This window comes from Indioceanicola profundi, from assembly GCF_003568845.1.
Lineage (GTDB): Bacteria > Pseudomonadota > Alphaproteobacteria > Azospirillales > Azospirillaceae > Indioceanicola > Indioceanicola profundi.
Genome location: NZ_CP030126.1, coordinates 2,074,392 through 2,521,977, shown reverse-complemented (window position 1 = coordinate 2,521,977; position 447,586 = coordinate 2,074,392). Strand labels below are relative to the sequence as shown.

At 67.6% G+C, this 447,586-nt stretch carries 428 protein-coding genes, 5 tRNA genes and 1 other RNA gene (2 of these 434 only partly in view); 237 read left to right on the top strand and 197 right to left on the bottom strand.

Going from position 1 to position 447,586, the window contains the following annotated elements:
• On the bottom strand, positions 1–569 hold the 5' portion of the coding sequence (locus tag DOL89_RS12045) for a BadF/BadG/BcrA/BcrD ATPase family protein (RefSeq protein ID WP_119679377.1). Its footprint begins 313 nt before the window's first position; 569 of the gene's 882 nt are visible here — the first part of the coding sequence; it begins with the start codon at positions 567–569; the stop codon falls past the left edge of the window.
• 149 nt (positions 570–718) lie between these two features.
• On the bottom strand, positions 719–2,743 hold the full coding sequence (locus tag DOL89_RS12040; RefSeq protein WP_162937477.1) for a PAS domain S-box protein: 2,025 nt from the start codon (positions 2,741–2,743) through the stop codon (positions 719–721).
• 491 nt (positions 2,744–3,234) lie between these two features.
• Between DOL89_RS12040 and DOL89_RS12035 the strand changes: the two genes are divergently transcribed.
• The 7 genes from DOL89_RS12035 (at position 3,235) to DOL89_RS12005 (ending at position 10,807) form a co-directional block, all read left to right on the top strand.
• The gene (locus DOL89_RS12035; protein WP_225889778.1) at positions 3,235–3,726 is read left to right on the top strand and encodes a RidA family protein; all 492 of its coding nucleotides are present in this window, start codon (positions 3,235–3,237) and stop codon (positions 3,724–3,726) included.
• A 254-nt stretch (positions 3,727–3,980) separates the two neighbouring features.
• Positions 3,981–6,431: a TonB-dependent receptor plug domain-containing protein gene (locus tag DOL89_RS12030; RefSeq protein WP_225889777.1), complete on the top strand. Its 2,451-nt coding sequence runs from the start codon at positions 3,981–3,983 to the stop codon at positions 6,429–6,431.
• A 182-nt stretch (positions 6,432–6,613) separates the two neighbouring features.
• Complete coding sequence (locus DOL89_RS12025) at positions 6,614–8,206, top strand: NAD(P)/FAD-dependent oxidoreductase (RefSeq protein ID WP_119680394.1); 1,593 nt, start codon at positions 6,614–6,616, stop codon at positions 8,204–8,206.
• A 14-nt stretch (positions 8,207–8,220) separates the two neighbouring features.
• A complete protein-coding gene (locus DOL89_RS12020) occupies positions 8,221–8,634 on the top strand; it encodes a c-type cytochrome (protein WP_119679375.1) in 414 nt (137 codons plus the stop codon).
• A gap of 79 nt (positions 8,635–8,713) precedes the next feature.
• Positions 8,714–8,989: a hypothetical protein gene (locus DOL89_RS12015; protein ID WP_119679374.1), complete on the top strand. Its 276-nt coding sequence runs from the start codon at positions 8,714–8,716 to the stop codon at positions 8,987–8,989.
• Positions 8,990–9,118: 129 nt separating this feature from the next.
• Positions 9,119–9,958: a transglutaminase-like cysteine peptidase gene (locus DOL89_RS12010; protein WP_119679373.1), complete on the top strand. Its 840-nt coding sequence runs from the start codon at positions 9,119–9,121 to the stop codon at positions 9,956–9,958.
• 153 nt (positions 9,959–10,111) lie between these two features.
• Positions 10,112–10,807, top strand: a complete 696-nt coding sequence (locus DOL89_RS12005) for an alpha/beta hydrolase (protein WP_119679372.1) — start codon at positions 10,112–10,114, stop codon at positions 10,805–10,807.
• Positions 10,808–10,853: 46 nt separating this feature from the next.
• Here DOL89_RS12005 and DOL89_RS12000 read toward each other — a convergent pair whose 3' ends face one another.
• From DOL89_RS12000 to DOL89_RS11985, 4 genes are all read right to left on the bottom strand, one after another.
• Positions 10,854–11,618 carry a hypothetical protein gene (locus tag DOL89_RS12000; protein ID WP_119679371.1) on the bottom strand — a complete coding sequence of 255 codons (765 nt, stop codon included), beginning with the start codon at positions 11,616–11,618 and terminating at the stop codon, positions 10,854–10,856.
• A 170-nt stretch (positions 11,619–11,788) separates the two neighbouring features.
• A complete protein-coding gene (gene hflX, locus DOL89_RS11995; RefSeq protein ID WP_119679370.1) occupies positions 11,789–13,153 on the bottom strand; it encodes a GTPase HflX in 1,365 nt (454 codons plus the stop codon).
• A gap of 123 nt (positions 13,154–13,276) precedes the next feature.
• Positions 13,277–14,332, bottom strand: a complete 1,056-nt coding sequence (locus DOL89_RS11990) for an SDR family oxidoreductase (protein ID WP_119679369.1) — start codon at positions 14,330–14,332, stop codon at positions 13,277–13,279.
• A gap of 12 nt (positions 14,333–14,344) precedes the next feature.
• A complete protein-coding gene (locus DOL89_RS11985) occupies positions 14,345–15,340 on the bottom strand; it encodes an aldo/keto reductase (protein WP_119679368.1) in 996 nt (331 codons plus the stop codon).
• Positions 15,341–15,547: 207 nt separating this feature from the next.
• Here DOL89_RS11985 and DOL89_RS11980 point away from each other — a divergent pair, with 207 nt between their 5' ends.
• The 5 genes from DOL89_RS11980 to DOL89_RS11960 all read left to right on the top strand — a co-directional run bounded on the left by DOL89_RS11980 (position 15,548) and on the right by DOL89_RS11960 (position 18,713).
• Positions 15,548–16,261 carry a YoaK family protein gene (locus DOL89_RS11980; protein WP_119679367.1) on the top strand — a complete coding sequence of 238 codons (714 nt, stop codon included), beginning with the start codon at positions 15,548–15,550 and terminating at the stop codon, positions 16,259–16,261.
• Positions 16,262–16,359: 98 nt separating this feature from the next.
• Positions 16,360–16,911 (top strand): DUF4142 domain-containing protein, encoded by a 552-nt coding sequence (locus tag DOL89_RS11975; RefSeq protein WP_119679366.1) that lies wholly within the window; start codon positions 16,360–16,362, stop codon positions 16,909–16,911.
• A gap of 235 nt (positions 16,912–17,146) precedes the next feature.
• The gene (locus tag DOL89_RS11970) at positions 17,147–17,650 is read left to right on the top strand and encodes an Hsp20 family protein (RefSeq protein ID WP_119680393.1); all 504 of its coding nucleotides are present in this window, start codon (positions 17,147–17,149) and stop codon (positions 17,648–17,650) included.
• Between the two features lie 77 nt (positions 17,651–17,727).
• Entirely contained in the window at positions 17,728–18,369 is a 642-nt protein-coding gene (locus DOL89_RS11965) for an NADH dehydrogenase ubiquinone Fe-S protein 4 (protein ID WP_119679365.1), read from the top strand.
• Between the two features lie 11 nt (positions 18,370–18,380).
• Positions 18,381–18,713, top strand: a complete 333-nt coding sequence (locus DOL89_RS11960; protein ID WP_119679364.1) for a hypothetical protein — start codon at positions 18,381–18,383, stop codon at positions 18,711–18,713.
• An 18-nt stretch (positions 18,714–18,731) separates the two neighbouring features.
• On the opposite strand, the gene DOL89_RS11955 is transcribed toward DOL89_RS11960, so the two are convergent.
• Together DOL89_RS11955 and DOL89_RS11950 are read right to left on the bottom strand one after the other, a co-directional pair.
• A complete protein-coding gene (locus DOL89_RS11955; protein WP_119679363.1) occupies positions 18,732–20,696 on the bottom strand; it encodes a hybrid sensor histidine kinase/response regulator in 1,965 nt (654 codons plus the stop codon).
• A gap of 124 nt (positions 20,697–20,820) precedes the next feature.
• Positions 20,821–22,062: an MFS transporter gene (locus DOL89_RS11950; RefSeq protein ID WP_119679362.1), complete on the bottom strand. Its 1,242-nt coding sequence runs from the start codon at positions 22,060–22,062 to the stop codon at positions 20,821–20,823.
• A gap of 390 nt (positions 22,063–22,452) precedes the next feature.
• Between DOL89_RS11950 and DOL89_RS11945 the strand changes: the two genes are divergently transcribed.
• From DOL89_RS11945 to DOL89_RS11920, 6 genes are all read left to right on the top strand, one after another.
• The gene (locus DOL89_RS11945; RefSeq protein ID WP_162937476.1) at positions 22,453–23,913 is read left to right on the top strand and encodes an ATPase domain-containing protein; all 1,461 of its coding nucleotides are present in this window, start codon (positions 22,453–22,455) and stop codon (positions 23,911–23,913) included.
• A gap of 3 nt (positions 23,914–23,916) precedes the next feature.
• On the top strand, positions 23,917–24,288 hold the full coding sequence (locus tag DOL89_RS11940) for a response regulator (protein ID WP_119679360.1): 372 nt from the start codon (positions 23,917–23,919) through the stop codon (positions 24,286–24,288).
• Positions 24,289–24,470: 182 nt separating this feature from the next.
• Positions 24,471–26,510, top strand: a complete 2,040-nt coding sequence (locus DOL89_RS11935) for an ATP-binding protein (RefSeq protein ID WP_162937475.1) — start codon at positions 24,471–24,473, stop codon at positions 26,508–26,510.
• Positions 26,511–26,622: 112 nt separating this feature from the next.
• Positions 26,623–27,333, top strand: a complete 711-nt coding sequence (locus tag DOL89_RS11930) for an AzlC family ABC transporter permease (RefSeq protein ID WP_162937474.1) — start codon at positions 26,623–26,625, stop codon at positions 27,331–27,333.
• Positions 27,320–27,646, top strand: a complete 327-nt coding sequence (locus DOL89_RS11925) for a branched-chain amino acid transporter permease (protein WP_119679357.1) — start codon at positions 27,320–27,322, stop codon at positions 27,644–27,646. Before DOL89_RS11930 ends, DOL89_RS11925 begins: the two co-directional genes overlap by 14 nt.
• Positions 27,647–27,701: 55 nt before the next feature.
• Complete coding sequence (locus DOL89_RS11920; RefSeq protein WP_119679356.1) at positions 27,702–28,007, top strand: SelT/SelW/SelH family protein; 306 nt, start codon at positions 27,702–27,704, stop codon at positions 28,005–28,007.
• 25 nt (positions 28,008–28,032) lie between these two features.
• Here the strand turns inward: DOL89_RS11920 and DOL89_RS11915 are convergent, their stop codons facing one another.
• Positions 28,033–29,346 (bottom strand): short-chain fatty acid transporter, encoded by a 1,314-nt coding sequence (locus DOL89_RS11915; RefSeq protein WP_119679355.1) that lies wholly within the window; start codon positions 29,344–29,346, stop codon positions 28,033–28,035.
• Positions 29,347–29,475: 129 nt separating this feature from the next.
• Positions 29,476–30,489, bottom strand: a complete 1,014-nt coding sequence (locus DOL89_RS11910; protein ID WP_119679354.1) for a methyltransferase — start codon at positions 30,487–30,489, stop codon at positions 29,476–29,478.
• Between the two features lie 347 nt (positions 30,490–30,836).
• Here DOL89_RS11910 and DOL89_RS11905 point away from each other — a divergent pair, with 347 nt between their 5' ends.
• Complete coding sequence (locus DOL89_RS11905) at positions 30,837–32,603, top strand: L-lactate permease (protein WP_119679353.1); 1,767 nt, start codon at positions 30,837–30,839, stop codon at positions 32,601–32,603.
• Between the two features lie 43 nt (positions 32,604–32,646).
• Here DOL89_RS11905 and DOL89_RS11900 read toward each other — a convergent pair whose 3' ends face one another.
• Positions 32,647–33,387 (bottom strand): sulfite exporter TauE/SafE family protein, encoded by a 741-nt coding sequence (locus tag DOL89_RS11900; RefSeq protein ID WP_119679352.1) that lies wholly within the window; start codon positions 33,385–33,387, stop codon positions 32,647–32,649.
• Between DOL89_RS11900 and DOL89_RS11895 the strand changes: the two genes are divergently transcribed.
• Positions 33,386–34,372: a LysR family transcriptional regulator gene (locus tag DOL89_RS11895; RefSeq protein WP_225889776.1), complete on the top strand. Its 987-nt coding sequence runs from the start codon at positions 33,386–33,388 to the stop codon at positions 34,370–34,372. The two genes, DOL89_RS11900 and DOL89_RS11895, sit on opposite strands and share 2 nt — an antisense overlap.
• A 2-nt stretch (positions 34,373–34,374) precedes the next feature.
• Here the strand turns inward: DOL89_RS11895 and DOL89_RS11890 are convergent, their stop codons facing one another.
• From DOL89_RS11890 to DOL89_RS24895, 3 genes are all read right to left on the bottom strand, one after another.
• Complete coding sequence (locus DOL89_RS11890) at positions 34,375–35,580, bottom strand: MFS transporter (protein WP_119679351.1); 1,206 nt, start codon at positions 35,578–35,580, stop codon at positions 34,375–34,377.
• 169 nt (positions 35,581–35,749) lie between these two features.
• Positions 35,750–36,727: a YeeE/YedE thiosulfate transporter family protein gene (locus DOL89_RS11885; RefSeq protein WP_119679350.1), complete on the bottom strand. Its 978-nt coding sequence runs from the start codon at positions 36,725–36,727 to the stop codon at positions 35,750–35,752.
• A gap of 90 nt (positions 36,728–36,817) precedes the next feature.
• A complete protein-coding gene (locus DOL89_RS24895) occupies positions 36,818–37,189 on the bottom strand; it encodes a response regulator (RefSeq protein ID WP_162937473.1) in 372 nt (123 codons plus the stop codon).
• 108 nt (positions 37,190–37,297) lie between these two features.
• Between DOL89_RS24895 and DOL89_RS11880 the strand changes: the two genes are divergently transcribed.
• The 16 genes from DOL89_RS11880 to DOL89_RS11805 all read left to right on the top strand — a co-directional run bounded on the left by DOL89_RS11880 (position 37,298) and on the right by DOL89_RS11805 (position 54,652).
• Positions 37,298–38,641, top strand: coding sequence for a sensor histidine kinase (locus DOL89_RS11880; protein ID WP_162937472.1), 1,344 nt, complete (start codon positions 37,298–37,300; stop codon positions 38,639–38,641).
• A complete protein-coding gene (locus DOL89_RS11875) occupies positions 38,638–41,388 on the top strand; it encodes a PAS domain S-box protein (protein ID WP_119679348.1) in 2,751 nt (916 codons plus the stop codon). The genes DOL89_RS11880 and DOL89_RS11875 overlap by 4 nt, the downstream gene beginning before the upstream one ends.
• Positions 41,372–41,806 (top strand): response regulator, encoded by a 435-nt coding sequence (locus DOL89_RS11870; RefSeq protein WP_225889775.1) that lies wholly within the window; start codon positions 41,372–41,374, stop codon positions 41,804–41,806. Before DOL89_RS11875 ends, DOL89_RS11870 begins: the two co-directional genes overlap by 17 nt.
• 173 nt (positions 41,807–41,979) lie before the next feature.
• Complete coding sequence (locus DOL89_RS11865; protein WP_119679346.1) at positions 41,980–43,923, top strand: methyl-accepting chemotaxis protein; 1,944 nt, start codon at positions 41,980–41,982, stop codon at positions 43,921–43,923.
• Between the two features lie 4 nt (positions 43,924–43,927).
• Positions 43,928–45,460 (top strand): chemotaxis protein CheW, encoded by a 1,533-nt coding sequence (locus tag DOL89_RS11860; protein WP_119679345.1) that lies wholly within the window; start codon positions 43,928–43,930, stop codon positions 45,458–45,460.
• Positions 45,457–46,596, top strand: a complete 1,140-nt coding sequence (gene cheB, locus DOL89_RS11855) for a chemotaxis-specific protein-glutamate methyltransferase CheB (RefSeq protein WP_119679344.1) — start codon at positions 45,457–45,459, stop codon at positions 46,594–46,596. Before DOL89_RS11860 ends, cheB begins: the two co-directional genes overlap by 4 nt.
• Complete coding sequence (locus DOL89_RS11850) at positions 46,583–47,197, top strand: HEAT repeat domain-containing protein (protein WP_119679343.1); 615 nt, start codon at positions 46,583–46,585, stop codon at positions 47,195–47,197. The genes cheB and DOL89_RS11850 overlap by 14 nt, the downstream gene beginning before the upstream one ends.
• An 8-nt stretch (positions 47,198–47,205) precedes the next feature.
• A complete protein-coding gene (locus DOL89_RS11845) occupies positions 47,206–48,084 on the top strand; it encodes a CheR family methyltransferase (protein ID WP_205574573.1) in 879 nt (292 codons plus the stop codon).
• Positions 48,074–48,508 carry a response regulator gene (locus DOL89_RS11840; protein ID WP_119679342.1) on the top strand — a complete coding sequence of 145 codons (435 nt, stop codon included), beginning with the start codon at positions 48,074–48,076 and terminating at the stop codon, positions 48,506–48,508. Before DOL89_RS11845 ends, DOL89_RS11840 begins: the two co-directional genes overlap by 11 nt.
• On the top strand, positions 48,505–51,036 hold the full coding sequence (locus DOL89_RS11835) for a chemotaxis protein CheA (RefSeq protein ID WP_162937471.1): 2,532 nt from the start codon (positions 48,505–48,507) through the stop codon (positions 51,034–51,036). The genes DOL89_RS11840 and DOL89_RS11835 overlap by 4 nt, the downstream gene beginning before the upstream one ends.
• A complete protein-coding gene (locus DOL89_RS11830) occupies positions 51,033–51,284 on the top strand; it encodes a hypothetical protein (RefSeq protein ID WP_119679340.1) in 252 nt (83 codons plus the stop codon). Before DOL89_RS11835 ends, DOL89_RS11830 begins: the two co-directional genes overlap by 4 nt.
• Entirely contained in the window at positions 51,281–51,646 is a 366-nt protein-coding gene (locus DOL89_RS11825) for a response regulator (RefSeq protein WP_119679339.1), read from the top strand. Before DOL89_RS11830 ends, DOL89_RS11825 begins: the two co-directional genes overlap by 4 nt.
• Positions 51,647–51,758: 112 nt before the next feature.
• Complete coding sequence (locus DOL89_RS11820) at positions 51,759–52,145, top strand: response regulator transcription factor (RefSeq protein WP_119679338.1); 387 nt, start codon at positions 51,759–51,761, stop codon at positions 52,143–52,145.
• A 10-nt stretch (positions 52,146–52,155) separates the two neighbouring features.
• Positions 52,156–52,800, top strand: coding sequence for a chemotaxis protein CheX (locus tag DOL89_RS11815; protein ID WP_119679337.1), 645 nt, complete (start codon positions 52,156–52,158; stop codon positions 52,798–52,800).
• Entirely contained in the window at positions 52,797–54,248 is a 1,452-nt protein-coding gene (locus DOL89_RS11810) for a sensor histidine kinase (RefSeq protein WP_119679336.1), read from the top strand. The genes DOL89_RS11815 and DOL89_RS11810 overlap by 4 nt, the downstream gene beginning before the upstream one ends.
• The gene (locus tag DOL89_RS11805; protein WP_119679335.1) at positions 54,245–54,652 is read left to right on the top strand and encodes a response regulator; all 408 of its coding nucleotides are present in this window, start codon (positions 54,245–54,247) and stop codon (positions 54,650–54,652) included. The genes DOL89_RS11810 and DOL89_RS11805 overlap by 4 nt, the downstream gene beginning before the upstream one ends.
• Before the next feature lies 1 nt (position 54,653).
• On the opposite strand, the gene DOL89_RS11800 is transcribed toward DOL89_RS11805, so the two are convergent.
• The 3 genes from DOL89_RS11800 to DOL89_RS11790 form a co-directional block, all read right to left on the bottom strand.
• Positions 54,654–55,082 (bottom strand): response regulator, encoded by a 429-nt coding sequence (locus tag DOL89_RS11800; protein WP_119679334.1) that lies wholly within the window; start codon positions 55,080–55,082, stop codon positions 54,654–54,656.
• Positions 55,083–55,256: 174 nt separating this feature from the next.
• Positions 55,257–55,634, bottom strand: a complete 378-nt coding sequence (locus tag DOL89_RS11795) for a hypothetical protein (protein ID WP_119680390.1) — start codon at positions 55,632–55,634, stop codon at positions 55,257–55,259.
• A gap of 140 nt (positions 55,635–55,774) precedes the next feature.
• Positions 55,775–56,683 carry a LysR family transcriptional regulator gene (locus tag DOL89_RS11790; protein WP_119679333.1) on the bottom strand — a complete coding sequence of 303 codons (909 nt, stop codon included), beginning with the start codon at positions 56,681–56,683 and terminating at the stop codon, positions 55,775–55,777.
• A gap of 103 nt (positions 56,684–56,786) precedes the next feature.
• Here DOL89_RS11790 and DOL89_RS11785 point away from each other — a divergent pair, with 103 nt between their 5' ends.
• Positions 56,787–57,905 (top strand): alkene reductase, encoded by a 1,119-nt coding sequence (locus DOL89_RS11785; RefSeq protein ID WP_119679332.1) that lies wholly within the window; start codon positions 56,787–56,789, stop codon positions 57,903–57,905.
• Between the two features lie 22 nt (positions 57,906–57,927).
• Here the strand turns inward: DOL89_RS11785 and DOL89_RS11780 are convergent, their stop codons facing one another.
• Complete coding sequence (locus DOL89_RS11780; RefSeq protein ID WP_205574572.1) at positions 57,928–59,655, bottom strand: bifunctional protein-serine/threonine kinase/phosphatase; 1,728 nt, start codon at positions 59,653–59,655, stop codon at positions 57,928–57,930.
• Between the two features lie 416 nt (positions 59,656–60,071).
• Between DOL89_RS11780 and DOL89_RS11775 the strand changes: the two genes are divergently transcribed.
• The 5 genes from DOL89_RS11775 to DOL89_RS11755 all read left to right on the top strand — a co-directional run bounded on the left by DOL89_RS11775 (position 60,072) and on the right by DOL89_RS11755 (position 64,691).
• Positions 60,072–61,283 carry a nitrate/nitrite transporter gene (locus tag DOL89_RS11775; protein WP_119679330.1) on the top strand — a complete coding sequence of 404 codons (1,212 nt, stop codon included), beginning with the start codon at positions 60,072–60,074 and terminating at the stop codon, positions 61,281–61,283.
• Positions 61,284–61,425: 142 nt separating this feature from the next.
• Entirely contained in the window at positions 61,426–61,953 is a 528-nt protein-coding gene (locus DOL89_RS11770) for an ankyrin repeat domain-containing protein (protein ID WP_119679329.1), read from the top strand.
• A 52-nt stretch (positions 61,954–62,005) separates the two neighbouring features.
• Positions 62,006–62,998, top strand: a complete 993-nt coding sequence (locus DOL89_RS11765; RefSeq protein ID WP_119679328.1) for an SDR family oxidoreductase — start codon at positions 62,006–62,008, stop codon at positions 62,996–62,998.
• A 35-nt stretch (positions 62,999–63,033) separates the two neighbouring features.
• Positions 63,034–63,675, top strand: a complete 642-nt coding sequence (locus tag DOL89_RS11760) for a DUF2231 domain-containing protein (RefSeq protein WP_205574571.1) — start codon at positions 63,034–63,036, stop codon at positions 63,673–63,675.
• A 137-nt stretch (positions 63,676–63,812) separates the two neighbouring features.
• Entirely contained in the window at positions 63,813–64,691 is an 879-nt protein-coding gene (locus DOL89_RS11755; RefSeq protein ID WP_119679327.1) for a LysR substrate-binding domain-containing protein, read from the top strand.
• A gap of 14 nt (positions 64,692–64,705) precedes the next feature.
• Here the strand turns inward: DOL89_RS11755 and DOL89_RS11750 are convergent, their stop codons facing one another.
• Entirely contained in the window at positions 64,706–65,791 is a 1,086-nt protein-coding gene (locus DOL89_RS11750; protein WP_119679326.1) for an SDR family oxidoreductase, read from the bottom strand.
• A gap of 281 nt (positions 65,792–66,072) precedes the next feature.
• Between DOL89_RS11750 and DOL89_RS11745 the strand changes: the two genes are divergently transcribed.
• The 3 genes from DOL89_RS11745 to DOL89_RS24890 all read left to right on the top strand — a co-directional run bounded on the left by DOL89_RS11745 (position 66,073) and on the right by DOL89_RS24890 (position 68,083).
• Positions 66,073–67,107, top strand: coding sequence for an SDR family oxidoreductase (locus tag DOL89_RS11745; protein WP_404813464.1), 1,035 nt, complete (start codon positions 66,073–66,075; stop codon positions 67,105–67,107).
• A 282-nt stretch (positions 67,108–67,389) separates the two neighbouring features.
• Positions 67,390–67,737 (top strand): RNA chaperone Hfq, encoded by a 348-nt coding sequence (gene hfq / locus DOL89_RS11740; protein WP_119679325.1) that lies wholly within the window; start codon positions 67,390–67,392, stop codon positions 67,735–67,737.
• A gap of 175 nt (positions 67,738–67,912) precedes the next feature.
• On the top strand, positions 67,913–68,083 hold the full coding sequence (locus DOL89_RS24890; protein WP_162937470.1) for a hypothetical protein: 171 nt from the start codon (positions 67,913–67,915) through the stop codon (positions 68,081–68,083).
• Positions 68,084–68,214: 131 nt separating this feature from the next.
• Here the strand turns inward: DOL89_RS24890 and DOL89_RS11735 are convergent.
• A tRNA-Thr gene (locus tag DOL89_RS11735) sits at positions 68,215–68,289 on the bottom strand.
• A gap of 120 nt (positions 68,290–68,409) precedes the next feature.
• Between DOL89_RS11735 and DOL89_RS11730 the strand changes: the two genes are divergently transcribed.
• The gene (locus DOL89_RS11730) at positions 68,410–69,084 is read left to right on the top strand and encodes a TIGR02466 family protein (RefSeq protein WP_225889774.1); all 675 of its coding nucleotides are present in this window, start codon (positions 68,410–68,412) and stop codon (positions 69,082–69,084) included.
• A 34-nt stretch (positions 69,085–69,118) separates the two neighbouring features.
• On the opposite strand, the gene recQ is transcribed toward DOL89_RS11730, so the two are convergent.
• Positions 69,119–70,984: a DNA helicase RecQ gene (gene recQ / locus DOL89_RS11725; RefSeq protein ID WP_119679324.1), complete on the bottom strand. Its 1,866-nt coding sequence runs from the start codon at positions 70,982–70,984 to the stop codon at positions 69,119–69,121.
• Positions 70,985–71,206: 222 nt separating this feature from the next.
• Here recQ and DOL89_RS11720 point away from each other — a divergent pair, with 222 nt between their 5' ends.
• From DOL89_RS11720 to ftsE, 5 genes are all read left to right on the top strand, one after another.
• A complete protein-coding gene (locus DOL89_RS11720; RefSeq protein WP_119679323.1) occupies positions 71,207–72,076 on the top strand; it encodes a 4-(cytidine 5'-diphospho)-2-C-methyl-D-erythritol kinase in 870 nt (289 codons plus the stop codon).
• Between the two features lie 98 nt (positions 72,077–72,174).
• The gene (locus DOL89_RS11715; protein WP_225889773.1) at positions 72,175–73,095 is read left to right on the top strand and encodes a DMT family transporter; all 921 of its coding nucleotides are present in this window, start codon (positions 72,175–72,177) and stop codon (positions 73,093–73,095) included.
• Positions 73,096–73,398: 303 nt separating this feature from the next.
• Positions 73,399–73,935, top strand: coding sequence for a molybdenum cofactor biosynthesis protein B (gene moaB / locus DOL89_RS11710; RefSeq protein WP_119679321.1), 537 nt, complete (start codon positions 73,399–73,401; stop codon positions 73,933–73,935).
• A 106-nt stretch (positions 73,936–74,041) separates the two neighbouring features.
• Positions 74,042–75,070, top strand: a complete 1,029-nt coding sequence (locus DOL89_RS11705) for a hypothetical protein (RefSeq protein WP_225889772.1) — start codon at positions 74,042–74,044, stop codon at positions 75,068–75,070.
• A gap of 138 nt (positions 75,071–75,208) precedes the next feature.
• Complete coding sequence (gene ftsE, locus DOL89_RS11700) at positions 75,209–75,931, top strand: cell division ATP-binding protein FtsE (RefSeq protein WP_119679320.1); 723 nt, start codon at positions 75,209–75,211, stop codon at positions 75,929–75,931.
• A 35-nt stretch (positions 75,932–75,966) separates the two neighbouring features.
• Here ftsE and DOL89_RS11695 read toward each other — a convergent pair whose 3' ends face one another.
• From DOL89_RS11695 to cobS, 3 genes are all read right to left on the bottom strand, one after another.
• Positions 75,967–76,677, bottom strand: a complete 711-nt coding sequence (locus DOL89_RS11695) for a lipid-binding SYLF domain-containing protein (protein WP_119679319.1) — start codon at positions 76,675–76,677, stop codon at positions 75,967–75,969.
• Positions 76,678–76,807: 130 nt separating this feature from the next.
• Positions 76,808–77,425, bottom strand: coding sequence for a histidine phosphatase family protein (locus tag DOL89_RS11690; protein WP_119679318.1), 618 nt, complete (start codon positions 77,423–77,425; stop codon positions 76,808–76,810).
• 3 nt (positions 77,426–77,428) lie between these two features.
• Complete coding sequence (gene cobS / locus DOL89_RS11685; RefSeq protein ID WP_119679317.1) at positions 77,429–78,238, bottom strand: adenosylcobinamide-GDP ribazoletransferase; 810 nt, start codon at positions 78,236–78,238, stop codon at positions 77,429–77,431.
• A gap of 124 nt (positions 78,239–78,362) precedes the next feature.
• On the opposite strand from cobS, the gene cobT reads away from it, so the two are divergent.
• Positions 78,363–79,400: a nicotinate-nucleotide--dimethylbenzimidazole phosphoribosyltransferase gene (cobT, locus tag DOL89_RS11680; RefSeq protein WP_119679316.1), complete on the top strand. Its 1,038-nt coding sequence runs from the start codon at positions 78,363–78,365 to the stop codon at positions 79,398–79,400.
• A 73-nt stretch (positions 79,401–79,473) separates the two neighbouring features.
• On the opposite strand, the gene DOL89_RS11675 is transcribed toward cobT, so the two are convergent.
• The 8 genes from DOL89_RS11675 to hemC form a co-directional block, all read right to left on the bottom strand.
• Entirely contained in the window at positions 79,474–79,905 is a 432-nt protein-coding gene (locus tag DOL89_RS11675) for a hypothetical protein (protein ID WP_119679315.1), read from the bottom strand.
• 35 nt (positions 79,906–79,940) lie between these two features.
• Positions 79,941–80,843, bottom strand: coding sequence for an ABC transporter permease (locus tag DOL89_RS11670; protein ID WP_119679314.1), 903 nt, complete (start codon positions 80,841–80,843; stop codon positions 79,941–79,943).
• Between the two features lie 65 nt (positions 80,844–80,908).
• Complete coding sequence (locus DOL89_RS25845) at positions 80,909–81,436, bottom strand: cobalamin biosynthesis protein (protein WP_263973570.1); 528 nt, start codon at positions 81,434–81,436, stop codon at positions 80,909–80,911.
• Positions 81,409–81,900, bottom strand: coding sequence for a cobalamin biosynthesis protein (locus DOL89_RS25840; RefSeq protein ID WP_119679312.1), 492 nt, complete (start codon positions 81,898–81,900; stop codon positions 81,409–81,411). The genes DOL89_RS25845 and DOL89_RS25840 overlap by 28 nt, the downstream gene beginning before the upstream one ends.
• Positions 81,901–82,478: 578 nt before the next feature.
• Positions 82,479–83,858, bottom strand: a complete 1,380-nt coding sequence (locus DOL89_RS11655) for a heme biosynthesis protein HemY (RefSeq protein ID WP_119679311.1) — start codon at positions 83,856–83,858, stop codon at positions 82,479–82,481.
• On the bottom strand, positions 83,855–85,558 hold the full coding sequence (locus DOL89_RS11650; RefSeq protein ID WP_119679310.1) for a mitofilin family membrane protein: 1,704 nt from the start codon (positions 85,556–85,558) through the stop codon (positions 83,855–83,857). The genes DOL89_RS11655 and DOL89_RS11650 overlap by 4 nt, the downstream gene beginning before the upstream one ends.
• Before the next feature lie 80 nt (positions 85,559–85,638).
• Positions 85,639–86,370 (bottom strand): uroporphyrinogen-III synthase, encoded by a 732-nt coding sequence (locus DOL89_RS11645; protein WP_119679309.1) that lies wholly within the window; start codon positions 86,368–86,370, stop codon positions 85,639–85,641.
• Positions 86,361–87,326 carry a hydroxymethylbilane synthase gene (gene hemC / locus DOL89_RS11640; protein ID WP_119680385.1) on the bottom strand — a complete coding sequence of 322 codons (966 nt, stop codon included), beginning with the start codon at positions 87,324–87,326 and terminating at the stop codon, positions 86,361–86,363. Before hemC ends, DOL89_RS11645 begins: the two co-directional genes overlap by 10 nt.
• Positions 87,327–87,409: 83 nt before the next feature.
• Here hemC and tsaD point away from each other — a divergent pair, with 83 nt between their 5' ends.
• On the top strand, positions 87,410–88,483 hold the full coding sequence (gene tsaD, locus DOL89_RS11635) for a tRNA (adenosine(37)-N6)-threonylcarbamoyltransferase complex transferase subunit TsaD (protein WP_119680384.1): 1,074 nt from the start codon (positions 87,410–87,412) through the stop codon (positions 88,481–88,483).
• Between the two features lie 6 nt (positions 88,484–88,489).
• Here the strand turns inward: tsaD and DOL89_RS11630 are convergent, their stop codons facing one another.
• Positions 88,490–88,765: a type II toxin-antitoxin system RelE/ParE family toxin gene (locus tag DOL89_RS11630; protein WP_119679308.1), complete on the bottom strand. Its 276-nt coding sequence runs from the start codon at positions 88,763–88,765 to the stop codon at positions 88,490–88,492.
• The gene (relB, locus tag DOL89_RS11625; RefSeq protein WP_119679307.1) at positions 88,765–88,953 is read right to left on the bottom strand and encodes a type II toxin-antitoxin system RelB family antitoxin; all 189 of its coding nucleotides are present in this window, start codon (positions 88,951–88,953) and stop codon (positions 88,765–88,767) included. The genes DOL89_RS11630 and relB overlap by 1 nt, the downstream gene beginning before the upstream one ends.
• Positions 88,954–89,079: 126 nt before the next feature.
• Here relB and DOL89_RS11620 point away from each other — a divergent pair, with 126 nt between their 5' ends.
• From DOL89_RS11620 to DOL89_RS11600, 5 genes are all read left to right on the top strand, one after another.
• Positions 89,080–90,072 (top strand): NAD(P)H-dependent glycerol-3-phosphate dehydrogenase, encoded by a 993-nt coding sequence (locus DOL89_RS11620; protein ID WP_119679306.1) that lies wholly within the window; start codon positions 89,080–89,082, stop codon positions 90,070–90,072.
• Positions 90,073–90,179: 107 nt separating this feature from the next.
• Positions 90,180–90,464: a YciI family protein gene (locus DOL89_RS11615; RefSeq protein WP_119679305.1), complete on the top strand. Its 285-nt coding sequence runs from the start codon at positions 90,180–90,182 to the stop codon at positions 90,462–90,464.
• Positions 90,465–90,517: 53 nt separating this feature from the next.
• Positions 90,518–90,931: an EVE domain-containing protein gene (locus tag DOL89_RS11610; protein ID WP_119679304.1), complete on the top strand. Its 414-nt coding sequence runs from the start codon at positions 90,518–90,520 to the stop codon at positions 90,929–90,931.
• An 11-nt stretch (positions 90,932–90,942) separates the two neighbouring features.
• The gene (locus DOL89_RS11605; protein ID WP_119679303.1) at positions 90,943–91,758 is read left to right on the top strand and encodes a class I SAM-dependent methyltransferase; all 816 of its coding nucleotides are present in this window, start codon (positions 90,943–90,945) and stop codon (positions 91,756–91,758) included.
• A 2-nt stretch (positions 91,759–91,760) separates the two neighbouring features.
• A complete protein-coding gene (locus tag DOL89_RS11600; protein WP_119679302.1) occupies positions 91,761–92,099 on the top strand; it encodes a Rieske (2Fe-2S) protein in 339 nt (112 codons plus the stop codon).
• On the opposite strand, the gene DOL89_RS11595 is transcribed toward DOL89_RS11600, so the two are convergent.
• Positions 92,090–92,314 (bottom strand): hypothetical protein, encoded by a 225-nt coding sequence (locus DOL89_RS11595; RefSeq protein WP_119679301.1) that lies wholly within the window; start codon positions 92,312–92,314, stop codon positions 92,090–92,092. The two genes, DOL89_RS11600 and DOL89_RS11595, sit on opposite strands and share 10 nt — an antisense overlap.
• A 464-nt stretch (positions 92,315–92,778) precedes the next feature.
• Between DOL89_RS11595 and acs the strand changes: the two genes are divergently transcribed.
• Positions 92,779–94,719: an acetate--CoA ligase gene (gene acs / locus DOL89_RS11590; RefSeq protein ID WP_119679300.1), complete on the top strand. Its 1,941-nt coding sequence runs from the start codon at positions 92,779–92,781 to the stop codon at positions 94,717–94,719.
• Positions 94,720–94,884: 165 nt separating this feature from the next.
• The gene (locus DOL89_RS11585) at positions 94,885–95,490 is read left to right on the top strand and encodes a hypothetical protein (protein ID WP_119679299.1); all 606 of its coding nucleotides are present in this window, start codon (positions 94,885–94,887) and stop codon (positions 95,488–95,490) included.
• An 82-nt stretch (positions 95,491–95,572) separates the two neighbouring features.
• Here the strand turns inward: DOL89_RS11585 and DOL89_RS11580 are convergent, their stop codons facing one another.
• The 3 genes from DOL89_RS11580 to DOL89_RS11570 form a co-directional block, all read right to left on the bottom strand.
• Positions 95,573–96,154 carry a hypothetical protein gene (locus DOL89_RS11580; RefSeq protein ID WP_162937469.1) on the bottom strand — a complete coding sequence of 194 codons (582 nt, stop codon included), beginning with the start codon at positions 96,152–96,154 and terminating at the stop codon, positions 95,573–95,575.
• A gap of 98 nt (positions 96,155–96,252) precedes the next feature.
• Positions 96,253–96,777 (bottom strand): thermonuclease family protein, encoded by a 525-nt coding sequence (locus DOL89_RS11575; protein ID WP_225889771.1) that lies wholly within the window; start codon positions 96,775–96,777, stop codon positions 96,253–96,255.
• 224 nt (positions 96,778–97,001) lie between these two features.
• Positions 97,002–97,217 carry a DUF1674 domain-containing protein gene (locus DOL89_RS11570; protein WP_119679296.1) on the bottom strand — a complete coding sequence of 72 codons (216 nt, stop codon included), beginning with the start codon at positions 97,215–97,217 and terminating at the stop codon, positions 97,002–97,004.
• 117 nt (positions 97,218–97,334) lie between these two features.
• Between DOL89_RS11570 and htpX the strand changes: the two genes are divergently transcribed.
• Both htpX and DOL89_RS11560 read left to right on the top strand, forming a co-directional pair.
• Positions 97,335–98,318, top strand: a complete 984-nt coding sequence (gene htpX / locus DOL89_RS11565; RefSeq protein WP_119679295.1) for a zinc metalloprotease HtpX — start codon at positions 97,335–97,337, stop codon at positions 98,316–98,318.
• 80 nt (positions 98,319–98,398) lie between these two features.
• Positions 98,399–99,442, top strand: a complete 1,044-nt coding sequence (locus tag DOL89_RS11560) for a DUF2332 domain-containing protein (protein WP_119679294.1) — start codon at positions 98,399–98,401, stop codon at positions 99,440–99,442.
• A 355-nt stretch (positions 99,443–99,797) separates the two neighbouring features.
• On the opposite strand, the gene msrA is transcribed toward DOL89_RS11560, so the two are convergent.
• On the bottom strand, positions 99,798–100,319 hold the full coding sequence (gene msrA, locus DOL89_RS11555; RefSeq protein WP_119679293.1) for a peptide-methionine (S)-S-oxide reductase MsrA: 522 nt from the start codon (positions 100,317–100,319) through the stop codon (positions 99,798–99,800).
• 155 nt (positions 100,320–100,474) lie between these two features.
• Between msrA and DOL89_RS11550 the strand changes: the two genes are divergently transcribed.
• Positions 100,475–101,773 (top strand): RsmB/NOP family class I SAM-dependent RNA methyltransferase, encoded by a 1,299-nt coding sequence (locus tag DOL89_RS11550; RefSeq protein ID WP_119679292.1) that lies wholly within the window; start codon positions 100,475–100,477, stop codon positions 101,771–101,773.
• 156 nt (positions 101,774–101,929) lie between these two features.
• Positions 101,930–102,895 (top strand): ribonucleotide-diphosphate reductase subunit beta, encoded by a 966-nt coding sequence (locus DOL89_RS11545; protein ID WP_119679291.1) that lies wholly within the window; start codon positions 101,930–101,932, stop codon positions 102,893–102,895.
• 75 nt (positions 102,896–102,970) lie between these two features.
• Here DOL89_RS11545 and DOL89_RS11540 read toward each other — a convergent pair whose 3' ends face one another.
• Together DOL89_RS11540 and DOL89_RS11535 are read right to left on the bottom strand one after the other, a co-directional pair.
• A complete protein-coding gene (locus DOL89_RS11540) occupies positions 102,971–103,369 on the bottom strand; it encodes a PIN domain-containing protein (protein WP_119679290.1) in 399 nt (132 codons plus the stop codon).
• Positions 103,366–103,617 carry an AbrB/MazE/SpoVT family DNA-binding domain-containing protein gene (locus tag DOL89_RS11535; RefSeq protein ID WP_205574570.1) on the bottom strand — a complete coding sequence of 84 codons (252 nt, stop codon included), beginning with the start codon at positions 103,615–103,617 and terminating at the stop codon, positions 103,366–103,368. The genes DOL89_RS11540 and DOL89_RS11535 overlap by 4 nt, the downstream gene beginning before the upstream one ends.
• Positions 103,618–103,822: 205 nt before the next feature.
• On the opposite strand from DOL89_RS11535, the gene DOL89_RS11530 reads away from it, so the two are divergent.
• The gene (locus tag DOL89_RS11530) at positions 103,823–105,982 is read left to right on the top strand and encodes a prolyl oligopeptidase family serine peptidase (RefSeq protein WP_119679289.1); all 2,160 of its coding nucleotides are present in this window, start codon (positions 103,823–103,825) and stop codon (positions 105,980–105,982) included.
• 70 nt (positions 105,983–106,052) lie between these two features.
• Here the strand turns inward: DOL89_RS11530 and DOL89_RS11525 are convergent, their stop codons facing one another.
• The 3 genes from DOL89_RS11525 to DOL89_RS11515 form a co-directional block, all read right to left on the bottom strand.
• Positions 106,053–106,505, bottom strand: coding sequence for a hypothetical protein (locus tag DOL89_RS11525; protein ID WP_119679288.1), 453 nt, complete (start codon positions 106,503–106,505; stop codon positions 106,053–106,055).
• A 22-nt stretch (positions 106,506–106,527) separates the two neighbouring features.
• The gene (locus DOL89_RS11520) at positions 106,528–106,806 is read right to left on the bottom strand and encodes a hypothetical protein (protein WP_119679287.1); all 279 of its coding nucleotides are present in this window, start codon (positions 106,804–106,806) and stop codon (positions 106,528–106,530) included.
• Positions 106,807–106,909: 103 nt separating this feature from the next.
• A complete protein-coding gene (locus DOL89_RS11515; protein WP_119679286.1) occupies positions 106,910–107,476 on the bottom strand; it encodes an HPF/RaiA family ribosome-associated protein in 567 nt (188 codons plus the stop codon).
• 207 nt (positions 107,477–107,683) lie between these two features.
• Between DOL89_RS11515 and DOL89_RS11510 the strand changes: the two genes are divergently transcribed.
• From DOL89_RS11510 to DOL89_RS11495, 4 genes are all read left to right on the top strand, one after another.
• The gene (locus DOL89_RS11510) at positions 107,684–108,322 is read left to right on the top strand and encodes a dienelactone hydrolase family protein (RefSeq protein WP_119679285.1); all 639 of its coding nucleotides are present in this window, start codon (positions 107,684–107,686) and stop codon (positions 108,320–108,322) included.
• A 46-nt stretch (positions 108,323–108,368) separates the two neighbouring features.
• Positions 108,369–109,394 (top strand): amidoligase family protein, encoded by a 1,026-nt coding sequence (locus DOL89_RS11505; protein WP_119679284.1) that lies wholly within the window; start codon positions 108,369–108,371, stop codon positions 109,392–109,394.
• A gap of 10 nt (positions 109,395–109,404) precedes the next feature.
• Positions 109,405–110,106: a gamma-glutamyl-gamma-aminobutyrate hydrolase family protein gene (locus DOL89_RS11500; RefSeq protein ID WP_225889770.1), complete on the top strand. Its 702-nt coding sequence runs from the start codon at positions 109,405–109,407 to the stop codon at positions 110,104–110,106.
• A gap of 63 nt (positions 110,107–110,169) precedes the next feature.
• Positions 110,170–110,715: a PH domain-containing protein gene (locus tag DOL89_RS11495; protein WP_119679283.1), complete on the top strand. Its 546-nt coding sequence runs from the start codon at positions 110,170–110,172 to the stop codon at positions 110,713–110,715.
• A gap of 40 nt (positions 110,716–110,755) precedes the next feature.
• Here the strand turns inward: DOL89_RS11495 and DOL89_RS11490 are convergent, their stop codons facing one another.
• Positions 110,756–111,712 carry a hypothetical protein gene (locus DOL89_RS11490; protein WP_119679282.1) on the bottom strand — a complete coding sequence of 319 codons (957 nt, stop codon included), beginning with the start codon at positions 111,710–111,712 and terminating at the stop codon, positions 110,756–110,758.
• Positions 111,713–111,912: 200 nt separating this feature from the next.
• On the opposite strand from DOL89_RS11490, the gene DOL89_RS11485 reads away from it, so the two are divergent.
• Positions 111,913–112,821 (top strand): ribose-phosphate diphosphokinase, encoded by a 909-nt coding sequence (locus DOL89_RS11485; protein WP_119679281.1) that lies wholly within the window; start codon positions 111,913–111,915, stop codon positions 112,819–112,821.
• A 17-nt stretch (positions 112,822–112,838) separates the two neighbouring features.
• Here DOL89_RS11485 and ggt read toward each other — a convergent pair whose 3' ends face one another.
• Both ggt and DOL89_RS25945 read right to left on the bottom strand, forming a co-directional pair.
• A complete protein-coding gene (gene ggt / locus DOL89_RS11480; RefSeq protein WP_119679280.1) occupies positions 112,839–114,611 on the bottom strand; it encodes a gamma-glutamyltransferase in 1,773 nt (590 codons plus the stop codon).
• 230 nt (positions 114,612–114,841) lie between these two features.
• A complete protein-coding gene (locus DOL89_RS25945) occupies positions 114,842–115,522 on the bottom strand; it encodes a cold-shock protein (RefSeq protein WP_119679279.1) in 681 nt (226 codons plus the stop codon).
• Positions 115,523–115,992: 470 nt separating this feature from the next.
• Here DOL89_RS25945 and DOL89_RS11470 point away from each other — a divergent pair, with 470 nt between their 5' ends.
• A complete protein-coding gene (locus tag DOL89_RS11470; RefSeq protein ID WP_119679278.1) occupies positions 115,993–116,970 on the top strand; it encodes an SAM-dependent methyltransferase in 978 nt (325 codons plus the stop codon).
• 64 nt (positions 116,971–117,034) lie between these two features.
• On the opposite strand, the gene DOL89_RS11465 is transcribed toward DOL89_RS11470, so the two are convergent.
• Entirely contained in the window at positions 117,035–118,561 is a 1,527-nt protein-coding gene (locus DOL89_RS11465) for a Do family serine endopeptidase (protein ID WP_119679277.1), read from the bottom strand.
• A 243-nt stretch (positions 118,562–118,804) separates the two neighbouring features.
• On the opposite strand from DOL89_RS11465, the gene ykgO reads away from it, so the two are divergent.
• From ykgO to glcF, 5 genes are all read left to right on the top strand, one after another.
• Positions 118,805–118,930: a type B 50S ribosomal protein L36 gene (gene ykgO / locus DOL89_RS11460; protein WP_012973122.1), complete on the top strand. Its 126-nt coding sequence runs from the start codon at positions 118,805–118,807 to the stop codon at positions 118,928–118,930.
• A 213-nt stretch (positions 118,931–119,143) separates the two neighbouring features.
• Positions 119,144–120,628 (top strand): FAD-linked oxidase C-terminal domain-containing protein, encoded by a 1,485-nt coding sequence (locus tag DOL89_RS11455; protein WP_119679276.1) that lies wholly within the window; start codon positions 119,144–119,146, stop codon positions 120,626–120,628.
• 154 nt (positions 120,629–120,782) lie between these two features.
• Positions 120,783–121,760 (top strand): FAD-binding protein, encoded by a 978-nt coding sequence (locus DOL89_RS11450; protein WP_318658495.1) that lies wholly within the window; start codon positions 120,783–120,785, stop codon positions 121,758–121,760.
• Entirely contained in the window at positions 121,694–122,002 is a 309-nt protein-coding gene (locus tag DOL89_RS25940) for a hypothetical protein (RefSeq protein WP_318658494.1), read from the top strand. Before DOL89_RS11450 ends, DOL89_RS25940 begins: the two co-directional genes overlap by 67 nt.
• 82 nt (positions 122,003–122,084) lie before the next feature.
• On the top strand, positions 122,085–123,398 hold the full coding sequence (gene glcF / locus DOL89_RS11445; protein WP_119679275.1) for a glycolate oxidase subunit GlcF: 1,314 nt from the start codon (positions 122,085–122,087) through the stop codon (positions 123,396–123,398).
• Positions 123,399–123,498: 100 nt separating this feature from the next.
• Here glcF and argB read toward each other — a convergent pair whose 3' ends face one another.
• Entirely contained in the window at positions 123,499–124,413 is a 915-nt protein-coding gene (gene argB / locus DOL89_RS11440) for an acetylglutamate kinase (protein ID WP_119679274.1), read from the bottom strand.
• Positions 124,414–124,639: 226 nt separating this feature from the next.
• Here argB and DOL89_RS11435 point away from each other — a divergent pair, with 226 nt between their 5' ends.
• A complete protein-coding gene (locus tag DOL89_RS11435; RefSeq protein WP_119679273.1) occupies positions 124,640–127,432 on the top strand; it encodes a M16 family metallopeptidase in 2,793 nt (930 codons plus the stop codon).
• Positions 127,433–127,511: 79 nt separating this feature from the next.
• Here the strand turns inward: DOL89_RS11435 and yihA are convergent, their stop codons facing one another.
• The 5 genes from yihA to rpmH all read right to left on the bottom strand — a co-directional run bounded on the left by yihA (position 127,512) and on the right by rpmH (position 131,157).
• Positions 127,512–128,186 (bottom strand): ribosome biogenesis GTP-binding protein YihA/YsxC, encoded by a 675-nt coding sequence (gene yihA / locus DOL89_RS11430; protein WP_119679272.1) that lies wholly within the window; start codon positions 128,184–128,186, stop codon positions 127,512–127,514.
• Positions 128,187–128,407: 221 nt separating this feature from the next.
• Positions 128,408–130,126, bottom strand: coding sequence for a membrane protein insertase YidC (gene yidC / locus DOL89_RS11425; protein WP_119679271.1), 1,719 nt, complete (start codon positions 130,124–130,126; stop codon positions 128,408–128,410).
• Between the two features lie 84 nt (positions 130,127–130,210).
• Entirely contained in the window at positions 130,211–130,474 is a 264-nt protein-coding gene (gene yidD, locus DOL89_RS11420) for a membrane protein insertion efficiency factor YidD (protein WP_318658538.1), read from the bottom strand.
• Positions 130,475–130,533: 59 nt separating this feature from the next.
• Positions 130,534–131,010, bottom strand: coding sequence for a ribonuclease P protein component (gene rnpA, locus DOL89_RS11415; protein ID WP_119679269.1), 477 nt, complete (start codon positions 131,008–131,010; stop codon positions 130,534–130,536).
• A gap of 12 nt (positions 131,011–131,022) precedes the next feature.
• A complete protein-coding gene (gene rpmH, locus DOL89_RS11410; protein WP_119679268.1) occupies positions 131,023–131,157 on the bottom strand; it encodes a 50S ribosomal protein L34 in 135 nt (44 codons plus the stop codon).
• A 248-nt stretch (positions 131,158–131,405) separates the two neighbouring features.
• Between rpmH and DOL89_RS11405 the strand changes: the two genes are divergently transcribed.
• The 14 genes from DOL89_RS11405 (at position 131,406) to treY (ending at position 149,763) form a co-directional block, all read left to right on the top strand.
• Positions 131,406–132,155, top strand: coding sequence for a TVP38/TMEM64 family protein (locus tag DOL89_RS11405; RefSeq protein WP_119679267.1), 750 nt, complete (start codon positions 131,406–131,408; stop codon positions 132,153–132,155).
• Between the two features lie 18 nt (positions 132,156–132,173).
• On the top strand, positions 132,174–133,607 hold the full coding sequence (locus tag DOL89_RS11400) for a dihydrolipoyl dehydrogenase family protein (RefSeq protein WP_119679266.1): 1,434 nt from the start codon (positions 132,174–132,176) through the stop codon (positions 133,605–133,607).
• A 98-nt stretch (positions 133,608–133,705) separates the two neighbouring features.
• A complete protein-coding gene (locus tag DOL89_RS11395; RefSeq protein WP_119679265.1) occupies positions 133,706–134,470 on the top strand; it encodes a methyltransferase domain-containing protein in 765 nt (254 codons plus the stop codon).
• A 133-nt stretch (positions 134,471–134,603) separates the two neighbouring features.
• Entirely contained in the window at positions 134,604–134,864 is a 261-nt protein-coding gene (locus DOL89_RS11390; RefSeq protein WP_119679264.1) for a hypothetical protein, read from the top strand.
• 45 nt (positions 134,865–134,909) lie between these two features.
• Positions 134,910–135,272 carry a hypothetical protein gene (locus DOL89_RS11385; RefSeq protein ID WP_119679263.1) on the top strand — a complete coding sequence of 121 codons (363 nt, stop codon included), beginning with the start codon at positions 134,910–134,912 and terminating at the stop codon, positions 135,270–135,272.
• 154 nt (positions 135,273–135,426) lie between these two features.
• Entirely contained in the window at positions 135,427–136,596 is a 1,170-nt protein-coding gene (locus DOL89_RS11380) for a TAXI family TRAP transporter solute-binding subunit (RefSeq protein WP_119679262.1), read from the top strand.
• Positions 136,597–137,654: 1,058 nt separating this feature from the next.
• On the top strand, positions 137,655–138,983 hold the full coding sequence (deoA, locus tag DOL89_RS11375; protein ID WP_119679261.1) for a thymidine phosphorylase: 1,329 nt from the start codon (positions 137,655–137,657) through the stop codon (positions 138,981–138,983).
• A 62-nt stretch (positions 138,984–139,045) separates the two neighbouring features.
• On the top strand, positions 139,046–139,501 hold the full coding sequence (locus tag DOL89_RS11370; protein ID WP_119679260.1) for an aspartate 1-decarboxylase: 456 nt from the start codon (positions 139,046–139,048) through the stop codon (positions 139,499–139,501).
• Positions 139,502–139,659: 158 nt separating this feature from the next.
• The gene (locus DOL89_RS11365) at positions 139,660–140,613 is read left to right on the top strand and encodes a DMT family transporter (RefSeq protein ID WP_119679259.1); all 954 of its coding nucleotides are present in this window, start codon (positions 139,660–139,662) and stop codon (positions 140,611–140,613) included.
• Positions 140,610–141,497, top strand: coding sequence for a DMT family transporter (locus DOL89_RS11360; protein ID WP_119679258.1), 888 nt, complete (start codon positions 140,610–140,612; stop codon positions 141,495–141,497). Before DOL89_RS11365 ends, DOL89_RS11360 begins: the two co-directional genes overlap by 4 nt.
• 91 nt (positions 141,498–141,588) lie before the next feature.
• The gene (glgX, locus tag DOL89_RS11355) at positions 141,589–143,763 is read left to right on the top strand and encodes a glycogen debranching protein GlgX (RefSeq protein ID WP_119679257.1); all 2,175 of its coding nucleotides are present in this window, start codon (positions 141,589–141,591) and stop codon (positions 143,761–143,763) included.
• Positions 143,756–144,793: a response regulator gene (locus DOL89_RS11350; protein ID WP_162937468.1), complete on the top strand. Its 1,038-nt coding sequence runs from the start codon at positions 143,756–143,758 to the stop codon at positions 144,791–144,793. Before glgX ends, DOL89_RS11350 begins: the two co-directional genes overlap by 8 nt.
• Before the next feature lie 75 nt (positions 144,794–144,868).
• Positions 144,869–146,755: a malto-oligosyltrehalose trehalohydrolase gene (gene treZ, locus DOL89_RS11345; protein ID WP_205574569.1), complete on the top strand. Its 1,887-nt coding sequence runs from the start codon at positions 144,869–144,871 to the stop codon at positions 146,753–146,755.
• Positions 146,756–146,883: 128 nt separating this feature from the next.
• The gene (gene treY, locus DOL89_RS11340; RefSeq protein WP_119679255.1) at positions 146,884–149,763 is read left to right on the top strand and encodes a malto-oligosyltrehalose synthase; all 2,880 of its coding nucleotides are present in this window, start codon (positions 146,884–146,886) and stop codon (positions 149,761–149,763) included.
• Positions 149,764–149,769: 6 nt separating this feature from the next.
• Here treY and DOL89_RS11335 read toward each other — a convergent pair whose 3' ends face one another.
• Both DOL89_RS11335 and zapE read right to left on the bottom strand, forming a co-directional pair.
• Positions 149,770–150,948: a DUF2336 domain-containing protein gene (locus DOL89_RS11335; protein WP_119679254.1), complete on the bottom strand. Its 1,179-nt coding sequence runs from the start codon at positions 150,946–150,948 to the stop codon at positions 149,770–149,772.
• A gap of 134 nt (positions 150,949–151,082) precedes the next feature.
• Positions 151,083–152,210 (bottom strand): cell division protein ZapE, encoded by a 1,128-nt coding sequence (zapE, locus tag DOL89_RS11330; protein WP_119679253.1) that lies wholly within the window; start codon positions 152,208–152,210, stop codon positions 151,083–151,085.
• 200 nt (positions 152,211–152,410) lie between these two features.
• On the opposite strand from zapE, the gene DOL89_RS11325 reads away from it, so the two are divergent.
• The 5 genes from DOL89_RS11325 (at position 152,411) to DOL89_RS11305 (ending at position 156,014) form a co-directional block, all read left to right on the top strand.
• Entirely contained in the window at positions 152,411–153,253 is an 843-nt protein-coding gene (locus DOL89_RS11325) for a substrate-binding periplasmic protein (protein WP_119679252.1), read from the top strand.
• Between the two features lie 113 nt (positions 153,254–153,366).
• The gene (gene leuD / locus DOL89_RS11320; protein ID WP_119679251.1) at positions 153,367–153,981 is read left to right on the top strand and encodes a 3-isopropylmalate dehydratase small subunit; all 615 of its coding nucleotides are present in this window, start codon (positions 153,367–153,369) and stop codon (positions 153,979–153,981) included.
• Between the two features lie 71 nt (positions 153,982–154,052).
• Complete coding sequence (leuB, locus tag DOL89_RS11315; RefSeq protein ID WP_119679250.1) at positions 154,053–155,159, top strand: 3-isopropylmalate dehydrogenase; 1,107 nt, start codon at positions 154,053–154,055, stop codon at positions 155,157–155,159.
• Between the two features lie 4 nt (positions 155,160–155,163).
• Positions 155,164–155,667 (top strand): GNAT family N-acetyltransferase, encoded by a 504-nt coding sequence (locus tag DOL89_RS11310; protein ID WP_119679249.1) that lies wholly within the window; start codon positions 155,164–155,166, stop codon positions 155,665–155,667.
• Positions 155,668–155,747: 80 nt separating this feature from the next.
• Complete coding sequence (locus tag DOL89_RS11305; protein ID WP_119679248.1) at positions 155,748–156,014, top strand: PepSY domain-containing protein; 267 nt, start codon at positions 155,748–155,750, stop codon at positions 156,012–156,014.
• A 76-nt stretch (positions 156,015–156,090) separates the two neighbouring features.
• On the opposite strand, the gene DOL89_RS11300 is transcribed toward DOL89_RS11305, so the two are convergent.
• Positions 156,091–156,417, bottom strand: a complete 327-nt coding sequence (locus DOL89_RS11300; RefSeq protein ID WP_119679247.1) for a hypothetical protein — start codon at positions 156,415–156,417, stop codon at positions 156,091–156,093.
• 341 nt (positions 156,418–156,758) lie between these two features.
• Between DOL89_RS11300 and mdh the strand changes: the two genes are divergently transcribed.
• Positions 156,759–157,724: a malate dehydrogenase gene (gene mdh / locus DOL89_RS11295; RefSeq protein ID WP_119679246.1), complete on the top strand. Its 966-nt coding sequence runs from the start codon at positions 156,759–156,761 to the stop codon at positions 157,722–157,724.
• A 68-nt stretch (positions 157,725–157,792) separates the two neighbouring features.
• Here mdh and DOL89_RS11290 read toward each other — a convergent pair whose 3' ends face one another.
• Positions 157,793–159,979 carry a patatin-like phospholipase family protein gene (locus tag DOL89_RS11290; RefSeq protein ID WP_119679245.1) on the bottom strand — a complete coding sequence of 729 codons (2,187 nt, stop codon included), beginning with the start codon at positions 159,977–159,979 and terminating at the stop codon, positions 157,793–157,795.
• Between the two features lie 340 nt (positions 159,980–160,319).
• On the opposite strand from DOL89_RS11290, the gene sucC reads away from it, so the two are divergent.
• The 4 genes from sucC to DOL89_RS11270 all read left to right on the top strand — a co-directional run bounded on the left by sucC (position 160,320) and on the right by DOL89_RS11270 (position 163,149).
• Entirely contained in the window at positions 160,320–161,516 is a 1,197-nt protein-coding gene (gene sucC / locus DOL89_RS11285; protein WP_119679244.1) for an ADP-forming succinate--CoA ligase subunit beta, read from the top strand.
• A gap of 1 nt (position 161,517) precedes the next feature.
• Positions 161,518–162,393 (top strand): succinate--CoA ligase subunit alpha, encoded by an 876-nt coding sequence (gene sucD, locus DOL89_RS11280; RefSeq protein ID WP_119679243.1) that lies wholly within the window; start codon positions 161,518–161,520, stop codon positions 162,391–162,393.
• Between the two features lie 209 nt (positions 162,394–162,602).
• Complete coding sequence (locus DOL89_RS11275; RefSeq protein WP_119680380.1) at positions 162,603–162,896, top strand: BrnT family toxin; 294 nt, start codon at positions 162,603–162,605, stop codon at positions 162,894–162,896.
• Entirely contained in the window at positions 162,835–163,149 is a 315-nt protein-coding gene (locus tag DOL89_RS11270; RefSeq protein WP_205574568.1) for a BrnA antitoxin family protein, read from the top strand. The genes DOL89_RS11275 and DOL89_RS11270 overlap by 62 nt, the downstream gene beginning before the upstream one ends.
• Before the next feature lie 6 nt (positions 163,150–163,155).
• On the opposite strand, the gene DOL89_RS11265 is transcribed toward DOL89_RS11270, so the two are convergent.
• Positions 163,156–163,503, bottom strand: coding sequence for a hypothetical protein (locus tag DOL89_RS11265; protein ID WP_119679241.1), 348 nt, complete (start codon positions 163,501–163,503; stop codon positions 163,156–163,158).
• Between the two features lie 138 nt (positions 163,504–163,641).
• Positions 163,642–164,646: a BON domain-containing protein gene (locus DOL89_RS11260; RefSeq protein ID WP_205574567.1), complete on the bottom strand. Its 1,005-nt coding sequence runs from the start codon at positions 164,644–164,646 to the stop codon at positions 163,642–163,644.
• A 171-nt stretch (positions 164,647–164,817) separates the two neighbouring features.
• Here DOL89_RS11260 and DOL89_RS11255 point away from each other — a divergent pair, with 171 nt between their 5' ends.
• A complete protein-coding gene (locus tag DOL89_RS11255; protein ID WP_119679240.1) occupies positions 164,818–165,453 on the top strand; it encodes a PRC-barrel domain-containing protein in 636 nt (211 codons plus the stop codon).
• A gap of 34 nt (positions 165,454–165,487) precedes the next feature.
• On the top strand, positions 165,488–166,267 hold the full coding sequence (locus DOL89_RS11250; RefSeq protein WP_119679239.1) for a fasciclin domain-containing protein: 780 nt from the start codon (positions 165,488–165,490) through the stop codon (positions 166,265–166,267).
• 66 nt (positions 166,268–166,333) lie between these two features.
• On the opposite strand, the gene DOL89_RS11245 is transcribed toward DOL89_RS11250, so the two are convergent.
• The 6 genes from DOL89_RS11245 to DOL89_RS11220 all read right to left on the bottom strand — a co-directional run bounded on the left by DOL89_RS11245 (position 166,334) and on the right by DOL89_RS11220 (position 170,839).
• A complete protein-coding gene (locus tag DOL89_RS11245) occupies positions 166,334–167,128 on the bottom strand; it encodes an OmpA family protein (protein ID WP_119679238.1) in 795 nt (264 codons plus the stop codon).
• Between the two features lie 37 nt (positions 167,129–167,165).
• On the bottom strand, positions 167,166–167,672 hold the full coding sequence (locus DOL89_RS11240) for a DUF4398 domain-containing protein (protein WP_119679237.1): 507 nt from the start codon (positions 167,670–167,672) through the stop codon (positions 167,166–167,168).
• Positions 167,673–167,763: 91 nt separating this feature from the next.
• On the bottom strand, positions 167,764–168,390 hold the full coding sequence (locus tag DOL89_RS11235; RefSeq protein WP_119679236.1) for a glutathione S-transferase family protein: 627 nt from the start codon (positions 168,388–168,390) through the stop codon (positions 167,764–167,766).
• Positions 168,391–168,452: 62 nt separating this feature from the next.
• Positions 168,453–168,968: a DinB family protein gene (locus DOL89_RS11230; RefSeq protein ID WP_119679235.1), complete on the bottom strand. Its 516-nt coding sequence runs from the start codon at positions 168,966–168,968 to the stop codon at positions 168,453–168,455.
• Between the two features lie 54 nt (positions 168,969–169,022).
• Positions 169,023–170,057 (bottom strand): glycosyltransferase family 4 protein, encoded by a 1,035-nt coding sequence (locus tag DOL89_RS11225; RefSeq protein WP_119679234.1) that lies wholly within the window; start codon positions 170,055–170,057, stop codon positions 169,023–169,025.
• Positions 170,054–170,839 carry a UDP-2,3-diacylglucosamine diphosphatase gene (locus DOL89_RS11220; RefSeq protein ID WP_119679233.1) on the bottom strand — a complete coding sequence of 262 codons (786 nt, stop codon included), beginning with the start codon at positions 170,837–170,839 and terminating at the stop codon, positions 170,054–170,056. Before DOL89_RS11220 ends, DOL89_RS11225 begins: the two co-directional genes overlap by 4 nt.
• A gap of 199 nt (positions 170,840–171,038) precedes the next feature.
• Between DOL89_RS11220 and DOL89_RS11215 the strand changes: the two genes are divergently transcribed.
• Both DOL89_RS11215 and DOL89_RS11210 read left to right on the top strand, forming a co-directional pair.
• Complete coding sequence (locus tag DOL89_RS11215; RefSeq protein ID WP_119679232.1) at positions 171,039–172,022, top strand: diacylglycerol/lipid kinase family protein; 984 nt, start codon at positions 171,039–171,041, stop codon at positions 172,020–172,022.
• 136 nt (positions 172,023–172,158) lie between these two features.
• Positions 172,159–172,578 carry an OsmC family protein gene (locus DOL89_RS11210; RefSeq protein WP_119679231.1) on the top strand — a complete coding sequence of 140 codons (420 nt, stop codon included), beginning with the start codon at positions 172,159–172,161 and terminating at the stop codon, positions 172,576–172,578.
• Positions 172,579–172,662: 84 nt separating this feature from the next.
• On the opposite strand, the gene DOL89_RS11205 is transcribed toward DOL89_RS11210, so the two are convergent.
• The 3 genes from DOL89_RS11205 to DOL89_RS11195 form a co-directional block, all read right to left on the bottom strand.
• Positions 172,663–173,211 (bottom strand): outer membrane beta-barrel protein, encoded by a 549-nt coding sequence (locus DOL89_RS11205; protein WP_119679230.1) that lies wholly within the window; start codon positions 173,209–173,211, stop codon positions 172,663–172,665.
• A 127-nt stretch (positions 173,212–173,338) separates the two neighbouring features.
• Positions 173,339–174,172 carry a type I methionyl aminopeptidase gene (gene map, locus DOL89_RS11200; protein WP_225889769.1) on the bottom strand — a complete coding sequence of 278 codons (834 nt, stop codon included), beginning with the start codon at positions 174,170–174,172 and terminating at the stop codon, positions 173,339–173,341.
• Positions 174,173–174,331: 159 nt separating this feature from the next.
• Positions 174,332–174,688, bottom strand: coding sequence for a hypothetical protein (locus DOL89_RS11195; protein ID WP_119679229.1), 357 nt, complete (start codon positions 174,686–174,688; stop codon positions 174,332–174,334).
• Positions 174,689–174,923: 235 nt separating this feature from the next.
• Between DOL89_RS11195 and DOL89_RS11190 the strand changes: the two genes are divergently transcribed.
• The 6 genes from DOL89_RS11190 to DOL89_RS11165 all read left to right on the top strand — a co-directional run bounded on the left by DOL89_RS11190 (position 174,924) and on the right by DOL89_RS11165 (position 180,992).
• Entirely contained in the window at positions 174,924–175,484 is a 561-nt protein-coding gene (locus DOL89_RS11190; protein WP_119679228.1) for a F0F1 ATP synthase subunit delta, read from the top strand.
• Positions 175,484–177,013 carry a F0F1 ATP synthase subunit alpha gene (atpA, locus tag DOL89_RS11185; RefSeq protein ID WP_119679227.1) on the top strand — a complete coding sequence of 510 codons (1,530 nt, stop codon included), beginning with the start codon at positions 175,484–175,486 and terminating at the stop codon, positions 177,011–177,013. Before DOL89_RS11190 ends, atpA begins: the two co-directional genes overlap by 1 nt.
• Positions 177,014–177,057: 44 nt before the next feature.
• On the top strand, positions 177,058–177,945 hold the full coding sequence (locus DOL89_RS11180; protein WP_119679226.1) for a F0F1 ATP synthase subunit gamma: 888 nt from the start codon (positions 177,058–177,060) through the stop codon (positions 177,943–177,945).
• 69 nt (positions 177,946–178,014) lie between these two features.
• On the top strand, positions 178,015–179,445 hold the full coding sequence (gene atpD / locus DOL89_RS11175; protein ID WP_119680377.1) for a F0F1 ATP synthase subunit beta: 1,431 nt from the start codon (positions 178,015–178,017) through the stop codon (positions 179,443–179,445).
• 148 nt (positions 179,446–179,593) lie between these two features.
• Positions 179,594–180,028, top strand: coding sequence for an ATP synthase F1 subunit epsilon (gene atpC, locus DOL89_RS11170; protein WP_119679225.1), 435 nt, complete (start codon positions 179,594–179,596; stop codon positions 180,026–180,028).
• Between the two features lie 145 nt (positions 180,029–180,173).
• Positions 180,174–180,992 (top strand): ferritin-like domain-containing protein, encoded by an 819-nt coding sequence (locus DOL89_RS11165; protein ID WP_119679224.1) that lies wholly within the window; start codon positions 180,174–180,176, stop codon positions 180,990–180,992.
• Between the two features lie 2 nt (positions 180,993–180,994).
• Here DOL89_RS11165 and DOL89_RS11160 read toward each other — a convergent pair whose 3' ends face one another.
• Together DOL89_RS11160 and DOL89_RS11155 are read right to left on the bottom strand one after the other, a co-directional pair.
• The gene (locus DOL89_RS11160; RefSeq protein WP_119679223.1) at positions 180,995–181,375 is read right to left on the bottom strand and encodes a VOC family protein; all 381 of its coding nucleotides are present in this window, start codon (positions 181,373–181,375) and stop codon (positions 180,995–180,997) included.
• Between the two features lie 100 nt (positions 181,376–181,475).
• Complete coding sequence (locus DOL89_RS11155) at positions 181,476–181,949, bottom strand: RNA pyrophosphohydrolase (protein ID WP_119679222.1); 474 nt, start codon at positions 181,947–181,949, stop codon at positions 181,476–181,478.
• 269 nt (positions 181,950–182,218) lie between these two features.
• Here DOL89_RS11155 and DOL89_RS11150 point away from each other — a divergent pair, with 269 nt between their 5' ends.
• On the top strand, positions 182,219–185,722 hold the full coding sequence (locus DOL89_RS11150; RefSeq protein ID WP_119679221.1) for an indolepyruvate ferredoxin oxidoreductase family protein: 3,504 nt from the start codon (positions 182,219–182,221) through the stop codon (positions 185,720–185,722).
• 152 nt (positions 185,723–185,874) lie between these two features.
• On the opposite strand, the gene DOL89_RS11145 is transcribed toward DOL89_RS11150, so the two are convergent.
• Positions 185,875–186,240 carry an REP-associated tyrosine transposase gene (locus DOL89_RS11145; RefSeq protein WP_205574566.1) on the bottom strand — a complete coding sequence of 122 codons (366 nt, stop codon included), beginning with the start codon at positions 186,238–186,240 and terminating at the stop codon, positions 185,875–185,877.
• Positions 186,241–186,943: 703 nt separating this feature from the next.
• On the opposite strand from DOL89_RS11145, the gene DOL89_RS11140 reads away from it, so the two are divergent.
• Positions 186,944–188,188, top strand: coding sequence for a threonine ammonia-lyase (locus tag DOL89_RS11140; RefSeq protein WP_119679220.1), 1,245 nt, complete (start codon positions 186,944–186,946; stop codon positions 188,186–188,188).
• A 23-nt stretch (positions 188,189–188,211) separates the two neighbouring features.
• Here DOL89_RS11140 and folB read toward each other — a convergent pair whose 3' ends face one another.
• The 3 genes from folB to pyk all read right to left on the bottom strand — a co-directional run bounded on the left by folB (position 188,212) and on the right by pyk (position 191,303).
• Positions 188,212–188,673 carry a dihydroneopterin aldolase gene (gene folB / locus DOL89_RS11135; RefSeq protein ID WP_119679219.1) on the bottom strand — a complete coding sequence of 154 codons (462 nt, stop codon included), beginning with the start codon at positions 188,671–188,673 and terminating at the stop codon, positions 188,212–188,214.
• Positions 188,674–188,746: 73 nt separating this feature from the next.
• Entirely contained in the window at positions 188,747–189,781 is a 1,035-nt protein-coding gene (locus DOL89_RS11130) for an aromatic ring-hydroxylating oxygenase subunit alpha (RefSeq protein ID WP_119679218.1), read from the bottom strand.
• Between the two features lie 82 nt (positions 189,782–189,863).
• Positions 189,864–191,303: a pyruvate kinase gene (gene pyk, locus DOL89_RS11125; protein WP_119679217.1), complete on the bottom strand. Its 1,440-nt coding sequence runs from the start codon at positions 191,301–191,303 to the stop codon at positions 189,864–189,866.
• A 250-nt stretch (positions 191,304–191,553) separates the two neighbouring features.
• Here pyk and DOL89_RS11120 point away from each other — a divergent pair, with 250 nt between their 5' ends.
• From DOL89_RS11120 to DOL89_RS11105, 4 genes are all read left to right on the top strand, one after another.
• On the top strand, positions 191,554–192,384 hold the full coding sequence (locus tag DOL89_RS11120; protein WP_119679216.1) for an N-formylglutamate amidohydrolase: 831 nt from the start codon (positions 191,554–191,556) through the stop codon (positions 192,382–192,384).
• Positions 192,385–192,455: 71 nt separating this feature from the next.
• On the top strand, positions 192,456–192,755 hold the full coding sequence (locus DOL89_RS11115) for a DUF1244 domain-containing protein (protein ID WP_119679215.1): 300 nt from the start codon (positions 192,456–192,458) through the stop codon (positions 192,753–192,755).
• Between the two features lie 105 nt (positions 192,756–192,860).
• Complete coding sequence (locus DOL89_RS11110; protein ID WP_119679214.1) at positions 192,861–193,124, top strand: DUF2312 domain-containing protein; 264 nt, start codon at positions 192,861–192,863, stop codon at positions 193,122–193,124.
• A gap of 340 nt (positions 193,125–193,464) precedes the next feature.
• On the top strand, positions 193,465–194,919 hold the full coding sequence (locus DOL89_RS11105) for a TrkH family potassium uptake protein (RefSeq protein ID WP_205574565.1): 1,455 nt from the start codon (positions 193,465–193,467) through the stop codon (positions 194,917–194,919).
• A gap of 72 nt (positions 194,920–194,991) precedes the next feature.
• On the opposite strand, the gene DOL89_RS11100 is transcribed toward DOL89_RS11105, so the two are convergent.
• The 5 genes from DOL89_RS11100 to DOL89_RS11080 form a co-directional block, all read right to left on the bottom strand.
• Entirely contained in the window at positions 194,992–195,702 is a 711-nt protein-coding gene (locus DOL89_RS11100) for an ABC transporter ATP-binding protein (RefSeq protein ID WP_119680375.1), read from the bottom strand.
• Positions 195,703–195,704: 2 nt separating this feature from the next.
• The gene (livG, locus tag DOL89_RS11095) at positions 195,705–196,556 is read right to left on the bottom strand and encodes a high-affinity branched-chain amino acid ABC transporter ATP-binding protein LivG (protein ID WP_119679213.1); all 852 of its coding nucleotides are present in this window, start codon (positions 196,554–196,556) and stop codon (positions 195,705–195,707) included.
• Complete coding sequence (gene livM / locus DOL89_RS11090) at positions 196,553–197,881, bottom strand: high-affinity branched-chain amino acid ABC transporter permease LivM (protein WP_119679212.1); 1,329 nt, start codon at positions 197,879–197,881, stop codon at positions 196,553–196,555. Before livM ends, livG begins: the two co-directional genes overlap by 4 nt.
• A gap of 4 nt (positions 197,882–197,885) precedes the next feature.
• Positions 197,886–198,818, bottom strand: coding sequence for an ABC transporter permease subunit (locus DOL89_RS11085; protein WP_119679211.1), 933 nt, complete (start codon positions 198,816–198,818; stop codon positions 197,886–197,888).
• Positions 198,819–199,043: 225 nt separating this feature from the next.
• Entirely contained in the window at positions 199,044–200,213 is a 1,170-nt protein-coding gene (locus DOL89_RS11080) for a GGDEF domain-containing protein (RefSeq protein WP_119679210.1), read from the bottom strand.
• Between the two features lie 474 nt (positions 200,214–200,687).
• Between DOL89_RS11080 and DOL89_RS11070 the strand changes: the two genes are divergently transcribed.
• Entirely contained in the window at positions 200,688–201,749 is a 1,062-nt protein-coding gene (locus tag DOL89_RS11070; protein ID WP_162937467.1) for a type I restriction enzyme HsdR N-terminal domain-containing protein, read from the top strand.
• 49 nt (positions 201,750–201,798) lie between these two features.
• Positions 201,799–202,740: an IS1595 family transposase gene (locus DOL89_RS11065; RefSeq protein WP_119679207.1), complete on the top strand. Its 942-nt coding sequence runs from the start codon at positions 201,799–201,801 to the stop codon at positions 202,738–202,740.
• A gap of 1 nt (position 202,741) precedes the next feature.
• Here the strand turns inward: DOL89_RS11065 and DOL89_RS11060 are convergent, their stop codons facing one another.
• The 3 genes from DOL89_RS11060 to DOL89_RS11055 form a co-directional block, all read right to left on the bottom strand.
• Positions 202,742–203,152: a hypothetical protein gene (locus DOL89_RS11060; RefSeq protein WP_119679206.1), complete on the bottom strand. Its 411-nt coding sequence runs from the start codon at positions 203,150–203,152 to the stop codon at positions 202,742–202,744.
• Between the two features lie 95 nt (positions 203,153–203,247).
• The gene (locus tag DOL89_RS24885; RefSeq protein ID WP_162937465.1) at positions 203,248–203,517 is read right to left on the bottom strand and encodes a hypothetical protein; all 270 of its coding nucleotides are present in this window, start codon (positions 203,515–203,517) and stop codon (positions 203,248–203,250) included.
• Between the two features lie 251 nt (positions 203,518–203,768).
• Entirely contained in the window at positions 203,769–204,374 is a 606-nt protein-coding gene (locus DOL89_RS11055; protein WP_119679205.1) for an HAD family hydrolase, read from the bottom strand.
• A 311-nt stretch (positions 204,375–204,685) separates the two neighbouring features.
• Between DOL89_RS11055 and DOL89_RS11050 the strand changes: the two genes are divergently transcribed.
• Positions 204,686–207,799: an efflux RND transporter permease subunit gene (locus DOL89_RS11050; RefSeq protein WP_119679204.1), complete on the top strand. Its 3,114-nt coding sequence runs from the start codon at positions 204,686–204,688 to the stop codon at positions 207,797–207,799.
• A gap of 13 nt (positions 207,800–207,812) precedes the next feature.
• Here the strand turns inward: DOL89_RS11050 and DOL89_RS11045 are convergent, their stop codons facing one another.
• Positions 207,813–209,111 (bottom strand): DUF445 domain-containing protein, encoded by a 1,299-nt coding sequence (locus DOL89_RS11045; protein ID WP_119679203.1) that lies wholly within the window; start codon positions 209,109–209,111, stop codon positions 207,813–207,815.
• Positions 209,112–209,292: 181 nt separating this feature from the next.
• Here DOL89_RS11045 and DOL89_RS11040 point away from each other — a divergent pair, with 181 nt between their 5' ends.
• A complete protein-coding gene (locus tag DOL89_RS11040) occupies positions 209,293–210,366 on the top strand; it encodes an efflux RND transporter periplasmic adaptor subunit (RefSeq protein WP_119679202.1) in 1,074 nt (357 codons plus the stop codon).
• A 10-nt stretch (positions 210,367–210,376) separates the two neighbouring features.
• Here the strand turns inward: DOL89_RS11040 and DOL89_RS11035 are convergent, their stop codons facing one another.
• From DOL89_RS11035 to DOL89_RS11015, 5 genes are all read right to left on the bottom strand, one after another.
• Positions 210,377–211,516, bottom strand: coding sequence for a HAMP domain-containing protein (locus DOL89_RS11035; protein ID WP_119679201.1), 1,140 nt, complete (start codon positions 211,514–211,516; stop codon positions 210,377–210,379).
• 149 nt (positions 211,517–211,665) lie between these two features.
• Positions 211,666–213,150 (bottom strand): D-glycero-beta-D-manno-heptose-7-phosphate kinase, encoded by a 1,485-nt coding sequence (gene rfaE1, locus DOL89_RS11030; RefSeq protein ID WP_225889768.1) that lies wholly within the window; start codon positions 213,148–213,150, stop codon positions 211,666–211,668.
• Positions 213,151–213,521: 371 nt separating this feature from the next.
• Positions 213,522–214,547 (bottom strand): glycosyltransferase, encoded by a 1,026-nt coding sequence (locus DOL89_RS11025; RefSeq protein WP_119679199.1) that lies wholly within the window; start codon positions 214,545–214,547, stop codon positions 213,522–213,524.
• Positions 214,548–214,725: 178 nt separating this feature from the next.
• Positions 214,726–215,307, bottom strand: a complete 582-nt coding sequence (locus DOL89_RS11020) for an ActR/PrrA/RegA family redox response regulator transcription factor (RefSeq protein ID WP_205574564.1) — start codon at positions 215,305–215,307, stop codon at positions 214,726–214,728.
• A gap of 179 nt (positions 215,308–215,486) precedes the next feature.
• The gene (locus DOL89_RS11015) at positions 215,487–216,809 is read right to left on the bottom strand and encodes an ActS/PrrB/RegB family redox-sensitive histidine kinase (RefSeq protein WP_225889767.1); all 1,323 of its coding nucleotides are present in this window, start codon (positions 216,807–216,809) and stop codon (positions 215,487–215,489) included.
• An 89-nt stretch (positions 216,810–216,898) separates the two neighbouring features.
• On the opposite strand from DOL89_RS11015, the gene DOL89_RS11010 reads away from it, so the two are divergent.
• Complete coding sequence (locus tag DOL89_RS11010; RefSeq protein WP_119679196.1) at positions 216,899–217,663, top strand: ABC transporter ATP-binding protein; 765 nt, start codon at positions 216,899–216,901, stop codon at positions 217,661–217,663.
• A gap of 37 nt (positions 217,664–217,700) precedes the next feature.
• On the opposite strand, the gene DOL89_RS11005 is transcribed toward DOL89_RS11010, so the two are convergent.
• Complete coding sequence (locus DOL89_RS11005) at positions 217,701–218,063, bottom strand: DUF1476 domain-containing protein (protein ID WP_225889766.1); 363 nt, start codon at positions 218,061–218,063, stop codon at positions 217,701–217,703.
• Between the two features lie 130 nt (positions 218,064–218,193).
• On the opposite strand from DOL89_RS11005, the gene DOL89_RS11000 reads away from it, so the two are divergent.
• The 5 genes from DOL89_RS11000 to DOL89_RS10980 all read left to right on the top strand — a co-directional run bounded on the left by DOL89_RS11000 (position 218,194) and on the right by DOL89_RS10980 (position 221,033).
• Positions 218,194–218,952, top strand: a complete 759-nt coding sequence (locus DOL89_RS11000) for an NRDE family protein (protein WP_119679195.1) — start codon at positions 218,194–218,196, stop codon at positions 218,950–218,952.
• A gap of 202 nt (positions 218,953–219,154) precedes the next feature.
• On the top strand, positions 219,155–219,919 hold the full coding sequence (purC, locus tag DOL89_RS10995; RefSeq protein WP_119679194.1) for a phosphoribosylaminoimidazolesuccinocarboxamide synthase: 765 nt from the start codon (positions 219,155–219,157) through the stop codon (positions 219,917–219,919).
• A 16-nt stretch (positions 219,920–219,935) separates the two neighbouring features.
• A complete protein-coding gene (purS, locus tag DOL89_RS10990; protein WP_119679193.1) occupies positions 219,936–220,178 on the top strand; it encodes a phosphoribosylformylglycinamidine synthase subunit PurS in 243 nt (80 codons plus the stop codon).
• An 11-nt stretch (positions 220,179–220,189) separates the two neighbouring features.
• Positions 220,190–220,783, top strand: coding sequence for a hypothetical protein (locus tag DOL89_RS10985; protein ID WP_119679192.1), 594 nt, complete (start codon positions 220,190–220,192; stop codon positions 220,781–220,783).
• Between the two features lie 40 nt (positions 220,784–220,823).
• A complete protein-coding gene (locus DOL89_RS10980; protein ID WP_119679191.1) occupies positions 220,824–221,033 on the top strand; it encodes a SlyX family protein in 210 nt (69 codons plus the stop codon).
• A gap of 121 nt (positions 221,034–221,154) precedes the next feature.
• On the opposite strand, the gene DOL89_RS10975 is transcribed toward DOL89_RS10980, so the two are convergent.
• The 5 genes from DOL89_RS10975 to oppB all read right to left on the bottom strand — a co-directional run bounded on the left by DOL89_RS10975 (position 221,155) and on the right by oppB (position 225,740).
• Positions 221,155–221,613, bottom strand: a complete 459-nt coding sequence (locus DOL89_RS10975) for a DUF305 domain-containing protein (protein ID WP_119679190.1) — start codon at positions 221,611–221,613, stop codon at positions 221,155–221,157.
• Positions 221,614–221,802: 189 nt separating this feature from the next.
• Complete coding sequence (locus DOL89_RS10970) at positions 221,803–222,804, bottom strand: ABC transporter ATP-binding protein (RefSeq protein ID WP_119679189.1); 1,002 nt, start codon at positions 222,802–222,804, stop codon at positions 221,803–221,805.
• Positions 222,805–222,812: 8 nt separating this feature from the next.
• Positions 222,813–223,865 carry an ABC transporter ATP-binding protein gene (locus DOL89_RS10965; RefSeq protein WP_119679188.1) on the bottom strand — a complete coding sequence of 351 codons (1,053 nt, stop codon included), beginning with the start codon at positions 223,863–223,865 and terminating at the stop codon, positions 222,813–222,815.
• Between the two features lie 20 nt (positions 223,866–223,885).
• Complete coding sequence (locus DOL89_RS10960) at positions 223,886–224,800, bottom strand: ABC transporter permease subunit (protein ID WP_119679187.1); 915 nt, start codon at positions 224,798–224,800, stop codon at positions 223,886–223,888.
• A 16-nt stretch (positions 224,801–224,816) separates the two neighbouring features.
• Positions 224,817–225,740, bottom strand: coding sequence for an oligopeptide ABC transporter permease OppB (oppB, locus tag DOL89_RS10955; RefSeq protein WP_119679186.1), 924 nt, complete (start codon positions 225,738–225,740; stop codon positions 224,817–224,819).
• Positions 225,741–226,276: 536 nt separating this feature from the next.
• Here oppB and acnA point away from each other — a divergent pair.
• Positions 226,277–228,982: an aconitate hydratase AcnA gene (gene acnA, locus DOL89_RS10950; protein ID WP_119679185.1), complete on the top strand. Its 2,706-nt coding sequence runs from the start codon at positions 226,277–226,279 to the stop codon at positions 228,980–228,982.
• 83 nt (positions 228,983–229,065) lie between these two features.
• On the opposite strand, the gene DOL89_RS10945 is transcribed toward acnA, so the two are convergent.
• Positions 229,066–229,557, bottom strand: coding sequence for a GNAT family N-acetyltransferase (locus DOL89_RS10945; RefSeq protein WP_162937463.1), 492 nt, complete (start codon positions 229,555–229,557; stop codon positions 229,066–229,068).
• 177 nt (positions 229,558–229,734) lie between these two features.
• Here DOL89_RS10945 and DOL89_RS10940 point away from each other — a divergent pair, with 177 nt between their 5' ends.
• Both DOL89_RS10940 and DOL89_RS10935 read left to right on the top strand, forming a co-directional pair.
• Positions 229,735–230,907 (top strand): isovaleryl-CoA dehydrogenase, encoded by a 1,173-nt coding sequence (locus DOL89_RS10940; RefSeq protein ID WP_119679183.1) that lies wholly within the window; start codon positions 229,735–229,737, stop codon positions 230,905–230,907.
• Between the two features lie 85 nt (positions 230,908–230,992).
• The gene (locus DOL89_RS10935) at positions 230,993–231,688 is read left to right on the top strand and encodes a sulfotransferase family 2 domain-containing protein (protein ID WP_162937462.1); all 696 of its coding nucleotides are present in this window, start codon (positions 230,993–230,995) and stop codon (positions 231,686–231,688) included.
• A gap of 161 nt (positions 231,689–231,849) precedes the next feature.
• On the opposite strand, the gene DOL89_RS10930 is transcribed toward DOL89_RS10935, so the two are convergent.
• Positions 231,850–233,097 (bottom strand): AI-2E family transporter, encoded by a 1,248-nt coding sequence (locus DOL89_RS10930; RefSeq protein ID WP_119679181.1) that lies wholly within the window; start codon positions 233,095–233,097, stop codon positions 231,850–231,852.
• Between the two features lie 76 nt (positions 233,098–233,173).
• The gene (locus DOL89_RS10925) at positions 233,174–233,572 is read right to left on the bottom strand and encodes a Crp/Fnr family transcriptional regulator (protein WP_119679180.1); all 399 of its coding nucleotides are present in this window, start codon (positions 233,570–233,572) and stop codon (positions 233,174–233,176) included.
• 222 nt (positions 233,573–233,794) lie between these two features.
• Between DOL89_RS10925 and DOL89_RS10920 the strand changes: the two genes are divergently transcribed.
• Both DOL89_RS10920 and DOL89_RS10915 read left to right on the top strand, forming a co-directional pair.
• A complete protein-coding gene (locus DOL89_RS10920; RefSeq protein WP_119679179.1) occupies positions 233,795–234,289 on the top strand; it encodes a hypothetical protein in 495 nt (164 codons plus the stop codon).
• Positions 234,290–234,378: 89 nt separating this feature from the next.
• Positions 234,379–235,317 (top strand): helix-turn-helix transcriptional regulator, encoded by a 939-nt coding sequence (locus DOL89_RS10915; RefSeq protein WP_225889764.1) that lies wholly within the window; start codon positions 234,379–234,381, stop codon positions 235,315–235,317.
• Between the two features lie 20 nt (positions 235,318–235,337).
• Here DOL89_RS10915 and DOL89_RS10910 read toward each other — a convergent pair whose 3' ends face one another.
• The 5 genes from DOL89_RS10910 to DOL89_RS10890 all read right to left on the bottom strand — a co-directional run bounded on the left by DOL89_RS10910 (position 235,338) and on the right by DOL89_RS10890 (position 238,217).
• Positions 235,338–235,817: a hypothetical protein gene (locus tag DOL89_RS10910; RefSeq protein ID WP_119679178.1), complete on the bottom strand. Its 480-nt coding sequence runs from the start codon at positions 235,815–235,817 to the stop codon at positions 235,338–235,340.
• Positions 235,818–235,911: 94 nt separating this feature from the next.
• Entirely contained in the window at positions 235,912–236,547 is a 636-nt protein-coding gene (locus tag DOL89_RS10905) for an SGNH/GDSL hydrolase family protein (protein WP_119680372.1), read from the bottom strand.
• A 73-nt stretch (positions 236,548–236,620) separates the two neighbouring features.
• Positions 236,621–236,824: a hypothetical protein gene (locus DOL89_RS10900; RefSeq protein WP_119679177.1), complete on the bottom strand. Its 204-nt coding sequence runs from the start codon at positions 236,822–236,824 to the stop codon at positions 236,621–236,623.
• A 116-nt stretch (positions 236,825–236,940) separates the two neighbouring features.
• On the bottom strand, positions 236,941–237,150 hold the full coding sequence (locus tag DOL89_RS10895) for a cold-shock protein (RefSeq protein ID WP_119679176.1): 210 nt from the start codon (positions 237,148–237,150) through the stop codon (positions 236,941–236,943).
• Between the two features lie 203 nt (positions 237,151–237,353).
• The gene (locus DOL89_RS10890; protein WP_119680371.1) at positions 237,354–238,217 is read right to left on the bottom strand and encodes a transglutaminase family protein; all 864 of its coding nucleotides are present in this window, start codon (positions 238,215–238,217) and stop codon (positions 237,354–237,356) included.
• A gap of 184 nt (positions 238,218–238,401) precedes the next feature.
• On the opposite strand from DOL89_RS10890, the gene DOL89_RS10885 reads away from it, so the two are divergent.
• The 4 genes from DOL89_RS10885 (at position 238,402) to DOL89_RS10870 (ending at position 241,611) form a co-directional block, all read left to right on the top strand.
• Positions 238,402–239,016, top strand: a complete 615-nt coding sequence (locus DOL89_RS10885) for a TetR/AcrR family transcriptional regulator (protein ID WP_205574563.1) — start codon at positions 238,402–238,404, stop codon at positions 239,014–239,016.
• Complete coding sequence (locus tag DOL89_RS10880) at positions 239,010–239,885, top strand: alpha/beta hydrolase (RefSeq protein WP_119679174.1); 876 nt, start codon at positions 239,010–239,012, stop codon at positions 239,883–239,885. The genes DOL89_RS10885 and DOL89_RS10880 overlap by 7 nt, the downstream gene beginning before the upstream one ends.
• Before the next feature lie 83 nt (positions 239,886–239,968).
• On the top strand, positions 239,969–240,388 hold the full coding sequence (locus DOL89_RS10875) for an MAPEG family protein (RefSeq protein ID WP_205574562.1): 420 nt from the start codon (positions 239,969–239,971) through the stop codon (positions 240,386–240,388).
• A gap of 35 nt (positions 240,389–240,423) precedes the next feature.
• Positions 240,424–241,611, top strand: a complete 1,188-nt coding sequence (locus DOL89_RS10870) for an acetyl-CoA C-acyltransferase (protein WP_119679172.1) — start codon at positions 240,424–240,426, stop codon at positions 241,609–241,611.
• Positions 241,612–241,745: 134 nt separating this feature from the next.
• On the opposite strand, the gene DOL89_RS10865 is transcribed toward DOL89_RS10870, so the two are convergent.
• The gene (locus DOL89_RS10865) at positions 241,746–243,935 is read right to left on the bottom strand and encodes a protein-disulfide reductase DsbD family protein (RefSeq protein ID WP_119679171.1); all 2,190 of its coding nucleotides are present in this window, start codon (positions 243,933–243,935) and stop codon (positions 241,746–241,748) included.
• A gap of 239 nt (positions 243,936–244,174) precedes the next feature.
• Here DOL89_RS10865 and trxB point away from each other — a divergent pair, with 239 nt between their 5' ends.
• From trxB to DOL89_RS10845, 3 genes are all read left to right on the top strand, one after another.
• Positions 244,175–245,188 carry a thioredoxin-disulfide reductase gene (gene trxB, locus DOL89_RS10860; protein WP_119679170.1) on the top strand — a complete coding sequence of 338 codons (1,014 nt, stop codon included), beginning with the start codon at positions 244,175–244,177 and terminating at the stop codon, positions 245,186–245,188.
• A 293-nt stretch (positions 245,189–245,481) separates the two neighbouring features.
• A complete protein-coding gene (locus DOL89_RS10855; RefSeq protein WP_119679169.1) occupies positions 245,482–246,387 on the top strand; it encodes a LysR family transcriptional regulator in 906 nt (301 codons plus the stop codon).
• Between the two features lie 1,004 nt (positions 246,388–247,391).
• The gene (locus DOL89_RS10845) at positions 247,392–248,543 is read left to right on the top strand and encodes an acyltransferase family protein (RefSeq protein ID WP_162937461.1); all 1,152 of its coding nucleotides are present in this window, start codon (positions 247,392–247,394) and stop codon (positions 248,541–248,543) included.
• Between the two features lie 32 nt (positions 248,544–248,575).
• Here the strand turns inward: DOL89_RS10845 and DOL89_RS10840 are convergent, their stop codons facing one another.
• The 6 genes from DOL89_RS10840 to msrP form a co-directional block, all read right to left on the bottom strand.
• Complete coding sequence (locus DOL89_RS10840) at positions 248,576–248,986, bottom strand: TIGR02588 family protein (protein ID WP_119679166.1); 411 nt, start codon at positions 248,984–248,986, stop codon at positions 248,576–248,578.
• Between the two features lie 16 nt (positions 248,987–249,002).
• Positions 249,003–249,872 carry a TIGR02587 family membrane protein gene (locus DOL89_RS10835; protein ID WP_119679165.1) on the bottom strand — a complete coding sequence of 290 codons (870 nt, stop codon included), beginning with the start codon at positions 249,870–249,872 and terminating at the stop codon, positions 249,003–249,005.
• A 124-nt stretch (positions 249,873–249,996) separates the two neighbouring features.
• On the bottom strand, positions 249,997–251,205 hold the full coding sequence (locus tag DOL89_RS10830) for a sensor histidine kinase (protein ID WP_162937460.1): 1,209 nt from the start codon (positions 251,203–251,205) through the stop codon (positions 249,997–249,999).
• Between the two features lie 60 nt (positions 251,206–251,265).
• Positions 251,266–251,826, bottom strand: a complete 561-nt coding sequence (locus DOL89_RS10825) for a hypothetical protein (RefSeq protein ID WP_119679163.1) — start codon at positions 251,824–251,826, stop codon at positions 251,266–251,268.
• Positions 251,823–252,491 carry a hypothetical protein gene (locus DOL89_RS10820; protein ID WP_119679162.1) on the bottom strand — a complete coding sequence of 223 codons (669 nt, stop codon included), beginning with the start codon at positions 252,489–252,491 and terminating at the stop codon, positions 251,823–251,825. The genes DOL89_RS10825 and DOL89_RS10820 overlap by 4 nt, the downstream gene beginning before the upstream one ends.
• A gap of 113 nt (positions 252,492–252,604) precedes the next feature.
• Positions 252,605–253,585, bottom strand: a complete 981-nt coding sequence (msrP, locus tag DOL89_RS10815; protein ID WP_119679161.1) for a protein-methionine-sulfoxide reductase catalytic subunit MsrP — start codon at positions 253,583–253,585, stop codon at positions 252,605–252,607.
• Positions 253,586–253,837: 252 nt separating this feature from the next.
• Between msrP and DOL89_RS10810 the strand changes: the two genes are divergently transcribed.
• The 11 genes from DOL89_RS10810 (at position 253,838) to pgi (ending at position 267,178) form a co-directional block, all read left to right on the top strand.
• A complete protein-coding gene (locus DOL89_RS10810) occupies positions 253,838–255,898 on the top strand; it encodes an elongation factor G (protein WP_119679160.1) in 2,061 nt (686 codons plus the stop codon).
• A 127-nt stretch (positions 255,899–256,025) separates the two neighbouring features.
• Entirely contained in the window at positions 256,026–256,961 is a 936-nt protein-coding gene (locus DOL89_RS10805) for a bifunctional riboflavin kinase/FAD synthetase (protein ID WP_119679159.1), read from the top strand.
• Between the two features lie 149 nt (positions 256,962–257,110).
• The gene (locus DOL89_RS10800; RefSeq protein ID WP_404813461.1) at positions 257,111–257,308 is read left to right on the top strand and encodes a hypothetical protein; all 198 of its coding nucleotides are present in this window, start codon (positions 257,111–257,113) and stop codon (positions 257,306–257,308) included.
• Complete coding sequence (locus tag DOL89_RS10795; protein WP_119679157.1) at positions 257,305–257,742, top strand: type II toxin-antitoxin system VapC family toxin; 438 nt, start codon at positions 257,305–257,307, stop codon at positions 257,740–257,742. The genes DOL89_RS10800 and DOL89_RS10795 overlap by 4 nt, the downstream gene beginning before the upstream one ends.
• 203 nt (positions 257,743–257,945) lie before the next feature.
• The gene (ileS, locus tag DOL89_RS10790) at positions 257,946–260,792 is read left to right on the top strand and encodes an isoleucine--tRNA ligase (protein WP_119679156.1); all 2,847 of its coding nucleotides are present in this window, start codon (positions 257,946–257,948) and stop codon (positions 260,790–260,792) included.
• Complete coding sequence (lspA, locus tag DOL89_RS10785) at positions 260,792–261,337, top strand: signal peptidase II (protein WP_119679155.1); 546 nt, start codon at positions 260,792–260,794, stop codon at positions 261,335–261,337. The genes ileS and lspA overlap by 1 nt, the downstream gene beginning before the upstream one ends.
• Before the next feature lie 68 nt (positions 261,338–261,405).
• Entirely contained in the window at positions 261,406–261,900 is a 495-nt protein-coding gene (locus DOL89_RS10780; protein WP_119679154.1) for a DUF3035 domain-containing protein, read from the top strand.
• A 216-nt stretch (positions 261,901–262,116) separates the two neighbouring features.
• On the top strand, positions 262,117–263,523 hold the full coding sequence (locus DOL89_RS10775; protein WP_119679153.1) for a M16 family metallopeptidase: 1,407 nt from the start codon (positions 262,117–262,119) through the stop codon (positions 263,521–263,523).
• Positions 263,520–264,872 carry a M16 family metallopeptidase gene (locus DOL89_RS10770; protein ID WP_119679152.1) on the top strand — a complete coding sequence of 451 codons (1,353 nt, stop codon included), beginning with the start codon at positions 263,520–263,522 and terminating at the stop codon, positions 264,870–264,872. The genes DOL89_RS10775 and DOL89_RS10770 overlap by 4 nt, the downstream gene beginning before the upstream one ends.
• 143 nt (positions 264,873–265,015) lie before the next feature.
• The gene (locus tag DOL89_RS10765; protein ID WP_119679151.1) at positions 265,016–265,396 is read left to right on the top strand and encodes a hypothetical protein; all 381 of its coding nucleotides are present in this window, start codon (positions 265,016–265,018) and stop codon (positions 265,394–265,396) included.
• Positions 265,397–265,483: 87 nt separating this feature from the next.
• Entirely contained in the window at positions 265,484–267,178 is a 1,695-nt protein-coding gene (pgi, locus tag DOL89_RS10760; RefSeq protein WP_119679150.1) for a glucose-6-phosphate isomerase, read from the top strand.
• A gap of 58 nt (positions 267,179–267,236) precedes the next feature.
• Here the strand turns inward: pgi and DOL89_RS10755 are convergent, their stop codons facing one another.
• On the bottom strand, positions 267,237–267,701 hold the full coding sequence (locus DOL89_RS10755) for a peroxiredoxin (protein ID WP_119679149.1): 465 nt from the start codon (positions 267,699–267,701) through the stop codon (positions 267,237–267,239).
• Positions 267,702–267,789: 88 nt separating this feature from the next.
• Positions 267,790–270,759: a bifunctional [glutamine synthetase] adenylyltransferase/[glutamine synthetase]-adenylyl-L-tyrosine phosphorylase gene (locus DOL89_RS10750; protein ID WP_119679148.1), complete on the bottom strand. Its 2,970-nt coding sequence runs from the start codon at positions 270,757–270,759 to the stop codon at positions 267,790–267,792.
• A 136-nt stretch (positions 270,760–270,895) separates the two neighbouring features.
• On the opposite strand from DOL89_RS10750, the gene DOL89_RS10745 reads away from it, so the two are divergent.
• Complete coding sequence (locus tag DOL89_RS10745) at positions 270,896–274,207, top strand: DUF3971 domain-containing protein (RefSeq protein WP_162937459.1); 3,312 nt, start codon at positions 270,896–270,898, stop codon at positions 274,205–274,207.
• Here DOL89_RS10745 and DOL89_RS24880 read toward each other — a convergent pair.
• The 14 genes from DOL89_RS24880 to DOL89_RS25530 all read right to left on the bottom strand — a co-directional run bounded on the left by DOL89_RS24880 (position 274,204) and on the right by DOL89_RS25530 (position 288,050).
• Complete coding sequence (locus DOL89_RS24880) at positions 274,204–274,737, bottom strand: hypothetical protein (protein WP_162937458.1); 534 nt, start codon at positions 274,735–274,737, stop codon at positions 274,204–274,206. The genes DOL89_RS10745 and DOL89_RS24880 overlap by 4 nt on opposite strands.
• Positions 274,738–274,739: 2 nt before the next feature.
• Positions 274,740–276,779, bottom strand: coding sequence for a serine/threonine-protein kinase (locus tag DOL89_RS10740; RefSeq protein ID WP_225889763.1), 2,040 nt, complete (start codon positions 276,777–276,779; stop codon positions 274,740–274,742).
• A gap of 115 nt (positions 276,780–276,894) precedes the next feature.
• The gene (locus tag DOL89_RS10735) at positions 276,895–278,187 is read right to left on the bottom strand and encodes an adenylosuccinate synthase (RefSeq protein ID WP_119679146.1); all 1,293 of its coding nucleotides are present in this window, start codon (positions 278,185–278,187) and stop codon (positions 276,895–276,897) included.
• A gap of 104 nt (positions 278,188–278,291) precedes the next feature.
• Positions 278,292–279,446 (bottom strand): ATP phosphoribosyltransferase regulatory subunit, encoded by a 1,155-nt coding sequence (locus tag DOL89_RS10730; RefSeq protein ID WP_119679145.1) that lies wholly within the window; start codon positions 279,444–279,446, stop codon positions 278,292–278,294.
• 131 nt (positions 279,447–279,577) lie between these two features.
• Positions 279,578–279,976, bottom strand: coding sequence for a type II toxin-antitoxin system VapC family toxin (locus DOL89_RS10725; protein WP_205574561.1), 399 nt, complete (start codon positions 279,974–279,976; stop codon positions 279,578–279,580).
• Positions 279,973–280,251 carry a type II toxin-antitoxin system VapB family antitoxin gene (locus tag DOL89_RS10720; RefSeq protein WP_119679144.1) on the bottom strand — a complete coding sequence of 93 codons (279 nt, stop codon included), beginning with the start codon at positions 280,249–280,251 and terminating at the stop codon, positions 279,973–279,975. The genes DOL89_RS10725 and DOL89_RS10720 overlap by 4 nt, the downstream gene beginning before the upstream one ends.
• A gap of 107 nt (positions 280,252–280,358) precedes the next feature.
• Positions 280,359–281,780, bottom strand: coding sequence for a homospermidine synthase (locus tag DOL89_RS10715; RefSeq protein ID WP_119679143.1), 1,422 nt, complete (start codon positions 281,778–281,780; stop codon positions 280,359–280,361).
• 188 nt (positions 281,781–281,968) lie between these two features.
• Positions 281,969–283,243 carry a type III PLP-dependent enzyme gene (locus DOL89_RS10710; protein ID WP_119679142.1) on the bottom strand — a complete coding sequence of 425 codons (1,275 nt, stop codon included), beginning with the start codon at positions 283,241–283,243 and terminating at the stop codon, positions 281,969–281,971.
• A gap of 641 nt (positions 283,244–283,884) precedes the next feature.
• Positions 283,885–284,517: a hypothetical protein gene (locus DOL89_RS10705; protein ID WP_119679141.1), complete on the bottom strand. Its 633-nt coding sequence runs from the start codon at positions 284,515–284,517 to the stop codon at positions 283,885–283,887.
• 114 nt (positions 284,518–284,631) lie between these two features.
• Positions 284,632–285,018, bottom strand: a complete 387-nt coding sequence (locus DOL89_RS10700) for a DUF4112 domain-containing protein (protein ID WP_119680368.1) — start codon at positions 285,016–285,018, stop codon at positions 284,632–284,634.
• Positions 285,019–285,026: 8 nt separating this feature from the next.
• Complete coding sequence (locus DOL89_RS10695) at positions 285,027–285,188, bottom strand: YqaE/Pmp3 family membrane protein (protein WP_119679140.1); 162 nt, start codon at positions 285,186–285,188, stop codon at positions 285,027–285,029.
• Between the two features lie 340 nt (positions 285,189–285,528).
• The gene (locus DOL89_RS10690; protein ID WP_162937457.1) at positions 285,529–286,143 is read right to left on the bottom strand and encodes a hypothetical protein; all 615 of its coding nucleotides are present in this window, start codon (positions 286,141–286,143) and stop codon (positions 285,529–285,531) included.
• Between the two features lie 71 nt (positions 286,144–286,214).
• On the bottom strand, positions 286,215–287,057 hold the full coding sequence (locus DOL89_RS10685) for a fumarylacetoacetate hydrolase family protein (RefSeq protein ID WP_119679138.1): 843 nt from the start codon (positions 287,055–287,057) through the stop codon (positions 286,215–286,217).
• A 75-nt stretch (positions 287,058–287,132) separates the two neighbouring features.
• Positions 287,133–288,050 carry a transglycosylase SLT domain-containing protein gene (locus DOL89_RS25530; protein WP_205574560.1) on the bottom strand — a complete coding sequence of 306 codons (918 nt, stop codon included), beginning with the start codon at positions 288,048–288,050 and terminating at the stop codon, positions 287,133–287,135.
• A gap of 419 nt (positions 288,051–288,469) precedes the next feature.
• On the opposite strand from DOL89_RS25530, the gene DOL89_RS10675 reads away from it, so the two are divergent.
• Positions 288,470–289,135: a sigma-70 family RNA polymerase sigma factor gene (locus DOL89_RS10675; RefSeq protein WP_225889762.1), complete on the top strand. Its 666-nt coding sequence runs from the start codon at positions 288,470–288,472 to the stop codon at positions 289,133–289,135.
• Positions 289,116–289,607, top strand: coding sequence for an anti-sigma factor family protein (locus tag DOL89_RS10670; protein ID WP_119679135.1), 492 nt, complete (start codon positions 289,116–289,118; stop codon positions 289,605–289,607). The genes DOL89_RS10675 and DOL89_RS10670 overlap by 20 nt, the downstream gene beginning before the upstream one ends.
• Here the strand turns inward: DOL89_RS10670 and DOL89_RS10665 are convergent.
• The 4 genes from DOL89_RS10665 to DOL89_RS10650 all read right to left on the bottom strand — a co-directional run bounded on the left by DOL89_RS10665 (position 289,582) and on the right by DOL89_RS10650 (position 293,861).
• Entirely contained in the window at positions 289,582–289,746 is a 165-nt protein-coding gene (locus DOL89_RS10665; protein ID WP_119679134.1) for a DUF1328 domain-containing protein, read from the bottom strand. The two genes, DOL89_RS10670 and DOL89_RS10665, sit on opposite strands and share 26 nt — an antisense overlap.
• Positions 289,747–289,852: 106 nt before the next feature.
• On the bottom strand, positions 289,853–290,059 hold the full coding sequence (locus tag DOL89_RS10660; RefSeq protein WP_119679133.1) for a hypothetical protein: 207 nt from the start codon (positions 290,057–290,059) through the stop codon (positions 289,853–289,855).
• A gap of 101 nt (positions 290,060–290,160) precedes the next feature.
• Positions 290,161–291,927 (bottom strand): YjbH domain-containing protein, encoded by a 1,767-nt coding sequence (locus DOL89_RS10655; protein ID WP_162937455.1) that lies wholly within the window; start codon positions 291,925–291,927, stop codon positions 290,161–290,163.
• Between the two features lie 137 nt (positions 291,928–292,064).
• Complete coding sequence (locus DOL89_RS10650) at positions 292,065–293,861, bottom strand: acyl-CoA dehydrogenase (RefSeq protein WP_119679131.1); 1,797 nt, start codon at positions 293,859–293,861, stop codon at positions 292,065–292,067.
• Between the two features lie 179 nt (positions 293,862–294,040).
• Here DOL89_RS10650 and DOL89_RS10645 point away from each other — a divergent pair, with 179 nt between their 5' ends.
• Complete coding sequence (locus tag DOL89_RS10645; RefSeq protein ID WP_162937454.1) at positions 294,041–294,928, top strand: lytic transglycosylase domain-containing protein; 888 nt, start codon at positions 294,041–294,043, stop codon at positions 294,926–294,928.
• A gap of 135 nt (positions 294,929–295,063) precedes the next feature.
• On the opposite strand, the gene DOL89_RS10640 is transcribed toward DOL89_RS10645, so the two are convergent.
• From DOL89_RS10640 to DOL89_RS10605, 7 genes are all read right to left on the bottom strand, one after another.
• Complete coding sequence (locus DOL89_RS10640) at positions 295,064–295,879, bottom strand: PRC-barrel domain-containing protein (RefSeq protein ID WP_162937453.1); 816 nt, start codon at positions 295,877–295,879, stop codon at positions 295,064–295,066.
• A 26-nt stretch (positions 295,880–295,905) separates the two neighbouring features.
• Positions 295,906–297,831, bottom strand: a complete 1,926-nt coding sequence (locus tag DOL89_RS10635; protein ID WP_119679128.1) for a PRC-barrel domain-containing protein — start codon at positions 297,829–297,831, stop codon at positions 295,906–295,908.
• Positions 297,832–297,977: 146 nt separating this feature from the next.
• A complete protein-coding gene (locus DOL89_RS10630; RefSeq protein WP_162937452.1) occupies positions 297,978–299,072 on the bottom strand; it encodes a potassium channel family protein in 1,095 nt (364 codons plus the stop codon).
• Positions 299,073–299,310: 238 nt separating this feature from the next.
• Positions 299,311–299,832 (bottom strand): c-type cytochrome, encoded by a 522-nt coding sequence (locus tag DOL89_RS10620; RefSeq protein ID WP_119679125.1) that lies wholly within the window; start codon positions 299,830–299,832, stop codon positions 299,311–299,313.
• Positions 299,829–302,672, bottom strand: coding sequence for a 4Fe-4S dicluster domain-containing protein (locus DOL89_RS10615; RefSeq protein ID WP_119679124.1), 2,844 nt, complete (start codon positions 302,670–302,672; stop codon positions 299,829–299,831). The genes DOL89_RS10620 and DOL89_RS10615 overlap by 4 nt, the downstream gene beginning before the upstream one ends.
• Before the next feature lie 7 nt (positions 302,673–302,679).
• A complete protein-coding gene (locus DOL89_RS10610; protein WP_119679123.1) occupies positions 302,680–303,300 on the bottom strand; it encodes a cytochrome c3 family protein in 621 nt (206 codons plus the stop codon).
• A 108-nt stretch (positions 303,301–303,408) separates the two neighbouring features.
• Positions 303,409–304,485 carry an SDR family oxidoreductase gene (locus tag DOL89_RS10605; RefSeq protein ID WP_119679122.1) on the bottom strand — a complete coding sequence of 359 codons (1,077 nt, stop codon included), beginning with the start codon at positions 304,483–304,485 and terminating at the stop codon, positions 303,409–303,411.
• Positions 304,486–304,779: 294 nt separating this feature from the next.
• Between DOL89_RS10605 and DOL89_RS10600 the strand changes: the two genes are divergently transcribed.
• Positions 304,780–305,037 carry an alanine-zipper protein gene (locus DOL89_RS10600; protein ID WP_119679121.1) on the top strand — a complete coding sequence of 86 codons (258 nt, stop codon included), beginning with the start codon at positions 304,780–304,782 and terminating at the stop codon, positions 305,035–305,037.
• 82 nt (positions 305,038–305,119) lie between these two features.
• Here DOL89_RS10600 and DOL89_RS10595 read toward each other — a convergent pair whose 3' ends face one another.
• The 6 genes from DOL89_RS10595 to DOL89_RS10575 form a co-directional block, all read right to left on the bottom strand.
• A complete protein-coding gene (locus tag DOL89_RS10595) occupies positions 305,120–306,100 on the bottom strand; it encodes a L,D-transpeptidase family protein (RefSeq protein WP_162937451.1) in 981 nt (326 codons plus the stop codon).
• 99 nt (positions 306,101–306,199) lie between these two features.
• Positions 306,200–308,152 carry a cytochrome C oxidase Cbb3 gene (locus DOL89_RS24875; RefSeq protein ID WP_162937450.1) on the bottom strand — a complete coding sequence of 651 codons (1,953 nt, stop codon included), beginning with the start codon at positions 308,150–308,152 and terminating at the stop codon, positions 306,200–306,202.
• A 111-nt stretch (positions 308,153–308,263) separates the two neighbouring features.
• Positions 308,264–309,295: a potassium channel family protein gene (locus tag DOL89_RS10585; RefSeq protein ID WP_119679119.1), complete on the bottom strand. Its 1,032-nt coding sequence runs from the start codon at positions 309,293–309,295 to the stop codon at positions 308,264–308,266.
• A gap of 9 nt (positions 309,296–309,304) precedes the next feature.
• Complete coding sequence (locus DOL89_RS24870; RefSeq protein WP_162937449.1) at positions 309,305–309,490, bottom strand: hypothetical protein; 186 nt, start codon at positions 309,488–309,490, stop codon at positions 309,305–309,307.
• A gap of 62 nt (positions 309,491–309,552) precedes the next feature.
• Entirely contained in the window at positions 309,553–310,152 is a 600-nt protein-coding gene (locus DOL89_RS10580) for a 3-keto-disaccharide hydrolase (RefSeq protein WP_119679118.1), read from the bottom strand.
• A 56-nt stretch (positions 310,153–310,208) separates the two neighbouring features.
• Positions 310,209–310,967 (bottom strand): MlaA family lipoprotein, encoded by a 759-nt coding sequence (locus DOL89_RS10575; RefSeq protein ID WP_225889761.1) that lies wholly within the window; start codon positions 310,965–310,967, stop codon positions 310,209–310,211.
• Between the two features lie 253 nt (positions 310,968–311,220).
• On the opposite strand from DOL89_RS10575, the gene DOL89_RS10570 reads away from it, so the two are divergent.
• A complete protein-coding gene (locus DOL89_RS10570) occupies positions 311,221–312,597 on the top strand; it encodes a lipopolysaccharide biosynthesis protein (RefSeq protein ID WP_162937448.1) in 1,377 nt (458 codons plus the stop codon).
• Here the strand turns inward: DOL89_RS10570 and DOL89_RS10565 are convergent.
• Positions 312,578–313,711, bottom strand: coding sequence for a glycosyltransferase (locus tag DOL89_RS10565; RefSeq protein ID WP_205574559.1), 1,134 nt, complete (start codon positions 313,709–313,711; stop codon positions 312,578–312,580). The genes DOL89_RS10570 and DOL89_RS10565 overlap by 20 nt on opposite strands.
• Positions 313,712–313,896: 185 nt before the next feature.
• Between DOL89_RS10565 and DOL89_RS10560 the strand changes: the two genes are divergently transcribed.
• From DOL89_RS10560 to spt, 4 genes are all read left to right on the top strand, one after another.
• Positions 313,897–315,633 carry a fatty acyl-AMP ligase gene (locus DOL89_RS10560; RefSeq protein ID WP_119679114.1) on the top strand — a complete coding sequence of 579 codons (1,737 nt, stop codon included), beginning with the start codon at positions 313,897–313,899 and terminating at the stop codon, positions 315,631–315,633.
• 15 nt (positions 315,634–315,648) lie between these two features.
• Positions 315,649–316,629, top strand: a complete 981-nt coding sequence (locus tag DOL89_RS10555) for an NAD-dependent epimerase/dehydratase family protein (RefSeq protein ID WP_119679113.1) — start codon at positions 315,649–315,651, stop codon at positions 316,627–316,629.
• A 184-nt stretch (positions 316,630–316,813) separates the two neighbouring features.
• Entirely contained in the window at positions 316,814–317,065 is a 252-nt protein-coding gene (locus tag DOL89_RS10550; RefSeq protein ID WP_119679112.1) for an acyl carrier protein, read from the top strand.
• Between the two features lie 3 nt (positions 317,066–317,068).
• On the top strand, positions 317,069–318,298 hold the full coding sequence (gene spt, locus DOL89_RS10545) for a serine palmitoyltransferase (protein WP_119679111.1): 1,230 nt from the start codon (positions 317,069–317,071) through the stop codon (positions 318,296–318,298).
• An 8-nt stretch (positions 318,299–318,306) separates the two neighbouring features.
• Here spt and DOL89_RS10540 read toward each other — a convergent pair whose 3' ends face one another.
• The 4 genes from DOL89_RS10540 to DOL89_RS10525 all read right to left on the bottom strand — a co-directional run bounded on the left by DOL89_RS10540 (position 318,307) and on the right by DOL89_RS10525 (position 322,123).
• A complete protein-coding gene (locus DOL89_RS10540) occupies positions 318,307–318,900 on the bottom strand; it encodes a class I SAM-dependent methyltransferase (protein ID WP_119679110.1) in 594 nt (197 codons plus the stop codon).
• Positions 318,901–319,015: 115 nt separating this feature from the next.
• Positions 319,016–319,960 (bottom strand): hypothetical protein, encoded by a 945-nt coding sequence (locus DOL89_RS10535; RefSeq protein ID WP_119679109.1) that lies wholly within the window; start codon positions 319,958–319,960, stop codon positions 319,016–319,018.
• Complete coding sequence (locus DOL89_RS10530; protein WP_119679108.1) at positions 319,957–320,922, bottom strand: diacylglycerol kinase family protein; 966 nt, start codon at positions 320,920–320,922, stop codon at positions 319,957–319,959. The genes DOL89_RS10535 and DOL89_RS10530 overlap by 4 nt, the downstream gene beginning before the upstream one ends.
• A 10-nt stretch (positions 320,923–320,932) precedes the next feature.
• Positions 320,933–322,123 (bottom strand): CDP-alcohol phosphatidyltransferase family protein, encoded by a 1,191-nt coding sequence (locus DOL89_RS10525; RefSeq protein ID WP_119679107.1) that lies wholly within the window; start codon positions 322,121–322,123, stop codon positions 320,933–320,935.
• Between the two features lie 131 nt (positions 322,124–322,254).
• On the opposite strand from DOL89_RS10525, the gene DOL89_RS10520 reads away from it, so the two are divergent.
• The 7 genes from DOL89_RS10520 (at position 322,255) to DOL89_RS10490 (ending at position 329,021) form a co-directional block, all read left to right on the top strand.
• The gene (locus DOL89_RS10520) at positions 322,255–323,208 is read left to right on the top strand and encodes a metallophosphoesterase family protein (protein WP_162937447.1); all 954 of its coding nucleotides are present in this window, start codon (positions 322,255–322,257) and stop codon (positions 323,206–323,208) included.
• Between the two features lie 162 nt (positions 323,209–323,370).
• Positions 323,371–323,811: an HIT family protein gene (locus tag DOL89_RS10515; RefSeq protein ID WP_119679105.1), complete on the top strand. Its 441-nt coding sequence runs from the start codon at positions 323,371–323,373 to the stop codon at positions 323,809–323,811.
• Between the two features lie 23 nt (positions 323,812–323,834).
• The gene (locus tag DOL89_RS10510) at positions 323,835–325,070 is read left to right on the top strand and encodes an LptF/LptG family permease (RefSeq protein WP_162937446.1); all 1,236 of its coding nucleotides are present in this window, start codon (positions 323,835–323,837) and stop codon (positions 325,068–325,070) included.
• Positions 325,067–326,137 carry an LPS export ABC transporter permease LptG gene (lptG, locus tag DOL89_RS10505; protein ID WP_162937445.1) on the top strand — a complete coding sequence of 357 codons (1,071 nt, stop codon included), beginning with the start codon at positions 325,067–325,069 and terminating at the stop codon, positions 326,135–326,137. Before DOL89_RS10510 ends, lptG begins: the two co-directional genes overlap by 4 nt.
• Positions 326,138–326,284: 147 nt before the next feature.
• Positions 326,285–327,079: a sterol desaturase family protein gene (locus DOL89_RS10500; protein ID WP_225889760.1), complete on the top strand. Its 795-nt coding sequence runs from the start codon at positions 326,285–326,287 to the stop codon at positions 327,077–327,079.
• Positions 327,076–328,242 carry a dATP pyrophosphohydrolase gene (locus DOL89_RS10495; RefSeq protein ID WP_205574558.1) on the top strand — a complete coding sequence of 389 codons (1,167 nt, stop codon included), beginning with the start codon at positions 327,076–327,078 and terminating at the stop codon, positions 328,240–328,242. The genes DOL89_RS10500 and DOL89_RS10495 overlap by 4 nt, the downstream gene beginning before the upstream one ends.
• On the top strand, positions 328,239–329,021 hold the full coding sequence (locus DOL89_RS10490; RefSeq protein WP_318658493.1) for a nucleotidyltransferase family protein: 783 nt from the start codon (positions 328,239–328,241) through the stop codon (positions 329,019–329,021). Before DOL89_RS10495 ends, DOL89_RS10490 begins: the two co-directional genes overlap by 4 nt.
• A gap of 96 nt (positions 329,022–329,117) precedes the next feature.
• Here DOL89_RS10490 and DOL89_RS10485 read toward each other — a convergent pair whose 3' ends face one another.
• Positions 329,118–330,446 carry an erythromycin esterase family protein gene (locus DOL89_RS10485; RefSeq protein WP_119679102.1) on the bottom strand — a complete coding sequence of 443 codons (1,329 nt, stop codon included), beginning with the start codon at positions 330,444–330,446 and terminating at the stop codon, positions 329,118–329,120.
• 145 nt (positions 330,447–330,591) lie between these two features.
• Complete coding sequence (gene ald, locus DOL89_RS10480) at positions 330,592–331,701, bottom strand: alanine dehydrogenase (protein WP_119679101.1); 1,110 nt, start codon at positions 331,699–331,701, stop codon at positions 330,592–330,594.
• Positions 331,702–331,837: 136 nt separating this feature from the next.
• Between ald and DOL89_RS10475 the strand changes: the two genes are divergently transcribed.
• The 4 genes from DOL89_RS10475 to ppdK all read left to right on the top strand — a co-directional run bounded on the left by DOL89_RS10475 (position 331,838) and on the right by ppdK (position 338,773).
• Positions 331,838–332,296, top strand: a complete 459-nt coding sequence (locus tag DOL89_RS10475) for an Lrp/AsnC family transcriptional regulator (protein ID WP_162937444.1) — start codon at positions 331,838–331,840, stop codon at positions 332,294–332,296.
• Positions 332,297–332,385: 89 nt separating this feature from the next.
• Entirely contained in the window at positions 332,386–333,294 is a 909-nt protein-coding gene (locus tag DOL89_RS10470) for a glycine--tRNA ligase subunit alpha (RefSeq protein WP_119679099.1), read from the top strand.
• Between the two features lie 2 nt (positions 333,295–333,296).
• Positions 333,297–335,540, top strand: coding sequence for a glycine--tRNA ligase subunit beta (gene glyS, locus DOL89_RS10465; protein ID WP_119679098.1), 2,244 nt, complete (start codon positions 333,297–333,299; stop codon positions 335,538–335,540).
• Positions 335,541–336,091: 551 nt separating this feature from the next.
• Entirely contained in the window at positions 336,092–338,773 is a 2,682-nt protein-coding gene (ppdK, locus tag DOL89_RS10460; protein WP_119679097.1) for a pyruvate, phosphate dikinase, read from the top strand.
• Positions 338,774–338,920: 147 nt separating this feature from the next.
• Here the strand turns inward: ppdK and DOL89_RS10455 are convergent, their stop codons facing one another.
• The 4 genes from DOL89_RS10455 to DOL89_RS10440 all read right to left on the bottom strand — a co-directional run bounded on the left by DOL89_RS10455 (position 338,921) and on the right by DOL89_RS10440 (position 344,551).
• Positions 338,921–339,472 (bottom strand): PRC-barrel domain-containing protein, encoded by a 552-nt coding sequence (locus DOL89_RS10455; protein WP_119679096.1) that lies wholly within the window; start codon positions 339,470–339,472, stop codon positions 338,921–338,923.
• 142 nt (positions 339,473–339,614) lie between these two features.
• Positions 339,615–342,293, bottom strand: coding sequence for a hypothetical protein (locus DOL89_RS10450; RefSeq protein ID WP_119679095.1), 2,679 nt, complete (start codon positions 342,291–342,293; stop codon positions 339,615–339,617).
• A 126-nt stretch (positions 342,294–342,419) separates the two neighbouring features.
• Entirely contained in the window at positions 342,420–343,355 is a 936-nt protein-coding gene (gene ygfZ / locus DOL89_RS10445; protein ID WP_225889759.1) for a CAF17-like 4Fe-4S cluster assembly/insertion protein YgfZ, read from the bottom strand.
• 77 nt (positions 343,356–343,432) lie between these two features.
• A complete protein-coding gene (locus DOL89_RS10440) occupies positions 343,433–344,551 on the bottom strand; it encodes an SPOR domain-containing protein (RefSeq protein WP_119679094.1) in 1,119 nt (372 codons plus the stop codon).
• Positions 344,552–344,727: 176 nt separating this feature from the next.
• On the opposite strand from DOL89_RS10440, the gene DOL89_RS10435 reads away from it, so the two are divergent.
• Entirely contained in the window at positions 344,728–345,075 is a 348-nt protein-coding gene (locus tag DOL89_RS10435) for a hypothetical protein (RefSeq protein WP_119679093.1), read from the top strand.
• 60 nt (positions 345,076–345,135) lie between these two features.
• Here DOL89_RS10435 and DOL89_RS10430 read toward each other — a convergent pair.
• Positions 345,136–345,210: transfer RNA gene (locus DOL89_RS10430), tRNA-Thr, on the bottom strand.
• 183 nt (positions 345,211–345,393) lie between these two features.
• Between DOL89_RS10430 and DOL89_RS24865 the strand changes: the two genes are divergently transcribed.
• From DOL89_RS24865 to DOL89_RS24860, 14 genes are all read left to right on the top strand, one after another.
• Complete coding sequence (locus DOL89_RS24865) at positions 345,394–345,540, top strand: hypothetical protein (RefSeq protein WP_162937443.1); 147 nt, start codon at positions 345,394–345,396, stop codon at positions 345,538–345,540.
• A gap of 110 nt (positions 345,541–345,650) precedes the next feature.
• Complete coding sequence (gene dcd, locus DOL89_RS10425) at positions 345,651–346,205, top strand: dCTP deaminase (RefSeq protein WP_119679092.1); 555 nt, start codon at positions 345,651–345,653, stop codon at positions 346,203–346,205.
• Positions 346,206–346,316: 111 nt separating this feature from the next.
• The gene (gene murA / locus DOL89_RS10420) at positions 346,317–347,609 is read left to right on the top strand and encodes a UDP-N-acetylglucosamine 1-carboxyvinyltransferase (protein ID WP_119679091.1); all 1,293 of its coding nucleotides are present in this window, start codon (positions 346,317–346,319) and stop codon (positions 347,607–347,609) included.
• Positions 347,610–347,654: 45 nt separating this feature from the next.
• Positions 347,655–348,113, top strand: a complete 459-nt coding sequence (locus DOL89_RS10415; RefSeq protein ID WP_119679090.1) for a DUF2948 family protein — start codon at positions 347,655–347,657, stop codon at positions 348,111–348,113.
• Positions 348,114–348,519: 406 nt separating this feature from the next.
• Entirely contained in the window at positions 348,520–349,188 is a 669-nt protein-coding gene (gene hisG / locus DOL89_RS10410; RefSeq protein WP_119680363.1) for an ATP phosphoribosyltransferase, read from the top strand.
• Entirely contained in the window at positions 349,178–350,482 is a 1,305-nt protein-coding gene (gene hisD, locus DOL89_RS10405; RefSeq protein WP_119679089.1) for a histidinol dehydrogenase, read from the top strand. Before hisG ends, hisD begins: the two co-directional genes overlap by 11 nt.
• A gap of 30 nt (positions 350,483–350,512) precedes the next feature.
• Positions 350,513–350,995, top strand: a complete 483-nt coding sequence (locus DOL89_RS10400) for a UPF0262 family protein (RefSeq protein WP_119679088.1) — start codon at positions 350,513–350,515, stop codon at positions 350,993–350,995.
• An 8-nt stretch (positions 350,996–351,003) separates the two neighbouring features.
• Positions 351,004–351,453: an arsenate reductase ArsC gene (locus DOL89_RS10395; RefSeq protein ID WP_119679087.1), complete on the top strand. Its 450-nt coding sequence runs from the start codon at positions 351,004–351,006 to the stop codon at positions 351,451–351,453.
• Positions 351,454–351,596: 143 nt separating this feature from the next.
• Entirely contained in the window at positions 351,597–351,815 is a 219-nt protein-coding gene (gene infA, locus DOL89_RS10390) for a translation initiation factor IF-1 (protein WP_119679086.1), read from the top strand.
• 11 nt (positions 351,816–351,826) lie between these two features.
• Positions 351,827–352,465 (top strand): Maf family protein, encoded by a 639-nt coding sequence (locus DOL89_RS10385; RefSeq protein WP_119679085.1) that lies wholly within the window; start codon positions 351,827–351,829, stop codon positions 352,463–352,465.
• On the top strand, positions 352,462–353,643 hold the full coding sequence (locus DOL89_RS10380; protein WP_119679084.1) for a ribonuclease E/G: 1,182 nt from the start codon (positions 352,462–352,464) through the stop codon (positions 353,641–353,643). Before DOL89_RS10385 ends, DOL89_RS10380 begins: the two co-directional genes overlap by 4 nt.
• 28 nt (positions 353,644–353,671) lie before the next feature.
• A complete protein-coding gene (locus tag DOL89_RS10375) occupies positions 353,672–353,887 on the top strand; it encodes a DNA gyrase inhibitor YacG (protein WP_119679083.1) in 216 nt (71 codons plus the stop codon).
• Positions 353,888–354,018: 131 nt separating this feature from the next.
• Positions 354,019–354,094 (top strand) — tRNA-Phe (locus DOL89_RS10370).
• 434 nt (positions 354,095–354,528) lie between these two features.
• On the top strand, positions 354,529–354,675 hold the full coding sequence (locus DOL89_RS24860; RefSeq protein WP_162937442.1) for a hypothetical protein: 147 nt from the start codon (positions 354,529–354,531) through the stop codon (positions 354,673–354,675).
• Between the two features lie 15 nt (positions 354,676–354,690).
• Here the strand turns inward: DOL89_RS24860 and DOL89_RS10365 are convergent, their stop codons facing one another.
• Positions 354,691–355,305 carry an SGNH/GDSL hydrolase family protein gene (locus DOL89_RS10365; RefSeq protein WP_162937441.1) on the bottom strand — a complete coding sequence of 205 codons (615 nt, stop codon included), beginning with the start codon at positions 355,303–355,305 and terminating at the stop codon, positions 354,691–354,693.
• Between the two features lie 429 nt (positions 355,306–355,734).
• On the opposite strand from DOL89_RS10365, the gene DOL89_RS10360 reads away from it, so the two are divergent.
• From DOL89_RS10360 to panB, 10 genes are all read left to right on the top strand, one after another.
• Positions 355,735–356,934, top strand: coding sequence for an OpgC family protein (locus DOL89_RS10360; RefSeq protein ID WP_119679081.1), 1,200 nt, complete (start codon positions 355,735–355,737; stop codon positions 356,932–356,934).
• 402 nt (positions 356,935–357,336) lie between these two features.
• A complete protein-coding gene (locus DOL89_RS25525; protein WP_225889758.1) occupies positions 357,337–357,654 on the top strand; it encodes a HigA family addiction module antitoxin in 318 nt (105 codons plus the stop codon).
• Between the two features lie 3 nt (positions 357,655–357,657).
• The gene (gene arfB, locus DOL89_RS10350; RefSeq protein WP_119679079.1) at positions 357,658–358,077 is read left to right on the top strand and encodes an alternative ribosome rescue aminoacyl-tRNA hydrolase ArfB; all 420 of its coding nucleotides are present in this window, start codon (positions 357,658–357,660) and stop codon (positions 358,075–358,077) included.
• A 274-nt stretch (positions 358,078–358,351) separates the two neighbouring features.
• A complete protein-coding gene (locus DOL89_RS10345; RefSeq protein ID WP_225889757.1) occupies positions 358,352–358,873 on the top strand; it encodes a PAS domain-containing protein in 522 nt (173 codons plus the stop codon).
• Positions 358,848–360,152, top strand: a complete 1,305-nt coding sequence (locus DOL89_RS10340) for a methyl-accepting chemotaxis protein (RefSeq protein ID WP_119679077.1) — start codon at positions 358,848–358,850, stop codon at positions 360,150–360,152. The genes DOL89_RS10345 and DOL89_RS10340 overlap by 26 nt, the downstream gene beginning before the upstream one ends.
• A gap of 173 nt (positions 360,153–360,325) precedes the next feature.
• The gene (locus tag DOL89_RS10335) at positions 360,326–360,745 is read left to right on the top strand and encodes a DUF3775 domain-containing protein (RefSeq protein WP_119679076.1); all 420 of its coding nucleotides are present in this window, start codon (positions 360,326–360,328) and stop codon (positions 360,743–360,745) included.
• A 200-nt stretch (positions 360,746–360,945) separates the two neighbouring features.
• On the top strand, positions 360,946–361,860 hold the full coding sequence (locus DOL89_RS10330) for an RNA polymerase factor sigma-32 (RefSeq protein WP_119679075.1): 915 nt from the start codon (positions 360,946–360,948) through the stop codon (positions 361,858–361,860).
• 97 nt (positions 361,861–361,957) lie between these two features.
• A complete protein-coding gene (locus DOL89_RS10325; RefSeq protein WP_119679074.1) occupies positions 361,958–362,155 on the top strand; it encodes a hypothetical protein in 198 nt (65 codons plus the stop codon).
• A 104-nt stretch (positions 362,156–362,259) separates the two neighbouring features.
• Positions 362,260–362,691 (top strand): DUF4383 domain-containing protein, encoded by a 432-nt coding sequence (locus DOL89_RS10320; protein WP_119679073.1) that lies wholly within the window; start codon positions 362,260–362,262, stop codon positions 362,689–362,691.
• A 155-nt stretch (positions 362,692–362,846) separates the two neighbouring features.
• Positions 362,847–363,668: a 3-methyl-2-oxobutanoate hydroxymethyltransferase gene (gene panB / locus DOL89_RS10315; RefSeq protein ID WP_119679072.1), complete on the top strand. Its 822-nt coding sequence runs from the start codon at positions 362,847–362,849 to the stop codon at positions 363,666–363,668.
• A 104-nt stretch (positions 363,669–363,772) separates the two neighbouring features.
• Here the strand turns inward: panB and minE are convergent, their stop codons facing one another.
• From minE to DOL89_RS10295, 4 genes are all read right to left on the bottom strand, one after another.
• Positions 363,773–364,084, bottom strand: coding sequence for a cell division topological specificity factor MinE (minE, locus tag DOL89_RS10310; RefSeq protein ID WP_119679071.1), 312 nt, complete (start codon positions 364,082–364,084; stop codon positions 363,773–363,775).
• Positions 364,081–364,896 (bottom strand): septum site-determining protein MinD, encoded by an 816-nt coding sequence (minD, locus tag DOL89_RS10305; RefSeq protein ID WP_119679070.1) that lies wholly within the window; start codon positions 364,894–364,896, stop codon positions 364,081–364,083. The genes minE and minD overlap by 4 nt, the downstream gene beginning before the upstream one ends.
• A 63-nt stretch (positions 364,897–364,959) precedes the next feature.
• Positions 364,960–365,778 carry a septum site-determining protein MinC gene (gene minC / locus DOL89_RS10300; RefSeq protein WP_119679069.1) on the bottom strand — a complete coding sequence of 273 codons (819 nt, stop codon included), beginning with the start codon at positions 365,776–365,778 and terminating at the stop codon, positions 364,960–364,962.
• A 227-nt stretch (positions 365,779–366,005) separates the two neighbouring features.
• A complete protein-coding gene (locus tag DOL89_RS10295) occupies positions 366,006–366,212 on the bottom strand; it encodes a hypothetical protein (RefSeq protein ID WP_119679068.1) in 207 nt (68 codons plus the stop codon).
• A 400-nt stretch (positions 366,213–366,612) separates the two neighbouring features.
• On the opposite strand from DOL89_RS10295, the gene DOL89_RS10290 reads away from it, so the two are divergent.
• Complete coding sequence (locus tag DOL89_RS10290) at positions 366,613–367,356, top strand: PhoH family protein (protein ID WP_119679067.1); 744 nt, start codon at positions 366,613–366,615, stop codon at positions 367,354–367,356.
• Between the two features lie 46 nt (positions 367,357–367,402).
• On the opposite strand, the gene DOL89_RS10285 is transcribed toward DOL89_RS10290, so the two are convergent.
• The gene (locus DOL89_RS10285) at positions 367,403–368,377 is read right to left on the bottom strand and encodes an alpha/beta fold hydrolase (RefSeq protein ID WP_162937440.1); all 975 of its coding nucleotides are present in this window, start codon (positions 368,375–368,377) and stop codon (positions 367,403–367,405) included.
• Between the two features lie 153 nt (positions 368,378–368,530).
• Between DOL89_RS10285 and DOL89_RS10280 the strand changes: the two genes are divergently transcribed.
• Positions 368,531–369,013 (top strand): MaoC family dehydratase, encoded by a 483-nt coding sequence (locus tag DOL89_RS10280; RefSeq protein WP_119679065.1) that lies wholly within the window; start codon positions 368,531–368,533, stop codon positions 369,011–369,013.
• Between the two features lie 143 nt (positions 369,014–369,156).
• A complete protein-coding gene (locus tag DOL89_RS10275; protein WP_119679064.1) occupies positions 369,157–369,672 on the top strand; it encodes a Dps family protein in 516 nt (171 codons plus the stop codon).
• Positions 369,673–369,760: 88 nt separating this feature from the next.
• Here DOL89_RS10275 and DOL89_RS10270 read toward each other — a convergent pair whose 3' ends face one another.
• From DOL89_RS10270 to DOL89_RS10205, 14 genes are all read right to left on the bottom strand, one after another.
• A complete protein-coding gene (locus DOL89_RS10270; RefSeq protein ID WP_119679063.1) occupies positions 369,761–370,567 on the bottom strand; it encodes a hypothetical protein in 807 nt (268 codons plus the stop codon).
• Between the two features lie 74 nt (positions 370,568–370,641).
• Positions 370,642–371,622 (bottom strand): GNAT family N-acetyltransferase, encoded by a 981-nt coding sequence (locus DOL89_RS10265; RefSeq protein ID WP_119679062.1) that lies wholly within the window; start codon positions 371,620–371,622, stop codon positions 370,642–370,644.
• Positions 371,619–372,695 carry a glycosyltransferase family 4 protein gene (locus DOL89_RS10260; protein ID WP_119679061.1) on the bottom strand — a complete coding sequence of 359 codons (1,077 nt, stop codon included), beginning with the start codon at positions 372,693–372,695 and terminating at the stop codon, positions 371,619–371,621. Before DOL89_RS10260 ends, DOL89_RS10265 begins: the two co-directional genes overlap by 4 nt.
• Before the next feature lie 235 nt (positions 372,696–372,930).
• On the bottom strand, positions 372,931–373,803 hold the full coding sequence (locus DOL89_RS10255) for a PIG-L deacetylase family protein (RefSeq protein ID WP_162937439.1): 873 nt from the start codon (positions 373,801–373,803) through the stop codon (positions 372,931–372,933).
• Entirely contained in the window at positions 373,800–374,750 is a 951-nt protein-coding gene (locus DOL89_RS10250) for a glycosyl hydrolase (protein ID WP_119679059.1), read from the bottom strand. The genes DOL89_RS10255 and DOL89_RS10250 overlap by 4 nt, the downstream gene beginning before the upstream one ends.
• 39 nt (positions 374,751–374,789) lie before the next feature.
• Complete coding sequence (locus tag DOL89_RS10245) at positions 374,790–375,566, bottom strand: TIGR04290 family methyltransferase (RefSeq protein ID WP_119680362.1); 777 nt, start codon at positions 375,564–375,566, stop codon at positions 374,790–374,792.
• 5 nt (positions 375,567–375,571) lie between these two features.
• Complete coding sequence (locus DOL89_RS10240; protein ID WP_119679058.1) at positions 375,572–376,369, bottom strand: nucleotidyltransferase family protein; 798 nt, start codon at positions 376,367–376,369, stop codon at positions 375,572–375,574.
• A gap of 3 nt (positions 376,370–376,372) precedes the next feature.
• Positions 376,373–377,503, bottom strand: a complete 1,131-nt coding sequence (locus DOL89_RS10235; protein ID WP_119679057.1) for a CgeB family protein — start codon at positions 377,501–377,503, stop codon at positions 376,373–376,375.
• Positions 377,503–378,648 (bottom strand): inositol-3-phosphate synthase, encoded by a 1,146-nt coding sequence (locus DOL89_RS10230; protein WP_225889756.1) that lies wholly within the window; start codon positions 378,646–378,648, stop codon positions 377,503–377,505. Before DOL89_RS10230 ends, DOL89_RS10235 begins: the two co-directional genes overlap by 1 nt.
• 189 nt (positions 378,649–378,837) lie before the next feature.
• Entirely contained in the window at positions 378,838–379,653 is an 816-nt protein-coding gene (locus DOL89_RS10225) for an ABC transporter ATP-binding protein (RefSeq protein ID WP_119679056.1), read from the bottom strand.
• Positions 379,650–380,420 (bottom strand): MlaE family ABC transporter permease, encoded by a 771-nt coding sequence (locus DOL89_RS10220; protein ID WP_119679055.1) that lies wholly within the window; start codon positions 380,418–380,420, stop codon positions 379,650–379,652. Before DOL89_RS10220 ends, DOL89_RS10225 begins: the two co-directional genes overlap by 4 nt.
• A 267-nt stretch (positions 380,421–380,687) precedes the next feature.
• Positions 380,688–381,161 carry a transcription elongation factor GreA gene (greA, locus tag DOL89_RS10215; RefSeq protein ID WP_119679054.1) on the bottom strand — a complete coding sequence of 158 codons (474 nt, stop codon included), beginning with the start codon at positions 381,159–381,161 and terminating at the stop codon, positions 380,688–380,690.
• Positions 381,162–381,246: 85 nt separating this feature from the next.
• A complete protein-coding gene (gene carB, locus DOL89_RS10210; protein ID WP_119679053.1) occupies positions 381,247–384,531 on the bottom strand; it encodes a carbamoyl-phosphate synthase large subunit in 3,285 nt (1,094 codons plus the stop codon).
• Positions 384,532–384,715: 184 nt separating this feature from the next.
• Complete coding sequence (locus tag DOL89_RS10205; RefSeq protein WP_119679052.1) at positions 384,716–385,213, bottom strand: hypothetical protein; 498 nt, start codon at positions 385,211–385,213, stop codon at positions 384,716–384,718.
• Positions 385,214–385,362: 149 nt separating this feature from the next.
• Between DOL89_RS10205 and DOL89_RS10200 the strand changes: the two genes are divergently transcribed.
• The 3 genes from DOL89_RS10200 (at position 385,363) to DOL89_RS10190 (ending at position 389,460) form a co-directional block, all read left to right on the top strand.
• Positions 385,363–386,685 (top strand): DUF3618 domain-containing protein, encoded by a 1,323-nt coding sequence (locus tag DOL89_RS10200; protein ID WP_119679051.1) that lies wholly within the window; start codon positions 385,363–385,365, stop codon positions 386,683–386,685.
• 146 nt (positions 386,686–386,831) lie between these two features.
• On the top strand, positions 386,832–388,055 hold the full coding sequence (locus tag DOL89_RS10195) for a putative DNA modification/repair radical SAM protein (RefSeq protein ID WP_119679050.1): 1,224 nt from the start codon (positions 386,832–386,834) through the stop codon (positions 388,053–388,055).
• Positions 388,056–388,065: 10 nt separating this feature from the next.
• Positions 388,066–389,460 carry a UdgX family uracil-DNA binding protein gene (locus DOL89_RS10190; protein ID WP_119679049.1) on the top strand — a complete coding sequence of 465 codons (1,395 nt, stop codon included), beginning with the start codon at positions 388,066–388,068 and terminating at the stop codon, positions 389,458–389,460.
• 129 nt (positions 389,461–389,589) lie between these two features.
• Here DOL89_RS10190 and carA read toward each other — a convergent pair whose 3' ends face one another.
• Positions 389,590–390,756: a glutamine-hydrolyzing carbamoyl-phosphate synthase small subunit gene (carA, locus tag DOL89_RS10185; protein WP_119679048.1), complete on the bottom strand. Its 1,167-nt coding sequence runs from the start codon at positions 390,754–390,756 to the stop codon at positions 389,590–389,592.
• A 279-nt stretch (positions 390,757–391,035) separates the two neighbouring features.
• Here carA and DOL89_RS10180 point away from each other — a divergent pair, with 279 nt between their 5' ends.
• From DOL89_RS10180 to rpoD, 3 genes are all read left to right on the top strand, one after another.
• Positions 391,036–391,494, top strand: coding sequence for a GatB/YqeY domain-containing protein (locus tag DOL89_RS10180; protein ID WP_119679047.1), 459 nt, complete (start codon positions 391,036–391,038; stop codon positions 391,492–391,494).
• Between the two features lie 208 nt (positions 391,495–391,702).
• Positions 391,703–393,601, top strand: coding sequence for a DNA primase (dnaG, locus tag DOL89_RS10175; RefSeq protein WP_119679046.1), 1,899 nt, complete (start codon positions 391,703–391,705; stop codon positions 393,599–393,601).
• Between the two features lie 240 nt (positions 393,602–393,841).
• Positions 393,842–395,800 (top strand): RNA polymerase sigma factor RpoD, encoded by a 1,959-nt coding sequence (rpoD, locus tag DOL89_RS10170; RefSeq protein ID WP_119679045.1) that lies wholly within the window; start codon positions 393,842–393,844, stop codon positions 395,798–395,800.
• 96 nt (positions 395,801–395,896) lie between these two features.
• Here the strand turns inward: rpoD and DOL89_RS10165 are convergent, their stop codons facing one another.
• The 3 genes from DOL89_RS10165 to ssrA form a co-directional block, all read right to left on the bottom strand.
• Complete coding sequence (locus DOL89_RS10165) at positions 395,897–396,259, bottom strand: TfoX/Sxy family protein (protein WP_119679044.1); 363 nt, start codon at positions 396,257–396,259, stop codon at positions 395,897–395,899.
• An 89-nt stretch (positions 396,260–396,348) separates the two neighbouring features.
• The gene (locus tag DOL89_RS10160) at positions 396,349–396,822 is read right to left on the bottom strand and encodes an SspB family protein (protein WP_119679043.1); all 474 of its coding nucleotides are present in this window, start codon (positions 396,820–396,822) and stop codon (positions 396,349–396,351) included.
• A 50-nt stretch (positions 396,823–396,872) separates the two neighbouring features.
• Positions 396,873–397,220, bottom strand: a transfer-messenger RNA (tmRNA) gene (gene ssrA / locus DOL89_RS10155).
• Between the two features lie 248 nt (positions 397,221–397,468).
• On the opposite strand from ssrA, the gene DOL89_RS10150 reads away from it, so the two are divergent.
• From DOL89_RS10150 to DOL89_RS10115, 8 genes are all read left to right on the top strand, one after another.
• Positions 397,469–399,712 carry a TonB-dependent receptor gene (locus DOL89_RS10150; RefSeq protein WP_119679042.1) on the top strand — a complete coding sequence of 748 codons (2,244 nt, stop codon included), beginning with the start codon at positions 397,469–397,471 and terminating at the stop codon, positions 399,710–399,712.
• 111 nt (positions 399,713–399,823) lie between these two features.
• Positions 399,824–400,717, top strand: coding sequence for a thymidylate synthase (gene thyA / locus DOL89_RS10145; RefSeq protein ID WP_119680360.1), 894 nt, complete (start codon positions 399,824–399,826; stop codon positions 400,715–400,717).
• Positions 400,714–401,226, top strand: coding sequence for a dihydrofolate reductase (locus DOL89_RS10140; RefSeq protein ID WP_119679041.1), 513 nt, complete (start codon positions 400,714–400,716; stop codon positions 401,224–401,226). The genes thyA and DOL89_RS10140 overlap by 4 nt, the downstream gene beginning before the upstream one ends.
• Positions 401,217–401,858, top strand: a complete 642-nt coding sequence (locus DOL89_RS10135) for an elongation factor P hydroxylase (protein ID WP_119679040.1) — start codon at positions 401,217–401,219, stop codon at positions 401,856–401,858. Before DOL89_RS10140 ends, DOL89_RS10135 begins: the two co-directional genes overlap by 10 nt.
• 81 nt (positions 401,859–401,939) lie before the next feature.
• Positions 401,940–403,331: a pyridoxal-phosphate dependent enzyme gene (locus tag DOL89_RS10130; protein ID WP_225889755.1), complete on the top strand. Its 1,392-nt coding sequence runs from the start codon at positions 401,940–401,942 to the stop codon at positions 403,329–403,331.
• Between the two features lie 21 nt (positions 403,332–403,352).
• On the top strand, positions 403,353–404,015 hold the full coding sequence (locus DOL89_RS10125; RefSeq protein ID WP_119679039.1) for a CatA-like O-acetyltransferase: 663 nt from the start codon (positions 403,353–403,355) through the stop codon (positions 404,013–404,015).
• On the top strand, positions 404,012–405,178 hold the full coding sequence (locus tag DOL89_RS10120) for a trans-sulfuration enzyme family protein (RefSeq protein ID WP_119679038.1): 1,167 nt from the start codon (positions 404,012–404,014) through the stop codon (positions 405,176–405,178). Before DOL89_RS10125 ends, DOL89_RS10120 begins: the two co-directional genes overlap by 4 nt.
• 4 nt (positions 405,179–405,182) lie before the next feature.
• The gene (locus DOL89_RS10115) at positions 405,183–405,653 is read left to right on the top strand and encodes a GNAT family N-acetyltransferase (RefSeq protein WP_119679037.1); all 471 of its coding nucleotides are present in this window, start codon (positions 405,183–405,185) and stop codon (positions 405,651–405,653) included.
• Between the two features lie 84 nt (positions 405,654–405,737).
• On the opposite strand, the gene DOL89_RS10110 is transcribed toward DOL89_RS10115, so the two are convergent.
• Positions 405,738–406,037: a hypothetical protein gene (locus DOL89_RS10110; RefSeq protein WP_119679036.1), complete on the bottom strand. Its 300-nt coding sequence runs from the start codon at positions 406,035–406,037 to the stop codon at positions 405,738–405,740.
• Between the two features lie 173 nt (positions 406,038–406,210).
• Positions 406,211–407,362, bottom strand: coding sequence for an iron-sulfur cluster carrier protein ApbC (apbC, locus tag DOL89_RS10105; RefSeq protein WP_119679035.1), 1,152 nt, complete (start codon positions 407,360–407,362; stop codon positions 406,211–406,213).
• Positions 407,363–407,511: 149 nt separating this feature from the next.
• Between apbC and hflK the strand changes: the two genes are divergently transcribed.
• The 4 genes from hflK to DOL89_RS10085 all read left to right on the top strand — a co-directional run bounded on the left by hflK (position 407,512) and on the right by DOL89_RS10085 (position 411,708).
• Complete coding sequence (gene hflK, locus DOL89_RS10100; protein WP_119679034.1) at positions 407,512–408,696, top strand: FtsH protease activity modulator HflK; 1,185 nt, start codon at positions 407,512–407,514, stop codon at positions 408,694–408,696.
• A gap of 13 nt (positions 408,697–408,709) precedes the next feature.
• Entirely contained in the window at positions 408,710–409,681 is a 972-nt protein-coding gene (gene hflC / locus DOL89_RS10095) for a protease modulator HflC (protein ID WP_119679033.1), read from the top strand.
• Positions 409,682–409,813: 132 nt separating this feature from the next.
• Positions 409,814–409,999 carry a DUF2065 domain-containing protein gene (locus DOL89_RS10090; RefSeq protein ID WP_119679032.1) on the top strand — a complete coding sequence of 62 codons (186 nt, stop codon included), beginning with the start codon at positions 409,814–409,816 and terminating at the stop codon, positions 409,997–409,999.
• Between the two features lie 152 nt (positions 410,000–410,151).
• Entirely contained in the window at positions 410,152–411,708 is a 1,557-nt protein-coding gene (locus DOL89_RS10085; protein WP_119679031.1) for a DegQ family serine endoprotease, read from the top strand.
• Between the two features lie 91 nt (positions 411,709–411,799).
• On the opposite strand, the gene DOL89_RS10080 is transcribed toward DOL89_RS10085, so the two are convergent.
• Both DOL89_RS10080 and serB read right to left on the bottom strand, forming a co-directional pair.
• Positions 411,800–412,537, bottom strand: coding sequence for a sulfite exporter TauE/SafE family protein (locus tag DOL89_RS10080; protein ID WP_162937438.1), 738 nt, complete (start codon positions 412,535–412,537; stop codon positions 411,800–411,802).
• 133 nt (positions 412,538–412,670) lie between these two features.
• A complete protein-coding gene (gene serB, locus DOL89_RS10075; RefSeq protein WP_119680358.1) occupies positions 412,671–413,570 on the bottom strand; it encodes a phosphoserine phosphatase SerB in 900 nt (299 codons plus the stop codon).
• 20 nt (positions 413,571–413,590) lie between these two features.
• Between serB and miaA the strand changes: the two genes are divergently transcribed.
• The 15 genes from miaA (at position 413,591) to DOL89_RS10005 (ending at position 427,810) form a co-directional block, all read left to right on the top strand.
• Positions 413,591–414,613 (top strand): tRNA (adenosine(37)-N6)-dimethylallyltransferase MiaA, encoded by a 1,023-nt coding sequence (miaA, locus tag DOL89_RS10070; protein ID WP_119679029.1) that lies wholly within the window; start codon positions 413,591–413,593, stop codon positions 414,611–414,613.
• 184 nt (positions 414,614–414,797) lie between these two features.
• Positions 414,798–416,525 carry an acetolactate synthase 3 large subunit gene (locus tag DOL89_RS10065; RefSeq protein ID WP_449768888.1) on the top strand — a complete coding sequence of 576 codons (1,728 nt, stop codon included), beginning with the start codon at positions 414,798–414,800 and terminating at the stop codon, positions 416,523–416,525.
• A gap of 74 nt (positions 416,526–416,599) precedes the next feature.
• Positions 416,600–417,106: an acetolactate synthase small subunit gene (gene ilvN, locus DOL89_RS10060; protein WP_119680357.1), complete on the top strand. Its 507-nt coding sequence runs from the start codon at positions 416,600–416,602 to the stop codon at positions 417,104–417,106.
• A 69-nt stretch (positions 417,107–417,175) separates the two neighbouring features.
• Positions 417,176–418,195, top strand: coding sequence for a ketol-acid reductoisomerase (ilvC, locus tag DOL89_RS10055; RefSeq protein ID WP_119679027.1), 1,020 nt, complete (start codon positions 417,176–417,178; stop codon positions 418,193–418,195).
• A gap of 152 nt (positions 418,196–418,347) precedes the next feature.
• Positions 418,348–418,977 carry a putative metalloprotease CJM1_0395 family protein gene (locus DOL89_RS10050; protein ID WP_119679026.1) on the top strand — a complete coding sequence of 210 codons (630 nt, stop codon included), beginning with the start codon at positions 418,348–418,350 and terminating at the stop codon, positions 418,975–418,977.
• 162 nt (positions 418,978–419,139) lie between these two features.
• Positions 419,140–419,355 carry a hypothetical protein gene (locus DOL89_RS10045; protein WP_119679025.1) on the top strand — a complete coding sequence of 72 codons (216 nt, stop codon included), beginning with the start codon at positions 419,140–419,142 and terminating at the stop codon, positions 419,353–419,355.
• Between the two features lie 188 nt (positions 419,356–419,543).
• A complete protein-coding gene (locus tag DOL89_RS24855) occupies positions 419,544–419,690 on the top strand; it encodes a hypothetical protein (protein ID WP_162937437.1) in 147 nt (48 codons plus the stop codon).
• 127 nt (positions 419,691–419,817) lie between these two features.
• Positions 419,818–421,377, top strand: coding sequence for a 2-isopropylmalate synthase (locus tag DOL89_RS10040; RefSeq protein ID WP_119680356.1), 1,560 nt, complete (start codon positions 419,818–419,820; stop codon positions 421,375–421,377).
• A gap of 434 nt (positions 421,378–421,811) precedes the next feature.
• Positions 421,812–422,852 carry a rod shape-determining protein gene (locus DOL89_RS10035; RefSeq protein ID WP_119679024.1) on the top strand — a complete coding sequence of 347 codons (1,041 nt, stop codon included), beginning with the start codon at positions 421,812–421,814 and terminating at the stop codon, positions 422,850–422,852.
• Positions 422,853–423,020: 168 nt separating this feature from the next.
• On the top strand, positions 423,021–423,899 hold the full coding sequence (gene mreC, locus DOL89_RS10030) for a rod shape-determining protein MreC (protein ID WP_119679023.1): 879 nt from the start codon (positions 423,021–423,023) through the stop codon (positions 423,897–423,899).
• 11 nt (positions 423,900–423,910) lie between these two features.
• Positions 423,911–424,429 (top strand): rod shape-determining protein MreD, encoded by a 519-nt coding sequence (gene mreD, locus DOL89_RS10025; RefSeq protein ID WP_119679022.1) that lies wholly within the window; start codon positions 423,911–423,913, stop codon positions 424,427–424,429.
• A 5-nt stretch (positions 424,430–424,434) separates the two neighbouring features.
• Positions 424,435–426,348: a penicillin-binding protein 2 gene (mrdA, locus tag DOL89_RS10020; protein ID WP_119679021.1), complete on the top strand. Its 1,914-nt coding sequence runs from the start codon at positions 424,435–424,437 to the stop codon at positions 426,346–426,348.
• A complete protein-coding gene (gene rodA / locus DOL89_RS10015; protein ID WP_119679020.1) occupies positions 426,345–427,499 on the top strand; it encodes a rod shape-determining protein RodA in 1,155 nt (384 codons plus the stop codon). The genes mrdA and rodA overlap by 4 nt, the downstream gene beginning before the upstream one ends.
• Before the next feature lie 129 nt (positions 427,500–427,628).
• Positions 427,629–427,704: transfer RNA gene (locus tag DOL89_RS10010), tRNA-Lys, on the top strand.
• A gap of 30 nt (positions 427,705–427,734) precedes the next feature.
• Positions 427,735–427,810, top strand: a tRNA-Lys gene (locus DOL89_RS10005).
• Positions 427,811–427,838: 28 nt separating this feature from the next.
• On the opposite strand, the gene DOL89_RS24850 is transcribed toward DOL89_RS10005, so the two are convergent.
• The 3 genes from DOL89_RS24850 to DOL89_RS09995 all read right to left on the bottom strand — a co-directional run bounded on the left by DOL89_RS24850 (position 427,839) and on the right by DOL89_RS09995 (position 429,147).
• Positions 427,839–428,006, bottom strand: coding sequence for a hypothetical protein (locus DOL89_RS24850; RefSeq protein ID WP_162937436.1), 168 nt, complete (start codon positions 428,004–428,006; stop codon positions 427,839–427,841).
• A 132-nt stretch (positions 428,007–428,138) separates the two neighbouring features.
• Complete coding sequence (locus tag DOL89_RS10000) at positions 428,139–428,555, bottom strand: DUF1284 domain-containing protein (RefSeq protein ID WP_119679019.1); 417 nt, start codon at positions 428,553–428,555, stop codon at positions 428,139–428,141.
• A gap of 22 nt (positions 428,556–428,577) precedes the next feature.
• Complete coding sequence (locus DOL89_RS09995; protein WP_119679018.1) at positions 428,578–429,147, bottom strand: biotin transporter BioY; 570 nt, start codon at positions 429,145–429,147, stop codon at positions 428,578–428,580.
• A gap of 256 nt (positions 429,148–429,403) precedes the next feature.
• Here DOL89_RS09995 and aspS point away from each other — a divergent pair, with 256 nt between their 5' ends.
• The gene (gene aspS, locus DOL89_RS09990; protein ID WP_119679017.1) at positions 429,404–431,209 is read left to right on the top strand and encodes an aspartate--tRNA ligase; all 1,806 of its coding nucleotides are present in this window, start codon (positions 429,404–429,406) and stop codon (positions 431,207–431,209) included.
• Positions 431,210–431,291: 82 nt separating this feature from the next.
• Here aspS and DOL89_RS09985 read toward each other — a convergent pair whose 3' ends face one another.
• A complete protein-coding gene (locus DOL89_RS09985) occupies positions 431,292–431,984 on the bottom strand; it encodes a GGDEF domain-containing protein (RefSeq protein ID WP_225889754.1) in 693 nt (230 codons plus the stop codon).
• A gap of 271 nt (positions 431,985–432,255) precedes the next feature.
• Here DOL89_RS09985 and DOL89_RS09980 point away from each other — a divergent pair, with 271 nt between their 5' ends.
• Positions 432,256–433,086 (top strand): cell envelope integrity EipB family protein, encoded by an 831-nt coding sequence (locus tag DOL89_RS09980; protein WP_162937435.1) that lies wholly within the window; start codon positions 432,256–432,258, stop codon positions 433,084–433,086.
• Between the two features lie 14 nt (positions 433,087–433,100).
• On the opposite strand, the gene DOL89_RS09975 is transcribed toward DOL89_RS09980, so the two are convergent.
• On the bottom strand, positions 433,101–434,408 hold the full coding sequence (locus DOL89_RS09975) for a DNA polymerase IV (RefSeq protein WP_119679015.1): 1,308 nt from the start codon (positions 434,406–434,408) through the stop codon (positions 433,101–433,103).
• 236 nt (positions 434,409–434,644) lie between these two features.
• Between DOL89_RS09975 and DOL89_RS09970 the strand changes: the two genes are divergently transcribed.
• Positions 434,645–435,058, top strand: coding sequence for a response regulator (locus tag DOL89_RS09970; RefSeq protein WP_119679014.1), 414 nt, complete (start codon positions 434,645–434,647; stop codon positions 435,056–435,058).
• Positions 435,059–435,098: 40 nt separating this feature from the next.
• Positions 435,099–436,544 (top strand): PleD family two-component system response regulator, encoded by a 1,446-nt coding sequence (locus DOL89_RS09965; protein ID WP_119679013.1) that lies wholly within the window; start codon positions 435,099–435,101, stop codon positions 436,542–436,544.
• A gap of 174 nt (positions 436,545–436,718) precedes the next feature.
• Here DOL89_RS09965 and rpmG read toward each other — a convergent pair whose 3' ends face one another.
• From rpmG to dprA, 7 genes are all read right to left on the bottom strand, one after another.
• A complete protein-coding gene (gene rpmG / locus DOL89_RS09960; protein WP_119679012.1) occupies positions 436,719–436,886 on the bottom strand; it encodes a 50S ribosomal protein L33 in 168 nt (55 codons plus the stop codon).
• A 130-nt stretch (positions 436,887–437,016) separates the two neighbouring features.
• Complete coding sequence (locus DOL89_RS09955; protein WP_119679011.1) at positions 437,017–438,612, bottom strand: S41 family peptidase; 1,596 nt, start codon at positions 438,610–438,612, stop codon at positions 437,017–437,019.
• A gap of 164 nt (positions 438,613–438,776) precedes the next feature.
• Positions 438,777–441,065, bottom strand: a complete 2,289-nt coding sequence (gene rnr, locus DOL89_RS09950; RefSeq protein ID WP_119680354.1) for a ribonuclease R — start codon at positions 441,063–441,065, stop codon at positions 438,777–438,779.
• Positions 441,066–441,146: 81 nt separating this feature from the next.
• Positions 441,147–441,431 carry a type II toxin-antitoxin system RelE/ParE family toxin gene (locus DOL89_RS09945; RefSeq protein ID WP_119679010.1) on the bottom strand — a complete coding sequence of 95 codons (285 nt, stop codon included), beginning with the start codon at positions 441,429–441,431 and terminating at the stop codon, positions 441,147–441,149.
• Positions 441,431–441,712: a type II toxin-antitoxin system ParD family antitoxin gene (locus DOL89_RS09940; RefSeq protein ID WP_119679009.1), complete on the bottom strand. Its 282-nt coding sequence runs from the start codon at positions 441,710–441,712 to the stop codon at positions 441,431–441,433. The genes DOL89_RS09945 and DOL89_RS09940 overlap by 1 nt, the downstream gene beginning before the upstream one ends.
• A gap of 98 nt (positions 441,713–441,810) precedes the next feature.
• Positions 441,811–444,483 carry a type I DNA topoisomerase gene (gene topA / locus DOL89_RS09935; protein ID WP_119679008.1) on the bottom strand — a complete coding sequence of 891 codons (2,673 nt, stop codon included), beginning with the start codon at positions 444,481–444,483 and terminating at the stop codon, positions 441,811–441,813.
• A 46-nt stretch (positions 444,484–444,529) separates the two neighbouring features.
• Entirely contained in the window at positions 444,530–445,663 is a 1,134-nt protein-coding gene (gene dprA / locus DOL89_RS09930; protein WP_119679007.1) for a DNA-processing protein DprA, read from the bottom strand.
• 124 nt (positions 445,664–445,787) lie between these two features.
• Here dprA and DOL89_RS09925 point away from each other — a divergent pair, with 124 nt between their 5' ends.
• A complete protein-coding gene (locus DOL89_RS09925) occupies positions 445,788–446,438 on the top strand; it encodes a lysozyme family protein (protein ID WP_119679006.1) in 651 nt (216 codons plus the stop codon).
• Between the two features lie 3 nt (positions 446,439–446,441).
• Here the strand turns inward: DOL89_RS09925 and plsY are convergent, their stop codons facing one another.
• Together plsY and pyrC are read right to left on the bottom strand one after the other, a co-directional pair.
• Complete coding sequence (plsY, locus tag DOL89_RS09920) at positions 446,442–447,149, bottom strand: glycerol-3-phosphate 1-O-acyltransferase PlsY (protein ID WP_119679005.1); 708 nt, start codon at positions 447,147–447,149, stop codon at positions 446,442–446,444.
• 12 nt (positions 447,150–447,161) lie between these two features.
• Positions 447,162–447,586: the end of a dihydroorotase gene (pyrC, locus tag DOL89_RS09915; RefSeq protein WP_119679004.1), read on the bottom strand. 874 nt of this gene lie beyond the right edge of the window; only the last 425 of its 1,299 coding nucleotides appear in the window; the start codon falls outside the window, past its right edge; the stop codon is at positions 447,162–447,164.

Sequence of the window (447,586 nt, the reverse complement as noted above, 5' to 3'; positions counted from 1 at the left end):
TCGGGACCGCCGCCCAACTGGTCCAGCACCTGCCGGGTGAAAGCGCTGGCGGGGATCAGCCCGTCATGGGCGTGCAGCGCCGCACGGACGCTTTCCCGCCCGATCCAGGCTCCGGACCCGTCGTCCGACACCTCGAATCCCCAACCACCGATGCCGATGCCCCGCCCGCCGATCACGGCATGGCCGGCGCTGCCGGTTCCGGCGATGACGATCCCGCCGTCCCGGCCGGAGAAGGCGCCCAGACAGGCGGTGTGCGCATCGCTGGCGGCCTGGGTCTCGGCAAAGGCCGGGGCCGAGGCGACGACCCGGTCGCGGTCGACTTCCGTGACGATCCCGGCCAGTCCAAGACCGGCACGGATGCTGGGCAGGGCCGAGCGGTCCAGCCCCGCCCGGCCGAGCGCCATGTCCACCGCTTCCATTATGGCGGTCCAGGCGGCAGGCAGGCCGAGACGGATGTTCGCCGGTCCGCCCGCACCCTGGGCCAGGGGCGCGCCGTCCGCGTCGTAAAGGCGGGCGCGGCAGCCGGTGCCGCCGCCATCGACGCCGATGAAGAACCCGCTGGAAACCATGCGCCGCCCCTATTCCCCGCCGGCCGGCCCCGGCCCTGAAATCGCCGCCAAAGCTGTAAGCCCTGCCGACCGTTCTGGAAAGGGCGGGCGAGACCGGGGGCTGTGCGAAAGAGCGGAACCTTCCAGGAGCGGTTTACGTCCCGTCGCAGTTACGACGCGGTCGTTGCGGTCGCATGGCCGACGTTCCGGCCATCCTCCGTCCGGGGGCCGTTCACGGTATCCGTGGCGGCCAGATGGGCGGAGGAGATGGTAAGGCTGCAGCGCAGGCCATTCACATCCCACTCGAACGCGGCGGCGCCGCCGAGCTGGGTGGCCGCCGCCCTGACCATCTGCGAGCCGAAGCCGCGCCGCACCGGCGTGCCGGGAACGGCGGGACCGCCCACCTCATGCCAGTCCAGCCGCAGGCTGCCGTCCGGCTCGATCCTCCAGGACAGGTCGATGCCGCCGCCGGGAGCGGACAGCGCCCCGTACTTGGCGGCATTGGTGCTCAGCTCGTGCAGCACCATGGCGGTCGGCTGCACGGCGTCGGCCGCAAGCACCGCAGGCGGCCCGGACAGGCGCACCCGCGACCGGTCCTTGCCCGCATAGGGCGCCAGCTCCGCCGCGGCCAGCACCTCCAGCCGCGCACCGCTCCACTGCCCCTCCGCCAGCAGGCTGTGGGCGCGGGCGAGCGCCGCCACGCGCTTCTCCACCGCTTCCAGGAAATCCGCCGGATTCTCGGCACGGGTCAGGCGGACCACGGCCTGCACCACGGCCAGCGCATTCTTCGCCCGGTGGTCCACCTCGCGGGCCAGCAGGGTCTGCCGCGCCTCAGCCTCCCGGCGTTCATCGATGTCGATCACCGAGCCGACATAGCCGAGGAAAGCGCCATCCGGTCCGAAACGGGGGGAGGCGGCATTGATCACCCAGCGATAGGCGCCATCGGCGCGACGGAGCCTGTATTCGATCCGGAAGGGCGCCTGTGCGGTCTTGGCTTCCATCACCATCCGCTCAGCCTCGGCGCGCTCGTCTGGGTGGATCGCGTTAATCCAGCCGAACCCCAGTGAGCCCGCCTCGTCCATGCCGGTGAAATCGTACCAGGGCCTGTTGACATAGATGCACCGGGCGTTCGCGTCGGTTACCCAGATCATCACCGGCGTATGGTCCGCGAGATTGCGGAAGCGCGCCTCGCTTTCGCGCAACGCCGCCTCTGCCCTTGCCCGCTCCACCGCCGACCAGGTTCGCTCGGCCGCCGCCTCGGCCAGCGCGGCGTCGAGGTCCGTCCAGCGGCGGGGGACGGCCTCATGCAGATACAGGATCGCCCGCAGGCGTCCGTCCCTGACCAGGGGCACGACGATCAGCGCGCGGGTTCCGATGCTGTCCCATGCCGCCGCATGGGCGCTGCCGGCGCGGGGATCGGTGCGGCAATCCTCAACCACCAGGGTGCGCCCGGCGCGCAGTTCCGCGATCACCTGCGGCCCGAAGGCGTCGAGGAGCCGGACCTTGCCGGCAAGGCTTCCCATTCCGGAGGTCCAGTCGCGGTTGACGATGACCGTCGTTCCGGCTTCGTCGATCTCGCCATAGCCGGCGCGGGCAGCACCCACTTGCCGGCCCAGCAGCTCCGCCGTCATGATCTTCATGTTTTCCGCGGAGATTTCGTTCCGCAGATAATCCTCCAGCGCCAGCACGAAGGCCCGCTGCCGGTCGGCAAGAACCTGCTCCGTCGTCTCCGTGCAGATGCAGAACACCCCGTCCACCCCGCGCCCGGTGCGCACCGGAGTATATGAGAAGGCGAAGTGCGCCTCCTCCGGCCGGCCGTGCCGGGTGGTCACCAGATGGATGTCGGTCATGTTCACGGGCGTGCCCGTGAAGGCCCGGTCCATGATGGGCGCCATCTCCTCCTGGACGTCGTGCCAGACCTCGGCGAAGGGGCGGCCCAGGGCCTCGGGGTGCCGCGCGCCGCATAGGGGCGCATACACATCATTATAGATCATGATGCGCTCCGGCCCCCAGGCCACGAACATTGGCTGGTTTGACCCGAGCATGACGCCGACCAGCGTTTTCAGCGGTTCCGGCCAGGCGTCGGGCGGGCCGAGCGGCGATGACCGCCAGTCATGCGCCCGCAGGAGCGCCGCCGCCTCGCCATCATGCGCCAGGAAATCGGGGGCGGGGAGGGCGTCTGAACTTCTTGTCATCGGCTGGTCATCGTGTCGGAAGGTGCCGGTCCGGGCCAGCGGGGCTGGCGCAAGGCGGGATAGGCCGCTCGACCGAGACCCTGATTTGTAAGGCAGGCCGCGGAAGATTACTGCCCTTGCAAACGGCCTATGCATCCGGACTGCCTCTGCCGCATGCAGGGGACCGGCGTATGCAGATGCATGCCCTTTGACTAGGCAACTGCTTCATTCGGCGGCTGCATGCCCGATTTTTCGTCGGGCATGGTGCTGCGATAGCTAAGGATTATCTCGCTTTTGCGAACACGGCCGGTTGGCACGCGCTTTGCTGAACATGTATTCGGGCCATGGTGATCCCGCCTGCCGGATGGCAGAAGGTCCAGCGACGTACTCTAGAACGGACGATCGGAGCAGAGGTCGGAACAGGCAGGCAATCCTTCCAAGGAAAACACGGATCACCATTCACGGCCCGGCGCATGCCGGGAACCACGCCACAATAAAAAGGGGAACGTAGAGTGAAGCGGATCGGTGCCATTATCGGGTTTGGATTGGCCATGCTGGCCGGGAGCGCCCAGGCAGAGGGGATCAAGCGGACGGACGTTCCGAATTTCCCGATTGCTTCCGCCGTGATCGTTCCAGCCGGATCGGATCTCATCTTCCTCAGCGGAACCGTGCCTCCCGTCATCGACAAGGAGGCGCCGAAGGGCAGCACCCAGGTCTACGGGAACACCGAGACGCAGACCGTCAACGTCCTGACCCGCATCCAGGAGACCCTGGCCGCCCATGACCTTTCCATGGGCGACGTCATCCAGATGACGGTCTTCCTGGTGGGCGATCCCGCCAAGGAAGGGATGATGGACTTCGGCGGCATGATGGCCGGCTACACCAAGTTCTTCGGCACGCCGGAACAGCCGAACAAGCCGGCCCGCTCCACCGTGCAGGTGGCGAGCCTGGCCGGGCCGGGCATGCTGGTCGAAATCGAGGTCGTGGCCGCAAAGGCCAAGTGACCGCGGCGACCCAGCCGCGCAGGGCGGACGGTGCGCGCCACCGTCCGCCGCCTACATCGGTCCTGCATCAGGTCGCGGGTACGGCCCGCAGGACGCGATGAAATGAACAGGTCGGGATCAGAACCCAAAGGGCGGTCCCGGCGGCGCTAAGCGCAAGAAATACGGCGCCGCGATCCTGAGAAGAACAAGGAGCAGGGACGGAACGGCCTCCCAGGAAGAGCGACAACTCTTCTCGAATGAACAGGGAGCCAATAATGAAAATGAACGCCGCGGTTCGGGGTCCGGCCACCCGCCGCATCATTACCGGTCTGATGCTGACAACCTGTCTGGGGACGCTTGCCGCACTGCCCGCCAATGCGCAGCAGCCGCCAGAGCTGGAAGAGATCGTCGTCACGGGCACCCGCGTCGCCGGAAGGACCGCGACAGAGTCCCTTTCGCCCGTCGATGTCTTCAGCAACCAGGAGATCGTGCAGCAGGGCGCTACGGACACCAATGACATCATCCGTACGCTGGTGCCCTCCTTCAATGTCAGCCGCAACGCGATCTCCGACGGCTCCACCTTCGTCCGCCCGCCCACCCTGCGCGGACTTCCTCCCGACCAGACGCTGGTTCTGGTGAACGGCAAGCGGCGGCACCGCTCCGCCCTGGTCCAGCTCGGCGGCGGCGCGCTGGCCGCGGGCGCCCAGGCGCCGGATCTGGCGCAGATCCCCAGCATCGCCATCCAACGCCTTGAAGTGCTGCGCGACGGCGCATCGGCCCAGTACGGCTCCGACGCCATCGCCGGCGTGATCAACATCCAGCTCAAGGATGCTTCGGAAGGCGGCAGCGCTTCCCTCCAGTACGGCTCCACTTATGAGGGGGATGGCGACAGCATGCGCGCCCAGGCCAATGTCGGCCTGCCGCTTGGCCCCGACGGCTTCTTCAATGTCAGCGCGGAATATACGGATGCCGAGCCGACCAACCGCGGCGTGCAGCACCCGCTGGCCCCGGCCGGCGCGCCCGACCCGGTGATGAACTGGGGCGATCCGAACTCCGAATCCAAGCGGCTCTTCGTCAATTCCGGCATCGACCTCACCGACTCGCAGAGCATCTTCCTGTTCGGCAACTATGGTGAAACGAAGGTCGACGGCAGCTTCTTCTACCGTCCGCCGACCACGACCCATGCCGTGAACGGGCCGACGATCCCGGTTCCCGGCGATCCGGACGGGTTCCGCTTCATCGAATTCTTCCCGCTGGGCTTCACGCCGCGCTTCTTCGGCGACATCAAGGACGCCTCTATCGTCGGCGGCTTCGACCATGAGCTGGAGTCCGGTTTCCGGTACGAGCTGAGCGCCGGTTTCGGCCGCAGCCAGATCGATTACAGCCTGAAGAATACCGTCAACCCGTCCCTCGGCCCTGACTCCCCGACCGAGTTCTTCGTCGGCCGTCTGGTGCAGGAGGAGACCAACCTCAACGCCGACTTCGCCTATCCGATCGAAATCGGGCTGGCCAGCCCGCTGAACTTCGCCTTCGGCGCGGAATGGCGGCGCGAGCTGTATGAGATCGGCCCCGGCGACCCGGCCTCCTACGCCGTCGGCCCCTATGCCTCCTTCATCGATCTGGCGACGGGCGAGCCTGCCGCCCTGCCGGTCGGCTCCAACGGCTATCCCGGCTTCCGGCCGGAAGATTCGGGCGAGTTCAAGCGCGACAACTACGCTGTCTACATCGACACCGAGACGGACGTCACCGACGCGCTCACCCTGGGCGTCGCCGCCCGGTACGAGGATTTCGACTTCTTCGGCGACAAGATCAACTGGAAGGTCAGCGGCCGTTACGAGCTGACCGACTGGCTGGCGGTCCGCTCCTCCGTCAATACCGGCTTCCGCGTCCCGACGCCGGGCCAGTCGCAGACCTCCTCGGTGCAGACCACCTTCCTGGCCGGCAACCCCAACCCGGTGGCCCGCGGCACCTATCCGGCCGCCAGCATCGTCGCCGAGTATTTCGGCGCCGAGCCGCTGAAGCCGGAGGAGTCCTTCAACGTGGCCGCCGGCTTCGTGGCGGACCTGCCGGGCGACATCTCGCTGACGGTCGACTACTACAACATCAAGGTGGAGGACCGCATCGCCCTGTCCGGCGACTTCGAGCCGACGGCGGCCGACCAGGCGGCGCTGGCGGCCCTGGGCGTGCCCGGCGCCAACACGCTGGGTCTGGTGAACTACTTCACCAACGCCTTCGACACCCGCACCCAGGGCGTCGACGTGGTCGCCAACACCTCCTACGACCTCGGCACCGGCAGCCTCTCCCTGACCGCGGCGGTCAACTACAACAAGACCAAGGTGACGGAGCGTGACGAGACCGTCATCGACGATACCCGCATGGCCGATCTGGAAGAGCAGCTGCCGGAATGGCGCGGCAACCTGACCGGCGTCTACACGGTCGGCCCGATGTCCTTCCTGACGCGCGCCAGCTACTTCGACTCCTGGACCGACACGGCGACCTACGGCCGATCCTTCGGGTCCGAGTGGGTGTTCGACGTGGAAGGCTCCTACACCTTCAACGACTTCGTCACTGTCTCGGTCGGCGTGCAGAACCTGTTCGACGCCTATCCCGACAAGCTGGCGCCGGATGCGGACGGCACATTCTCCTCCGGCCAGGTTTATCCGGACACCTCGCCGATCGGGTACAATGGCGGCTTCTGGTACGCCCGCATCACGGCGACCTTCTGACCCTGACGACCTGCGGAGCAGGCCGGGAAGGGTCCCCGTCCTGCTCCCCCTTTGAATGCTCTCCGGTCGGCGCTGCCGCGATGGCGATGCGGGCGCCGGCCGCCACTTTCGAGGCGAGAATGGGACCATTTTCTTCGATGCGCTCCGGCGCGCCGGGCCGTCAGGCGGCAGACCGTCAGCCGATGACGCGGCGTCGTCTGCTGGCCATGATCGGCATGTCGGCCGGCAGCACCGTCATGTATCAGGCGGCCAGCAGCCTCGGCTTCGCCGCGAAGTCCGAATTCACGCATGTGCCCCGGCTGGACGGCGCGCCGAAGGGCGCCTCCGTGCTGATCCTGGGCGCGGGCCTTGCGGGTCTGGTCGCCGCCTATGAGCTGGGCAAGGCCGGTTACGACGTTCAGGTTCTGGAATACCGGGACCGGGCTGGCGGTCGCGCCTGGACCCTGCGGGGCGGCGACACCTATACCGAGCTGGGCGGCTTCACCCAGAATGTCGGGTTCGAAGCGGGAAACTACATCAATCCCGGCCCGTGGCGGGTGCCCTACCACCACCACGCCATGATGCACTACTGCCACGAGTTGGGCGTGACGCTGGAGCCTTTCTTCCAGGTCAACTACAACGCCTATGTCCATTCCAAGAACGCCTTCGGCGGGAAGCCGGTGCGCTACCGCGAGGTCCAGGCCGACTTCCACGGCCATGTCTCGGAACTGCTCGGCAAGCTGGCGCACAAGCCCGGCATGGACGAGCTGGTGGGGCAGGAGGATCAGGAGAAGCTTCTGGAGGCGCTGCGCCAGTGGGGCGCTCTGGACAAGGACATGAAGTACCGGGCCGGCGAAACGTCCAGCATGCGCCGCGGCTTCGCCAAGGACCCCGGCGGCGGGCTCAGCGGGGAGCCGGTGCCGTCCGAACCCATCGGCTTCTCCGAACTGCTGCAGTCCGGCCTGTGGCGGCATATCGGCACCGGTGCGGGCTATGAGTTCCAGACCAGCCTGTTCCAGCCCGTCGGCGGCATGGACATGCTGCCCAGGGCGTTCGCGGAGCGGCTGAAGGACAAGATCCGCTACAATGCGCGTGTCCGCGAAATCCGGCAGAACGGCTCCGGCGTCACGGTCAGCTTCGATGACGGCCATGGCGGCGCGATGCAGACCGCCTCGGCCCAATGGTGCCTCTGCACCATCCCGCTCTCGGTGCTCAGCCAGATTCCCATGGATGTCAGCCAGCCCATGGCCGACGCGATATCCGCCGTGCCGTACCATGCCGCCCTGAAGGTCGGGCTTCAGTTCAACCGCCGCTTCTGGGAGCAGGACGAGGCGATCTATGGCGGTATCAGCTACACGGACCTGCCGATTTCCCTGATCGCCTATCCGAACACCGGCTACGGCTCCAAGGGCAAGGCCGTGGTGCTGGGGGCCTATCCCTGGGGTCCCTTCGCCTACGAGTTCGCCGCCATGGCGCCGGAGGAGAGGGTGAAGCGGGCCGTGGAGTTCGGCGCCCAGATCCACCCGCAGTACAAGACCGAGTTCGACACCGGCGTGGCCGTCGCCTGGCATCGCGTGCCCTGGACGCTGGGCTGCTTCGGCGCCTGGACGGAGGAGACCCGAGCCGCACATTACAAGGATTTATGCCAGATCGATGGCCGCATCCTGCTGGCGGGCGAACATGCCTCCTACATCCCGGCCTGGCAGGAGGGGGCGGTGACCTCCTCCCTCGACGCCATCACCCGCCTGCACCAGCGCGTCACATCCACGACCCACAGCTCGGCGTCGCGGCCATGACGGAGGATTCAAAGATGCGATCCCGCCTGACCCTTGCCGCGGCCGCCGCGGCGCTCTGCCTGTCCTGCCTGCCGGCCATGGCGCAGTCCACGGATGCCCAGTCCAACGCCTTCGCAACGGCAGACCGCTTCTCCTACCAGGATGGGGAGGCGCTGTACCGGGCCATCTGCCAGGGCTGCCACATGCCCGACGGGAAAGGGGCGGAAGGGGCCGGGATTTACCCGTCCCTGGCGTCGAACCCGAACCTGGAGGCCGGGGATTATCCCATCTACATGGTCGTGAACGGCCGCAAGGCGATGCCATCCTTCGAAGGGCTGTCCGATGCCCAGGTCGCCGCGGTGGTGAACTTCATCCGCACCCATTTCGGCAACGGCTACACCGATCCGGTGACGCCTGAGGACGTGACATCGACCCGTCCCGCCGAGTGACCCCGGAGGGACCTGCCGCAGGGGCGGCCGGTCCCTTCCACCCCACACTCCGACTTTTCGCAGTCAGGGAGACATGAGCATGGCAGGCATCATGATGTCGGTCACCCGTGCGCAGTTCCTGGAATTCAGACGGCACCTCACATCCGTGACCAAAGCCGGGCTCCGCGAGACCTACGGCATCAGCGAGAGCACCTGGCGGCGGATGCGCGACAGCCAGCCCATCCGCGTGACCACCTTCACGCGGCTGCTGGCCCGGTATGAGCGCAATCTGGCCAGGGCCGACCAGGGCACGATGGCCGTGCGCTACCGCCGTAGCCATGCCAATGCAGGGCACGGGGCAGGTCTGGCGGCCTGAACCCGCTTCAAAAAAAGCTGTGGACGGAACCGGCCGCGGCCGGTTCCGTCGCCATGCCTGAAACAACGTGCCTTGAGACACGGCTCATTATAGACTGACGGGCAGAGGAAACGCCGTCAGACAAATAAAATGAGACCGATATTTCCGACCGCCACGGATGTGGCGGTCCGCCGCGATATGTCATTCCGCACTTCGCAACTGCGGAATGACCTGCCGCGATCCATCCTGCCGGGCCGTCTGCTTGCTGTGGCGGGGATAGTGCTTCTGGTCGGGGCATTTGTGTTGCGGCACGATGCCGTCCGCCTGCTCACGCACGATCCCGGCTCCAGACCGCTGCACAACCGGCTGGTTCCCTTTGTCGGGTTGTTCCTGCTGGTCAGCGTGGCCGTCACGGCGAACGCCCAGACCATTGTCTGGGGCGGGGAGGTGGAGCCGTTGCCGCAATATGCGAGCTACTGCAAGACCTACGGCGCCCGCGATCCCGGCTGCGCCGCCGCTCTTGGCGGTCGGGCCGCCGCCCTGGCCGGTCCGGACCGGCTGAAGGGGCGGAAGGCCAGCCTTTCGATGGCCACGCATATCCACCGCGAGGTAGTGACCGATCTCGCCTACACCCCGGAGGCGGAGGATGTCTGGCAGATCCTGGGCACCCGCGGCACCGGCATGCAGGGGGACTGCGACGACGTGGTGATGACCACGATCAGCCGCTTGATCCGCCGCGGCTATCCCCGCGGCGCGTTGCGGGCCACCCTGGTCGAATTGCCGGACGGGCAGGGACACCATCTGATCCTTGGCGTCCGGCTGGAGGATCGGGAGGTCTTCCTGGACGACCGCCACCGCTGGCCGCAGGACGCCGCGGCCCTGGAGGCCCTAGGCTATCGCTTCCTCAGCCAGGAGGTGCCGGGCCACACGCACTGGCAGCGGGCGCAACGTGCAGTGCCTCCTTCCGATCAGGTGGCGGAGAAGGGCTGAACCGCCGCCCATCTCCGGAACCGCCGTGCTGGCGCGAGGTTGCAGCACACCGCGGCAGGTCCAGGGAGGCTTCCGATGAGGACCATGGGAATGGTGCCGACCGCACTGTTGGGCCTGCTGCTCATCGGACCGGGGTGCGGAGGAGATGCAGCGATGGCAAATGGGCGTGCAGCGGAACGGGGACGGCTGACGGCGCGTCCCTTGAACGCGGGAACATCCGTTTCGGAGCCCGGCCTGCGCGCCCTGCGTCTGGATGAGGCGCGTGACGGGGTGGTCTATCTTCCGGACAGAGCGGGTTCCGGGCCGATGCCGCTGATCGTGATGCTGCACGGGGCGGGCGGCGACGCGGCGGGCATGGTGGAGCTGTTGAGGGGACAGGCCGATGCCGAGGGCATCGCGCTGCTGTTTCCGGACAGCCGGGCCGCCACATGGGACGTGATCAGGGGCGATTACGGGCCGGACGTGGACTTTATCGACAAGGCGCTGGCGAAGCTTTTCGCGGAGCAGCCCATCGACCCCGACCGCATCGCCCTGGCCGGCTTTTCCGACGGGGCATCCTATGCCCTGTCGCTGGGCGTCATGAACGGGGATCTGTTCAGCCACATCCTGGCCTTTTCCCCCGGCTTCATCGTCCCGCTTTCCACGGTGGGGGAGCCGGAAATCTACATCTCGCATGGGGTCGAGGATCAGGTGCTGCCGATCCGGTCCTGTAGCCGGCGCATCGTTCCCCGGTTGGAAGAGGCGGGCTACTCCGTGCTGTACCGGGAATTCCCGGACGGCCATGTGGTGCCGCCGGACATTGTTCGCGAGGCGACGGACTTCTTCCTGGGCCGCATGACCGGGGATTGAGAAAAGGGGCGGACGCCATGCGCCCGCCCCGATCCGCCATCAAGCCTCAGCGACCGCCGCCACCGCCGCCGGAAGAGCCGCCACCGCCGGAGGAGCCGCCGCCGGAAGACCCGCCCGACGACCCGCCGCCGCTGGACGATCCGCCTCCGGTGCTGGAGCCGCCGGTTCCGCCCGTGCCGGACATGCCGCCGGTTCCCGTTCCGGTCGTGCCGCCAAGCGTGCCGCCGCTCGTTCCGCCGGTGCCGGTTCCGAGCCCGCTCGTGCCGCTGGTTCCGGTGCCGCCGAGCCCGACCTCATCCTGGCTGCTGCCGCTTCCGGCTGTTCCGCCCATGGTGCCGGTGGAACCTGTCCCGGTATCGCCCAGCGTCCCGCGGGAGCCGGTCGGATCGTTCAGCGTGCCGCCGGAACCGGTGGGATCGCCGAGCGTGCCGGTCGTTCCACGGCTGCCCGTCGTGCCGCCCATGGTCCCGGTCGTGCCGGTGCCGGTGCCGGTACCGATGCCGTCCGTCGATCCGGTCGCATCCCCCAGCGTGCCGGTCGTGCCGGTGCCGCCCATCGTGCCCGTTGAACCGCCCATGGTTCCAGTCGAACCGGTCGTGCTCCCGGTTCCACCCAATGTGCTTCCGGTCCCGCCCATGGTGCTTCCGGTGCCGCCCATGGTGGTTCCGCCGGTGCCGCTGGCCGTGCTGCCCGTGGTAGCGCCGCCACCGGCCGTGCCGGTGCTGGTGCCGCCGGCCGCACCGCTCTGCGCCAAGGCGGAGCCGGCGATCAGGGCAACGGCCGAAACAGCACCGATAAGGATATGCCGCATGGTTGTATCCTCCATGGGACCGTTTCGCGAACGGCCCCTATTGTAGCCTCGGGACACCCGCATGGCGTGATGTCCCATGGACTGGAACCAACAGGAATGGAGGCGACTGGTTCGATCCGGGCTGAAACCTTCCTGCGGCATCGGGCGGCCGGGACGGCGGAAGGCCGCGCCTACATCTCCCTTGGCCGTTGCGTGCCGCCGTCCCCGCGTCCGGTGACCGCCACGCCGGCATGGTCGCGCAGGCGGGCCAGGGTGCCGCGGTCGGTCGCCACGCGCATATGGGCGTGGCCGTCCCGGTCCTCCCGCTCCAGCACGCGGGTCCGGTCGTGCACCATGGACAGGGCTTCCCCGTCCGACAGGTCCACATCCAACTCCACCACCGTCTCCGCGGCGGAAAGCTGCCGGGCCACCGCTTCCAGCAACTCGTCCAGTCCTTCGCCGGTCCTGGCGGAGACCGCGACCATGCGGTCGGAGCGGAGTGCCCGGTTGCGGTATTCGGTGCGGCCGTCCGGGTCCAGCAGGTCCAGCTTGTTCGCCACCTCGATGATCCGGTTGGCGTCCGGATCGATGCCGAGGTCGCGCAGGGTTGCGTCCACATCCTCCTTCTGCGCCTCCGTCTCCGGATGGGCGACGTCGCGCACATGCAGGATCAGGTCGGCGGCCTGCACCTCCTCCAGCGTTGCCCGGAACGCCTCGACCAGGCCGTGGGGCAGGGCGGAGATGAAGCCCACCGTGTCGGACAGGATCGCCTCCCGGCCGTTGGGCAGCCTGATGCCGCGCATGGTGGGGTCCAGCGTGGCGAACAGCATGTCCTCCGCCCCGACCGACGCGCCCGAGAGCTTGTTGAACAGGGTGGACTTGCCGGCATTGGTGTAGCCGACCAGGGCGACCACCGGGTGGCCGCCGCGCTTGCGGGCCTCACGGTGCAGGGTGCGGGTCCGGCGCACCTCGCCCAGGTCGCGGCGCAGCTTGGCGATGCGCTGGGACAGCAGCCGGCGGTCGGTTTCAAGCTGGGTCTCGCCAGGGCCGCCCATGAAGCCGAAGCCGCCGCGCAACCGGCCCAGATGCGTCCAGGACCGGACCAGCCGCGACCGCTGGTAGCTCAGCGTGGCGAGGTCCACCTGCAACCGGCCCTCCCGCGTGCGGGCGCGCTCCCCGAAAATCTCCAGGATCAGGGCGGTGCGGTCGATCACCTTGGCCTTGAAGCAGCGCTCCAGGTTGCGCTGCTGCACCGGCGACAGGGCGTGGTCGATGAAGACCACGTCGATGGGGGAGCCCTGGGCGGCGGCGCTTTTCACCATGTCGGCGATGCGCTGCGCGTTGCCGCTGCCCAGCAGCTTCGCGGCGGTGGGCCGGTCCAGATTCATGCGCTCGGCATGCACGACCTCCAGCCCGATGGCCTTGGCGAGGCCGACCGCCTCCGCTATGGCCCCGGCGTGGTCGCGCGAATCCGCACGGTCCTCGCCACGGATCACCGGCCGCAGGACCATGGCGCGGCCGCTGCGGGCCGGCCCATTCTTCAGCAAGGTCGCCATTGTTCCTTCACCTCACGGGCGTCACGGGTCGGTGCGGCGCCTGTCCGGTCGGAACCGGCAGGCACCGCGGGTCAGCGCAACAGGGCCGATACGAACCCGTCACGCACCCGGCCCGTGACGTGCTCAGGGCAGCACGCGCTGCCGTTTCAGGCTGTCGATGGCGGTGAGCAGGGAAAGGGTGGAATCCATCCGTTCCGTGAAGCCGTGGCGGTAGATCTTGTTCACGTCGGAGATCACGTCCGTCTCCGTATGGAAGATGAAATCCCCGAAGCCCCAGCCCACCAGGGCGGAAAGGTCGGGCTGCACCAGCCCCTTGGCCTCCGCGATCTCCCGCCACAGCGGCCCTTTGTCGGCCATGTGGCGGGTCAGGGTCAGGGGAACCGGCGCGGCGGTCTTCAGGCCGAGATGCCCGGCCGCATCCTCCCACATCCGCTCCCACCGGAAGACGTCGCCATTGGTGACGTTGAAGGCTTCGCCCGCCGCCCGCTCGGATTCCGCCGCCCAGGCGCTGGCCCGCGCCAACAGGCCGGAATCCGTGAACTGGACAAGCTGCCGGTAGGCAAGGTCGGTGCCGGGAAAGCGCATCGGGATGCCCAGGGCGCGGGAAATCTCGGCGAAGACCCCGACCACCAGCGCGATGTTCATGGGATTGCCATGGACGTCGCCCACCACCACGTCCGGCCGCAGGGCCACATAGTCCCAGGCGCTCCGCTCCGCCCGGCGCTTCAACTGCGCCTCCTGCGCCAGATACAGGTTGGGCGGCATGTGGGGCGGATCGCTCTCCCGCGCCGGCGTCGGCACCTTCGCCCCCAGATGGATGCCGTAGATCTTGAAGCCCTGATAGATCACCACCCGGCGCAGGGGCGCGCCGGCCTCCTCCAGCCCGTCCAGCAGGTTGCCCAGCATGCGCCCGTTCCGCTCCGCCTCCGTGGACAGGTCGGGATCGGGGCTCAGGGCCGCGTAGAACAGGTGCGTGGTGTCCTTGGCGGCGCGCAACGCCTCCGCCGTGGCCCGCGCGTCGGTCAGGTCCGCGGTGACGGAGTCGATGCCGGGCACGGCGCGGCGGGCCAGGGCACGGACCTGCCAGCCCTGCGCCTTCAGCTCATGGCAGACGGCATGGCCGATGATGCCGCCGGCCCCGGCGACCAGGGCGACCCTGGCGGAACTCGGATTGCTCATATCCAATCTCCCTCAGGCGGCGGACTTGCGGAGCGGCGGGGCCATGAATTCCGGCCCCACGGGGTCGGTCACGGTTTCCGCCAGGATGCGGTCGATCTCCGCCATGGCATCGGCGTCCAGGGACCAGCCCATGACGTCGCCCACGGGATCGAGCTGCCCCGGATGGCGGGCACCCCACAGGGCGACGCTGACGCCTGGCCGGTCCAGCAGCCAGCGCACCGCCAGATGGACCACGCGCTTGCCATGGCGGCCCGCCACCTCCTCCAGCTTCCGCACGGCCGCCAGATACTGGCCGAAGCGGGGCTGCTGGAACTTGGGGTCGTGGCGGCGCAGATCGTCGCCCTCGAACCTCGTCTCCGCCGACATGCGGCCGGACAGCAGCCCGCGGCAGAGCGCGCCATAGGTCAGGGTGGCGATGCCGTTGCTTTCGCAATAGGGCAGCACGTCCCGGTCGATGGCGCGCTCGAACAGATTATAGGGCGGCTGGCAGACATGCAGCGGGGCCACGGCGCGGAACGCGTCCATCTGGGCCGGGCTGAAGTTGCTGACGCCGATGGCGCGGATCTTCCCGGCCTTCAGCAGGTCGGCCATGGCCTGCGCCGTCTCCTCCATCGGTGTCACGGGGTCGGGCCAGTGGATCTGCAGGATGTCGATCACATCGGTTCGGAGACGGCGCAGGCTGTCCTCCACCTCCTGCATGATGCGGGCGCGGGAGGCGTTGCGGAACGGGCTTCCCCCGGTCCAGTCCAGGGCGGCCTTGGTGGCGATGACGGCGCGCTGCCGCCGCCCGTCCATGGCCAGCGCCTTGCCCACGATCTCTTCCGACTGGCCGAAGCCGTAGACCGGGGCCGTGTCGATCAGGGTGATGCCCCGGTCCAGGGCGGCATGGATGGTGGCGATGGCCTCCCGCTCCTCCGTCCCGCCCCACATCCAGCCGCCGATGGCCCAGGTGCCGAGCCCGATCCTGGAGGCCACGATGCCTGTATCGGCGATGGTTACCGTTTCCATGTCTGCTTCCTTCCGTTCCAGCGGCCCTTGCAATGCAGCGAACGTGACGCCGGGCCGACAACAGCCCGTCCGGCCGTATGTCAGGACCCGCGCGAAGCTGACGCAGCGATGGATGGCGGCGAACTTCGGGGCGGCCGTTGATCCAACTCATGGAAGATTTACCGCTGCGCGGTATTCTGTTTCCGGTCCAGCTTCAGGGTGCCTCCGATGCTCACGCGCCAAGGCGATGCGCGGACGAAATCCTCCGACCGTCTGCTTGCCTGGTCCCTGGCCGGCATAGCCGGGGCGGCGAACGCAGCCGGCTTCTATGCCGCCGGCCACTATGTCTCGCACATGACGGGTGCCGTCTCGGCCCTGGCGGACCAGCTTGTGCTGGGCGAGCCGGCGGGCATCGTCCTGGCGCTGGGCGTCATCGTCCTCTTTATCGCCGGCGCCGCCTCCTCCGCCTTGCTGATCAGCCTGGGGCTCCGGCGCGGGCTCACGGGCATCTACGCCTTCAGCGTACTGGCGGAGGCTGTGCTGCTGGCCGCCCTGGCCTGGCTGGACATGCTGGTGCCGGGTCCCTTGCGGGGGCTGATCCTGATCCTGGGGCTCAGCTTCCTGATGGGGCTGCAGAACGCCATCGTGACGCGCCTGTCCGGCGCCCGCATCCGCACCACCCATGTCACCGGCATGGTGACGGATATCGGCATCGAACTCGGCCACCTGATGGATCGGGCGGTGACGCGGGGCGCTCCCGGTTCCGCCAAGCCGGACCTGGACAAGCTGGCCCTGCATGTCCCGACAGTGGGCAGTTTCTTTGTCGGCGGCCTGCTGGGCGTCTTCGGCTACAGGGCCATGGGGCAGCTCTTCCTGCTGATCCCCGCAGCCTGTCTGATGGCGCTGGCGATCCGCGGGTTGCGGGCGAGCCCGGATCAATAAGGGTATCGTCCGCGTGTGGGGGGAACTGTCCCCCTCCGCGCCGGTTGCGGGGCAGCCCTGCGGGAACACGCCGGGCCGAACCAAATCGGAGGAATACGATGCACCGCCGTGCCATGATCCTGACCGTCGCCGCTGCCGGCATCGCCGTCCCGCTGGGCATCCACCGCGCCGCCTGGGCGCAGACGGCAAGTGGTTCCGTCGCCGACATGGACGAGGACGATATCAAGATGATGATCGCCGCGAACTCCCTGGCCTCGCTCCAGAGCAGCCAGATGGCCGTTCAGCAGGCGAATGACCCCCTCGTCAAGGAGTTCGCCCGTCTTGAGGCGGAGGAACAGCAGAACACCATGGCCGCCATGAAGGCCATGGGCGAGTCCCCGTCGGAGGCCACGGTTCCCGACGACAAGAAGGCGGCGATGCAACGCCTGCAGTCGGCGCAGGGCGCGGAATTCGACGAGCTGTTTGTGAATACCCAGACCACAGCGCACCAGGAGCTGCTGGCCCTGCATCAGAACCTGCTCGAGAAGGCGGGTAATGAGAGCCGCGAGTCCGTGATCCCGCTGCTATCCGTTCCGGCGATCAAGTCGCATATCGCCATGCTCCAGTTGATCAACCAGAACATCGGTTCGTCGACGGCCTCCTCACGCTGACCGGCCGGCCCCGGCTTTCCCAAGGGAAACCGGGGCTTTCCGACATCTGCGCCGGACGCAGATAAAGAGAGCGTCCTCATGCAACCGCTGCAATCCAGCCGGGCTTGATGGCCGGTTTCCGGCTTCCTAGATCGAATGACGCCGGGACGCCCGGATGGGGTTCCGGCGGCTGCCGCCGCGGTGGGCCGTGGCGGCGAGTTTCGTGTCCCATGTCGCTTCCAAGGAGGATATGGTCATGCGAACCGCATTCGACTTCTCACCCTTCTATCGAACCGCCATCGGCTTCGACCGCGTCTTCGACATGCTGGAAGGGCTGGCCCGGGCCGAGCCCGACGGCTATCCGCCCTACAATGTCGAGCGGGTCGGCGATGACAGTTACCGCGTCACCCTGGCTGTGGCCGGCTTCGGCCCGGATGAGATCAACATCACCGCGCAGCCGAACCAGCTTGTCGTGACCGGCCGCCGCAATGGCGAGGACCGGGCTGAGGTCCTGCACCGCGGCTTGGCGCTACGCCCCTTCGAACGGCGCTTCAGCTTGGCAGATCATATCGAGGTCCGCGACGCGCGGCTGGAAAACGGGCTGTTGACCATCGAACTGGTGCGCAATGTGCCCGAGGCGCTGAAGCCCCGCCGCATCGCCATCAGCGGCCCGGCCTCCGGCCCGGCGCTGGAGCACAAGCCTGGCATGGCCGAGGACGTCATGGTCCAGAACAATGAGGAGCGGCGCGTCGCCGCGTGACGCGCGTATTTCCGAGTTGCGCCCCGGCGGCCGGCTGGCTACGGCCGCCGGGGGCCTTGCCGATAGGGGAGGCCGCAATGCAGGAGATGCCGAAGAGGGAAAGCAGCTTTCCGACCGAATTCCTGAAGCCCGTCGCCAACGCCGGGCGCTTCCCGCCGGGCACGCTGGCCTGGCTCTCCTTCCGGGGACGGGGAACCGCCGGCAGGAGTGGGACGGCGCGGCCCTGGATTCTGACGATCGAGCCGGCGCGTCCCCAGTGGCTGGAGCCGCTGATGGGATGGATTGCCGGGGACGATCCGTTGCGGCATGTGGAAATCCGGTTCTCCACCCGCGAGGCGGCGCTGCGCTTCGCCGCCCGGCAAGGGCTGGAGATTGCCGAGGTTCCGGCGCGGCAGCGGCAGCCGGCCAAGCCGCCCCGCACGGCCGCGCAGATGGATGCGGCCGTCAATAGCGACTGGCAGCTCTATCTGGAGGAGGAGACTGCCTGCGCCCCCGGACGGGAGGAGCGCGCCGCCGCGGAGTTGAGGCCGGCCATAGGGGACATGATCGAGGAGGCCTGCCTAGATGGGTTGCTGTTCGACCGTGCAAGTGACGACGGCATGCCGGAGCTCTCCGCATCGCCCTTCCCGGACGCCCTTGCCGCACGGCGCATGCGGGAGCGGCTGGCCGGCACGGTGCTTCTGTTCATGCACCCCCATGGACGCCGCCTGTCCGCATGAGGGAGGGGGCGATGCATGTCTACGATCCACGGGACTGGCAGGGCGGCCGGGGCGAGGGGCGGGAGCCGCACGATCCCAATGAAACCGCCATGCTCCGCGTCGGGCTTGCCGTGGCGCTGAGCCTGTTCTTCGCCTCGCTGCTGCCGCTGCCCATGGTTCCCGCCGCGCTGAGCCAGCTCCTGTTCATCGCCGGCCTCGGGGCGGTCGGCGTCGCGATCCTGCGAAGCCAGCCGTTGCTGGCGGAGCATTTCACCTCCTGGGACGAGGCGGCGGCGTTCCTGGCCCTCAGCTATGCGGTGGAGCTGTTCTGGCCGCTCCGGGTGCTGGACGCCTGCCCGTGCTGATCCGGCATGACGCCGGCTTCAGGGCTGGGATTCCGCCACCGGGGCCAGCGGCTTGGCACCGCTCATTTCACGGGCCAGCACATCGACCAGCTCGTCGATCCGATAGGGCTTTGGCAGGATGCGGATGCCTTCTGCGTCCGCGACATTGCCGCTGTAGCCGGTCGTCAGGATGACCGGCAGGCCGGGGCGTAGGCGGCGGGCCTCCTGGGCCAGGTCGATCCCGCTGATCCGGCCCGGCATGATCACGTCGGAAAACAGCAGATCGATGGCATCGGCGCCCGCCAGCAGCGGCAGGGCCTCGTCGGCGGTGACCACCCGGGTCACCATCAGCCCGGCATCCTCCAGCGCCGCCGCGACCGTGGATGCCACCACGGGATCGTCCTCCACGAGCAGGATATGACCGCCGCGCTGTGCCTTGGGCAGAGCGCGGCTGCGGTCGACCGCTTGTCGCGGAAGGGAATGGGACCGCTTCAGCAGCAGGTTGATGGTCGTGCCGCGGCCTTCCTCGCTGTCGATCCAGGCGGTGCCTCCGCCCTGGTGCGCCAGCCCATAAACCTGCGCCAGCCCGAGGCCGGAACCTTTCCCCACCTCCTTGGTGGTGAAGAACGGGTCGAAGGCCCGTATCTTCACCTCCGCCGGCATGCCGGTGCCGGTATCGGCTACGGACAGGTGGACGAAATCCCCCTCCAACCCCCGCGGGTTACCGGGCGGCAGCGTGACATTCTCCGCCTTGATCAGCAGCGATCCGCCGTTCGGCATGGCGTCGCGGGCGTTGACGGCCAGGTTGATGATGGCCAGTTCGAACTGGGTCGGGTCCAGGTCGACCGGCCAGAGATCGGGCGTGAAGCGGGTATTGAGACGGATATCGGCGCGCAGGACGCGCTCCAGAAGGCCTGCCATGCCCAGGATGCGGTCGGGCAAGGCCAGCGTTTCCGGACGCAGGCTTTCCCCCCGGGCGAAGGTCATGAGCTGCTGCACCAGCTTGGCCCCGCGGTCCACCGCCTGTCTGCCGGCCTGGAGCAGCGGTTGGATATCCGGCTGGTCGGTGCGGCGCGCGATCATCGTCAGGCAGCCGCCGAGGGCCTGGAGCAGATTGTTGAAATCGTGCGCGATTCCGCCGGTCAGCTGGCCCACCGCTTCCATCTTCTGGGCCTGGACCAGCGCCTCACGCGCCTGCTCCAAAGCCTCCTGCGCCTCCTTGCGCTCGGTGATGTCGCGAGTGACCTTGGCGAAGCCGATCAGCTTCCCGTTCTCGTCCCGGATCGCATCGATGATCACATGGGCCCAGAAGCGGGTGCCGTCCTTGCGGATGCGCCAGCCTTCCTTCTCATACTTGCCTTCGCGCTCAGCGATCTTCAGGGCCTGGAACGGCAGGCCCGCCGACCGGTCCTCGGGCGTATAGAAGCGGGAGAAGTGCTGCCCGATGATCTCCTCGGCCGCATAGCCTTTGATCCGGTTCGCTCCCCCGTTCCAGTTGGTGACATGCCCCTGCGGGTCCAGCATGTAGATGGCATAGTCGGTCACGCCCTGCACCAGCAGGCTGAATCGCTTCTCGCTCTCCAGCAGGGCCTGCTGGGTATTGCGCCGTTCGGTAACGTCGCGGGTGATCTTGGCGAAGCCGATCAGCTTCCCGTCCTCGTCCCTGATCGGGTCGATGACCACATGGGCCCAGAACCGCTCCCCCCCCTTGCGGACGCGCCAGCCTTCCTTCTCGTATTTGCCCTCGTGGGCAGCGGCGTGGAGCGCGCGCGCAGGCTCGCCGGCCAGCTTGTCCTCTTCGGTATAGAAGCGGGAGAAATGCTGGCCCAGAATTTCCGCCGCGGTGTAGCCCTTGAATCGCTGCGCCCCCTGGTTCCAGGTGCTGATGATCCCCTGTGAGTCGAGCATATAGATGGCATAGTCGGTAATGGAGTCGACGAGCCGGCGAAAGCTCATCTCCTCCACCGCCGCTAATGAGTGGCTCGGCTCCTGGGCAGTGACCATGTACTGAACTCCAACACCTCGAAAATCCGGGCGGGGTATATAAGACCTACCTTATGATGTCCGGCCATAGCGCATAGGGCGTATGGCTTGAGGCCCAGCCAAAGGGATCAACTCACTCGGGCCGTCACCTCCGGCCCGCGGCGAGACGCATGGATTCGGGGCGTCCGCGCAGGCGCAGCATCGCCCACACGCCCACTGCCGGGCCGGCTGCGAGCACGGCGAAGGCATTGGCCCAGCCGAAGCTGTCCGCGAGCCATCCCACCAGATGAATGCTGAACAGTGTCAGAAGAAAACCGGCACTGGTCTGGATGGTCAGCATGGTGCCGGTGAGCGTCCGGTCCGACAACTCCGCCACGCTGGCGGAGAACTGGGCGGAGTCCGCCACGATGGTTATGCCCCAGACCAGACAGACGGCGATTACCAGCGCGGGCGGCGCGCCGTGCAGGAAGCCGATCAGAAGGGCGCAGCCGCCGCTGATGGCCATGGCGCCGGCGGTGACGGCGGTGCGGCCGATACGGTCGGCGATCGCGCCGGCCGCCACGCAGCCCAGCCCGCCCAGCGCCATGGCCGCAAAGGTGACCAGCCGCGCCCAGCCGGACGCATCCGCCGCCTGCACGCCTGCCGCCGTGAAGCTGCTGACCAGGAACAGGGCCAGCCACGACCACATGGCGTAAAGCTCCCACATGTGGCCCAGATACCCGATATTGGCCAGACGCAGCGCCGGATCGCGCCATGCGATGAGGGCCGCCGCCGGCCGGAATGGCGGCGCCTTGCCCATGGCGGGACCCAGCCCGGCGCCGCTGATGGCCACTGCGGCGACGACCGCCCCCGCCGAAGCGGCGCCGATGACCCAACGCCACTCGATGCCGCCGATGGCGTTGATCAGATGCGGCGAGGCGGAGCCGAGGGTCAGCGCGCCGACCAGCAACCCGACCAGCAGGCCGAGATCGCCCCTGGCCCAGGTGGCCGCGATGCGCATCCCGACGGGATAGATGCCGGCCATGCAGATGCCGGTGACGAAACGCAGGGCGGGAACCGCGGCCGTGGCCGGGTCGACCAGCAGGATGCCGGCATTCGCCAATGCCGCGATCAGGGCGGAGGCGGCGAAGAGCCGGCGGGGGTCGATCCGGTCGGCCAGCCCGAGAAGAGCGCTGCCAAGCGTGCCGGCGACGAACCCGGCCTGCACGGCGCTGGTGAAGAGGGAAGCCTGGAACGCGCTCAGCCCGACATCCGCCTCCAACTCCGGCACCACCGCGGTGGCCGAGAACCAGAGGCCGAGCGCCAGGACCTCGGTCAGGGCCAGCAGCGTCAGGGATCGCGCCTTGCCGGCCAGGGGCGGGGCGGCCCCGGCGGACTGTGCGGTCATGCCCGGCCCGCCCGGCTGGAAATCGTCGGTGCGTAAGGGCCTGCCTGCCGCAACAGCCCGGGCCGGTTCTGCGCCGTTGTTCCCGTCATGATCCTCCCCCGGATTAGGTCGCGCGGGCCTTGCGGATCGGCCCGTCATTGTTAACTTTGCCGTTCCAGTCTGACGGAGCGTGGAAAGCCTGTCGACCCGGTTAGGCCATGCGCCCGATATCCTGACCCCCTTTCGCCGGGTTTCCCATTCCTTCCGGACGTGCTAATCCGGATAGGGGGTATATTTCGTCGTAACGAGTTGCGACGTTGTTTGTTCGTCGGCCAAGCTTCGCCCGTGGCAGCAGGGAAGGAGCGCCGGTTGCGGCCGATGATCCACATCCGGGAACCAGGGAGTGTGCTCGTGCAGGCCGACGAACGGGTTGAAACCGGCATCGAGGGATTGGACCGCGTCCTGAAAGGCGGCCTGATCCGCAGCCGCACCTATATCCTCCAGGGCCGTCCGGGCGCCGGTAAGACCATCCTCGCGAACCATATCTGTTTCCACCATGCGAAATCCGGCGGCACGGTCCTGTATGTCACCCTGCTCGCGGAATCGCATGCCCGGCTGATCGGAAATCTGTCAGAGCTGGACTTCTTCGATGCCGGCCTGGTGCCGTCGGGCGTCAGCTACATCAGCGGCCATATGGCCTTGCGGGACGGGGGTCTGGACGGGCTGGTCGGGCTGCTGCGGGATGAGATCGGACGGATGGGGACGACCCTGCTGGTCCTGGACGGTCTGCTGAACGTGCGGGAGTCCGCTCCATCCGATCTGGACCTCAAAGTCTTCCTCCAGCAGCTCCAGACCCATGGAGAATTCGCCAACTGCACCGTCCTGCTGCTGACCAGCGCCAATCTGGGAGAGGTGGCACCGGAGCACACCATGGTGGACGGGGTCATCGCCTTGTCCGACGATGTGGTCGGCGCTCGCGCCGTCCGCACGCTTTCCGTTTCCAAATTCAGGGGCGGGGCGCATCTGCGGGGGCTGCACCAGTTCCAGATCCAGCAGAGGGGCATCGTCGTCCATCCCCGGTTCGAGGCCGAGTTCGCCACCCCGTCCGTCCCGGACGGCCCGGGCATCGAACGGACCGTCAGCGGCGTCCCGGACCTGGACGCCATGATCGGGGGCGGGCTGCCGGCGCGGGCGCTGACGCTCGCCATGGGGCCGTCCGGCACGGGCAAGACCACCCTGGCCCTTCAGTTCATCGCCAGCTCCAGCGCCGAGGAGCCGGGGCTGTTCTTCGGCTTCTACGAGACGCAACCCCGGCTGGAGACCAAGGCGGCCTCCATCGGTCTCGACCTCTCCGGCCTGTTCCGGAGCGGCGCTCTGGAGATGCTGTGGCAGCCGCCGACGGAGAACCTGCTGGACGGTCTGGCGCACCGGCTCCGCGAAGCCGTGCTGCGCCGGGGCGTGAAGCGCCTGGTCATCGACGGGTTCAGCGGATTCCAGCGGGCCGCCGGGCATCCCGACCGGATAGAGCCCTTCTTCACGGCCCTGTCGAACGAGTTGCGGGCCCTGGGGGTCACGACCTTCGCAACCTGGGAACTGCGGGAGATGATCGGCCCCGTGGTGTACTCACCGGCTCCGGAATTCTCCAGCATCGTGGAGAATCTGATCCTGATGCGCTTCGTCGAATACCGGGCGCAGATGCGGCGGCTGATATCGATCCTGAAGATGCGGGACAGCCAGTTCGACGCCCGCATCCGTGAATTCCAGATCACCAGCGGCGGTATCGTCCTGGCGGACACGTTCGACAGGTCGGAAGACCTGACGACCGGCGCTGCGCACATGCTGAACCGGAACGACAACCGGGGGAGCCCCTGAGCGATGGCGGATCGAAAAGCGCCCAAAGTCCTCGTCGTCGACGACGAGATCATGATCGCTCTTTCCGTCGCCGAGCATCTGGCCGACGAGGGCTTTCATGTGGTGGTCGCGCATGACGGCAGGCAGGCGCTCGACATGGCCCGGCAGGAACAGCCGGACGCGGTCGTGACCGACCATATGATGCCCCGCATGAGCGGGCTCGAGTTCGCCTGCGCCCTACGGGCCGATTCTGGCTTTTCAGCCATTCCGATCGTGCTGACCAGCGCGGTTCCGCCTGCGAATACCGACGGCATCTTCACGGAGGTCTTCGCCAAGCCCTTCCAGCTTTCCGATCTCACCCATCTGCTACGGAAGCTGCTCGGCGGCGGCCGCTAGAAAGCTGTTCAAGCCGCCGCGGGCGGCGCCTTTTCCGTATGATGCATTAACCCATCCCGGGTAGTGTGCCCGGCTCGTCCGACCGGATTGCTGGGAGCGCCGTTCCTCACACCATGTGGCCGTTCCGAAAAATCCCCGGACTCCTGGGCCGGAGCGCGGGTTCGCCTCCCGCGCAAAGACACTTGGTCCTGCTCGCCCTGGCGGCCGTGCTGCCCATCCTCGCTTTTTCGGTGGGGTTGGGGGTCACATGGCTGCACGCCAAACAGGAGGCGATGGAGCAGGAGGCGGAAAACCGGGTCATCTATCTGGCGCAGCTTGTGAACCGCGAGCTGACCTCACAGATCGACAGCCTGCTGGTGCTGGCGGAGGCGTTGCCCGTGGACGGCGCGGTCGACCGGGACACGTTCGCGGACATCGCCGAGCGTGTCCGCTCCCGCCATCCGCTGTGGCGGGTCGTCGTGCTCAGCGACCCGGATGGCAACCGGCTGATCGACATTCCCGATCCGGTCGGCGGCGGACCCGGCAAGGTGGTCGATCTGGAAAGCCATGCGCGCGCGGTGGCCACGTCGGCGCCGGTCGTCGGCACCACCCTGCGCGGACCGCGCGGCAACGCCGCCTTCGCGATCCGGGTGCCGGTGATCCGGAAAGGACAGTTGCTCTACATCCTCACCGCCGTGGTGGAGCCCCGGCGCATCCAGGACTTTCTTCTCGCCAACGGCCTGCCGCCGGACTGGTACTGCGCCGTGGTGGATGCGGGCGGCAATGTCGCCGCCCGGCTGCCTAATCCTGAGAAGCTGACCGGCTATCCCGCGAACAGCCGCCTGCTGCGAATCCGGGAAGAGCAGCCGGAGGGCTTCTATGACGGGCTCAGCACCGAGGGAACGCCGTTGCGGTCGGTGTATCGCCGGCTCCCGGATTTCGGCTGGTCGATCCATGTCGGACTGCCGCGGGAAGTGTTCGCCGCGCCGCTTCGCCAGGCCGGCGGGCTGATGCTCGGCGGCGGGGTGGTCTGCGCCGCCCTGGCAATGCTGTTCGCGACCGTGTTCCTGCGGGAGTTGCGCACCCGCCGCCGCCAGGACGTCGCCAGGGAGGAGACACGGCGGCTGGAGGCCATGGGGCAGATGACCCGCGGCGTGGCGCACGATTTCAACAACCTGCTCCAGGCCATGACGGCCTGCCTGTCGCTGGTGGAGAAGAAGGCCGACGCATCCGGGCTCAGGCCCGTTCTCGATGCCGGCTATCAGGCGGTGGACCGCGCCTCCCGGCTGACGCGGCAGTTGCTGGCCTTTGCCCGGCGCCAGCCGTTGGAGCCCAGGCCGGTCAGCATCCGCGACCAGCTCCTCTCCATGTCGGAGTTGATGGCGCGGACCCTGCGTCCCGACATCCGCCTCGACATCGATCTGCCGCCGGACATCTGGATCGTGGAGGTGGACCCGACGCAGTTCGAATTCACCGTCCTGAACATCCTGGCGAACGCGCGTGACGCAATGCCGGGGCCGGGCGCGCTGGGCATTCAGGCGCGGAACATGCCGCGTCCGTCGAAGGAGGGGGAGGGGCTGCTCGTCGGCCCCTGCGTCGCGCTTTCCGTCTCCGACACCGGCGGCGGCATGTCGCCCGAGATTGTCGCCAGGGCCTTCGAGCCCTTCTTCACCACCAAGCAGGCCAGCGGCGGCACCGGCCTGGGCCTCAGCCAAGCTTACGGCTTCGCCCGGCAGTCGCGCGGCGCGATCTCCATCGACAGCCAGCCCGGCCGGGGGACGACCGTCACCCTGCTCCTGCCCCGGTCCGACAAGGCGGTGGCGGACGGGCGGGCGGAGGCGGGGCAGGCTCCCGAGGTCAGCGGCGGAACCGTGCTGCTGGTGGAGGACGATCCCATCGTCGGCGCGATGCTGGCAGCGGTGCTCACCGATATCGGTTACGACCTGCGGCGGGCCTTCTCCGCCGATGAGGCGCTGCGGGTCCTGAGCACGGACAGCAGCGTGGACATCGTGCTCAGCGACATCGTCATGCCGGGCACCCTCAGCGGCGTCGGCCTTCTGCGCGAAATCCGCCGCTACTGGCCCGCCTTCCCTGTGGTGCTGATGAGCGGCTACAGCGAGGAGCTGATGGAGGGGGCGGATGCGAAGCTGATCGGCAAGCCCTTCACCGTCGCCGACCTGACCACGGCGCTGGAGGCGGAGCTGCGGGCCCGCGGGGCGAAGAGCCGGGCCGGGATGATCTGACCGCCGGCCCCGCCCGGCACGGGTATGCGGCCCTTGCCGGATTGTGGGGTGCGCGGGCGGCGGCTTCGCGGCATCCTCCCGCAGGTCCGGCCGCGACCGTGAAGCGTATGAGATGACCGATATCGCCGCATCCTGCCCCAGCCCCTGGCGGCAGGCCTTCCTTCTCAGCATTCCCATCCTGGTCGGCTATGTCCCGATCGGCATCGGGTTCGGCGTGCTGTGGGTGCAGCAGGGGCTTCCGGCGTGGGGCGCGCCCCTGCTGGGCCTCATCGTCTATGCCGGCGCGTCGCAGTTCCTGGCGGCCGGCATGCTGGCCGCGGGGCAGGGGCCGGTGGAGATCGCGCTGGCGACGCTGACGCTGAATGCGCGCCATGCCGTCTACGGCCTCGCCTTCCTGGACCGGTTCCGCACCTGGAATGCGGCCAAGGCCTATTTCGCCTTCGCCCTGACGGATGAGACCTACGCGGTGCTGGCCGCTACCCCGCCGGCCGGGAACAGGTCCTGTGACGAGGGCATTCTCTGGCGCGTCGCGATGCTGAACCAGGGCTATTGGGTCGTGGGATGCGCCATCGGGGCCGTGGCCGGAAACTTCATTCCCGCCGGCATCCAGGGACTCGACTTCGCGCTTACCGCGCTGTTCATCGTGCTGCTGCTGGAGCAGACGCGCACGAGGCGGAAGGCGCTGGCGGCCCTGGTCGGGGCGGCGGTGGCCGTTGCGGGCGCGGCCGTGTTCGGGACGTCCAACACGCTGCTGCCGATCATGGCCGCGGCGCTGGCTGCCGTTGCGATCATGGACCGGGGAGGGTGCCATGCCCGGCGCTGAGATCCTGTGGACGGCGCTGCTGATGGCGCTCGCCACCGCACCGGCGCGGTTTCTGCCCTTCCTGGTAGGCAACCGTCTGAACGGGCCGGCCCTGCGCCGCCTGTTCGTGGAACTGTTTCCGCCGGCGGTGCTGGCGGTGCTGATCGTCTATCTGGGCTGGGGCGTCGGCGGCGCGCCGGCCAATGCGCAGGCCGGGCAGGCGGTGGGCGCCGTCGTCACCGTGGCGGCGCATCTCTGCTTCCGCCATCTGCTGGTTTCCGTCGCATCCGGGACTGCGGCGTGCATGCTGGTCCAGAATCTCTGGCTCGCATAGCCGGACCGGCCGGTTCCCAGCCTGTTGTGGCCGTGAACGTGTTTGCGGAGGAACGATGAGCGACGTGGCCAGGATCGAGATCACCTATTGCCGCCAGTGCCGCTGGCTCCTGCGCGCGGCCTGGCTGGCCCAGGAGCTGTTGACCACCTTCGAGGATGAGGTCGGCGGCGTGACGCTGATCCCCGGAACGGGCGGCGTCTTCACCGTATATGCGGATGGGGAGCTGGTCTGGTCCCGCAAGGAGCAGGGCCGCTTCCCGGAGGCGGCGGAGCTGAAGCGGCTGGTACGGGACCGGATCGCGCCGGACCGGCCGCTGGGCCATGTGGACCGCAAGGCGGAGGCGGAGACGCCCAAGGAATAGCGTCGCCGCCCCCTGCTGGAGCCGTTCAGAGGAACAGCAGCCCCAGCGAGATCACCACGCCCGACACCAGCAGGATGATCAGGCAATAGCCCATGATGTCCTTGGCCCGCAGCCCGGCGATGGCAAGCGCCGGCAGGGCCCAGAAGGGCTGGATCATGTTGGTCCAGGCATCGCCCCAGGCAATGGCCATGGAGGTACGGGCAAGATCGGCCTGAAGCTCGATGGCCGCCGGCAGCATCACCTGCGACTGCACCGCCCACTGCCCGCCGCCCGACGGGATCAGGATGTTCAGCAGGCCCGCACTCCAGAAGGTGAAGAGCGGCAGCGTATCCGCGGTGGAGATGGAGACAAACCAGGCCGACAGGTCCTGCGCCAGGCCGGACCCCACCATCATGCCCATGATGCCGGCATAGAAGGGAAACTGCACGACGATGCCGGCCGCACCCTTGATGGCCTCCTGCAGGCTGTGCAGGAAGCGGAAGGGCGTTCCGTGCAGGATGATGCCCAGGAACAGGAAGGTGAAGTTGACGATATTGAGGTTCAGCGCGAACCCCTTCTCGACGAAGTAGATGGCGAGATAGCCAAGGCCCAGCACGCCGATGACCAGGGAGACGATCCGGCTGTGCTCCAGATAGTCGGCCGGCCGCTCCATCACGGTCGGCACCTCCGGCTCCGGCTCCTGCAGTTTCGCGGGGTCGACATGGATCGGGTTGGCACCGTGGCCCATCATCATGCGGTTGGTCAGCGGGACCAGCACCAGCAGGGCCAGGCAGATGATCAGGTTATAGGACGCGAAAATGGTCTCGCTGGTCGGGATCACGCCGATCAGATTCTGGGTAAAGTGCCCCTCGGTTGCGATGACCAGCGGAACGGACCCTGAAATACCGCCGTGCCAGATCACGAAACCGCTATAGGCGGAGGCGATCAGCAGGCGGTAATCGACCTTGACCACGCGGGCGAGCTGGCGGGCGAACAGGGCGCCGATGACCAGTCCGAATCCCCAGTTGATCCAGCTTGCGGCCAGCGACACCACGCTGACCAGGATGATCGCCTGCCCAGGCGACTTCGCCAGCCCTGCCAGCGTCGCCAGTATGCGGCGGAATACCGGCGTGCTGGCCAGGACGAAGCCGGTGACCAGCACGAGCAGCATCTGCATGCTGAACTCAAGCAGCTTCCAGAAGCCGTCGCCCCAGTGTCGGGCCATGGCCACCGGCGACTGCTGCTCGAACGCTAGTCCTGCCAGGAAAACCACCGCCGTCAGCAGCAGCACCAGGACGAACGGGTCCGGCAGATAGCGTTCAGTGAGTTTCGTCGAGGAGCGCGTGAGCACACCGAACATCGAGGCCTCCCTTCCTCTTATCCGAACAGGAACATTCCGGTGTGCAGTGTTAGAGGGCGCGCGCGCTCCGCGCCACAAGTCTTTTTGCTAATTCGTTCAGATGCTTGCCGGATCGGGGAGCAGGGCCGGTCAGGCCAGGATTGCCTCCACCACGCTCATGGGCGCCTTGGTCGGGGTGATGCGGTCCAAGCGGAAGCCGGCCTCTGCCAGCAGGCTGGCATATTCCTTGGCCGTCCGCTCCCGCCCACCGGTCATGACCAGCATGTTCATGTCCATCAGCCAGCCGGGGTGCGGTTCGCTGGCTTCCGGAAGCAGGATCTCCATCACCGCGAGCCGCGCGCCCGGCAGGGCGGACGCCCGGATGTTGCGCAGGATGCGCAGGGCGTAGTTGTCGTCCCAGTCGTGCAGAATGAACTTCAGGGTATAGAGGTCCCCGGCTGGAACCGCGCTGAAGAAGTCGCCGCCCCGCGCTTCCATCCGCACCCCTTCCGGGGTTTCTTCCCATTGCCGCCGTCCGTCCGCCACGATCTCCGGCAGGTCGAAGACGATTCCCCGCGAGTCCGGATGTCGGGCCAGGATATGGCGCAGCAGGCTGCCATGGCCGCCGCCCACATCCACCGCGCAGGTGAAGGGCCGGAACTGGTGGGCAGCCAGGATGGCCGCCTCCATCGTCTCGGTCACGCTGGTCATGGCTTCGCCGAAGCGGCGACCGTCGGCGGGATGGTCGCTGAACCAGTCGAACACCGGCATGCCGAACCGGGCATCGAAAGCTGTGTGACCGGTGCGCAGCGTCTCCTCCACGGCGCCCCAGGCATCATAATGCTCATGCCCCAGGACGGCGTCGATGAAGGCCCGCTGCGACCCTGGACTGTCCGAACGCAGCGTGTCCGACAGGGCGCTCGGCCCGAAGGTGCCGTCGGCATTGCGGGTGAAGACGCCATAGGCGGCCAGCGCCCGCATCAGCCGGGCCAGCGGCGCCGGCTCCGTCTCCGTCCGGCGGGCCAGCGTGTCGATATCCACCGGGCGCTCACCGATGGCGTCGGCGAGGCGCAGGCGCGCCGCCAGCCAGACGCAGCGCGCCATCCAGAGGTGGTGGGACATGGCGAAGCCGAATTCCGACGGCGCATAGGATTGGGTGTGCATGCTCGGAAACTCCCGTTCGCGGCTGCCCAGAGGCAGCCCGGTCTGTCGTTGCAGGTCCGGACGGTTCCCACTCCCCGCTCCGTGGCGCGGCCCGGCGAGGTTGTGATGCGCCCGCTCCGTTTCCGTTGCATTTCTGCGTCCGCGTCCTCGCGGAGTAATCCAGAGGCGACGGAATCCTGGCTTCCCGATCAGGATATCCTATTCGGGTGTGCAGCATTGATACTGATGAGGATCGGTCCAAACTCTTGGTGCAGCGCAACAATGAATGATACCAAAGGCCCATTGACCGTCTGTAACGGGCTGTTGTACGGCTCCGCCCCTATCCTTTAGTGTGGCGGGAGCAGCGCATGGAGTCTTCACTTCACTTCTTCCTGGCCTTGGTGCCGATCGCGGTCGTGTTCTTGTTACTGGTTGTTCTGCGCTGGTCGGCGCGGACCACCATGGCAGTAACCTTCGTCGTGACGGCGGCCATCGCGCTGCTGGTGTGGGGCACGGCCCCGGCGCTGGTGGGGGCGGCCTCGGTAGTCGGTGTGGTCACCGCGCTGAACATCCTGTTCATCGTCTTCGGCGCAATTCTTCTGCTCTATACGCTGGAGGAGAGCGGGGCCATTCATGCGATCCGGCGTGGCTTCATCGCCATCTCGCCGGACCGCCGGGTGCAGGCCATCCTCATCGCCTGGCTGTTCGGCTCCCTGATCGAGGGCGCGTCGGGCTTCGGCACGCCAGCGGCCATCGCGGCCCCGCTGCTGCTGGCCATCGGCTTCCCGGCCATGGCGGCGGTGCTGTCCTCCCTGATCATCCAGAGCACGCCGGTATCCTTCGGCGCTGTCGGCACCCCGATGCTGGTGGGCGTGAATACCGGTCTGAACGGTCAGCAGGTGGTGACCAGCGCCATCGGCGACATGCCGTTCATCGATTATCTCTACACCATCGCGACCCAGGTCGCGCTGACGCACGCCATCATCGGCTTCCTGATCCCGGTGATCATGGTGTCCATGCTGACGCGCTTCTTCGGGGCCAACCGGTCCTTCGCGGAAGGCTTCCGGATCTGGCCGTTCGCGCTGTTCGCCGGTCTCGCCTTCACCATCCCCTATTACATCGTGGCCGCGCTCTTCGGGCCTGAGTTCCCGTCGCTGCTGGGCGGTCTGATCGGCCTGCTGATCGTGGTGCCTGCGGCCCGCGCCGGCCTTTTCATGCCGAAGGACGTCTTCGACTTCCCGCCCCGGCCGGAGTGGGAGGAGCGCTGGTCCGGCAGCCTGGAGAAGGTGGAGCATGTGGCCGAGCACGGCCAGCGCATGTCGCTGCTGAAGGCCTGGATGCCCTATGTCCTGGTCTCGCTGCTGCTGGTGGCCACCCGCGTCATTCCGGATCTGAAGGGTCTGCTTACCTCGCCGGCGCTGACCCTGGCCTGGACCGGCGTGTTCGGCACCTCGCTGAATGCCAGCTCGCAGCCCTTCTACCTGCCGGGCTTCATCTTCATCCTGGTGTCGCTGATCACCTGGGCCTGGCACGGCATGGGCCAGGGCGGCAGCTACGGCCGGGCCTGGAGCATGGCCGGATCGACCATGATCAAGGCCGGCCCGACCCTGTTGCTGGCCGTGCCGATGGTGCAGGTCTTCATCAATTCCGCCGCGGGCGACCTGCGCAGCATGCCGCTGGTGCTGGCCGCCGGCGTGTCGGATCTGGTGGGTGAGAGCTGGCCGCTGGTGTCGCCCTGGATCGGGGCGATGGGCGCCTTCATCGCCGGCTCGAACACTGTCAGCAACATGATGTTCTCGCTGTTCCAGTTCTCCACCGCCGTCAATATCGGGCTCAGCGCCGCCGGCGCTGCGGTCGTGGTGGCGCTGCAGGCGGTCGGCGGTGCTGCGGGCAACATGATCTGCGTGCACAATGTGGTCGCCGCCTCGGCCACCGTCGGTCTGGTCAACCGTGAGGGCGACCTGATCCGCATGGCGCTGATCCCCATGACCTACTATGTGATCCAGGCCGGGTTGCTGGGCATGGGCTTCCTGTCCGGCAACATCCTCTGGTGGATCGCGGCGGCGGTCTGGGCCGTCATCGTCCTGGCCGCCATGCGGATGAGCGGCAACAACAGCCGCGCGAAGACCGCGTAAGGCTCAAGGCACCGGGGGACCGGCGGCCTCGCCCGCCGGTCCCTCAGCCCAATGCCTTGGCAATCATGAAAAGACCCAGCAGCAGCAGGCTGCTGTCGAACAAGGTCTTGAAGACCGGTCCGGCCAGCCGGTGACGGCAGAGCGCACCGACCTTCATGCCCGCCAGGGCGGGCAGCAAGGCCAGCGCCGACCCCAGCGCCACGTCGCTGCGGAACACCCCCTGGGCCATCAGGGCAAGCGCCAGCGTCGTGCTGGACACGGTGAAGGACAGGCCGAGCGCCCGGACGAAATCGTCCCGCGGCAGGTTCAGCGCCCGCAGGAAGGGCACCGACGGCATCACGAACACGCCGGTCGCGACGGTGACGACGCCGTTCACCGCCCCTACCGCCACCGCGGTCGGCTTCTCCCGGCCATGCGGTATGCCCGGCTCCAGCTTCAGCAGATTCATCGCGGCGCTGACAGCCAGCGCCAGCCCTAGCAGCCCGCTGGCCCACTCCCCCGTCGCAGCGGGCAGCACCAAGGCGGCCACGAAGGTCGCAGCGCAGATCCCGGCCAGCATCGGCAGAAGCCGCAGCAGGATCGGGCGCAGGGGACCGCCATCCAGCATCTGGCCGATATTGGTGACCACGGACGGCACCACCAGCAGGGCGGCGGCCTCGGCCGGGGACATCATCAGGCCAAGCAACGCCAGCGCCACGGTCGGCAGGCCCAGCCCGACTACGCCCTTGACGAAGCCCGCCAGGACGAACACGGCAGCGGTGAGAAGGATCAGAGTTGTTTCCATGCCGGGCAATCTGCGCGCCCGGCTTGGGGCTGGCAATGCGGATTGCCCGAGCGTAGCCTTCGTCCAGAACGAAGGGAGTGGGGTGCGGATGCGGTTCGATCTGGTGGATCTCCGCCTGTTCCTGAATGTGGTGGAATGCGGCAGCATCACCGGCGGGGCGGAACGGTCCAACCTGGCGCTGGCTTCCGCCAGCGCCAGGATCGGCGGCATGGAGCAGACGCTGGGCGCGCCGCTGCTGGGGCGGATGCCGCGCGGCGTGACGCCGACCGCCGCGGGGCAGGTGCTGGCCGACCATGCGCGGGTGGTCCTGGCGCAGGTGGAACGGATGCGCGGCGACTTGGCCGGCTATGCCGCCGGGCTGCGGGTCGGGCTGAAGCTGCTGGCGAACACCGTCGCGGCCAGTGAATTCCTGCCCGACCCTCTCGCCGACTTCCTGGCCGGGAATCTACCGGTCGATGTGGAGCTTCAGGTGCTGCCCAGCCGCCGGATCGTGGAGCTGGTGGCCGCCGGGGCGGCCGATCTCGGCGTGCTGGCCGCCCATGCCGGGACGGAGGGGCTGGAAACGGTTCCGTTCCGGCTCGACCGGCTGGTGGTGGCAGCGCCCCCGGCCCATCCGGCCGCTGGCCGGGACAGCATCCGCTTCCGCGACCTGCTGGAGGAGCGGCTGGTCGGGCTTCCGGCGCAGAGCGCCTTGACCCTGCATCTTGAGGACCATGCCGCCAAGCTCGGCCGGCGCATGGATGTGCGGGTCAGGCTGGGCGATTTCGGCGGCATCTGCCGGCTTGTCTCAAGGGGCGTCGGGCTGGCCGTGGTGCCGGAGGCGGCGGCGCTCCGGCACGATCCCGGCCGGCTGCGCATCATTCCCCTGGCGGAGCCCTGGGCGGTGCGGCAGCTCGTCATCTGCATGCGCAGCCGCGCCCACCTCTCCCCGCCTGCCACCCGCCTTCTGGCTTGCTTGACCGCGGCGGGGGAAGGCGGCGGCTGAAGTCAGGCGCCGGGCGAAGACAGAACCGCTTCCGGCCGCTGGCGGTCGGCCAGGACGGAGACGGCCCAGATGGCGAAGCCGCCCAGGGCCAGGGCGCAGCCCACCCAGCCGGTGGAGGTCCAGCCGTGGCCAGCCGCGATGGACATGCCCCCCAGCCAGGGACCCAGCGCGTTCGCCGTGTTGAAGGCGCTGTGGTTCAGGGCGGCGGCCAGGGTCTGCGCATCCTCCGCCACATCCATGAGCCGGGTCTGGAGCACGGTGCCGAGACCGCCGCCGCAGCCGATCAGGAACACGGTCAGCGTGACCGCCCAGACATTGCCGGCGGCGAAGGGGAACAGGGCCAGGGATGCCGCGCTCCACAGCAGCAGGCCGCCGGCCGTGGGCATCAGGGCCCGGTCGGCCGCCCAGGCGGCAATGAGATTGCCCGCCGTCAGGCCCAGACCGAACACGCACAGGACCAGCGGCACGATCTCCGGCGACACCCCCGTCACCGCCATCAGCGTGTTGGCGAGATAGGTGTAGACGGCGAACATGCCGCCGAAGCCGATGGCGCCGACGCCCAGGGTCAGCCAGACCTGCGGGCGCTTCAGGGCGCCCAGCTCCCGCAGCGGGCTGGCGCCCGGCTGCGGCCGGTCCTTCGGCGCAAGCGCCCAGACCAGCGCCACGGTGATGGCGGCCAGGACGCCGACCACGCCGAAGCCCCAGCGCCATCCCAGCGCCTGCCCCATCCAGTTCGCCAGCGGCACGCCGATCACGGTGGCGACGGTCAGCCCCAGCATGACGCGGGACACCGCCTGCGTGCGGCGGTTGGCCGGCACCAGCGACGCGGCCACCAGCGCCGCCACGCCGAAATAGGCCCCGTGGGGCAGGCCGCTCAGGAACCGGAAGGCCAGCATCCAGCCATAGGAGGGGGCCAGCGCGCTCAACACATTGGCGACGGCGAACAGGACCATGAGGCCGAGAAGCAGGGTGCGCCGGGACAGCCGGGCGGCCAGCACCGCGATGATCGGCGCGCCCACCACCACGCCCAGCGCATAGGCGCTGATCACATGGCCCGCCGTGGGTTCGTCGATCCCGAGGCCCTCGGCGAAATAGGGTACCAGGCTCATCACCGCGAACTCGGTCGTGCCGATGGCGAACCCGCCCATGGCAAGCGCGAAGAGCACCAGCCCCGGTCGGGTTGTGCGCTGCGTCATTGTCTCTGTCATGAAACCATCTCCAGCGGGCCCCATTCGGCGGCCCGACCTCCATCTCCTTGAACTATTTAGGATGTGGCAGCAATGCCGCCCCGCATTCAACCACCCTGGCCATGTTGCGATGCAGCGTAAGCCGCATGGCAGTTCAGCCGTTCCGGCATGCAACGGTTTGCTGGACAGCCTATCGCGCCAGGAGCCGGCGATATGCGCGGTTCGCCAGGATGGCGGCGAGGGAGCCCAGGAAGATCGCGGCGAGGCCGGCGATTCCGCTGGGGGCCAGGGCTGGAATGGTATGCAGGACCATGACGTCGTTGCCGCCGATGGACAGCGCGCCGCCCACTCCCATCAGCCCGCCGCCGAACATGCAGCGCCCCGCCTGCCCGACGCTGATCCTCAGCCGGCTCCGCCCGGACAGGAATGCCGCCCAGGCTGCGCCGGCCATGACCGCCGCCAGCAGCACCAGCATCTCCCAGACCGGGACGCCATCGGGCGACACGGATTGGTTCAGTGCGTGGGGAAGAAGGCTGGTGTACATCCAGGGGCCGTGCAGGGCGTACAGGGTGCCGCCCGACAGCCCGATCAGGGTGGTCGCCACGACAGGGTCCCAGGATCGCTGCCGGAGCAGGTTCCTCCACCCGCAGTCCCTTCTCGTCCGCAGCAGGACGGCGCCTGCCGTGAGCACGGCGCCACCGATGAGGACCCAGGCCGGCGGGCTGGGAGAGGCCAGCGGGCTGAGCCGGCCGGTCGAGCTGTCCGGGTCCAGCGACCCGCCCGCGACGCCGAGAAGGATCAGGCCCAGGGCCATGCCCAGCACCGTGAAGGCGCGGGAGACATCCCCGGCCGCACAACGGGTAAGGGTGCTGATGGCGCATCCGCCGTTCACGACGGCCCCGATCCCGAAGGCGATGCCGCCCACGACCATCGACAGCGTCACCGGCATCGCGATGGCGAGCGTGCTGCCCGGTACGATCCAGGCCAGCGGCACCGTAACCCCGAGCACCCAGAGCGAGCAGCACAGCACGGCGACGAGCTGGCGGAAGCGGCCCCGGAGCAGGTCCTCGACGACCCGCACCGCGCAGATGCTCCCCTTCTGGGCCGCGAAGCCGAGCAGAAAGGCGAGGGGAATGGATAGCAGGAACTTGATATAAAGAGCTGACATCGGTCGGGTGTGACTGGCGGCTGCCGATCCCGGGCGAATTTTCCCCGTGGTCGGGGAGTCAACAGGAAAGACGTGGGAACCGGTCCCGCCTCAAGCGGCAAAGAGTTCCTTCAGGCGGCGGATCAGGGCATCCGGGTCCACCGGCTTCTGCATGAAGACCGATCCTTCGATGGTCCGGGCGCGGTCCACTGTCTCCCGCTCCCCCGAGCCCGAGACGAAGATGATCCTGCACCGGTACAGGTCCTGAAGATGCCGGGCCACCTCGATCCCGTCCGGCCCCGGGCCCAGGCGGATATCGACGACCGCCGCCCGCGGCTGCGCTTTTGCGGCCAGATCCATCGCCTGGGCTGCGGCGGCGGCAACGCCGCAGACGGAAATGCCCGCATCCTCCAGCAGCATGGACAGCTGCATGGCGATCAGTGCCTCATCCTCGACCAGGAGAACGCATGCGGGCGCATGCACGGAATCGTTCGTCGGCATCATCGACCCGGTAACGCGGAAAATCGGACCGTGCCCAACCGGGGCCATCCGCTGTTCGACAAGAGTTGGTGCGGAAGAAGGGATATAATCGTGGACATCCTGCTTGTCGATGACAACCCGGATGACCGAGCGCTGGTGCGTCGCGGGGTGCAGCAGTCCATTGGCGACGTCCGCATCCGTGAGGCCGGGACGGCTGCCGAGCTGGACAGCGCGCTCGCCGCCACGGAACCGGATGTCGCGGTGATCGACTATTCGCTGGGCTGGGCCGACGGGCTGGAGGTGTTCCGCCGTATCCGCAGGGTGCATCCCGACTGCGGCGTCGTCATGTTCACCGGCTCCTTGGGAGAGGAGGGGGCGGTGGACGTGCTGCGAGCCGGGATAGATGACTATTTCCTCAAGGACCCCTCGCGCGTGCCGCGCCTCGTGGCGGCGCTGGAGGGGCTGGCCCGCCGGGTGGAGGATCGGAGAGCGCGCCGGCGGGCCGAGGCGCGCAACGTGGCGCTCCGCCGTGCCGCCACGGTCGGCATGATCACCTGCCGTCCCGACGGGGCCATGACGGCGGCCAATCCCGCGGCCCTGCGGATGCTCGGCCTGGACGAGGATGGCGGCGCCGGCGCCGCGAATCTTCTGGACATGCTCTCCGCGCCGGCGTTGCGCGATCTCTGGTCCGGACAGGGGGGCGTCGCGATCAAGGGGCTGGAAGTCGCCTTCGGAGAGGACCGCGCCGCCCTGCTGGACGCTCATTCCGCGCCTGGAGCCGACGGAGAGGTGGAGTGCGTGCTGACGGAAGTGACGGCGCTGAGGAATGCGGTCCGCCGGTCGGAGACCCTGCTGAGGGAGGTGTACCACCGCGTCTACAACAACCTGCAGGTCATGGACGCGCTGCTTCTCCTCCAGGCCGGCAAGCATTCCGATCCGGCGGTGAAGGAGGGCTTCCACGATGTGAGCCAGCGGCTGCGGACCCTGGCGCTGGTCCAGCAGCGCCTGCACAGGGGCGACGATTTCGAAGGAATCGACGTGGCCGCTTATCTGCGCGACCTTGCGGACGCCGCGGCCGCCGTGCGCGTGCGGCCGGAGGTCGTGGTCACCGTGGAAAGCGCGCCCGAACTCAGCCTGCCCATTGATACCGCCATACCGCTCGGCCTACTGGCCACCGAACTGGTCACCAACGCCTACAAGCATGCCTTTCCGGAAGGCCGCGCCGGACATATCCGGATTTTCGCCGCCAGGACGGAGGAGGGCGGATTTACGCTGACGGTGGCGGATGACGGGATCGGCGCGCCGGCGGACATCTACCAGGCCCGGAAAGGGGCTGGAATCGGGGCCCGGGTGGTGCCGCAACTGGCGGCCCAGGTCAGGGCCACGCTCACCGTCTCGGTCGGTGCGGGAACCACCGTCCGCGTGGATGTGCCGCCGAGCGGCGAGTCTGCATGAGGACAGGACCGGACAAGGACGGATTACGTCCCGGACGGGCGGTATGGCTTCCGCTGGCGGCGGCTCTCGCCGGGCTGTTGGTCACGCTGGCGGCCTGGCAGGCCCTGTTGGCGGACCAGCGTGAAGCCGCCGCCCGCGCGGCCTGGGCTGAGTTGGGAACTGCGACGCGCATCGTGGCGGCCAGCCTGGGCGAACGTCTCGAGGCGCTGCGCCGCATGGCGCTTCGTTGGGAACGGCATGGCGACCGCACCAGGGCCGAATTCGACTTGGAAGCCGAAGTGCTTCGGGAGAGCTATCCCAGCTTCCGGGTGGTCGGATGGGTAGGGCCGGATCTCCGGGCCCAATGGGTGTATCCCCGGGACGGAAACGAGGCCGCATTGAACTTCGATGCCACGACCGATCCGGTCCGCGTCGCGGCTTACGAAAGGGCCGGCATGCATGGCCGCGCTTTCACCCAGCCGGTGGAGCTGGCGGTCGGCGGGCAGGGTGTCCTGGGCATCGTTCCCATCCGCGACGGACAGGATGAGCAGGGCTTTACTTTTGCGGCCATCGACCTGCGCCGGCTGTTCGAACGCGAGCTGCAGGAAGTCGCGGTCGGCCATTCGCTATCGGTCACCGCGGACGGCATCGCGGCAATCTCCATTCCCGGCCCCGAAGAGGGCGGGGTGATTGCCCGGGAGTTCCGGCTGGGCGGCGTGCGCTGGCAGGTCGTCATGGGATCTCCCGCTCCGGACACCACGCTTCCCCATCTGATGCTTGTGCTGGGAACCGCCCTGTCCTTGATGCTGGGAGTTGCCCTGCGTGGGCGCGTCCTGGCCGGAGAGGCGGCGGCCGGCGCGCGATCCGCGGCGGCGGCCCTGGCCCGTAGCGAGGCGCAGCACCGTGCCATCGTGACCACCGCAGTCGATGCCATCGTGGTCATCGACCAGCAGGGAATCGTGCGCTCCTTCAACCCGGCCGCTGAACGTCTGTTCGGCTATTCCGCCGCGGAGGTGGTGGGACAATCGGTCACGATGTTGATGCCGGAAAAGGACGCCGCAACCCATTCAGGGCATCTGGAGCGCTATGCCCGCCATGGCGAGAAGCGAATCATCGGCATCGGCCGGGAGCTTGAGGGACGACGCAAGGACGGAACGACATTTCCCTTTGAAATATCCGTAGCCGAATGGAACGCGGACGGAGAGCGCTTCTATACCGGCCTGATGCGCGACGTGGCGGAACGGAAACACGCCGAAGCTGCGCTCCGGGACAGCGAGGCGCGGTACAGGGCGCTGTTCGACACGGTGCCGGTCGGCCTGCTGCTGCACGATATCGAGACCCTGGCCCCGAAGGAATTCAACGACCGCGCCGCCGCCATGGCCGGCTACGGGCGGGAGGATTTCGCCCGGCTGACCCCGCTCGACTACGACCTGAACCTCACGCCCGAACTGTTGGAAAGGCGGAAGGCGGCCATCACCGCTGGACAAGAGGCGGAACTGTTCGAGACGCGGTGGCGGACACGGGACGGAGCCGTGCGGGAGGTCGCCATACGGGCCAAGCTCGTCGAAATCGGCGGCAAGCGCTACATCTATGCCGCCTGTATCGACATCACCGACCGCAAGGCGGCGGAGCGGGCGGCGGCGGATGCGGCCCGCTTCCTCCAGTCGGTGATCGACGGAGCCATCGATCCCATTTTCGCCAAGGACCTGGATGGCCGCTACATGCTGGTCAACAAGTGCACGGCGCAGTTCTTCAAGACCGATCCGCTCGCCGTGATCGGGCGCCGCGATGCCGACCTCCTTCCGCCCGACGTGGCCGCCGCGGTCACCGCTGTGGACCGGAGCGTGGTGGAAAGCGGGGAACCGGTGTTGATGGAGGAGGAGGTGCGGGACGGGGACGGCGCGCATGTGTTCCTGTCGGCGAAGACGCCGCTACGGGATGCGGATGGCCGGATCATCGGCGTGATCGGCGTGTCCCGCGACATCACCGACCGCAAGCGGGCGGAAGAAGAGGTGCGGAGTCTGGCGGCGGACCTGGAGCAACGGGTGGAGCAGCGCACCCGCCAGCTTGCCGACGCCAACGCCGAACTGGAGGGCTTCGCCCACAACGTCGCCCACGACCTCCGCGCGCCCTTGCGCAGCATGCGGGGCTTCAGTCAGGCCCTGGTCGAGGATTACGGGGAGGCCCTGGACGAGACTGCGCGAGATTATCTGGCCCGCATCGGCGACAGCGCCTCCCGCATGGACATGCTGATCCAGGATCTGCTGGCCTATGCCAGGATCAGCCGCGAGGAGCTGACCCTTGTTCCGGTCTTCACGGGACAGGCGGTGGCAGAGGCGCTGCGCCAGTTGGACGCTTTCATCAGGGAATCGGGCGCGCGGATCACGGTGGACGACCCCCTGCCCATGGTCGTGGCGCATCGCGGCGTGCTGGTGCAGGTGCTGGCGAACCTGATCTCCAACGCCGTGAAGTTCGTGCCCCTGGGCCGGCAGCCGGAGGTCCGTATCCGGGCCGAGGACGGGCCGCGGGTCCGGCTGTGGGTGGAGGATAACGGGATCGGAATCGCGCCGGAGCATCAGGCGCGCATCTTCCAGGTTTTCCAGCGCCTGCATGGCATGACCGAATATCCGGGAACCGGCATCGGCCTCGCCATCGTGCGGCGCGGGGTGGAACGCATGGGCGGGGAGGCCGGCGTGGAATCGCAGCCCGGCGGCGGCAGCCGCTTCTGGGTTGAACTTGCGGGAGGGAATGATGACGGACAGGGTTGAGCCGATCCTGCTGGTCGAGGACGATCCCAACGACCAGCTCCTGATCCGGCGGGCCTTCGGCAAGGCCAAGCTGATGAACCCGCTGTCCGTGGTCGGCGACGGGGACGAGGCCGTCGCTTACCTGTCCGGCATGGGCGGGAATGCCGGTCCGCCGGCCCTGATCATGCTGGACCTGAAATTGCCGCGCCGCTCCGGCCTTGAGGTGCTGGAATGGCTGCGCGCCCAGCCGGCCCCGCTGGGGCGCACGCCTGTCGTGGTCCTCACCTCCTCGCGGGAGAACCATGATGTCGCCCGCGCCTATGAGCTCGGGGCCAACAGTTATCTGGTGAAGCCGGTCGACTTCGACGGGCTGCTGGAGATGATCAAGACGGCGGGCCTGTACTGGACCGTACTCAACGAGGGACCCGCGCGGCAGTGAACCGGATCGGGCTTGCCCGCGCGATCAGGCTAACCCATTGGTGTTATTAGGATCGTTCTAGGGCGGACGCATTGCGGCCCTTCCATTAGCTGGATATGGTGCAATTCCGCACCTGCCCGGCCCATTCCGGCCGGCATCCGCCCAGCCAGTCCTCCGCCTGATCAGGGGTCCGTATGACGTTGGTGAAGAAGTCACGGTTCGACACGCAGAATGCCGCCGAACGGACCGTCGCTGCGCCGGAAGACAGGACGCCCGTGCAGGCCCCCAATGCCCGCGCCACGGCCCAGCGCAAGCGCGCCCGGTCGCAGGCGCGCCAGCAGCAGGTGGCGGAACGGTTGGGCACCGCCTCGGCCGAGATGGCCAGCAGCATCACGCAGGCGGCCTCCGCGGCGGAGCAGCTCCGCCGCGCCATGGAACAGATATCGCGGGGCGCTGAGCAGGCGTCCAGCGCCTCGCACGAATCCCTGGCCGCCATCAACCAGATCGCGGCCTCCTTCGCGCAGGCCCGCGAGCGGGCAAGCGCGGCGCGGCTGAAGACAGAGAACCTCCAGATCGTGCTGGCGGAAAGCGGAACCCAGGTCGCGGCAGCCATCGCCGCCATCGGGGCCAATGCGGACCGGCAGTCCGCCTCCGTGGCGCTTGTGCAGGACCTCCAGCGTCAGGCCGCCAGCATCGGCAATGTGGTGGGAACCGTCGCCCACATCGCGGACCAGACCAACCTGCTGGCGTTGAACGCCGCAATCGAGGCGGCACGGGCCGGACAGGCCGGCGCCGGCTTTGCCGTGGTCGCGGACGAGGTGCGGGTACTGGCCGAAACCGCGGAGAAGAGCGCGCGCGAGATCACCGACCTGGTCGCCCGCATCCAGCAGGAGGTGGACGGCATCGTGACCGGCATCACCGCCGCCGCGACCGCGGCTCGCGCCGAGGCGGAGAATGGGCGCAAGGTCGCCGTCACGTTGGAACGCATCCGCACCGGGATGACTACCCTGGTCGAGGGCAGCATCGGCATCCTGGCCTCCGCCCAGGAGGCGGAGCGGGCGGCGCGCGAGGTTCAGAAGGGAGCCGAGCAGATCGCCGCCGCGGCGGAGGAGCAGTCGGCCGCGACCGAGGAATCCCTGCGCGGGCTGGGGCAGCAGGCCCAGGCGCTGGACCAGGCCCAGGCCGCCGCCCACGAACTTGCCACCCTCGCCGAGGATCTGGGTCAGGCCGCCGACCTGATCCGCAGCGCCGAGGAGGTGGCTTCGGCGTCGGAGGAGCTGTCGGCCACGGTGCAGGAGCTGTCCGGGGCCGCCACCCAGATCATGGCGGCGATCAACCAGATCAGCCGCGGCGCCCAGCAGCAGGCCGCCGCCGCCCAGCAGTCCAGCGCCGCCCTGTCGCAGATCGAGCGGAACGCCAGCTCGACCCGCGCCAGCGCGGCCGACGCCCTTCAGGGCGTGAATACGCTGTCGACGCTGGTCCGGGAGGGCCGCGGCGATGTGGAGGCGATGATCGCCGGCGTCGAGCGGGCGCTGGGCCAGACCCGGCAGGCCGTGGGCCTGGTGGTCGCGTTGGAACAGGTTGGCCGCCGGATCGACAAGATCGTCGGGACCATCGACCGGGTCTCCATCCAGACGAACATGCTGGCCGTCAGCGGTTCGGTCGAGGCGGCGCGGGCGGGTGAGCATGGCCGCGGTTTCGCCGTGGTGTCGGGCGACATCCGCAACTTGGCCCAGGAATCGGCGGAGAACACCGATCAGGTCCGCGACACCGTGCGCGCCATGCAGGACCAGGTGCAACTGATCCGGCGGGAGCTGGAGCAGAGCGTGGCGGCATCCGAGGTCGAGATACAGAAGAACAGGACCATCATCTCCACCCTGGCCGGCATCGAAACCGATACGGACGCGCTCCGCGCCGGCAATGACGAGGTCGCCCGCGCCGCCGCCGCCGTCCTGGAGGCCGTGGAGCAGGCCGTCGCCGGTACCGAGGAGATCGCCACCGCCGCCGAAGAGGCCAGCCGCTCCGCCGCGGAAGCCGCCACTGCGGCCGGCCAGCAGGCCCGCGGTACGGAAGATCTCGCCGCCGCCATCGAGGAAATCTCGTCTCTCGCCGACGAGCTCCAGAATTCCGGCACCTGATCAGATGGAGCCCATCGCCCCTTACATCGAAGCGGGGCCGCATCTGCCGGCCATGCCGCAGGACCGCGCCCATCTGCTCTTCCATGTGGGGGCGGAGCGGCTGGCCGTCCCGCTGTCGCGGGTAAGCGGCGTCATCCGGCTGCCGGAGATCATGGATGTGCCGCTCAGCCCTGCCGGGGTCGAGGGGCTGGCCAATCTGCGTGGAACAGTCACGGCCATCGTGGGGCTGCACCGGCTGCTCGGCACCGCGCGGGCCGAGGCGACCGCCGCCTCGCGCGTGATCGTGATCGAGCATGCGACGCCGGTGGCCCTGCTGGCCGACCGCCTGTCGGGCGTGGTCGAAATCGCCCCCGACCGGATCGAGGCCGCCGGGGATGAGCATGCGACGGGCGAAATCCTGGCCGGCCTGTACAGCACCGGCGAGGGCGAACCGACCGTGCTGGTGCTGGACCCTGACCGTACGCTCGACCGCATTTTCACGACCATGGCGAAAACGGCCCGGCAGCCTCTACCCGCCGCCAGGGCGGACCGCGCTGGCGCGCGTGGGTCCAATGTGGCCGAACGGCTGTTGATCAGCTTCGAGGCGGACCGGCAGGAATATGCGATTCCCATCGCGGCCGTGCGGGAGATCGTCTCCCTGCCGCCGAACGTATCGCGCGTTCCCCATGCGCAGAGCCATGTGCTTGGCGTGGTGACCCTGCGGGGTCGTCTGGTCCCGCTGGTCTCCGCCCGCACCCTTCTGGGCCTGCCGCGCGGCGCGGGGGAGGAGCGGGCGCAGGTGCTGGTGATTTCGCCCGACGCGGACGCCACCGTGGGGCTGGTCATCGACCGCGCCCGCGAAATCCTGCGCATCCGCGAGGACGAGGCCGATCCGGTGCCGGCCCTGCTGGCGCGCGACGCCGTGGGCGACATCGAAGCCATCTGCCGCCTTGAAGGCGGGCAGCGGCTGGTCTCCATCCTCTCCCCTGGCCACCTACTGCGGAGCGATGCGGTGATCCAGGCCCTTGCGGCGGGCGCCAGCCAGGAGAAGGCCGCAATGGCGGAACAGGAAACCGGGGCCGTGGGCGTCACGGAACAGTTCATCGTCTTTCGGTTGGGCAAGGGGGAGTACGGGCTGCCAATCGGCGCCGTGGACGAGATCGTGCGGGTGCCGGAGCTGCTGACCGAAGTGCCCCAGGCCCCCGCCCACATGGCCGGCATCATCAACCACCGCGGGGCGGTCCTTCCCGTCATCGACCAGCGGCGGCGCTTCGGGATGGCGGCGGCGGGCACGGCGCAACGTCATATCGTCGTGCTGTCCCTGCGTGGTCTCCGCATCGGCTTCCTGGTGGATGGCGTGACCGGGGTGCAGCGCATACCGGTGGACGCGATCAGCGAGGCTCCGGCGTTGTCGGCGGAGCAGGCGAAGGTGATTACCCGGATCGCGAGGCTGGCCGACCGGATGATTCTGCTGTTGTCGCCTGAGAGCCTGGTGAACGCCGAAGAGGCGGGCAGCTTGGCCGATATGGCATCCGGGGCTGCCGACGGTGGGGAATGATCCGTCTTCTTATCGCCGACGATTCGGCGCTGATGCGAAAGCTGCTCACGGGCATCTTTGAGGCCGAAGGGGATTTCGAGACTGCGGTGGCGCGCAACGGGGTAGAGGTCCTGGAGCTTGCCCGCAGCTTCCAGCCCGACGTCGTCACCCTGGACGTGAACATGCCGGTGATGGACGGTCTGACCTGTCTCAGCCGGCTGATGCTGGAGACGCCGTGCCCGGTCGTCATGGTGTCTTCCCTGACCCAGGCCGGAGCGGAATCGACGCTGGAGGCGCTGCATCTCGGCGCCGTCGACTTCATCGCCAAGCCCGAGGGCACGGTATCGCTCAGCATCGACACGATCCGTCCGGCCCTGGTGCAGAAGGTCCGCGACGCCTCGCGCGCCAAGCTGCGCTCCAGCCTGCGCCTGGCGGAGCGCGTGCGGCACCAGATCCGCTCGGCGGCATCCGGTCTGGCTACGCCGGCGCCGCCTCCCGCGCGTCCGCCCGCCCTGCGCCGGCCCGTGCTGCGACCACCGGCGCCGGAGCCGCTGGGGATGCGGGATGCCGGGGAGGGGATGGTGCTTGTGGGAGCCTCCACCGGCGGACCGCATGCGGTTGAAACCATCCTGACCAGCCTGCCCGCCGACTTCCCATGGCCCGTCGTGGTGGCGCAGCACATGCCGACCATGTTCACCGGCATCTTCGCCGAACGGCTGAACCGCGCCTGCGCAATGACCGTGATGGAGGTCAACCGGCCGACCCCGCTGCTTCCCGGACATGCCTACATCGCCCAGGGCGACGCCGACGTGGTGATCGGCCGGCGGCCTGCGGGGCTGGTGGCGCTGTCCGTTCCGGTCTCCCCCGCCTACCGTTGGCATCCCAGCGTGGACCGTATGGTTGCTACCGCCATGCAGCATGTCGAGCCGGGCCGGCTGTTAGGGGTGCTGCTCACCGGCATGGGCAATGACGGGGCGGAGACCATGGCCGAACTGCGCGCGCGGGGCGGCCATGCCATCGCGGAAGCCGAGGAGACGGCCATCGTCTGGGGCATGCCGGGGGACCTGGTCCGGCGGGACGGGGCCGATGTCGTCGCGCCGCTGCCGGACATTGCCGCCGCCATCGTCAAGGGGATCAGGACCCATGCCTCTCGTTAAGCGGACACCGGCCCCCGCGGCGCACCAGGAATCGCCGCCGCAGGATATCGAGGAAGGTCTGCGCTCCCCCGAGCCGGGATGCAGGCGGCAGGCGGCGCATGCCTGCGCGTCCCGTCCCGACGCGATCCCGCTGCTGTCCGACTCCTTGCGGGTGGAGACGGAACCGGCGGTGCGCCAGGCCATCCTGACGGCGCTGGTCGGCATCGGCGGGGACGATGCCGTCCGGGCGATCGTGCCCTGCCTGCGCTCCGACGATGCCGGAATCCGCACCGGCGCGCTCGACGCGCTTCGGGCGCTGTCGGCGGATATCGAGCCCTGGCTGCCCAGCCTGCTGGCCGACCCGGATGCGGATGTGCGGGTCCTGTCCACCGAGCTTGCCCGCGGCATGCCCGCCGACCGGGCGACCCTGCATCTGTGCCGGATGCTGGAGCGGGAGTCCCATCCCAACGCCTGCGCCGCCGCACTGGACGTCCTGGCGGAAGTCGGCACGCGGGAGGCCGTGCCCGCCCTGCGCCGCCTCGCCGCCCGGTTCGCGGGGGAACCTTTCGTCGTCTTCGCCGCATCGGTCGCGATCGCCCGGATCGAAGGCACAAAGGGCTGACCCGACGGATGACGCCCCGCAGCCCAGGCCGGACAGACCCGCCCGACATCGCCATCGGGGATGAGGAATTCCGCCGCTTCACGGAATTCTTCTATCGCCGGACCGGCATGATTTTCGGCGAGTCCAAACGCTATTACGTGGACAGGCGGCTGCGCGACCGCATGGCCGCCACGGGTGCTGAAAGCTTCATCAGCTACTTCGGTCAGCTTCTGACCAACACGGCGGAGGTGGAGCAGCTCATCAACGCCTTCACCATCAACGAGACCTATTTCTACCGCGAGGACCATCAGTTCCGCTGTCTCACCTCCGCGTTGCTGGGACAGATCGCCAGCCGGAAGCGGCGAAGCGCGCCGATCCGCATCTGGTCCATGCCCTGCTCCACCGGGGAGGAGGCTTATTCCATCGCCATCTGGCTGCTGGAGAACTGGCCCAGCGTGGATGACTGGGATATCGAGATCGTCGGCACCGATATCGACACCCGCGCCCTCCAGGCCGCGGAGGAGGGCGTCTATGCGGAGCGCGCTCTGATGCGCCTGTCGCCCTACCTGATCGGAAAGTATTTCGAACGGCTGGACGGTGGCCGCTACCGACTTGCCGAAGATCTGCGCGGCTCCGTCCGCTTTACCCGCGCTAATGTCATGGACCAGGGGGAGACGGCTCGCCATGGCGAGTTCGATGTCATATTCTGCCGCAACATGCTGATATACTTCGACGAGAAATCCCGCCGGCAAGCGGCGGACAATCTTTACGACCGCCTTGCTCCCGGCGGCTACATCTGCCTCGGTCACACGGAATCGATGAGCCGCATCTCCCCCCTGTTCCAGGTGTGCCGTTTCGACGATGCCATCGTCTATCAACGCCCGGTGGGGACGTCCCATGGCGGCTGAGGAGGCGTTGCCGTTCGTGCGGAGGGAGGGGGCAGCCCGGCGGGTGCTGGTCGTGGACGACGCCACGCTCGTCCGCCTCTATTACCGCACGGCGCTGGAAGGGGCCGGCTTCGAGGTGGAGGAGGCGATCAACGGCATCGAAGCCATGGAAAAGGTGCTGACCCGGCGCTTCGACCTGCTGGTCGTCGACGTCAACATGCCGAAGATGGACGGGATGGCCTTCCTGCGGGCCTTGCGCGCGGAACCCGCCGCGTCCTCCGTCCCCACCCTGGTGGCCAGCACGGAGGCCGGGGTGCAGGACCTTTCCGCCGCGCGGGAAGCCGGCGCCAACTGCTATCTGGTGAAGCCGGTGTCCGGGGACGATCTGATCCTCTATGCCGCCGTGCTGACGGGCGCCCCGGCGCCCAAGGGGGGGCGGGCGTGAACCCCTTGATGCAGCAGTTCCTGGCGGAAGGCCGGGAGCAGATCCAGGAAGCGGGCGAACACCTGCTGGCGCTGGAGAAAGCGCCCGGCGACGCCGAGCGCATCGCGGCGCTGTTCCGCGTCTTCCACACCCTCAAGGGCTCGTCGGGCATCTTCGATCTCCGCCCCATGACCCAGGCGCTGCATACGGCGGAGGATGTGCTGGACCAGGTGCGCGGGGGACGGCTTGCCATCAGCGCCGGCCTGATCGATGTGCTGCTGGAGTGCCTGGACCACACCGCCCGCTGGCTGGATGCGCTGGAAGCGCGCGACGCGCTGCCGCCCGGGGCGGACGCGGAGGCGGCGGGCCTCGTTCAGCGTCTCCGGCGGCAAGCCGATCCCGAAGCGGAGGACGGGGCCGTCGAGGCCGTGGATGCTGCGGACGAGACCGGTCCTTCCGACCTGCTCGACAGCTTCCGGGAGGCGGAGCGCATGGCCGCGCTGGAGCGGCTGCTGGCGGCACCCGGCTCCGCCCTCTGCCTCGTCGAATACGATCCCGAGCCGGGCTGCTTCTTCAATGGCGACGATCCGTTGCGCATCCTGCGGAATGTCCACGGGCTGGCGGCGCTGCGGATCGAGCCCCGCACGCCATGGCCCGCCCCGGCCGAGCTGGACCCCTTCACCTGCGCGCTGGGTTTCAGGGCGCTGGCGCTGGGCGGGGAGACGGAGCTGCGGGAGGTCTTCCGCTACGTTTTCGACCAGGCCCGCATCACTGCGGTGGAACCGGTCCGGCTGATCCGGGTCCGGGGAAAGGATGCCGGCGGCGCGACGGACGATTCCTTCCGCGACATCGCCCGCAGATGGCGGGAGGGGCTGACCGAAGGGCTGCCGGAATCCTGTGCCGCCCTGCGGGCGCGGCTTTCCGCCGAGTCCGGGGAGGCATCCGCCCTGCGCTGGATGGTCTGGCAGCTCAAGCATCCGGACATGCCGGCCGCGTGGCGCAGCCGGCTGGATGCGGAGATTGCCGCCATGCTGGACGCCGCCCCGGAAAGGGAGGTGCATGCCGGCATCGTCGCCACGCTGCTGGCGGAGCAGGTGCGGCTCCTCTCCATGTCGGGCGTGCCGGAGAACGAGCTTGCCGGGCGTCGCGCCTCCGCCGCCACGGTGGCGATCAATGCGCTTCTCTACGAGGGGCGGCAGGACGAGGCGCCGGAGATCGAGGCTGCCTACAAGGCCGCCTCGGGCGGCGATCCGGACGCGCTGATCCAGGCGATCCGGCGAGCCATCGGCCAGCGCCGTCCCACGGCCCCGGCCAGACCCGCCGACGGTGGCCCTGATGCGGCGGCGGAGGACCGCGCCGGCCAGCCTGGAACGACCCGTCTGCTCCGGGTGGACGAGGCCAGGGTGGATCGTCTGATGCGGCTGGTCGGGGAAATGGTGGTCGCCAAGAACGGCCTCGGCTGGTTGGCCGACATGGCCCGGCAGGGCGGCAGCGATGCTGCGCTGATGCGGGGACTCCGCGACCTGCATGGAAGCCTGGACCGGCTGACGCGGGAAATGCACGGCATGGTCCTGCAGATCCGCATGCTGCCCATCGGTCAGGTCTTCCAGCGCTTCCCCAGGCTGGTGCGCGATCTCTCCCACCGGCTGGGCAAGCCCGTGACGCTCGTGCTGGAGGGGGAGGGGACGGAAGCCGACAAGACGATGATCGAGCAGCTCTTCGAGCCGATCCTCCATCTTGTCCGCAACAGTCTGGATCACGGGATCGAACCGCCCGACCAGCGCGCCGCCGCCGGCAAACCGGCCACGGCGACCCTGACGCTCCGGGCCTATCGCGGCGGCGACCGCGTGGTGGTGGAGGTCGCGGATGACGGCCGCGGCATCGATGCGGACGCCGTGCGGCGCAAGGCCCTGGCGAACGGCCTGCTGACTGCCGACCAGACGGCGGCGCTCAGCGACGAGGAGGCGATCCAGCTCATCTTCGCCGCCGGCCTCTCCACCATGGAGGCGGTGTCGGAGCTGTCGGGGCGGGGCGTCGGCATGAACGCCGTCCGCGCCGCCATGGAAAAGGCCGGCGGCAGCGTGGAGGTGCAGTCCGTGCCGGGAGCGGGCGCCACGGTGCGGCTGTCCCTGCCGCTCAGCCTCACATCGGTCCGCATCCTGACCGTGGAGGTCGGCAACCGCCGGCTGGGCGTGCCGATGGATGTGGTGGCGGAAACGGTGCGCCTGCCGCGAAGCCGCATCATCCGCATCAAGCAGCACGACACCTTCGTCCTGCGCGACCGCGTGGTGCCCCTGCGCCGTCTTGGCGTCCTGCTCGGCCTCTCCGACCTTCCGCCACCCGACCCGGCGGCGGATGCGCGCGTGCTGGTGGTGGAGGTGGACGGGCGCATGGCCGGGGTGGAGGTCGATGCGTTCGGTGAGCGGTTGGATGCTGTGCTGAAACCCATGGACGGGCTGTTATCCAGTATCCCGGGTTATATCGGGACGACCCTGCTGGGGAATGGCGAGGTCCTCCTCATCCTGGACGTGAAGGAAATCCTGCGGTGACGGTGCGGTGGGAGAACGAGGTGATCTACCTGGAGGAAAGCTGCGCGGTGGAGGAGGCGGAGACGTTGCTCGAACTCCTGCTCACCAATCCGGGCGCTCCGGTGGACTGGTCGGGCTGCCGCCATATCCATACATCGCTTCTCCAGGTGCTGATGGCCGTCCGGCCGCCCGTGCAGGGCGTGCCCAGGGACGCGTTCCTGGAACACTGGATCGGACCCGCCCTTGCGGAAGGGAAGCCAGCGATTTGACTGCGACCATCCTCGTCATCGACGACTCCCCCACCATGATCCTCACCCTCTCCACCATGCTCCGCGATGCGGGCTACAGGGTGGAGACCGCGATGAACGGGCAGGAGGCGCTGGACCGGTTGGAGGAGGGGCTCCGTCCCGCCCTGATCCTCACCGACGTCAATATGCCCGTGATGGACGGGCTGACCTTCGTGCGGCAGGCGCGGCGGCGGAAGGCGACACGCTTCACCCCAATCCTTGTCCTGACCAGCGAAATGCAGACGGAAACGGAATCCCGGAATGCGGGCGCATCCGGATGGTTGGCGAAACCGCCACGATCCGAGACCCTGCTGTCCGCTGTCGGCGGACTGTTGCCGCCATGACCGTGTGGGGCATTTTTCGGCAGCACTGCCCGAATGCACCATGGCTTCGACGCTTAAATTCTCTATGAATGACCTCTAATTTGTGAAATGGGCGGAATCAGGCGCATTGGGCATGACACGGACCGTTCTGATCGTCGACGACAGCAAGCTGGCACGCATGGTGGTCAGCGGTATCCTTGGCCGCTACCAGCCGGACTGGCGCCCGCTGGAGGCGGGCAGCGCCGAGAAGGCGCTTCAGCTCATCGGCGAAACGCCGGTCGACATCGCTCTGATCGACTTCAACATGCCGGAGATGGACGGGCTGGATCTCGCGGCCCGCATCCGGGAGCTGCGTCCGGAGATGCCGATGGCCATCGTCTCCGCCAATGCGCAGCAGTCGATCATTGCCCGAGCGCGCGAGTTGAACGTTGCCTTTGTGGAGAAGCCGCTGACGGAAGAGGCCCTGAAGCCCTTCCTGTCGGGAGCAGCCCTCCGGCTTCGCCAATCCGCAGCGTCCTGAGTGCCGCCCTGTGAATGATGGAACCATCGATCTTCCTGACCTTGAGCAGGATGCCCTGACGGAGATCGTCAATATCGGCATGGGCCGGGCGGCGAAGAGTCTGAGCGTGATGATCAAGGAGCCGGTCCAGCTCTCGGTTCCGAAGATCGAGGTGCTGAACCGCGGCCGGGTCGCCGACGTTCTGTCCCGGCGCGAGCGGTCGGGGCTGGTTTCCGTCAAGCAGGACTTCCGCGGCGCTTTCTCCGGCGAGGCGATGCTGATCTTTCCGGAAACGAACAGCCTGGAACTGGTGCGGGCGGTGCTCGGTGAGGGGATGAGCCTGGAGGAGATCGTCGATCTGGAGCAGGAGGCCCTGGCGGAGATCGGCAACATCATCCTGAACGGCTGTCTGGTCGTGGTCGCCAATCTGCTTCATCAGGGGCTGACCATGTCGCTGCCGCAGGTCATGCGGGGCAGCGGAAGCCAGATCCTCAACGGGACGGATAACGCGCAGTCCGAAGAGGCCGTGCTTTTCCTCACCATCGACTTCGCAGTGCGGGCCCGCAACATCAAGGGCTATATCGCCCTGCTGATGGACCTGCCGTCGCTGACCGCCCTGAAGACCCTGATCCGCGAGTTCATCCGCGGGGTCGAGGGTGGGCAGGTCCCGCCATGACCACGCTCCCCGCCATCCCCGACCCCGCTGCGCTCGGCATTCTCGAGCATCTGGAGGCGGGCGTCATCCTCATCGACCGGGAGCGGCGCATCCGTTTCTGGAACGGCTGGATGGGGCGTGCGTCGGGCATCGCGCCCGGCAAGGCGCTGGGCATTCCGCTCTGGGACCTGTACCCGTCCCTGCGCGAGAGCCGGGCGCAGAACGCGGTGGAGGATGCGCTGGAGTCCGGTGCGGCCAGCATCCTGACCCATTCGTTGAACGCCAACCTTCTTCCGTTGCGCCTGCCCGACGGGCGGGGCCTGCTTCACAATGTGCTGATCCGCTCCTATGAGGCGGCGGGTGAACGCTGGTGCCTGATCCAGGTGAACGACCAGACCGCCGTGGCCGACCGGGAAAGGGTTCTGCGTGAGCACCGCGACGCCCGCTACCGCGCCATCGTGGACACGGCGCCCGAAGCCATCGTCACCACGGACGCATCCGGCGCCATCCAGTGGATGAACGGTGCCGCGGAACGGCAGTTCGGCTACCGGCTCGCCGAGATCATGGGCAAGGATATCGGCGTGCTGCTGACCGACGGGGACGCCGCCCGTTGGCCGCGCGGCGAAGATGCCGCCGTGGCATCCAGGGCGTTCGAGCCGGTGGAACTCCAGGGGCGGCGACGCGATGGCAGCACCTTCTATGTGGAGCTTTCGGTCGGCAACTGGGCCAGCGAGGGCCGTGTCTTCCTGACGGGCATCCTGCGCGACGTGACGGAGCGCCGGCGGGCCAAGCTGTCGCTGGAGCGCGCGCTGGCCGATAAGACCATGCTGCTGCGCGAGATCAATCACCGCGTGAAGAACAGCCTTCAGCTCGTCTCGGGTCTGCTGAACCTGCAGATGTCCACCGCCAGCGAAAGCGCCACCCGCCAGCATCTGCACGAAGCGGCGCAGCGGATCAGCGCTGTGGCCCGAGTCCATCACAGGCTCTATCAGGCGGAGCGCTTCCGGACCCTGGATTTCGCCGCCTTCCTGCAGGAACTCTGCGCCGATCTAGTGGAAGCCTCCGGCGGGCAGAGTGCGGCGGGGATCAGGCTGGATGTCGACCCGGTGGAGGTCGGCATCGACCAGGCCGCCCCGCTCGGGCTCATCACCAACGAGCTGCTCACCAACGCGATCAAGCATCGCGGTGACCGCCCGGCGGAGGTGGATGTCACCTTGAAGCGCGGGGAGGGGCAGTTCACGCTCTGCGTCAGCGACAACGGCCCCGGTCTGCCGCCCGGTTTCGATCCTCGGAAGTCGCCTACCCTCGGCCTGCGGATCATCACGGCCCTGACCAGCCAGCTTTCCGGCAAGCTGGAACTTCCGCCCGCCAGGACGGGGGCCGTGTTCCGCATCATCGTTCCGCAAGGACCGCCGGACCACGCCCTGGAGCATCTCGAAACCACCTCGCACCCGGAGGAGATGCGGTGAGAATCCTACTGGTGGAGGATGAGCTTCTGATCGCCATGGAACAGCGCCTCTATCTTGAGGATGTCGGCCATGAGGTCGTCGGTCCGGCCATGGACCTCAGAGAGGTCCGGGCGATGGAGGCGGAGGGGCCTTTCGATCTGGCCCTCGTCGATGTTCATCTTGCCAACGCCTCGAGCGGGCTGGATGTCGCCCGGTATCTGGAAGAGCGGAACGTTGCCTGTCTGTTCGTGACCTCTTTCCCGGAAGATGTGACCGGCCGCGGCGTGGGTGCCGGCTGCCTGATGAAGCCCTTCTCAAGGGCGGACCTGCTGACCGCGGTGGAATGCTGCGATCCCGAAGCAGGGGACAGGCCGATGACGGCGCTGCCCCGGAACCTCGTCCTGTTCGACGGCGGGTCCAGATAGGCTAGGTCGTCGCGGCGCCGAACACCTTGCCAGTGTGCTGATCCCGCCGGGAGCCGGCCGCCTGCGGCCCTCTGCGGTCGGGCGCGGATGCGCCCTGGGCGACGGCGGCAAGCACCGCACGGCTGGAGCAGGGCTTCGGCAACCAGCCCACCGCGCCAGATTCCTCCGCCTCGCGCCGGGTTGTATGCGCGGACATGATCACGCAACGCACGCCCATCGCCGCCAGCTTCGGCGTCAACTCCAGCCCCGTCGCGGTGCCTTTCAGCCGGACATCGACCAGGGCCACGTCCGGTCTGCACCGGGCCGCTTCACGAAGCGCCGCATCGACGCTGGGAACGGGACCACAGACCTTGTGGCCGCCATCCACAAGCGTCACCGCGAGCGCCATGCCGATCAAGGCCTCGTCCTCCACCACCAGTACCCTGGCCAAACCGTTCTCCCGAGGAATTCATCGTTTTAGAGGTGAATGCATTCATGCGGCCCGCAGCCAGGGATGCCAAGGGGCGAAACGGGGTGAATCCGGTGCGTCCGCACCATGCCTCAGCCGATCTTGCGGTGATCCATCAAATGTCTCCCGCCCGGCGCTGTCGGGCCGGGGCGGGATTCAGCCCGCCCTCCGCCCGTCGGAGCCCTGCCGCCGGGCGCTGATATAATCCAGCGCAAGCACGCCCAGCACTGCCGCGCCGGCCATCGCCAGCCGGCCCGGCCGGGCACGGCGGGATCGTGATGCGTTGGCTAGCATGGCAAGATCCATGACATCGCCGCCGACGCGCGCCCACAGCCAGTCCTGCGGCCGGCGGCGGGACAGGATGCCGACCCCGGCGGCAAGCTCGCGCAGCCCCACGGCCAGCATGGTCTTGCGGTCCAGGCCGTTGCCCGCCGTCCCGATCATCCGGGACATCCCACGGGGGGCGAGCACCTGGGCCAGTCCCAGGCCGATGCTGAACCATCCCAGCATGGGGGCCAGGGACTGCGCCTGCATGCCATGGCTCCCGGAACGCAGCCGCCGCCGGGTCTTCTCCAAGCTCATCATCTCAGCCCTGTCCTCCGCGCTGTCTCTGCCGGCCACGAACGGCCGGGTTTCTCGGCGGACAACAGCGGCGTGACGACGGCATCGCGCGCTCAGGGAAGCGGAAGTCGCTTCGCTGCCGCGGGCAGCGGGGCCAGGGCGCGTTCCAGGGCGGCGATGAACACGCGCAGCTTCGGCGGAACCAGCCGTGCGGAGGGGAAGACGGCCCAGATCGACCGCGCCTCGGGCAGTGCCGCGTCCAGTTCGATGGGAACCAGCGCGCCGGAGCGGATTTCGTCGGCCACGTCCCAGGCCGACAGCAGCGCCAGCCCCAGCCCGCCTAGGCAGGTGGCATGCACGGCGTCGATGCTGCTGCTGCCGAACCGGCCGCCCACCCGCACCTCCCGCACCTTGCCATCCGCCTCGAAGGACCAGGACTGGGTGCCGCTCAGCACGATGCACTCATGATCCGCCAGATCATCGACGGTGCGCGGAATACCGGCCCGAGCGATATAGGACGGGGCGGCGCAGATCACCCGCGGATTGGGCGCCAGCCGGCGCGCGATCAGGCTGGAATCGCGCAGGCGGCCGATGCGCACCGCCACGTCGATCCCGGCCGCCACGATGTCCACCACGCTGTCCGTCAGTTCCAAATCCACGCGCAGCTCCGGATTCTCGTCCAGCAGGCGGGGGATCATGGGGGCCACGATCTTGCGGCCGAAGGCGGCGGGCGCGGTGACGCGGAGCAGGCCGCTGGCACCCTGCTCCGCCGGGGCGAGGCTGGCGCGGGCCGCCTGCTCGATCTCGATCATCGCCTGGGCGTGTGGCAGGAACTGCTCCCCCTCCGGCGTCAGGGAGACGGAGCGCGTCGTCCGGTGCATCAGGCGCACGCCGAGCTGTTGCTCCAGCGCCGCCAAGCGGCGGCTGGCCGCCATTGGCGTCATCTCCAGACGCCGCGCTGCTGCCGACAGGCTGCCGGCCTGCGCGGCAAGGACGAGCACCCTCAGCCCATCAGTGTCCATCGGATTATATCGCTTTCCGATAAGCCGGCTTCTCAATCCCGGACAGTAACACGGCATTCCGTGGCGGACTATTTCGGTGGACCGGCATTCCCAAGGAGAAACCATGTCTTCCTCACCGCTGTTCACGCCTGTCCGGCTGGGAGCTCTCGAGCTTCAGCACCGGGTCGTCATGCCGCCGCTCACCCGCATGCGCTCGCGCCAGCCGGGCGACGTGCCGCAGGAGATGAACGCCGTCTATTACGGCCAGCGCGCCAGCAAGGGCGGCCTGATCATCGCCGAGGCGACGGACGTGTCGGAGCAGGCGCGGGGCTATCCCGGCGCGCCCGGCATCTATTCCGACGAACAGGTCGAGGGCTGGCGGCAGGTCACCGACGCCGTGCATGCCAAGGGCGGCCTGATCGTTCTCCAGGTCTGGCACACCGGCCGGATTTCCCACTCCTCCATGCAGCCGGGCGGCGCGCTTCCGGTCGCCCCGTCGGCCGTTGCGGCCCCTGGCGACCATATGGACATCCAGGGGCGGCCGGTGCCGTTCGAGACCCCGCGCGCCCTGCGCGAGGATGAAATCCCCGGCATCGTGGACGCGTTCCGCCGCGCGTCAGTGAATGCGCAACGGGCCGGTTTCGACGGGATCGAGATCCATTCGGCCAATGGCTACCTGATCGACCAGTTCCTCCAGGACGGCACCAACCGGCGCGAGGATCGCTATGGCGGTTCCGTGGAGAACCGGGCCCGCTTCCTGCTGGAGGTGGTCGATGCCGTTGCCGGGGCCTGGAGCGCCGACCGCGTCGGCGTCCGCGTGTCCCCCTGGGGTCATTTCAACGGCATGTCCGACAGCAATCCCGGCGCGCTGTTCGACCATGTGACGGCAGAGCTCGGCAAGCGCGGTCTGGCCTATCTCCACATCGTGGAGCCGCGGGCCGACCAGAACAGCGATACCAACGCGCTCGACCCGAATGCGCCGGATGCGGCCTCCCGCTTCAAGAGCCGGTTCGGCGGCGCGGTGATCGCGGCCGGCGGCTTCACGCAGGCGACGGCGACCGGGGCGGTTGCGGAGGGCCGGGCCGACGCGGTGGCCTTCGGTCGGCTGTTCATCGCCAATCCCGACCTGCCGGAGCGCTTCCGCCGCGGCGCGCCGCTGAACCGCTATCACCGCCCCAGCTTCTATGGCGGCGATGCGCGCGGCTATCTCGACTACCCGTCGCTGGACAGCGAAGCGGCCTGAGCGCCGCAGGCCCCGCTCATCCTCACGGCCCGACCGTCTGGGCCGCGAGGATGAGCAGGCTTGCCGCCAGCGCGAAGCACAGGAACTGCCAGAAGGCGAGCGGATCGCGCTCATAGAGGGAGCGGTGGCGCTTCGGCGGGGGAGCCGACCGGGACGAGGCGTTGTCCAGCGTGACGGCAAGCTCCACCGCATCCACGAACCGGTCCTGCGGGTTCACGGCGATGGCCCGCGCCAGGGCCGCGTCCAGCCAGGCCGGAAGGTCGGGGCGGTGGCGCAGCAGCGGGACCGGCGTGCCGAACTGCGGGCGGGAGAAGGGTTCGATCTCGCCATAGGGATAGGCCCCGCCGCTGAACATGCGGTACAGCGTGACGCCGAGCGCGAAGATGTCCGTCCGCTCGCTTCCCCGCTCCCCCTCATACATCTCCGGCGCCATGTAGCTGGCGGTGCCGGGTATCTCCCCGCCCGTATCCTGCTCCTCGCGGTGGATCAGCCGGGCGATGCCGAAATCCAGCAGCCGCGCGCCCTGTTCCGTCAGGATGATGTTGTCCGGCTTGATGTCGCGATGGATGACGCCGGCCCGGTGCAGAACGGCGACGGCCCGCGCCAGCCTGATCCCGATCCCGATGCCCTCGCGCAGGGACATCCGCGGTGTCCGGCGCAAGCGTTGTTCCAGCGTTTCCCCGGCATAATAGGGCATGACGACATAGAGCCGTCGCTGCCGCTCCGGAGACAGCTCGATCACCTCTCCCAGGCCGGGGCTGTGCAGTTGTGCGCCGATCCAGCCCTCCCGCACGAAGGCGGCGCGCAGCTCCGTTTCGTCGCCCACCACCGGTTTCGGGAATTTCAGGACCAACGTGCTACCCTCGGCCGGGTCGGTGGCCATGAACAGGCGGCTGTAGCGCGCATCGGCCAGCGGCTCGCCCAACAGGAACCCGTCCACCATGTCGCCCGGCTCGGGCAGGGGCAGGACGGGCAGCGCCGCCCCGGCGCTCTCCAGCTCCTCATGGCTGGCCGCCGGCAGGGCGAGCACGTCCAGCACCAGGGCCGTGGCATTATCGCTGCCGCCGCGGTCCAGCGCCGTCTCCACCAGCAGCCGCGCCGTCTCATCCGGTCCGGCGCCACGGGTCAGGATGTCGCCGATCTGCCGATCGGGGAGGGGGCCGTGGATGCCGTCGGTGCAGAGCAGATAGCGATCATGGATTGCCGCCGGGTGGGCGGCGTAGTCGATGCGGACCGTCTCCTCCATGCCGACGGCCCGGTGCAGCACATGCCGCATGTCGGGGTGGCTGTGCGTATGGTCGGTGGTGAGTTGCAGCAGCCTGCCGTCCCGCAGCCGATAGAGACGGCTGTCGCCGATATGGATGAGATGAATCCGGCGTTCCTTCAGCACCAGCGCGGTGAGGGTGCAGGCCATGCCCTCAAGGTCCGGGTCGATGCGGCCCTGGGTGGATATCCAGCGGTTGACGGCCTCCACCGCCCGCGCGCAGGCCTGCTGGATGCCCAGCGTGCGGGGCGCCCCCAGATAGCCGTCCAGCAGGGCGTGCACCGCCGCTTCCGCCGCGACCCTGCCGCCCTTGTGCCCGCCGACGCCATCGGCCACCGCCGCAACGACGCCATGACGCGCCAGGTGCCCGGCCGGACCGGACATTGCGGCGCCGAAATCCTGATTCTCCTGGCGTTTGCCGATATCGGTGCAGAACCCGATTCCGACCGCCGGATGGCCGGCGTGGCGCTCCATTTCCGGCCGCACGTGCGGATACTCCCTTGCTCCCGCACAATCCCATATCACTGCGCGCCGCAGCGGGCACGCATGGGATGCACTGTCCTGGCCGGCATCGGCCCGGTGTCTGCTTTATGTGCATCAGGCCTACGAATTGGGCATGAATAGTAGTTCTACGGCCACGGAGGTCGCGACGGCCACAACCGCGTGAGCCAAATGAAAGTACCGGCAATTTTTCCGAATAAAATGCCATTCCCGTGAACAGGTATGTTTTTCAGAGTGATGGCTGCTTCTCCCGCTAAATGTCCCGCCAGGGGCGTGGCGCATAAGTAGTGCCCTCCCGCTCCCGATATCTGGCATGCGGATTGCTGACTGCTTTCCCGCCCGCAAGCCGGGGCCGAATGGATGTGGGCGCCCGTGCGTCCGCCGTTACGAGGGGCAAGTGGATGCAGTCAGGATTCTGGAAGGCGGGTCATACCCCGACGCTGTTCGCGGCCTTCCTCTACTTCGATATGAGCTTCATGGTCTGGGTGCTGCTCGGGCCGCTTGGCGTGCAGGTGTCCGACGCGCTGGGGCTGAGCCCGGCGCAGAAGGGCTTCATGGTGGCCGTTCCGGTGCTATCGGGGGCACTGCTGCGCGTGGGCATGGGCGTGCTGGTGGACCGGATCGGGCCGAAGATGGCGGGGCTGATCGGGCAGGCGGTGGTCCTCGCGGCGCTTGCCGCCGCCTGGCTCCTCGGCATCCATAGTTACGGTCAGGTGCTGCTGCTGGCGGTGTTCCTCGGCGTGGCCGGGGCGTCCTTCGCGGTGGCGCTGCCGCTGGCCTCCCGCTGGTACCCGCCGGAGCATCAGGGCACGGCGCTGGGCATTGCGGGTGCCGGGAATTCCGGCACCGTCTTCGCCGCCCTGTTCGCCCCGTCGCTGGCGGCAGCCTATGGCTGGCAGAATGTGTTCGGCATCGCCCTGATCCCGCTGGGCGTCGCCTTCGTGGTCTATGTGCTGCTGGCCAAGGACAGCCCGGATGCGCCGCCGCCGAAATCCTTCAAGGAGTATCTGGCGGTGTTCCGGGAGGCGGACGCCTGGTGGTTCATGTTCTTCTACGGCGTGACCTTCGGCGGCTTCGTCGGCCTGTCCTCCTCGCTCACCATCTACTTCAACGACCAGTACGGGCTCAGCCCGGTGGTGGCCGGCTATTTCACGGCGGCCTGCGTGTTCATGGGCTCCATGATGCGGCCGCTGGGCGGGATGCTGGCGGACAGGGTGGGCGGCATCCGTGCGCTCAGCATCATGTATGCGGTAGCGGCCTTCTTCCTGGTGGTGGTCAGCTTCAACCTGCCGTCCTCCTGGATGGCGCTGCTGATCTTCGCCTGCGCCATGCAGGCGCTGGGCATGGGCAATGGCGCCGTGTTCCAGCTCGTCCCCCAGCGCTTCCGGCGGGAGATCGGGGTGATGACGGGGCTGGTCGGCATGTCGGGCGGCATCGGCGGCTTCTATCTGGCCTCCAGCCTGGGGCTGTCGAAGCAGGTCACCGGCACCTACCAGACCGGGCTTCTCATCTTCGCCGCCCTGGCGGTGCTGGCGCTCATCGGTCTCACACGGGTCAAGACGCGCTGGCGCACCACCTGGGGCGCGGTGGGCGTCAGCGCCGCACGGATTTGAAAGGGGGCCGGGCCCGCCGCCCAGGCTGTGCATGTGGGGAAGGCTTGAAACATGGTTCCGGGAGGGATGGTCCGGCGTTAGGGTTGGATCACCCCTCCCGGAGCCCTTCTCCGGGCAGGCACCGACCCCGGCGGAGGAAGAAATGCCGAACGACGCCCCGAAGCCGACACCGGAGCTGGACGAGGAAACCCTCGCCTTCGCGGCCAAGGTGTTCCACTACGCCCGCATCGGGGCCACGCAGGAGCTGTCGGAGCTGCTGGAGCAGGGGCTGCCGGCCAATCTCCGGAATGAGAAGGGCGACAGCCTTCTGATGCTGGCCAGCTATCACGGCCATGCGGAGACCTGCCGCGTCCTGATGCGGCATGGCGGCGATCCGGAGCTGGCCAACGACCGCGGGCAGACGCCGCTTGCCGGTGCGGCCTTCAAGGGCGACGAGGATGTCATCCGCGCACTCCTGGAAGGCGGGGCCAAGGTGGATGGCTGCGGGCCGGACGGGCGCACCGCGCTGATGGTTGCCGCCATGTTCAACCGCACCGGCATCGTCGATCTTCTGCTGGCCCACGGGACCGACCCGCAGGCGCGGGATGCCGGCGGCCACACCGCCTATGACGCCGCCATCGCCATGGGGGCGGCCGATACGCCGGGTCAGCTCTCCCGCTGGCACGGGTGACGAATCCTGCCGCTGCCGGTTATTGCGCCGCAGCATCATGCAGGAGAAACCAATGAGCCGCTCATTCTCGGGACTGGTCGCCGTCATCACGGGAGCGTCCAGCGGGATCGGCCGCGCCACGGCGCATGCCTTCGCCCGGCAGGGTGCTACGGTGATCCTGGCCGCCCGCCGCGCCGAACGGCTGGAGGATGTGGCCCGCGAATGCGAAAGCCTGGGCGGCCGCGCGCTGCCCGTCCCCACCGACGTGACCCGTGAGGAACAGGTCCAGGATCTTGCCCGGCAGACGCTGGACCGGTTCGGCCGGATCGATGTCTGGTTCAACAATGCCGGCGTCGGCGTCTTCGGCCGCTTCAAGGACATTCCCAGCGATGTCTGGCGGCGGGTGATCGATATCAACCTGTTCGGTTACGTCCACGGCGCCCGCGCCGTCATGCCGGTGTTCCGCCGGCAGGGCCATGGCGTGCTGATCAACAACGCCTCCATCGTCGGGCGGCTGGCCAAGCCCGACAGCACCGCCTACGCCACCAGCAAATTCGCCATTCGCGGCTTTGCCGAGGCGTTGCGGCAGGAGGTGCTGGACCAACCGGACATCCACATCTGCACGATCCTGCCCGCGGTGATCGACACGCCCTTCTTCCACCACGCCGCCAATTTCAGCCATCACAATGTGCGCGCCGCCCCGCCGGTCTACACGCCGGAGAAAGTGGCCCGCACCGTCCTGGGCCTGGTGCAGCGCCCGCGGGCGGAGGTGATCATCGGCGGGGCCGGAAAGTTCGGCGCCGTCCTGAAACGGGTGGCCCCGTCCCTGGGCACCCGGCTCAATGCCCGCGCGCTGAATTACGGCTTCCTCAGCAATGAGCCCAGCGGGGAGACCACCGGCACGCTGTTCGAACCCGCCCGCGATCGGTTCACGGTGCGCGGCGATTGGCGCAAGGGGCCCAACAATGGCGGCGTGCCGCTGCTCGCCACCCTGGCGCTGATCGGCATACCGCTGGCGCTCGCCGCCTGGAAGCAGCCATCCTTGCCCATGCATCGCCGCCGCTGATCCGGGATGTTCAGCACGTTCGGCGCTCCCGGCTGTTGCTGCCGGCGAAGCAGACGGCGGAGGACATGATGCACGATTGGGACAGGGGATCGACCGGCGTGATGGACCATGGCCGGCCCGGCCAGCCCATGGCTTGGCGGGAGCGGTATCCCCGCCATGGCAACGGGCGCGGCCAAAGGCGCGGTATGAGCGGCCCGGTAAGCCATGAGCATCGGGGGGGAAGCGGGATTCCCAGCCGGGCCAACATCTTCGGGCACCCGATCCATCCCACCCTGATCCCCTATCCTCTGACCTACCTGACCTCCGTGCTGGCGACGGACATCGCCTACCGGCGCACCCGCGATCCGTTCTGGGCCAGGGCGTCCGGCCTGCTGCTGAAGGCGGGGCTGGCGACCGGGGTGGTGGCCGGCGCGGTCGGTGCGGTCGATTATGCCGGCGTGAAGCGGGTCCGGCGGCATCCGGAAGGGCATCTCCACGCTTTCGGCAATGTGGCGGCACTGGCCCTGTCCGCCTGGAGCCTGAAGCGGCGCAACGGTTCCCATGAGGTGCAGCCGCGCGACACGGCGCTGTCCGCCACGGTGGCGCTGCTGCTGGGCGTCACCGCGCTTGCCGGGGCGGAACTGATCTACCGGCACAAGGTCGCCCCCATCGGCCGCGAGGACCCCGACGAGGACTGATCGCCGGGGGCGCGCTGCCATTGATCCAGCAGGAAAGCGCATCGGTCAGATTTGAAATATGCGCTGTCCGAATTGATGCGCCTCTGGCAACCTTCCCTGTCCGTGCTCCCGGCTCCGGCAGGAAGGTCGCCATCGCCATGCGTTATCCGGACCTCGAACTCGATCTCCTGCGCGCCTTCGTCGCCGTGGCCGAAACAGGCAGCTTCACGGCGGCGGCGGAGGTGGTGGGGCGCTCCCAGTCGGCGGTGAGCCAGAAGGTGCTGCGGCTGGAGGAAATCCTTCAGCGCCGCGTCTTCGACCGGACCAGCCGCTCCCTCAACCTCACCCGGGATGGGGAGCGGATGCTGGTCACCGCCCGCCAGATGCTGGAATTCAACGACAAGGTCATGCGGGAACTGCGGGAGCCGCCGGCCGCCGGCACCCTGCGCCTCGGCATTTCCGAGGATTTCATCCCGCGCCAACTCCCGAAGCTGCTGGCGCGGTTCAGCCGGCTCTATCCCAGCGTCCATATCGAGCTGATGACCGGCCTGAGCTGCAATCTCCTGGCCGCCTATGACGACAATCTGCTGGATGCGGTCATCGCCAAGAAGGACGGGTCGGCGCAGCGCGGCCGGGTGATCTGGCGGGAGCCGCTGGTCTGGATGGCTGCCGCCGATTATGAGGCCGATCCCGCCCGTCCGGCGCGGCTGGTGATGCTGCCGCAGCCCTGCACCTACCGGGAGCTGATGATCTCCGCCCTGGACTCGGTCCGGCGGGAGTGGCAGCCGGCCTGTACGGCCAGCAGCCTGATGGGCATCCAGGCCGCCGTGGCCGGTGGGCTGGGCGTCACGGTGCTGGGCCGGTCCTTCGTCCAGGACGGCATGAAGATCCTGCCGCCGTCCGAAAGCTGGCCGGCCCTGCCCATGACGGAAATCACCGTCCTGGGAGAGGAGAGGGCGGCCGAGCTGGTCGTGCCCTTCATCACCTTCCTGACGGAGAGCCTGTCCGGCGCCGCCGCCCTGCCGCTGGCGGCCTGAGCCTCGGCAACCGGTCAGGCCTGCGCCTTCTCACGGCGGCGGGCCGCGATGCGCCGGGTGCCGACCTCGGCGGAACGGCCCGCCGGGCCGTCGGACCTACCGCCGCCCCGCGCCATGGCGCCCACCGCAAGGGCGGCAAGGCCGGCCAGGACCATGCCGGTCGCCAGCGGGTGCGTAACGGCCTCGGTGTAATAGCTGCGCTCACGGACCATGCTGTGCCGGCCGGCGCGCTCGCGCCCGTCGCGGCTGGGGCCGTACAGGCTGTGGGTGAAGCGGCGCTGCGGTCCCCCGCTCTTCTCGAAGGGAATCAGGAACCGCTCCATCAGCCGGTCGGTCAAGCGCGGCGCCAGGGTTTCTGACAGGGACAACATTTTGCCGCCGCTGCCCACCACCAGGTCGCGGCGGGGATGCTCCGCCGCGTACAGGATGGCGCGCGCCACCGTTTCCGGCGCATAGATCGGCGGCGGGTTCATCGGCTCATGCTCGGTGAGGATCTTGCCATGTTCCTCATACATGCTGTCCACCGCACCCGGCTTGATCAGGGTGACGGAGATCGGCAGGTTTTCCGCCTCCAACTCCATCCGCAACGCCACGGTGAAGCCCTTTACCGCATGCTTGCTGGCGCTGTAGACGCCTTGCAGCGGCACCGCCCGGTCGCCGACCGAGCTGCCGACATTGATCAGCGCGCCGCCGCTGTTCCGCATGTACTCGACCGCGACTTTGCTGCCGTTCACCACGCCCCAGTAATTCGTTTCGAACAGACGCCGGTGGTCCTCATCCGGCGTGTCCAGGATGCGGCCGTAGATCGCAACACCGGCATTGTTCACCCAACTGTCGATCCGACCGAAGGCGTCGATTGCGGCCTGCGCCACGGCGCGCAACTGGTCCTCGTCGGCCACATCCACCGCGACGGGGATGGCTTCTCCGCCCTCCATCCGGATTTCATCGGCGATCCTGGCCGGCGCCGCATGGTCCCGCGCGCCCAGCACCACCCGGGCGCCCCGGCGGGCGGCCATGCGGGCGGTGGTCAGGCCGATGCCGCTGCTGGCGCCGGTGATGACGATCACCTGCTCGCCGATGGGCTTCAGATGCGGGCGCATGTTTCTTCTCCGTGGAACGGGTTGCGGTGGAGCGGGGGGCAGCGGGGCGGGCCGGAACCCCCTTTCCAACAGCATCCGGGCGGCTCCGTTGCCGATATCCCGTCCGCCGGGCAGCGGATTGCCGCATCCATGCTTCTGCACTGCAACGGAGGGCGGCGCTGCCGGTTGGCGGAAGGACCCTGCCGTCGCGGCGGTTGGGTCGGGTCGACTGCATCGCACGATGCGTCGTCCCCGGCCCGGTTGCCCGTGCCGATGTCATCAGAACAGATTCCAGGAGACGAATGATGGACCCCAAGGACCCGACCATCGTACCCACGCGCCGTGTCGTCGTCGGCGGGATCGGAGCCGGTCTCGTCGGCGCGTCCGCGACGCTGGCCGGTGCGGGAACGGCTGCGGCCCAGACGGGGCAGGGTTCCGCCGCCCCGCCGCCCCAGGCCGCCATGCAGAACCCGCTGGAGCAGTATCCGAAGCCGCCCTTCCCGCGGCAGCAGCAGGAATGGCCCGGTCTCGCCCAGAAGATGGAGCTGCGGCCGGATCACGGGGAGGAGAGCTACAAGGGGTCCGGCCGGCTGATGGGCCGCAAGGCGCTGATCACCGGCGGCGATTCCGGGATCGGGCGCGCCGCCGCCATCGCCTTCGCGCGGGAAGGGGCAGACGTGGCCATCAACTACCTGCCGCAGGAGGAACCGGACGCGCGCGAGGTGGTTGAGCTGATCCGCGCCGCCGGCCGCAAGGCTATCGCCCTGCCCGGCGACATACGCGACGAGGCCTTCTGCCAGAAGCTCGTGTCCGATGCGGTGGAGGGGCTGGGCGGCCTCGACATCCTGGTGAACAACGCGGCCAAGCAGGCGTCCCAGCCCTCGATCCTCGACATCTCGACCGAGCAGTTCGACGCCACCTTCAAGACGAACGTCTATGCGATGTTCTGGATCACCAAGGCGGCGCTTCCCCACCTGCCGGCGGGGGCTTCCATCATCAACACGTCGTCGATCCAGGCCTATGAGCCGTCGGAGAACCTGCTGGACTACGCCCAGACCAAGGCCTGTATCGTCGCCTTCACCAAGTCCCTGGCAAAGCAGCTCGCCCCGAAGGGCATCCGCGTGAACTCCGTGGCGCCGGGGCCGATCTGGACGCCGCTTCAGCCCAGCGGCGGCCAGCCGCCGGACGCCATTGTCAGCTTCGGGGCCTCCGTCCCGTTCGGCCGGCCCGGCCAGCCGGCGGAGCTCGGGCCGACCTACGTGCTCCTGGCGTCCCAGGAGACGAGCTATGTCACCGGCGAGGTCTACGGCATCACCGGCGGCAACGCGACGCCGTAGACGAGGCCACGGCTCCGTCCCACGCGGCACAGCTTTGCCGCAAACTGCGTCTCAGACCGCTTGTGGAGACGCGGCCAGCCGGAGTATCACCGCCACAACCGCGGAGGCGGGGCCGTTTCCGGCTTTCCGCCCCCGCGGGGATGGTACAGCCGGTCGGAACGAGGCGTCAGCGCGTCGGGCTGTACCGGCGGCTGCCGGGAATGCTGGCGATCAACCGCTTGCAATCGGCCATGCTGCGGCGCAGCATCGTCCGATGCGGGCGTTACAAGGACGGAGGCCGCGTTGGCCCATCATCAGAGTTTGCAGGATGCGGTCCTGGGAAACCTCATCCAGGAAAAGATCAGCGTGACGGTGTTCCTGGTCAGCGGCATCAGGCTGGTCGGCCGGATCGTCGCCGCGGACAAGTTCTCGATCCTGCTCGAAGGCTTCTCCAGCGAGCAGTTGATCTACAAGCACGCGATCTCGACGCTCGTGCCGCAGCAGAATCTGGTTCTCTGGAACGCCGATGGGGAGCAGGCCGAAACCCAGAAGTCCGCGCCGGAACCAGCGCCCACGCCGGCCCCGACCCGGATTTCGCCCGAGGTGATCAGGGCAGGGCTACGCCCCCGGCGGAAGCAGCCGCAGGAGTAGCGGGCGGCAGGAGACGGGCGGCTTCCGGTCTACAGATCGGGTGTGCCCTATACCAACGGTTAATAAAACCTTACGAAAGTTGAGATATCGCTGACCCGTCTACGGGTGTTCAATCGCTCTTGTACGCGGCATGCGTGCCGGAATGGTCCGGCAGCCGCAGCGCAGGAGAGCGGGAATGATCATCCACATCCGCACCGGGCTTCCCCATGGGCATCTGCTGAACCATGCGGAAAACATGAAGGTCCACGCGCATCAACTGACCCAGTGCGCTACCCAGCTCCGTGAGGCAGGCGAGCGCCTTCAAGAATGCCTGGTCGGCTTCAAGAGATTGGTGGAGCATCTCTGACAGTCAGATTCCAGCCGGCCGGACGTGCCAAGGCATGGCGCATCTGCGCGCGTCTGGCCGGCAGTACCATCATTGTTTGAAGCTTGCCGCGGGCTCAGCGGCTCTCAGGCCGTACTGCCGCAGGAAGTGAGTGGTGCCCCGAGTCGGATTTGAACCAACGGCCTACCGCTTACGAAGCGGTTGCTCTACCGCTGAGCTATCGGGGCACAGCGCCTCACAGGCCGCGGTATCTAGCAAAGCCGGACGGGCTTGGCAACCCATAGATCGCAGGGAATTTGCGCGGGGCGCAATTGACGGCATTGCGGGTTCGGGATACAGCCAGCGCCATGACCGCCAAGATGCCCAAATCCGCCGATCCCGCCGCTGCCGCTGGCACCGCTTCTGCCGCGCCGGCGCTGGAAACCCTGTTCGCCACCCGCATCTACCGGGCCGAGCTGGCCGAAGCCGCGGCCCTGAATACCGAACTCGCCGCCTGCGCCCTGTCGGCCGCGGAGGATGACGAGGCCGGGCAGGCCTGGTCGGAGGAGCATGGCTATCCCGGCTACACCTCCTACGCCTCGCTGGACGACCTGCCCTGGCGCTATCCGGCGGTGAAAGCGCTGAAAGCCCAGCTCGACCGGCATGTGAAGGCCTTCGCCAAGCTGATGGAATGGGACCTCGGCGGGCGCAAGCTGGAGCTGGACTCGCTCTGGATCAATGTGCTGGAGCCGGGCGGCTTCCACGGCTCCCACATCCATCCCAACAGCGTGGTCAGCGGCACCTATTATGTGCAGGTGCCGGACGGCGCCAGCTCCATCAAGTTCGAGGACCCGCGCCTTGCTCTGATGATGGCCGCCCCGCCGCGCAAAGCCAAGGCCGGCCGGGAGCTCCAGCCGTCCGTGCCGGTGGCGCCGAAGTCGGGCACCGTGCTGCTGTGGGAAAGCTGGCTGCGCCACGAGGTGCCGCTGAACCGGGCGGAGACCGAGCGGATCAGCATCAGCTTCAACTACGCCTGGCGCTGAAGAAGCCCCGCCCCGGTGGGGAGGGCTTCACGCCCTAGGTATGCTGCAGGATCACGTCCAGGAAGTAGTCGCCGTAGCGCTCCAGCTTCTTGGCCCCTACGCCGGGCAGCAGGCCCAGCGCCACGGCGTCGTGGGGCTTTTCGCGAACCATCTCCATCAGCGTGGCGTCGTGGAAGATCACATAGGGCGGCACGCCCTGCTCGCGGGCGAGGTCGAGGCGGAGCGCCTTCAGCGCGTGCCAGAGCTCGTCATCCTCCTTCGACAGGTCGATGGGCGCGGTGCGCGGGCGGACGGCTCCGCCGCCGCCATAGCCGCTCCGTGAGCTGCCGCGCGCACTCTTCCGCTCCGCCGCCGGGTCCTTGCGCAGCCGCACCGATTCCTGGCCCTTCAGCAAGGCCGGCGCCTGATCGGTCAGGATCAGCCCGCCATGCCCCTCCGGATCGGCGGCCAGGAAGCCGTAGGCGACGAGCTGGCGGAACACGGTCTGCCATTCCTGCTTGGAAAGGTCCTTGCCGCAGCCGAAGGTCTTCAGCTTGTCGTGCCCGCGCTCCGTCACCTTCTCGGTGGCAAGGCCGCGCAGCACGTCGATCAGATGGCCGACGCCGAAGCGCTGGCCGGTGCGGTAGACGGCGGACAGGGCCTTCTGCGCCGGGATGGTGCCGTCATAGGTCTCCACCGGATTGGCGCAGGTATCGCAATTGCCGCAGGGCTTGGGATAATCCTCCCCGAAATAGCTCAGCAGCGTCTGCCGGCGGCAGCGCACCGTCTCGCAGAAGCCCAGCAGCGCCTCCAGCTTCTGCCGTTCGGTGCGCTTGTAGTTGGCCGGGCTGTCCGATTGCTCCACCATCTGGCGGAGCTGCACCACATCGCCGAAGCCGTAGAGCATCAGCACCTCGGCCGGCAGCCCGTCGCGGCCGGCGCGGCCGGTCTCCTGGTAATAGGCTTCCAGGCTGCGCGGCGGGTCCATATGGACGACGAAGCGGACGTTCGGCTTGTCGATGCCCATGCCGAAGGCCACGGTGGCGACCATCACCACCCCTTCGGCCTTGATGAACCGGTCCTGGTTGGCCTGCCGCACCTGGGAATCGAGCCCGGCATGGTAGGGCAGGGCGTCCAGCCCCTGCTGGCGCAGCCAGTCGGCGATGGCGTCCACCTTCGCCCGGCTCATGCAATAGACGATGCCGGCATCCTCGGCATGGTCGCGGCGGATGAAATCCAGCAACTGCCGCCGCTCCGCATCCTTGGACAGGATGCGGTAGGTGAGGTTGGGCCGGTCGAAGCTGGACAGGAACAGCTTCGCCCCGTGCAGGTTCAGCCGGTTGACGATGTCGGCCCGGGTCTGCGCGTCCGCGGTGGCGGTCAGCGCGATGCGGGGCACGATCGGGAACCGCTCGTGCAGGATGGAGAGCTGGAGATATTCGGGGCGGAAATCATGGCCCCACTGGCTGACGCAATGCGCCTCGTCCAGCGCGAACAGGGCGATGCGGCTGCGCTCCAGCAGATCCAGGAAGCGCGGCGTCACCAGCCGCTCCGGTGCGACATAGAGCAGGTCCAGCTCCCCCTGCTCGCAGGCCCGCTCGATCTCCTGCGTCTCGCGCCATTCCAGGGTGGAATTCAGATAGGCGGCGCGCACGCCCAACTGCCGCAGCGCATCCACCTGGTCGCGCATCAGGGCGATCAGCGGGCTGACGACGATGGTGACGCCGTGCCGGACAAGGGCGGGAATCTGGTAGCACAGGCTCTTGCCGGCCCCGGTGGGCATCAGCACCAGGGCGTCGCCGCCGGCGCAGACATGCTCCACGATGTCCGCCTGCTGGCCCCGGAAGGCCGGATAGCCCCAGACCCGCCGCAGGACATCCTGGGGCGCTTCACGGAAGAGGGGGAGCCGGGCATCGGGCATGCCGGAGACAGCTATCGATTGTGATCGGTTCGGGCGGCAGACCGCAATATCTGGGTCCGCCCATCTTCTACGGAAGGGGCCCCGCCGGGTAAAGGGGATTGCGGCGGGACACGGGCCTGCCGACGAAGCAGGGCGGGGCGGCCCAGGGCGGCGGTTGCGGCGGTTGACCGCGACCGGGCCGCCCGGCACCTTGCGCCGATCCGCCGCAACCCGCCCAGACCCATGCAAGACGCCCAGACGATCTTCGCCCCGGCCAAGTTGAACCTCTATCTGCATGTCACCGGCAGGCGGGAGGACGGCTACCATTTGCTGGACAGCCTGGTGGCCTTCGCCGATGCGGGCGACACGGTGACCCTGCACCCGGCGGAGCGCCCGGCCTTCCGGATCGAGGGGCCGTTCGCCGGCCCGCTCCGGGCGGAAACGCCGGAGCGCAATCTGGTGGTCCGGGCCGTCCGCGCCCTGGCCGACCATCTGGGCCGGCCTGCCGATCTGGAGATTGTGCTGGAGAAGAGGCTGCCGGTCGCCAGCGGGATCGGCGGCGGTTCGGCGGATGCGGCGGCGGCCCTGCGCGGGGCCGCCCGCCTCTGGGGCGTCGCGGAGGACGAGCCGGAGCTTTACCGCATCGCCCGCACCCTGGGGGCCGACGTGCCGGTCTGCCTTCATGGCCGCACCGCCTATTTCGCCGGAACGGGGGAGGAGCTGACCCAAGGTCCCGCCTTGCCGCCGGTCTGGCTGGTGCTGGCCAATCCGGGGGTGGCGCTGGAAACCCGCGCCGTCTTCACCGCCCGCACCGCCCCCTTCACGGCGGCGCACCGGCTGGAGCGCGATCCTGTGGATGCCGCCGATCTCGCCCGGCTTCTAACCCTGCGCGGCAACGACCTGGCCGAGCCGGCGCAGCGGCTGCGCCCGGAAATCGGGCAGGTGCTGGCGGCGCTGGACAATGCGTCGGGCTGCCTGCTCTCCCGCATGTCGGGCAGCGGGGCCACCTGTTTCGGCCTGTTCGGTACGGCGGCGGAGGCGGAGCGGGCTGCTATTGGGCTGAAGGCCGGCCAGCCCGGCTGGTGGGTGCGGGCGGCACAGTTGCTCAGTTGACCCCATCCCGCCCGCGGCGGAAGTGAGCATCGTCACCCGCCAGCCTCATGGCACCCATCACAGCTTCCGGGTCGACGGGGCGGGGGAGGAGGGATAGCGTGCCGACCCTGATGCCAGAGCCGGGAGCGAACCCGATGCCGCCCTCAACCCAGCAATCCATGACGCCCGCCGACTGGCTGCTGCTGGGCATCCTGTCGATCCTGTGGGGCGGGTCCTTCCTGTTCATCGCCGTGGCCGTGCGGGAGGTGCCGCCGCTGACGCTGGTGCTGGTCCGCACGCTGATCGGCGGCCTGATGCTGCTGGCCGTGGCGCGGCTGGGCGGGCAGGCGCTGCTGGGGGTGGTCGGCAACCTGATCCCCTTCAGCCTGATCTCCTTCGGCCAGACGCTGATCCCCTCCGGCCTCACGGCCATCCTGAACGCCACCACCCCGCTCTGGACCGTGGTGCTGCTGTGGCTGATCCGGGGGGAGCGGATCGGGACGGTGAAGCTGGCAGGGCTTTTCCTGGGCGTCGCCGGCGTCGCCCTGCTGCTGGCGCCGAAGGTGGCGGGTGGCGAGCAGGCGCGGCTGGTCGGCGCGCTGGCCATTCTGGGGGCCGCCCTGTCCTATGGCACCGCCGGGGTCTGGGCTGTTCGCTTCAAGCATCTGCCGCCGGCCGTGATCTCCGCCGTCACGCTGCTCGCAACGGCCGCGATGGTGACCCCGGCCAGCCTGATCCTGGACCGGCCCTGGACCCTGTCGCCCGGCCTGGAGGCGATCGCGGCCCTGCTGGCGCTGAGCCTGGTTTCCACGGGCTTCGCCTATCTGCTGTTCTACCGCATCATGAACCGTGCCGGCCCCACCAATGCCAGCCTGGTCACCTTCCTGGTGCCGGTCAGCGCCATCCTGCTGGGCGCGCTGGTGCTGGGCGAGCGGCTGGACTGGACCGCCTTCGCCGGCATGGCCGTGATCTTCGCCGGCCTGGCCGCCATCGACGGGCGGCTGTTCCGGCGGCGGACAGGGGTGGCGCGGGCCATGTGATTGGGCGGTGGGTTTGGAGGGCGGAATGCGGCTGGTAGCCAGATATCCTCACCCTGAGCCTGTCGAAGGGCGAGGGTATCTGGCGGGATGTAGGGCTCCGATCGGCTCGGACGCCGCATGGCTCTATCGTCGACACCGCCCCACCCTCGCCCTTCGACAGGCTCAGGGTGAGGGTGGGGCTGGAGAAGGGGGTGGCAGTGGGGCGGTGCCGACGGAGAAGCCGCGCCCGATCCCCGCCACGCCTTGCGGCCCCGGAACCTGCTATGGTTCAAGAAGCCACCTCTTCCGCTGGAGCACAGGCCCATGGCCCGCATCGACGAATCCCGCCCCTTCCTGCCGGTCAAGATCGCCGTGCTGACCGTGTCCGATACCCGCGACCTTGCCAGCGACAAGTCCGGCGACACGCTGGCGGAGCGGTTGGCGGCGGATGGGCATATCCTGGCCGACCGGGCCATTGTCCGGGACGATGTCCGCGCCATCGTGGACCGGCTGCGGGGCTGGATCGCCGATCCGCAGGTGGATGTGGTGATCTCCACCGGCGGCACCGGCCTGACCGGGCGCGACGTTACGCCGGAGGCGTTCGAAAGCCTGTTCGAGAAAAAGATCGACGGGTTCGGGGAGTTGTTCCGCATGCTCTCCTACGAGAAGATCGGAACCTCGGCGTTACAGAGCCGCGCCACCGGCGGACTTGCCGGCGGCACCTACCTGTTCGCCCTGCCGGGAAGCCCCAGCGCCTGCCGCGACGGCTGGGACCTGATCCTGAAATGGCAGCTCGACAACCGCCACCGCCCCTGCAACTTGGTCGAGCTGATGCCCCGCCTGCGCGAGCATGAGGGCTGAGCGCACCGTCGCCACAAAATAGTGGTATAATCCGCTCGAGCGGGCGGGAGCCGTTGAAGGACCTATCCGAAAAGCGTAATCATTGTGCGCCCGGTGGAGGGGTTCCATGGCAAGAGGAAAGCGCCGTCGCATGGCACGGCAGGCGGCCCGGACCTATGCGCGGGCCAATCCGGACAGGCATCCGGAGCCTGTGGCGCTTGCCGCCGATATGAAGCCGGTTCCGGCGGGCGGAAACTTCAGCGGTGAACAGGATATGGTGGCGGCCAAGGCCCCACCGGCGTGCGAGCAGGAGAGCACAGGCATGACGCGGACCTTCATCTCGATGGCCAAGACGGGCGGGCAGGGCAAGACCCTGGTGGCCCAGATGCTGGTTCTCCAGCATGAGCAGAAGGGCGTGCCGACCAAGCTGGCCGCGGCGGACAGCGACACGCTGAACAACCGCTCCAAGTTCGGCCGGCTGTTCACGGGCGTGAAGGAGCTGGGCATCGGCGAGGAGCTGACCCGGATCAAGACCTCCACCGACCCGAATCTGGCGATCAAGTACTGGGACGAGTTCGGCCGCACCTTGCTGGATGGAGGCACCATCATCGATGTGGGCGCCAATGTCGCCGCCGGCCTGTTCTCCTGGGCCGAGGCGCGCAATGCCGGCGCCCTGCTGCGCCGCCGCAACTCCGCCCCCGTCGATCTGGTGGTGACCACCAAGGCCGAGGGGCAGGCGATCGAGGATGCCCGCGCCCTGATCCAGTACAGCTTCGACAAGAACGAGTGGCTGCCCATCGGCCGCCGCTTCGTGATCCTGAACGAGGTGGCCGGCGGCTTCGAGACCTACGAGTCCGACCCGGCCTTCCGCCGGCTGAAGGCCTTTGCCGGCATGGGCGTGCAGATCATCACCATGAAGCGCTGCGAGTCCGATATCTGGACGCTGATGGAGAAGGAGATGATCTCCGTCCGCGACGCGCTGAAGCTGACCGAGACGGACCTGGAAAAGCGCTACGGGATCGACGTATGGACCGGCCATGGCGGCCTGACCGACCTGAAGTCCTGGGCGGAGGAGACGCTGGCCAGCTTCGAGCGCGCCGGCCTGACCCCCTCCCGCGCCATCATGGACATGCCGGAGGCGGTGAGCGCAGATTGAGGCGGGGATCGTAGGTCGGGTCGAGGCGACGCCGACGTCCGATTTCGTCAGCACCGGCTTCATGAGGCATGAGGCCGGACCTCGCCTCCCCTGACCTACGGCTTTCCTTCCGCACACGTCACAAGAGGCGCCTTTCCCGTGGTCCGTTTCGAGAATGTCGGTCTCAGATACGGCAATGGTCCGGAGGTGCTGCGCGACATCAGTTTCGAGCTGGCGCCCGGCTCCTTCCACTTCCTGACCGGCCCCACCGGGGCCGGCAAGTCCAGCCTGCTGAAGCTGCTCTATCTGTCGGAGCGGCCGAGCCGCGGACTGATCACCCTGTTCGACCAGCCGCTGAGCAAGACGCCGCGTCCCAGGCTGGCGGAGCTGCGCCGGCGCATTGGCGTCGTCTTCCAGGATTTCCGCCTGCTGGACCATCTCACCGTCTTCGACAACGTGGCCCTGCCGTTGCGCATCGCGGGCTACAGCGAGAAGAAGGTGCAGGAGGGGGTGACGGACCTGATCGGCTGGGTCGGGCTGGGCGACCGGATGCAGGCGCTGCCGCCGACGCTTTCGGGCGGTCAGAAGCAGCTCGTCGCCATCGCCCGCGCCGTCATCACCAGCCCGAAGCTAATCATCGCGGACGAGCCTACCGGCAATATCGACCGTGAGATGTCCATGCGCATCATGCGGCTGTTCATCGAGCTGAACAAACTCGGCACCACCTGCATCGTGGCGACCCACGACATGTATCTGGTGGACAGGCTCCAGAAGCCGGTGCTGGAAATCTTCGAGGGCAAGCTGGCGGAGGCGAGCTGGTGGCTCGACCCCGCCAAGGGGCGCCCGCCGGAAGGGAACGCCGCGCCGCTGGGCTTCGAATAGAATGGATGCCCTCTCTCCGAGGAGAGAGGGATAGATCACTGAACCGTCAGGACCGACGCCAGGGCCTGCGCCTCCGGCCGGTAGAACTGGCGGTCGACCAGGATGCCGCGCGGGGTGGTCTTCTGGCCGTAGAAGGTGTCATTCCACTCCTGCCGCGGGGCGACGACGGAGCCCTCGACCGCGGCGCCGCCGAACAGGCCGCTGCTCTTGGCATAGACATACATGTCCGCCGACAGTCCGACGCCATAGGCGGCGCCGACCGCGGTGCCGATCTCCCCGATCGCGACATTGGCGTCGGCGCCCAGCTTGAACTTCCGGTCGATCACCGCGTCCAGGCCCTTCTGGGTCATGATCACGATCATCATCTGGCTGGCCTGCCCGCCGAACTGCAGGCCGAAGCTGGCCTCCGCCATGGTGTAGAAGGCGGGGCCGGACCAGTTGCCGTCGTCACCGCGGGCGACCAGCACGCCGGTGCCGCCGCCGCCGCCCAGGAAGAAGCCGGCCTGGATCACGTTCGGCAGGATCAGCACGGCCCGCGCCCGCTTCATCAGCGAAACCAGATTTGCGTATTGCGGGTCGTTCAGCAGCGACATGGCCGTGACCCGCGCCCGCTCCACCAGGATTTCCAGCTCCGATACGCCCTGCGCATAGGCCGGGCGGGCGGGACCGGCGACCGTGGCTCCCGTGGCGATGCCGAGGCCCAGCATCATCAGCGCCAGGCCGCGCTTCAGGCCGAACTTCCTCATATGACTGCTCCCTGAACCTGAGACATGGTCTTATCAGCGGGCGACCCTAGCAAAACGTCCGGGGCCGGCCCACTGGCTCGAAGATGCTGCCCCGAATTCGTGGCAAGGATTGGGCGACCGGCAGGGCCTTTCAGCAGGGCGGGGCGTTGACCTGCCCGACGCGCCAGAAGCCATCGCCCCCGTCCGCGATATGGTCCAGCCGCGTCAGATGCAGGCAGTCCACGCCCAGCGCCAACATGCGGGTGGGGGTAAGGTCCAGCGCGAGGCCGATGGCGGCGCGGATCGGGCCGGCATGGCCCACCATGACGATGTCGCGGCCGGCATGGCGGCTGGTCAGGATACGGATCGCCTCTGCGCTGCGGCGGGCCAGATCGGCGAAGCTCTCCCCGCCCGGCGGTGCGTTCAAGGCGGGATCGCGCCAGAACCCGGCCACGGCCGGATCATCGGCCAGTTCCCCATGGGTGCGGCCCTGCCACGCCCCGAAATCCTGTTCCAGCAGGCCCGGCACCGCCTCCACCGGCCCGACCCCGCCCATCGCGGCCTGGAGCCTGCGGGCGGTGTCCCGGGTGCGGGACAGAGGCGTGGCCAGCCAGACGGCGGCGGCGGGCAGGCGTGCTGCCAGGGCGTAGAATGCGGCTTCGTCGGACAGGTCGGCCGGCAGATCCAGCCGGCCGGCGATGGTGCCCGGCGTTGCGATGACCGGCGCGTGGCGGACCCACCACCAGCGCGTGACCGCCGGGCCGCCCACAGGCTACAGCCCCGCGTGGGACAGCGCGCCGACCAGGGCCAGCAGGAAGGCCAGTTCCGACACCTGCTGCGACGCGCCGAGCACATCGCCGGTGATGCCGCCGAGTTGCCGCCGCGCCATGGCGATCAGCGGCGATGCGGATGCGGCCGACACCGCCAGTATGAGCAGTCCCGCCCCGCCGCCCATCGGGTCCAGCTTGCCGAGAGCGGTTGCCGCCAGACTGATGCCGATCACGGCTGCCACCAGGGCGCGGGCATGGTTGGGGCGGCCCTGGGACGCGCTGGCGCCGGTGGGGCGCGCATCCGGCAGGACCGCCTTCAAGGCCGGCAGCAGGCCGCGGGAGAAGGCATGCGCGCCGATCAGGGCCAGGGCCACGGCCCGCGGCTCGGCAATGGCGGCCAGCGCGCCGATGCGCATGGCAAAGGACAGGATCAGGGCCGCCGCGCCATAGGTGCCGATGCGGCTGTCCTTCATGATGGACAGCTTCTGCTCCCGGTCGCGGCCGCCGCCCATCCCGTCGGCCACATCGGCCAGACCATCCTCATGCAGGGCGCCGGTCAGCCAGACCAGGGCGGCCACCGTGCAGGCGGCGGACAACCAAGGCGGCAGGCCGGCGCTGGAGAATGCCCAGTAGGCCACGCCGCCAGCGGCGCCGATCAGCCCGCCGACAAGGGGAAACCAGGCGAAGGCGCGCTCCGCCAGGTCCGCCGGCCAGTTTCCGCGCCAGGGAATGGGAATGCGGGTCAGGAAGATGACCGCTGCGGTGAATTCCATCAGGGGAGAGGCGCGCCGCGGCCCGGTTGCATCGCTCATTCCAACGGTATACGGGAGAGGCGGCCGGACCGCCAGCGCCGTTCCCTGCGAAAAGGAGGGAGCCGCTTGCCGCTGTCCGGCGAGGCAACCACCTTACGCGCAGCATCATCAGGGACAGCCCGCCATGCCCGCAGACACCACCGCCAGCCTGGACGAGGTCCGCCGCATCATCCCGGAACTCCCCGGCCCGGACCTGGAGGCCATGACGGCCGCCACCCAGCGCGAGGTGAACCTGCTGAAGCCGCCGGGATCGCTGGGAAGGCTGGAGGAGATCAGCGCCTGGATGGCCGCTTGGCAGGGGCGCACCCCGCCGGAACTGACCCACCCCCGCATCGCCATCTTCGCCGGCGCCCATGGCATCGCCCGGCGCGGCGTCTCGGCATATCCGCCGGAGGTGACGGGGCAGATGGTGCAGGCCTTCATCGACAACCGGGCCGCCATCAACCAGCTCGCCAAGGCGGCCGACGCCGATCTCAGGGTCTATGAGATGGCTGTGGAGCGGCCGACGGAGGATTTCACCCAAGGCCCGGCCATGAGCGACGAGGCCTGCGCCCATGCCTGCGCCTACGGTATGATGGCGCTGGAGCCGGGTCTGCACCTGCTCTGCCTGGGTGAGATGGGGATCGGCAACACCTCCGCCGCGGCCGCACTCTGCATGGCGCTGTTCGGGGGGGAGGCGGCGCAGTGGGTCGGACCTGGCACCGGCGTCGACCCCGCCGGCCTGAAGCGCAAGATCGAGACGGTTGAGGCCGGCCTCGCCGCCAACCCGGGCGCTCTGACGGACCCGTTCGAGGCGTTGCGCTGCCTCGGCGGGCAGGAGTTCGCGGCCATCGTCGGCGCCATTGTCGCCGCCCGGCTGGCCCGCGTGCCGGTGGTGCTGGACGGCTATGCCTGCACGGCTGCGGCGGCCGTGCTGCACAAGGCCGATCCCAAGGCGCTGGACCACTGCATGGTCGCGCATCGCAGCCGGGAGCCGGGCCATGCCCGCCTGCTGGAGGTGATCGGCAAGCGCCCGCTGCTGGATCTGGACATGCGGCTAGGCGAGGCATCGGGGGCGGCGCTCACCATCCCGCTGATCAGGATGGCGCTTGCCTGCCATACCGGCATGTCCACCTTCGCCGAGGCCGGTGTCAGCGGGAAGGGCGGCGGGCAGATGCATTGAGGCGCAGGCCGGGTCGGGCGCTGCGCCGATCCGGCCTATGACCCGCGGTCCGACGACGGCCGATGCCGCCCTGTCACACCTGGAACCACACGCCCCAGATGACCAGCGCCAGCGCCCCGAACAGGAACGCGGCGATGTAGGTGGTGACAGGAACGGGGACCTTCTCATCCGCCTGCACAGGCCTGACGGGTCTTCCGACCGGTCTTGGCGGCGCCCGCAGGGTCTTGCGGGCCGCCTTGCCGGTAGATGAGGAGATCACCCGGAGGTTCGGCCGGGGACCCTTGCCCTGGAACGGGTCGTGAAGGTCGATCAGACGCCAGTCATAGTCCGACAGGGCGTCCGGACTTCTGAACTCCACCTGGATCAGCCGGACATAGCCGGAGCCGAAACGCCCCACGGCGTCATGGAACTCCCGCCGGCCTGTCTTGGGATCATCCACCAGGGCCAGGGTCTCCCATTTGGAGCCCTTGGGCTTCTGCACAGCGAACTTCAGCAGCGCGGCCATCTGCGTCCATCCTCCCTGGCCTTTCCGGCGCTGTATTATTCCCCGGTCTGGAGCAGCGCGCCGCGCGTCCGCGCGTTCTGGAAGGCCCGCAGGAAATATAGGCCGGCAAGCACGATATAGAGAAGATTCAGCAGCACGGCCCACCCGAAATGGCTCCAGGAGAAGCCGTGCCCGAATAGCACGCCGCGCATCCCTTCGAACACATGGGTGGTGGGCAGGGCAAGGCAGATGGCGGCCAGCCAGCCCGGAAGGCCCTCCACCGGCCAGTAGACGGCGCTGAAGGGGGCCAGCACGAACACCGCCATCCAGGCCAGCCCCTCCGCCCCCAGCCCGTGGCGCAGGATCATGCCGGAGGTCAGCAGCCCCACCGTCACCCCCGTCAGCATCAGCATGGCGAAGAAGGCGATCAGCGGCAGTCCTAGGGAGAACAGGTTGAAGCCGAACAGCGGGATGGCGAGCAGGATGGGCATGGACAGGCCGATGGCCGCCCGGATCACGCCCACGGCCATCAGGGCGGCCACCCACTCCCAGGCCCGCATGGGGCTGACGAACAGGTTGCCCAGGTTCCGGCTCCACAGCTCCTCCAGGAAGGAGATGGTCATGGATATCTTGGTGCGGACCAGCACCTCCCACAGCAGCACGGCCCCCAGCAGCACGCCGGCGGCCTGGGCCACCCAGCTCGAATTGCCCACCAGGAACTGCGACAGCAGTCCCCAGATCAGCAACTGCACCGTGGGCCAGTAGGCCAGCTCCAGGATGCGCGGCCAGGAGGCGCGGATCAGGTACCAGTGCCGCAGCACGATAGCCCCGATCCGGCGGGCGGAGGAGGCGCGCAGAGGCGGGCGCTGATAGGCGAAAGCCTCCGGCGGGGGCGGAGCCGGACCACGCCGTACGGCGGCATCGGGCGCGGGCTTCGGCGGGGAATGATCAGGAGGCATGTCCGGTCACTTAGACCGGATCGGCTGTATGGGCAAGGGAGGGAACCCTCTTCCCCTCGCCAGGATTACTGCAGTGCGGCAAGCATGGCCGCCAGCACCAATCCCGACGTGATGACCCCCGCCACGGCATAGAGGGAGATGGCGGGGCGGAGGTCCTTGACCATGGCGCGGGCGCGGCCTTCGCCCAGCCAGGGCTGCTGCACCACGATCTCCCCCTCCCGCCTGGGGCCGGAGAGGGCAAGGTCCAGCGCGCCGGCCAGGGCGGCCACGGTCCAGGCCTCCGCCCCCAGCGGATGGCAGCGCGCGTCCTTCGCGGCGGTAGCCAGCGCGCGGCCGGCCCGGCCGTTCGGCACGAACAGGGATGAGAGCGCGATCACGCCGGCGGCGATCCAGGCCGGCACGATTGCCAGGAGGTGGAAGAGCGCCGCGGCCGCTCGCCCGAACTGCTGGAACCGGGGCAGGCCGGTATGGCCGATGCTGTCGCGCATGGCGAGCGCCGTAACCCAGAGCAGCAGTCCCGGCGGCCCCAGTGCGGCATGGAACAGGACAGGGGCCACCAGCCCCGTCAGCAGGCCGCGCGCCCCGCTCTCCACCGCCGCCCGGATGACGCCGTGGAAATCCAGGCTCCAGGCCTGCCGGTCGGTGAGGGGGCCACGGCCAGCCGCCCGGCCTCCACCCCGCCGCGCTCAAGCGCCGCCCCGACTTGCCGCATGCCGGCCCAGGGTCGCCGCACATCCAGGCAGCGCGCGGCCAGCACCATCTCCACCATCCAGCCGCCGGGCGTCTGGCGCGTCGCGAAGGCCAGCAGCAGCCCCGCGGCTACAGCCCCGGCGGCCAGCAGCATCACGGTCAGGGTTCCGCGGGCGCGGCGCGTCGAATCCGTACGCTCGATCCGGTTCAGCCTGCGGTCGAACCACTCCGCAAGCCGCGCCAGCAGCTCCACCGGCCGCGGGAACAACCGGTTCAGCCAGCGGATATCGCCGATGCAGGCATCCAGCAGCAGCGCCATCAGAAGGACGAGCAGCGACTCCGCCGCACCGGGAAAGGGAAGAAGCATGGAATGGCGGTTCAGGTTGGAACAGGCCGGGCAACCCTAGGCGGTCAATGGCATGGTTGCCAAGGCGGACGCCCGCGTCGGTCACTGTTTTCCAGCAGAAACGTAGGTCGGTCGCGCGATGCGTGGCCGACAGCCATCTGAACCATTCAACGCCGTCCTCCCCGTGGGGAGGGTTGGTTCGGGTATGGGAAAGGATGAATAGGATGGATGGGATGACGGAGAGCACCTCATCTGCCGATGCAGGCTGGTGCTGCAAGATTGGCTCCGCCGGATTGGCGTGCCATCCTATTTATCCTATTCATCCTTTCCAGATATCAAATCGGCTGTCGGAGCCCGCGCGGAAGGCGTCAAATGGCTGGGCCGGTGACATCTAGAAAGATGAATAAGATGAACAGGATGAAAATGATGGGCCTGCCGGTTCCCGGTAGCGCGCCGACCTCATCAGAATAATAAGCGGCTACGCCGCCGCGCCGCAGGCGCAGTCAGCCGAGATGATCTCCGCGACTGGAGCCCACCGCACCGCTCCACCTTTTCTATCCCTCAAAAAGCAGGCTTTTCTCCGTCACGCCCGTACCCGGCTATGTAGCCGCCGGAGCCGCGGCGGGCAGGGGGGCGGAAGCCGGGGCGCTTACAGGGATGGGGGCTGCTTCCGGTGCGGCCAGCCGCAAAGCGGGGCCGGGCTGCCGCCAATCCAGCGTGTCGAAGCCGCCGCAATGGCCGCACACAGCACCCCAGGCCGCGGCGATGGTGCCGCAGGAGCCGCAGACCCAGGCGGGGTCCGGTTCGGCCCCGGCCAGCTTGGACAGATATTCCCGCACCTGCGGGCCGTCGCCATGCTCCAGCCGCTCCGCTTCCGCCAGCAGGCGGTAGATGCGGGCGCTGGGCGCAATCGTGCGAGCCTGATGCAAATGGTTGCGGGCCTGTCCCCACAGGCGGGCGCGCATGCTGGCCTCCGCCAGGGCAATATGGCCGTCCGCCGCCTTTGGATTCAGCGCCACCAACTCCTCATACCGCTTCACCCGCACCAACGGATCGGCGCTTTCCGCCGTGTCTCCCCAGGCTGCCGCAAGGTCGGGATGGGGGGCGATGCGCCAGCAGGTTTCCAGCACCTTCGCGGCCGGCTTCGGCTTGCCCACGGCAATCTTCGCGCGGGCGAGCTGCACCGCGGCTGGCACAAAGCCGGGGCAGAGATCGTGCGCCTTCTGGGCCAGGATCATGGATTGCTCCGCCTGCCCGGCGCCGGCGGCCTGCCGGCTCTCCTCCACCAGCAGGGCGGCGCGGTCGCGCTTGGCCCGTTCGGGCGGCAGCGCCTTGATGCGGGCGGCCTTCTGCAGGGCGATCTCCGCCTCTCGCCAATGGCCGCTCTGCGCCTCCAACTCCACCAGGGCGGTGGCCGGCCACTGGCTCTTGGGCTGAAGCTTCTGGGCGCGGCGGGCCAGCTCCAGCGCCTCCGGTCGGTTCCCGGCGCGCAGCGCCTGGGTCAGAAGGCCGCGCAGGCCCAGGAACTCCGTCTCCGGCCGTTCCAGCATGGCCTGGAAGTACTTGCGGGCGGCTTGGTCATCGCCCTGCAACTGCGCGGCCTGGGCCGACAGCAGCAGGGTCAGCGGCGGCTCGTTCAGAAGCACGTCCGCCTTGCGGGCATAACGCGCTGCCGCCTCCGCATCGCCAGCGGCCACGGCCACCATGCCTTGGGTCAGCGCCTTGTAGCCGCGTTCCCGCTTGGCCTGCTGGCGATAGCGGCCGAAGGCGCGGGGGCTGCTCACCAGGGCGCGCCATAGCCGGTAGATCAGCGCCGCACCGACCACCAGCACCAGCACCGCCACGGCCAGGACGCCGGTGCTGGTCTGGATCAGATAGCCCTGCCACTCGATCTCCACCTGTCCCGGCCGATCGGCCAGCCAGACCGCCGCCGCCACCAGGATGGCGATCTTCAGGAAAAGCAGGATGGCGCGCTTCATTGCCCGGCACTCCCGCTCAGCCGCGCCACCGCGAACTCGCCTGCGGCCCTGGCAGCTCGTTCCGCCGCGACGCGGGTACGGGCGTCGGTCAGCCAGGGCGCGGCAGCCTCGGCCGCAGGGCCGGACAGGGTGGACAGCTCCTGCACCGCATGGGCCAGATCGCCGGTATCCAGGGCGGCCTCGGCCCGCGACACCACCGCCTGCACCGAGTCCCCCGCCACCTCGCCGGAGGCGCGGCGCACGGTCACCAGGGAGGACATGCGGCCCAGCGTCTGGTCCATCCAGCTCGCATCTGTGCGCAGCCGTTCGGCCTGGATGATCTCCGTCGCCAAACCGTCGAAGCGGGTGCGGAGCGCGGTGGCCGTGGGCAGGCCCTGCTCCGCCCGCGGGGCCAGATCGGCCAGCGCCGGTTCAAGCTGCGGCACCCCGGCGGCCAGCGCCTGCACGGCCCGCAGCTCCGCCCCGTAGGGCCGGCCCGCATTCAGGGCGGCCTGCAACTGGTTGGCCGCGACCAGCAGCGCTTCCCCCTCCGCACCGCCGGCAAAGGCCGTCGGCAGGCTGGACACCCGGTTCTCCAACCGCTCCAGCCGGGAGCCGAGGTCGCCCAGCGCCGATTCCAGCGCCGCGACACGGGCCGGGTCCGCCCCGCCGCCTTCCGCGGGCGGGGGCGGCGCGCTCTCCAGGGCGGAGACACGGCTACCAAGGTCGTTCACCGCCTGGACGACCGGCGACAGATCCACCGGTTCGCCGCCGGACGGGGCGGGCCGGCTTGCCAGTGACTGCACCTCGCCGGCCAGCCGCTCCACATCTTGGCGCAGGGCGTCCAGGGCGGCGGGATCGGACGCATTGCCCTCCGTCGGGGTGGCGGGAAGGGCCTGGACCACACCCCGCAACGACTCCAGTTCGCGGGACAGGGCGCTGACCTGCTCCGGCAATGCGGCGACAGGGGCCGGAATTTCTGTCGGAGGCGGGGCGTCCGCGGCCTGTTGCTGAAGCCGGCCGATCTCCGCCCGCGCCTGCTCCAGATCGCCGGAAAGTGCCGCCACCTGTGCCCGCGTGGCCTCCAGCTCCGCAGCCCAGGCGGGCGCTTCGGCGGTCCGGCCCAGCCCCGGCAGGTCGCCATGCCGCATCAGCCCGAACACGCCGGTGCCCAGCCCCACCAATGCCACCACGAAGGCCGCGGCCCCGATGCGGCTGGTCCGCTGGGCAGTATCGCGGGCCGGCGGCTCCGGTGGTGGGGCGTGGGGCGGCGGCGGTGTTTCGGCGGGGCCGTCCTGCTTCGGGTCCGCATCCGGGTCCGGCACGGCGGTCGCCGGACGGCTGGGCATCTTCGGCGGGGGCGTGGGAGCGACCGGGTCCGGGGCAGGGGATGGGGCGATCTGCTCCGGCTCCACATCGATGATCCGCGGCTCCGGGTGCGGCGGGGGCGGGGTTTCGCCGCCTTCCGCCTCCTCCGGCAGAAGGCTGATGGCGCGGTCCAACTCTTCCTGCGTCAGGGAGATGTCGTGCGAGGCTGCGGCGGCCATGATGTCGGCGCGGCGGTTCCCGGGCACATGGCCGCGCTTCTTCCAGCCCTGCACCGTGGTCACGGGAATGCCCAGCTTGCCCGCCATGGGCCGGATGCCGCCGAACTTCTCCACCAGCGCTTCTGTAGCGCGGGCGGCTTCTTCTCCCATGCCGGGGCTGTGCGGGTTGGCCATCGATGCTCCCTCCGGTTCCGGTTATCCGGTTCTTCCCGGCCGATCCAATGCCGGCCGTACGTGTCCATCCCGCGTACGCTTCAGCCGGGCAGCAGCTCCAGCATCGCTTCCGCCTCCATGCGGTCGGCCGTGCGGACCTCCTGAAAGCGCAACCCGTCCAATCCTGCGGCGACCGCGGCGCTGAGGCAAAGCGCAGTGATCCTTGCACATGCCGCCTGCCGGCCATGGGACGTCAGAAGGCTAGCAAACGTACGCGCCGTCCGGGGAGAGAAAAACATGGCGTACCCGATCAGGCCTTGATCCAGCGCATCCAGCGAGGCGGCGGATAGGGTACCCGCCGCAACCGCCTCGTACCCGACGACGCGGGTAAGATTGATGCCATGCGGGCGCAGCAGTGCGCCGATATCCACAGCCACCGCCGCCCCGCCGACATGCAGCAGCCGGCCCTTCGCCGGGTCGATCATGCGGGTTAGATCGGCAGCCAGGGCCTGCCCGTCTCCCGCCGCGGCGGTGACATGGACGAAGCCTGCCTGCCGCGCGGCGTCCGCTGTCTTGCGGCCCACGGCATGGACCGGCAGGTCGCGTATGTGTGTCCGGCCCGCTGCAGCACGTACGCCGTTGGCGCTGGTGAAGACCAGCGCCTGCACGCCGGTCAGGTCCAGCGGCTCCGTCCCGGTGAACCGGATATCCAGCAGCGGTTCGATGAGGGGGGTGTGTCCGCGCCGGCGTAGCGCTTCCGCCAGTTCCGCCGCATCGGCCTCCGGCCGTGTGACCAGGACGCCCGCCATAGCGGCGGCCGGCCTCAGGACCATTCCGGCGGGCGGAACCCCGGCGTACCCGGCGGGCCGAAGAAGTCCGGCGGCAGCAGACTCTTCAGCTCCCGGCCGGCATCATCGCCCATCTCCGCCGCGTCGGCTGGATCACCGGTGCGGCTGGTGCGGAACCATTGGCTGCCGTCGCCGCGGATCACGAGAGCCTCCAGCGACAGCCTGTCCCCGTTCAGGGTGGCGAGTGCGGCGATGGGGGTGCGGCAGGACCCGTCCAGCGCCGTCAACACGCCGCGCTCCGCGGTGACGCGGGTGAAGGTCTCGGCACAGTTCAGGGCGGCGAGATACCTGTTGGTCCGGGTGTCGTCGGCGCGGGATTCGATGCCGATGGCCCCCTGGGCCACGGCGGGCAGCATGATTTCCGGCTCGATGATGCTGGTGATGCGGTCGGCCGTGTGCAGGCGGCGCATGCCGGCCACGGCCAGCAGCGTGGCGTCCACCTGCCCCTCCTCCAGCTTGCGCAGGCGGGTCTGAACATTGCCGCGGATGGGCACCACGCGCAGGTCCGGCCGCCGGGCGAGCACCTGGGCCTGACGGCGCAGCGATGCCGTGCCCACCACGGCGCCCGGCGGCAGGTCGTCCATGGTCTTGGCGGTCAGGCTGAACCAGGCATCCCGCACATCCTCGCGCGGCAGCATGGCGGTGAGCTGCAGGCCGGTGGGCAGCCAGGTTGGCACATCCTTCATGGAGTGGACGGCCAGATCGATGCGGCCGTCCTGCAGCGCGTCCTCGATCTCCTTGGTGAACAGGCCCTTGCCGCCGGCTTCCTGGAGCGTGCGGTCCTGGATGCGGTCGCCGGTGGTCTGGATTACCACGATCGCAATGGCGTCGGGGGCGGCCAGCTCCGGCCAGGCCTTCGCCAGCCGGTCGCGGGTTTCATGGGCCTGCGCCAGCGCCAGCGGGCTGCCGCGCGTCCCGATGCGGAGAAGGGCGTTCGTCATGACTGTCTGCATATCGCCGAATGGCTGCGTTGGGAAGCGGCCGCTTGTCGCGAGCCTGCCGCTTCACTAGCTTCCGCGCCATCATGAAGGTACTCGGCATCGAAACCAGTTGCGATGAGACGGCGGCGGCCGTGGTGGAAGCCACCGGAAGCGCCGCCAGCGGCACCGTTCTGTCCAATGTGGTGTTGAGCCAGCTCGATGACCACGCGCCCTATGGCGGCGTCGTGCCGGAAATCGCGGCGCGCGCCCATCTCCAGCATCTGGACGGCCTTGTCCGCCGCGCGCTGGAGGAGGCCGGGACGGGGCTGGAAGATATCGACGCCATCGCCGCCACCGCCGGTCCGGGCCTGATCGGCGGGGTCATGGTGGGGGTGATGACGGCCAAGGCCATGGCCGCCGTGACGGGCAAGCCCTTCATCGCCGTCAACCATCTGGAAGGCCACGCGCTCACTGCCCGCCTGACGGACGGGGTGGCGTTCCCCTACCTGCTGCTGCTGGTCAGCGGCGGGCACTGCCAGTTGCTGGCGGTGGAGGGTGTGGGGCGCTACCGGCGCTTGGGAACCACCATCGACGATGCGGTGGGGGAGGCGTTCGACAAGTCCGCCAAGCTGCTGGGGCTCGGCTATCCCGGCGGGCCGCGGATGGAGCAGGCGGCGGGCCGCGCCACCGATCCCGGCCGGTTCGAACTGCCGGTGCCCATGAAGGGCAAGCCGGGCTGCGACTTCAGCTTCAGCGGCCTCAAGACCGCCGTGCGCCGCCATGCGGAGCTGCTGGGCAAGGCTATGACCGATGCGGATGTGGCCGACCTCGCCGCCAGCTTCCACCGCGCCGTGGGCGACAGCCTTGTGGACCGCTGCAACCGCGCCATGAAGCTGTTCCGGGCGGAACATCCGGAGGGACGGGCCCTGGTGGTGGCCGGCGGCGTCGCCGCCAACAAGGTGCTGCGCGCCCGGCTGGCGGAGCTGTGCGCGGCCCGCCGCTTCGATTTCGTCGCACCGCCTCTGCAGCTCTGCACCGACAATGCGGCGATGATCGCCTGGGCCGGGCTGGAGCGCTTCCGCCTCGGCCTCACCGACCCGCTGGATTTCGCCCCCCGCCCACGCTGGCCGCTCGATCCGGCAGCCAAGGCGGCGCCCTTCGCGGGGGTGAAGGCCTGAACAGGGTCAGGGGTATCTTTCGCGGGCGTGATGCACCGTGACGATTTCTATGTGGTCGGCGCGCACGGCATAGACGACGATATAGTTGGGGTGCGCCACGATCTCCCGTGTGCCGGGAACCCTGCCCGCCCTGAAAATGTACGGGTATGACGAGGCCGGAAGCACGGACGTTTCCAGCCGCTCCAGCAACTCCTCTGCCGCGGTCGGATTCCGCTCCAGGATGAAGCCGATGATCTGGTCGAGCTTACGGCGTGCCGCCGGACTCCAGATGATCGGCAGCATCAAGTCCGCCCGAGGCGGGCTTTCGCTGCGGCGATCTTGGCCCGCATCTCGGCCATGACCTGGTCATGGGGTGCGCGGGGGCCGGTCTCTTTCAGCGCAGCCTCGACTTCCGCACGGAACCAGCGGTCATACTCCTCCGCCTCCTGCGCGGAGGGGAATTCCGATTCGATGGGCGAATAGGTGTCCATGGCGACAGGTTACCATTGAGCTGTTGCCCTCACAACAGACCGCGGCGGCGAAGCGCTCCGCCTCTCCGCATTGCGCCGGCCTGCCGCCCGCGCTAAGCCTGTCCGAAAGTTGGAAGGGGTCGGGAAATGCAGCGGATCGGCGTGATCGGGGCGGGGGCTTGGGGAACGGCGCTGGCCATGGCCGCGGCGCGGTCTGGGCGCGAGGTCACCCTCTGGGCGCGCGAGGCGGAGGTGGTGGAGAGCATCGCCAGCCGCCGCGAGAACACCGCTTTCCTGCCCGGCATCCCGCTGGAGCCGTCCATCCGGGCCACCGGCGAGCTGGCGGAGGCCGCCGATGCCGACGCCCTGCTGCTGGTCACGCCGGCCCAGCATCTGCGCGCCGGCTGCCGCGCGCTGAAGCCGCATCTGAAACCCGGCGTGCCGGTCGTGATCTGCGCCAAGGGGATCGAGCTGGACACCGGCTCCCTGATGACGGACGCGGTGGCGGCGGAGCTGCCGGGCACGCCGGTGGCCGTTCTGTCCGGCCCCACCTTCGCGGCGGAGGTGGCGAGGGGCCTGCCCACCGCGGTGACGCTGGCCTGCGCGGATGAACCCGTGGGCCGCGCGCTGGTGGAGGCGCTGGGCGGGCGCACCTTCCGGCCTTATCTGTCCGACGATCCGGTGGGCGCGCAGGTGGGCGGGGCGGTCAAGAATGTGCTGGCCATCGCCTGCGGCATGGTGGAGGGGCGGAAGCTGGGCGACAATGCCCGCGCTGCCCTGATCACCCGCGGGCTGGCGGAGATCGCGCGGCTCGGCCTGCGGCTGGGCGCCAGGGCGGAGACGCTGATGGGCCTGTCCGGCCTGGGCGACCTCACGCTCACCTGCTCCTCCCTCCAGTCGCGCAACATGTCGCTGGGCTATGCGCTGGGCGAGGGACGGGCGTTGGCCGACATATTGGGGGAGCGGCGTTCCGTGGCGGAAGGGGTCTTCACCGCCCGCGCCGTGGTGGAGCTGGCAGCCTCGAAGGGCGTCGACATGCCGATCTGCGCCGGGGTGGACGCCATCCTGAACCGGGGCGCCGACCTGGACCAGGTGATCGAGGCCCTGATGGCTCGGCCCTTCCGGGTGGAGGGCGTCTGAACCGTCCCGCATGCCGGGCCGGTGCAGCAGCCCCTTCACCCGCCCGCACCCCTTCGGGTAGGGTGCCGCCCTGACTTAGCGCTCACGCAGCAGAGGCGGAGAAGACAATGGCCTTCATCATCGAGTGCCTGGACAAGCCGGGCAGCCTGGACATCCGGCTTTCCACCCGCCCGGCCCATCTGGCCTATATCGAAGCACGGATCGACAAAGTGGTCGTGGCCGGCCCGATCTTCGCCGAGGACGGCAGCACGCCCATCGGCAGCCTGCTGATCATGAATTTCGACAGCAAGGCGGATGCCGAGGCCTTCGCTGCCGAGGACCCCTATGCCAAGGCCGGTCTGTTCGCTTCCGTAACGATCCGCCCCTGGCGCAAGGTCTTCCCCGCCGCCTGAGCGCGTGCATCCACCTCCCCACGCACGACCAAGTAAAAAGGACAAGGCGGGTCATGGCCTACTGGCTGGTGAAGTCTGAGCCGTTCAAATATTCCTGGGATCAGTTCGTGAAGGACGGCCGCACCCATTGGGACGGCGTCCGGAACTATCAGGCTTCCAACAATCTCAAGGCCATGCGGATCGGCGACCGCGCCTTCTTCTACCATTCCAACGAGGGGCTGGAGATCGTGGGCGTGGCGGAGGTGGTCAAGGAATACTACCCGGACCCCAGCGACGAATCGGCCCGTTTCGGCATGGTGGACCTGAAGCCGGTCGTCCCGGTGAAGACCCCCGTCACGCTGAAGCAAATGAAGACGGACCCGGTGCTGTCGGAGATGCAGTTGATCCGCCAGTCCCGCCTGTCCGTCTGTCCGGTTTCCGATGAACAGTGGCGCTACGCCTGCGGGCTGGCGGGCATCGACGCATAAGGAGGGTGGACATGGAGGCGTTCTTCGAGGCGAACCGCACCAACTGGGATGAGCGGGTCGCCATCCACCTGAAGGACGCCACCGGCGTCTACCGTCTGGCGGAGTTCCGGGCCGGCATCGACACGCTGCATCCCATCGAGGCGGCGGAAATCGGGGATATCGAGGGCAAGCGGCTGGTCCACCTGCAATGCCATTTCGGCAAGGACACGCTGACCCTGGCCCGGCGGGGAGCGGTCTGCACCGGCCTGGACTTCTCCCCCGCCGCCATCGCCGCCGCCCGCACCCTTTCGGCGGAGGTGGGCGTGCCGGCCCGATTCGTGGAAGGGAACGTCTATGACGCGCCCGCCTTGATCGGGGAGCGATTCGACATCGTCTATGTGACCTGGGGAGCCATCAACTGGTTGCCCGACCTCAAGCGCTGGGCGCAGGTCGTGGCGGACCTGCTGGTCCCCGGCGGGCGGTTCTATCTGGTGGAGAGCCACCCCTCCATCCTTCCGTTCGAGCAGGTGGAGGGCGTGATCCGGCCCCATTACGACCGCCGGACTCCTGCCGACCGACCGCTCGCCACCGATGAACAGACCAGCTACACCGGGGCGGCGGAGACGATCCGGAGCACCCGGACCTATGAGTGGATCCACCCGATTTCCGACATTCTGAACGCGCTGATCGGAGCGGGTCTGCGGCTCGACTTCCTGAATGAGCATGAGGAACTGCCCTACCGGCTCTATCCCTGCATGGTCCCGACGGGAACCGGGGGCATGTACCGGCTGCCGGACGGCATGCCGCGGCTGGCCCTCTCCTTCTCCCTCCAGGCCACGAAGGCCTAGCCGTGGAGGCCGTGCTCTGCCGGCTTGACGATATTCCCGACGGGCAGGCCCGCGGCTTCGTCCGCGGGGAGGGGCCGTCGCAGGTGCGCCTGCTGGTGGCGCGCCGGGGCGAGGAGGTGTTCGGCTACCGCAATGAATGCCCCCATGCCCGGCTGCCGCTGGACTGGACGCCCGACCGGTTCATGAGCCTGGATGGGCAGTTCCTGCAATGTTCCGCCCATGGCGCGCAGTTCCGGGTGGATGACGGATTCTGTGTGCGCGGCCCTTGTACTGGGCGCAGCCTCCGCGCGGTGCCGGTCCGGGTCGAGGATGGAACGGTGGTGCTGGCCGGTCAGCCCTGATCCTGGCGAATCGTCGCCTCGAAGTCCGCCGTGACCTGGGCCATGCGGCGGGCCACCACCTGCGCCTCCAGCGCCGCGTTCGCCCAGCCGTCGGGTCCGCGCGGGATCACGCGAAGAATGGCATCGATGGCCATCTGGTTGGTACGGCTGCTGATCTGGCTCAGCCGGCCCGCGCCGTCCGCCGCCATACCGGCATTGCTGCTGTCGCCGCCCATCGCCGCTCCCCTTGATCCTACCGCGCCGCCACTCCGAAAGCGGAGGGGCGACCCGCCCGCCTGCCGGAAGTTTTACCACATCCGGAAAAGCGGCGCATCCGCGACATGTGCCGGGGCAGGGCATCCCGAAACGCCCGCCTGCACGGGGTAAGCGGTTGGGCCTGCTCGCTTTTGCCTCATACCTTGGTCCGGGTTGGGCATGACGCGCCGGTATGGTTATGATTGTGTTGCACCGGGACTTGCGCGGCTTCCGCCTGTTCGGGGAAGCCCGGGCGGCCAAATGTCCGCCGGCGATTCCGGCGTCGGGACGTTCATCGCCGCATCGACGCGGCAGAGTGTCTTGAGTGAGCGTCCAAGCCGGTGAATAATCGGCCCCAATCAATGGGCTGAAGGCGCCCGGTCCGGTTCCGGCCGGAACGGGCGGTCCTCACAGCAAACCCGAACCGCGGGGGGAAACCACATCCATGAGCAACACCTCCTATTTCCCGGTGCCCGACGAACTCGCCGGTTCCGCCTGGGTCGATGCCGCCAAGTACCAGCAGATGTACGACCGCTCCATCTCCGACCCGGAGGGGTTCTGGGGTGAGCATGGCCGGCGCATCCACTGGTTCAAGCCCTATACAGTGGTGAAGGACACCAGCTTCACCGGCGACGTGAAGATCCGCTGGTTCGCGGACGGCACCACCAACGTCGCCTACAACTGCATCGACCGGCACCTGCCGACCCGCGCCGATCAGACCGCCATCATCTGGGAAGGCGACAGCCCGGATGAGCAGAAGCACATCTCCTATGCCGAGCTGCACCAGAATGTCTGCCGGCTGGCGAACGTGCTGAAGGCGCGCGGCGTCAAGAAGGGCGACCGGGTCACCATCTACTTGCCGATGATCCCGGAAGCGGCCTATGCGATGCTGGCCTGCGCCCGTATCGGCGCCGTCCACTCCATCGTCTTCGGCGGCTTCTCCCCCGACAGCCTCAAGGACCGCATCGTCGACTGCGACAGCAACGTCCTGATCACCGCGGATGAGGGGCTGCGCGGCGGGCGCAAGGTCCCGCTGAAGAAGAACGCCGACGAGGCGCTGAAGAGCTGCCCCGGCGTGCACACCGTGGTCACCGTGCGCCGCACCGGCGGCCAGGTGAACTGGGTGGACGGCCGCGACATCTGGTACGACGAGGAGTGCGCCAAGGTCTCCAGCGACTGCCCGCCGGAGGAGCAGAACGCCGAGGACCCGCTGTTCATCCTCTACACCTCCGGCTCCACCGGGAAGCCCAAGGGCGTGCTGCACACGACCGGCGGCTATCTGGTCTACGCCTCCATGACGCACCAGTACGTCTTCGATTACCATGACGGCGACGTCTACTGGTGCACGGCCGATGTGGGCTGGGTCACGGGCCACAGCTACATCGTCTACGGCCCGCTGGCGAACGGCGCCACCACGCTGATGTTCGAGGGCGTGCCGAACTATCCGGATGTCAGCCGCTTCTGGCAGATCATCGACAAGCACCAGGTCAGCATCTTCTACACCGCCCCCACCGCCATCCGCGCCCTGATGCGCGAGGGGGAGGGGCCGGTGAAGAGCACCAGCCGCAAGAGCCTGCGCATCCTGGGCAGCGTCGGCGAGCCGATCAATCCGGAGGCCTGGCTCTGGTACCATCAGGTGGTAGGCGACGGGCGCTGCCCGATCGTGGACACCTGGTGGCAGACGGAGACGGGCGGCATCCTGATCACCCCGCTGCCGGGCGCCATCGGCGCCAAGCCCGGCTCCGCCACGCTGCCCTTCTTCGGCGTGAAGCCCGTGGTGGTGGACAATGAGGGCAACCGGCTGGAGGGCGAGACGGAGGGGAACCTCTGCATCGCCGACAGCTGGCCCGGCCAGATGCGCACGGTCTTCGGCGACCATGAGCGCTTCATCCAGACCTATTTCAGCACCTTCAAGGGAATGTACTTCACCGGCGACGGCTGCCGCCGGGACAAGGACGGCTACTACTGGATCACCGGCCGCGTGGACGACGTCATCAACGTTTCCGGCCACCGCATGGGAACGGCCGAGGTGGAAAGCGCCCTGGTCGCCCATCCCAAGGTGGCCGAGGCCGCGGTGGTGGGCTATCCGCACGACCTCAAGGGCCAGGGCATCTACGCCTATGTCACCCTCAACGCCGGCGAGGAGCCGACGGAGGAGCTGCGCAAGGAGCTGGTGACCTGGGTGCGCAAGGAGATCGGTCCGATCGCCAGCCCCGACCTGATCCAGTTCGCCCCCGGCCTGCCCAAGACCCGGTCCGGCAAGATCATGCGCCGCATCCTGCGCAAGATCGCCGCCAACGAGCATGAGGCCCTGGGCGACACCTCCACCCTGGCCGATCCCGGCGTGGTGACGGAACTGGTGGACAACCGGATGAACCGCGGCTGAGGCATCGGCCCGCGCGAACCGAAGCGGCGGCCGGGGCGACCCGGCCGCCTTTTTTATTGGATTTCCTGCGGGACGGCGGTGATCCGGCGTCTCTCCCATCTCGACCTCGCCCCGTTGAGCCGTTAGGTTTGGGCGAACCCCAATTCAGAAGGGACGAACGAAGCAATGATGTTGGAACGCGTGCGTGGGGCTGCGCTGGCGGCTGCCGTGATCATGACTGCGGCCCTTCCGGCGGCCGCTCAGGAGCAACCCGCCCAGCCGGCCCAGCCGGCAGCACAGCCGCAGGAAGGCCAGCCGGCCGCGCCGGAAGCTCCGCAGGGCCCCGTCTCCGGGCCGAACTCGCTGGTGGTTTCCCATACCTTGTCCAATCTCACCGCCTCCCCGGTCCAGGTGGTGATCCAGATGGATGGGCAGCAGCTCTTCACCGGCCGCCTGGAAGCCCGCCGGCCGAACGCGCCGGAGGATGAGCCGGCGCCGGAGATCAAGCCGATCCTCACCTTCGACATCCCGCAGGAGAAGACCCTGTTCTGGGAAGTGCTCTACACCGCCATTCCGGAGGAGCAGGGGCGTCAGCAGCAGGCCGCCCGTCCGGCGCCGCCGAAATTCTGCCGGCAGGCCTGGACGGCCGTGGTCGCCCCGGGCGCGCAGGAGCCGCAGATACTGATCCCGGTGCAGCAGGTCAACAAGTTCGGCTCCTGCGACTACACCATTGAGACCAATGACGAGGCGGTCTACGACGTGGCCGTGAAGCTCGCCAGCGCGCCGCGCTGACGGGTCGGGGCTCGAGCGGAAACGGCCGGGATGCCCGATGGGGCGTCCCGGCCGTTCGTCTTTGCAGCGAAGATACCGCGCCTCAGCCCGGCGGGGCGGCGGTCAGGGCGGCGGGCGTGCCCGGCATGACCTGGAAGCCGCTGGGGAAAAGCTGCTTCGCCACATCTCCCACCAGGAACCTGAAGCTCGCCTTGTCCGGCATCACTTCCCCGGTCATCTGATCGGTGGCGGTGCTCAGCGTCTCCTGATCCCGGCAGAAGGCGGCGGCCACCTTGGTGGTGGTGGTCAGCGCCTGGAACTCCGCCGGCGGGGCCTCCGGTATTGCTGCCTGCCCGTTCATGGTCCGGGCGCAGAGCCCGGCCATTTGCGGCTCTTCGGCGCCGCCATGGAAAACCATCAGCAGCCGGTAGTCGGCATTCCGGTCGTAGCTTTCCGTCCGGCTGAAGTTCTGCTCGGGGTTCAGCAGCTCCTCCGGCAATGCCGCAAGGACCGCCTGGGCGAAGGACTGTTCGTCCATGTCGTTGGGGACGCCCTGTATTTCCACCCGGAAGCCCGGATCGGGCGCGCCATCCGCGGCGGGCTGCTGCGCCGATGCGGACAGGATCGGGCCGGACAGGGCCAGCACGGCGACAAGGGACATGAGGACGGGAGTCGTTCTACGCACGGGTTCAGCCTCCGCGGCGGCAGGGGGCGGGCTCCCATGGGCAACGGGCGGCGCGACAGGGGGTTCCTCTGTCCCGCCGATGTCACTCCAGTCCGGGATCAGTCCGCCGCTTTGCCGAGTTGCAGCTCACCCGGCTTGTCGACGCTGTCCGTGCCTTCCGCCGTAGGGCCGGTGCACCATGGCTTGCGCTTGCCGCCATCATACTTCCGGGCATGGCCCTCGGCGATCAGGGCCGCCGCGAGATCGGTTCCATCCGGCAGCAGGACGCGGGCGCGCACGCGGCCGCCATATTTGTCGTGCGAGATGTCGCGCAGCAGCACGATGTCCTTGGCACCGGTGACCAGGCTTTCCAGCCGGCCGCGGGCACGGCGGGCCATCTCCTTCTCCGCCTTGCAGCGGCTGCGGGATTCGGGCGTGTCGATCCCATCCATCCGCACCTTGGTCAGGATTTCCTGGTCCAGCCAGATGCGCACCCGCACATCCAGCGTGTCGCCATCGACAACCTTCACCACCTCCGCCGCCACGGGTCCGGACAGCACCTCCGCCGCACGCGGCGCGGAGACCCACCCCGAGATGAGGGCGGCCGGCACGATCAGGGAGAAGAGGCGAACCAGACGGATCAAGGCGGAAACCGGACAGGGTTGGACTATGCCCAGCCTACGCCTTTCAGGGAGGAAACGAAAGTAGAACCTAAGAACCCTGTCCTAGCACCCCAAATTTCTTACAAGAGTATGGGGACTTTAACCCGATCTTAGGGCTATATGCACGTCATGCGGCAGCGCTGGCGAACAAGCCCAACCCGCAGTAGGCATGACGCCGACGTTCAGGGCCCGACCAGTGGGGAAGGTCAGAAATCGCTGCAGCGGCCGCCGATTTCCCAGTCGCCGAAGCGCGTCGGCTCCGGCCCCTGCGGCCCGCCGATTTCACCCTGCTTCTGGGGCACCGTGCTCTTGGGATCGCCGTTCCGCGCGAGACCGGGCGTGGCCGGCGCGTCGGGCACGACATCGGCGGCGGTGACGGGATCGGCGGTTCGGCTGTTGGCGGGGGTCGTGTCCTGGCTCATGGCGCAACATATGGCGCTTCCCGACGCCGCCGCCAAGTCTTGAAGCGTGACCGGGACGGGAACCATATCAATCGGGTCAGGGCCGTTCCGGGCCCTTGCAGAAGGAATGTCCAAGCCATGTCCGGCTATTTCCGTACCGCCATGCTGCTGGCCGGCCTGACCGGCCTTTTCCTGGCGGTGGGATATCTGATCGGCGGGCAGGGCGGCATGATGATCGCGCTGCTCTTCGCCGTCGGCACCAATGTCTTCGCCTACTGGAATTCCGACAAGATGGTGCTGCGCATGTATGGCGCGCGCCAGGTGGACGCCCGCACCGCGCCGGAGTTCCACGGCATGATCGAGCAGCTCAGCCGCAATGCGGGCCTTCCCATGCCGAAGGTCTTCATCATCGAGAATGAGCAGCCCAACGCCTTCGCCACCGGCCGCAATCCGGAGAATGCGGCGGTGGCCGCCACCACCGGCCTGCTGAAGCGCCTGTCGCCGGAGGAGGTGGCCGGCGTCATGGCGCATGAGCTGGCCCATGTGAAGCATCATGACACGCTGATCATGACGGTGACGGCCACGCTGGCCGGTGCCCTGTCCATGCTGGCCCAGTTCGGCCTGTTCTTCGGCGGCGGCAACAACCGCGACAACCCGCTGGGTCCCATCGGCGCCATCCTGATGGTGATCCTGGCCCCCATGGCCGCCATGCTGGTCCAGATGGCCATCAGCCGCTCCCGCGAGTACGAGGCCGACCGGCTGGGGGCGGAGATCTGCGGCAATCCGCTGTGGCTGGCCAATGCCCTGGCCGGCATCCAGAACGCCGCCCGCCAGAGCGTCAACATCCCGGCGGAGCGCAACCCCGCCACCGCCCACATGTTCATCATCAATCCGCTGAACGGGCGGAACATGGACAACCTCTTCTCCACCCATCCCAAGACGGAGGAGCGCATCCGCCGGCTCCAGGCCCTGGCGATGGAGATGGAGATGGGGAACAGCCGTGCCGCCAGCGTCGCCCCGCCGACCCAGGCCGCGAGCCCGACCGCCCGGCCGCGCCGCAGTGCCGGCATCGTGCCCGATGCGGGCGGCACGCCCCGCCAGCCGCGGGGACCGTGGAGCTGACTTGACGCGCCACTTTTCCGGCGGGAGCATGGGGCCGCATCCCTTCGGGGTTGCGGCCCCTTCCTGTTTCCGGAGCCTGCATGCCGACCAGCACCCCCGCCCGCCCCGAGGTCGTTGCCGCGTTCGAGACCCAGATCGGCTGGTGCGGCCGGTTGGGCTCCCCCCTCACCGCCGATCTGCTGCGGCATGCGCTGGACGACATCCGCGCCGGCGGGCCGGTCGCGGCGCTGCTGGGAAGCTGGCCGGGCGACCCCAAGGCGGATGCCCTTGCCCTGCGCTTCGCAGGCGCTTTGCATGCGCTGGTGCTCACCGGAACCGACGCGGATCTGGCCGGACACTACCCGCCGCATGCGCCGGGTCCGGACTTCGGCAATGCTATCCTGGCGGTCGTGCGGCGGCATGAAGGCTTCATCCGCGATTGGCTTGAATCCCCGCCGCAGACCAACGAGGTCGGGCGTTCCGGGGTGCTGCTGGGCGGGTTCCTGGAGGTGGCGAGGAGCTTCGGCAAGCCGCTCCGCCTGCTGGAGATCGGGGCCAGCGCCGGGCTGAACATGGCCTGGGACCGCTTCCACTACCGGCTGGGCGATGCGGAATGGGGCGATCCCGGCAGCCCGGTCCGGCTGGCGCCGGACTGGACCGGCCCGCTGCCGCCGCTGGATACGCCCATCACCGTCGCCAGCCGCGCCGGCTGCGACCAGCGGCCCATACGGCTCGAGGAGGAGGGGGAGCGGCTGCGCCTGCGGGCCTATGTCTGGGCGGACATGCAGGCCCGGGCCAAGGCCCTGGACGGGGCCATAGAGCTGGCCCGCCGTCTGGACGTGCGGGTGCAGCGCGAGGATGCCGCGGATTGGGTGGAGAGGCGGTTGGCGGAACCGGAGACGGATGCGGTGGCGGTGCTCTACCACACCGTGGTCTGGCAGTATCTGCCTACGGAAACACAGGCCCGCATCCGCGCCTGCCTGGACCGGTACGGGGCAGGGGCGCCGCTTGCGTGGCTGCGCCTGGAAGCCGCCCCGCCGGACCGGTTCGAACTGACGCTGACGTCCTGGCAGGACGGCATCGCCCATGAACGCACCCTGGCCGACGCCCATCCCCACGGGGCTTCCGTGGCATGGCGGGCATAGGCTGGAACGCGGGTTTATTTTGAAGGATGGAGCGGCGATGACCCCTCCGGCTTGATTGCGCCTCCGGCGCAACGCGGCCGGCCAAGCCTAAGAGATCGGCACCCCGCCGACACCCGGCAGGTTCATCATTTCCATCATTTTCATCTTGCGAATCGTCACCGACCCCACCATTCCACCGGCGATCCGTAGGTCGCAAGAAGGCCGCAGGCCGGATTGCGACGCGGCAGGGCGGGGGAGATGTCGCAATCCGCTCCGCTCCTTGCGACCTACGGCACGTCCCCGCTTCTCGGCCGCCGGCGCAAGGCAGAGGGAACGTCGCAATCCGCTCCGCTCCTTGCGACCTACGGCACCGTCCTCATTCGGCGGCGGTCTTCTTCGGCAGGGTCCAGCTCGGGCGCACCCAATGGCAGGTATAGCCGTTGGGATGCTTCTCCAGATAATCCTGGTGGAAGGGCTCCGCCTCCCAGAACTCGCCGGCGGGCACGATCTCCGTCACCACCCGGCCCGGCCACACGCCGCTGGCATCCACCTCCGCCACCACCTCGCGGGCCACGCGCTCCTGCTCGGGCGTGGTGAAGAAGATGGCGCTACGGTACTGGGTGCCGATGTCGTTGCCCTGGCGGTTCTTCGTCGTCGGGTCGTGCATCTGGAAGAAGAATTCCAGGATGGCGCGGAAGCTGGTCTTCGCCGGATCGTAGCTGACCTCGATCGATTCCGCATGGCCGGTACGGCCGGTCTTCACGTCGTTGTAGGTGGCCTCGGGCGTGCTGCCGCCCGTATAGCCGACGCGGGTATCCACCACGCCGGGCAGGCGGCGGAACAGATCCTCCATTCCCCAGAAGCAGCCCCCGGCCAGAATCGCAGTCTCGGTCGCCATGTCGGTCCTCCGTGACGAAATCTCCAGCCCATCAGATGGGGGCGGAGTGGGCGTCTGTCCAACCGCCCGCTTGCCTGCGCTCTCCACCGCGCGCCGCCCAGCCCTGCACACGCCCGAACGTGACAAGCACCGCCCCGGCGCGTTACATCCCGCGCATGCGTGACGATACCACCCTTGCCGCCCGTTCAGCCGCGCTCGACCTGGTCGAGTCGGTGCTGGCCCGCCATGTGCCCTTCGACGATGCCTGGGAGGCGCACAAGGGCCTTCGCGAGTTGGAGCCGCGCGACCGCGCCTTCGTCCGCCTGCTCTGCGCCACCGTGTTCCGGCGGCTGGGCCAGATCGACGTCTTGATCCAGTCCAGCCTCGCCAAGCCCGGCGACCAGTTGAAGGCGCCGGTGCAGAACCTGCTGCGGCTGGGCGCCGCCCAGCTCCTCTTCCTCTCCACCCCCGCCCATGCCGCCGTGGACACGACGGTGGAGCTGGCAGTGGCGCGCAGGCAGGCACCCTACAAGGGGCTGATCAACGCCGTGCTGCGCCGCCTGTCCCGCGAAGGGGCGGAGCTGGCAGCGGCGCAGGATGCCGGCCGGCTGAACACGCCGGACTGGCTGTGGCTGGCGTGGCGCAAGGCCTTCGGCACCGGTGCCACCCGCGCCATCGTGCAGGCCCATCTGGCCGAAGCGCCCCTGGACATCACCCTCAAATCCGACGCCGCCCTCTGGGCCGAACGGCTGGAGGCCGACCTGCTGCCCACCGGCACGCTGCGCCGCACCGCCGGCGGGCAGGTCACGGAGATGCCGGGCTTCGCCGAGGGCGCATGGTGGGTGCAGGATGCGGCCGCCGCCCTGCCGGCCCGCCTGTTCGGCGATCTCTCCGGCAAGACCGTCTACGATCTCTGCGCCGCGCCCGGCGGCAAGACCGCCCAGCTCGCCGCCGCCGGTGCGCGCGTCGTGGCGGTGGACCGCTCCGACAAGCGGCTGGACCGGCTGCGGGAGAACATGGCCCGGCTGGGGCTGGAGGCGGAGACGGTGGCCGCCGATGCCGCCGCCTGGACCCCGGACGGCCAGGCGGACGCCGTGCTGCTGGATGCGCCCTGCTCCGCCACCGGCACCATCCGCCGCCACCCCGACGTGGCCCGCCTGAAGACCGAGGGGGATGTGGAGAAGCTGGGCCGGGTGCAGGCCCGGCTGCTGAACCGCGCCGCCGACATGGTGAAGCCGGGCGGCCTGCTGGTCTACGGCACCTGCTCCCTTCAGCCGGAGGAGGGGGAGGCGCAGGTCGCCGCCATCCTGTCCCGCCGCAGCGACCTGGAGCGGGTGCCGGTGCAGGCGTCGGAGGTGGGCGGGTTGGCCGAGTTGCTCACCCCCGACGGCGACCTCCGCGCCACCCCCGGCCTTCTGGCGGAGAAGGGCGGGATGGACGGGTTCTTCGTCAGCCGGATGCGGAAGCGGGGGTAGGGTCGGAGCGGGGTCGGAGAGCACCGGCTTCACCCCACGCCCCGCCTATGACCATCCCCCTTATCCACATTTATCCACAGCCTTTGTCCTTGAGCGTCGCGCTTCTTGTGGTAACCTCCCCGGCAACCATCAAGATATTGTGTGAGCGCCGCGCCTATGTCCTCCCTGCTGACGCCGAACCCGGTCTACAAGCCCTTCCGCTATCCCTGGGCCTATGAGGCGTGGCTGACCCAGCAGCGCATCCATTGGCTGCCGGAGGAGGTGCCGCTGGCCGACGACGTGAAGGACTGGCGGCAGAAGCTCACCCCGGCGGAGCAGAACCTTCTGACGCAGATCTTCCGCTTCTTCACCCAGGCGGATGTGGAGGTGAACAACTGCTACATGCGGCACTACAGCCGCGTGTTCCAGCCCACCGAGGTCTGCATGATGCTGGCCGCCTTCTCCGCCATGGAGACGGTGCACATCGCGGCCTACAGCCACCTGCTGGACACCATCGGCATGCCCGAGGCGGAGTACTCGGCCTTCCTCCGCTACAAGGAGATGAAGGACAAGTACGATTACATGCAGGAGTTCAACGTGGACTCCAAGCAGGACATCGCCAAGACGCTGGCGGTGTTCGGCGCGTTCACGGAGGGGCTGCAGCTCTTCGCCAGCTTCGCGATCCTGATGAACTTCCCCCGCTTCAACAAGATGAAGGGGATGGGCCAGATCGTGACCTGGTCGGTGCGCGACGAGTCGCTGCACACCCAGAGCATCATCAAGCTGTTCCGCACCTTCGTGCATGAGAACCCGGAAGTGTGGAACGAGGAGTTCCAGCGCGAGCTTTATGTCGCCTGCGAAACCATCGTCCACCATGAGGACGCCTTCATCGACCTCGCCTTCGAGATGGGCCCGATCGAGGGGCTGACGGCGGAAGAGGTGAAGCGCTACATCCGCTACATCGCCGACCGCCGCCTGACCCAGCTCGGCCTCCAGGCGGTCTACCGGATCGAGAAGAACCCGCTGCCCTGGATGGACGCCATCCTGAACGGCATCGAGCACACCAACTTCTTCGAAAACCGCGCCACCGAATACTCCAAGGCCAGCACCAAGGGCACCTGGGAAGAGGCGTTCGGGGATTGAGGGCTGGCCGCCGCCTTCCGTGGCGGCGCAACCTCAGCCTTGGAGGAATAGGTGCGGGGATGCTGTTCCCGGCACCTATTCCGTTGGGCGGATGACTTCCACCTCGACATCGACCGTCGAGGCCACACGGGACCAGACACGGTCGGCGGTCAGGGCTTTCACGTTCAGGGATTTGGCGAGTGCCAAGCAGGCGCGGTCGCCGAAGGAAAGGCCCGCCGCCCGCGTCGCGACCAGCAACAGGCCGGCGGAGTAGGCCTGCTCTTCATCGAAGAGACGCCGATCCAACGGCAGCGGGTCCAGGACAGCCCGAATGTCAGGTTCACTTGCACCATGTCGGGCGAAATGGGCGACCACCTCGCCAAGGTTGACGGTGCTGATTGCCGATCGGGACAACACCTGCTTTACCCGTTGGCCGCCGGGTTCATTCAGCAGCAGGGCAAGCAGGGCGGAAGCGTCCAGAACGACCAGGGTCATTCTCGACCGGCATCCTGCCGACGTTCCGCCAGAAATGCATCTACTCCTGCCTCGGGTGCGCCGCCCAGCAGCTTCCGAGTCAGTGACTGGGCATGGTCAATGACATCGTCAACCCGACGGATGCGGATATCGCGGCCATCCAGTTCGACGATGACATCCCCGCCCTGATCCAGTCCGACCGCATGGCGGACAGAGGCCGGCAGATTCAGATCGCCATTCTCGCTGACATGCCTCTGGATGAAATTCATCCCGAACCTCCATAGTGCCCGGGTGCAGTTTACTGCCGTCCAGGAACACATACCGTAATGTATGGGCCTCTGGCGAGACGGTCAACGCAGCGCGCCATCCCCACATTGTATCCGGATTGTATCCGCATCTTTATCCCTGCACGTCGGGGTGCTACCTCACTGAAAGAGGGGCGGCAGTGCCCGTGCGAGGGAGACAGGACCGGATATGGCGTATCGTAGACTTCTTCTGGCCGCCGCCGCGGCTTCCGCGTTGTTCGTAACGCCGGCGCTGGCGCAGACCTCCGCCGACGCTACCACCAGCACCACTCCCGCGGCCGACAAGGAAGCCATGACCGACGAATTCATCTGGCTGGAAGAGGTCGAGGGCGAGAAGGCCATCGGCTGGGTCAAGGACCGGAACGAACAGGCCTTCAAGCGCCTGAAGGACGATCCCCGCTTCGAAGGGCTCCGCGCCGATGCGGAGAAGATCCTCACCGCCAAGGACCGCATCCCCTACGGCTCGCTGAAGGGCGACACGGTCGATAATTTCTGGCAGGACGAGACCCATGTGCGCGGCATCTGGCGGCGCACCTCGGTGGCGAGCTACCGCACCGCCGACCCGCAATGGGAAACCGTGCTGGACATCGACGCCCTGTCCACGGCGGAGAATGAGAACTGGGTCTACAAGGGCGGCTCCTGCCTGCCGCCGGAGAACCGGCGCTGCCTCGTCACCCTGTCGCGCGGCGGCAAGGACGCCGCCGTGGTGCGGGAGTTCGATGCGGAGACGAAGCAGTTCGTCGAGAACGGCTTCACCCTGCCGGAGGCCAAACAGTCGGCCGAATGGGTCGACGGGGACACGCTGCTGATCTCCACCGACACCGGCCCGGACAGCATGACCACCTCGGGCTATCCGCGGCAGGTGCGCCTCTGGAAGCGCGGCCAGCCCCTGTCGGAGGCCAAGCTTGTCTTCGAGGCGGCCAAGGAGGACATGGGCGCCTGGCCGGCCGTCAGCCACCGGCCGGAAGGCACGGTGATGTTCGTCAGCCGGCTGCCTGACTTCTTCACCCAGGAAATCCGCCGCGTCGCCCCTGATGGCACGGCCACCAAGCTGAACCTGCCGCTGGAGATCGACAGCCAGGGCGTTTTCGGGGACAATCTGCTGATCCTGCTCCGCGCCGACTGGACCGTGGGCGGCAAGACCCATGCCAAGGGCTCGCTTGTCGCCGTGCCGCTGGCGGAGGTGGAGAAGGGGCCGGCCCGGACGGTGACCGCCCTGGTCGCCCCCACCGAGACCAGCGCGATCGAGCAGGTGCGCTCCACCAAGGACGCCATCTATGTGGCGGTGCTGGACAACGTCACCGGCAAGCTGCTGAAACTGACCCGTGGCGCATCCGGCTGGCAGACGGCGGAAGTGGCGATGCCGGAGAACGGCAGCCTGTCCATCACCTCCACCTACGACTTCTCCAGCGATGTGCTGGTGAATTTCGACAGCTTCCTGCAGCCCAGCACGCTCTATCTACTGGCCGATGGCGACAAGCCGGAGGCGATCAAGTCCCTGCCGGCCAGGTTCGACGCCGCCCCCTTCACGACGGAGCAGCGCTTCGCCACCAGCAAGGACGGCACCCGCGTTCCCTATTTCGTGATCCGCAGCAAGGAGCTGAAGCAGAACGGCGACAACCCGACCCTGCTCTACGGCTATGGCGGGTTCGAGGTGGCGATCACGCCGAGCTATCTCAGCCCCATGAGCAAGCAGTGGGTGGAGAATGGCGGCGTCTATGTGGTGGCCAACATCCGCGGCGGCGGCGAATTCGGTCCCCGCTGGCATCAGGCGGCGCTGAAGGAGAACCGGCAGCGCGCCTTCGACGACTTCATCGCGGTGGCGGAGGATCTGGTCGAGACCAAGGTGACCCGGCCGGAGCGGCTGGGCATCTATGGCGGCTCCAACGGCGGGCTGCTGATGGGGGCGGTGATGACCCAGCGGCCGGAGTTGTTCGGCGCCACCGTGATCGCCGTGCCGCTGCTAGACATGCTGCGCTACCACACGCTGCTGGCGGGTGCCTCCTGGATGGGCGAGTACGGCAATCCGGAAATCCCGGAAGAGCGGGCCTATATCCAGGCCTACAGCCCGTATCAAAAGCTGTCCAAGGGCGCGTCCTATCCGGAGCCCTTCATCTACACCTCGACCAAGGATGACCGGGTGCATCCCGGCCACGCCCGCAAGTTCGCGGCGAAGATGATGGCCCAGGATCACCCGGTCATCTATTTCGAAAATATCGAGGGCGGCCACTCCGCCGCCGCCAACCTGAAGCAGCGGGCGCAGAACAATGCCATGCTGGTGGTGTACCTGATGCAGAAGCTGATGGACGCGCCGGGCAAGACGAACTAGCGGCCCGGCGGCTCGCAGCCTGAAGCCCGCGCGGAAGATGCTCCGCGCGGGCTTTTTGTTCGGCAGAGCCTTACAGCGCCGCCATCACCAGCACGGCCGCCACCACGCAGACCACCACGCCGACGCCCAGCGTCATGCCGAAGATGCGGCCCGTGCCGGACTGGCGGCCGGCGGCGTGGCCGGCCGGGTGGTAATGGGCCTCGGCTGTCCCGCCCATCGGGCTGGTCGGGTCCATGGACCCTTCGCCGGCCCGCGCGCCCGAAGCCTCGCTGTCGGTGCCGAGCGGGGAGGTGGCCGGGTCCTTCACCGGAATCTTGTCGCGGTACTGGCCGTCATCGTGCATGGCCCGCGCCTGGGAGGAGCGGCTGCCGGCCGACTGATCGCCGGCCATGCCCTGCTGGGTCGGGGCACGGTTCGGAAGGCCGTCGCCCTCCCGCTGGTTGGCGGGACCCACGCCGTCGCTCCCGACCACGCGCTCATTGGCATTCCCACGAGGTGTGGCGCTGCGCGGTGACTCGGCCATTTCGCATCCTCCCTGTTGTTTTTCAGCTCTCGCCAAGGGCGCCGCCGGGCGCGCCGCCGCGCTTCAGCTCCTCCCGCGGAGGGGTAGGCTTGTCTTCGACCGGGCCGGCGCCGGCCGGGCGCAGGTCCTTGGGGCTCATTACCGTAGGCGACTGGTCGAGGTTGCCGGGCACCGTGCGCGGATCGTCCGGCCCGCCCTTTGCTCCGCCGGCATTGCTGTGCGCATCGTCGGCGCCGCTGCTGCTGCTGCGGTTGTCGGCGTTGACGCCCTGGGTGGCGGATTGCTCCTTCGGCTGGGTCATGGGTACTGGCGTCCTGGCGATTTCACTGATGTTGTCAACAGGCAAAGCCGGCCACCGTCGCGGTGGCCGGCTGCCGGTTGTCGCGGAGAACCGGTGACAAAACTCAGCCCAGTTCCCGGTCCACGTCCTTCCAGACCTTGGAGGCGATCGGGCCGGTGTCGCCCATCGTCTCCACATACAGGGCGCGGTCGCCCCGCTTCAGGTCCTTGAAGTCGCTGCCGATCACGCTGTTCGCGTGGAAATAGAGCAGCCCGCCGGTGTTGGTCATCAGGAAGCCGTGGTCATCGGCCAGCTGGGTGATCTGGCCCTGGACCTCGAAATCATGGCGCTTCACGTCGCCGCGCTGCTGCTGCTTGAAGCTCTTCAACTGCCGCTCGGCCGCGGCGAAGGCGTCCCGGATGGAGGTGTAGATGTCCGGGTTCATGTATTTCTGCTGCGCTTCCTTGGGCTCGCGGCTGACCACCAGCTCGCTGCCCGGCACGACCATGTCGATGTGCACGGAATAGACGTTTCCGGTGCGGTGCTGGTTGTGGGTGGCCTCCACCGATACGCGGCAGGCGGTCATCCGGTCATAAAGCCTCTCCAGCTTGTCGAACCGTTCGCGGATAGCGGCTTCCACCGATTCCGATGCCTCCAGATTGTGGAAGGCGATTTTCAGCGGTGTTTCCATGTTCGTCTTTCCGGTCTGTTTCCGACGCCGACGGGCGCCTGATGCATGCCCGCAAACAGGAGGCGGGTCGGGACGGTTCCAGTCATCCGGCTCCGACTGGGTACGCCTGCGGAACGGAACCAGCGCCGAAGGGCTGGGTTGGAGGGGAGGGGATAGCCCGCCCGCGGCATGCAGGGCGGGAGGGGGGCCGTAAACGGGCGGGACCAGATGGCCGAGAATGCGCGTGACGACACCTCATTGGTCGATGGCTACCAAGCCGTGACCTTGGCGACGCAACGGGGGGAGGTGCGGTGCCGCTATTATGCGGCGGACGAGACGAAGCGGGGGGTGGTCTGGATCGGCGGCGTCGGGGGAGGCTGGGATACGCCAGCCCGCGATCTTTATCCGAGACTCGCGGCGGAGCTGACGGGAGAGGAGGTGCTGGGCCTGCGGGTCCGCTTCCGCCATCCGGGCGAGATGGAGGATTGCGTGTTCGACGTCTGCGCCGGCCTGGCCTATCTCCAGAAAAGAGGGGCGAAAAAGCTGGCCGTCGTGGGCCATTCCTTCGGCGGCGCCGTTGCAATCCAGGCGGCGGCGCGGATGCCGGCGGTTACGGCCGTGGTGGCGCTGGCGCCCCAATCCCACGGCGGCGACCTGGCGGCCACTTTGGGGCCCCGGTGCGCGTTGCTTCTGGTCCATGGCAAGGATGATGAAATCCTGCCGCCGACCTGTTCCGAGCATCTACACGCCATCGCTGTGGAGCCGAAGAAGTTTCTGCTGTTCAGCGGCGCCCGCCATGTGCTGGACGAAGTGGCCGACCGGGTCCACCGGGAGATTCGAAACTGGCTGCTGACCTACCTGGAGTAAGTCCCGAACAGCCCCGACCTGATTGTCCCTCGGAGCCGGATAAGAGATGCAGTCCCCCGCCGAACGGAAGCATTCCGACACCACATCCAGCGCTGGGCGCGTTCTGCCCCTGGAACCGCCGGAACCAACACTGCCCGACGGCACGCCCCGGCGGGTGGGGGTGGAAATCGAGTTCGCGGGGTTGGACGCCGCCGATACCTCCCGTCTGGTCCGATACATCTATGGCGGGCGGATCGAGATCGAAGATGAGCACCGCCGTCACATCGTGGGCACGTCCCTGGGCGACTTCACGGTGGAGCTGGACTGGTTCGCCGCCCATGGCAGCCGCAAGAACGATGAGCAGCCCAAGGGCACGCTGGACGAGATCGAGGAGAAGATCCGTGCCGCCGTCGGCGATGTCGGCAGCATGGTGATGCCCTACGAAATCTCCTGCCCGCCGGTGCCCATCGACAAGTTGACGGAGCTGGACGCGCTGGTCGAGGGGCTGCGCCGCAGCGGAGCGCAGGGGACGGAGGGGCGGTTCTTCTATGCCTTCGGTCTGCATTTCAACCCGGAAGCCAGCCGCCGGGATGCCGACGGCATCCTCAATGTGCTGAAATCCTATCTTCTACTGTCCTCCTGGCTCCGCGAGCAGATGGACATCGACATGGCGCGCCGGGTGGCGCCGTTCGTCCACCGCTTTCCCGACCCCTATGCCGCCCTGGTGCTGGAGCCGGATTACCGGCCGGATCTGCTGCGTCTGGCCCGCGACTACATGCACTGGAACCCTTCCCGGAACCGGGAGCTGGACCTCTACCCGCTCTTCGCCTGCATCGTGCCGGAAGCGCTGACAAACATGCGCAGCGACCCGCATGTGAAGGCGCGGCCGACCTGGCACTGGCGGCTGCCCGACAGCCGCGTCGGCGTTCCGGGCTGGTCCATCGTGCCGGATTGGAACCGCTGGGTGCAGGTGGAGCGGCTGTCCATCGATGGCTGGGCTCTGGACGAGTTGGGTGCGATGTGGCGGGAGCGGTGGAAGGCGGGGGCGCTGACGGAATGGCCCGGCATCGTCCAGCGCTGGATGGCACCGTAAGGGGGCGGGCGTGGCACGGCGCAGAAAACCGCTGATCGGGGTGACCGCATCGGCGACCGGCAGCATCGTCCCCTGGCTGTTCAACCGCATGGCCGTGTGGCGGGCAGGCGGCGAGGCCGTGCGGCTGACCCCGGACCGGCGGTGCGGCTTCTCCAACCTGGACGGGCTGGTCATCGGCGGCGGTGACGACATCACTCCCACCCTGTACGGCGCGCAGGTGGAGCCCACCATCAAGATCGATCCCGAGCGCGACGCGCTGGAGCTGGAGGCGCTGGACTGGGCCGACCGGTGCGGCAAGCCGGTGCTGGGCATCTGCCGCGGCTCCCAAATGATCAATGTGCATCGGGGCGGTACGCTGCACACCGACATCTACAAGGTCTATGTGGAAGCGCCGCGGCTGCGCACGGTGCTGCCGCGCAAGATCGTCTGCATCGATCCGGAAACCCGCCTCCATGCCGTGCTGGGGGAGGGGGAATGCCGGGTCAACGCCCTGCACCACCAGTCGGTGGACAAGGTCGGCGCCGGCGTCCGCATCGCCGCCCGCGACATCCACGGCATCGTCCAGGCAGTGGAGGTGCCGGACCGCAGCTTCTGGCTGGGGGTACAGTGGCATCCGGAGTTCCTGCTGCTCGATGGCGGCCAGCAGCAGCTTTTCCGTACCCTGGTCCGCACCGCGGCAGGCGTGGATACGCGCCGGATGGCGGCGGAATAGCCCTTCAAATCCAGCGCCGGCCGCGTCAGACTTCCGCGAAAGTGGCAGCCGAAGGCGCAGGGAATGGCGGAGCAGCGGATATTGGCGCGCGTGGCGTTCGACCCGAAGCTGCGCACCTATGTTTTCCTTCAGGCCGTGCTCGTCGGCACGCTCTCCATCGTCGGGCTGCTGACCCTACCTTTGTTCCTCTGGCTCGCCTGGTGGTGGTCCGGCCGGCATTTCCAGTCCCTCTCCTGCACATTGACCGAGCGGCGGCTGCTGACCGGCAAGGGCGTGCTGTTCCGGCGCGAGCGGGCGATACCGCTGGACAAGATCCAGGATGTCAGCCTGATCCGCGGGCCCTTGCTCAATGCGCTTGGGCTGGTGAAGCTGCGGGTGGAGACGGCCGGGTCCGGCAGCCATGGGGAAGGGGCCGCGGCGGATCTGACCGGCGTGGCGGGGGCGGAAGCGTTCCAGGAGCTTGTCCTGGCCCAGCGCGACCGCGAGGCGGAGCGGCACGGGCCGGCCGTCCCCGCTCCCGACCGTCAGGAGCCCGCGGGGATCGGCGGGACACTGGCGGAGATGCTGGAAGTCCTGAAGCGGATCGAGGCCAAGCTGCCGGCCGGCTGAGCGGTGCCGGCGGGGCTCGGCCCCGCCGTGCGTGGCGGCCCTACCCGAACAGGGCGTCGATGTCCGCCTGGGACACGGTCCCGCCCTTCGCCGGAGCCGCAGGAGGCGGCGGAGGTGGTGGTGGTGGGGGCGGAGGTGGAGGCGGCGGCGGAGTTGCCGGCTTGGCCTCCGCCAGCGCATCGCCCCAGCCATCGTCGTCCGCAGCCTCCGCCGCGGCGGGAGGAGCGGGCGGCGCAGGCGGCGTGGCCGGCGCTGCGCCGATCACGTCGAAAAGGGCGTCGATATTGTCCTGGGTGACGCCGCCCTCGGACGGGCCGTGCAGCAGATGCGCGTCGGGGCGGCTGTCGCCGGGCTTGGTGGCGAACAGGCCGTCATCGCCCAGCCCCATGGCCTTGCGCTCCTCCACCCCCCAGATCTCGATCATCGTATTCACCCGCTGCTCGATGTAGCGCAGGGTGTTCACGACCTTCGTGGTGCGCTGGCCGGTGATGTCCTGGAAGCTGCAGGCCGTCATGATCTCGATGGTCTGCATCTCGATGTCGCTGACGGTGTCGGACGGCGGCAGCTTGCCCAACAGCGCCTGGATGCGCTCGGTGGCGTTCAGGATGTCGCCGGTGGCCCGTTCCGTGGCGGTGACGATGGCGTCCAGCTCATTGGTGGCCGCCATGATCCGGTTGGCGCCGGCATCCATGGGGCGGAGCTGGGCGATCTCCATCCTGGTCTGCTCGATATAGCTGGAGAGCTGCTTCAGCTCCTCCCGCATGATCCGCAGATGGGGGGTCTGGCCGGCCACTTCCGGCGGCAAGCTGCCTCCGGACAGGCTGGCCAGGCGCATCACCTGCTCCGTCATGGCGGACAGCAGGGCGCGCCACTCCTCCTGGGCGACGATGCGGGTACGCTGGTCGCGCGTGCGCAGGAAGGCACGCCCCCGCGCCGACGACATCAGCGCCTCTTCCAGCGCCTCGTATTCCCGCTCGCTCAGCTGTCTCGAATCCATCCAACTCTCCGCCCGCGCAAGCCCTGATGCCAACCGCGATCAAGGTAGCGCCACCTATATAGCCTCATCCAACCGGTTAAGATTACCTCAATCTGTTCGCTTGCAACTTCATTCTGTTCCTCGGCACATAGACATTGCACATCCTGTAGCCCCCGCCCGCCGGGGAGCCGCAGGCTGATGGAAGAGTGGGAGAGTGCATCATGACGGACGGGCGGAACGGAGACTCCGCGCTGCTGATCGGATTCCCGGATGGCGGCGATCTTGCGGAGCGTCTGGCCGGTACGCTGGGCATGCCGTTCCGGCAGGCGTCGCTGCACCGTTTTCCCGATGGGGAAAGCCTGGTGCGCCTGGACGCGTCACCGCGCCGCGCGGTGATCGTCCGTTCGTTGGACCAGCCCAATTCCAAGCTGGTGGAGCTGCAGTTCCTGGCCGCCGCGCTCCGTGAGCGGGGGGCAGAACGCATCGACCTCGTCGCTCCCTATCTCGCCTATATGCGTCAGGACCTGGAATTCAATCCCGGCGAGGTGGTGAGCCAGCGCATCATGGGCCGCTGGCTGTCCGGGCTGTTCGACAGCGTGGTGACGGTGGAACCGCATCTGCACCGCACCCACGACCTGACGGAGGTCTTTCCCGGACGCCGGGCGCTCGCCCTGACTGCCGGGCCGCTGGCCGGCGAATGGGCGCGCGGACTCGGCGCGGATGAAGGCTGGACCGTGCTCGGCCCCGATGAAGAGGCGGCGGATCTGGTCGCCAGCGTGGCGCGGGCCGGAGGCATGGCCGGGCTCTGCGGCCGGAAGGAGCGGCGGGGAGACCGGGACGTGACGGTCACGTTGCCGCCCGGCACCGATCTCTCGGGCCGCACGGTGCTGTTGGTGGATGATGTGGTCAGCTCCGGCGGCACGCTGCTGGACGTGGCCCGCGTGGCGAAAGAGCATGGGGCCGCGCGGCTGCTGGCCTGCGCCATCCACGCCGTCTTCCCGGAGGAGATGATGACGACGTTCCGGGCCGCCGGGATCGAACAGGTCATCTCCGCCGACGGCATTCCCCACCCGACCAATGCCATCCCGCTCACCGGCCTGCTGGCCGATGCGGTGCGCAGCCTGGGGTGAGCCGCCTGCCTCACCCCTCAGTCGCCAAGAGCCGCCCCGTCCCGGCGCGGGTCGACGCCGCCTTGCAGGCCATCGGGCGTGACAAGAATGGCGTGCAGGCCGCTGTTCAGGTCCGCCCGCTCCACCTCATGCCCCAGCGCGCGTAGCGCTTCGGCCAGGGCGTCGCCTTCCGCTCCCGCCTCCACGACGGTGGAACCGTTGCGGTTGACGAGGTGCGGCAGGTCCAGCGCGGCCTGCGGGTCCATGCCCCAGTCCAGGATCGCCACCATGGCCTGCGCCACAAAGGCGATGATCGCTGTTCCGCCGGGGGAGCCGATGGTGAGCACCGGTCGTCCCTGCGCGTCGAACACCACCATAGGCGCCATGCTGGAACGGGGCCGCTTGCCGCCCGCGGGCGCGTTGGCTACGGGCAGCCCGCCCGCGCCCGTGGGCACGAAGGCGAAGTCCGTCAGCTCGTTGTTCAGCACCATGCCTCCGGCCACGATGCCGGAACCGAAGGCGAACTCCACGGAGTTGGTCATTGCCACGGTGAGTCCATCCCCATCCACCACCGACAGGTGGGTAGTTGAGGGAACGTCCGGTTCGGACCCCGGCGCATAGGCCCGGCCCTCCCGCCAGGGCGGATCGCCGGCAGGCACCGTCCCCCTGGTCGCCTGCGCCGGTTCAATGTCGGCGGCCCGTCCGGCAAGATAGCCGGGATCGATCAGGCCGCGCACCGGCACCTTGACGAAGGCCGGATCGCCGACGAAAACCTCCCGGTCGGCATAGGCGCGGCGGCTCGCCTCCGCGAAAAGGTGCCAGGCGGCGGGACCGTCCGCTCCCAGCTCCGCCATCGGAAACGCCTCCAACATACCCAGAATCTGAAGAACGGCGATGCCCCCGGCGGAGGGCGGAGCCATGCCGCAGACCTGCCACTGCCTGTATGGGGCGCAGACCGCGTCCCGTTCCAGCGCGCGGTACTGCGCCAAGTCCTGCTCCGTCGGCGTCGCGAGGCCGTCCGGGCCGGCCAAGCTGCGCAGGTGCCGCACGATCTCCTGCCCGATGGCTCCCTCATGCATCGCCTGCGGCCCGTCCGCCGCAAGCCGGCGCATGGTTTCGGCCAGGGCGGGATTGCGGAACATCTCCCCGATGGCAGGCGGACCGGCGCCGTTCCGGTAATACGTCGCCCGCATGTCCGGACGCGTCTCCAGCAGGTGTCGCCAACTGGTCAGCACCTCCACCATGCGCGGCTGAGCCGGAAAACCTTCCTCCGCCAGACGGATCGCGGGCTGGAACAGGTCGGCCCAGGGCAGCCGGCCGTGGCGGTCATGGGCCAGCTTCATCATGGCCGCCAGTCCGGGAACGCCCACCGCCCTCGCGTTGTCCAGCGCCTCGAAGAACGGCATCGGCTGGCCATCGGGCAGCAGGAACCGGCCGGGGCTTGTGGCGGCAGGCGCGGTTTCCCGCCCGTCATAGGTCGTGACCTCCCCGCCAGGGGCGGCAACCACCATGAAGCCGCCCCCGCCGAGCCCGCTGGACTGCGGTTCCACCAACCCCAGCACGAGTTCCGCCGCGATAGCCGCATCCACGGCGCTGCCGCCCTGGCGCAGCATCTCGCGCCCAGCCTCCGCCGCCAGGGAATTCGCGGCGGCGACCATGTGCTGGCCGGCGGTGGAGAGGGTGCGCTCCTTCCGGCCCGTCGCGGGCTCCGGCCCGGAAAACTGCGCCGCGGCCGTGAACGGAGCCAGCAGGCAGAAGCCGAGGAGCAGGGGAAGGGCAGGGCGGAAACAGCGTGCGGGGAGGTCTGTCATGGCGGAAAGTGTGCCATGCCTTCGCACTTGCGAAAACCCGGATCGGAGCACGATCCCGAACGGATTGCGTGGGCTCCAAATGCGGAAAGGGCGCCGACGAATTCCGTCGGCGCCCGAACCACTCCGCAAGCGCAGATCAAATCTTGTAAAGAGCTGCGCGCGGGAAGCGGGTTCCCGCGCACGCCGACCAAACGGATCGGAAGCCCTGATCTATGGCCTGTAGCCGTGGATCAGATGACTTCGACCTTGTTGGCCTGCGGACCCTTCTGGCCCATGCTGGTCTCCAGACGCACGCGCTGCTCCGGGGCCAGCGTGCGCACACCGGAACGCTCCAGCGCGGTGACGTGCACGAACACGTCCTTCCCGCCGCCATCCGGCGTGACAAAGCCGAAGCCCTTGTCGCTGCTGAAGAACTTCACGGTGCCCTCGATGGTCTCGGTCGGGCCGGCATCGTAGCCGCCGCCGAAGCCGCCAGCGCGCGGGGAGCGCGGACGGTCGCCGTAGCCACCGCGGTCGCCATAGCCGCCGCGATCGCCGCCGAAGCCGCCACGGTCACCGTAGCCGCCGCGGTCGCCGTAGCCGCCACGATCGCCGCCGAAGCCGCCGCGGGCGCCGAAGCCACCGCCGCCGCCAGCACGCGGAGAAGCAGTCGCGGTGGACTCGTCCACGCTGCTGATGGAGGCCACCTGCGGGCCCTTCTGGCCCTGGGACAGGTCGCACACGATGGTCGTGCCGTCGGCCAGGGCCTCATGGCCGGCGGACTGCACAACGGACGCGTGCAGGAAGGCGTCCGGAGAACCATCGGACAGGGTAACGAAACCGAAACCCTTGGTGGGGTTATACCATTTGACGGTGGCGGTGACGCCCCGACGGGTGATCTGCGGGCTCTGCGGAGAACGGCGATCGTACATGTGGTCTTGAACTCGACTGGTCGAACGATTGAGGAACTTGACCGGCTTGCCGGCTGCAAGGACGAAAGCCGGACCCCTGCGCCGAACCGTCGGACGCGGTAGAGCCGATCAGCCACCCCAGACTGACCTTATACCGACTCGCCTCCGCTTGCACCATGAAAGCCGAGGGGTGCTCCGGAAGGGCTATAGCCCTACAGGATCAGCCGGACGGACGGGATGTGGGGGCACGAAGGCCGAGAATCCGCCACCCCTTGTCGAATTCGGGTCCGGCCGCCTGCAACCCGACGCAATGCGGTCAGATCATGGCCGGTATGCAAAATCCGGAAGGTGCCAGGCCGGGGCCTTCCAGACAGCGCCATATTCCGCACCCTTACTTAAAATAATGGCGGTTTCCTGGTATATTGTTCCTTAACGCATCCAGTATGGGTAGATTATGTCGCAGTCGGCCGTTCACGGCATTGCGCAGACACATGACCGGACCAAGAAGCTCCGATAACGCTCCGCAGGCGGCCCTGTCGCTGAAGGATCGGTTCATCGCCTGGTGGGAAGGGTACGACCTTTCCGCCATCCTGAGCCGCCGTCTGCGTGATTCGGATTTCGGGTCGGTGATGGACGGCTCGTCCGCGGCGGCGCATGGGGCCGTCGGAAACGGGCGACACCTGAACCGCCACAACAAGCCGCTCTGGACCGCGTCCCGCATCCAGGTGGCGGAGAAGATCTGGGGCCATGGTTTCGCCACCCCCGGCGGCACCGACCACATTCCAACCCTGGTGAAGCCGCTGGGCCTGAATCCGGCGATGAGCGTGCTGGATATCGGCGCCGGACTGGGCGGGTCCAGCCGCGCCATGGCCACCCAGTACGGGGCCTGGGTCACCGGTCTGGAGTACAATCCCGTCCTGGCGGAGGCGGGCATGTTCCGTTCCCACAAGGCCGGCCTCGCCCGCCAGGCGCCCATCAGCCAGTTCGATCCGGAGCATTTCACCTTCAACAAGCGCGTGGACGCCATCTTCTCGAAGGAGGCGCTCTATACCGTGCACAACAAGGACGGGCTGATCGACGCGATCGAGGCCTGCCTGAAGCCGAAGGGACAGCTCCTCTTCACCGACTATGTGATCGACAACAGCCGGCAGCGGGGGCGGGACTTCGATGGCTGGGCCGCGCACGAACCGGTCGAACCCCATCCCTGGTCGGTGGAGCAGTATTCCGCCGCCTTGCAGCAGCGGAACCTCGACATCCGCATCGCGGAGGATATCTCCGACGCCCAGGTCACCATGATCGTCACCGCCATCCAGCAGCTCGTGAAGCATCTGGAAACGGTTGCCATGGACCGGGAAACCAAGCTCGCGGTGGTGGAGGAGGTGGAGCTCTGGGCCCGCCGCGTCGCCGCCCTGTCCAGCGGGCTGCGCTGCTACCGCTTCTACGCCATGAAGCCTGCGGACCTTTCATAAAGGAAACGGAACCGCGGCGTCCGCCACGGTTCCGTCCATACCTTTGCACTTGTGCGCGTCCGCCTCAGCCCTGGTCGGGACTCAGCGGCAGCGGCACGAAGACCGCGCCCTGTTCCGTCTGGCGCAGCACCACCAGCGAGTCGCGGCCGTCCTTGCGGGCCTGCTGGATGGCCTGGGTCAGATCCTCCGGACCCTGGACCGGCTGGCGGTTGGCGCGGGTGATCAGGTCGCCGGGCTGGAAGCCCCGCTCCGCCGCCGGTGATCCGGGCTGTACCCCGACCACCACGGCGCCGGTAGCGTCGTCCGGCAGGCCGAACTGCTGCCGCACCTCCGGCGATCCGGCGGGCGCCAGGGCCAGTCCCAGCGGGCTGCCCTGATCCTGCGGCGCGGCCTCCGCGGTCTGCTGCTCACGCGGCAGCTCGCCGACCTGGGCCTGGATGGTCTGCCGCTCGCCCTCGCGCAGAACCTCCAACTGCACCCGCTCGCCGGGGTCGATGTCGGCCACCCGGCGGGACAGGTCGCGCGGTTCCTCCACCGTCTCGCCGTTGACCGACACCACCACGTCGCCGGTCTGAAGCCCCGCGCGGGCGGCAGGGCTGTCGGGGGAGACGGAGGAGACCAGAGCCCCCTCCTGGGCCTGGAGCCCCAGCGCCTCCGCGATCTCCTCCGTCACCGGCTGGATGGTGACGCCCAGGAAGCCGCGGGTGACGAAGCCCTGTTCCCGCAGCTCCGCCACCACCGAGGAGGCGATGGCCGAGGGTACGGAGAAGCCGATGCCAACACTGCCGCCGGTGCGGGAGAAGATGGCGGTGTTGACGCCGATCACCCGCCCGTCCATGTCGATCATGGGGCCGCCGGAATTGCCGCTGTTGATGGCGGCGTCGGTCTGGATGAAGTCGTCATAGTTCCCGGCCCCGATGTCGCGGGCGCGGGCGGAGATGATGCCGGCGGTCACGGAGCCGCCCAGCCCGAACGGGTTGCCGATGGCGATGATCCAGTCGCCCACCTCGGCCGCATCCGAGTCGCCCCAGGCCAGGGCCGGCAGCTCCTCGCCCACATCCACCCGCAGCAGGGCGATGTCGGTGGCGGGATCGGTGCCGACTACCTCGGCCTGAATGGTTCGGCCGCTCTCAAGCGTGACCTGCACCTCGGTCGCGCCTTCCACAACATGGTTGTTGGTGACGATGAAGCCGGACGGGTCGATGATGAAGCCGGAGCCCAGGGACCGTGTCGGCCGGCTCTGGGGCGGCTGGCCGGGAGCGCCCGGCGCACCGCCGCCAGGGCCGCCCGGCGGCTGGCCGAAGAAGTCCTCGAAGAAATCCTCGAAGGGCGAGCCCGGCGGGAAGGGGGAGGCGGGACCGCCCGGTATGCCGCCCGGCCCGGCCTGGGCCTCGCCGGACGCCGTGATGGTCACCACGGCGGGCAGCTTGGCCTTGGCGAGCTGGGAAAAGCTCACCGGCCGCTCGCCGTGCTGCATGCCGGTGGTCGCCGCCTCGCGCTGTTGCTGCTGCGGCGGAGCCTGCTCCGGCCCGCGCTGGGCGTTCGCAGCCGGGGCAGCGAGCGCCAGAGCCAGGGCCGCCGTGGCCCCCATCAGCAGGGACCGCCCGGGCGCCCGGCGCCGGTCAGGAATTCTGTGCGGCTGTGGGCGCGCATGCGGACATGCCATAAGCGGGTCCTCCCTTGTACACTGGGTAGAATGGTCGGAAGGAAAACGGCTGGCGGGGCGGAACGTCTCGCGCGGGCACGGAATCGCGCCCGCCATGGTTGACAGGCCGGATCGGCGCGATTATGGTCCGCGCCTCAAATTCCAGGCCCCAGCACCGAGTACCCGAAAATGAAGATCGTCAACTCTCTCAAGTCGATGAAGACCCGCCACAAGGCTTGCCGCGTCATCCGCCGCAAGGGCCGCGTCTACGTCATCAACAAGCAGAACCCCCGCTTCAAGGCCCGCCAGGGCTGAGTTCGGTTCAGGTTCGGCCGCAGGCGCGATTTGGCCCTGCGGATTGCGACAACCGCGCCATCCGGCGCGGTTTTCGTTGTTGGGGCACGCCGTTCGCGCACCCCGGGAGTAACGCTTCCACACTGTGGAAAAGCGTCTCAGATTCCTTGAAAGCACGGCTCCGCCCGCCCATCATCCCGGCCTGAACACCAGACAAGGCGGGGAGAAACGGCCATGCTGATGCCGGCGCCGGATCAGAGCGTGATCCGCAACCGCGCGGCCCTGATCGCGCGGCTGCAAGAGGCCGTGCCCAACGGCGTGATCGCCGATGAGCGCTCCCTCAAGCCCTATGAGACCGATGCGCTGACCGCCTACCGCCAGCTTCCGCTGGTTGTGGTGCTGCCCTCCAACACCGAACAGGTCGCGGCGGCGCTGAAAATCTGCAAGGAGATGGGGGCCAGGATCGTACCCCGCGGGGCCGGCACCGGCCTGTCCGGCGGCGCCTTGCCGCTGGCCGACGGGGTGACCATCGGCCTGTCCAAGCTGAACAAGATCCTGGACATCGATTACGAGAATCGCACCGTCACGGCCCAGCCCGGCGTCACCAACCTCGGCATCACCCATGCGGTGCAGCATGCCGGCTTCTATTACGCGCCCGACCCGTCCAGCCAGATCGCCTGCACCATCGGCGGCAATGTGGCGGAGAATTCGGGCGGCGTTCACTGCCTGAAATACGGCGTCACGGCCAACAATATCCTGGGCGTCGAGTTCGTCACCATTGATGGCGAGATCCTGCGCCTCGGCGGCAAGCACATGGATGCCGAGGGCTACGACCTGCTGGGCATCCTGACCGGGTCCGAGGGGCTGCTGGGCATCGTGACCGAGGTCACGGTGCGCATCCTGCAGAAGCCGGAAACGGCGCGCGCCGTGCTGGTGGGCTTCCCCACGGTGGAGGCCGGCGGCGAGACCGTGGCCGCCGTGATCGCCGAAGGCATCATCCCCGGCGGCATGGAGATGATGGACAACCCCGCCATCAACGCGGCGGAGGATTTCGTCGGCGCCGGCTATCCGCGCGACGCCGCCTCCCTCCTGATCGTGGAGCTGGACGGGCCGGCGGCGGAGGTCGACCACCTGATCCAGCGGGTGGAGACCATCGCCCGCGCCCGCGGGGCCACCTATATCCGCGTCAGCGCCAGCGAGGAGGAGCGCGCCGCCTTCTGGGCCGGTCGCAAATCCGCCTTCCCGGCCGTGGGCCGCATCAGCCCCGACTACATGTGCATGGACGGCACCATCCCCCGCAAAGCGCTGCCCCACGTCCTCCAGCGGATGGAGGAGATGCAAAGCGAGTTCGGCCTGCGGGTCGCCAACGTGTTCCATGCCGGCGACGGCAATTTGCACCCGCTGATCCTGTTCGACGCCAACAATCCCGGCGAGCTGGAGCGCTGCGAGGCCTTCGGCGCGGCCATCCTGAAGCTGTGCGTGGAGGTCGGCGGTGTGCTGACCGGGGAGCACGGAGTCGGCATCGAGAAGCGGGACCTCATGACCCACCAGTTCGGGGAGGAGGATCTGGCGCAGCAGCAGCGGCTGAAATGCGCCTTTGATCCGGCCGGCCTGCTGAACCCCGGCAAGGTCTTCCCGCAGCTCCACCGCTGTGCCGAGCTGGGAAAGATGGTGGTGCATCAGGGCAAGCTGGCCTTTCCGGACATCCCGCGGTTCTGAGGGCCGGCATGATCCAGCTATCAAGGACACACCGTAGGTCGCAAGAAGCCGCAGGCGGATTGCGACACGCCCCGCCACAGCCACAGCCACCGTCCCAATCCGCTCCACGCCACACCCCGCTCCGGGCCGCCCACCTATCGGGAAACATCGCGCCATGACCACCTTCAAGCCCGAAACCGACGCCCAGGTGATCGAGGCCGTGCGCTGGGCGGTGGCGGAGAGCCAGCCGCTCAGCATCCAGGGCAGGGGCACCAAGGCGGCGCTGGGCCGGCCGGTCCAGGCGGCCCACACGCTCGACCTCTCCGCCCTATCCGGCATCGTCTCCTATGAACCGGAAGAGCTGATGCTGGTTGTGAAGCCCGGCACCTCCATGGCGGAGGTGGAGGAGACGCTCCGCGGCCGCGGCCAGGAGCTGGCCTTCGAGGCGCCGGATTACGGCCCTCTTTTCGGTGCCGGAACGAACGAGGGCACGATCGGCGGCCTGATCTCCGCCGGGCTGTCGGGCCCGCGCCGGGTGAAGTGGGGGGCGGCCCGCGACCATATCCTGGCGACCTCCGCCGTGTCCGGCCGGGGGGAGCTGTTCAAGGCCGGGGCCAAGGTGGTGAAGAACGTCACCGGCTACGACCTGCCCAAGCTTCTGACCGGCGCCTTCGGCACGCTGGGCGTGCTGACGGAGATCACGCTGAAGGTGCTGCCGGCGGCGGAGGTGACGCGCACCTGTGTGCTGGCCGGGATCACCGCCGCGGATGCGGTCAAGGCCATGTCGGATGCCCTGGGCAGCGGGGCGGAGGTGTCCGGGGCCGCCTGGGTGCCGGCCGAGCTGGCCTTCCCTGGCCTGCCGCCGCGCACACCCTGCGCGCTGCTGCGGCTGGAAGGGCCGGAGGTCAGCGTGGCCGCCCGCCTGACCCTGCTGGAAGGGCTGCTGGCCGGCCGCGCCGCCATGGCGGTGCTGGATGTGATGGAAAGCCACGCCCTCTGGGCGGCCCTGCGCGATGCCACACCCTTCGCCGAGCGGCAGGAGATGGTGGTCTGGAAGCTGTCCGTGCCCCCGATGGAGGGGCGGCGGTGCTGGACCGGGTGCGGCAGGCCGTGCCGGGTGCGGTGGGCTGGCTGGACTGGGGCGGCGGGTTGATCTGGATCGGTCTGCCGGAGGGCGAGGCTGCGGAAGCCGCCGTGCGCGGCGCCATCCTCCCGCCCGGCCGCTTCAGCGGCGGCGGCCACGCCACCCTAATCCGCGCGCCGGAACCGGTCCGCGCCGGCATCCCCGTCTTCCATCCGCAGTCGGCCGCCGTGGCCGCCCTGTCCGCCCGGATCAAGCAGCAGTTCGACCCCCAGGGCGTGCTGAACCCCGGCCGGATGGTGGCGGGGGTGTGATGCCCGGCACTGACCGCCCATTTTATCGGAACATGCCGCGGCCGGTTTGCCGCGCAGCCTCGCAAAAGGCGATCTGACCCAAATGCAGACGAATTTCACCCTCGCCCAGTTGGCCGACAGCGATGTTGCGGAGTCGGAGAAGATCCTCCGCAAGTGCGTGCATTGCGGCTTCTGCACGGCCACCTGCCCGACCTACACCCAGTTGGGCGATGAGCTGGACAGCCCGCGCGGCCGCATCTACCTGATCAAGGAGATGCTGGAGAACGACCGGCCGGCGGACGAGGTCACGGTCAAGCACATCGACCGCTGCCTCTCCTGCCTGTCCTGCATGACCACCTGCCCCTCGGGCGTGCACTACATGCATCTGGTGGACCATGCCCGGCACCATATCGCGGAAACCTACCAGCGGCCGCTGCCCGACCGGGTCCAGCGCAGGATGCTGACGGAAATCCTGCCCTATACCGACCGCTTCCGCTGGGCGCTGCGCGGGGCGAAGCTGGGCAAGACCTTCGCGGGCGTGATGCCGGCGCGGCTGAAGACCATGCTGACCCTGGCGCCGGGCAAGATCCATGGACCGAGCCGGCAGGAGAAGCCGGGCGTGTTCCCGGCGGAAGCGCCGAAGCGCATGCGCGTGGCCCTGCTGTCCGGCTGCGTGCAGCCGGTGCTGGACCCCGACATCAACGAGGCCACCATCCGCCTGCTGAACCGGCTGGGGGCAGAGGTGGTGATCGCGGAGGGAACCGGCTGCTGCGGCGCGCTGACCCATCACATGGGGGCGAAGGAAAGCCAGTTCGCGCCGAACAATGTCCGCGCCTGGGTGCGGGAGATGGACGGCAAGGGGCTGGACGCCATCGTCATCACCGCGTCGGGCTGCGGCACCACGGTGAAGGATTACGGTTTCATGCTCCGCGATGATCCGGAGCTGGCGGAGAAGGCGGCGAAAATCTCCTCCATCGCCAAGGACATCACGGAAGTGCTGGCCATGCTGGGCCTGCCGGAAACGGCGAAGGCGCCGGAAAAGCTGCGGGTCGCCTATCATTCCGCCTGCTCCATGCAGCACGGTCAGAAGATCAAGGAGCTTCCGGGCAACCTGCTGAAGCAGGCCGGTTTCGAGGTGGTGGGCGTGCCGGAGGGGCACATCTGCTGCGGCTCCGCCGGCACCTACAACATCCTCCAGCCGGAGCTGGCCGGCCAGCTCCGCGAGCGCAAGGTGCGGAACATCGAGAGCGTGCGGCCGGACCTCGTCGCCACCGGCAATATCGGCTGCATGACCCAGATCGCCCAGGGCACCGGGATTCCGCTGGTCCACACGGTGGAGCTGCTGGACTGGGCCACCGGCGGCCCGAAGCCGGCCAAGCTGGCGGAGGCCCGGGTGCCAGAGGTGGCGGCGGAGTGATCTCCGGCGGAAGTAAGTCCTCACCCTGAGCCTGTCGTCGCGTCAGCGGACGAGGGAGGCAGCCAGGGCGAGGACTGACAGATCTAAACCCCGAATTCCCCTACTTCTTTCCGATCAGCGTGCCGGCCCCGCCCTCGGTGAAGATTTCCAGCAGGATGGCGTGGGGGACGCGGCCGTCCAGGATGACGGCGGCTTCCACGCCGCCCTCCACGGCGGACAGGCAGGTCTCGATCTTCGGGATCATGCCGCCGGTGGCGGTGCCGTCGGCGATGGCGGCCTTGGCGGCATCCACCGTCAGCTCCGGAATCAGCGTCTTCGTCTTGTCCAGCACGCCGACCACGTCGGTCAGCAGCAGCAGGCGCGTGGCCTTCATGGCGGCGGCGATGGCGCCGGCCGCCGTGTCGGCGTTGATGTTGTAGGTCTGGCCGTCCTCGCCGATGCCGATCGGGGCAATGACCGGGATGATGTCGGCCTGGCGCAGCTTCAGCAGCAGGCCGGGATTGATCCGGAACGGGTCGCCGACGAAGCCGAGATCGATGATCTTCTCGATGTTGCTGTCCGGGTCGCGCTTGGTGCGGGTGACCTTGCGCGCCTCGATCAGGTCGTCATCCTTGCCGGACAGGCCGATGGCATCGCCGCCGGCATCGTTGATCAGGGCCACGATCTGCTTGTTGATGGAGCCGGACAGCACCATCTCCGCCACCTCGACCGTTTCCCGGTCGGTGATGCGCAGCCCGTCCACGAACTCCGACTTGATCTTCAGCCGCTCCAGCATCTGGCCGATCTGGGGGCCGCCGCCATGCACCACGATGGGGTGGATGCCGACCTGCTTCATCAGCACGATGTCGCTGGCGAACTTGATGGCCAGCGACTCGTCGCCCATGGCATGGCCGCCATACTTCACCACGATGGTCTTGCCGGCATAGCGCCGCATATAGGGCAGCGCCTCCGACAAGGTGCGCGCCTTCGCGATCCACTCGTCGCGGGACAGGCTGGGGGCGGCGGGTGCGGTCATGGCGGCTTCCCGATGCTGGGGGGAGGGGGCGGGCAAACGGTCAGGTGCATAACATCACAGGCCGGCTCTGGGCAATGCCGCGGGCCGGCGGCCATCGCCGGAAAGGACAGCGCCCCTGGACAGGCTGCGCGGAGGAAGGGTGGCGCGGGGAGTAGCTCAAACGCTTGGTGGCATCCCCCGGACGTGGCATCCTCTACCGCTTCGATTGTCACCAGGACGCCCAGCGATGCGATCACGCCGACTCCTTATCCGCCCGATTCTCGCCACCGCCGCCGCGGCCCTGCTGCTCGGCCAGTCGCCGGCGGCGTTCGCCCAGTCGACGGCGAAGCCGGCGGCCGCGGCAAAGCCGGCCGCTGCGGTGGACATCCCCTATGAGCGCATCACGCTGCCCAACGGCCTGCGCGTGCTGGTCCATACCGACCGCAAGGCCCCGGTGGTGGCGGTGGGCGTCTGGTACCATGTCGGCAGCAAGGACGAGAAGCCGGGCCGCACCGGCTTCGCGCACCTGTTCGAGCATCTGATGTTCCAGGGGACGGAGAACTACAAGGGCGAGTGGTTCGCCCCGTTCGAGCAGGTGGGGGCGACGGACCAGAACGGCACCACCAGCCTGGACCGCACCAACTACTTCCAGACCGTGCCGACCACGGCTCTGGACATGGCGCTCTGGCTCGAATCCGACCGCATGGGCCATTTCATCGGCAGCGTGGACCAAGCCAAGCTGGATGAGCAGCGCGAGGTCGTGAAGAACGAGAAGCGCCAGGGCGAGAACCAGCCCTATGGGCGGGTCTGGGCATCCCTCCTGTCCGGGTTGTTCCCCTCCGGCCATCCCTACAGCTGGACCACCATCGGCTCCATGGAGGATCTGGCGGCGGCATCGCTGGACGATGTGAAGGAGTGGTTCGGGCGCTATTACGGCCCCGGCAACGCCGTGCTGGTGCTGTCGGGAGACATCGACGCGACTACGGCCCGGCCGCTGGTGGAGAAGTATTTCGGCGATATCCCGCCGGGCCCGAACCTTGTCCGCGACCTGCACAAAGTGCCGGACCGGGCGGCCGATACCCGCACCCGGCTGGAAGACCGGGTGCCGCAGCCCATGGCGCGGCGTGCCTGGGCGGTGCCGGGCATCGACACGCGGGAGAGCGCGCTGCTCGACCTCGCGGCCCAGGTGCTGGGCGGCGGCAAGACCTCCCGCCTGTACAAGGAGCTGGTCTACGACCGTCAGATTGCCACCAGCGCCTCCGCCGGCAATATCTCGTTCGAGCTGGCCTCCATGTTCATGGTGACCGTTATGCCGAAGCCGGGCGCGGACCCGGCGGAAGCGGAAAAGCTCATGGAGCAAGTTATCGCCGAGTTCCTGGAGAAGGGACCGACGGCGGAGGAGCTGGAGCGGGCCAAGACCGTCTACCGCGCCAATTTCGTCCGCGGCGTCGAGAAGGTGGGCGGCCGGAGCGGCAAGGCCACCATCCTGGCAGAAGGGGAGCTGTATCACGGCGACCCCGCCCACTATGCGACCTGGCTGAACTGGATCGAGACGGCAACTCCGGCCGAGGTCCACGCGGCGGCGCGCGAGTGGCTGAAGCGCGGCTGGCACCAGGTCGACGTGGTCCCGGTCCCGGCCTATTCCGTGTCCGGCGGCGGGGCCGACCGATCCGCCTTGCCGGTGGTGGACACCACGCCCGAGTTGAGCTTCCCCGAGATCGAGACGGCCAAACTGTCCAACGGCATCCAGGTGTCGCTGGCCCGGCGTACGGCGGTGCCGACGGTGCAGGTGGCCTTGCAGTTCGATGCCGGCTATGCCGCCGACTCGACCGACAAGCCGGGCGTCGGCTCCTTCGCCGCCGAGCTGATGGACGAAGGCACGAAGAGCCGCGATGCGCTCACCATCGCGGCGGAGCTGGAAGGGCTGGGGGCGGAGCTGTGGCTGCGCAACAATCTGGATGCGGCCTATGCCGGAGTTTCAGCGCTGCGGGACAAGCTGTCTCCCTCCCTGGCCCTGTTGGCCGACGTGGTGCGGAATCCCGCCTTCAAGACGGAGGAGATCGACCGGCTGCGCGGACGCTGGCTCGCCGGCATCCAGCAGGAGAAGGCCAATCCGCGCAATCTCGTCGCCCGCTTGCTGCCGCCGGCGCTCTATGGCAAGGACCACGCCTATGGCAAGCCGCTGACCGGCAGCGGGACGGAAGCCAGCATCGAGGCGCTGACCCGCGACGATCTGGTCGCCTTCCACCGGGACTGGATACGACCGGACAATGTCCGCATCTTCGCCGTCGGCGACATCACCTTGAAGGAGCTGACGGCGGAGCTGGAGACGGCCCTCGGCAACTGGAAGCCGCCCGCCATGGCGCGCCCGGCCAAGAACCTGGCCAAGGTCGCCCCGTCAGGCACCCGCGTCGCCGTGGTGGATCGCCCCGATGCGGAGCAGACGGTGATCATGGCCGGCCGCATCGGCCCGCTGGGATCGGCGGAGAACGACATCGCCCTGTCCGCCGCCAACGACATATTCGGCGGCATGTTCACCTCCCGCGTGAACATGAACCTGCGTGAGGACAAGGGCTGGTCCTACGGCGCGTCCAGCTTCCTGATGGGGGCGGTGGGGCAGCGGCCCTGGGTCATGTATGCGCCGGTGCAGACCGACAAGACCGGTGAATCGCTGGCCGAGATGCTGCGCGAGGCAAAGGCCTTCGCCGCCGACAGGCCTGCCTCGCCGGAGGAGATCGAGAAGGCGGTCCAGAACAATGTCCGCTCCCTGCCGGGCCAGTTCGAGACGGGGAATGCCGTGCTGAACCAGATGCTGTCGGACTCGCTCTATGGCCGGCCGGCGGATTACATCCTGGGCGTCAAGGCGAAGTACGAGGCTCTGAAGCCGGCGGATATCGGCGCCGCCGTCTCCGAGATGGTCCGCACCGACGACCTGCTCTGGGTCGTGGTCGGAGACCGCAGGAAGATCGAAAAGGCCGTGCGTGACTCCGGCCTCGGCCCGGTGGAGGTCTGGGACGCCGACGGCAACCGCATCGACTGACGCGGTTCGTCCACCCCGAATCGAAACGGCCGGCCCCTCGGGACCGGCCGTTTCTTTTTGATTCTTCGGCGCCCGTCCGTCAGGCGGCCGGTGCGGCAAGCCGCGTCAGGCTGGCGCGCAGCTCGGGGATGCCCATGCCGGTATCGGAGCTGGTGAAGACCACCTCGGGATGGGCGGCGCCATGCTTCTTCAAGGCCTCCGCCACATCGCGGCGGGTATGTTCCAGCGCCTTGTCGGTCATCTTGTCGGCCTTGGTGAGGACGATCTGATAGGGCACGGCGGCCTTGTTCATCATCGTCATCATCTCGACATCGGTGGGCTTCAGCCCATGCCGGCTGTCCACCAGCACCAGCGCCCGCTTCAGCGTCACCCGGCCCTTCAGGTACTGTTTGATGAAGTCCGTCCAGGCGGCGGAGCGCTCCTTGCTGACCTTGGCGTAGCCGTAGCCCGGCATGTCCACCATCACCAGCCGTCCGCCCAGATTGAAGAAGTTGAGCTGCTGGGTGCGGCCCGGCGTCTGGCTGGTGCGGGCCAGGGTGGTGCGTCCGGTCAGGGCGTTGATGAGCGAGGATTTGCCGACGTTCGACCGCCCGGCGAAGCAGATTTCCGGCAGCTCCGCCTCCGGCAGCGCCGTGGCCGCCTCCGCGCCCCAGAAGAAGTCGCACTCCTTGGCGAACAGAAGGCGGCCCGCCTCGATCTCCTCCGGCGTGAGGTCGCCGATAAGGGACGGGGTGATCTGGTACTGGCGGGTCATGTCGCTTCCTTGCCTTTCCAGGTGCCGGAGCGCCTTGCCCCTGACTGGCCCAGGAGATGCGATCCGGCAACCTAAATCTCCGTCACCCCGGCGAAAGCCGGGGCCCAGGAGTCCCGAGGGCGGTGCCCGCCGCCCCTCGGTCCCGGCTTTCGCCGGGATGACGGGAGTATCGGGCCCGCTGCCGCCCTGCCATGACTTCCGCTGCGGCAGGGCGCCGGGCCTTACGTCATCTTCACGCCCATGCGGCGCATGATGAGCCACTGCTGCAGGATGGCCAGCGTGTTGGACCAGGTCCAGTAGATCACCAGACCCACCGGGAAGGCGGCCATCATGAAGGTGAAGACGAAGGGCAGAACCAGGAACACCTTCTGCTGCACCGGGTCGGGGTTCGACGGGCTCAGCTTCTGCTGCAGGAACATGGTGACGCCCATCAGCAGCGGCCAGACGCCGATCATCAGCATGCTCGGCGGGTCCCAGGGGATCAGGCCGAACAGGTTGAAGATGGTGGTCGGGTCCGGGGCGGACAGATCGTCGATCCAGCCGAAGAAGGGCGCGTGCCGCATCTCGATGGTGACGAACAGCACCTTGTAAAGCGCGAAGAACACCGGGATCTGGAGCAGGATCGGCAGGCAGCCGGCCAGCGGGTTCACCTTCTCCGTCTTGTACAGCTCCATCATCTTCAAGGAGAGCTGCTGGCGATCCTCGCCGAAGCGCTTGCGCAGCTCCTCCATCTTGGGCTGGAGCTTCTTCATCTTGGCGAAGCTCTCATACTGCTTGTTGGCCAGCGGGAAGAAGAGCAGCCGCAGGAAGATGGTGAAGACCAGGATGGCGACGCCGAAATTCCCGAACAGCCCGCCCAGGAAGTGCAGCGCATGGAAGAACGGGATGGTCAGGAAGAAGAACCAGCCCCAGTCGACGGCATAGTTGAAGCGCGGGATGTTCAGCGCGTCGCCATACTCGTCCAGCAGGTCGGCCTTCTTGGCGCCGGCGAACAGGCGGTGGGTGGTGTCGACCGTCTGGCCCGGCGCCAGGGTGGCGGCCTCGGTGCGGTAGTCCACCTGATAGATGTCGGCGCCGGTGGCGTTCTGATGCACGACGCGGACATCGACCGTCTGGCTCTGGTCCGGGATCAGGCTGACCAGCCAGTATTTGTCGGTGATGCCGAACCAGCCGCCCGTGGTCTTCAGCGGGTCCGGCGTGTCCTGCATGTCCTCATAGTCGAATTCCTGCAGGACGCCGTCGAAGACGCCGACAGCCCCCTCATGCAGGATGAAGAAGCCGCTGGTCTCCGGCGTGCCGCGACGCTGGATGCGGCCATAGGTGGACAGGGCCGCCGGCGCGTCGCCTGTGTTCCGGACGCGCTGGTTCACGGTGAACATGAAGTTCTCATCCACCGCGAAAACCCGCTCGAACACCAGCCCCTGGCCGTTGTCCCAGCTCAGCACCAGCGGGTCGCCGGGGGTAAGCGTGCCGCCATCGGCGGTCCAGCGCGTCTCGGGGCCGGGCACCGGCATGCCTTCCGTTCCCACCCAGCCGAACTCGGCGAAGTAGGGGCTGGGCGTGCCGACGGGGCTCAGCAGCACGACCTCCGGGCTGTCCTCATCCGGGGTCACATGGTAGTTGGCGAGGCTGAGATCGTCGATGCGCCCGCCGATCAGGTTGATCGAGCCATGGAGCTGCGGCGTGCTGATGGGGATGCGGTTGCCTGCGGCGATCACCTCCGCCCGGTCCCGCGGACCTGTCGGCCCCTCGGTCACAGGGGCGGCGCCGGGCGTCAGCCGCGGCTGGGTCACATCCACCGTTTCTTCGGTGAGAGCCTTCTGGCGGGCAAGCTCCGCCTGACGGGCCTCCTGCCGAGGCTTCTCGTACAGGAAGTGGAACCCGAAAACGATGGCGACCGATAGCAGGATCGCCAGGATGAGATTCTTCTGGTCCGTCATTGGCTCTAGGTCCGTGCTCCGGGCCCGGGCCCCGGTCGGGGGCCGGTGACCGGCAATCAAGGTTTGGGGCGGTGGCTGCCGGCCTTATCGGCCGCAGCACCCGCCCCCCGCAATGTGGGTATGACCCTGCGCATCCGTCCGGACGCCGGGCTCAGGGACAGGGTCCCAGCCCGAGCCGCCCCACGGATGGCAGCGGAGCATGCGTCGCAGCGTCAGCCACGATCCCCGCGCCGCCCCGTGCCTAGATAGGGCATCCAGCGCATATTCGGAACAGGTAGGTTGGAACCGGCAGCTTGGTCCCAGCAGCGGGGACAGCACAAGCCGGTAGGCATGCACCAGCCCGCGCATCAGCCATACAGCCGGATTCCGGGCGATCCGGAGCCATCCATGCGGTGCAGCGGGGGCGTTCATGCCGCACCCTCCGGCCGGCCGGCGGATGGCGGCAGATTGCCCGCGCTTTCCGTCGCAGGGGCGGGGGAGGGGGCCGAATCGGCATCGGCCCGGCGGGGCAGCCAGGCTTTCATGCGCTTCAACGCCATCTCCAGGTCGGACTTCAGCGCCGCCCAGGGGCGGTGCACCGTTTCCTGGCGGGCCACCAGCACGAAATCGTGCCCAGGCGCCGCATTGGCCGCCAGCACCTCGGCAACGGCCGCGCGCAAACGGCGACGGGCGCGGTTGCGTTCAACCGCGCCTCCAACCTTCTTGCTGGCGGTGTAGCCCACCCGCACCGGCGGTTCACCGGGGTCCGGGTGCTGCTGCGCGTCATGCGCGCGCGCCTGAAGGATCACGCCGGGGGTGACCTGCTTGCGCCGGGTCCCGGCGACGGCCAGAAACTCCGGCCGCCGGGTGAGGCGCCCCACCTTGGCTGTATGCCGGGGCGCCATCGCGAACCGGCCTCAGGCGGACAGGCGCTTGCGGCCCACGCGGCGACGGTTGGCAAGGACCTTGCGGCCGCCGACAGTGGCCATGCGGGCGCGGAAGCCGTGCCGGCGCTTGCGGATGAGCTTGCTCGGCTGGTACGTACGCTTCACGGCAGGATACTCCAAGGGTTGGCTAGAAAAACGAAGCGCGTTGTATAGTGGCCGTCCGGGTGCGAGTCAATCTCGCGATGGCGCAGCCGCGCTCCGTGCCGGACATGGCGCTCATGCCGGCTCGTCAGGCGGGCCATTTCCGGCCCGCAGCTTGCGAAGCCATACCATGGACCGCACATCTGTTCCCAGGCACTTTGATTTCCTCCAGGCGCTTTGACGGCTACCAGGCCCGATCCGAAGGAACCGCCATGCAGACCACCGGCGCGGCCGGCCATGAGCCAGGAACAGGAACCGGTCGGGCCGGCCTGGTGAAGCGGCTGCTGCCGCTGGCGGCAATCCTCGCAGGCATCGCCCTGGTCTTCGCCTTCGACCTGGACCGCTGGCTGAGCTTCGATGCGCTGGCGGCGAACCGGCAGGCGCTGACGGCGTTCGTCGAAGCCAACCACCTGCTGGCAGCCCTGTGCTTCATCGGCGCCTATGCGCTGGTGGCGGCGCTCAGCATTCCAGGCGCGATCTTCCTGACGCTGGGCGGCGGATTCCTGTTCGGGACGTGGGCGGGGGCGGCCTATTCGGTGACGGGAGCGACGCTGGGGGCTACTGCCATCTTCCTGGCGGCCCGCACCGCGCTTTCCGACCTTCTCCGCGCCAAGGCCGGCCCCTGGCTTCATCGGCTGGAGGCGGGGTTCAGGGACGGGGCTTTCAGCTATCTGCTGTTCCTGCGGCTGGTGCCGGCCTTCCCCTTCTGGCTGGTCAATCTGGTGCCGGCCTTCCTGGGCGTGAAACCCGGCACCTTCGTGCTGGCCACCTTCATCGGCATCATCCCCGGCAGCCTTGTGTATGCCAGCGTCGGCAACGGGCTGGGCTCGGTGTTCGAAGCGGGGGGCACGCCCGACCTTTCCATCATTTTCCGGGCGGAAATCCTGCTGCCCATCCTGGGGCTTGCTGTGCTGGCCCTGATCCCCGTCGCGGCCAAGCGGCTGCGCGCTCGCAAGAGCTGACCCGAGAGGAGCGCGCCGATGGCTGAGACGATCACCGCCGACATCTGCATCATCGGGGCCGGGTCCGGCGGGCTGTCGGTGGCGGCAGGGGCGGCCCAGCTCGGCCGCAAGGTGGTGCTGATCGAGAAGCACCTCATGGGCGGGGATTGCCTGAACACCGGCTGCGTGCCGTCCAAGGCGCTGCTGGCCGCGGGCAAGGCGGCGCACGCCATCCGCACCGCCGGGCGCTTCGGCGTCGTGGCGCAGGAGCCGGAGATCGACTTCGCCAGGACCCACGCGCACGTTCACGGCGTCATCGCGGCTATCGAGCCCAACGATTCGGTGGCGCGGTTCGAGGGGCTGGGGGTGCGGGTGATCCTGGCCGCCGCCCGCTTCGCCGGCCCGGATACGGTGGAGACGGATGCCGGCCATGTGGTCCGGGCCAAGCGATTCGTCATCGCCACCGGCAGTCGCGCCGCGACACCGCCGATCCCCGGCATTGAGGCGGTGCCCTATCTCACGAACGAAACCCTGTTCAACCGGACCGCCTTGCCCGGCCACCTGCTGATCATCGGCGGCGGCCCCATCGGAATGGAGATGGCGCAGGCGCACCGTCGCCTGGGGGCGAAGGTCACGGTGGTCGAGCGCTCCACCATCATGCCCAAGGACGATCCGGAGCTGGTGGCGGTGGTGCGCAAGGCCCTGACCGCGGAGGGCATCGACATCCGCGAGGGGGCGGAGATCCTGCGGGTGGAGAAGGCGGGGGACGGCATCGCCATCGTGCTGAAGTCCGATGGCGGGGAGGAGCGGGTGGAGGGCACGGAGCTGCTGGTGGCCGCCGGGCGCAAGGTCAATGTGGACGGGCTGGGGCTGGAGGCCGCCGACATCGCCTTCACCCCGAAGGGCGTCACCGTGGACAGCGGCCTGCGCTCCACCACCAACCGCAGGGTCTATGCGGTGGGGGATGCCGCGGGCGGGCCCCAGTTCACCCATGTGGCCGGCTACCATGCCGGGGTCGTGATCAAGGGCATGCTGTTCAAGCTGCCCTCCAAGGTGGATTACAAGGCGCTGCCCTGGGTCACCTACACGGACCCGGAACTGGCGCAGGTCGGGCTGACGGAGGCCGCGGCGCGGGAGCGGCATGGCGACAAGGTGCGCGCCGTGTCCTGGCCCCTGCATGAGAACGACCGCGCGCAGGCGGAGCGGCTGACCGAGGGCTTCGCCAAGGTGGTGACCGATGCCGGGGGCCAGGTGCTGGGGGCCGGCATCGTCGGCGCCCATGCGGGGGAGCTGATCCAGCCCTGGGCGCTGGCCATCACCGCCGGGCTGAAGCTGAACGCCTTCACCAGCATGATCGCCCCCTATCCCACGCTGGGGGAGGTCAACAAGCGCGCCGCCGGGGCCTTCTTCACGCCGAAGCTCTTCAGCGCCGGCAGCAGGCGGCTGGTCTCCTTCCTCTCCCGCTTCGGCTAGGCCTCTTGGCAAGCCCCTCCCGACAGGCGCATCAATGCGCCGAAGAAGACGAGCGGCCGAAGAAGACGAAGGGCCGAAGAAGACGAGGGAGGGAGCGCATGGCCTGGGACCCGCAGAGCTACGAACTGTTCCAGGCGGCGCGGCTGCGCCCCGGCCACGATCTGATCGCGGCCCTGCCGACCATGCATCCGGACCGGATCGTCGATCTGGGCTGCGGCACCGGGCGGCTGACCCGGATGCTGGCCGACCGTTATCCGGCGGCCCGCGTGGTCGGCATCGACAGCTCCCAGAGCATGCTGGCGGAGGCGGCGCGCAGCCAGTCCCGCGTGGCGTGGGAGCTGGCGGATATCGGCCAGTGGAAGCCGACCCAGCCGGCCGACCTGATCTTCTCCAACGCGACCCTGCACTGGCTGCCGGACCATTCCCGCCTTTTCCCCCGCCTGCTCTGCGCGCTGAAGGCGGGCGGCGTGCTGGCGGTGCAGATGCCCCGCAACTTCGACGCGCCCAGCCATGCGCTGATGCGGGATGTCGCCGCGCAGGGCCCCTGGGCGGAGAAGCTAGCCGGCAAGCTGGTGCATGAACATGTCCAGCCGCCCCGCCAATACTGGCGCTGGCTCTCCCCGGTCTGCTCCTCGGTCGAGATGTGGGAGACGGAGTACCTGCATGAGCTGGACGGGACGGACCCGGTGCTGACCTGGGTACGCGCCACCGGACTGCTGCCGGTACTGGAAACGCTGAAGGGGGCGGAGCTGGAGGATTTCCTGGCCACATACCGCGACCGGCTGCGCCAGGCTTACCCGCCGGAGAAGAACGGCAACACGCTGTTCCCCTTCCGCCGCCTGTTCCTGATCGCGCGGAACTGACAGGGGGTGAGGCGCCGTCGACGCCGGACCAATACCCCTACGCCGTGTACCGTAATGCATTGAGCAGCTTACGATTCTTCCTTGCGCCCCCGGCTCTCGGACCCACATGGACCTTGAGAAAGGGAGGTCGCGCATGCCCAAGGTGCTGCACAAAGGTCCGCTGGTCTTCTCCGGCTTCTTCGCCGTCGCGTCGCTCGGCATGACCCTGTTCGGATCGCTGCCGACGCATCTGGCGGTGACGGCCAAGATCCTGATGCTGATCTATGCGGGCCTGCTCTTCGCCCTGGCCTTCGCGCCGGTGAAGGAGCCGGGAAGGGCAGTGGCCGCCAAACAGCGGGAACCAGCCTCCTCCAGCGAATTGGGACCGCGCGCAGCCGTTCCGAATCGTATATAAGGGGGTAGGCCCGCCGGCCGGCGTGCCCGTGGAGATGCGCGCCCCATGAACCCGCTTGAGATCGCCGTCTATGTGATGGTGCTGACCTCCGGCACCGATCCCTTCACCTGCACCCGCATCGATCAGACCGTCGCCTGCAGCAATGGTCTCTCGGCCGCGCTGAACGGGGCGGGCGAGATCGAGTTCCAGACCGGTGTTTCGGTGGCGAAGCGCCCGGACGGGTCGCTCGCCTTTTCCAACGGCATCTCCAGCCATTGGGGCAGCGCCGGTTGGGTGCAGTTCTCCAACGATATCGCGGTGCGGCGCACGCGCGACGGAAGCTTCCGCTTTTCCAACCGTATGGTCTGCGCCCCGGCCGCCCGCGACGACCAGAATCGTGAGCGGGCCGCCTGCGCGCCGGAGAGCTAGGCATACCTCTTTAGAGAGTGAGGCGGCATTGCCACAGCCGGACGAAATCACCTGAACGCCGGCCCACGACGTTGACTTGAAACGCTGTGGTAAGCGTTGTACGGCAGATTTTGGCAGCCGCGGCGATCCGCCCCGGCCAACCGCCGGTCCTCCCATGCTGATCAACGCCTTGCGGATCATTCCGCTGCTCCTGATCGCCGCCCTGGCCGTGATGGCGTTCCGTGCGCCCGGCGTCCCGGCGGCCGAGGTGCGATACCTCCGCATCGCGGCCGGGCCGGCCACCTCGCTGTCCTATGAGGCGGGGGCATCGCTGGCAGCCGCGCTGTCGCGTCCTCCCGGAATGCCGCCCTGCGCTCCGGACCGGCCCTGTGGCGCTGCCGGCGTGGTCGCGTTGGCGCAGAGCCTGAACGGTTCGCAGGACATTATCCGCGCCGTCGCGGCGGGTGAGCTGGAAACCGGCCTCGCCCCGGCGCAGGCGGTGTTCGGCGCCCGCTGCCCGTCGCGGGCGGAGGACCCGCGCGCCGATCTGGTCATTCTGGGCGACCTCTATGCGGAAGCGCTGCATGTGCTGGTCCGGCCGGGACTTGGCATCTCGACGCCCGCCGACATCCGTGGTCGCCGCGTCGCGGTAGGCCGCGTCGGCACCGAGGCCCGCCGGTTGGCCGACCGCATGCTGATGGCGCATGGCCTGCGACGCGCCGACGTGCGCATGGTCCAGGTCGGCGGGGCCGATGCGTTGGAGGCGATGCGGCGGGGCGAGGTGGATGTGCTGTTCCGCATTTCAGCCTGGCCGGACCCGGACGTGGCGGAACTTGCCGCGGAAGGCGTCGCCCATCCCGTCCCTGTGACGGGGGAGGGGGCGGAGGCCCTGATGCGCATGCATCCCTTCGCCGGTCCGGGCCTGATCCCCGCCGGCCTTTATGGCGAGACGGGGGAGGTGGAGACCCTGCTTCAGGCCACTGTCTGGTTCAGCCGTCCCGACCTGGACCCTGTCCAGACCCTTTCCCTGACCGAGGCCCTGGCGCTTCCCGCCAACCGCAGCCTGCTGGCCAGCGGGGATGGGCGGCTCCGCCTCGTCGATGCCGCCGGCGCCCGTCTGGCCGCCCCCTGCACCCGGCCGCCGCCAAGGCCTACGGCATGCATGGCGAAGTCCTTCCCTGCCCTGGGGAGTAGGTCGCAAGGAGCCGAAGGCGTATTGCGACGGGTGGGTCCATTCGACGCCGTCCTCCCGGTGGAGGGGGCGGTGACAGTTCGAAAGATGAAAATGATGGAAAGGATGAAAATGATGGACCTGCCGGGCGTCGGCAGGGTGCCGACCTCTTGAACGTGATTGGCGGCTACGCCGCCGCGCCGCAGGCAGGATCAAGGCAACCCGAGTCTTCACCGAGCAACCCGCGCGCTCCGCTCCATCATCTTCATCCTGTTCATCATTTTCATCTTTCCAGATGTCGCCGGCCCGGCCATTAGGCGCTTTCCGCGCGGGCTCCGGCGACTGGCTTATCACCAGGCAAGGATGGATAGGATGGCGCGCGGGACCGGCGGAGCCAGTCCTGGATTACCGACCTGCACTGGCAGATGATGGGGGCTCCGTCATCCTATGCATCCCATTCATCCTTGCCCACATCCCGAAACAAGCCTCCCCACAGGAAGGACGGCGTCCAATGGCGCGGATGAGCGATGAATGTCGGCCACGCTGCGCGTGACCGACCTACGGCTCTGCGGTGTACGAGCCCAGGCGGCGGGGCCGCTACGGACCTATGTCCGGAGTAGGTCAGTCACGCGCAGCGTAGCCGACAGGAGTGTCTGCGCTTCGGCATCGAGGTCCGAGACATCATGAATGATGAAAAAGATGAAGAGGATGAAAATGATGGACCGGGCGCGCCGCAGGCAGTAATCAAGACCGGGCAGGAGCTAAGGCGGAGTTAGATAGCCCCACACCATCATTTTCATCCTCTTCATCATTTTCATCTTTCGAGATGTCACCAACCCAGACATTTGGCTCGGTTCGCGCAGGCTCCGGCAGGCATTCGGTTATCAGGCAAGGATGAATAGGATGAATAGGATGAATAGGATGAGGGAGAGCACTTCATCCGCCGGTGCAGGCTGGTGATACAGGACTGGCTCCGCCGGTCCGGCGTGCCATCCCATTCATCCTATTCATCCTTTCCAAAACCCAGACAAGCTCTCCCCACAGGAAGAACAGCGTCGAATGGCTCAGATGCCTGTCGGCCACGCGGCGCGTGACCGACATACGGCATGAACCGAGGCGGCGCCGTCGCAATCCGCCTGCGGCTCCTTGCGATCTACGGCGTGAGCCTTGACCCTCCTGCTTCCGCATGGTCAGTGTCGGGCGGACCCGAGACGCAGACGAGGACCCGTTCCATGTTCCTTCCCCAGGAAACCATCCGGATCAAGCGCGACGGCGGGCGGCTGAACGACGACCAGATCGCGGAGTTCATTGCCGGCCTGACCGACGGCCGGGTGACGGACGGGCAGGCCGCGGCCTTCGCCATGGCCGTCTTCCTGCGCGGGATGGAGGAGGGGGAGCGGGTGGCCCTGCTGCGCGCCATGACCCGGTCCGGCCGGGTGCTGGACTGGGGGAATGCGCGCCTCGGCGGGCCGGTGCTGGACAAGCATTCCACCGGCGGCGTCGGCGACAAGGTCAGCCTGGTGCTGGCCCCGGTGGTGGCGGCCTGCGGCGGCTTCGTGCCCATGATCTCCGGCCGCGGTCTGGGCCATACCGGCGGCACGCTGGACAAGATGCAGGCCATTCCCGGCTATGAGGCGCTGCCGGACATCGCCACGCTGCGCCGGGTGGTGGGCAATGTCGGCTGCGCCATCGTCGGCGCCACCACCGACATCGCCCCGGCGGACAAGCGCCTCTACGCTATCCGCGACGTCACCGCGACGGTGGAGAGCATCGATCTCATCGTCGCCTCCATCCTGTCCAAGAAGCTGGCCGCCGGCCTCCAGGGGCTGGTGCTGGACGTGAAGCTGGGCAACGGGGCCTTCATGGACAGTGCGGAGCGGGCGGAGGCCCTGGCCACCGCGCTGGTAGAAACCGGCAACGGGGCCGGCCTGCCCACCGTGGCGCTGCTGACCGGCATGGACCAAGTGCTGGGCCGCACGGCCGGCAACGCGGTGGAGGTGGCGGAATCGGTGGAGATGCTGCGCGACGGCACCGGCGACTCGCGGCTCTGGGCCGTGACGCGGGAGCTGGCGGCGGAGATGCTGGTGCTGGGCCGGCTGGCCGACAGCCTGGACGCCGCCCGAATCAAGGCCGACCGGGCCCTGCGCAGCGGGGAGGCGGCGGAGCGGTTCCAGCGCATGGTGACCGCGCTGGGCGGCCCCTCCGACTTCGTGGACCGCTACCAGGACCATCTGCCCAAGGCCCCGGTGGTGCGGGAGGTGCGGGCGGAACGGCCGGGCTTCGTCACCGCCCATGCCACCCGCGACATCGGCCTTGTGGTCGTGGCGCTGGGCGGCGGGCGCACCAAGCCGACGGAACCGGTCGACCATGCCGTCGGCCTGACCGAGGTGGCGGCGCTCGGCACGGAGGTCGGGCCGCAGGGCGCCCCCCTCTGCATCCTGCACGCCCCGGACGAGGAGGCGGCGGACATGGCGGCGGCCGCGATCCGGGCGGCGATGCCGGTGGGGGACAGCCGCCCGGCGGACCAGAATCCCATTGCGGGCCGCATCGCCAAAGGGTAGACGCTCCCCCCGCCGGAAGGCGCGGAGCTGACCGCCGCGCACGGCCAGCGGGAGCGTCCAGCATGATCAAGATCGTCCGCGCCAAGTTTCATGGCATCCGGGTCACCGGGGCCGACCTGGACTATCACGGCTCGATCACCCTCGATCCGGAGCAGTGCGCTCTGGCCGGCATCTATCCGCTGGAATTCGTGGAGATCTGGAACAAGAGTTCCGGTGCCCGCATCTCCACCTACGTGATCTTCGGGGAGCCGGGGTCGCGCGCCTGCGTGCTGAACGGGGCCGCGGCCCGCACCTGCCAGAAGGGGGATGAGGTGATCATCGCCGCCTCCCTCTCCATCGAGCCGCAGCAGCTCTACACCGTGAAGCCCAAGGTGCTGACCTTCCACCCCGACAACCGTGTGGACCGGGTGCTCCAGTACGACGTCTACAAGTCCGACGAGCGCGACTTCGACTTCCGCACCCTCGACATCACCGAGGGGGAGGAGAACGCCCCGGTGCTGAGCGTGCCGATCCGTTAACCACGCTTAACCGGACATACCATTTCCTCGCCCGTGCCATCGCATATGGACCGGGGCGGGAACGGCCACTTCCGCTTATAGTCCCGCCCGCGGCGAAGGGGCGGGCGCGCAGGGGTGCGCCAGTGGTCCCGGCATGCGCCGCCACAGGTGGACCGCGCATGAGCACCGTCACATCCGGCACGGAGGAGAAGATCGCAGGCGGCATCATGCTGGCGGTCGGGGCCTTCGCCCTCTACAGCATGATGGATGTGGCGGTGAAGCTGCTGGCGGGCCGCTATGCCGTGCCGCAGATCATTTTCTTCAACTGCATCTTCTCCCTGTTGCCGATCCTGGCCTATGCGGCCATGACCGGCGGGGTGGTGAACAATGTCCGCACCCGGCGGCCGGGAATGCACATGCTGCGCTCCGGCATCAGCGTGGTGGGCGGTCTCTGCACCTATTTCGCCTATAGCCGCATGCCTATCGCGGATGCCTATGCGTTGGCCTTCACGGCCCCGCTTTTCATCACGGCGCTCTCGGTTCCGATCCTGGGGGAACAGGTGGGCTGGCGGCGCTGGACGGCGGTGGGCGTCGGGTTCGCCGGGGTGCTGGTGATGCTGCGGCCGGGGGCCGGCGTGATCGACATCGGGGCCTTCGCCTCGCTGGGCGGCGCGCTCTGCTACTCCGTCAACATGCTGATCGCCCGGATGATGCGGGGAACGGAAAAGCCGGTCAGCTTCGCCTTCTACGCCACTGTGGTGAACCTGCTGGCCAACGGCCTCCTCCTGTCCTTCGTCTGGGTTCCGCCCACGCTTCAGGACATCGGCGTGCATGCGGCGGTGGGGCTTATCGGCGGGTGCGCCGTGATCGCGCTGCTGACCGCCTTCCGGCAGGCCCCCGCCGCCGTGGTGGCCCCGTTCCAGTACAGCCAGATGGCCTGGGGCGTGCTGTCCGGCTACCTGATCTGGGGCTATGTGCCGGATATCTGGCTCGGCGTCGGGGCCGCCATCGTGATCGGCAGCGGCCTCTACATTCTCTACCGGGAGACGGTGGTGGGCCGCGGCGTGGCGGCCAAGGTGGTCTCCCCTGCCGCTGGCACCGTGCGCCCCGTGGCGGAGCAGGCGGCGACATGACGGCGGAAACCACGGGCCGGAGCACGAATCTCACCGGCATCCTTCTGTTCCTTGGCGCGATCTTCTGCTTCGGCGTCATGGATACGATGATCAAGTACCTGTCGGGCAGCTACGGAACCTGGCAGATCATGTTCTTCCGCGCCTTCTTCGCGCTCGCCCCGCTGGCGGTGCTGGTGGCCCGGTCGGGCGGGATCGTGGCGCTGCGCACCCGAAGGCCGCTGGCGCATGTGCTGCGCTCCATCGCCGGGGTGGCCGCGGTCTTCTGCTTCTTCTTCGCCTTCGCCTACATGCCGCTGGCCGACGTCTACGCCATCGGCTTCGCCGCCCCGCTCTTCGTCACCGCCCTGTCGGTGCCGGTGCTGAAGGAAAAGGTGGGCTGGCGGCGCTGGGCGGCGGTGCTGGTGGGGTTCGTAGGCGTGCTGGTGATGCTCAGGCCGGGGGCCGGGGTGTTCAGCCTCATCGCCCTGGCGCCGCTGGTCGGTGCCTTCCTCTATGCCCTGCTGATGCTCTATATCCGAGTCCTGTCGCGGACCGAGACCAACGCCGCCATCGTCTTCTATTTCATGGTGACCACGGCGGTTGTGGCGGGCATCGCCATGCTGCCGGACTGGGTGACGCCCGGCCCGGCCGATTTTGCCCTGCTGATCGCCACGGGCGTTGTGGGCGGGGTGGCGCAGATCCTGTTCACCCAGGCCTTCCGGCTGGTCAGCCCCTCCCTGGCGGCCCCCTTCGAGTACACTGGCATGCTCTGGGCCGTCGGATTCGGCTACCTGATCTTCGGCGACATCCCCGACCGGGCGATCTGGATCGGCAGCGCCATCGTCGTGGGCAGCGGGCTCTATATCCTGCACCGGGAAACCATGCATTCACGCGAGGGGCAGTAGGGTTCTTCCCTTCCGCCGCGACCTGACCCTTGGCGGAATGGTTGCCGCTTGGCATTGTTGGGTGTCCGCTCGACAGGATTAGACATTTCGAATGCGAACCACCGGAGCTGCGCGCACCACCGTCTGGCCGGGACGTCCCTATCCCCTCGGCGCCACCTGGGACGGGTCCGGGGTGAATTTTGCCCTGTTCTCCGCCCATGCCGAGCGGGTGGAGCTTTGCCTGTTCGATGAAACGGGGATGCGGGAGATCGACCGCGTCACCCTGCCGGACTGCACGGACGAGGTCTGGCACGCCTACCTGCCGGAGGCGCGGCCGGGGCTGCTCTACGGCTACCGCGTCCACGGCCCCTACGATCCCGCCCGCGGCCACCGCTTCAATCCGCACAAGCTGCTGCTGGACCCCTATGCCAAGTCACTGGTGGGGCCGATCCGCTGGTCGGACGCGCATTTCGCCTACCGCCTCGGCTCCAGCCGCGAGGACCTGTCCTTCGACCGGCGCGACAATGCCCGCGGCATGCCGAAATGCCGGGTGATCGACCCGGCCTTCACCTGGGGCGTGGAGCGTGCGCCGAACGTGCCCTGGGCCGACACGGTGATCTACGAGACCCATGTGCGCGGCATGACGCTGAAGCATCCGGAGGTGCCGCCGGCCCTGCGCGGCAGCTTCGCCGGCATGGCCAGCCAGCCGGTTATTGATCACCTGAAGGCGCTGGGCGTCACGGCGGTGGAACTGCTGCCGGTCCAGACCTTCGCCGATGAGCGGCATCTGGTGGAGAAGTCCCTGCACAATTACTGGGGCTATGCCACGGTGGGCTTCTTCGCGCCGCACCACCTCTATATGTCCGGCACCTCGACGCGCGAGTTCAAGACCATGGTGGCCCGGCTGCACGATGCCGGGATCGAGGTGCTGCTGGATGTCGTCTACAACCACACCGGGGAGGGCAACCATCTCGGCCCCACCCTGTCCTTCCGCGGCATCGACAATGCCAGCTATTACATCCTGAACCCGCACGACAAGCGCTACTATCTGGACCATACCGGCACCGGCAACACGCTGAACATCGCGCATCCGCGGGTGCTGCAGATGGTGATGGACAGCCTGCGCTACTGGGTCACCGAGATGCATGTGGACGGGTTCCGCTTCGATCTCGCCACCACCCTGGCGCGGGAGCCGCATGGCTACGACCCCGGCTCCGGCTTCCTGGATGCGGTGAGGCAGGACCCGGTGCTGTCGCGGGTCAAGCTGATCGCGGAACCGTGGGATGTCGGCCCCGGCGGCTACCGCGTCGGCCAGTTCCCGCCGGGCTGGGCGGAATGGAACGACCGCTACCGCGACACCACCCGCCGCTACTGGCGCGGGGATGAGGGGATGCTGCCCGAGCTGGCGGCCCGGCTCACCGGCTCCGCCGACCTGTTCGAGCATGCCAAGCGCAAGCCCTGGTCCAGCATCAACTTCGTCACCAGCCATGACGGCTTCACCCTGGCCGACACGGTGTCTTACACCCAGAAGCACAATGAGGCGAACCGGGAGGGGAACCGCGACGGGCACGACGCCAATTACAGCGCCAATTACGGGGTGGAGGGGCCGACCGGCGATCCGGCCATCCGGGCGCTGCGCCGGCGCCAGTCGCGCAACATGCTGGCCACCCTGCTGCTGTCCCAGGGCACGCCCATGCTGCTGGGCGGGGATGAGCTGCTGCGCACCCAAGGCGGCAATAACAACGCCTATTGCCAGGACAATGAGACGAGCTGGTTCGACTGGACGGCGGATGTCGATGGCGCCAAGGACATGACCGCCTTCGTCCGGCGCCTGACCGACCTGCGCCGCAGGCACCCGGTGCTGCGCCGGCAGCGCTTCCTGCACGGGCGGGAGCATTCGGGCGACGGCGTAAAGGACATCACCTGGATCACGCCGGAAGGCACGGAGAAGACGCCGGAGCAGTGGCGCAACACCCATGCCCGCTGCCTGGGCCTGCTGCTGAACGGTCGGGCCGGGACGCATCTGCGGCCCGATGGCGGGCCTGCCGCCGATGGCGTATTGATGCTGGTGCTGAACGCCCATCACGCGCCCGTACCCTTTATCCTGCCGCGATGGGAGGAGGGCCAGGGCTGGCGCTGCCTGCTGGACACCGGCCACGCCACAGGATCGCCCGGCGACCGGACGGAGCCGGCCGGCCAACCGGTGGAAATCGCCGGACGCACCACCCTGCTGTTCGAGCTGACCGCCCCGGAACCGGCCTCCGGCCCCGGGGATGCGGATGGCTGAATACGATCTCCGTCAGGTCCAGGTCTTCCTGATCGACCGGGAATCCAACATGCGCCGCTTGCTGCGCAGCATCCTGACCCGCATGGGAATGGAGAAGGTGCAGGAGTTCCCGGACGTCGCGGCGGCCATGGCAGCCTTTGCCAGCAGCACGCCGGACCTGATCATCGTGGATGGCGACCCGCCGGAGGGGGAGGGGTTCCGCTTCGTCCAGCAGTTCCGCCACGCCATGAACATCGCCAACCCCTTCGCCACGGTGGTGGCCACGACATGGCAGGCGACGTCCCAGTTCATGTTCCGCTTCACCGCCTCGGGCGCGGACGACATCATCCTGAAGCCCTTTTCCGCGAAGCAGGTTCAGGACCGCGTCGCCAAGCTGGTGGAGCATCGCCGGCCCTTCGTCGTCACCAGCGACTATATCGGCCCTGACCGCCGCCGCTCCCCGCGCGAGGGACAGCAGATCCCGCTGGTGGAGGTGCCGGACACGCTCCGCCTCAAGGCGCTGGGCCAGCTGGATCGCGGCGCGATCGGTGAGCAGATCGGCGCGGCGATGCATGCCGTCAACCATCAGAAGGTCGTGCGGCACGGCTTCCAGACCGCCTTCCTGACCCTGTTCGCCCTGCCGGGCCTGATGTCGGAGCCGCCGGAGCGGATGGCGGTGGACCATGCGCTGCGCATCATGCCGGTGGTGGAGGATCTGATGCGCCGCCTGCCCATGGGGGAGATGCGGATGAAGGCCGATCTCTTCGCCCGGGTTCTGGTCAACGCGGTGGAGACCTTCCGGCAGGACACCCAGCATTCCATCGCGGACCCGCTGACCCTGAAGCGCGCCGCCCTCGGCCTTGCCGCCCTGACCGCCCAGCGTGGCGACCAGTCCGTGCTGGAACAAGAGGTGATGGCTGCTGTTAATTCGTACCGCAACCGGCTTGCAGAGATGGTCCAGGCCAAGGCGCAGGCCTCCCAACCTACCGGGGCCGATCCGGCGGGCCCCATCATGGACGAGCAGGAGGAACCGCCTCCGCGTGAGGGTTGACCGCTCTTCCGGACGGCGGACGGAAACGCCACGGCCGATGACCCTGCCGACCGAATGTGAGGAAGGTGCCATCCCATGACCGTGTCCGCCCGCGAAGCCGATGCCGCCCCGGACACGCCGGACCGCGTCGCCCATTCCATGCCCTTCGGCGCCCAGATCCAGCCCGACGGCCGGGTCCGCTTCCGCCTGTGGGCGCCGTCGGTTGACAGCGTCGAGCTGGCGCTGGCGACCGGCAGCGGGGAGCGGCGGCTGCCCATGAAGGCGGAAGGGGATGGCTGGTTCAGCCTGACCACCGATCAGGCCAAAGCCGGCAGCCAGTACCGCTATGCGCTTCCCAACGGGATGCTGGTGCCCGATCCGGCCTCCCGCTATCAGGCCCATGACGCGCACGGTCCCTCCACCGTCATCGACCCCGCCGCCTACCGGTGGGAGGAGCCCGGCTTCCGGGGCCGCCCGTGGGAGCAGACGGTGCTCTATGAGCTGCATGTCGGCGCCTTCACGCCCCAGGGCACCTATCTCGCCGCCATCGACAAGCTGGAGCATCTGGCCAGCCTGGGCGTCACCGCGGTGGAGCTGATGCCGCTGGCCGATTTCCCCGGCCGGCGGGGCTGGGGCTATGACGGGGTGCTGTTCTATGCGCCGGACAGCTCCTACGGCACGCCGGACGAGCTGAAGCAGCTGGTGGACGCCATCCATGCCTGCGGCATGCAGGCCTTCCTGGACGTGGTCTACAACCATTTCGGGCCGGACGGGAACTACCTGCACGCCTACGCCAAGCCCTTCTTCACGGACCGGCATCACACCCCCTGGGGGGCGGCCATCAATTACGATGGCAAGCATGCGCGTCCCGTCCGCGACTTCATGATCCACAACGCGCTCTACTGGCTGGAGGAGTTCCGGTTCGACGGGCTGCGGCTGGATGCCGTCAACGCCATCGTGGACAGCAGCGGCACCGACCTGCTGACCGAGCTGGGCAAGACCGTGCGGGAGCGCTTGCCGGACCGGCACATCCATCTGGTGCTGGAGAACGACTCCAACGAGGCCCGCCACCTGAAGCGCCGCAAGGATGGCAGCCCCAAAACCTACACGGCCCAGTGGAACGACGACTTCCACCATGTCTGCCATGTGCTGCTGACCGGCGAGAGCGGCGGCTATTACAAGGACTATCCCGACGCGCCCGGCGAGATGCTGGTCCGCGCCCTGACGGAGGGCTTCATCTACCAGGGCGAACCCTCCGCCCACCGCGGCGGCAAGAACCGCGGGGAGCCGAGCGGGGAGTTGCCGCCCACCGCCTTCGTAAGCTTCCTCCAGAACCACGATCAGGTCGGCAACCGTGCTTTGGGGGAGCGGCTGTCCATGCTGGTGGAGCCGCGGGCCCTGCGGGCCATGTCCAGCCTCCACCTGCTCAGCCCCCAGATCCCCATGCTGTGGATGGGGGAGGAGTGGGGGGCGAAGACGCCCTTCCATTTCTTCTGCGAGTTCCACGGCGGGCTGGCCGACTCCGTCCGCGAGGGGCGGCTGCGGGAGTTCGGAAGCTTCCCGGAATTCTCCGCCCCCGAAATCCTGGCCCGCATCCCCGATCCCAATGCCGAGCAGACCTTCATCGCCAGCAAGCTGGACTGGGAGGCGCTGGCCTGGGAGGAGCATGAGGACTGGCTGGCCCATTACGGCGTGCTGCTGAAGCTCCGCCAGAACGCCATCGTGCCCCGGCTGGCCGGCATGTCCGCCCGGGCGGAAGGACGCTGCTGGAACGGCCGCGCCATCACGGTGGCCTGGGAGCTGGCGGACGGCGCCATCCTCTCCGTCGCCGCAAATCTGGGCGAGGAGGAGCGTGACGGATTCGAGCATCCCGGCGGCGACCTGCTGTTCGAGACGGAGGAGGGGCTGGAAGACCTGCTGGACCAGGGCCGCATGCCCCCCTGGTCCGCCGCCTGGTTCCTGACCGCGCCCGAGGCGGGGTGAGCCGCAGGTCGGATCGGCTGCCGTAGGTCGGATCGAGCGTCGGCGAGGTCCGACGCTGCACCGCTGGCATGCTCTCCAACCCACCCCGTCCAGCCCTTGCGCGAACCGAAGCAACGACGAAAGAGCCCATGGCCGCCGACCAGCCGACCCCGCCTATTCCCGCCGTTCCGCGTGCCACGGCGCGGCTGCAATTCTCCAAGGACCTGGGCTTCGCGCAGGCGGCGGAGCTGGCGCCCTATCTCGCCCGGCTGGGCGTCAGCCATCTCTACGCCTCGCCCTTCCTGAAGGCGCGCGCCGGCTCCGCCCACGGCTACGACATCATCGACCATGCAAGGCTGAACGAGGAGATCGGGGACGAGGCCGCGTTCGACGCCATGGTCGCCGCCCTGCACGCCCATGGCATGGGGCTGATCCTGGATTTCGTGCCCAACCACATGGGGGTGGGCGGGTCCGACAATCCGTGGTGGCTGGATGTGCTGGAATGGGGGGAGGCCAGCCCCTACGCCCCCTTCTTCGACATCGACTGGCAGTCCGGCGGGCGGCTGCTGCTGCCCATCCTGGGCGACCAGTACGGAGCCGTGCTGGAGCGGGGGGAGCTGAAGCTCAAGCTCGATGGCGGGGTGTTCAGCGTCTGGTACTGGGAGAACAGGTGTCCCGTCGCCGTGCGCGACTATCCCCGCCTGCTCCGCCAGGCGTGGGAGCGGGTGGAGGATGCGGCCGCCAAGGAGGCGCTGGGCGAGCTGGCCAACGGCTTCTCCGCCCTTTCTTCCACCTCCCGCTCCATCCAGAAGCAGTCGCTGGTCCGCCGGCAGGCCGATGAGCTGAAGGCCCGCCTCGCCCGGCTGTGCGAGGAAGCGCCGGCCGCCGCGCGCTGCATCGACCATGTCTGCGACCGCTTGAGCGGCGTGCCCGGCCAGCCGAAAAGCTTCCGCGAGCTGCATGAGCTGCTGGAGCGGCAGGCCTACCGCGTGGCCTTCTGGCGGGTGGCGGCGGACGAGATAAACTACCGCCGGTTCTTCGACGTCAACGAGCTGGCCGGCCTGCGGATCGAGCGGCCGGAGCTGTTCGAGCTGGCGCACCAGCTCGTCTTCCGCCTGATCGGCGAGGGCAAGCTCCAGGGGGTGCGGATCGACCATATCGACGGGCTGTTCGATCCCAAGGCCTATTGCGAGCAGCTCCAGAACCGCGCCGCCTACCTGACCGACCGGCCGGGCGCGCTGCCGCAGGCCCCCGGCGCCCCGGCGCTGGGCGAACCGCTCTATGTGGTGGTGGAGAAGATCCTGGCCCGGCACGAACATCTGCGGGAGGACTGGCCCGTAGCCGGCACCACCGGCTACGAGTTCATGGTGCTGGTCAACGGGCTGTTCGTCGATACCTCCTCCCAGGAGGATCTGACCCACATCTATGAGCAGTTCCTGGAGCGGGAGGCGAATTACGAGGAGATGCTGGTCGCGGCCAAGCGGCTGATCGTCTCCCGCAACCTGTCAGCGGAGCTGAACGTGCTGGCGGGGCAGCTCCACCGGCTGGCGCAGCAGAGCTGGGACACCCGCGACCACACGCTCACCGGTATCCGCCGGGCGCTGGCCGACATCGTGGCCCATTTCCCGGTCTACCGCACCTACATCACCCCGGACCAAGCGGGGGAGGAGGACCGGCGCTACATCGACTGGGCCGTCAGCCGGGCGCGCAAATCGGCGGAGGCGGCGACCGACCTCACCGTCTACGACTTCCTGCGCGACGCCCTGACCGCCGGCCTGGCGCAGGAGAGGCGGGCCGGGTACAAGGCGGCGGATGTCCACCGCATCGCCATGAAGTTCCAGCAGTTCACCGGCCCCGTCATGGCGAAGTCGGTGGAGGACACGCTGTTCTACCGCTTTGTCCGTCTCGTCTCCCTGAACGAGGTCGGGGGCGATCCGGACCGGTTCGGCACCACCGTCGCCGCCTTCCACCACGCCAACCAGGAGCGCCGGCGGCGCTGGCCCCACCAGCTCGTCACCCTCGCCACCCACGACCACAAGCGCGGGGCCGATACCCGCGTGCGGATCGACATGCTGTCCGAGCTGCCGGACGAATGGCACCGGCATGTGCGCAAATGGGCGCGGCTGAACCGGCTGAAGAAGCGGGAGATGGAGCGGCGGCCCGCCCCCGGCCGCAATGACGAGTATCTGCTGTACCAGACGCTGGTGGGGGCCTGGCCGCTGGACCTCGGGCCGCAAGATGCGGACGGCCTCGCCGCCCTTGCGGAACGGCTCCAGGCCTACATGCTGAAAGCGGTGCGGGAGAGCAAGTTCCGCTCCAACTGGGCGCAGCCCGATACCGATTACGAGGAAGCCCTGCAGCGCTTCATCCACGGCATCCTGGACCCGGAGCGCAGCCAGCATTTCCTGCAGGACCTGACCGGCTTCATCGCCCGCATCGCCCCCGTGGGCGCCGTCAACGGGCTCAGCCAGACCCTGCTGGCGGCGACGGTGCCCGGCGTGCCGGACCTCTACCAGGGCACGGAGTTCTGGGACCTGTCCTTGGTCGATCCCGACAATCGCCGCCCGCCGGATTGGGTCCGGCTGAATCGGGCGCTGGACGATGCGTCATCGCCGGAAACACTGCTGGAGAACTGGCGCGACGGCCGGATCAAGCAGCATGTCTGGGCCACGGCCCTGGCCCACCGCCGGGACGATCCCGCCCTCTATGCCGATGGCGACTATGTGCCGGTGGAGGCGTCCGGCGCGCAGGCGGAGCGGGTGGTGGCCTTCCTGCGCCGGGCGGAGGGAAGGGTGGCGCTGGTAGTCGCCCCGCGGCTGGTGGCGCCGCTGATGGAGAATGCGGCCCTGCCGATGATCCCGCATGAGGCATGGGGCAACACGGTGCTGCACATGCCGGAGCTGCCTGCGGGCATCGACTGCACCAACCTGCTGACCGGAGATGTCGTGCCGAACCCCAATGGCGATGGCCGCCTGCCGGTGGGCGAGCTGCTGCGCCGTTTCCCGGTGGCGCTTCTGCGTTGCGGCTGAACTCCGTCAGTCCTCGATCCCGAACAGGCCGAGCTGGAAGCGCATCTCCTCCTCGCCCAGCGGGTAGTCGGTGCCGTGGCGGGCGTTCAGCAGCCGCTTGGGATGGATGCCCGCCGCCTTGTGCTGCAACAGCCGCGCCCCCCGCATCGACAGCCCTGCCCTCCAGGCCAGGGCGGTGATCGCCTTGGCGCTCTGCGTGTCCAGGATGCGCTGCACCAGCTCCGGCGGAAGCTTCGCCAGCAGCGCCAGGGCGGCGCGGACGAAATCCCGATCCCCCCAGGAGATGGCATCCCAGACCACCTCCTCATCCAGCTCGCCCGCCGCGAACAGCCGGTCGGCGCGCGGCGCCGGCCGTTCGCCGCTGCCATAGCCGCGGGCGAAATCCAGCCGCCGCCGCGCCACATCGGCGATCTCGGTCCCGGTCTCCGGATCGAATGCGCCGCTGCCGGCCAGGGCTTCGCGCATGCCATCCTCGACGAAGTCGGTCAGCTTGGCCGTGATCTCCGGCGGCAATGCGCCGCGCGTCCCGCCTTCCCAGGGCGCCGCCGCCGCGGGACCGCTGGTGAGCACGGCCGTACCGGCTTCCGGCTCCTGCTCCGCCCGCACCGCGTCGGCGACTGCGGCGCTCACATTCGGGCGGCGGGCGATGGCCTCCAGCACCCAGGGTTCGGGATGGGCGGCGATAATGGACAGAAGGTCCTCGTCCGACAGCAGGGCGCAGGTGCGCAGCACCGGCTCCGCCACCTCCCGCGCCACGTCGCGGGCCAGGGTCGCCACCAGCTTGGGCGGGGCGCAATCCACATCCTTGATGGCGCTGGCCAGGGCCGCCCGCACCCGCACCGCCTGATCCGCCGCCAGCATGGTCAGCGCGTTGACCGCCAGCTCATGCAGCGCCGCATGCTCCTGCGCCGTCAGATGGGGCAGGGACCGCGCCAGCTTGGCCGCCAGCACCGCGCGGACATCCGCGTTCGGATCGCGCGCCAGCCGGGCGGAGGCCCGCACCGGCGTCGCCGCATTGCCGGCCACTGCCAGCCGCACCGACGGGTCATTGTCGTCGGCCATGTAGTACAGCAGTTCCGGCCGCGTATCAGGGCGGGCGGCCAGACCGGCGCGCACGGACGGGTCGGGGTCCACGGCCAGGACCTTGGCTGTCTCGTAGCTCAGCGCATCCACCCCGCCATCCATCGGCGCGCTCCCATTCCGGCATCCGCTGCGGCCGGGCATCTCCACCGCCCGATCCGGTGCCCCAGAATCCCAGGTCCGGCCCTGTCGGGCAACTGTTCAGCGCACCTATTGATCTTCCGGGCAGGTGGGCTCGGCTACGGCAGATGCTCGCCCTGCAGATAATCCTCCGCCTGCATCTCCATCAGGCGGCTCACGGTGCGCTGGAATTCGAAGGCGTGCTGGCCTTCGCTGTGAAGGTGCTCCGGCGCTGCATCGGCGGCGGCGATCAGCTTGACCTTGTGCTCGTACAAGGCGTCGATCAGCGTCATGAAGCGCTTGGCCTCGTTGCGCTGCTCCGCTGTCAGCCGCGGGATGCCGTCCAGGATCACCGTGTGGAAATGGGTGGCGATGGACAGATAGTCGGCCGGGCCCAGCGGCTGCCCGCACAGCGCGTCGTAATGGAACCAGGCGACACCCCTGGCGGCGCGCGGCACCTCCACCCGGCGGCCCTGCACGGTGAGGTGCGTGGGCCTGCCTTCCGCCCCGTCGGTGACATCGGACCAGGCCTGTTCCAGCGCCTGCGACGTCGCCGGACCCAGCGGGTAGTGGTAGACCTTGGCCCCGTGCAGCCGCGCCATCCGGTAGTCGGTCGGCCCGCCCAGATGCAGCACGTCCAGCCGCTCCTTCAGCAGCTCGATGAAGGGCAGAAAGCGCCGGCGGTTCAGCCCGTCCTTGTAGAGGTCGTCCGGCGGCCAGTTGCTGGTCGCCACCACCACCACCCCCAGCTCGAACAGGGAGGTGAAGAGCCGGCCCAGGATCATGGCGTCGGCCACGTCGGTAACGTGGAACTCGTCGAAGCAGAGCAGCCAGGCCTCCTCCGCGATGCGGTAGGCCAGTTCCGGCAGCAGCTCCTCCGCCCCCTTGTCGCTGCTCTTGGCCCGGTTGCGCATCTCATGCAGCCGGGCGTGGGTCTCGATCATGAAGGCGTGGAAATGGACCCTGCGCTTCTTCTCCACCGGGGCGGTCTCGAAGAACAGATCCATCAGCATGGACTTGCCGCGGCCGACATCGCCATAGACATAAAGCCCCTGCGGGGCGGGATCGAGACGACGGGCCAGGCCGAAGCGGGCGCGCCAGCCCACATGCCCCATGGCCGGGCGGTAATCCTTCAGCGCGTTCCACAGGCTCTGCAGCTTTTCCGCCGCCAGCGCCTGCGCCGGGTCCGCCTTCAGGGTGCCGCTGCTGCGGCGGGCGCGGTAGGTGGCGAGAGGGCCGTCGGTCATCTGGCGGGGCGGCTTTCCGGATTGGCGCGGGCGGGAGCAGCCCTCTTCCTAGCGGATGGGCCGGGACCGCGGCAAGGGGGCAGGCCGGGCGGGCGACATGCGGAACGGCATCCGAAGCGGCGCATATTCATGTACACAAGCCGCGCGAAAGAGGTAGTCTGTCGGTTCCCGTATCTTTTTCCCTGTCGACGGACTTGCAGATGTTCGCCCGTATGGCGTCCGCGATAACGGCCCTGTTCTTCCTATCGACGCCGCATCAGGCCGCCGCCTCCTGCACTCTCCGCTTCGCCTGGAGCGCGTGGGAGCCGTTCCATTATCGAGCGCCCGACGGAACCATGCAGGGGCTGGATTACGAGCTGGTCGGCGAGGCCGCCCGCCGCATGGGCTGCGCGGTCCTGTGGCACGAGATGCCGCGCGGACGCGCCGTCGCCCTGCTCAAGGAAGGGCGGATGGATGCCATGGCCGGCGTGACCCTGACGGGGGAGCGGCTGGCATTCGCCCGCTTCTCCCGCCCCCTCCGGCCGGGGCGCAACGTGCTTCTCGTCCGGAAGGGAGAGACGGGGCGGTTCCCCTTCTCTGGCCTGGAGCAGTTGGCGGATAGCCACTTCCGTCTGGGCTCCAACCCTGCCAGCCGGTACAGCCCCATCCATGCGGAGCTGGTGGAGCAGGGTCGGCTGGACGACAACGCCATCCCGGTTCCGGCGGAGGAGAATGCCCTGACCATGCTTCTCCGCGACCGCATCGACGGCTTCATCACAGGCCGGCTGATCGCCGAACGCATGCTGCGGGACGGCGATATGGCGGGCCGGGTGGAAATCCACCCGATGCACATCGAGGTCTCCATGGCCCATGTCATGTTCAGCCGGGCCAGCGTGGCCCCGGAGGTGGTGGCCGGCTTCAACAGGGCGCTGGAAAGCATGGCGGCGGACGGAACCTTGGCCGCCTCCACCGATGGGCTGTGGCCGGGAATGCAGAGTGGCGGACAGACCGTTCCGGGGATACCCACCATATCCACCGCGCCCGCGATGACCGCCAAAAGGTAGCGTTGTTGCGCCGCGGCCGCAGCCCTGGCAACCGAATTACGTATTTGTTCCCCGGAACGGCTGTGGCACACATTGCCCGTCCGTTGAAGTCCCGTCGCGCCGAGGAACATGCCATGGAGAAGTTCACCCAGCTCACCGGGGTCGCCGCCCCTTTGCCGATGGTGAATGTCGATACCGACATGATCATTCCGGCCCGCTACCTGAAGACCATCAAGCGCACCGGCCTTGGCGCCGGCCTGTTCGCCTCCATGCGCTTCGATGATGAGGGGCGGGAGCGGCCGGACTTCGTACTGAACCAGCCGGCATGGCGGAACGCGAAGATTCTGATCGCGGGGGAGAATTTCGGCTGCGGCTCCAGCCGTGAGCACGCGCCCTGGGCGCTGCTGGACTACGGCATCCGTTGCGTGATCGCCCCCAGCTTCGCCGACATCTTCTATAACAACTGCTTCAAGAACGGCGTTCTGCCCATCGTCCTGCCGCAGGAGCAGGTGGACCGCCTGCAACAGGCGGCGGAGAACGGGGCCAACGCCACCTTCACCATCGACCTGCCCAGCCAGACCATCGAAATGCCGGATGGGGAGCGGGTAGCGTTCGAGGTGGAAGCCTTCCGCAAGGAATGCCTGCTGAACGGCTGGGACGATATCGGTCTGACGCTGCGTCAGGCCGGCGACATCGACGATTACGAGCAGCGGCAGCGCACTGGCCAACCATGGCTGTGGGCGTCCTGACGCGCGGAAGCCTTTCCGCAGGAGCGTTAACGGGGTAATAAGCCCGGAAGTTCAGCATACAGGGGTGTGATATGGCGCGTTCCCTTCTTCTCCTTCCCGGCGACGGCATCGGTCCCGAGGTGATGCGGCAGGTCCGGCGGACCATCGACTGGTACAACCGCCGTCGCGGCCTGGACTTCGGGGTGGAGGAGGGGCTGGTCGGCGGCGCCAGCATCGACGCCCATGGCGCCCCGCTGACCGACGCCACCATGGACAAGGCGCTGAAGGTCGACGCCGTGCTTCTGGCCGCGGTGGGCGGGCCGAAATGGGAAGGGTTGACCTTCGAGAAGCGGCCGGAGGCCGGGCTCCTGCGCCTGCGCAAGGAGATGGACCTCTTCGCCAACCTGCGCCCGGCCGTGGTGTTCGATGCTTTGGTGGACGCCAGCACGCTGAAGCCCGAGATCGTGCGCGGCCTGGACCTGATGATCGTGCGCGAGCTCACCGGCGGCGTCTATTTCGGGGAGCCGCGCGGGATCGAGGATCTGGGCAATGGGGAGCGCCGGGGCATCAACACCCAGGTCTACACCACCAGCGAGATCAAGCGCGTCGCCCGCGTCGCCTTCGAGTTGGCGCGCAAGCGCGGCAACAAGCTCTGCTCGTCGGAGAAGTCCAACGTGATGGAGTCCGGCCTGCTCTGGCGGCAGGAGGTGATCGCCCTGCACAAGGCCGACTATGCGGATGTGGAGCTCAGCCACATGCTGGCCGACGCCTGCGCCATGCAGCTCGTCCGCAATCCCAAGCAGTTCGACGTGATCGTGACCGACAACCTGTTCGGCGATATCCTGTCGGACGAGGCGGCGATGCTGACCGGCTCCATCGGCATGCTGCCCAGCGCCTCGCTGGGGGCGGCCGGCGCGGATGGCAAGCGCAAGGCGCTGTATGAGCCTGTACATGGCTCCGCCCCCGACATCGCCGGCCGCGATGCCGCCAACCCCATCGCCATGCTGCTCTCCTTCGCGATGGCGCTGCGCTGGTCCTTCGACCTGGAGGATGAGGCGGTGCTGCTGGAGACGGCGGTGCAGAACGTGTTGAAGACCGGCATGCGCACGGCCGACATCATGCAGCCCGGCATGGCCAAATGCTCCACCAGCGTGATGGCCGATACCATCCTGCGCGAGATGGACAAGCTGTCGAGCTGACCGGATGCATGCCGCCATTGTTACGGTGCGCGAGGCCCGGCCGTCCGATGCCGACATCTTCGCCGCCATGGTAGCCGCGTTGAGCGTGGAGGAAGGGGTGGGGCCGCCGGGCCTCACCCCTTCCGTTTTCCGGCGGGACGGGTTCGGCCCCGACCGCCGTTTCCAGCCTTTGATGGGGGAACTGGCAAGCCAACCTGCCGGCATCGCCCTGCTGACCCGCGGCTATGACAGCCATACAGGCAGCGCCGGCGTGGTGCTGGAAGATATCTATGTCGAGCCGCATGCCCGCCGGCACGGCCTCGGCGGCGCCCTGATCGCGGAAGCCGCGCGCATTTCCGCCGATGGGGGAGGGTGCTGGGTGGCCTGGCATGTCCGGCGCGGGAACACCCGCGCCCAGCTCTTCTACCGCAGCCTGGGGGCGGCATCCGAAATCGTGGACACCATGGCCATTGCCGGCGCGCCTTTTGCGCGGCTGGCCGCGGCGGCGGCAAGCCCTAGTTCCCTCTGACCGGACCCGGTCCTGCTGCTGGTCTTCCCATAGGCTGGCCCAGGCGGCGGCCGGACGCCGATGGCAAGAAGGAGGAGAACATGCACGGCAAGTTCCTGACCGGCGCGGCCTGCGCCCTGGCGATGGGCCTGACCACACCGGCGCTGGCCGACGACCGGTCGCCCAATGCCGACGAACGCGCGGCGCTCGAGCAGGTGCTGCGCTCCAACGGCTTTGAAAGCTGGGAGGAGATCGAGCTGGATGACGGCCGCTGGGAGGTGGATGACGCCCGCATGGCCGATGGCCGTGAATACGACCTGCACATCGATCCGCAGTCGATGCAGATCGTCAGCCGCGACTCCGATTGACATTCCGGAGCGGAATCAAGAAGGCCGGACCGCCAGTGCAGGCGGTCCGGCCTTTACGCGTTACAGGGGCTGACGCTCAGCGCGGAGCCGGCCTGTTCTGCTGCTCCAGGTCGGGCCGGTTCGGGTCCCCCTTAAGGGGAGTGTCCATGTCGCCCATAGGGCGCAGGCCCGGCCCGCTGGCGCTCCAGCTCACCAGCGGCGGGGCGGCGGCGACGCGCTGGGCGCATTCATTGTACAGGGCCAGGATTTCCGGGGCGGTGTCGTCCTGGCTGGTGAAGGGGCGGACCCAGACCGGGATGGCATGCATGCCCGGCTCGATCATGATGTTCAGCAGGTTGTAGTTTCGCTCGCACAGGCCGACCGGCGGCGCCGGGCTGCCGGGGGCAACCATGGGGCGGTCCATCCCCGGACTGCCTCCCCCGCCGGCTGGGCCAGGGCGGAGGCTGCGGAGAGGGAGAGGGCCGCCAGCGCCGCGGCGGGGGCAAGGGCTGTCAGTCTGGTTTTGCGCATCGTCGGTCTCCGGCGGCGGAACATGTCCCTGAACCAACCCCGACCTGCTGCCGGGTGTTCCCTGCTATCCATCCGGAGGGGGTCCAGGCGGCTTGCCCGCAGGCACGAATCAGGCTAATCAGCCCGCAGTTCGCTGCGCTGCACCGCGGGGGCGCCGACTGGCCTGCATGCCCGCGGGGCGACGTGTAATTTCGTCTATTCGTTACACCGCGAAACAAACCCGAGGAAGCATCCATGGCACGCAAGAAGATCGCACTGGTCGGCGCCGGCCAGATCGGCGGCACCCTGGCCCTGCTGGCCGGCCAGAAGGAGCTGGGCGACATCGTCCTGCTGGACATCCCCGACGCGGAAGGCGTGGCCAAGGGCAAGGCCCTCGACATTGCCGAGCTGTCGCCGGTCGAAGGCTTCGACGCCGGCTACACCGGCACCAGCAACTATGCCGACCTCGCCGGGGCCGATGTGGTGATCGTCACCGCCGGCGTGCCGCGCAAGCCGGGCATGAGCCGCGACGATCTGGTCGGTATCAACGCCAAGGTGATGAAGGCCGTCGGCGCCGGGATCAAGCAGCACGCCCCGAACGCCTTCGTCATCGTCATCACCAACCCGCTGGACGCGATGGTCGGCCTGATGCAGGAAGTGACGGGCCTTCCGCCGGAGAAGGTGGTCGGCATGGCCGGCGTGCTGGACAGCGCCCGCTTCCGCTGGTTCCTGGCCGAGGAGTTCAACGTCTCCGTCGAGGACGTGACCGCCTTCGTGCTGGGCGGCCATGGCGACACCATGGTGCCGTCCGTCCGCTACTCCACCGTCGCCGGCATCCCGCTGCCGGACCTGGTGAAGATGGGCTGGACCACGCAGGAGAAGCTGGACAAGATCGTCCAGCGCACCCGCGACGGCGGTGCGGAGATCGTCGGCCTGCTGAAGACCGGCTCCGCCTTCTACGCCCCGGCCGCCTCCGCCATCGCGATGGCCGAGAGCTACCTGAAGGACAAGAAGCGCGTCCTGCCCTGCGCCGCCAAGCTGACCGGCCAGTACGGCGTTGACGGCCTCTATATCGGCGTGCCGGTCATCATCGGCGCCAATGGCGTCGAGAAGATCGTCGAGATCGAGCTGAACGAGGACGAGAAGGCCATGTTCGCCAAGTCGGTGGATGCGGTGAAGCAGCTCGTCGAGGTGACCCGGAAGGTCTCTGCCGAGGGCTGATCCCTTCGGCCTTCTGCGAATGATGAAACCCCGCGCCGGATACCCGGCGCGGGGTTTTGCTTTTCGGGTTACCGGACCGGCAGCATCTGCATCAGGGCCGACCAGCTCTCGCAGGTGACATCGTCCGGCATGATGTGCCCGGCGGCGGAGGCCTTCACGTCGGCGGGGGGAGCAGCGCCGGGGCACCCATCGACCGACTGGCGGATTTCCTCCTTGGACAGGTCGGACAGGACCCAGCCCAACGGAACGTCCGGCACGGAAGCCGGCAGCCGCATCAGGTGGAAGGACATGCCGGAAACGTCCGACTCATGGTCGGCATCCCTGTTCAACTTGCCGCGCTCCACATCCTCAACGAACTGATCCAGCATCTCCAACTGCACGGCGGAGCGTACGTTCAGGATGGTGACCACGGGCGCTGTCAAATCCTGCAACGCCGTGGAGGGCGGCGTGTCCGGCTGGGCGGGCCAGCTGTTGCCGGCCTCGATCGTCGGCATCTCCGGATCGTTGGCCAGATAGACGAAGACCAGCCGGATGCTGGCCGACGGCGCGATCCTGTCGCGCACGGCGGCGAAGGCCCGGCCGGCGGCGATGCCGATGCCGCGGGCCGTCACCGTGCCGGAATTGTCGAAATAGCCGCCATCCACATACAGATAATCATAGTCCTTTCCCGGCGCCGGCTCGCAGCCTGCGGCATTCTCCCACTCCAGCTCGCCCGCCGGGCTGAGATAGGGGAAACGGGCGGAGGTGTGGGCCGCCGTGGATACGCGCACCCGTTGGCTGATGCAGGAAAGGTCGGTGACCTGGTTGAACGCGCCGAGGTCCAGCCGGACGGGGCTGATCACCGCATGGGCCCCGGTCTGGACCGTGGTGGTGTTCAGGAACAGGAAGGGCACGTCCGTGGCCCCGCCCTCATAAAGCCCGGCCACGGTGGTCCCCATCGGGCCGGCGATGGCGCCTGGGCTGGATTCCAGGCCCAGTTCGAACCCGCGCGCCCGGTCCAGCAACGGATTGCCGCCCCACATCACGGGGAGGGGCAGGAAGCGCTGCGCCAGGTCGGGAATCAGGAAGCCGGTCATCAGCGGCGACAGGAATTCCGCCTCGTAATAGTCCAGCGCCCGCCGGGTGGCGGAGTCCTGGCTGGTCCTGCCCAGCTTCACGTCGGCGGCGAAGGCCGAGATGCCGACGCTGCCGCCGGACACGCCGCTCATGGCCAGAACATGGCGGGAGAAGCCGGGGCGCGCATCCTCCAGCCGGGCCAGCACATAGCTGGTCCAGTAGGCGGCGCGGATGCCGCCGCCGGCGGAGGCGACGATCACGACGGGATAGGGTTCCGGGCTGGCGGCGATCTCGGCGGCGCGGACCTCGAACCAGCGCTGGAACGCGGTATCCACCGGGACCGGCGCGGGACCCTGCGGCTCCGCCGTCATGCGGAGCTGGTGGTTGGCGTTCCAGCTCATCCCCCCGACCAGGAAGGCCAGGGCGAGCGGCCCCAGGAGCAGCGGCAGGCGGGTCAGGCTGCTGAAATAGGACACGGCGCTGCCGATGGCGACGAAGCCTGCGCCCCAGACCAGCAGCAGCGGGGCCATGCCCCAGAACCGGCCGAACTCCACCGGCATCAGGGCGGTCACCGCCACCACGACCGCGAATACCGGCAGGAACGCCTTGATCAGCTTCCGCGTCAGCGCCGGCAGGCGCGACCAGGGCAGCACGCGGCTGTCTGCCGGCAGCCCGGCCTGAGCGACCTGGATCGTCCGCTCCTCCTGCCAGTCCCTGTTCAGGAACTGCCGGCGGCGGATCACCGTGAAGCCGAAGAAGGCCATTCCCAGCAGGAGCGAGAAAACCGCCATGCTGTCCAGCCGGTGCAGTGTCTCCGGCGCCATGTTCTCGGTGATCCGGGTGCCGGCGGCGTTCCAGATCGCATAGGCCAGGGCTGCGAAGGGGGCGGCGCCCAGAAAGCGCGGAAGGCCGCTTTCCAGTCGCCGGGCGAACGGCGTCAGGTCGTCCGGCCCCGCATTGCGGGCATAGAGGGCGATTCGCGCCCAGTACCAGGCGTTCACCGCATAGATCAGCGCCGCGACATAGAGCGACAGCGCCCCGGACCAGCCCCAGCCCTTTTCGGCCGTGAGCCACAGCAGGTCCTTGGCCTGGCTCGCGGCCATAAGTACAGCCAGAACAACCAGTGTGAAGAGCAGGGAGAACCGCACGGTCACCAGAACGCCCCAGACCGCCGCGATCGGTTTCAGATACGCCGCCATGATCACTCCAGAAGGCAGAATATCCAACCAGAGTACCACTAAATCTCTTAATGCGAGTGCCGAACCGTGTCTGCGCACTGCAAGGGGGCGGCTTGGGGCGGGGCTGCTGCACTGCGGCAGCCCCGTAACGCCTGGATTTGCGTGCGCAGTGCCCCCGCTTCGCTGCCATGCAATGTTTCCGGCCCTTTAGCCGGTTGATCCCCGCCCGTGGGGTGTTAAAGTGCCGCCGCCCGGGGTGTGACATCCTGGGCGCGGCCAGCCTTGCCCGCTAGCCCGTGCCTGTCGCGGACTGGCGGGTGCGGGCCGGATCGTCCCCAATCACGACAAGCCGGCGATCCCAATGAACATCCATGAATACCAGGCGAAAGGCCTGCTCAAGAAGTACGGTGTCGCGGTGCCCCGCGGCGGCGTCGCCTACACGCCCGAGGAAGCGCGCAAGGTTGCCGAGGAACTCGGCGGTCCGGTCTGGGTGGTGAAGTCCCAGATCCATGCCGGCGGCCGCGGGGCCGGCCGGTTCAAGGAGGACCCGAACGGGAAGGGCGGCGTGCGCGTCGTCAAGTCCGTGGATGACGTGGTGGCCAACGCCGGCGCCATGCTGGGCAAGACCCTGGTCACGAAGCAGACCGGGCCGGAAGGCAAGGAGGTCAACCGCCTCTATGTGGAAGAGGGCGCTGACATCAAGCGCGAGCTGTACCTCTCCATGCTTCTGGACCGCGCCTCCTCCCGCGTCACCATCGTCGCCTCGACCGAGGGCGGCATGGAGATCGAGGAGGTCGCCCACAACACGCCCGAGAAGATCACGAAGGTCGCCATCGACCCGGTCGAGGGGCTGCAGGGCTACCACGCCCGCAAGATCGCCTTCGCCCTGGGTCTCGAGGGCAAGCAGGTCAATGCCTGCGTGAAGTTCCTGACCGCCATGTACAAGGCGTTCGTCGAGCTGGACATGAGCCTGGTCGAGATCAACCCGCTGGTCGTGACCGGTGCCGGCGAGGTGATCGCCCTCGACGCCAAGATGAACTTCGACGACAACGCGCTGTACCGCCATCCGGACGTGGAGGAGCTGCGCGACGAGTCGGAGGAGGAGGCGTCCGAGACCGAGGCCACCAAGCACGGCCTGAACTACGTGAAGCTGGACGGCAACATCGGCTGCATGGTGAACGGCGCCGGCCTCGCCATGGCGACCATGGACATCATCAAGCTGTACGGCGGTGAGCCGGCCAACTTCCTGGATGTCGGCGGCGGCGCCACGAAGGAGCGTGTGACCACGGCCTTCAAGCTGATCCTGTCCGACCCGAATGTGGAAGGCATCCTGGTCAACATCTTCGGCGGCATCATGCGCTGCGACGTCATCGCCGAGGGCGTGGTCGCCGCGGCCCGCGAGGTGTCGCTGCACGTTCCGCTGGTCGTCCGCCTGGAAGGCACCAACGTCGATCTCGGCAAGAAGATCCTGGCCGAGTCCGGCCTGCCCATCCTGTCGGCCGACAATCTGGCCGATGCTGCCGAAAAGATCGTCAAGTCCGTGAAGGAGGCCGCGTAACATGGCCGTTCTCGTCGACAAGAACACCAAGGTCATCTGCCAGGGCTTCACCGGCGCGCAGGGGACCTTCCACTCCGAGCAGGCCATCGCCTACGGCACCAAGATGGTCGGCGGCGTCACCCCCGGTAAGGGCGGCACCACCCACCTGGACCTGCCGGTGTTCGACACCGTGGCCGACGCCGTCTCCAAGACCGGCGCCAACGCCTCCGTGATCTACGTCCCGCCCCCGTTCGCGGCCGACGCGATCCTGGAGGCCATCGATGCCGGCATCCCGCTGGTGGTCTGCATCACCGAAGGCATCCCGGTGCTGGACATGGTGAAGGTGAAGCGCGCCCTCCAGGGCAGCGGCACCCGCCTGATCGGCCCGAACTGCCCCGGCATCATCACGCCGGACGAGTGCAAGATCGGCATCATGCCGGGCCACATCCACAAGCGCGGCAAGATCGGCATCGTGTCCCGCTCCGGCACGCTGACCTACGAGGCGGTGGCGCAGACCACGGCCGCCGGTCTCGGCCAGACCACCTGCATCGGCATCGGTGGCGACCCGGTGAACGGCACCAACTTCGTGGACTCCCTCCAGATGTTCGCGGAGGACCCGGAGACCGAAGGCATCATCATGATCGGTGAGATCGGTGGCGATGCCGAGGTGAAGGGGGCCGAGTTCATCAAGGAGAGCGGCCTGAAGAAGCCGGTCGTCGGCTTCATCGCCGGCCGCACCGCTCCTCCGGGCCGCCGCATGGGCCATGCCGGTGCGGTGATCTCCGGCGGCAACGACACGGCCGACTTCAAGGTCGAGGCGCTCCGCGCTGCCGGCGTCCACGTCGCCGACAGCCCCGCCAGCCTGGGCTCCACCATGCTGAAGGCCATGGGCGGCTGACGCCCCGTCGCAATCCGCTCCGCTCCTCGCGACCTACGCCCCCGTAGGTCGCAAGAAGGCCGCAGTCCGGATTGCGACACGCCGCCCGCCATGATGAAAAGCCGTCCGGACCTCCGGGCGGCTTTTTGTTTTACGGTCACCCCTGCTGTATTGACGGATGTATGTACGCGGACTAGGGTTGGATCGTTCCGACAGGGGTGATGGCCTGCATGGAGTTCGAGTGGGACGAGGCCAAGCGCCGGAGCAACCTCGGCAAGCATGGCGTCGATTTCGAACAGGCTATCCACATGTTTGCCGGCGCCATTATCGAATGGCGCGACGAACGGCATGATTATGGAGAGGCGCGCTGCATCGCGCTGGGCGAACTGGACCGCCGGGTCCTTGTCATCGTCTATGCCGACCGAGGCGATGTGCGCAGGATCATCTCGGCACGAAAGGCCAATGCACGTGAGCAAGGAACATATCGTCAGGCGCTCGCTGGCCGATCCCAGGCCCAAAGCTGACTGGACGCGGTTCGACGCGACCACGGATGAGGAGATCGCGCGCCAAATTGCCAATGATCCGGACACAGCGCCGCTGATCGACGAGTCCTGGCTTGAGAGCGCCCGCATCGTAGAGCCGGAGGGCAAGGTGCCGGTCACCATCCGGCTCGACCGCGATGTGGTCAGCTTCTTCAAAGAGACGGGAAGCGGCTATCAGACCCGGATGAACGCCGTTCTGCGCGCCTATATGGAGCATGCGCGTAAGCAGGGATGATCCCGGTCAGGCCCGCGACCCCAGCAGCAACCGCCGCATGTCGCCCCCCGCCCGGATCGAGGCCGCCAGCACATAGGGCAGGGTGAAGAGCGCGCCGAGGAACACGGCGCAGACGCCGCAGAGCAGCCCCGCCGCCCTCGACCGGGACCGGTAGACGATCCAGGCGGCGGCGAGCAGGGTGTGGAGGGCGAGGTCGGTGTTGAACTGGGCCTGCCAGGGATGGGCGTAGCCGGCGATGAAGCTGGGCACGACCGTACCGAGCCCCATCCGCCAGACGGCCCAGAGCGTGACGGCGGCGATGAGCAGCCAGGCGAGACCAAGGCCCAGATGGAAGACTGTCGTGCCGGTCCGCATGGTTGCCCGCCCCCTTCACCGATCCGCCTTGCGGCGATGCCTGACCAACAACCGGGCAGCTCATGAAAAAGGCCGCCCTTCCGCCGGGCGGCCTTTTCCGATCAGCCTGAAGGGGCAGGGGCGGTGCGCCCCGCCGGCCTATGGCATGGTCCGGTTGCTGGTCGGCAGGCCGGCCAGACCGGTGTCGGACTGGTTGTTGCCGCCGCGCTCGGCGCCGAAGCCCTCGCCGGAGGAGGCGGCCTGACGCTGGTTGCCGCTGGCGTCGGTGCGGACGCTGCCAGTGCTGTCGGACCTGCCCCAGCTGGTGCTGCGCTGGTTCTCGTCGCGGGTGCCGGACCCGGTCATGGCGAAGCCGGCGCCTTCGCGGACGCGCAGATTGTTCTGCACATGGCGCACGCCCATCACATCCTCGGCCAGATCCTCGGCCCGGCGCTTGTCGCGGCGGTTGGAAACATGGCCGCTCAGCGTGACCTCGCCATCCTCCACCTTCACGCTGATGTCGGTGGCGTCCAGATAGGGGTCTTCCGTCAGGCGGTCATGGATATCGTCGGAGATGCGGGCATCGGCGCGCTTATAGCCGGTGGGGCCGCGGCCGCGGTGGTGCTGGGCGCCCTCGTCGCCATGCTCGGCATCCCAGCGGCGGCGGCGCTCCGCATCGTCGCTGCCGAACCAGGACGCCATCTCGTCTCCGGCGCGGGCGAAGAAGCCGCGGTCGCCGTGATCGCCGCCGCCGCTCCGGCCGCGGCGGTCGTCATAGGCGCGCGCGCCGCCATAGTCCCGACCGCTATAATCCCGGTCGCCATAGTCGCGGCTTCCATAATCGCGGGAGCCGAAACCCCGCCCGGCAAGGGCAGCGCCGCTCAGCCCATGGCCGGAGCGGGGGCGGTCGCTGTATCCGCGGTCGTCGAAGTTCCGGTCGCGGCCATAGTCCCGGTCGCGGCCGTAGTAGCGGTCCTCATCATGGCCCCGGCCGCCATAGCCGCCAGGCTCGGCATCCGTATAGTCGGTGCGCCGCCATTCCCCGGCAAAGTTGCCATAGTGGCCCCGGTCCATGTCGCGATCCCGGTCGCGTCGCGGACGGTCGTAACCCCGGCCGCCCCTGTAGTCGGACCGGTAGCGATCATCGTCGTAATAGTCAGCCATGCCTGATCTCCTCCTGGTTCTTTCTTTGGGTGAGACCAAGCCAACAGGGGTGGTGCGCGGTCGTTGCAGCCCCGGAACGGTCTGTGCCGGGGACAAGCTTGTGTCTTTCCCGTAATACCGGCCACGGGCTTCTGTTGAATGCGGCAACCTCAACAGACGGGAGTGCTTGCAATGAATCTTCGCGCCACCCTCAAGGGCGGCCTGCTGGTCGCCGCCGGTTTGGCGCTGGCCGTTCCGGCCGTCGCCAACGCCCAGACCGATACGGCCCCGGCCCAGCCGGCGGGAGTGGACGGGATGACGCCGCCCAGCCCCATCGGGCCCGCCGGTCCCGGTGACCCGCGCGATGCCGAACCCGGCCCGGCCGGCCTCGGCACTCCACCCATCGGCGATCCGATGACCGCCGCCTCGCCGGCCGGCGCCCCGCCGCTGGACACTAGCGCTTCCGGCATGCATCAGCCCGGCGCGCACGCCGCCAACGCCCCGACCGGGACAGGCCAGACCACCATCAGCGCCGACGAGCTGATCGGCCGCTCGGTGAAGGACGTCAATGGCGATACGGTGGGGGAGGTGGAGGATGTGATCCTCGACGGGTCCGGCCAGGCGGTCCACGTCATCCTGTCCGGCGAGGGCATGGACAAGAAGGTCGCCGTGAACTTCGACGAGATGATCCTGCCTTCGCCGGAGGCGGATCTGGAGCTGTCCACCCTGACCCGTGCGGATATCGAAACCCGCGAGGCGTTCACGCCCGACGGCAATGCAGTGTCCCTGGCCGATCAGGGCGTGAGGACCGGAAACGGCAACAGGTAGCGGTGCCGGTCGACGTCGTTCCGGATGCGGAAGGGTGCCGGGCGGCTGTGGGGAACCAACCTCTTCCGCGCCGGTTCCCTTCGCATCTTTCGAGGGAAGGGAGCACAATGATGCGTCACCAACGCGTGATGGGTCTGCTGGCGGCCGGGGCGCTTGTCCTGGCCGGCTGCGGTTCGAACACGGAGGAGCAGGCCGCCTCCGGCGCCATGGGCGGCGCTGTTGCCGGCGCCCTGGTCGGCGGTCCCATCGGTGCGGCGGTGGGCGCGGCTGCCGGGGGGCCGGCGGTTCCCAGGCGGACCGGGTCCTGGAGAACGGTGCCTCCGGCGGGATCGAAGCCACGGACCGTACGCTGGCCCAGTCGCTGGAGCGGCGTAGCGGCTTCAGCACCTTCACCCGACTGGCCGACGCCTCCGGCCTGGCGCAGGAGCTTGGCGGGGGCGGGAGCTACACCATCTTCGCGCCGACGGACGAAGCGTTCAACGCCCTGCCGGCGGAGCTGCGGCAGCGGCTCGACACCGACCGGGAGCTGCTGCGCAATGTCCTGAACCAGCATGTCGTCAGCGGACAGGCGCTGGCGGCCGACCAGCTTCCGCAGGAGGTCCGGACGGCAGGCGGGACGCCGATCCGGGTGGCTCTTGCCGATGGCAGGCCCGTCCTCGCCGCTGCCGGAGAACCGGGCGCTCAGGCTCCGGACCCGGAAGTCGCACTGGGCGGCGGCCCCGGAACAGCCCGTATCGTCACCGGCAACATCGCCTTCGCGGAAGGCGTGGTGCACGGTATTGACCAGGTGCTGCTGCCCGCCGGGATGCGCTGAACCGGACCCTGCTCCCCGTCCACCCATGCGGGGGCGGGGAGCAGGGCGTCCGCTCGGCCGGCTGGGTCAGCCGGCCGGGTTGGCGATCATCACCTCGATCCGGCGGTTCTGCAGCCGACCGGCCTCGCTGCCATTGTCGGCCACCGGCACCGATTCGCCGCGGCCCACCGTCTGGATGCGGCCGGCCGAGACGCCGCGGGAGACCAGGTAATTGCGCACCGCTTCCGCCCGCTGCTGCGAGAGCTGGCGGTTGTAGTCGTCTGGACCGCTGGCGTCCGTGTGTCCCTCGATCACCACGTTGCGGTCGGGATGCTGCTGAAGATAGTCGGCCAGCGGAGCCAGCCGCTCCTGGTCGCCTGGGGAGAGGTTGGCTGAATCCAGGTCGAAATTGATGTCGCGGAGCGTCACCAGCAGGCCGCCCTCGGTCTGCCGTTGCTCGAACTCGGCCAGTTGCTGCCGGGCAAGGGCGAGTTCCTCCTCCCGTTGCTGCAACATCTCCTCGCGCTCCTGAAGCATGACGCGCTGCTGGTCGGCCAGAAGGGCGCTGCGCTGCTCCCGCGTCTGCTTGGCCTCCGCCTCGGTCATTGCGGTGTCGAGCTGGGTGCTGGCCAGCTGGGTCAGATAGGACAGCTCCTGCTCATCCGCCTCGCCCAGCCGCGACTGCGCCTGGCTGAGGGTCCGCTCTGCTTCCTGGAAGCGGACGGGAGCGTTGGCCGGAACCTGTTCCAGCCGGGCTTGGTCGAAGCGCTGCTCCAACTGCGCCAGGGGCGCGTACTCGTCCGGGGCGGAGGCGCAGGCGGCCAGGATTATCAGGCTGGCGCCGGCCAGCAGGCCGCGCATGGTCGTCTTGTTCTTGATCATGTCATGTCCCCATTCGGATCTTGGATGGCGTACGGCGTCAGCGGCCGTTCGGCGTGATGGGAACGGGGGCGGGCTGTACCGGCGTCGGCGTCAGACCCGTGCCGGAAGTCCCGATGGTGGAGGGGTCGACGCCCGTGCCGGATGGCGACATGCCGGTGGTTCCGGTCAGGCCGGGGCTCGTGGTCGTGCCAGTGGCTCCGGGCGCGGACTGCAGCGATTCCTGAAGATCGCTCTCCGCCGCGCGCGCTTCGGCGGCGTCGGCGCGGGCTTCGGCCAGCCGGACGGTTGCCAGCGCTTGCGTGGCATAACGCTGGGCGGCTTCCGCATTCTCCTGCCGCCATGCGGCCTCCGCCTGGTCGAGGTAGGAGCGCGCTTCGCGCATCTCCACCGCCGCATAGCGGTTCACGGTCTCAGGATCGACGCCGTCGACGGCGGCGCGTGCGGCGGCAAGGTCGGGCGGCGGATAGTCCGGGCCGGATGAACAGGCCGCCAGGGCGGTGGTGGCCAGGAACAGGGCGGCCACGGCCGACGCTCTGCGGAACATGGAGGAGTCTCCCTCGGTGGCGGAATTTCCACCGCAACCGGGGGCCGTCTCGATTGGTTCCGCCTAGCCCCTTCGGGGCCGGGCCATCCGCTCAGCCCTTGGGGGGCTTGGTGGCGATGAAGCTGTCCCGCGCCATCATGGAATTCAGCCAGCGGGTCAGGTGGGGCGCCTCGGCCAGTGCTTCCTTGCCCTCGGGATAGAGCTGGACCAGGAAGGTGGTCGGCGCCAGGAACAGGTCGGCCAGCGTCAACTGGTCGGCGGCCACGAATTCCCGTCCGTCCATGTGCCGGTCCAGGACGCCGATCACCTTGCGCACGCCCGGCACGGCGGCCGCGATCTGTGCCCGGTCCGGCTCTTTCCCCAGCCATTTCGGCATGGCGTAGGCCAGGACATAGTTGCGGACGAAGGCCTTGTCGGCATGGTCGCAGGTGGCGGCCACCCATTGGTCCACCACCGCCTTTTCCGCCAGGGTGCCCGGCCGCAGGCTGGGGCCGCCGAAGGCATCCTCGATATAGCGGCAGATGGCTTGGCTCTCGAACAGCGTCAGGTCGCCATGGCGCATGGCCGGCACCTTGCCGAACGGATTCAGCGCCAGCATCTCCGGCGTGTTCGCCACATAGGGCTCGAACCGGTAGGGGATGCCCTTCTCGAACAGCGCCATGCGCACGGTGCGGACGAAGTTGCTGAAGGCCATGCCATAGATGACGAGCTCGGACATCCGTTTCCTCCCGGACAGGTTCTTTCTTGGGAACGAAGATTGCGCCCGGCGGCTGGCCCCGGTCAATCGGCCATCGGCGGCTGCACCAGCAGGAACAGGTCGGTATCGCCCGGATCGGCCCCGGCCCGGGTCAGCATCGCATGGACCTGTCCGCGATGGTGGGTCTGATGATTGAACATGTGGGCCAGCAGGAAGCCGCGCGGGGCGGTGATCTCGCGTTGGGCAGCACCGCTGTACCAGCGCTGGTCCATCGCAAGCCATTCCCCGTCCACCTGCGCCGCCCAGTCCGACAGGCCCCGGTCGGCTTCCTGCCGGGCCAGGGACAGCTCCGCGAAATCGTCGATGAGGCAGGCCGATTCCTTCAGCTTCGCCGTGGGCGCCGGCCACCCGGCGAAGCGCGACATCCACATCCGGTCGGCCCAGAGCAGATGGTTCAGCGTTCCGTGGATGCTGTTCCAGAACGCGCCGCCCTCGGCCCTGCGCACGGCATCGTCAAGCCGGCCGGCGGCGGCGTAGATGCGCTTGTTCATCTCCGCATTGTAGGCGGCCATGGTCCGGGCATAGGCGGGCGTGATCATCAAGACGGCTCCATCGCAGGTACGGATGCAGCCTGCTGTTGCGCCGCTACGCCGTCAATGGGCCAGCGCCAGCTCGCCGACCGGCATCGGCTCCTCCAGCGGGCGGAGATTCGCCAGGAACTGCTCCGCCGAAGCGCGCCAGGAGTGGCGGAGCGCGAATTCCCGGCACCGTTCCGGCGGGATGGCCAGGGCTGCCAGCGCGGCGCGGCCCAGATCCTCATCCAGCACGCCGACATCGCTGCCGCCCAGCACGTCCAGCGGGCCCGGCACCGGACAGGCGGCCACAGGCAGCCCGCTTGCCAGCGCCTCCAGCAGTACCAGCCCGAAGGTGTCGGTGCGCGACGGGAAGACGAACACATCGGCGGCGGCGTAGTGCCGTGCCAGCTCCTCCCCATGCAGGGCGCCGGTGAACACGGCGGAGGGGTAGCGCTGCATCAGCTCCGCCCGTTGCGGCCCGTCGCCCACCACCAGCTTGGTGCCGGGCAGGTCCAGCTTCAGGAACGCCTCGACATTCTTCTCCACCGCGACCCGGCCGACAGAGAGGAAGATCGGCCGCGGCAGCTCCAGCCAGCTCTTCTCGCGCGGGCGGAACAGCTCGGTGTCCACGCCGCGGGACCAGCGGCGGATATGGCGGAAGCCGCGGGCCAGCAGGTCCGATTCGATGCTGGGGGTCGCCACCATCACCGCATGGGCCGGCGCATGGAAGCGGCGGATCAGGGCATAGCTCAGCGCCAGCGGCACCGGCGCCCGGTCCCGGACATATTCCGGAAAGCGGGTGTGGTAGGCGGTGGTGAAGGGAATGCCGCGGCTGAGGCAGTAGCGCCGCGCGGCCAGCCCCAACGTTCCCTCTGTCGCGATATGGATCGCGTCGGGCTGGAAGGCGTCGATGCGCCGTCGCAGCTCCGGCCCCGGATGCAGGGCGATCCGGATTTCCGGATAGGTTGGCAGGGGCACGGTGTGGAAGCGGTCGGGCGCGACCACCTCCACCCTGTGTCCCAGCTTCTCCAGCTCCGCCCTGGTGGTGACCAGGGTACGGACGACGCCGTTCACCTGCGGGTGCCAGGCGTCGGTGACGATCAGGATTCTCACGCCGCGACCTTCAGCACGGTACGGCTGGCAACGATGTCGGACCAGCGCAGGATTTCCAGCTCGCCATTCTCGTGTTCGACCAGGGCGGTGCAGGATTCGACCCAGTCCCCGTCATTCACATAGGTGACGCCGTTGATCTCCCGCATCTCGGCATGGTGGATATGGCCGCAGATGACCCCGTCCACCTGCCGCCGCCGCGCCTCGTCGGCCAGGGCGGTCTCGAAGTTGCCGATGAACTCCACCGCCTTCTTGGTGCGGTGCTTCAGGTAGGCGCTGATGGACCAGTAGGGGAAGCCCAGCTTGCGGCGGGCCCAGTTGAAGGCAGTGTTGATGCCCAGCAGGGTGACGTAGGCGGTGTCGCCCACATAGGCCAGCCACTTGGCGTATTTCACCACCGCATCGAACTGGTCGCCATGGATCACCAGGAAGCGGCGGCCGTCGGCGGTGAGGTGGACCGTATCCTCCAGGATCGTCACCCCGCCGAACTGCAGCCCGACGAACTCGCGGAACGCCTCGTCATGGTTGCCGGGGATCAGGAAGACCTTGGTGCCCTTGCGCGCCCGGCGCAGGATCTTCTGGACCACGTCATTGTGCGACTGGGGCCAGTACCAGCCCTTTTTCAGCCGCCACCCGTCCACGATGTCGCCCACCAGGTACAGGTTTTCGGACTCGCTATGGCGCAGGAAATCCAACAGGATTTCGGCTTGGCAACCCCGCGTGCCCAGATGGATGTCCGACAGCCAGATGCTGCGGTAGCGTTTGACCCCGTCCTCAACCGTCATCCGACCCTCCTCGGCTGGCGGCCCGGCTATCGGCGGCTCTTCCCACCCGACATATTGGGCCTGCGAAGTTGCCGCACCTATACATCTGGATATATGACAGTAATAATCGCCGCCGCGGTTGGGTCAGGGCCGTCACGGAAACTTCCGCTGCCGGTCACGCCGCTGTCGTCCCGCCTTAACCTTCCCGTCACGGTACGGCATGTCCGACGTCTCCACCCTCGACTTGGCAGCCCCGCACCGTTCCCGCCCGGTGACTGGCCGGCGCTTCCTGCTGATCTACAACCCCATGGCCGGGCTACGCCGCCGCGGTCGCCTGTCCCGCACCGTGGAGACGCTGCACGATCTTGGCTGCGCCGTGACCCTGGCGGAGACGACCTGTGCCGGACACGCCGCCGAGCTGGCAGCCCAGGCCCGGCCGGATGAGGTGGATGCCGTCGTGGCCGCCGGCGGCGACGGCACCATCAATGAGGTGGTGAACGGCCTCTGCCAGCGGGCGGAGCGGGGGGAGGGGCCGCCGCTGCCCCTCGGGATCGTGCCGCTGGGCACGGCCAACGTCCTGGCGCTGGAGCTTGGCCTGCCGTGGCGCGGCGCGCAGATCGGCCGGGTGCTGGCCAATGCGCCGACGCGGATGGTTCATATCGGCCGCTGCCTGCCCGACAACGGACCGCCGCGGCTCTTCGCCCAGATGCTGGGCGCGGGGATGGACGCCCGCGTCGTCGCCTCCATCCGCCCGCACATGAAGCGCCAGATCGGCAAGGCCGCCTACATGGTGGAGGGGATGCGGGAGATCCTGTCCAACCCCCGCGTCGGCTACGCCGTGGAGATCGAGCGGCCGGATGGCGGGCGGGAGCGGCACGAGGTCGCCTCCGCCGTGCTCGCCAAGGGGCATTTCTACGGCGGGACCTATGTGCTCGCCCCCCAGGCCCGGCTGGAGGACCCCGGCTTCCAGGTCTGCCTGTTCCTGCGCGGCGGCCGGCTGACCGCCTTCGCCTATGCGGCGGGCATGGTGCTGGGCGGGCTGGACCGGCTGCCGGCCTACAAGGTGGTGCCGGCGGTGCGGGTGCGGATCACGGCGCTGCCCGGCGGCCCGACGGGGGAGCCGGTGCAGGCCGATGGCGATGTCCTCGCCACCGTGCCTTTCACCGCCGACATCGCCCCCTATACCCTGCCGGTGCTGGGATAGGCGGTGAGCGCGCCATCGGCCATATCGGCGCAATAGCCTCCGGACCCGACTTTTGCGGCGTTGCGGGCGCGGACCGGCGCATGCTCAGCTGAAGACATGACAGCTGCCGATGGCCTGCCTTGCCGGGAGGTGCCGCATGACGACGATGTCAGTGAAGTTACGTGGCATTCCGGATACCGAAGCATCGATCGGCTGGGCCGGCAACCACTCCGTCATCGTCGACCGGCCGGCGGGCAAGGCGGGGGGCCAAGGGCTTGGCCTCAATGGCGGGGAGCTGCTTGCGCTCGCCATCGGCGGATGCTTCTGGAACGACCTGTATTACATCGCCCATGAAATGGGGCTGGCGCTGTCATCCGTGACGGTGGACGTGACTGTGCGCTTCGATGGAAAGCCCCTCCGCGCTACCTCCGCCGCCATCGAGGTCGCAGTCGAATCCATGGACGCCGACGCCGACCTGGATGCCCTCGTCCAACGGGCGGAGGCCCTGTCCACCGTGAGCAACTCGGTTTCCAGGGGCTTCCCCGTTCATGTCTCGTCCCTGACCTCAGGCGGCTAGAGCAGATTCCGCCCCGGCTGGTCGGAAACCGACCCGGATCGAACGGATCGGCGGAGGCCGTCGCCAGCCCCCGCCGCCCGGTCCTCAGAAGCCGACGCGCAGCACCACGCGGGCGGTATAGAACTCGTCCCCGTAGTCGGTGTCGAACCAGGTATAGCGAACGGCGGGGCCGATGCTGATCAAGGGGGCCAGGGGGATGTCCAGCCCGGCCTCGGCATGCAGGACAAGGAACTCGTCGCTCTCGTCCAGCCCTTCCAGCGGTCCGTCGCCTTCGACATCGTTGGCGCCGACGCCGGCCGCGGCCCCGATATAGGGATTGAAGAAGGGCAGCGGCAGGTCGAAATAGGCGCCCAGCGTGGCGGTGTAGGAATCCACGTCGACGCCGCCCGACACGCCGACCCCGCCCAGCTCGAGGTCGATGTCCTCCTCATTGCCCAGCCACTGGGCCTCCAGCTCCCACCGGAGCGCGCCGGAGCCCCAGCCGACGGCGAGCTGCACCGATTCCCCGGCCGACAGGAACTCGTCGTCATTTCCCAGCAGACCGGCCCCGGCGGAAACGTACAGCTCTGCCGCGGCAGGGGCGGCGAACAGGAGCGTGGAGGCCAGAACGGTCGTTCCAAGCAAACGCTTCATGATGAGCACTCCCGACAGGCGTTATTGTCCTGCCAGCATGCTCCCGGCCTCCGGCGCGATGCAGTGTGCAAACGGGTCAGCCCGAGCGTTCCGTCCCGGTGCGGTTTTCCGGCAACAGGGCGGCGTTTCAGCCCGTGGCGATCTGCGGCCCGTCCAGACCGGCGGGGGAGGCGGTGAAGATCTCATGGCCCGTCTCGGTCAGGCCGATGGTGTGCTCGAACTGGGCGGACCAGGACTTGTCCCAGGTCTGGGCCGTCCATCCGTCCGCCAGCACCCGGATGGGCGAGCGGCCGGCATTCACCATGGGCTCCACCGTGTAGACCATGCCGGGCTCCAGCCGCACGCCGGTGCCCGGCATACCGAAATTCAGCACTTCCGGCGCGTCGTGGAACACCAGGCCGGTGCCATGGCCGCAGAATTCGCGGACCATGGTGTAGCGCTCCCGCCGGGCCACGCACTCCATGGCGTGGCCGACATCGCCCATGCGGTTGCCGGGGCGGGAGGCGCGGATGCCGGCGCTCATCGCCTCATAGGCCGCCTCCACCAGCCGCCGCGTCTCCAGTGCAGGCTCGCCGACATAGAAGGTGCGGCTGCTGTCGCCGTACCAGCCGTCCAGGATCGGAGTCACGTCGACGTTCACGATATCGCCCGGTGCCAGCTTGACCCGGTTGGTGGGCACGCCGTGCGTGACGACATAGTTGAAGCTGACGCAGGTCGCGTGCCTGTAGCCGCGGTAGCCCAGCGTGGCCGGAACCGCGCCGTGATCGCGCATGAAGCCTTCGCACAGCTTGTCCAGCTGCGCCGTGGTCATGCCGGGACGGATGACGCTGCGCGCATAGTCCAACGTCAGGGCCGCGACCCGTCCGGCGCGGCGAAGACCCTCGAATGCCTCCGGCCCGTACAGCCGGATCGGCCGTCCGTTGCTGTCCGCGTCGCGGGCATAGCGAATCTGCTGTTCCACCGGTTCGGGCTCCCTTCTTCGGTCACCATAGGGCCAGAAGGCCGCCCTGTCAGCAGAGCAGGCGAATCGGTCCCATGCACGAAGAGGAGAGCGGCCGGGCGGCTCCGCGGTGCGCCGCCTCACACTGCGGCGATTCAGCGCGCCAGCCGCGCCGGAGCGTCAGAGGGCGGTCTCGGCTTCCGCCGGCTGGACCGCCGGGGCAGGGGCGCGGGGCGTGCGCGGCATCCGGCCCTTCCATACGGAAAGGCACTCTTCCGCCGTGTCGCCGCGGCCGATCTCGTACCAGCCCTTGCGGTCGTTGAAGAGCAGCCGGTAGACCCCGTGCCGGTCCCGCTCGAACCGGAAGATGGGGCGGTCAAGGTTCGGGAAATGAACCAGAAGTTCGTCCCGCTCCCGGTCGCTGCGCCGGGTCACCGACGCCCAGAGGCCGCGGTCCAGCTTGGGCATGGCGATGCTGTTCCACTCCGCCACGTCGGCGGGGGTGAAGCGGGTGACGGAGAAGGCGACGACGCTCATTCTGGGCAGTCCCTTAGGGGATCGGTCACAACCTGTTCAGGGCAGCCTGCCCCTGACCGGTTAAGGACGGCTTAAGCCGAACGCCGCCCGCTCTGCTGCCTCAGTTAGTTGCACGCCCCAATTCTCTGTGTTATGTGACCGCTCGCTCGGTGCCAGGGGGTTCCCTCCTGGCCCGCATCACTATTGCTAAAGCCCTGAAATCCATCAGGTCTACGGATCAAACCGAGGTTTCCCAGTGGCGACCGAAGGGACAGGCGTATCCGGACTGGCGCAGCGCTACGCGACTGCACTGTTCGAACTCGCAGACGAACAAAAGGCCCTGGACCAGACGGCCAAGGACCTGACGCTCCTGAAGCAGTTGCTGGCGGAGAGCGCCGATCTTCGGCGTGTGGTCGCCAGCCCGCTGATTGCGCGTGCCGATCAGGCGCGTGCCATCGACGCGGTGCTGGCCCAGACCGGCGTCAGCGATCTGGTGCGCAGGTTCACCGGCCTGACGGCCCAGAAGCGGCGGCTCTTCGTGCTGCCCGGCGTGATCGAGGCTTTTCTGGCCGAGCTGGCGCGCCGGCGCGGGGAGGAGACGGCCATCGTCATCGCCGCCCAGCCGCTCAGCCCGGCGCAGCAGGATGAGCTGTCCGATACGCTGAAACGGACCATGGGCTCCAAGGTTACCGTCGACGTGCGGGTCGATCCCGCGCTGATCGGCGGCATGATTGTAAAGGTCGGGTCGCGCATGATCGACGCCTCCGTGCGCACCAAGCTGACCAAGCTGAAACTCGCCATGAAAGGGGTTGGATAATGGAAATCCGCGCGGCTGAGATTTCCGCGATCCTGAAGCAGCAGATCGCGAACTTCGGCACCGAGGCCGACGTGGCTGAGGTCGGAACCGTGCTGTCGGTCGGCGACGGTGTGGCCCGCGTGTACGGCCTCGACCGCGTCCAGGCCGGCGAGATGGTCGAGTTCCCCGGTGGCGTTAAGGGCATGGCCCTGAACCTGGAAAGCGACAATGTCGGCGTCGTGATCTTCGGCAACGACCGCGACATCAAGGAAGGCGACACCGTCAAGCGGACCGGCGCCATCGTCGAGGTTCCGGTCGGCCGCGGCCTGCTGGGCCGCGTCGTGGACGGTCTCGGCAACCCGATCGACGGCAAGGGCCCGATCGTGGACGCCGCGATGAAGCGCGTCGAGGTGAAGGCCCCCGGCATCATCCCGCGCAAGTCCGTGCACGAGCCGATGCAGACCGGCCTCAAGGCCATTGACGCCCTGGTGCCCGTCGGCCGCGGCCAGCGCGAGCTGATCATCGGCGACCGCCAGACCGGCAAGACCGCCATCGTCATCGACACCTTCATCAATCAGAAGAAGGTGAACGCCGGCGACGACGACACCAAGAAGCTCTTCTGCATCTATGTCGCGGTGGGCCAGAAGCGCTCCACCGTGGCGCAGATCGTCCGCCAGCTCGAAGAGTCCGGCGCGATGGAATACTCCATCGTCGTGGCCGCGACCGCATCCGATCCGGCCCCGCTGCAGTTCCTGGCGCCCTACACCGGCTGTGCCATGGGCGAGTTCTTCCGCGACAACGGCATGCATGCCGTGATCGTGTATGACGATCTCTCCAAGCAGGCCGTCGCCTACCGTCAGATGTCTCTGCTGCTCCGCCGTCCGCCGGGCCGCGAGGCCTATCCGGGCGACGTGTTCTACCTGCACTCCCGCCTGCTGGAGCGCGCGGCGAAGATGTCGGACGCCCATGGTGCCGGCTCCCTGACCGCGCTGCCGGTGATCGAGACGCAGGCCGGCGACGTGTCGGCCTACATCCCGACCAACGTCATCTCCATCACCGACGGCCAGATCTTCCTGGAGACGGGCCTGTTCTACCGCGGCATCCGCCCGGCCATCAATGTCGGCCTGTCGGTGTCCCGCGTCGGCTCCGCCGCCCAGATCAAGGCGATGAAGCAGGTCGCCGGCACCATCAAGCTGGAACTGGCCCAGTACCGTGAGATGGCTGCCTTCGCGCAGTTCGCCTCCGACCTGGACGCCACCACCCAGCGCCTGCTGAACCGCGGCTCCCGCCTGACGGAGCTGCTGAAGCAGGCCCAGTACAGCCCGATGCCCGTCGAGGAGCAGGTCGTCTCCATCTTCGCCGGCGTCCGCGGCTACCTGGACAAGGTGAAGATCGAGGACGTGACCCGGTTCGAGACCCGCCTGCTGGACGAAATCCGCGGTCGCGGCGCCAACATCCTGGACACGATCCGCACCGAGAAGGCGATCAGCAAGGACACCGAAGAGAAGCTGAAGAGCTTCCTCGACGGGTTCGTGAAGACCTTCGCCTGATCACCTGCCCAGCCTCTCGGGGCCAATAAGAGCGCGAGTCCGGCATGCCGAGCTTGAAGGACATTCGAAACCGGATCGGAAGCGTCAAGTCGACGCAGAAGATCACATCCGCCATGAAGCTGGTCGCGGCGAGCAAGCTCCGCCGCGCCCAGGAGCAGGCGGAAGCCGGCCGGCCGTTCGCCGAGCGCATGGGCCGCATGCTGTCCAGCCTCGCGGCCGGCGTGTCGGGCGAGACGGGCGGGCCGAAGCTGATGGTGGGCACCGGTTCCGACCGGGTCCACCTGCTGGTGGTCATCTCCTCGGATCGCGGCCTGTGCGGCGGTTTCAACGGCACCGTCGTCCGTGAGACGAAGCGGCAGATCGCCCGCCTGCAAGGCGAAGGCAAGGAGGTCAAGCTCCTCTGCGTCGGCCGCAAGGGGCGCGACCTGCTCCGCCGCGAGTACCCCAAGCTGATCATCCAGAGCTACGAGGATGTGGGCAAGAAGCGCCTCTCCTTCGCGGATGCGGACATGATCGCGACCAAGGTGCTGGAGCTGTTCGACGCCGGCGAGTACGACGTCTGCTCCATCATCTACAACAAGTTCAAGTCGGCGATCACGCAGATCGTCACCGTGCAGCAGATCGTTCCCTTCGCACTGCCGGCCAGCGCGGCCGCGGATGCCGGGGGCGACGCCAGGGCGCTCTACGAGTTCGAGCCGAGCGAGGAGCGCATCCTGGCCGACCTGCTGCCGCGCAACCTGTCCATCCAGATCTATTCGGCCCTGCTGGAAAGCGCCGCTTCCGAACAGGGTGCCCGCATGACGGCCATGGACAATGCGACGCGCAACGCCGGCGACATGATCAAGAAGCTGACGCTCGTCTACAACCGCACCCGCCAGGCCTCGATCACCAAGGAACTGATCGAGATCATCTCCGGCGCGGAAGCTGTCTAAGACGCGCTTCGGCCCATATAGAACGAACACACGACGTATAGTTCCGAGGGAGCTTACCCCATGGCTACGATGACCCAGACGAGCAACGCGGTCGGCCGCATCACGCAGGTGCTGGGCGCCGTCGTGGACGTGCAGTTCGATGCCGAGCTGCCGCCCATCCTGAACGCGCTGCACACGCAGAACGAGGGGAAGACCCTTGTGCTCGAGGTTGCCCAGCACCTTGGCGAGAACACCGTCCGCACCATCGCCATGGACACGACCGACGGTCTGGTCCGCGGCCAGGAGGTGACGGACAGCGGCGTTCCGATCTCCGTGCCGGTCGGCCCGACCACCCTCGGCCGCATCCTGAACGTCATCGGTGAGCCGATCGACGAGCGCGGCCCGGTCTCCCAGGACGTGCTGTACCCGATCCACCGCCCGGCGCCCGAGTTCATCGAGCAGTCCACCGAGGCGGAGATCCTCGTCACGGGCATCAAGGTCATCGACCTGCTGGCTCCCTACCTGAAGGGCGGCAAGATCGGCCTCTTCGGCGGTGCGGGCGTCGGCAAGACCGTGACCATCATGGAGCTGATCAACAACGTCGCGAAGGCGCACGGCGGCGTGTCCGTCTTCGCCGGCGTGGGTGAGCGTACCCGTGAGGGCAACGACCTCTACCACGAGATGATCGAGTCCGGCGTCATCAAGACCGACGGTCCCGGTTCCAAGGTGGCGCTGGTCTACGGCCAGATGAACGAGCCGCCCGGCGCGCGCGCCCGCGTCGGTCTGACCGGCCTGACGGTTGCGGAGTATTTCCGCGACGAAGAAGGCCAGGACGTGCTGTTCTTCGTGGACAACATCTTCCGCTTCACCCAGGCGGGCGCCGAAGTGTCGGCGCTGCTGGGCCGCATCCCCTCCGCGGTGGGTTACCAGCCGACCCTGTCCACGGACATGGGCGCGCTGCAGGAGCGCATCACCTCCACGAAGAAGGGCTCGATCACCTCGGTGCAGGCCATCTACGTGCCCGCCGACGACCTGACCGACCCGGCTCCGGCCACCTCCTTCGCCCACCTGGACGCCACCACCGTGCTGAGCCGCTCGATCGCCGAGCAGGCGATCTTCCCGGCCGTCGACCCGCTGGACTCCACCTCCCGTGCGCTCGACCCGCGCATCGTGGGTGAGGAGCACTACAAGGTCGCCCGCTCGGTGCAGCAGGTCCTGCAGCAGTACAAGGCGCTGCAGGACATCATCGCGATCCTGGGCATGGACGAACTGTCGGAAGACGACAAGCTGGTCGTGGCCCGCGCCCGCAAAATCCAGCGCTTCCTGTCCCAGCCCTTCCACGTCGCCGAGGTGTTCACCGGCACGCCGGGCGTGCTGGTCAGCCTCGAAGACTCGATCAAGGCCTTCAAGGGCATCGTGAACGGCGACTACGACCACCTGCCGGAAGCCGCCTTCTACATGGTCGGCAACATCGACCAAGCGATCGAGAAGGCCCGCAAGATGGCCGCCGAGGCCGCGTAAGCCGCAGCCGCCGGTACAATGTATCCTCGCCCCGAGCTTGGTCGACGGGTGAAAGCAGCGCAGCGCCCCCTGCCTCATGCCTGTCGTCAGGCCCAGGGCAGGGGGCCCTCCCCGGAGCGGGGCTGCGGAAACGAACGGGTAGTGAGCCATGGCCGACAAGGTTGAATTCGAGCTGGTCTCGCCGGAAAAGCTCCTGGTGTCCCAGCCGGTCGAGATGGTGGTGGTGCCGGGGGCCGAGGGCCTGTTCGGCGTGCTGCCGGGCCATAGCCCCATGATCGTGACGGTGAAGGCCGGCGTCATCGACATCTACGCCGATAACATGACCGACATATCGCGCCAGATCTTCGTCGCCGGCGGCTTCTGCGAGGTGACGGCGACCCGCGTCACCGTCCTGGCCCAGGAAGCCACCGACGTCGCCACGATCCGCGGCCTCGACCGCGCCGATCTGGAGCGCCAGATTTCCAACCTTCGCGAGGATCTGGAAACGGCCAAGACGGAGACGGAGCGTAAGGGCATCCTTGCGAAGATCGACGCCGCCGCCACGAAGCTCGAGCTGATCACCGGCCAGCCGGTGGCGCACTGAGGCATGCGGGGTGGCGTGTGATGGCCGGAAGGCCTTTGCATCCCGGCCGTAACATGACAATCTTCTGACAGCGACCGGGCGGGCGGCTCTCCATGGGCCGTCCGCCTGATCCGTTCATGGACAGCACGAAACAGCGTAGGCAGAGATGGCGTACACGCACTGGACGGTAGACGGGCTCCCCTGGGACCAGCTCGACCCCACGAAGGTCGATGCCGATATCCTGAAGGTCTGCAAGGCCGCGGCACTGGTGGAGTACAACGGCCATATCTATGCCGACCTGCTGTGCAACATCTTCCACGACGATCCCGCCTTCCAGCAGGTCGCCCGCGACTGGGCCGTGGAAGAGGTCCAGCACGGCGAGGCGCTTGGCCGCTGGGGCGAGGCGGTGGACCCGTCCTGGAACTTCCAGGAATCCGTCCAGCGCTTCCGCGACGGCTACAAGCTCGACACCAATGCCACGGAATCCGCCCGCGGCAACCGCTCCGGCGAACTGGTGGCCCGGTGCATCGTGGAGACTGGCACCTCCAGCTACTACACCGCCCTGGGCGAGGCCACGGACGAGCCGGTGCTGAAGGAGATCTGCCGCCGCATCGCCGCGGACGAGCTGCGCCACTACAAGCTCTTCTACGACCATCTGAAGCGCTATCTGGACAAGGAAGGGCTGGGCCGCTTCGGCCGCCTCCGCGTCGCCCTGTCCCGCATTAACGAGACGGAGGATGACGAGCTGTCCTTCGCCTACCACGCCGCCAACAACGGCGACGCGCCCTATGTGCGGGAGCAGGCCTTCGCCGCCTATTGCCGCCGCGCCTACAGCTATTACAAGCCGCACCATCTCGACCGGATGGTGGCCATGGTCTTCAAGGCCTCCGGCCTGAAGCCGCAGGGCTGGCTGCACGACATGGCCGCCAAGTTCGCCTACAGCCGCATGCGCAAGAAGGCTGAGAGCTTTGCCGACGCGGCGTAGGCTCAGGTTCCCTGCATGATCTCCAGCCGGTTGCCTCCGGGGTCGCGGACGAAGAACCGCTCCACCCCGGGGATCGGCCGCTCATCGGGCAGCATCTCGATCCCGGACCGGTCCATGGCGCGGCGGCAGGCTGCCAGATCGTCCACCGCCAGGCAGACATGACGCCTGCTGGCTCCGGTTCCAGCAGCACCGGCATCCTCCGCTGTCAGGTGTATCCGGAACCCCGGCAACTGGAACCACGTTCCCTCCTGCCGTTCCCGTGCCGTAGGCTCAACCAGTTGCGGCAACCCCAGCAGGTCCCGGTAGAACCGCACGGCCGCCGCCTCCGCCGCCCGCGGCACGGTGATCTGGACATGGTTCAGGCTAATGACGCGGAACGGCATGCGGAACCCTCACAGTCCGTAGGTCGCAAGAAGCGCAGCGCATTGCGACGACTTCCTGCCGGCTCGACCAACCGTCGTAATCCGCTGCGCTCCTCGCGCCCTACGGCAGATGCGGCCGGAACTCCTCCACCACGGCCTGGTAGATCTGCCGCTTGAAGGGCACGATCAGCCGGATCAGATCGTCCGGATGCACCCACTGCCAGGCATCGAACTCCGGATGCGCGGTGGCGAGGTCAATATCATCATCCCCGCCGGTGAAACGGCACAGCAGCCATTTCTGCTCCTGCCCCCGGAAGCGCCCGCCCCAGACCTTGCCCAGCAGATGCCCCGGCAGGTCGTAGCGATGCCAGCCGGCACTCTCGGCCACGATCTCGGCCTTGGCCGTGCCGATCTCCTCCTCCAGCTCCCGCAGCGCCGCCTCGCGCGGGCTCTCACCGTCGTCGATGCCGCCCTGGGGCATCTGCCAGGCATCCGGCGTATCCTTCCGCCGCCCGACGAACACGCGCCCCTGGTCGTTGATCAGCATGATGCCGACGCAGGGGCGGTAGGGAAGGAGTTCGGGATCGATCTTCATCGCGCGCTCGGCTCAACGGAAAGGGCAGGCCAATCTACACCAGCAGGGCTCGATTTTCAGGGCTCGAATCCAGCGAAAATCCTCCCGCACCGCACCTTCGCACTGCGGCAGCAACATCGCGACATATCGGGCCGATGCCATGCACGATCCCACCACTTTGCTGCGCTGCTTCGGACAGAAAATATGTCAGTAGCATTGACCTATTTTCATGGTTAGCATCGCCCATGTGACCAAGGGTGACCGGCCCGAAACGGATGGGGAGAAACGTGATGGCGCAGGCCGCGAAGCAGCTCGCAACCGTGTCCCTGGACGACAAGTACGCGCTCGAAAAGGGCCGGGTCTACATGACCGGCACCCAGGCGCTGGTGCGCCTGCCCATGCTCCAGCGCCAACGCGACATGGCGGCCGGCCTGAACACCGGCGGCTTCATCTCCGGCTATCGCGGCTCGCCCCTCGGCGCCTACGACCAGGCGCTGTGGCAGGCGCGGCGCTTCCTGAAGAATGGCAATATCCATTTCCAGCCCGGCGTGAATGAGGAGCTGGGCGCCACCGCCGTCTGGGGCAGCCAGCAGGTCAATCTGTGGGGCGGGGCCAAGGTGGATGGCGTCTTCGGCATCTGGTACGGCAAGGGGCCGGGCGTGGACCGCTCCATTGACGCCATCAAGCACGCCAACTTCGCCGGCACGTCGCGCCATGGCGGCGTGCTGGCCTTCGCCGGCGACGACCATGCCTGCAAGTCGTCAACCCTGCCTCACCAGTCCGACCACGCCTTCATCCATGCCTTCCTGCCGGTGATCAATCCGGCCGGGGTGCAGGAATTCCTGGATCTCGGCCTGATCGGCTGGGCCCTGTCGCGCTATGCCGGCACCTGGGTGGGCTTCACCACCGTCGCCGACACCATCGACACCACGGCCATCGTCGACATCGATCCGCTGGGCCTGGACATTGTGATCCCGCAGGATTTCGAGCTGCCGCCCGGCGGGCTGAACATCCGCCTGCACGACACGCCGCTGATCCAGGAAGCGCGGATGATCGATTGGAAGCTGGGCGCGGCCAAGGCCTTCGCCCGCGCCAACCGGATCGACCGCGTCGTCTTCGGGCATGAAAGGCCGCGCCTCGGCATCGTCACCATCGGCAAGTCCTACCTGGATGTCCGCCAGGCGATGGATGAGCTGGAGATGCCGGAGGAGATGGCGAAGGACCTCGGCCTCGGCATCTACAAGGTCGCCATGGCCTGGCCGCTGGAGCCCAGCGGCATCCGCGCCTTCGCCGAACCGGCCGAGCAGCTCATCGTGGTGGAGGAGAAGCGCCCCGTCCTGGAATCCCAGATCAAGGAGCAGCTCTACAACTGGGACCGCCGCCCCTATGTGGTCGGCAAGGAGGATGAGGAGGGCCGCCCCCTCTTCACCGCCAAGGCGGAGCTGTCGCCCATCGACATCGCCAAGGCGATCGCCGAGCGGCTGCTGAAATACGGCCCTAACGAGCATCTCTCCCGCCGGCTGGAGGCGATCGAGGCCCAGCTCCACCGCACCACGGCGGCGGCCACGGTGGTGCGGGCGCCCTTCTACTGCTCCGGCTGCCCGCACAACACCTCCACCCGCCTGCCGGAGGGGAGCCGCGGCCTCGCCGGCATCGGCTGCCACTACATGGTCACCTGGATGGGCCGGAACACCGACGTGTTCTCCCAGATGGGCGGGGAGGGGGTGCACTGGATCGGCCAGTCGCCCTTCGTGGAGGACAGCCACGTCTTCGCCAATCTGGGCGACGGCACCTATTTCCACTCCGGCATCCTGGCCGTGCGCGCCGCCGTCTCGGCCAAGGTGAACATCACCTACAAGATTCTCTACAACGACGCCGTCGCCATGACCGGCGGCCAGCCGGTGGACGGCACCCTGTCCGTCCACGACATCGCCCAGCAGTTGGATGCCGAGGGTGTGGCCCGCATCGTCGTGGTCAGCGACGGGCCGGAGAAGTACGGGATGGGCCAGGGCCTGCCCCACGGCACCAAAATCTTCCACCGCGACGAGCTGGACCAGGTGCAGCGCGACCTGCGCGAGGTGCCCGGCGTCACCGTGCTGATCTATGAGCAGACCTGTGCCGCGGAGAAGCGCCGCCGCCGCAAGCGCGGCAAGTTCCCCGACCCCGCCCGGCGCGTGGTGATCAACGAACTGGTGTGCGAGGGCTGCGGCGACTGCTCCACCCAGAGCAACTGCCTCTCCGTGGTCCCGGTGGAGACGGAGTTCGGCCGCCGCCGCCAGATCGACCAGTCCTCCTGCAACAAGGATTATTCCTGCCTGAAGGGCTTCTGCCCCAGCTTCGTGACGGTGGAGGGCGGCCAGCTCCGCAAGCCGAAGCCCGCCGCCAAGGGCGGGGCCGCGGCGGAGATGGAACTGCCGGAGCCCGCGATCCCCACGCTGGAGAAGCCCTGGAACATCCTGGTCACCGGCATCGGCGGCACCGGCGTGGTCACCATCGGCGCCATCATCGGCATGGCGACGCATCTGGAAGGCCGCGGCTTCACCGCCATGGACATGGCCGGCCTGGCGCAGAAGGGCGGGGCGGTGACCAGCCATCTCCGCATCGCGGAGAAGCCCACGGACATCCACGCCAACCGCATCGTCTCCGGCGGGGCCGACGTGCTGCTGGCCTGCGACGTGGTGGTGGCGGCCAATGCCGACAGCCTGTCCAAGCTGCGGGCCGGCCACACCCGCGCCGTGGTCAACACGGCGGAGGCGGTGACCGCCGCCTTCGTCACCAACCCCGATGCCCGCATCGGCGCCGACAATCTGGTGACCACCATCGCCCGCGCCGCCGGCAGCACCGACCAGGTCGCCTCCCTCGATGCCACGAAAATCGCCACCGCGCTCTGCGGCGACAGCATCGCCACCAACCTCTTCATGCTGGGCTACGCCTGGCAGCAGGGGCTGATCCCGGTCTCCGCCCAGGCCATCGAGCGGGCGATCGAGATGAACGGGGCGGCGGTGCGGATGAACACCGACGCCTTCCGCTGGGGCCGGCGCGCGGCGCTGGACCTGAAGGCTGTGCAGGACGCCGCCTTCCCGAAGGATGAGGGCCCCGCCGGCCTGCACGCCCACCGCAAGCTCTCCGAAACGCTGGAGGAGATGGTGGCCCGCCGGGTGGAGTTCCTGACCGGCTACCAGGACGCCGCCTATGCCCGCACCTATGGCGACTTCGTGGCCAAGGTGCAGGCGGCGGAGGCGGCCAAGACCCCCGGCCGCACCGACCTGACCCGCGCCGTGGCCCGCTACCTCTTCAAGCTGATGTCCTACAAGGACGAGTACGAGGTGGCGCGCCTCTACACCGACACCAAATTCCTGGACGGCATCAAGGCGCAGTTCGAGGGCGACTGGAAGCTGAAGTTCCACCTCGCCCCTCCGGCCACCGCCCCGCGCGACCCGGCCACCGGCCATCTGAAGAAGCAGGAGTTCGGGCCGCGCACCTGGATGATGTTCAAGGCCCTGGCCAAGCTGAAGCGCCTCCGCGGCACCCGCCTCGACCCCTTCGCCCGCAATCCGGAGCGGAAGCTGGAACGCCAGCTCATCGCCGACTACCGCGCGGTGGTGGAGGAGCTGTTGGCGGCCCTGTCCCCCGCCAATCACGCTCTGGCCGTGGACATCGCCAGCATCCCGGAGAAGATCCGCGGCTACGGCCATGTGAAGGACGCGCATCTGGAAAAGGCCAAGGCCGAGGAAGCCCAACTCCTCACCCGCTGGCGCACCCCGCCGACAGCAGTGGCCCAGGCGGCGGAGTAACCGTGGCGTCGCATTCTACGGCTCATCGCGTCCCGTAAATCGGAGCGTCGCATGCCGCTACGCTCCATGCGACCTACGGATCATCGCATCCCGTAGGTCGCAAGAAGGCTAAAGGCCGAATTGCGACACCCCACCCACCGACACCCCGCCCCCTACGGCTCACCTCGCCACGGCCGGGGCGGCTGGTCCGGAATCCAATCCACCGGATAAATCCCGGCCTTCACGAATTTCATGAAGCTGGACCAGGGCCAATCCCGCGGGTGGGCGACATGGCCATGGCTGACGGGATTCCAGTGGAAATAGTCCAGGTGGCGGTTCCAATCCTCCTGGTCGCGGATGCGGTGTTCCCAGAACCGGTTCTGCCAGATGCCTCGCCCACCCCGCGCCGTCTGCGCGGTCGCCTCGGCAGGGGGAAGCCCGCACCGGCGGCTGAAGCGGCTCTTGATGGCCTGCCAACGGCTGGAATAGGCCGCATCGCCGGGCGGCAGGGACCACAGGGCATGCAGATGGTCGGGCATGACCACACCACCATGGCGACGAGGTCGAACGGCCGCTCCTCCCGAACCTCCCGGATCACATCCCGCAGCAGGCCGATTTGGGCCGGGTCATGGAAGACGGGACGGCGACCGGCACAGACCAAAGTGAAAAAGAAGGTCTGCCCCTCGCTCAGATCCCGGCGATACCGCATCCCGCACCCCGGATAAGTAGAGATGCAAATCTATCTCACCCACCCGTAGGTCGCAAGAAGCCGAAGGCGTATTGCGACACCCCAAGCACCCGAACCCGTCGCATTACGGCTTCGCCTCCATGCGACCTACGCGTATCAACCGCCATCTCCCCATTTCTCAATCCTTCTTCCGTGACAACATTCCTATTCTCTGCCATCCTGCCCACGCCCCGCCACCCGGCGGGGCGTGTCTTGGTGAGTTGTGAAAACCGGGCGTCAGCCCCGCCACGCCGGAGCCGCCTTAACGCGACTCCCCCGGCCCCCCGTCTCCTTAGGTGCGTTGAGGGCCGGATATGCTGTGAAATCAATCGGGTAGGTGCCCTCCCCATGGTGCGTTAAGCGTTGCGTTAGTGTCGCCTTAGGTGCGTCAAGCGGTGCCTTTGTTGCGTTAAGGGGCGTGTGGCACGGTCCCGGCCGGCTGCCCCATGGTCAAACCGCACGCTTTGCGCTAAGCCAAGTCAACCGGAACAGTCGTTTCATCTGGAACATCCGTCATGACCACCGCCGCCGCCACCGCACTCCCCGTGACACTGGACGATATCCGCGAGGCCCGAATGGCCATCGCGCCGCATCTGGTGGCGACCCCCTGCATCCCGTCGCGCACGCTGTCGGACATCTGCGGGGCGGAGATCTGGGTGAAGTTCGAGAACCTCCAGTTCACCGCCAGCTTCAAGGAGCGCGGGGCGCTGAACAAGCTGCGCAAGCTGACGGCGGAGGAGCGGGCGCGGGGCGTCATCGCCATGTCGGCGGGCAACCATGCCCAGGGCGTCGCCTACCATGCCGGCCGGCTCGGCATTCCCGCCACCATCGTGATGCCGGAGGGCACGCCCTTCATCAAGGTGGAGCTGACGGAGGGCCACGGCGCCCGCGTCGTGCTGATGGGCAACACGCTGGTGGAGGCCGCGGCCGAGGCGGAGCGGCTGGCGCGGGAGGAGGGGCTGGTCTTCGTCCACCCCTATGACGACCGCGACGTCATCGCCGGCCAGGGCACCGTGGCGCTGGAGATGCTGGAGGCGGCACCCGAGCTGGACGTGCTGGTGGTGCCCATCGGCGGCGGCGGCCTGATCTCCGGCATCGCCACCGCGGCCAAGGCGCTGAAGCCCGGCATCCAGGTGGTGGGGGTGGAGGTGGAGGCCTATCCGGCCATGTACCAGGCCCTGCGCGGCCTGCCCATCGAGGTGGGTGGCGACACCATCGCGGAGGGCATCGCCGTCAAGAAGGTGGGCGCGCTCACCACCGAGATCGTGCGCGCCCTGGTGGACGAGGTCGTGCTGGTCCCCGACGAGGAGGTGGAGCGGGCCGTGGCCCTGTTCCTCAACATCGAGAAGACGGTGGCGGAAGGGGCCGGGGCCGCCGGGCTGGCGGCGGTGCTGAACCACCCGCATCTGTTCCAGGGCAAGAAGGTCGGGCTGGTGCTCTGCGGCGGCAACATCGACAGCCGCCTGCTGGCCCAGGTGATCATGCGCCAGCTCGTCCGCGAAAGCCGGCTGATCGCCGTGCGCATCGTGGTGCCGGACCGCCCCGGCGCGCTGGGCAAGATCACCAGCCTGGTGGGCGAGGCCGGCGGCAACATCATCGAGGCCATGCACCAGCGCCTCTTCACCACCGCCACCGTCAAGGCCACCGACATCGACCTGACCATCGAGTGCCGGTCGAAGAAGCACGCCGAGAAGGTGGTTCAGACCCTGCGGGAGAAGGGCGAGTTCAAGGTCAAGGTGCTGGCCGGCGGGGTGGAGTAGGGGCGGGCGGCCGCCCCCGGGGATCACCCGCGGCTGCGGGTGATCTCGATGCCGACGGCGGCGCACTCGGGGAAGGCGTCGAGCTTTTCCAGGCGGACGGTGGCGGTCTGGACCCGGCCATCCTCCAGCATGCGGCGGCAGATGGTCTCCGCCAGCGTCTCCAGCAGGTTCACATGCCGCTCGGCGATGATGGCGGCAACCCGCTTCAGCGCGTCCTCGTAGCTGACCACGGCGCCGATGGCGTCGCGCCCGTCGGCGGCCCGGTCCAGCACGCCCAGCTCCAGATTGACCCGCAGCCGCTGCGGCGTGGTCTTCTCATGCTCATAGATGCCCACCACCGCCGGCACCACCAGGTCGCGGACGAACAGCCGGGTCAGCGGGCGCGCGGCCAGAGGCTGCGGCTGCGGCTGCGGGGCCGGCTGGCCGGGCAGGCGGGCGGCCGGGTCGGTGATGCGGGCGAAGAGCGTATTCATTGTGCGCTGCATCTAGCACCGCGCCAGGGAGGGAACAAGGCCGCCGCGGCGGTGGGCTGGGTTGTGCGGGCGGCCCCGGGCCGGGTCAACTCCGCCAGCGGAGCGTGACGTCCTTGACCGGATTGCGGAACTCCCGCCCTTCCTCCCTGGCCCGGACCCACTCGTTCTTGAGCTGGTAGTACCAGCGGGCCTGGGTGTCGGCATCCTTGATCAGCATCAGCGACGGGTCGTGGCGCAGCCCCTGCTGCTGCATCACCACCACGTCCCGGTCCTGGCGCAGGAACTTGGCGGCGAAGGGGCGGAGCAGGGGCTTGGCGGCGCTGGCCCAGCCCATGGTCCAGTACATCTGGTTCGTCACCTCCGTCGCCATCGGCCCCAGCGGTGTCACGGTGGTGAGGTTGCAGACATGGTGCCTGCCGACCTGGATGTGTTCGATCCGGATGCCGGGAAGCTGGAACCGGATCTCCGTCTCCGGCGCTCCGCCCAGGATCTTATAGGCGGCGGAGTTGGAGGAGGGGCGGTGTCGCTTCATGACGAAGCCGAAGGGCGCTGGCCCGAACGCCTTCGCCTTCTCGTGCATGGTGCGCTCGCTGCGCCAGAACCAGCTCTTGTGCACATAGGGGCCGTGCGCCGGGTCCATCAGCCCGATCACCGCATGGTCCTGGAAGCAGGGGAACTCCATGGACAGCACCATGTTCGCCCCCCGCCCGTCGGCGAAGTGCGGGACCCGCGGCGGCTCCATCGCGGGCTCGCCCTCGCCCATCCAGATCCAGACATTGCCCTGCACCTCCCGCACCGGATAGCGGCGCACCTTGATGCGGGAGACATCCATCTGCTGCTCCGCCACCAGCGATGGGATGGCGGTGCAGGTTCCGCCCTGGTCGAAGCGCCAGCCGTGATAGCGGCACTCCACCTCGCGCCCGTCGAAGCGGCCGCAGGAGAGCGGGATGCCCCGGTGCGGGCAGATGTCGCGCAGCGCGAACACCTCGCCCGCCGCAGTGCGGCCCAGAAGCACCGGCTGGTCCAGCAGGCTCTTGGCCCGCATCGTTCCCGGCTTCAGCTCCTGGCCGGGCAGGGCGAAGTACCAGATGTCCTGGAGAAGGAAGTTCGGCTCGGCCACGGGACATGCTCACTGGGGTGCGGGGGCGGTCGACGCTTTGAAGCATCAAATGCCGCGCCTGTCACGCCCCGGCCTACGATGTTCAGCCCTCGACCCAGGCGATGCGGAGCACGTTGGTGTTGCCCGGCGTGCCGAAGGGAACGCCGGCGGTGATGACAATGCGCTGGCCGGCAACCGCCAGCCCGTCGTCGGCCGCCAGCCGCTGGGCTTTCTGCACCATTTCGGGGAAGCTGTGGATGTCGGAGGTCTGCACCGCATGCACGCCGAAGGACATGCAGAGCCGCCGCGCCGTCTCGATCCGGCTGGTCAACCCGATGATCGGCACGTCCGGCCGCTCGCGGGCGGCGCGCAGGGTGGTGGAGCCGCTGGTGGTGTATGTGGCGATGCAGGCGGCCTTGATGGTCTGCGCCACCTGCCGGGCCGCCGCGGTGATGGCGTCGGCGGTGGTGCTCTCCAGGTCCGGGTGGCTGGCATCCACGATGGATTTGTAGAGCGGGTCCCGCTCCACCCGCTTGGCGATACGGTCCATCATGGCGACGGCTTCGACAGGGTACTGGCCCGCGGCGGTTTCGGCGCTCAGCATCACGGCGTCGGTGCCGTCATAGACCGCGGTGGCCACGTCGGATGCCTCCGCCCGGGTCGGGGTCGGCGCGCTGATCATGCTTTCCAGCATCTGGGTGGCGACGATCACCGGCTTGCCCGCCATGCGCGCCTCCCGCACGATCCGCTTCTGAATGCTGGGAACGTCCTCCGGCGGCATCTCCACGCCCAGATCGCCGCGGGCCACCATGACGCCGTCCGACAGCTCCACGATCTCTTCCAGGTGCTGGATGGCGGCCGGCTTCTCCATCTTGGACAGCAGGGCGGCGCGGCCGGCGATCAGGCGCTTGGCCTCGGCCACATCCTCCGGCCGCTGCACGAAGCTCAACGCGATCCAGTCCACCCCGATATCCAGTGCGAAGTTCAGGTCGCTGCGGTCCTTCTCGGTCAGGGGGGAGATGCCCAGCACCGCGTTGGGCACGTTCACGCCCTTGCGGTCGGAAATCCTGTTGCCGACCACGACCTCCGTTTCCGCATATCCCTCGCCATGGGACAGGACCCGCAGCCGCACACGACCATCGTCGATCAGCAGTTCGGTGCCGGTCTCGATTGCCTCGAAGATTTCGGGATGGGGCAGGCAGACGCGGGCGGCGTCGCCTGGCGTGCGATCAAGGTCCAGCCGCAACTTCTGTCCGGGCTTCAGCGCGACCGAGCCTTCCTGGAAGGTGCCGACGCGCAGCTTCGGCCCCTGCAGGTCGGCCATGACGCAGATCGGTCGGCCCATCTCCTGCTCCACCGCCCGGATCATCTCCAGGCGCTGGGCATGCTCCTCCTGTTTGCCATGGCTGAAGTTCAACCGGAACACGTCGGCGCCGGCCTGGAACAGGGCGCGGATCATTTCCGGATTGCTGGAGGCGGGTCCCAGTGTGGCGACGATCTTGGTCAGTCGCTCACGGTGAAGGGCGGTAGCGGTGCGCTTCATCTGGAACTCATCCTCCTCTGGGGGACGGGTGGGCTCGGTCCCATTCTTGGGCACCGAGGCCGGTACCGTCATGTAGTGAAATTACATGAAATTGATGATGGCTGTGTTACCAAATCGGCAGCGCTCCCGATCATGCAGGTCATGGGCGGGAAAGCAACCGGATGGGTCAACACGAGTGGCGCGGATTTGACGCCGGCCAATCCGGCGGGCCGGATTGCCGCGATGCGGCGGAGTGCGCTAGAACCGATTCATGCCGCACAGCCCCGACAGAACCGTCGAAAATCCGCCCGTCCCCGCGCTGCTGGGCCCGGACGATCCGCCCGCCGTCACGGAGCTGAATCCGGACGGCGCCGCACCCGCGCTGCTGGTCTGCGACCACGCATCCAACAGCGTCCCGCGCCGCCTTGCCAATCTCGGCCTGCCCGAGTCGGAGCTGGCGCGCCACATCGGCTGGGACATCGGGGCGGCGGACGTGACGCGGGAACTGGCCCGTCTGCTGGACGCACCAGCCGTGTTGTCCGGTTATTCCCGGCTGGTCGTGGATGTGAACCGCCTGCTGGACCATCCCACGCTGATCCCGCCGGTGAGCGATAATACCGTCATCCCCGGCAACACGAACCTGAGCGAACATGACCGGCAGCAGCGGCTGGCGGCGCTGTTCCAGCCCTACCATGACCGCATCGCGGTGAGGCTGGCGACATGCCGGGCGCGGGGCGTGGTGCCGGCCATCATCAGCGTGCACAGCTTCACCCCACGGCTGCTGTCCGAGGGTTTCGACCGGCCCTGGCATATCGGCATTCTGTGGAACCGCGATCCGCGCATCGCCGTGCCGCTGATGGCGGCGCTCAGGGCGGAGGGGGATCTGGTGGTCGGGGACAATGAGCCCTACACCGCACGCGGCGCTATGGGCTACACCATCAATACCCATGCGGAGCCGGCCGGATTGCCCTCCGTGATGCTGGAGATCCGGCAAGACCTGATCGATACGGAAGCGAAGGCTGCCGCCTGGGCCGGCCGACTGGCCCGGCTGTTCCAGCCCATCCTGGCGGGGCCGGAGCTGCGTGAGACGCGGCTCTATTAGCCGGGGGCCGCCCGTTGTCATCGCGCTGCGGCCGCCGATATGCTGAAGCCCGTCATTCCTGGGAGGACCACATGGACGAGAAGACCCGCACCGAGCTGGAGGCCGCCGCTTTCCGCCGGCTGGTCCAACATCTGCGCGAACGGTCGGATGTGCAGAACATCGACCTGATGAACCTGGCCGGCTTCTGCCGCAACTGCCTTTCCAAATGGTACCGGGCCGCGGCGGAGGAGAAAGGGCTGGAGATGAGCTACGACGAGGCGCGCGAGATCGTCTACGGCATGCCGTACGAGGAGTGGAAGACCAAGCACCAGAACGAGGCCACGGACGCCCAGAAGGCGGCCTTCGCCAAGTCCAGCCAGGGCGCGCACTGACGGCACGCATTTGTCTCCCGCGCAGGCTTGGACTCAGCTTGCGCGGGGCGGCGCGTCTGGATATGGTCCCCGGCCTGCATGGGATCATCCGAAAGAGGAATACGAATGTCCGAGGCACCGACGACCGCCGATGTCGGCGGCATTGCCGGCGAGCGCCTGCGCTCCTTCATTGAGCGCATCGAGCGTCTGGAGGAGGAGAAGAAGGGTATCCAGGACGACATCAAGGACATCTTCGCCGAGGCCAAGGGCACCGGTTTCGATACCAAGGTGATGCGTCAGATCATCCGCCTCCGGAAGATGGAAAAGAACGACCGGCAGGAGCTCGACGCCCTGCTGGAGCTGTATATGGCCGCACTCGGCATGGAATAACGGACAGGGGCCGCACCGGAAAACCGGCGCGGCCCTTCCGCTTCCAGCCTGCGGCCCTGTCATGGCCGCAGGCTTCCGGATGGCAGACCTGCTCGGGCTCAATCCCGGAACTACGGGACCTGCCGGCCCTTCCTACCGCGGGCCGGTTGCAAGCCCCCTTACCGTGAACAGGCCACCACGCTTGCCTTCCTACCTCTTATGAGGGTAGGGGAAGAGAGGGGTGGGGCATCCGCCTTGGCAGGCATGCCGGGTCTTTACGTCCGGCATCGCCGTGGCGCACTGTCCCTTGCCAGCGGCATCTGCCGATATGCCGGTTCCGTTCACTTCATTCCGGGGTTCCATGGCCGTCCTGGACGTCCGCCCGATCTTCTACGTTATCGGCTGCCTGCTGCTGGTTCTTTCAGTGGCCATGCTGGCGCCTCTGGCCGTGGATCTCGCCATCGGCCACAGCGACTGGCAGGTGTTCGGCGTGTCCTCGGCGCTGTCCCTGTTCTTCGGCGTGCTGCTGATGCTGACGAACCGACAGGCGGACATCAGCCTGAACCTGCGGCAGACCTTCGTCCTGACCACCGCTGCCTGGGTATCGGTCTGTCTGTTCTGCTCGCTGCCCTTCATGTTCTCCGAGGCGCGGCTGGGCTTTGCCGATGCCTTCTTCGAAAGCATGTCGGGCCTGACGACCACCGGCGGGACGGTGATGACGGGGCTGGGCAACCAGCCGCCGGGGCTGCTGCTCTGGCGGTCGTTGCTGCAATGGCTGGGCGGCATCGGAATCGTGGTGATGGGCATTGTCATCCTGCCCTTCCTGCGGGTCGGCGGAATGCAGCTCTTCCGCTCCGAATCCTCCGACAAGTCGGACAAGGCAATGCCGCGCGCCACCGATCTGGCGCTGGGATTCGGCTGGATTTATCTCTCCCTGACCGTAGTCTGCGCGGTGCTGCTGGTATTTGCGGGCATGAGCGTGTTCGACGCCGTGAACCATGCCATGACGGCGGTAGCGACCGGCGGCTTCTCCACCCAGGACGCCTCCGCCGCCTACTGGGAGGAACCGGCAGTGCACTGGATTCTGATCGTCTTCATGATCTCAGGCAGCCTGCCGTTCGTCCGCTACATCACCCTGGTCCGGGGAGATGCCGTGCCGCTGCTCCGGGACAGTCAGGTCCGACATTTCCTGATTCTGCTGGTCACCATCAGCCTGGCCCTGACCGCCTATCTGCATGTCGAGGCCGGACTGGAAGTGGAGCAGGCTTTGCGCCATGCCTCCTTCAATGTCGTATCCATCGCCACCACCACCGGCTATGCGCTGGGCGATTACACGCTGTGGGGGCCGGGGCCGGTGACCTTGTTCTTCCTGCTGTTCTTCATCGGCGGCTGCACCGGGTCCACCACCGGCAGCGTGAAGATGTTCCGGTATGAGATTCTGTGGCTGGCCCTGCGCACCCAGATCAATCGGCTGTTCAGTCCGCGCCGGGTCCTGGCGCTGACCTATAACGGCAAGCCCGTGGACAGCGACGTCATCATCTCGGTAATGAGCTTCGTCTTCGTCTTCGTCGGGTTGCTGCTGATCCTGTCGGTGCTGATGGGGCTGACGGGGTTGGACTTTGTCACCTCCATCTCCGGCGTGGCGACGGCGCTGAACAATGTTGGTCCCGGTCTCGGCTCCATCATCGGCCCCGCCGGCTCCTTCGCCCCGCTGGAGGATGAGGCCAAATGGGTCCTCTCCCTGGCCATGCTGCTCGGCCGGCTCGAACTGTTCACCGTCCTGGTGCTGTTCAGCCCGAACTTCTGGCGGAGCTGACGGCGGAAGCACAGGTGCGAAGCCTGTCCGCCAGGCTCGCGCGTGACCGGCCAACTTGGCACTGCGGCAGGCTTAATGCCCGCCCTCCAGGTAGGCCGACCGCACCTCCGGATTGGCCAGCAGCTCCGCACCGCTGCCCCGCATCACCACCTGTCCCTGTGCCAGCACATAGGCCCGGTGTGCGAGCTTGAGCGCATGGTAGGCGTTCTGCTCCACCAGCAGGATGGTCATGCCCTGGGACCGGTTCAGCTCGGCCACGACATCGAAGATGCGGCGGATGATCAGCGGGGCCAGCCCCAGAGACGGCTCGTCCAGCAGAAGCAGGCGCGGCCGGCTCATCAGCGCGCGGCTGATGGCCAGCATCTGCTGCTCGCCGCCCGACAGGGTGCCGGCCCGCTGGTCACGGCGCTGCTTCAGGATCGGGAACAGGTCATAGCAGCGCCCGATATCCGCATCGAAATGTTCCGGGTTCGAAAGGACCGCGCCAAGCTGGAGGTTCTCGAAGACCGTCATGCGGGGGAAGATGCGACGCCCCTCCGGCACCTGTGCGATGCCGAGGCGCGCGATCTCGTGCGGGGCCAGACCCACCAGATCGCGGCCCTCGAACACCACGCTTCCCGAGTGCGGCTTTGGATTGCCGCAGATGGTCATCAGCAGGGTGGATTTGCCGGCGCCGTTGGCCCCGATCAGGGTCACGATCTCTCCGGCCTCGACCGTGACGTCCACGCCCCGTAGCGCCTCGATTGGACCGTAGCTGGTGTGAACGCCGGTGAGTTCCAGCATGCTCATGCTGCCGGCCCTCCGGCATCCACGTCCTGGGCGACCACGGGCGGCAGCTCAGCCTCCTCCGGTTCGCCCAGATAGGCTTTGATGACCCGCTCATCGGTGCGGATTTCGGCGGGCGTGCCCTCGGCGATCTTCTTGCCGTGGTCCACCACGAAGATGCGGTCGCTGATGCCCATCACCAGGCTCATATCATGCTCGATCAACAGCACGCCGATCCCGAACTCCGCCCGGATGGACTGGAGCAACTCGCCCAATGCCGCCGTCTCGCGCGGGTTCAGGCCGGCGGCCGGCTCGTCCAGGCAGAGCAGCAAGGGGTTCGTGTTCATGGCGCGGGCGATCTCCACCCGGCGCTGCATGCCGTAGGAGAGATTGCCGGCCTCCTCATCCGCCACGGCCAGCAGGTCCAGCCGGTCCAGCCAGAAGCGGGCGCGATCCAGGGCCTTGGCTTCCGCATCGCGCCAGCCCTTCAGTCCCAGCAGCCCGGCAATGGAGAAGCCGGATTTGCGCATCAACTCCACATGTTGGGCCACCAGCAGGTTCTCCAGCACGGTCATGCGCGGGAAGAGGCGGATGTTCTGGAAGGTCCGCACCACCCCGTAGCGCGCCACCTGGAAACCCGACAGCTTCTGCAATTCGACCTCGCCCCGCTCCGGGTGGCGCAGCAGCAGCCGGCCGGATGTGGGCTGGTAAAACCCGGTCAGGCAGTTGAACACGGTGGTCTTACCTGCCCCGTTGGGACCGATCACCGCGGTGATATCGCCGGTGGCGGCGGTCAGGGACAGGGAATCCACCGCCACCAGCCCGCCGAACCGCATGGTCAGGTCCGTGACCTCCAGCAAGGGCGCTGTCATGGCGTGGCTCCCGTGCTGAGGGAGGGGGAGGCGCCGGGGGGCGGTTGTCGTTTGTCGGACAGGCGCAGCGCCGGTTCACGGGTGGACAGAAGCCCGCCCGGCCGCCAGACCATGATCAGGATCATGGCCGCCCCGAATACCAGCATCCGGTAATCCGCGAACTCGCGCGCCATTTCCGGCAGCAGGACGATGAAGCTGGCGGCGATGACGACGCCGATCTGGCTGCCCATTCCGCCCAGCACCACGATGGCCAGGATCAAGGCGGATTCGATGAAGGTGAAGCTTTCCGGGCTGACGAAGCCCTGGCGCGCGGCGAAGAAGCACCCGGCCAGTCCGCCCAGCATCGCGCCCGTCGCATAGGCCGACACCTTGCTGGCGGTGGGATTGATGCCCAGCGACCGGCAGGCGATCTCATCCTCCCGCAGCGCCTCCCAGCTCCGACCAATGGGCAGGCGGCGCAGCTTCCAGACGGCCCAGATGGCCAGCAGCACGATTGCCAGGAAGATGTAGTAGTAGGCCGTCAGCTTCAGCTCACCGCTGTAGCGCAGCCCGGTCAGCTCATAAAAGTTCAGCATCCCATCCGGCGACCGCCGCTCGAAGGACAGGCCGGGCAGGGAGGGGTTCACCGGGATGCGCAGCCCGTTGGGGCCGCCGGTCAGGCTCTGCCAGTTGGTGATGACGATGCGGGTGATCTCGCCGAAGCCCAGTGTCACGATGGCAAGGTAGTCGCCCCGCAGCCGCAGGATCGGCAGTGACAGCACGACCGCGAACGCGGCCGCCACAAGCCCGCTGATCACCATCATTGGCAGGAATCCCAGCCCCAGGATCGGGGCCAGGATGCCGCAGGCATAGGCGCCGATGGCGTAGAAGGCCACAAAGCCCAGATCCAGCAGCCCGGCCAGCCCCACCGTGACGTTCAGACCCGTCGCCAGCAGGATATAGGTCAGCACCAGCAGCCCCCAGTTCATGACATTGGTGCTGCTGAAGGGCATGAAGGGCAGGGCCAGGGCGAACAGGATGGCGACGATGCCGAAGATCCGTGCGGCCCGGCCAGCGGCATCCGCGGACGCCGGGGCCCTGGCCCGTGCAGGCCGCCGCGCCCGCCACCCGGCCAGGGCATCGCTGGCGAAGCCCAGAAGCAGACGGCCCAGGAACACCACTGCCACGGCGGCAACCACCCCGTCCCAGCGGGTGACGACGCTGAGCCCCGAACCGTCAGCCACGGTGCGGAGGCCGATGAAGGGCACCGCCAGGAACAGCGCCATCAGCGCCGCCAGTCCCGCATCCCGCAGGCGGCGCGGCAGGTCGAGCGACATCGCGGCCATGCTCTTACACCTTCTCGATGTCGGGCCGGCCCAGCAGGCCGGAGGGGCGCAGCACCAGCACCAGGATCAGCACCGAAAACGCCGCCACATCCTTGTACGCGCCGCTGACATAGCTGGTGAAGAACGCCTCGATCAGCCCGATCAGCAGCCCGCCCAGCATGGCTCCCGGCAGAGACCCGATCCCGCCCAGCACTGCGGCGGTGAAGGCCTTCAGCCCGGCCAGGAAGCCGATGAAGAAGTCGATCACCCCGTAATACATGGTGACCATCACGCCGGCGACTGCGGCCAGGGAGGCGCCCATGACGAAGGTCAGGCTGATGGTGCGGTCCACATTGATGCCCAGCAGGGCCGCCATGGTGCGGTCCTGTTCGCAGGCGCGCTGCGCCCGGCCCAGGGGGGTTCGGGCGATCAGTACGGTGAAGGCCGCCATCAGCGCCACCGTCACCGCAACGATGAAGAGCTGGCTGTAGCTCAGCGTCAGGGTGAAGTTGGGACCCTGCCAGAGGTCGATGCCGCCGGTGATGACGGGCTGCAGCGCTTTGGGACGAGCGCCCTGGGTCAACATGACGTAATTCTGCAGGAAGATGCTCATCCCGATGGCGCTGATCAGCGGGGCCAGCCGGCCCGATCCGCGCAGGGGCCTGTACGCCACCCGCTCCACTGTCCAGCCATAGGCGGCCGTGAAGGCGATGGAGATGCCCAGCACGATGATCAGAGCTAACGGCGCCGCCGTGATCCCCGCCGCCGCCAGCACGCTGAAGGCCAGGACCGCCACGAAGGCGCCGATCATGTAGATTTCGCCATGGGCGAAATTGATCATGCGAATGATGCCGTACACCATCGTATAGCCGATGGCGATCAGCCCGTAGATGGCGCCCAGCGTGACGCCGTTTATCAGGTTCTGCAGAAAGAACCCGAGCGCTGCCCCGATCTCCATGGAACCCCTGTTCCTGCGCCCGGTTCGTGCCGGGCTGATGCTTGGCGGCCAGCGTACTTGCCGCCCTTGCAAGGGGCAAGCACGTAAGGCCGGCAGGTCCGGGGCAATCGCATTGAATCGGAAGGCGCAATCATCCAGCCGGCTATGGCAGGAGCAGCATCCTTCGGGGCCGGTGACCGGACACAGACGGAACGGCGCGACGCGACCATGGGCCTGTCGTGCGGCTTATCCGTGCGCCGCCACGGGCGCGCCACGGTGCTGGGCATGCGCCTTCGTCGCCCGCTTGCGCTCGAACATGCGCTGGTCGGCGACCTCCAGCAGCCGGTCGGCCGTGTCGCCGTCCTGCGGATACATGGCGACGCCCACGCTGGCCCCCAGACGGCGGCCCTCCAGGGCCGGCGGGGTCAGGGCCTGGATCGCGGCCTGGATGCGCTGGCACATGGGGATTAGGTCGCCATCGGCAGTAGGCACCAGAATGGCGAACTCGTCGCCACCCAGCCGGGCCACGAAGTCCGACTCCCGCATCAGTTCGCGCAGGGTATTCGCCACTTCCACCAGAGCCACGTCGCCCTTGTCGTGTCCCATCTCGTCATTGATGGCCTTGAACCCGTCCAGGTCCAGGTACAGCACGGCGGTGCGCAGCCTTTCCCGCTTCGCCACCGCCAGCATGTAGTCCAGCGTCTGGCGGAAATAGCTGCGGTTGGGCAGGTCGGTCAGGCTGTCATGCTTCGATTCGTGGTACAGCCGCTCATTCAGGCGGGCATTGCGGGCAGAGACGCGCCAGAACCCGATCGTGCCCAGGGTCAGCGCGATCAGCACCGCTGCCGACCCGATGCGCCAGCTCAAGGAACTGGACTTGATGCTATCCCCCATCCCGGAGTTCAGCTCGGTGCGCTGCTGTTCATCCTCAATGATGACGGATTCCAGTATGGTCCGGATGCCTTCCATATAGATCCGGCCCTCATCGGCATGGACGACAGCCTGTGCTGCGGAGAAGCCCTCGACCTGCAGCAGGGCGATGGTCTTCCGCAGCTCATCCACCTTGGCCTGGCTGAGCTGCTCCACCTCCGCGACCAGGGCGGCGCGCCGGGCAGGCTGGGTTTGCCGGAAGGCGTTGAGATCGTCGGAGAGCTGGCTGATGCCGTGTTCGAAGGGCTGAAGATAGGCGGGATTGTTGGTGAGAAGAAAACCGCGCTGGCCGGTTTCCGCGTTCAGCAGGTCAAGATAGACGCGGCGGGAGATGCGGATACGCTCGGTGATCCGGTCGACCTGATCCACGGTATCGACATAGTCCTGATGGGTCTGCTTGAACGCAGCGCCTTCGCCGATGAAGACGGCTGCGGTGACCGCGAACATCGCAACCATGAACCAGCGGACCCTGCGCTCATACTTCATCCCGACCCGTCCCGACCCCGCCGGCAATTCACCCGACGACTTGCACCTGTCCGACCCGAAGCGACGCTCTCAACCACCCGCCCAACGCAAGATTTTGCAGCCGAAGCAGTTTCGGAATATGCGCAAAATCTTGACCATAGGTGAATGCCAAAGCTCATTCTGCTACGGCAGATTACAGCACTTGGAGAAAACTATAACTAAAAAGTTAGCTCTTCCTGGCCTGTGTGGGAAGTCGGTTTCTATGCGGGGGGCATATCCGTAGACAGGACCATCATCGCACTTATCCAGTTTAAAGGGTTCAAGAGCAAGGCGTGCAGCGACGGTTTCCGCACACTGTTCCCTTTCCAGGCTGATGGGATGACAGCATCGACAATGCGCATATTCCAGTTGCCCACACTCGCGCAGAAAATGCGCCCTGGCGTCCGCTTACCTCTTTAGATAGGATTGCTGCCTGAGTTGCGCGGGGAGAAGCAGATGGACACTGTTGAAAAGATCAAGGCGCTTGCAGGCCGTATCGAGAAACAAAAGGAAAGCGTTCTGACGGAGGAAGCGTGTAAGACAGCCTTTGTCATGCCCTTCCTGAGCGCACTTGGATACGATGTCTTCGATCCAGGCGTTGTGGTTCCTGAATTCACGGCAGATGTGGGAACAAAGAAGGGTGAAAAAGTTGGTTACGCTATTAAAATTGGCGGAAGCATCTCGATCCTGATTGAATGTAAGGGCTGCGGCGCAAATCTGGCAGGCGCCCACATGTCACAATTATACAGGTATTTTTCCGTGACGGAGTCGCGGTTCGCCATCCTGACAAATGGAATCGATTACTGGTTCTATACGGATCTGGACGCGCCCAATAAGATGGATCAACGACCGTTCTTCCAGTTCAACGTTCTTGACCATCGGGCCAGCGATCTCACCGAACTCCAAAAATTCGCATTCAGCAGCTTTGATGTTGACGTTATCCTGTCGACCGCAAGCAATCTCAAATACAGCAGCGCGATTAAAATGGAGCTGATGAAGGAGTTTGATGCTCCTTCAGAGGAAATAATCAGGATGTTGGTAGGTCGTGTATTTGATGGGCGTTATACACAGAAGGTCCGCGACGATTTCGCTCCCTTGGTCGCGTCCGCTTTCAACGATGCGATACGTGACTTGGTAAGCCAAAGGCTCACATCCGCCCTCGAAGCTACAGGGGCTGCTCCAACTTCCCGCACTATCTCAACTCCCACCTCTTCGCCTGCCGTTGCGCCTACAGAGGTAGACCCGGAAATAGTAACAACGGAAGAGGAGCTGGAAGGCTTCCACATTATCAAGGCCGTTGTAAGGAGTGTGATCAAAGCAGATAGGGTAGTGATGCGCGATGCCAAGTCCTATTGCGCTATTCTGGTTGACGACAACAATCGTCGCCCCCTCGCACGGCTTCACTTCAACAGCAAGTCTGTTCGGTACATTACGATCTTCGGACCCGATAAGTCGGAGGATAAAATAAGAAAAGGCTTATCCCGTTCCTTCCGGTGCCCACCATCCCTAGTCGGATGACCTCGGCAGGCTGATTGACTCTCCGCGCCGGGAATTGCAGGCTTTGGCTATGCCAGCCCGTTGGAACAGCACGAACCGGCCGCCATCGCTCCAATCCTTCAAGGACCGGTTCCCGGATGACGACGCTTGCGCCGCCTATCTGGAGCAGCGCCGCTGGCCTGATGGCTTCATCTGCCCGGAGTGCGCCTCCGTTTGCGGGTGGAAGCTCCAGACCAAGCGATGGACCTGGGAATGCCGAGATTGCGGGCAGCAAACTTCCGTGACGGCCGGAACCTTCATGCACGGCACCAAGGTGCCGCTGCGCACATGGTTTCTGGCGGCACACCTGATGGCGACGCACTCGAACGGGATGTCCGCCCTCCAGCTACAGGCAAAGCTGGATCTCGGCTCCTATAAGACGGCCTGGCTGCTGCTGCACAAGCTGCGCCGGGCCATGATCGATCCTGACCGCACGATGTTGTCCGGCGATGTCGAGGTCGATGAGACGACACTGCCCTTCCGCACGCTCGACGACCCCATCGGCGGCGGCCAGGGCCGGAGCCCCATCGGCAAGATCGCCGTCGTCGGTGCTGTCGAACTGGAGGCGGGCAACAAGCCCGGCCGCATCAGGCTGAAGGTCATCCCGGACTATCGAGGCGAGACCTTGAAAGGCTTCATTCAAGACCACATCGAGGGCGGTAGCCACATCTGGACCGATGACAACAAGAGCTACTACGGGCTGAACGGCTTCGATCACACGCCGCGCGTCATCGGCAAGATGGCTGCACACATCATCATGCCGTGGATTCATCGCGTCTTCTCGAACCTGAAACGCTGGGGTATCGGCGTCTTCCATGGCTTCCGGCGGAAGTATCTGGACGCCTATCTGAACGAGTTCGTGTTTCGCTGGAACCGGCGTCACAGCTACCGCTCGGCCTTCGAGCGACTGATTGGGATTGGCGTGGCGGTTGGACCAGCGACCTACGACGACATCAGGGCCAGAGTGGCTTGAGCTAGAACATGCCAGATGGACCCGACGGACCACTATCCTCATCTCGTTGAGAGCGTGAGGGGCGACGTGCCATTCCCGGTACATCAGGCCCGAGCTTGATGATAAGTTCCGGGCGTTTTGCCAATTCCATCAGCGTGTTCTCTACGAGCGTATGAAACTTCAGCGACGCCGTGTGAACGATACCCTTGTCCGGGTTCTTCAAACGAGGGAAGAACCCGTTGTTCACGGGAATGAAAGCAACTCGCCGCGCGTCCATGACGAACCCCTTCTGGTTCATCTTCGCGGCCAATGCGGGATCGACGGGGATTACGCCGAGAGGAAGCCGCACACCAGGTTCCCATTTGGTGGTCGTCGTGTAGAGAGACATGACCGTTAAGTGGGCGTTGCCGTCGATCCGCCGGATGTCGGCCACATATCCAACATGCTCATCGGGTCCCGGCCGAAGGGGTTCTTCAGAGTAGGGGAACTGACACCAGACGAATTGACGAGGCTCAAAGGGCGGCTGCATCAGTAGCCGCCAGCATCGAGCACCGCATGGAAGATCGCGTCACGGCGCTGACGTTCTTCTTCGGTCTCGCCCGGCAATGGAACAGCAACGGCCCGGCGGATGTCGGGCGGCGCGATAACTTCGATTGAAGGCTCATCGGGTCGCATCTGAAGGTCTTTCCGCATGAGCGTTTCTACGTAATTCGTGAGGCTGCGGTTATCGTGCGTTGCCTTGTTGCGGGCCGCACTCAACACGCTGGGATCAAGCCGCATGGTGACTGACTGACGCATGGAACACCTCCGTGTTGGCGTAACCCAATGTATGTACAATGCAATCGAATGTCAAGCGATTCTATGGGTTGGGTTCACCGGACGGAACGGGATAAGCCTTAATAAGAATCGACAATATCGACGAGCTTTACGGCTTTGCAGATCGTCTAAAGGAAACGGCTGCTGTGTATGCCAACTGAAAGCCGCTCTTCTTGTTCAGCTACTTGAAGGTGTGAGAGGCCGTTCTGCGCTGGCAGTGTAAATCGCCTGTATCAGGCTCGGCCGTTCACACTCAGCACATCCGCCACGTCCACCGCCCTCATGCCGGCGCGATGGGCGGCCTCCAGGCCCTCCCTGGTGTCCTCGAACACCAGGCAATCCGACGGGGAAACGCCCAGGCGGCGGGCGGCTTCCAGGAAGAGGTCGGGTTCGGGCTTGGAGCGGCCGACATCGTCGATGGTGACCACGGCGTCGAACAGGGTGGTCAGGCCGGTTGCCTCCAGGCTGGCGGTGACGATGGCGCGGGACCCGCCGGAGGCCACGGCCATGGGCAGGCGGCCATGGTGCCGGCGGGCGATGGCGGCCACCGCCCCGATCTCACGGACCTGGTCCAGCCCCTCCAGGAAGGCGGCCCGCATCAGGCGGATGACTTCTCCGCGGTCCAGCTTCACCCCGGCATATGTCTCGAACTGGTCCATCAGCACATATTCGGAGTTGCCGGCGCGGCTCAGATACCAGTCCGGCGGCATCTCCGTGCCGGATGAGCCGAGGCCGATGCCCCAGGCGCGGGCGTAGACCGGCAGCGTGTCGATCAGCGTGCCGTCGCAGTCGAAGATGATGGCGCGGCTCTGCCGCAACAGTGCTTCAATGTCCAACATGGCTGTTCCGGGCCGTCCTTCCTGCTGGTGCGGGCAGGTATGGTGCCCTGGTAGGGCCGGGGCGGGAAGGGGGCTGCGCCGATCCGTCCCGGTTCGGCGGGTTCTGGGGTGCAGGGCGGTGCAGCCGGGATTTACCCGGCCGTTACATACTGAAACGCTCACGTTGCGGGAAGCGGCCTAGTGTCGGTGCGGTCGGACGGCCACCGGGGCTCTGCCCGCCGGACCCGCCCGACCGTGCCCGACGGTCCTCCTCAGAAGTGCGCCGCCGCCCGCGGCGACGGGACCCCGGGCCGTCCGGGGGAGACCAGGCCATGTCCATTGTCAGGCTGGGACTGCGCAATCCGGCCGCCCTACTGGTCGCCGTGCTGGTGGTGGCCGTGGCGGGCATCTGGAGCGTGCTGACCCTTCCGGTCCAGCTCTTCCCTGATATCGAGCAGCCGCAGATCGGCATCGAGGCGTCCTGGCGCGCCGCCTCTCCCCAGGAGGTCGAGCGGGAGTTGCTCGAGCCCATGGAGGATGTGCTGGATGGGCTGCCCGGCGTGGATGAGATGGCGGGTTTCGCCAATCCCGGCTCCGCCTTCGTCAGCCTGACGTTCAACATCGGCACCGACATGCAGGAAACCCTGCTGGAGGTGATCAGCCGCCTGAACCGCATGCCGACCCTGCCGGCCGACGCCGATCCGCCGCGGATCATCATGGGCGGCGGTCAGGGGGGCGGGAATGCCAACGACACGCTGATCTACTACTTCGTCCAGAAGCTTCCCGGCACGCCGGGCGAGCTGGCGGACAGTTATCAATGGCTCCAGGACGAGGTGATTCCCCGGATCGAGGCCATCGACGGCGTTGCCGACGTGGATTTCGGCGGCGGCTTCGGCGCGCCGGAAGAGGAGGTGCAGGTCGTCTTCGATCCCATCCGCGCCGCGCAGTACGGCATCACCATCCCCCACATCTCCCAGCTCGTCGGACGGGCGCAGGACGTGACCGGCGGCTTCGTGGATGATGGCCGCCGCATCTACACTGTCCGCTTCAAGGGTCGCTTCCAGCCCGACCAGCTATCGGATCTGGTGCTGGAATGGCGCGAAGGGCGCCCGGTGCGGCTGGGCGACGTGGCGGAGGTGAAGGTGGCGCTGGGCCGCCAGTGGACTTATTCCTTCCAGAACGGGAACGAGGCCATCGGCCTGCGCATCATGCGGGAAAGCGGGGCCAATGTGCTGGCCACCCTGACCGAGGTGAAGGCGCTGATGGAGAGCCTGCGCGACGGCCCGATGGCGGAGCGCGGCCTCACCAACAACCAGTCCTTCGATCCCAGCGTCTACATCAACAACGCCATCGGGCTGCTGACCGGCAACCTGCTGGCCGGCATCGTGCTGGCGGTGGGCGTGCTCTGGCTGTTCCTGCGCCGAACCCAGCTCACCCTCCTGATCGGCATGGTCATTCCGATCACGCTGCTGGCCCTGTTCTTCCTGCTGTCGCTCACCGGCCGGTCGATCAACGTCATCAGCCTGGCCGGCCTGGCCTTCGGCGTCGGCATGGTGATCGACAGCGCCATCGTGGTGCTGGAGGCCATCGTGAAGCGCCGCGACAGGGGGGAGGGGGCGGACGAGGCATCCCTCTCCGGCGCGTCCCGCGTCACGGCCGCCCTGGTCGCCTCCACCGCCACCACGGTCATCACCTTCGTCCCCATCGTCTTCATGCGCGAGGTGGAGGGGCAGATCTTCGCCGATCTGGCGCTGACCATCGCGGTGGGCGTGTCGGTGTCGCTGCTGATCTGCCTCACGGTGCTGCCTGTGGCGACCGCGCGCTGGATGAAGGTCACGCCGCGGATGGATGCGGAGGATGCCCGCTGGGTGGAGTGGCTGACCCGCCGGATCATGGGGCTGACAGCCGATGCCAAGCGGCGCGTCGCGGTGATCGGCCTGCTGATCGCGGCCAGCCTGGGCGGTTCCTGGCTGCTGTTCCCCAGCCTGTCCTATCTGCCGCCGGTGAAGCGCGACAGCGTGGACGCCTTCCTGAACTTCCCCGTCGGCACCTCCGTCGACCTGTCGCGGGACGAGGTGGCGAAGGTCATCGTCGACCGGATGATGCCCTACTACACGGGCGAGAAGCAGCCCAAGGCCAAGAACTTCTACATGCTGGGCTGGCCCGGCGGCGGCAGCTTCGCCGTGCGGCTGGAGGATGAAAGCCGCCTGGACGAGATGATGGAAATCGTCCGCAACGAAATCCTGGCCGGCTTCCCCGACGTCGGCGCCTTCCCGAACCGCGGCAACCTGTTCGGCGGGCTGGGGGCGGAGGGCAATGTGTCCGTCCACCTCCAGGCCGGCGACCCGGAGGCGTTGGCGGAGGCGGCGGAGAAGGGTCAGCAGCTCCTGCGCGACATGTTCCCCGGCGTCAACGTCTTCGCCAACCCCAATCCGGAGATGTCGCAGCCCCAACTCGACATCCTGCCCAACGACCGCCGCATCCAGGAGGCGGGCTGGACCCGTCCGCAGGTGGGGCAGGTGGTTCGGGCTCTGGGCGACGGGCTGTGGCTCGGGGAGCATTTCGACGGCGCCAAGCGGCTCGACATCATTCTGCGCGCGCCGTCCTGGACCGGGCCGGAGGAGCTGGAGGCGATTCCCGTGGCTACGCCGGAGGGCGGGATCGTTCCCCTGGGCGAGCTGGTGGACGTGACCCGCACCGTCGGCCCCTCCAACATCCAGCGCATCGACGGCCGCCGCACCATCACCCTGAACCTCGATCCGCAGGAGGGCATCGCACTGGAAGAGGTGCTGACCAAGCTGCGGGAAGAAGCGGAACCGCAGCTCCGCGGCTTCCTTCCGGCGGATGGCGTCATCTCCTATGGCGGCAGTGCCGACCGGCTGGATGAGACGGTGGCGGCCATGGGTCAGAATTTCCTGATCGCACTGGCTCTCCTGTTCCTGCTCATGGCGCTGGTCTTCCGCTCAGCCAAGGACAGCATGCTGGTGATGATCTCCATCCCGCTGGCCACGGTAGGCGGGTTGGCCCTGCTGGACATCGTCAACCTGGTGACCTTCCAGCCGTTGGACCTGCTGACGATGATCGGCTTCATCATCCTGCTCGGCATCGTGGTCAACAACGCCATCCTGCTGGTGGATGAGACCCGCGCCTGCCAGCGCGACGGCTTCAGCCGCAAGGATGCCGTGGAGCAGGCGCTACGCGCCCGCATCCGGCCGATCTTCATGAGCACGCTGACCACCATCGCCGGCATGCTTCCGCTGCTGGTCATGCCGGGCGAGGGCAGCGTGATCTACCGCGGCATCGCGGCGGTGATCGTGGGCGGCCTGTCGGTCAGCACCATCTTCACCCTGGTGCTGCTGCCCGCTTTGTTGCGCCTGGGCGAGAGCCTGCCGGGCGCACAGGCCCGGCCGGTGGATGACGGGGCCGGGCTGCTGGCGGCGGAGTAGGGAGCGGGGGCGGTCAGCCGAACAGCGGGCCGCCGCCCTCCAGCCATCCGTTCAGCAGCCACAGCACCCCGCCGATGGCGGCCCCCAGGATGGTGCCGTTGATGCGGATATACTGGAGGTCCCGACCGACGCGCAGCTCCAGCCGGCGGGTGAAGTCCTCCACATCCTGGCTGCGCAGCGTGCCGCTGATGAAGGTGCGGATCTTCTCCCGCCAGCGGGGGATGGCGGCGACGAAGGCATCCTCCAGGCTGGCATTGATGCGGGCGCGCAGCTCCGCATCGTCAAGCTGCGCGGCGAGGGAGGCGACGGCAGCGCCGATCACCTCCCGGATGCGGCTGTCATCCCGCTCCATATCCTCCAGCGCGATGCGGCGCATGGTGCCGACGGCCCGGTCCACGAGCTGCTGGAAATTGGCGTCGTTCAGGGCCGCGCCGACCACGCTGGTCAGCCGCTCCCCGATCGGGCCGCCGCGCTCCACCTCCTCCGGCAGGTCGGCCAGCCAGCGGCGCAGATCCTTGCCGACATCGCTGTGCGGGCTGCGCAGATCGTACAGGTGCTCCACCGCCGCATCGGCCAGGTTGCCGGCAACCCGCTTGTCGACGGAAGAGGGAATCCACCAGCGCGACCGCTTCTCCACCGCCTCCTGCAGCCAGGCGCGGCGGTCCTGCACCATCATGATCAGCCTGTCGCTCATCTCCCCCAGCAGGGCTTCCAGCGCGTCGCTCTCCACCACGGCCCGCAGCACGCGGGCCAATGGCCGGCGGAGGTCCACCTGCTTGACGGCATCCTGCACGGCGCGGGTGAGCGCGCCTCGGATGGCGGCGTCCTTCTCCTCCGCCATCATGCCGGGCAGCATGCGCATGGCCAGCTCCGTCACACGGTTGCGGCTGGCCTCGTCATGCAGGAGCGTGGCCAGACGTGCGGCCAAATCCATGCGGCGAAGCTGCTCCACCAGCATGTCGGGGGCAAGGAACTCGTTGTCGATGTAATTGGCGATACCATCGGCGATGCGGTCGCGGTTGCGGGGGATCAGCGCGGTATGGGGAATGGGCAGGCCCAGCGGCCGACGGAACAGGGCGGTGACGGCGAACCAGTCGGCCAGCCCGCCGACCAGCCCCGCCTCCGCCATCGCGCGCAGGGCGCCGGCCCAGCCGGGCGGCAGGTCCACCGCATGGGTGGCGCCCCAGGCGGCGGCGGCCAGCCCCAGGCAGCTTCCTGCCAGCAGCTTGTCGCGCCGCAGTTCCTGCTCCAGCACACGGGTGTTTTCGTCGTCGATTGAACGGTGAAGGGTGGGGAGATTCGCAGTAGGCATCGGCTCGCCGTGATTCTTCCGGGTGGGGCCATCACAGCACCAACACGCCGCGCGGCGAAAGGGCCAAGGGTTGGATTTACCCGCCGGTTACAAAGTGAAAAGCCCCGGATACGGGATTTCCGGTAAGCATCCGGAAACAATTGGGGGCCGATGCGCCCCAGCCTCCCGGAGGACGCCCGACATGCCGCAGTACCGCCCGAACCTGGGGGCCGTCGCCGTCATCGCCCTGACGCTCAGCCTGCCGCTCTCCAACACGGCGTTGGCGCAGGGCGCGCCGCCCCCGGCCAAGGTGGTGGTCCAGCCCGTGGCGGTCCGGACCATGGCTCCGCAGATCGAAATGCCGGGCGCGGTGCATTCCCGCCAGGATGCGGCCATCGCGGCGGAGGTGTCGGGTCGCGTGGTCTGGGTAGCGGAGGCCGGAACCCGGGTCGCGGCAGGGGAGCCGGTGGCGCGCCTGGACGACCGGGTCCTGGCGCTGGAACTGCAGGGGCTGGAAGCCCAGATCCGCAGCCTGGAGGCGCAGCTCGACTTCCAGTCCCGCGAGGTCACCCGACTGGTGGAGCTGGCGAAGAGGGGCAGCGCCCCACAGAGCCGGCTCGAGGAGGCCACCAGCCGCCGCGACGTGCTGGCCCAGGAGTTGGTGCAGGCCCGGGTCGCGCATGAGCGCACAGCGCTGGAGCTGGAGCGGACGGTGGTGAAGGCCCCCTTCGCCGGGCAGGTCGCCGCGCGCATGATCGAGGTCGGCGAATATTCCAGCCCCGGCGCCCGCATCGCCCGGCTGGTGGCGGTGGACGATCTGGAAGTGCGGGTGCAGGCCCCGGTCTCCATCGCACCGAACCTGCGGGAGGGCATGACCGTCCAACTGGTGGGCAGCCGCGGCCCGGCGGAGGGGCGCATCTCCCGCATCATCCCGATCGGGGAACAGCGCTCGCGCACCTTCGAGGTGCGGGTGGACCTGCCTGATGACAGCGCCTGGATCGTCGGCGCCGCCGTGAAGGTGGCGCTGCCCTCCGCGCCGGAGATGGAGGCGGTGGCCATCCATCGCGACGCGCTGCTGCTGCGCGGCGGCGGCAGCTATGTCTATCGGATCAAGTCCGACAACACGGCCGAGCGCGTACCGGTCCGCACCGCCCTGTCCCAGGGGGAATGGATCGCGGTGGAAGGGGAGCTGTCGCCGGGCGACCGGCTTGTGGTCCGGGGGGCGGAGCGCTTGCGGGAAGGGCAGAGCGTGGACCTGGACCCTAAGCTGTCCTGAGGCAGCAGCCTCAGACCGCGCGCTGAAGGATCAGCCCGTACCAGCCCAGCCCCTTGTAGGTCTCATAGCCGGGCGTCAGGGCGAAGCCCACGCTGGTGCCGTCCTCCGCCTGATAATGGCCCGTATCCTTGCCGCCCGTCCTCAACGGGTAGCGACCGTCCAGCAGCCCGGCCCCGTCGGAGGCGGCGATGATCCGGTGGGTGCTGTCCAGCAGCAGGCACCGGGTCCGGCCCTCCCGCTGCTCATCCTCGGTCAACCGCACGGATTTCACCACCGCCATGGCCTGCGGCTCCCAGTCGAACTGGATGCCCAGAACGCCGAGGGGGCGGCCATTCTCCATCCCGCCCTCGCGGATGGCGGTGGCATATGTCGCGACGGCCCTGTTGTTCAGGGCGGGGCAGCGTGCAATGTCCGCGACGGCGAATTCCGTGCCGTCCCGCGTGCTCAATGCGTTGCGGAACCAGCCCTCCGCTTTCACGGACGAGCCGATCACGCCCGGATACTGGCCGGGTCGGCCGCTGGCGACGACACGACCGTCCAGGTCGGCGATCCAGAGGTCCAGATAGACGGTGTAGGAATTCAGGATGACGCCCAGCCGGCGGCTGGCCCAGCTCCGCGCCTCCTCTGTGCCCTTCTCCAGGCAATCGACCACGGCGCTGTCCGTCGCCCACCAACGCACATCGCAGGAGCGCTCATAGAGGTTCCGGTCGATGATATCGATCATGTTCAGGGCCATGTCGGCCATCCGCTGGCCGCGCATGGACTGGACCAGCGCATCGCCCAACCGGTGGAGCCGGTTCGCGGTGCCGACGATCTCCGCCTGCATGCCGCTGGTGATCTCCGCGATCTGGGTGGAGATGGACTGCACTTCCCCCGCCACCACGCCGAAGCCGGCTCCGTGCTGCCCAGCCCGCGCCGCCTCGATCTTGGCGTTGAGGGCCAGCATCTTGATCCGCCGCGTGATGTCGGCGATCTCGTTGGTTTTCTGCGACGCCACCTCGGAGACCTGGGCGGCAAGATGGATGATGGTCTCCGGCGTCGAATCCTCGCCTGCAAGGCCGGAGGCCGTCGCGGCACCGGAGCGCGATGCATTGGAAAGTGCCGGGCGGGCGGAAGAGCCGGAATCCGCCAGTCGAACCGTGCTATGCATTCGCATACCCCGAAGGAACGAGTTCTTACCTCTTTGGGATGTTATTGTATGTGGGGCTCCGACGGAAGAGCCTAATCATCGCCCGGTATGCGCAAAGTCTTGTCTGATCAAGAGTTTAACAGCCAGTTAACAGAGCCGGCGGCTGCCGCTCAGCCCTTCATCCGCTCCACCATCCGGGTGGTGCTCTGGCCCTGGGTCAGCTCAGCCAGCATGACGCGGCCGCCATAGGACTGGACGATATCCGCCCCCACCACGGTTTCGACGGTGTAGTCGGCCCCCTTGACCAGCACATCCGGGCGGATCGACTCGATCAGGCGCAGGGGCGTGTCCTCCTCGAACAGGATGACCAGATCCACCGCGCCGAGGGAGGCCAGCACGGTTGCGCGGGCGGTCTGTTCCTGGACCGGCCGCGTCTCTCCTTTCAGCCGCCGGACGGAGGCGTCGCTGTTCAGACCGACCACCAGCCGGTCGCAGGCGGCCCGGGCCTGGGCCAGCAGGGAGACATGGCCAGGGTGCAGCAGGTCGAAGCAGCCATTGGTGAATCCGATCCTCTGACCCATCCGCCGCCAGCGGGCGATCTGTTCCATCGCCGCATCCAGGCCGGCCACCTTGCTGCTGGTCGTTTCAAGGACCCGGCGGTTGCAGGCGGCGCGCAGCTCCTCCGGCCGGACCACGGCCGTGCCGACCTTCGCCACGACGATGCCGGCGGCGACATTGGCCAGGCGGGCGGCCATGGTCAGGTCGGCGCCGGCGCCCAGGGCTGCCGCCAGGGCCGCGACCACGGTGTCGCCAGCTCCGGAGACATCGAACACTTCCCGAGCCTCGGCCCGCAGGTGGGTGGCCGCGGGGCTGCCGTCGGGGCCGGCCGTGACCACGGACATGCCTTCCTCGCTGCGGGTGGCGATCACGGCCCCGATGCCGGCCTTGGCGATGACGGTGCCGGCCGCCGCCACCGCGCTCGTATCGTCCGTGACGGCAATCCCGCTGGCCTCGGACAGCTCGCGGCGGTTGGGGGTGATTGCGGTTGCTCCGCGATAGCGGGCATAGTCCCGGCCCTTGGGATCGACCACCACCGGCTTGCCGGAAGCATTGGCGGCGGCGATAACCCGCCGCACGACTTCGTCGGTCAGCACGCCCTTGCCGTAGTCGGACAGGACGACGACATCCACCTCCGTGATCCAGCCCTGGGCCAACTCGATCAGCAGTTCCCCATGGACGTGGCCGACGGGGACGACGCTTTCCTTGTCGGCCCGCAGAAGTTGCTGCCCCCCGGCCATGAAGCGGATTTTGGTGGTGGTCTGGCGTCCGGCTTCCGGCACCAGCCCCTCGGTATCGCCCAGCTTGTCCATCAACAGCCGGCGCACCTCCGCCCCGGCCTCATCCGCCCCGCAGACCGAGAGCAGCTTCACCGTGGCGCCCAACGCCGCCAGATTGCTGGCCACGTTGCCGGCCCCGCCCAGCATGGCGCTTTCCCGCTCGACCCGCAGGACGGGGATCGGCGCTTCCGGCGAGATGCGGTCCACACGCCCATAGGTGAAGCGGTCCAGCATGACGTCCCCGAGGACCAGCACGCGGGCCTTGCCCAGAACATCGATCAAGGCGGTCAGATCCGCGTCGGCGGAATGTGCGGTCAAGGCGGCTCCTGGCGCGGCGGCGGTGCTGTCGGAGTTGGCAGTCATGGGCACGGTTGTAGCCGCTGCCCGGCTATCGCGCCAGTGGCCGCGCGCCGGCCCGCAGCAAGCCGGACGGACAAGTTCCGCTTATGCGTTGCGCCGAGAAAGCTCGTTTGTCGACTGCCAGATCACGCAGCACTCTCAGGGCACGAACGGAGCCGATCGGCACCTCGGCGTCATGGGAGACGGGACATGCAGAAGGTGAATTTGACCCCAGCCGCGCGGCAGCCCTCTTCGACCGGGTTCGCGGCGCTGCTTCTGCGGGCTGCGGCGGCCATTCTCCGCCACGGCTGGCACCGTGAAGCAATGCTCGAGCGGCCGCCTGCAGCGGGTCAGAAATCCGCCGGTTCCGCTTCCGGCCTGGAGGGGAGGGGGGATTGCGGCACGGCTCCGCGCATGGCTTCGGCATATCCGCGGGCGCGGGCGACCTCGCACCGTGCCTGGAAGGTGGCGGGCTGATCCTCCCGGCTCAACAGGATGCGTAGACGGTCCCGAAGCAGCCGGAACTGCCGCAGCCGGCGGCGGGCCAGCGCTTCCCGCTCCGCCCTGGGAAGGTCGCGCCCGTCCAGCTCGGCCAGCGCCTCCGCCCGGCCCCGGCGCGCGGCCTGGGCGAGGAACCATTCCTTGTTGACCCGGTCATGCCCGACGCGGTGGCGGGTCACGGCGCGCGGACAGTAGTAGATCGCGTTCAGTTCGCCGATCCGCCCGGCGGCATCGTGCAGCAGTTCTTCCGCATCCGCTCCGCCGTCCGGCGCAGTCTCGCGGAACCCGCCGATGCGGACCAGCAGGTCGCGGCGGAATGCAAGATTGGTGGCGCTCAATACGTCCGGTGCGGACAGGGCATAGCTGCGGTCGCCCAGGTCCAGCACGGGCAGCCAGGGCAACAGCGACTTCGGCAGCCAGCCGGGGCATTCCACCGTCCAGTCGCCTTCCACCTTGCCGCCGACGACGCCGGGCTTGGTCCGCATGTCGGCGAAAGCGCCGAACAGCTCTGCCAGCCAGGCCGGGTGCGCGATGGCCTCCTCTCCCAGATAGGCGACGATGGGGGATCGGGCAGCCTGCCAGCCGGTATTGAACGCCCGCGCGGCCCCGGAGGCAGGGTCGTGCAGGTAGCGCACCCGTCCGTCGCCGCCAGCCAGCCGTTCGGTCAGCCGCTGGACATGTCCGCCCCCGTCCGGGGCGGTATCCACGACAATGATTTCCAGCAATCCTGGCGGCATCGCCTGATGCATCAGGCTGGACAGCGACCGTTCCAGCCAGGGGCTGCCGCCGCCGGTGCAGACGATGGCCGTGATATCCGGTCCGTCCAGTTCGTGGACGGGGCGGATCTGGCGGTAGCTGGCCGGCTTTCTGTTCACCTGGCGTATCCCCGTTCGTCACCCCTTGCGGCTAGGTCGGGTCCCGATCTTGGCGGGCTCCGCGGAAGGGTGTTGCTGACAAAGATCGAACGGCGGAAAGGCTACGGAGTTCCAGAAGCAAGGGGGGGTAGTCCTGCCCCCCATGACACCCCCCGAAGCAGGGGGCAATCGCGTATGTTCAGGCGCGGGGCGCGTGCTTGTTCAGGATGCGCTGCAGGGTGCGGCGATGCATCTTCAGCCGGCGGGCAGTTTCGGACACGTTGCGCTCGCACTGCTCGAAGACGCGCTGGATATGCTCCCAGCGGACGCGGTCGGCGGACATCGGGTTTTCCGGCGGGGGCGGCAGCGGGCCTTCGGCCAGAAGAGCCGACTCGACAGCATCGGCATCCGCCGGCTTGGTCAGGTAGTCCACGGCCCCGAACTTCACCGCCGCCACGGCCGTGGCGATATTGCCGTAGCCGGTCAGCATGACGATGCGCGAATCGGGCCGGGCGTCGCGCAGGGCCTTCACCACATCCAGCCCCGACCCGTCGCCCAGGCGCAGATCCACCACCGCGAAGCGGGGGGCCGACTCATGGGCGACCTCCACCCCGAGATTAACGCTGTCCACCGCCACCACGTCGAAGCCCCGCCGTTCCATGGCGCGGGCGAGACGGGTACGGAACGGCGTATCGTCATCGACGATCAGCAAGCTGCGCGAGGCGTCGCCGGAGAAGGTAAGCTTCGGCTGGTCCTGCCCCTGGGTAAGATCGTCGCTCATCATCCTGGCTTCTCTTCTTGCTGGACCGGGGGCATCGGACGGCCGGACCAGGATCGCACGGAGGCGCGAACCAAGCGAGCCGCAACAACGCAGCAATCAGAAACGGGGTATTCCGGAAGCTGCGGCAAGTCCAGCGTCAATGCCGTGCAAGCGGTGCATGCGGGAGGACCGGTCCTGGATTACACCGTAAACATGGGCGATTTCCAGCGAATGGCAACCATTGCACCGCCGCCGCGCCCGTTCGCATAGCGCAGTTCCGCTCCCGATCGTTCAAGTAAAGTCTGGGCGATGAACACGCCGAGTCCCATGTTGCCGCCCGCTTCCCGTGCCGCCGCGCTCCGGCCGGACAGATAGGGCTCGCCCAGCCGTCCCAGCAGCATGGGCGGGAAGCCGGGGCCATCGTCGGCAATGGTCACAGTGACGCCCGGCGGGCTCCAGTCGATGGTGACCGTGACGGCGGTGCGGGCGAACTGCATCGCGTTCTGAAGGATGTTGGCCAGCCCGTGCACCATCTCCGGACTCTCCTGCACCCGCGGGGCGCCATCCTCCGGCTCGTTCGCCACTACGATCCTGAGGTCGATCTCCTGCCGCCGGTAGGGTGCGCTGACCGTTTCGATCAAGGCCGGCAGCGGCACCGGCGCGAAGTCGGACCCGCTGTCGGTATCGCCCGGCCGCCGCGCCAGCTCGGCCAGGATGTCGCGGCAGCGGGCGACCTGGCTCTGCAGGAGCTGCACATCTTCAGACAGGTGGCTGTCCGGCGGGATGTCGCGGCCCAGCTCCTTGGCGACGACGGCGATGGTGCCCAGCGGGGTCCCCAGCTCATGGGCCGCCGCGGCGGCCAGCGCGCCGACGGCGGTGGCGCGCTGGGCGCGTGCCAGGGCCATCTGGCTGGCCGTCAGCGCGCCGGACAGCCGCCGGGCGCCCTGCGCCACCTGGAACAGGTAACCGGCGATGAACCCCGCCGACAGGGTCAGCGAGGCCCAGATGCCCAGCCGGTACAGCGGCGCAAGCTGCACGCCGTGGCCCGGCCAGGGCAGGGGAAGGGAGAACACGGCCAGCCCCGTGAAGCCCGCCACCGCCAGCCCCGTCAGCAGGATCACCGGCATCAGCCCCAGTGAACTGGCCGCCACGGTCAGCGGCGCCAGCATCAACACTGCGAACGGGTTCTCCAGCCCGCCGGTCAGGAACAGCAGCAGCGTGAGCTGGAGCATGTCGTAGGCCAGGTACAGCCCGGCGTCCCGGTCGCCCAGGAAGGGCTGCCGCGCCAGACGCCGCGCGGCGTAGAGGTTCAGCGCCACCGACGCGAAGACCGCGGCCAGCGCATGCAGCAGCGGCAGAGACACGGCAAGCAGCAGCTCGACCACCATCAGGGTCAGCAACTGCCCCGCCACGGCGATCCAGCGGATGGTGATCAGCGTGCGGGCGCTGACCCGCCCCTCGGCCGAAGGAATGGTGTCGCCCGGCATGCGGGCGGGAACGGGACGGAGAACTGCCTCGGTCATGATGCTCTCTAGCGGGCCCTTGCGGGAAAGACGGCGCCGCCGGACAGGCGGACTCTAGGCATGGACCCGCGGCGCCCCATATTGACTGCATGTCGACCCCATCCACCAGCCATCATTCCATCCGTGTCGAGTCCCTGACCAAGCGCTATGGCGCGGTCACCGCCGTGGACGGCATCAGCTTCGAGGTGGCGGCCGGCCATACGGTGGCGCTGCTGGGCGGCAATGGGGCGGGCAAGACCACCACCATCTCCATGCTGCTGGGGCTGCTTCTCCCGACCTCCGGCCGGATCGAGGTGCTGGGGCACGATATGCTGAGCGGCCGCTACCGCGTGCTTCCCCGTATGAACTTCTCCAGCCCTTATGTGGACCTGCCGCACCGGCTCACGGTGGAGGAGAACCTGACCGTCTATGCCCATCTCTACGGGCTGACCGGTGTGAAGCGCCGAATTCGGCAGATGGCGGAGGAGTTGGAGTTCACCGGCCTGCTGGACCGCCCGTCGGGCGCTCTGTCCGCCGGGCAGAAGACGCGCGTGGCCTTGGCCAAGGCCCTGCTGAACGAACCGGAAGTGCTGCTGCTGGATGAGCCCACGGCCAGCCTGGACCCCGATACGGCGGACTGGATCAGGACCTATCTGGAACGCTTCCGCGACCGCACCGGCGCCACCATCCTGCTCGCCAGCCACAACATGGCGGAGGTGGAGCGGCTCTGCCACGACGTTCTGATGATGAAGGGCGGGCGGATCGTGGATCGCGGCGCCCCGGCAGACCTGCTGACCCGCTTCGGCCGCGCCAACCTGGAGGAGGTCTTCCTCGACATCGCCCGCGACCGGCGGCAGGCGGACGCGGCGGAGTAGGGAGGGGCCGGCCGGCCCCATCGCCTTTCACTCCGGGTTACTGCTCCATCACCTGACGGCGGGCTTCGTCCAGCATCTCGGCCATCTGCTTTTCAATGGCATGATCGGAGCATGCCACGCCCTTGGCGTCGAAATCGGTGCGGATGCGACGGAAGATGGCCTCGTGGCCCGGATCATCGATCTCCCCGGCGACCATCTGCTTGGCATAGGAATCGGCGGCCTCGTCGGTGATGCCCATCTTTTCGGCAGCCCAGAGCCCCATCAGCTTGGCGCGACGCGCATAGATGCGGAACAGCTGCTCCTCATCGTGCTTGAACTTGTTCTCGAATGCCTGTTCGCGCTCGTCGAAAGTGGTCATCATCTTCCCCTGTGCTTGCCCTGTGGATTCGGGTCTGGTCATGGCGCACTGCTGGAGCCATTCCTCCGGCGAACCTTATAATACTGGTTCAAGGCCCGAACTATGAGACAGATCAATAACGGCCGGAGCGCCGGGGGCATCCCCCTGAAAACCGGAGCAGCAAGGAATTCCCATGTGCAGCACCATCCTTCTCCGCCGTCCCGGCCATGACTGGCCGCTGATCCTGGCCGGCAATCGGGACGAGATGGTGGACCGTCCCTGGAAGCCGCCGGCCCGGCACTGGCCCGACCGGCCGGACGTGGTGGCCGGGCTGGACGAGTCGGCGGGCGGTACCTGGCTGGGGCTGAACGATGCCGGCGTGGTAGCTGCCATTCTGAACCGCCAGGGCACGCTGGGGCCGCAGTCCGGCAAGCGCTCCCGCGGGGAGCTGGTGCTGGAGAGCCTCGACCATGCCGACGCGGCGGAGGCGGCGAAGGCCTTGACCCACCTCGATCCCGGCGCCTACCGCCCCTTCAACCTGGTGGTGGCGGACAATCGTGACGCCTTCTGGCTGGCCCACCGGGGCGATGGTCGCATCCGGGTGCAGCCGGTGCCGCCGGGCCTGTCCATGCTGACCGCCCATGACCTGAATGATCCAGCGTCCAGCCCGCGCCAGCGATTCTATACCCCGCTCTTCGCCCAGGCCGCCGCTCCCGAGCCGGAGAAGGGCGACTGGAAAGCCTGGGAGGAGCTGCTGGGCAGCCGAATCTGGGAGGGCGGACTCAGTGTCGGGCCGCGGGGGGCCATGTGCGTCGTCACGGATGTGGGCTTCGAGACCGTGTCCTCCGCCCTGATCGCGCTGCCCTCGGCGGAGCGGCTGGGCACGCCGCCGATCTTCCGCTTTGCTCCCGGCCGTCCGGACCGCACCCCGTTTCAGGACGTGCCGCTATAGGCGCCGCACCCCTTCCCTCCGTGCGCCGCAGGGCTACCCGCATTGTGCGTTGCCCCGCAGCTTGCTATAGGAGGGGGGACCCGCGCGGCCCGGCGCTGCGCGGGTCATTCATGCTTTCCACCGGTTGGAAGCATTTCATCGGCCAATGGGTCCATACGGATCCGGCGGCCTCGTGACGCAACGACCACCTGGACGCCATCCCATGACGCGACGCCGGCGGATTTACGAGGGCAAGGCGAAGATCCTCTTCGAGGGTCCGGAGCCGGGCACCCTGGTTCAGTACTTCAAGGACGATGCCACCGCCTTCAATGCCCAGAAGAAGGGCACCATCACCGGCAAGGGCGTGCTGAACAACCGCATCAGCGAATATCTGATGACCAAGCTGGCGGAGATCGGCATCCCGACCCACTTCGTCCGCCGCCTGAACATGCGCGAGCAGCTCGTGCGCGAGGTGGAGATCATCCCGATCGAGGTGGTGGTCCGGAACGTGGCGGCCGGTTCGCTGACCAAGCGCTTCGGCATCCCGGAGGGCACGCCGCTGCCCCGCTCCATCGTCGAGTGGTACTACAAGAACGATGAGCTCGGCGATCCGATGGTGTCGGAGGAGCACATCACCGCCTTCGGCTGGGCCGCTCCCGCCGACCTGGACGACATGATGAGCCTGGCGCTGCGCGTCAACGACTATCTGTCGGGGCTGTTCCTTGGCATCGGGCTCAAGCTGGTGGACTTCAAGCTGGAGTTCGGCCGGCTCTACGACAATGACGAGATGCGCATCATCCTGGCCGACGAGATCAGCCCGGACAATTGCCGCCTCTGGGACGCCAAGACCAACGAGAAGCTGGACAAGGACCGCTTCCGCCAGGATCTGGGCAATGTGGCCGAGGCCTATCAGGAAGTGGCCCGCCGTCTCGGCATCCTGCCCGAGGCCGGCCCCGGCGACCACGCCCCGCCCAAGCTCGTCCAGTAACGCGGGAACAGGACCGATGAAAGCCAGAGTCACCGTCACGCTGAAGAACGGCGTCCTCGATCCCCAGGGTAAGGCCATCGGCCATGCCCTGCACACGCTGGGGTTCCTCTCGGTCGGAGAGGTCCGGCAGGGCAAGCTGATCGAGCTGGAGATCGACGAGACCGACCGGGAGGCGGCTACCGCCACCATCGACGCCATGTGCCGCAAGCTCCTGGCCAACACGGTGATCGAGAACTACTCGATCGAACTGGTCGACTGAGGACCTTGCCCATGCGCCGCGCAGCCGTGACCCTGATCCTTCCGGCGGCCCTGCTGTCGGCGCTTCTCCTTACTGCCCCGGTAGCCCAGGCGGCTCCGGCCGATGCGGTGCTGGCCTGCACCGGCGTTGCGGATGCGGCGGAGCGGCTGGCCTGCTTCGACCGCACCGTGCCCGCCCTGCGCGGCGCTGCTCCTTCGGTGCAGGCGGCGCGTCCGCCCGCGGCTCCCACGCCGCCCGCCGTAGCCGCGGCTCCGGCCGAACGCTTCGGGGCGGAGCAGCTTCCGCAGGCCCGTGCGGAAGCCGAGTCTGCGGAGGTAGCGGCCAAGGGTTTCGGTGCCGAACAGCTTGCCCGGACCCGCGGCAGCGGAGAGGGGGAGGAGCCGGAAGAGCTGACCGCCAAGGTTGCCAAGCTCGGCACCGTGCCGGACCAGCCCAGTCGCCTGCTCATCACCCTGGACAATGGTCAGGTCTGGGCACAGCGGGAAAGCAAGCAGTTCCAGCTCAAAGCCGGCGACACCGTGGTGATCAAGCCCGCCATTCTGGGCAGCTACAAGCTGACGCGCGCCGGGTCCAAGCTCATCCTGAAGGTCCGCCGGGTCCAGTGATCCGCCGGTCTTTCCCATTCAGCGGTTCGCAGGCCCTGCCATGAGCGACGATTCCGCCCGCCTCACCGATCTGGAAATCCGTCTGGCCCACCAGGAGCGGACCATTGAGGAGCTGTCCGATGTCGTGGCCACCCAGGGCCGCGCCGTCGACCTCCTCACCGAACGCGTGCGCCTGCTGACCGAGCGCGTCCGCGAGCTGGAGTCCTGGCGACCTTCTCCGGCCGACGACCGGCCGCCGCCGCATTATTGAGGGCACAGGCCCGTAGCTCGGATTGAGCGAAGCGAGGCTCGACAGCTTCCAGCTTTCGCCGCCGACTCCACCGGTCTGCCTCATCACGGCCCTTTCGGCCGAATGCCCCGGCCTCTCATCATCATGATCGTCCCGCGGCTTCCAGCTCGGCGATCAAAGCCTCCATCTCGGCAATCTCCCGCTTCTGGGCTTCGATGATCTCATCCGCCAGGGCGCGGACGCGGGGGTCGGTGATTTCGGCTCTTTCGCTGGTCATGATCGCGATGGAATGGTGCGGGATCATCGCCTTCATATAGGCCACATCCTGTACCGTCTCCTGGCTGCGCACCAGCCAGAGGGCCACGGCGAACACCAGGATGCTGCCTGCGAAGATGCCGATATTGGCGGTCCGGTTCTTGTACATGTGCAGCATGTAGGAAAGCATGATGACCGCCATTGCGGCTCCCATCACCAATGCCATGTACAGCCGCGTCTCGCTCCAGCGGACATGTTCGATGGAATAGGTGTTGAGGTACATCAGCCCCAGCATCACCACGGTCGAGGTGGCGATCATCGCCGCAAATCTGCCGTACCCGGACATGGGAAATCTCCTGCATTCGAAGTCGTTAATTCGCAACGACCTTGGGTGGGCAGGGTTCCTGGACCGGAGGGCATGGCAGGTGTCGACCCTCGGCTTTGCCTCGCACCGACCTGCGCAACGGTCGGGGCCAAAACAGAAAGGGCGGCACCACCGGCACCGCCCTTTTCCATTCCACAGGAACCCCGGCCTTTACGCCTGCCGGGCGCCCGGCGGGCCCCAATGGTGGCAGGCGGCCTGATGGCCGGGAGCCTTCTCCTCCAGCGGCGGGACCACCTGGGCGCAGATGTCCGTGGCGCGAGGGCAGCGGGTACGGAAGACGCAGCCCGACGGCGGGTTCATGGGGGAGGGGAGGTCGCCGCCCAGAACGATGCGCTGCTTGTTCTTCTCCAGATCCGGGTCGGGCACCGGCACGGCGCTGATCAGGGCCTGGGTGTAAGGGTGCAGCGGCTGGGCGTAGATGGCGTCGCGGTCGGCGATCTCCATCACCTTGCCCAGATACAGCACCATCACCCGGTGGCTGACATGGCGCACCACGGAGAGGTCGTGGCTGATGAAGAGGAGGGAGAGGTTGAACTCCTCCTGCAACTGCATCAGCAGGTTCACGATCTGCGCCTGGATCGACACGTCCAGCGCCGACACCGGCTCGTCGCAGACCACAAGCTTCGGGTTCAGGATCATCGCCCGGGCGATGCCGATGCGCTGGCATTGTCCGCCGCTGAACTCGTGCGGGTAGCGGTTGATCATCTGCGGCAGCAGGCCGACCTTGGACATGATGTCCTTGACCTTGGCCTTGCGCTGCTCCCCGGTCAGCTTGGGCTCGAACACGGTCAGCGGCTCGGCGATGATGTCGCCCACCGTCATGCGCGGGTTCAGGCTGGCCAGCGGGTCCTGGAAGACGATCTGCATGTCCGCCCGGTGCCGGCGCAGCGTCTCCGCCGCCACGCTGGTCAGCTCGGACCCCATGAACACGACCTTGCCGTCAGTCGGCTTGATCAGGCTCAGGATGCCGCGGCCCAGCGTGGACTTGCCACAGCCGGACTCGCCGACGATGCCCAGCGTCTCGCCCGCCATCAGGGTGAAGGAGACGCCGTCCACGGCCTTCAGCGGGGTGAACTTGCCAAAGACGACTCCGCCGGTGCGGATGGGGAAATGGACCTTCAGGTCCTCAACGCGCAGCAGTTCGGTGCTCATGTGTCCCATCACGCGGTCTTCGACTGACGGCCTTCGACGAACCCTGCCAGTTCCCGCACCGGCACGGACGGGGCGGCGGGATCGGTCACCGGGTTCTCCAGGCTTTCCAGATGGCAGGCCTTGGTCTGGCCGCCGCCCACCTCGCGCAGGATCGGCAGCTCATCCACGCAGCGCTGGTGCACGAACTCGCAACGCTCCTGGAAGGGGCAGCCGGAGGGCAGGCGCTGGAGGTTCGGCGGCTGGCCCGGAATGGCGTACAGCGTGTCCCGGCGGTCCTCAGTCAGGCGCGGCATGGAGCGCAGCAGGCCGGCGGTGTAGGGGTGCCGCGGCGTGTAGAAGATCTGCCGGACGTCGCCGGTCTCCATGAACCGGCCGCCATACATCACCTGCACCCGGTCGCAGAGACCGGCCACGGTGCCGAGATCGTGGGTGATCAGCACAATGGCGGCCTTGGTGACCCGCTTCAGATCGGCCATCAGGTCCAGGATCTGGGCCTGCACGGTCACGTCCAGCGCGGTGGTCGGCTCGTCCGCGATCAGCATGTCCGGCTCGCACAGCAGCGCCATGGCGATCATGATGCGCTGGCGCATGCCGCCCGACAGCTCATGCGGATACTGGTTCAGGCGGCGGGCGGCCTCCGGAATGCGGACCAGGTCCAGCATTTCCAGCGCGCGCTTGCGAGCATCGGCCTCGGACATGGCCTTGTGCTCGATCAGCACTTCGGTCATCTGACGGCCGATCTTCAGATGCGGCGTCAGGCTGGTCATGCTGTCCTGGAAGATCATGGCGATCTTCTCGCCACGGATCTTGTTCAGCTTGGCAACCGGCATGCCGATCAGCTCGGTCCCGCGGAACTTGGCGGAACCGGTGGCTTTGCCGTTCTTAGCCAGCAGGCCCATGATGGCCATGAAGAGCTGGCTCTTGCCGGAGCCGGACTCGCCGACGATGCCGACGCACTCGCTCTCATTCACGTCGAAGGAAACGCCGTTGACGGCCGAAACCTCGCCGTCGGGGGTGGAAAACCGGACGCGGAGGTCGCGGACTTCGATAACTGGGGTCATGTCCTGATACGTCCTCCCGGTCACCGGTCTTTCGGGTCCAGCGCGTCGCGCAGACCGTCACCGATGAAGTTGAAGCAGAACAGCGTCACGGCCAGGAAGACTGCCGGGAAGATCAGCATCCAGGGCGCATTCTCCATCTGGGCCGCACCCTCGGAGATTAGAACCCCCCAGCTCGTCATCGGCTCCTGCACGCCCAGGCCCAGGAAGGACAGGAAGCTTTCCACCAGGATCACCACCGGCACCAGCAGGGTCATGAAGACGATGACCGGGCCGATGACGTTGGGGATGACGTGGCGGCGGATGATGGCGCCGTTGGACACGCCGGCCGCCCGCGCCGCCTCGATGAACTCCTTGCGCTTCACCGACAGGGTCTGGCCGCGCACGATGCGCGCCATGGTCAGCCACTCGACGCAGCCGATGGCGGCGAAGACCAGCAGGATGTTCCGCCCGAACACCACCACCAGGATAATGACGAAGAACATCAGCGGCATGGAGTAGATGACGTCCACGATGCGCATCATGATCGCATCGACCCGACCGCCCACATATCCTGCGATTGCGCCGTAGGTCACGCCGATGATCAGCGCCACGAAGGTGGTCACGATGCCCACCATCAGCGACACCCGCGCGCCGTAGAGCGTGCGGATGAACAGGTCGCGGCCGTTGGCGTCGGTGCCGAACCAGTGGCTGTTCTCGAAAGTCGGCGGGATGCCAATGGCTTCCCAGTAGACCGCGTCGTAATCGTGCGGGCTCAGCGCGTCGGCGAAGATCGCCATCAGCGCGATGATGCCCAGCACGATCATGCTGGCGACGGCCATCTTGTTGGCGAAGAGGCGACGGCGGGCATCGTCCCAGAGCGAACGGCCCTGGACCTCCTCGGAGGCCTTTTCGATGAGCTGGGAGCGGTCCGCGCCCCCGGTGATCTGATGCACCATTGGAGGGTCCAACCTGTCAGTCGTAGCGGACGCGCGGATCGAGCAGCCCGTAGATCAGGTCCACGAGCAGGTTCATGATCACGATGAGCGAGCCGTAGGTGATCACCGTGCCCATCACCAGCGTATAGTCGCGGTTGATGGCGCCCTGGATGAAGTAGCGGCCGATGCCGGGCAGGCCGAAGATCTGCTCGATCACCACGGAGCCGGTGACCAGGCCGGCGATGGCCGGGCCGAGATACGAGACGACGGGCAGCAGTGCGGCGCGCATCGTGTGCCGCCAGATGATCAGCCGTTCCGGCAGGCCCTTGGCATGGGCGGTGCGGACGAAGTTGCTGCGCAGCACCTCGATCATGCCGCCGCGGGTCAGGCGGCTGATGATGGCGATCTGGGGCAGGGCCAGCGCGATCACCGGCAGGATCATGTTCTGGATCGACCCGCCGCCCCAGCCGGCCACCGGCAGCAGGCCCAGATAGATGCCGAAGATCAGGGTCAGAAGCGGCGCCATCACGAAGTTCGGGATGGTGATGCCGACCATGGCGAAGCCCATCACCGTATAGTCGGCCGCCGTGTTCTGACGCATGGAAGCGATGATGCCCATGGTGCAGCCCACGATCACCGCCAGCAGGATGGCGGTCAGGCCAAGGCGCATGGACACGGGAAGCCCGGTGCCGAGCAACTCGCTGACCGTGAAGTCCTTATAAGTGAAGGAGGGGCCGAAATCACCCTGCACCGCGTTCCCGAGATAGATCAGGAACTGTTGCCAGACCGGCTTGTCCAGGTTGTAGGCGGCCTTCAGGTTGGCCTCGATCTCCGGCGGCAGCACCCGCTCGCTGTCGAACGGGCCGCCGGGAGCGGCATGCATCAGGAAAAACGCCAGGGCGACGATCACCAACAATGTGGGGATCGCTTCCAGCAGGCGCCGGACAGCATAAGACAACATTCGAAGGATTCCCTCCAACCCGCGCCCTGGCGTTCCGCACAAACGAGCCATGCCCAGGGCGCAACCCGCTCGGCCGGGCATGACGTTTCTGTGAAAAAAACGGTGCTGTCAACCGCGGCCCCATCAAAGAGAGATTATTAGCGACCACCTTCGCGCGGGCGCAACGGAAGCAGCGAATCCCGCCATCAGGCGCAAGTTTCTGAGTCGCAAATCTCTTCGGCGCGGGTTGTGGAGTATGGGCCGGATACAGGCGGCCATGACCGCCGGGTCGGGCTATCGGGCAGGCATCCGCATGCTTCTAGGTCGAAAGGATTATTGCAATGCAGCGAGGTTCATCCGGACCAGCGTGCTGCGCCGCCGAAGGCTTACCGCGCGGCCATGCCCGCGCCGCATTTGATCCCGCCCGGAAAACGCGCTAAACCACGCCCCGAAATGCCACCCCGGCGCACTGCCCGCGCCCCGGACGCTGGAGCCGGGCCAACGACGGGCATCAAGCCGGTCCCAGGTGACGATCCGACCCCGATGGAGGAGTCCCCGTGTCCACGATCACCGGCCAAGACAGCCTGAAAACGCGCCGCACCCTCGAGGTCGCCGGCAAGAGCTACGATTACTTCAGCATCCCGGAAGCGGAGAAGACGCTGGGCGACGTGTCGCGCCTGCCTTTCTCCATGAAGGTGCTGCTGGAGAACCTGCTGCGCTTCGAGGACGGGCGCACGGTGACCGTCGACGACGTCAAGGCCGTTGCCGAGTGGCTGAAGAACCGCAAGTCCGACCGCGAGATCGCCTATCGCCCGGCGCGCGTGCTGATGCAGGACTTCACCGGCGTGCCGGCGGTCTGCGATCTGGCCGCGATGCGCGAGGCCATGGCCGACCTGAAGGGCGATCCGACCAAGATCAATCCGCTCTCCGCCTGCGATCTGGTCATCGACCACTCGGTGATGGTGGACGCCTTCGGCACGCCCAAGGCGTTCGAGGAGAATGTGGAGCTGGAGTTCCAGCGCAACGGCGAGCGCTATGCGTTCCTGCGCTGGGGCCAGAAGGCCTTCGACAATTTCCGCGTCGTTCCGCCGGGCACCGGCATCTGCCACCAGGTGAACCTGGAGTATCTGGCCCAGACCGTCTGGACTGACCGTGACCAGCACGGCGCCACCGTGGCCTATCCGGACACGCTGGTCGGCACCGACAGCCACACCACCATGGTCAACGGCATGGCCGTCCTGGGCTGGGGGGTCGGCGGCATCGAGGCCGAGGCGGCCATGCTGGGCCAGCCGGTCTCCATGCTGATCCCCGAGGTTGTCGGCTTCAAGCTGACCGGCAAGCTGAAGGAAGGTGCGACCGCCACCGACCTGGTGCTGACCGTGACGCAGATGCTGCGCGCCAAGAAGGTGGTCGGCAAGTTCGTGGAGTTCTACGGCCCCGGCGTGCAGAACCTGACGCTGGCCGACCGCGCCACCATCGGCAACATGGCTCCGGAATACGGCGCCACCTGCGGCATCTTCCCGATCGATGCCGAGACGATCCGCTTCCTGGCGTTCACCGGCCGCGATCCGGAGCGGGTGAAGCTGGTCGAGGCCTATGCCAAGGCCCAGGGCATGTGGCTGGAGCCGGGCGCCGCCGATCCGGTCTTCACCGACTCGCTGGAGCTGGACCTCTCCACCGTCGAGTCCTCGCTGGCCGGCCCGAAGCGCCCGCAGGACCGCGTGCAGCTCTCCACCGCCGCCGGCGACTTCGCGAAGTTCCTGGCCACCGACGTGGCCGGCCGGCCGACCAGCCAGCCGACCCCGGTGAAAGGGGCCGACTACACGGTCGACCACGGCCATGTGGTGATCGCGGCCATCACGAGCTGCACCAACACCTCCAACCCCTCCGTCCTGGTCGCCGCCGGTCTGGTGGCGAAGAAGGCGCGTGAGCGCGGCCTGACCCGGAAGCCCTGGGTGAAGACCTCCCTCGCCCCCGGCTCCCAGGTGGTGACGGACTATCTGGAGGCGTCGGGCCTGCAGCAGTACCTGAACGAGGTCGGCTTCTATCTGACCGGCTATGGCTGCACGACCTGCATCGGCAACTCCGGCCCGCTGCCGGAGCCCGTCGCCGAGGCGGTGGACGAGGGCAAGCTGACCGTCGCCAGCGTGCTGTCCGGCAACCGCAACTTCGAAGGCCGCGTCAACCCGCAGGTCCGCGCCAACTACCTGGCCTCCCCGCCGCTGGTGGTGGCCTATGCGCTGGCCGGCTCCATGCACATGGACCTGACCCGCGAGCCGCTCGGCACCGGCAGCGACGGCCAGCCCGTCTATCTGCGGGACATCTGGCCGAGCAACAAGGAGATCGAGGACACCATCCGGCAGTATCTGACGCCGGAGATGTTCAAGTCCCGCTACGCCAACGTCTTCGAGGGGCCCGAGCAGTGGCGCACCATCGAGACGGCGGAGGGTCAGACCTACAAGTGGCAGGACAACTCCACCTATGTGAAGCGGCCGCCGCTGTTCGAGGGCATCACCATGACCCCCGACGCCGTCAGCGACGTGAAGGGTGCGCGCGCCCTGGCGCTGCTGGGCGACAGCATCACCACCGACCACATCAGCCCGGCCGGCAGCATCAAGAAGTCCAGCCCGGCGGGTGAATACCTGCTGAGCTATCAGGTGCGTCCGGAGGACTTCAACAGCTACGGCGCCCGCCGCGGCAACCACGAAGTCATGATGCGCGGCACCTTCGCCAACATCCGCATCAAGAACGAGATGGTGCCGGGCGTCGAAGGCGGGGTGACCAAGTACATCCCGACCGGTGAGGTCATGCCGATCTTTGACGCCGCCATGCGGTACCAGGCCGACGGCACCCCGCTGGTGGTGATCGCCGGTGCGGAGTACGGCACCGGATCGTCGCGCGACTGGGCGGCCAAGGGCACCCGCCTGTTGGGCGTGAAGGCCGTGGTGGCGGAGAGCTTCGAGCGCATCCACCGCTCCAACCTGGTGGGCATGGGCGTTCTGCCCCTGCAGTTCCAGGCCGGCGTGACCCGCCAGAGCCTGAAGCTGGACGGCACCGAGACCTTCGACATCGAGGGTGTGGAAGCCGGGCTGAAGCCGCGCATGAACCTAAAGATGACCATTACCCGCGCCAACGGGTCGAAGGAGACGGTGGACCTGCTCTGCCGCATCGACACGCTGGACGAGGTCGACTACTACAAGCACGGCGGCATCCTGCAGTACGTGCTGCGCGGCCTCGCTTCCGAGAAGCAGGCGGCCGAGTAAGCGGCGGGACATCCCGGCGCTTTGCCGAGCGGTACGGAAGGGCGGTGGGAAACCACCGCCCTTTTCGTTTGCCCGGTGCTCCGTTACCGGGGCGCCGCTTCGGCAAGGCAGCGCCGCGTCCTGACCACGGGGTAGCGCAGCCCACCACGCTCGAAGAAGGTTTCCTTCTCGGCTAGGAATCCGTGGCGCTGGTAGAAGGGTACGGCGTTCAACGTGGCGACCACGGTGATCGGGCCGTCGAAATCCTCCGCTGCCCGCATCAATGCGAATTCGAACAGCAGCCGGCCGAGCCCGCGCCCGGCCAGATCGGGCCGGACGAAAAGCAATGTGATTTCGCCAGCGACAGCGCCGGTGAAGCCGGCCATCTCTCCCCCGGTCTCGGCCAGCCAAATCCTTCCGGCTTTCAGCCAGGGGGCGTAGATGTCGGGCGTCCGCTCCTCGAACCATCTGTCGATGTGCAGCGGGGAGTAGGCATCGGCGCACAGGGTGCGGACACAATCCTTGTGCAGACCGAACAGAGCAGGCGCATCTTCCAGGCCTGCCAGTCGGATCGAGGAGGGAGCGCGCTCCGTCATTGCAACACCTGCCAGATCGTGCGCCCAGACTGTACTATGGGTGAGGCGGCGCACAGTCGGAAACTGCTTCCGTGCGGCATCTGTAACAGGCTTCCCCTGCATCGTCCGCCCCGGTACTGTGCCGGAAAATTCGTTCCGGATGAGACGATCCGGACCAGAGGCGAGGACGATCCCGAGATGCTTTCAAACAGCCTGCCCATGTTCGATTTCGGCCTTGGCGAAACGGCCGACATGCTGCGCGACGCCGTGCGCACCTTCGCGGCCGACGAGATCGCGCCGCGCGCCGAGCAGATCGACCGCACCGACCAGTTCCCCATGGACCTCTGGCCCAAGATGGGCAGCCTGGGCGTGCTGGGCGTCACGGTGGAGGAGGAATGGGGCGGGGCCGGCATGGGCTATGTGGAGCACATGGTGGCGATGGAGGAGATCAGCCGCGCCAGCGCCTCCGTCGGCCTCTCCTACGGCGCGCACTCCAACCTCTGCGTCAACCAGATCCGCCTGAACGGCACCGACGAGCAGCGCCGTCGCTATCTTCCCAAGCTGATCTCCGGCGAGCATGTGGGGGCGCTGGCCATGTCGGAGCCGGGGGCGGGGTCCGACGTGGTCTCCATGAAGCTGCGGGCGGAGAAGCGGGGCGACCGCTATGTGCTGAACGGCACCAAGATGTGGATCACCAACGGGCCGGACGCCGATACGCTGGTGGTCTATGCCAAGACCGATCCGGAGGCCGGGCCGAAGGGCATCACAGCCTTCCTGATCGAGAAGGGCTTCAAGGGCTTCTCCTGCGCGCAGAAGCTGGACAAGCTCGGCATGCGCGGCAGCCACACCGGCGAGCTGGTCTTCCAGGATTGCGAGGTGCCGGAGGAGAATGTGCTGGGCCAGCTCAATGGCGGCGTCCGCGTGCTGATGTCCGGCCTGGATTATGAGCGGGCCGTGCTGGCGGCCGGGCCGCTGGGCATCATGCAGGCCGCCCTCGACATCGTCGTGCCCTACATCCACGAGCGCAAGCAGTTCGGGCAGAGCATCGGGGAATTCCAGCTCATCCAGGGCAAGGTGGCGGACATGTATGTCGCGCTGAACTCCTGCCGCGCCTATGTCTATGCCGTGGGACGGGCGGCGGATTCCAAGCGCATCACCCGCAAGGACGCCGCCGGGGCCATCCTGCTGGCGGCGGAAAAGGCCACTCAGGTGGCGCTGGACGCCATCCAGATCCTGGGCGGCAACGGCTATATCAACGACTACCCCACAGGCCGCCTGCTGCGCGACGCCAAGCTGTATGAGATCGGCGCCGGCACCAGCGAAATCCGCCGCATGCTGATCGGGCGGGAGCTGTTCCGCGAAACGCACTGATTGATCACTTGCAGGGGTCATAGGACCAGGGCCATCCTCCCGCCGCGCACGGGTTGCGTGCATGTCGGGAAGGGTGGCCTTTTTCATGTCGGATACCGGATCGGGCGGGATCGAGCTGATTTCCGTCCATACGCCCAAATGCGGCGGCATTTCTCTGCTCTCGGCACTGAAGGGCACCTATGGCAGGGGGCTGTTCCAGGATTATCAGGATTTCCCGGCCAGCCCGACCGCGAGGATGCATCTGGACCCGGACGGCTTCTTGCAGGATGCGCTCGCCAGCGGCTATCCCTGGCTGGCCGGGAAGCAGGCGGTGCATGGGCATTTCTGGCTGCGTAAGTACGACCGGCTGACCAATGCCGCCCGGATCACCTTCCTGCGCCATCCGGTGGACCGGATCATCTCCCTCTATTTCTACTGGCGCAGCGTGCAGGACCCGGACCATCCTATGGTCCGCTACATCGCCCAGCATCAGCCGGACATCGCGGCCTTCGCCAATATGGAATGGATCAGGGCCGACCTGACCCGCCGGTTCTTCCGCAACGTCACGCCCGCGGATTTCGACTTCATCGGCTTCCACGAGGAGATGGGGGAGGGGATATCGCGCCTGTCCCGCCTGCTGGGCCGCGATCTCGCAATGCCGGTCCAGAATATCAACGACTTCCCTGCCTATGCGGACGAGGTGGCGCGGATCAAGGGCGATCCCGCCCTGATGGCCCGACTGGAAGCCGCCGCAGCGGAAGAGATGCGGTTTTATTCAGCCGCGCGGGAGCGGTTCTGCTGAAACAATGGGTTCCGTAACCGGAGAGACCACCTATATCCCGTGGTGCGGCGGGACTTGGCCCCGCCGTTCGCCGGGACCGATTGTCTGCCGGTTCCGGCCCTTTCCGTGACTAGGCCCCGGGCTGCCCATCAAGGGCGCCCGGGTTTTTTCTGCCCTTCCGGTTAGCCCCCGATCTCCACATCCTTGTGCAGCGTGTCCTTCACATAGACGACCTGCACGATGGTCATCACGGCCACGGCCATGGGAACCGCGAACAGGACCCCGATGGGACCGAACAGGGAGCCGAATACCAGCAGGGCGAAGATGCCGACGACAGGAGGCAGGGATACAGCCTTCCTCTGGACCACCGGCATGATCACATTGCCCTCGAGTTGCTGAAGGAAGAGGTAGAAGAGGATCGTCCAGAGGGCGAGCGTCGGGCTGACGGTCAGTGCCAGCAGCACGCCCGGTATGGCCGCCAGGATCGGTCCGGCGAAGGGAATGAATTCCAGCAGACCTGCGATGAGGCCGAGCGCCAATGGCGCCGGCACGCCCATGAGCCACAGGCCGACGCCGGTCAGGATGCCGATGATCACCATCTCCGCCAGTTGCCCGGCCGCCCATAGCCAGAGCGTATCGCCGGTGCGGTCCAATACCTTGCGCACCTCGTTCGTCTCATCATGAGGCACCAGCTTGGCCACGCCGGCGCGGTAGAGCCCCGGCTGGAAGGCCAGGAAAATCGCCCCGAACAGGACCAGCACGAACTGGGTGGCGCCGTCGACGATGGTCATCAGCAGTGAACCTGCCTGACGGACCAGCCAACCGATGCTGCTGGCCGCACCGTCCGGAATGACGCCGTCGCCGGCGGCCGGGGAGCCGCCCTGCGGCTGTGCGCCCTTCGGCTGGCCGCTGCCGCCGGCTGCGGGTTGTGGCGGTGCGCCGTTGCCCTCCTCCTGCCCGCCGCCCTGGCCTTGGGGCGCGCCCTGGGGCGGGCTGCCGCCATTCTGTTGCTGGCCGCCGCTCCGAAGGCTTTCCAGCCCGCCGGTGCGCTCCAGCAGCTCCCGCCCCCACTGGGTGGAGCCGATCTGCCGCTCGATCTGGGACAGGCTGGTGGGGATGCGCTCGGCGAGCTGGCTGAACTGGTTCGAAACCTGGGAGCCGAACAGCCAGCCGAACCCCGCCAGCACAGCCAGCAGGAGCACCAGCACGGCGGCGACCGCCGGCGTGTCCGGCAGACCGGTCCAGCGGGTCAGCAGGTTCGCCAATCCGCGGAAGATCACTGCGAACAGAATGGCCCCGAACAGCAGCACCAGCGCATGCGATGCGATCCAGAGTACAGTCGCGACCACCCCCATCAGGAACAGGATCAGGGCGCGCCGGACAAAGGTGCGGTCGCTGATGCCGCCGTGCGGCGTAGATTCGCTGAACATTCACAATCCCCGGTGTGGCGCTCCACCGGGGAAAACCGCCGGACCCTCGGCGCGGTTCCGGCTTTTCCGGACCTGCTCAGTCCGGGCGCGTGCAGCCGCCGGGCGTGCAGCGGCCCTCCAGCTCGTCGATGCGGCGGGCCATGTTGCGCACATTGTCGATCAGGATCTGAACGAGCTGGCGCAGCAGCGGGTCCGCCCCGTACAGGCTTTCCCGCATCACCGTGGCCGGCATGCGCATCAGCACCGACTCGGCATCGGCGGAGGCGTTCGCCATGCGCGGCTTCTTGTCGAAGATGGCCATCTCGCCGAACACGCCGCCTTCTTCGACGATGCCCAGGATGGTGGGGCGCTCGGGGTCGCCGGTCCAGATCCGCACCCGCCCCTTCTCGACCACGTACAGGCTGTCGCCGGGATCCCCTTCCTGGAAGACCGGCTCGCCCGTCTCATAGGGGCGGCGCTGGAAGGCTGCGGACATATGGCGGCTCCTCTCCTGCGGACGGAACGCCCTGTCTGTACACCCGCCCGGGCGGCCTGTCACGGCTCGCACCGGCTCGCCGCCATAGGGGCGGATTCCGGCATGGTGCGAACACCGGGCCGGAACGGGACTGAAACAACAATTACGCGGACGACATCCGGCGGCAACCGCGGGCCACTAGGGTCCGGCCATCGAAAGCAACCGCCGAACCGGAAGCCCGCTATGTTCATGCCCGACACGACCCGCCTGATCGCCGCCGGCACCGTGCTGGTGGCCGTAGCCATCGCCTCCACCTCCGTCCGCGCCGATAGCGTCGCTTTCACCGGGGCCGATCTCGTCGTTCACCGCGTGGCCGGCATCTCGCCCGCCGAAAGCGGCGTCTGCACCGCCGACCTCACCATCGCCGCCCCGAAAGGCAAGACGCTGCTGGTGGAGGCTGTGCGCGGCCACGGGTTCAGCCGTGCCGAGGTCAAGGGTGAACTGCCCCGCTTCGTCATGACCAGCACCAGCTCCGGACACTCCACCAATCACGCGCTGACCGTCGGATACGTCAATGCCGCCCGCCGCTACTTCTCGGCCGAACTGTCCCGGCCGGTTACGGTATCGCCCGGCGCTGTGCTGACCGCCGTGGTGGAATTGCCGGCCGGCAACGCCGCCCCGATGACCTGCCGCTTCCAGATCGAGGGGCGGCTGGTGGATACGCTAGCGGGAAGCTGAGCCCATGCGGCGGGGAGACGAGGAGTCTTGGCCCGGCAGCGCCGCCGCCCTACGATGCGCGTTCCAGCTTCGAGGAAGAGAGCGCATCGATGACGGGCAGAAGGGCCCAGAACCCCGACGGCCCCGCCACGCCGCCGGCAGGCCCCTATATGAGTACGCGCGAGGTGGCCGTATATCTGCGCATGGGGGAGAGGACGATCTACGATCTGGTCCAGTCCAGGCGCATTCCCTGTGTCAAGGTTGCCGGAAAATGGCTCTTCCCCGTCGCTGAAATCGATCGCTGGGTGGAGGGGCGGCGGGAGACCGGTCCCACGCCCGCTCCGGCCAGGGTTCCCAATGTGCTGGCCGGCAGCCGCGATCCGTTCCTGGACTGGTGCGTGGGGGAGTCGGGAAGCGGGCTAGCCCTGTCCGGCGGCGGCAGCCTGTCCGGCCTGCGCCAGATGGCGGCGGGGGAGGCGGTTGCCTGCGGCATACACATGCTCGACCCGGCCACCGGCCGCTACAACGAAGCGGCAATCCTGGAAGAGTTGGCGGATCTGGATGTCGTCGCGGTGGAATGGGTCCGGCGGGAGCAGGGGCTGGTGCTTGCCCCCGGAAACCCGCTGGGCCTCACAGGGGCAGGGGACCTTGCAAGGTCCGGCCTCCGGGTCGCCGTGCGTCCGGAAGGCAGCGGCGCGCACATTCTGCTGCGCCACCTGCTGGCGGAGCACGGCCTGTCCATCGGGACGCTGAATCTATCGGGTCCGCCGGCGCGGACCGGATTCGATGTCGGGTTGGCCGTGCTGGAGGGGGCTGCCGATGTGGGGCTCGCCACCCGTGCCGTCGCAACGCGTCTCCGCCTCGGTTTTGTGCCGCTCGCCTGGGAGCGGTTCGACCTCGTGGTGCGCCGCTGGCATTATTTCGAGCCGCCGGTCCAGGCGCTGATGACCTTCGCCCGGAGCGATGCCGCACGGGCGAAGGCGGCAGCGCTGGAAGGGTATGACCTCTCCGGTCACGGGGCCGTCCGCTACAACGCTCCGCAGGCATAGCAGGCGGACGGGCCAGCCGTTCAGCTCTCCCGGATGGCGACGGGAAGGCCGGGGGCGGGGCGGGCAGCCTCCCCATCCTCGCCGGCGCCGTTCCCGCGGCGGCCTCCGCCAGAGCGGCGTGTGGGCTGGCGCTTCTCGCCGCTGTCCTTATCGCTTGCGCCGGGCAGGACATGGCGTGCGGCTTCGACCACGGCTCCCGTCGCAACCTCCGCCACACCGCGCACGGCGCTGCTTACAAGGTCGGAGCCGGCATGGCCCGCCTCCCGGCCCGACTGGGCAAGATTGTGGCCGCCGCTTGCCAGTACATCCCGGACCTTCTCGCTGCCCACCAGCGAGCCGGCCACTGCGACCAGCGCCCCGGCCACCACCTCCCGACCGGTGGGGGTCTCCAGAAGCTCCGCCAGAGAGCCGCCGGACTTGCGCAGGACCTTCGGGACCTTGATCCCGGCGATCTTCTTGGGAAATTTGGCTTTTTTGCTTTTACTCTTGCTCTTCGACATGTCCGCAGACCTCTTGCCTTCGTCACGGAACTGTCAAACAGCAATTCAGGCGTGGCGTTGCGGCGAGGGGAGCAGAGAACCTCCGGCGGGGTGGTCAGCGGGCGATGACAGTGCTGTGCGGATAGCCCCGGTCCTGTGCGGTCACGAGCCCGGTAATCGCAGCCGCGATCTTTTCGCCGCCTTCCACCGATGGTTCGATGGGGTTGGCATAATCGCGGGGGCTGTCACAGATCAGGCGAAGGTCGAGCAGGGGAAGCCCGCGCCTGAAGGCGGCCCGCGTGATGACGTCATTGAACAGGGCAAGCCCGGTGGTCACCAGCCGCTGGCGAAGCGGATCGGGATAATTCGCATCGTAGATGGTGCAGACGGCCGTAGGGAGGCCCGGCTCCAGCACGGACCCGAGCATGGCGTCATAGCCTTGCTGGAATCGGGCGCGGATTTCCGCCAGCTGCCCAACGGCCTCCGCCACCGACCGGGCCGCCTGGTCAAGGATGCCGGAGGCCCCCAGCGCATCGTTGCCGCCGGCGCTCACCACCAGATGGGTCGCATCGCGGGGCAGACGCAGCATCTGCTGCGCGACGCCGCCGGTTACGGCGCCGTCGCGTGCCAGAAGCGTCACCCGCCATCCCGCGGGCAGGCTCCGTTCCAGTTGCGCCCTGACATCCGGGCCGCCGGCCACATAGGCCGCATTGTCGAAAATGGAGTCGCCGAGCAGTACGACATGGGACATGACCATTTCTCCGGCCGAGTCCAGAACGATGCCGGACCAACAGCCGTGCAGACGGCTTGTGCCCTGTGGTCGCTCAGACCGCCTTCTTCCTGGCGCGCGGCGCGCGGACGGGCTTTTCAACCTTGCGGGATGAAATCTCCGCCTGGACGGCCGGCAACAGCGCGGCGGCGGCGGCCTGCTGCTTGGCGCTGCCGGACTGGGACAGGCGGACTGCATTGGCCTGCAGGTTCGTCAGCGAGGCGTCCGTCATCGCCGGCAGCTTTTCGATCAGGTCCATCGGGTTCGTCCTTTTTGGGTTTGGATGCCTTCAACAGCGCAAACCTGCGCCATGACCGGTCGGAAATGAAAAAGGGCAGCCGAAGCTGCCCTTTCTCGGTGCCAGGTCCGCGGCGCTCAAAGCGCGCGCAGATCCTCGGCAGAGGTCTTGCCCTTGCGCGGGTCGCGCACGGCCTCGAAGGAGACCTTCTGGCCCTCATTGAGGTTGCCGATGCCGGCACGCTCAACGGCGGAGATGTGGACGAACACGTCGGACGAGCCGTCTTCCGGCTGGATGAAGCCAAAACCCTTGGTGGGGTTGAACCACTTAACAGTACCGATAGCCATGGGTCAGTTCCCTTTCTGGCGTTGCCCCACACACAAGATGCACGGGGGCATCAAATTCACTTCGGGAAGAGACCCAGACCCACGGATGGGGCTGGCGAACACGTAGCCCAGAGTAACCTCGACCACCTCCAGATGGGAGGGCGGACAGGCATATGCAAGCGGAAAACCTCTTCATCCGAAAAGATGGGGCCGCGTCCGGGCATTCAGCCGGTGACGGAAACCTCCACCTGCATGCCGGCGAAGGCGTCGTTCATGCCGACAAAGCTGCCGGCAACCGGGATGACCTGGCGGATATCGCGGGCGACTGCGACGGGAATCAGGTTGAAGCCGCCGACCCGGCGGTTCGTCGGGTCGAAGGTGATCCAGCCGGCCCCGGGCACATAGACTTCCGCCCAGGCATGGGTGGAACCGGGGCTTCCCGCTCCCGCCCAGCTCTGATCCGGATCATGGAAATAGCCGGAAACGATCCTGGCGCCGAAGCCCAGGCAGCGGACCGCCTCGACGAACAGGACGGCCAGATCACGGCACGATCCCCAGCCGCGGTCCAGCGTGTGAATCGGGGACTGGGTTCCTTCCTCCTCCCGGGATTGGTAGCTGATCCAATCCGCGACGCCGCTGTTCACGTCCTTCAGAAGGGAAAGCGTGTCCGTCACATCGCCCCGGACGAAGCCGAACGCCCAACTGCGCAGCCGCCCGGCCGTGTCCGGATGTTGCGGAGCCGCCAGCGCGCCGAGATCGGTCCACTCCTCATCGGAATAGCGGAAGGGATAGGAGATGGCGGACGCCGCGATGGAGAAAATCGGCCAGGCCGCGGCATGAAGCTGGAGTACCGAGGTGCTGTCGACGACCAGGACATCGGTCATGCCCTGGAAACTGGCCGTCGCCACCGCATTGCCGAAAACATCCTGTGCCCAGTTCACCATCCCGCCCGGCGTCACCGTCAGCATATGGGAGATGAGGCGCAGTTCCGGGCTCTCCCGCGGGCGTAGCATCAGCCGGTGCGGTCCCAGCTCTACGGCTCGGTGATACCGGTAAGTGGTCCTGTGATGAATCCTGAGCTCGGTCAACGGCATCTCCAGGATCGGGCGGCGATAGTCTGAAAACGGCGCACGGCTGCCGGAATTCCCGCGCCGCACAAGATTACAGGCCTTGTGCAGAACGGGCTTGACAAAAGAACGACCGTTCGTTTTTATTCCCGCTATGAGCAAGGGCGAACGCACACGCGCGGCAATTCTGGACGAGGCGCTGGACATGACCAGCACCGAAGGGCTGACCGGTCTAACCATCGGCAGCTTGGCAGACCGGCTGCGCATGTCCAAGAGCGGGCTGTTCGCCCACTTCGGTTCCAAGGAGCAGTTGCAGCTGGCCGTGCTGGAGCATGCGGCGGAAGTGTTCACCGAGGAGGTGTTCCGCCCGGCCCTGGCGCAACCTACCGGACTGCCGCGGATCGAGGCGCTGTTCGACAACTGGATCGCCTGGAGCAAGAGTTCCAAGCTACCGGGCGGATGCCCCATCCAGGGCGCGTCGATCGAGTTCGACGACCGACCCGGTCCAATCCGCGATTTCCTGGCCTTGACGCAGGAACGGCTGATGAAGGCCATCGGCGGGGCTGTCCAACGGGCGATAGATGCGGGGCATCTGCGTCCCGATATGGATGTGGAGCGGTTCGCGTTCGAGTTTGTCTCCCTGTCTTACGGTTTCGGCCTGACCTACCGTCTGATGCATCACCCGCGGGCTGAAGAAATGGCGCGCAAGGCCTTTGCCGACATCCTGGACCGGGCAAGGCTTCGTCCCGTTTCCCTTGATCCCTTCGCCTGGGACGGCAGGGATGCCGCCGGGCGCTTCTGGAGGACCGAGCAATGGTAAGTCTTCTGGGTTCTGAAAATAGCACGAACGTTCGAGCTAATGTAATCAGTTGGCTGCTCGACGCCTTAGCGGAAGAGGGGCGGGCCGCCTCTCCAGCCGAAACGGCGGCGCTGGACTTCATCACGCCGGAACGGCATGTGGCTCCGCCCATGCTGCCGGAACCTTCCGGCGGCACGGTGCTCGCCGTTCCGGGGTGGTCGCCGCATCTGGCGGCCCGGCTCTGGGGCGGGCATCTGCACGGCGCGCCGACGGTGCTGCTGCTGCATGGGTGGGAAGGGCAGATGTACGATATGGTGGGCTTCGTCCAGCCGTTGCTGGACCGGGGATACCGTGTCGTGGCCCTGGATGCGCCGGCGCACGGCCGATCCTCTGGCGAGACCGCCACCCTTACCGATTTTGCCCGTGCCGCGGTGGCGGTCGCCGCCATTGTAGGCCCGCTGGCCGGTGCGATCGGCCATTCGCTTGGCGGAACCGCGCTGGCGCTGGCGGCCGAGGAGGGGGCGCATATTCCCCGATTGGCGCTGATTGGCGCGCCGGCCCACCCGCTGCGCTTCGCGCTAGGCACCGCCCGTCGCCACCGGCTGGATGCGGATCAGACCGGAGAGATGCTGCGCCTGATCGGAAAGGCCGCCGGCCGGCGGGTCGAAGCCGTCTCGCTGCCGGCCATTGCGGCCGGCCTGTCCGCGCGCGGCATGGTGGTGCATTCCGCCGAGGACCGGATCGTGCCGGTGGCCGATGCGCTGGAAACGGCGGGAAGCTGGCCGGGCGCACGCCTGCATCTGGTCGACGGGCTGGGCCACCGCCGTCTGCTCTCAGATCCCGGCGTGGTGCAGGATGTAGTGGATTGGATGAGCGGACCATCGACCTAGGGCTGCGGCTCGGCAAGTGTTCGGCGCATCAGGCCAGGACTGGATAACAGACAGGCTCAAAGTCTGCGGAAGGGAAGAGGATCGTGCACCAATTCATCATGCCTGTAATCACGCCGCTTTATGCCGGGCTGTGCGGACTGTTGCTGCTGGGGCTCAGCTTTCTGGTCTCGCGTCAGCGGTTGCGGAGCAAGGTCTCGACCGGCGACGGCGGCATTCCGGCCCTGGCCGGCGCCGTCCGGGCGCATGGGAACTTTGTGGAGTATGTGCCGCTCGCCCTGGTCCTGATCCTCCTGGTGGAAATGGCCGATCAGGCCGAATTGACAGTTCATCTGATGGGGGCCGCTCTGGTGTTGGGGCGGTTTCTCCATGCGTACGGCATCTCCACCCATCCGGGCGGCAAAAGCTTCGGGCGGATGTGGGGTACAGTGCTGACCTGGCTGGTGATCCTGCTGGCGTCCCTCAAGCTCATCGTCTGGTCCATCATCAGGATGACCGCGGCCTGAAGGCCGCAGAACGATAAATCTACGGGAGTGAATCCATGTCGAGCGATTCGATCGTCATCGTCTCCGCCGCCCGCACCGCCATGGGCGGCATGCTGGGCGATCTCTCCGCCGTGCCGGCGGCCCAGCTCGGCGCTGCCGCCGTCCGTGCGGCGGTAGAGCGGGCCGGTGTGAGGCCGGAAGAGATCGACGAAGTCATCATGGGCAATGTGCTGCAGGCCGGCCAGGGGCAGGCTCCCGGCCGTCAGGCAGCCCTGGCCGCCGGCCTGCCGCTGGGCGTGCCGGCAACCACCATCAACAAGATGTGCGGCAGCGGCATGAAGGCCGCCATGATGATCCATGACCTGATCGCGGCCGGCAGCATCGATGTCGGCATCGCGGCGGGGATGGAGAGCATGTCCAACGCGCCCTACCTGCTGGACCGGGCGCGCAGCGGCTACCGCTACGGCCATTCCACCGTCTACGACCACATGGCGCTGGACGGGCTGGAGGATGCCTATGACCGAGGCCGGGCCATGGGCACCTTCGCGGAGGAGACGGCGACCCACTACCAGTTCACCCGCGAGATGCAGGACGAATACGCGCTGGAATCCCTGCGGCGCGCCAAGGCCGCCATTGAGGACGGCACTTTCGCGGCCGAGGTGGTGCCGGTCACCGTCAAGGACCGCAAGGGCGAGACGGTGGTGGAGCGGGATGAGCAGCCGCTGAAGGCCAAGCCGGAGAAAATCCCCACTCTGAAGCCCGCCTTCGCCAAGGGCGGAACGGTGACGGCCGCCAACTCCTCCTCCATCTCCGACGGAGCGGCGGCGCTGGTGCTGATGAAGCGGAGCGAGGCGGAGAAGCGGGGGCTCAGGATCCTGGCGGAGATCAAGGGCCATACCAGCCACGCCCGCGAGCCGAACTGGTTCACCACCGCCCCCATCGGGGCCATGCAGAAGCTGTTCGACAAGACCGGCTGGCAGGCCAAGGATGTCGATCTCTATGAGATCAACGAGGCCTTCGCCGTGGTCACCATGGCGGCGATGCGGGAGTTCGACCTGCCGCGCGACAAGGTGAATGTCCATGGCGGCGCCTGCGCGCTGGGCCACCCGATCGGGGCCAGCGGCGCGCGTATCCTGGTCACCCTGCTGAACGCGATGGAGAAGTACGACCTCAAGCGCGGCGTCGCCTCCCTCTGCATCGGCGGCGGCGAGGCCACCGCCATGGCGGTGGAGCGGGTGCACTGAGGGCGGGGCGGCAGCCGGCTTCTCCGTTCTGCCGATCCCGTAGGTCGGATCAGGCGCGAGAGCGCCGTAATCCGACGGGTCCCGGGAAGTGTCGGATTACGCGGCTGGCGCCGCTAATCCGACCTACGGGGGCATCAGGCCCCCGCCGGCGCCTTCGCCAGCGCCTCCAGCACGATCCCCTCCGTCAGGAGCTGGGGCAGCACTTCCGGTTCGGCCTCGCCGGGCCGATAGAGCAGGTAGAGGGGCACGCCGTTGCGGCCGAACCGCTCCAGCACGCGGGCAATCTCCGCATCGCGGTTGGTCCAGTCGCCCTTCAGATAGACCACGCCCCGCTCCGCCATGGCCTGCTTGACCGAGGCGCTGCCTAGAGAGGTGTTCTCGTTCACCAGGCAGGTGATGCACCAGGCGGCGGTGAAATTGACGAACACCGGCCGGCCTTCCGCCCGCAGCTCTTCCAGCCGCGCCTCGCTGAAGGGCTCGTGATCTGCCTTGGCATCCTTGACGCCGGGCGTGAGGCCGCTGGCCGGGGTCGCCACGGCCGGCACCTGGGCGGTGGTGACCAGCGCCAGCACCAGGGCGATGCCGGCCAGCACGCTGCCGCCGGTGCGCCACATGCCGGGGCTTTCCCGCGTGACGCCGAACAGCCAAGCCCCGAAGCCCAGCAGCACCATGCCGCCCAGCACCGCCGCCACCGCGTTCGGCCCGGCCTGGATGGACAGCACCCAGACCAGCCACACGGCGGTGGCGTAGAGCGGGAAGGCCAGGGCCTGCTTCACCCGGTCCATCCATAGGCCCGGCCGGGGCAGGCGGCGCAGCAGCGCCGGGCTCCAGGTCAGGGCCAGGAAGGGCAGGGCCATGCCCAGGCCCAGCGCCAGGAACACGGACAGCGACACGGCCCAGGGCTGCAACAGGGCGAAGCCGATGGCCGTGCCCATGAAGGGGGCGGTGCAGGGGGTGGCCACCACGGTCGCCAGCACGCCCGTGAAGAAGCTGCCGGCATAGCCGCCGCGCGTGGCCAGCGAATGGCCGACGCCCTGGACCCGGCCGCCCAGGCTGTAGACCCCGCTCATCCACAGGCCCAGCAGGAACATCACATAGGCCAGGATGCCCACCACCAGCGGGTCCTGAAGCTGGAAGCCCCAACCGATCTGCGCCCCGCCGGCCCGCAGCGCGATCAGCGCGCCGGCCACGGCGGCGAAGCAGACCAACACGCCGGCCGTATAGGCCAGACCGTGCGTCCTGGCGTGCGCGGCATCATGCCGGATCAGCGCCAGCGCCTTCATGCTCAGGACCGGGAACACGCAGGGCATCAGGTTCAGCAGCGCTCCGCCCAGCATGGCCAGCAGAAGGGCGCCCAGCAGCCCGGTTGCCGCGGTATCCATGGCCGCCTGCGTCATCGCAGGCTCCCCGCCGCCCGACGCACCGCCGGTGGCGCCGCCCGCGGGAGAGGCCGCCGCGGCCGCATCCTTCCGGACGGGGGCGCTGATGGCCAGGGCCTGCCGTACCGGCTGCCCCCCATCCAGATTCTCGGTCAGCACCAGCACGCCCGTTACCGTCTCCGGCATCTCCGTGCCGGGCAGGGCGGGCATGGTGAGGCGCAGCCCATCGGGGCCGGCCTCGAAGCTCTGTTCCCCATTGGCGGGGGTGACGGCCCAGTGCTCGGGGAAGAAGAAGGCGCTCTCCACCCGCCCGCTGCCAAGGTCCGGCAGTTCCAGGCGCAACTCATGCGCGTCCGGTCCGGCCGTGAAATTGGCTTGCACCGGGCTCGGCACGGGCAGGCTGGCGCGGGCTTCCGCGAATAGGGCGGCAGCCTCCGGCGAGGGCTGCGCCGGCTCCGCCGCGACCGGCACGTCCAGGGTCAGCACCGCGGATTCGGGGATGCAGATATCCTCGCAGACCAGCCAGTCGGCATTGGCGGTCAGGGTCACCGTCTCGCCCGGCACGGCCGTTTCCGGCACGGTGACGGGGACCAGCAGATGCACCTCGTCCTTGTAGCCGAAATTCACCAGCGGCCCGATGGGGAAGCGCTCCGGCGCCGGCCAGACGATGTCGCCGGCCTGCCAGCCCTCCGGCAGTTCCCAATTGATGCTGGTGGCAATGCCGCTGTCGCCGGGATTGATCCAGTAGGTATGCCAGCCGGACCGGATGCGCTGGGTCTTGGCGATCCACAGGGTCTGGCCCGGAACGGCCGCCCCTTCCGCCGTCAGCTCCGCCTCCACATTCTCCGTCCGCACGGGATTGGCGGCCAGCGCCGTCGTGGCGGTGGCGATCAGGGCTCCGGCAAGTATAAGGCCGGCCCGGCGGCGTGCGGTGAGGTCCAGCATGGCGGATTCGGGTCCTTGAAGCGTCCTCGGCAGGGCTGAATGTAGGGTCGCCAGGGCTCCGCCGCCACCAGGGCGCGCAGCCTTGTGACATTGTATCGCTTTCCGGCGCTCTTGGCACGCATGCACGGAGTTGAAGGCAGCCTCCCGGACGGGTACGGTCCAAACCCCGCCAGCCGGTACGATATCCAATGCCTGTAGCCCCGGACCCCGATCCGGGCGGAGTTCGAAGGAAGATTTCCATGGCCACCCACCGCACCAAGGTCCTGATCATCGGCGCCGGCCCGGCCGGCTACACCGCCGCCATCTATGCCGCCCGCGCCAATATGCAGCCCACGCTGGTCCAGGGCATGCAGCCCGGTGGTCAGTTGATGATCACCACGGAGGTGGAGAACTATCCCGGCTTCGCGGAGGCGGTGCAGGGCCCCTGGCTGATGGAGCAGATGGCCCGGCAGGCGGAGCATGTCGGCACCAAGATGATCTTCGACCTGATCACCGACGTGGATTTCTCAAAGCGGCCCTTCGTCTGCAAGGCGGACAGCGGGGATGAGTACGTGGCCGACGCCGTCATCATCGCCACCGGCGCCCAGGCCCGCTGGCTGGGCATTCCGGGCGAGCAGCATTTCCAGGGCGCCGGCGTCTCCGCCTGCGCCACCTGCGACGGCTTCTTCTTCCGCGGCAAGGAGGTGGCGATCGTCGGCGGCGGCAACTCCGCGATGGAGGAGGCGCTGTACCTCACCCACCATGCCAGCAAGGTGACGATGATCCACCGCCGCGACAGCTTCCGCGGCGAGAAGATCCTTCAGGACCGGGTGCTGAACAACCCGAAGATCGAGGTGGTCTGGAACCACATGGTGGACGAGATCCTGGGCGAGGGCGGGGAGAGCTTCGAGAATCCGAAGCGCGTGACCGGCGTGCGCCTGAAGCACAGCCAGACCGGTGAGACGCAGGAGCTGAAGCTGGACGGCGTCTTCGTCGCCATCGGCCACGACCCGGCCACCAAGGTCTTCAAGGGCCATGTGCAGATGGATGATGAGGGCTACATCATGACCAAGCCCGACAGCACCAAGACCAGCGTGCCCGGCGTGTTCGCCGCCGGCGACGTGAAGGACAAGGTCTTCCGTCAGGCCGTCACCGCAGCTGGCATGGGCTGCATGGCGGCACTCGAGGTGGAGAAGTGGCTCGCCACCATCGAGGCCGGCCCGGAGGCCGCCTTCGCCGAGGCCTCCCGCCCGGACATGATCGGGGCGTGGTAACGGGCCTGTAATCGGGTAGGGGGCGCTCCTGGTTCCGCGGACGGCCGACGCCTGGAATGGCGTCGGTTTCGGGGCAAAGTCAGGTGCGCCTCCTTTTGCATGTTCCCTGCATCCGGGGTGGTTGCCAAGGAACCACACCTCCGGCCATCATTATGGTCGTTTGCCGCAGCCTGCCCACTACCCGTAGCGTCCAGGCAAAACTCAGTATATCATCCATGCGCCGGGTGCATCCTGCACCCGGCCAAGCATGCACGGCTGGAGTCCGCCGGCCGGGCCATTCCTAGGGATAGGACATGGATTGGGATAAGCTGCGCGTGTTCCACGCGGTGGCCGAAGCCGGCAGCTTCACGCACGCCGGTGAAACTCTGAACCTCAGCCAGTCGGCGGTCAGCCGGCAGATCAGCGCGTTGGAGGAAAGCCTCCATGTGCCGCTGTTCCACCGCCATGCGCGCGGCCTGATCCTGACCGAACAGGGCGAACTGCTGTACCGTACCGCGCGCGAGGTGTTCGCCAAGCTCTCGATGACGGAGGCAATGCTCTCCGAATCGAAGGAGCATCCGAAGGGGCCGCTGAAGGTGACCACTACCGTCGCCTTCGGTTCCACCTGGCTGACGCCGCGGGTGCGTGAGTTCCTCGGCCTTTATCCCGACGTGCAGCTTACTTTGCTGCTGGACGACAATGAACTCGACCTGTCGATGCGTGAGGCGGATATCGCCATCCGCATGACCGCGCCGCGCCAGCCGGACCTGATCCAGCGGCACCTGATGACCGTGCGCGTCCACCTCTACGCCCATAAATCCTATATCGAGAAGCGGGGCATGCCGCAGACCCTGGCAGACCTCGACTCGCACGACATCATCGCCTATCCGAACGATACCAAAGCGCCGGTGCCGAACATCAACTGGCTGCTGCATGTGGGTGAGCCGCCAGGGGGCGAGCGGCGCACGACCCTTCGTGTGAACAGCCTCTATGCCATTTCCCGTGCGGTGCAGAGCGGTCTTGGCATTGGTTCGCTGCCGGACTATGTCGTGGAAGGGCTGACGGACGTGGTCCGCATCCTTCCCGACGTCAACGGCCCCCGCATCGACGCCTACTTCGTCTATGCCGAGGAACTGCGCCATTCCAAGCGCATTGCCGTGTTCCGCGATTTTCTGATCAAGAAAGTGGCGGAAACCTTCCCGAACGGTGCCGGAGCCTGAGGGCCGAACCCTCTAGCTGCAGGCAATAGGATTTCAGGGGCGCTGGTCCGGACGGAGCAGCGCCCCTCTCTTTTCCGGAGCGTTCCTGACAAAGCCATGCGTATGACGCATGGCTCCGCTATGCGAATGACTCTGGAAACCGCAGCGCGGCTGCATATCTTTGCGGCTGTCGGCTGCTGCATCGCACAATGTGCCGCGCGGCTGACACTTCACCTCGGATACCCGTCCGAGGTTGGGCCTCTGGCCCTACGTCTCCCAGACGTGAAGCCTCCCTGTTCAACTCGCCCGGAAAGCCTCTGGTTTTCCGGGCAGTTTTTTTTCGGGGCAGGCGTACAGGCCGGGGCTAACGCAGCAGTCCGGCAGCCGCCTGACTTCCGCTGCTCTGCGGAGCCTGCCCAGCGGGAAGCGCATCCTGATGTCTGCGCAACGCATCCGCTGCTGTCCGGTCCGCATCGGCCTGTTCCGCAGTAGATGTCTGTTCATAGCTGCACCCGCCCGCCAGCAGGCCAATGCCAAGGATGAGAATACAGGTTCGCATGGGGTCCTCCGGCGGCTGCAACCGGCCGCGGGCATGGGGGTTCCGCGGGGCGGCCACAGCGGTTCCTGTATTCTATGTCGTGCGTACCCAGGCGCCTGCCAGCGCGCAAAGCGCGAACCGAAATTGCAGCGCTTCGAAAGGAGCGATTGTTGCCAGTTACCAGCTGTGACATAAATAAGTAAATATCTGGGGCGCTTCATGGCTGCGAAGGGTTCGAGCCTATCTTATAGGAAGTCCGTTGCCCGGACTTTTGGGTAAACTCACATATATCTTTGATAGCTGGATAATGGACTGGGTGCGCCGGGGCTAACCCTGTGTTTTCCTTGCGCTTGGTCAGGCTGAGCTATTCAAATCCCTGTACTTTCCCGATCGGTGTCGAAGATCGTGCTCACTTCGATCTATGGCGTCGCCATGCCTGCCCGCCTTGCTGGCGGAATCGGATGGATACGAGCAGGAGCAAGCGAGCTTGACCATCACTACGCTTCACGGGCGCGATTCCGCGTCACCGATGCAGACCGCCAGTCTCGACCGGCTTCTGTCCGAACGGATCGAACTGCTCCGCATCGCCCTCATCATCGGGATCATGATCATCCATATCCCGTATGACATGGAGCACAACCCCTATGAGAAGGGACGCGCCGCCTTCGAGTGGCTCATCCTCTATCTGCGCGAGGGTTTCTTCCGGGCGGGCGTTCCCTGTCTCAGCGTCATCTCCGGCTGGCTCCTGGCGCGCCAGGCCGACCGTGGCTATCCGGCGCTGGTGAAGAAGAAGTTCAGAACCTTGATGGTCCCCTATCTCTGCTTCAACCTGCTGACATTCTGCGCGGTTCTCGCCATGCAGGTTGCCGGGGCGGGGACCTACTGGGAGCCGATCGACGAGGCCGATACGTCCGAGCTTCTCAACATGCTCTTCGGGTTGAGTGCTCCGCCCATCAATATCGCCCTATATTTCCTGCGCGACATGATGGCATGCGTTCTTCTGGCCCCGATCCTATTCTGGGGCGCGCGGAACGCGCCGATGGCCGTGCTGGTCCCGATCCTGCTGTTCTCCCTGGCGGGGCCAAGGGCGCTGATGCCGGACGGCGTGCAGGAGTATTTCCTGTTCATCATCCGTCCGGACATCCTGCTGTTCTTCTATATCGGCATCGTCGTCAGAATCCGCGGACTGGACGCCACCGCCTTCGATCGCTATCTCGGCCCGGCCCTGGCGATCGGTATCCTGGGCGGAGCGGTTTCCGCCTTGATCGTCGAGCTTGAAGTCTCGACTCCGGTCCGGCAGGCGCTGCTCCTGTCCACCAAGGCGGCGATCAGCCTTTCCGTCTGGATCATCTCATCCCCGCTGGTCCGGTCCGGGATCGGAAAGTGGCTGGCGCGCAATGGGCACAAGGCTTTCTGGCTCTTCTGCACACATGTGCCGTTCCTGACGCTGCTCTTCATGCTGTGGGGACGGACGGGCTGGCCTTATGAGCTGTACTATCTGCTGGTCGTTCCGGTCGCCGTGACGCTTCTTCTGCTGATCCATCGGGCGTTGCGCCAGCGCACGCCCCAACTCCTGAGCGCCATTCTTGGATCGCGCAGCCTGCCCAGGCAGAAATCGGCGGCTATGGCCGGGAGCTAGGAAGGTCCCGGGCGGTCCGGCATCGGAGCCGGTCAGGGTGCGTCATAGCCCTTCGGAATGAGCCGCAACTCGTACAGGGTCGGGTCCTCCTGAAAGAAGAGGCCGGCCTCGCGCCGGGAGTAGGGGGGCAGGTAATCGATCTCCGTCTCCGCCGTTTCGACCACCTTCCCGTCCCGATGCAGCTCCCCTTCAATCTTCAAGGATGCCGCCGTTGCAGCGCTGTCGTTCCTGGCCATGAACTGGACGACGAAGCTGTTGCCGCTTTGCTGGATATGAACCTTCTCAACCGTGATGGCAGGTACGTAGGATCGGCTGGACAGCGCGAACCAGGCCATATAGCCGATGATGCCGGCGAGCGCGGCAAGGCCCAGCAGGCCCACCGCCCACTCCCAGGGAGAGGTGCTGGAACCCTGAATCCTCTCGGGGATGGATGCCCGGCCCATGGAACAGCTCCTTCGCTCACAGAATGATCCGTGCCGCCGCCGCCCCGATTGCGCAGGGGAAGCCCAGCACGATGCAGGCGCTGAGGACTTCCTCGACTCCGACCCCTTCCGTCCGGCCGAAGGTCCACAGCAGATAAAGACAGATGATCAGTACGATGACGTATCCGACCACGGTGAAGCGAACGAACAGGCTGGCCACCTCTGCCCAGCTTCTGGGCTGCGCCTCGCCCGGAAAGTCGACGGAATAGACGAAGGCGTGCATGAGGAGCAGGGAGACGAGGGCCAGCGCAATCTCGCGCCACGGCTCCATCATGTAGGAGATCAGGATCATCTCCTCCGTCGGCGCGACATTCAGGCCCAGGAACAGCGCGCCGGCGGCCATGAGCAGAAGCTCGGCCGGATAGCTCGGGTCGGTGTCGCTCTCGCCCACGGTCTTGTCGCCGGTCTGCGCCCTGGCCAGGATGGCGCCGAAGCTGCCGGGAAAGGCCTGGAGGGCGATCTTCCCGATGATCTCGCTGGGCGGCATGTCCGGCGTCAGGACCTTGAAGAGGTAGAGGACGCTGGCCGCCATCACGAGGGCGACGGCAATGGCGACGAAGGCGTCAACGACGTCGTCGCGCAGACAGGCCGTATGCTGGAATCCGCCGAAGCGCGCCAGACCGATCAGCAGGGGAACCTGGATGATGAGAAGCAGGATCAGCTTCCAAGGATCGATGTAGAAGCCGATCCACCACATCTCCATGGTCATCAGCATCGGCAGGGCAAAGATGAGACTTCCGGCGAAGGCGCGGGCCAAGCCGATAAAGAAGCGTTGGTTCCGGACTGGAACGTCGGATTCGTGCCGTTCCCCATTCTGACGGCGATTGGCTTCCGCCGTGCTGGACACCTGCGGCTTCTCCTTTCGACTGGACGAATCTGAAACAATGAACTGCGGAAATCATTTCCAGGAGCCGCGTACGATCACACGGTGCGATGGCGCATCGGCAGCGGCCGGCGGAAGCATCGGCAGCTCAGCAGATCAGGGGGAAGCGCACTGACACCGCCGTGCCCTGGCTGGAGCTGTCCACCTCCAGCGTGCCGCCGAGCTGTGCCGCCAGACCTCGGACGAGGCTGAGGCCGGCGGAGCCGGGACGCGGAGGCGCGGTCATGCCGGGGCCATTATCCAGAACCCGCAGCAGGGCCTCCCCAGCGAATGTGGAGGAGAAGTCTACCCGCACGATCGACGCAGGCGGGGCGGCTTCGTCCGGCCGCTGATCCGGCAAGGCGTATTTGACGGCGTTGGTCAGCAGCTCGTTCAGGATCAAGCCCAGGGGCACGGCCTGCTCCGATCGCAGATCGACAGGGGCCGCCTTGACCTCGATCCGCAGATTGGCGCTCGCGGTCTCGACTGCAGAGCTCAGCGCCCGGATATAGTCGGCGGTGTTCAGTAGAGCCGGGCCATCGCGCGGGATCAGAAGATCGTGGGCAAGGGCAATGGCCATGACCCGATCCATCACGTCCTGGATCGCTGCTGTTAGAGCGGGAGTCCCGGCGCTGGCCTTCAGGTTCAGGGCGGCCAGGATCGTCTGAAAGTAGTTCTTGACCCGGTGATGCTCCTCACGGGCCAGCAGGTCCCGCTGGGCGAGCCGCCGGGCCGCCGCCTCTGTCTCAGCGACCAGCGCCTCCTTGTCGCAGATATGCCGGATGGCGGTGCCGAGCTGTACGGCGAAGCTCTCAAGGAAGAGCTGGTCACGCTGGTTGAAAGCGCCGGGGGTCTCGCTGTCCAGCTCCACGACGCCCCAGATCGCGCCGTTGACGGGGACAGGCGCGTTCAGAACGGCTGCTATCCCATGCTCGTTCAGCACTGGAGAGTAGCGGAAGCCCGGAGCGGAACGGTTGTCGGCCAGGAGGACGGGCTGGCCGGTCTGAAGCGCGCGGCCCGCCGGCGATGCCATGTCGATGCCGATCCGGCAGTTGCCGACCACGCCCTCCTGCCAACCGACCCCTGCGATCACCAGGAGATCGCCATTATCAGGCCGGTAGCGCATCACTTTGGTATGAGCTACGCCCGTGGCGCGGGAGAGCAGACGGACGGTGTGGTCCAGCAGCCGGTTCAGGGTCACCGGCCCGGTGGTGAAGCGCCCGAAATCCCGCAGAATCTCCTGATAGCGGTCCGCGCGCTCAAGTGCGGACCGAAGCTTCGAAACCAAGGAGGGTTCGCTGCCGTCGGGGTCTTGCATCACCATGTCCGGCGGAACACGCCTGCATGCTTCGAAGTTCCCGACTTGCCGGAGCAGGAGTCAGGCGGCTCCCGCGGCTGCGCCGATCTGCGGCGTCTCGCTCAGCTCCCCGTCATGCGGATGAACCTCCACGATCTGGAAGCCGGCGCTCTGGGGAAAGCGCACCGCAGCTTTGCGCCGTGCCTTGCGCATGTCGGACGCGAAGACGAACAGGTGCCGCCCCTCATCCCAGAGACGGGTCACCCCAACCGGTTCCAGCGGCTGGGCATGGGAGCGCGGACGCCGGATCAACAGAATCCACCCGCTTTCCTGTAATCCACGCCGCTCATCAAGGACCAGAATGCGCCGATCGACCGCCTCCAGCTCCTCCACCCGGCGCATCATGACGGCGATCCTGTCGTTCAGATGCTCGCATTCCGTACCGTCGGCCCCGGCGGTGAGGCGCTGGTCGAGGCTTTCGCGGGCGAGCGCCCGCAGCTTCTGACTCAGCAGCTGGCGACGGCGCTTCAGGTCGATGATCCCGGCCCGGGCATCCCGCAACTGCCGGCGCGCCCGGATGATGCCGGGCTTTGCGGACAGAAGGACGATCATCGCGCCCAGCAGGATGGCGAACCAGCTCATGCCGGCATCTCCGCCGAAGATTGGGAGCGGCGGGAGAAGGGCTTGGACGCCCGTTCCGCCCCCGCCCGGTCTTCCATCGGCGCCTCCGCCTGTCCGTCTGCCGTCCTGACGGGTCCGTCGATGTTCAGGGCCTGGATGCTCAGCAGCTTGAAGCCCGTAGTGCGGGGGAAGACCCGCTCGAATTCCGACTTCGCCTCCTCCGGCCCGCTGGCCCAGACGTGGACGGGGCAGGGGCGCGCCCAGCTGCCATCGTAGAAGGCATGACGCTCTCCGCGCGCGACCTGGTGGGCCACGGAACTGTTGACGGCCATGATCTCGAACGGGCGGTTCGGAAGCTGCTCGGCTCCCACCACGCGTACGAAGCGGTGCGGCTCCCGCTCCAATTCGCGCAGCCGTGTCCGGAGTTGCTTCTCCTGCCGCTCGCTGCCGAACAATATGCTCGCGGCTCCGGCTGCGGCCGCCTTGCGGTTCTCCACCCGCTCCTGGAAGCCGGTGATGAGGCGGGAATAGGCGGCGATCCTGTCCCGCAGCTCCGTCTCCCGCGCCAGATGGCGCAGGATGCTGATCTGGATCTGGCTACAGACGGTGATCAGCACCCCCACCGCCACGGCGGTCAGGAACGTCAGCAGCCCGAACTGCAATATGGCGACGATGCCGCTGCCCACGCCGACCGCCCGCTCCTGGTCATGTGATCCAAATCGAAAGTATAGGACCAAACGGCGCGCAGGAAAAGCTCCAGTGAAAGGCGGGGACGGTGCCTGTCAAACCGTTGTCAGGGTTATGTGAAAAGCCGCTCCCCTTCCAACCCCTTGTAGAGATCGGCCACATATTCACCATATCCGTTGTAGATGCGGGTCGGCATCGTCTCGCCCGTTCCCAGTAACCGCTCGCTCGCCTGGCTCCAGCGGGGGTGCGGGACTTCCGGATTGATGTTGGCCCAGAAGCCGTACTCGTTGCTGTCGATTGCTTCCCAGAACGTGGTGGGGCGCTTGTCGGTGAAGTGGAAGCGCACGAGCGACTTCACATTCTTGAAGCCGTATTTCCAGGGCACGACCAGCCGCAGCGGCGCGCCGTTCTGCTTGGGGATCGGCTTGCCGTACAGGCCGGTGGCGATGAAAGCCAGCTCGTTGGTGGCCTCCTGGATCGTCAGCCCTTCCTGATAGGGCCAGGGGTACCAGCGTTGCCGCAGGCCGGGGGCCGGATAGTGGTCGGCGCCGAAGGTGCTCATCACCACATAGCGGGCCGATGAGAGGGGCTTTGCATACTCCACCAGCTTCGCCATCGGGAACCCGCTCCACGGCACGGCCATGGCCCAGGCCTCCACGCAGCGGAAGCGATACAGCCGCTCCTCCAGCGGCATGGCCTTGATCAAAGTGTCGATATCGACGTCCATCGGCTTCTCCACCATGCCATCGAAGCGGACGGTCCAGGGGCGGAGCGGAAGCTCCTGCGCCGCGCGCCAGATCGTCTTGTGGGAGCCGAATTCATAGTAGTTGTTGTAGGTCGTCGCCTCCGCCTCGTCCGTCAGAGCCCGGTCGAGTTCGAAGGTCGGGTTGCGCTGGACGGGATACAGGCCGGCGGTGGGGTCGTCGCTGGATACGGCGGCTGCATCTTCGCCGCAGGCGGTCAGGGTCAATGTTCCAGCCATCAGCGGAAGCATCCCCATGCCGCGCAGCAGTCTGCGGCGGTCGTGGAATACGCCTTCCGGCGTGGCATCCCGCTCCGCCATTTCCCAGCCGCGCCTGCTTCTGATCAGCATCGCCTATCCTCCTGCTGCTTGGTCCGGCTACTCCGCCACAGGAAGAAGGCTGGACCGTGGCAGGCCCGAGTCAACCGGATAGTTCCTCCCTGGCCGGAAAAGCGCTCGACTCGGGTGCGGGGCGGGTGTTCGATAACCGCGGGAGGAAAGGGCGCCCCGGTCGGGACCGGCGGGCGGCCCAACCGGCCGGACGCTGGCCGCCGGCCCCGGGACGCCGATCCCCTGGATCGACAGCTCACCGGGAGGCGGACGATGAACAACGGCAGAAGTACCGGGGAAGCGGCGGGGAACGGCCCGCGCGTGGCGGCCATCGTGGGCCCGTATCAGTGCGGCAAGACCACATTGCTGGAAAGCCTGCTGATGGCAACCGGGGCCATCCACCGCAAGGGCAGCGTTGCCGAAGGCACCAGCGTCGGCGATGCCAGCCCGGAGGCGCGGGCGCGCCACATGGGCGTGGACATGAATCTGGCCGTCACCGACTATCTGGGCGAGCGCTGGAATTTCATCGACTGCCCCGGCTCCGTCGAACTGGCGGCGGAGGCGGGACGGGCGCTGCTGGTGGCAGATGTCGTCATCGTGGTCTGTGAGCCCGCGATGGACAAGGTCCGGGCGCTGGGTCCGACCCTGCGCTTCCTGGACGAGCTTGCGATCCCGCATATGGTCTTCATCAACAAGATGGACCAACTCCAGGGCGCCGACCTGCGCGTGCGAGACATCATGGAAGGGCTGCAGGCGGTAAGCCAGCGCCCGGTCGTGCTGCGCCAAGTTCCCATCCGCGAAAATGGCGAAATCACCGGCTGCGTCGATCTGGTCAGCGAGCGCGCCTATCGCTGGCGCCCCGGCCGGGCGAGCGATCTGGTTCCCCTGCCGGACTGCGTCAAGGAGCGGGAGAACGATGCCCGCCAGTCCATGCTGGAGGCGCTGGCCGATTTCGACGATGCCCTGCTGGAGCAGTTGCTGGAGGATATGGTTCCCGATCCGCAGACGCTCTATGGCCAGCTCAAGCATGATCTGGCGAACGATCTCATCGTTCCTGTCTTCCTCGGCTGTGCCGAGCGCGACAACGGCATCCGGCGGCTTCTGAAGGCGTTACGGCACGAAGCGCCGGACGCGGCCACGACGGCCGAACGGTTGGAGATACCGGCGGGCGAGACCGTGGTGCAGGTCTTCAAGACCTTCCACGCCGCCCATGCCGGCAAGCTGTCCATGGCGCGTATCTGGCGCGGAACCGCGCAGGACGGCATGAGCCTGGGCGGTGAGCGCACCAGCGGGCTCTACGACTTCATCGGCGGTGCTGCGGCCAAGCGCGGAAACGCCGTCGCCGGGGAGATCGTCGGTTTCGGCAAGCTGGAGGGCGCATCTGCCGGCGACCTGCTGACACCGTCCGCCAATCTGGGCCGTGCGCCCTACTGGCCGGAGCCGGCCGAACCTGTCCATGAGTTGGCGCTCCAGGCGGAAAACCGGGCGGATGAGGTAAAGCTGACCGCCGCCTTGCAGAGGCTGGTGGACGAGGATGACACGCTGCGCTTCTGCCACCGGCAGGAAACGGGGCAACTGGTGCTGGCGGGGCAGGGGCCGATGCAGCTTGCCATCGCGCTGGACCGGCTGCGCGGACGCTGGAACGTGCCGGTGGCCGGTCAGCCACCCAAGGTGCCCTATCGTGAGAGCATCCGCCGGCCCGCCAGCCAGCATTCCCGCTTCAAGCGCCAGACCGGCGGGCACGGCCAGTTCGCCGACGTGCATGTGGAGATCAGGCCGCTCTCGCGCGGCGAGGGGTTCCGGTTCGAGGACCGCATCGTCGGCGGCGTGATCCCGAAGACCTATATCCCGGCGGTGGAGGCCGGGGTGCGGGACGCCATGCAGGCCGGACCTTTCGGCTTCCCCGTGGTGGACATCGCGGTGGCCCTGACCAACGGCCAGTTTCATTCCGTGGACAGCTCCGAGCAGGCATTCCGCACAGCCGGGAGGCAGGCCCTGACGGAAGCGTTGCCCGGCTGTGATCCGGTCCTGCTGGAACCGATTCTGGAAGTGACCTTCGCCACGCCTACGGAGTTCACGCCCAAGGTCCAGCGCATGATCAGCCAGCGGCGCGGTCAGATCCTGGGCTTCGACATGCGGCCCGGCTGGGCCGGCTGGGATGAGGTCAAGGCCTACATACCCCAGGCGGACATGGCCGAGCTGATCGTGGAGCTTCGCTCCATCACGCTTGGCCTCGGCAGCTATACGGCGCGCTTCGCCCATCTGGCGGAGTTGACCGGCAAGATGGCCGAACGGGTGGTGGGCGACCGTACGGCGGGCGTGGCGGCCCAGTAGGGTGGAAAACGCAGGGCAGGGGCGCTGTCTGACGGGGGCAGCGCGCCTGTCCTGCTGCCCGCATGTCCCCTTTTCGGCGCACGCCGCCTCTGGACCCCGGCGCGCGGGCGGACTAAACCCATGCTCCATGAAGCTGTTCCGCCATACCACCGACCTTCCGGCCGAGCTGCGGGGCTCCTGCGTCGCGCTGGGTAATTTCGATGGCGTGCACCGGGGTCACCGGGCCGTCATCGCCACCGCCCAGAGGATCGCGGCGGAAATCGGCGCGCCGTCGGCGGTGCTGACCTTCGAGCCGCATCCGCGTAGCGTCTTCCGCCCGGACGATCCGCCCTTCCGTCTGACTCCCTTCCGCATCAAGGCGCGGCTGCTGGAGGCGCTGGGGCTGGACATGCTGTTCGTGCAGCATTTCGACGCCGCCTTCTCCTCCCTCACCGCGCAGCAGTTCGTGGAGCAGGTGCTGGTGCGGGACCTGGGGGCACGGCATGTCGTGGCCGGCTATGACTTCGTGTTCGGACACAAGCGCGGCGGCGACATCGCCTATCTACGGGAGATTGGCGCTCGGCACGGCTTCGGCGTGACGGAGGTGGTGCCGGTGCAGGACGATGCCGGCGCCGTCTTCTCCTCCACCCGCGTGCGGCAGGCGCTGGCCGAGGGCCGCCCCGACGAGGCCGCCGCCATCCTGGGCCACCCTTTCGAGATCGAGGGGCGGGTGGAGCATGGCGACAAGCGCGGCCGCACCATCGGCTTCCCCACCGCCAATGTGGAGCTGGGCGAGTACCAGCGCCCGAAATCCGGCGTCTACGCCGTGCTGGCCGGCATCGACCAGGGTGGGGAGACGGTCTGGCACAAGGGCGTCGCCAACCTCGGCCGCCGCCCCACCGTGGGCGGGCTGGTGGAGCGGTTGGAGGTGCATCTGTTCGACTTCGGCGGAGACCTCTACGGCCGCCACCTCCGCGTCCAGCTCCACCACTTCCTGCGGCCGGAGATGAGGTTCGACAGCTTCGACCAGCTCAAGTCCCAGATCGCGGCGGATGCGGAGCGGGCACGGGCTGCGTTGGGGTAGTGGAGGGTAATCGGAATATCCTGTATCCTTGCGCGCCGAGCATCTCCTAGGGCCGAGGATCCATGGATCAGCACGAGCCACCACGCCCATCGCCGGCGCGGACCTGGACTGTCGCCGAAGCATCGCGGCGGCTCGAGGAAGTGCTTCGCTTGGCACAGGAGGAAGGGCCGCAGGTGATCCTGACCCAGGACGGGACCGGATTTGCCGTATCCTCCCGCGCTCCGCGGATGCAGGTGCCGGCCGAACCGGGAAGCCTGCGCGACGTGCTGGTGAATTCGCCGTTGCGCGACCTGGATTTTGAGTTCGAAGGGCTGCGGGGACCCGTGCGGGACGTCGATTTCGAATGATCGTCTTGCTGGATACTGTGGTCATCTCCGAGCTCAGGAAGGTCAGGTGTTCCCCCTCGGTCCTGGAATGGTCCGGTGCGTTGCGTGCCGAAGATCTCAGGCTGTCGGCGGTAACGGTTGCTGAAATCCGGTACGGGATCGAGAATGCGGCGGATGCCGATTTCCGGAAGGTGCTGATCGAGTGGCTTGATGAGCGGCTGCTGCCGCACTGGGCGGGGCGCATTCTCCCGGTCGATGTGGACGTGCTGCTGGAGAGCCGGCGCATCGCACAGCAATTGCGGGCCGCAAACCGGACCATGGGGCATACGGACCTTCTGATCGCCGCAACCGCGCGGCATCACGGCCTTGTCCTGGCAACGCGCAACGTCCGGGATTTCCAGGCGGCCGGGGTTCCCCTGGTCAACCCATGGCAGCCCGCCAATCTGCCGCCTTGACCCATCCGGCTTCGCTGCTAACATCCGCGGCCATGATGCCGGCCTTGCGCGCGATAGCGGGTTCAGCCCCGCGAATTATCGGCCCGGTCCTCTGAGGAGGGCCGGGAAGCGAGGCGTTCGTCAAAACGCCATGTTCATCCGCGCATCCTGCCCGCGGGGCCATCCTTGATGCCGGCCCGCAGGCCCCTGACACCCGGACCCAAATGACCCGCGACTACAAATCCACCGTCTTCCTGCCGCGCACCGATTTCCCCATGCGCGCCGGCCTGCCCAAGAAGGAGCCGGAGCTGCTGGCCCGCTGGGACGAAATGGGCCTGTACCGCCGCATGCGGGAGGAGGCGAAGGACCGGCCGCTCTATGTGCTGCATGACGGCCCGCCTTACGCCAATGGCAACATCCATATCGGCCATGCGCTGAACAAGATCCTGAAGGACGTGGTGAACCGGTCCCAGCAGATGCTGGGCAGGAACGCGCCCTATGTTCCGGGCTGGGACTGCCACGGCCTGCCGATCGAGTGGAAGATCGAGGAGAAGTACCGCGCCGCCGGCAAGGACAAGGACCAGGTGCCGCTGGTCCAGTTCCGGGACGAGTGCCGCAAGTTCGCCGCCGAATGGGTCGGCATCCAGTCCAAGGAGTTCCGGCGTCTGGGCGTCGAGGGCGACTGGGACAATCCCTACACCACCATGACCTTCCGGGCCGAGGCCCGCATCGTCGGCGAGATCCACAAATTCCTGCTGAATGGCGGCCTCTACAAGGGCGCCAAGCCTGTTCTGTGGAGCGTGGTGGAGAAGACCGCGCTGGCCGAGGCGGAGGTCGAGTACCACGACCTGACCAGCACCACGATCTGGGTGCGCTTCCCCGTCGTCACCCCCTCCACGCCCGAGCTGGCGGGGGCGTCCGTGGTGATATGGACCACCACGCCCTGGACCATGCCCGGCAACCGCGCCGTCGCCTTCGGGCCGGAGATCGGCTACGGCGTCTATGAGGTCACGGCGGCCGAGGAAGGCAGCCTTGCCCAGGTCGGTGAGAAGCTGGTGCTGGCCCGCGCCCTGGCGGAGCAGGTGGGTAAGGACGCCAAGGCCACCCTCACTCTCGTCGCCTCGCTGGACGGCAGCGCCCTGCAGGGCGGCATCTGCGCCCATCCGCTACGCGGCCAGGGCTATGAGTTCGATGTGCCGCTGCTGCCGGGCGAGCATGTGACCGACGATGCCGGCACCGGCTTCGTCCACACCGCCCCCGGACACGGCGAGGAGGATTTCGAGGTCGGCCGCCGATTCGGGCTGGAGGTGCCGGAGACGGTGGGTCCGGACGGGCGCTATCTCGACCGCGTGCCGCTGTTCGCCGGCGCCTATGTCTACAAGCCCGACGGCAAGCATGGCGATGCCGGCCCGCGGGTGCTGGATGCGCTGAAAGGCGCCGGCAAGCTGCTGGCCCATGGCAGGCTGAAGCACAGCTACCCGCACTCCTGGCGTTCCAAGGCCCCGCTGATCTTCCGCACCACCCCGCAATGGTTCATCTCCATGGAGATGAACGATCTGCGGGCCAAGGCGCTGGACGCCATCGACCAAACCAGTTGGGTGCCGGCCCAGGGCCGCAACCGCATCCATTCCATGATCTCCAGCCGTCCGGACTGGTGCATCAGCCGCCAGCGCGCCTGGGGCGTGCCCATCGCGCTGTTCGTGTCCAAGGCGGACGGCAAGCCGCTCTGCGACGAGGGTGTGTGCAAGCGCATCCAGGATGCGTTCGAGGAGGGCGGCGCCGACGTCTGGTACACCAGGGACCCGCAGGAGTTCCTGGGCAACGGCTACAATGCGGATGACTACGAGCAGGTGTTCGACATCGTCGACGTCTGGTTCGAGAGTGGCTCCAGCCATCAGTTCGTGATGGAGGACCGGGCGGAGCTGAAATGGCCGGCGGACCTCTATCTGGAAGGCTCCGACCAGCACCGCGGCTGGTTCCACTCCTCGCTGCTGGAGGCCTGCGGCACTCTGGGCCGCGCCCCCTACGACACCGTCCTGACCCACGGCTTCACGCTGGACCAGAACGGCGAGAAGATGTCCAAGTCCAAGGGCAACGTGGTCTCGCCGCAGAAGGTGATGGAGGAGTACGGGGCCGACATCCTGCGCCTCTGGGTCATGAACACGGAGTTCACCGAGGATCAGCGGATCGGGCCGGAAATCCTGAAATCCACTGCCGACCTCTACCGCCGCCTGCGCAACACGCTCCGCTACCTGCTGGGCGCGCTGGCGGACTGGAAGGAGGCGGAGCGGCTGCCCGCCGGGGAGATGCCGGATCTGGAGCGCTGGGTGCTGCACCGCTTGGCGGAGCTGGACGGCACGGTGCGGGACTGCATCGCCGGCTACGACCTGCACAGGCTGACGACCGAGCTTCATAATTTCTGCGCGGTGGACCTGTCGGCGCTCTATTTCGACATCCGCAAGGACAGCCTGTACTGCGACCGGCCGGACGATGTCCGGCGGCGGGCGACCCGCACGGTGATGGTGCATCTGCTGGAATGCCTGACCGCCTGGCTGGCCCCCATCCTCTGCTTCACGGCGGAGGAGGCGTGGCTGGAATGGCTGAAGCAGGGCGGGGCGACGGGACCGGAGAGCGTGCATCTGCGCCTGTTCCCCGACATCCCGGCGGAGTGGCGGAACGACGCCCTGGCCGGCAAGTGGGCGCAGGTGCGCGAGGTGCGCCGCGTCGTCACCGGCGCGCTGGAGTTGAAGCGCGCGGAGAAGGCCATCGGCTCCTCCCTCCAGGCCGCCCCCACCGTGTATGTCGACAGCGTCTGGCATGATGCGGTGGAGGATGTGGACATGGCGGAGATCTGCATCACCTCCGCCATCACGGTGGAGGAGGGGCTGGCCCCGGCCGGCGCCTTCACGCTGCCGGACGTGCCCAATGTGGGCGTGGTCTTCGCCACGGCCGAGGGCGGCAAGTGCGAGCGCTGCTGGCGGATTCTGCCGGAGGTCGGCAGCGTCGCGGCCCATCCGGGCCTGTGCCGGCGGTGCGCCGATGCGGTGGACCATCTGGATGCGGGGTTCTGATGGTCGGTGACACCGTCGCCCCGCCGGCCGTTCGCCGGCGCATGTTGGGCATCGGGTTCGGGATCGCCGTGATCGCCATGCTGCTGGACCAGGTCAGCAAATGGTGGATCCTGGACGTCATGCTTCCCTGCCTCAGCGGGCCGTCTGGCCCCTGGTGTCAGGTCCAGGCCCCTCCCATCGAGGTGACCGGCTTCTTCAATCTGGTCATGGCCTGGAACCGCGGCGTCAGCTTCGGCATGTTCGCGCATGAGGCCGATCTGATGCCTTATGTGCTGATCGCGGTAGCACTGGCGATCACGGCCTTTCTGGTGGTATGGCTTCGTCGGACCGACCGGGTGTTCCAGGCGGTGTGCATCGGCCTTGTCATCGGCGGGGCGCTGGGCAACGTGATCGACCGGCTGCGCTTCGGCGCGGTGGCCGACTTCCTGGACGTCCATGTGGCGGGCTGGCACTGGCCGGCCTTCAACGTGGCGGACAGTTGCATCGTGGTCGGCGTGCTGCTGCTTGTGGCGGACGGGCTGTTCGACCGTCGTGACCGGCAGTGACGGAACTTTGGGTCAAGGACCGGGGCCACGGCCCGGGACCGCGTAGTGGAAAGGTATGGATCGCGACCATGCGTAAGGTGAGGATGATGCGTGCCGCGGCTCCGGTCGTGGCACTGGCGGCGGCGGCCCTGGTGTCCGGGTGCAGTGTTTTCGACCAGAGCACCCCGGACGAGTTCCGCGTGGTCTCCCGCGCGCCGCTGGAGATGCCGCCCGACTTCAACCTGCGTCCGCCGCAGCCCGGCAGCCCGCGTCCGCAGGAGCTGGCGCAGGAGAGCCGCGCCACCGCCACCCTGTTCGGTGCGGCCGGCACGGACGGCGCGGCCGCCCCGCAGGGCAGCGTATACCAGAGCCAGGGCGAAGTCGCCCTGCTGGTCGAGGCCGGGGCCGATCAGGCCGATCCCAGCATCCGTGCCGTCGTGGATCGGGAGAATCCGGGCGTGGTCGTCGGCAACCGCACCCTGTTGGACCGGTTGCTGTTCTGGCAGGACGGCGATGTGCCGGACGACAGCTCCCATACCGGCGCCCCGCCGACCATCGCCCGCACAGGCAGCGCGGCCCAGTAAGGCGCCGCTGCCGCACTCTTCGACGAAGGCCCGCCCCAGTGCGGGCCTTTTTCGTATCCGGATCTTGGCCCCGCCGGCCTGCATTACAAATCCGACAGGTGCGCGGTTCGGCGTTGCGCGGCGTGACTTCCGGACCACATCCTGTTGACCTGATCCGGGGCGGACCGCGCCGTCCCGCCCCAGCATATCCCGAGATGCGGAGGTCCGGCCTTGACCATGCGACGTTCCCCCAGATCCCGGAACCGGCTGGCCGCCCTGGCGGCCGCCGCGTTCCTGTCCGCCACCGCGCTGGCGACGACGCCGGCACGGGCCGAGATTTTCAATCCGGAAACCTTCACCCTGGCCAACGGCATGAAGGTGGTGGTGGTCACGAACGAGCGGGCTCCGGTCGTGAGCCACATGGTCTGGTACAAGGTCGGCTCTGCCGACGACCCGCCGGGCAAGTCCGGCATCGCCCACGTCCTGGAACATCTGATGTTCAAGGGCACGGATGAGATCCAGCCCGGCGAGTTCTCCCGCACCATCGCCCGCAATGGAGGGCAGGACAACGCCTTCACCTCCTGGGACTACACCGGCTATTACCAGAACATCGCCCGCGACCGGCTGGAGCTGGTGATGAAGATGGAGTCGGACCGCATGACCGACCTCCAGCTCACGCCGGAGATCGTCGCGCCCGAAATCAAGGTGGTGATGGAGGAGCGCAACCAGCGCACCGAGAACGACCCTGCCGCCCGCCTGCGGGAACAGCTATGGGCCATGCTGTTCGTGCATCATCCCTACGGCACGCCGATCATCGGCTGGATGCATGAAATCGCGGCGCTGGACCAGCAGGACGCGCTGGATTTCTACAAGAGCTGGTACGCGCCCAACAACGCCATCCTGATCGTCTCCGGCGACGTCACCGCGGCCGAGTTGAAGCCGCTGGCGGAGTCCACCTATGGCAAGACTCCCGCTGGCAAGGTGCCGGAGCGGGTCCGGACCACGGAGCCGCCGACGGAAGGGGAGCGCCGGATCATCCTGCGCGATCCCCAGGTCCAGCAGCCGAGCTGGCAGCGCGTCTGGAAGGCCCCCAGCTACAATCAGGGCGCCACGGAGCATGCCTATGCCCTGCAGGTCTTGGAAACGGTGGTGAGCGGCGGGGCCACGGCGCGGCTCTACCGGAATCTGGTGGTGGAGGACAAGGCCGCCGCCGGCGTGTCCATGTTCTACTCCCCCTCCGCCTACGACCTCGGCACCCTCGGCGTCTCCGCCACTCCGCTGCCCGGCGGCGATGTGGAGACGGTGGAGAAGGCGGTGGAGGCGGAGCTGGCCGAACTGCTGCGCGACGGCGTCACCGCCGAGGAGGTGGAGACCGCCAAGAAGCGCATGGTGCGCGAGGCGATCTTCGCCCGCGACAGCCTTCAGGGTCCCGCCTACATCTTCGGCCTGGGCCTGACCACCGGGCAGACGGTGGAGGATGTTGAGGCCTGGCCCGACCGCATTGCCGCGGTGACGGTGGAGCAGGTGAATGCAGCGGCCCGCGCCGTGCTGAGCCAGAACGGCCATGTCACCGGCGTGCTGTTGCCCGATGTCCAGACCGCTGAAGCGCCGGCCGCACCCGCCGCCGGGGAGAAATCCCGATGATCATGATGACCCGTATCGCGAAAGCCGCTTCCGCCGGCCTGTTCCTGCTGTTCTTCGCCCTGCCGGCCCACGCCATCGACGTGGAGCGGGTGGTGAGCCCGGGCGGGATCGAGGCCTGGCTGGTGCGGGATGCGAAGAATCCCATCATCGCCATGCAGTTCGGGATCGAGGGCGGATCGGCGCTCGACCCGGAAGACAAGCTCGGCCTCGCCACCATGGTGACCTCCCTGCTGGACGAGGGAGCTGGCGAGCTGGACAGCCAGGCATTCCAGAAGCGTCTGGAGGACAATTCCATCAGCCTGGGTTTCAGCGCCGACCGCGAGGCGGTCTATGGCAGCCTGACCACGTTGGTGGAGACGAAGGGGGAGGCGTTCGATCTGCTCCGCCTCGCTTTGACGGAACCGCGGTTCGATAAGGACGCGGTGGAGCGCATCCGCAGTCAGCTCATCGCAGGCCTGAAGCGCGCCACATCCAGCCCGAACTACGTGGCCGGTCTCGCCTTCTCCAGCACCGTGTTCCCGGACCATCCCTACGGAAAGCCGAGCCGCGGCACGATCGAGACCATCTCCAACATCACCACCGACGATCTGAAGGGCTTCACTAAGGCGCGGCTGGGCCGGGATCGGCTGAAGATCGGCGTCTCCGGCGATATCACGGCGGAGGAGCTGGCCAAAGTGCTGGACCAGGTATTTGGTGCCCTCCCGGCAGATACTGCCCCCTTCACCATTCCGGATACCGAGCCCAAGGGGGCGGGGGAGACGGTGGTGGTGAGCCGGCCCATCCCGCAATCCATCATGATCATGGGCCACAAGGGCGTTAAGCGGAACGATCCGGACTGGTTCCCGGCGCTCGTGCTGAACTATGTGCTGGGCGGCGGTGGTTTCTCCTCCCGCCTGATGGACGAGGTGCGGGAGCAGCGCGGGTTGACCTACGGCGTCTCCAGCTCGCTCCAGCCCTTCGACCATGCGTCCCTGTGGGTGGTCAGCGGCGCGACCTCCAACGACAAGGCCAAGGAGGCGGCGGCGCTGATCCAGGAGATCTGGGGCCGCACTGCCGCCCAGGGCATCACCCAGCAGGAACTGGACGATGCCAAGACCTATCTCACCGGCTCGTACCCGTTGACCTTCACCAACAATGGGGCCATTGCCGGCATTCTGCTGACGGTTCAGGAGGATGATCTCGGCATCGACTACCTGAACCGCCGCAACGAGCTGGTGGAGGCTGTGACGCTGGAGCAGGTGAATGCGGTGGCCAAGCGGCTGCTGGAGCCCAAGCAGCTCGCCACCATCATCGTCGGACAGCCGGACGGGGTTGAGCCGACCAAGGCCGCCGCCGACGACCGGAGCTGATCCGCACCCCTGTGACGGGACCACAAGAACCCTCTTCGCCCACTGGCGGAGAGGGTTTTTCTTTCGCAGGCGTCCGGATGCCGCCTTCGTGGCACGGCCATTGCTTATCTTCTTCTCGGCAAAAATGCTGAGAGGAAGCTTTCATGAGCGGATACAGCCGGACCAAAAGGGTCGGGAAGTACGCCGGCGCCGGGCCGGGCGATGGGTTCACCGATGACACCATCATCGGTTTCCCATCGGTCGGACTGGCGCCCGAGGACGCCAGCATCGGGGAAATTCTTGCCGCCGTGTCGGCGCCCCCTGGCGATACGCAGCATCGTCTGCGGATTCTGGAGGACCGTATCCGCCGCCAGTGGGCGGTGCTCCAGGACATGGTGCGGGAGCATACGGATCTGGTCGGGTCGCTGACACCGGCACCGGCCCGGCCCGCGGCTGCCGCTCTCCCGACGGCGGAGCCTGTGGCAGCGTTCCACAAGTCCCGCTCGCTGGTCCCGCCGCCGCGCCGTCTCCGCCGCGCGGGGTAACTCCCGCGTGGTTCACGGCAGGGCGGGTTGTGACGTGCGCCGGGCATGGTATCAATCGGGCATTCCGTTTTTTGAGGATAGAGCCCGATGTCTGAACCGTTGCCCGGCGCAAGTACAAGTGCAGTGCAGAACGCAAGCGGGTCGTCGCTGACCGCCAGCCCCGCCTGGGCCGCCCTTGCCCGTCACCGGCAGGAATTGCAGGGCGCCAGCCTGCGCGACCTGTTCGCCGCCGATCCGCAGCGGTTCGACGCCTTCACCATCCGCCTGGACGGGATGCTGCTGGACTGGTCCAAGAACCGGGTCACGGCGGAAACGGTGAGGCTGCTGACCGATCTGGCCCGCGACCGCGGGCTGGAGGGCTGGCGCGACGCCATGTTCGCGGGCGAGCGGATCAACAGCACGGAGGACCGCGCCGTCCTGCATACGGCACTCCGCAACCGGTCCGGCCGGCCGGTGCTGGTTGACGGCAAGGATGTGATGCCGGAGGTGCAGGGCGTGCTGGACCGCATGTTCGCCTTCTGTGAGCGGGTGCGCTCCGGCGAATGGACAGGCTGGACCGGCAAGCCCATCACCGACATCGTCAATATCGGCATCGGCGGTTCCGACCTCGGCCCCGCCATGGCGGCCCAGGCGCTGGCCCCTTGGGGGCATCCGCGCCTCACCGCCCATTTCGTCTCCAACGTCGACGGCACCCATCTGGCGGAGGTGCTGAAGCGCGTCGATCCGGAGACGACCCTGTTCATCGTCGCCTCCAAGACTTTCACCACGCAGGAAACGTTGACCAACGCCCACTCCGCCCGCGACTGGTTCCTGGCGCAGGGCGGGCCGGAGCAGGAGGTGGCGAAGCATTTCGTCGCCGTCTCCACCAACGAGGCGGAGGTGCGGAAGTTCGGCATCGACCCCGCCAACATGTTCGGCTTCTGGGACTGGGTCGGCGGACGCTACAGCCTGTGGTCCGCCATCGGCCTGCCCATCGCCCTGATGATCGGCCCCGACCGCTTCACCGAATTCCTGGCCGGCGGCCATGCGATGGACGAGCATTTCCGCACAGCCCCGCTGGACCGGAACATGCCGGTGATCCTCGGGCTGCTGGGCGTCTGGTACGTCAATTTCTGGGGGGCGACGGCCCATGCCGTGCTGCCTTACGACCAGTACCTGGCCCGCTTCCCCGCATATCTCCAGCAATTGGATATGGAGAGCAACGGGAAGGGCGTGGACCGGGAGGGGCGGCCGGTGGACTACGCCACCGGTCCCATCATCTTCGGGGAGCCGGGGACCAACGGCCAGCACGCCTTCTACCAGCTCATCCACCAGGGCACGCACCTGATCCCCTGCGACTTCATCGCGCCGGTGAAGACGCAGAACCCGCTGGGCCGCCACCACCCCATCCTGCTGTCCAACGCCCTGGCCCAGACCGAGGCGCTGCTGACCGGCAAGACGGGCGGGGAGGTGCGGGCCGAGCTGGAGAAGGAGGGCAAGTCCGGCCCGGCGCTGGAGGAGCTGCTGCCGCACAAGATCTTCCCCGGCAGCCGCCCGACCAACACCATCCTGCTGGATGAGGTGGACCCCTACCGCCTCGGCATGCTGATCGCGCTGTACGAGCACAAGGTGTTCGTCCAGGGCGTGATCTGGAACATCAACAGCTTCGACCAGTGGGGCGTGGAACTGGGCAAGCAGCTCGCAAAGGCCATCCTGCCGGAGCTGGAAGGTGGGGAGGCGAAGCCCCACGACGCCTCCACCACCGGGCTGATCCGGACGATCCGGGCCGGGCAGGTGGGGTGAGTCCTGGCCGGTTGGAGGTGCGCGCCGACGACGGCGCGCATCCTCGTCCGGATCGCGACTACAATGCCTGCGCCGCCTTCAGCACCTCTTCCACATGGCCGGGCACCTTGACCTTGCGCCAGACGCCGCGGACGACGCCATCCTTGTCGATCAGGAAGGTCGAGCGGTCGATGCCCATGTATTTGCGGCCGTACATGGATTTCTCGACCCAGGAGCCATAGCGCTCCGTCACGTCCGATCCGGCGTCGGAGGCGAGGGTGAAGGGCAGGTTGTACTTGGCCTTGAACTTGTCGTGGCTGGCGACCGAATCCTTGCTGATGCCGATGATAATGGCGTCCGCAGCGCTGAAGTCCGGCAACGACACGCCGAAGGTGCAGGCCTGCTTGGTGCAGCCCGAAGTGTCGTCCTTCGGGTAGAAATAGACGATCACCGTCCTGCCCTTCAGGCCCGATAGCGTGACGCTGCCGCCGCCATCCGTGGGCAGGGTAAAGTCCGGGGCGGGGGAGCCGATCTCGACGCTCATACGCTCTTCTCGATTCTGGTGGTGACAGGCCGGGCGAGAATTCAAGGGGAGTGCTGCCGAGTCAAGCCGGACCCGGCAGCGTCCGCTTCTAGTGGGCAATCCCCGTAACTGGCGGAAGGGCGGCCGCCGGCAGTTCGACGATCTCCTGGAACCGGGCATAGACGGCCGCGGCCATGGCGCGCAGGCGGGATTCGCACGCCTCGAAGGACAGCTTGTCCGCCTCCTCCGGGAAGCAGGCCCGCACCAGCCCGACCTTCAGGGCGGCCGGCGCGTCCGCGGCGCGGAACTTCCCCTCTGTCGTCAGACGGATGAAGCCCTGGACGCGCCGCCAGAGCTTCATGGCCTCGATCAGCTCCCGCGCGACGTTCAACTCCAACAGGCCGGTATCGCCCAGCCAGGCCAGTGCGCCCGTGGTGTTCTGTTCCAGGATTTCCGGCCGTTCCGCCGCATGGCGCAGCATCAGGTACTGGGCGATGAACTGGATGTCGACCATGCCGCCGCGCACATGCTTCACCTCCCAGACGTCGGCGGTGCGGTGCTGCTGGTCGATGCGCAGGCGCATGCTGGCCACGTCGCGCAGCAGGCGTTCATGTTCCCGCGGTGCGGTCAGGACGTCGGTGATTGTCTCCGTCAGCCGCCAGCGCAGGTCAATCGGACCGGTGATGACCCGGGCGCGAGTCAGCGCCATGTGCTCCCAGGTCCAGGCATTCTCCCGCTGGTACTTGCCGAAGGATTCGAAGCTGACAGCCAGCGGTCCGGCATTGCCGCTGGGGCGCAGGCGCATGTCCACCTCATACAGGCACCCCTCCGCCGTGGGGGCGGTGATGGCGTTCATCAGACGCTGGGTCAGCTTGATGAAATAGTCGTTGGGCGACAGCGGCCTGTCCCCGTCCGACATGGTCAGCCCCTCCGGCACCTCATAGACCGTGATCATGTCCAGGTCGGAGCGGAGCGACAGCGACCGCGCGCCCAGCCGCCCCATGGCGACAATGGCGAAGCCGGCGCCGGGGAAGCGGCCGTGGCGCTTGGCGAACTCCTCCTCCACCGCCTCCTGCATGCCGGCCAGCGCCACTTCCGCCAGTTCGGTCAGGAAGGGGCCGCAACGGTCGGCGTCGGTGATGTTGCGCAGGATGTGAACCCCGGCGCGGAACCGCCGCTCATTGGTCCAGCGCCGCGCCAGATTCAGCGTTTCTTCGAACCCCTGGGCCGTGCCGATCAGCTCGGCGAAGCTGGCCTCCAGCTCCTCCCGGTCCGGCAGGGGGCCGAAGAAGCCGGGGGTCAGCACGGCGTCCAGCTCCGCCGGGCGGTTGGACAGGATGTCTGCCAGCCGGGGGGCCGTGCCCATCACCTCGGCCACCAGCTCAAGCAGGTTGGGGTTGGCGTAGAACAGGCTGAAAAGCTGCACGCCGGCCGGCAGGCGGGCCAGGAACTCGTCGAACTTGAGGAAGGCCTGATCCGGATTCGGGGTCCGCCCGATGGTCTCCAGCAGCGTGGGCGTCAACTCGGTCAGCAGCTCCCGCGCCCGCGTGCTGCGGGTGGCGCGGTAGCGGCCATGGTGCCAGCCGCGGATCTGCCCGGCGATGACGGCGGGGTTCTGGAAGCCGAGCGAGCGCAGGGTCTCCAGCGTCTCCGGATCGTTCTCGGTGCCGGTGAAGACCAGGTTGCCAGGGCCGGAGAGGGGCGGCGCCTCCTCGAACAGGCGGGCATAGTGATCCTCCACCCTGGTCAGCGTGCCGTAGAGATCGTCGCGGAAGGCCTGCGGGTCGGCATAGCCGAGGAAAGCGGCGATCTTCGCGACACCCTCATCGGTCTTCGGCAGTTCATGCGTCTGGTGGTCGTCCACCATCTGAAGACGGTGCTCCACCGTGCGCAGGAAGCGGTAGCACTCCCCAAGCTCATCGGCGACGCGCCGTTCCACCCGGCCGGCTTCCACCAGCGCGTCCAGTGCATCCAGCGTGGCGGGCGCCCGCAGGGGAAATTCCCGGCCGCCATAGATCAACTGCTGGGTCTGGGCGAAGAACTCGATCTCCCGGATGCCGCCGCGGCCGATCTTGATGTTGTGCCCGTTGACGGTCTTCTCCCGGTGGCCCTTGTGGGTGCCGATCTGCCGCTTGATGGAATGGATGTCCTGGATGGCCGCGAAATCCAGGCTGGAGCGCCAGACGAAGTACCGGATGATCTGCATGAAGCCGTCCCCGGCCTTCAGATCGCCGGCCACCGGTCGGGCCTTGATCATCGCCGCCCGCTCCCAGTTCTGGCCCAGGGAGCCGTAATAGGCCTCCGCAGCGCTGACGCTGACGGCCAGCGGGGTGGCGCCGGGATCGGGGCGCAGGCGAAGATCGGTGCGGAACACGTATCCGTCCCCCGTCCGCTCCTCCATGATCCGCACCAGCTCGCGCGCGATGCGGACGAAGGTGCGGGACATCTCATCCTCCGGCACCCGGACGATGCCGTCATCATAGAGAACGATCAGATCGATGTCGGAGGAGTAGTTCAGCTCACGCGCGCCGAACTTGCCCATGGCGAGGACGATGAGGCCGCTGTCGCGGCAGGGATCGTCCGGATGGGCCAGTTCCAGGCGACCCGGCCGGGCCGCGTTGCGCAGCAGGTGGGCGCAGGCCAGTTGCAGGCAGGCTTCCGCCAGGTCGCTGAGCGCGCCCGTCACCTGCATCAGCGGCCACGCGCCGGCGATATCGGCCATGGCGATCAGCAGGGCGGCCCGCCGCTTCGCCAGCCGCAATCCCCGCATCAGCTTCGCCGTGTCCCGCTCGTCGCCATAATCCTGGCGCAACTCCGCCAGAAGCTGTGCGAAGGCGGCGTCATAGCCGACGGTCAGGAGATGGCGGACGAAAGGCTGCTCCCGCACCAGGCTCTGCGATAGATATGGGCTATTGCCAAGGATGGCTTTCAGCAGGGAGCGGGTTCGGGCATCTTCCAGGGCGGCCGTAGCGAAGGCGGCCAGTTCCGGATCGGATGAGGCGGCCTCCAGCCAGCGCTCCAGCCCTACTGTGAGGAGTTGCGGATCGCTTGCCAGCGGAGGATTTTCTCGATTGGACATGACTGGCGGACCCGGCTATCCCAGCGATGAAGGTGGGCAGGAAGACTGCGCCCCCGCCGAACCCGGGGTCAAGCCTGCCACATCCCCGCCCAACCGGGCCGGGGCGGGTCCCGTTCCGCGTTCCAAGACAGACCGAATGCTTCGTCACAGTGCCCTGATCGTCCTGGAAGTAGCCGCCGGCGTGCTTGGCATGGCGGCCGTAGGCGGGGGGATACTGGCCTGGCGGCTCCAGCAGGGTCCCTTGGAAGTGGGCTGGCTGACCCCCTATCTCGAGCAGGCCATCAATCAGCAGGCCCCGATGCGGGTCGATGTCGGCAGCACGGTGCTGAGCTGGGGCGGATTCGGGGCGCCGATCAACGTCCGGGCGGTCGACCTGACCGCTTTCGGCGAATCCGGCCAGCCGGTAGCGAATATCCCCGAACTCAGCATCGCCTTCTCCCTGCCGGCCCTGCTGCAGGCGCGTGTCGCGCCCACCCGGATCGAGGTGGTGGAACCGACCATCGCGGCCATCCGCACGGAGGAAGGCAAGTTCCGGCTGGACATCCGCGATGGGGATGAGGACTCGTCCGACCCGCAGGCCGGTAGCCGCATCCTGGACGACCTGCTGACCGCCCTGCGGTCCCCGCCCGACCCGACGGAACCGCTCGGCGCGCTGACGGAACTGCGCATCACGCGCGCCAGCCTGTGGGTGGAGAACCGCCAGACCGGTGCGCTCTGGACCGCGCCCGACGTGTCGCTGATCCTGCTGCGGGACGGGCAGGGCATCCGCGGCACGGCGGAGGCGGATATCGATCTCGGCGGGCGCGTCAACCGCTTGGCCGCGCAGGTGAGCTACCGTGCCGTCGATGGGGGGCTCTCGCTCCGCACCGCGCTGGCGGACGTGCGGCCATCCGATTTCGGGGAGGTGGCGCCGGTTCTGGGGCCCCTTGGCGCGCTGGACGTCGCCTTCGCCGGGACGGTGACCCTGGACCTGGATGCCGGTTTCGCGCCGCAGAGTCTGTCCATCGACCTGGCCGGCGGGGCCGGCACCCTGTCCCTGCCGGAACATCTGCCCGAACCGGTGGCGCTGGAAGGAGTCCGGCTGCAAGGCCGCCTGGACGAGGCCGGCCAGCATCTCCGGCTGGAGCAGTTCGCGCTCGACCTCGGCCGCCCGCTCCTGACCGTGACGGGCGACGTGCGCCAGCAGGGTCGGGAGTTGAATGTGGCAGTGGCGGCGGACCTCGCCGACCTTCCCATGGAAGAGCTGCCGCGCTACTGGCCGGCCGGCGTGGCGGAGGGGGTCCGCTCCTGGATGGTCGGCAATATGGAGCGGGGCAGCTTCGACCGCACCAGCTTCGCGCTGGAGGGAACAGCCCCGGTGGACCGGCCGCAGGAGCTGTCCGTCACGAAGATGGATGGGCGCATCAGCCTGTCCGGATTCACCCTGCACTACCGCAAGCCTCTGCCGCCCCTGCGGAACGTGGCGGGCACCGCCACCTTCGACGGCAAGGTGCTGGATATCGCCGTCAGCCAGGGTAGCCTGTACGGGCTGCGCGCCAGCGACGGCCGGGTCCGCATCCTGGGCCTGGACACCTCCTCCCATTCCATCGACATCCAGGTGCCACTGCAGGGTCCGTTGGCCGATGCGCTGACCGTCCTGAACCACGAACCGCTGGGCTATCCGGCCCGCATCGGCCTCAAGCCGGAGACGGTGGACGGGCAGGCGCTGGCCGATCTGCGCTTCGCTTTTCCGCTGATCAAGGATCTGCGGATGGAGGATGTGCGGATCGCCGCGACCGCGCATCTCACGGACGTTTCGATCCCCGACCTCGTCGCCGACATCGATGCGTCGGAGGGTACGCTGGACCTGTCGGTCACCGGCGACGAGCTCGCCATGTCCGGCACCGCGCTGCTCAACGGCGTACCCTCCCGCGTGGTGTGGTCGGAGGTTTTCTCCGACACCGCGGACATCGGCACGAAAGTCCGTGTCCTGGCGGAACTCGACGACGAGGAGCGGAGCCGCTTCAGGCTGGACTTTCCGGACTGGCTCAACGGCCCGGCGAAGGTGGACCTGACCTATCTGCGGCCGCGCGGCAAACCGCAGCGGATCGAGGCGGAGGTGGATATCGCACCTTCCACCCTGCGGATCGACCTGATGGATTGGGAGAAGCCGCCCGGCATTCCCGGGCGCGCCGATCTGGTGGTGGAGTTCGTGGACGGCAAGCCCACGCTGCTGCCCGAGTTCCGCGTGGTCACCCGCGAACTGACGACCATGGGGCGGATGCGGCTCTGGCCTGAGGATTTCCGGATCGCCCGACTTGAGCTGGACAGTTTCCGGCTGGGCGCCGAGACGAACGCCCGGCTCGAGATGACCAGCACCCGGGACGGCACCAAGACCCTGGCGGTCACCGGCTCCGACTTCGACGCACGGCCTTTCCTTGGTCGTGGCAAGGACCGCGAGGAAGCGCCGCCGGAAACGGAGGAGGATGGGCCGGAGCTGCCGCTGGACATCGCCTTCGACATCGCCAGGGTCACGACGGGCGATGAGGGGCAGACGATCCGGTCGGCGGTGGGCACGGCCAGCCGGATCGACGGCCACTGGCGGAATGCCACTCTGAACGCCACCGTCGGCGAAGGCGCGCCGCTGAAGCTGCGCTACTGGCCGGAGGGGCAGAGCCTGCTGCTGACCCTGGAAAGCGACGATGCCGGCGCCACCCTGCGCGACCTGGGGCTGCTGAACTATGTCCGCGGCGGAAAGCTGCTGGTGACAGGGCGAAGCGACCCGGCGGACCCGGCCCGGACCGTGGCCGGAAAGATCGATATGCGCGACTATCAGGTCCAGGATGCGCCGGTTCTGGCCCGTCTGCTCTCCGCCGCCAGCCCGCAGGGCTTCGCCGAGTTCCTTTCCGGCTCTCCGCTGTCCTTCTCCCGTCTGGCGGGGGAGTTCTTCTGGCATGATCGCGGCATCACCTTCCGGGATGTCCGTACCTCCGGCAACGCCGTCGGCCTGACGCTGGAGGGCGAGGTGAATGTGGATGAAGGCCGTGCCGACCTGCAGGGCACGGTGGTTCCGTTCTCTACCGTCAACAAGCTCCTGGGCGCCATACCGCTCGTGGGCGATCTGCTGGTGGGAGGGGAAGGGCAGGGGCTGTTCGCCGCTACCTACAATGTCCGCGGACCGTTGGGCGATCTCCAGATCGGGGTCAACCCGCTGGCGATGCTGACGCCGGGCTTCCTGCGCAACCTGTTCTTCATGGGGCAGCCGGCCGGAGAGGCGGGGCGTGTGCCGAAGGATCAGCCGGTCCCCGGACAGGACAACACGACGATGCCCATCCTCCCGACGGACCCGGGCCGCAGCACGGGGCCTGCCGCCGTGGAACCGGCGCCGCTGGAACCGATTCCGGTGACGCCTACGCCGGTGGAGCCGTCTCCCGGCGCAGGGCAGGCGTCCGGCGCGGCGCCGGGTTAGGGCTCGCCCCGGACGGGGGCTATGAGGGAAGGTGCGGAGGCGGGCGCTTCGCCGCCGGCCTCCTTCGGCTGGCCGGCGACGTCCGGCCCCCAGTCCCGGACCAGGTCGGTGCGGGCGGCTTCCAGATCGCGGATGCGGGCCTGATCACGGGAGATGCTGAAGCCTGCCACGACGCGCGGCACCATGAAATAGATCAGCCAGCCAGCGGCCGCCGCGCTGTAGGCGAGGAGCCAGGTGGTCGGGTTCGCCAACATCCGGAACGAAAGCTCCGCCGTGTGCCCATCCTGCCAGAGCCGGATGCAGAACGGCATGATCCCACAGAAATTCAGGGCTCCGACGGTCAACGTCGCCGACTTGTCCGGGTCCCGGTCCACCACCAGCGCCACCAGGGTAGGGATCATTCCCGCGAGCAGCAGAAGCGTCGTGGGCAGCACCAGCAGCCCGAAGGGCAGCAGCAGGGCGAGGATCAGCAGCAGCCCGCCCGCCCGGCGGCCAGCCGCCTGTCCGTATCCCGTGGAATCGCCGCGCATGCTCATCCCGCCATCATCACCACGGTAAGGATCAGGCCGCCCATGGCCAGCAGGTTGGAAATGACGGCGGCGACCCGCCGGCCGGTTCCCTCCGCAGCACTGCCGCCGGTTCTGATCCGCGCCTCCAGCCTGTGGATTTCCTTGGTCAGCGCCTCATGCTGGCGAATGGCCATCAGGAAGCCCTTGTCGTCGTGCCGGATCGCGTCGGGATTGTCCACCAGCCGCACCAGCTTTTCGATCACGCCCTCGCGGGCCAGGAGCCTGGCTTCCTCCTTCAACTTCTCCCGCGTCGGGCGGTGCTTGAAGCGCTTGAAGGCGGGCTCCATCATGGACACCAGCCAGTCGCAGAGCTGCGGCAGGTTGGCCGGGCCGAAACGGTTCTGCACCTCGGCCAGGATGCGCAGGGTGGCGGTCATGCGCCGGGCCGGGTCGGCGCTGGTCAGGGCGGTGAAGAACTGGTCGTTGATCTTCTTGTGCTGCGCGGCGATGAAGGCGGCGATATGCCGGTCCATCGGATCGCGCCCGCGCGCCGGACGCGCCGCCACGGTGTTCAGCGCAGCCATCAGCTCCGCCATGGTCAGAACATGCTGGTCGCGGACCAGCGGGCTCTGGCAGGGGCAGGCGGGATTCAGTTCGTACAGAAGGCGCTCGATCCCGAAGCCGGGGCCGGTGTGCTCCAGCAGGGTGCGTTGCAAATCGAAGAGCTGCACCAGCGGCACATGCTCCGCCCGGAAATCGGTCTGGCAGCTCACCCAGAACATGGGAAGCTGCGCCAGGATCAGTTCAGCCAGGGGCTGGACGCTGGCGCCGGTGCAGACCGCCTCAGCCAGCGCCGTGCCGACCCCGTCCGGCATCACGGCAATGCCGCGGTAGCGCAGGGGGGCGGGCGGGTCCAGGGCGGTGACCACGCGGGCCACTGTCCGGTCCTCCTGGTTCGAGCCGCGTCCCCCGATGGAGGCGCTGTCGATGGCGTTCTGGACGAGGTCCGCCCGCGCCTCGTCGCCCAGGCTCCGGCGCAGCCACTTGTCCAGGTCGCCCCGCTCGATCACCGGTGCGGCGGCGGCGGGGTTCGCGGCCATGCCGCGGGCAAGGGCCCGGCAATGCCAGTGCTCATCGCCTCCGAACTCGAAGGGACGGGCGCCGCGGCGGGGCACCTGCGGCTGTTTCGGGGACAGGCGGCGGCCCTGCAGCCACATCTCCAGATCGGATAGGGACCAGCGCTGCTTGCCGTCGTCGGCCATCAGGCCGCGCAGGGGCTCGATCAGCGACTGCGGAACACGCACGCCGGCGGTCAGGGCCGGATAGGTGCCCTTGTCCATCTTGGCGCGCAGGGCGGCATCTTCCTCCATGCCGCGCAGGGGATTGCGGCCCAGCGACAGGATCAGCAGGGTCACGCCCAACGCATAGAGGTCGTCGGAGATGAGCCCTGGCCCGCGGCCGGACGGCTGGGCCATGCCCCGCTCGATGGTCTCAAGCAGCAGCGGCTGACCATAGCCGGCCGGGCTGCTGACGCAGTCGCCCAGTACGATGCCTCCGCTGGCCGGGTCCCTGAAGAACAGGTTTGTGGGGCGTAGCGCGCCGGACGTCACCCCGCGCATGTTCATGTCGCGAAGCACGGACAGCATGGCGGGCAGAAGACCGCGCACGATCACATCGTCGGGCAGCGGCTCCCGCACATCGTCCAGGCTCTCCATCAACCGCCGTCCGGCCGGCCGCTCGAACACGATGGCGAAGCGGCGGCGATCCTCCAGCGGCCAATCCACCGTGCCCCAGTCCAGCACCCGCAGCACGTTCGGGTGCTCCATGCCGCGGAAGGCCGGAAGCGCCTCGATCCTGGCCGGCACCCGGCCATCCACGATGATGGCGAACTGGTCGGATTTCCTGTCCCGCCGAACCCGCGCGACGAAGGCCTCGCCGCCGGGGCTGTCCAGGTCGGGCAGGGGCGATCCCGGCATGATGTCGCATCGCCCGCCCAGATCCACCGGGGCGGCGGCAGGCGCGTCGGGGGCGCTGGCGAATTCGGCGGTGGCGGCCATGCTCATGGAGTTCCGGACAAGCGGCCCCTTGCGGGCGCGCCCGGATCATCGCAGAGCAAAAGTGTAAGTACAACCCGCGGGCGCTTTCCCTTTCGGGCTAGGCCCGCGGATCGTTTCAGGCTCAATCCTCGAAGGGATCGTGCATCAGGATGGTGTCGTCGCGCTCGGGGCTGGTGGACAGCAGGGTCACCGGGGCCTCGATCAGCTCCTCGATCCGGCGGATGTACTTGATCGCCGTGGCGGGAAGCTGCGCCCAGGACCGTGCGCCGCGGGTGGATTCGGACCAGCCCTCGAAGGTCTCGTAGATCGGCTCCACCTCCGCCTGGGCGGTCTGGCCGGCCGGCAGATGGTTCACGACCTCGCCCTTCAGGCGGTAGCCGGTGCAGACCTTGATCTCCTTGAAGCCGTCCAGCACGTCCAGCTTGGTCAGCGCGATGCCGGTGATGCCGCCGGTCTTGATGGCCTGACGCACCAGCACGGCGTCGAACCAGCCGCAGCGGCGCTTGCGCCCCGTGACCGTGCCGAATTCCCGTCCGCGGACGCCGAGCTGCTCGCCGGTCTCATCCAGAAGCTCGGTGGGGAAGGGACCGGAACCGACGCGGGTCGTGTAGGCCTTGGTGATGCCCAGCACATAGCCCACCGCCCCCGGACCCATGCCCGACCCGGCCGAGGCCTGGCCGGCCACGGTGTTGGAGGAGGTGACGAAGGGATAGGTGCCGTGGTCCACATCCAGCAGCGCGCCCTGTGCGCCCTCGAACAGGATGCGCTTGCCGGCGCGCTTCAGCTCGTCCAGCCGCTGCCAGACCACGCCGGCATAGGGCAGGATCTTCGGGGCCACCTCGCGAAGCTGATTCAGCAGCTCCTCCCGGTCCAGCTCGGCGGCACCGAGACCGCGCAGCAGGGCGTTGTGGTGGAACAGGAGCTGGTCCACCTTGTCCTCCAGCACGCGGGCATCGGCCAGATCGCACAGGCGGATGGCGCGGCGGGCCACCTTGTCCTCATAGGCGGGGCCGATGCCGCGGCCGGTGGTGCCGATCTTGGCGGTGCCCCGCGCCTCCTCCCGCGCCCGGTCCACCGCGCCGTGCAGCGGCAGGATCAGGGTGCAGTTCTCAGCGATCACCAGCGTCTCGGGCGTGATGTCGACGCCCTTGGCGCGGATCTTCTCGATCTCCGCCAGCAGTGCCCAGGGATCGACCACGACGCCGTTACCGATCACCGACAGCTTGCCGGGCCGCACCACGCCGGAGGGCAGCAGGGACAGCTTGTACTCCACATCCCCGATCACCAGGGTGTGGCCGGCATTGTGGCCGCCCTGGAAGCGCACCACCACGTCGGCCCGGCTGGACAGCCAGTCGACGATCTTGCCCTTGCCCTCGTCACCCCACTGGGAGCCGACGACCGCCACATTCGCCATGGTAGGAAACTCCTTGGTTTTCCGTAGGTCGGATTAGCGAAGCGTAATCCGACAATCCCCGCATGAATGTCGGATTAAGGGCTGCGCCCTAATCCGACCTACCATCACACCTCAACCGCCCGGCCGTCCTGGAAGACATGGCCGCAGCCCAGCCGCTTCGCCTCCGCCGCGGCGTCCGGCACCGGGGCCAGGGCCGAGACGGTCTGCCACCCCTGCGCCCGCAACGCGGCACCCTCGGCCGGCGGCGTGCCATGGGGCAGCAGCACGCGGCGGGGCAGCTCGGGACCGGGGAGCGCGCGCAGCACCGTATCGGTATAGAGCGTGAAGCCGGTGGAGGGTTCCGCCGCCTCGGCATCCCCGCTCAGATAACGTCCGCCGCGGCCCAATTCGCCGGACACGCCCCGCGCGAAAACGGTGAAGCTGAGGCCGGTCTGATACTCGAAGCCGCGCAGCTCCACCGGATCGATGGTGACGATCAGGTCGGGGGCTGCCGCGGTGATCAGCTCCACCGCCCTGGCCAGCCGCGCACGCTCCGCCGCCGCCGCCGGGGGCAGGGCCAGCGCGTTCAGCTTCTCCAGCGCCGTGCGGGCCGGTCCGGATGCCGCCATCATGGATGTCAGCGCCTGGGCGGCCGGGCCGGCGGAGGCCGCCAGCTCCACCGGATCGCGCCGGTCCAGGGCGGCGCGCACGCCTGCGATGGCGCGCTCCGACAGGCCGAGGTCGCGGCAGATGATGGGGACCAGGGTGGGAACGGTCAGGTCGATGGTGATTCCGGCAACGCCCACGGCGGCCAGGGCGCTGGCGGCCAGCAGCACGATCTCCGCATCCGCCTCCACCACATCGGCGCCGATCAGTTCGGCCCCCACCTGCCCGAACTGCCGCTCAGGCCGGAGCTGGGAACCCTTCACCCGCAGCACCTGCCCGGCATAGGACAGGCGCAGCGGCCGAGGCGCGTTGCCAAGACGGGAGGCGGCGATGCGGGCCACCTGGGTTGTCATGTCGGAGCGGACGCCCATCATGCGCTGGCTGACCGGGTCCATGATGCGGAAGGTCTGCTGCGCCAGCGCGGCGCCGGGGCCGGACAGCAGCGCCTCCTCGAACTCGATCAGGGGCGGCTTCACGCGCTCATAGCCGTGGGCGGCGAACTCCGCCATCACCCGGCCGACAATGCCGGCCTCATGCTCCGCATCGGGCGGCAGCAGGTCGCGCAGGCCCGCGGGCAGCAGGGCTTTCTGGGCAAGGTTGGCGGCGTCGCTCATGGCTCACTCGGCGCGGGCGGAAGATGCGCGCGGGGGCAAGCGCCCCGCACCAAGTGAGGTTTGGTAAACCCTCCCGCCGGTCCATGCAAACGGAAAGGGGGGGCAGCGGGGCAGGGCAGGGATGCCGCGGCTCAATAGGCGGCGGCCTGGATATCCGTTTGGGAGAAATCTCCGCCCTTGAACAGCAGCGGCAGCCCGCGCGTCTTCGCCAGCGCATAGGCGCAGCAGTCAGCCAGGTTCAACTGCGCCGGATGGCCCTGACCTTTGCCGAAGCGGTTGAAGGCTTGCAGAGATGCTTCCGATTGCCGACGGTCGAACGCGATGATTTCGGTTCCCAGATCGGCCAGAAGCGCATCCAGCTTTTCCAGCATCGGGACGCCATACCTTCCGCGCAGCAGCATCCGGGCTTCGAAATGATTGACGGCCGACAGGATGGTTGCCGGCGCGTCGTTCAGAATGATGCGTAACCGCTCTGCTTCAGGTTCGTCCAACAGAATGGCGACGAGGATCGAGGTGTCGAGGACGATCAATCGAATGTCCCGATATCGTTATAGCCCAGGATCTCGTCATCGCTGCGTGGGTCCAGAACGGGAAGCTTAGACGCCTCCCTCGAAATCGCGCGCAGCCGCTCCAGCCGAGCCTGGCGCTCGGCTTCCGTCAGGGGGTGGGAGCGAAGGGGATTGCCGATCCTGTCAATCCGCTCCTCAAGAGCGCGGGCCAGGGCCTGTTCGGGCGTCTCACCGGTTGCAGCGGTCAATGTGCTCAACAGGCGGTCGATTTCCGTGGTGGTGATCATGGTGCCCATGGCACGGCCCTCACTTGCCAAGTACCTATAGGTTGGTACAGCCATTTGCTGCTGGCAAGCCTCTGTAACGAGAAGGGGCAGCGCCTTCCAGCACCGCCCCGTCCGCCTCACACCACCCGGATGTTCTTGAACTGCCAGGGGTCGCTCTCATCGATGTCCTCGGGGAAGAGCTTGTTGCGGCCTTCCAGCGGGGTCCAGTCGGTGTAGGCGCCGACCACCGGGCCCAGATAGGGCATGCAGATGTCCAGGCAGCGCTGGTAATCCATCTCGTCCGGCTCGACGATGCCCTTGTTCGGGTTCTCCAGGGCCCAGACCATGCCGGACAGGGCCGCCACGCAGACCTGGAGTGAGGTGGCGCTGTTGAAGGGCGCCAGCTCGCGGGCCTCGTGGATGTCGAGCTGGGAGCCGTACCAGTAGGCGCCCTTCTCGTGGCCGGCCAGCAGCACGCCCAGCTCGTCCACGCCCTCAATGATCTCATCCATCAGAAGGCGCTGGGTCTCCTGCTGGACGAAGTTTTTGCCGGCGAACTCATGGATTGATTTCACCGCGTCATCGCAGGGGTGGTAGGCGTAGTGGGCCGTCGGCCGGTAGACCACGTTGCCGGCATCGTCCTTCACCGTCAGATAGTCCGGGATGGAGATGCTTTCGCTGTGGGTGATCAGGAAGCCGTGGAAGTGCCCCTCCATCGGCGTCCAGGTGCGCACCCGCTGCGTTACGCCGGGACGGTTCAGATAGATCGCCGCCCCTTCGCCGAACTCGTGGCGGGAGCCGTCCGGCGGGAAGGTCTTCTCATGGCTGCCCCAGCCCAGCTCCGCCGGCTGGCAGCCTTCGGAGATGAAGCCGTCGATGGACCAAGTGTTGACGAACTCCCCCCGGCGCTTCGGGATGGAGGCGATCTGGGTGTCCCGCTCGGCGATGTGGACGACCTTGACGTTCAGCTCCTGCGCCAGCCTGGCCCAGCCCTCCCGCGTGGTCGGCGGGGTGGCGTCGCGGCCGCTGTCCTCCGCGATGTTCAGCATGGCCTGCTTGACGAAGTGCGACACCAGCCCCGGATTGGCGCCATGGGTCAGCACAGCCGTCGGGCCGTTCGGATACTTCTCCCGCAGCTTCAGCGCGGTCTCGCGCAGCGCGTAGTTGGAGCGCAACGACGGGCTCACCGACGCGTCGGTGTAGCCGCCCGGCCAGGGCTCAATGCAGGTGTCGAGATAGAGCGCGCCCACCTCGGCGCAGAGCTCGATCAGAGCTACCGAGGAGACGTCCACGGACAGGTTCAGCAGGAAATCGCCCTTGCCCAGCAGCGGGCGCAGCATCTGCTGGTAATTGTCCTTGGTCAGCGGGTCCCGAATGAACTTGATGCCGAAATGATCGGCTTCGGCATGGCCGCGATCGTCGGCGGTGACGATCGTGATCTGCTCGGGCTTGATGTCCATGTGACGCAAGATCAGCGGCAAGACCCCCTGACCGATGCTGCCGAATCCGACCATGACAAGGCGGCCGGGGAAATTGCAGTGCTTCACATAGTCCGTCATTTCATTTGCGCTCCGAGCTGTTGATCCGCGTGCGGATGGAGGTCCTTTCGACCTGGTTGGACGGGAAGAGGGTTATGGCATCCGCCGCCGCCCGCCCCGGCCGCAGAGCCATTGCGAACGGCAACAGGGAAGAGACCGGCCGCCCGTCCGACGGCCGTTCTCCTCCTTGTCCTATGTTGAAGAGTGAACTACCGGGTGGCCTCTGGCAACCGTGCCGCGACGCGATGACCCGGAGTTTCCAGCAGAGGCGCATCCGCGACCTCCGCCATGCGCGCCACGTCGAACCCGTTGAAGGCGGTACGCAACGTGGCGCCATAGGCGCCCAACTGGCCGATTTCGATCCAGTCGCCCTCGCGGATGTCCGCGGGCAGCAGGAACGGCCCCTTCATCCGGTCAGCGCTGTCGCAGGTCGGGCCCCAGAAGCTGAAGGCCATGAGCTCGGCGTCGGACTTGCCCTCCGGCCGGACCAGCCGGCAGGGGAAGCGGAAGGCCGGCACGCCGGCATCCGAGAGGGAGCCGTAGACGCCGTCATTAATGAACAGCTCATCGCCCCGGCGCCGCTCCACCTGCACCACGATGCTGCCGCCCGCGGCGACCAGCGCCCGGCCCGGCTCGCACCAGACGCGGGTGCGGGCGGGCAGGGCCAGCTTCTCCACGCCGCGGCGGATAGCGGCCATGAAATCGTCCAGCGGAGGCGGGGTGAAGTCGGGGTAGGAGACGGGGAAGCCACCGCCCACATCCAGCACGTCGATCTCAACGCCCGCTTCCCGGATGATATTGCCCGCCAGTTCCAGCGCCCGCTCATAGGCCGCCGGCTCCATCATCTGGCTGCCGACATGGAAGCAGACGCCGACCCGCTCGCCCACGACACGGGCGCGGCGCAGCAGTTCCACCGCGGTCTCGCGGCTGGCGCCGAACTTGCCGGACAGGTCCATGGCGGCATTGCCCTTGGGCAGGGCCAGCCGGATCATCAGGCCCAGATCGCCGGCATAGGCCGTCTCCTCCAGGATCTTCGCCAGCTCCTCCACCGAATCCAGGGAGAAGTCGCGGACCTCATGCTCCAGATAGGCGGCGCGGATGGCCGCCCGGTTCTTCACCGGGTGCATGTAGTGGATCTGCGCGGCATCGCCGAACATCTGCCGGATCAGGCGGATTTCCGCCGGGCTGGCGCAGTCGTAATGGCGCACGCCGCCCTTCCAGAGCTGGCGGATGAAGGCCGGGTCCGGGTTGCACTTGACGGCATAGAGCACGTCGCCGCCGGCCGAGACAGGGGCCATGGCCGTGGCGAAGCCATCGACGAAGCGGCGCGCCGTGGCCCGCAACGTGGCCGGGCGGATGCAGTGCAGCGGCTCCGCCGGGCGCAGCTCCGCCACCAAGCTGTCCACGGACGGAAGCTGGGCGGGCTTGGCCTGGAAGCTGCGGCGCAGCGGGGCGACGGCGGAACGGAAACGGATCTGACCCATGGCGCATTTTCCCCGCAAAGCGGGGACCCCTGGCCCATGCGGCAGCCATATCGGCGCCGGCGAGGGCTCAACGAGAGTTTCGAAGGTCCGGACAGCGGGGCTCGCGTCCGGAAGTGCGGAACATCAGGTTTGGGGAGATCTGGTCTCGCGCCGTGATTGCCGGGCCTGGCCTGAATTCAGGGGTGCCGCAAAGCGTCAACTGACGAGATATGTGACCAGCCGGGGATCAGGCTAACATCGCCCCGGAGTGCGTAACGGCGTTCATATCGACTTCCCTCTCGGGGACCGGCCCACTGTCGACCGGTTCGGCCAAAAAGGACGCCTGACGTCGTTGCGTAAACACCAAGGGGCCGTGTCCGTACAGGACATCCGCCGGACATCGGCGGCGGCAACCCAAGGGCCAGGGGCACGTGCGGGTGCGTCTGGACGTTTAATTATGCATTTCCGCCCAGGATGCAAGCCTCTATCGCGGTAGCCTGCAAATTGGTGGGCGCATGGGTGGAACAGCGTAGGTCGCGAGGAGCCGAAGGCGGATTGCGACGATGCTTGCGGCGTTGGCCGTCGCAATGCGCTGCGCTTCTTGCGACCTACGGGATCGGGAGCGAGTACAGGCCGTCCGGGGCGGGACGGCCTGTTCCGGATCAGGCGGCTTCGGTCTTCTCGGCGGGCTGCTCGCCCAGCGTGACGGCCAGGGACTTCAGGCGGTCGCCGATGCGACCGACGGCGTCGGAGCGGCGGCGGCGCTCGGTCTCCACGGTCTTCAGCAGGGAGGACAGCAGGTCGCGCATCTGCTGGTTCTCTTCCTGCAGGCGGGCGCGGTCGGCGGTGGCCTTGGCGGCGGTGTCGCGGGCCAGACGCAGTTCCCGCTCGAAATCCATCTGCCGGGCGGCGATGGTGTCGATGGTCTTCAGCACCGTTTCCAGGGCGCGGGCGTCCTCGTCGCTCTGCACCTGGCCGATGATGGCGCGGGCCTGGGCGATCACGGGCTGGGCGGCGCGCTCGTCGGCGCGGATCGTGCTGGTCGGGAGCATGCTGTCCTCGGTCGGACGGGTTTCGGAGGGGCGGGGACGGAAACCGGGAATGGCAGGGATCGGAGCCGCGGCGACGGGCGGGAGGGTCTCCCCCGTCACCGGGCGGGGGGCGGGCAGGCCGGAGCGCTGGGTGGAGGCCTGCATGGCCGATTTCAGGGCGGATTGCCGGTCCTCGGCATTGTCGCCCGCCTCCTCCGGCTCACGGCCGAAACGGAACCCGATCTTGTTGTCTGACCTGAACATGGACGCACCCCCTTTCAGCCGTGAAGACCGGATCGAAGGGTGGGGCGGTTTGGTGAATGGGACCTTAATTTCGGGGTGGAGGCGCTGTGACCAAGATGGGGCGGGGACCCGGCCCTATTTCCGGTACCGCTCCGCCTCCATGCTCTCGAACGTGTCCAGATGCTGGTTCAGCAGGCGCATGTTGCGCTGATTGGACTTGAAGGCGAAGTCGAAGATGGTGCCAAGCACGGGAATGGAGCCTACGGCCCAGTCGACCCCGACATTGGCCGCCATACGGACCAGCGTGCTGCGCGGCACGCCGATGCGGGCCGCCTGCCAGATGATGTAGGCGCCGACCACGCCTGTCGCCGTGTCGCCCAGGCCGGGGATGATGCTGGCCACACCGTCCACGCCAAAGCGCCAGTCGGTGCCGGGCACGCGCCACCGGCTGTCCAGCAGGTCGGCCAGATTGCGCAACTCCGCCACTTTCACGGGGTCGAGAGCCTTGGGAGGACGACGCACGGCGGGGCTCACTTGTATTTTATGATGACGTAGATCGCGTGGATGATGCCGGGGATGTAGCCCAGGATCGTCAGCAGGATATTGAGCCAGAAGTGCAGGCCAAGTCCCACCTGCAGAAAGACGCCCACGGGCGGCAGAAGGATGGCGAGGAGGATGCGAAGAACGTCCATGTGCGCTTTCTCCTTGGCTGTATCGGACGGATCGGGCTGCTCGGCCCTTTGGCGCCTTTAACGGGGATCGGCTTCGGAACGTTCCTTGATTGGCCCCTATTGTAAGAACATAACAAGAACGCGTTGGCCGCCGTTTCTGTCCGGAGATGCCGGACAGATATCCGACGCCTGCCTTCCAGTTCCGGCGACAAAGCCCGTCCACTGGCGGAGTTGAAAGTTCGTGTACGTAGGATCGATGGAATTGACGGCCAGCGCCGCAATCACCCGCTGGCAGGTCCAGGCAATGCCCGGCATTTCCGTGCTGCGAGCCTCTGCCGCCCGCGGGGAAGATTGGGCCGAGTCACTGGCCCACGGGACGGCTGGGTCCGCCCCAGCCGAATTCCATGCGCCCGCCCGGCGAGCCGAGTTCCTGCGGACCCGAGGCTGTCTGCCCGGAGTCTGGCGCCTGGTCTGGCGGCACGACCCGCTGGCCGGGCTTGAGGGTGGCCCCGCCCCGTCCCAGCCGGGGCAGAGCCTCGCTCCCGGGCAGGGGGGCTTCGCCGGAGAGGATGCGCTCGACCTCGGTGCCCTGGTTGGGCACGCCGGCCGGCGATTCGCCGGGCCGTCGCAGCACCCGGCCAATCCGGTCCGCTTCCCCCTGCAGTTCGAACAGGTCACGCCGCTCCGACAGGGGCAGCCGGTCGAAAGCGTCAAGCCGCTGCCGGTCGTACAGCTCGCTCTGGAGCGAGTCGCGGTAGGCACGCGCCTTCTCCTGCTCCACCGCGTCCAGCCGGCCGGGGGCGGGCGAAAGGCGTTGCGGCGCCAACGGCGACGGACGCAGCAGCGGGTTCTCCTGCGCGCCCACCGGAAGGGCGGGGAGCATCAGTGCGAATGCCAGCAGACAGGCGGTTCGCACGGGGCGGGGCGGATGGGCTGTCATCTCCCCCATATGGTGATCCGCGCCGGGTCCAGCCATGGGGCGCGCTCAGGGGAAAGGGGGAGGGGGCGTACCCGAACCTAACCGGACGGCTGATACGGAACGGCGGATCAGGCTTGGACGGTCCGCTGGGTCTGCACCCCCAACCCCTCCACCGACAGGCGCATGGTCTGTCCAGGCTTCAGGAACACGGGCGGCTTCTGGCCCAGCCCGACGCCCGGCGGCGTGCCGGTGCAGATCAGGTCGCCAGGATGCAGCGTCATGAACTGGCTGAGATAATGGACCAGGAAGGCCACGCCGTAGACCATGGTGCGGGTGCTGCCATCCTGGTAGCGGCGCCCGTCCACCTCCAGCCAGAGGCGGAGGTCCTGCGGCTCCGGCACCTCGTCCCGGGTGACCAGCCAGGGGCCGACAGGACCGAATCCGTCGTGACCCTTGCCCTTGTCCCAGGTGCCGGACCGGTTCATCTGGAAGTCCCGCTCCGACACGTCGTTGACCACGCAGTACCCGGCCACATGGTCCAGCGCCGATTCCAGCGGCACGTATTTGGCGGTGGAGCCGATCACCACGCCAAGCTCCACCTCCCAGTCGGTCTTCACCGAGCCGCGCGGGATCTCGACATCATCGTTCGGGCCGACGATGCAGCTCGTCGCCTTCAGGAATACCACTGGCTCCGGCGGCACGGCGGCCCCGGTCTCGGCCGCATGATCGGCATAGTTCAGCCCGATAGCGACGAACTTGCCGGTGCCGCCCACTGGCGGACCCAGCCGGGGTGTGCCCGGCACCAGGGGCAGCGTGTCGGGGTCAAGCGTACGCAACCGGTCCAGCCCGGCAGGGGACAGAACTTCTCCCGCGATATCGGGCACATGGCCGGTCAGATCGCGCAGAACGCCATTGCTGTCCAGCAGCCCTGGCTGTTCCGCTCCCCTCAGTCCCCAACGCAGCAGCTTCACGCCTGTCCTCCCAGCTTCGATCCGTGGGGAGATTGGCAAAGGCCGGCAGACGGGACCAGGGAAAAGGCGGACGCATCAGTCCGCCGGACGGGCCATCTGGCGGCTGCCGGGCGAGATTCCGATTTCCGGCGTCGTCTCGATGCTGGTCGAGGCTTCGCTGCTGCCTTCGTCGGGAAGGGCGGCCACCAGCGTGTCGGGCAGCCGGCCAATGCCCTTGTCCTGCAGCGGGTGGCGGTCCCGAGGATAGTAGCGGCGGACCTTCTGGATGTAGGCCCGGGTTTCCGCGAAGGGCGGCACGCCGTCATAGCGTTGAACCGCGCCCGGTCCGGCGTTGTAGGCGGCCAGCACCAGCCGCAGGTCGCCGTCATACTGGGCGATCAGGTCGGCCAGGAAGCTCATCCCGCCGCGCAGGTTCTGCTCCGCGTCGAGAGGGTCCTCGACGCCGAAGCGCTTCGCAGTGGCATCGGTAAGCTGCATCAGGCCGCGCGCCTGCATGGGCGAGACCGCATCGGTCCGGAAGGCGGACTCCACCGCCACCACGGCCAGCACGAAATCCGGCTCCAGCCCGTAGCGCGGGGCCATGCGGCGGACCATGCGCGCAAGCCGGCTTGGCACCTTGAATTCGCTCTCCATCAGTTCCCGCCCGCTGCAGGCGGGAGCCTTGGCCCGGCGGCGTGGCAGCTTGCCAAGCTCGGCCCTGGCGCTGGCGTGCCCGGCTTCCGCCGCAAGAGCGAACCAGGCTGCCGCCTGGGCCGGGTCGCTGGGCAGGGCCAACTCGCCGGTCAGGAACATATTGCCCATGACATAGGCCGCATCGGCATGCCCGTTGCGCGCCGCTGCACAGAATTGCTCCACCGCCGCGTGTGGATCGGCCGGAACGTCGATGCCCCGCTTCAAGCGGTTGCCGAGTTCGTACCGGGCGTCCATCTGCCCCAGTGCTGCACGCTTCGCCAGGTCGCGGATGGACAGATCAGCATCCGCCCACGCTGACACAGTCGTGACCAATGAAAGGCAAATCACGGTGAAGAAAAAGTGCGGAGCTCGCATGTCCACCGGAGAGGTTTGTTGACCGGTAGACCGACCTACACGAAGCGGGGTAGTCCCGCCAACCGGGCCAATCGGACTAGGGTTTATCCGAAAGAATGGGACACCGCACATCTGCGTTAGGTGGTGTCTGCAAGGTCTTGTTTTTATCACGCCAAGGCATCTGAGATTTCGGGGTGGTGCATATCCATTGGCATAGACCGAACCACTATGCTGATTGTTCAAGTACGTCGGACGGAACTGATCCTGTGCTGACCAATATCGCGCAATGGCTATCGGAAAGGGGGGTGGTACTTTTGCGCCTGCGACACAATACTTGAACCGGGCCTAAGATGGCTGAACCAAGCGAACCTAAGCAGTGGGGTTACATGATGGACGGCGATACCCCGGCCACGTCGGGTCGTAGGACCGAGGCAAGGTCGACAGCCGCTCCGCAGGACAGCGCGCCGGCGGCACAGGCGGTTGTTGCGCCTGAGGCCGGACAGGAGCCGCGCCGGGGGGCTGAGAACAGCCCGGAGGTGATTTCCCAGATCGAGGCGGAAATTCCCCGCCTGCGCCGCTTTGCCCGCGCCATGGTGCGGGATACGGCCCTGGCCGACGATCTGGTGCAGGAATGCCTGGAACGCGCGCTGAGCCGTCTGCATCTATGGCAGCCCGGCACGAACCTTCGTGCGTGGCTGTTCACGATCCTGCGCAATCTGCACATCAACGGCATCCGCCGTCAGCAGACCTTCGTTGATATCGACGGCGAGGTTCAGACCGGGCTGGGCGGCAGCCATGGCTCCCAGGTGGTGCGCCTGGAACTGCGCGATCTGCGGCGCGCCCTGGACAAGGTTCCGCAGGAGCAGCGTGAAGTCGTCCTGCTGATCGGGCTGGAAGGCATCAGCTACGCCGAAGCGGCGGAAATCCTGGACGTGTCCATCGGCACGGTGAAATCCCGCCTCTCCCGCGGCCGGCGCGCCCTGCGCCTGTTGATGGATGGCGGAGCGGCAGATGACGGGGTCGAGCCGGCGCATGAGCGGGAAACTGCCTGACGGGCGCCCCATCCGGCGCGAGGCGCACCGCCTCTACCTGGTTCCGGCCGGCCCGTCCGCCGGGGCGAGGGCGAAGCCGTTGGCCGACCCGGACGATGTCCACGCCTGGATAGACGGGGAGCTGCCGGCCCGCATGGCAGCCGCCGTGGGGCAATGCCTGTCGCGCGATCCCCAGATGGCCGCGCGCGCCGTGGCCTATCGGGCCCAGGTGGACGGGCTGCATGCCCTCTACGATCCCGTCCTGGAAGAGCCGATTCCGCCCCAGCTCCTGGCTGTGCTGTCCCGGCGGCGCTCGGAACAGGAGCGGATGCGCGTACGGCGCACCCGCACCCGTATGGCAGCCGTGGCCGGAATCGCCGCGGCCGTGGCGATGGCCGTGGTGTCCGGCGGGCTTATCCTGGATATCCAGGATTTCGCTCCGCAGTCCTGGGACGGCGACGCCGGCTTCAGCGCCGCCGCACCAGGCCCATGATGAGCGAGACGACGAATACCACCAGGAAAATGAAGAACAGGATCTGCGCGATCCCGGCCGATGCAGAGGCAACGCCGCCGAATCCGAAGATGCCGGCGACAATTGCCACAATGAAGAATATCAGCGCCCAGTAGAGCATTTGAGGCGGTCCTTTCCTCCAGGGTGCGCGCCCGGTTCTGTCAGGCGCGCTCACTGGATGAAAACAATCCGCTCCACTTCCAGGTTCCGCTGAAGTCCCTTTGGACTCAGGCGCGTGCGGTCCGTTTACCCTGACGGGCTGGCGGTACCGCAAGGGGAACCGGCTCCGTCCGGGGAGCCGCGCAGGCGGACAGCGCCTCATAGGTGTCCCGGACCATATTGCCGACCTTGTCCGCCGTGACCGGGTTGGCGCGCAGGTAGGCGACGGAAATCTTTACCGCCAGTTCCCGCAACTGCGCCGCGTCCGCCGCCATGTGTTCCTCCTGTAGAATATCCGGCAAATCCGCCGCATCCAGGATATGCCCTGCGGGCGAGGAGCATGGCAGGCGATTCCGATTTAGACCGAGCGCGCAGATCATGGCTGCGGATTGCCCCGGTCGAGAAGCGCGGGCCAGCTCCGGGCAAGCCGGCCGAGCCCGACCATCCGGGCAAGGTCCTCCAGCTGGTGCGGACGTTCCAGCCGCTGTCCCCGATCACGCCCATGCGGGCGGGCGCGCATTTCCAGAGCCAATGGAACCGGCCCCAGATTGACGTCCAGCGGGACGCGCAGCCGTAGGCCCAGGGCCACGCCATCCGACCAGGTCACCGTGCCGCCAAGTCCAGCCCCATTGTCGAACCAGCGCTCCAGCCCGGCCTGGATACCGGCGTCTCCATCCAGGAACCACCCGGCGGACAGGGTCGCGGCGGCGTCCCGGCCGGGCAGATCATAGCCGGCGGTCAACAGGCCGGTGGTGCGCCCGGTACCCCGCCAAACGGCGATATGGCCGGATTCCCGCTTCCAGACATGGTGCAGCTCGAGACTCAGGCTATGGCGGCTGTCGAAAGACTGCCAGCGCAGTTCCCCGCCGGCACCGCCGAACATCTCCTCGAAATGTCCGGCCTCGACCATGGCAAGCAGGCCGGGGGCAAGACGTCCGTTCCACATCAGGTACAGCCGCTCCAACGCCACCCCGGCCGCCGCATGGTCCGCCAGATCGGACCGCACCGCCGCCTCCAGCTGCGGCACGGGCAGCCGGTCCGCCGTGCTGTCCAGGGTCAGCCGCAACGCCCCTCCGGCGCGGAAGCCCCATGGATGGCCAACCTCCAGGCCCGCATCCAGCATCGCCCGGCTGACCCATCCGCTGTTTTCGACTCCCGGTCCATGGTCCAGCAGCAGCGTGCCCTCTGGTGTCCAGAGAAGCGGTCCCGCGCCGGGCGGGTCGGCGGGGCGGAACAGGGCGTTGCCGGCAATCTCCTCCGGGCTGCCATTGTGCGCCGCCGCGCGCGCAAGGTCGCCAGCCATCATAGTCACCGCGATGCCCGGCAGCCCGCCCTCATGCGCATGCAGGGTGATCTCCCCGTCGGGCGGGGCAAGGTCCAGGGCAGCGCGGCCCAGGGTCGCGGCCAGCGGCTGCTCCCGTGCTGCCTGGACCCATATTTCACGTCCGGCGACATGGGTGACGCCGGTTCGTGGCCGTGTGCGGACGGGCAGCTCCGCGATGGGGGCGGAGAGGGTCAGGGTGGTGAAGATCCCGCGTCGCCACTCCGCCCCCGCACCGATGCTCATCCAGGGGAGCAGGCGGTACTGGCCTGTCAGGCGCGGCTCGCGATGCCGACCCACGCGCCCGGCTTCCGCCTGGATGGCGAAGCGGCGGTAGGCATCCTGCCAGCGTACGCTGCCCCAAGGGTCCGGCCAGTCTTCGACACCAGATCGGTCGCTGCCGCGCCAGGACAAGCCGGCGGTCGCTTCAAAAGGGCCGAGGCGGCTCCCCGCGCCCAGAAACAAGCTGCGATCCTCCGCGACTCCGCCGAGGCCGGCAGCCCCCAGGAACAGGGCCGGGCGGCGGTCTGCCTCCGGCCACAGCCGCAGCAACGCGTCCGCTGAACCATCATCGAAAGAGGTCTGATGCAGGGAGAGCACCAGGCCGGGCAGCGGACGGGCGCCGACCGTAGCGCCGCCGCCCCCGGAATAAGGGCCTGCCGCAAAGGTTTCCGCTGCGATCCAGATGCTTCCCTCGGGCGGCAGGACGGCATCGGGCCTGCCGGTCGGATGCAGCAGCGGCGTCGGCTCCTGTAAATCCCGTGCCAGCGCAGGGACCGGCATCAGCAGAAAAAGCAGCAGGAAATAAACGCCACCACGCACGGTCCGCAGCACTCCGCCAAATCGCATATGACGGCGGAGTGTCTACAACAGCATGCGCATGCTCAACTCTGGACTGATAAAACCGAAAGGAAACACACGTCGGACAGCCCCCGCCGGCCCGGCGGGGGCTTCGGGCATCAGAACTGGTCTTCTGCCAGCGCCATAACGGTCCGGTGGCCGGCCACGATGGGCTTCATCAGCCCCTGGACCTGCGGCAGGATCTGGTCGGCATAGAAGCGGGCCGTGATCAGCTTGCCGTCCAGGAAGCGGGTGTCGGCCCCGCGCTGGGCCATCTGGGCCTGCGCCGCCATGGCGGCCTTCGCCATCAGCCAGCCGCCAACGGTGATGCCGAACATGCGCAGATAGGGCACCGCTCCGGCCGCTGCCGCACGAACATCGGTCTTCGCCGCCTCCAGCAGCCAGTTGGTGGTCTGCTCCAGCACATGCAGGGCATCGTGCAGGTTGGCGCCGATCACCTCCAGATCGTCGCCCGGCCCTTCCTTCGCCGCCAGGGCTACGGTCGTCATCTCGGCCATCAGGGCGAAGGCCGATTGGCCGCCATCGCGCACCACCTTGCGGAAGACCAGGTCGTTGGCCTGGATGCCGTTTGTCCCCTCATAGATCGGGGCGATGCGGGCATCGCGGTAATGCTGGGCCGCACCCGTCTCCTCGATGAAGCCCATGCCGCCATGCACCTGCACGCCGAGCGAGGCGACCTCCACGCCCAGGTCGGTGCACCAGGCCTTGGTGATCGGGGTCAGCAGGTCGTTCAGGGCACGGGCGCGCTTTCGCTCCTCTGCATCGGTGCTGCGCTTGGCGCGGTCGAAGGCGGCGGCGGTGGTATAGGTCAGGGCGCGCGCCGCCTCGATCTGGCTCTTGGCGGTCATCAGCATCCGGCGGATATCCGGATGGTTGATGATGGCGACAGGCTCCGGATTGCGGCCGTCCAATGCGCGGGACTGGGTGCGGGTCCTGGCATAGGCCACCGCCTGCTGGTAGGCGCGCTCGGCAATGCCGACGCCCTGGACGCCGACGCCGAGGCGGGCGTTGTTCATCATGGTGAACATGTATTCCAGGCCGCGGTTCTCCTCCCCGATCAGGAAGCCGACGGCCCCGCCATTGTCCCCGAAGGCCATCACGGCGGTGGGGGAGGCGTGGATGCCCATCTTGTGCTCCAGCCCGGCGCAGCGGAGGTCGTTGCGCTCCCCGATGCCGCCATCCTCGTCGACCAGGAACTTCGGCACGATGAACAGGCTGATGCCCTTCACCCCGGCCGGGGCGTCCGGCGTGCGGGCCAGCACCATGTGGATGATGTTTGGCGTCAGGTCGTGCTCGCCATAGGTGATGAAGATCTTCTGCCCGGTGATCCTGTAGGTGCCATCGCCCTGCGGAACCGCCCTGGTGCGGACGGCCCCGACATCGGAACCGGCCTGCGGCTCCGTCAGGTTCATGGTGCCCGTCCACTCGCCGGAGATCATCTTCTCCAGATACTTGCCCTTCTGCTCCTCCGACCCGTGCTCGGACAGCAGTTCCACCGCGCCCTGGTTCAGCATGGGGCAGAGGGCGAAGGACATGTTGGCCGCGTTCCACATCTCCTGGATCGGCATGGCCAGGGTCCAGGGCAGGCCCTGGCCGCCATGGTCCGGATCGAAGGGAACGGAGTTCCAGCCGCCCTCCGCATAGGCCTTGTAGGCCTCCTTGAAGCCGGGGGCGGTGCGGACCACGCCGTTCTCCAGCACCGCGCCGTCGCGGTCGCCCTGCCAGTTGATCGGGGCCAGCACGTCGCGGGCCAGCTTGCCGGCTTCCTCCAGCACCGCATCGACCAGATCGGCATCCGCCGCCTCATACCCCGGAAGCTGCGCCACGGCGGGCAGTCCCACCACATGGTTCAGCGTGAACCGCATATCGTCGATGGGCGCGTTGTACGGAATCATGGTCCTGAATTCCCTCCCGGGGGCTTCTACGGCTGGTGCGGCGGCCAGTATGGGGCCGTGCCTGCGGTTGCGGCTAAGATGGCGGCAACCAGGATTCGGGGCAAGTGCCGCGGCAGCCCGTCGGTGACTGGCATGGAGGTTGCTTTGATCGGGCTGCCATTCCGTGAACGAGGCAAGCCGTGACCAGCGCCTTTTCCACCATTCCCAGGGCCGATCTCCAGGCAGGATCGGGTTCTGCTCCCCATCAGGTGCGGAACGCCGTTGCCCAGGCCAGCCGCGCAACCGGGGTCGATTTTGCCTACCTGATGGAAAAGGCTTCCCTGGAAAGCGGCTTCCGCACTGATGCCAAGGCCGGCACCAGCAGCGCCACCGGCCTGTTCCAGTTCGTCGACTCCACCTGGCTGGACATGGTGAAGACCCACGGGGCCAAGCACGGGCTGGGCGCCTATGCGGAGTTGATCGAGCGCCGGCCGGACGGGCGCGCCGCGGTTAAGGACCCGATGGCGCGCAGGGAGATCCTGGAGCTGCGCAACGATCCCCGTCTCTCGGCCCTGCTGGCCGGCGAACTGGCCCAGGATAATCGCCGCCATCTCGAGGGGGAACTCGGCCAGCCGGTCGGGCGGACGGAGATGTACCTGGCCCATTTCCTGGGGGCAGCCGGGGCAACCAAATTCCTGAAGGCGATGGAAGACAACCCGGCCCAGCCGGCGGACAGGCTGTTGCCCGAGGCGGCGCGCGCCAACCGCGGCGTGTTCTACGACAAGGGCCGCCCGGTCACCCTGTCCCAGATCTATGATCGGTTTGCCGCCAAGTTCGGAGAGGATACGGGAACACCAGCCGTGGGCCGCTTCGGAAGCGTCGTGGCCGGGGCGGGCGACGACAACGACGTCTGGAGTTCCGGCCGCTCCGCATCCTCCGGGCGGGAGCCGCTTTCCACCTTCACCGTGATGCTGCTGAACCAGCTCGCCCCGCCGGGGGACCCGGATGGGCAGGAGGACCAGACCGGCGGCAAGGGCCAGAACGAGAAGCTGACCCCCAATCTGCTGGGCGGTCTGCGAAGCGCGTAGGCTGCCGGGAACCCGGTCGACAGTCCCGCATCCTTCAGGATGGGACTTGTTCCGCAGGGGGTCTCGCGCAAGTCTCGGAATCGGAAAGGCCGCGGGTTGCCCCGCGGCCTTTCTTCGTTCCGAATCCGGACCGGATCAGCGCTGGCTCTGCTGTTCCGGGTTCTGCTGCTGTTGTTGCGGCTGCTGCTGCTGCTGCTGCTGCTGCTGGCCTTCGGGGCCGACCAACGCCTGCTGCTGCGTCTGTTCGTCGTAGTTGAACTCGGGCATTTCCCTGAGTTCATCCTCGCTCATCTGAACGCGCAGACGCTTGTTCTCCTGGTCCACCTGGAACGCGCTCCAGGGGACAGCGACCATCTTGTCGCCGCTCAACAAGCCGCCTTCCTGCCGGACGACGGCCGATTGGATACGGCCATTCTGGGTCATCAGATCGCTGACGGAGCCGATCTCCTGGTCCTCGCGGTCGACCACGGTCATGCCGACGAGGTCTTCGCGACGCTGGATGCCCATATCCGCCAGCTCGGCCTGCTCCCGCGTCAGCTTCTGGATGGAAATCTGGGGAGGACCTTCGGCCCGCTCCACGATGACTTCCGGTTCAGCCTGCTGGATGTTGACCACCGGCTTGGCCTGGCGGATATCGACCTGGGGCTGGGCGCGGTTGATCTGCGCCTGCACCTGACCCTCCGTAGGCTGAATCTGCACCTGCGGGGGCGGGGTGTCGACATTGACCACCGGGCGCGCCACATCCAGGTTCACGTCCGGCCGGGCCTGCTGGATCGTGACGTCCGGCTTCTGCTGGCGCACGGTCACATCCGGCGTCGGCTGCTGCACCGTGATGTCGGCGCCAACCGGCTTGTCCGGAGCCGGCTGCGGCCCGCCGGGCTCCTGCGCCCAGCCGGCGGCCGGAAGCAGAAGGGCCAGGGCGGCTGCGAAGGGAAGGGTTGTCCGCATCATCTTCTTCTCCATGGCTCTGGCGGGCATCATTGCGCATCCGGGCCTAGAAGGGCGTTCGCATCGGCCTCGTAATTGAACTCTGGCGCGGCTTCGACCTGATCGGAGTTCATCGGGATCAGCAGATCCTGGCCGCGCATCCGCACTTGGCTGTAAGGAACCAGGATCAGCCGGTCATCGCCTAGCAGACCCTCGTCGATACGGACCACCACGTCCCGCACGCCGCCGCCTTCCGGGGCGAGCAACAGATCCTCGACCTGGCCCAGCTCCTCATTGTCGGAGCCATAGACCGCCACGCCGATGAGACGGTTCATCCGCTCATTGCCCTGCTGGGCGGGCGCAGGCGCCTGGGCGGACCCGGCATCCGCGACCTGCACGTCTGTTTGCCCCTGCTGCCTGACCGCCACATCGGGCTGGGCCTGCTGCACAGTCACGTCGGGCTGCGCCTGATCGATATTCACCTGCGGCTCAGGCTGACGAACGGCGACTTCCGGCTCGGGCTGACGCACCGTGACTTCCGGCCGGGCCGCCTGCACATTCACGTCAGGCTGGCCAGGCTGAACCTCGACCTGCGGCTCGGGCTGCTGAATCTGCACCTCGGGCTCGGGCTGGCGCACCGCGACTTCGGGACGAGCGGGCTCCACATTCACTTGCGGCTGGCCACGATCGACCTGGACCTGCGGTTCGGGCTGCTGGACCTGAACCTCGGGCGCCGGCTGGTTCACCGCGACTTCCGGCTCGGGCTGCCGCACGTTCACCTCGGGCCGGGCAGCCTGGACGTCCACCTGCGGCTGGCTGGGCTCGACCTGCACCTGCGGCTCAGGCTGCGTCACCGCCACCTCGGGGCGCTCCTGCTCGACATTCACCTCCGGCTGACCAGGGTCAAGCTGGACCTGCGGTTCGGGCTGGCGCACCTGCACCTCGGGTTCGGGCTGGCGTACGGCCACTTCCGGCTGCTGTGTCTCCACTTCGACTTCCGGCGCGGGCTGCTGCACGTCCACGACCGGACGGCCGGGATCGACGGCGACCTCCGGACGCTGCTGCTCGACCCGGACCTCGGGCTCCGGCTGCTGGACGGCCACGGCCGGGCGGCCGGGGTCCACATTCACCAGCGGCTGGGCCATCGACACATCCACGTTCGGCTCCGGCTGGGCGACGCTGATGCGCGGCTCCATCGCCTGGACCTCGACCGTGGGCTGCTGCATGTTCACGGCGACCTGGGGTTCCGCCTGGTTGACGGTGATCTCCGGGTCGGCCTGCTCGATGATGATCTCCGGCTCACGCTGGCGGATGATCACTTCGGGCTCGAACTGGCGGACGATGATCTCCGGCGGGAACTGGCGCACCCGGATGCGCGGGGCGGGCTGTCGGACCTGCACCTGCGGCGGCGGCTGCTCCACCACCACGTTCGGGCTCTGCTGGTTCACTGCCACGCGGGGCTGCAACTGCTCCACCTGCACCTGCGGCGCGGCCGCGTTCACAGCCACTTGCGGAGCGAGCTGGCGCACATTCACGTCGGTGGGATCGGCTGCCGGCATCTGCATGAGGCCCGCGACGCGCTGGGCGGCGCTGTCGCCCTCAGGTCCGCCGGTCCGGAACGCGTCCAGCGCCGCCATTACCTGCTGCTGCGCAGAGGACAGGGCATCGCCCAACCGGGTCAATGCATCCGACACGGCCTGTCGCGCCGCTTCCTCGCGCTGCGGGTCCCGGGCATCCCGGGCTGCCTGAAGCTCCTGCTGTGCCGTACGCAGACGGTCCTGGGCGCTTTGCAGATGCTGGGCGAGTTGATCCTGCTGACCGGCGGGAGCCGGCGGAGCTGCGGGCGGCGCTTGGGCGAGCTGGTTCTCGGGTGGTTGCTGCTGCCGCTGATCCTGTTGCTGCTCCTGCGCCCATGACGCGGCCGGAAAGGCCGCCACTGCCAGGGCAATGGCCGCCGTGAACAGGTGCGTTCGCATCGACGATCCTCCGCTTAAGCCTGAAGTTGCAGGCTCGCAGCATCCATTTTGCCGGATGCACGATGCCCACGTAGCCAACCAGAGGGGGCGGGATGTGTTCCGCGGAATCTCCCCGTCCGGACGGGAGGTCACAGCCGGCCCGCGAACTACCCGCGCAGGAGGCGCGCGATCTGCACTTGTGCGGATGCCTGATGCCGGTCGTGCACGATCACGAAGATCGCCCGCGCCTCGATGGCCCGGCCGACCGGATTGCTATGGATGCACCCTTCCGGGTCCGCGTAGCCGAGCGGGATGCCGATCTCCGCCGTGACGAGACGAAGGGTCAGCTCGGTCCAGGTGCCGTGCCAGATCTCCGGCAACTCGTAACGCCGGCACTCGTCGCCCTCCGCCGTGAACAGGTTCTCCACCAGCCTTTCCGCGCCGGGCGCTACCAGGGCGCGGGCCGCCATCTCCGGAAAACCATGGACGGAGCGGATCACGGTGGTGGCGCCAGCCCGCATCAGGCGGCTGCGGTTGAGCTGGTCGACGCATTCCGCGACGATCGGCCCGACGAAGCCGGCGCCGCGGATGCGGTCCACAGTGTCGAAGACGCCGGCGTCGGCGGCGCTGTCCGTTCCGCTCTCGGCCAAGACAACGACCGCCCGCGCATCGGCAGGCGTTACAGCCTCCAGCGACTGGATTTCGGTCGGATTGCCGGTCCAAAGGGCGATGCCCCGGTCGGCAAGGCTGGAGGGCAGGCGGCGGTTGCGGAACACCTCCGTCAACAGCAGGATCGGTATGTCGATCCAGCTCTCATGGGCGCGGATCTGATCCGTCAGCCGGATAAAGTACTGCTCCGCATTGCCCACAGGCTGCCCGATGATCAGCAGATGCCCCCTCATGTTCCACCTCCAGCTTCCGCGCGCCTTCTCATTGGCCATCTGGGCGCGATAGTCGGTGTAGTCGCCGACAGCTTTCGCCAGCACGTAGATGCCGCCCATGTACATCAGCACCATGGTGGAGATTCGGCCCGGCACGGTGGCGGCCGAGAGATCGCCATAGCCCACCGTCATCACTGTGGTCGCCGTGAGCCAGAGTGCGTCGAAGGGAACCATCCCCTCGAAAATGATCATGGCCAGGATATGCAGCGCCAGCACGCAGACGATCCACGTCGCCGTCCGCCGCAGGGTGCGGATAAGGCGGGTGGTGGACTGCAGATGGCCGCGCCGGCTGGGCCGGCTCATGGCCACGAGGAATTTCATGGACCACCCCTCCGGGCAGTCATGAGCAGCGTCGGAATTCTGCCGTCGACAGCCGTTCCGGTACCGGCGGCGGCTCTCCAGGCGGGACCGGGATCGGCCCCGGCGGTTCCTGGATGGGCGGCGGCGCATCCGGATCGAGCGGCGGCGGCGCCGGCGGCGGTGGCGGCACCGGGGGGTACGGGGTCGCGCGCCATGCGGGCCGGCGATGGATCGTGGTCTGATGCTGGAACATGTGGAATCAACCCTGCGGGGTCGTGCCTGTTCCCGCTGGAGGTTGATCGGGGGTGCGGGCCTGGACATCGCGCAGCCAGGCGATGATGGCCCAGCGGTCGGCCTCCGGAATTCTGGAGGCATAGCCGTACATCCGACCCTTTCCGTTGCTGATGACCCGGAACAGATGGCTGTCCGGCACGCGCTGGAGCGGGGCGGAGAGGAGGGATGGCGGCTGCGGCACCACCCGTCCTACCGCCCCGCCGTCTCCATGTCCCCCCGGCCCGTGGCAGGGGGCGCAGAAGATGGCGTACCGATCGCCGCCGCGCGCCAGCAGGTCCGCCGTGATCCGGGGGCGTGTTGCCTCACCGTCCTCCATCTGATGTACCGTGCCCGGAACCGGGGGCAGGGCGCCGACGATGCCGCCCCATTGGGGCGGGGGCACGTCATAAGGCTCGATCTTCGCCTGATCGTCCATGCCGCCGCCATCGCAGCCAGCCAGCCCCAGGATCAGCAGCGCCGCCGCGGTCAGGCCGGACCATCTGCTCATGCCGTATCCTCCGGCAGGCCGATGGCGGCCAGGTAGAAGGTTCGCGGGCGGGTGCCCAGTTCCCGCAGCAGGTCGTAGGCCCGTTCTTCCGCATGCCGGCGGGCCACGGGGGAATCCGGATCGTTCAGGTCGCCGAAGATCAGCGCGCTGCTGGGGCAGGCGGCCGCGCAGGCGGTGGTGATCTCATCCCTGCCGACATCCCGCCCCTCGACCCCGGCCTGGATCTCCGCCGCGCGGATGCGCTGGACGCAGTAGGTGCATTTCTCCATCACGCCGCGGGCGCGCACCGTCACGTCGGGATTTCGCTGCGGTATGGCGGCGGCCAGATCGCGGGCGGCATAGTCGAAGTAGTTGAACCGCCGCACCTCATAGGGGCAGTACGCAGCACAGGTGCGGGTGCCGATGCAGCGGTTGTAGATCATCTGGTTCAGCCCCTCCGGCCCGTGCACGGTGGCATTCACCGGGCAGCCGACCTCGCAGGGGGCCTTCTCGCAATGCATGCACAGGACGGGCAGGAAACGCCCGCCGATCTCTCCGCCGCCGGCCTCATCCCCGGCGGTCCAGTATCGCTCGACCCGGATCCAGTGCAGGGCGCGCCCGCGTTTCACCTCCTCCGGTCCCACGGTGGGAATGCTGTTTTCGGCTTGGCAGGCGACCATGCAGGCGTTGCAGCCGATGCAGTTGTCCACATCCACCGCCATGGCCCAGCGCCGGCCGGGATAGTCCCAGTCCGGATGGACCGAAGGCGGGTGCGGGGCGCTGGCCGGTATTTCCACCCGCGGATCGTTCAGCGGTACCTTACGGGCCAGATCCAGCCCGTTCATCCAGCCTTCCTTCTGCATGAGGGGCAGTTCCGCGCCGGCGCCCGCCGGACGCAGCGCCGCTGCATCGACCCGCCATCCGCCATTCGCCGGGCGGAGCCGGGCGGCGTTGTAGCCGAGCCCGCTCCCGTTCCGCCCGCCGGCCGCACGGCCGTAGCCCAGCCAGAGCGTCACCGTCCGCTCCGACTGGCCCGGCAGGGGATAGGCGGCGCCGACGACGGTGCGCCCGACCGCCTCCACCTCCACCAGATTGCCCTCCCGCAGGCCGAGCTGACCGGCCAGGGCCGGCGACAGACCGACGACGTTGGTCCAGGAAACCTTGGTCAGGGGCTTGGGCAGCTCCTGGAGCCAGGCATTGTTGGCGAAGCTCCCGTCCCACACGGTGGGATCGGGGCGGATCACCAGCTCCACCAGCTCCGGCGACGGAGGAAGCTCCGGCGTGAAGGTTGCCGGGCCGACGGCGACCTGCGCCTGCGGCGCTTCCGTTCCTTCCACGTAACCGCTGCGGAGCGCCCGGTTCCAGCGCTCCTCGAAGCCGGCATCGCCCCAGACGGCGCGCCAGGTCTCCCGCACCGGTTCGCGCATGTCGGTGATGTCGCCGGACAGCGCGGCGAGGAACTGGTGTACCGACATCGCGCCGAACAGCGGGCGTATGGTGGGCTGGACGATGCTTGCCGTTCCATCCGGATGCCGTGCGTCGGACCAGCTCTCCAGCGGGTGGGTCAGAGGGACCTGCCAGCCGGCGGCCATTCCTGTTTCGTCCCGCATCCGGCCGGCGTGGATCGTCAGCGGCACCCTGGCCAGCAGCTCCGCCCACCGCACATTCGCAGGGGCGGCATAGAGCGGGTTGCTCTCCAGCAGGATCAGGGTGCGGACCCGACCGGCGGCGATATCCTCCGCCAGTTCGGCCAGTCCCGGCGCATCCGCCGGTCCGCTTACAGGCTCGGTCGTCAGCAGGGTGCGGCCAAGATTACCAAGCCGGTGATTGATCCGGTGGGCCAGGGCCTGTGCCGCCGCCGGAAGCTGCGGGCCGGCCAGCAGCAGCGACGCCCCGGCATGCTGGCGCAGGGCCTGCGCCGCCCGCGCCGTCCAGGCCCGCTCCGCCAGGGTCAACTCCACCGCCTCCGCCCCGCCCTCGCCGAATTCCTGCGCGATGGCGGCCAGCAACAGGGGCAGCTTCCACTCCGCAGCCGCGAGGCGCCTATCCGCCTTAAGTCCTGTCAGGCTGGGCGTCGCCTCCGCCACCATCATCGGGGCGGGCGGAAGCTGGCCGCTGCGGATGCCGGCCCGGCGCACAGCCCACTCCGCCCCGTTCTCCACCTGGGTGGGGCCCGGACCCAGCGGGTCGGCGCCAAGGCTGACGATGGCGGCAGCCCCGCCCAGCCGCGGATGCAAAGCCAGATCACGGCCGAAGGCCAAGCGGATGCCTTCCGTCCGCTCCGGCATCTCCAGCGGGTCCCAGACATGCCATCCGGCCTGGGGATAGCGGCGCAGGAATTCCTCCCGCTGCCGCAGCAGGGTGGGGGAGGTGGTGCGGCCGGACAGCACCCGGCAGCCGACGCCGCCGCTCTCCGCCAGCCGGTCCGCCAGACCGGCCAGCCGCTCCCACAGGACTTCCTGGCTTATGACCTCCCCCTCGATCAGGGGGGCGCGCGGACGATCCGGGTCGTAGAGGTTCAGCACCTCCGCCTGCATGAATGGATCGGATGCGCCGGTACCGGCAGGATGTCGGGGATTGCCGTCCAGCCGGGTGGGCCGGCCCTCGTGCACCTCGGCCAGGACCGGCCGGGCGAAGCCCTCCAGCGTCACCGCCGTGGCGTAGAACAGGGGCCGACCGGGCACAAGATGCTCCGGCTGCTCCACATAGGGGACGGCTGCCTCCGGCGGGGGTCCGTCGCAGCCGGCGGCGGCCAGCGCCAGGGAGGCTGCCATGGTGCGCAGGACATCGCGCCGGCTCGCCTCCGGCAAAGTGGCCAGAAGGGGGGCGGGATCGCGGTGAGGATGCTGGCGTCCGCTCATCCGGCCCCTACCTGTGACAGACATAGCAGTGATCGAGATTGGCCGGCACAATGCCGCGCTGGTGCAGGCGCTCCGCCTGAACGGCCGCGTCGGGCGGTGTCCAGTCCATGTAAAGCAGTTCACCGGGCGCGCGCAGCGAGTCCGCGGGATCGCGATGGCAGTCCAGGCACCAGTTCATGGAATAGCGCTGCGGAGCGACTGGAACAGCCTGCGCGGCCACGTTGCCATGGCAGGTGGAGCAGCCGACGCCGGCGCTGATATGGGCGCCGTGATGGAAATAGGCGTGGTCCGGAAGGGGCTGTACCCGCTGCCACACCAGGGAATAGGGCATGTCCGGCTGTGGGTCCAAGGGCAGGTGGCAGGACATGCAGGTCTTCATCTGCGGCATGCCGGCATCGGCCGCGACCTCCACGCTGGTGTGGCAGTAGCGGCAATCCACGCCGACATCGTCCACATGGATCTTGTGGCTGAACGGCACCGGCTGCGGCGGCGCGGCGCTGGCCCCGCGGAACCAGCCCGGATCGACGATGCCGGTCGCCACCACCAGGAAGGCCAGCACGGCTACGACCGCCGCCGCGGCCAGGCGGCGCAGAATTCTGTCCGCGCGTGGGGTGAACAAGGCGGCCATCCGCCCTCCGGCATCATGGGCTGTCGGGGCGCGCGGGCAGCGCGCAGCCTGGGGAACGTCTCTCGGGCCAACGCATGGGCCCGTCCGAACGTTCCTGCGGATACGTCATCAGGCGCCGCGGCGCGGCCCCGGTCCCAGCCGCGCCATGTCGCGTTGGCGACGTCGGCGCTCCGACCCGTCGCCGCCGCGGTCCAGCAACGTCCCGCCCAGCGCCAGCCCGCCGGCCACGGCCAGGATCGCCCCGGCTGCCACCGCCCGGAAGCTCTCCGCCGCGATGCCAAGCGTGCTGGATTTCGCCTCCCGGTCGAAGCTGCCATGGGCGCGGTGCAGTCCCTTGCCCTCCACCGGCTCGAACAGGTTGTCGCGCCGGTCGGGGTCGGTCCATTCAGGCCGTTCCTGACCGGTCACGGTGGTGCGGGCCAGATACATGTCCATCAGGCCGGGGGCGACGAAGCTGCCGGCGATGACCATCGGCGTGCTGCCGCCCACCCAGTATTCCCGCGCCGGGTTGTCGATCGCCTCCATCACATGGCGGGCGATGGCCTCCGGCTGGAAAACGGGAGCGACGGGGCGGGGCTGAAGGCCGGTATGGGTGCGCGCCCAGTCGAACTGGGGCGTGTTCACGGCGGGGATATGCACCGTGGTCAGTTTGATCCGGCTGTTCTCATGGATCAACTCCGAATGCAGGCTGTCCAGGAACCCCTTGATGGCGTGCTTCGCCCCGCAATAAGCCGCCTGAAGCGGAATGCCCCGGTAGGCGAGGGAGGAGCCGATCTGCACGATGGTGCCGTCCGCCTGCTCCCGCATGCGGCGGTAGGCGGCCATGATGCCGTAGACATTGCCGAGGTAGGTCACCTCCGTGACCCGCCGCAACTCCTCCGGGGTCAGGTCCCGGACCTTGGAGAAGACGGTGACCATAGCGGCATTGACCCAGACGTCGATGGGGCCGTGCGCCTCCACCATCTTGTCCGCGGCGGCCTCGACCTGCGAGGCGTCCGCCACGTCGCAGGGAAGCTCCAGGGCGGTGCCGCCCAACCGCTCCACCGCGGCCCTGGTCGCCGCCAGCCCCTCCCGGCCGCGGGCGATGATGCCGATGCGGTCCCCGCGTCGGGCCAGCATCTCCACCACCGCGCGACCCACCCCGGCGGTGCCCCCGGTGACGATCACGGTGCGGGGAACGGGCATGGCAGGCTCCTCCTTGTTCTGGCTCCGGCTGTTGCGACCAACCGCGGGAAGGCCGGACCGGTTCCGGATGCCATCCGGGCAGAGCGCTCCGCCCTGTGACCGATCAGGGGCAGGAAGAGGCCGCATGCAGCGTTTCCGCCGTTCCGGCCGAACTGGATGCGTTTTCGAAGGAAACATGCCCAGGGCAGAAGCGTTGGGCACATGGGAACGTCCGCCCGGACCGTCCCCTTCTGCCGGCCGTCTCTCCCGATGGGGGCCGCCCAATAACCACAGCTGTCCTGTAAGGAGGAACAGATGAACCTGAAACCCGTCCGCCTTCTCGTGCCTGCCCTGGCGCTCGTGGCCCTGTCCGCGTGCAGCAGCGGCCGGGACGACGAAGTGGCCTACGCGACCTCCACCGACCTGCAGACGGTGAACACCCGTGTGCAGACGCTGGAGCAGCAGGTGCAGGATGCCCGTCAGGCCGCTGACCGCGCCCAGCAGGCTGCCGAGCGCGCCCAGCAGGCGGCCGAGCGGATCGAGGAACTGTACCGCCAGGGCCAGCGCAAGTAAGTCTGCGTCGGATACCGACGACGAAGGGCCGGTCCAGCGACCGGCCCTTTTTCATTGGCGGCGATCCGCGGCTGGGCGAACCTCAGTACGCCGCGCTGGCCATCAGCCTCGGCGGCTGCCCGGCGCCCGACACCGGTTCCGTCCCGATGCCGACCAGTACCGGATAGCCGAGGCGCTTCAACCCGGCTTCCTTCACCTTGTCCCAGTCCACCGTCGCGTTTTCGCCCGCCGCTTCGGCGACGATGCGGACCAGATCCTTGGGCAGACGTGGCTCGAAGGGACGGGAGAACTCGATGGCGTCCGCTTGATCCGGAGCGGGATGGACTTCCACATACAGGCCACCCTGGTGCCAGTCGGCCTTGACCTCCTGATCCACGATGTAGACCGGGGTGCCCACGGGCAGCCGCTCGTACAGGACCGGGATGTCTTCAGGATACAGCCGGACACAGCCGCTGCTGGTCCGGGCGCCGACGCCCCAGGGACGGTTGGTGCCGTGGATCCGGAGCAGGTCGACGTCCAGATACAGCGCATGGGTGCCCAGCGGGTTGTCCGGCCCCGGACCGACGGCGCGCGGCAGCGTCGGGTCCTCCCGGCGCATGCGTGGCGTCGGGTACCAGATGGGATTGGCGGCCTTCTTGACGATCTTCGTCTTGCCGGCGGGGGTGGTCAGCTCCTCCCGCCCGATGCCGATGGGATAGGTCCGGGGCGCGTCCTCGCCTTGCCACTGGTACAGGCGCATGTCGGCGACATTGACGACTACGCCATCGGACGGCGCGTTCGGCGGCAGATGAACGGTGGGAAGCACCACCTGGCTGCCCACGTCCGGCACGAAGGGATGGACGCCTGGATTGGCCGCCAGCACCTCCACATAGCCCAACCCGTGCCGCCGCCCGATCTCCGGCAGCGTCTCCTCCGGCTGTACGGTGTATACGGTCACCAGCCGCTCCGGCGGCTCCGCAAAGGCGCTGGCGCAGGCGGACAGCAGAAGCGCTCCCAGCAGGCAGAACATTGCCCGGACGGTGCTGGCGGCGCGGTGATTGGTCTGGGTGGATGGAATCTGCATCGGACCGGTCATCATGGAGAGGGGAACACCGGACCATTCCGCTTGCTCCCTGCCAAGCGACCTTTTGGGGAGGCTGGGCGCATAAGCGCGCCCACGCCGCTACGGACCTGCCGCCCGCTCGATGGAGAGCAGGAAGGAGATCAGGTCGGCCTGATCCTGCGCGGTGAAGCCGGCCTCGGTATCCACCCAGAATTCGTGCCCCTCCCCGCTGACGTTGCTCATGGCAGCGCGTGCATCTTCGCGATTGGCGGATACGACACGGGCGCGCAGGTTCCGGTCCACCATGGCCCGCAGGCTGTTCACCGGGTCCGGAAGCACCCCGGCATAGAGCGTGCCGGGCAACCCCGCCTGCGTCGCCGCATCCGGCCCCACTGCTACGCCATGATCATGCAGGTAGGGGGCGGAGACGGCGAGGCCGACCAGTCCCTTCACCTTGTAACCGCCGTCCGTCCCCGCATGGGCCCAGCCGAGCTGAAGCTGCTCCAGGCGGTCCGGCGGGATCTGGATCTTGATCAGGTCCGGCTCCGCCGGCGGAGGGAAGGGGGTGGAGGGGGCGATCATCACAGACGGCACCAGCGCCTTCTCCGTCGCCGCCAGGGCGCGGGCGCGGCTGGGCTGCGTCCCGACCTCGGCCACCGGCAGGACCCGATTGTTGGTCAGCGCCGGCCCCACATGGCAGTCGGCGCAGCCGGCGCGGCTGAATACGCCCTGCCCCCGCCGGACGGAGGAGGCGTTCAGGCGCGGCACCGGGGCGGTGAGGGTATCCTGGAAGGCGCTGATGGCGTTCACCTTCTCCCACACCGGCAGGCCGGGCGTGCTGAGCTGGAGGCTGTCGGTGGAGATGTAGGTGACATTGGGCCAACTCGGCATCACGGCGGCGCTGACCAGGGAGGGGCTGATCGGCGTGGGGTTCGCCTGTTCAAGCACCTCTGACGGGGTTCTCCCGCTGCCAGGGTCCCAACGGAAGGCGGGGTTCGGGGCGCCCTGAAGCATGGTGGCCAGATAAAGCTCCGTATCCATGCCCAGCAGCTCGGAGGCGGCTCCCGCTACGGTCGTGGCGTCGGCATTCACAGCATGGACGTTGTTGGACAGCATGGTGGAGCCGCGGAACGGGCCGATCTGGGCGAAGCCCGACCAGCCAAAGGGATGCGCCTCCGCCGTGAAGCTGTCGGGAATGCTGGTCGGATTGCTGACCATGTCCACGGTGCTGTCGAAGCTGCCGGGCGGCCAGGCGGCGAACTGCGCGTCCACGGCCGTCTCCAGCAGCTCCTTGTCCGGCACGGCGACAGTTCCGCCCGACGCGGTGGCGATGCGCGGGGCGTCGGGACCGACGAAGGCGGCGGGGTCCTCCACCGTCACATGGGTGAAGTAGGCGGCGGTGTTGGAAGAGGCCGCCAGCATGAAGCCGACATTGAAGTCCGGGTTCGGCGCTCCCTCCACCACCCGCCCCGTTGCCGGGTCCACGGTGCTGTGGCAGGCGGCGCAGGTGATGCCCGCGCGCAGCGCGCCCTTGTCCCACACCATCTTGATTCCCATCGGCATGATCTGGCCGGCCGGGATGTCCAGCCCCGTGGAGACAAGGGTGCCCGCGGGCAATACTTGGTCGCCGAGGCGGAGGTCCTTGGCCAGCCGGACCTTCAGGTCGGTGGTGGGATTGGCGAAGTTCGCCAGGATCGCCTTGGTCATGGCCCAGGGCGTGATGGCCCCGTCCAGCAGGCCCATCACATCGGTCAGGAACCATTCATTCCCGAAGGTCTCCTTGTAGAAGGCCTCCCGGCCCATGCGGACCAGCTCCGGCGTTATCTCGATTGCTCCGTTCCGGCGTGACAGATGGTCCAGCCCGCGCGTGGTCGCGCGCATCTGGGCGGCCTGGGCGGGCATCACCTTCGTGCCCAGAACATCATAGGCAGCGGCGCTGGGCCGGCGCCCCGGATTTTCCAGATCGGCTTCCGATGGGAAGGGTGCGTATTCCACCGTCACCAGCGTCATCATTGCCGCATAGACAAGCGCCGCGATGCCAAGCACGCCGCCCAGAATGCCGATCAACCGCATCCACAATCCTCTCGGGCCTTGAAACACGCTGGCGGAACCCTAGCGGTCCCGCCATGTTCCGGCCCTGCGGCCATTCGCCCGGCAGAACAGGTGGCGAGGCCGCAGGGCGGGTCAGGCGGATGGACGGCCGCCATGGACATCGTTCCAGCTCCACCCTTCGCTCTGCAGAAAGCCCAGCAGCAGACGCCGCCGCTTCTCCTCCTTCTGGCAACGGGCTGTCAGGCAGCCCTGCTGCGGCACGGGCATGCCGATCCCGGAGAGCTGGGCGGCATCGGGCGGGGGCGGCGCATGTGAGGCCGGGTCGATATGGGCGGACTCCAGCGTGTCCAGCAATTGACCGATGGCATGGCGCAAGGGAGCCAGGACGGCCGGCGGCAGCGACTGCTCCCGTGACGTGCATTGCTCCAGCATCAGCAGGGTCTCATCCAGTACGGCAACGGCCAGACCCAGGGAAAGCTGCGGCTGGCGTCCGTGGAAATAGGGAAGGACCGGGAACATCAGATATTGCTGGCTGACCTGCACCAACGGGGAGATCAGGCTGGTCAGCTGGTTGCCCAAAGCGGGAAAGCCCTTTCCATCCCAGGCGCGGCAGAGGATGTCGCGGGGCGTATGCCCCAGGCAGCCGATGGTCGCCGCCACCTGCCGCTTGGTTGAGGCGGCGGTGACGACCTGGAGCGCATAGGTGATGATCAGCGTGACCGCCAGCAGGCCGCTGGCCACTACCAGCACGGTCAATATCTGCCAGAGTCCGCCTGCCGGCCGGTAATCGCCAAGCCCCAGGGTGAACAGCGTGTAGCCGACGAAATAGACCCGGTCGACCGTGCCGGCCGGTACATTGTTGCTGGCGCGAACCACCGAGTCCGCCTGCGCGGAGAAGGCCAGCGACCATCCGGCCCAGAGCATCCCGACCCACAGCAGCATGATCCCGATCAGGACGATCATGCCGTTGTAGTACATCGCACCCAGTGGAAAGCGCCCGTGACCCAGAACCATGGCGAGGCGGGAAACACCCTGCGCGAAACGGCCGGAGAGCGTGCCGCCGCCACGCACCGTCAGTGTGGTTACGAACAGGTCGTGCAGCGCCGCCAGGACGATGCCGAGCCCGAGGGGCAGCAGCAGGAGCCGCCATTCAAGATCCGGCATGTCGCGGCGTCAGCCCAGCCCCATCGGGCCGGGCGGCGGCTTCAGCGGGCCGGGATAGGGCTGCGGATCGGCGGGGCCCGGCGGCAGGTCGCGTCCGGGCAGGTCGGGAATGCCGCCGGGCGGCAGACCGGGAGAGGGCATATCCTCGTTCGGCACCGGCGGGGAATCAGGGGGAAGGGGCTGTGGGTGCGGCATGGGGAACCTCTGCTGTCGTTTCCAGGCCAACAGCCATCCGCCCAAACGGTCCCGCCAAAGGGCTAGAGCGGGCAGACGGCCAGCATCCGGAACTGCGCCTGCGACCCTTCATGATGGTTCTGGAGCGCGATATGCCCCTCGGTCCGCCGGTCGCCGCCCTCCAGCCGGCAGACGCGCCGGCCGTTCAGCCATACGGTCAGGTCCCCGCCCTGCGCCAGGATGTCGAACCGGTTCCACTGGCCGGGCGGATTGCCGGCCCGTTCCAATGCCGGCGAAAGGCGATAGACGGCGCCGGTCAGATGCAGCGGACTGTCCATCCGCCCACCCTCATTATCCACGCCGCGGTCGTCGATCTGGATTTCGTAGGCCTGCGCATAGGCGACCGAGGGATCGTCGGCCAGGGGCGGACAACGCAGGAAGACGCCGGAATTGTCGGTCAGGTTCATGATTCGCCAATCCACCCGAAGCAGGCAGTCGGCAAAACTCTCCGCCGCGTACCAGAGCAGCCCCGGCCCGCCGACGCTTTCCAGAACCGGCGCCGATCCGGTATCTCGCCAGGTGAAATGACCGGTGCCCGACATGCGCCAGCCGTCCAGCGCATGCGTCAGCAGCGGGCGGAAGCGGCTGTCGGGCAGGTCGGGCGGCATACTGGCTTCGGTCATGGCGCGGGCTCCCGGTTTCCCGCTGCCAATGGCGGAACGGGAAGGGAGTTCCGTGCCTATTCCTCGTCGTAATCCGGAATGTCGGGGAAGGCGTCCTGTGCCGGTGCGCCGTCGCGAATCCAGCCGTCGCGCCGCTGGCGGTAGAGGGAACGCATGGCGGCGTAATAGTCGAAGCTGTTGCGCTTCAGATCGTCGATAGCCTCGATATAGCCGGCGCGGGTGTCCACTACGGTCAGTCCGGCGCGGGTGTAGGTGATCCAGTCCTGGTCCGTGTTGGCGGCATAGTTGGAAACCGGATCGGCCAGGAACTCCACCCCGAATCCCGCGGCATCGCGCAGGGAGGAGGAGCCGATCAGCGGCAGCACCAGATAGGGCCCCTCCGGCACGCCCCAGACGGCAAGCGTCTGGTCGAAGCTCTCATACTCGTAGGTCAGGCCGTTCTGACCGGCCACGTCGAAGATGCCGCCGATGCCCACGGTGGTGTTGATCAGGAAGCGCTTGGTCACCGTGCCGGCCCCTTTCCAGTCTCCTTGCAGGAGCTGGTTGGTCAGGTCCAGCGGGCTGCGCAGGTTCTGAAGCACGTTGCGGACGCCGCGCTGGGCCGGGTCCGGCACGACCGCGCGGTAGATTTCCGCCGCCGGGCGGATCAGCACCACATCCAGAGCCTCATTGAACCAGAAGACGGCGCGGTTCACCGGCTCCAACGGATCATTCACATTGTCCTGCGCCAGGGCCGGGCCGGCGCTGCCAAGGCCGATCAGCAGCGCCAAAGCGCAAGCGGCAGTGGAACGGCGGCGATGGGGCGATCGGATCACGGCAGGAGGCTCCTTTAAATCGCCGACTTTCCCAGAAAGCGGACGGTGCGCTGAAACGGGCAGGCGCGGCGGCTGCATGTCTATCCCAGCTGCCGGACTATTCCCATATCCGTTCCGCCAGCCCGCGAAATGTGACCCGTGTCACAGCCAGCCCTGTTCCCCCGGCGGGTTCGGGTGTCGGGCAATCGGGATGGCTCCCAGCCCGCCCGCCTGCTAATCAGGGCGCCATCAGGCCCATTCGTCAGTTCTGCCCGTGCCCAAGATTCCGCCCAACGCCTCCGACTCGCGTGCCGACGCTCCCAACGGGCCGCGCGGCTGGTTTTCCGACCGGCTGCTGCGCCGGCTGTTCGGCAATGCCTCCTGGCTGCTGGGCGGCAAGTCGCTGAACGCGGTGTTCGGGCTGGCGGCGCTGGCCATCGGCGCCCGTGCGCTGGGGGTGGAGACCTTCGGCGTGCTGGTGCTGATCCACTCCTTCACCCAGGCGGTGGGGGAGATCGCGAAGTTCCAGTCCTGGCAAGCGGTGATCCGCTATGGCACGCCGGCGCTCCAGTCCGGAAACAGGGGCGACTTCCAGCGCCTGCTCCGCTTCACCGTAATGCTGGACGGAATCAGCGCCGTGCTGGGCATGGTGCTGTCCGTCGTGCTGGCCTGGGCGCTGGCCTCCTATTTCGGCTGGCCGGAAGCGGTGGTGCCGGCGGCCATGCTCTACGTCACCTCCGTCCTGTTCATGGTGACCGCGACGCCCACCGGCGTGCTGCGGCTGGTGGATCGGTTCGACGTGCTGGCGGGGCAGAGCACCATCGGCGCCTTCATCCGCATGGCCGGCGGCGCGCTTGTCTGGGCGTTGGGCGGCGGGCTCGAATGGTTCCTGGTTGCCTGGTACGCCGGTACGGCGGTGGCGGGCATCTACCTGATCGGCGCCGGATGGCAGGAGCTGCGCCGGCGCGGCCATCTGGACGAATGGGCATGGCGCGGCGGCGGGCTCACGGCCGGCTTTCCCGGAATCTGGGGCTTCGTCTGGACCACCAACCTGAACACCACGCTGGAACTGGCCTTCACCCATATGGGCACGCTGGCCGTGGGCTGGATTCTGGGACCGGCGGAGGCCGCCCTGTTCCGTATCGCCCGGCAGTTCGCCGACGCCATCGCCAAGCCGGCCAAGCTCCTGATCCCGGCGATCTATCCGGAGCTGGCGCGGCTGGCTGCCGGGAACGAGTTCGGCACCATGCGCAACCTGATCCAGCGCTCCGCCCTGCTGGCCGGCGGGCTTGGCACCGCCATGCTGGGGCTGGTCTGGCTTCTGGGGGAGCCGCTGCTGCGCCTCACCGTGGGGCCGGAGTTCACGGCGGCCTATCCGGTGATGATCTGGCTGGTCGCGGGCTCGGTCATCAGCATCTGGGCCTTTCCGCTGGAACCGCTGCTGATCTCCACCGGCCACGCCGGCACGGCCCTGAAGGTGCGGGTCTGGTCCACCGCGCTCTATGTCCCGCTGCTGCTCTGGCTGCTGGACAGGATGGGCCTGCTGGGAGCCGGAATTGCCGCCCTGGCGGCGTCGCTGTTCATCCTGCTGGCGTTGCTTGTGCCGGTGGTGCGCTGGTTCCGCGTCCGGCTCACCCCGCCCGCCGCCTGATCCAGGCGTCCTCCAGTGCCGCGTGATAGGCGGCGGCAGAGGCCGCGACCGTGAAATCCTGTGCCCGGGCCATCAGGGCGGGACGGTCAGGCGGCGTTTCCAGCAGTTCTATGACCGCCGTGGCCAGTGCCTCCGCATTCCCGACCGGAACCAGCGGCCCCAGCGCCCCGTCCCGCAGGACCTCCCGGCTGCCGCCGGGGCAATCCGTGCTGACCACGGGACAGCCCAGCGCCATGGCCTCGATCAACGCCCCCGGCATGCCCTCCCAGCGGGAGGAGAGGACGAAGCAGGCGGCCCGGGCCATGGCGGGAAACGGATTCGGGTCGAAGCCCGGCATGGCCAGCACGTCAGGCCCCAACCCCAGCTCCTGGGCGAGCGTGGTCAGCATCGGCCGCTCGCTCCCGTCGCCCAGAATCAGCAGCCGCGCCGGCCGCGACCGGCGGACCAGCGCCATGGCGCGCAACAGCGTGGCGAAGTCCTTCTGCGCTTCCATCCGCCCCACCGCCAGCGCCACCTGCGCTCCGCCATCGGTCAGCCAAAGATGGCTGGGCGGCCGGGCCGCGCGGCTGGACAGGTTCTCATCGACCACGGGATTCGGCACGACCCGCGTGCAGGGGGCGAGGTCGGGCACCAATTCGGTGATTTCCCGCGCCAGATCAGCGGAAACGGCTACGACCCCATCGGCGCGACCGTAGAACCGCCGGATGGTCCAGCGCCTCAGCCGGTCCTGCGGCCGGTTGCGTCCGCCGATCAGGGCGTTGCTGACACGGATGACCAGGGCCGTTCCGGGGCGGTCCGCGCGCCGGTGCGCCAGAACGGCGGCCAGTGTGGCGTGGTTGGCGGCGGCCATCAGCACCTGCGGCCCCGTGCCGCGGATATAGCGGACCAGCCCCGGAATAGCGGCCGCCAGCCGTGTGCCCCGGCTGCTCCGCAGGCCGGGCAGCGCCGCAGGCCGTCCCCCGACCTCCACTAGCCGGACGGCGGGAGGCAACTCCGCGCGCAGCGGGCCCTGCCCATGCGCCACGACAAGGTCCACCTCCAGCCCCCGCGCAGCCAGCGCGCCGGCCAGCGTCAGGGTCCGGCGTTGGGCCCCGCCCGCTTCGAACCCGTGCATGAAAAGGGCAACGTGCCGTAGCGGCCCGCTATCGGTTAGAGATGATGTCATGTGCCGATCGAATGGGTGGATGCCGTGCAGCGTTGCTGACACGTCAATGCTTTGCTAACCAGAGCTAACCAATTTGCTCCCTCCGGTCCAAGGTCGCGGATGACGTCCCGCGGTTTCCCAGGTCAAATCCCCGCATGAACAGCCCTACCGCTACCGACAGCCTGCTTCCTTCCCTGCGACTCGCCGACTTCGCGACCGTGACGGAGGCGCTTGATTACGCCGCCGGCGGGCAGACCGGGCTGAACTTCCACACCGGCCGGGGGGAGGTGGCGGAGGCGCTGACCTACCGCGACCTGCGCGACCAAGCCCACGATCTGGCCCGCCGCATGCTGCGCGCTGGCCTGACCCGCGGCGACCGGGTGGCCCTGATCGCGGAGACTGACGGCGATTTCCTGCGCGCCTTCTATGCCTGCCAGTATGCCGGGCTGATCCCGGCCCCACTACCGCTGCCGGCCGCGTTCGGCGGCAAGGACGCCTATATCGAGCATATCCGCCGCATGATCCAGGGCGCTGGAGCGGTCGCCGCGCTCAGCCCCGCCTTCCTGGCGGAATGGGTGACGGCCGCTGCCGACGGGCTGAACCTCAAGGCGGTGGGCACGCTTTCCCTGTTCAACGAGGTGCCGGCCAGCGGCGTGGACCTGCCCAGGGTCGGAGAGGGCGATCTCGCCTACCTCCAGTTCTCCTCCGGCAGTACGCGGTTCCCGCTCGGCGTGGCGGTCACCCAGTCGGCTCTGATGGCGAATTGCCGGGCGATCACCCGTCATGGCCTGCAGGTGCGTGGCGGCGACCGCTGCGTCTCCTGGTTGCCGCTCTATCACGACATGGGGTTGGTGGGCTTCACCCTGGCCCCCATCACCAGCCAGCTCACCGTGGACTTCCTGGCGACGCGGGAATTCGCGCGCCGGCCGCTGCTCTGGCTGCAGCTCCTGACCCGCAATGGCGGCACCCTGTCCTACAGCCCCACCTTCGGCTATGAGCTGGCGGCCCGCCGGGCCGAAACGGCGAGCACCGATGATCTGGACCTGACCCGCTGGCGGGTGGCTGGCATCGGCGGCGACATGGTGCGCCCCAAGGTCATGGCCAAGTTCGCCGACAGCTTCGCCGGGCGCGGTTTCCGGAAGGAGGCGTTCGTCGCCAGCTACGGCATGGCGGAAGCGACGCTGGCTCTCAGCTTCGCCCCGCTGGACACCGGCATCCAGACCGACACCGTCGATCTGGACCGGCTGGAGGACGGCCATGTGGCGGAGGCGCCGGGTCCCGACACGAAGCGGGAGCGAGACTTCGTCCTCTGCGGCCCGCCGCTGCCGGAACATGAGATCGTGGTGCGGGACGAGACCGGCGATCCTCTTCCGGAGCGGCGGCTGGGCCGGGTCTTCGCCCGCGGCCCCTCCCTGATGAAGGAATATTACGGCCATCCGGAGGAGACGGCGAACTGCCTCTCCCCCGACGGCTGGCTGGATACCGGCGATCTCGGCTATTTCGCGCGCGGGGAGATCGTGATCACCGGGCGGGCCAAGGACCTGATCCTGGTGAATGGCCGCAACATCTGGCCACAGGACCTGGAATGGTCGGCGGAAAGCCAGATCGAGAGCCTGCGCAGCGGCGATGTCGCCGCCTTCTCCATCGACAATGGCGGGACAGAGCAGGTGACCGTGCTGGTGCAGTGCCGCCCCACCCAGCCGGAGGTGCGGGAAGCGTTGCGGCAGGAGGTGGCGGGCGTGCTGCGCACGGGCCACGGGGTGGAGGTTCAGGTCGTGCTGGTGCCGCCGCACTCGTTGCCCCAGACCTCATCGGGCAAGCTGTCCCGCTCCCGCGCCAAGCAGATGTTCCAGCGCGGCGACTTCCCCGCCGGTTCCTCCGCGGCCGGTTGAGGGAGGCAGGCTGACATGACCGGGGTCGAGGCGGACGATGCCTTCCTGGCGCGTCCGGTAGCGTCGGTCACCGGCGGCACCGGCTTCCTGGGCCGCTTCATCGTGCGGGCGCTGGATGCGGCGGGCTATCGTGTCCGTCTGCTGGTGCGCGGCGACCCGATGCATCCGCAATTCCAGGACCTGCGGCTGGAGATCGTGCCCGGCGACCTGAACAATCCCGAAGCACTGGCCCGGCTGGCGGAGGGCGTTGCCGTGCTGGTGCATGGGGCCGGGCTGATCAAGGCGCGGGACCGGGCCGGCTTCATGGCGGTCAATCGCGATGGAAGTCGTGCCGTGGCGGAGGCGATGGCCGGCCGGGCGCCGGATGCGCGACTGGTGGTCGTTTCCAGCATGGCGGCGCGGGAGCCGGAGCTGTCCGATTACGCCGGCAGCAAGTGGGCAGGGGAAGAGGCTGCGCTGGCCGCCTTCGGGCACGACCGTGCGCTGATCGTACGCCCGCCGGCCATATACGGCCCCTGGGACCGGGAGACGCTCGCCGTGTTCAAGGCGGCGCAGGGGCCGGTGGTTCCCGTGCTCGGCGGTCCGGGGGCGCGGATCGCCCTGATCCATGCGCAGGACTGCGCTGCGGCCATCGCGGTGCTGGCGGCCCGTGGAACTCCCGGACGGGTATATGAGTTGTCGGACCAGAACCCAGGGGGATACGCCTGGGGCGAGTTGCTGGATGCAGCGGCGGCGGCCCTCGGCACGTCGCCTCGGCGTGTGCCGGTGCCAGCTGCGGCATTGCGTCTCGTCGGCGCCATTGGCGGTCTGCGCGCCCGGCTGACGGGAGAGCCTGTGATGCTGAACACAGGCAAAGTCCGCGAAATGCTTCATTTGGATTGGTCTGCGCGGCCGGATAAACTTCCGCCGCCAGACCTCTGGCAGCCGACGATTGGTCTGGATAATGGTTTCCGCTCGGTAGCGGAATGGTACAGATCGGCCGGGTGGCTTTCCTGATCGATACGGGTGTTGCGGATTTACAAGGGTTAGAGCCGATCAACGCATGGCAACAATGTGTTGCGGTGGTTTTCCCTTGAACGGGTTTCTATTGCATTTACCTTACGGGGCCGTGACGGTTCCCTGATCTCGCGGACACATCGTGTCGTGTCCAGTTCTACACCAATCCAGTTCGGGTCGTTGAATGGCTTCTCAACACGACGACATAATCGAGGAAATTATCCGCGCCCTCGGGCCGAACCTTCACGCGCCAGTCACTATCACGCCGGATACCAACATCACGCGCGATCTTGGACTGGACAGCCTCGCCGTCATGAATTTCGTGATGGTGCTGGAAGACAAGTTCGACGTGTCAATTCCCCTCGACCGTATCGCCGAAGTCGAGACGGTGGGTGACTTGGCCAACACTATCCATGATCTTCGGGGCAATTCCTGAACAATGACGATCCTTGCCAAATTCGCCCCGCTCCGCGAGGCCTACGAGAGACTGGCATCGTTCGGGCACGATCCGTTCTCCGTGCAGTTTGAGCAGATCCTGTCGCCGACGGAGGGAATGCTCCGGGGCCAGCGGACGATCCTGCTCGGAACGAACAACTATCTGGGCCTGACCTTCGACCAGAGCAGCATCGACAAGGGCGTCGAAGCGCTGGTGGAACAGGGCACGGGCACGACCGGTTCGCGCATCGCGAACGGTTCCTATGCCGGCCACCGCGACCTGGAAAAGGCGCTGGCGAAGTTCTACGGCCGTGAGCACTGCATGGTGTTTACAACCGGCTATCAGGCCAATCTCGGCATCCTGTCCACCCTGGTGGGCAAGGACGACGTGCTGGTGATCGATGGCGATAGCCATGCCAGCATCTACGACGCCGCCAAGATGACCACCGGCCAGGTCGTGCGCTTCCGCCACAACGACCCGGACGACCTCTACAAGCGCCTGCGCCGTCTGGCCGACCATCCCGGCAACAAGCTGGTGGTGGTGGAGGGCATCTACTCCATGCTGGGCGACACCGCCCCGCTGAAGGAGATCGCCCAGGTGAAGCGGGAGACCGGCGCGTTCCTGCTGGTGGACGAGGCGCACTCCATGGGCGTCCTCGGCGACCATGGCCGCGGTCTGGCCGAGCAGGACGGGGTTGAAAAGGACGTCGACTTCGTCGTCGGCACCTTCTCCAAGAGCCTGGGCGCTGTCGGCGGCTTCTGCGTCTCCGATCTTCCGGACTTCGACATCCTGCGCGTGGCCTGCCGGCCCTATATGTTCACGGCTTCCCTGCCGCCGTCGGTCATCGCGACCACGCTGCAGGCGCTGAAGCGCGTGCAGGAGGAGCCGGGTCTGCGCCTGAAGCTCATGTCCAATGCCCGCCGTCTGTATGACGGGCTTAAGGCCCAGGGTTTCCAGGTCGGTCCGGAGGCGAACCCGATCGTCGCCATTGCCATGCCCTCGCGGGAACTGGCGATCGCCTTCTGGAACGCGCTGCTGGATGCGGGCCTGTACCTGAACCTGGCGCTGCCGCCGGCAACGCCGAACAATCTGGCCCTGCTGCGCTCCAGCGTCAGCGCTGCCCACAGCACGGCGCAGATCGATCAGGCCATCTCCCTGTTCACCCAGGTTGGCCGCAAGCTGGGCGTGCTCCCGGCCGATGGCGGTCTGCGAGTCGCTGCCGCGGCCGAGTAACAGTCTCCTCAGACCCGACGCCAGAGCGTGGCAAGCCATGTCTGCTGGCGTCGGGGCAGCCCCGGCGGCCGACGCCATTCCCCGATCAGATCAAAGCCCGCCATGCGGGCTTTTTTCTTGAGCGTCTGCGGCCGGCGGAAAGCCAGATACCGGTCTTCCGCCCAGCCTTCCTGGTCCGCACCCGTGGGATCGCAGGCATAGAGAATGCCGTCGGGTTTCAGCGTGTCCCGGATATCCGACAGAACGCTGGCCAGCGCGCCCGTGGGAACATGGAACAGCACCGCCTGCGCCCAGACTCCATCGAACCGGGCCGGCGGCAGGGCCGGGGCGAACAGGTCCCGCTCCCACAGCTCCGCCCCGGCATGGCGGCGGGCCGCTTCGGCCAGGGCCGGGCAGCCTTCCAGCCCGACGGCGCGATAGCCGGCATCCACGAACGCCTTCAGGTCCCGCCCCGGACCGCACCCCAGATCCAGGATTTCCGCCCCGGACGTCAGCGCCGCCAGGAACCGTTCGCGGGCATCTCCCGTGTCGTGGGACAGCAGGGCGGCGATATAATCATCCGCATGGGCGGCGTAGTGGGGCAGGGAGCAGGGCAGGGCCATGGAGACGTAACCTCTCCGCAGCCCGTAGGTCGCGAGGAGGCGGAGCCGGATTGCGACATCATTCCGTCAGTCGGGAAGCCGTCGTATTCCGCTCCGCTCCATGCGACCTACGCGACTACCGTATCGCCCCCTTGCGCCACAGCCGCCACAGCACGACAGGGGAGGCCAGGATGGGGTGGCGGCGCTGCCAGGGCGAGAGTTCCACCCGCACGCCCGAATGCCGCTCCACCTTCCAGGCCAGATAATCCACCCCGCCGGTGAAGGTGAAGGCTGCCTTGACCAGTCGGGCGATGTTCAACGGCTTGCCCGCCATCCGGCGACGGCCCCAGGCGCGGCGGGCGCGGTCACGCTCGGTAGGATCGATCCCAGGCCGGATTCTGCCATCCTCCAGCTCAACAATATCGACCCCTCCCTTGGTAAGGGAGGGGCGGAGCAGGCGTTCGTAGCGGCCGGGGAAGCTGTCCACGATATGACCGGCCCGTTCACCCTTCTCGACACGCAGTTCGGCGGCATAGGTGTGGCGGAACAGGGCGTCCCAGTAGTCGCGCGCCGTGCCCTCGGCCGGTCCCAGCCGCACGGCCCAGCCGGCGGCGGTCGTTACGGCCTGCGCCACCGCCTCGGCGGCCCAGTCCCACATAGCCGCCTCACGCGCGTAGATCAGCCGGGCCGGCTGGCAGAAGCGGGCCCAGATGGTGGTATCCAGGCTGTCGGGCCGGACGGCGCGGGCGAACTGGGCGCGGCTCATGATTGCTACCTTCGCCCGCACGATGCGCCCCTGCCAGGGCAGCTCCCAGTACTCCACATTGGGCGGAAGGCGGCCATTCAGGAAGGCGTGCGCCGGGCGGGCATGCCAGTCGGTCAGCCGGTCCACCAGCACATAGAAGTCCAGGATGCCGTCCAGGTCGCCGGTGCGCAGCACGCTGCCATAGAACAGTACCGCGGCCACGGTTCCGCCGCCTCTAGCTGCCAGATGATCCGCCATCGCGGTGGCGGCCGGCACCACAGGCTCCACCAGTTCCGCGGCGATTAGCCCGGTCAGCGAAGGCGAGTCCGCGCTCACGGCACGACGTAGTCGATCACGGCGGGGGTGGACAGCCGCACCACGCCGCCGGGTCCGGGCTCGAACAGCTCGCCATCCATGATGAAGGGCCGCGTCAGCTCCATTCTGATCTCGCTGGCCATGCCGCTACGATAACCGTCGGCCAGCATCCAGTCGGTGGGCTTGCCCTTCATCAGCGGCAGCACGGCGCGGGACAGCCGCTCTGGATGGGCGGAGATGTCGAGATAGCGGATCGGCTTCTCCCCATTGCCCCAGAAGGGCCAGAGGCCCATGACCAGACGGTGCAGGGTGGTCGCCAGGAACAGGAAGCGGTTGCCCTGCGGGCTGTTGGAGCCGTCCGGCACCACCGTCATCGGCTCCCCGTCCAGCAGGCGGTCGGGATCGTTGCCGAAAAGGGTGCGATACAGCGTGCCGGCCAGGGTCAACGCCACGGCGGCATTGTTGTTGAAGCCCTTGGCATGCACCTTCTCCTGCGCCAATGCCGTAGCCTTGGTGAAGGCAGCCGCGCCCAGGAAGGTGCCGCGCACGGGAGCGTGGCTGTCGTCATCCCAGCGCGCCTCCAGCACCGGCCGGCGCTGGATATGGCTGCCCAGCGTGCCGTTGCGGGCATTCTCCATCAGCCGGCTGAACCCCTTCATGCCGTGCCCGCTGGTGCCGACATCGGCTGCGATCAGGTTGGTCTTGCCGGATGCCAGAATGCTGACGGCGGGCAGGTTCTCGTCGCCATAGGCCTTGGGCAGGGCGGTCAGTACCTCCCGCACAGTGCCGTCGCCGCCATCGACGACGACGATGCCGACCTCGTTCCGGGCGAAGTCGGCCAGCGTTTCGGCCAGCTCCTCCGGCGTTGCGGGTTCTGCGAAATAGAATCCCAGCAGGTGCGCCGCCTGCTCCCGCAGGTCGCCCCCGGCCCCGCCCTTGTTGCGGGTGCTTTTCGGATTCCGGATAAGGCCTAGACGGATCATGGATATGGACTCAGGCAGACAGCCAGGAGGTGATGGGGCCGCGCCGCTTGGCGGCCAGCGCCTGGACGATCTGCACGCAATGGATCAGGAAGGACAGCACCGTCCACCACGCCACCGCCACCATGCCCAGGTCCGGCCGGCCCACCAGGGAAAAGCCGGTCAGCAGCAGCAGGTTCGGGTTGCGGCGGGCGGTGATCAGGCGGAAGAAGCTGTCGAAGGGCCGCCAGATATGGATCTCGATCTTGAACAGGGCAAGGAAGATGCCCTCCTGGATGCGCTGGGCCACATAGCCGATCACGACGATGGACAGGATCAGCGCCGTGTTCTCCAGGCTCATCCCCACCGCGGCCAACCCCACGATCCAGGCCCAGTACCAGAAGGGCGGGTGGACCAGGTCGATGCCGTGATCGAACACATTGCCCCACGGGCTGGAGGTCAGGGTGACCCGCGCCAGCTTGCCGTCCACCGTGTCCAGGAAGGTCATCATCCAGGCGAAGAACAGGCCCGGCAGGAAGTGGCCCGTCCAGAACAGGTAGAAGGCCGCGGCGACGCAGAGCGCGCTGACCGTGGTGACGAAGTTCGGCGTCAGCCCGGCGATGGCGCACCATTTGGTGACGTGCCGCGCCGGGGTGGGCCACACATACTTCGTGACCAGATCGGTGACGCCCTTGTAGCTGCCGGAGAACATGCGCTTCTCGATCGCGGGCAGCGTTTCCGCCGTCAGCCGCAGCAGATAGGGCGTCTCCTTCTTGCGGAGCTGGTTGTTGTAGGAGGAGGAAATCTCCCCCGGCGTGCCGACGCGCAGCCGGGCCGCCAACGATTCAGGTACGGCCCCGCCCGCGTTCAGCATGGCGACGACTTCTCCGGCGAGGTCCGGTGGCACATGGGCGGCCACGGCCTGTCCGGTCTCCGCATCGGTCAACACCGTGCCGGGCTGTTTGATCAGGTCCTTGGCCAGGGGCTCGTCGAACACATAATCGGCCCGGAACAGCACCTGCGCCCGGCCGGCCGGTGCGGCACCCTCCGCGATCTCCAGCCCTGAACGGCGGAAGATGCGGTGCAGCCGCTCCGTCGAGGACATGCCCCACAGGCGCACCGGGCTGCTGCCCACGACCACGCCCACCGGCGCGGCCGGGGCCGCGGCGGAGGTGGTCACGCTGCTGTCATTGCGGGAATCGCTCACGGTATGCACGGCGGCCATCTGTGGTTCTATTGTCCGGATGGCGGTCTACATACCCTCGCCGTCGAGGTTTTCCCACCATTCGGCGCGCGATTTGCGCGCCGACGTGGTAGATGGGCGGCCCCGCCCTGCATTTCTTCCCGGGATGTTGCATGGACGCCTACAGTTTTGCGCATTTGTCCGACCCGCATCTGCCGCTCGCCCCGGAACGGCCGCTGACCCGCGCACTCCTGTCCAAGCGGCTGCCCAGCTACATATCCTGGCAACGCAAGCGTTTCCGCATCCACCAGCCGCGCGTGATGGACCTGCTGCTGGCAGACATCGACGCGCATGATCCCGACCACCGCGTCGTGACGGGCGACCTCGCCAACATCGCCCTGCCTTCCGAATTCGAGGCTGGAGAGACGTTCCTGCGCCGTGTCGGGCCGCCGGACCGGGTGACCTTGATCCCCGGCAACCATGACGTCCTTGTTCCGTCGGCCTGGGAGGAGGGGTTGGCGCGCTGGCGGGACTGGATGGCCGGCGACGGCGCACCGGCATCGGCGGAGGGGTCGGGCCTGTTCCCGGCGCTCCGCATCCGCGGGCCGGTCGCCTTTGTCGGGCTGAATTCCGGTATTCCGACGCCGCTCGGCAGCGCCCAGGGCACGTTGGGGCCGGAGCAGCTCGCCACGGCGGAGCGCGTCCTGTCCGACCTGGGCGGCAAGGGCCTGTTCCGCGTCCTGCTGGTCCACCACCCGGTGGCCGAAGGCGTGGTGAAGCAGCGCAAGGCGCTGACCGACCGGGCGGAGCTGCGGGCCGTGCTGAAGCGTGCAGGGGCGGAGTTGCTGCTGCACGGCCATGCACACTATGCCCATATGTGCAGCCTGCCGGGCCCCCTGGGGCCGATCCCATCCATGACCGTGCCCTCCGCCTCCGCCGTGCGGCACAAGCATCACGATGCCGCCCGCTGGACCCTGGTTCGGGTCCGCCGGGAGGAAGGGAAGGGCTGGCGGGCCGAGGTGACCCTTCGCGGGCTGACGGCCGACGAGGCGGGTTTCGAGACGCTGGGTCGGTTCGACCTGTTGCTGGCCGGGCCGGCGGCAGGCCCTCCCACGGCTGCGGCGTGACCGGGGCGTCCGGTGCCGCCCTCCCTCCGATGGGCGGATGCCGGACGCGCTTGTTTGCGCAGGCCGGCGCTTGCCCCTAGACTGGCCGGATTCACCTCCGTTCCGTGCCGGGCGTCACAGCCCGGAGTAACGGGGCGATCCTATCCTGACCGGAATGGTTCGATGATCAATCCCACCATGGCCAAGTTCGGCCATCCGCAGAGCCTGATTGCGGAAACCACCTACTGGACCGTCCAGCTCCGCCCCCAGCAGCCGACGCTGGGCGCGCTGGTGCTGGTCTGCAAGGAACCGGCGACCGCCTTCGGACAGGTAAGCCCGGAAGCCTTCGCGGATCTCCAGAAGGCGGTGGCGGGAGCGGAATCGATGCTGTCGCGGTTCGTGGGATACCAGAAGATCAATTACCTGATGCTGATGATGGTGGACCCGGACGTACACTTCCATGTCATTCCCCGCTATGAGGGGGCGCGGGAGCATGGGGGAGTAAGCTTCCCCGACACGGGCTGGCCCGGCCCGCCGGCCCTTTCGCCGGCGGTGGCGCTGTCCGACGGGCAGCGGAACGCGCTGGTGGCGGAGTTGAAGGCCCTATGGGCGGCGGTACGTTGAAGGACGGAACAGGGACAATGGAAATGGCGCGGTCTGCTCGGCGCGGACGGTTTCCGTCCAGCACCCGGCTGCTCGACCGGTACATCATGCGGGAGACGACCAAGCCGTTGCTGGTCTCCCTCACGGTGGTGCTGATCGCGCTGCTGATGGAGCGCATCCTGCGCCTGTTCGACCTGCTGGCCAACCATGGCGGGCCGTTCGACCTGGTGCTGCGGATGGCGGCCAATCTGGTCCCGCATTATCTCGGCCTGGCCCTGCCGGCGGCGTTCTTCATCAGCATCTTCGTCGTCGTCTCCAAGTTCGGAGAGGAGAACGAGCTGGACGCTCTGCAGTCCACCGGCCTGTCGGTGGCGCGCTTCGCCCGGCCGTTCCTGTGGATGGGGGCCGGGCTGATGGTCTTCTCCATCCTGCTGTTCGGCTTCGTGCAGCCCTATAGCCGCTATGCCTACGGGGCCATCTATCACAGCGTGGTCTATGCAGCCTGGGACGCCACCGTGCCGCAGGCGGCCTTCGTCGACGCGGGCGACGGGCTGACCATCACGGCCGACATGGTCGATCCCACCGGGCGGGAGCTGGAGCGGGTCTTCGTCCATCAGGTCCGCGAGGGAGCCGAGCTGGTGACCACGGCTGCCCGCGGCGTTCTGGGCACGAACGAGGAACGCACCCGCATCCTTCTGACATTGGAGGACGGGGTGCAGCTCCGCACCCCTTCGGACGCGGAGCCGCAGGTGCTGAGCTTCGGCAGGCTGACCCTGGACCGCGATTTCTCGCTGGAAGCGCCTCCCTTCCGCGCCCGCGGCGGGAATGAGCGGGAGCTGACGCTGCTGGAACTGTGGGGGGAGATACATGCGCCCTTCTCCCTGACCCCGAAAAGCCAGCTGGAGGCGGAATTCAATGCGCGGCTGGCCCGTGCCCTGACCCTGCCGCTCTTGCCGCTGCTGGCCGTGCCGATGGGCATGGCAGCGAAGCGCGCCCGGCGGGGTGTCGGCATCGCCGTGGCGGCGGTGATCCTGGTGCTCTACAACCACTCCCTCCAGTTCGGTGAGAGTCTGGGCGATGTGGGGCGCATTCCGCCTGCACTGGGCATCTGGGTGCCCTTCGTCCTGTTCAGCATCCTGTGCGCATGGCTGTTCCACCGCGCCCAGGTCAGGCCGGGAGAGAACCCGTTCGGTCACGCCTTCGACCGGATCGAAGGCCTAGCGCAGGATATGGGCCGCCTGTTGCCGCGGCGGCGCAAGCGGAAGCGGGGGGCGGCATGACCGGCGTCATCGCACGTTACATGACGCGCATTTTCCTGGCCCGCTGCCTGGCGGTGCTGGTGGCGCTCGCAGCCCTGCTGCAACTTCTCGACCTGCTCGACGCGGCCAGCGCGGTGCTGGAGCGGGGCGGGGGATTTCTGGACCTCGGCCGCTATGCCGCCCTGCGCCTGCCGGTGATGCTGGAACGGCTGGTGCCGCTGGCCGTTCTGATCGGCTCACTCGTGACGCTCTGGGGACTGGCCCAGAATAACGAGGTGGTGGCCATGCGCTCCGCCGGGCTGACGCCTTATCAGCTCCTATGGGCGCTGGTGCCGGCAGCCGCCGCGGTGGCCGTGTTCCACCTGATCCTGGCCGACCAGATCGCCCCAAGGGCCGAACGGGCCTTCTTCACATGGTGGGCCGCGACCGAGCCTCCGGGCGATGAGCCGAGGAAGGAAGACCCGCTCTGGCTCCGGGTCGGGGAAAACGTCGTCTCCGCCCAGCGGGTCCGCGAGGACGGGCAGCGGCTGGAGGATGTTCGCATTTTCGTCCGGGACGAGGACGGGAGGGTGACCGAGCGGCTGACCGCATCGGTCGCGGTCTTCACGCCCAGCGGTTGGCAGTTGGAGCAGGCGACCCGCGTCGACCTGCGGAATGACGCCCGGCTGGAGCGGTTCGACGAGCTTGCCTGGGACGTCCGCCTGCATCCGGCAAATGTGGTGGAGCTGACCCAGCCGGTGCAGAACATCCCGTTCCTGCGGCTGCGCAGCATCCTGCGCGGCCAGTGGTCCGGAAACCAGAGCCCAGCCTATTACCAGACCCGCCTGCATGAAACCTATTCCGGCCCGTTGGCCTCGCTCGTCATGCTGCTGCTGGCCGCACCGGTGGCACATGGGCTGCGGCGGCGCGGCGGGGCGCAGGGCGCGCTGGCGCTGGGCATCAGCATCGGGTTGGTGTTCCTGCTGGCCGACGGGCTTCTGGTGGCGCTGGGAGAGGCCGGGGTGCTGCCCCCCGTTCTGGCGGCCTGGGGACCGACCCTGTTCTTCACTGCCGTGGGCGGGGCCATCCTGGTCTATGTGGAAGGATAGCGCGGCGGCGCTGCCACACCTTGACAGTATGGCTGGCCTGCGGCTCCCGCTCGCTTGATGAACAGTCGGGTTGCTCCTAGTTTCCCGCTACGGAAATGTGCAATCGGCGCCTGAAGGGCGCCCATGGTGAAGTAAAGGAGTTCGGGCATGTGGGGCGACGCGTGGCGCGGCCGCAGCTATGACCTGGGCAAGATGACCCTGAAGGAACTGGCGGTCGCCTACTGGACCTATCCGGCAATTCAGGTTTATTCGGCGCTGGCGGTGGTAAGCGGCGTGCTGGCGGTTGTCTGGGCGGAAAGCTGGCTGGCGCCGCTGGCGGCCGTCGCCGTGGCGGCGCTGCTCTATCCGCTGGCCTGGTACTGCATCCACCGTTGGATCCTGCACGGGCGCTGGCTCTACAAGATGCCGTGGACGGCCTCCCTGTGGAAGCGCATCCATTTCGACCACCACCAGGACCCGCACAAGCTGGACGTGCTGTTCGGCAGCCTGGCCAACACGCTGCCCACCATCGCGGCGGTGACGGTGCCGGTAGGATGGCTGATCGGCGGGCCGGCCGGTTCCGCGGCGGCCCTGTCCTCCGGTCTGGTCTGCACCTGCGTGTACGAGTTCTTCCACTGCATCCAGCACCTGAACTACAAGCCCCGCTGGGCCTGGGTGGCGCGGATCAAGCAGTTGCACCTGCAGCACCACTTCCATAACGAGGACGGCAATTACGGCATCGTCTCCTACCTGCCGGACATGGTCTTCGGAACCTATTACAACAGCGCGAAGGAGCGGCCGCGCAGCCCGCACGTCTTCAATCTGGGCTATGACGTGAAGGAGGCGGAGCGGTATCCCTGGGTCATGAAGCTGACCGGCTCCCCGCCCCGCGACCGTCCGCCCCGGGCGACGGAGCGGCGGCCGGCGGACAAGGACCAACCGGAGATGAAGGCCGCATCGTGAGCGCTGCCGAACAGGCGGGTACAGTGACGGGGACGGTGCGGATCGTCCCCGTTTCCCTGTCCGACAAGGCCATGCTGGACCGGTTCATCCGCGTCCCCTTCCACGTCAATGCGGGCGACCCGAACTGGGTGCCGCCTTTGATGATGGAGCGGCGCGAAGCCTTGTCGCCGAAGAAGAACCCGCTGTTCGCCCATGCCGAGGCGCAGCTCTTCCTGGCCGTGCGCGACGGGCGCGATGTCGGCCGGATCAGCGCCCAGATCGACCGCCTGTCCCCGCTGACGGCCGAAGGCATCGGCTATTTCGGCATGATCTGTGCCGAAGACGATCCGGAAATCTTCCGCACCCTGTTCGCGGCGGCGGAGGACTGGCTGCGCGCCCGCGGCCGCACCCGGATCCTGGGTCCCTTCAACCTCTCCATCAATGAGGAGACCGGGCTGCTGGTTGACGGGTTCGACACCCCGCCCATGCTGATGATGCCCCACGACCCGCCCTATGCGATGCGGCGGGTGGAGGAGCTGGGTTACGCCAAGGCCAAGGACGTATTGGCCTATCATTACGATATCCGGCATGATTTTCCGCCCGCCGTGCGCAAGCGGCTGGAGAAGCCGCTGCCGCCGGGCACGGTGCTGCGCCGGCTGGACATGTCCCGCTACAAGCAGGAGATCGCGGCGCTGACCGGCATCTTCAACGATGCATGGGCCGGCAATTGGGGCTTCGTGCCGCTGACGGAGGCGGATACCGACCATCTCGCTGCCTCCATCCGCCCGCTGATCGACAGGAACCTTGTCTGGTTCGTGGAGATCGACGGGGAGCCTGCGGCCTTCATGGTGACGCTGCCCAACCTGAACGAGGCCATCCGCGATCTGAACGGCAGCCTGCTGCCCTTCGGCTGGGCCAAGCTGGTCTGGCGGCTGAAGGTCAAGGGGCTGAAGACCGGGCGCGTGCCGCTGATGGGCGTCAAGCGCAAACATGCCAAGGGCCTGTCCGGCGGCATGCTGTCCTGGCTGCTGATCGACGCCTGCCGCAGGGAATGCCTGAAGCGCGGCATGGAGTTCTTCGAGCTGTCCTGGGTGCTGGAGGACAATGTCCCCATGCGGCGCATCGCCGAATCCATTATCGCCAGCCCTTACAAGACCTACCGCATCTACGGTAAGACGCTGTGACCGTGCCCGTTTCCACCTTGATCCTGGCCGGTTCCCGCGGGCCGGACGATCCCATGGCGGTGGCTGCCGGCGTCAGCCACAAGGCCTTTATCCCTGTGGGCGGCGTGCCCATGATCTGCCGCGTGGTCCGCGCCCTGCTGGCCTGCCCGGTGGCGGGCACGTTGCTGGTCTCCATCGAGCGGCCGGAGCTGGTGGAGGGAGATGCGGAGTTGGGCCCGCTCGCAGCCTCCGGCCGTCTGCGCGTGCTGCCCGCCGCCGGCAGCCCGGCCCGCTCCGTCGCCGCGGCACTGGAGCAGGCAGGCACGCCGCTGCTGGTCACGACCGCCGACCACGCCCTGCTGCGTCCGGAATGGGTCACGCATTTCTGGACCCATGTGCCGGAAGAGGCCGATGTCGCCGCCGGCCTTGCCCGGAAAGAGGTGATCGAGCGGGACGTGCCCGGCACCCAGCGCACCTATCTGCGATTCGCCGATGGCAGCTTCTCCGGCTGCAACCTCTTCGCCTTCCGCACGCCGGCGGCGCTGGACGTGGTGCGGACCTGGCAGAAGGTGGAGCAGGACCGCAAGAACCCTCTGAAGCTGGTCGCCATGCTGGGGCCGGTGGCGGTCGCCAGATTCGCCATGGGCGCGCTCACTCTGCCGGACGCGCTGAAACGGCTGGGGGAGATCAGCGGGGCCAAGGGGGCGGTGGTGGAAATGCCCTTCGGCATGGCCGCCGTGGATGTGGACAAGCCCGCCGATCTGGAACTGGCGGAGCGGCTGGCGGCGGCGGCTTCGTAGGTCGGATCAAGCGGAGCGCCGATCCGACACACCGTCATTGGTCTTCGCCACCGTGTCGGATCATCGCCATGGGCTCGATCCGACCTACGGACTTCCTCAAACCCCGAACGGCCAGGTTTCCGAGGGGCCGTGGTCCGGCTCCTCGCCCAGGGGCGTCACGGCCTTTGTTTCGGCGAACCAGAGGTAATGGTCGAACTGGCTCGGCAGCTCGGCGCCGAAATAATGGCTGGTCCGCTCCGTCTCCGGCCGGTAGATCACGCCGATGGCCCGTTCCAGCCGCCGCTCCATCAGCGCGTCGATGACTTCCGAATTGTCCTTCTTCTCCAGATCCAGCAGGAAGCTGGGGATGCCGGTATCGCGGCACAACGCCTCGTAGCTGTCGGAGCGGGCGGGGACGATCCGCTTGAACTGCACCGGCTCGTCCCAGTCGTCCGCCGCGGCCACGATGCCGCGGTCGGTGCCGAAGCCGATGATGCGCACCGCATCGTCGAAGCGGTCGCGGCACAGGCTGCCCACATTCACCTCGCCCATGTCGCCCATCTCGGTGGCGGTGGCATCGCCGCAATGGGAGTTGTGGGCCCAGACCACGGCCTTGGCATCCGGCCCGCGGGCGCGCAGCACCGCCTCCAGCGTGTCCACCATATGGGTGTCGCGCAGGTTCCAGCTTTCATAGCCGGAGCGGTACATGGCCCGGTAATAGCGCTCGGCATCGGCCACCAGCCGGGCATTGGCCTCGGCATCCAGGAACTCCTCCCCGTCGGCGCGCAGATATTCCATGCGGCGGGACATCAGCTCCTGCAGAACCTTCAGCACCTCCTTCTCACAGAAGGGCGTGCCGAAGGAGAGGGCGGCGGCGCCGTACCCCTGCGGCTCCTCCTGGAAAGGCGTCAGGCAGCCGTAACGCCGCCGCGCCTCCGCCGCCGCCTCCGGGTCCACACGGTCCAGATAGTCCAGCACGGCACGGATTGAGCCGCCCAGGCTGTAGAGGTCCAGCCCGTAGAACCCCACTTTCCGGTCGGGATCGTTGACCCGCTCATTATGTTCGCGCAGCCAAGCGACGAACGCCTCCACCTCCCGGTTCCGCCACATCCAGGTTGGAAAGCGCTGGAAGGGCGGCTCCCCGTCGCCGGTCGGGATGGGGCGGCCGCGTATGTGGCGGTCGATCCGGGCGGCGTCCGGCCAGTCGGCCTCCACCGCCACGATGTTGAAGCCGTGATGCTCCACCAGCCTCCGGGTGATCGCGGCGCGGGCGCGGTAGAATTCGGAGGTGCCGTGGGTGGCTTCCCCCATCAGCACGATCCGCGCCTCCGCCAGCCGGTCGAACATCCCGCCGAACCCGTCATCCCCGATGGGCGGCAGCGGTTCGGCCGCGGCCCCGATCAGCCGGGTGATCTCCGGGTTCTTCCCCACATCGCCGTACCGCATCTCTTCTCCTCCCCGCGAGCGGGTGTGGCAACAGGGGGGAGGTGCTACGGTTCCGGCAGATGTGCGGCTCGTAACGTCCGGACAAAAAAGAAAAGCCGCCCCGGCTGCCCGGCGCGGCTCTCCTCCTGAAACAATCCGGCCGGGATCAGCCCAGCACCGTCTCCGGCGCCACGACCTGGCCCAGATGGGCGATGCCGGGGTGGGTCAGCTTGCCCTTGAAGACGTTCAGCCCGTTGCGGAGATGCACGTCGTCGGCCAGCGCTTGGCTCCAGCCCTTGTCCGCCAGCGCCAGCACGAAGGGTGCCGTGGCGTTGTTCAGGGCGAAGGTGCTGGTGCGGGCCACCGCACCCGGCATGTTGGCGACGCAGTAGTGGATGACGCCATCCACCACATAGGTCGGGTCGGCATGGGTGGTGGGCTTCGAGGTCTCGAAGCAGCCGCCCTGGTCGATGGCCACGTCCACCAGGACGGAGCCCGGCTTCATCCGGCCGACCAGCTCACGGGTGACGACCTTCGGGGCTTCCGCACCCGGAACCAGCACGGCGCCGATGACCAGATCGGCCTCCAGCACATGCTGCTCCACCGTCTCCACATTGGAATAGACGGTGTTCAGGCGGCGGCCGAACTGCAGGTCCAGGGCGCGCAGCCGGTCCAGCGACTTGTCCAGCACGGTGACATGCGCTTCCAGCCCGATGGCCATGCGGGCGGCATTGGTGCCGACGACGCCGCCGCCGATCACCACCACCTTGGCCGGCGGGGTGCCGGGCACGCCGCCCAGCAGGATGCCGATGCCGCCATAGCTCTTCTCCAGGCAATGTGCGCCGGCCTGGATGGACATGCGGCCGGCGACCTCGCTCATCGGGGCCAGCAGGGGCAGGCCGCCATTGCGGTCGGTCACCGTCTCATAGGCGATGCAGATGGCGCCGGAGTCCTGAAGCAGCTTGGTCTGGTCCGGATCAGGGGCCAGATGCAGGTAGGTGAACAGGACCTGGCCGGGCCGGAGCATGCGGCACTCGTTCGGCTGCGGCTCCTTCACCTTCACGATCATGTCGGCGCGGGCGAAAATCTCCTCGGCCGAGTCCACGATGGTGGCGCCGGCGGCGACATACTGGTCGTCCGTCAGGCCGATGGCCGTACCGGCGTCCTTCTGGACGATGACCTGATGACCATGGACGGTGAGCTGACGCACATTGCCCGGGATCAGACCCACCCGGTACTCGTGATTCTTGATCTCCTTCGGCACGCCGACGAGCATGGAAGCCTCCGTTGATTTTATGTGCCGAGCTTACTCCGAAGGGGCGGAGAATGTCCTTGCAAAGGGGCCTGCCGCCATGGCCCACTTTCGATGAATCGTGCGTGGAAATCAGGATCGGCGGCGGAAAATGCGGGCGATGGACTTCGACGCCGTGGATCGTAGGATTCTGCTGGCGATCCAGGCGGATGGGCGGGTCAGCGTGGCCGACCTTGCGGAGCGGGTAGGCCTGTCCGCCTCCGCCTGCCATCGGCGGCTGAAACGGCTGGAGGATGAGGGGGTGGTGGAGGGCTATGTGGCCCTGCTGAATCCCTGCGCCATGGGCCTCGGCACCTCAGTCTTCGTCTCCATCACCCTGGACCGCCAGCAGGAGCAGGACCTCGCCCTGTTCGAGGCCAAGGTGCGGGAATGCCCGGAGGTGATGGACTGCTATCTGATGGCCGGCGACGCTGACTATCTGCTGCGCGTCGTGGTGGCCGACGGGGCGGATTACGAACGGCTGCACACACAGGTGCTGACCCGGCTGCCCGGCGTCGCCCGCGTCCGCTCCAGCTTCACCCTGCGCACCGTCGCCAAGCGCACGGCGCTACCCACCTGAGACCAGGGGCCCCCATACCGCGCCTTGATTCCCCAAGGGCCGGCCTTTAAGGTGCCGCACCGCAATAAAACCACGAAGTTCCAGCGCAAATGGCGGCCGGCGACACGGGCAGGAAGCCCCTCAGCTTTCAGGGTGTGATCCTCACCCTCCAGCAATTCTGGTCCGAACAGGGCTGCACCATCCTGCAGCCCTACGACATGGAGGTGGGCGCGGGTACGTTCCACCCGGCGACCACCCTGCGGGCGTTGGGTCCGGACGCCTGGAACGCCGCCTATGTCCAGCCCTCGCGCCGTCCCAAGGATGGCCGCTATGGCGAGAACCCGAACCGGCTTCAGCATTATTATCAGTTCCAGGTGATCATGAAGCCATCGCCGGCGGACATCCAGGAACTGTACCTGAAGTCGCTGGTGGCGCTGGGCATTGATCCCGCCCTGCACGACATCCGCTTCGTCGAGGATGACTGGGAAAGCCCGACCCTGGGCGCCTGGGGCCTGGGCTGGGAGGTCTGGTGCGACGGGATGGAGGTGACGCAGTTCACCTATTTCCAGCAGGTCGGCGGCATCGAGTGCAATCCCGTGGCGGCCGAGCTGACCTACGGGCTGGAGCGGCTGGCCATGTATATCCAGGGCGTCGAGAACGTCTACGACCTGGATTACAACGGCCGCGGCGTCACCTATGGCGAGGTGTTCCACCGCGCCGAACAGGAATTCAGCGCCCACAACTTCGAGCATGCCGACACCGACATGCTGTTCCGCCACTTCCAGGATGCGGAGAAGGAGTGCAAGGCGCTGCTGGCGGCGGGGCTCGCCCTGCCGGCCTATGATCAGTGCATCAAGGCCAGCCACCGCTTCAACCTGCTGGACGCCCGCGGCGTGATCTCCGTGGTGGAGCGGCAGAGCTATATCCTGCGCGTCCGCGAACTGGCCAAGGCCTGCTGCGACGTATGGCTGGCCGACAGGTACCGCAAAGAAATCTACCGGCCGGTGGGGGCCGCCTGACCATGGCCGAACTTCTGATCGAACTCTTCATGGAAGAGATCCCGGCCCGCATGCAGGCGCGTGCGGCGGAGGATTTCCGCAAGCTGGTCACCGACAAGCTCGCCGCCGCCGGTCTGGTCTTCGAGGGGGCGGAGGCGCACAGCACTCCGCGCCGCCTCGCCCTCGTCGTGCGCGGCCTGCCCACCCGGCAGGCGGATGTGCGGGAGGAGAAGAAGGGGCCCCGCGTCGGCTCGCCCGAACAGGCGCTCCAGGGCTTCCTGCGCGGCGCCGGCCTGACCGACATCGGGCAGGCGGAGGTGCGCGACACCGGCAAGGGCGAGTTCTATTTCGCCGTGATCGAGAAGAAGGGGCAGGAGACGATCACCGTCCTTCCCGCCCTGATCGACTCTGCGATGCGGGAGCTGCCCTGGCCGAAATCCATGCGCTGGGGTGCGAACAGTCTGAACTGGGTGCGCCCGCTGCACGGCATCCTGGCCCTGTTCGACGGGCAGGTGGTGCCCGGCAGCCTGACGCTGGGCGTGCAGGAGCCGGCGCCCGAACAGTCCGACGGCAATGTCTGCCTGGCGGGGGAGCCGACGCGCACCGCCATCGCCTATGGCGACACCACCCGCGGCCACCGCTTCCTGGCCCCCGATGCCGTCCAGGTCGCCGGCTTCGACGACTACAAGGCCAAGCTGTTCGCCGCCAACGTCGTGCTGGACCGGGAGGAGCGCAAGCGCCTGATCCTGGAGGCGGCGGAGCGGCTGGCGGCGGGCGAGGGGCTGGTGCTGAAGTCCGATCCCGGCCTGCTGGACGAGGTGGCAGGGCTGGTGGAATGGCCGGTCGCCTATGTCGGCCGCATCGACGACCGGTTCATGGACGTGCCGGCCGAGGTGCTGACCACCTCCATGCGTACCCACCAGCGTTATTTCGCCCTCGAAACGAAGAAGGGCGCGCTTGCGCCGCGCTTCATCGTCATCGCCAACCGACCCACGGTGGACGGCGGCAAGGCGGTGGTGGCGGGGAATGAGCGCGTGCTGCGCGCCCGCCTCTCCGACGCCAAGTTCTTCTGGGACCTGGACCGCGCGACGCCGCTGGAGGACCAGCGCGCCAAGCTGGCCGACATCAAGTTCCACGACAAGCTGGGCACGGTGCTGGAGCGCGTGGATCGGATCGAGAGGCTGGCGGCGGAGATCGCCGGCGCGCTGAACCTCGACGCGGCCACGGTGGACAAGGTCCGCACCGCCGCCCGTCTCTGCAAATCCGACCTCGTCACCGGCGTGGTGGGCGAGTTCCCGGAGGTGCAGGGCATCCTCGGCGGCTACATCGCCAAGGCGCAGGGCCTGCCGGCCGAGGTGGCCGACGCCATCGCCGACCACTACAAGCCCCAGGGGCCGAGCGACCGCGTTCCCACCGACCCCGTCGCCATCTGCGTGGCGGTGGCGGAGAAGATCGACACGCTGGTCGGCTTCTTCGGCATCGACGAGAAGCCTACGGGTTCACGCGACCCGTTCGCGTTGCGTCGTGCCGCGCTGGGCGTGATCCGGCTGGTGGTGGAGAATGGGCTGCGGGTGAAGTTGGGCAAGGCATTCGCTGCTGCGTTGCGCGCGCTGGATGCGCAAGAGACGCCTTCCTACCATCTTCATTTCGCTTACCATGCGAAACACCGAGAAGAACGCGGCCCGAGAACAGGTGAAGCTGTTCTGGAGAGCGAAATTATTCCTGAAGTGTCTAGGGATCTTCAGGACTTCTTCGCCGACCGTCTTAAGGTCGCGCTGAAGGAGCAGGGCGTCCGCCATGACCTCATCGATGCGGTATTCGCGTTGGGCGGTCAGGACGATCTCGTGCTGCTGCTGAAGCGGGTGGAGGCGCTGGCCGGGTTCGTGACGTCGGAGGATGGGGCGAACCTGCTGGTGGCCTATCGCCGCGCCGCCAACATCCTGCGCATCGAGGAGAAGAAGGACGGCCGGAGCTATGGGCAGCAGAAGGCCGACCCGATGCTGCTGGCCCAGGGCCAGCCGGAGGAGCAGGCGCTGTTCGGGGCGCTGAACGACGCCGCGGCGGAGTTGGAGCCGCTGCTGGCGGCGGAGGATTTCACCGGGGCCATGCGGCTGCTGTCCGGCCTTCGCGCACCGGTGGATGCCTTCTTCGACAAGGTCACGGTGAATGTGGATGATGCCGATCTGCGCGCCAATCGTCTGCGCCTGCTCTCCACCATCCGCGACACGCTGAACAGCGTCGCCGACTTCTCCCGGATCGAAGGCTGATCCATGACCCCGTTCCGCCCAGCCCCGGCCGCGGAGATGCGGCGGGGGGCCGGGCGGGGATGTAGCGGAGTTACGGCGCCAGCCGCCTGTGGCGCTACTTCCACTACCGGGGCGGCCGCCGCTCCGCCACCTTGCGCGGTGCCAAGCCCTCGCCCCAGCGGGGAGAGGGCGGCGAGGCGGATGCCAAGCGGGAGAGGAGGCGGTTCTTCGCGGGGGTGTCCGGGAAGGCGGCAAGACCCCCTCTCCCCATCCTCTCCCCGCAGGGGAGAGGGCTCACTTTCCGCTGCTCCTCTCCGCCATCCCGGCAAACACCGGGACCGGGGAGCCGGGCATATCAGCGCACCATTATGTGCAGCGCATCCCGGAAAGTGTTGCATTGCGTTTCATTCGTTCACACGCCGTTTGAGCAGGGGCCGGATCGCGGCGTTTCGCGTTACGCTCCCTGCGACAACAATTCAGGGGCCGGATGCCCCTTTTTCGTGTTTCACCGCTGGCGTCAGGTGCGGGCGCCAAGCAACATTCGCACCCACCACAAGACGGGACCGGAAATCATGAACAAGTGGGTCTACAGCTTCGGTGAGGGCAAGGCCGAAGGCCGGGCCGACATGAAGAACCTGTTGGGCGGCAAGGGCGCCAATCTGGCGGAGATGAGCAATCTCGGCCTGCCCGTGCCTCCGGGTTTCACGATCACGACCGAGGTCTGCACCTACTTCTATGACAATGGGAAGTCCTATCCGGGCGAGCTGGACGGGCAGGTGCGCGAGGCGCTGGAGACGATCGAGCGGATCGTCGGCATGCGCTTCGGCGACCCGGAGAACCCGCTGCTGGTCTCCGTCCGCTCCGGCGCCCGCGCCTCCATGCCGGGCATGATGGACACCGTCCTGAATCTGGGCCTGAACGACGTCACCGTGCAGGGGCTCGCCCGGCGTTCCGGCGACCCGCGCTTCGCCTATGACAGCTACCGCCGCTTCATCCAGATGTTCGGCAACGTCGTGCTGGGCGTCGACCACCACCATTTCGAAGAGGTGCTGGAGCAGGTGAAGCGCGACCGCGGCTTCGACCTGGATACCGAGCTGAAAGCCGCCGACTGGCAGGTCGTCATCACCGGCTACAAGGAGGTGGTGGAGAAGGAGCTGGGCAAGCCCTTCCCGCAGGAGCCGGCGGAGCAGCTCTGGGGCGCCATCGGCGCCGTGTTCGGCTCCTGGATGAACCAGCGCGCCATCACCTACCGCCGCCTGCACGACATCCCGGCCGCCTGGGGCACCGCCGTGAACGTCCAGGCCATGGTGTTCGGCAACATGGGCGACGACTGCGCCACCGGCGTCGCCTTCACCCGCAACCCGTCCACGGGTGAGAACCGCTTCTATGGCGAGTACCTCATCAACGCCCAGGGCGAGGACGTGGTGGCCGGCATCCGCACGCCGCAGCACCTGACCATCGCCGGCAAGGAGGAGAACGGCTCCACCCTCCCGGCCATGGAGGAGAGCATGCCGGAGGTGTACCAGCAGCTCGCCGCCGTGCGCGAGCGGCTGGAGACGCACTACCGCGACATGCAGGACATCGAGTTCACGGTGCAGCAGGGCAAGCTCTACATGCTGCAGACGCGCACCGGCAAGCGCACTGCCGCCGCCGCGCTGAAGATCGCCGTGGACATGGCGCAGGAAGGGCTGATCGACCAGAAGACCGGCGTGCTGCGGGTGGAGCCGAAGTCGCTCGACCAGCTCCTGCACCCCACGCTCGACCCCAAGGCCCGCAAGCAGATCATCGCCAAGGGCCTGCCGGCCAGCCCGGGTGCCGCCAGCGGCAAGGTGGTCTTCTCCGCCGACGAGGCCGAGCGCCTGTCGGAGCTGGGCGAGGCGGTGATCCTCTGCCGCATCGAGACCTCGCCGGAGGACATCCACGGCATGCATGCCGCCCGCGGCATCCTGACCACCCGCGGCGGCATGACCAGCCACGCGGCCGTGGTGGCCCGCGGCATGGGCCGCGCCTGCGTCGCCGGTGCGGGTGAGCTGCGCATCGACTACAAGACCGGCGTCATGTCCGTGCGCGACGTGCAGATCCGGGTCGGCGACACGGTCACCATCGACGGCTCCACCGGCGAGGTGATGCTGGGCGAGGTGCCGACGATCCAGCCGGAGCTGACCGGCGACTTCGCCACCCTGATGGGCTGGGCCGACACCTACCGTCGCATGAAGGTGCGCACCAATGCGGAAACGCCGCTGGACAGCCGCACCGCCCGCAAGTTCGGGGCGGAGGGCATCGGCCTCTGCCGCACCGAGCACATGTTCTTCGACGCCGAGCGCATTGTCGCCGTGCGGGAGATGATCCTGGCCGACAGCGAGGGCGGCCGCCGCGCCGCCCTGGCGAAGATCGCGCCGATGCAGCGGAACGACTTTGTCGAGCTGTTCAAGATCATGAAGGGCCTGCCGGTCACCATCCGCCTTCTGGACCCGCCGCTGCACGAGTTCCTGCCCAACAGCGAGGAGGAGATGCGGGAAGTGGCGGAGGGCGCCGGCACCGACCTCGCCAAGGTGCAGCACCGGGCGGTGCAGTTGCATGAGGCGAACCCCATGCTCGGCCACCGCGGCTGCCGCCTCGGCATCTCCTATCCGGAGATCTACGAGATGCAGGCCCGCTCCATCTTCGAGGCGGCGGTGGAGGTCTTCAAGGAGACGGGCGAGACCGTGATCCCCGAGATCATGATCCCGCTGGTCGGCACCAAGAAGGAGCTGGACATCCTCAAGGCCGTGATCGACCGCGTCGGGGCCGAGGTGATGCAGTCTTCCGGCCGCAAGATCGACTATCTGGTCGGCACCATGATCGAGCTGCCGCGCGCCGCCCTCCAGGCCGCCAAGATCGCGGAAACGGCGCAGTTCTTCAGCTTCGGCACCAACGACCTGACCCAGACCACCTTCGGCATCAGCCGCGACGATGCCGGCGCCTTCCTGCCCGACTATCAGCGGGCCGGCATCCTGGAGCACGACCCGTTCGTGACCCTGGACACCGAGGGTGTGGGCGAACTGGTCAGCATCGCCGCGGAGCGTGGGCGCAAGACCCGCGCCGACATCAAGCTCGGCATCTGCGGCGAGCATGGCGGCGACCCGTCCTCCATCTACTTCTGTGAGAAGGTGGGGCTGGACTACGTCTCCTGCTCCCCCTACCGCGTGCCGATCGCCCGGCTGGCCGCCGCCCAGGCCGCCATCCTGGGCGAGCAGGCGGCCAGCGAGGCGTAAGCCGGGCCGCCCCCTGGCGGTGCTGAGCGTCTGAAATCCCACGGACGGACCACCGGCCGTGGGACTGCGCAAAGCCCAAAAGAAAAGCCCCCGGACCGTATGGTCCGGAGGCAAGTTCTTCAGGCTTCAGAGAGAGAGTAGAACGCTTTACTGACCCTGTTCCGGCTTCTCCGCCGGAGCGGCCTCCATGGGCTCGGTCTGCGTGCCGCCGACCGAGTCGGCATTGCCGCGGCCCAGGGAAACGGTGCTGTCCTGATACTCGAAGTCAGGCATCTCCTCGACCTGGGCGGAGGTCAGGTTCGACAGGCGCACCTGCTCCTGCTCCTGATCGAAAGTGGCGTCGGCGAAGTCCACGGCGATGCTCTTCCCGCCGATGCCGAGTATGCCGCCGCTGGAAATCACCAGCTGCTCCACATCGCCCGTGCTGGCGTTCAGGATCACATCTTCAACCTCGCCCAGCTCCTCACCATCGGAGCCGACGACAGTACGACCCAGCAGGTTATCGGCCGAGGTGGCATCGACCGATGCGGTGCCAGCCATATCCTGCGTGGCGCTCGGCTCGGTCATGCCCGGCTGGGTGATCGCCGGCTCGCTCTGCCCGGCGGCGGGCGGCGCGGTGGGGGAGGCCTCCTGGGCATAGGCAGCGCCGGTCACCAGCAGGCCGATGGAAGACACGGCAGCAATCAGGTTCTTGCGCATCGTGCTGTTCCTCTTGGTGGCTCAAGGCATGCAGCAATCGCCGCATGTTCGGAACCAAGAACAGAAGGACCCGCAATTTGTCCCGCCGTCGGACGGGACATCATCGTGACATCGACGAGCTGCCGGAGCTCTGCACGGCGACTTAGCCGGCCGCCAGACCTGTTGCCGTCGCGCGGAGCTGCTCTGCCACCTGGGCGAGCTTCAGGCCCAGCTCCTTGCTGGCATTTGCCGAAGCGGCCGTGTTGGCGTTGTTCCGGTCCGCCGCCGCCATCAGCGCATTGATGGCAAGCGTGAGCTGGCCCGACAACCCGTCGATCCCGGCGAGGCGGCTATCCAGGGCGCGGGTCAGGCCGGACAGGGCCTGATGGGATTCCGTCTCGCGCTCGCCCAGCCCGCGCACCGCCCTGGTCGCCTCGGTCAGCTCCGCCTCGAGCCGGCCGACGTTGGCCAGCCGGTCCTTGAGGTCGGCGGCCAGGGCGATCAAGGCCTGATGCTCCTGCGTGTCGCCGGCCCGCTCCAGATCATGCGCCTCCATCAGCGCCCGCACGGTCTCCGCCGCCGCGGTCAGCCCATCCGCCAGCCGGTCCAGCCCGTCCACCCGCTCCTGCAGGCCGCGGATCAGGGCCGCCATTTCCGCCAGCTCCTCGCGGCCGGAATGATCGGCCGTGCTGGCCAGGGCCTGGACCGCGTCGGTGGCGGCGCCCAGCGCCCCGCTCAAATCGCCGGCCTGCTCAAGCCCGGCCCGCAGGTCGGAGGCGAGGGAGGCATGCCCGGCCATGGTCTCCAGCATTTCGTCCTGCCGGGCGGCGGCGCGTGTCAGGGCGGCGGTGGCGGTCGCCGCGTCTGCGGCCAGGGAACGGCTCTCCGCATGCAGCTCGCGGGTGGCGTCGCGCAGGCTGGCCGTGGCCTCGTCCACCCCGCCCGCCAGGCTCTGCGCCAGGCGCTTCGCCGAATCCTCGACGATCTCCACCTGGTTTGACAGCAGGTCCGCGGTCTCGGTCATGCGCATCAGCATGCTTTCCGCCGCGGCGCGGGTTTCCGGCTCGATGCGCAGCCGGTCCAGCTCCGCCTGGAAGGATGCGCCCAGAAGCTGGAAATCCTCCAGCGTGCGGCCGATCTCGCCCGCGCGCAGCCCCACATCGGCGACGATGGTGGACAGGCCGGATTCCAGCCGCTCCAACTGGCCGGCCAGCGGGTCCAGCCGGTTCGTCTGGGTTTCCGTCGTCTGGCGCAGCAGCCCGCCGGCCTCGCGCAGCTCGTCCAACGCGCCGTGAAGCTGCCCGCCGACGCCGATGGCCTGGTTTTCCAGAAGGTCGGCGGAGCGGGACATGTGGGCGGCCGCATCCTCCAGCCGGTCGGAGGCGGCGCGGGTCACCTCGTCCAGGGTGGTGGTGGCCTGCCCCAGGGCGGCGACCAGCGCCTTCTCCCCGGCATCGACGGAGTCGGCGACGCGGGCCAGCCGCTCGCCGGCATCGCTGGCCGTGGTGGATAGCAGGTCGCCGGAGGATTTCAGCAGCTTGACCGCGCCGAACAGCCGCTCCTGCGTGTCGGCCATGGCGTCCGCCAGCCCCTTGGCCGCATCGCGGGCGGTGCTGGTGGCCTCCCGCATCTCCCCCTCGGTCCCGGAGATGGCGCGGAGCGTGTGAGAAATCCGATGGCCCGCATCGGCGAGCAGCTCCGCCACCTCCTGCGTGTGGGAGGTGAGGGTGGCGACCAGCCCATCCAGCCCGCCGCTCCTGCCGCGTGCGTCGAAGGCCTGGACCTGGGCTGCGGCATGGGCCAGCAGGTCGCTGGACTTCACGATCCTGGCATTGCTCTCGCCGCTCGCCCGGACGGTTTCGGCGCAGAGGTCCTTCACCTCGGCCACGGTGCCGGTCAGGTCGCGGCGCACCGCCGCCGTCATGCCGGCCAGCTCCGTTCCCCGCTGGGTAAGCGCGTCTCCCGCTTCCTGCAGGCGGGCGGTCAGGGCGGAGAACAGGTCGGCCTGTTTGCCTTCGAAGCGGAAGCGGAGACGGCCCTCCTCGCCGGCCAGGGATATGTCGGGGATGGCGGCGGCCTGGGCGCGGAACTCATCCACGATGCGGGCCAGTTCACCCAGCTCGTCCTGCCGCCCGACGCCATATACCGGCGTCCGCCAGTCGGCCCTGGCGGCGTCGGCGACGCTGGCGGACAGGCTGCGCATCGGCGAAAGAATTTGTACCCGTAGCAGCCACAGCATGGCGCCCAGCCCGGCCGCCAGCGACAGCGCCGCCGCAAGGCTGAGCCAGAGGCCACGTTCGGCCGCGCGGGCGAGATTATCCTGCCCGGCAAGGGCCTGTTCATGGTTCAGCCGGGTGATGCGGTCGGTGAGGGCCGCATGCTGGGCGAGCAGGGTCAGTCCCGCGGGACCGGCCAGAAGGCCGGGGTCCATCCGCTCCGCCAGGATGCGGCGGTAGGTGTCCAGCATGCGGTCCAGATCGCGGGCCAGGGCCGCCTCGGTCTGGGACAGCGGCTGCCGCTTGTAGCCGTCCAGGGACTTGGCCGCGGCGTCCAGGTCGGCGGTCATGGCCTCCCGCGCCGTCGCGGCCGAGGTCTCGGCATAGAGGGACAGGTTCTGCAACAGCCCGCCATGGCCCAGGCTGGCATGCACCTCATCCAGCGCCACGGCCTTCGCCATCACCTCGGCTGGACTGCCGGCGATGCCGGGCCGGGCCGATCCGGAGCTGAGCAGATGGAACGCCGATCCCCCCAGCAGGGAGCCGCCCAGAAGCAATGCCGTCACGGTGATCGCCGTGCCCTGACCACGCAAAGACGCGAGCGGCGATGCCTTGCCCCCGACCATACCGCTTCTCCCCCATCCACCGCCGGGGCCGTCCCGGACAGCGCAGCCTATCAAAGGTGGGGGCGGGCTTCACCCATTTGGTGCGCCCGAACGAGGTATCTACACGCTTGTCACGGAGCCTGTGGCTCAGAACCCTGCCCAGGCGGGCTTCAGAGGCTGCAATCGGGTTCCGGCGGCTTCCAGCGGGTGCGACCCGGCTGCGGCATCGAGCCGGACGAGGGCGAGCCCCAGCCCCTCAATGCCGCTGCGCATCTCGCCTGCATCCTTGCCATCGGCCAGGATCTGCGTGCCCGGCGGGGGCAGGGGGCCTTCGATGAGAACGGGCATCAGCCGCTTTTTCACCAGCCCGCGGTATTTGGTACGAGCAGTTAGCTCCTGCCCCATGTAGCAGCCCTTGGTCCAGGACACGCCTTGCAGCTCATCGAACCCGCTTTCCAGCAGGATCGACTTCTCCGGCACCAGATCGCGGCTGCCGTCCGGCACGCCCAGGGCAAGGCGGATGCGGTCCCACTCCGCCAGCGAGCCATCGGAATACGCATCCAGCAGGCCGGTCATGGAACCGCGCGGCAGAACGATCCGCACGCCCAGCTCCGCCCGCCGGGGATCGACGAAGGCGATGCCATCCGCGGCGGCGGCAGCTGCGCCCGGGGCCGCCGGCAGACCGAAAGCCGCTGCGGCCCCGGTGCCGAAGGCGAGTGCTGCGCCGTACTGCTCCGTCACATCGGCCAGTTCCACCTTGCTGCGCAGCCTGTACATGCGCAGACGTCGGAAAAGATCCCCCCGCCGCTCCGCCTCGCACAGGATCAGCAGGGCATCGGCCTGCGCGGCAATGAAGAAGTCGTGCAGATACTTGCCCTGCGGCGTCAGAAAGGCGGACCAGACCGCCCGATCCTCCGCCACGGCGGACACGTCGTTGCTGACCAGCCCTTGAAGGAAGGCGATCCGGTCCTCACCCGCAACCCGCAGCACGCCGGTGCCGGGCAGGGCGGCGACGCGAACACCCTCCGGCAGATCGGGGGGCGGGGCGGCGGGCAGGGTGATCGGGGTGGTCGTTTCGGCCAAGGCTGATGCTCCGGGTCGCGGGGCCAGGACTTGTCACGTAAGCGGGGCGGCGGCGGCGGGCAAGGCCGGCGCCCGGTTTACCGCTTGCGGATCAGGCAGTCCTGCCCTGCTTCCTTCAACCGGTTGCAGAATTCCTGCGCCGCCCCGGAACCGGCGAAGCGCCCGACCAGGATGCGGTGGAACGTGCCGCGCTCGCCCAGCTCCGCCGTGACCGTTTCCATCGGCTGCCCGTCCAGAAGCGCGGACTGGCGGCGGGAGATGGCGGCCCATTGGCGCTTGGCTTCCTCCGCGGTCGGCAATGCGGCGACCTGCACAGACCATGCGCCATCCCCGCTCTGTACCGCAGGGCCGGGCGGCGGCTCCGGCCGGGGTGTCGCCGGTGCCGCGGGTTCCTCCGCCGCCGACTGGACCGGGGGAGGAGCCGGCTCGGGCTCCGGCTCCGGAGTTGCCGGCATCGGCTCCAGCGCTTCCGCCTGGACGGAGGAGGGGACCCGCGCTTCCGCGGGAACGGCCGGAGCCCCGGCGGATGGGGCGGGTGCGGGCGTCTCAGTGCTGGTGGCTGCCGTTGTGGCGGCTGGCGCGGCGTTGCTGCCCGCCAGCGGCTTGGATGCCAGTTCCATGGCCGCCCGCTTCTGGTCGGGAGAAACGCTTTTCTCGATTTCCTGCCGGAAGTTGATGGCCTGGATCAGCCCCTTCCGTTCCGCCCGGATCGCCCAGGCCAGGGCCTGGACCGGATCGGCCGGGGTGCCGAGCCCGTAGAAGGTCAGAACCGCCAGATTGTTCTGGGCCAGCGAGTCCCCGGCCTCGGCCGCGGGGGTGAGAAGAAGCAGAGCGCGCTCGTAATCGGCAGGGACGCCGTCCCCGAAGGCATAGATGGTGCCGGCCATCATCTGCGCGCTCGTATGGCCGCCGGCTGCCGCCTGCTCCAGCCAGTCCAGCGCGTTGGGGATGTCGCGGTCCATCCCCTGGCCGTTGGCCAGCATCTGCCCCACCAGGAACTGCGCCTCGACCCGCCCGGCCTCCGCCTCCTCCAGGAAATGGCGGTAGGCGGCGGGCAGGTCGCCGGCCCGGAACGCCTCCCTGCCTGCCGCCATGTCGGCCAGCGCCGGGGAGGGCGGCAGGCCCGGCATCAGCAGGGCCAGGAGCAGGAGGGCGATGGCCGGGCGGCCGGAAGCACGGGATTCACGGAACGCCATGGCGGAACATCCGTTTGCGGGGCAGGGAAGGACAGCGCCCTAACATGCCTGTCCCGTCGGCCGGCGCAAGTGGGTCCCGGGGCATTCCGCTTGACGGGCCGGGCCGCCATGCGCAGAAACCGCGGACAGCCCCGCCGCAGGCCCCCGGCCTGCATGCAACCGATCCAGGAAAAGTGATGAGCGCCCGCAAGAACCCGCTGAACCTCAACGCCCTTCAGCTCAAGACCCTGACCATCTTCCAGGCCCTGTCGGAGCTCGAGGGGGTGGGGCAGCCGATCGGCGATGGGGAGATCGCGGTGATGGAACTGCCCTGGTCGCACGGCAGCCATTTCCATCTCGGCCCCTGGATTGTCGCCAGCCAGGACGCCACCGGCCTGCGCAACCCGTCCCCCTGGGTGGCGCTGGAGCGCAAGGGCCTGATCCGCAGCCAGTATCCCATCGGCTTCATCCTGACCCGCGAGGGCAGCCTGTACGACACCGGCCTGCGGGACCAGATCCTGATGGTCGCCGATCACGGCATCTGAGTGGCAAACGAAAACGGCCGCCGGGCAGTCCCAGGCGGCCGTTTTTCGGTCGGGTCCGGATGGTGCTGCGAGAGAGGATTGAACTCTCGACCTCTCCCTTACCAAGGGAGTGCTCTACCACTGAGCTACCGCAGCATCTGATCCGGTGGTAAGCGCCGGAGCGCCGTCCCGAAGTGGCGCGCTATGTGCCACAGCCTGGATGGGGATGCAAGCATTAACCTTCACGGCGATGACGGATTTTGTGAAGGCTTGACGGAGGGGCCGGAAAGGACGGTGAATCCGGCCCAGCCCCATCCACCACATTCGATACCATCATCCATGGCGACCGATCCGAGCGGCAAGACGTCCGCCAAATCCCCCCCGGCCAAGAAGGACGAGCGCAAGGAACGTCTGGCACAGGCCCTGCGCGAGAACCTGCGCAAGCGCAAGGAGCAGGGACGCGCGCGGGAGGAGGGGGAGGAGTGAGCGGCGCGCGCCATGCCCGCACGGCTGCCACGCATCTTGAGCGCATCACGCGGGCGGGCTAGAACCCATCTCTGCTCTTCCTCACGATTTCATCCAAAAGGACCCGACCCATGGCGATCATGCCCGATAGCTGGATCCGCGAGATGGCCCAGACCAAGGGCATGATCGAGCCCTTCGTGGAGGCGCAGAAGCGGGAAGGGGTGATCAGCTACGGCCTGTCCTCCTACGGCTACGACGCCCGCGTCGCGCCGGAGTTCAAGATCTTCACCAATGTCGACAACGCCGTGGTCGATCCCAAGCAGTTCGACGCCACCAGCTTCGTCGACCGCAACACCGACGTCTGCATCATCCCGCCCAACAGCTTCGCCCTGGCCCGGACGGTGGAATATTTCCGCGTGCCGCGCGACGTGCTGGTGATCTGCCTTGGCAAATCCACCTATGCCCGCTGCGGCCTGATCGTGAATGTGACGCCGCTGGAACCGGAGTGGGAGGGGCATGTCACCTTGGAAATCTCCAACACCACCCCGCTGCCGGCCAAGGTCTATGCGAATGAGGGGCTGTGCCAGTTCCTGTTCCTGAAGGGCGACCCGGTGTGCGACGTCAGCTATGCCGACCGGGCGGGCAAGTACATGAAGCAGCGCGGCGTGACCCTGCCGCGGCTCTGAACGCCCGGAAATCCTATGCGATCCGCCACGCGGTAACCGCTTGTTGACCATAACGGGGCCAAAATCCGTCGCGACCCTGCCGGTCCCTCCTGCCAGAAGAAAACCCTCCCCATGGACAAGCTTCGTATCCGCGGCGGCCGTCCGCTCATCGGTGATATCCAGATCAGCGGCGCCAAGAACGCGGCGCTGCCGCTGCTGGCCGCCTGCCTGCTGTCGGACGAGACGCTGACGCTGACCAACCTGCCGCATCTCGCCGACATCTCCACCATGGCGAACCTGCTGGCGCAGCACGGGGTGGACATCCGCCTGAACGGGGATGAGGGAGCGGGCAGCCAGGGCCGCACCATCGAGCTGAATGCCGGCAGCATCACCAGCCTGGAGGCGCCCTACGATCTGGTGCGCAAGATGCGCGCCAGCGTTCTGGTGCTCGGCCCGCTGGTGGCCCGCTTCGGCCAGGCCAAGGTCAGCCTGCCCGGCGGCTGCGCCATCGGCCCGCGCCCGGTCGACCTGCACATCAAGGGCCTGCAGGCCATGGGCGCCCAGATCGAGATCGAGGGCGGCTATGTCCTGGCCAAGGCCCCGGCCGGCGGGCTGACCGGGGCGGAGTTCGTGTTCCCGCAGGTCTCCGTCGGAGCGACCGAGAACCTGATGATGGCCGCCTGCCTGGCGAAGGGCCAGACCACGCTTGTCAATGCCGCGCGGGAGCCGGAAATCGGCGATCTCGCCAAGTGCCTCATCGCGATGGGTGCCGTGATCGAGGGGGCGGGCACCGACCGTATCCGCATCACCGGCGTGGACCGGCTGCATGCCGCCACCCATGAGGTCGTGGGCGACCGGATCGAGGCCGGCACCTATGCCATGGCGGCCGCCATCACCGGCGGCGACCTGCATTTGCTGGGCGGCAAGCTGGATCATATCCGGGCCGTGGCCACGGCGCTGGTCCCGGCGGAAGTGGTGTTCCAGGAGACGGAGCAGGGTTTCCGCGTCCGCAGGGCCAATGGCGCGCTGCACGGGGTGGATGTGATGACGGAGCCGTTCCCCGGCTTCCCCACCGACCTCCAGGCCCAGATGATGAGCCTGATGTGCGTGGCCCAGGGTGCTTCCATGATCACGGAGACGATCTTCGAGAATCGCTTCATGCATGTGCCGGAGTTGATGCGCATGGGGGCGAACATCACCGTCCACGGCTCCTCCGCCCTGGTGCGCGGCGTGCCGAAGCTGACCGGGGCTCCCGTGATGGCGACCGACCTCCGCGCCTCCGTCTCCCTTGTCCTGGCCGGGTTGGCCGCGGAAGGGGAAACGGTGGTCAACCGCATCTACCACCTCGACCGCGGCTATGAACGGATCGAGCAGAAGCTGTCCGCCTGCGGCGCGGATATGGAACGTCTGCGGGAGACTTCCTAAGTATCAGCCCTCGGGGTTCTTTCCGGACAACAGGGGCATATCGGCATGTCGGGCGGTCTCAAGCTGCGTGCGCGCGATGCGGAGGACCTGAAGGTCGTCTCCGCCATGCTGCAGGACAGCATCATTCCCATCTGCGATCTGGCTTGGCTGGCCGGGGAGCGCAGTTTCGTCATGATCGCCAACCGCTTCAAATGGGAAGGGAAGCGGGCCGAAGCGGACGGCCCCACCCCCGACGTGGACCTGCCCTATGAGCGCACCAACTGCGCGGTGCGCTTCGACCGGGTGGACCGGGTCTCCGTCCGCGGGCTGGACCTGAAGGACCGTGCGCAGATGCTGAACCTGCTGGCGGTCGAGGCGGCGGAGAATGCGGTGCTGCTGTATTTCGCCGGCGGCGCCAGCATCCGCCTCACGGTCGGCTCGCTTGATTGCCGGCTGGAGGATGTGGGCGAACCCTGGCCCACGGAACTCCGCCCCTGCCATGAGGGCGTGGACGCGGCGGAGTAGGGAAGGTGGGAGCCACCCCTCCTCAACCCTGAGCTTGTCGTTGCCGCAGGCAGACGCCGAAGGCGGCTAGGGTGAAGCGGCGTGGCGGAAACCGGGAAACTTGATCCCCTGGTCTTCGCCCATGGTGACGGAGAAGGCGTCCCGCCTTAACCCTCGCCCTTCGACAGGCTCAGGGTGAGGGTTAAAGCTCCAGTCGGCCCTCATTGATGGATCAGGAATATTGGACAGGACTTCAAGCATAGCCTCACCCTGAGCTTGTCGAAGGGTGAATGGGCGTGGCGCCACGCCGGCTGCGCCCGCCATCCCTCACGCACCCCAGCCTTTCCGCGCCAGCGGGTGGACGCACCGGGCATCCCGTGCCAATTAATGGGTTTTTCGCCTGCTGCCGGAGCCCTGTCCCGTGACGCTGCCGCCGCCCGCCAACGATCCTCTCGTCCTGGCCCTGCCGAAGGGCCGCATCCTGGATGAGGTCCGGCCGCTGCTCCATCGCGTCGGGATCGAGCCGGAACCGGCCTTCGACGATCCGAAGTCCCGGGCCCTCAGCTTCGGCACCAACCTGCCCTTCGTGCAGATCATCCGGGTGCGCAGCTTCGACGTGGCCACCTTCGTCGCCTTCGGGGCGGCGCAACTCGGCGTCTGCGGCAACGATGTGCTGATGGAATTCGACTATCCGGAAATCTACGCCCCGCTGGACCTCGGCATCGGCCGCTGCCGCATCGCCGTGGCGGAGCCGGTGGAGATGGTGGCGAAGGACGATCCGTCCCGCTGGTCCCATGTGCGCGTGGCGACGAAATATCCAGAGATCACGAAGCGCCACTTCGCCGCCCGCGGCGTTCAGGCGGAATGCATCAAGCTGAACGGCGCCATGGAGCTGGCCCCCTCCCTGGGGCTCAGCCAGCGCATCGTCGACCTCGTCTCCTCCGGCGCCACGCTGAAGGCCAACGGGCTGGTCGAGATCGAGCATATCGCCGACATCACCAGCCGGCTGATCGTCAACCGCGCCGCCCTCAAGACCCGCCATCCGGAAATCCAGAACTGGGTCGACCGCTTCCGGGATGCCACCAATGCCGCTTAAGCTTTCCACCCGCAGCCCCGACTTCGAAACCGGTTTCCGCGCCTTGCTGGATGCCAAGCGGGAAACGGCGGAGGATGTGACCGCCGCCGTGTCCGCGGTTCTGGCCGATGTGCGTGCCCGCGGCGATGGCGCAGTGATCGAGTATACAAGGCGCTGGGACCGGGTGGAGCTGACGGCCGCCAACCTGCGCATCACGGCGGCCGAGGTGGATGCCGCCATCGCCGCCTGCTCGGCGGAGACGATGGAAGCACTGAATCTCGCGGCCGACCGCATCCGCGACTTCCATGCGCGCCAGCTCCCCGATGCCACCAGCTACACCGATGCCGCCGGCGTACGCCTGGGCGCGCGCTGGACCGCGGTGCAGGCGGCCGGCATCTATGTGCCCGGCGGCACGGCGGCCTATCCCAGCTCCGTCCTGATGAACGCCATCCCGGCCAAGGTGGCGGGCGTGCCGCGCATCGCCATGGTGGTGCCGACGCCGGACGGCAAGCTGAACCCGCTGGTCCTCGCTGCCGCCCGGATCGCGGGGGTGGAGGAGATCTACCGCATCGGCGGCGCGCAGGCCGTGGCGGCGCTGGCCTACGGCACGGACTCCATCGCCCCGGTGGACAAGATCGTCGGCCCCGGCAATGCCTATGTGGCCAATGCCAAGCGCCAGGTCTTCGGTACCGTCGGCATCGACATGATCGCCGGTCCCTCGGAGATCCTGGTGGTGGCCGACGGGCAGAACGATCCGGCCTGGATCGCCGCCGACCTGCTGTCGCAAGCGGAGCATGACGCCAGCGCCCAATCCATCCTGATCACCGATGACGAGGGCTTCGCGGCCCGGGTCGAGCAGGCGGTGGAAATCCAGCTCGCCAGGCTGCCGCGCACCGACATCGCGGGGCCGAGCTGGCGCGACCACGGGGCGGTGATCCTGGTGCGCGACCTGTCCGAATCGGTGGCGTTGGTGGACCGGCTAGCGCCGGAGCATCTGGAGCTGGCGGTGGCCGATCCGGACGCGCTGGCGGCGAAAATCCGCAATGCCGGCGCCATTTTCCTGGGCCGCCACACGCCGGAGGCCATCGGCGACTATGTGGCGGGGCCGAACCATGTGCTGCCCACCGCCCGTTCGGCCCGCTTCTCCTCCGGGCTGAACGTGCTGGATTTCATGAAGCGTACCACTTTGGTCGGCTGCGATGCGGCAAGTCTGGCGGCGATCGGCCCTGCTGCCGTATCCTTGGCGCGGGCGGAAGGGTTGGACGCCCATGCGTTGTCCGTGTCCATCCGCCTGGATGCCGGGGCAGCCGAATAGCAGGGCCGACCATCCGCAGGGGGAGCTTCCGTGACGACAGCCGCCAAGGACCGCATCACCCATGTGGAGCTGAGGGAAAAGCACGTCGTCCGCCGTTCCCCCGAGGTCGAGCATGAACGGGCCGTCGCCCTGTTCGACCTGATGGAGGAGAACCGGTTCGCCCTGACGGACCCGCCGACGCCGGGTCCCTACCGGCTCTATCTCTCGGTGGAGGAGAACCGGCTGGTCTTCGATGTGCGGGCGGAGGAGGATTCGGAGCTGGCCCGCATCATCCTGCCTCTCTCGCCGTTCCGCACCATCGTGCGCGATTACTTCATGATCTGCGACAGTTACTACAAGGCCATCAAGTCGGCCTCCCCCTCGCAGATCGAGGCCATCGACATGGGCCGCCGCGGCCTCCACAACGAAGGGTCGGAGCTGCTGCGGGAACGGCTGTCCGGAAAGGCCGAGCTGGACCTCAACACCTCCCGCCGCCTGTTCACCCTGATCTGCGTCCTGCATATCCGGGGCTGAGGCGGGGAATGGCCGATATCCACCCGCCCAGCGTCACCAGCGTACTTTTCGCCTGCACGCACAATTCCATCCGCTCCCCCATGGCGGAGGGGCTGCTGAAGCATCTGCTGGGGCAGAAGCTCTATGTCGACAGCGTCGGCGTGCGGGAGGGGGAGCCGGACCCCTTCGCCGTGGCGGTGATGAGCGAGATCGGGGTTGATATCGGCCGGCACCGCTGCAAGACCTTCGACATGCTGGAGGACACCAGCTTCGACCTTGTCATCTCCCTCTCGCCGGAGGCGCAGCACCGGGCGGTGGAGATGACCCGCACCATGGCCTGCGATGTGGAGTTCTGGCACACCTTCGACCCCTCGGTGGTCGAGGGCTCCCGCGATGTGCGGATGGATGCCTACCGGCAGGTGCGCGACACCCTGCTGCGCCGGATCGGGGAGCGGTTCGGGGCGGAGCTTCCGCGCTAGGCTTTTCCCGCAAGGCGTGCTCTTCCGGCGACGTGCCCAGGCGAAGGAGAAGAGGGCCGGGGACTTGGACGCGGAAAGGTCTTGACCACCGAAAACCTCTCAATCACCAATGCTGCGAAATCCACAGCGGCGATAAGAAAGAGATGGCGAAGGAGGATTTGATCGAGTTTTCGGGCACGGTCGCCGAACTGCTGCCCAACGCGATGTTCCGTGTGAAACTCGATAACGACCATGAGGTTCTGGCCCATACCAGTGGTAAGATGCGCAAGAACCGCATCCGGGTGCTGGCAGGGGACCGCGTCAATGTCGAGATGACGCCCTACGACCTCACCAAGGGACGCATCATATTCCGCTTCAAGTAAGCGTAGGGCTGATGATTTCTGATGTTGCAGCCGGGCCGGGCGGCCCGAAGCTGGTGCTTGCCTCCTCGTCCCCGCGGCGTCGGGACCTGCTTGCCCTGATCGGGCTGAAGCCCGACGTCGTCGATCCCGCCGACATCGACGAATCGGTGCGGAAGGGGGAGCTGCCGGCACCCCACGCCCTGCGGCTGGCGCGCGGGAAGGCGGCCGTGGTGGCCGCCCGCCATCCGGGCGCCGTCATCCTGGCCGCCGACACGGTGGTGGCCTGCGGCCGCCGCATCCTGCCCAAGGCGGAGGATGCCGCCACCGCCCGCATGTGCCTGGAGCTGCTGTCCGGCCGCCGCCACCGTGTCCATACCGGCGTCTGCGTCATCGGCCCGGACGGGCGGGAACGGACCCGCACCGTCCAGACGGCCGTGGTTTTCAAGCGCCTGTCGGAGCAGGAGATCCAGGCCTATCTCGCCAGCGGCGAATGGAACGGCAAGGCCGGCGGCTACGGCATCCAGGGCTTGGCGGCACTCTTCGTGCGGGAGCTGATCGGCTCCCACCCCAATGTGGTCGGCCTGCCGGTGCACGAGGTCGGCGGGCTGCTGCGCGCCGCCGGCATCGACCCGCTGGCGGCCCTGCTCCGCAACGCCGGCGCACCGTCATGAACCGGGAGCTGCTGGTCGACGGCAAGGGCCTGCTGCGGCGGGCGGCGGTGCTGACCGGCGGCGAGCTGACCGACCTCTACATCGACCGCACCGACCGGCCCGCCCGCATGGGCGCGGTGCTGCTTGGGCGCGTGGTGCGGCTGGCGGCCGGGCTGGAGGCGGCGTTCGTGGAGATCGGCGAGCGGCTGCCGGCCCTGCTGAACGCCGCCGATGTGCGCCCGGCCCCGAAGAAGGGGCGGGAACTGCGGATCGGCCAGATGCTGCGCACCGGGCAGGAGGTGGTGGTCCAGGTCAAGGCGGACGCCCATGGCGACAAGGGTGCCGTCCTCACCATGGACATCTCGCTGCCGGGACGCTTCCTGGTGCATCTGCCGCAAGGGCAGGGGGTGCATCTCTCAAAGCGCCTCGCCGCCGGGCCGCAGCGTACGGCACTGGCTGCCGCCATGCGCGATGCCGTGCCGCCCGGCGGCGGCTGGATCGTGCGCGCCGATGCGGCGGAGGCCGACCCCGGGCTCGTGGCGCTGGAGGCGGAGGCGCTCTATGCCGATTGGAGGGCCGCCGAATCGGCTCTCGCCGGCGCGGAGGCTCCGCAGGAGCTGCTGGTCCCGCCAGCGGCCCCGGTGCGCGCCTGCGTGGAACTTGGCGGGGCGGGGTTCGACGCCATCCGGGTGGAAGGCTCGGAAGCGCTGCTGGACCTGAAGCGCTGGTGCGCCGAGCGGGCACCCGATCTGGCCGCCCGGATTACCCTGCATATCGCCAAGCTGCCCTTGTTCGAGACGGGGGATGTGGAGGGGGCGATCCAGTCCCTGCTGGACCGGCGCGCCCCTCTCTCCCATGGCGGCTCCCTCGTGATCGAGCGGACGGAGGCGCTGACCGTGATCGATGTGAACGGCGGGGAGCGCGGCAATCCGCTGTCCACCAATCTGGAAGCGGTGCGGGAGATCGCCCGCCAGCTCCGCCTGCGCAACATCGGCGGGATCGTGGTGGTGGATTTCATCAATCTCGCCAAGGCCTATGAGCGGGAGCAGTTGATCCTGGCGCTCAGCCATGCGGTTTCCAACGATCCCGCGGGCACCCATGTGTATGGCATGTCCAAACTGGGGCTGGTGGAGATGACCCGGTCGCGCCGCGGCCCGCCCCTCTCCGACCTGCTGGCCCCGCAAGCTCCTACTCTGTAAGCCCCGAAATACGAGCGCCCGTTCCGAGATGTCGAACGATCCCATCGAATTCCCGAAATCCCGCAAGGCGGCTGCTTGCCCGGTCTGCGGCCGGCCCCCGGTACCGGAAGCCAAGCCCTTCTGCTCCAAACGCTGCGCCGACGTCGACTTGGCCCGCTGGCTGAACGGCGTCTACCGCGTGCCGGCGGTGGAGCAGGATGACGAGGCGGAGGAGGCCGATCCGGAAAAATTCGCGCCGGGCTAAACAGACGCTGGACAGGCCCCGGAAGATTGTCTATATCGCGGGTCCTCGACGGGACGCGGCCACGGCCGACGCTTCCGGTGAGGCTGGAGACGAGGCGATTTCATACAGTCCGTATCGTCCGAGCGTGGTGTGCCCAGGTAGCTCAGTTGGTAGAGCAGGGGATTGAAAATCCCCGTGTCGGCAGTTCGATTCTGTCCCTGGGCACCACGATCCTTCTCAGCCATTGATTCCCTTCATGTCAGATTGAGGCTTACCTGAGAGTCGGTGGCCCAAGTCGCACGCACGTTGTGCGAGCGAAGGACATCCTGCCCGATGTTCCGCCCGAGGCGAACAGGCACGACCCGGACGTCTGCAATTTCCGGCAGTCTTGGGACCGGAACCGCCTCGTAGGGATGTTCAACAAGATCAGGCATTTCCGCCTCGGCGATCCACCATCAGCTTCACCCCTGTGGCGCGTACGGCGGCATTTCGCTTCCCGCTGCCTTTAACCGGCGTACGGCATTTCCCTGTTGGAACTGGAACAGCGGCAGGAACATTGGGGAAGGGGACGAGAGACATTCATTATGCGGGCCAGGCATGCCATTGGCCCGGCCCCTGATCGACTGAAGAATCTGCGACCCGGGACAAAGGGATTGGTGCTCATGACCGATCAATCGCACGATGAAACGGAGGAGGCGCGCAAGGACCGGCTGGATCGTGCGCGCCTGGATCGGGGAATCAAATGGTTCTATATCGGGACTACCCTGTTGGTGGCCTTCGGCGGCATCTCCGCCCTGTTCCGCATCTGAACAGGGACTTGGCGCTTACGCCGGAGGAGCGTCCGGCGCGATGGCATCCGCCACCACCTCGGCCAGGCAGCGATAGCTGGCATCGGTCATGTGCAGCCCGTCGTGGCTCAGCATCTGACCGGCGGGAATCACGCCGCGCTCGGCCCACTCGGCCATGATGCTGGCGCGCAGCAGCACTGGAATCCCCAACTCCGCCCCCAATGCCCGCACCTCCGCGATATAGCGGCTGTACAGGCTTTCCGGACCCTGGCCGGACAGCAGCTGCGGTTCCATGAACAGGATGTCCGCCCCAATGCCTCGGATCTGCTCGACGCCCTGAAGAGCCAGCTTCCGGAACTCCTCCGGCTTCACGCCGCGCAAGGCATCGTTTGTGCCCAATTGCCAGACCACCAGGTCCGGCCTGTGCGCAAGCACGTCCCGGTCCAGCCGGGCCATCATCAGCGCCGCCGTATCCCCGCCGATCCCGCTGTTCACTACCCGCACCTCATGGCCTGGAAGGCGCTGGAGCAATTCCTGTTCCAGCCGGGCGGGATAGGTTGTTGCGGGTCCGCTGGCTCCGATGCCTTCGGTACTGGAAGAACCGAAGGCGACGATGGTCAGTGCCCGGTCATCGACCAGGGCCGTCGCCACGGCCGGAAACTTTGGCGGGATGGAGAGTGGAGCAGTCGCCGTGCAAGCCGATGCCAAACCGGCGAACGCCACAGTTCCGGACACGGCGAGGGCCGCCAGGACCAGCCGAAGCCCCGAACTGGAAAACGGACGTGCAAACGGACTGCGGTGCGGATGGCGACAGATCGGCATGGAATCCAGCTCTCCCGGTTGCTTCCGCTGGATAACATCCGCACCCGCTAAAGTCGCCGGGAAAAAGATTACATAAGGCCAGTGCACAATTATGCCACAACCTGTCCTAAATTTGTCAGATGACAAAAAGGCCAGGAATCGGCACGGCGCAGCTAAATCAGGTTAGCGATCTCCTATTTACCACACTTTCCAGCCATCTGTCTGCCTGATTTCAAGCGTTAGCAGGCACGTACTCGAAACGGCACAGGTGGCACCCAGATGCGTAGGCTAGAACTGCTTGATGGCTTTCGTGGTTATTTTCTGGTCTTCATGCTGCTGAACCACCTGCCCTTTGCAGGCGGCCTGCTGCTCGCCAAGGCCAACCATGCGGAGCTTGGTTTTGTGCAGGATGCGCAGGGGTTCGTCTTCCTTTCCGGCACGATCATCGGCCTCTACTATATGCGCCTGATGCAGAAGGGTCGCATCGGCGACATGGATGCCAAGCTGGCCGCCCGTGTGCGGGAGCTGTACTGGTATCATGCCGGGTTGCTGCTCCTGATCCTGACCATGGCGGTGCTCCTGCCCCGATCGCCGGAAATCTGGGGGCGCTTCATGCATGAGCTGTTCGAGCAGCCGGCGGCCAATGCGGCGGCATCGTTGATGCTGCTGTACCAGCCCGCCTACATGGACATCCTGCCCCAGTACATGGTCTACCTGCTGGTCGCCCCGCTGCTGCTGCGCTTGATCGCCGCCGGGCGCGGCCAGGAAGTGTTGGTGGGCAGCGCCCTGCTCTGGCTGGCGGTTCAGCTCGGCTGGCATCTTCCGCTGACGGAGGGTATGGAGGATCTGGTCCGCATGGTCCTCCCCGGCTTCACCCTGCGCGGCCATTTCAATCCGCTGGCCTGGCAGATCATCTTCGTGACCGGCATGCTGCTGGGCGCCGCCGAGGTGCAGGGCCGGTTGGACTGGCAGCGCTGGTTCGGCCCGCATCGCACCGACCTCGCCAAGCTGGCGCTGGCGCTGTTGGGCGTGTTCCTGGTCTACAAGCTGGCCCTGACCTATGGCTGGATCAGCGGCGCCCCTGCGGAACGCTTTGGCCGCTTCTCCGACCGGACGGAATTCGGCGCCGTGTTCCTGGTGAACTTCACCGCCCTGGCCTGGCTGGTGACCTGGCTGGTCGTGTCGGGCCAGGAGAGCACGGTGCGGGCCGCCCAGGTGGCCGGGCGGTTCCTCAACGGCCTGTTCCGCCTTCGCCCGCTGGTCTTCCTGGGTCAGCACTCGCTGCAGGTCTATGCTTACCATCTGGTGCTGGTTTATGCGCTGATGGCGCTGGACGGCTATGCCGGCCCGTTCGACGAGGACACCAAGACCCTGATCACCCTGGCCGGCATCGCCAGCCTGGGCCTTCCCGCCTGGGCCCATGCAAGCTGGCAGGAGCGTAGCAAGGCCAAGACCGCCGTCGCCAAGCCCGCGCAATAATGCGCGGGCGCGGCAGCCCGCGGCCGTAACGCTAATACCGGGTGCCGTTATCGTTCAGCGCCGTCTGGATGCGATAGCGGAATGCCGCGATGGCGATGTGCAGGAACGGCGTGGCATCGGCTGAGCTTGGCTCACGGCCTTGGGGTTCAGCCCATACCTAGCGTTCGGCTAGGGTGCGGGTCGGTTCTTTCGACGCTCGAAACTCGGATTTACGACACTATGCCGTTCGGGCAGAAGCCTGGCCCCCCTGCGGGAGAGGTCCCTCCCGCTCACGAGACAACACCCCACCACACTCCAGCGGCCCCCGCACGGAGCAAAGTGATACGAGCTCCGTATTCGCGATCAGGATTTTCGGGTACCAGTGGTGAACCTGTTCCATCTGGACATCGGGAGGGCCGAGCCGTGTCGAGATCATCGATCTTTACTGATCCAGGCCGGTCGGAGCGCCCGCAACCGGGTGACATCCTCCGGACGGAGTTCCTGAAGCCCATGGGGCTGGGCCGGAACGCCTTGGACCGGGACATCACTATCCCGCCCCGGCGGATCGATGGGATCGTGCACGGCAAGAAGGCGGCAACAGCAGATGCCGACCTGCGGCGGGCTCGGTATTTCGGGTTTCCGCAGGGCTTCTCCCCTTGGTATCAGGCTGATCACGACCTGATGAACCATCGTTGCCTTATCGCGTCGGCCCTGGCGCATTTCCAACCGCGCACCGCCTGACCCATGCTCCAGATCACACCCTATATCCGCCTGGACGAATCCGAACTGCAAGAGAGCTTCCTGCGGGCCGGCGGACCGGGCGGGCAGAATGTCAACAAGGTGGAGACGGCGGTGCAGCTCCGCCTGGACGTCGCCAACTCGCCCTCGCTGCCCGAATGGCTGAAGGAGCGGGTGCGCGGCGTTGCGGGAAAGCGGCTGACCGATGACGGGGTGCTGATCATCACCGCCCAGAATTTCCGCAGCCAGGAACGCAACCGGGAAGATGCGCGTGTCCGCCTGGTCGCCATCCTGGCCAAGGCCGCCGAGCGTCAGGCCCCCCGCCGTCCGACCCGTCCCACGCTGGCCAGCAAGCACCGCCGACTGGACGCCAAGAGCGGCCGCTCCCAGGTCAAGAAGATGCGAGGCAAGATACCGCTGGACTGATCGGGTTGCCGCTTGCAGCACGCTCCCCTGATTTCTTCCTCCCATTCCGTCCGGCACCATCCTGCCGCGGGGCTATAGTTGCGCAACTTCTAATGAAATTCAGTTAAAGGTTTAGAAATCTTTTCCCCGGCATGCATGAAGGCTCGGCGAGCCACCGAATGGAATGCCGATCCCTTCGGGCGATGTGGATCGGTACTGATACACATCAATGCGCCAACCAAATCGTTTGGCGAAAGCTGCTGCCGTAAGCTGTCCAAAGGGGAGGAAGCACGCGGTGAACGAACTGCACCTGACGGGGATCGAGCGCCGGTTCGGCGACGACGAGGTCATTGTTTCGAAGACCGATACGGGCGGACGCATCGCCTATGCGAACCGCATCTTTCTGCGCATTGCCGATCTGTCGGAACGGGATACCATCGGCAAGCCCCATAACCTGATCCGTCATCCGCACATGCCGCGCAGCATTTTCAGGTTGCTCTGGGACACCATCGGATCGGGCCGGGAAATGTTCGCCTATATCCTGAACCGGGCGGCCGGCGGGGATCACTACTGGGTGCTGGCCCATGTGACGCCCAGCTTCGATGCCGACGGAAAGGTGCTGGGCCACCATTCCAACCGGCGTACGGCCGATCCGCGCGTGATCCGCGAAATCATCGCCCCGCTCTACAAGGCGATGCTGGAGGAGGAGCGCAAGCATACCCGGCAGAAGGACGGGATGGAGGCTGGGCAGGCTCTGCTGACGGGCATGCTGAAGGATAAGGGGCTGAGCTATGACCGCTTCATCTTCTCTCTTTAAGGCCCAGTTGGCGGCCAGTGCCAGCGCGGCGCTCGGTGTCGTTGCGGCCATTGCGGCGTTCGCCGGCTTCGGGCAGATCGCGGCGGGAGCGGCCATGCTGGCCGTCCCGGCGGCCCTGACGTCTGTCTGGCTGCTGCACCGGCTGTCAGGGCAGCTGCGGCGCGCCCTGGCAGTGCTGCGCCGGTTGGAGCGGGGCGACTACGAAGCCCGGATCGTCGGCATCACCGAACAGGGCGAGGCAGGGGAGTTGCTGCACCTGGTCAACGATGTCGCCGACCGGGCGGATGCCTTCGTGCGCGAGGCCCGCGCCTCACTCAGCGCCGTCAGCCGGCAGGTCTACACGAGGCGCGTGCTGGAGAAGGGGATGCTGGGCACCTTCCTGAACGGCAGCCGCACCATCAATGCCGGCACCGGCGCGATGAACAGCAAGGTTGAGCAGTTCCGCAGCATCGCCGATACGTTCGAGAGTTCGGCCCGGCAGGTGGTCGCCAGCGTTTCTGCAAGCGCCATCCAGCTTCAGACCACCGCCCGGACCATGCGGGACACGGCCGAAGGAACGAACGACCAGGCGGTGGCCGTGGCCGCCGCATCGGAACAGGCATCGGCCAACGTCCAGACCGTGGCCGCCGCGGCGGAGCAGCTTTCAGCCTCCATCCGTGAGATCAGCGGGCAGGTGACGCGGTCGACCAGCGTCGCGGGTCAGGCTGTGATCCGCGCGCAGGAGACCCGGGACCGTGTCAACGTGCTGGCGGATGCCGCCGACCGCATCGGTCAGGTGGTCGGGTTGATCCAGGAGATCGCGGCGCAGACCAATCTCCTGGCCCTCAACGCGACGATCGAGGCAGCGCGGGCGGGAGAGGCCGGCAAGGGCTTCGCTGTGGTTGCGGGCGAGGTCAAGGCGCTGGCCAGCCAGACGGCGCGGGCTACGGAGGATATTCAGGCCCAGGTCGCCACGATCCAGTCCGCTACCCGCGAAGCCGTCAGCGCCATCGAAAACATCTCGGGCGTTATCGGCGGCGTCAACGAGATCACCGTCGCCATCGCCGCCGCGGTGGAGGAACAAGGGGCCGCCACCGCTGAAATCGCCCGTAATGTGGAGGAGGCGTCCCGCGGAACCGCCGAAGTCTCCCATCGGATCGGCGGCGTTACCCAGGCCGCGGGCGACACGGGGGCGGCTTCCGGCGAGGTGCTGGGAGCTGCGGGGGAGCTGAACCGGCAGTCCAGCAGGCTGGGGGCGGAAATGGACGGCTTCCTGGATGAGCTGCGCAAAGTGGTCTGAGAGGGGGCTCGCCCTCCAAAAGACAATGCCAGAAAAGTGCAGCGCTCCCCCTTGGAAGCCCAGGAGGCGGCGCCTAAATAAGCCTGCTTCCCAAAAATGACATTTGCCGCGTGACTGCGGCTCCAAACCTCTGTTGGCCCTCTCCGTGAACGACAACGGAGAGGGGCTGTTTCATGTTCAGTCGCATCGAGGTCGATCAGGTCCGCCGCATTGCGGATCTGGCTCGGCAAGCGGCGGACGCGCACCGCCGGTTGGTCGGCGGTCTGCGCGACATCGAACTCGGCGAGCAGCCGGACGAACGTGGCGACCGCAATCCGAGCGACCTGGATTCGCTTAGCCTGTTGGGCCAGACGGCCGAGCGGCGCGAGTTCGACGCCTTGCGCGACGCCATTGCGGAACTGTCGCCCGATCAGCGGCAGGAGTTGAAGGCCGCGACCCTGATCGGCCGGGGCGAGTTCGCCGCCGGTCAGTGGGATGAGGCCATGTCCGCCGCCGCGGCCATACCGGCCAGCTCGGACGTGGACTACGTGTCCGAGCGCCTGAACCTGCATGACGAGCTTACCAAAGCCCTGTTTGAAATGGGGTGCCAGTGAGCCCGAACCTGTGATGGCGGTCATTCCCGTGGCCGCCGCCGAACTGTAAACCATACGGACTGAAGGGACTTGTGCCACAGGCACCTGATCCCCATATTAGAACTGTTCCAAAAAGAGAACGGCGATGTCCGAAATCCGCGCGCCTGGCGCCTCCGAGGGCCGGGAACGCGCGACACCGCGTCCATGGGAGTGGAGAAGACATGTCAGCTTATTCCGATTCCATCGATCTTCTGCGGGCCTTCACGGCCCAGGCGAACAAGTATCCGATGCTGACGCCCGAACAGGAGCAGCAGCTGTCGCGCGCCTGGATCGAGAAGCAGGACCGTAAGGCCTTCGACATGCTGGTGAAGAGCCACATGCGTCTGGCCGTGAAGATCGCAAGCAAGTACGCCCGTTCCGGCCTGCCGGTCGGCGATCTGATTTCCGAGGCCAATATCGGTCTCGTGAAGTCGGTCCAGCGGTTCGACCCCGACCGGGGCTTCCGCCTGGCGACCTATGCGCTGTGGTGGATCCGGGCGGAGGTGCAGACCTACGTGCTGCACAACTGGTCCATGATCAAGGGCGGCAACACGGCCGCCCTGAAGCGCCTGTTCTTCAACCTGCGTCAGACACAGCGTCGCCTGGGCTTCCAGGACCGCGTCATGACCGACGCCGAGGCGGAACAGGTCGCGACCGAACTGGACGCCAGCGTGGAGGAGGTGCGGGAGATGGAGCACCGCTTCGCCACGCCCGTCAGCTCCCTCAACACCCCCGTGGGTGAGGAGGGCGATGCCGAGGCGATGGACATGCTGGCCGACGAGGCCGAGAGCGTCGAGCTTCGTCTGGCGGAGCGTAGCGAGCTGGAGGCCCGCAAGGCCCTGATGCTGGACGCCCTGGGCAATCTGGGCGACCGGGAGCGGCACATCTTCGTGAGCCGCAACCTGACCGACCAGCCGGTGACGCTGGAGACACTGGCGCAACAGTATGGCGTCTCCAAGGAGCGCATCCGCCAGATCGAGTCCGGCGCCTACAAGAAGGTCGCCAAGCGGGTGCGCAGCTCGTCCAACGAGAACAGCGCCAACCCGATCCTGCCGATGGCGTCCAAGCGCGCCAAGGCGGAGCTGCGGGCAGCCTGACAGCCGCCCGCACCGAGCCGCTAAGAAAGGACGCCGTGGGAACGCCCGCGGCGTCCTTTTTGTTGGTCTGCCTCCAGTATCACGGAGGAGAATCAGCATGACCAAATCCGCAGCCGGCGACACCGAGGGCAAGAAGCACACAGCCGGCGGCCCCGGCAAGGCCGCTCGCAGCGGTCATCTGGAAGGTGGTAAGACCGGCAACGAGCCGAACCAGAACCAGTCCGTGACGGAGGGTCCGAAGGCCGAGGAGATGAAGAAGCGGCCCGGCAAGGACACCGCCCAGTCGGACGCCTGACGCCGGCCCGCCGAAAGGCAGTCCACGAACTGTAATAATGGAACAACTTCGACGAAACGGCAGTTGGGGGTGACCAACCCCCGACTCTCGCGGAGATGTCCCCGATGAAGACGTTCGCTCTGCTCTACGGAATTGTATTCCTGTTGGTGGGCATCCTGGGTTTCTTCCCTGGGCTGCTCTCACCGCCGGACCCGGCGCATGAGGTAGTTGTCACAGGCTTCCATGGCCAATTGCTGGGTCTGTTCCCGGTGAACTGGATCCACAATGTGGTTCATATCCTGTTCGGTGTCTGGGGCCTTGCGGCGTCACGGTCCTGGTTCGGGGCGCGCGGCTACGCAAGGGCGGTTGCCGTCATCTACATCGTCCTGGCGATCATGGGTCTGATCCCGGCACTGAACACCACTTTCGGCCTGATCCCGTTGCACGGCAACGATGTCTGGCTGCATGTGGCGCTGGCCGCCGTGGCCGCCTATTTCGGCTGGGGCGTCAAGCCGCCGGCGGATGCGCACGCCCACCGCACCGCGGCCCGGGTCTGACCGGCTTTCACGGAATGCGGCGGGGCTCCCCGGAGCCCCGCCGTTTGCGTTTCCAGCAGGCCCTTGCTCTGGATGCCGGCGGCGCTCTGGTGTAAGGATGTGCGCTGCACAAGAACGGCGCCAGCCGCATCGGAACGCTGAGAGGGATCGCTCCCATGTCCGCCACTGCGCAGGTGAAGCGCATCACCGTGCCGGAGATCGCCGCCCGCAAGGGCAAGGAACCGGTTTCCATCCTGACCGCCTACACCGTTTCCATGGCCCGGCTGCTGGACCAGCATGTAGACATGCTTCTGGTCGGCGACAGCCTGGGCATGGTGCTCTATGGGCTGGACAGCACGCTGCCGGTCACGCTGGACATGATGATCGCCCATGGCGCGGCCGTGGTGCGCGGCTCCAGCCGCGCCGGCGTTGTCGTCGATCTTCCCTGGGCCACCTATCAGGAAAGCAGGGAGCAGGCCTTCCGTGCCGCCGCCCGCGTGCTGGCCGAGACCGGCTGCGCCGCCGTGAAGCTGGAGGGCGGGGAGGAGATGGCGGAGACGGTCGATTTCCTGGTCCGCCGCGGCATTCCGGTCATGGGTCATGTGGGGCTGACGCCGCAGGCGGTGAATGCGCTGGGCGGCTACCGCGCCCGCGGCCGTTCGGATGCCGAGCAGCACAAGATCCTCGGCGATGCCCGCGCCATCGCCGAGGCCGGAGCCTTCAGCATCGTGATCGAGGGAGTGGTGGAACCGCTGGCCCGCCAAATCACCGAGAGCGTTTCGGCCGTCACTATCGGCATCGGCGCCTCGGCCGCCTGCGACGGGCAGGTGCTGGTGAGCGATGACCTGCTCGGCCTGTTCGGCGCCTTCACGCCGAAATTCGTGAAGCGCTATGCCGAGCTCGGGCCGCTGGTCGAAGAGGCGGCGAGGGCCTACACCGCCGACGTCCGCAGCCGCGCCTTCCCCGGCCCGGAGCATGTGTTCCAGCCGAAGAAGTAAGGGCTAAAAAGCAAAGGGGACCTTCCCGATTCCGCCTGCACAGCCCTATGCATACAGGGCCGGCGGAATGGGGAAGGTCCCCTCTCATTCCCCGATGAGGGAGATCAACTCGCCGTCGCCGGCTTGTTGACCTTGGCCGGAGCCTGACGGGGAGCGCCCTTCTTAGGCGCGGGCAGCTCCACATTCACCTCCAGCATGGAGCAGCCGCTTTCCCGCTCCAGCTTCACCGCCACCTTCTCATCCTCGATGGCGACATACTTCTTGATCACCTCAAGAAGCTCTTTCTGAAGCTGGGGCAGGAAGTCCGGCGCGTTCCGGTCCGCCCGCTCATGGGCCAGCACGATCTGAAGCCGGTCGCGCGCCGTGACGGCCGCGGGCTCATCCTTGCTACGCTTGAAGAAATCGAACAGGCTCATGCAGACCTCCGCAGCAGGCGGTCGAAGAAGCCCTTCTTCTCCGGCTTCATGAAGCGGTGCTCCACCTTTTCGCCGAGGAAGCGGGACACCGCGTCGGCGTAGGCGGTGCCGGCACTGGACTTGTCGTCCAGAACGACGGGCATGCCCACGTTGCTGGCCTTCAGCACGGCGGGGCTCTCCGGGATCACGCCCAGCAGCGGGATGGCCAGGATTTCCAGCACATCCTCCACCTTCAGCATCTCACCCCGCTCCACACGCTCGGTGTCGTAGCGGGTCAGCAGCAGATGCTCCTGCACAGGCTCCAGCCCCATTTCCGCGCGACGCGACTTGGCCTGGATAACCCCCAGGATGCGGTCACTGTCACGCACGGAAGAAACTTCGGGGTTGGTGACGATGATCGCATGGTCGGCGTAATAGAGCGCCATCAGCGCGCCCTTCTCGATTCCGGCCGGGCTGTCGCAGAGGATGTAGTCGAACTCCTTCTTGAGTTCGTCCAGAATCCGGCCAACCCCTTCTACCGTCAGCGCGTCCTTGTCGCGCGTCTGCGAGGTGGGGAGGATGAACAGGTTCTCCACCCGCTTGTCCTTGATGAGGGCCTGGTTGATCCGTGCCTCACCATTGATGACGTTGATGAAGTCGAACACCACGCGGCGCTCGCACCCCATGATGAGGTCGAGGTTCCGCAGGCCCACGTCGAAGTCGATGATGCAGGTCTTGAAACCGCGCATGGCAAGACCTGTTCCGAACGCGGCGCTGGAAGTCGTCTTGCCAACGCCGCCCTTGCCGGAGGTCATCGTGATGATCTTGGCCAAGTGGCGTCTCCCGGAATTAAGGGTTGAGATTGAGGAAGGTGGAGGAAGAAGCCTGCGGCAGCGTCATGTCCCGCCCATCGGTTCGATGTGGAGGTAGCCGTTGTCGAGGTAGATCTGGACCGCTTTGCGGACCACGGATTTCTCCATGTCCTCGCTGATGCGGTAAAGCCCGGCGATGGAGACCAGCTCGGCCTCCAGGCTCTGGCAGAAGATGCGCGCGGTCTGGTCGCCGCCGATGCCGGCCAGGGCGCGGCCGCGCATGGGACCGTAGACATGGATGGACCCGTCGGCCACCAGCTCCGCCCCGGCGCTGACCGGGGCGACCACCACCAGGTCGCCGCCGGCTGCATAGATCTGCCGGCCGGAGCGGACCGGTTCCGTCACCATCAGCGTGGTCTTCTGCATGACGGTGGTGGGCGCCGGGGCGGGGGCCGGTTCCGACTGCGCGGCCGGGCGGGGCTGCTGCGGCTGTTGCGCCGCGACATTGCCGGTGCCCTGGGCCGGGCTGCGGCCGGTGCCGGCCAGCGGATCGAAGCTCTGCGCGCCCTCCCGGCTGGGGGGCAGCACGGCAAGGCCGGCCTGGATCGCGGCGCGCTGCTGCTCCGGCGTGCCGCCCTGCAGGCCCACGGGATACAGGCTCATATTCCGCAACAGCCCGCAGAATTGCGGGAAGTCGAAGGGAACGCCGGGAGGCAGGTCGTCCAGGTCAAGAACGACGGGCGCATTCTTGAAGAAGTTCGGCGCCTGACTGATCTTGTTGGCGAGAACCGGGAAGAAGTTCGGGTTCCGCGGGTCCCCGACCTTCAGCACCATCATGGTGAAGTTGCTGCCGCGAAGCTGGAACGGCGAATCCCGAAAGGCCGCTTGCGTGTTCGTCTTCAAAGGGCACATCCCCACCGCATGAACCGGTCCGCGGCACGTGGCCTGACACTACGCGCGAACCCTCTCGACAAAGGCTCGTTCAAGCCCAGTTGGCGCGCGGCGTCAAGAGGTTCCTCAGCCAGATTTTGCGACAAATGCCGCAAAGAGCACAATATCTGTTGTGGTAGTCGCGCAAGTTGATGTCTGGCGACAGCAAGGGTTCTGAAAGCGCAGGGCCGGCCGACCCCTCAGCCCTCTCCACCCAGCTCCTTGACCCGGCGCGCATATTCGTCGTCCGGAAGCAATCCGCGCTCATGCATCACTTTCAGGGCGTAGAGCGCGCGGCGGCGATCCTCCGCCTCCGGCAGGCCTTCGGCGCCGGACTCGTCATCGGTGGACATGGCGGCCGCGCCGGGGCGTCCCGAACGGGGGAGGGGGGAGTGGCTGTTCTTCATCGGGTACTCCTCACCAAGTGACTAGACGGCTCAGCGGCCCGGTCGATCCCGGATCGGCGACATAGGCCGGCCGGGCTTCGCCTTCCGGGTCTACAGGCAACATATGGTGTGAAACTTTTGTTGTGACGCAACAAGTGCTGTTCTCGGCTGTAATTAGTGGTAGCGTTCCACTGTGGTCCAACGCAGAGACGGACAAGGATATTGCCAGATCGGCCCGCCTTGACCCCATTGCCCGAACCGCCCCCGGCGGGAAGGCGTCTCATCGCGCCGGACCACCCGGCAACGCAACCGGCAACCGCGTTTCAGCGATATGCCCTGTCCACGAACCGCACGCCTCTGCCGAGGGTGCGGTTTTTCGTTGCCGGTTCAGTCCCTGATGCCTCAACACAGGAGACAGCGAATGGCCAAGCGCCAGCCTAAAGCCGCCAATTCTTCCGACAGCAAGGTCCGGCCCCTGTTCCCCCGCTCTGCCGGGATCGATGGCGGCTGGGACCCGCTGGGGTCCGAGCGTCGGGAGCAGAGCTATGTACGGAAGGTCAAGCCGCAGAGCCCCGGCCAGAAGGTGCTGATGGAGGCGATCGCCGCCCACAATCTCACCCTGGCCCTCGGCCCCGCCGGCACCGGCAAGACCTATCTGGCCATCAGCGCGGCCGTGGAGGCGCTGGATGCGAACCGTGTGGACCGCATCGTCCTCTCCCGCCCGGCCATCGAGGCGGGGGAGAGCATCGGCTATCTGCCGGGCGACATGAACGAGAAGATGGCCCCCTTCCTGCGCCCGCTCTACGACGCCCTGTCCGACCGGCTGGGCGGCAAGCGGCTGCGGGCGCTGATGGCCGACGGCACCATTGAGATCGCGCCGGTGGGCTTCATGCGTGGGCGCACCCTGAACAACGCCTTCGTGGTGATCGACGAGGCGCAGAACTGCACCTATGCCCAGATCAAGATGCTGCTGACCCGGCTGGGCTGGCATTCCACCATGGTGCTGACCGGCGACCCGGACCAGTCCGACCTGCTGAACGGCCTGTCCGGTCTTGCGGACATCGCCCGCCGGGTGGAGACGCTGGACAACATCGCCGTGGTCCGGCTGGCCGATACGGACATCGTCCGCCATCCGCTGGTCGCCAGCATGCTGACAGTGCTCTGACCGACATCGGCATGCCCGTGGGGGAGGGACAGGCTCCCCCACGGTTCTACGTACCGGCCTGAACCGTCAACTCCGCCAGGAAGGCGTCAATATCCATCCAAACGGCATTGCGAATGCTGTCGGTCTCCATCATCAGCTCGTGCCGGGCTAGAGGATAGATCGTCCGCCGGCCATGCTTCAGGTGGCGGATCGCCCGCTCGTGCCGGTCCACCCGCACGATCCGGTCCGCCCTGGCCGTCATCATCAGGACGGGAACCTCCACCTTTTCCAGCTTCCCCGGTGCGAACAGCTCGGCCATGGACCGGAAGGCGGCGTCCAGCCAGCCCCAGGTGGCCCCACCCATGGCCAGCGCGGGATCGGCGGCATAGCAATTGTGACCGATCAGGAAGCGCACCGGGTCGGAGGTCAGCGGGTTCTTCTCGAAAGTGGGCTCGGCGGCGATCCAGTCCGTCTGGCGGAGCGCATAGTCCCCGCCTTTCCCCCGTGCGACCATCCAGGCGGCGAGCCGGCGCGCCACCGGTTCCGGAAGCGGTGCGGTGCGGATGCCGAGCATCGGGGCGGACAGGATCACGCCGGCGAAGGGATGCGCCCGCTCCGCCACATGGCGCAGCAGCACATGTCCGCCCATGCTGTGGGCGAAACCGATCACCGGCTGCGGCGTACCGGTGGGCAGAAGCTCGACGATGGCGCGGTCCAGATCGTCCATGAAGATCCGGAAATCCGGCACATGGCCCTTGTGCCGGTTGTCCAGATAGCGGGACGATCCGCCCTGGCCGCGCCAGTCCATTCCAACAGTGTGGAAGCCGCGGGCCGTCCAGTCGGCCGCCTGCTCCCCGTACTTCTCCAGCGTCTCGCTGCGGCCGGTCAGAAGCAGGACGGTGCCGCGGGGCCTGCCGGACGGCATCTCCTTCCAGGCCGCAATCCGGATATGGTGACCGTCCGGCTGGGTAAGGCGGGAGCACTGCCAGCCGGCATAGGGCACAGCTCCGGCGACCGGGCGGGGATCGGCGATTATCGGCACGGATGCTTACCTTCGATTGGGGGGCGGTCAGGGTAGTTGCGGGCGGAGCGGAAGCGCAAGGGCAGGCATTTGACCCTCGTGCCCGGCCGGACGTATTGTGTGCGCCGCACACTTTCGGGGTGTGCCCGTCATGCAGCCAGGACCCGCAGAGCCATGGACGAAATCCGCCGCCGTACCGGCATGGACCCCGCCGACCTCACCGGCTATTGCCTGGAGGATCTGAGCGTGGGCATGAAGGGCGTCTATGCCCGCACGATCACGGAGACGGACATCGTGATGTTTGCCGGCATCTCCGGCGACACCAATCCGATGCACCTGAACGAGGAATATGCGCGGGAGACGCCGTTCAAGGGCCGCATCGCCCACGGCATGCTGTCGGCCTGCTTCATCACCACGGTGCTGGGCACCCGGCTTCCCGGGCCGGGCTGCATCTACCTGTCCCAAAACCTGAAATTCCGTGCTCCCGTCCGCATCGGGGAGACGGTGACCACCACCGTGACCGTCACAGGCATCGATCCGGAAAAGGCGCGGCTGAATCTGTCCACCATGTGCACGGTGCTGGGCAAGGTGGTGATCGAGGGTGATGCGCTGGTCATGGTGCCGCGGCGGGCCGACCTGATCCGCGCGGCCGGATAGGGGCTGCCCCGGAAAAGCTCCTTCGCCTCGGGGCCAGGGCGCAACCGAACCGAATTCAGGGTGTTGTGAAGGCAGGCCGGACGATTGTCGTTCCGGCCTGTTGCTTTTCACGATCCTTTTCCTGAAGAGATTCGGAGGACCCGATGGACTCCATGACGACCGACACCCAGCGCACGCCGCCATCCAATGAGGCGCTGCCTGTGCAGACCGGCCTCGCCGACGAGAAGCGCAAGGCGCTGGCGGAAGGGCTGGCCAGGGTGCTGGCGGATACCTATACCCTGCTTGGAAAGACGCACGGCTTCCACTGGAATGTCACCGGGCACCATTTCCACAGCCTGCATGAGATGTTCCAGGACCAGTATGAGGACCTGACCGATGCGGTGGACGAGCTGGCCGAGCGCATCCGCGCCCTGGGCCACTTCTCCCCCGGCAGCCTGTCCCAGTTCCTGAAGCTGACCAGCATCGAGGATGAGCACGGCGTGCCCTCGGCCGACGAGATGGTCCGCCAGCTCGTCCGTGACAACGAGCTTGTCACCCGCGCCTGCCGCGAGGTGGTCGCCATCGCCCAGGACGCCGGCGACACGGTAACCGAGGATCTGATGAACCAGCGCATGGCCTATCATGAGAAGGCCGCCTGGATGCTGCGCGCCTCCCTGTAATCCTGCCGACCGCCGATGCTGGAAAGAGGTCCGGGCCATGCGCCCGGGCCTTTTTCATTGCGGCCGGATGGCGGGAGGGGCGGCGTTCCTACGCGCCCATGCGGCGGGCGATCTCCGCCGCCCAATTGTCGAAGTTCTCGTTCTGGCAGTCGCTTGCCGGGCGGTCGTACCAGGTCCAGGGCAGGGACCGCGCGTTGAGCCCAACGAAATGCGCGCCGCAGGTGCCCAGCACCGGCCGCTTCGGCCAGAAGGGGGAGCAGATGGAGACCTCCTCCACCGTCACCACGACCGGCGGCACCTCCCGCTGGAGCGCTGCGACCTGCAGGCCCTGCTCATCCAGCTCGCCCGCAAGGTGGAGGGGGTGGGCGCGGAGCGTTTCCGCTAGCGCCGCGCCCAGATCGTAGCCCGGCGGGAAGCCGCGGATGCCGGTGTTGAGGTTCTCCGGTCCGCAGATCGCCTCGAACCCGCCCAGCGCCCGCTCCACATCCTGGGCCAGCACGCAGGCCTGCCCCTCCCGCCGCTCCAGCCAGCCGGCGATGGAGGGCGGCATGCTCCACAGGATCAGGTCGTTGTCGAAGGCCAGCTCCCACCGGTCGGGGAAGAGGCGGAGCGGGGCCAGCTTCCAGGCCACCCCCTCCGCCATGCCCTCATCCAGGAAGGCGGCGAGATCGGCCGGCAGATCGCCGGCCGGCAGCCATTCGACCTCGCCCGGCACCTCGCCGGTCCGCCGGCGCGCCTCCGCCACCGGGAGGGAGTTCACCACAACCGCATAGGCGGCCTCCGGCCCGAACACCCGCCGCGCGCCCAGGATCGCCAGCCGCAATGCCCGGAACCCGCGCTCACTCACATCGCCGACGGTCCAGCGGATACCGACAGGGGGAAGGGACGGGGGCATGGCAGGGCTCCGGACTTCTTCGAAGGGGACATGGCGCGCCGGTGTTCCTCTCCCTATCGGGAAGAGGGGTGCTCTCAACCTACGGCCCGCATGGTGACGCTGACGCTTTCCCGGTCCGTGGCGCCCCAGCGGTATTTGTAATCCTCCTGCCCGCGCAGGAAGTCGAACAGGCGGCATCCGTCGGCCGTGGCCTGCTCCAGCGCGTGGGCGATCAACAGGTTGCCGGGGCTGCCATGCTCATGCGCCGGGTCGTAGCCTCCGATATAGTAATGGAAGCGGCCCTTGGCCCTGAGCCCATGCAGGGCCGCGATCACGTTCCCGTCCAGCGCCAGCGTGTAGAGGCGTAGCAGCCCGGCCCGCTCCAGCTCGCCGGCCGCCAGTTGGTGGAACCGGCGCACGGCGGGATCGGCCAGGACGCCGCCGCCATCCCCGTCCCACCGGGCGGCATGCAGGTCGAACAGCCGCTCGATGGCCGCCGTCAGGCTCTCGCCGCCGGCCTGCGCGATCTCCACCCGGCCGGTGCGCTCCAGCCGGTTGCGGGCGGTGCGGAGGTTCTGGCGCAGGGATTTGGGCAGATCCGCCGGCAGGTCCACCGCCGGGCTGGGCGTGCCGGCCGCCCGCTCCGCCCGCCAGCCCGGCGGGGCCACGGCCCGGGCAAGCAGGCTGCCGGGGGAAAGCTGGGGCAGGTCCGCTTGCTCCACGCCCCTGTCCAGCGCCACCTCGGCCAGCAGCGTGGCGAGGTCTATGGGCCGGGCATCGGGCCGGCAGACGGGACCAAGCCAGTCCGTGGTGCCGGCGCCCAGCGGCAGCAGCCGGCGTGGCCCGTCCTCCTCGAACACGAACATCGGCAGGATGGCGGCGACGGCCCCTTCGCGGCGCAGGCAGGCCGCGAAGGCGGCATCCGGCTGGAATGCCTCGGCCCAGGGGATCAGCCAGGCAGGGGACTGGAAGGCGGTGGCCTGATCGTCCTGCCGCCACAGCTCCCACCATTCCCGCTCCAACCCGCGCAGGCCGGCCACCCCGGCATGCAGTTCCAGGCTCGGCACGTCGCTCATGCCGCCCCCTGGGACGCTCCGGCCAGGTTAGAGCCGCGCAGCGCGGTGGCGTAGGCGCCCAGATAGCCGTCCACCATGGCGCCGGGGGAGAAGCGGGCGCGGGCGCCGGCGCGGCAGGCCTCCGGATCGATGCGGCCGGCCCGGTGGATGGCATCGGCCATGGCCTTGGCATTGGGAACCAGCCAGCCGGTGACGCCATCCTCCACCACCTCCGGCAGGGCACCGTTGGGGAAAGCGATGACGGGGGTGCCGCAGGCCAGCGCCTCCATAGCGACCAGGCTGCTGGTCTCCTCGCACAGGCTGGGCACCAGCACGGCGGCGGCCATCCCCATCAGCCGGCGCTTGGCGCGGAATCCCAGCGGCCCGGCATAGCGCCGCCGCCGGTCAAGCGCCGGAGAGAGCACGGTGCTGAAATACTGCTGGTGCCATTCATAGGGATAGACCCGGCCCGCCAGGATCATCGGAACATCGGCCCGCTTGGCGGCCTCGATGGCATGTTCGAAGCCCTTTTCCGGGCAGATGCGCCCCAGCGCCGCCGTGAAGCCCGCCTTGCGTCCAGTCCAGGCGAGATCGTCCACCGGCACGCCGTTCGGCACCGGCGGCAGCAGGGAAGGGCTGTCCGGGCATTGTCTGCGCTGGCTTTCGGACACCGGCACCAGCCATGTGCCGGGCCTGTCCAGATTCCAGATGCCCGGCGGATACCAGTCCGGCGGCAGGTGGAGCGTGATCACCACTGGCACGCCCGGCGGGGGCAGGTAATCCAGTGCGTCGATCCCGTGCAGATGCACCAGATCCACCGGATGCCGGTCCAGCGCCCGCAGGATGGCCTTCCGATGCGCGGCCTGTGCCTCGGCCTTGACGGCGTCGTCCAGCGTGCCGCCATGCGCGGGAACGGGCAGCAGCTCCCCCGCCGGCCGCGATCCCTCCGCCGCGACCACCAGCGAGCGGTGTCCGCGTTCAACCAGCCCGCGGTCCAGCCAGTACAGGATCTGCTCCGCCCCGCCCACCGTGTCCGGCCCGACGGGGGCGAGGGGGTAGGCGACCTGGAGGATTGTGAGGGGGCGGTTGGTCATGTTCACTCTCCGCGCCCACTTGCATGATAGGCAAAAATCCTTCCCGTCCCCCCGTTATTCCAGGGAAAGCCGGGCCCCAGGAGTCCCGGGGGCGGTGCGTGCCGCCCCTGGGTCCCGGCTTTCGCCGGGATGAGGGAGGAGGGGCAAAGCCAGCTGTACATGGGTCCGGAAACCCCTATTGCGTGCCCGTGGCAGCAGAGTGGGGCTGGTCCAGCGTGGCCTGTCCGATCCATCCTCACCATGGCGGCGCTTCCAGTTCCAGTTGGGCGACGGCTTCGGCCGCCCTGTCCCGCCAAGTCCGGCCATCGTAGCCCCAGGGGAAGTTCTCGTACCAGAGCCGGCCGGGATGGGGCGGCTCCAGGAAGTCGTAGCGCGGGGCGGCACGCAGCCGTTCATCCGCCGTGGTGAACTGGTTCAGTACGGCGCTCTGGCTGGCGAAGGCGGCGAACAGCCGCCGCTTCTGCGCCCGTCCATCCGTATCCAGCGGCAAAACCGCCTGCGGACCGGCACCCGGGGTAGGTAGGAAACGTCCAGTCTCCAGCCCTTCGCCGCCTGGGGCGGCGTGATAGCTGGTCATCTCCAGCAATGCTGGAACCGACAGTCCGCGTTGCCGCAACAGCTCCGCCGCCGCGTGGGTCGCGAAGCAGGCGGCATCGTGGTCCGGGTGCCCGCCCTCATAAGGGTGGGTGATGATGCAGCCCACGTCGCCGCCATCGATCAGGTCGGCCAAGCGCTGGGCCAGCCCGGCCATGACGAAGCTCGCCTCCTGGTCGGCGACGCCCAGTGGGATCAGACGCGCGGGCGGGATGCCCGCAAGCGCCATGGCGCCCTCCAGCTCTTCCTGGCGCAGGGCGGCATATTCCTCCCGCGTGTCACAGCCATGGGACCGGGCGTCCATCAGGTCCGCCGGCGCGCCGTCGGTAACATGGATGATCCGCACGCCGGAGAGGCGGTTGAGCTGACCGCCCAGCCCGACCGTCTCATCGTCCGGATGGGCAGCGACGATGGCGACGCGGCGGGCATCCAGCACTGGCGGGCCGCCCGGCCCCAACTCCTTCAGAAAACGGAGGGCCAGGGCGGCATTGCGCGGAGTAGCGGCGGGGTTCACGCAGGCGTGGGCGCGAGGCGGGACCGGCTCGCCACCCCTCCCTGGAACTCCGGCTTGATGTGGCTGGCATAGCGCTCGGTCATCTCCGCACAAAAGGCGGCGAACTCCTCCGGGTCCTTGGGCGGGCTGGTGTAATGCGGATCGATGCCCTTGTGCTCCGGCGTGAAGCAATAGGTGACGGTCACGTCGAAGTCCTTCAGCGCATCCATCTGCCGGTCGAACCAGTCCAGCGCACCCGGCCGGTAATAGTCCGCCCAGGACAGGCCGGTGCGCAGATAGGTGATGCCCAGCTCCTTCATCCGCTTCACCGCTTCGTCCAGCCGGTGGTCCTCGAAATGGAACCACTGGCAGACACCCATCTCCGGTGCATACTGGCTGAAGTGCTTGGCGGCGATCTTCGGCGTGCCGTCCTCACGGAAGAGGCCCATATAGAAGTGACGGTAGTAGCTGGACCCCTCCGCCTCGCGGTGGCGGGTGGTGGCGGGCCATGCCTTGGGCAGGTCGAACAGGCTGTACCAGTGGATGCGCGGCACCTGCCCGATCAGCAGCTCCGCCGTCTTGTGCAGCCCGAACTCCTGCACCTCCTCCGCCCCGAAGGTGGAGATACCGACTTCCGACACCCAGATCGGCAGACTGGTGACGTCGCGGATCTCCTGGATACGGTTCGGCCATTCCTGGATCTGCCAGTGATTCCAGTCCAGCGGGAAACCATGCACCGCCACGGCGTCCACATGGTCCAGCACGCCCCGGCCCTGCAGGTTGCGGACGAAATTGGCGTCGATCGGGGACATGCCGCCCAGCACGCGGGGCAGGTTCGGCGCTACGGACTTCACGGCCTTGCCGGCGGCGATCGCGGTCTCGGCGAACATCGCCCAGTCGCTGTCGAGCTCGATGTCCCAATGGGACTTGTTGTTCGGCTCGTTCCAGATCATCACCGCTTCAATCATGGTGCTCCCTCATTCAACGTTCTTTTGGCGCTCACCGGCTTACGCCGGCCCTTGGGCCGGATAGACAGCGCCAAGGCCGTAGGGCGGTTTGGTGGCCCGGCAGACAAAGACCTCCTGCTCCGGATGATCGATGATCTCGAAACCGGCACTGCGCAGCATGGCCTCAGCCGCCGCATTGTTGGGAACCCACCAATTGGTCCAGTCCCCGGAATAGTAATGTTCGACGAAATGCATCTTGGGCCAAGCCGGATCGTCGAACTGATCCTTGACCCAGAAGTCGTAGTCCTGCGCCCACTCCTTGCTGTCCTTGGCCCCGCGCTGCATGGACTGGAATACCAGCAGATCGCCGGCGACATGCTCACGGATCAGGTCCAGCGCCAGCAGGGGATGGCGCAGATGATAGAGAACGCCCAGGAACAGGACGAGGTCGAACTTCTCGCCAAGCTTGCCGACGTCATAGACCGAGAGCTCGCGAAACTCGATATCCAGCCCGTTGACCTCCGCCGCGAAGCGGGCCTGCGCCAGATAATGCGGGTCGCTGTCGACCGCCACGACCCTCTCCGCCCCGCGGCGCTTCATCTCCATGGAATAAAAACCGGCGTTGCAGCCGATATCCAGCACGGTCTTGCCCGTCAGATTCTGCGGGACCGCATGGGCGAAGCGCTGCCATTTGGTGGCGGGATAGTCGTGCAGGAAATGGTCGGGGGCGGTGCGTACCCCGTTCAAGTCCAGATTGTGGAACCAGGGGGCGAGTTCGGCAATGCGCCGCTCAAGCTCCTCCCGGTCCAAGGGGCTGACCCCGCCCAACTGCGTCATGTGCATCATGTCCCCCTGGAAACGGTCGCATCCGTGCGTCGAAGTTCCTTGGCAGCCTGAGTCAGCCCGCCGCCCTGATCGACCTGACCGCTCAGCAGCCCGATGGCGGCGCGGTATCCGTGCACCGTGCCGACATCCACATAGGCTTCCCCCGCCCGGATACCGACGGCGTGGCCGCCGCGCGCAATCCAGGCGTTGACCAGCGTGCCCATGTACTCGTCCTGCCGCTCCCGCTCCCGCCACAGATCGTGCAGCTCGGCCAGGATGTGGCCCGGCATCTTGAAGGCGCCCCAGACCCAGCGGGACGCAGCGCCGGCTTGCTTGACCTGGATCTCCTGCACGCGCCCGGTCTCGTCCGTGATGACGGCGTCGAACAGCTCCGGCCGTTCCACCGGGAACAGCAGGAAGGACAGCTTGTCGTTCGGCAGGTGCTTCAGCGCGTCGTCCGGAAACCAGACCGTGTCCGGCAGCCCGATGATCACCGGCTCATCCGGGGGGATCAGGGGCAGCGCGCGGAAGATCGCGTCGCACAGCCCGCCCGGGTTGGGCTGGACCACATAGGCGATGGAGGCCTGGCCATAGCCGCCGCCGTAATATTCCATGATGTCGGACTTGGCCGGCCCAATGACGAAGCAGACCTTGTCCGCCCCGCCCAGCACCATGCGCTCCAGCAGATATTCGCTGACGGCGCGCGGCCGTTCGGTTTCGCCGTCCAGGCGGCTGCCGACGGGCAGCAGTTCCTTTGAGAAGGCGAGTGGCTGGATTCGCGTGCCGCTGCCGGCGGCGGGTACGATGCCCCACATGGGTCAGGCTCCAGTCGCGGAGATGGATCGGATGGCGGCGTGCGGATCGGCGTGCCGAGGCAGGGGGCGGCGGGCCGCTTCGATGGCGGACAGCAGCTCGCCGACGCGGGCATCGGCGGTGTGGTCGGCCAGGACCCGCGCCCGCGCCGCCTCCGCGATGCTGCGCAGGGGCTGGTCCTCCATCTCCACGGCGGCTTCGGTGTCCTCGGTGGACTTGGCGACCAGGATTTCCTCGCCGGGCGTGAAGAAATGGTCCAGCCCTTCCCAATGGTCGCTGATCAGGGGGCAGCCGCAGGCCGCCGCCTCGAACAGCCGGCCGGACGGGCACCAGCCCATTTCAGCCATGGCCTTGCGGGTGACGTTCAGCGTCAGCCGGGAGGAGGAGAAGAAGGCCGGATGCTCCGCCGGCGGCAGGTGCCGGACGAAGAAGATGTTGTCCGTCCAGGGGAAATCCTGCGGATATTGGGCGCCGCCGATGCAGAAGCGCCGGTCCGGCAGTTGGCGCGCGGCATCGATGAACAGCTTCTCCAGCGCCTGCTGCCGGTCCTCGGCATAGGTGCCGAGATAGGAGAGGTCGGAGCGGTAATGGGACTGCGGCTCCGTCGGGCGGTGCACCGCTGGGTCGACATGGCCGTACAGCGGAACCGTGCGCTTGGCCCCGAGCCGGTCGCGCAGCAGGTCCAGCGCCCGGCCGCCGGTGTAGCTCAGCACCAGATCGAAGCCGGAGAGCCCGCCGGGCGGCACATAGTCCAGCGTTTCCCCGGCCTCCAGCCGCGACAGCGTGACCGGCGTGTCGAGATCGTAGAAGATGCGGGTGCCGCGCGCCTCCTCCAGCACAAGCTCGCTGGCGGCGATGCCGTCGGGGCAGTAGCTGGTGACCATGGCGGCGTCGGCGTCGGGAAGATGCCGCCGGGCGACCGCCACCGCCTCCTCCCAGTCCCGGTAGAGCACCAGCTCACCGGGGGCGGGCAGTTCGGTCATGTCGCGGTTGTCCGCGTACCAGCTCTGATCCCGCTCCAGGAAAACCAGCTTGTGTCCCCGTCGGGCCAGGGCGGCAGCCAAGCCGCGCCATAGCGTGGCATGCCCGTTGCCCCAGGACGAGGACATGGTCAGGCCGAAGACCAGGAGTTTCATCAGACGGACTCCGCGGCCTCACCGTCGATGAAGGCGCGGGTCAGGGCACGGGCCTCCGCGTCGGTATACTGGCGGGGCGGGGATTTCATGAAATAGCTGGACGGGCCTTCGAGCGGGCCGGCCAAGCCGCGGTCCAGCCCAAGCTTGGCGCAGCGCACGGCGTCGATCACCACGCCGGCCGAATTGGGGCTGTCCCAGACTTCCAGCTTCAGCTCGATGTTCAGCGGAACGTCGCCGAAGCCGGTGCCCTCCATGCGGATATGGCACCATTTCCGGTCGGTCAGCCAGGGGACGAAGTCGCTGGGGCCGACATGGGCGTCCTCATTGGCCAGCGGTTCGGCCATCTGGCTGACGACGCTCTGGGTCTTGCTGATCTTCTTGGATTCCAGCCGCTCCCGCTCCAGCATGTTCATGAAGTCGGAATTGCCGCCGAAATTGAGCTGGTAGGTGTGGTCCAGCCGCACCCCGCGTTCCCGGAACAGGTTGGTCAGCACCCGGTGCACGATGGTGGCGCCGACCTGCGACTTGATATCGTCGCCGATCAGCGGCAGCCCGGCCTCTTCGAAGCGCTGGCGCCATTCCGGCCGGCTGGCGATGAAGACGGGAATGCAGTTGACGAAGGCGCAGCCGGCTTTCAAAGCCTCTCCGGCATAGAACTCCGTCGCCCGCTCCGAGCCGACTGGCAGGTAGGAGACGACGACCTGCGTTCCCGTATCCTGCAGCACCTGCGCGACATTGCAGGGCTGCTCGTCGCTTTCCTTCACGGTTTGGCGGAGATACTTGCCGAACCCGTCCAGGGTGGGGCCGCGGCGAACCGGAACGCCCAGATGCGGCACCTGTGCGAAGCGCTTGGTATTGTTCGGCTCGGCAAGAATCGCTTCCGATACGTCCAACCCAACCTTGGAATGGGCAATGTCGAAGGCGGCGCTGATCTTCACATCGCCGACATGATAGCCGCCGAGACGGACATTCATCAGCCCCGGCACATGGGCATTGTCGCCCGCGTCGCGGTAATAATGGATGCCCTGGACCAGGGAGGAGGCGCAGTTGCCCACCCCGATCAGCGCCACACGGACTTGGCGGTCCTCCCGCGCCTGTTCGTTGCCGCCGTTCCCCTGCTGGATCGCGAATGCGGGTTCCGCCACGTCGTGCTCCGACCGGTGCCGGCACCGTCAACCGGCGCCTCTGATGGAGGGCGACGATTCCTGGCTCAAGCCGATGGTACCGCCGGCACCCGATAGCGCTGAGGCGCGCCCGGGTGCACAGGGTGAACGCGGTCAGTGGGCGGCGGTTCCAGCTTACGTTCGGAGGGAGAAGGGGGCAGCCCGGACGGGTTACAGATTACGGACCTGCATCTGGATCGGGCCCTCGGCCCGGCCATGGATGAACTGCTCCACATAGGGATTGCCGGAGCGGTCGATTTCACTGACGGGGCCGACCCAGATCAGCTTGCCCTGGTACAGCATGGCGATGCGGTCGGCGATCTTGCGGGCCGACGCCATGTCGTGCGTGATGGACAGGGTCGTGGCGCCCAGATCCTTCACGCACTTCACGATCAGGTCGTTGATCACGTCCGACATGATCGGGTCCAGGCCGGTGGTCGGCTCATCGAAGAAGATGATCTCCGGCTGGGTGGCGACGGCGCGGGCGAGGCCGACGCGCTTCTGCATGCCGCCGGACAGCTCGGCCGGGAACAGGTCCGCCACTTCCGGCTTCAGCCCGACGGCGCCCAGGGTCGCGATGGCCCGCTCCCGCGCTTCCCGGCGGCCCAGCCCCTGCCCCTGGATCAGGCCGAAGGCCACATTCTCCCAGACCGGCAGGCTGTCGAACAGGGCGGCGCCCTGGAACAGCATGCCGAACTTCCGCATCATCGCCTCCCGGTCGCGGCCGGTGGCATAGGTCGTGTCCTCCCCGTCGATCAGGATCTTGCCCTGGTCGGGACGGAGGATGCCCAGGATGCATTTCAGCAGCACGGACTTGCCGGTGCCGGAACCGCCGATGATGACGACGCTTTCGCCGCGCGCGATATCCAGGTCGACGCCGTCCAGCACCACCTTGGAACCGAAGGCCTTGCGGACGCTGCGCAGGGAGATCTTCGGCACGCTGCCGTTGCCGTTGCCGTTGCCGTTGCCGGTGTTGGTTGGGCTCATGAGAAGAAGATCCCCGTCAGCAGGTAGTTCAGCACCAGGATCAGGATGCTGGCGCTGACCACCGCGTTGGTGGTGGCCGCACCCACGCCCTGGGCGCCGCCCCTGGAATTGTAGCCGTGATAGCAGCCCATCAGCGAGATCACGAAGCCGAAGGCCGCCGCCTTCACCAGGCCGGAGACCACGTCCATCACCTCCAGATACTGCCAGGAGTTCCGGATGTAGGTCGCGGGGTTGAAATCCAGCCGGTAGACGCTGATCAGGAAGCCGCCGAAGACGCCGATGATGTCCGCCACCAGCACCAGGCAGGGCAGCATCAGCACGCCGGCGATCAGCCGCGGGGCGATCAAGTACTTGAAGGGGTTGGTGCTCAGCGTGGTCAGCGCGTCCACCTGCTCCGTCACCCGCATCGTGCCCAGTTCCGCCGCCATGGCGGCGCCGATGCGCCCCGCCACCATCAGCCCCGCCAGCACCGGTCCCAGTTCGCGGGTGACGGACAGGACCACCACGGTGGCGATGGCGCTCTCCGCCTCGAAGCGGGAGAAGCCGCTGTAGCTCTGCAGCGCCAGCACCATGCCGGTGAAGATGGCGGTCAGCCCCACCACGGGCAGGCTGTAATAGCCGATATCCATCATCTGCCGGCCGAGATGGCGCAGATAGAAGGGTGGGCGCACGCAGTGGGACAGGGCCAATGCGGTGAACATCATCAGCCGGCCCGTCGCTTCCATGAAGGTCAGGGCGGTGCGGCCGATAGGGCTGAGAAAGGGCATGGGCGATCCGGCGCTTCTGCTTGGTCCGGTGCCAAGGACCGGACGGGGACGAAGGGGATATAGCAAGCCCCGCCCGAAAGGGCACCCCCTGGCGATCGGATCGGGGATCGGGCGGTGGGAGAACACGGCCCAGACGAACAAGGGTACGGCGACCGTACCCTTTTATCTTCCCGTCATCCCGACGAAAGCCGGGATGACGAAGGAATTCATACAAACAACCTGCCTGGGAACAGCAACCTGTCGGCCGATCCGACCCTGCGCCCCCGCTTACTTGAAGGCGATGTCGATGATTTCGTAGCTCTTGGAGCCGCCGGGTGTGGTCACTTCCACCGCTTCTCCGACATGCTTGCCGATCAGGGCACGCGCCAGCGGGCTGGTGATAGAGATGAAGCCGGATTTGATGTCGCTCTCATCCTGGCCGACGATCTGGTAGGTGGACTCCTCGTCCGTATCCTCATCCGCCAGCGTGACGGTCGCGCCGAACTTGATGCTGTCGCCGGACAGCTTCGACGGCTCGATCACCTCGGCACGGGAGATCTTGTCCTCCAGCTCCATGACACGGCCTTCGATGAAGGACTGGCGCTCACGCGCGGCGTGGTATTCCGCGTTCTCCGACAGATCACCATGCTCGCGGGCCTCGGCGATGGCCTTGATCACCGCCGGCCGTTCGACGCTCTTCAGGTGCTTCAGCTCTTCCTGCAGCCGGTTGAACCCCCGGGCCGTCATCGGAACCTTTTCCATCGTTCCCTACTTCCTGCGTGAACGCGTTAGCGCAAGATAATAAAAGCCCAACGGCGCGGTTTCCCGCGCCGCAGGCGCCTTGCCTTCAGTATGACCCGCTGAGGTAGGACTGCAACGGTGCAACTTCAAGGCTACCGGTTCTCAGGGCCGAGATGGCCTCCACAGCCGCCCGAGCCCCCGCCACCGTCGTGTAATAAGGGATGTTATTGGCGAGCGCCGTGCGGCGCAAGCTGAAGCTATCATTCAGCGCCTGGGCACCTTCGGTAGTATTAAAGATCAGGGCGACTTCACCGTTGATCATGGCATCGACGATATGGGGCTGCCCCTCCAGCACCTTGTTGATGGGAGAGACCTCCACGTCGTGGTCCCGCAGGAACTGGGCGGTACCGCGGGTGGCGATGACCTTGAAGCCCATGGCGAGCAGCCGCTTGGCCACAGGAACCATGGTGGGCTTGTCGCGCTCGCGCACGCTGATAAAGACAGTACCTTCCTTCGGCAGGGTCACGTTCGCGCCGAGCTGGCTTTTGGCGAAGGCCTTGGCGAAGTCCGCATCCAGCCCCATCACCTCGCCCGTGCTCTTCATCTCCGGCCCCAGGAGGATGTCCACGCCGGGGAAGCGGTTGAACGGGAACACGGCTTCCTTGACCGCGGTGTGCGGCGGGAAGGGGCCGGTCAGCTTGAAGTCGGACAGCTTCTCCCCGGCCATGACGCGGGCGGCGATCTTGGCGATGGGCGTGCCGGTGGCCTTGGCGACGAAGGGCACCGTGCGGCTGGCGCGCGGATTGACCTCCAGGATGTAGATGTCGAAGCCGGCCGGGCCGGTGCTGCCCTCGCTCTGCTTGACCGCGAACTGCACATTCATCAGCCCGACGACCTTCAGCCCCTTGGCCAGCTTCACCGCCTGGACCGACAGCTCATCCACCACCTCGCGGGGGAGGGTGTAGGGCGGCAGGGCGCAGGCGCTGTCGCCGGAATGGATGCCGGCCTCCTCGATATGCTCCATGATGCCGGCGACATAGACCTCGCCCGTGGCGTCGGCCACGGCGTCCACATCCACCTCGATGGCGTCCTGGAGATAGGAGTCGATCAGCACCGGGTTGCGGCCGGACACCTTCACGGCGGTGTGGATGTAGCGCTTCAGCCCGGCCATGTCGTAGACGATCTCCATCGCCCGGCCGCCCAGCACATAGCTGGGGCGGATGACGACGGGGAAGCCGATGCGGGATGCCACGGCCTCCGCCTCCTCCAGGCTGCGGGCCAGGCCGTTGGCCGGCTGGCGCAGGTCGAGATCGTTCAGCAGCTTCTGGAACCGCTCCCGGTCCTCCGCCAGGTCGATGGCGTCCGGGGTGGTGCCCAGGATCGGGATGCCGGCCAGCTCCAGCTCATGCGCCAGCTTCAGCGGGGTCTGGCCGCCGAACTGGACGATGGCTCCCTTGACCGTGCCATTCGACTGCTCGACCCGCACCAGCTCGATCACATCCTCCGCCGTCAGCGGCTCGAAATAGAGCCGGTCGGAGGTGTCGTAGTCCGTGGAGACGGTTTCCGGGTTGCAGTTGACCATGATGGTCTCATACCCGGCTTCCTGCAGGGCATAGACGGCATGGACGCAGCAATAGTCGAACTCGATGCCCTGGCCGATGCGGTTCGGGCCCATGCCCAGGATGACCACCTTCTCGCGGTCGGTCGGACGGCTTTCGCACTCCGCCGGCTCCAGCCCGTTCCCCTCATAGGTGGAGTACATGTAGGGCGTGTTGCTCTCGAACTCCGCGGCACAGGTGTCGATGCGCTTGAAGACGGGGCGCACGCCCAGCGCGCGCCGGCGCTGCGCCACCTCGTCCTCGCTGCGGCCGGTCAGATGGGCGATGCGGGCGTCGGAGAAGCCCATCGCCTTGATGCCGTTGAGCTTGCGGGCGTCCAGCCCGTCCAGGCCGAAGCCCCTGATCCCGGCTTCCGTCTCCACGATGGACTGGATCTGGCGCAGGAACCAGGGATCGTACTTGCACTCCTCGTAGATCTGCTCGACCGTCCAGCCGTGGCGCATGGCCTGGGCGACGTACAGCAGCCGCTCCGGCGTCGGGCGGGACAGCAGGGCGCGCATCCGGGCATGGTCCACCACGCCGTTGCCGTCGGTCAGGTCCACCTCGTCCAGGCCGGTCAGGCCGGTCTCCATGGAGCGCAGGCCCTTCTGCAGCGACTCCGCGAAGGTGCGGCCGATGGACATGGCCTCGCCCACCGACTTCATGGAGGTGGTCAGGGTGTTGTCGGCGCCGGAGAACTTCTCGAACGCGAAGCGCGGGATCTTGGTGACCACATAGTCGATGGTCGGCTCGAAGCTGGCCGGCGTGGTGCCGGTGATGTCGTTGTCCAGCTCATCCAGCGTGTAGCCCACCGCCAGCTTGGCCGCGATCTTGGCGATCGGGAAGCCGGTCGCCTTGGAGGCGAGGGCGGAGGAGCGGCTGACGCGCGGATTCATCTCGATCACGACCATGCGGCCGGTATCGGGATTGACGCCGAACTGCACGTTGGACCCGCCGGTATCCACACCGATCTCGCGCAGCACCGCCAGACTGGCGTTGCGCATGATCTGGTATTCCTTGTCGGTCAGGGTCAGCGCCGGCGCGACCGTCATGCTGTCGCCGGTATGGACGCCCATGGCGTCGATATTCTCGATGGAGCAGACGATGATGCAGTTGTCGGCGCTGTCGCGCACGACCTCCATCTCGTACTCCTTCCAGCCCAGGACGGACTCCTCGATCAGGACCTCGTGCACCGGGCTGGCGCGCAGGCCGCCCTTCACGATCTCCTCGAACTCCGCCTTGTTGTAGGCGATGCCGCCGCCGGTGCCGGCCAGGGTGAAGCTGGGGCGGATGATGGCGGGCAGGCCGACATAGCCCAGCGCGTCCAGCGCCTCGTCGTAATTCTTCACCAGACGCGACTTCGGGCTTTCCAGCCCGATCTTGTCCATGGCGTCGCGGAACAGCAGCCGGTCCTCGGCCTTCTCGATCACGTCGGCCTTGGCGCCGATCATCTCCACGCCCAGCCGGTCCAGCGTACCGTCGCGGAACAGGGCGAGCGCGGTGTTCAGCGCGGTCTGTCCGCCCATGGTGGGCAGCAGCGCGTCGGGCCGCTCCTTCTCCAGGATCTTCGCCACCATGGCCGGCGTGATCGGCTCGATATAGGTGGCGTCCGCCATGTTCGGATCGGTCATGATCGTGGCGGGGTTGGAATTCACCAGGATGACCCGGTAGCCTTCCTCCCGAAGGGCCTTGCACGCCTGGACGCCCGAATAGTCGAATTCGCAGGCCTGACCGATGACGATCGGCCCGGCACCAATGATGCAGATGGATTTTATGTCGGTGCGCTTCGGCATGGGCCTGCTTCTCTGGTCAAAAGGGTCGCCATGGTCGCACGAAAGCACCCCGGCCCTAGCAATTGGGCGGGGGGTGCCCGGCTGACCGCCCTATATAGAGACGCCGGCCATACAGGGGAAGTTCGGATACCGGGGTGCGGGCATGCGCCAGTGACGCAGCCGGCAGGAACATGAAGGATCAGCCTCAGGGGCCGACGAAGTAGGGGCGGATATCCTCCAGCAGGGCGGTGTGTACGGTGCAGCGCCCCGTGTCCTGCTCTTCGAAGAAATAGACGGTGTCCTCGCGGCGCAGCCGGCCCGGATCGACCAGATTGATGGCCGCCCTGCCATAGGCCACGCCCAATGGCTGCTCCTGCGGGCCGAAGGCGCGGTACAGCAGGTTCACGCGCTGTATGAACCGGCCCCGCCGGCACGCAGCCGACAATTCGGGCGATGGCGCCAGGAGGTCGGCGGCCGGCCGGTCGAAGGCATAGACGATGCGATCCCGCGAACGCCAGGAAGGCCTGGGCGGCGGCACCTCGCGCTTCAGCTCCCGGTCGATGGGCGGAGACCCCGGCGCCTGGGGGACTGCGGGGGAGGGAACCTGATCGGGCGGGCGGACGTCAGCGGCAGGGGCGGGTGTGGAAAGGCAGGCCGTCCCCGCCAGCACCGCCAGCGTCAAGCCCCGTGCCCACCGCCACATTCCCGCCCTCCAGCCTCAAGTCCCGGCCAGTCTAGACCAGGGCGCACGCTGCTCCAATGGCTGCGCCCCATGGGCGGGCGGCATGGAGGATGAAACTCTTTCGGTGGCTCGGCAGTTGAAAGGGGAACATTGGACCAGGAGGAGTTTCCATGGCGACGCGTTCCGAGGAAATCGAGCGGGAGATAGAGGAAACCCGCCGCGACATGACCCGTACCGTCAGCGCAATCGAACGCCGCCTGTCTCCGGACGGCATGATGGACGGAGCGATGTCCTGGCTGCGGGACAACCCGAAGGGCCGCGCCCTGGTGGATGATGTGACCGAGGTGGTGGCGCGCAATCCGCTGCCCGTTGTGCTGATCGGCATCGGGCTGGGCTGGCTGGCCTGGGAGATCGCCGGCGGCGGACGTCGGAGCGCCGGGCGCTACCGCCCGATGCGCGACCGGCTGGGGCCGAACTTCCCGGCTGAGCGCCACCACATGCATGTGGAGGATGGCGGCAGCAGCGCCTATGGCGGCTCCCCCGACCCGGAGACGCTGGTCGGCTATCGCCGTGGTACGGAGAGTGCCGCGCAGGCGGCAGAGGCATTCCGGGACACCGACCGCGGAACCGGCATGGGCGGCAATGGCGGCCGCAGCTCCACCTCCGGCATCTCCACCTCCGGCATCACCGGCACCGGCCCCTATCGTCCGACGGGCCTGCGTAGCGGCTCCACCAGCTTCCCACGAGCGGGTGAGCCGGGCGGACCCGGCTACGGCCCCTCCGTAACTCCTGCGGCTCCGAAGCCGGCCTCCAACCTGGGCACCACCGCAGGCGCGGCTGGCAGCGCCGGAATGACCGGTACGGGCAGCTCTGCCGGCAGCACGGGTGCGGGCAGCACCGGGGCCGGAATGGGCGCGCTGGCCGGCGGCGGCTCCAGCTCCACCGGCGCGGCAGGGACTTCCACGGGCTCTGCAACCGGTTTCATGTCCGGCACGGACAGCAACTCCAGCTCCCCCGACCCGCAGAAGCTGACCGGCTATAACCGGTCCGGCGAGAAGGCGTCCGACGCCGCCAAGGCGTTCGAGCCGGGCGGCTCCTCAACCGGCACGACGGGTTCGGGCACGTCCACCGGCATGTCTACCGGCACGACGGGATCGACGCCGTCCTCCACCGGCAGGCTGGCGACCAACACGTCGGATGGCACCACCGGTTCCGGCATGTCCGCCGGCACGGTCGGTCTGGGCACGTCCACCGGCAATCCGGCCTCGGGCACGGCCGGCAGCTCGACCTCGTCCTCCAGCTCCGTCGATGCGGACAAGCTGGTCGGAACCCAGCGGTCGGGTGAGAAGGCGGCGGGCGCCGCCAAGGCCTTCGAGGGCGACGGTTCCTCCACCGGGACCACCGGGCCGGGCACGCCGATGACGGACAATTCCAAGCGCTTCGGCGGTCTCGGCACCGACCTTCCGGGCTCCACCGGCAAGGACCGCACCTGAGCATCTGTCGAACCTGGGCAACTGACGTAAAAGCGCCCCGCGGGCTTCCGGCCCGCGGGGTGTTTCCTGTCGCACCCGGTTTCCCGATCCTACCCGCGCACTATATGGAACATACAGCGAACCAGTGAGCGGGAACGGGGCCGGGGATGGAGCTGCGGGAAAAGCTGGAGGTGCTGGCGGATGCCGCCAAATACGACGCCTCCTGCGCGTCCAGCGGGACGGAGAAGCGGAATTCGGCCGGGGCCATGGGCGCCATCGGCTCCACCGAGGGGATGGGCATCTGCCATGCCTACGCGCCCGACGGGCGCTGCATCTCCCTACTGAAGATATTGCTGACCAACTTCTGCATCTATGACTGCCTCTACTGCGTGAACCGGCGCTCCAGCAACGTCCGCCGCGCCCGCTTCACGCCGGAGGAGGTGGTGAAGCTCACGCTGGGCTTCTATCGCCGCAACTATATCGAGGGCCTGTTCCTCAGCTCCGGCATCATCCAGTCGCCGGACTACACGATGGAGCAGTTGGTCCGGGTGGCGAAGCTGCTGCGGGAGGAGCACGGGTTCCGCGGCTATATCCACCTGAAGACCATCCCGGACGCCGCCCCGGAGCTGCTGGCGGAGGCCGGGCGCTATGCCGACCGGCTGAGCATCAATATCGAGCTGCCGGCGGAACCGTCGCTGGGGCGGCTGGCCCCGGAGAAGGATGCTCGCGCCATCCGCCGCTCCATGGGCAATCTGCGCCTGAGGATCGAGGAGGCGAAGGAGGGTCCCAAGGCTCCCCGCTTCGCCCCGGCCGGGCAGAGCACGCAGATGATCGTAGGGGCGGACGGCACCGACGACCGCGGCATCCTGGCGACCAGCTCCACCCTCTATGCCGGATACCGGCTGCGGCGCGTCTACTACTCCGCCTTCAGCCCCATCCCGGACAGCAGCGCCGCCCTGCCGCTCCAGGCCCCGCCGCTGGTGCGGGAGAACCGGCTTTACCAGGCGGACTGGCTGATGCGCTTCTATGGTTTCGAGGTGGCGGAGATCGTGCCCGAATCGGGGAATCTCGACCTGCAGATCGATCCCAAGCTGGCCTGGGCGCTCCGCAACCGCGACCGCTTTCCGGTGGATGTGAATCTGGCCGACCGGGAGCTTCTGCTTCGGGTGCCGGGGCTGGGTGTCCGCACGGTGGACAAGCTGCTGTCCATCCGGCGGCACAAGGCCGTGCGGATGGAGGATCTGGGACGGCTGCGGGTGCCGCTGGCCAAGGTGGCGCCCTTCATCGTCACCGCGGACAGGCAGATCGGCCGCTCCCCCCTGGACCGGTTGGACCTGCGCAAGCGCCTGGCCCCGAAGCCGGAGCAGCTCAGCCTCGATCTGGCGGCTTGAGGGGGTGGCGATGTACGCGGTGCCCCTGGACGGGCCGGTCGATCTCGCCGGATGGCGCACCGCCGCGCGGCGGCTGGTCCTGGCCGGGGTCGAGCCGGCGGCGGTGGACTGGCGGCCGGATGGCGGCGCCGGGCTGTTCGGGGATGCGCTGCCGCCGGAACCGACCGCGGCCGGCGGCTTCACCGTGCCGCGACGCTTCCTGGAACTGGCCGATGCCGTGGTCTGCCACCGCGATCCGGAGCGGTTCGGCCTGCTCTACCGGCTGCTCTGGCGGCTGGCGAAGGAAGAGCCGGCACTTCTGGAGATATCCTCCGACCGGGACGTCCATCGGGCCATGGCGCTGGAAAAGGCCGTGCGGCGTGACGAGCACAAGATGCATGCCTTCGTGCGCTTCCGGGAGCGGGACGGGCATTATCTCGCCTGGTTCGAGCCGGACCACCACATCGTCGAGCGTGCCGCGCCCTTCTTCGCCCGCCGCTTCGCCTCCATGCGCTGGTCCATCCTGACGCCCGAGCGCAGTGCGCATTGGGACGGCGACACGCTGCACTTCACGCCCGGCGCCCGCCGGGCGGACGTGCCGGACGAGGACGCGCTGGAAGCCTATTGGCAGAGCTACTACGCCAGCATCTTCAATCCCGCCCGGCTGAAGGTCGCCGCCATGCGGTCGGAGATGCCGAAGAAGTACTGGCGCAACCTGCCGGAGGCCCAGCTCATCACGCCCCTGGTGCGCGGTGCCGCCGCACGGGCGGCGGAGATGGTCGCGACTGTGCCCAGCCTGCCCGCCGCACGGGCGGAGCGCTGGGGCTGCGGGGCGATGCCGGATCGAAGCGGGACGGAAGGCGGGCTCCAGGCCTGCCGCCGCTGCCCGCTCTGGCAGCCGGCGACACAGGCCGTGCCGGGGGAGGGGCCGCCGAATGCCGCGCTGATGCTGGTGGGGGAGCAGCCGGGCGACCAGGAAGATCTGGCCGGCCGCCCCTTCGTCGGGCCGGCGGGGCAGGTCCTGGACAGGGCGCTGGCGGAGGCCGGCATCGTGCGGGCGGACGCCTACCTGACCAACGCGGTCAAGCATTTCAAATTCACCCCGCGCGGCAAGCGCCGCATCCATCAGAAGCCGGATGCCGGCGAGATCGAAAGCTGCCGTTGGTGGCTGGAGGAGGAGATACGCACGGTGCGGCCGCGCCTGATCGTGGCGCTGGGCGCCACCGCCGGCCGCGCCCTGCTGGGCCGTGAGGTCAAGGTGCAGCAGGAGCGCGGGCGGATGATGGAGATCGGGGAGGGGCGTCGCCTGCTGCTCACCGTCCACCCCTCCTACCTGCTGCGCCTGCCGGACGAGGCCGCCAAGGTGCGGGAATATGCGAGGTTCGTGGAGGATTTGAGGATGGCGGCGCAGGTCGGACCTGCGTAGGCAGGGCCCGCATCGTTCTGGAATGTCGGCCGGGCCATGCCCGACCGACCTACGCGATGCTCTCGCCCCGCCCTGAGCCTGTCGTTGCCGCAGGCGGCCAGGGCAGGACGGTACCCTACGGGTGCAGACTCAATACCGCCCTTCGATGGCGTCCACGAAGCGCTGGAACAGATAGTGGCTGTCCTGCGGGCCGGGGCTGGCTTCCGGATGGTACTGGACGGAGAAGACCGGCTTGCCCTTCACCCGCAGCCCCTCGTTCGTGCCGTCGAACAGGGAAACGTGGGTCGGCTCCACATCGGTGGGCAGGCTGTCCGGAACCACGACGAAGCCATGGTTCTGGCTGGTGATCTCCACCTTGCCGGTGGCCAGGTCCTTGACCGGGTGGTTCGCGCCGCGGTGGCCCTGGTGCATCTTCTCGGTCTTCGCACCCAGCGCCAGGGCCAGCATCTGATGGCCGAGGCAGATGCCGAAGGTCGGCACGCCGGCGTCCAGCACGCCCCGGATCATCGGAACGGCATACTGGCCGGTGGCGGCCGGGTCGCCGGGACCGTTGGACAGGAAGACGCCGTCCGGCTTGTGGGCCAGAACCTCGTCCGCCGTGGCGGTGGCGGGCACCACGGTGACCTTCACGCCGGCGGCGGCCAGGCAGCGCAGGATGTTGCGCTTGGCGCCGAAATCCACGGCCACGACATGGTGCTTCGGATTCTCCTGGACGCCGTAACCGTCGCCGATGGTCCAGGTGGTCTCATTCCAGCTGTAGGACTGGCGGGAGGACACCTCCTTGGCCAGATCCATGCCGGTCAGGCCGGGCCACTCGCGGGCGACCTTGATCAGGGCCGGGATGTCGAACTTCCCGTCGGGCGCATGCGCCACCACGCCGGTGGGCGCGCCGGCATCGCGGATGCGGCGGGTCAGCTTGCGGGTGTCCACACCCGACAGGCCGATCAGGTCGTAGCTCTTCAGCCACTCGTCCAGGTTCCGGGTGGCGCGCCAGTTGGCCGGGTCGGTGATGTCCGCCTTCAGGATCAGCCCGCGCGCCACCGGCGTCACGGTCTCGATATCCTCTGGATTGGCGCCGACATTGCCGACATGGGGGAAAGTGAAGGTGATGATCTGGCCGGCATAGCTGGGGTCGGTCAGGATTTCCTGGTACCCGGTCATGGAGGTGTTGAAGCACACCTCGCCCACCCGGTGGCCGGCGGCGCCGATGCCGCGGCCCCAGACGACTGTTCCATCGGCCAGGACCAGTGCGCCGGTGGCGCCCTCGGGCTGCGGGCTGAACGTCGTCTCGGTCATGCGGCACCTTATAGAAGGGGGCGGCCCAGTCGCGGCAAGAACGCCCGGACGGCCATGGCCGTCAGGCGTCCCCGGTCGCGGGCCGATCTGGTTAACCGGTCCAGATAGACAAGCCGACCCGCCGGGTCAACCCGATGCGCGGACATGGCAGGGCAGGGTCCAGAGCACATGACAGTCCACAGCGTGTTAAGCCATTCACCGCCGCCCGCCCGGAGGACTTCCGCAGACGCGAAAATCTGCGTAGGGTTGGCGCAACTACACGAGTGAGGACCCCTGATCATGCTCCGCACACGGTTGAACGAGGCCCTGAAAGAGGCCATGCGCGCCAAGGACCAGCGGGCCACGGCCACGCTGCGCCTGATCCTGGCCGCGCTGAAGGACAGGGACATCGCCGCGCGCGGCCGGGGCGTCACCGAAGGCATCGACGATGCCGAGCTACTGTCCATGTTGCAGACCATGGTGAAGCAGCGCCGCGAGAGCATCCAGCTCTACGAGCAGGGCGGCCGGCTGGAACTTGCCCAGCAGGAGCAGGAGGAGATCGCCGTCATCGAGGGCTTCATGCCGAAGCAGCTCGACGAGACGGAAACCCGCGCCGCCATCTCGGCGCTGGTCGAGGAAACAGGCGCCACCGGCATCAAGGACATGGGCCGCGTGATGGCCGAGCTGCGCAGCCGCTACGCCGGCCAGATGGATTTCGCCAAGGCCTCCGGCTACGTGCGTGAGAAGCTGGCCTGCTGAGCAGGCGCTGGAGGCGTCCGGAAGCGCCGCTTTCCGGCGGGGCTGTGGATAAGTGGGTATCCTGGGGATAAGTTCGCGATGCCGGTGCGCGGCGTGGAAAACGGGCCGGAAGGTGCGTTAGCATCACAGGCTTGAACGGTCCCTGTGCGGGCGGGCGGCTTCCAGCCGGTCCCATGCTCCGCGTCCCGTGACCTGGTTTCGTGTGCCCATGGCCCTGCCACCGCAGTTTCTGGAAGAGTTGCGCTCCCGCCTCGGCCTGTCGGACGTGGTGGGCAAGCGCATGCGCCTGACCCGCGCCGGCCGCGAGTTCAAGGCGCCGTGCCCCTTCCATAATGAGAAGACGCCCAGCTTCTACCTCAACGACCAGAAGGGATTCTTCCACTGCTTCGGCTGCGGGGCGCATGGCGACATCATCGGCTTCGTCATGCGGCACGACAACCTCTCCTTCATGGAGGCGGTGGAGCTGCTGGCCGGGGAGGCGGGTCTCCAGGTTCCCAAGGCGACCCCGCAGGAGCGGCAGAAGTTCGAGCGGCAGAAGACCCTGTTCGACCTGGTGGAGCGGGCCTGCCGCTATTTCGAGGCGCAGCTCCGCACGTCCGCCGGCCGCGCCGCCCTGGACTATCTGAAGGGCCGCGGGCTGGAGGAGGAGGCGATCTCCCGCTTCCGTCTCGGCTATGCGCCGCAGGACGGGGCGGGGCTGCGCCATGAGCTGATCTCCGCCGGCTTCTCCGAGGCGCAGCTCGTGGAGGCGGGACTGTTCAAGCGCCCGGATGACGGCCGCTCGCCCTTCGCCTTCTTCCGCAACCGGGTCATGTTCCCGGTGACCGACCGCCGGGGGCAGGTGGTGGCCTTCGGCGCTCGCATCCTGGAAGGGACGGGGCCGAAATACATCAATTCCGCCGACAATCCGCTCTTCCACAAGGGACGGCTGCTCTATGGGATGAGCCGGGCGCGGCAGGCCGCCAGCGACGGGCAGGCGCTGGTCGTCACCGAGGGCTATATGGACGTGATCTCCTGCGTCCTGGCCGGGTTCGGTGGGGCGGTGGCCCCGCTGGGCACGGCGCTGACGGAGACGCAGATCCAGGAGCTGTGGAAGCTGGCGCCGGAGGGCAGGCGCACCCCCATCCTCTGCTTCGACGGCGACAATGCCGGCCGCCGGGCCGCCTTCCGCGCCATCGAGCGGCTGCTGCCGCTGCTGCAGCCCGACCATTCGGCCCGCGTCGCCTTCCTGCCGGAGAAGGAGGACCCGGACAGCCTGATCCGCGCCGGCGGCGCCTCCGCTTTCCAGATCGTGCTGGACCGGGCGAAGCCCCTGGCCGAGGTACTGTGGGACATGGAGGCCCAGGGGCGCGACCTGACCCTGGCCGACGAACGCGCGGGGTTGGAAGCGGCGCTGGGCGAGCGCTGCAAGCAGATTCAGCATCCCGGCGTGCGCCGCGCGTACGAACAGGACATGCGCGACCGCATGTACCAGTTCACCCGGCAGTCCCGTAGGAACAACGCGGCCGGCGGGCGCGGGGCGGCCGGAGGCGGCGGCTTCGGCGGCGCGCGCCGGCCCATCGATGCCGGCGGGGTGATCGGGGTGGTATTGCCGGTCAGCCGGCACTGGGACCCGCGCTTCCGTTCCGGCGTGGTGCGGACGGAACCGCGCTGGCGCGAACGGCTGCTGATCCTGCCGCTGCTGAATCATCCCGAACTTTTCGAGGATATTGGGGAAACGCTGGCACAGGTGAATTTCAGCGATCCGGAACTTGAAAGGTTGCGCGGGGAACTGCTCGCCTGCCTGTCCATGAATTCCGGACTTGACGCCGATGAATTGCGTCGCCACTTGTCTGGCCGTGGCTTTCTCGGGACGCTGGAAGGTCTGCTGAGTGCAGACGCGCCGAAATTCGCGCAACCAGGAGCGTCCATCGAAGCTGCGAGGAGTGGTTGGCAGGAAGTCTGGCTGGCGTCCCAGGAATTGGCGCTCCAGGCGGAGTTGCGGGAGGCGGAACGGCGTCTCGTTGATGAATTCAGCGAGGAGAATCTGGCCCGACTCGAAGCGCTACGCCAGGAGGTGCTGCACCGGAGGGGGCATGCGGCCGGGCTGACGGAACTGGAGGAGTAGGTGCTGTTCACGCCTTGGTCCCTGTGGCCCGGGCGCAACGGGCCGCCACTCCGGCATAAGTGTGTCTTAAAGAACACAGCCGGATGCCAGACCACGGACTATATGGCACAGGGATAGGGGACAGGACGACCGAGCTGTTGCTCGAGTCGGCCAGTTGCGTTTACGACAAGCGCCTTTCGGGACTCGCGCCTGTGCGGTTTCCGAGGGCACCAGCCGAGTGAGTGCGGGGGCATCCAGCGAATGGCGACCAAAGCGACGCAGACCGCGGAAGTGACGGAAACTCGTGAGGAGGAGGCCAACGGCCCCCTCATGGACGGCATGGCGATCGCCGTTAAGAAGATGATCGCCCGCGGCAAGGAGCGCGGCTACGTCACCTATGACGAGCTGAACGCGGCCCTGCCGCCGGACAGCTCCTCCTCCGAGCAGATCGAAGACACGATGGCCCTTCTCTCCGAGATGGGCATCAACGTCGTCGAGGCCGAGGAGCAGGAGGACGGGCAGGAGCCCGCCGCGGACGGCGAGGAGCGTGTCTCCGGCAATCTCAACGACGACGACATCGGCCGTACCGACGACCCCGTGCGCATGTATCTGCGCGAGATGGGCTCCGTCGAGCTGCTGTCCCGCGAGGGCGAGATCGCGATCGCCAAGCGGATCGAGGCCGGCCGCGAGATGATGATCGGCGCGATCTGCGAGTCGCCGCTGACCATTCAGGCCATCATCGAATGGCATCAGTCCCTGACCGAAGGGAAGATGCTGCTGCGCGACATCATCGATCTGGACGCCACCTACGGCATCGACCCCGAATCCGGCGAGCCTACGGGCGATGGCCTGGACGCGCCTCCCGCCGATGGCCCGCGTGAGGAGGAAGAGGCCGACGCCCCCGAAGGCGAGGGCGAGGCCGAGCGCGGCGGCGAGGGCGACGACGAGGAGAACAATATCTCCCTCTCGGCGATGGAAGCCGAGCTGAAGCCCAAGGTCATCGAGACTTTCGGCAAGATCGAAGAGACCTACGAGCGCCTGCACAAGCTGCAGGAGCAGCGTCTGGCCGCCCTTCAGCGCGGCGAGGAGCTGCCCAAGGGCTCCGACAAGAAGTACGACAAGGTGAAGGCCGAGCTGACCGAACTGGTCAACTCCGTCCGCCTGAACAATGCCCGGATCGAGCAGCTCGTCGAGCAGCTCTATGCGCTGAACAAGAAGCTGCTGGGCTATGAGGGCCGGCTGCTGCGCCTCGCGACCGACTGCAAGGTCAAGCGCGAGGACTTCCTGCACCAGTATTACGGGTCCGAGCTGGACCCGAACTGGCTGGAGCGCTGCCGCTCGATCAACAAGGCGTGGGCCAAGTTCGCGGAGAAGTCCGCCAGCGATGTCGGCCGCGTGCGCGACGCCATCGGTGACGTCTCCCAGCAGGCCCGCCTGCCCATCGGCGAGTTCCGCCGCATCGTGCAGACGGTGCAGAAGGGCGAGAAGGAGGCCAGCCGGGCCAAGAAGGAGATGGTGGAGGCCAACCTGCGCCTCGTCATCTCCATCGCCAAGAAGTACACGAACCGCGGCCTGCAGTTCCTGGACCTGATCCAGGAGGGCAACATCGGCCTGATGAAGGCGGTCGACAAGTTCGAGTACCGGCGCGGCTACAAGTTCTCCACCTACGCCACCTGGTGGATCCGGCAGGCGATAACCCGCTCGATCGCGGATCAGGCGCGGACCATCCGTATCCCGGTCCACATGATCGAGACGATCAACAAGCTGGTCCGCACAAGCCGCCAGATGCTGCACGAGATCGGTCGCGAGCCGACTCCGGAGGAGCTGGCCGAGCGGCTGATGATGCCGCTGGAGAAGGTGCGCAAGGTCCTGAAGATCGCCAAGGAGCCGATCTCCCTTGAGACGCCGATCGGCGACGAGGAGGATTCGCATCTCGGCGACTTCATCGAGGACAAGAACGCCGTCCTGCCGCTGGACGCCGCCATCCAGGCGAACCTGCGCGAGACGACGACGCGCATACTCGCCACGCTCACCCCGCGTGAGGAGCGTGTGCTGCGCATGCGCTTCGGCATCGGCATGAACACCGACCACACGCTGGAAGAGGTCGGCCAGCAGTTCAGCGTGACCCGCGAGCGTATCCGCCAGATCGAGGCGAAGGCGCTCCGCAAGCTGAAGCACCCGTCCCGCAGCCGCAAGCTGCGCAGCTTCCTGGATACCTGAGCGGTATCGGAGGCCTGCACGAGAAAACGCCCGGAGGCTCCAGCCTCCGGGCGTTCTTCGTTTCAGGCTCTGGGAATGCGGAGTTCGTCAAATCTCTCAGGTGGCCCGGACCTTTCGGGGCTTCGTCTTCGCCTTCGCGCGCATCGCCGCTTCCAGTGCCGGGCGCGCCCAGGACAGCAGCTCGTCGGTGTCGTCGAACACCGTCTCCGGCGGCGGGTGATAGCCCATGGTCTGATCGGGCTTATCGGGGAAGGGCACGAACGGCTTCAGGCCCAGGGCCGTGTAGGCCGGGCGATTCGCCTCATCCACCTTGAAATAGAGCACGTCGTCCGCGACCAGCGCGAAGGTCAGACCGTCCAGGGACAGGCCGTATCCGCCAAACATCGCCCGGGCCTTCACCTCGCCCAGGGGAGCCAGAAGCTCCAGCAGGTAGTTCACGTAATCGCGGGATGCGGACATGGGAAATCTCCGGACGATAAAGGTCCGGAGAGGATGGCGCGGGTTTGATGGAACGGGAAGGGGCTGCGGCGCGGCCGCAACGCAGAAGCTTACTTCTTGCGGAAGGCGTCCAGGGCCACGACTGTGGCGCTGCCGGTCTCATTCTGCTCTTCCGGCTCGGGCTTGGCTTCTTCCGCGGCCGGCTCCGCCTCCTCCTCCGTGGTGTCGACCACGGGCTGGAACTGGAGGGCGAAGTTCACGGACGGATCGGCGAAGGTGGTGATGGCGGACAAGGGAACCGTCAGCCGCTCATGCTTGCCGCCAAAGGACAGCGTCACCCCGAATCCGTCCTTCGTCACCTCCAGCCCATAGAACTGGTACTGGAGAACGATGGTCATCTCCCCGGGATACTGAGTCCGCAGGAAGTCCGGGATATCCACGCCGGGCGCATGGGTCCGGAAGGTTAGGTAGAAATGATGCTCGCCGGGCAGGCCGTGTTCCGCCACCTCGGACAATGCCTCACGGACGACGCCGCGCAGCGCCCCTTCCACCATCCGGTCGTACCGAAGCTGATCCTTGGACATGCGCGCCGTGACACCCCGTGACGGAACCGGCCGGTATGGCCGGAAAATCAGGTGAGGGGCTTCTGTTGCCGGGTGCCCCCCGAACCCCGACCTTAGCTAACTACCAACATCCCTTAAGGGGGAGTGTTAGGCAGCCATGCGCAGGTCAGACGCCGAGTTGTCGTTGGCATCTATGAAAATGGCCCGGTAACGGCGGAACCATGCCGAGCGAAAACCATGCCTTTACCACGCGCGTCGATCCTGTTTCGCCCCCATGCCCGCTGACAACGACGGGAGATGGTGGAGGCGCCGGGTACCGCCCCCGGGTCCGCAACGCTTATTCCGCATAGCGTTTATCGCCATAGTCGGGCGAACCCGACCCACCGAATATAGGGACTGGCGCGCCGGGGTGGAAGAGGTTTCAGGCGATTGTCCGCGGTCTGCTCCGGAAGAGGAGCCCCCAAATGGAGTGAAGACTTTGCGCAACGGTCGCGAAGAGTTTACGCCTGCGGGAGAGGGGTTCGATTGACAGCCGGCATGGCCCCCAATAACGATGCCGTAACAAAAAAATCCGGCAGCCGATGTTGCGCGCCGTGACCCGCGCAGCGGGATGGGAGGGACGCCTACTTCGGGCAACCCATAAAAATCACTGCTGAAGGGTCTACTCATGAAGGTCGGGTCGGAGCGCATGAAGGGCTTGCTGCGCGCAAGCTGCGGCGCGTTTGCTATGATTGCAGGGGCCGCGGCGCCCGCCTTGGCGCAGAATGCGCCGGCTCTTGAGGAAATCATCGTCACGGCGCAGAAGCGCCAGGAGAACCAGCAGCAGGTTCCCGTCTCCGTGGCGACGGTCAGCGGTGAGCGGCTGTCTAACTATGCCACCGGCGGCCAGGATATCCGCTTCCTCTCCGCCCGCGTGCCCAGCCTGACCGCGGAGTCGTCCTTCGGCCGTACCTTCCCGCGCTTCTATATCCGCGGCCTCGGCAACACCGATTTCGACCTCAACGCCTCCCAGCCGGTCAGCCTGGTCTATGACGAGGTCGTGCTGGAGAACCCGATCCTGAAGGGTCTGCCGGTGTTCGACGTGGAGCGGGTCGAGGTTCTGCGCGGGCCGCAGGGCACCCTGTTCGGCCGCAATACCCCGGCCGGCATCATCAGCCTGGTCTCCAAGAAGCCGACGGAAGAGACCGAAGGCTATGCCAGCGTGAGCTATGGCCGCTTCAACAGCATCGACATGGAAGCCGCGGTTGGCGGAGCCATCGTCGAGAACAAGGTGTCGGCCCGCATCTCCTTCCTGCATCAGCGCCGCGACGACTGGGTGGACAACACCTTCACCGGCGTCGAGGACGATCTGGAGGGTTATGACGATACTGCCGGCCGCGCCCAGGTGCTGTTCACGCCGAACGACCGCCTGAGCATCCTGGCGAACGGCCACTTCCGTTCCGCCAACGGCACGGCGCGCGTCTTCCGCGCCAACATCATCGAGCAGGGCACCAACAACCTGCGCGACAATTTCGACATCGACAAGGTCGCCCTGGACGGGGAGAACGTGCAGGAGGTGAACCAGCGCGGCGCCTCGCTGAAGGTGAGCTACGACCTGGATGCCGTCACCCTGACCTCCATCACCGCCTATGAGCATGGCGACGTGTTCTCCCGCGGCGACGTGGATGGCGGCGTTGCCAACTTCCAGTTCGATGGCGGGCAGGACTCGATCCCGTTCCCGGTCGAGTCCGCCAGCAAGGTGCCCGGCGTGACCCAGTGGTCGGAAGAGTTCCGCGTATCCTCCAACGGCAGCGGCCCGCTCCGCTGGCAGGCCGGCGTCTACTACTTCAACGATGATCTCGACTTCCAGAACATCAACTACGGCAATGCCGCGCAGCCGCTGGGCTGGGCGTCGGTCGCCACCTCCAACCAGGAGAACGAGGCCTGGGCGGTGTTCGGTCAGGCCAGCTACGACATCACCGAGGCGCTGACGGTCACCGGCGGTCTGCGCTACACGGATGACAAGCGTGAGCTGACCAAGTTCACGACCAACTACAGCGCGGTCGATGGTTCGGTCGCCAGCGTCGTCACCGACCCGCTGGTCGAGGTCTCGGACGACCGGATCACCTGGGACGTGGCCCTGGACTACGCGGTGACGGACGACGTGCTGCTGTTCACCCGCGTGGCCAACGGCTTCCGTGCCCCGTCCATCCAGCCGCGCAGCCTGGCCGGCACCCCCAGCACCACGGCAGGGGCGGAGAAGATCCAGTCTTATGAAGTCGGCGTGAAGTCGGATCTGTTCCAGAACCGCGCCCGCGTGAACCTCACCGCCTTCTATTACGAGGTGAAGGATCAGCAGTTCACGGCCGTGGGCGGCATCGGCAACGCCAACACCCTGCTGAACGCCGAAAAGGGCGTCGGCAAGGGCTTCGAGGCGGAGCTGGAGCTGATCCCGGTCGAGAACCTGTTCCTGACTGCGGGCCTCAGCTACAACGACACGGAGATCAAGGACGACGACCTGTTCGTCGCCTTCTGCCGGAGCTGCACGGTGACCGATCCGCTGGTGACGCGCGACGGCTCAACCCTGGCCAGCATCGACGGCAATCCGTTCCCGCATGCGCCGAAATGGATCTTCAGCACCACGGCCCGTTACGGCATCCAGCTGGGCGGGGGCGAGCTCTATGCCTTCACCGACTGGTCCTATAAGGACAACGCCAACTTCTTCCTGTACGAGTCGGTGGAATTCCAGAACGACTCCTACTGGCTGGGCGGCCTGCGGGTCGGCTACGCCTTTGACCGCTTCGACATCTCCGCCTACGTCCGCAACATCACGGACGAGGAGCAGCTCGAGGGCGGCATCGACTTCAACAACCTGACCGGCTTCGTCATCGAGCCGCGCACCTACGGCGTCACTGCCCGAGTCACCTTCTGACCGGTCGGCGTAAGCCTTTGAGGGCAGGGGCCCGGCGGGAAACCGCCGGGCCTTTCCTTTTTCCGCCCAGATTGGCACGTTGGGGATCGCGAACCCAGCCGGTGTATGACGATGCTCCCCCATCCCGAACAGCAATATCTCGATCTGCTGCGCCACATCCTGGACCATGGGGACGAGCGCATGGACCGCACCGGTGTGGGCACGAAAAGCGTGTTCGGCTGGATGATGCGGTTCGATCTCGGGGCCGGCTTTCCGCTGATGACCACCAAGCGGGTCTATTGGAAGACCTGCTTCCGCGAGATGCTGTGGTTCCTGACCGGCGGGACCAACATCCGACCGCTGGTCGCCCAAGGCGTGAAGATCTGGACCGACTGGCCGCTGAAGGCCTATCGCGAGGCCACCGGCGACCGGATCACGATGGAGGCGTTCGAGCGTCGCATCGTGGAGGAGCCGGACTTCGCTGAGAAATGGGGCGATCTCGGCCCCGTCTATGGCAAGCAGTGGCGGCGCTGGCTGGGGCCTGACGGGCGGGAGCACGACCAGATCGCGGGCCTGATCCAGGGCATCCGCACCAACCCGGCCAGCCGCCGGCTGCTGTTCCACGCCTGGAACGTGGCGGAGGTGGAGGGGATGGCCCTGCCGCCCTGCCACATGGTCTACCAGTTCCATGTGGCGCGCGGGCGGCTGTCCTGCCTCCTCTACCAGCGCTCCGCCGACGTGCTGCTGGGACTGCCCTTCAACATCGCAGGCGCCTCCGTCCTGACCCATATGCTGGCGCAGCAGACCGGGCTGGAACCGGGGGAGCTGGTCTGGAGCGGCGGCGATGTCCATCTCTACTCGAACCATTTCGAGCAGGCGGAGCTGCAATTGACCCGCGATCCCCGGCCATTCCCGACCCTGAGGCTCCTGCGCAGGCCGGACAGCATCGACGGCTACCGGATCGAGGATTTCGAGATGTCGGGCTATGAGCCCCATGCCGCCATCAAGGCGGAGGTGGCGGTATGACCAAGCTGTGCCTGATCGCGGCGGTGGCCCGGAACGGGGTCATCGGGGTGGATGGCCGCCTGCCCTGGAAGCTGCCCGGCGATTTGAAGTTCTTCAAGCGCACCACCATGGGAAAGCCCATGGTCATGGGCCGGCGGACGTGGGAGAGCTTCGGGGCCAGGCCGCTGCCGGGGCGGCCGCATCTGGTGCTGACCCGTGACCGGGATTACCGCGCCGAAGGGGCCACGGTGGTCCATGAGCTGGATGCCGCACTGGCCGAAGCGCGCCGGCTGGCGGCGGACGCCGGCTTGGACGAGATCATGGTGATCGGCGGGGAGGCGCTGTTCCGCGAGACCCTGCCGGTGGCGGACCGCGTCTATTTGACCGAGGTCAATGCCGAACCGGCCGGCGATGCCTATTTCCCCGACTTCAGCCGCGCTGCCTTCCAGGAAAATGAGTTGGAGCGGGCGGAGGCGGCAGGGCCGGACAGCCCGGCCTATCGAATCCTGGTGCTTGATCGATGCAACTGACCCACATCCCGGAAGACCAACTGCCTGCCGCCATCGCCGCCGTCCGGGGCCATCTCGCCCCCGGAACCCTGGCGCGGCAGGTGTTCGATCGGATCGCGGCGACGCTGGAGCTGGTGCCGCAGGGCTACGACACGCCTGCGCACCGGGCGCAGGCCGTGGAGCTGTGCCATCGTTTCGGGATCGAGACGATCGATGAAGCGCCGCAGGACGCCTATTCCTATGATGGCCGCGCCATCCGCACCCGGTCGGAAGCCTATGTGCTGATCCATGAGGTGGCGCACTGGCTGGTCGCCCCGCCGGAGCGGCGCGGCCTGAAGGATTTCGGCCTCGGAGCCGGGCCGGAGACGGGTCGGATCGACGAGGCCAATGCCGTCCTGTCCGTCGACCAGGAAACCCAAATCGAGGAGGAGGCTCTGGCCAGCCTTCTGGGCATCCTGTGGGAGGCTGAACTCGGCCAGCCGGCCATCCTGGCGTTCCTGGAGCAGAACTGGCTGGAGGGGTGGGAGCGGCCCTCCTGCGCGGCGAATCTGGCCGAGAATGTCCAGCGCCTGCACGGGCGCGGACTGATCGATGCCGCCGGCCGTCCGATTCCGCCGGAATCGTTCGCCGCGGGAGTGCGCCGCGCAGCTTGATTTCGCGGCTCGGAAGGCGGTTGCCGAGGCCCTTGTTCTGCGTTCTCCTGGATGCAAATCCATAAGATCCAGGGGAGGATCATGCCTGACACCGCCATGCCGCAGACCACTGCGACGCCCGCCATCCTGTCCATGATCGGCGACACGCCGCTGGTCCGGGTCACCCGATTCGATACCGGCCCGTGCGAGCTGTACCTGAAGCTGGAGAACCAGAATCCCGGCGGCAGCATCAAGGACCGCATCGCCCTGAAAATGGTCGAGGCGGCGGAGGCCGATGGGCGGCTGGGGCCGGGCGGGGTGGTGATCGAGGCCACGGCCGGCAATACGGGTCTCGGGCTGGCGTTGATCTGTGCCGCCAAGGGCTACCGGCTGATCCTGGTCATCCCCGACAAGATGGCGGTGGAGAAAATCAACCATCTCCGCGCCCTGGGGGCGGAGGTGCGCATCACCCGCTCCGACGTCGGCAAGGGCCATCCCGACTACTACCAAGACATCGCGGAGCGGCTGTCGAAGGAGATCCCGGGCAGCTTCTACGTCAACCAGTTCGCCAACCCGGTGAACCCCAGGACGCATGAGGAATGGACCGGCCCGGAAATCCTGCGCGACATGGGCGGGGATGTGGATGCCGTGGTCTGCGGCGTGGGCTCCGGCGGCACCATGACGGGGCTGGGCGCCTTCTTCGCCAAGGCCAGCCCCAAGACGGAAATGGTGATCGCCGATCCCGCCGGCTCCATCATCGCCGACCTGGTCAACAAGGGCACCCATGAGGAGCCGGGAAGCTGGGTGGTGGAAGGCGTGGGCGAGGATTTCGTGCCGCCCAACTGCGACCTGCAGTACGCCAAGGCCGCCTATTACGTCACCGATGCGGAGAGCCTGAACGCCGCCCGTGAGCTGCTGCGCAAGGAGGGCATCCTCGGCGGCTCCTCCAGCGGCACCTTGCTGGCCGGCGCGTTGAAGTACTGCCGGGACCAGACGGAGCCCAAGCGCGTGGTCACGCTGGTCTGCGACACCGGCAACAAGTACCTGTCCAAGATGTTCAATGATGCCTGGATGGCCGACCAGGGCTTCATCGAGCAGGAGCGGCACAACGATCTGCGCGACCTGATGACCCGCCGCTACGATAAGGGCCAGGTCGTCTCCGTCGGGCCGGAGGACACGCTGCTCACGGCGTACAAGCGCATGCGGATCAGCGAGGTTTCCCAGCTTCCCGTCATGGATGGCGATCGGGTGGTCGGCATCCTGGATGAAAGCGATCTGCTGCTGCACGTCCAGAAGGACCCCACGCGCTTCAAGGACAAGGTCTATACCGCCATGGTCAACCGGCTGGTGACCGTGCCGGTAACGGCGGATATCAAGACCCTGACCGACCTGTTCGACCGCAACATGGTGGCCATCATGGTGGATGGGGACAGTTTCCTTGGCCTGTTGACCCGGATGGACCTGCTGAACTATCTGCGACGGCAGATGGGCTGATCGGGCCCTGGGAGAACCATCATGATCGACCGGCAGGCGCAGATCGCGCTGTTCGGCACCTATGACCAGCCGGCCGTGAACATCACGGCCGAGGCGGAGTGCATCGATTTCACCGCCCCGGCCAAGGCGGCCGGCATCCCGCCCTTCGCCCTGCTGCTGCACGGCATCGGGCGGGCCAGCATGGAGGTGGAGAATTTCCGCCTCCGCCTGCTGGACGGCAAGGTGTCGCGGGTGGAGCGGCTGCGCCTGTCCTACACCGTGCTGGGCAGGGGGGAGAACCTGAACTTCTCCACCCTGGACCATACGGATGATTTCGATGCCTACCTCGCTGCCTATCTGGCCGACCGGGAGCTGGCGCGCGATGCGGTGGAGCTGCGGCTGACGCCGCTGACGGATCGCGACTATCTGTTCGTCACCTGCCTGCCCTGGCTGCGCTTCACGGCGATCCAGCACCCGATGGCGCGCTTCGGCGATTGCTCCATTCCCAATATCGCCGTCGGCAAGTTCGCCCATGCCGATGGCCGCTTGCGCTTTCCCATCGCCGTCCAGGCCCATCACGGGCTGGTAGATGGTCTCCACATCCATCGCTTCATCGCCCGCCTGGAAGAGATCATGGGGGAGCTGGCGGCCATGGCCGCGGCCCGGCGCCCCGCTTCGGCGGCCATGCTGGAAGGGACTTCATGACCACCCACCGCCCCAACCGCCAGGGTTTCTCCACCCGCGCCATCCATGCCGGGCAGGAGCCGGACCCCACGACCGGCGCCATCATGGTGCCGATCTACGCGACCTCCACCTACGTCCAGGAAAGCCCCGGCGTCCATAAGGGCTATGAATACAGCCGCAGCCAGAACCCGACCCGCATGGCCTATGAGCGGTGCGTGGCCGACCTGGAGAGCGGTGCGCGCGGCTACGCCTTCGCCTCCGGCCTCGCTGGGCAGGCGACGACCCTGGAACTGCTGGATGCCGGCAGCCACGTCATCGCCATGGACGACCTCTATGGCGGCAGCTACCGGCTGTTCGAGCGGGTGCGCAAGCGTACCGCGGGGCTGAGCTTCAGCTTCGTCGATATGGCGGACCCGGCGGCGGTGGAGGCTGCGATCCGGCCGGAAACCCGGATGATCTGGGTGGAGACGCCGACCAACCCGCTGCTGAAGCTGGCGGACCTGGAGGCTGTGGCCGCCATCGGCCGCCGCCGCGGCATCATCACGGTCTGCGACAACACCTTCGCCAGCCCCTGGGTGCAGCGCCCGCTGGAGCTGGGCTTCGACATCGTCAGCCACTCCGCCACCAAGTACCTGAACGGCCACTCCGACATGGTGGGCGGCGTCGTGGTTGCGCGGGAGCAGGGGGAGCTGTCGGACAAGCTGGCCTTCCTGCACAATGCCGTGGGCAGCATCCAGGGGCCGTTCGAGAGCTTCCTGGTGATGCGCAGCCTGAAGACCCTGGCGGTCCGGATGGAGCGGCACTGCGAGAATGCGGCGGCGCTGGCGGAGTGGCTTGAGGCGCATCCCGCCGTCGCCAAGGTCCGCTATCCCCACCTGCCGAGCCATGCTCAGTACGATCTGGCGAAGCGCCAGATGCGGGCCGGCGGCGGCATGATCACCATTCATCTGAAGGGCGGGCTGGAGCCGGCGCGCCGCATGCTGGAACGGTGCGAGCTGTTCAGCCTGGCCGAAAGCCTGGGCGGGGTGGAAAGCCTGATCGAGCATCCCGGCATCATGACCCATGCCAGCATCCCGGTGGATCAGCGCACGGCGCTGGGCATCGACGACGGGCTGGTGCGCCTTTCCGTCGGAATCGAGGATCTGGACGATCTCCGCCACGATCTCGAACAGGCGCTGGGGTGAGGCAATGGGCGACGGGCTGAGAATCACCAGGGCCGATCCGCGCTGTGACGAGGCCCGCGCCCTTGTGGCGGAACTGGACGCCTATCTCGGCACGCTGTACAGCCCCGAGGACAACCATCTGGTCCCGGTGGAGGAACTGGCCGGGCCTGGCGCGGTGTTCCTGCTGGCCCTGGACGGGGACCGGGCCGTCGGCTGCGGCGCGATCCGCCTCTATGACGGCTATGCGGAGCTGAAGCGGATGTATGTCCGGCCGGAGATGCGGGGCCGGCATGTTGCGTTGAGGCTGCTCCAGAGGCTGGAAGAAGAGGCCCTGGCGCTGGGCCAGCCCTTGGTGCGGCTGGAAACCGGCCCGCAGCAGAAGGAGGCCGTGGCGCTTTATGAGCGGCAGGGCTTCACCCGCTGCGAGCGCTTCGGCGACTATCCGAGCTGCGGCGGCAGCCTGTTCATGGGAAAGCGCCTTCACGCGCCGGCATAGGGCCGAACCTCGACAGAAAAGAAGGCGCCTGGTTTCCCAGGCGCCTTCAGGTTCGGCACGAGGCTATAGGATGGGGGCCTGGTCTCAGTGCCGAATCTCCCACGCGAACTCCACATGACAGGGCGCGTTGGGCATGGCCGCGATGGGATTCATCTGCAGCCAGGTCCAGAAATCGCTGAAAGGTAGCTGGGGACGGGCCTGGGCATAAGCGCCGAGCTGGGCCGCGATACGCTCGCTCAGCGTCCGGGTGACCTGCTCATAGGCGACTTCCGGCACGCCGTGGCTTACGACCAGATCGCCCGTGCGCGGGTCGGTGGCGCGGAAGCTGTGGCTTCCATCGCGGAACGCATATGCAACTTTGATCGGTTCGTTCTGATACATCATGTCCGTCCCTCAGCGGATCGCGCATATTATGTATCATTGCTGAACAGGATTGGAAAGAAAAAGACCCATGCGCTTTGCGCGGCGCAGCATTTCGCCGCATCAACGAAAACCGCCCGGCTTTTGACCGGGCGGTTTTGCTTATTCAGGCCTGGAGATGGAGGCTGCGGCCGGCCTTATTCCACCACGATCCGGGGGCCGGCGCGGCGGGCGCTCGTGCCGCCGATTTTTTCCCAGATGCGGGCGGCGATGGCGCGGTAGGATTTGGCGTGTTCGCTGGTCGGGTCGGCCACCACGATGGGCTGGCCGGCATCGCTGGTTTCACGGATGGCGATGTGCAGCGGCACCTCCCCCAGGAAGTCCAGCCCCAGCTTCTCCGCCTCTGCCCGCGCACCGCCATGGCTGAAGATGTCCGAGCGATGGCCGCAATTGGGGCAGCAAAAGTAGGACATGTTCTCCACGATGCCCAGTACAGGCACGTCCACGCGGCGGAACATGTTCAGCCCCTTGCGGGCGTCCAGCAGGGCGATGTCCTGCGGGGTGGAGACGATGACGGCGCCGGCCAGCGGAACCTGCTGCGCCATGGTGAGCTGGGCGTCGCCGGTGCCCGGCGGCATGTCCACCACCAGCACGTCCAGCTCGCCCCAGTTGACGTCGCGCAGCATCTGTTGCAGCGCCGACTGCACCATGGGGCCGCGCCAAATCATCGGCGTGTCCTCGGCCACCAGGAAGCCCATGGACATTACCTTGATGCCGTAATTCTCCATCGGCTCCAGCGTCTTGCCGTCACGGCTGTTCGGCTTGCCGCTGATGCCCAGCATGCGCGGCATGGACGGGCCGTAGATGTCGGCGTCCAGGAGCCCCACCTTCTGGCCGTTGGCGGCCAGCCCTAGCGCCAGATTGGCGGCGGTGGTGGATTTGCCGACGCCGCCCTTGCCGGAGGCGACGGCGATGATCGCCTTCACGCCGGGAACCATCGGCTTCTGCGCCTGTCCCTGGGCCGGTGCATGGCTGTGGCCATGCCCGTGATCGTGGGAATGGCCGCCCGATGCGCCGCGGGTAGGCATCTGCGGGCCGGCGCGATGGGCCGTCAGAACGGCAGTCACCGAGGTGATCCCCGGAATATTGTCGACCGCCTGTTCTGCGGCGCGTCTAAGCGGTTCGAGCGCAGCTCCACGCTTCGGATCGACCTCGATTGAGAAGCCGACATTTCCGTTCTTGATAACCAATCCGGAAATCATGCCGAGAGCGACGATATCTTGGCCGCGGTCGGGGTCTTTTACCGTCCTCAGCGCGTCCAGAACTTGTGCCTCGGTGATGTCGGCCATGGTTGAAAACTCCAAGCGATTCCCAATATCCGGACGGTAGACCGCGGCGGAACTCCTTCCCCACGGTCTCCGGCTTATATACGGTGGCCGGGGTCCCGTTGAAAGCACCGGGCTCGGGTCCAAGGAACGAAAACGAAGGGTCGGTCGAAATGCCCTGGAATAATCAGAGCGGCGGTGGGGGCGGTGGCCCGTGGGGCTCCCCTCCGGGAGGCGGCAACAACAATCCGTGGGGCCGGCCGAGCGGCGGCGGCGGATCGCAGCCTCCGGGTCCGGACCTGGAGGAGTTGCTGCGCAGGAGTCAGGATCGCTTCAAGCGGGTGATGCCCGGCGGGTTCGGCAGCGGCAAGGGCATCGCGCTCGCCCTGCTGGTTGTCGGCGGCCTGTGGATGGCCAGCGGCATCTACCGCGTCCAGCAGGACGAGGCGGGCGTGGTGCTGCGCTTCGGCGAATATGTCCGCACGGAACTGCCCGGCCTGCGCTGGCACCTGCCATCGCCGATCGAGACGGTCTACACGCCCCAGGTCACCACGGTGAACCGGATGGAGATCGGCTTCCGCTCCGTCGGGGATAATCGCCGCGGCGGCAGCGAGCGGGACGTCGAGGACGAGAGCCTCATGCTCACCGGCGATGAGAACATCATCGACATCGACTTCACCGTATTCTGGAAGGTCAAGGAGGAGGCCGGCGCCGCCGCCGACTACCTCTTCAACATCCGCGATCCCGAGCAGACGGTGAAGAAGGCCGCGGAGAGCGCCATGCGCGAGGTGATCGGCCAGACCGACATCCAGCCGGCGCTGACCGAAGCCCGCCAGCAGATCGAGACCCGCACCCGCGAAATCCTCCAGGCCATGCTCGACAGCTATGACGCCGGTATCGCGGTCACGCAGGTGCAGCTGCAGAAGGTGGACCCGCCCTCCGCGGTGGTGGACGCCTTCAACGACGTGCAGCGCGCCCGGCAGGACCGCGAGCGTCTGCGCAACGAAGCCGAGGCCTACCGCAACGACATCATCCCGCGCGCCCGCGGCGAGGCCGAGCGGCTGATCCAGGAGGCCAGCGCCTATCGCGAGGAGGTGGTCAGCCTGGCGCAGGGTGATGCGCAGCGTTTCGTTTCGGTGCTGGAGGCCTACAACAGCAATCCGGAAGTGACTGCCAAGCGCATGTATCTGGAGACGATGGAGGCCGTTCTGGGCGGCACCAACAAGATCATCATGGATGGCGGCCAGAACGGTACGAACGGCGTCCTGCCGTATCTTCCGCTGGATCAGTTGACCAACCGCCTGCGGCAGCAGGGTCCGGCCAGCGGGCCGGCCCAGCCAGCGCCCCAGTCGCGCTGAGGAGAGCGCTCACATGAACAGAAAGCTCATAATCCTCGGCATCGTCGTGCTGGCGGTCGCCATCCTGGCGTCCTCCTCGCTCTTCACCGTCGCGCAGACCCAGCAGGCGCTGGTGCTGCAGTTCGGCGAGTGGAAGCGGACCATCCAGGAGCCCGGCCTGAAGGCCAAGCTGCCCTGGCAGGACGCGGTGATGATCGAAAAGCGCGTCCTCGACGTGGACCCGCCGGTGGAAGAGGTGATCCTGGCCGACCAGAAGCGGCTGGAAGTCGACGCCTTCGCCCGCTACCGCATCTCCGACCCGCTCCGCTTCTACCAGTCGGTGCGTACGGAGTTGGCGGCGGAGCAGCGCCTCTCGACCATCGTCAACTCCTCGCTCCGCCGCGTGCTCGGCTCGGTCACCCTGCTGGCCGTGCTGTCGGAGGAGCGGTCGAAGGTAATGACCAACATCCGCGATCAGGTGAATGACGAGGCGCGAGCGCTGGGCATCGACATCGTCGATGTGCGCATCCGCCGGGCCGACCTGCCCGAAGCCACCTCCCAGGCGGTCTATGAGCGCATGCGGTCCGAGCGTGAGCGCGAGGCCCGCGAGGCCCGTGCGCAGGGTCAGGAGCAGGCGCAGCAGATCCGGTCCCGCGCCGAGCGCGAGCGCACGGTCATCCTGGCCGAGGCGCAGCGTGATGCGCAGGTCCTGCGCGGCGAAGGCGACAATCAGGCGATCCGCATTCTTGCCGAATCGGCTGGGCGCAACGCGGAGTTCTACCAGTTCTACCGCTCGCTGGAGGCATACCGGCAGGCGCTCAAGGACGAGAACACCTCCCTGGTTCTGTCGCCGGACAGCGAATTCTTCCGCTTCTTCGGAGATACCGGGGCCGTGCGTTCCCCGCAGACTCCGCCGGCGCAGGGCGGCGGTCCCACCCCGGCGCCGGAAGGGCAGGCTGCCCTTCCGCCCGCTGCGCAGGGCGCCGAGGTGCCGCCGGGCCAGTAATCCGGGCGGCGTCTGAAACCCTTTCCCTCCAGTGCGGCCGGACCGGGCCTTTCCCCGGCCCGGCCGTTTTCCTGTCCGGACCCTTATCCGCGCAATCCCGGGCGGATAGGCCGGCCTGCAACGGAACCGTACGTGATCGACCTGCTGACCGCACTGGCCCTCGTCCTGGTGATCGAAGGCCTTCTCTACGCCGCCGCGCCGGACGGCATGAGGCGCATGGCCGCCATGGCCGCGGAAACCCCATCCTCCACCCTGCGCACTGCGGGACTTGTCGCGGCCATTGTCGGGGTGGCCCTTGTCTGGTTGCTGCGGCCCTGATCCACTGCTCCGGATTCAGGAAGAGCCAGCACAAACGAGTGCTTCGCCACGTTTGAGCCTCAGCCTATATTGTTCAAAGAGAGAGGCTCGTCCGCCGGATCGCCTCTGTTCGCCGCCGGATTTACAGGAGTCGGGCGGCCATAACCGGTCCTATGGAGAGAGACGTGACCCATTCCGTGCGCTCCCACACCACCGGCCCGCGGGCGCGTCAGGCGGTTGTCGCCGTGGTGCCGCCGGCCCAGCGTTGGCTCGGCTGGGTGCTGGCGCTGCCGCTGATCGCGGCACTTCTGATGGCCGGTCAGGCCCAGGCTCAGCGCGCTGCCCCCGAAAGTTTCGCGGATCTGGCGGAGCGCATTCTGCCGGCCGTGGTCAATATCTCGACCAGTCAGCGGCCCAATGCAGGGGGCGAACATCCGGCCGTGCCGATGCCGGAATTCCCGCCGGGGTCCCCGTTCGAGGAGTTCTTCCGCGACTTCTTCGAGCGCCAGCAGCGTGATCCCGGCGCTCCGTCGCGCCAGGCTACATCCCTGGGCTCGGGCTTCGTGATCGACGCCACCGGCTATATCGTCACCAACAACCATGTGATCGAGGGCGCCGACGAGATCACCGTCATCTTCCAGGATGAGGAGCAGACGGAACTCACCGCCGAGCTGATCGGCACCGATCCGGCCACCGATCTCGCCCTTCTGAAGGTCGAGACCAATGCGAAGCTGACCACGCTCGGTTGGGGCAACAGCGATACGATCCGGGTCGGCGACTGGGTGGTCGCCATCGGCAATCCGTTCGGTCTGGGCGGCACCGTCACCGCCGGCATTATTTCCGCGCGCTCCCGCGACATCAATGCCGGCAGCTATGACGACTTCCTGCAGACCGACGCCGCCATCAACCGCGGCAATTCGGGCGGCCCGCTGGTGAACCTGAAGGGGGAGGTGATCGGCATCAACACCGCCATCTTCAGCCAGACCGGCGGCTCGGTCGGCATCGGCTTCGCCATTCCGTCGGCCATGGCCAAGAACGTCATCGCCCAGCTCCGTGAAACCGGGAAAGTGCGGCGCGGCTGGCTGGGCGTGCAGATCCAGCCGGTCACGCCGGAGATCGCGGACAGCATGCAGCTTCCCGACACCAAGGGCGCGCTGGTCGCCATGGTGACTGCCGGCGGCCCCGCGGAGAAGGGCGGCATCAAGCCCGGCGACGTGATCCTGCAGTTCGACGGACGCGCGGTGACGAGCAGCCGTTCGCTGCCCCGCATGGTGGCGGAGACCGCGGTGGACAAAGTCGTGAATGTGGAGGTGTTCCGCCGCGGCAAGCGGCAGGACCTGAAAATCGCGCTCGGCGAACTCCAGCCCGAGGTGGTGCAGGCTGCCCTGCCGGGCGGCCCGAGCCAGCCTGCGCCGGAGCAGGGGCCGGAAGTCATCGCCGAGGTGGGCGTCTCCCTCGCCGCCATCACTCCTGATGTGCGTCAGCAGTTCGAACTGTCGGATCAGGTCAAGGGTGTGGCCGTCACGAAAGTGGAGCCGAACACGCCGGCTGCCCAACGCGGGCTGCAGCCCGGCGACGTGATCGTGGAGGTCAGCCAGCAGGAGGTCTCCAGCCCCGCCGACGTGCGTGAGCGTGTCGCCAAGGCGAAGGAGAACGGCCAGAAGGCGCTGCTTATGCTGGTGGAACGCCAGGGCGAGCTGCTGTTCGTGGCCCTGTCCCTTGAGGGGTGAACCCCGATCCTCTGCCCTGCCATAAAGCAAAACCGCCGCCCCTTGCCGGGCGGCGGTTCTGTGTTTGGGGAGGGGCGGCTGGGTTTCCCGCCTAATGGAGCAGAGCCACCACGCCGGTCGCGACCAGTAGGCCGATGGCGATGGGGCGGAAATGGTTTGACCAGCCGCGGCGGAACAGGATTTCGCCGCCTCGCTGTCCCAGGGCGAGCGGGGGAACGATGATGGCGGCCCAGATCAGAATCCGAGTGTCGATCAGGCCGCCAATCGCCATGATCGCCACGCTGACGGCATTCATGGCGGTGAAATAGACGATCAACGTCGCCCGGCTGGTGACCGGGGGAACGCCGGAGGCCAGCAGGGTCAGGATCACCGGCGGCCCGCCCATCCCGACGGACCCGTTCATCAGCCCGGCGATCATGCCAGCCCCGACCTTGAACGGGCGGGTGACGTTGGTAAGCCGGAACTTCGGGCGGGCCAGCAGCAGGGCGGCCACGATGACGGACAGGCCGATGGCCCATTCCAGCGTCTCCCGCGGCAGCGTCGCCAGCAACCAGACGCCGAACGGCAGGGCGATGGCGGAACCGGCGAAGAACCAGCCGGCCGAATGATAATCGGCCTCCCGCCGTGCGCCGACGACCAGCGGCAGGTTGGTGGCGCAGATCGCCACCATGTTGGTCGGGACCGCCAGTTCCGGTGACATGAACAGGGTCAATCCTGGCGCGATCACCAGGGCCGCGCCGAAGCCGGTCAGCCCGCGGATCACGCCGGCAAAGAGTCCGACCAGCACAAGGCCGGCAAGTACGGATGCTGAAGGAAGAAGCGAGAGCAATTCTGCACCGGCGGGAAATGAGCCGCCTGTAGGCCGCCGCCAGCGGAGGCTGGCACGGTCGAGGCGGCTCTTGTTGGTCCAGGGGCGCGGCGAATGCCGGGGGCCGGGAAGGGGGCTTGAAAGGATGGCGCGACTACGCCGTCACGATCTCCCCCGCGCGGTAACCCTGGATGTAGAGCAGGGCGGTCAGATCGCCATGATCCACGCGGGCACGGGCCTGGGCCGCCACGGTGGGCTTGGCATGGTAAGCAACGCCCAGACCGGCGGCCTGCAGCATGGGCAGGTCGTTCGCACCGTCGCCCACCGTCATGGCGGCGTCCAGCGCCACCTGACGGGCCGAGCAGATGCGGATCAGGGCCTGGAGCTTCGAATCCTTGTCCAGGATCGGCTCAACGGGGCGGCCGGTCAGCTTGCCATCCGCCGCCTCCAGATCGTTCGCCTGATCCTCATCGAAGCCAAGCAGGCCGCGTACATGGGCGGTGAAGGTCTTGAAGCCGCCTGAAACCAGGGCGCAGTAGCAGCCATGTCTGCGCAGGGTAGCGATCAGGCTTTCCGCTCCCGGCATCAGGGTGACGCGCCCGATCATGTCTGTCAGCACCGTGGCCGGAAGCCCTTGCAGCAGGCCGACCCGCTCCCGCAGGGCGGCCTTGAAGTCCAGCTCCCCATTCATGGCGCGGGCGGTGATCTCCGCGATGCGGTCGCGCGCACCGACCAACTCGCCCAGTTCATCCAGCATCTCCTGCCGAATGATGGTGGATTCCATGTCGGCGACCAGCACCTGCTTGCGCCGTCTTGCCGCCTCCTGCGCCACCACATCCACGGGCCGTCCCGCCAATGCGCGGGCCACGGCGGCCTGGGCTTGATCGGCATTCAGCCGGTCGAAGCCGATGTCGCAGGCAACGCCGGGAGCAAGCCAGTCCGGCTGCGTGGTGGAGGCGCCAAGCTCCGTCAGGGCGGTGCGCGCCAGCCGCGCCGTGCTATCGTCCAGCCCGCCTTTCGCCGGATCGGCGATCAGGGTCAGGACATGGGACAGGGCGAGTGAGGTCATCGGGGATGTCCGAGAGGTCGGGAACGGAACGGGGGCTTTATGCGGGTGATGAGGGCGGCGCGCAAGCCGGCGCTGTGCTCCCCGTACTGGTGGTTGGCGGCCCGACCGCCAGCGGCAAGTCGGGCTTGGCGCTGATGCTGGCGGAGCGGTTGGGCGGAACCGTCATCAACGCCGACAGCATACAGGTCTACCAGGTGCTGCGCGTCGTCACCGCCCGGCCGGGGCCGGAGGAGGTGCGGGTCCCGCATCGGCTTTACGGGATCGTTCCGCCATCGGAACGTATGAGCGCCGCGCGCTGGCGCGATCTGGCGATTGAGGAAATCCGCCGAAGCCATGCCGAAGGTCGGCTGCCTATCGTGGTGGGCGGCACCGGCCTGTATCTGCGCACCCTGATGCAGGGGATCGTCGAGATCCCGGACATCCCGGATGATATCCGACGCGAGGCGCTGGAGCTTCAGCAGGAAATCGGCACACCCGCTTTGCATGCCCGACTGGCGGCGCTGGACCCGGAGACGGCGGCCCGGCTGAACCCGACGGACACCACGCGAGTGGTCCGGGCCTTTGAGGTGGTCCGGGCGACCGGGCAGGGCATCACCGAATGGCAGCGCACCGGCCGCCACGATGTACCGGCGGATCTGGCCTTCCACCCGCTTGTCGTGGAGCCGCCGCGGGAACGCTTGTACGCCCAATGCGACTCCCGCTTTCTCGCCATGCTGGATCAGGGCGCGCTGGAGGAGGTGCGGGCGCTGGAAGCCATGAACCTCGATCCGATGCTTCCCGCCATGAAAGCGCTTGGCGTGCCCGAGTTGCGCGCCCATCTGCACGGTGACTGGGACCTGCCCACCGCCACCGCAAAGGCCCAGCAGTTCACCAGGAACTATGCCAAGCGCCAGTCCACCTGGTTCCGCAACCAGCTTGCGGCAGCGCCGCGCACCGATCCGGCAGAGTTAACGGATCGCATAGCCGCCATGAAATTTTGCAATAGGATTGCGGCCCGAATTGGAATGAAGATTTCCAAACCGGGTTGACGCCTTGAACTTATCCAACTAGTTTGCCGATCCGCCGCGCTCTCGCGACTGCGAGAGGACGGGAATTTCAGCAGATTTCGGATGAGTTCGTACCATGCCCACCGCCGACACCACCGCCCAGACCGCCGCCGCCCAGAACGGCGCCGTGGTTTCCGGCTCCCGCCTGACCGGGGCCGAGATCGTCATGAAGGCGCTGCGGGACCAGGGCGTAGATACGATCTTCGGCTATCCGGGCGGCGCCGTACTTCCCATCTACGACGCGTTGTTCAAGCAGAACGACATCAAGCACATCCTGGTCCGGCATGAGCAGGCGGCCGTCCACGCCGCCGAGGGCTATGCCCGGTCCAGCGGAAAGGTCGGCGTGGTGCTGGTCACCAGCGGCCCCGGCGCCACCAATGCCGTGACCGGCCTGGTGGATGCGCTGATGGACAGCATCCCGATCGTCTGCCTGACCGGGCAGGTGCCCACCCACCTGATCGGCAACGACGCCTTCCAGGAGTGCGACACCACCGGCATCACCCGCCCGGCGACGAAGCACAATTATCTGGTCAAGGACGTCAACAACCTCGCCCGCACCATCCATGAGGGCTTCTACGTCGCCCGCAACGGTCGTCCCGGCCCGGTGGTGATCGACATCCCGAAGGATGTGCAGTTCGCCGAGGGGACCTACCGCACGCCGGGCGAGAGCCAGCCGAAATCCTACCGCCCGCAGGTCAAGCCGGACCTGTCACGGGTGGAGGAGGCGGTGGAGCTGATCGCGAACGCCAAGCGCCCGATCTTCTATGTCGGCGGCGGCGTCATCAATTCCGGCCCCATCGCCAGCCGGCTGCTGGCCCAGTTCGTGCGGATGACGGGCTATCCCTGCACGGCCACGCTGATGGGGCTGGGGGCATATCCGGCGTCCGACAAGCAGTTCCTGGGCATGCTGGGCATGCACGGCACCTACGAGGCGAACCTCGCCATGCATGGGTGCGACGTCATGATCAACATCGGCGCCCGCTTCGACGACCGGGTGACCGGTAAGATCAGCGAGTTCGCGCCGGGCTCCAAGAAGATCCATGTCGACATCGACCCGTCCAGCATCAACAAGAACGTGGCCGTGGACATCCCCATCGTGGGCGACGCCGCCCATGTGCTGGAGGACATGATCCGCATCTGGAAGGCGCGCGGCAAGCGGGCGGACCAGCCGGCCCTGGCGGAATGGTGGAAGCAGATCGAGGTCTGGCGCGCCCGCGACTGCCTGCGCTACGACCGCACCGACAAGGTGATCAAGCCGCAATACGCGCTGGAGCGGCTGCGCGCCGCCATCGCCGGCCGCGACGATGTCTTCGTCTCCACCGAAGTCGGGCAGCACCAGATGTGGGCCGCCCAGTTCATCCCGTTCGAGAAGCCGAACCGCTGGCTGACCTCCGGCGGGCTGGGCACCATGGGCTATGGCCTGCCGGCCGCTATCGGCGCGCAAATCGCCAATCCCAAGGCGCTGTGCATCGACATCGCCGGCGAGGCCAGCATCCAGATGAACATCCAGGAGATGTCCACCGCCATCCAGTACAAGCTTCCGGTCAAGGTGTTCATCCTGAACAATGAATGGATGGGCATGGTGCGCCAGTGGCAGGAGCTGCTGCATGGCAGCCGCTACTCCCACAGCTATTCGGAGGCGCTGCCCGACTTCGTGAAGCTGGCGGAGGCCTATGGCGCGGTGGGCCTGCGCGCCAGCCAGGTCGGCGAGGTGGATGATGTCATCCGCGAGATGCTGGCGGTGGACCGCCCGGTGATCGTCGACATGCGCGTCGATCCCAAGGAGAACTGCTTCCCCATGATTCCGGGCGGCAAGGCGCACAATGAAATCCTGCTGGGCCCCAGCGATGAGGTCGGACAGGCCACCCCGGAGGAGGGGATGGTGCTGGTCTGAAGGTGTAGGTCGGCGCCGGCCTGCCAACCAGACCATCGCGAATAACAAGAAACGAAGGAACCACTCCCGTGCCCGTGCAGGAAGCTATCGAACGCCACACGATCAGCGTGCTCGTGGATAACGAGCCCGGCGTGCTGGCCCGCGTCATCGGCCTGTTCTCCGGCCGCGGCTACAACATCGAGAGCCTGACGGTGGCGGAGGTGAATGCGGAGCAGCAGCTTTCCCGCATCACCATCTGCACCACCGGCACCCCGATGATCATCGAGCAGATCAAGGCGCAGCTCGACCGGCTGGTGCCCGTGCACAGGGTCAAGGACCTGACCATGGAGGGGCCCTTCATCGAGCGCGAGATGGCGCTGGTGAAGGTGGCCGGCACGGGCGAGAAGCGGGTGGAGGCGCTACGCATCGCCGACATCTTCAAGGCCCGCGTGGTGGACGCCACCATCACCAGCTTTGTTTTCGAGATCACCGGCACTGCCGAGGATCTCGGCCGCTTCATCGACCTGATGTCCCAGCTCGGCATGGTGGATGTGAGCCGCACCGGCTCCGTCGCCATGAGCCGCGGAACAAGCGGGCTCTGATACCTGGACCAACCGCACCCTGTGCAGTCAACTTGCTGAACGAACGGCACTAAGAAAAGGACCATTCCCATGCGCGTCTATTACGATCGCGACGCTGACGTGAACCTGATCAAGGGCAAGAAGGTTGCCGTTGTCGGCTATGGCAGCCAGGGCCATGCCCATGCCCTGAACCTCAAGGACAGCGGCGTCGCCGAGGTGCGCGTGGCGCTCCGTCCCGGTTCGGCCTCCGCCGCCAAGGCGGAGAAGGCGGGCCTGACCGTGGTGACCGCGGCGGAGGCTGCGGCCTGGGCCGACGTGACCATGATCCTGACGCCGGACGAGCTGCAGGCCGATTTGTACCGGGACGAGATCGGGCCGAATCTGCGCCAGGGTGCGGCCATCGCCTTCGGCCATGGGCTGAACGTGCATTTCCGCCTGATCGAGCCGCGTCCGGACCTGGATGTGTTCATGGTGGCCCCGAAGGGCCCCGGCCATACCGTGCGCGGCGAGTATCTGAAGGGCGGCGGCGTGCCCTGCCTGGTGGCGGTGCACCAGAACGCCTCCGGCAACGCGCTGGAAGTGGCGCTGTCCTACGCCTCCGCCATCGGCGGCGGCCGTTCCGGCATCATCGAGACCAGCTTCAAGGAAGAGTGCGAGACCGACCTGTTCGGTGAACAGGCCGTTCTCTGCGGCGGCCTGACCCATCTGGTCCAGGCCGGGTTCGAGACGCTGGTGGAAGCCGGCTACGCCCCCGAGATGGCCTATTTCGAGTGCCTGCACGAGGTGAAGCTGATCGTCGACCTCATGTATGAGGGCGGCATCGCCAACATGCGCTACTCCATCTCCAACACGGCCGAGTACGGCGACTATGTCACCGGCCCGCGCATCGTGACCGAGGAGACCAAGAAGGAGATGAAGCGCGTGCTGGACGACATCCAGTCCGGCCGCTTCACCCGCGACTGGATGCTGGAGAACCGCGCCGGCCAGCCCAGCTTCAAGGCCATCCGCCGCCGTCATGCCGAACACCAGATCGAGCAGGTCGGTGAGAAGCTCCGCGGCATGATGCCCTGGATCGGCGCGAACAAGCTGGTGGACAAGAACCGGAACTGATCCGGCACGCCACATAATCGAGGCAACGCCCAGGCTGGACCGCCCGGCACCGCAAGGTGCCGGGCGGTCTGCGTTCCGGCCCTGGGCGGAACCGGCTTTACGGATTATTGAGCCTGAACTACCTTCACGCGTGATGCGGGGCGGAGCGTGCCATGGTGGCGGGCATATCAGGCGCTTCAGGCTTTGCCGCCTATCCGTCGCAGTTCCGCCAGGGCGGAAAGGCGGGGGAGGGGCCGGACGGGCTGACGGAAGACGAGCGGAAGCAGGTGGATGAACTCCGCCGCCGCGATGCCGAGGTGCGCGCGCATGAGCGGACGCACCAGTCCGTTGGCGGCCAGCATGCCGGCGCTCCGACCTACGATTACCAGAAGGGTCCCGACGGGCGGCGCTATGCCATCGGCGGCGAGGTGAAGATCGACGCCTCCCCCGAAAAGGACCCGGAGAAGACGATCGCCAACATGGAGGTCGTCCGCCGCGCCGCCTTGGCCCCGGCGGAACCGTCGCCCCAGGACCGCAAGGTCGCGGCCCAGGCCACCCGGCAGGCCATGGAAGCCCAGGGGCGCCTATCCGAACTGCGCGAAGCGGAGCGGGAGGCGCAGCAAGCCGGGCGGGAGGCTGCCCGCGAGCGGATGAAGGCGCAGTCCACCGACCAGGGCGAAGTTTCCGATGGCGAGCCCGACCAGCGGGCGCAGGAAGCGGCCCGGCGTGCCACACAGGCCTATGAGCGCATCGCCGCCCTTGATCCGTCGGCCCCTGCCACAGCTTTCCAGGCCGTCGCCTGACAGCTTCTCCAGCCGGTGTTGCCGGCGCGGCACAGGCAAGCATGACGGCGCGGTTACAATGAGCGCCCTATTTTTATCACAGCTCGTCTTCGCTTCTTCTGTTCCGGCCATCCGTGTGAATGCGTTTAGATGATGTGCAGCAGGCGGATGGGAGGACAGGCTATGGATGCGATCACCCATTACCTCGACAGGATCGAAGCGCAGGTCTGCCGGGACGGGTTCATGACCCACAGTCTCCGGCGACATCTGGACGATCTGGGCCGGGTTGCTCCCGATGATGAGACCGGCCGCCGGATCGAGCATCTGGTCGCCCGCTACAACGTGCCCTATGCGGAGCGGGCCGATATGGACGATAGTCCCGTGACCGTCCCGGCCTGATGCCGCTGACCGTTATGCCGGGGGGAGGCATGCGGATACGGAATGTTCATTGCGCGCCAAACCCCTTGCCGCTAATGCCCTTGCGTCCTAACTTGAAGGTGCGCAATGCGATTGCCGGTTTGTGTGCCCTTGCGGATCGGCAATCGCTTGCGTGATTTTTCCGAACAGCCGGACAGGACTGGACCCCAGTGACCGCCCGCAGGACACAGAGCAAAGCCATCGCCGCCCGGGCCAGCGCCCGGCAGGATGCCATTCTGTCCCTGGGCCTGTCTGCGAGCCTAGCTCTGGCGCTTGCCGCCGGCCTTGGCCTGACCCTTCGACTAATCGGCCCCTGAGCGCACACGCCCTATTCGGGAGAAGCGTTCAGGGGGGACCCGCCCGGAACGTCGGCGCAGCATATTGCGCCCGTATCCAGGCCTGCCGACCCAAGCCGAAATCCAGGATCAGATACCGGACAGCGCCATGACCATCAGCCGCGAAGCCAACCGCGTCATCATCTTCGACACCACCCTGCGCGATGGGGAGCAGTCCCCCGGCGCCTCCATGAATCTGGAGGAAAAGCTGCGCATCGCCGCGACGCTGGAGGAGATGGGCGTCGACGTGATCGAAGCCGGGTTCCCCATCGCTTCCAACGGTGACTTCGAATCCGTGCGTGAGATCGGGCGCGTGGTGAAGAATTCCACCGTCGCCGGCCTCGCCCGCGCCGCCCGCATGGATATCGACCGTGCGGCGGAGGCTCTCCAGTATGCCGAGCGCAAACGCATCCATACCTTCATCTCCACGAGCCCGCTGCACATGAAGTACAAGCTCCAGATGGAGCCGTCAGCGGTGCTTCAGGCGGTTACCGACAGCGTGACCCACGCCCGCAATCTTGTGGAGGATGTGGAGTGGTCCGCCGAGGACGGCAGCCGGACGGAGATCGACTTCCTCTGCCGTTGCGTGGAAGCCGCCATCAAGGCCGGCGCCACCACCATCAACATCCCCGATACGGTCGGATACGCCGTGCCGGAGGAGTACGGGGCCCTGTTCCGCACCCTGATCGAGCGGGTGCCGAACAGCGACAAGGCTATTTTCTCGGTTCACTGCCACAACGATCTCGGCTTGGCAGTCGCCAATTCCCTCTCCGGCGTTGCCAACGGCGCTCGGCAGATTGAATGCACGATCAACGGCCTTGGTGAGCGCGCCGGCAACGCCGCGCTGGAAGAGATCGTGATGGCGCTGCGCACCCGCAGCGACGTCATGCCTTATGCCAACGGCATCAGGACGGAGCACATCACCCGCGCCTCCCGCCTTGTCTCCACCGTCACCGGCTTCGCAGTACAGCCCAACAAGGCCATCGTCGGGGCGAACGCATTCGCGCATGAGTCCGGCATTCACCAGGACGGGATGCTGAAGAACGCCCAGACCTATGAGATCATGACGCCGGAGTCGGTCGGCCTGAACCGCTCAACCCTCGTCATGGGCAAGCACTCCGGCCGCGCCGCCTTCCGGGCCAAGCTGAAGGAGCTCGGCTATGAGGATATGGGGGACAACGCCATCAACGATGCGTTCCGCCGCTTCAAGGATCTGGCCGACCGCAAGAAGGATGTCTTTGACGAGGATATTGTCGCCCTCGTGGATGACGAGGTCGGCCGCCAGCATGATCGGGTGAAGTTCCTGGCGCTCCAGGTCGTCGCCGGCTCCCGCGGGCCGCAGCATGCGGTGCTGGAGATCGAGGTGGACGGCAAGGCGTTGCCGCCGGTGGTCAGCTTCGGCAACGGCCCGGTGGACGCCGTACTGAACGCCATCCGCAGCGCCTTCCCGCACGAGGCGCGGCTCCAGCTCTATCAGGTGCATGCCGTCACCGCCGGGACCGACGCGCAGGCCGAAGTCACGGTGCGGCTGGAGGAGAACGGCAAGACCGTCAACGGCCAGGGCGCCGACGCGGATACGCTGGTCGCGACCGCCCGCGCCTATATCCATGCCCTCAACAAGCTGCTGGTGAAGCGACAGAAGACGGCTCCGGCCGCCATGAGCGCCTGAGGGGGCGTGGTTCAGCGGGGCATCGGGCCCACCACTGGTCTCAAGGTAAATCACCGCAGCCCCGCTCGCCGTCCCGTCATGCTCCTGCATGGCGGAGCCGGCGGGCGGGGCGTCTCGTTTGGGCAGGCCGCCTGTATGGCGGTTCGACGTCCGACGGCCTTCTGGTCCAAGAATGCCCGATACCAGGGCTCTGCTGGCTGAGACCTCCCTGCATCTTCTGGACAGGGGGCGACTATCCATCCCGGCAGGATTACCTCTTCCGCATCCATCCACTCTTTGCCATTCTTTAAACCTGATCAGGGCAAATTCCAGGCATCGGCCTTTCACCTCTTGAGGAGGGCCGTTCAAATGGTCTATGTCAGCTTCGCGGTTCGGCTTACTCCGGGGTCGGGCGCGCAGCGGGCCCGCTACACCGGACTCTAGAGAAATCCCCGATGTTTCCCAATCTCCTCGGTATGTTCTCGGCCGACATGGCGATCGACCTGGGAACGGCCAACACCCTCGTTTATGTCCGTGGCCGCGGGATCGTCCTGAACGAACCTTCGGTGGTGGCCATCGCCAATGTCCGCGGAAAGCGCCAGGTGCTGGCCGTGGGCGATGAGGCCAAGCTGATGCTCGGCCGAACGCCCGGCAACATCCAGGCCATCCGGCCGCTGCGGGACGGCGTCATTGCCGACTTCGAAGTGGCCGAGGAGATGATCAAGCACTTTATCCGGAAGGTGCACAACCGGCGGAGCTTCGCGAGCCCGCAGGTCATCATCTGCGTCCCCTCCGGCAGCACCGCCGTCGAGCGGCGCGCCATCCAGGAATCCGCGGATCATGCTGGTGCGCGCCGGGTCTTCCTGATCGAGGAGCCCATGGCGGCCGCCATCGGCGCCGGCCTGCCGGTCACCGAGCCCACAGGTAGCATGGTGGTGGATATCGGTGGCGGCACCACCGAAGTGGCCGTGCTTTCCTTGGGCGGCATCGTGTATTCTCGCTCGGTAAGGGTAGGCGGCGACAAAATGGATGAGGCGATTATCGCTTATATCCGGCGTCACCATAACCTGCTCGTGGGTGAGGGCTCAGCCGAACGGATCAAGAAGGAGATCGGGTCTGCCTGCCCGCCGGAGGATGGCGAGGGCCGGGTGATGGAGATCAAGGGCCGCGACCTGATGAATGGGGTTCCGAAGGAACTCATCATCAGTGAGCGCCAGATTTCCGAAAGCCTGGCCGAGCCGGTCAGCCAGATCATCGAGGCGGTGAAGGTGGCACTGGAGCATACGGCACCGGAACTGGCGGCGGACATCGTCGACAAGGGCATCGTGCTCACCGGTGGCGGCGCGCTTCTGTCCAATCTCGATTTCGTGCTCCGTCACGCGACCGGCCTTCCGGTTTCCATCGCCGACGATCCGTTGTCGTGCGTGGCGCTGGGTACCGGGCGGGCACTGGAGGAAATGAAGACGCTGAAGAACGTACTGATCACCATGTACTGATCGGTCGTGATGAAGCGTCCAGTAGGGTTATTTCATTAAGGGTCTTCCGCTATTCTTTCGGTGAATGGCGGAGCCCCGGAGACCGGGCCTGCAGCGGCGCTTCGGATGTCGCGGTCGGGCCGGCTTTCCGGGCCGTCGTCATCACCGGGATTCAGCGGAATCGGCCACGTGAAGACACGCAACAGCGGAACCGTCGTTCGGATCGCAGCGCCCGTCTGGGCGCTGGTTCACCGGTTTTATTTCCTGTTGTTGGTCATGGCCGCCATAGCCCTGATGCTGGTCAGCCAGATCGACACGCTGCGGGTGGATCAGGCCCGCGCTCGTGTTACGGACGCTTTCACGCCGATCCTGAACGTCATCTCGCGGCCCGCGAACATCGTCGCGACCTCCATCGAATATGCGCGCAATCTCTCCGACCTGCATGTCGAGAATGAGCGGCTGCGGGAGGAGAATGCGCGCCTGCTGCATTGGCAACAGGCGGCGTTGCGGCTGGAGGCGGAGAACAAGTCACTCCGTGGCCTTCTGGCCTACAAGCCGGACCCGGCGGCCAGCTTCGTCACGGCCCGTGTGGTCGCCGATCCGGGCGGAGCCTGGGTCCGCACGCTGGTCGTGACGGCCGGCCGCCGCGACGGGGTGCAGCGAGGGCAGGCGGCGATGGCAGGGCAGGGGCTGGTCGGCCGCGTGGTCCAGGTCGGCGAATGGTCGTCCCGACTGATGCTGATCACCGACCTGAATGCCCGTATTCCCGTGATCCTGGAAACGACCCGTCAGCGCGCCATGCTCAGCGGCGACAACTCCGATCGGCCGAAGCTGCTTTACATGCCCCGCGGCGTGGAGGTCACGCCCGGCGAACGGGTCTTTACCTCCGGCCATGGCGGGCTGTTCCCGGCCGGCCTGCCGGTCGGCGTCGTGGCCACCGGCGAAGACGGCACGGTGCGCGTCGTTCCCATGGTGGACCCTGCCCGCATCGAGCACGTACAGTTGGTTGATTTCGGCATCCCCGGCGGACTTGCCGCCGAAGCTGTTCAGCCCGGCGGCATGCAGTGAGGACCCCGGCCATGGCCGTGGGCATGTGGCACAGGCTCGACCAGACAGGGCGCAATCTGCTGCCCTTCGCGATCACCGTGGCGATGATGCTGGTGTCGATGGCGCCCATGCGCCTGCCCGGCTTCTCCACCGTCGCCCCGCCGCTGACCTTGATTGCCGTGTTCTACTGGGCGATCCACCGGCCGGATCTGCTCCGCCCCTCCATCGCGTTCCTGATCGGATTGTTGCAGGACCTTCTCAGCGGTGCGCCGCTGGGGATGACGCCGCTGGTTCTCACCTTGTGCTACTGGGTGCTGATCACCCAGCGCCGCTTTTTCCTGGGAAGCTCTTTCCTGCTGCTCTGGTGGGGCTTCGCCATGGTGGCCGGAGCGGCCTCGCTGGTGCAGTGGGCGGCCTACTCACTGATGGAGGCAACCGTGCTGGATGTGAAGCCCGCGGTCTTCCAGGCGCTGGTCGCCATAGCCATATTTCCAGCACCCGCATGGATTCTCATGCGCATCCACCGGGCCTTCCTGAACGAGGAGGGCTGAGCCACATGCTATCCGCCTTCGACCGCGACGCAGAACGCCAGCGCCTGCTTACCCGCCGCATGCTTGTGCTTGGCGGGTTGAAGGCGGGTGCCGTCTCCGCCCTTCTTGCGCGCCTTTACTATCTGCAGATCGTGGAGAGCGACAAATACGCCACGATGGCGGACGACAACCGCATTTCCTTGCGGCTGCTCGCCCCGCCGCGCGGACTGATCGTGGATCGCCACGGCGTTCCGCTGGCAGTCAATGAGCAGAATTTCCGATTGGTCCTGGTCTCGGAGCAGGCCGGCAACCCGCAGGAGGTTCTGGACAAGGTCGCCCAGCTCATTCCGGTAAGCGAGACGGAGCATCGGCGCATCCTGCGCGACTTGCAGCGCTCACGCCGGTTCGCGCCCGTGACCCTCAAGGAGAATCTGACCTGGGATCAGGTCTCCGCCATCGAGGTGAATCTCCCCGACCTTCCCGGCTCCTCCATTGATGTGGGGCAGGTACGGAGCTACCCGTTCGGCGAGGCGACGGCCCATGTACTGGGCTATGTCGGCGCAGTGTCTGAGAAGGAGCTGGTGGGGTCGGAGGACCCGCTCCTGTCCCTACCGGGCTTCCGCATCGGCAAGAACGGGGTGGAGCGGCACCATGACCTCGCCCTTCGTGGGACGTCCGGAACCCAGCAGCTGGAGGTCAACGCCGTCGGCCGCGTCGTGCGCGAGCTGTCGAGGGAGCCTGGACAGCCCGGCCGGCAGGTGACGCTGACACTGGATGCGAAGCTGCAGCATTATGTGCAGCAGCGTCTTTCCGCCGAGCGCAGCGCCGCCGCTGTTGTCATGGATGTGCAGACCGGCGGCATCCTGGCCCTGAACTCCAGCCCCAGCTTCGATCCGAACCAGTTCGCCACAGGTATCAGCCAGGATCTCTGGAGCCGGCTGACTTCCGATGAAACCGGGCCGCTCACCAACAAGGCGGTGGCGGGGCAATATCCGCCGGGTTCCACTTTCAAGATGATCGTCGGGCTGGCCGCGCTGGAAGCAGGCATCGCCACCCCGGACACCCGCGTCTTCTGCCCGGGCCATCTGGAACTGGGCGGTCATCGTTTCCATTGCTGGAAAAAGGGCGGGCACGGCGGCGTCAACATGTCGGACGCCATCAAGCATTCCTGCAACGTCTATTATTTCGAGATGGCCCGGCGCCTCGGCATCGACCGGCTGTCCGAGATGGCGCGGCGGTTCGGCCTGGGCGGCCGGACGGAGCTGGATCTGCCCGGCGAGCGGCCGGGCATGATCCCGAACAGCGCCTGGAAAAAGGCCACCTTCAAGGATGTCTGGCATCCGGGTGAGACGCTGGTGGCGGCCATCGGCCAGGGCTATGTGCTGGCCACGCCGATCCAGCTCGCCGTCATGACAGCGCGCATGGTCAATGGGGGCTATGCGGTGAAACCGCACCTGACCAGCGAGGTGGAGGGACTCTACGAAGCGCCGACCGCTTGGCCGGAGGTCGGCGTGAAGCCGGAACATCTCAAGGTCATGATCAACGCCATGAACCGCGTCGTGACGGAGCCGGGCGGCACGGCCTATTCGGCGCGCATCATGCAGGCCGGAATGGAGATGGGCGGCAAGACGGGCTCAAGTCTTGTCCGCCGGATCACCATGGCGGAGCGCGCCACCGGCGTGAAGAAGAACGAGGACCTGCCCTGGAAGGAGCGGGACCACGGCCTGTTCGTGGGCTACGCGCCCGTCCACGCGCCGCGCTTCGCCTGCTCGGTGGTGGTGGAGCATGGCGGCGGCGGCAAGTTCGCCGCCCCTATTGCCCGCGACATCCTGCTGGAATGCCAGATGCTGGACGCAGCCCGCCTGTCGGCACAGCAGGCCGAACGGCCGCCGGAGCGCGCCGCCGATTCCGGCACACCGGCCAGGGGAACGTCGCTATGAGCGGCTGGGATCTCGGTGCCGATCACGCCAACAACATGACATTGGGTGAGAAGCTGGGGCAGGTGACGTGGAGCCTGGTCCTGCTGATCATCCTGGTGGCGAGCGTCGGCTTCGCCATGCTCTATTCCGCGGCGAACGGCAATTGGGACCCGTGGGCGTCCCGCCAAGCCGTCCGATTCTCCGTATCCGTGGTGATGATGCTGGTCATCGCCATGGTGGATATCCGCATCTGGATGAAGCTGGCCTATCCGCTCTATGCGGTAGCCTTCGTGCTGCTGGTCGCGGTGGAACTGGTCGGGCAGATCGGCATGGGCGCGCAGCGCTGGATCGACCTCGGCTTCATCCAGCTCCAGCCGTCCGAGTTGATGAAGGTGACCCTGATCCTGGCGCTGGCCCGCTATTTCCACGGCGCGTCGGTTGAGGATACGGGGCGTATCCTGTTCATCACGCCGCCGATCCTGATGACGCTGGCGCCGGTCGGACTCGTGCTGATGCAGCCGAACCTCGGCACCTCCCTGATCCTCATCATGGTATCGGGGGCGATCCTGTTCCTCGTGGGCGTCCGCTGGTGGAAGTTCGGCCTGGTCATCGGCTCCGCCCTGGCGGCAATTCCCATCGCCTGGCAGTTTCTGCACGATTACCAGAAGAACCGCGTGCTGACGTTCCTCTATCCGGAGAACGATCCGCTCGGCACCGGCTACCACATCATGCAGTCGAAGATCGCGCTGGGGTCCGGCGGGCTGTTCGGCAAAGGCTTCCTGCTGGGAACGCAGAGTCACCTGAACTTCCTGCCGGAGAAGCAGACCGACTTCATCTTCACCATGCTGGCGGAGGAGTTCGGGCTGGTGGGGGCGGCGGGCTTCCTTGGCCTCTACTGCCTGCTGCTGCTGTACGGCTTCATCATCGCCATGCGCTGCCGCAACCAGTTCGGCCGGCTGGTGGCGCTGGGACTGACGGTTAACCTGTTTCTGTATCTGTTCATCAACTGCGCCATGAATATGGGCCTGATCCCCGTCGTGGGCATCCCGCTGCCGCTGATCAGCTACGGCGGAACCGCGACGCTGACAGTGATGATCGGCTTCGGCCTGCTGCTGTCCGTGCATGTGCATCGGGACGTGCGGATGAGCCGGCGGGGGATGGGCGACTTCTAGCAGCTATTCGCGGCTGCTCCGGCGAGCATGTCAAAAGCCTATCGACAAGCCCGAAATGCTTTGCTATACCGCGCGCCTCCAGGGGCGGTAACGTTCTGGGGCCAGCGCGGTTCTGCTGGACGGGAAGTAGGGTGCATAGCTCAGTTGGTAGAGCAGCTGACTCTTAATCAGCGGGTCCAAGGTTCGAGTCCTTGTGCACCCACCACTCCCGCCTATATGACCGCCTGAAGAGGTTGGGTGCATAGCTCAGTTGGTAGAGCAGCTGACTCTTAATCAGCGGGTCCAAGGTTCGAGTCCTTGTGCACCCACCAACCTCTCCGCCGCGGCCGGCGTCGTGGATCAACCCCGCAGATAGTCGCGCATGTGGGCGTCCAGCCGGTCGGCTATGAGACGGAGCGTGTGCGCATTCTCAGGCTTCAGCGTGGCCAGCTTGGCTGCTTCCTTCCGCATGTCCTGAGTGCGTGCCCTCATGTCGCGGCGAAGATCGTCCAGATTCCTGATCAACATGACTGTGCCCCTCCTGCGGAACCGGCTGAATTCCGGCTCACTCTTACCCGCAGTGCTACCATGTGGATCGTGACCAAACGGTTAATTAGAAGTACTCTCCTGTAAAATTAGCGCTATGGTTGTTTTGTGCCGTTATGGCAGGCGGGCATCCCCGAATCCGCTGTCAGCTATGGCGGTACAGAAATCAGCCCATTCGCAGCCATGGCAGGCCCTGCGGATCGCTCCGGCCTGGAAGGCAGAGCGGAGGGCGGTAACCAGCGCTGGAGAGAGGAGAAGGGCAGCACCCGGCTTCAGCGGCCCTAATAGAGGTTGAAGCGCCTGGATGGCGGCCTCGTCCCGCACGGTGATCGAGGCGTTGCGGCAATGAGCCTCGGGTGCGTCGGCCAAGCCGGCACAGACGTCGTCCGGCCCTTGTACCAGCGACACAGCCTCGCCGCCCGCGAGACGGGCGGCGATCCGGTCGAAATTTTCAGTGAAGGCCGGCGAATAGCCCTTGCCGGAATAGGTCAGTACGCAAAGCAGGTGATGGGGGCGGAGCCGTACAGCCATGCCCGTCCTCCGCCCGCTGGGCTCAGCCCTGCCGCATCCGGCTCCGGACGGCGATGATGGAAGCTGCCGCCAGGGCGGACTTCAAGACGGTGCCGGCGAGGAATGGAACAAGACCCGCGCCCACGGCCTGGGCAGGTCCGACCAGGACTGCCAGCCAGGCGACGCCGCTCGCCAGGATTACGACATGACCGCCCAGCATGCACAGGGACAGCAGCGGCAGGCTCCGGTTCCAGCCCCGCTCCGCCAGCCATCCGGTCAGGGCGGCGGCCAGCGGGAAAGCCAGGAGATAGCCGGCCGTCGGTCCGGCGAAGACCATCGGCCCGCCGGCCCCGCCGGCGAACATCGGCAGCCCGGCCGCCCCCTGGGCCAGATAGGCCAGCAGCGTCGCCAGACCGATGCGCCAGCCGGCCAGCGCGCCGATGACGACGATCGCAAAGGTCTGCATGGTCATGGGCACCGGCACCATCGGCACTTCGATCCAGGACGAAGCGGCGACCAGCCAGCTTCCCAGCAGGACGAAACCGGTCTTCGCCAGTACGGACCGGGGCCGGAAGGGAAGGGCGGTGCGGGCGGCGTTCGGGGCGGCCTTCATTCTACTGGGTCCTCGAGATGGGTGTGTCTGCGGGGCGGACGATAGGTCCGTGCCCTCCGTCCTGGCAAGGCCGCCCCACGGGACCGTCCAGTTTTCCGGATGCCGCTTTTCAATTCAGCGGGAAGCGCTGCCCGCCACCTTGACAGCGCGCCTGTTTCCGTGCGGTGTTGCGCCCCGCCGGTGGTCCCCTCTGCGGGGCCGCCGCGCATGCCGTTGTCGCGCCGGAAGCAACCAGATCGACCCAAGGTCCGAGCCCATGCACCAGTACCGCACCCATACCTGTGGCCAGCTCCGTCAGGAGAATGCCGGGGACACCGTCCGCCTCTCGGGCTGGATCCACCGCAAGCGCGATCATGGGCAGTTGATGTTCATCGACCTGCGCGACCATTACGGCATCACCCAGTGCGTGGTCGATACCTCCAGCCCGAATTTCAAGACGGCCGAATCCCTTCGCCTTGAGTCGGTTATCACCGTGACCGGCAAGGTCGTCGCCCGCTCGGCGGAGACTATCAACGACAAGCTGCCGACCGGCCGGATCGAAGTGCAGATCAAGGAGCTGGAGGTGCAGAGCGCGGCCGAGCAGGTCCCGCTCCAGGTCAATTCCGAGCAGGATTCCGGCGAGGAGCTGCGCCTGCGCTACCGCTTCCTGGATCTGCGCCGCGAGAAGATGCAGCGGAACATCCTGCTGCGCTCCCACGTCATCGCCTCCGTCCGCCGGCGCATGATCGATCAGGGCTTCACGGAGTTCCAGACTCCCATCCTGACGGCCAGCAGCCCCGAGGGTGCCCGCGACTTCCTGGTGCCGTCGCGCATCCATCCCGGCAAGTTCTATGCCCTGCCGCAGGCGCCGCAGCAGTTCAAGCAGTTGCTCATGGTGTCCGGCTTCGATCGGTACTTCCAGATTGCTCCCTGCTTCCGCGACGAGGACAGCCGCGCCGACCGCAGCCCGGGCGAGTTCTACCAGCTCGACTTCGAGATGAGCTTCGTCACCCAGGAGGATGTGTTCGCGGCCATCGAGCCGGTGATCCACGGCATCTTCGAGGAGTTCAGCGGCTTCACCGGCGTGAAGAAGTCCGTCAGCCCGTACCCGTTCGTCCGCATCCCCTTCGACGAGGCGATGCTGAAGTACGGGTCGGATAAGCCGGACCTGCGCAACCCGCTGGTCATCGTCGATGTCAGCGAGGTGTTCCGCCGCGAGGACGTGGAGTTCAAGGCGTTCAAGGGCGTGCTGGACAAGGGCGGCGTGGTCCGCGCCGTCCGCGCCCCGTCCGTGGGCGACCGTCCGCGCAGCTTCTTCGACAAGCTGAACGACTGGGCCCGCGGCCTCGGCGCGCCGGGCCTCGGCTACATCGTCTTCGAGGGCGGGGCCGGCAAGGGTCCGATCGCCAAGTTCGTGCCGGAAGCCGCCCAGGCGGTGCTGCGCGAGCTGACCGGTTGCCAGGACGGCGACGCCGTGTTCTTCGTCTGCGACCAGGTCGGTCCGGCGGCCAAGCTGGCCGGTCAGGCCCGCACGGAAATCGCCAACCAGCTCGACCTGATCGAGAAGGACACCTTCAAGTTCTGCTGGATCGTTGACTTTCCGATGTACGAGTACGACGAGGAGCGGAAGAAGATCGATTTCAGCCACAACCCGTTCAGCATGCCGCAGGGCGGTCTGGATGCGCTGCTGAACCAGGACCCGCTGACGATCAAAGCATTCCAGTACGACATCGTCTGCAACGGCGTCGAACTGTCCTCCGGCGCGATCCGGAACCACAGGCCGGAGATCATGTACAAGGCCTTCGAGATCGCCGGCTACGGGGCTGAGGAGCTGGAAGCAAAGTTCGGCGGCATGCTGTCGGCCTTCAAGCTGGGCGCCCCGCCGCACGGTGGTTCCGCTCCCGGCATCGACCGCATGGTGATGCTGCTGGCCGATGAGCCGAACATCCGCGAGGTCATCGTCTTCCCGCTGAACCAGCGGGCGGAGGACCTGCTGATGCAGGCGCCGAACAGCGTCGCGCCGGAACGGCTGCGCGAACTGCACATCAAGTTGGACCTGCCAAAGGCCAAGACCGCGGGCTGACCCCAAGGTCTGATACAATGCGAAACGCCGCCCGGGAGCTCCTGGGCGGCGTTTTCGTTTGAAGCGGGTGGGATCGCGGCGCTCAGGCCACGGCGAGCACGACCTTCTTCCAGGCCGCCTTGGCGGCGTACATCCGGATATCGGCGCGGTGCAGGATTTCATCCTGGTCCTCATCCGGCCCGAACGGCTCTGCCCCGAAGCTGGCGCGCAGCGGCAGGCGGCGGCGCTGCCATGTGCAATGCTCGGCGTTGATGCGCTCCTCCAGCGCCTTTGCACGGGCAATGCCCTGCTCGGCATCGATCCGGGTCAGCAGCACCACGAACTCGTCGCCGCCAAGGCGGGCGACGATGTCATGGGCCCGCACGGCATTTTTCAGTGCCCGAGCCACCTGTTGCAGATAGTGGTCGCCAGCCAGATGGCCGTAGGTGTCGTTGATAGCTTTGAAGCCGTTCAGGTCCACCATCACCAGCACGCCTCCGGTCCCGAGCCGGCTGCCCGCCGCCAGCTCGCGATGGAAAGCATCCATGAAGCCCCGGCGGTTCAGCAGTCCGGTAAGCTCGTCGGTCATGCTCATCGCCTCCAAGGTTTCAATACGGGCCTGCTGCTCGGCGATCAGCCGCTCCGCCGCGCGCAGCCTGTCCTGCGCTTCCTGCAGCAGCAGAAGCTGTGCGCCCATGGCCTCATACCCGTCCGGCAGGCGCGATGCGCGGATCGGAATGGGAAGCTGGAATTCCAGTGCGGCGTGGGCAGGCAGCGCGATGTCGAGCGGGCTCATGAACGGATATCCTTTTCAGGATTGCATCTGCCCCACTAAGGCAAGCTTTGTGCCATCCACCTCCGCCCTGCCGGCTCAACAACTTATCCTTAATTTTATATATTTTGCGGGTATGGCCGCCTGCTACCTACCGGCAGGAACTGCCCAGTCCATCCCGGTGGTCCGGAAAAGAGTGCCGTCTGTTCCGGACATGGCCTTGAACGTTAAGGCCCTTGCTTCGCCATGATTTAGGGAGACAATTGCGCTTCCTTTCGCAGACCGCTGGTGACGCGTGCAATCGATCCTGCCACCTGCAAGGCTCACCAGTCTTGTTCTCGCCACCCTGTTCGGCCTCACGGCCGCTACCGCCTGTGCCCCGCCGGCCGGAGCGGAATCGGAGGTTGCGCCCCATACGGCCACCTATTCCATGAAGCTGTCCAATGCGCGGGCGCGCAGCCCCGTGGCCGATGTCCAGGGCCGCATGAGCTTCGCCTGGAAGGATGCCTGCGATGGCTGGACCATTGAGCAGAGGTTCGAAGTGCGCTTCACCTATCAGGAAGGGGAGGAGGTGAGCTTCGACAACAGCTACGTGACCTGGGAGGCCAAGGACGGCGAAAGCTACCGCTTCAATGTTCGTAAGCTCGTCAACGGTCAGGTGGAGGAGGAACTGCGGGGCGAGGCATCGCTCAGCGGCGGCTCCGGCGGCACCGTCACCTTCAACCGGCCGGAGCAGAAGGAGGTCGAGCTGCGGCCGGGCGCCATGTTCCCGACGGCCCACACCCTCCGCCTGTTGGAGGTCGCCGCGTCGGGCGAGCCCTTCTTCGCCGCCACGGTGTTCGACGGCAGCGAGCAGGAAGGCGCCACCCCTGTGAGCGCGGTGATCGCCAATGCCAGAAAGTCATCCGCAGGCGGCAAGGGGGGCGACGAGTTGCGGAGCGACGAGGCTTGGCCCGTTCATCTGGCCTTCTTCCCCAGCGATCCCCAGGCGGCGCTTCCCGATTATGAGACTTCGATGCTGGTGCAGCGGAACGGGGTGGTCCAATCCATGGTGATCGACTACGGCGATTTCCAGGTGGATGTGACCCTGGACGAACTGCAATCCGTGCCCGCGCCGCGCTGCTGAGTTCAAGGGAGCCTCTAATTCTCGTCTTCGTCGATCGGTAGGCTGCGGCCCTTCAATATGGCGTCTGCACCCAGCTTGGCGCGGACGGCATCCATGGCCTGCTCTACCTTGGCGCGGCGGGCAAGGCCCGGGTCCAGCAGGTCGGGCGGGTCCGCGTCGGCGAGATCGCGCAGGTCGGCGCAGCCGATTCCGATCAGCCGGAACCGGGTGCCACTCTCCTTCTCTTCCGCCAACTCCTCCGCCAGCAGATCCCGCCCGAGACGGAAGATGCGGTCGGCCAGCAGGGTGGGGGAGGGCAGGCGGCGCGTGCGGGTGCGCAGCCGGAAATCCGACGTCTTCAGCTTCAGCGTGACGCTGCCGCCGGCATAGCCGTCCGCCTTCAGCCGCCGTGCCACGGTCTCGCACAGGGGCCAGAGCGCCCGCTCCAGCGGGTCCATCTGGTTGAGATCGGTGTTGAAGGTGGTCTCCGCCGACACGCTCTTCGGCGGGGCATTGGGCGTCACGACGCGGCTGTCCTCGCCGCGAGCGAACTTCGCAAGCCGCAGCCCCATGGCGCCATAGCGCTTGGCCAGAAGAATGTCTGGAACCTCCCGCAACTGCGCGATGGTGCGGATGCCGTCCGCCTCCAGCTTCTGCTGCAGCGCCTTGCCCACGCCCCAGATCAGCCCGACCGAGCGGGGGCCGAGGAAATCCAGCACCTCGGCCCGTCCGATCACCGCGAATCCGCGGGGCTTGTCCAGGTCGGAGGCGATCTTGGCCAGGAACTTGTTGTAGGACAGTCCGACGGAGGCGGTAATGCCTACCTCCCGCTCTATGCGCCGCACCAGCTTGACCAGGGTTCGGGCCGGGCTGCCGCCATGCAGCGCTTCCGTACCGGTCAGGTCCAGGAAGGCCTCATCAATGGACAGCCGCTCCACCAGGGGCGTCGCCTCTTCCATCAGGGCGGCCACCTGCCGGCCCACGGCACTGTACTTCTTCATGTTCGGGGGAATCACCACCGCGTCGGGGCAGGCCGATAGCGCCTTGAACATGGGCATGGCCGAACGGACGCCATACATCCGTGCAATGTAGCAGCAGGCGGACACGACTCCGCGCTGCCCGCCGCCCACGATCACCGGCTTGTCGGCCAGGGCGGGATTGTCCCGCTTCTCCACGCTGGCATAGAAGGCGTCGCAATCGATGTGTGCGATTCCCAGCCGGTGCAGCTCCACATGACGCACCAACCGGGCCGAGCGGCAGGCCGTACAGCGGCGTCCTTCGCCCGGTACGAGCGCTCCGCAATCGCGGCACAGGCCGGGCGTCGGAATTCCGTTCGCATTCATGCCCTCTGCCCGGTCTGCGGCAGCATTCTTGCTTGTTTCGCCTCTTGCCCCTTTCGATAGTTCCAATGTATCACCTTCGGACAGGCGGCGGAGTTCTTGTGCTTCCCTTACACGAAATGGAGTAACCCGAGCTTAATCTTTGCCGCTGAGAATCTCCCTGGATTCCAACCTCCCAACGCATGGTCTGCGATGCCTTGGGCCGCGATGCCGGTTGTATGCCCGGCAGGAGCATCGTAATGTGTGCCGAGACGATAGTGGTAGGCTCTTTCGGCGGCGTGATCGCCCCCTCCAAGCGGGTGCTGATCGTCGAGGATAACGAGCTGAACATGAAGCTTTTTCATGATCTTCTGGAGGCGCACGGCTATACGACCCTGCAGACGAAGGACGGAATGGACGCTCTGCGCTTGGCGCGGCAACATCGTCCCGACCTGATCCTGATGGACATCCAGCTGCCAAGCATATCAGGCCTGGAGGTTGCCAAATGGATCAAGGAGGATGAGGAGCTCCGCACGATTCCCGTCATTGCCGTCACGGCCTTCGCCATGAAGGGGGATGAGGAAAAAATCCGCGAAGGCGGCTGTGAGGATTATATCGCCAAACCGATCTCGGTGGCGAACTTCCTCCAGACCGTCAAGCAGTTCCTAGGATGAGCCCGGGTTTCCATCGCCGGGCCGCAGGATAGATGGTGACATGTCGGCTCGGGTTCTGGTCGTAGATGACGTACTGCCCAACGTGAAGCTGCTCGCGGCGAAGCTGACGCGCGAGTACTTTGACGTTGTTACGGCTAACAGCGGGCCGGAAGCTTTGGAGCGGATTCGCAGCCATGCACCGGATATCGTGCTGCTGGACGTCATGATGCCCGGCATGGACGGGTTCGAGGTCTGCGAGAAGATCCGTTCCGACCCGGCGACGATGCACATCCCGGTGGTCATGGTCACGGCGCTGTCCGACGTCTCCGACCGGGTGCGCGGCCTTCAGGCCGGAGCCGACGATTTCCTGACCAAGCCGGTCAACGACGTGGCGCTGTTCGCCCGCGTCCGCTCACTCGTTCGCCTGAAGATGATGATGGACGAATGGCGCCTGCGGGAGAGCACGTCCGGGCAGCTCGGCATGCTCGTCTCCACCGACAGCATGCAGAACCAGAGCGCCGAGGGCGCCCGTGTCCTGGTGGTTGAGGACAGCGCCATCGATCTGGACAAGCTCACCGAGACGCTGGGCCGCGACCGCGCGCTGGTCAAGACGGCCGAGAGCTGTGCTGCCGGGCTGGAGCTGGCGCTGGCCGAGGAGTTCGAGCTGGTCGTGATCAGCCTCACCCTGATGCGGGAAGACGGGCTGCGCCTCTGCTCCCAGCTCCGCAGCCAGGAGCGGACTCGACAGGTGCCGATCCTGCTGTTGGCCGACGAGGCAGACATGGACCGGGTGGCCAAGGGGCTGGAGCTGGGCGCCAATGACTACCTGATCAAGCCGATCGACCGGAACGAGCTGCTGGCCCGCACCCGCACGCAGGTTCGCCGCAAGCGCTACCAGGACCGGCTGCGCGCGAATTACGAGCAGTCCCTGTCGCTGGCGCTGACCGACAGCCTGACCGGACTGTTCAACCGGCGCTACCTGTCCGCCCACCTGCCGCGCCTGCTGGACAGGGGGGGCGGGAACAACAAGCCCGTGGCCGCCCTGCTGTTCGACATCGACCACTTCAAGGTGGTCAACGACAGCTGGGGGCATGGCGTCGGCGACGAGGTGCTGAAGGACGTCGCCAACCGCGCCAGCCGCAACCTGCGCAATTTCGACCTCGTCGCCCGCCTGGGCGGGGAGGAATTCGTGGTGATCATGCCCGACACGGACCTGGCCCAGGCCTCCATGGTGGCGGAGCGGCTGCGCCGGCGTATCGCGGACGAGCCCTTCAAGGTCTCCGCCCCGGTTGGGGAAATCCAGGTGACGGTCAGCATGGGCGTTGCCGTCGCCGATGGCAGGCCGGGACCAGACGGGCGGCCGGAAACCGGCGACAGCCTGCTGCGCCGTGCCGATATGGCGCTGTACCAGGCCAAGCGCGCTGGCCGCAATCTGGTCATCTGCGACCAGGATGCCGAGGCGGCCATGCCGGGGAGCGATGCCGCTCCCAACCCGCAGACAGCCTGAGACAACTTCACGATCGGCTGAAAGGCGCGGGCCGGATCGTGCGGCGCTCAATAGGGAAAGCCGCCGAAGCGAGGCCTAAGTCTGTTCTACCTTCCCCGCCCGCCACGCTTCGCCAAAAAGCAAAAGGCCGCCCAAGAGGCGGCCTTTTCCATGAGATGATCGCCATGGGGCGGATCACTTCATCTTGGATTCCTTGAACGGAACATGCTTGCGCGCGACCGGATCGTACTTGTTGAACTCAAGCTTCTCGGTCGTCTTGCGGGGGTTCTTCTTCTTCACATAGAAGTACCCGGTATCAGCGGAGCTGATCATCTTGATCAGCACGGTATTCTGCTTCGCCATGATCCAAATCCCACCCTGGGGCCAAGCTGCGGCCTGAAACGCGCGGCCACCGCACCACGCGCGGCCGACAAACAAAACGTGCCGCACAGTGGCGGCGTAGCGCGGCAACATAACCGCTCGCGGCGGCATGTCAAGGGACGAATGCGCCGGCCACCCCCTCCGGGGACGGTGCGGAGGCCTGCCGCTCCGCGATGTTGGTCTGCGTCATACCCAGCGCACGGCGGTAGAGCGATGGCGTTTCCAGCAGGGCTTTGGCGACGTCCAGGTCGATCTCCGGCGCGTGCTCCTTCCAGGGACATGATTCCCGCAGCCGGGTCAGCGCCTCCTCATCCTCTGGCGCGCGGGTGCGCCAAAGCGCCAGGGCTGCCGCCGGCGGTATGGCGCCGGCCACCATGCTCAACAGCACCTCATCGGCCGACCGCGCATCCTTGCTGGTGCAGACAGTCGGTTGAACGCCTTGCCGGTGAAGGGTGTAGCCGCTGGGCGCGTAGAAGCGCGACCAGGTGAGGAACAGCTCGCCATCGTTGGGCAGTTGGGTCACGGTCTGGACGCTGCCCTTTCCGAACGAACTGGCGCCCACGATGACGGCGCGGGCCGAGTCCTGCAGGGCCGCCGCCACGATCTCCGCCGCCGAAGCCGACCGGCCATCGACCAGCACCACCATCGGCGCGCCGTTGAGAACGTCGTCCGGCGCAGCCTCGAAATGCTGCATGCTGTCGGGGTGGCGGCCGCGCGTGTCCAGAATGCGCCCGGTCCGCATGAAAAGGTCGGCCACCGCGATAGCCTGATCCAGCTTGCCGCCGGGATTGCCGCGCAGGTCCAGCACATAGCCGCTGGGCGCGCCCTCGGGATCGCGCGCCATCCTCAGCAGCGCATCGCGCAGGTTCCGCTCGGTCGCAGCATTGAAGCGGTCGATCCTGACGATCCCGATATGGCCGTCCCGGCTGGCCTCGACGGTGTTTGGCACGATCCAGTCCCGTCGCACGGGCAGGCGGCGGCTTTCCGCCAGGGTGGAGCCCACCGTCAGCATCACCACCGATCCGGCATGGCCGCGCAGAAGCTCGCCGACCTTGTCCGCGCTCAGCCCGTCGGTGAGATCCCCGTCGATAGCCAGAACCAGCTCGCCGCTCCGGATTCCCGCTTCCGCCGCCGGGCCGCCGGGCGTTACCTCGGCGATCATATGCCGGCCGTCCTCCTGCTGCAGGGCGAGGCCGACACCGCCATATCCCTCCCGCTGGGAGCGTTCGTAGGTCGCCCGTTCGGCGGAGGTGTAGCGGCTGTACTCGTCCAGATCGCGGACGATGGATTCGAAGACGAGTTGGTATGTCTCTTCCCGACCCAGCGCAGCCAGAGCCGAGGAATGGGCCCGCAGCCGCTCAATCGCGCGGGAGGTAACCTCCGCCCAAGGGCCGGGCGTGTTCCGGTCGGGAAGCGCGATCTCTCCCACCCTGTGGCCGCGGACCGTGAGGCGCAGCACGCCGCCGGAGGTTTCCATGCCGATGGCGGGATCGCGCTCGACCAGCCCCTGAAGCCCATCCAGCGTAAGTTGGCGCAGATCCACCGGGGCCAGGTAGTAGTCCGCGATCCGGCTGTAGCCGACGGAGAAGATGTGCTCCCCCAGTATGCGCTCCCGCGCCGAGAGGGCACCCGACCCGGGCACATAGTCAGCCGCGCATCCGACGATCAGCGCAAGAGACAGGACGGCGGGCGTCAGGCGGCGCAGCATTCGCTCAATACCCCGGCGTCGGTCGAGGAAATCCTGTCCGCGTCCGCGGGATGGCGGCCACACGGTACGTGGCGGACATCCGGGAAAAACGGGGCGGGCGGTGGCCGATCATCGCTCCATGCTAATCACGAATGAACGCACCGTCCACCCCGCCGAAATCGGTGCTACCGACGGCGTCGTGCCGGCTTCGGACGGTTCAGCCCTTCCGGCATCGGCGCCTGGAACCGGCGCTTTCCCTTTCCCGTGCGCAACGGGCTGAAGGCGGGCGCTTCCCCCGGCGGCAGGGCCGCGGCTTCCGGGTCCACCAGATGGAAGACCATGGAGCCGGCGATGGGGTCCGCCTCCATCAGCCGCACCTTCACCTGCGTGCCCAGCCGGAAGGTTCGGCCGGTGCGCCGCCCGATCAGGCAGTGCATGGCCTCGTGGTGGTCATAGAAGTCGTCGGGCAGGGAACTGACCGGCACCAGCCCGTCGGCCCCGGTCTCGCTCAGCGTCACGAACAGGCCGAACCGGGTCACCCCGCCGACCTTGCCGGTGAAGATGGCGCCGACGCGCTCCGACAAATATGCGGCGACGTAGCGGTCCATGGCGTCCCGCTCCGCCGTGGCGGCCCGCCGCTCGGTCATGGAGATGTGTTCGCCGATGCCGTCCATGCGCCCGGCCTCCTCATCCGTCAGCCCGCCGTCGCCCAGCTTGTAGGCGCGGACCAGGGACCGGTGGACGACCAGGTCGGCATAGCGCCGGATCGGGCTGGTGAAATGGGCGTAGCGGACCAGGGACAGGCCGAAATGCCCGATGTTCTCCGGCTGGTACACGGCCTGGGCCTGGGCGCGCAGGATCACGGTGCTGATCAGCTCGCTCTCCGCGCTGCCGGCGGCCTTCTCCAGGATGCGGGTGAAGTTCTCCGGCTTCATGACCTGCCCGCGGGGCAGGCTGTATCCCATGGTCTTCAGGAACTCCGACAGCGGCTCCAGCTTGTCGCGCGCCGGCTCGGCATGGACGCGGTACATGACCGGGGCGCTGCGGGCCTCCAGCGCTTCGGCCGCCGCGACATTGGCCAGGATCATGAACTCCTCGATCAGCCGGTGGCTGTCCAGGCGCTCCCGCACGCTGATCTCGACGATGTGCCCGGCCTCGTCCAGCCTCACCTTCCGCTCGGGCAGGTCCAGTTCCAGCGTTCCGCGCTGCGCCCGCGCCCGTGCCAGCACCTCGAAGGCGCCGTAGAGCGGGTCGATCACATTCCCCATCAGCGGGCCGGTGGTCTCGTCCGGCTGGCCGTCCCGGGCAGCCTGCACCTGCTCGTAGGTCAGGCGTGCGGCGGAGCGCATCAGGCCGCGCACGAACTTGTGCCGCTTCAGGTTCCCGTCCTTGTCGATCCACATATGCACGGCCAGGCAGGCGCGGTTCACCTGCGGCTTCAGGCTGCACAGCTCGTTGGAAAGCTGCTCCGGCAGCATGGGCACGACACGGTCGGGGAAGTAGCAGCTATTGCCCCGGTCGAAGGCCGACCGGTCCAGCGCCGAACCGGGGCGGACATAGAAGGACACGTCCGCGATGGCGACCAGCAGATGCCAACCGCCCGGATTGTTCGGATCGGCATCCGCCTCCGCGAACACGGCATCGTCGAAATCGCGGGCATCCGGCCCATCGATGGTGACCAGCGGGAAGTCGCGCAGGTCGGTACGGCCTTCCAGCGAAGGCTCCTCCGCCGCTTCGGCCTCCTCGATGGCGGCGCGGGGGAAGGTGGTGGGGATGCCGTTCTGGTGGATGGCGATCAGGGAGACGGTGCGCGGCTCCTCCAGGCTGCCCAGCACCTCCACCACTCGCGCCTGCTTCAGCCCCATGCGGGAGGAGGGGAGGAGTTCCGCCAGCACGATCTGGCCGGGCTTGGCCCCACCGGCATTCTCGGGCGTGATGGCGAACTCGGCCTTGGCCCGCCGCTCCGCCGGGCGCAGCCGCCCGCCATCGCGCGCCAGCTCGTAGGTGCCGACGATCTGCGCTTCCCGGGGGCCGCCATCCAGCTTGCGGATGGTGCTGCCGGCATAGGTTCCGTCCGACAGGCGCGACAACCGCGCCAGCGCACGGTCGCCCACGGCCAGGGACGGATGGCCGCGCTTTTCCGGCCGCATGAAGATCTTCGGCGCCGGCTCGTCCTCGTGCGGCCAGTTCTGCGGCCGGGCGATGGTCTCCCCGTCGGAATCGATGTCGGTGACCACCACGACGCCCACCGGGGGCAGGGCGGCCGGCGGGGCCAGCCTCCGCCCCTCGCCCTTCTCCACCTGCCCTTCGCCCTCCAGCTCCTTCAGCAGGTGCTTCAACAGCACGCGGTTCTCGCCCGTGATATGGAAAGCGCGCGCGATCTCCCGCTTGCCCACGGGCGTGGGGCTGTCCTTGATGAACTCCAGGACCTGGTCCTTGGTGGGGAAGGGGGCATCTTTCTTGGTCCGGGGCACGGGCGCTTCGTCCTTCTGGTCGCAGTCAGGCTGCAACAGTACTGCGCCGGCTCCAGTCACGCGAGAAGGGGATATGGAAGATCAGGCGTCGTCGGACGTGATGCGGCGATGGCCGTGCACGATGCGGATCACCTCCACCATTTCCGCCACGCGGTAGAGGATGAGGTATCGGCCGACCAGGATCATGCGCAGCCCTGGCCGGATGTCGTCACGCCGGGCTCCTGATTCCGGAACGGCGGTGGGGGCCTGCAAGCGTTCATGTATCCGGTCGATGAACCGGATCGCCGCGACGGGATCGTCCTTTGCAATGAAATCGCCGAGCGCCTCAAGGTCTTCAGCAGCCTTTGGCGACAGGCGCCAGCGCATCAGCGGCCCTGCCCCTTATCGGCCAAGGCCTGATACTTCGCCCTCAGCCGCGCCATCACCGCTTCGGAGTCGATGGAGGAGCCGCTGGCGGCACCTTCGTCCCAGAGCGCCCGCAATTCCTCGACCGTATGGCCGTGCAGATCCCGCCGCGCCTTCCACTGGCGGAGCGCATCGCGGATCACCTCGCTGGAGGAGGCATAGTCGCCGGTATCGACCGCCTCGCGCACGGCGGATGCGATCTCCGGCGTGAGGGCGATGCTGAGCTTTTCAACGGAGGACATGGGCCGCTCCTTCGGTTCTGCCGGTGGATGGTACGAATTCTTCGCACCACCGGCAAGCCGGGTGGTTGGAGCGGCCCCGGAACAGGCCAGCCGGAAGATCAGGCGCTGGCCTTCTTCCTTGCCGCCGGCGCCTTCTTTGCCGTGCCGGCAGCCTTGGGCGCGGCGGCTTTTTTGGCCGTTGCGGCCCGCTTCGGAGCGGCGGCCTTCTTGGCGGCCGGCTTCTCCTCATCGTCCGCCTTGGCTGTGGCGCCCTTCTTGGTCCCGTCCTTGGCAGCCTTGGCGGCCAGCAGCTCAAGCGCCTGTTCCAGCGTCACCTCGTCCGCATTCATGGATTTCGGGATGCTGGCGAACAGCTTGTTGTGCTGGACATAGGGGCCGAAGCGGCCGGAGCCCACCTTGATCGGCTTGCCGTCCTTGGGATGCGTGCCGAGTTCGCGCCCGGCCACCGCCTTCTTGGCCGGGGCTTCCGCCAGCAGATGCACGGCCCGGTTCAGCCCGATGGTCAGAACGTCGTCGTCGGCGCCAAGGTTCTTGTAGGCGGAACCGTGCTTCAGATAGGGGCCGAAGCGGCCGATGCCGGCCAGGATCTCCTCCCCCGTCTCCGGATGCGGGCCGACAAGGCGCGGCAGGGAGAGCAGGCCGAGAGCGGCGTCCAGGTCGATGTCGGCCGGGTTCATGCCCTTGGGCAGGGAGGCGCGCTTCGGCTTCTCCCCGTCCTTGCCCTCCGCCTCGCCGAGCTGGACATAGGCGCCGAAGCGGCCGTTCTTGACCCAGACCGGCAGGCCGGTTTCCGGGTCCTGGCCCAGGTTCCGGTCGCCGCCATCCCCCTCGTCCCCGACCGACAGCGGGCGGGTGTAGCGGCAGTCCGGATAGTTGGAGCAGCCGATGAAGCCGCCGCTGCGGCCCAGCTTCAGCGACAGCCGGCCGGTGCCGCAGGTCGGGCAGACGCGGGTATCGATCTCCTCCCCGTTCTCCCCGACCTTCTTGGGGAAGAAGTGGGGCCCCAGCGCCTCGTCCAGCGCGTCCAGCACCTGGGTGATGGTCAGGTCCTTGGTGCCGTCCACCGCGGTGGAGAAGCTCATCCAGAACTCGCGCAGGACCTGCTTCCAGTCGATCCGCCCGCCGGAGATGTCGTCCAGCTTCTCCTCGAGCGCAGCGGTGAAGCCGTACTCCACATAGCGGCGGAAGAAGCTCTCCAGGAAGGTGGTGACCAGCCGGCCGCGATCCTCCGGAACGAAGCGCCGCTTCTCCAGCCGCACATAGTTTCGGTCCTGCAGCACCTGCAGGATGGAGGCGTAGGTGGAGGGGCGGCCGATGCCGAGCTCCTCCATCTTCTTCACGAGGCTCGCCTCGGTATAGCGGGGCGGGGGTTGGGTGAAGTGCTGGTTGGCGTCCAGTTTGCCGCGGGTGAGGTCGTCGCCGTCCTTCATGTTGGGAAGGCGGCGGTTCTCCTCATCCTCCTGATCGTCGTCGCGGTCCTCCTGATAGACCTTCAGGAAGCCGTCGAAGCGGACGACGGAGCCGGTGGCGCGGAACACGGCCTCCGCTCCCTTGGAGGCGATGTCGACGGTGACCTGGTCCAGGATGGCGCTCGCCATCTGCGACGCCATGGTGCGCTTCCAGATCAGCTCGTAGAGGCGCAGCTCATCCTTGTCCAGGTAGCGGGAAAGCTGCTCCGGCCGGCGGAACAGGTCCGTCGGGCGGATAGCCTCGTGCGCCTCCTGGGCGTTCTTGGCGGCCACCTTGTAGATGCGCGGCTTCTCCGGGACATAGTTGTCGCCGTAGCTCTGGCCGATCATGCGGCGGGCGCCGTCGATGGCCTCGGCGCTCAGCGTCACGCCGTCGGTACGCATATAGGTGATGATGCCGACCGTCTCGCCGCCGATATCCACGCCCTCATACAGCTTCTGGGCCGTGCGCATGGTCTTGGTGGCGCCGAAGCCCAGCTTGCGGCTGGCCTCCTGCTGGAGGGTCGAGGTGGTGAAGGGGGCGTAGGGGTTGCGCCGTACCTCCTTGCGCTCCACCCGGCCGACCCGGAAGGTCATGGGGCGGATGCGGGCCAGGGCAGCCTCCGCGGCGCCCTTGTCGCCAAGCGAGAACTTCTCCAGCCGCTTGCCGTCCAACTGGGTCAGCCGGGCGGTGAAGGTCTGGCCGTCGAAGGTTTTGAACTCCGCCTCAATGGTCCAGTATTCCTGCGGACGGAAATCCTCGATCTCCGACTCGCGCTCACAGACCAGCCGCAGCGCCACCGACTGGACGCGGCCGGCCGAGCGGGAGCCCGGAAGCTTGCGCCACAGCACCGGCGACAGGGTGAAGCCCACCAGATAATCCAGCGCGCGGCGGGCCAGATAGGCGTCCACCAGCTCCTGGTTCACGTCGCGCGGATGGGCGATGGCGTACTGGACGGCGGATTTGGTGATCTCGTTGAAGGTGACGCGCTTGCAGTCGACCTTGCCCAGCAGGCGTTTCTGGGCCAGCAGCTCCTTGACGTGCCAGGCGATCGCCTCCCCCTCGCGATCCGGGTCGGTGGCGAGATAGACGCGGTCGGCGGACTTCACGGCCCGGCTGATCTCATCGACATGGCGCTTGGAGCGTTCCCCAAGCTCCCAGTCCATGGCGAAATCCTCCTCCGGACGGACGGAGCCGTCCTTGGGCGGGAGGTCGCGGACATGGCCGTAGCTGGCCAGGACCGTGTAGTCGGAGCCCAGATACTTGTTGATGGTCTTGGCCTTCGCCGGGGACTCGACGATGACGACGCTGCTGCCAGGCAAGGGAAACCCGCCTTTCGGAACCGTGAAAACGACTACGGGGCGGATTTCAGATCAGGCTGACCCGTCCGCCCGGGTGGATCTGGACTCGGCCGGCCAGCTCTAACTCCAGCAGGACGGTCCGGACCACTCCGGCAGACAATTGGCAGCCCCGGACCACTTCGTCAATTAGAACAGGGGTGGGCGACAGGCTGGCCGCGATCAGGGTACGGGCTTCCTCCAGGTCGGCTTCGCCGTGGACGGGGGCGGGGGACGGCATGGCTGCGATGCTGAACAGGTCGCGGTCCCGCTCACCGAAAGGCTGGCCGGTCAGGCGTTTCAGCACCTCGACCACGTCCTCGGCGCTTTCCACCAGCGTCGCGCCGTCCTTGATCAGGCGGTTGCAGCCCTGCGCCCGCGGATCGGCTGGGGAGCCCGGTATGGCCAGCACCTCACGGCCCTGGTCGTTCGCCATGCGGGCGGTGATCAGGCTTCCCGACTTCAGCGCCGCCTCCACCACCAGCACGCCCAGCGACAGGCCGGAGATCAGGCGGTTGCGGCGGGGGAAGTGGCGGGCCTGCGGCTCCGTTCCCAGGGCCGACTCGGCAATGATCACGCCGCGGTGCCGCAGCTCCGCATGCAGACCGGCATTCTCCGCCGGGTAGACAATATCCGCCCCGCCGGCCACCACCGCGGCGGTGCCGTCGGACAGCGCGCCCTGGTGGGCGGAGGTGTCGATGCCGCGCGCCATGCCGGAAACGACCAGGAATCCGGCCGCGGCCAGCTCCCGTCCCAGCTTCTGCGCCATGTTGCGGCCGGCGATGCTGGCGTTTCGCGCACCCACGATGGCCACCGCCGGCCGCTTCAGCAGTTGCGGATGGCCCAGCAGCGAGAGCACCGGCGGCGCATCGTCGATGGCGGCCAGGGCCCGCGGATAGTCCGGCTCGCAGGAGGCGACCATGCGGCCGCCCATCCGTTCCAGCCCCGTCAGCTCCCGCTCCGCCTCCGCCTTGGACGGGATGCGCAGGGGATTCGCCCGGCCGCCGCGGCGTGCCAGGTCGGGCAGGGCGGCCAGCGCAGCGGTGGCCGTGCCGAACCGCTCCAGCAGCCGGTGGAAGGTGACAGGTCCCACATTCTCCGATCTGGTGAGGCGGAGCCAGTCGAGACGTTCCTGCGGGGTCAAAAGGCGGCGGGTCGATTGCATACAAGAATGCTTATGCAATTCTATCCCTGCGTCAACTGCTGATAAAGGAACTTTCCTGTATCGCTATCATGTCGCGTCAGATCGTATGATGCGGCACGCATAAGGCGGTGAAGGGAAGGGTCCGATGATTCCGCAGTCGTGCATCGATTTCATCGTGAGTGAAGAGACGGGTGGTCAGGCCTATTACACCAAGTTCGCCTGCCGACCGACATGGCCCGGCGGCGCTTCCGGCGTCACGATCGGGGTGGGCTACGATCTGGGACAGACCACGGCGCAGGCGTTCGAGGCAGCCTGGACCGGGCAGATCGACTCCGCCGCGATCGAGCGACTCGCCTCCGCCATCGGCGCGCATGGTTCAACTCCGGATGGGGAGGCGAAGTGCAAGTCCCTTGTCACGGAGTTCGCCGACCTGACGATCTCCTGGGCTGCGGCGAATGCCGTCTTCAGCCAACATGTTCTGCCGACCTATATCGATCGGACCCTTGCGGCCTTCCCTGGGCTGGAGAAGCTGGACGGGCTCTGCATCGGCGCGATGGTCAGCCTGGTTTACAACCGGGGCACCAGTCTCGTGGGCAGCAGCCGGACGGAGATGCAGGCCATCCATGACATGATCGCCGCCGGAAAGCCTGAAGGCGTGCCCGACCAGTTCCGGGCCATGAAGCGGTTGTGGCCCACCGTGGCCGGTCTGCAGAAGCGCCGGGATGCGGAAGCCGCGATGTTCCAGCAGGGGCTGGACAACATGGCCCATGCGGCTGCGGCGCTGCCGGTGGCGTGAGGCCTAGGCCTCCTGCTTCTTCTTCGCCCCGATCCGCGGCTCCGTTCCGTTCAGGATACGGCGGATATTGTCCTTGTGCCGGATATAGACCAGCACGGTGATGAAGAGCATCAGTTGCCACAGGCCGGGGGCAACCGCGGCCTGGGCAACGTCGCCGGCGAGGACGGGCGGCGCCCAGGCGCCGCCCACCCGCCCGGCCCCCTGCAGCCAGCCGATCCAGGCGGCATAGGCCGTCGCCACGGCAAAGGCCAGCAAGGCGGACAGGGACGAGATCCGGAACAGCACGGCGGCCAGCAGCCAGGTCAGGCAGGCCAGGACGCCTACCGGCCAGGAGATGGCCAGCAACACGCCCAGCGCCGTTGCGACGCCCTTGCCGCCCTTGAACCCCAGCCAGACCGGGAAGCTGTGGCCCAGCATGGACCCGGCAGCGGCCAGCACCGCCGCCTCCTGACCCGCCAGAGCCCAGGCGATACCGACCGCGATAGCGCCCTTGCCGCTGTCCAGCAGCAGCGTTGCCAACGCCAGCAGCTTGTTGCCCGTGCGCAGCACGTTGGTCGCGCCGATATTGCCGGAGCCGATCTTCCGGATATCGCCATAGCCGGCCAGCCGGGTCAGAACCAGGCCGAAGGGGATGGAGCCCAGAAGGTACCCGCTCGCGAAGGCGGCCAGGAGATAGGGCCAGGACAGTTCCCAGCTGATCGGATCGGGCATGGGGATCGGCTCTTAATCGGCCTTGGAATGGACGGTGCGGCCATCGACGACGGTGCGCAGCACCATACCCTGGACAGGGCGGCGGTCGAAGCAACTGTTCTTGGATTTTGAGGCCAGCTTCTCCGCCTCGACCTTCCAGGGCCGCTCGGCATCGAACAGCACCAGATCGGCGGCACCGCCCTTGGCAAGCCGCCCCATGCCCTTAAGCCCCAGGATATCCGCCGGCCTGCGGGTCACCGTATCCAGTGCACCCAGCAGGGAGAGATGCTCCTTGTGCACAAGTTCCAGCACCAGGGGCAGCAGGGTTTCGAACCCGACGGAGCCGAAGGCGGCCTGCCCGAACGGCACACGCTTCACATCCTGGTCGCGCGGGGCATGATCGCTCGCGATGGCGTCGATGGTGCCGTCCGCCAGCCCGTCGATGATGGCGCGGCGGT

Excerpts from the sequence above, each read along its gene's own strand:
- DOL89_RS12040 (WP_162937477.1), bottom strand. The coding sequence starts at position 2,743 with ATGACAAGAAGTTCAGACGCCCTCCCCGCCCCCGATTTCCTGGCGCAT.
- DOL89_RS12030 (WP_225889777.1), top strand. The coding sequence starts at position 3,981 with ATGAAAATGAACGCCGCGGTTCGGGGTCCGGCCACCCGCCGCATCATT.
- DOL89_RS12025 (WP_119680394.1), top strand. The coding sequence starts at position 6,614 with ATGACGCGGCGTCGTCTGCTGGCCATGATCGGCATGTCGGCCGGCAGC.
- DOL89_RS12020 (WP_119679375.1), top strand. The coding sequence starts at position 8,221 with ATGCGATCCCGCCTGACCCTTGCCGCGGCCGCCGCGGCGCTCTGCCTG.
- DOL89_RS12015 (WP_119679374.1), top strand. The coding sequence starts at position 8,714 with ATGGCAGGCATCATGATGTCGGTCACCCGTGCGCAGTTCCTGGAATTC.
- DOL89_RS12010 (WP_119679373.1), top strand. The coding sequence starts at position 9,119 with ATGAGACCGATATTTCCGACCGCCACGGATGTGGCGGTCCGCCGCGAT.
- DOL89_RS12005 (WP_119679372.1), top strand. The coding sequence starts at position 10,112 with ATGGCAAATGGGCGTGCAGCGGAACGGGGACGGCTGACGGCGCGTCCC.
- DOL89_RS12000 (WP_119679371.1), bottom strand. The coding sequence starts at position 11,618 with ATGCGGCATATCCTTATCGGTGCTGTTTCGGCCGTTGCCCTGATCGCC.
- hflX (WP_119679370.1), bottom strand. The coding sequence starts at position 13,153 with ATGGCGACCTTGCTGAAGAATGGGCCGGCCCGCAGCGGCCGCGCCATG.
- DOL89_RS11990 (WP_119679369.1), bottom strand. The coding sequence starts at position 14,332 with ATGAGCAATCCGAGTTCCGCCAGGGTCGCCCTGGTCGCCGGGGCCGGC.
- DOL89_RS11985 (WP_119679368.1), bottom strand. The coding sequence starts at position 15,340 with ATGGAAACGGTAACCATCGCCGATACAGGCATCGTGGCCTCCAGGATC.
- DOL89_RS11980 (WP_119679367.1), top strand. The coding sequence starts at position 15,548 with ATGCTCACGCGCCAAGGCGATGCGCGGACGAAATCCTCCGACCGTCTG.
- DOL89_RS11975 (WP_119679366.1), top strand. The coding sequence starts at position 16,360 with ATGCACCGCCGTGCCATGATCCTGACCGTCGCCGCTGCCGGCATCGCC.
- DOL89_RS11970 (WP_119680393.1), top strand. The coding sequence starts at position 17,147 with ATGCGAACCGCATTCGACTTCTCACCCTTCTATCGAACCGCCATCGGC.
- DOL89_RS11965 (WP_119679365.1), top strand. The coding sequence starts at position 17,728 with ATGCAGGAGATGCCGAAGAGGGAAAGCAGCTTTCCGACCGAATTCCTG.
- DOL89_RS11960 (WP_119679364.1), top strand. The coding sequence starts at position 18,381 with ATGCATGTCTACGATCCACGGGACTGGCAGGGCGGCCGGGGCGAGGGG.
- DOL89_RS11955 (WP_119679363.1), bottom strand. The coding sequence starts at position 20,696 with ATGGTCACTGCCCAGGAGCCGAGCCACTCATTAGCGGCGGTGGAGGAG.
- DOL89_RS11950 (WP_119679362.1), bottom strand. The coding sequence starts at position 22,062 with ATGACCGCACAGTCCGCCGGGGCCGCCCCGCCCCTGGCCGGCAAGGCG.
- DOL89_RS11940 (WP_119679360.1), top strand. The coding sequence starts at position 23,917 with ATGGCGGATCGAAAAGCGCCCAAAGTCCTCGTCGTCGACGACGAGATC.
- DOL89_RS11930 (WP_162937474.1), top strand. The coding sequence starts at position 26,623 with ATGACCGATATCGCCGCATCCTGCCCCAGCCCCTGGCGGCAGGCCTTC.
- DOL89_RS11925 (WP_119679357.1), top strand. The coding sequence starts at position 27,320 with ATGCCCGGCGCTGAGATCCTGTGGACGGCGCTGCTGATGGCGCTCGCC.
- DOL89_RS11920 (WP_119679356.1), top strand. The coding sequence starts at position 27,702 with ATGAGCGACGTGGCCAGGATCGAGATCACCTATTGCCGCCAGTGCCGC.
- DOL89_RS11915 (WP_119679355.1), bottom strand. The coding sequence starts at position 29,346 with ATGTTCGGTGTGCTCACGCGCTCCTCGACGAAACTCACTGAACGCTAT.
- DOL89_RS11910 (WP_119679354.1), bottom strand. The coding sequence starts at position 30,489 with ATGCACACCCAATCCTATGCGCCGTCGGAATTCGGCTTCGCCATGTCC.
- DOL89_RS11905 (WP_119679353.1), top strand. The coding sequence starts at position 30,837 with ATGGAGTCTTCACTTCACTTCTTCCTGGCCTTGGTGCCGATCGCGGTC.
- DOL89_RS11895 (WP_225889776.1), top strand. The coding sequence starts at position 33,386 with ATGCCGGGCAATCTGCGCGCCCGGCTTGGGGCTGGCAATGCGGATTGC.
- DOL89_RS11900 (WP_119679352.1), bottom strand. The coding sequence starts at position 33,387 with ATGGAAACAACTCTGATCCTTCTCACCGCTGCCGTGTTCGTCCTGGCG.
- DOL89_RS11890 (WP_119679351.1), bottom strand. The coding sequence starts at position 35,580 with ATGACAGAGACAATGACGCAGCGCACAACCCGACCGGGGCTGGTGCTC.
- DOL89_RS11885 (WP_119679350.1), bottom strand. The coding sequence starts at position 36,727 with ATGTCAGCTCTTTATATCAAGTTCCTGCTATCCATTCCCCTCGCCTTT.
- DOL89_RS11875 (WP_119679348.1), top strand. The coding sequence starts at position 38,638 with ATGAGGACAGGACCGGACAAGGACGGATTACGTCCCGGACGGGCGGTA.
- DOL89_RS11870 (WP_225889775.1), top strand. The coding sequence starts at position 41,372 with ATGACGGACAGGGTTGAGCCGATCCTGCTGGTCGAGGACGATCCCAAC.
- DOL89_RS11865 (WP_119679346.1), top strand. The coding sequence starts at position 41,980 with ATGACGTTGGTGAAGAAGTCACGGTTCGACACGCAGAATGCCGCCGAA.
- DOL89_RS11860 (WP_119679345.1), top strand. The coding sequence starts at position 43,928 with ATGGAGCCCATCGCCCCTTACATCGAAGCGGGGCCGCATCTGCCGGCC.
- cheB (WP_119679344.1), top strand. The coding sequence starts at position 45,457 with ATGATCCGTCTTCTTATCGCCGACGATTCGGCGCTGATGCGAAAGCTG.
- DOL89_RS11850 (WP_119679343.1), top strand. The coding sequence starts at position 46,583 with ATGCCTCTCGTTAAGCGGACACCGGCCCCCGCGGCGCACCAGGAATCG.
- DOL89_RS11845 (WP_205574573.1), top strand. The coding sequence starts at position 47,206 with ATGACGCCCCGCAGCCCAGGCCGGACAGACCCGCCCGACATCGCCATC.
- DOL89_RS11840 (WP_119679342.1), top strand. The coding sequence starts at position 48,074 with ATGGCGGCTGAGGAGGCGTTGCCGTTCGTGCGGAGGGAGGGGGCAGCC.
- DOL89_RS11820 (WP_119679338.1), top strand. The coding sequence starts at position 51,759 with ATGACACGGACCGTTCTGATCGTCGACGACAGCAAGCTGGCACGCATG.
- DOL89_RS11810 (WP_119679336.1), top strand. The coding sequence starts at position 52,797 with ATGACCACGCTCCCCGCCATCCCCGACCCCGCTGCGCTCGGCATTCTC.
- DOL89_RS11795 (WP_119680390.1), bottom strand. The coding sequence starts at position 55,634 with ATGCAGGCGCAGTCCCTGGCCCCCATGCTGGGATGGTTCAGCATCGGC.
- DOL89_RS11790 (WP_119679333.1), bottom strand. The coding sequence starts at position 56,683 with ATGGACACTGATGGGCTGAGGGTGCTCGTCCTTGCCGCGCAGGCCGGC.
- DOL89_RS11785 (WP_119679332.1), top strand. The coding sequence starts at position 56,787 with ATGTCTTCCTCACCGCTGTTCACGCCTGTCCGGCTGGGAGCTCTCGAG.
- DOL89_RS11775 (WP_119679330.1), top strand. The coding sequence starts at position 60,072 with ATGCAGTCAGGATTCTGGAAGGCGGGTCATACCCCGACGCTGTTCGCG.
- DOL89_RS11770 (WP_119679329.1), top strand. The coding sequence starts at position 61,426 with ATGCCGAACGACGCCCCGAAGCCGACACCGGAGCTGGACGAGGAAACC.
- DOL89_RS11765 (WP_119679328.1), top strand. The coding sequence starts at position 62,006 with ATGAGCCGCTCATTCTCGGGACTGGTCGCCGTCATCACGGGAGCGTCC.
- DOL89_RS11755 (WP_119679327.1), top strand. The coding sequence starts at position 63,813 with ATGCGTTATCCGGACCTCGAACTCGATCTCCTGCGCGCCTTCGTCGCC.
- DOL89_RS11750 (WP_119679326.1), bottom strand. The coding sequence starts at position 65,791 with ATGCGCCCGCATCTGAAGCCCATCGGCGAGCAGGTGATCGTCATCACC.
- DOL89_RS11745 (WP_404813464.1), top strand. The coding sequence starts at position 66,073 with ATGATGGACCCCAAGGACCCGACCATCGTACCCACGCGCCGTGTCGTC.
- DOL89_RS24890 (WP_162937470.1), top strand. The coding sequence starts at position 67,913 with ATGATCATCCACATCCGCACCGGGCTTCCCCATGGGCATCTGCTGAAC.
- DOL89_RS11730 (WP_225889774.1), top strand. The coding sequence starts at position 68,410 with ATGACCGCCAAGATGCCCAAATCCGCCGATCCCGCCGCTGCCGCTGGC.
- recQ (WP_119679324.1), bottom strand. The coding sequence starts at position 70,984 with ATGCCCGATGCCCGGCTCCCCCTCTTCCGTGAAGCGCCCCAGGATGTC.
- DOL89_RS11720 (WP_119679323.1), top strand. The coding sequence starts at position 71,207 with ATGCAAGACGCCCAGACGATCTTCGCCCCGGCCAAGTTGAACCTCTAT.
- moaB (WP_119679321.1), top strand. The coding sequence starts at position 73,399 with ATGGCCCGCATCGACGAATCCCGCCCCTTCCTGCCGGTCAAGATCGCC.
- DOL89_RS11705 (WP_225889772.1), top strand. The coding sequence starts at position 74,042 with ATGGCAAGAGGAAAGCGCCGTCGCATGGCACGGCAGGCGGCCCGGACC.
- DOL89_RS11695 (WP_119679319.1), bottom strand. The coding sequence starts at position 76,677 with ATGAGGAAGTTCGGCCTGAAGCGCGGCCTGGCGCTGATGATGCTGGGC.
- cobS (WP_119679317.1), bottom strand. The coding sequence starts at position 78,238 with ATGAGCGATGCAACCGGGCCGCGGCGCGCCTCTCCCCTGATGGAATTC.
- cobT (WP_119679316.1), top strand. The coding sequence starts at position 78,363 with ATGCCCGCAGACACCACCGCCAGCCTGGACGAGGTCCGCCGCATCATC.
- DOL89_RS11675 (WP_119679315.1), bottom strand. The coding sequence starts at position 79,905 with ATGGCCGCGCTGCTGAAGTTCGCTGTGCAGAAGCCCAAGGGCTCCAAA.
- DOL89_RS11670 (WP_119679314.1), bottom strand. The coding sequence starts at position 80,843 with ATGCCTCCTGATCATTCCCCGCCGAAGCCCGCGCCCGATGCCGCCGTA.
- DOL89_RS25840 (WP_119679312.1), bottom strand. The coding sequence starts at position 81,900 with ATGCTTCTTCCCTTTCCCGGTGCGGCGGAGTCGCTGCTCGTCCTTCTG.
- DOL89_RS11655 (WP_119679311.1), bottom strand. The coding sequence starts at position 83,858 with ATGAAGCGCGCCATCCTGCTTTTCCTGAAGATCGCCATCCTGGTGGCG.
- DOL89_RS11650 (WP_119679310.1), bottom strand. The coding sequence starts at position 85,558 with ATGGCCAACCCGCACAGCCCCGGCATGGGAGAAGAAGCCGCCCGCGCT.
- DOL89_RS11645 (WP_119679309.1), bottom strand. The coding sequence starts at position 86,370 with ATGGTCCTGAGGCCGGCCGCCGCTATGGCGGGCGTCCTGGTCACACGG.
- hemC (WP_119680385.1), bottom strand. The coding sequence starts at position 87,326 with ATGACGAACGCCCTTCTCCGCATCGGGACGCGCGGCAGCCCGCTGGCG.
- tsaD (WP_119680384.1), top strand. The coding sequence starts at position 87,410 with ATGAAGGTACTCGGCATCGAAACCAGTTGCGATGAGACGGCGGCGGCC.
- DOL89_RS11630 (WP_119679308.1), bottom strand. The coding sequence starts at position 88,765 with ATGCTGCCGATCATCTGGAGTCCGGCGGCACGCCGTAAGCTCGACCAG.
- relB (WP_119679307.1), bottom strand. The coding sequence starts at position 88,953 with ATGGACACCTATTCGCCCATCGAATCGGAATTCCCCTCCGCGCAGGAG.
- DOL89_RS11620 (WP_119679306.1), top strand. The coding sequence starts at position 89,080 with ATGCAGCGGATCGGCGTGATCGGGGCGGGGGCTTGGGGAACGGCGCTG.
- DOL89_RS11615 (WP_119679305.1), top strand. The coding sequence starts at position 90,180 with ATGGCCTTCATCATCGAGTGCCTGGACAAGCCGGGCAGCCTGGACATC.
- DOL89_RS11610 (WP_119679304.1), top strand. The coding sequence starts at position 90,518 with ATGGCCTACTGGCTGGTGAAGTCTGAGCCGTTCAAATATTCCTGGGAT.
- DOL89_RS11605 (WP_119679303.1), top strand. The coding sequence starts at position 90,943 with ATGGAGGCGTTCTTCGAGGCGAACCGCACCAACTGGGATGAGCGGGTC.
- DOL89_RS11595 (WP_119679301.1), bottom strand. The coding sequence starts at position 92,314 with ATGGGCGGCGACAGCAGCAATGCCGGTATGGCGGCGGACGGCGCGGGC.
- acs (WP_119679300.1), top strand. The coding sequence starts at position 92,779 with ATGAGCAACACCTCCTATTTCCCGGTGCCCGACGAACTCGCCGGTTCC.
- DOL89_RS11585 (WP_119679299.1), top strand. The coding sequence starts at position 94,885 with ATGATGTTGGAACGCGTGCGTGGGGCTGCGCTGGCGGCTGCCGTGATC.
- DOL89_RS11570 (WP_119679296.1), bottom strand. The coding sequence starts at position 97,217 with ATGAGCCAGGACACGACCCCCGCCAACAGCCGAACCGCCGATCCCGTC.
- htpX (WP_119679295.1), top strand. The coding sequence starts at position 97,335 with ATGTCCGGCTATTTCCGTACCGCCATGCTGCTGGCCGGCCTGACCGGC.
- DOL89_RS11560 (WP_119679294.1), top strand. The coding sequence starts at position 98,399 with ATGCCGACCAGCACCCCCGCCCGCCCCGAGGTCGTTGCCGCGTTCGAG.
- msrA (WP_119679293.1), bottom strand. The coding sequence starts at position 100,319 with ATGGCGACCGAGACTGCGATTCTGGCCGGGGGCTGCTTCTGGGGAATG.
- DOL89_RS11550 (WP_119679292.1), top strand. The coding sequence starts at position 100,475 with ATGCGTGACGATACCACCCTTGCCGCCCGTTCAGCCGCGCTCGACCTG.
- DOL89_RS11545 (WP_119679291.1), top strand. The coding sequence starts at position 101,930 with ATGTCCTCCCTGCTGACGCCGAACCCGGTCTACAAGCCCTTCCGCTAT.
- DOL89_RS11540 (WP_119679290.1), bottom strand. The coding sequence starts at position 103,369 with ATGACCCTGGTCGTTCTGGACGCTTCCGCCCTGCTTGCCCTGCTGCTG.
- DOL89_RS11535 (WP_205574570.1), bottom strand. The coding sequence starts at position 103,617 with ATGAATTTCATCCAGAGGCATGTCAGCGAGAATGGCGATCTGAATCTG.
- DOL89_RS11530 (WP_119679289.1), top strand. The coding sequence starts at position 103,823 with ATGGCGTATCGTAGACTTCTTCTGGCCGCCGCCGCGGCTTCCGCGTTG.
- DOL89_RS11525 (WP_119679288.1), bottom strand. The coding sequence starts at position 106,505 with ATGGCCGAGTCACCGCGCAGCGCCACACCTCGTGGGAATGCCAATGAG.
- DOL89_RS11520 (WP_119679287.1), bottom strand. The coding sequence starts at position 106,806 with ATGACCCAGCCGAAGGAGCAATCCGCCACCCAGGGCGTCAACGCCGAC.
- DOL89_RS11515 (WP_119679286.1), bottom strand. The coding sequence starts at position 107,476 with ATGGAAACACCGCTGAAAATCGCCTTCCACAATCTGGAGGCATCGGAA.
- DOL89_RS11510 (WP_119679285.1), top strand. The coding sequence starts at position 107,684 with ATGGCCGAGAATGCGCGTGACGACACCTCATTGGTCGATGGCTACCAA.
- DOL89_RS11505 (WP_119679284.1), top strand. The coding sequence starts at position 108,369 with ATGCAGTCCCCCGCCGAACGGAAGCATTCCGACACCACATCCAGCGCT.
- DOL89_RS11495 (WP_119679283.1), top strand. The coding sequence starts at position 110,170 with ATGGCGGAGCAGCGGATATTGGCGCGCGTGGCGTTCGACCCGAAGCTG.
- DOL89_RS11490 (WP_119679282.1), bottom strand. The coding sequence starts at position 111,712 with ATGGATTCGAGACAGCTGAGCGAGCGGGAATACGAGGCGCTGGAAGAG.
- DOL89_RS11485 (WP_119679281.1), top strand. The coding sequence starts at position 111,913 with ATGACGGACGGGCGGAACGGAGACTCCGCGCTGCTGATCGGATTCCCG.
- ggt (WP_119679280.1), bottom strand. The coding sequence starts at position 114,611 with ATGACAGACCTCCCCGCACGCTGTTTCCGCCCTGCCCTTCCCCTGCTC.
- DOL89_RS25945 (WP_119679279.1), bottom strand. The coding sequence starts at position 115,522 with ATGTACGATCGCCGTTCTCCGCAGAGCCCGCAGATCACCCGTCGGGGC.
- DOL89_RS11470 (WP_119679278.1), top strand. The coding sequence starts at position 115,993 with ATGACCGGACCAAGAAGCTCCGATAACGCTCCGCAGGCGGCCCTGTCG.
- DOL89_RS11465 (WP_119679277.1), bottom strand. The coding sequence starts at position 118,561 with ATGGGGGCCACGGCGGCCCTGGCTCTGGCGCTCGCTGCCCCGGCTGCG.
- ykgO (WP_012973122.1), top strand. The coding sequence starts at position 118,805 with ATGAAGATCGTCAACTCTCTCAAGTCGATGAAGACCCGCCACAAGGCT.
- DOL89_RS11455 (WP_119679276.1), top strand. The coding sequence starts at position 119,144 with ATGCTGATGCCGGCGCCGGATCAGAGCGTGATCCGCAACCGCGCGGCC.
- DOL89_RS11450 (WP_318658495.1), top strand. The coding sequence starts at position 120,783 with ATGACCACCTTCAAGCCCGAAACCGACGCCCAGGTGATCGAGGCCGTG.
- glcF (WP_119679275.1), top strand. The coding sequence starts at position 122,085 with ATGCAGACGAATTTCACCCTCGCCCAGTTGGCCGACAGCGATGTTGCG.
- argB (WP_119679274.1), bottom strand. The coding sequence starts at position 124,413 with ATGACCGCACCCGCCGCCCCCAGCCTGTCCCGCGACGAGTGGATCGCG.
- DOL89_RS11435 (WP_119679273.1), top strand. The coding sequence starts at position 124,640 with ATGCGATCACGCCGACTCCTTATCCGCCCGATTCTCGCCACCGCCGCC.
- yihA (WP_119679272.1), bottom strand. The coding sequence starts at position 128,186 with ATGACCCGCCAGTACCAGATCACCCCGTCCCTTATCGGCGACCTCACG.
- yidC (WP_119679271.1), bottom strand. The coding sequence starts at position 130,126 with ATGACGGACCAGAAGAATCTCATCCTGGCGATCCTGCTATCGGTCGCC.
- yidD (WP_318658538.1), bottom strand. The coding sequence starts at position 130,474 with ATGCGCGGGCTGGTGCATGCCTACCGGCTTGTGCTGTCCCCGCTGCTG.
- rnpA (WP_119679269.1), bottom strand. The coding sequence starts at position 131,010 with ATGGCGCCCCGGCATACAGCCAAGGTGGGGCGCCTCACCCGGCGGCCG.
- DOL89_RS11405 (WP_119679267.1), top strand. The coding sequence starts at position 131,406 with ATGCAGACCACCGGCGCGGCCGGCCATGAGCCAGGAACAGGAACCGGT.
- DOL89_RS11400 (WP_119679266.1), top strand. The coding sequence starts at position 132,174 with ATGGCTGAGACGATCACCGCCGACATCTGCATCATCGGGGCCGGGTCC.
- DOL89_RS11395 (WP_119679265.1), top strand. The coding sequence starts at position 133,706 with ATGGCCTGGGACCCGCAGAGCTACGAACTGTTCCAGGCGGCGCGGCTG.
- DOL89_RS11390 (WP_119679264.1), top strand. The coding sequence starts at position 134,604 with ATGCCCAAGGTGCTGCACAAAGGTCCGCTGGTCTTCTCCGGCTTCTTC.
- DOL89_RS11385 (WP_119679263.1), top strand. The coding sequence starts at position 134,910 with ATGAACCCGCTTGAGATCGCCGTCTATGTGATGGTGCTGACCTCCGGC.
- DOL89_RS11380 (WP_119679262.1), top strand. The coding sequence starts at position 135,427 with ATGCTGATCAACGCCTTGCGGATCATTCCGCTGCTCCTGATCGCCGCC.
- deoA (WP_119679261.1), top strand. The coding sequence starts at position 137,655 with ATGTTCCTTCCCCAGGAAACCATCCGGATCAAGCGCGACGGCGGGCGG.
- DOL89_RS11370 (WP_119679260.1), top strand. The coding sequence starts at position 139,046 with ATGATCAAGATCGTCCGCGCCAAGTTTCATGGCATCCGGGTCACCGGG.
- DOL89_RS11365 (WP_119679259.1), top strand. The coding sequence starts at position 139,660 with ATGAGCACCGTCACATCCGGCACGGAGGAGAAGATCGCAGGCGGCATC.
- DOL89_RS11360 (WP_119679258.1), top strand. The coding sequence starts at position 140,610 with ATGACGGCGGAAACCACGGGCCGGAGCACGAATCTCACCGGCATCCTT.
- glgX (WP_119679257.1), top strand. The coding sequence starts at position 141,589 with ATGCGAACCACCGGAGCTGCGCGCACCACCGTCTGGCCGGGACGTCCC.
- DOL89_RS11350 (WP_162937468.1), top strand. The coding sequence starts at position 143,756 with ATGGCTGAATACGATCTCCGTCAGGTCCAGGTCTTCCTGATCGACCGG.
- treZ (WP_205574569.1), top strand. The coding sequence starts at position 144,869 with ATGACCGTGTCCGCCCGCGAAGCCGATGCCGCCCCGGACACGCCGGAC.
- treY (WP_119679255.1), top strand. The coding sequence starts at position 146,884 with ATGGCCGCCGACCAGCCGACCCCGCCTATTCCCGCCGTTCCGCGTGCC.
- DOL89_RS11335 (WP_119679254.1), bottom strand. The coding sequence starts at position 150,948 with ATGGATGGCGGGGTGGATGCGCTGAGCTACGAGACAGCCAAGGTCCTG.
- zapE (WP_119679253.1), bottom strand. The coding sequence starts at position 152,210 with ATGACCGACGGCCCTCTCGCCACCTACCGCGCCCGCCGCAGCAGCGGC.
- DOL89_RS11325 (WP_119679252.1), top strand. The coding sequence starts at position 152,411 with ATGTTCGCCCGTATGGCGTCCGCGATAACGGCCCTGTTCTTCCTATCG.
- leuD (WP_119679251.1), top strand. The coding sequence starts at position 153,367 with ATGGAGAAGTTCACCCAGCTCACCGGGGTCGCCGCCCCTTTGCCGATG.
- leuB (WP_119679250.1), top strand. The coding sequence starts at position 154,053 with ATGGCGCGTTCCCTTCTTCTCCTTCCCGGCGACGGCATCGGTCCCGAG.
- DOL89_RS11310 (WP_119679249.1), top strand. The coding sequence starts at position 155,164 with ATGCATGCCGCCATTGTTACGGTGCGCGAGGCCCGGCCGTCCGATGCC.
- DOL89_RS11305 (WP_119679248.1), top strand. The coding sequence starts at position 155,748 with ATGCACGGCAAGTTCCTGACCGGCGCGGCCTGCGCCCTGGCGATGGGC.
- DOL89_RS11300 (WP_119679247.1), bottom strand. The coding sequence starts at position 156,417 with ATGGACCGCCCCATGGTTGCCCCCGGCAGCCCGGCGCCGCCGGTCGGC.
- mdh (WP_119679246.1), top strand. The coding sequence starts at position 156,759 with ATGGCACGCAAGAAGATCGCACTGGTCGGCGCCGGCCAGATCGGCGGC.
- DOL89_RS11290 (WP_119679245.1), bottom strand. The coding sequence starts at position 159,979 with ATGGCGGCGTATCTGAAACCGATCGCGGCGGTCTGGGGCGTTCTGGTG.
- sucC (WP_119679244.1), top strand. The coding sequence starts at position 160,320 with ATGAACATCCATGAATACCAGGCGAAAGGCCTGCTCAAGAAGTACGGT.
- sucD (WP_119679243.1), top strand. The coding sequence starts at position 161,518 with ATGGCCGTTCTCGTCGACAAGAACACCAAGGTCATCTGCCAGGGCTTC.
- DOL89_RS11275 (WP_119680380.1), top strand. The coding sequence starts at position 162,603 with ATGGAGTTCGAGTGGGACGAGGCCAAGCGCCGGAGCAACCTCGGCAAG.
- DOL89_RS11270 (WP_205574568.1), top strand. The coding sequence starts at position 162,835 with ATGCACGTGAGCAAGGAACATATCGTCAGGCGCTCGCTGGCCGATCCC.
- DOL89_RS11265 (WP_119679241.1), bottom strand. The coding sequence starts at position 163,503 with ATGCGGACCGGCACGACAGTCTTCCATCTGGGCCTTGGTCTCGCCTGG.
- DOL89_RS11260 (WP_205574567.1), bottom strand. The coding sequence starts at position 164,646 with ATGGCTGACTATTACGACGATGATCGCTACCGGTCCGACTACAGGGGC.
- DOL89_RS11255 (WP_119679240.1), top strand. The coding sequence starts at position 164,818 with ATGAATCTTCGCGCCACCCTCAAGGGCGGCCTGCTGGTCGCCGCCGGT.
- DOL89_RS11245 (WP_119679238.1), bottom strand. The coding sequence starts at position 167,128 with ATGATCAAGAACAAGACGACCATGCGCGGCCTGCTGGCCGGCGCCAGC.
- DOL89_RS11240 (WP_119679237.1), bottom strand. The coding sequence starts at position 167,672 with ATGTTCCGCAGAGCGTCGGCCGTGGCCGCCCTGTTCCTGGCCACCACC.
- DOL89_RS11235 (WP_119679236.1), bottom strand. The coding sequence starts at position 168,390 with ATGTCCGAGCTCGTCATCTATGGCATGGCCTTCAGCAACTTCGTCCGC.
- DOL89_RS11230 (WP_119679235.1), bottom strand. The coding sequence starts at position 168,968 with ATGATCACGCCCGCCTATGCCCGGACCATGGCCGCCTACAATGCGGAG.
- DOL89_RS11220 (WP_119679233.1), bottom strand. The coding sequence starts at position 170,839 with ATGACGGTTGAGGACGGGGTCAAACGCTACCGCAGCATCTGGCTGTCG.
- DOL89_RS11215 (WP_119679232.1), top strand. The coding sequence starts at position 171,039 with ATGTCCGACGTCTCCACCCTCGACTTGGCAGCCCCGCACCGTTCCCGC.
- DOL89_RS11210 (WP_119679231.1), top strand. The coding sequence starts at position 172,159 with ATGACGACGATGTCAGTGAAGTTACGTGGCATTCCGGATACCGAAGCA.
- DOL89_RS11205 (WP_119679230.1), bottom strand. The coding sequence starts at position 173,211 with ATGAAGCGTTTGCTTGGAACGACCGTTCTGGCCTCCACGCTCCTGTTC.
- DOL89_RS11195 (WP_119679229.1), bottom strand. The coding sequence starts at position 174,688 with ATGAGCGTCGTCGCCTTCTCCGTCACCCGCTTCACCCCCGCCGACGTG.
- atpA (WP_119679227.1), top strand. The coding sequence starts at position 175,484 with ATGGAAATCCGCGCGGCTGAGATTTCCGCGATCCTGAAGCAGCAGATC.
- DOL89_RS11180 (WP_119679226.1), top strand. The coding sequence starts at position 177,058 with ATGCCGAGCTTGAAGGACATTCGAAACCGGATCGGAAGCGTCAAGTCG.
- atpD (WP_119680377.1), top strand. The coding sequence starts at position 178,015 with ATGACCCAGACGAGCAACGCGGTCGGCCGCATCACGCAGGTGCTGGGC.
- atpC (WP_119679225.1), top strand. The coding sequence starts at position 179,594 with ATGGCCGACAAGGTTGAATTCGAGCTGGTCTCGCCGGAAAAGCTCCTG.
- DOL89_RS11165 (WP_119679224.1), top strand. The coding sequence starts at position 180,174 with ATGGCGTACACGCACTGGACGGTAGACGGGCTCCCCTGGGACCAGCTC.
- DOL89_RS11160 (WP_119679223.1), bottom strand. The coding sequence starts at position 181,375 with ATGCCGTTCCGCGTCATTAGCCTGAACCATGTCCAGATCACCGTGCCG.
- DOL89_RS11155 (WP_119679222.1), bottom strand. The coding sequence starts at position 181,949 with ATGAAGATCGATCCCGAACTCCTTCCCTACCGCCCCTGCGTCGGCATC.
- DOL89_RS11150 (WP_119679221.1), top strand. The coding sequence starts at position 182,219 with ATGGCGCAGGCCGCGAAGCAGCTCGCAACCGTGTCCCTGGACGACAAG.
- DOL89_RS11145 (WP_205574566.1), bottom strand. The coding sequence starts at position 186,240 with ATGCCCGACCATCTGCATGCCCTGTGGTCCCTGCCGCCCGGCGATGCG.
- DOL89_RS11140 (WP_119679220.1), top strand. The coding sequence starts at position 186,944 with ATGACCACCGCCGCCGCCACCGCACTCCCCGTGACACTGGACGATATC.
- folB (WP_119679219.1), bottom strand. The coding sequence starts at position 188,673 with ATGCAGCGCACAATGAATACGCTCTTCGCCCGCATCACCGACCCGGCC.
- pyk (WP_119679217.1), bottom strand. The coding sequence starts at position 191,303 with ATGAAGCGCACCGCTACCGCCCTTCACCGTGAGCGACTGACCAAGATC.
- DOL89_RS11120 (WP_119679216.1), top strand. The coding sequence starts at position 191,554 with ATGCCGCACAGCCCCGACAGAACCGTCGAAAATCCGCCCGTCCCCGCG.
- DOL89_RS11115 (WP_119679215.1), top strand. The coding sequence starts at position 192,456 with ATGGACGAGAAGACCCGCACCGAGCTGGAGGCCGCCGCTTTCCGCCGG.
- DOL89_RS11110 (WP_119679214.1), top strand. The coding sequence starts at position 192,861 with ATGTCCGAGGCACCGACGACCGCCGATGTCGGCGGCATTGCCGGCGAG.
- DOL89_RS11105 (WP_205574565.1), top strand. The coding sequence starts at position 193,465 with ATGGCCGTCCTGGACGTCCGCCCGATCTTCTACGTTATCGGCTGCCTG.
- DOL89_RS11100 (WP_119680375.1), bottom strand. The coding sequence starts at position 195,702 with ATGCTGGAACTCACCGGCGTTCACACCAGCTACGGTCCAATCGAGGCG.
- livG (WP_119679213.1), bottom strand. The coding sequence starts at position 196,556 with ATGACAGCGCCCTTGCTGGAGGTCACGGACCTGACCATGCGGTTCGGC.
- livM (WP_119679212.1), bottom strand. The coding sequence starts at position 197,881 with ATGGCCGCGATGTCGCTCGACCTGCCGCGCCGCCTGCGGGATGCGGGA.
- DOL89_RS11085 (WP_119679211.1), bottom strand. The coding sequence starts at position 198,818 with ATGGAGATCGGGGCAGCGCTCGGGTTCTTTCTGCAGAACCTGATAAAC.
- DOL89_RS11080 (WP_119679210.1), bottom strand. The coding sequence starts at position 200,213 with ATGAAGTATGAGCGCAGGGTCCGCTGGTTCATGGTTGCGATGTTCGCG.
- DOL89_RS11070 (WP_162937467.1), top strand. The coding sequence starts at position 200,688 with ATGGACACTGTTGAAAAGATCAAGGCGCTTGCAGGCCGTATCGAGAAA.
- DOL89_RS11065 (WP_119679207.1), top strand. The coding sequence starts at position 201,799 with ATGCCAGCCCGTTGGAACAGCACGAACCGGCCGCCATCGCTCCAATCC.
- DOL89_RS24885 (WP_162937465.1), bottom strand. The coding sequence starts at position 203,517 with ATGCGTCAGTCAGTCACCATGCGGCTTGATCCCAGCGTGTTGAGTGCG.
- DOL89_RS11055 (WP_119679205.1), bottom strand. The coding sequence starts at position 204,374 with ATGTTGGACATTGAAGCACTGTTGCGGCAGAGCCGCGCCATCATCTTC.
- DOL89_RS11050 (WP_119679204.1), top strand. The coding sequence starts at position 204,686 with ATGTCCATTGTCAGGCTGGGACTGCGCAATCCGGCCGCCCTACTGGTC.
- DOL89_RS11045 (WP_119679203.1), bottom strand. The coding sequence starts at position 209,111 with ATGCCTACTGCGAATCTCCCCACCCTTCACCGTTCAATCGACGACGAA.
- DOL89_RS11040 (WP_119679202.1), top strand. The coding sequence starts at position 209,293 with ATGCCGCAGTACCGCCCGAACCTGGGGGCCGTCGCCGTCATCGCCCTG.
- DOL89_RS11035 (WP_119679201.1), bottom strand. The coding sequence starts at position 211,516 with ATGCATAGCACGGTTCGACTGGCGGATTCCGGCTCTTCCGCCCGCCCG.
- DOL89_RS11020 (WP_205574564.1), bottom strand. The coding sequence starts at position 215,307 with ATGAGCGACGATCTTACCCAGGGGCAGGACCAGCCGAAGCTTACCTTC.
- DOL89_RS11015 (WP_225889767.1), bottom strand. The coding sequence starts at position 216,809 with ATGACCGAGGCAGTTCTCCGTCCCGTTCCCGCCCGCATGCCGGGCGAC.
- DOL89_RS11010 (WP_119679196.1), top strand. The coding sequence starts at position 216,899 with ATGTCGACCCCATCCACCAGCCATCATTCCATCCGTGTCGAGTCCCTG.
- DOL89_RS11005 (WP_225889766.1), bottom strand. The coding sequence starts at position 218,063 with ATGACCAGACCCGAATCCACAGGGCAAGCACAGGGGAAGATGATGACC.
- DOL89_RS11000 (WP_119679195.1), top strand. The coding sequence starts at position 218,194 with ATGTGCAGCACCATCCTTCTCCGCCGTCCCGGCCATGACTGGCCGCTG.
- purC (WP_119679194.1), top strand. The coding sequence starts at position 219,155 with ATGACGCGACGCCGGCGGATTTACGAGGGCAAGGCGAAGATCCTCTTC.
- purS (WP_119679193.1), top strand. The coding sequence starts at position 219,936 with ATGAAAGCCAGAGTCACCGTCACGCTGAAGAACGGCGTCCTCGATCCC.
- DOL89_RS10985 (WP_119679192.1), top strand. The coding sequence starts at position 220,190 with ATGCGCCGCGCAGCCGTGACCCTGATCCTTCCGGCGGCCCTGCTGTCG.
- DOL89_RS10980 (WP_119679191.1), top strand. The coding sequence starts at position 220,824 with ATGAGCGACGATTCCGCCCGCCTCACCGATCTGGAAATCCGTCTGGCC.
- DOL89_RS10975 (WP_119679190.1), bottom strand. The coding sequence starts at position 221,613 with ATGTCCGGGTACGGCAGATTTGCGGCGATGATCGCCACCTCGACCGTG.
- DOL89_RS10970 (WP_119679189.1), bottom strand. The coding sequence starts at position 222,804 with ATGAGCACCGAACTGCTGCGCGTTGAGGACCTGAAGGTCCATTTCCCC.
- DOL89_RS10965 (WP_119679188.1), bottom strand. The coding sequence starts at position 223,865 with ATGACCCCAGTTATCGAAGTCCGCGACCTCCGCGTCCGGTTTTCCACC.
- DOL89_RS10960 (WP_119679187.1), bottom strand. The coding sequence starts at position 224,800 with ATGGTGCATCAGATCACCGGGGGCGCGGACCGCTCCCAGCTCATCGAA.
- oppB (WP_119679186.1), bottom strand. The coding sequence starts at position 225,740 with ATGTTGTCTTATGCTGTCCGGCGCCTGCTGGAAGCGATCCCCACATTG.
- DOL89_RS10945 (WP_162937463.1), bottom strand. The coding sequence starts at position 229,557 with ATGACGGAGCGCGCTCCCTCCTCGATCCGACTGGCAGGCCTGGAAGAT.
- DOL89_RS10940 (WP_119679183.1), top strand. The coding sequence starts at position 229,735 with ATGCTTTCAAACAGCCTGCCCATGTTCGATTTCGGCCTTGGCGAAACG.
- DOL89_RS10935 (WP_162937462.1), top strand. The coding sequence starts at position 230,993 with ATGTCGGATACCGGATCGGGCGGGATCGAGCTGATTTCCGTCCATACG.
- DOL89_RS10930 (WP_119679181.1), bottom strand. The coding sequence starts at position 233,097 with ATGTTCAGCGAATCTACGCCGCACGGCGGCATCAGCGACCGCACCTTT.
- DOL89_RS10925 (WP_119679180.1), bottom strand. The coding sequence starts at position 233,572 with ATGTCCGCAGCCTTCCAGCGCCGCCCCTATGAGACGGGCGAGCCGGTC.
- DOL89_RS10920 (WP_119679179.1), top strand. The coding sequence starts at position 233,795 with ATGTTCATGCCCGACACGACCCGCCTGATCGCCGCCGGCACCGTGCTG.
- DOL89_RS10915 (WP_225889764.1), top strand. The coding sequence starts at position 234,379 with ATGACGGGCAGAAGGGCCCAGAACCCCGACGGCCCCGCCACGCCGCCG.
- DOL89_RS10910 (WP_119679178.1), bottom strand. The coding sequence starts at position 235,817 with ATGTCGAAGAGCAAGAGTAAAAGCAAAAAAGCCAAATTTCCCAAGAAG.
- DOL89_RS10905 (WP_119680372.1), bottom strand. The coding sequence starts at position 236,547 with ATGTCCCATGTCGTACTGCTCGGCGACTCCATTTTCGACAATGCGGCC.
- DOL89_RS10900 (WP_119679177.1), bottom strand. The coding sequence starts at position 236,824 with ATGGACCTGATCGAAAAGCTGCCGGCGATGACGGACGCCTCGCTGACG.
- DOL89_RS10895 (WP_119679176.1), bottom strand. The coding sequence starts at position 237,150 with ATGGCTATCGGTACTGTTAAGTGGTTCAACCCCACCAAGGGTTTTGGC.
- DOL89_RS10885 (WP_205574563.1), top strand. The coding sequence starts at position 238,402 with ATGACCAGCACCGAAGGGCTGACCGGTCTAACCATCGGCAGCTTGGCA.
- DOL89_RS10880 (WP_119679174.1), top strand. The coding sequence starts at position 239,010 with ATGGTAAGTCTTCTGGGTTCTGAAAATAGCACGAACGTTCGAGCTAAT.
- DOL89_RS10870 (WP_119679172.1), top strand. The coding sequence starts at position 240,424 with ATGTCGAGCGATTCGATCGTCATCGTCTCCGCCGCCCGCACCGCCATG.
- DOL89_RS10865 (WP_119679171.1), bottom strand. The coding sequence starts at position 243,935 with ATGCTGGACCTCACCGCACGCCGCCGGGCCGGCCTTATACTTGCCGGA.
- trxB (WP_119679170.1), top strand. The coding sequence starts at position 244,175 with ATGGCCACCCACCGCACCAAGGTCCTGATCATCGGCGCCGGCCCGGCC.
- DOL89_RS10855 (WP_119679169.1), top strand. The coding sequence starts at position 245,482 with ATGGATTGGGATAAGCTGCGCGTGTTCCACGCGGTGGCCGAAGCCGGC.
- DOL89_RS10840 (WP_119679166.1), bottom strand. The coding sequence starts at position 248,986 with ATGGGCCGGGCATCCATCCCCGAGAGGATTCAGGGTTCCAGCACCTCT.
- DOL89_RS10830 (WP_162937460.1), bottom strand. The coding sequence starts at position 251,205 with ATGCAAGACCCCGACGGCAGCGAACCCTCCTTGGTTTCGAAGCTTCGG.
- DOL89_RS10825 (WP_119679163.1), bottom strand. The coding sequence starts at position 251,826 with ATGAGCTGGTTCGCCATCCTGCTGGGCGCGATGATCGTCCTTCTGTCC.
- msrP (WP_119679161.1), bottom strand. The coding sequence starts at position 253,585 with ATGCTGATCAGAAGCAGGCGCGGCTGGGAAATGGCGGAGCGGGATGCC.
- DOL89_RS10810 (WP_119679160.1), top strand. The coding sequence starts at position 253,838 with ATGAACAACGGCAGAAGTACCGGGGAAGCGGCGGGGAACGGCCCGCGC.
- DOL89_RS10805 (WP_119679159.1), top strand. The coding sequence starts at position 256,026 with ATGAAGCTGTTCCGCCATACCACCGACCTTCCGGCCGAGCTGCGGGGC.
- DOL89_RS10795 (WP_119679157.1), top strand. The coding sequence starts at position 257,305 with ATGATCGTCTTGCTGGATACTGTGGTCATCTCCGAGCTCAGGAAGGTC.
- ileS (WP_119679156.1), top strand. The coding sequence starts at position 257,946 with ATGACCCGCGACTACAAATCCACCGTCTTCCTGCCGCGCACCGATTTC.
- lspA (WP_119679155.1), top strand. The coding sequence starts at position 260,792 with ATGGTCGGTGACACCGTCGCCCCGCCGGCCGTTCGCCGGCGCATGTTG.
- DOL89_RS10780 (WP_119679154.1), top strand. The coding sequence starts at position 261,406 with ATGCGTAAGGTGAGGATGATGCGTGCCGCGGCTCCGGTCGTGGCACTG.
- DOL89_RS10775 (WP_119679153.1), top strand. The coding sequence starts at position 262,117 with ATGCGACGTTCCCCCAGATCCCGGAACCGGCTGGCCGCCCTGGCGGCC.
- DOL89_RS10770 (WP_119679152.1), top strand. The coding sequence starts at position 263,520 with ATGATCATGATGACCCGTATCGCGAAAGCCGCTTCCGCCGGCCTGTTC.
- DOL89_RS10765 (WP_119679151.1), top strand. The coding sequence starts at position 265,016 with ATGAGCGGATACAGCCGGACCAAAAGGGTCGGGAAGTACGCCGGCGCC.
- pgi (WP_119679150.1), top strand. The coding sequence starts at position 265,484 with ATGTCTGAACCGTTGCCCGGCGCAAGTACAAGTGCAGTGCAGAACGCA.
- DOL89_RS10755 (WP_119679149.1), bottom strand. The coding sequence starts at position 267,701 with ATGAGCGTCGAGATCGGCTCCCCCGCCCCGGACTTTACCCTGCCCACG.
- DOL89_RS10750 (WP_119679148.1), bottom strand. The coding sequence starts at position 270,759 with ATGTCCAATCGAGAAAATCCTCCGCTGGCAAGCGATCCGCAACTCCTC.
- DOL89_RS10745 (WP_162937459.1), top strand. The coding sequence starts at position 270,896 with ATGCTTCGTCACAGTGCCCTGATCGTCCTGGAAGTAGCCGCCGGCGTG.
- DOL89_RS24880 (WP_162937458.1), bottom strand. The coding sequence starts at position 274,737 with ATGCGCGGCGATTCCACGGGATACGGACAGGCGGCTGGCCGCCGGGCG.
- DOL89_RS10740 (WP_225889763.1), bottom strand. The coding sequence starts at position 276,779 with ATGAGCATGGCCGCCACCGCCGAATTCGCCAGCGCCCCCGACGCGCCT.
- DOL89_RS10735 (WP_119679146.1), bottom strand. The coding sequence starts at position 278,187 with ATGGCGAATGTGGCGGTCGTCGGCTCCCAGTGGGGTGACGAGGGCAAG.
- DOL89_RS10730 (WP_119679145.1), bottom strand. The coding sequence starts at position 279,446 with ATGAGCGACGCCGCCAACCTTGCCCAGAAAGCCCTGCTGCCCGCGGGC.
- DOL89_RS10720 (WP_119679144.1), bottom strand. The coding sequence starts at position 280,251 with ATGGGCACCATGATCACCACCACGGAAATCGACCGCCTGTTGAGCACA.
- DOL89_RS10715 (WP_119679143.1), bottom strand. The coding sequence starts at position 281,780 with ATGACGGACTATGTGAAGCACTGCAATTTCCCCGGCCGCCTTGTCATG.
- DOL89_RS10710 (WP_119679142.1), bottom strand. The coding sequence starts at position 283,243 with ATGGGTCAGATCCGTTTCCGTTCCGCCGTCGCCCCGCTGCGCCGCAGC.
- DOL89_RS10705 (WP_119679141.1), bottom strand. The coding sequence starts at position 284,517 with ATGTTCAGGTCAGACAACAAGATCGGGTTCCGTTTCGGCCGTGAGCCG.
- DOL89_RS10695 (WP_119679140.1), bottom strand. The coding sequence starts at position 285,188 with ATGGACGTTCTTCGCATCCTCCTCGCCATCCTTCTGCCGCCCGTGGGC.
- DOL89_RS10690 (WP_162937457.1), bottom strand. The coding sequence starts at position 286,143 with ATGGCTGGACCCGGCGCGGATCACCATATGGGGGAGATGACAGCCCAT.
- DOL89_RS10675 (WP_225889762.1), top strand. The coding sequence starts at position 288,470 with ATGATGGACGGCGATACCCCGGCCACGTCGGGTCGTAGGACCGAGGCA.
- DOL89_RS10670 (WP_119679135.1), top strand. The coding sequence starts at position 289,116 with ATGAGCGGGAAACTGCCTGACGGGCGCCCCATCCGGCGCGAGGCGCAC.
- DOL89_RS10665 (WP_119679134.1), bottom strand. The coding sequence starts at position 289,746 with ATGCTCTACTGGGCGCTGATATTCTTCATTGTGGCAATTGTCGCCGGC.
- DOL89_RS10660 (WP_119679133.1), bottom strand. The coding sequence starts at position 290,059 with ATGGCGGCGGACGCGGCGCAGTTGCGGGAACTGGCGGTAAAGATTTCC.
- DOL89_RS10650 (WP_119679131.1), bottom strand. The coding sequence starts at position 293,861 with ATGATTCCGTACAACGCGCCCATCGACGATATGCGGTTCACGCTGAAC.
- DOL89_RS10640 (WP_162937453.1), bottom strand. The coding sequence starts at position 295,879 with ATGATGCGGACAACCCTTCCCTTCGCAGCCGCCCTGGCCCTTCTGCTT.
- DOL89_RS10635 (WP_119679128.1), bottom strand. The coding sequence starts at position 297,831 with ATGCGAACGCACCTGTTCACGGCGGCCATTGCCCTGGCAGTGGCGGCC.
- DOL89_RS10630 (WP_162937452.1), bottom strand. The coding sequence starts at position 299,072 with ATGAAATTCCTCGTGGCCATGAGCCGGCCCAGCCGGCGCGGCCATCTG.
- DOL89_RS10620 (WP_119679125.1), bottom strand. The coding sequence starts at position 299,832 with ATGAGCAGATGGTCCGGCCTGACCGCGGCGGCGCTGCTGATCCTGGGG.
- DOL89_RS10615 (WP_119679124.1), bottom strand. The coding sequence starts at position 302,672 with ATGAGCGGACGCCAGCATCCTCACCGCGATCCCGCCCCCCTTCTGGCC.
- DOL89_RS10610 (WP_119679123.1), bottom strand. The coding sequence starts at position 303,300 with ATGGCCGCCTTGTTCACCCCACGCGCGGACAGAATTCTGCGCCGCCTG.
- DOL89_RS10605 (WP_119679122.1), bottom strand. The coding sequence starts at position 304,485 with ATGCCCGTTCCCCGCACCGTGATCGTCACCGGGGGCACCGCCGGGGTG.
- DOL89_RS10600 (WP_119679121.1), top strand. The coding sequence starts at position 304,780 with ATGAACCTGAAACCCGTCCGCCTTCTCGTGCCTGCCCTGGCGCTCGTG.
- DOL89_RS10595 (WP_162937451.1), bottom strand. The coding sequence starts at position 306,100 with ATGCAGATTCCATCCACCCAGACCAATCACCGCGCCGCCAGCACCGTC.
- DOL89_RS24875 (WP_162937450.1), bottom strand. The coding sequence starts at position 308,152 with ATGCGGTTGATCGGCATTCTGGGCGGCGTGCTTGGCATCGCGGCGCTT.
- DOL89_RS10585 (WP_119679119.1), bottom strand. The coding sequence starts at position 309,295 with ATGCCGGATCTTGAATGGCGGCTCCTGCTGCTGCCCCTCGGGCTCGGC.
- DOL89_RS24870 (WP_162937449.1), bottom strand. The coding sequence starts at position 309,490 with ATGCCGCACCCACAGCCCCTTCCCCCTGATTCCCCGCCGGTGCCGAAC.
- DOL89_RS10580 (WP_119679118.1), bottom strand. The coding sequence starts at position 310,152 with ATGACCGAAGCCAGTATGCCGCCCGACCTGCCCGACAGCCGCTTCCGC.
- DOL89_RS10565 (WP_205574559.1), bottom strand. The coding sequence starts at position 313,711 with ATGCACGGGTTCGAAGCGGGCGGGGCCCAACGCCGGACCCTGACGCTG.
- DOL89_RS10560 (WP_119679114.1), top strand. The coding sequence starts at position 313,897 with ATGAACAGCCCTACCGCTACCGACAGCCTGCTTCCTTCCCTGCGACTC.
- DOL89_RS10555 (WP_119679113.1), top strand. The coding sequence starts at position 315,649 with ATGACCGGGGTCGAGGCGGACGATGCCTTCCTGGCGCGTCCGGTAGCG.
- DOL89_RS10550 (WP_119679112.1), top strand. The coding sequence starts at position 316,814 with ATGGCTTCTCAACACGACGACATAATCGAGGAAATTATCCGCGCCCTC.
- spt (WP_119679111.1), top strand. The coding sequence starts at position 317,069 with ATGACGATCCTTGCCAAATTCGCCCCGCTCCGCGAGGCCTACGAGAGA.
- DOL89_RS10540 (WP_119679110.1), bottom strand. The coding sequence starts at position 318,900 with ATGGCCCTGCCCTGCTCCCTGCCCCACTACGCCGCCCATGCGGATGAT.
- DOL89_RS10530 (WP_119679108.1), bottom strand. The coding sequence starts at position 320,922 with ATGATCCGTCTAGGCCTTATCCGGAATCCGAAAAGCACCCGCAACAAG.
- DOL89_RS10525 (WP_119679107.1), bottom strand. The coding sequence starts at position 322,123 with ATGGCCGCCGTGCATACCGTGAGCGATTCCCGCAATGACAGCAGCGTG.
- DOL89_RS10520 (WP_162937447.1), top strand. The coding sequence starts at position 322,255 with ATGGACGCCTACAGTTTTGCGCATTTGTCCGACCCGCATCTGCCGCTC.
- DOL89_RS10515 (WP_119679105.1), top strand. The coding sequence starts at position 323,371 with ATGATCAATCCCACCATGGCCAAGTTCGGCCATCCGCAGAGCCTGATT.
- DOL89_RS10510 (WP_162937446.1), top strand. The coding sequence starts at position 323,835 with ATGGCGCGGTCTGCTCGGCGCGGACGGTTTCCGTCCAGCACCCGGCTG.
- lptG (WP_162937445.1), top strand. The coding sequence starts at position 325,067 with ATGACCGGCGTCATCGCACGTTACATGACGCGCATTTTCCTGGCCCGC.
- DOL89_RS10500 (WP_225889760.1), top strand. The coding sequence starts at position 326,285 with ATGTGGGGCGACGCGTGGCGCGGCCGCAGCTATGACCTGGGCAAGATG.
- DOL89_RS10485 (WP_119679102.1), bottom strand. The coding sequence starts at position 330,446 with ATGCGGTACGGCGATGTGGGGAAGAACCCGGAGATCACCCGGCTGATC.
- ald (WP_119679101.1), bottom strand. The coding sequence starts at position 331,701 with ATGCTCGTCGGCGTGCCGAAGGAGATCAAGAATCACGAGTACCGGGTG.
- DOL89_RS10475 (WP_162937444.1), top strand. The coding sequence starts at position 331,838 with ATGGACTTCGACGCCGTGGATCGTAGGATTCTGCTGGCGATCCAGGCG.
- DOL89_RS10470 (WP_119679099.1), top strand. The coding sequence starts at position 332,386 with ATGGCGGCCGGCGACACGGGCAGGAAGCCCCTCAGCTTTCAGGGTGTG.
- glyS (WP_119679098.1), top strand. The coding sequence starts at position 333,297 with ATGGCCGAACTTCTGATCGAACTCTTCATGGAAGAGATCCCGGCCCGC.
- ppdK (WP_119679097.1), top strand. The coding sequence starts at position 336,092 with ATGAACAAGTGGGTCTACAGCTTCGGTGAGGGCAAGGCCGAAGGCCGG.
- DOL89_RS10455 (WP_119679096.1), bottom strand. The coding sequence starts at position 339,472 with ATGCGCAAGAACCTGATTGCTGCCGTGTCTTCCATCGGCCTGCTGGTG.
- DOL89_RS10450 (WP_119679095.1), bottom strand. The coding sequence starts at position 342,293 with ATGGTCGGGGGCAAGGCATCGCCGCTCGCGTCTTTGCGTGGTCAGGGC.
- DOL89_RS10440 (WP_119679094.1), bottom strand. The coding sequence starts at position 344,551 with ATGGCGTTCCGTGAATCCCGTGCTTCCGGCCGCCCGGCCATCGCCCTC.
- DOL89_RS10435 (WP_119679093.1), top strand. The coding sequence starts at position 344,728 with ATGAGCGCCCGCAAGAACCCGCTGAACCTCAACGCCCTTCAGCTCAAG.
- DOL89_RS24865 (WP_162937443.1), top strand. The coding sequence starts at position 345,394 with ATGGCGACCGATCCGAGCGGCAAGACGTCCGCCAAATCCCCCCCGGCC.
- dcd (WP_119679092.1), top strand. The coding sequence starts at position 345,651 with ATGGCGATCATGCCCGATAGCTGGATCCGCGAGATGGCCCAGACCAAG.
- murA (WP_119679091.1), top strand. The coding sequence starts at position 346,317 with ATGGACAAGCTTCGTATCCGCGGCGGCCGTCCGCTCATCGGTGATATC.
- DOL89_RS10415 (WP_119679090.1), top strand. The coding sequence starts at position 347,655 with ATGTCGGGCGGTCTCAAGCTGCGTGCGCGCGATGCGGAGGACCTGAAG.
- hisD (WP_119679089.1), top strand. The coding sequence starts at position 349,178 with ATGCCGCTTAAGCTTTCCACCCGCAGCCCCGACTTCGAAACCGGTTTC.
- DOL89_RS10395 (WP_119679087.1), top strand. The coding sequence starts at position 351,004 with ATGGCCGATATCCACCCGCCCAGCGTCACCAGCGTACTTTTCGCCTGC.
- infA (WP_119679086.1), top strand. The coding sequence starts at position 351,597 with ATGGCGAAGGAGGATTTGATCGAGTTTTCGGGCACGGTCGCCGAACTG.
- DOL89_RS10385 (WP_119679085.1), top strand. The coding sequence starts at position 351,827 with ATGATTTCTGATGTTGCAGCCGGGCCGGGCGGCCCGAAGCTGGTGCTT.
- DOL89_RS10380 (WP_119679084.1), top strand. The coding sequence starts at position 352,462 with ATGAACCGGGAGCTGCTGGTCGACGGCAAGGGCCTGCTGCGGCGGGCG.
- DOL89_RS10375 (WP_119679083.1), top strand. The coding sequence starts at position 353,672 with ATGTCGAACGATCCCATCGAATTCCCGAAATCCCGCAAGGCGGCTGCT.
- DOL89_RS24860 (WP_162937442.1), top strand. The coding sequence starts at position 354,529 with ATGACCGATCAATCGCACGATGAAACGGAGGAGGCGCGCAAGGACCGG.
- DOL89_RS10360 (WP_119679081.1), top strand. The coding sequence starts at position 355,735 with ATGCGTAGGCTAGAACTGCTTGATGGCTTTCGTGGTTATTTTCTGGTC.
- arfB (WP_119679079.1), top strand. The coding sequence starts at position 357,658 with ATGCTCCAGATCACACCCTATATCCGCCTGGACGAATCCGAACTGCAA.
- DOL89_RS10340 (WP_119679077.1), top strand. The coding sequence starts at position 358,848 with ATGACCGCTTCATCTTCTCTCTTTAAGGCCCAGTTGGCGGCCAGTGCC.
- DOL89_RS10335 (WP_119679076.1), top strand. The coding sequence starts at position 360,326 with ATGTTCAGTCGCATCGAGGTCGATCAGGTCCGCCGCATTGCGGATCTG.
- DOL89_RS10330 (WP_119679075.1), top strand. The coding sequence starts at position 360,946 with ATGTCAGCTTATTCCGATTCCATCGATCTTCTGCGGGCCTTCACGGCC.
- DOL89_RS10325 (WP_119679074.1), top strand. The coding sequence starts at position 361,958 with ATGACCAAATCCGCAGCCGGCGACACCGAGGGCAAGAAGCACACAGCC.
- DOL89_RS10320 (WP_119679073.1), top strand. The coding sequence starts at position 362,260 with ATGAAGACGTTCGCTCTGCTCTACGGAATTGTATTCCTGTTGGTGGGC.
- panB (WP_119679072.1), top strand. The coding sequence starts at position 362,847 with ATGTCCGCCACTGCGCAGGTGAAGCGCATCACCGTGCCGGAGATCGCC.
- minE (WP_119679071.1), bottom strand. The coding sequence starts at position 364,084 with ATGAGCCTGTTCGATTTCTTCAAGCGTAGCAAGGATGAGCCCGCGGCC.
- DOL89_RS10295 (WP_119679068.1), bottom strand. The coding sequence starts at position 366,212 with ATGAAGAACAGCCACTCCCCCCTCCCCCGTTCGGGACGCCCCGGCGCG.
- DOL89_RS10290 (WP_119679067.1), top strand. The coding sequence starts at position 366,613 with ATGGCCAAGCGCCAGCCTAAAGCCGCCAATTCTTCCGACAGCAAGGTC.
- DOL89_RS10280 (WP_119679065.1), top strand. The coding sequence starts at position 368,531 with ATGGACGAAATCCGCCGCCGTACCGGCATGGACCCCGCCGACCTCACC.
- DOL89_RS10275 (WP_119679064.1), top strand. The coding sequence starts at position 369,157 with ATGGACTCCATGACGACCGACACCCAGCGCACGCCGCCATCCAATGAG.
- DOL89_RS10270 (WP_119679063.1), bottom strand. The coding sequence starts at position 370,567 with ATGCCCCCGTCCCTTCCCCCTGTCGGTATCCGCTGGACCGTCGGCGAT.
- DOL89_RS10265 (WP_119679062.1), bottom strand. The coding sequence starts at position 371,622 with ATGAGCGACGTGCCGAGCCTGGAACTGCATGCCGGGGTGGCCGGCCTG.
- DOL89_RS10260 (WP_119679061.1), bottom strand. The coding sequence starts at position 372,695 with ATGACCAACCGCCCCCTCACAATCCTCCAGGTCGCCTACCCCCTCGCC.
- DOL89_RS10250 (WP_119679059.1), bottom strand. The coding sequence starts at position 374,750 with ATGATTGAAGCGGTGATGATCTGGAACGAGCCGAACAACAAGTCCCAT.
- DOL89_RS10245 (WP_119680362.1), bottom strand. The coding sequence starts at position 375,566 with ATGACGCAGTTGGGCGGGGTCAGCCCCTTGGACCGGGAGGAGCTTGAG.
- DOL89_RS10240 (WP_119679058.1), bottom strand. The coding sequence starts at position 376,369 with ATGTGGGGCATCGTACCCGCCGCCGGCAGCGGCACGCGAATCCAGCCA.
- DOL89_RS10235 (WP_119679057.1), bottom strand. The coding sequence starts at position 377,503 with ATGAAACTCCTGGTCTTCGGCCTGACCATGTCCTCGTCCTGGGGCAAC.
- DOL89_RS10225 (WP_119679056.1), bottom strand. The coding sequence starts at position 379,653 with ATGAGCCCAACCAACACCGGCAACGGCAACGGCAACGGCAACGGCAGC.
- DOL89_RS10220 (WP_119679055.1), bottom strand. The coding sequence starts at position 380,420 with ATGCCCTTTCTCAGCCCTATCGGCCGCACCGCCCTGACCTTCATGGAA.
- greA (WP_119679054.1), bottom strand. The coding sequence starts at position 381,161 with ATGGAAAAGGTTCCGATGACGGCCCGGGGGTTCAACCGGCTGCAGGAA.
- carB (WP_119679053.1), bottom strand. The coding sequence starts at position 384,531 with ATGCCGAAGCGCACCGACATAAAATCCATCTGCATCATTGGTGCCGGG.
- DOL89_RS10205 (WP_119679052.1), bottom strand. The coding sequence starts at position 385,213 with ATGTGGCGGTGGGCACGGGGCTTGACGCTGGCGGTGCTGGCGGGGACG.
- DOL89_RS10200 (WP_119679051.1), top strand. The coding sequence starts at position 385,363 with ATGGCGACGCGTTCCGAGGAAATCGAGCGGGAGATAGAGGAAACCCGC.
- DOL89_RS10195 (WP_119679050.1), top strand. The coding sequence starts at position 386,832 with ATGGAGCTGCGGGAAAAGCTGGAGGTGCTGGCGGATGCCGCCAAATAC.
- DOL89_RS10190 (WP_119679049.1), top strand. The coding sequence starts at position 388,066 with ATGTACGCGGTGCCCCTGGACGGGCCGGTCGATCTCGCCGGATGGCGC.
- carA (WP_119679048.1), bottom strand. The coding sequence starts at position 390,756 with ATGACCGAGACGACGTTCAGCCCGCAGCCCGAGGGCGCCACCGGCGCA.
- DOL89_RS10180 (WP_119679047.1), top strand. The coding sequence starts at position 391,036 with ATGCTCCGCACACGGTTGAACGAGGCCCTGAAAGAGGCCATGCGCGCC.
- dnaG (WP_119679046.1), top strand. The coding sequence starts at position 391,703 with ATGGCCCTGCCACCGCAGTTTCTGGAAGAGTTGCGCTCCCGCCTCGGC.
- rpoD (WP_119679045.1), top strand. The coding sequence starts at position 393,842 with ATGGCGACCAAAGCGACGCAGACCGCGGAAGTGACGGAAACTCGTGAG.
- DOL89_RS10165 (WP_119679044.1), bottom strand. The coding sequence starts at position 396,259 with ATGTCCGCATCCCGCGATTACGTGAACTACCTGCTGGAGCTTCTGGCT.
- DOL89_RS10160 (WP_119679043.1), bottom strand. The coding sequence starts at position 396,822 with ATGTCCAAGGATCAGCTTCGGTACGACCGGATGGTGGAAGGGGCGCTG.
- DOL89_RS10150 (WP_119679042.1), top strand. The coding sequence starts at position 397,469 with ATGAAGGTCGGGTCGGAGCGCATGAAGGGCTTGCTGCGCGCAAGCTGC.
- thyA (WP_119680360.1), top strand. The coding sequence starts at position 399,824 with ATGCTCCCCCATCCCGAACAGCAATATCTCGATCTGCTGCGCCACATC.
- DOL89_RS10140 (WP_119679041.1), top strand. The coding sequence starts at position 400,714 with ATGACCAAGCTGTGCCTGATCGCGGCGGTGGCCCGGAACGGGGTCATC.
- DOL89_RS10135 (WP_119679040.1), top strand. The coding sequence starts at position 401,217 with ATGCAACTGACCCACATCCCGGAAGACCAACTGCCTGCCGCCATCGCC.
- DOL89_RS10130 (WP_225889755.1), top strand. The coding sequence starts at position 401,940 with ATGCCTGACACCGCCATGCCGCAGACCACTGCGACGCCCGCCATCCTG.
- DOL89_RS10125 (WP_119679039.1), top strand. The coding sequence starts at position 403,353 with ATGATCGACCGGCAGGCGCAGATCGCGCTGTTCGGCACCTATGACCAG.
- DOL89_RS10120 (WP_119679038.1), top strand. The coding sequence starts at position 404,012 with ATGACCACCCACCGCCCCAACCGCCAGGGTTTCTCCACCCGCGCCATC.
- DOL89_RS10115 (WP_119679037.1), top strand. The coding sequence starts at position 405,183 with ATGGGCGACGGGCTGAGAATCACCAGGGCCGATCCGCGCTGTGACGAG.
- DOL89_RS10110 (WP_119679036.1), bottom strand. The coding sequence starts at position 406,037 with ATGATGTATCAGAACGAACCGATCAAAGTTGCATATGCGTTCCGCGAT.
- apbC (WP_119679035.1), bottom strand. The coding sequence starts at position 407,362 with ATGGCCGACATCACCGAGGCACAAGTTCTGGACGCGCTGAGGACGGTA.
- hflK (WP_119679034.1), top strand. The coding sequence starts at position 407,512 with ATGCCCTGGAATAATCAGAGCGGCGGTGGGGGCGGTGGCCCGTGGGGC.
- hflC (WP_119679033.1), top strand. The coding sequence starts at position 408,710 with ATGAACAGAAAGCTCATAATCCTCGGCATCGTCGTGCTGGCGGTCGCC.
- DOL89_RS10085 (WP_119679031.1), top strand. The coding sequence starts at position 410,152 with ATGGAGAGAGACGTGACCCATTCCGTGCGCTCCCACACCACCGGCCCG.
- miaA (WP_119679029.1), top strand. The coding sequence starts at position 413,591 with ATGTCCGAGAGGTCGGGAACGGAACGGGGGCTTTATGCGGGTGATGAG.
- DOL89_RS10065 (WP_449768888.1), top strand. The coding sequence starts at position 414,798 with ATGAAGGCGCTGCGGGACCAGGGCGTAGATACGATCTTCGGCTATCCG.
- ilvC (WP_119679027.1), top strand. The coding sequence starts at position 417,176 with ATGCGCGTCTATTACGATCGCGACGCTGACGTGAACCTGATCAAGGGC.
- DOL89_RS10050 (WP_119679026.1), top strand. The coding sequence starts at position 418,348 with ATGGTGGCGGGCATATCAGGCGCTTCAGGCTTTGCCGCCTATCCGTCG.
- DOL89_RS10045 (WP_119679025.1), top strand. The coding sequence starts at position 419,140 with ATGGATGCGATCACCCATTACCTCGACAGGATCGAAGCGCAGGTCTGC.
- DOL89_RS10040 (WP_119680356.1), top strand. The coding sequence starts at position 419,818 with ATGACCATCAGCCGCGAAGCCAACCGCGTCATCATCTTCGACACCACC.
- DOL89_RS10035 (WP_119679024.1), top strand. The coding sequence starts at position 421,812 with ATGTTTCCCAATCTCCTCGGTATGTTCTCGGCCGACATGGCGATCGAC.
- mreD (WP_119679022.1), top strand. The coding sequence starts at position 423,911 with ATGGCCGTGGGCATGTGGCACAGGCTCGACCAGACAGGGCGCAATCTG.
- mrdA (WP_119679021.1), top strand. The coding sequence starts at position 424,435 with ATGCTATCCGCCTTCGACCGCGACGCAGAACGCCAGCGCCTGCTTACC.
- rodA (WP_119679020.1), top strand. The coding sequence starts at position 426,345 with ATGAGCGGCTGGGATCTCGGTGCCGATCACGCCAACAACATGACATTG.
- DOL89_RS24850 (WP_162937436.1), bottom strand. The coding sequence starts at position 428,006 with ATGTTGATCAGGAATCTGGACGATCTTCGCCGCGACATGAGGGCACGC.
- DOL89_RS10000 (WP_119679019.1), bottom strand. The coding sequence starts at position 428,555 with ATGGCTGTACGGCTCCGCCCCCATCACCTGCTTTGCGTACTGACCTAT.
- DOL89_RS09995 (WP_119679018.1), bottom strand. The coding sequence starts at position 429,147 with ATGAAGGCCGCCCCGAACGCCGCCCGCACCGCCCTTCCCTTCCGGCCC.
- aspS (WP_119679017.1), top strand. The coding sequence starts at position 429,404 with ATGCACCAGTACCGCACCCATACCTGTGGCCAGCTCCGTCAGGAGAAT.
- DOL89_RS09985 (WP_225889754.1), bottom strand. The coding sequence starts at position 431,984 with ATGAGCCCGCTCGACATCGCGCTGCCTGCCCACGCCGCACTGGAATTC.
- DOL89_RS09975 (WP_119679015.1), bottom strand. The coding sequence starts at position 434,408 with ATGAATGCGAACGGAATTCCGACGCCCGGCCTGTGCCGCGATTGCGGA.
- DOL89_RS09970 (WP_119679014.1), top strand. The coding sequence starts at position 434,645 with ATGTGTGCCGAGACGATAGTGGTAGGCTCTTTCGGCGGCGTGATCGCC.
- DOL89_RS09965 (WP_119679013.1), top strand. The coding sequence starts at position 435,099 with ATGTCGGCTCGGGTTCTGGTCGTAGATGACGTACTGCCCAACGTGAAG.
- rpmG (WP_119679012.1), bottom strand. The coding sequence starts at position 436,886 with ATGGCGAAGCAGAATACCGTGCTGATCAAGATGATCAGCTCCGCTGAT.
- DOL89_RS09955 (WP_119679011.1), bottom strand. The coding sequence starts at position 438,612 with ATGCTGCGCCGCCTGACGCCCGCCGTCCTGTCTCTTGCGCTGATCGTC.
- DOL89_RS09945 (WP_119679010.1), bottom strand. The coding sequence starts at position 441,431 with ATGCGCTGGCGCCTGTCGCCAAAGGCTGCTGAAGACCTTGAGGCGCTC.
- DOL89_RS09940 (WP_119679009.1), bottom strand. The coding sequence starts at position 441,712 with ATGTCCTCCGTTGAAAAGCTCAGCATCGCCCTCACGCCGGAGATCGCA.
- dprA (WP_119679007.1), bottom strand. The coding sequence starts at position 445,663 with ATGCAATCGACCCGCCGCCTTTTGACCCCGCAGGAACGTCTCGACTGG.
- DOL89_RS09925 (WP_119679006.1), top strand. The coding sequence starts at position 445,788 with ATGATTCCGCAGTCGTGCATCGATTTCATCGTGAGTGAAGAGACGGGT.
- plsY (WP_119679005.1), bottom strand. The coding sequence starts at position 447,149 with ATGCCCGATCCGATCAGCTGGGAACTGTCCTGGCCCTATCTCCTGGCC.